Source organism: Actinoplanes sp. NBC_00393, assembly GCF_036053395.1.
Lineage (GTDB): Bacteria > Actinomycetota > Actinomycetes > Mycobacteriales > Micromonosporaceae > Actinoplanes.
The window spans coordinates 1,770,538-2,227,469 of the sequence record NZ_CP107942.1 but is presented as its reverse complement, the minus strand read 5'-3'; the positions used below and the strand labels follow the sequence as shown (position 1 = coordinate 2,227,469).

Annotated in this window: 409 protein-coding genes and 9 pseudogenes (2 of these 418 only partly in view); 192 read left to right on the top strand and 226 right to left on the bottom strand. The window is 70.8% G+C overall.

Going from position 1 to position 456,932, the window contains the following annotated elements:
• Positions 1-489: the 3' portion of a hypothetical protein gene (locus OHA21_RS10145; protein WP_328472531.1), read on the top strand. It extends 177 nt beyond the left edge of the window; 489 of the gene's 666 nt are visible here — the last part of the coding sequence; its start codon lies off the left edge, out of view; its stop codon occupies positions 487-489.
• A gap of 195 nt (positions 490-684) precedes the next feature.
• Here OHA21_RS10145 and OHA21_RS10140 read toward each other — a convergent pair whose 3' ends face one another.
• The gene (locus OHA21_RS10140) at positions 685-1,719 is read right to left on the bottom strand and encodes a hypothetical protein (RefSeq protein WP_328472529.1); all 1,035 of its coding nucleotides are present in this window, start codon (positions 1,717-1,719) and stop codon (positions 685-687) included.
• 17 nt (positions 1,720-1,736) lie between these two features.
• Here OHA21_RS10140 and OHA21_RS10135 point away from each other — a divergent pair, with 17 nt between their 5' ends.
• Together OHA21_RS10135 and OHA21_RS10130 are read left to right on the top strand one after the other, a co-directional pair.
• Positions 1,737-2,246 (top strand): (2Fe-2S)-binding protein, encoded by a 510-nt coding sequence (locus OHA21_RS10135; RefSeq protein ID WP_328472527.1) that lies wholly within the window; start codon positions 1,737-1,739, stop codon positions 2,244-2,246.
• Positions 2,243-4,234 carry a xanthine dehydrogenase family protein molybdopterin-binding subunit gene (locus OHA21_RS10130; RefSeq protein ID WP_328472525.1) on the top strand — a complete coding sequence of 664 codons (1,992 nt, stop codon included), beginning with the start codon at positions 2,243-2,245 and terminating at the stop codon, positions 4,232-4,234. The genes OHA21_RS10135 and OHA21_RS10130 overlap by 4 nt, the downstream gene beginning before the upstream one ends.
• A gap of 223 nt (positions 4,235-4,457) precedes the next feature.
• On the opposite strand, the gene OHA21_RS10125 is transcribed toward OHA21_RS10130, so the two are convergent.
• Positions 4,458-5,846, bottom strand: coding sequence for an SLC13 family permease (locus OHA21_RS10125; protein WP_328472523.1), 1,389 nt, complete (start codon positions 5,844-5,846; stop codon positions 4,458-4,460).
• Between the two features lie 84 nt (positions 5,847-5,930).
• Between OHA21_RS10125 and OHA21_RS10120 the strand changes: the two genes are divergently transcribed.
• From OHA21_RS10120 to OHA21_RS10110, 3 genes are read left to right on the top strand one after another with little or no spacing between them, the layout of a single operon-like run.
• Complete coding sequence (locus OHA21_RS10120) at positions 5,931-7,094, top strand: pyridoxal-phosphate-dependent aminotransferase family protein (RefSeq protein ID WP_328472521.1); 1,164 nt, start codon at positions 5,931-5,933, stop codon at positions 7,092-7,094.
• Positions 7,091-9,931, top strand: a complete 2,841-nt coding sequence (locus OHA21_RS10115) for an FAD-binding and (Fe-S)-binding domain-containing protein (protein WP_328472519.1) — start codon at positions 7,091-7,093, stop codon at positions 9,929-9,931. Before OHA21_RS10120 ends, OHA21_RS10115 begins: the two co-directional genes overlap by 4 nt.
• Positions 9,918-10,670 (top strand): class I SAM-dependent methyltransferase, encoded by a 753-nt coding sequence (locus OHA21_RS10110; RefSeq protein ID WP_328472517.1) that lies wholly within the window; start codon positions 9,918-9,920, stop codon positions 10,668-10,670. The genes OHA21_RS10115 and OHA21_RS10110 overlap by 14 nt, the downstream gene beginning before the upstream one ends.
• On the opposite strand, the gene OHA21_RS10105 is transcribed toward OHA21_RS10110, so the two are convergent.
• Positions 10,633-11,589: an LLM class F420-dependent oxidoreductase gene (locus tag OHA21_RS10105; protein WP_328472515.1), complete on the bottom strand. Its 957-nt coding sequence runs from the start codon at positions 11,587-11,589 to the stop codon at positions 10,633-10,635. The two genes, OHA21_RS10110 and OHA21_RS10105, sit on opposite strands and share 38 nt — an antisense overlap.
• Positions 11,590-11,657: 68 nt before the next feature.
• Here OHA21_RS10105 and OHA21_RS10100 point away from each other — a divergent pair, with 68 nt between their 5' ends.
• Entirely contained in the window at positions 11,658-12,254 is a 597-nt protein-coding gene (locus OHA21_RS10100) for a TetR/AcrR family transcriptional regulator (protein WP_328472513.1), read from the top strand.
• On the opposite strand, the gene OHA21_RS10095 is transcribed toward OHA21_RS10100, so the two are convergent.
• Genes OHA21_RS10095 through OHA21_RS10085 form a run of 3 tightly spaced genes read right to left on the bottom strand, consistent with a single transcriptional unit; the run spans position 12,235 to position 12,889 of the window.
• Positions 12,235-12,381, bottom strand: a complete 147-nt coding sequence (locus OHA21_RS10095) for a hypothetical protein (RefSeq protein ID WP_328472511.1) — start codon at positions 12,379-12,381, stop codon at positions 12,235-12,237. The genes OHA21_RS10100 and OHA21_RS10095 overlap by 20 nt on opposite strands.
• Positions 12,375-12,527: a hypothetical protein gene (locus OHA21_RS10090; RefSeq protein ID WP_328472509.1), complete on the bottom strand. Its 153-nt coding sequence runs from the start codon at positions 12,525-12,527 to the stop codon at positions 12,375-12,377. The genes OHA21_RS10095 and OHA21_RS10090 overlap by 7 nt, the downstream gene beginning before the upstream one ends.
• Positions 12,524-12,889 carry a DUF6220 domain-containing protein gene (locus tag OHA21_RS10085; protein ID WP_328472507.1) on the bottom strand — a complete coding sequence of 122 codons (366 nt, stop codon included), beginning with the start codon at positions 12,887-12,889 and terminating at the stop codon, positions 12,524-12,526. Before OHA21_RS10085 ends, OHA21_RS10090 begins: the two co-directional genes overlap by 4 nt.
• An 82-nt stretch (positions 12,890-12,971) precedes the next feature.
• Between OHA21_RS10085 and sigJ the strand changes: the two genes are divergently transcribed.
• From sigJ to OHA21_RS10070, 3 genes are read left to right on the top strand one after another with little or no spacing between them, the layout of a single operon-like run.
• Positions 12,972-13,820 (top strand): RNA polymerase sigma factor SigJ, encoded by an 849-nt coding sequence (sigJ, locus tag OHA21_RS10080; protein ID WP_328472505.1) that lies wholly within the window; start codon positions 12,972-12,974, stop codon positions 13,818-13,820.
• Positions 13,821-13,835: 15 nt separating this feature from the next.
• Entirely contained in the window at positions 13,836-16,910 is a 3,075-nt protein-coding gene (locus tag OHA21_RS10075; RefSeq protein ID WP_328472504.1) for an amidohydrolase family protein, read from the top strand.
• A 39-nt stretch (positions 16,911-16,949) separates the two neighbouring features.
• Positions 16,950-17,789, top strand: a complete 840-nt coding sequence (locus tag OHA21_RS10070; RefSeq protein WP_328472502.1) for a hypothetical protein — start codon at positions 16,950-16,952, stop codon at positions 17,787-17,789.
• On the opposite strand, the gene OHA21_RS10065 is transcribed toward OHA21_RS10070, so the two are convergent.
• From OHA21_RS10065 to OHA21_RS10030, 8 genes are read right to left on the bottom strand one after another with little or no spacing between them, the layout of a single operon-like run.
• Positions 17,790-19,937, bottom strand: coding sequence for a chemotaxis protein CheA (locus tag OHA21_RS10065; RefSeq protein ID WP_328472500.1), 2,148 nt, complete (start codon positions 19,935-19,937; stop codon positions 17,790-17,792).
• Entirely contained in the window at positions 19,937-20,200 is a 264-nt protein-coding gene (locus tag OHA21_RS10060; RefSeq protein ID WP_328472498.1) for an STAS domain-containing protein, read from the bottom strand. Before OHA21_RS10060 ends, OHA21_RS10065 begins: the two co-directional genes overlap by 1 nt.
• Entirely contained in the window at positions 20,197-20,565 is a 369-nt protein-coding gene (locus tag OHA21_RS10055; protein WP_328472496.1) for a response regulator, read from the bottom strand. The genes OHA21_RS10060 and OHA21_RS10055 overlap by 4 nt, the downstream gene beginning before the upstream one ends.
• 10 nt (positions 20,566-20,575) lie before the next feature.
• Positions 20,576-21,613: a methyl-accepting chemotaxis protein gene (locus tag OHA21_RS10050; RefSeq protein ID WP_328472494.1), complete on the bottom strand. Its 1,038-nt coding sequence runs from the start codon at positions 21,611-21,613 to the stop codon at positions 20,576-20,578.
• Positions 21,606-22,658 (bottom strand): protein-glutamate methylesterase/protein-glutamine glutaminase, encoded by a 1,053-nt coding sequence (locus OHA21_RS10045; RefSeq protein WP_328472492.1) that lies wholly within the window; start codon positions 22,656-22,658, stop codon positions 21,606-21,608. Before OHA21_RS10045 ends, OHA21_RS10050 begins: the two co-directional genes overlap by 8 nt.
• Positions 22,655-23,137 carry a hypothetical protein gene (locus OHA21_RS10040; protein WP_328472490.1) on the bottom strand — a complete coding sequence of 161 codons (483 nt, stop codon included), beginning with the start codon at positions 23,135-23,137 and terminating at the stop codon, positions 22,655-22,657. Before OHA21_RS10040 ends, OHA21_RS10045 begins: the two co-directional genes overlap by 4 nt.
• Positions 23,130-23,966 (bottom strand): CheR family methyltransferase, encoded by an 837-nt coding sequence (locus tag OHA21_RS10035; RefSeq protein WP_328472488.1) that lies wholly within the window; start codon positions 23,964-23,966, stop codon positions 23,130-23,132. Before OHA21_RS10035 ends, OHA21_RS10040 begins: the two co-directional genes overlap by 8 nt.
• Positions 23,963-24,520: a chemotaxis protein CheW gene (locus tag OHA21_RS10030; protein ID WP_328472487.1), complete on the bottom strand. Its 558-nt coding sequence runs from the start codon at positions 24,518-24,520 to the stop codon at positions 23,963-23,965. Before OHA21_RS10030 ends, OHA21_RS10035 begins: the two co-directional genes overlap by 4 nt.
• Positions 24,521-24,732: 212 nt before the next feature.
• Here OHA21_RS10030 and OHA21_RS10025 point away from each other — a divergent pair, with 212 nt between their 5' ends.
• The 3 genes and pseudogenes from OHA21_RS10025 to OHA21_RS10015 form a co-directional block, all read left to right on the top strand.
• The gene (locus OHA21_RS10025) at positions 24,733-26,439 is read left to right on the top strand and encodes a methyl-accepting chemotaxis protein (RefSeq protein ID WP_328472486.1); all 1,707 of its coding nucleotides are present in this window, start codon (positions 24,733-24,735) and stop codon (positions 26,437-26,439) included.
• Between the two features lie 33 nt (positions 26,440-26,472).
• Positions 26,473-28,062: a methyl-accepting chemotaxis protein gene (locus OHA21_RS10020; RefSeq protein WP_328472484.1), complete on the top strand. Its 1,590-nt coding sequence runs from the start codon at positions 26,473-26,475 to the stop codon at positions 28,060-28,062.
• A gap of 76 nt (positions 28,063-28,138) precedes the next feature.
• Positions 28,139-28,951, top strand: a pseudogene (locus OHA21_RS10015) (universal stress protein); the annotation flags it as partial.
• Between the two features lie 421 nt (positions 28,952-29,372).
• On the opposite strand, the gene OHA21_RS10010 reads toward OHA21_RS10015, so the two are convergent.
• From OHA21_RS10010 to OHA21_RS10000, 3 genes are all read right to left on the bottom strand, one after another.
• On the bottom strand, positions 29,373-30,110 hold the full coding sequence (locus OHA21_RS10010) for an SDR family oxidoreductase (protein WP_328472482.1): 738 nt from the start codon (positions 30,108-30,110) through the stop codon (positions 29,373-29,375).
• A 55-nt stretch (positions 30,111-30,165) separates the two neighbouring features.
• Positions 30,166-30,918, bottom strand: coding sequence for an ABC transporter permease (locus OHA21_RS10005; protein ID WP_328472480.1), 753 nt, complete (start codon positions 30,916-30,918; stop codon positions 30,166-30,168).
• Positions 30,919-31,036: 118 nt separating this feature from the next.
• A complete protein-coding gene (locus tag OHA21_RS10000; protein WP_328472478.1) occupies positions 31,037-31,807 on the bottom strand; it encodes a TetR/AcrR family transcriptional regulator in 771 nt (256 codons plus the stop codon).
• A 77-nt stretch (positions 31,808-31,884) separates the two neighbouring features.
• On the opposite strand from OHA21_RS10000, the gene OHA21_RS09995 reads away from it, so the two are divergent.
• Both OHA21_RS09995 and OHA21_RS09990 read left to right on the top strand, forming a co-directional pair.
• Positions 31,885-32,826 (top strand): ATP-binding cassette domain-containing protein, encoded by a 942-nt coding sequence (locus OHA21_RS09995; protein WP_328472476.1) that lies wholly within the window; start codon positions 31,885-31,887, stop codon positions 32,824-32,826.
• 60 nt (positions 32,827-32,886) lie between these two features.
• Positions 32,887-33,666, top strand: coding sequence for an ABC transporter permease (locus OHA21_RS09990; protein WP_328472474.1), 780 nt, complete (start codon positions 32,887-32,889; stop codon positions 33,664-33,666).
• Positions 33,667-33,833: 167 nt separating this feature from the next.
• Here OHA21_RS09990 and OHA21_RS09985 read toward each other — a convergent pair whose 3' ends face one another.
• From OHA21_RS09985 to OHA21_RS09975, 3 genes are all read right to left on the bottom strand, one after another.
• Positions 33,834-34,187, bottom strand: coding sequence for a bleomycin resistance protein (locus OHA21_RS09985; RefSeq protein WP_328472472.1), 354 nt, complete (start codon positions 34,185-34,187; stop codon positions 33,834-33,836).
• 8 nt (positions 34,188-34,195) lie between these two features.
• Positions 34,196-34,552: a hypothetical protein gene (locus OHA21_RS09980; RefSeq protein WP_328472470.1), complete on the bottom strand. Its 357-nt coding sequence runs from the start codon at positions 34,550-34,552 to the stop codon at positions 34,196-34,198.
• A 357-nt stretch (positions 34,553-34,909) separates the two neighbouring features.
• Positions 34,910-35,521, bottom strand: a complete 612-nt coding sequence (locus OHA21_RS09975; RefSeq protein ID WP_328472468.1) for a hypothetical protein — start codon at positions 35,519-35,521, stop codon at positions 34,910-34,912.
• A 46-nt stretch (positions 35,522-35,567) separates the two neighbouring features.
• Between OHA21_RS09975 and OHA21_RS52690 the strand changes: the two genes are divergently transcribed.
• Positions 35,568-37,250: a LuxR C-terminal-related transcriptional regulator gene (locus OHA21_RS52690; RefSeq protein WP_442875085.1), complete on the top strand. Its 1,683-nt coding sequence runs from the start codon at positions 35,568-35,570 to the stop codon at positions 37,248-37,250.
• 26 nt (positions 37,251-37,276) lie between these two features.
• Here the strand turns inward: OHA21_RS52690 and OHA21_RS09960 are convergent, their stop codons facing one another.
• Both OHA21_RS09960 and OHA21_RS09955 read right to left on the bottom strand, forming a co-directional pair.
• Entirely contained in the window at positions 37,277-38,623 is a 1,347-nt protein-coding gene (locus OHA21_RS09960) for an FAD-dependent oxidoreductase (protein WP_328472466.1), read from the bottom strand.
• A 170-nt stretch (positions 38,624-38,793) separates the two neighbouring features.
• Positions 38,794-39,327 (bottom strand): GNAT family N-acetyltransferase, encoded by a 534-nt coding sequence (locus OHA21_RS09955; protein ID WP_328472464.1) that lies wholly within the window; start codon positions 39,325-39,327, stop codon positions 38,794-38,796.
• Positions 39,328-39,374: 47 nt separating this feature from the next.
• Here OHA21_RS09955 and OHA21_RS09950 point away from each other — a divergent pair, with 47 nt between their 5' ends.
• The gene (locus OHA21_RS09950) at positions 39,375-40,529 is read left to right on the top strand and encodes an MFS transporter (protein WP_328472462.1); all 1,155 of its coding nucleotides are present in this window, start codon (positions 39,375-39,377) and stop codon (positions 40,527-40,529) included.
• Between the two features lie 93 nt (positions 40,530-40,622).
• Here the strand turns inward: OHA21_RS09950 and OHA21_RS09945 are convergent, their stop codons facing one another.
• Together OHA21_RS09945 and OHA21_RS09940 are read right to left on the bottom strand one after the other, a co-directional pair.
• Entirely contained in the window at positions 40,623-42,563 is a 1,941-nt protein-coding gene (locus OHA21_RS09945; RefSeq protein WP_328472460.1) for a tetratricopeptide repeat protein, read from the bottom strand.
• Positions 42,560-43,354, bottom strand: coding sequence for a trypsin-like peptidase domain-containing protein (locus OHA21_RS09940; protein WP_328472458.1), 795 nt, complete (start codon positions 43,352-43,354; stop codon positions 42,560-42,562). The genes OHA21_RS09945 and OHA21_RS09940 overlap by 4 nt, the downstream gene beginning before the upstream one ends.
• Before the next feature lie 100 nt (positions 43,355-43,454).
• On the opposite strand from OHA21_RS09940, the gene OHA21_RS09935 reads away from it, so the two are divergent.
• From OHA21_RS09935 to OHA21_RS09910, 6 genes are all read left to right on the top strand, one after another.
• Positions 43,455-44,156, top strand: a complete 702-nt coding sequence (locus tag OHA21_RS09935; protein WP_328472456.1) for a siderophore-interacting protein — start codon at positions 43,455-43,457, stop codon at positions 44,154-44,156.
• 165 nt (positions 44,157-44,321) lie between these two features.
• Positions 44,322-45,242 (top strand): STM4015 family protein, encoded by a 921-nt coding sequence (locus OHA21_RS09930; RefSeq protein ID WP_328472454.1) that lies wholly within the window; start codon positions 44,322-44,324, stop codon positions 45,240-45,242.
• Entirely contained in the window at positions 45,242-46,372 is a 1,131-nt protein-coding gene (locus tag OHA21_RS09925; RefSeq protein ID WP_328472452.1) for an STM4014 family protein, read from the top strand. Before OHA21_RS09930 ends, OHA21_RS09925 begins: the two co-directional genes overlap by 1 nt.
• Positions 46,365-47,171, top strand: a complete 807-nt coding sequence (locus OHA21_RS09920; protein ID WP_328472450.1) for an STM4013/SEN3800 family hydrolase — start codon at positions 46,365-46,367, stop codon at positions 47,169-47,171. Before OHA21_RS09925 ends, OHA21_RS09920 begins: the two co-directional genes overlap by 8 nt.
• Positions 47,168-48,472 (top strand): STM4012 family radical SAM protein, encoded by a 1,305-nt coding sequence (locus OHA21_RS09915; protein WP_328472448.1) that lies wholly within the window; start codon positions 47,168-47,170, stop codon positions 48,470-48,472. Before OHA21_RS09920 ends, OHA21_RS09915 begins: the two co-directional genes overlap by 4 nt.
• Positions 48,473-48,587: 115 nt before the next feature.
• Positions 48,588-49,490, top strand: coding sequence for an STM4011 family radical SAM protein (locus OHA21_RS09910; RefSeq protein WP_328472446.1), 903 nt, complete (start codon positions 48,588-48,590; stop codon positions 49,488-49,490).
• A gap of 894 nt (positions 49,491-50,384) precedes the next feature.
• On the opposite strand, the gene OHA21_RS09905 is transcribed toward OHA21_RS09910, so the two are convergent.
• The 4 genes from OHA21_RS09905 to OHA21_RS09890 all read right to left on the bottom strand — a co-directional run bounded on the left by OHA21_RS09905 (position 50,385) and on the right by OHA21_RS09890 (position 53,768).
• Entirely contained in the window at positions 50,385-51,320 is a 936-nt protein-coding gene (locus OHA21_RS09905) for a MerR family transcriptional regulator (protein WP_328472444.1), read from the bottom strand.
• A 119-nt stretch (positions 51,321-51,439) separates the two neighbouring features.
• Positions 51,440-52,156, bottom strand: a complete 717-nt coding sequence (locus OHA21_RS09900; protein WP_328472442.1) for an MBL fold metallo-hydrolase — start codon at positions 52,154-52,156, stop codon at positions 51,440-51,442.
• Between the two features lie 103 nt (positions 52,157-52,259).
• Positions 52,260-53,453: a DUF6745 domain-containing protein gene (locus OHA21_RS09895; protein ID WP_328472440.1), complete on the bottom strand. Its 1,194-nt coding sequence runs from the start codon at positions 53,451-53,453 to the stop codon at positions 52,260-52,262.
• Between the two features lie 3 nt (positions 53,454-53,456).
• Positions 53,457-53,768, bottom strand: a complete 312-nt coding sequence (locus OHA21_RS09890; RefSeq protein ID WP_328472438.1) for a hypothetical protein — start codon at positions 53,766-53,768, stop codon at positions 53,457-53,459.
• A 58-nt stretch (positions 53,769-53,826) separates the two neighbouring features.
• Here OHA21_RS09890 and OHA21_RS09885 point away from each other — a divergent pair, with 58 nt between their 5' ends.
• Genes OHA21_RS09885 through OHA21_RS09875 form a run of 3 tightly spaced genes read left to right on the top strand, consistent with a single transcriptional unit; the run spans position 53,827 to position 55,977 of the window.
• On the top strand, positions 53,827-54,366 hold the full coding sequence (locus tag OHA21_RS09885; protein ID WP_328472436.1) for an alpha/beta hydrolase: 540 nt from the start codon (positions 53,827-53,829) through the stop codon (positions 54,364-54,366).
• The gene (locus OHA21_RS09880) at positions 54,363-55,016 is read left to right on the top strand and encodes an HAD family hydrolase (RefSeq protein WP_328472434.1); all 654 of its coding nucleotides are present in this window, start codon (positions 54,363-54,365) and stop codon (positions 55,014-55,016) included. The genes OHA21_RS09885 and OHA21_RS09880 overlap by 4 nt, the downstream gene beginning before the upstream one ends.
• Before the next feature lie 43 nt (positions 55,017-55,059).
• Positions 55,060-55,977 carry an SDR family oxidoreductase gene (locus OHA21_RS09875; RefSeq protein ID WP_328472432.1) on the top strand — a complete coding sequence of 306 codons (918 nt, stop codon included), beginning with the start codon at positions 55,060-55,062 and terminating at the stop codon, positions 55,975-55,977.
• Here the strand turns inward: OHA21_RS09875 and OHA21_RS09870 are convergent.
• Positions 55,968-56,963, bottom strand: a complete 996-nt coding sequence (locus tag OHA21_RS09870; protein ID WP_328472430.1) for a helix-turn-helix transcriptional regulator — start codon at positions 56,961-56,963, stop codon at positions 55,968-55,970. The genes OHA21_RS09875 and OHA21_RS09870 overlap by 10 nt on opposite strands.
• Positions 56,964-57,001: 38 nt before the next feature.
• Here OHA21_RS09870 and OHA21_RS09865 point away from each other — a divergent pair, with 38 nt between their 5' ends.
• Genes OHA21_RS09865 through OHA21_RS09850 form a run of 4 tightly spaced genes read left to right on the top strand, consistent with a single transcriptional unit; the run spans position 57,002 to position 60,446 of the window.
• Positions 57,002-58,270, top strand: a complete 1,269-nt coding sequence (locus tag OHA21_RS09865; protein WP_328472428.1) for a serine hydrolase domain-containing protein — start codon at positions 57,002-57,004, stop codon at positions 58,268-58,270.
• Positions 58,271-58,283: 13 nt separating this feature from the next.
• Complete coding sequence (locus tag OHA21_RS09860; RefSeq protein ID WP_328472425.1) at positions 58,284-59,027, top strand: MerR family transcriptional regulator; 744 nt, start codon at positions 58,284-58,286, stop codon at positions 59,025-59,027.
• Between the two features lie 20 nt (positions 59,028-59,047).
• Positions 59,048-59,674, top strand: a complete 627-nt coding sequence (locus tag OHA21_RS09855; protein ID WP_328472423.1) for an SMI1/KNR4 family protein — start codon at positions 59,048-59,050, stop codon at positions 59,672-59,674.
• A complete protein-coding gene (locus OHA21_RS09850; RefSeq protein ID WP_328472421.1) occupies positions 59,667-60,446 on the top strand; it encodes an SDR family NAD(P)-dependent oxidoreductase in 780 nt (259 codons plus the stop codon). Before OHA21_RS09855 ends, OHA21_RS09850 begins: the two co-directional genes overlap by 8 nt.
• A gap of 9 nt (positions 60,447-60,455) precedes the next feature.
• On the opposite strand, the gene OHA21_RS09845 is transcribed toward OHA21_RS09850, so the two are convergent.
• The 5 genes from OHA21_RS09845 to OHA21_RS09825 form a co-directional block, all read right to left on the bottom strand.
• Positions 60,456-61,004 (bottom strand): flavoprotein, encoded by a 549-nt coding sequence (locus OHA21_RS09845; protein WP_328472419.1) that lies wholly within the window; start codon positions 61,002-61,004, stop codon positions 60,456-60,458.
• Between the two features lie 27 nt (positions 61,005-61,031).
• Positions 61,032-61,286: a hypothetical protein gene (locus OHA21_RS09840; protein WP_328472417.1), complete on the bottom strand. Its 255-nt coding sequence runs from the start codon at positions 61,284-61,286 to the stop codon at positions 61,032-61,034.
• Positions 61,283-61,675 (bottom strand): DUF3883 domain-containing protein, encoded by a 393-nt coding sequence (locus OHA21_RS09835; RefSeq protein ID WP_328472415.1) that lies wholly within the window; start codon positions 61,673-61,675, stop codon positions 61,283-61,285. Before OHA21_RS09835 ends, OHA21_RS09840 begins: the two co-directional genes overlap by 4 nt.
• Positions 61,665-62,078 (bottom strand): hypothetical protein, encoded by a 414-nt coding sequence (locus tag OHA21_RS09830; protein ID WP_328478359.1) that lies wholly within the window; start codon positions 62,076-62,078, stop codon positions 61,665-61,667. The genes OHA21_RS09835 and OHA21_RS09830 overlap by 11 nt, the downstream gene beginning before the upstream one ends.
• Positions 62,079-62,541: 463 nt before the next feature.
• Positions 62,542-62,904, bottom strand: a complete 363-nt coding sequence (locus OHA21_RS09825; protein WP_328472414.1) for a winged helix-turn-helix transcriptional regulator — start codon at positions 62,902-62,904, stop codon at positions 62,542-62,544.
• Between the two features lie 63 nt (positions 62,905-62,967).
• Here OHA21_RS09825 and OHA21_RS09820 point away from each other — a divergent pair, with 63 nt between their 5' ends.
• From OHA21_RS09820 to OHA21_RS09790, 7 genes are all read left to right on the top strand, one after another.
• Positions 62,968-63,588, top strand: coding sequence for an NADPH-dependent F420 reductase (locus tag OHA21_RS09820; protein WP_328472413.1), 621 nt, complete (start codon positions 62,968-62,970; stop codon positions 63,586-63,588).
• Positions 63,589-63,637: 49 nt separating this feature from the next.
• Positions 63,638-64,063, top strand: a complete 426-nt coding sequence (locus tag OHA21_RS09815; protein WP_328472412.1) for a hypothetical protein — start codon at positions 63,638-63,640, stop codon at positions 64,061-64,063.
• Positions 64,064-64,203: 140 nt separating this feature from the next.
• Positions 64,204-65,433, top strand: a complete 1,230-nt coding sequence (locus OHA21_RS09810) for a PQQ-dependent sugar dehydrogenase (protein WP_328472411.1) — start codon at positions 64,204-64,206, stop codon at positions 65,431-65,433.
• A gap of 13 nt (positions 65,434-65,446) precedes the next feature.
• Complete coding sequence (locus OHA21_RS09805) at positions 65,447-66,160, top strand: SDR family NAD(P)-dependent oxidoreductase (protein WP_328472409.1); 714 nt, start codon at positions 65,447-65,449, stop codon at positions 66,158-66,160.
• A gap of 51 nt (positions 66,161-66,211) precedes the next feature.
• Complete coding sequence (locus tag OHA21_RS09800; RefSeq protein ID WP_328472408.1) at positions 66,212-66,553, top strand: ArsR/SmtB family transcription factor; 342 nt, start codon at positions 66,212-66,214, stop codon at positions 66,551-66,553.
• On the top strand, positions 66,553-67,011 hold the full coding sequence (locus OHA21_RS09795; protein ID WP_328478357.1) for an SRPBCC family protein: 459 nt from the start codon (positions 66,553-66,555) through the stop codon (positions 67,009-67,011). Before OHA21_RS09800 ends, OHA21_RS09795 begins: the two co-directional genes overlap by 1 nt.
• Positions 67,004-67,438 carry a DUF6069 family protein gene (locus tag OHA21_RS09790; RefSeq protein WP_328472406.1) on the top strand — a complete coding sequence of 145 codons (435 nt, stop codon included), beginning with the start codon at positions 67,004-67,006 and terminating at the stop codon, positions 67,436-67,438. The genes OHA21_RS09795 and OHA21_RS09790 overlap by 8 nt, the downstream gene beginning before the upstream one ends.
• Here OHA21_RS09790 and OHA21_RS09785 read toward each other — a convergent pair.
• Genes OHA21_RS09785 through OHA21_RS09775 form a run of 3 tightly spaced genes read right to left on the bottom strand, consistent with a single transcriptional unit; the run spans position 67,384 to position 69,861 of the window.
• The gene (locus OHA21_RS09785; RefSeq protein ID WP_328472404.1) at positions 67,384-67,845 is read right to left on the bottom strand and encodes a pyridoxamine 5'-phosphate oxidase family protein; all 462 of its coding nucleotides are present in this window, start codon (positions 67,843-67,845) and stop codon (positions 67,384-67,386) included. The two genes, OHA21_RS09790 and OHA21_RS09785, sit on opposite strands and share 55 nt — an antisense overlap.
• Positions 67,846-68,928 carry a tartrate dehydrogenase gene (locus OHA21_RS09780; RefSeq protein ID WP_328472402.1) on the bottom strand — a complete coding sequence of 361 codons (1,083 nt, stop codon included), beginning with the start codon at positions 68,926-68,928 and terminating at the stop codon, positions 67,846-67,848.
• A gap of 51 nt (positions 68,929-68,979) precedes the next feature.
• Positions 68,980-69,861, bottom strand: coding sequence for a LysR family transcriptional regulator (locus OHA21_RS09775; RefSeq protein WP_328472400.1), 882 nt, complete (start codon positions 69,859-69,861; stop codon positions 68,980-68,982).
• A gap of 95 nt (positions 69,862-69,956) precedes the next feature.
• Between OHA21_RS09775 and dctA the strand changes: the two genes are divergently transcribed.
• From dctA to OHA21_RS09750, 5 genes are read left to right on the top strand one after another with little or no spacing between them, the layout of a single operon-like run.
• A complete protein-coding gene (gene dctA, locus OHA21_RS09770) occupies positions 69,957-71,369 on the top strand; it encodes a C4-dicarboxylate transporter DctA (protein ID WP_328472398.1) in 1,413 nt (470 codons plus the stop codon).
• Position 71,370: 1 nt separating this feature from the next.
• On the top strand, positions 71,371-72,612 hold the full coding sequence (locus OHA21_RS09765; RefSeq protein WP_328472396.1) for a glycerate kinase: 1,242 nt from the start codon (positions 71,371-71,373) through the stop codon (positions 72,610-72,612).
• A gap of 21 nt (positions 72,613-72,633) precedes the next feature.
• A complete protein-coding gene (locus OHA21_RS09760) occupies positions 72,634-73,113 on the top strand; it encodes a DUF2975 domain-containing protein (RefSeq protein WP_328472394.1) in 480 nt (159 codons plus the stop codon).
• A complete protein-coding gene (locus OHA21_RS09755) occupies positions 73,113-73,331 on the top strand; it encodes a helix-turn-helix domain-containing protein (protein WP_328472392.1) in 219 nt (72 codons plus the stop codon). The genes OHA21_RS09760 and OHA21_RS09755 overlap by 1 nt, the downstream gene beginning before the upstream one ends.
• A complete protein-coding gene (locus tag OHA21_RS09750) occupies positions 73,328-73,480 on the top strand; it encodes a hypothetical protein (RefSeq protein WP_328472390.1) in 153 nt (50 codons plus the stop codon). Before OHA21_RS09755 ends, OHA21_RS09750 begins: the two co-directional genes overlap by 4 nt.
• Before the next feature lie 32 nt (positions 73,481-73,512).
• On the opposite strand, the gene OHA21_RS09745 is transcribed toward OHA21_RS09750, so the two are convergent.
• Together OHA21_RS09745 and OHA21_RS09740 are read right to left on the bottom strand one after the other, a co-directional pair.
• Entirely contained in the window at positions 73,513-73,965 is a 453-nt protein-coding gene (locus OHA21_RS09745) for a lamin tail domain-containing protein (RefSeq protein WP_328472388.1), read from the bottom strand.
• A 132-nt stretch (positions 73,966-74,097) separates the two neighbouring features.
• Positions 74,098-74,451 (bottom strand): hypothetical protein, encoded by a 354-nt coding sequence (locus OHA21_RS09740; RefSeq protein WP_328472386.1) that lies wholly within the window; start codon positions 74,449-74,451, stop codon positions 74,098-74,100.
• A gap of 79 nt (positions 74,452-74,530) precedes the next feature.
• On the opposite strand from OHA21_RS09740, the gene OHA21_RS09735 reads away from it, so the two are divergent.
• Positions 74,531-75,202 carry a DNA-binding response regulator gene (locus tag OHA21_RS09735; protein ID WP_328472384.1) on the top strand — a complete coding sequence of 224 codons (672 nt, stop codon included), beginning with the start codon at positions 74,531-74,533 and terminating at the stop codon, positions 75,200-75,202.
• Here the strand turns inward: OHA21_RS09735 and OHA21_RS09730 are convergent, their stop codons facing one another.
• From OHA21_RS09730 to OHA21_RS09720, 3 genes are all read right to left on the bottom strand, one after another.
• Complete coding sequence (locus OHA21_RS09730; protein ID WP_328472382.1) at positions 75,203-77,833, bottom strand: AAA family ATPase; 2,631 nt, start codon at positions 77,831-77,833, stop codon at positions 75,203-75,205.
• Between the two features lie 103 nt (positions 77,834-77,936).
• The gene (locus tag OHA21_RS09725) at positions 77,937-79,046 is read right to left on the bottom strand and encodes a phenylacetate--CoA ligase family protein (protein WP_328472380.1); all 1,110 of its coding nucleotides are present in this window, start codon (positions 79,044-79,046) and stop codon (positions 77,937-77,939) included.
• A gap of 38 nt (positions 79,047-79,084) precedes the next feature.
• Positions 79,085-79,723 carry a class I SAM-dependent methyltransferase gene (locus tag OHA21_RS09720; RefSeq protein ID WP_328472378.1) on the bottom strand — a complete coding sequence of 213 codons (639 nt, stop codon included), beginning with the start codon at positions 79,721-79,723 and terminating at the stop codon, positions 79,085-79,087.
• Positions 79,724-79,766: 43 nt separating this feature from the next.
• Between OHA21_RS09720 and OHA21_RS09715 the strand changes: the two genes are divergently transcribed.
• The gene (locus OHA21_RS09715; RefSeq protein ID WP_328478355.1) at positions 79,767-80,675 is read left to right on the top strand and encodes a helix-turn-helix transcriptional regulator; all 909 of its coding nucleotides are present in this window, start codon (positions 79,767-79,769) and stop codon (positions 80,673-80,675) included.
• 441 nt (positions 80,676-81,116) lie between these two features.
• Positions 81,117-82,301, top strand: coding sequence for an SRPBCC family protein (locus tag OHA21_RS09710; RefSeq protein WP_328472376.1), 1,185 nt, complete (start codon positions 81,117-81,119; stop codon positions 82,299-82,301).
• A gap of 3 nt (positions 82,302-82,304) precedes the next feature.
• Here the strand turns inward: OHA21_RS09710 and OHA21_RS09705 are convergent, their stop codons facing one another.
• Genes OHA21_RS09705 through OHA21_RS09645 form a run of 12 tightly spaced genes read right to left on the bottom strand, consistent with a single transcriptional unit; the run spans position 82,305 to position 94,631 of the window.
• Positions 82,305-83,192 carry a carbohydrate ABC transporter permease gene (locus tag OHA21_RS09705; protein ID WP_328472374.1) on the bottom strand — a complete coding sequence of 296 codons (888 nt, stop codon included), beginning with the start codon at positions 83,190-83,192 and terminating at the stop codon, positions 82,305-82,307.
• The gene (locus OHA21_RS09700) at positions 83,189-84,079 is read right to left on the bottom strand and encodes a carbohydrate ABC transporter permease (protein WP_328472372.1); all 891 of its coding nucleotides are present in this window, start codon (positions 84,077-84,079) and stop codon (positions 83,189-83,191) included. Before OHA21_RS09700 ends, OHA21_RS09705 begins: the two co-directional genes overlap by 4 nt.
• Positions 84,076-85,365 (bottom strand): ABC transporter substrate-binding protein, encoded by a 1,290-nt coding sequence (locus OHA21_RS09695; protein ID WP_328472370.1) that lies wholly within the window; start codon positions 85,363-85,365, stop codon positions 84,076-84,078. The genes OHA21_RS09700 and OHA21_RS09695 overlap by 4 nt, the downstream gene beginning before the upstream one ends.
• Complete coding sequence (locus OHA21_RS09690) at positions 85,355-86,221, bottom strand: nucleoside hydrolase (RefSeq protein WP_328472368.1); 867 nt, start codon at positions 86,219-86,221, stop codon at positions 85,355-85,357. The genes OHA21_RS09695 and OHA21_RS09690 overlap by 11 nt, the downstream gene beginning before the upstream one ends.
• A 10-nt stretch (positions 86,222-86,231) precedes the next feature.
• Positions 86,232-87,218, bottom strand: coding sequence for a sugar phosphate isomerase/epimerase family protein (locus OHA21_RS09685; protein ID WP_328472366.1), 987 nt, complete (start codon positions 87,216-87,218; stop codon positions 86,232-86,234).
• Entirely contained in the window at positions 87,218-88,606 is a 1,389-nt protein-coding gene (locus OHA21_RS09680) for an FGGY family carbohydrate kinase (protein WP_328472364.1), read from the bottom strand. Before OHA21_RS09680 ends, OHA21_RS09685 begins: the two co-directional genes overlap by 1 nt.
• A complete protein-coding gene (locus OHA21_RS52685) occupies positions 88,599-89,537 on the bottom strand; it encodes a transketolase family protein (protein ID WP_442875084.1) in 939 nt (312 codons plus the stop codon). The genes OHA21_RS09680 and OHA21_RS52685 overlap by 8 nt, the downstream gene beginning before the upstream one ends.
• Positions 89,534-90,415 (bottom strand): transketolase, encoded by an 882-nt coding sequence (locus tag OHA21_RS09665; RefSeq protein WP_328472362.1) that lies wholly within the window; start codon positions 90,413-90,415, stop codon positions 89,534-89,536. The genes OHA21_RS52685 and OHA21_RS09665 overlap by 4 nt, the downstream gene beginning before the upstream one ends.
• Positions 90,416-90,435: 20 nt before the next feature.
• The gene (locus tag OHA21_RS09660) at positions 90,436-91,404 is read right to left on the bottom strand and encodes a D-ribose ABC transporter substrate-binding protein (protein WP_328472360.1); all 969 of its coding nucleotides are present in this window, start codon (positions 91,402-91,404) and stop codon (positions 90,436-90,438) included.
• Positions 91,405-91,420: 16 nt separating this feature from the next.
• Entirely contained in the window at positions 91,421-92,497 is a 1,077-nt protein-coding gene (locus OHA21_RS09655; RefSeq protein WP_328472358.1) for an ABC transporter permease, read from the bottom strand.
• Positions 92,494-94,008: a sugar ABC transporter ATP-binding protein gene (locus OHA21_RS09650; protein WP_328472356.1), complete on the bottom strand. Its 1,515-nt coding sequence runs from the start codon at positions 94,006-94,008 to the stop codon at positions 92,494-92,496. Before OHA21_RS09650 ends, OHA21_RS09655 begins: the two co-directional genes overlap by 4 nt.
• Positions 94,008-94,631: a DUF2291 family protein gene (locus OHA21_RS09645; RefSeq protein ID WP_328472354.1), complete on the bottom strand. Its 624-nt coding sequence runs from the start codon at positions 94,629-94,631 to the stop codon at positions 94,008-94,010. The genes OHA21_RS09650 and OHA21_RS09645 overlap by 1 nt, the downstream gene beginning before the upstream one ends.
• Positions 94,632-94,863: 232 nt before the next feature.
• Here OHA21_RS09645 and OHA21_RS09640 point away from each other — a divergent pair, with 232 nt between their 5' ends.
• A complete protein-coding gene (locus OHA21_RS09640; protein ID WP_328472352.1) occupies positions 94,864-95,868 on the top strand; it encodes a sugar-binding transcriptional regulator in 1,005 nt (334 codons plus the stop codon).
• Positions 95,861-97,354 carry an apiosidase-like domain-containing protein gene (locus OHA21_RS09635; protein ID WP_328472350.1) on the top strand — a complete coding sequence of 498 codons (1,494 nt, stop codon included), beginning with the start codon at positions 95,861-95,863 and terminating at the stop codon, positions 97,352-97,354. The genes OHA21_RS09640 and OHA21_RS09635 overlap by 8 nt, the downstream gene beginning before the upstream one ends.
• A 305-nt stretch (positions 97,355-97,659) precedes the next feature.
• Here the strand turns inward: OHA21_RS09635 and OHA21_RS09630 are convergent, their stop codons facing one another.
• The 4 genes and pseudogenes from OHA21_RS09630 to OHA21_RS09615 form a co-directional block, all read right to left on the bottom strand.
• Positions 97,660-97,911, bottom strand: a complete 252-nt coding sequence (locus tag OHA21_RS09630) for a family 1 glycosylhydrolase (RefSeq protein WP_328472348.1) — start codon at positions 97,909-97,911, stop codon at positions 97,660-97,662.
• 112 nt (positions 97,912-98,023) lie between these two features.
• Positions 98,024-98,290, bottom strand: a pseudogene (locus tag OHA21_RS09625) (family 1 glycosylhydrolase); the annotation flags it as partial.
• Between the two features lie 26 nt (positions 98,291-98,316).
• Positions 98,317-98,370: pseudogene (locus tag OHA21_RS09620) on the bottom strand (hypothetical protein); the annotation flags it as partial.
• A gap of 56 nt (positions 98,371-98,426) precedes the next feature.
• Entirely contained in the window at positions 98,427-101,468 is a 3,042-nt protein-coding gene (locus OHA21_RS09615; protein WP_328472346.1) for a family 78 glycoside hydrolase catalytic domain, read from the bottom strand.
• A 191-nt stretch (positions 101,469-101,659) separates the two neighbouring features.
• Between OHA21_RS09615 and OHA21_RS09610 the strand changes: the two genes are divergently transcribed.
• Positions 101,660-102,697 (top strand): LacI family DNA-binding transcriptional regulator, encoded by a 1,038-nt coding sequence (locus OHA21_RS09610; protein ID WP_328472344.1) that lies wholly within the window; start codon positions 101,660-101,662, stop codon positions 102,695-102,697.
• Here OHA21_RS09610 and OHA21_RS09605 read toward each other — a convergent pair.
• From OHA21_RS09605 to OHA21_RS09590, 5 genes and pseudogenes are all read right to left on the bottom strand, one after another.
• Entirely contained in the window at positions 102,694-103,953 is a 1,260-nt protein-coding gene (locus tag OHA21_RS09605) for an ABC transporter substrate-binding protein (protein WP_328472342.1), read from the bottom strand. The two genes, OHA21_RS09610 and OHA21_RS09605, sit on opposite strands and share 4 nt — an antisense overlap.
• Positions 103,954-104,110: 157 nt before the next feature.
• Positions 104,111-104,161, bottom strand: a pseudogene (locus tag OHA21_RS09600) (hypothetical protein); the annotation flags it as partial.
• 244 nt (positions 104,162-104,405) lie between these two features.
• Positions 104,406-104,690 (bottom strand): annotated as a pseudogene (locus tag OHA21_RS52680) (glycoside hydrolase family 78 protein); the annotation flags it as partial.
• Positions 104,687-105,508, bottom strand: a complete 822-nt coding sequence (locus OHA21_RS09595; RefSeq protein WP_328472340.1) for a carbohydrate ABC transporter permease — start codon at positions 105,506-105,508, stop codon at positions 104,687-104,689. The gene OHA21_RS09595 and the pseudogene OHA21_RS52680, both read right to left, overlap by 4 nt.
• Entirely contained in the window at positions 105,505-106,428 is a 924-nt protein-coding gene (locus tag OHA21_RS09590; protein WP_328472338.1) for a carbohydrate ABC transporter permease, read from the bottom strand. Before OHA21_RS09590 ends, OHA21_RS09595 begins: the two co-directional genes overlap by 4 nt.
• 246 nt (positions 106,429-106,674) lie before the next feature.
• On the opposite strand from OHA21_RS09590, the gene OHA21_RS09585 reads away from it, so the two are divergent.
• The gene (locus OHA21_RS09585) at positions 106,675-107,703 is read left to right on the top strand and encodes a LacI family DNA-binding transcriptional regulator (protein ID WP_328472336.1); all 1,029 of its coding nucleotides are present in this window, start codon (positions 106,675-106,677) and stop codon (positions 107,701-107,703) included.
• Between the two features lie 607 nt (positions 107,704-108,310).
• Here OHA21_RS09585 and OHA21_RS09580 read toward each other — a convergent pair.
• From OHA21_RS09580 to OHA21_RS09570, 4 genes and pseudogenes are all read right to left on the bottom strand, one after another.
• Entirely contained in the window at positions 108,311-109,165 is an 855-nt protein-coding gene (locus OHA21_RS09580; protein WP_442875083.1) for an aminotransferase-like domain-containing protein, read from the bottom strand.
• A gap of 367 nt (positions 109,166-109,532) precedes the next feature.
• Positions 109,533-109,727, bottom strand: a pseudogene (locus tag OHA21_RS52675) (GntR family transcriptional regulator); the annotation flags it as partial.
• Between the two features lie 493 nt (positions 109,728-110,220).
• Entirely contained in the window at positions 110,221-112,221 is a 2,001-nt protein-coding gene (gene ligA, locus OHA21_RS09575; protein ID WP_328472335.1) for an NAD-dependent DNA ligase LigA, read from the bottom strand.
• A complete protein-coding gene (locus OHA21_RS09570) occupies positions 112,218-112,736 on the bottom strand; it encodes a winged helix-turn-helix transcriptional regulator (RefSeq protein WP_328472333.1) in 519 nt (172 codons plus the stop codon). The genes ligA and OHA21_RS09570 overlap by 4 nt, the downstream gene beginning before the upstream one ends.
• A gap of 94 nt (positions 112,737-112,830) precedes the next feature.
• Between OHA21_RS09570 and OHA21_RS09565 the strand changes: the two genes are divergently transcribed.
• Complete coding sequence (locus tag OHA21_RS09565; RefSeq protein ID WP_328472331.1) at positions 112,831-113,427, top strand: dihydrofolate reductase family protein; 597 nt, start codon at positions 112,831-112,833, stop codon at positions 113,425-113,427.
• A gap of 247 nt (positions 113,428-113,674) precedes the next feature.
• Here the strand turns inward: OHA21_RS09565 and OHA21_RS09560 are convergent, their stop codons facing one another.
• Positions 113,675-114,403 carry an SDR family NAD(P)-dependent oxidoreductase gene (locus tag OHA21_RS09560; RefSeq protein WP_328472330.1) on the bottom strand — a complete coding sequence of 243 codons (729 nt, stop codon included), beginning with the start codon at positions 114,401-114,403 and terminating at the stop codon, positions 113,675-113,677.
• Positions 114,404-114,471: 68 nt separating this feature from the next.
• Between OHA21_RS09560 and OHA21_RS09555 the strand changes: the two genes are divergently transcribed.
• From OHA21_RS09555 to OHA21_RS09530, 6 genes are all read left to right on the top strand, one after another.
• Entirely contained in the window at positions 114,472-116,358 is a 1,887-nt protein-coding gene (locus OHA21_RS09555) for a hypothetical protein (protein ID WP_328472329.1), read from the top strand.
• A gap of 68 nt (positions 116,359-116,426) precedes the next feature.
• Complete coding sequence (locus tag OHA21_RS09550; protein WP_328472328.1) at positions 116,427-117,686, top strand: CHAT domain-containing protein; 1,260 nt, start codon at positions 116,427-116,429, stop codon at positions 117,684-117,686.
• A gap of 19 nt (positions 117,687-117,705) precedes the next feature.
• Positions 117,706-119,373 (top strand): CHAT domain-containing protein, encoded by a 1,668-nt coding sequence (locus OHA21_RS09545; protein WP_328472327.1) that lies wholly within the window; start codon positions 117,706-117,708, stop codon positions 119,371-119,373.
• Entirely contained in the window at positions 119,370-120,614 is a 1,245-nt protein-coding gene (locus tag OHA21_RS09540; protein ID WP_328472326.1) for a hypothetical protein, read from the top strand. The genes OHA21_RS09545 and OHA21_RS09540 overlap by 4 nt, the downstream gene beginning before the upstream one ends.
• Before the next feature lie 101 nt (positions 120,615-120,715).
• On the top strand, positions 120,716-120,952 hold the full coding sequence (locus OHA21_RS09535; RefSeq protein WP_328472325.1) for a hypothetical protein: 237 nt from the start codon (positions 120,716-120,718) through the stop codon (positions 120,950-120,952).
• Between the two features lie 9 nt (positions 120,953-120,961).
• Positions 120,962-122,818 carry a RiPP maturation radical SAM C-methyltransferase gene (locus OHA21_RS09530; protein ID WP_328472323.1) on the top strand — a complete coding sequence of 619 codons (1,857 nt, stop codon included), beginning with the start codon at positions 120,962-120,964 and terminating at the stop codon, positions 122,816-122,818.
• 34 nt (positions 122,819-122,852) lie between these two features.
• Here OHA21_RS09530 and OHA21_RS09525 read toward each other — a convergent pair whose 3' ends face one another.
• On the bottom strand, positions 122,853-123,374 hold the full coding sequence (locus tag OHA21_RS09525; protein WP_328472321.1) for a hypothetical protein: 522 nt from the start codon (positions 123,372-123,374) through the stop codon (positions 122,853-122,855).
• Positions 123,375-123,442: 68 nt separating this feature from the next.
• On the opposite strand from OHA21_RS09525, the gene OHA21_RS09520 reads away from it, so the two are divergent.
• Complete coding sequence (locus OHA21_RS09520; RefSeq protein ID WP_328472319.1) at positions 123,443-126,313, top strand: AfsR/SARP family transcriptional regulator; 2,871 nt, start codon at positions 123,443-123,445, stop codon at positions 126,311-126,313.
• Here OHA21_RS09520 and OHA21_RS09515 read toward each other — a convergent pair.
• The gene (locus tag OHA21_RS09515) at positions 126,282-128,159 is read right to left on the bottom strand and encodes a hypothetical protein (RefSeq protein ID WP_328472316.1); all 1,878 of its coding nucleotides are present in this window, start codon (positions 128,157-128,159) and stop codon (positions 126,282-126,284) included. The genes OHA21_RS09520 and OHA21_RS09515 overlap by 32 nt on opposite strands.
• Positions 128,160-128,299: 140 nt before the next feature.
• Here OHA21_RS09515 and OHA21_RS09510 point away from each other — a divergent pair, with 140 nt between their 5' ends.
• Together OHA21_RS09510 and OHA21_RS09505 are read left to right on the top strand one after the other, a co-directional pair.
• Positions 128,300-129,847 carry a hypothetical protein gene (locus OHA21_RS09510; protein WP_328472314.1) on the top strand — a complete coding sequence of 516 codons (1,548 nt, stop codon included), beginning with the start codon at positions 128,300-128,302 and terminating at the stop codon, positions 129,845-129,847.
• Positions 129,848-129,915: 68 nt separating this feature from the next.
• Entirely contained in the window at positions 129,916-130,335 is a 420-nt protein-coding gene (locus OHA21_RS09505; protein WP_328472312.1) for a hypothetical protein, read from the top strand.
• 51 nt (positions 130,336-130,386) lie between these two features.
• On the opposite strand, the gene OHA21_RS09500 is transcribed toward OHA21_RS09505, so the two are convergent.
• The 4 genes from OHA21_RS09500 to OHA21_RS09485 all read right to left on the bottom strand — a co-directional run bounded on the left by OHA21_RS09500 (position 130,387) and on the right by OHA21_RS09485 (position 132,950).
• Positions 130,387-130,584 carry a hypothetical protein gene (locus OHA21_RS09500; protein WP_328472310.1) on the bottom strand — a complete coding sequence of 66 codons (198 nt, stop codon included), beginning with the start codon at positions 130,582-130,584 and terminating at the stop codon, positions 130,387-130,389.
• A 23-nt stretch (positions 130,585-130,607) separates the two neighbouring features.
• The gene (locus OHA21_RS09495; RefSeq protein WP_328472308.1) at positions 130,608-131,402 is read right to left on the bottom strand and encodes an AfsR/SARP family transcriptional regulator; all 795 of its coding nucleotides are present in this window, start codon (positions 131,400-131,402) and stop codon (positions 130,608-130,610) included.
• Positions 131,403-131,499: 97 nt separating this feature from the next.
• The gene (locus OHA21_RS09490) at positions 131,500-132,207 is read right to left on the bottom strand and encodes a hypothetical protein (protein WP_328472306.1); all 708 of its coding nucleotides are present in this window, start codon (positions 132,205-132,207) and stop codon (positions 131,500-131,502) included.
• A gap of 32 nt (positions 132,208-132,239) precedes the next feature.
• Positions 132,240-132,950 carry a FadR/GntR family transcriptional regulator gene (locus OHA21_RS09485; protein ID WP_328472304.1) on the bottom strand — a complete coding sequence of 237 codons (711 nt, stop codon included), beginning with the start codon at positions 132,948-132,950 and terminating at the stop codon, positions 132,240-132,242.
• A gap of 105 nt (positions 132,951-133,055) precedes the next feature.
• On the opposite strand from OHA21_RS09485, the gene OHA21_RS09480 reads away from it, so the two are divergent.
• Genes OHA21_RS09480 through OHA21_RS09465 form a run of 4 tightly spaced genes read left to right on the top strand, consistent with a single transcriptional unit; the run spans position 133,056 to position 136,971 of the window.
• Positions 133,056-134,099 carry an ABC transporter ATP-binding protein gene (locus tag OHA21_RS09480; protein ID WP_328472302.1) on the top strand — a complete coding sequence of 348 codons (1,044 nt, stop codon included), beginning with the start codon at positions 133,056-133,058 and terminating at the stop codon, positions 134,097-134,099.
• Between the two features lie 16 nt (positions 134,100-134,115).
• Positions 134,116-135,300, top strand: coding sequence for an ABC transporter substrate-binding protein (locus OHA21_RS09475; protein ID WP_328472300.1), 1,185 nt, complete (start codon positions 134,116-134,118; stop codon positions 135,298-135,300).
• Between the two features lies 1 nt (position 135,301).
• Positions 135,302-136,159, top strand: a complete 858-nt coding sequence (locus tag OHA21_RS09470) for an ABC transporter permease (RefSeq protein WP_328472298.1) — start codon at positions 135,302-135,304, stop codon at positions 136,157-136,159.
• Positions 136,156-136,971: an ABC transporter permease gene (locus OHA21_RS09465; RefSeq protein WP_328472296.1), complete on the top strand. Its 816-nt coding sequence runs from the start codon at positions 136,156-136,158 to the stop codon at positions 136,969-136,971. Before OHA21_RS09470 ends, OHA21_RS09465 begins: the two co-directional genes overlap by 4 nt.
• Before the next feature lie 11 nt (positions 136,972-136,982).
• Here OHA21_RS09465 and OHA21_RS09460 read toward each other — a convergent pair whose 3' ends face one another.
• The 3 genes from OHA21_RS09460 to OHA21_RS09450 all read right to left on the bottom strand — a co-directional run bounded on the left by OHA21_RS09460 (position 136,983) and on the right by OHA21_RS09450 (position 141,070).
• Positions 136,983-137,777 carry a DUF4142 domain-containing protein gene (locus tag OHA21_RS09460; protein WP_328472294.1) on the bottom strand — a complete coding sequence of 265 codons (795 nt, stop codon included), beginning with the start codon at positions 137,775-137,777 and terminating at the stop codon, positions 136,983-136,985.
• 91 nt (positions 137,778-137,868) lie between these two features.
• Complete coding sequence (locus OHA21_RS09455; RefSeq protein WP_328472292.1) at positions 137,869-138,321, bottom strand: RICIN domain-containing protein; 453 nt, start codon at positions 138,319-138,321, stop codon at positions 137,869-137,871.
• Positions 138,322-138,343: 22 nt separating this feature from the next.
• Positions 138,344-141,070, bottom strand: a complete 2,727-nt coding sequence (locus tag OHA21_RS09450; protein WP_328472290.1) for a penicillin acylase family protein — start codon at positions 141,068-141,070, stop codon at positions 138,344-138,346.
• A 61-nt stretch (positions 141,071-141,131) separates the two neighbouring features.
• On the opposite strand from OHA21_RS09450, the gene OHA21_RS09445 reads away from it, so the two are divergent.
• Positions 141,132-141,752, top strand: coding sequence for a TetR/AcrR family transcriptional regulator (locus OHA21_RS09445; protein ID WP_328472288.1), 621 nt, complete (start codon positions 141,132-141,134; stop codon positions 141,750-141,752).
• Between the two features lie 59 nt (positions 141,753-141,811).
• Positions 141,812-144,217 carry an MMPL family transporter gene (locus OHA21_RS09440; protein WP_328472286.1) on the top strand — a complete coding sequence of 802 codons (2,406 nt, stop codon included), beginning with the start codon at positions 141,812-141,814 and terminating at the stop codon, positions 144,215-144,217.
• 785 nt (positions 144,218-145,002) lie between these two features.
• Here OHA21_RS09440 and OHA21_RS09435 read toward each other — a convergent pair.
• The 3 genes from OHA21_RS09435 to OHA21_RS09425 form a co-directional block, all read right to left on the bottom strand.
• Positions 145,003-147,471 (bottom strand): glycoside hydrolase family 3 C-terminal domain-containing protein, encoded by a 2,469-nt coding sequence (locus OHA21_RS09435; protein ID WP_328472284.1) that lies wholly within the window; start codon positions 147,469-147,471, stop codon positions 145,003-145,005.
• Positions 147,472-147,541: 70 nt separating this feature from the next.
• Positions 147,542-149,419 carry an alkyl/aryl-sulfatase gene (locus OHA21_RS09430; RefSeq protein WP_328472282.1) on the bottom strand — a complete coding sequence of 626 codons (1,878 nt, stop codon included), beginning with the start codon at positions 149,417-149,419 and terminating at the stop codon, positions 147,542-147,544.
• Positions 149,420-149,432: 13 nt separating this feature from the next.
• Positions 149,433-150,818, bottom strand: a complete 1,386-nt coding sequence (locus OHA21_RS09425) for a glutamate decarboxylase (protein WP_328472280.1) — start codon at positions 150,816-150,818, stop codon at positions 149,433-149,435.
• 204 nt (positions 150,819-151,022) lie between these two features.
• Here OHA21_RS09425 and OHA21_RS09420 point away from each other — a divergent pair, with 204 nt between their 5' ends.
• A complete protein-coding gene (locus OHA21_RS09420) occupies positions 151,023-151,832 on the top strand; it encodes a DUF6082 family protein (protein WP_328472278.1) in 810 nt (269 codons plus the stop codon).
• Positions 151,833-151,991: 159 nt separating this feature from the next.
• Here OHA21_RS09420 and OHA21_RS09415 read toward each other — a convergent pair whose 3' ends face one another.
• A complete protein-coding gene (locus OHA21_RS09415) occupies positions 151,992-152,399 on the bottom strand; it encodes a VOC family protein (RefSeq protein ID WP_328472276.1) in 408 nt (135 codons plus the stop codon).
• 76 nt (positions 152,400-152,475) lie between these two features.
• Here OHA21_RS09415 and OHA21_RS09410 point away from each other — a divergent pair, with 76 nt between their 5' ends.
• On the top strand, positions 152,476-153,078 hold the full coding sequence (locus OHA21_RS09410) for a TetR family transcriptional regulator (RefSeq protein ID WP_328472273.1): 603 nt from the start codon (positions 152,476-152,478) through the stop codon (positions 153,076-153,078).
• Positions 153,079-153,199: 121 nt separating this feature from the next.
• Here the strand turns inward: OHA21_RS09410 and OHA21_RS09405 are convergent, their stop codons facing one another.
• Positions 153,200-153,562, bottom strand: coding sequence for a VOC family protein (locus OHA21_RS09405; protein WP_328472271.1), 363 nt, complete (start codon positions 153,560-153,562; stop codon positions 153,200-153,202).
• A gap of 266 nt (positions 153,563-153,828) precedes the next feature.
• Positions 153,829-154,359, bottom strand: coding sequence for a hypothetical protein (locus OHA21_RS09400; protein WP_328472269.1), 531 nt, complete (start codon positions 154,357-154,359; stop codon positions 153,829-153,831).
• Positions 154,360-154,388: 29 nt separating this feature from the next.
• Between OHA21_RS09400 and OHA21_RS09395 the strand changes: the two genes are divergently transcribed.
• The gene (locus OHA21_RS09395; protein WP_328472267.1) at positions 154,389-154,766 is read left to right on the top strand and encodes a VOC family protein; all 378 of its coding nucleotides are present in this window, start codon (positions 154,389-154,391) and stop codon (positions 154,764-154,766) included.
• Positions 154,767-154,804: 38 nt separating this feature from the next.
• Here the strand turns inward: OHA21_RS09395 and OHA21_RS09390 are convergent, their stop codons facing one another.
• Positions 154,805-155,515: a GAP family protein gene (locus tag OHA21_RS09390; protein WP_328472265.1), complete on the bottom strand. Its 711-nt coding sequence runs from the start codon at positions 155,513-155,515 to the stop codon at positions 154,805-154,807.
• Positions 155,516-155,622: 107 nt separating this feature from the next.
• Between OHA21_RS09390 and OHA21_RS09385 the strand changes: the two genes are divergently transcribed.
• From OHA21_RS09385 to OHA21_RS09370, 4 genes are all read left to right on the top strand, one after another.
• Complete coding sequence (locus tag OHA21_RS09385; RefSeq protein WP_328472263.1) at positions 155,623-156,819, top strand: sensor histidine kinase; 1,197 nt, start codon at positions 155,623-155,625, stop codon at positions 156,817-156,819.
• 56 nt (positions 156,820-156,875) lie between these two features.
• The gene (locus tag OHA21_RS09380; protein ID WP_442875158.1) at positions 156,876-157,472 is read left to right on the top strand and encodes a response regulator; all 597 of its coding nucleotides are present in this window, start codon (positions 156,876-156,878) and stop codon (positions 157,470-157,472) included.
• Between the two features lie 701 nt (positions 157,473-158,173).
• Positions 158,174-158,497, top strand: a complete 324-nt coding sequence (locus OHA21_RS09375; RefSeq protein ID WP_328472259.1) for a hypothetical protein — start codon at positions 158,174-158,176, stop codon at positions 158,495-158,497.
• Between the two features lie 232 nt (positions 158,498-158,729).
• Entirely contained in the window at positions 158,730-159,242 is a 513-nt protein-coding gene (locus OHA21_RS09370; RefSeq protein ID WP_328472257.1) for a DUF6368 family protein, read from the top strand.
• On the opposite strand, the gene OHA21_RS09365 is transcribed toward OHA21_RS09370, so the two are convergent.
• From OHA21_RS09365 to OHA21_RS09345, 5 genes are all read right to left on the bottom strand, one after another.
• Positions 159,202-159,759 (bottom strand): hypothetical protein, encoded by a 558-nt coding sequence (locus OHA21_RS09365; RefSeq protein WP_328472255.1) that lies wholly within the window; start codon positions 159,757-159,759, stop codon positions 159,202-159,204. The genes OHA21_RS09370 and OHA21_RS09365 overlap by 41 nt on opposite strands.
• Before the next feature lie 4 nt (positions 159,760-159,763).
• Entirely contained in the window at positions 159,764-160,996 is a 1,233-nt protein-coding gene (locus OHA21_RS09360; RefSeq protein WP_328472253.1) for a PEP/pyruvate-binding domain-containing protein, read from the bottom strand.
• A complete protein-coding gene (locus OHA21_RS09355; RefSeq protein ID WP_328472251.1) occupies positions 160,993-161,592 on the bottom strand; it encodes a transcriptional regulator in 600 nt (199 codons plus the stop codon). The genes OHA21_RS09360 and OHA21_RS09355 overlap by 4 nt, the downstream gene beginning before the upstream one ends.
• A complete protein-coding gene (locus OHA21_RS09350) occupies positions 161,589-162,656 on the bottom strand; it encodes a TetR family transcriptional regulator (protein WP_328472249.1) in 1,068 nt (355 codons plus the stop codon). Before OHA21_RS09350 ends, OHA21_RS09355 begins: the two co-directional genes overlap by 4 nt.
• A gap of 93 nt (positions 162,657-162,749) precedes the next feature.
• A complete protein-coding gene (locus OHA21_RS09345; protein ID WP_328472247.1) occupies positions 162,750-163,460 on the bottom strand; it encodes a hypothetical protein in 711 nt (236 codons plus the stop codon).
• A gap of 109 nt (positions 163,461-163,569) precedes the next feature.
• On the opposite strand from OHA21_RS09345, the gene OHA21_RS09340 reads away from it, so the two are divergent.
• From OHA21_RS09340 to OHA21_RS09330, 3 genes are read left to right on the top strand one after another with little or no spacing between them, the layout of a single operon-like run.
• A complete protein-coding gene (locus tag OHA21_RS09340; protein WP_328472245.1) occupies positions 163,570-164,160 on the top strand; it encodes a hypothetical protein in 591 nt (196 codons plus the stop codon).
• A complete protein-coding gene (locus OHA21_RS09335; protein ID WP_328472243.1) occupies positions 164,100-164,663 on the top strand; it encodes a sensor histidine kinase in 564 nt (187 codons plus the stop codon). Before OHA21_RS09340 ends, OHA21_RS09335 begins: the two co-directional genes overlap by 61 nt.
• Positions 164,660-165,310 carry a response regulator transcription factor gene (locus OHA21_RS09330; protein WP_328478349.1) on the top strand — a complete coding sequence of 217 codons (651 nt, stop codon included), beginning with the start codon at positions 164,660-164,662 and terminating at the stop codon, positions 165,308-165,310. Before OHA21_RS09335 ends, OHA21_RS09330 begins: the two co-directional genes overlap by 4 nt.
• Before the next feature lie 7 nt (positions 165,311-165,317).
• Here the strand turns inward: OHA21_RS09330 and OHA21_RS09325 are convergent, their stop codons facing one another.
• From OHA21_RS09325 to OHA21_RS09305, 5 genes are all read right to left on the bottom strand, one after another.
• Positions 165,318-165,623 carry a CU044_2847 family protein gene (locus tag OHA21_RS09325; RefSeq protein ID WP_328472241.1) on the bottom strand — a complete coding sequence of 102 codons (306 nt, stop codon included), beginning with the start codon at positions 165,621-165,623 and terminating at the stop codon, positions 165,318-165,320.
• Between the two features lie 31 nt (positions 165,624-165,654).
• The gene (locus tag OHA21_RS09320) at positions 165,655-169,851 is read right to left on the bottom strand and encodes an nSTAND1 domain-containing NTPase (protein ID WP_328472239.1); all 4,197 of its coding nucleotides are present in this window, start codon (positions 169,849-169,851) and stop codon (positions 165,655-165,657) included.
• Positions 169,848-173,972 carry an nSTAND1 domain-containing NTPase gene (locus tag OHA21_RS09315; RefSeq protein WP_328472237.1) on the bottom strand — a complete coding sequence of 1,375 codons (4,125 nt, stop codon included), beginning with the start codon at positions 173,970-173,972 and terminating at the stop codon, positions 169,848-169,850. The genes OHA21_RS09320 and OHA21_RS09315 overlap by 4 nt, the downstream gene beginning before the upstream one ends.
• A gap of 81 nt (positions 173,973-174,053) precedes the next feature.
• Positions 174,054-174,698, bottom strand: coding sequence for a transcriptional repressor LexA (gene lexA, locus OHA21_RS09310; protein WP_328472235.1), 645 nt, complete (start codon positions 174,696-174,698; stop codon positions 174,054-174,056).
• Between the two features lie 66 nt (positions 174,699-174,764).
• Positions 174,765-175,385: a hypothetical protein gene (locus OHA21_RS09305; protein ID WP_328472233.1), complete on the bottom strand. Its 621-nt coding sequence runs from the start codon at positions 175,383-175,385 to the stop codon at positions 174,765-174,767.
• Positions 175,386-175,453: 68 nt separating this feature from the next.
• Between OHA21_RS09305 and OHA21_RS09300 the strand changes: the two genes are divergently transcribed.
• Complete coding sequence (locus OHA21_RS09300; RefSeq protein WP_328472231.1) at positions 175,454-175,876, top strand: nitroreductase family deazaflavin-dependent oxidoreductase; 423 nt, start codon at positions 175,454-175,456, stop codon at positions 175,874-175,876.
• Entirely contained in the window at positions 175,873-176,577 is a 705-nt protein-coding gene (locus OHA21_RS09295) for an HAD family hydrolase (RefSeq protein WP_328472229.1), read from the top strand. Before OHA21_RS09300 ends, OHA21_RS09295 begins: the two co-directional genes overlap by 4 nt.
• Positions 176,578-177,171: 594 nt before the next feature.
• Here OHA21_RS09295 and OHA21_RS09290 read toward each other — a convergent pair.
• Positions 177,172-178,071 carry an aminotransferase class IV gene (locus OHA21_RS09290; RefSeq protein ID WP_328472227.1) on the bottom strand — a complete coding sequence of 300 codons (900 nt, stop codon included), beginning with the start codon at positions 178,069-178,071 and terminating at the stop codon, positions 177,172-177,174.
• A gap of 107 nt (positions 178,072-178,178) precedes the next feature.
• Here OHA21_RS09290 and OHA21_RS09285 point away from each other — a divergent pair, with 107 nt between their 5' ends.
• On the top strand, positions 178,179-178,778 hold the full coding sequence (locus OHA21_RS09285; protein ID WP_328472225.1) for a hypothetical protein: 600 nt from the start codon (positions 178,179-178,181) through the stop codon (positions 178,776-178,778).
• Here OHA21_RS09285 and OHA21_RS09280 read toward each other — a convergent pair whose 3' ends face one another.
• Together OHA21_RS09280 and OHA21_RS09275 are read right to left on the bottom strand one after the other, a co-directional pair.
• Positions 178,779-179,819 carry a class I SAM-dependent methyltransferase gene (locus tag OHA21_RS09280; protein WP_328472223.1) on the bottom strand — a complete coding sequence of 347 codons (1,041 nt, stop codon included), beginning with the start codon at positions 179,817-179,819 and terminating at the stop codon, positions 178,779-178,781.
• A 48-nt stretch (positions 179,820-179,867) separates the two neighbouring features.
• Positions 179,868-180,032, bottom strand: coding sequence for a DUF1059 domain-containing protein (locus OHA21_RS09275; protein WP_328472221.1), 165 nt, complete (start codon positions 180,030-180,032; stop codon positions 179,868-179,870).
• A gap of 32 nt (positions 180,033-180,064) precedes the next feature.
• Here OHA21_RS09275 and OHA21_RS09270 point away from each other — a divergent pair, with 32 nt between their 5' ends.
• A complete protein-coding gene (locus tag OHA21_RS09270; RefSeq protein WP_328472219.1) occupies positions 180,065-180,802 on the top strand; it encodes an AfsR/SARP family transcriptional regulator in 738 nt (245 codons plus the stop codon).
• A 110-nt stretch (positions 180,803-180,912) separates the two neighbouring features.
• Here OHA21_RS09270 and OHA21_RS09265 read toward each other — a convergent pair whose 3' ends face one another.
• From OHA21_RS09265 to OHA21_RS09250, 4 genes are all read right to left on the bottom strand, one after another.
• Positions 180,913-181,437 (bottom strand): hypothetical protein, encoded by a 525-nt coding sequence (locus OHA21_RS09265; protein ID WP_328472217.1) that lies wholly within the window; start codon positions 181,435-181,437, stop codon positions 180,913-180,915.
• Positions 181,438-181,816: 379 nt separating this feature from the next.
• Positions 181,817-183,487, bottom strand: a complete 1,671-nt coding sequence (locus OHA21_RS09260; protein WP_442875064.1) for an ISAzo13 family transposase — start codon at positions 183,485-183,487, stop codon at positions 181,817-181,819.
• A gap of 468 nt (positions 183,488-183,955) precedes the next feature.
• Positions 183,956-184,612 carry a response regulator transcription factor gene (locus OHA21_RS09255; protein ID WP_328472215.1) on the bottom strand — a complete coding sequence of 219 codons (657 nt, stop codon included), beginning with the start codon at positions 184,610-184,612 and terminating at the stop codon, positions 183,956-183,958.
• Entirely contained in the window at positions 184,609-185,916 is a 1,308-nt protein-coding gene (locus OHA21_RS09250; RefSeq protein ID WP_328472213.1) for a sensor histidine kinase, read from the bottom strand. Before OHA21_RS09250 ends, OHA21_RS09255 begins: the two co-directional genes overlap by 4 nt.
• 123 nt (positions 185,917-186,039) lie before the next feature.
• Between OHA21_RS09250 and OHA21_RS09245 the strand changes: the two genes are divergently transcribed.
• From OHA21_RS09245 to OHA21_RS09235, 3 genes are read left to right on the top strand one after another with little or no spacing between them, the layout of a single operon-like run.
• Positions 186,040-186,759 carry an ABC transporter ATP-binding protein gene (locus OHA21_RS09245; protein WP_328472211.1) on the top strand — a complete coding sequence of 240 codons (720 nt, stop codon included), beginning with the start codon at positions 186,040-186,042 and terminating at the stop codon, positions 186,757-186,759.
• Positions 186,759-187,502, top strand: a complete 744-nt coding sequence (locus OHA21_RS09240; protein WP_328472209.1) for an ABC transporter permease — start codon at positions 186,759-186,761, stop codon at positions 187,500-187,502. Before OHA21_RS09245 ends, OHA21_RS09240 begins: the two co-directional genes overlap by 1 nt.
• 51 nt (positions 187,503-187,553) lie before the next feature.
• Positions 187,554-189,179 (top strand): amidohydrolase, encoded by a 1,626-nt coding sequence (locus OHA21_RS09235; protein ID WP_328472207.1) that lies wholly within the window; start codon positions 187,554-187,556, stop codon positions 189,177-189,179.
• Positions 189,180-189,230: 51 nt separating this feature from the next.
• Here the strand turns inward: OHA21_RS09235 and OHA21_RS09230 are convergent, their stop codons facing one another.
• From OHA21_RS09230 to OHA21_RS09215, 4 genes are all read right to left on the bottom strand, one after another.
• Complete coding sequence (locus OHA21_RS09230; RefSeq protein WP_442875081.1) at positions 189,231-191,162, bottom strand: cellulase family glycosylhydrolase; 1,932 nt, start codon at positions 191,160-191,162, stop codon at positions 189,231-189,233.
• Between the two features lie 98 nt (positions 191,163-191,260).
• Positions 191,261-192,922: a histidinol-phosphate aminotransferase family protein gene (locus OHA21_RS09225; RefSeq protein ID WP_328472205.1), complete on the bottom strand. Its 1,662-nt coding sequence runs from the start codon at positions 192,920-192,922 to the stop codon at positions 191,261-191,263.
• Between the two features lies 1 nt (position 192,923).
• Positions 192,924-193,646, bottom strand: coding sequence for a hypothetical protein (locus OHA21_RS09220; protein ID WP_328472203.1), 723 nt, complete (start codon positions 193,644-193,646; stop codon positions 192,924-192,926).
• A 41-nt stretch (positions 193,647-193,687) separates the two neighbouring features.
• Entirely contained in the window at positions 193,688-194,893 is a 1,206-nt protein-coding gene (locus OHA21_RS09215; protein WP_328472201.1) for an acyltransferase family protein, read from the bottom strand.
• Between the two features lie 26 nt (positions 194,894-194,919).
• Here OHA21_RS09215 and OHA21_RS09210 point away from each other — a divergent pair, with 26 nt between their 5' ends.
• Complete coding sequence (locus OHA21_RS09210; protein ID WP_328472199.1) at positions 194,920-196,266, top strand: outer membrane protein assembly factor BamB family protein; 1,347 nt, start codon at positions 194,920-194,922, stop codon at positions 196,264-196,266.
• Between the two features lie 76 nt (positions 196,267-196,342).
• Here OHA21_RS09210 and OHA21_RS09205 read toward each other — a convergent pair whose 3' ends face one another.
• The 4 genes from OHA21_RS09205 to OHA21_RS09190 all read right to left on the bottom strand — a co-directional run bounded on the left by OHA21_RS09205 (position 196,343) and on the right by OHA21_RS09190 (position 201,347).
• Positions 196,343-197,365: a cation diffusion facilitator family transporter gene (locus OHA21_RS09205; protein WP_328472198.1), complete on the bottom strand. Its 1,023-nt coding sequence runs from the start codon at positions 197,363-197,365 to the stop codon at positions 196,343-196,345.
• Between the two features lie 134 nt (positions 197,366-197,499).
• Positions 197,500-198,138 carry a TetR/AcrR family transcriptional regulator gene (locus OHA21_RS09200; protein ID WP_328472196.1) on the bottom strand — a complete coding sequence of 213 codons (639 nt, stop codon included), beginning with the start codon at positions 198,136-198,138 and terminating at the stop codon, positions 197,500-197,502.
• Positions 198,139-198,315: 177 nt separating this feature from the next.
• The gene (locus OHA21_RS09195; RefSeq protein WP_328472194.1) at positions 198,316-200,871 is read right to left on the bottom strand and encodes a family 78 glycoside hydrolase catalytic domain; all 2,556 of its coding nucleotides are present in this window, start codon (positions 200,869-200,871) and stop codon (positions 198,316-198,318) included.
• Positions 200,868-201,347, bottom strand: coding sequence for a hypothetical protein (locus OHA21_RS09190; RefSeq protein ID WP_328472192.1), 480 nt, complete (start codon positions 201,345-201,347; stop codon positions 200,868-200,870). The genes OHA21_RS09195 and OHA21_RS09190 overlap by 4 nt, the downstream gene beginning before the upstream one ends.
• 44 nt (positions 201,348-201,391) lie before the next feature.
• Here OHA21_RS09190 and OHA21_RS09185 point away from each other — a divergent pair, with 44 nt between their 5' ends.
• Both OHA21_RS09185 and OHA21_RS09180 read left to right on the top strand, forming a co-directional pair.
• Positions 201,392-201,997, top strand: a complete 606-nt coding sequence (locus OHA21_RS09185) for an SGNH/GDSL hydrolase family protein (protein WP_328472190.1) — start codon at positions 201,392-201,394, stop codon at positions 201,995-201,997.
• A gap of 6 nt (positions 201,998-202,003) precedes the next feature.
• A complete protein-coding gene (locus OHA21_RS09180; RefSeq protein ID WP_328472188.1) occupies positions 202,004-203,212 on the top strand; it encodes a threonine synthase in 1,209 nt (402 codons plus the stop codon).
• Here OHA21_RS09180 and OHA21_RS09175 read toward each other — a convergent pair.
• The 4 genes from OHA21_RS09175 to OHA21_RS09160 all read right to left on the bottom strand — a co-directional run bounded on the left by OHA21_RS09175 (position 203,206) and on the right by OHA21_RS09160 (position 214,954).
• Complete coding sequence (locus OHA21_RS09175; RefSeq protein ID WP_328472186.1) at positions 203,206-204,501, bottom strand: AfsR/SARP family transcriptional regulator; 1,296 nt, start codon at positions 204,499-204,501, stop codon at positions 203,206-203,208. The genes OHA21_RS09180 and OHA21_RS09175 overlap by 7 nt on opposite strands.
• Positions 204,502-204,642: 141 nt before the next feature.
• Positions 204,643-205,206, bottom strand: a complete 564-nt coding sequence (locus OHA21_RS09170) for a hypothetical protein (protein WP_328472184.1) — start codon at positions 205,204-205,206, stop codon at positions 204,643-204,645.
• 108 nt (positions 205,207-205,314) lie between these two features.
• Positions 205,315-205,926: a T6SS immunity protein Tdi1 domain-containing protein gene (locus OHA21_RS09165; protein WP_328472182.1), complete on the bottom strand. Its 612-nt coding sequence runs from the start codon at positions 205,924-205,926 to the stop codon at positions 205,315-205,317.
• Between the two features lie 61 nt (positions 205,927-205,987).
• Positions 205,988-214,954, bottom strand: a complete 8,967-nt coding sequence (locus tag OHA21_RS09160) for a golvesin C-terminal-like domain-containing protein (protein ID WP_328472180.1) — start codon at positions 214,952-214,954, stop codon at positions 205,988-205,990.
• A 165-nt stretch (positions 214,955-215,119) separates the two neighbouring features.
• Here OHA21_RS09160 and OHA21_RS09155 point away from each other — a divergent pair, with 165 nt between their 5' ends.
• Both OHA21_RS09155 and OHA21_RS09150 read left to right on the top strand, forming a co-directional pair.
• Positions 215,120-215,686 (top strand): RNA polymerase sigma factor, encoded by a 567-nt coding sequence (locus tag OHA21_RS09155; RefSeq protein ID WP_328472178.1) that lies wholly within the window; start codon positions 215,120-215,122, stop codon positions 215,684-215,686.
• Between the two features lie 4 nt (positions 215,687-215,690).
• A complete protein-coding gene (locus OHA21_RS09150; RefSeq protein ID WP_328472176.1) occupies positions 215,691-216,395 on the top strand; it encodes a hypothetical protein in 705 nt (234 codons plus the stop codon).
• On the opposite strand, the gene OHA21_RS09145 is transcribed toward OHA21_RS09150, so the two are convergent.
• Positions 216,388-217,038 (bottom strand): hypothetical protein, encoded by a 651-nt coding sequence (locus OHA21_RS09145; RefSeq protein ID WP_328472174.1) that lies wholly within the window; start codon positions 217,036-217,038, stop codon positions 216,388-216,390. The two genes, OHA21_RS09150 and OHA21_RS09145, sit on opposite strands and share 8 nt — an antisense overlap.
• A gap of 129 nt (positions 217,039-217,167) precedes the next feature.
• On the opposite strand from OHA21_RS09145, the gene OHA21_RS09140 reads away from it, so the two are divergent.
• Positions 217,168-217,323: a hypothetical protein gene (locus OHA21_RS09140; protein ID WP_328472172.1), complete on the top strand. Its 156-nt coding sequence runs from the start codon at positions 217,168-217,170 to the stop codon at positions 217,321-217,323.
• A gap of 164 nt (positions 217,324-217,487) precedes the next feature.
• On the opposite strand, the gene OHA21_RS09135 is transcribed toward OHA21_RS09140, so the two are convergent.
• On the bottom strand, positions 217,488-219,809 hold the full coding sequence (locus OHA21_RS09135; RefSeq protein ID WP_328472170.1) for a hypothetical protein: 2,322 nt from the start codon (positions 219,807-219,809) through the stop codon (positions 217,488-217,490).
• Positions 219,810-219,829: 20 nt separating this feature from the next.
• On the opposite strand from OHA21_RS09135, the gene OHA21_RS09130 reads away from it, so the two are divergent.
• Entirely contained in the window at positions 219,830-220,561 is a 732-nt protein-coding gene (locus OHA21_RS09130; RefSeq protein WP_328472168.1) for a PP2C family protein-serine/threonine phosphatase, read from the top strand.
• Here OHA21_RS09130 and OHA21_RS09125 read toward each other — a convergent pair.
• Together OHA21_RS09125 and OHA21_RS09120 are read right to left on the bottom strand one after the other, a co-directional pair.
• Positions 220,551-220,796 (bottom strand): hypothetical protein, encoded by a 246-nt coding sequence (locus OHA21_RS09125; RefSeq protein WP_328472166.1) that lies wholly within the window; start codon positions 220,794-220,796, stop codon positions 220,551-220,553. The genes OHA21_RS09130 and OHA21_RS09125 overlap by 11 nt on opposite strands.
• A 38-nt stretch (positions 220,797-220,834) precedes the next feature.
• The gene (locus OHA21_RS09120) at positions 220,835-221,434 is read right to left on the bottom strand and encodes a TetR/AcrR family transcriptional regulator (RefSeq protein WP_328472164.1); all 600 of its coding nucleotides are present in this window, start codon (positions 221,432-221,434) and stop codon (positions 220,835-220,837) included.
• Between the two features lie 66 nt (positions 221,435-221,500).
• On the opposite strand from OHA21_RS09120, the gene OHA21_RS09115 reads away from it, so the two are divergent.
• A complete protein-coding gene (locus tag OHA21_RS09115; RefSeq protein ID WP_328472162.1) occupies positions 221,501-222,772 on the top strand; it encodes a lactate 2-monooxygenase in 1,272 nt (423 codons plus the stop codon).
• Between the two features lie 9 nt (positions 222,773-222,781).
• The gene (locus OHA21_RS09110) at positions 222,782-223,564 is read left to right on the top strand and encodes an SDR family NAD(P)-dependent oxidoreductase (RefSeq protein WP_328472160.1); all 783 of its coding nucleotides are present in this window, start codon (positions 222,782-222,784) and stop codon (positions 223,562-223,564) included.
• A 1,377-nt stretch (positions 223,565-224,941) separates the two neighbouring features.
• Here the strand turns inward: OHA21_RS09110 and OHA21_RS09105 are convergent.
• The gene (locus OHA21_RS09105) at positions 224,942-225,235 is read right to left on the bottom strand and encodes a hypothetical protein (RefSeq protein ID WP_328472158.1); all 294 of its coding nucleotides are present in this window, start codon (positions 225,233-225,235) and stop codon (positions 224,942-224,944) included.
• Positions 225,236-225,307: 72 nt separating this feature from the next.
• Between OHA21_RS09105 and OHA21_RS09100 the strand changes: the two genes are divergently transcribed.
• Entirely contained in the window at positions 225,308-225,928 is a 621-nt protein-coding gene (locus tag OHA21_RS09100; protein ID WP_328472156.1) for a GNAT family N-acetyltransferase, read from the top strand.
• 27 nt (positions 225,929-225,955) lie between these two features.
• A complete protein-coding gene (locus OHA21_RS09095; protein ID WP_328472154.1) occupies positions 225,956-226,453 on the top strand; it encodes a hypothetical protein in 498 nt (165 codons plus the stop codon).
• Positions 226,454-226,560: 107 nt separating this feature from the next.
• Here the strand turns inward: OHA21_RS09095 and OHA21_RS09090 are convergent, their stop codons facing one another.
• From OHA21_RS09090 to OHA21_RS09080, 3 genes are all read right to left on the bottom strand, one after another.
• Positions 226,561-227,400, bottom strand: a complete 840-nt coding sequence (locus OHA21_RS09090; protein ID WP_328472152.1) for a hypothetical protein — start codon at positions 227,398-227,400, stop codon at positions 226,561-226,563.
• Between the two features lie 10 nt (positions 227,401-227,410).
• Positions 227,411-229,627, bottom strand: a complete 2,217-nt coding sequence (locus tag OHA21_RS09085; protein ID WP_328472150.1) for a putative bifunctional diguanylate cyclase/phosphodiesterase — start codon at positions 229,625-229,627, stop codon at positions 227,411-227,413.
• A gap of 69 nt (positions 229,628-229,696) precedes the next feature.
• Positions 229,697-229,993 carry a hypothetical protein gene (locus OHA21_RS09080; protein WP_328472148.1) on the bottom strand — a complete coding sequence of 99 codons (297 nt, stop codon included), beginning with the start codon at positions 229,991-229,993 and terminating at the stop codon, positions 229,697-229,699.
• A gap of 150 nt (positions 229,994-230,143) precedes the next feature.
• On the opposite strand from OHA21_RS09080, the gene OHA21_RS09075 reads away from it, so the two are divergent.
• Positions 230,144-233,848, top strand: coding sequence for an AfsR/SARP family transcriptional regulator (locus OHA21_RS09075; RefSeq protein WP_328472146.1), 3,705 nt, complete (start codon positions 230,144-230,146; stop codon positions 233,846-233,848).
• Between the two features lie 1,260 nt (positions 233,849-235,108).
• Here the strand turns inward: OHA21_RS09075 and OHA21_RS09070 are convergent.
• Positions 235,109-236,140 carry a LacI family DNA-binding transcriptional regulator gene (locus OHA21_RS09070; RefSeq protein WP_328472144.1) on the bottom strand — a complete coding sequence of 344 codons (1,032 nt, stop codon included), beginning with the start codon at positions 236,138-236,140 and terminating at the stop codon, positions 235,109-235,111.
• 236 nt (positions 236,141-236,376) lie between these two features.
• On the opposite strand from OHA21_RS09070, the gene OHA21_RS09065 reads away from it, so the two are divergent.
• The 6 genes from OHA21_RS09065 (at position 236,377) to OHA21_RS09040 (ending at position 242,599) form a co-directional block, all read left to right on the top strand.
• Positions 236,377-237,678: an ABC transporter substrate-binding protein gene (locus OHA21_RS09065; protein ID WP_328472142.1), complete on the top strand. Its 1,302-nt coding sequence runs from the start codon at positions 236,377-236,379 to the stop codon at positions 237,676-237,678.
• A 73-nt stretch (positions 237,679-237,751) separates the two neighbouring features.
• Entirely contained in the window at positions 237,752-238,678 is a 927-nt protein-coding gene (locus OHA21_RS09060; RefSeq protein ID WP_328472140.1) for a carbohydrate ABC transporter permease, read from the top strand.
• Positions 238,678-239,484, top strand: coding sequence for a carbohydrate ABC transporter permease (locus tag OHA21_RS09055; protein WP_328472138.1), 807 nt, complete (start codon positions 238,678-238,680; stop codon positions 239,482-239,484). The genes OHA21_RS09060 and OHA21_RS09055 overlap by 1 nt, the downstream gene beginning before the upstream one ends.
• 7 nt (positions 239,485-239,491) lie before the next feature.
• On the top strand, positions 239,492-241,375 hold the full coding sequence (locus OHA21_RS09050) for a glycoside hydrolase family 127 protein (RefSeq protein WP_328472136.1): 1,884 nt from the start codon (positions 239,492-239,494) through the stop codon (positions 241,373-241,375).
• A 53-nt stretch (positions 241,376-241,428) separates the two neighbouring features.
• Positions 241,429-241,602: a CsbD family protein gene (locus tag OHA21_RS09045; protein ID WP_328472134.1), complete on the top strand. Its 174-nt coding sequence runs from the start codon at positions 241,429-241,431 to the stop codon at positions 241,600-241,602.
• Between the two features lie 127 nt (positions 241,603-241,729).
• Positions 241,730-242,599: an NAD(P)H-binding protein gene (locus OHA21_RS09040; protein WP_328472132.1), complete on the top strand. Its 870-nt coding sequence runs from the start codon at positions 241,730-241,732 to the stop codon at positions 242,597-242,599.
• Here OHA21_RS09040 and OHA21_RS09035 read toward each other — a convergent pair.
• The 6 genes from OHA21_RS09035 to OHA21_RS09010 form a co-directional block, all read right to left on the bottom strand.
• On the bottom strand, positions 242,530-243,357 hold the full coding sequence (locus OHA21_RS09035; RefSeq protein WP_328472130.1) for a PIG-L family deacetylase: 828 nt from the start codon (positions 243,355-243,357) through the stop codon (positions 242,530-242,532). The genes OHA21_RS09040 and OHA21_RS09035 overlap by 70 nt on opposite strands.
• 25 nt (positions 243,358-243,382) lie before the next feature.
• A complete protein-coding gene (locus tag OHA21_RS09030; RefSeq protein WP_328472128.1) occupies positions 243,383-244,126 on the bottom strand; it encodes an SDR family NAD(P)-dependent oxidoreductase in 744 nt (247 codons plus the stop codon).
• Between the two features lie 241 nt (positions 244,127-244,367).
• Positions 244,368-245,321 carry a COG1470 family protein gene (locus OHA21_RS09025; protein WP_328472126.1) on the bottom strand — a complete coding sequence of 318 codons (954 nt, stop codon included), beginning with the start codon at positions 245,319-245,321 and terminating at the stop codon, positions 244,368-244,370.
• A gap of 260 nt (positions 245,322-245,581) precedes the next feature.
• The gene (locus tag OHA21_RS09020; protein WP_328472124.1) at positions 245,582-246,196 is read right to left on the bottom strand and encodes a hypothetical protein; all 615 of its coding nucleotides are present in this window, start codon (positions 246,194-246,196) and stop codon (positions 245,582-245,584) included.
• 33 nt (positions 246,197-246,229) lie between these two features.
• Complete coding sequence (locus tag OHA21_RS09015; RefSeq protein ID WP_328472122.1) at positions 246,230-249,169, bottom strand: OmpL47-type beta-barrel domain-containing protein; 2,940 nt, start codon at positions 249,167-249,169, stop codon at positions 246,230-246,232.
• Between the two features lie 13 nt (positions 249,170-249,182).
• Positions 249,183-254,558 (bottom strand): Ig-like domain-containing protein, encoded by a 5,376-nt coding sequence (locus tag OHA21_RS09010; protein WP_328472120.1) that lies wholly within the window; start codon positions 254,556-254,558, stop codon positions 249,183-249,185.
• 319 nt (positions 254,559-254,877) lie between these two features.
• Here OHA21_RS09010 and OHA21_RS09005 point away from each other — a divergent pair, with 319 nt between their 5' ends.
• Positions 254,878-255,609, top strand: a complete 732-nt coding sequence (locus OHA21_RS09005; RefSeq protein ID WP_328472118.1) for a phosphotransferase — start codon at positions 254,878-254,880, stop codon at positions 255,607-255,609.
• Here the strand turns inward: OHA21_RS09005 and OHA21_RS09000 are convergent.
• Positions 255,558-256,448, bottom strand: a complete 891-nt coding sequence (locus OHA21_RS09000) for an oxidoreductase (protein WP_328472116.1) — start codon at positions 256,446-256,448, stop codon at positions 255,558-255,560. The genes OHA21_RS09005 and OHA21_RS09000 overlap by 52 nt on opposite strands.
• A gap of 77 nt (positions 256,449-256,525) precedes the next feature.
• Positions 256,526-257,746, bottom strand: coding sequence for a CehA/McbA family metallohydrolase (locus OHA21_RS08995; protein ID WP_328472114.1), 1,221 nt, complete (start codon positions 257,744-257,746; stop codon positions 256,526-256,528).
• A 103-nt stretch (positions 257,747-257,849) separates the two neighbouring features.
• Here OHA21_RS08995 and OHA21_RS08990 point away from each other — a divergent pair, with 103 nt between their 5' ends.
• On the top strand, positions 257,850-259,874 hold the full coding sequence (locus OHA21_RS08990) for a hypothetical protein (protein WP_328472112.1): 2,025 nt from the start codon (positions 257,850-257,852) through the stop codon (positions 259,872-259,874).
• Between the two features lie 169 nt (positions 259,875-260,043).
• On the opposite strand, the gene OHA21_RS08985 is transcribed toward OHA21_RS08990, so the two are convergent.
• Positions 260,044-260,556: a hypothetical protein gene (locus tag OHA21_RS08985; RefSeq protein WP_328472110.1), complete on the bottom strand. Its 513-nt coding sequence runs from the start codon at positions 260,554-260,556 to the stop codon at positions 260,044-260,046.
• A gap of 103 nt (positions 260,557-260,659) precedes the next feature.
• Between OHA21_RS08985 and OHA21_RS08980 the strand changes: the two genes are divergently transcribed.
• The 3 genes from OHA21_RS08980 (at position 260,660) to OHA21_RS08970 (ending at position 263,148) form a co-directional block, all read left to right on the top strand.
• The gene (locus tag OHA21_RS08980; RefSeq protein WP_328472108.1) at positions 260,660-261,514 is read left to right on the top strand and encodes an SPFH domain-containing protein; all 855 of its coding nucleotides are present in this window, start codon (positions 260,660-260,662) and stop codon (positions 261,512-261,514) included.
• Positions 261,515-261,554: 40 nt separating this feature from the next.
• Positions 261,555-261,743, top strand: a complete 189-nt coding sequence (locus OHA21_RS08975; RefSeq protein WP_328472106.1) for a hypothetical protein — start codon at positions 261,555-261,557, stop codon at positions 261,741-261,743.
• 217 nt (positions 261,744-261,960) lie between these two features.
• A complete protein-coding gene (locus tag OHA21_RS08970) occupies positions 261,961-263,148 on the top strand; it encodes an amidohydrolase (protein ID WP_328472104.1) in 1,188 nt (395 codons plus the stop codon).
• A gap of 11 nt (positions 263,149-263,159) precedes the next feature.
• On the opposite strand, the gene OHA21_RS08965 is transcribed toward OHA21_RS08970, so the two are convergent.
• The 4 genes from OHA21_RS08965 to OHA21_RS08950 all read right to left on the bottom strand — a co-directional run bounded on the left by OHA21_RS08965 (position 263,160) and on the right by OHA21_RS08950 (position 267,741).
• The gene (locus OHA21_RS08965) at positions 263,160-265,268 is read right to left on the bottom strand and encodes a WD40 repeat domain-containing protein (protein ID WP_328472102.1); all 2,109 of its coding nucleotides are present in this window, start codon (positions 265,266-265,268) and stop codon (positions 263,160-263,162) included.
• A 153-nt stretch (positions 265,269-265,421) separates the two neighbouring features.
• The gene (locus OHA21_RS08960; RefSeq protein ID WP_328472100.1) at positions 265,422-265,886 is read right to left on the bottom strand and encodes a DUF1203 domain-containing protein; all 465 of its coding nucleotides are present in this window, start codon (positions 265,884-265,886) and stop codon (positions 265,422-265,424) included.
• A gap of 56 nt (positions 265,887-265,942) precedes the next feature.
• Positions 265,943-266,599 carry a response regulator transcription factor gene (locus tag OHA21_RS08955; RefSeq protein ID WP_328472098.1) on the bottom strand — a complete coding sequence of 219 codons (657 nt, stop codon included), beginning with the start codon at positions 266,597-266,599 and terminating at the stop codon, positions 265,943-265,945.
• Positions 266,596-267,741 (bottom strand): sensor histidine kinase, encoded by a 1,146-nt coding sequence (locus OHA21_RS08950; RefSeq protein WP_328472096.1) that lies wholly within the window; start codon positions 267,739-267,741, stop codon positions 266,596-266,598. Before OHA21_RS08950 ends, OHA21_RS08955 begins: the two co-directional genes overlap by 4 nt.
• Positions 267,742-267,937: 196 nt before the next feature.
• Between OHA21_RS08950 and OHA21_RS08945 the strand changes: the two genes are divergently transcribed.
• Entirely contained in the window at positions 267,938-268,621 is a 684-nt protein-coding gene (locus OHA21_RS08945) for a hypothetical protein (RefSeq protein WP_328472094.1), read from the top strand.
• Here the strand turns inward: OHA21_RS08945 and OHA21_RS08940 are convergent.
• The 7 genes from OHA21_RS08940 to OHA21_RS08910 form a co-directional block, all read right to left on the bottom strand.
• Positions 268,615-269,259 carry a hypothetical protein gene (locus OHA21_RS08940; RefSeq protein WP_328472092.1) on the bottom strand — a complete coding sequence of 215 codons (645 nt, stop codon included), beginning with the start codon at positions 269,257-269,259 and terminating at the stop codon, positions 268,615-268,617. The genes OHA21_RS08945 and OHA21_RS08940 overlap by 7 nt on opposite strands.
• Positions 269,260-269,262: 3 nt before the next feature.
• Positions 269,263-269,715 carry a nitroreductase family deazaflavin-dependent oxidoreductase gene (locus tag OHA21_RS08935; RefSeq protein WP_328472090.1) on the bottom strand — a complete coding sequence of 151 codons (453 nt, stop codon included), beginning with the start codon at positions 269,713-269,715 and terminating at the stop codon, positions 269,263-269,265.
• A 27-nt stretch (positions 269,716-269,742) separates the two neighbouring features.
• Positions 269,743-270,009 (bottom strand): hypothetical protein, encoded by a 267-nt coding sequence (locus OHA21_RS08930; protein ID WP_328472088.1) that lies wholly within the window; start codon positions 270,007-270,009, stop codon positions 269,743-269,745.
• Positions 270,010-270,138: 129 nt separating this feature from the next.
• Entirely contained in the window at positions 270,139-270,684 is a 546-nt protein-coding gene (locus tag OHA21_RS08925; RefSeq protein WP_328472086.1) for a GtrA family protein, read from the bottom strand.
• A gap of 95 nt (positions 270,685-270,779) precedes the next feature.
• Complete coding sequence (locus tag OHA21_RS08920) at positions 270,780-271,274, bottom strand: DinB family protein (protein ID WP_328472084.1); 495 nt, start codon at positions 271,272-271,274, stop codon at positions 270,780-270,782.
• A 25-nt stretch (positions 271,275-271,299) separates the two neighbouring features.
• Complete coding sequence (locus OHA21_RS08915; protein WP_328472082.1) at positions 271,300-272,700, bottom strand: hypothetical protein; 1,401 nt, start codon at positions 272,698-272,700, stop codon at positions 271,300-271,302.
• A gap of 46 nt (positions 272,701-272,746) precedes the next feature.
• Positions 272,747-275,662 carry a helix-turn-helix transcriptional regulator gene (locus OHA21_RS08910; RefSeq protein WP_328472080.1) on the bottom strand — a complete coding sequence of 972 codons (2,916 nt, stop codon included), beginning with the start codon at positions 275,660-275,662 and terminating at the stop codon, positions 272,747-272,749.
• Positions 275,663-275,727: 65 nt separating this feature from the next.
• On the opposite strand from OHA21_RS08910, the gene OHA21_RS08905 reads away from it, so the two are divergent.
• Positions 275,728-277,326: an FAD-dependent oxidoreductase gene (locus OHA21_RS08905; RefSeq protein WP_328472078.1), complete on the top strand. Its 1,599-nt coding sequence runs from the start codon at positions 275,728-275,730 to the stop codon at positions 277,324-277,326.
• A gap of 381 nt (positions 277,327-277,707) precedes the next feature.
• Here the strand turns inward: OHA21_RS08905 and OHA21_RS08900 are convergent, their stop codons facing one another.
• Positions 277,708-278,460, bottom strand: a complete 753-nt coding sequence (locus OHA21_RS08900) for a TetR/AcrR family transcriptional regulator (RefSeq protein ID WP_328472076.1) — start codon at positions 278,458-278,460, stop codon at positions 277,708-277,710.
• Positions 278,461-278,480: 20 nt separating this feature from the next.
• Here OHA21_RS08900 and OHA21_RS08895 point away from each other — a divergent pair, with 20 nt between their 5' ends.
• The 3 genes from OHA21_RS08895 (at position 278,481) to OHA21_RS08885 (ending at position 280,352) form a co-directional block, all read left to right on the top strand.
• Entirely contained in the window at positions 278,481-279,206 is a 726-nt protein-coding gene (locus OHA21_RS08895; RefSeq protein WP_328472074.1) for an MBL fold metallo-hydrolase, read from the top strand.
• An 89-nt stretch (positions 279,207-279,295) separates the two neighbouring features.
• Positions 279,296-280,000, top strand: coding sequence for an AzlC family ABC transporter permease (locus OHA21_RS08890; protein ID WP_328472072.1), 705 nt, complete (start codon positions 279,296-279,298; stop codon positions 279,998-280,000).
• 43 nt (positions 280,001-280,043) lie between these two features.
• Positions 280,044-280,352: an AzlD domain-containing protein gene (locus OHA21_RS08885; protein WP_328472070.1), complete on the top strand. Its 309-nt coding sequence runs from the start codon at positions 280,044-280,046 to the stop codon at positions 280,350-280,352.
• Here OHA21_RS08885 and OHA21_RS08880 read toward each other — a convergent pair.
• The gene (locus tag OHA21_RS08880) at positions 280,342-280,713 is read right to left on the bottom strand and encodes a hypothetical protein (RefSeq protein ID WP_442875080.1); all 372 of its coding nucleotides are present in this window, start codon (positions 280,711-280,713) and stop codon (positions 280,342-280,344) included. The two genes, OHA21_RS08885 and OHA21_RS08880, sit on opposite strands and share 11 nt — an antisense overlap.
• 180 nt (positions 280,714-280,893) lie before the next feature.
• Here OHA21_RS08880 and OHA21_RS08875 point away from each other — a divergent pair, with 180 nt between their 5' ends.
• Positions 280,894-281,832 (top strand): oxidoreductase, encoded by a 939-nt coding sequence (locus OHA21_RS08875; RefSeq protein WP_328472068.1) that lies wholly within the window; start codon positions 280,894-280,896, stop codon positions 281,830-281,832.
• A 138-nt stretch (positions 281,833-281,970) separates the two neighbouring features.
• Here OHA21_RS08875 and OHA21_RS08870 read toward each other — a convergent pair whose 3' ends face one another.
• The 3 genes from OHA21_RS08870 to OHA21_RS08860 all read right to left on the bottom strand — a co-directional run bounded on the left by OHA21_RS08870 (position 281,971) and on the right by OHA21_RS08860 (position 284,096).
• The gene (locus OHA21_RS08870) at positions 281,971-282,870 is read right to left on the bottom strand and encodes a hypothetical protein (RefSeq protein ID WP_328472066.1); all 900 of its coding nucleotides are present in this window, start codon (positions 282,868-282,870) and stop codon (positions 281,971-281,973) included.
• A 129-nt stretch (positions 282,871-282,999) separates the two neighbouring features.
• Entirely contained in the window at positions 283,000-283,191 is a 192-nt protein-coding gene (locus OHA21_RS08865; protein ID WP_328478345.1) for a DUF397 domain-containing protein, read from the bottom strand.
• A gap of 11 nt (positions 283,192-283,202) precedes the next feature.
• On the bottom strand, positions 283,203-284,096 hold the full coding sequence (locus OHA21_RS08860; protein ID WP_328472064.1) for a helix-turn-helix domain-containing protein: 894 nt from the start codon (positions 284,094-284,096) through the stop codon (positions 283,203-283,205).
• A 217-nt stretch (positions 284,097-284,313) separates the two neighbouring features.
• Here OHA21_RS08860 and OHA21_RS08855 point away from each other — a divergent pair, with 217 nt between their 5' ends.
• Both OHA21_RS08855 and OHA21_RS08850 read left to right on the top strand, forming a co-directional pair.
• A complete protein-coding gene (locus OHA21_RS08855) occupies positions 284,314-284,658 on the top strand; it encodes a hypothetical protein (RefSeq protein ID WP_328472062.1) in 345 nt (114 codons plus the stop codon).
• Positions 284,659-284,710: 52 nt separating this feature from the next.
• Positions 284,711-285,166: a hypothetical protein gene (locus OHA21_RS08850; RefSeq protein ID WP_328472060.1), complete on the top strand. Its 456-nt coding sequence runs from the start codon at positions 284,711-284,713 to the stop codon at positions 285,164-285,166.
• Here the strand turns inward: OHA21_RS08850 and OHA21_RS08845 are convergent, their stop codons facing one another.
• Positions 285,167-286,165 carry a DUF2867 domain-containing protein gene (locus OHA21_RS08845; RefSeq protein ID WP_328472058.1) on the bottom strand — a complete coding sequence of 333 codons (999 nt, stop codon included), beginning with the start codon at positions 286,163-286,165 and terminating at the stop codon, positions 285,167-285,169.
• A gap of 65 nt (positions 286,166-286,230) precedes the next feature.
• On the opposite strand from OHA21_RS08845, the gene OHA21_RS08840 reads away from it, so the two are divergent.
• From OHA21_RS08840 to OHA21_RS08830, 3 genes are read left to right on the top strand one after another with little or no spacing between them, the layout of a single operon-like run.
• Entirely contained in the window at positions 286,231-286,845 is a 615-nt protein-coding gene (locus OHA21_RS08840; protein ID WP_328472056.1) for a TetR/AcrR family transcriptional regulator, read from the top strand.
• Positions 286,846-286,855: 10 nt separating this feature from the next.
• Positions 286,856-287,350, top strand: a complete 495-nt coding sequence (locus OHA21_RS08835; protein WP_328472054.1) for a DinB family protein — start codon at positions 286,856-286,858, stop codon at positions 287,348-287,350.
• Positions 287,350-287,907, top strand: coding sequence for a dihydrofolate reductase family protein (locus OHA21_RS08830; protein WP_328472052.1), 558 nt, complete (start codon positions 287,350-287,352; stop codon positions 287,905-287,907). The genes OHA21_RS08835 and OHA21_RS08830 overlap by 1 nt, the downstream gene beginning before the upstream one ends.
• Here the strand turns inward: OHA21_RS08830 and OHA21_RS08825 are convergent.
• Positions 287,904-288,293, bottom strand: coding sequence for a VOC family protein (locus OHA21_RS08825; protein WP_328472050.1), 390 nt, complete (start codon positions 288,291-288,293; stop codon positions 287,904-287,906). The two genes, OHA21_RS08830 and OHA21_RS08825, sit on opposite strands and share 4 nt — an antisense overlap.
• A 33-nt stretch (positions 288,294-288,326) precedes the next feature.
• Positions 288,327-289,448: a phytanoyl-CoA dioxygenase family protein gene (locus OHA21_RS08820; RefSeq protein ID WP_328472048.1), complete on the bottom strand. Its 1,122-nt coding sequence runs from the start codon at positions 289,446-289,448 to the stop codon at positions 288,327-288,329.
• A 74-nt stretch (positions 289,449-289,522) separates the two neighbouring features.
• On the opposite strand from OHA21_RS08820, the gene OHA21_RS08815 reads away from it, so the two are divergent.
• Positions 289,523-290,548, top strand: coding sequence for a LacI family DNA-binding transcriptional regulator (locus tag OHA21_RS08815; RefSeq protein ID WP_328472046.1), 1,026 nt, complete (start codon positions 289,523-289,525; stop codon positions 290,546-290,548).
• A gap of 318 nt (positions 290,549-290,866) precedes the next feature.
• On the opposite strand, the gene OHA21_RS08810 is transcribed toward OHA21_RS08815, so the two are convergent.
• From OHA21_RS08810 to OHA21_RS08800, 3 genes are read right to left on the bottom strand one after another with little or no spacing between them, the layout of a single operon-like run.
• Positions 290,867-291,646, bottom strand: a complete 780-nt coding sequence (locus OHA21_RS08810) for an SDR family oxidoreductase (RefSeq protein ID WP_328472044.1) — start codon at positions 291,644-291,646, stop codon at positions 290,867-290,869.
• A 9-nt stretch (positions 291,647-291,655) separates the two neighbouring features.
• Positions 291,656-292,303 (bottom strand): response regulator transcription factor, encoded by a 648-nt coding sequence (locus OHA21_RS08805; protein ID WP_328472042.1) that lies wholly within the window; start codon positions 292,301-292,303, stop codon positions 291,656-291,658.
• A complete protein-coding gene (locus tag OHA21_RS08800; protein WP_328472040.1) occupies positions 292,300-293,415 on the bottom strand; it encodes a sensor histidine kinase in 1,116 nt (371 codons plus the stop codon). The genes OHA21_RS08805 and OHA21_RS08800 overlap by 4 nt, the downstream gene beginning before the upstream one ends.
• Before the next feature lie 121 nt (positions 293,416-293,536).
• Here OHA21_RS08800 and OHA21_RS08795 point away from each other — a divergent pair, with 121 nt between their 5' ends.
• Complete coding sequence (locus OHA21_RS08795; protein WP_328472038.1) at positions 293,537-294,280, top strand: hypothetical protein; 744 nt, start codon at positions 293,537-293,539, stop codon at positions 294,278-294,280.
• Here the strand turns inward: OHA21_RS08795 and OHA21_RS08790 are convergent.
• The 3 genes from OHA21_RS08790 to OHA21_RS08780 all read right to left on the bottom strand — a co-directional run bounded on the left by OHA21_RS08790 (position 294,199) and on the right by OHA21_RS08780 (position 296,401).
• Positions 294,199-294,612: a hypothetical protein gene (locus OHA21_RS08790; RefSeq protein WP_328472036.1), complete on the bottom strand. Its 414-nt coding sequence runs from the start codon at positions 294,610-294,612 to the stop codon at positions 294,199-294,201. The two genes, OHA21_RS08795 and OHA21_RS08790, sit on opposite strands and share 82 nt — an antisense overlap.
• A 65-nt stretch (positions 294,613-294,677) precedes the next feature.
• The gene (locus OHA21_RS08785) at positions 294,678-295,313 is read right to left on the bottom strand and encodes a response regulator transcription factor (protein ID WP_328472033.1); all 636 of its coding nucleotides are present in this window, start codon (positions 295,311-295,313) and stop codon (positions 294,678-294,680) included.
• A complete protein-coding gene (locus tag OHA21_RS08780; RefSeq protein WP_328472031.1) occupies positions 295,310-296,401 on the bottom strand; it encodes a sensor histidine kinase in 1,092 nt (363 codons plus the stop codon). The genes OHA21_RS08785 and OHA21_RS08780 overlap by 4 nt, the downstream gene beginning before the upstream one ends.
• A 59-nt stretch (positions 296,402-296,460) precedes the next feature.
• Between OHA21_RS08780 and OHA21_RS08775 the strand changes: the two genes are divergently transcribed.
• The 3 genes from OHA21_RS08775 to OHA21_RS08765 all read left to right on the top strand — a co-directional run bounded on the left by OHA21_RS08775 (position 296,461) and on the right by OHA21_RS08765 (position 298,075).
• The gene (locus OHA21_RS08775) at positions 296,461-296,880 is read left to right on the top strand and encodes a PH domain-containing protein (RefSeq protein ID WP_328472029.1); all 420 of its coding nucleotides are present in this window, start codon (positions 296,461-296,463) and stop codon (positions 296,878-296,880) included.
• Between the two features lie 173 nt (positions 296,881-297,053).
• Positions 297,054-297,470, top strand: a complete 417-nt coding sequence (locus OHA21_RS08770) for a nuclear transport factor 2 family protein (protein WP_328472027.1) — start codon at positions 297,054-297,056, stop codon at positions 297,468-297,470.
• Positions 297,471-297,586: 116 nt separating this feature from the next.
• A complete protein-coding gene (locus OHA21_RS08765) occupies positions 297,587-298,075 on the top strand; it encodes a hypothetical protein (RefSeq protein ID WP_328472025.1) in 489 nt (162 codons plus the stop codon).
• Between the two features lie 232 nt (positions 298,076-298,307).
• Here OHA21_RS08765 and OHA21_RS08760 read toward each other — a convergent pair whose 3' ends face one another.
• The 3 genes from OHA21_RS08760 to OHA21_RS08745 all read right to left on the bottom strand — a co-directional run bounded on the left by OHA21_RS08760 (position 298,308) and on the right by OHA21_RS08745 (position 304,165).
• A complete protein-coding gene (locus tag OHA21_RS08760) occupies positions 298,308-301,394 on the bottom strand; it encodes a BTAD domain-containing putative transcriptional regulator (protein WP_328472023.1) in 3,087 nt (1,028 codons plus the stop codon).
• 702 nt (positions 301,395-302,096) lie between these two features.
• Positions 302,097-303,326, bottom strand: a complete 1,230-nt coding sequence (locus tag OHA21_RS08750; RefSeq protein ID WP_328472021.1) for a peroxidase family protein — start codon at positions 303,324-303,326, stop codon at positions 302,097-302,099.
• A 95-nt stretch (positions 303,327-303,421) separates the two neighbouring features.
• Positions 303,422-304,165: an SDR family oxidoreductase gene (locus OHA21_RS08745; protein ID WP_328472019.1), complete on the bottom strand. Its 744-nt coding sequence runs from the start codon at positions 304,163-304,165 to the stop codon at positions 303,422-303,424.
• A 148-nt stretch (positions 304,166-304,313) separates the two neighbouring features.
• Here OHA21_RS08745 and OHA21_RS08740 point away from each other — a divergent pair, with 148 nt between their 5' ends.
• From OHA21_RS08740 to pflB, 3 genes are all read left to right on the top strand, one after another.
• Positions 304,314-305,048, top strand: coding sequence for an SDR family oxidoreductase (locus tag OHA21_RS08740; protein WP_328472017.1), 735 nt, complete (start codon positions 304,314-304,316; stop codon positions 305,046-305,048).
• The gene (locus OHA21_RS08735) at positions 305,033-305,512 is read left to right on the top strand and encodes a zinc-binding dehydrogenase (RefSeq protein WP_328472015.1); all 480 of its coding nucleotides are present in this window, start codon (positions 305,033-305,035) and stop codon (positions 305,510-305,512) included. Before OHA21_RS08740 ends, OHA21_RS08735 begins: the two co-directional genes overlap by 16 nt.
• 101 nt (positions 305,513-305,613) lie before the next feature.
• Positions 305,614-307,854, top strand: coding sequence for a formate C-acetyltransferase (gene pflB, locus OHA21_RS08730; protein WP_328472013.1), 2,241 nt, complete (start codon positions 305,614-305,616; stop codon positions 307,852-307,854).
• Between the two features lie 76 nt (positions 307,855-307,930).
• Here pflB and OHA21_RS08725 read toward each other — a convergent pair whose 3' ends face one another.
• The 3 genes from OHA21_RS08725 to OHA21_RS08715 are packed head-to-tail and all read right to left on the bottom strand — an operon-like array spanning position 307,931 to position 309,894.
• Entirely contained in the window at positions 307,931-308,557 is a 627-nt protein-coding gene (locus tag OHA21_RS08725; RefSeq protein ID WP_328472011.1) for a hypothetical protein, read from the bottom strand.
• 21 nt (positions 308,558-308,578) lie between these two features.
• Positions 308,579-308,962, bottom strand: coding sequence for a DoxX family protein (locus tag OHA21_RS08720; RefSeq protein WP_328472009.1), 384 nt, complete (start codon positions 308,960-308,962; stop codon positions 308,579-308,581).
• Complete coding sequence (locus tag OHA21_RS08715) at positions 308,959-309,894, bottom strand: RNA polymerase sigma-70 factor (RefSeq protein WP_328472007.1); 936 nt, start codon at positions 309,892-309,894, stop codon at positions 308,959-308,961. The genes OHA21_RS08720 and OHA21_RS08715 overlap by 4 nt, the downstream gene beginning before the upstream one ends.
• 96 nt (positions 309,895-309,990) lie before the next feature.
• Here OHA21_RS08715 and OHA21_RS08710 point away from each other — a divergent pair, with 96 nt between their 5' ends.
• On the top strand, positions 309,991-312,981 hold the full coding sequence (locus tag OHA21_RS08710) for an AfsR/SARP family transcriptional regulator (RefSeq protein WP_328472005.1): 2,991 nt from the start codon (positions 309,991-309,993) through the stop codon (positions 312,979-312,981).
• On the opposite strand, the gene OHA21_RS08705 is transcribed toward OHA21_RS08710, so the two are convergent.
• From OHA21_RS08705 to OHA21_RS08695, 3 genes are read right to left on the bottom strand one after another with little or no spacing between them, the layout of a single operon-like run.
• Positions 312,957-313,739, bottom strand: coding sequence for an ABC transporter permease (locus tag OHA21_RS08705; RefSeq protein WP_328472003.1), 783 nt, complete (start codon positions 313,737-313,739; stop codon positions 312,957-312,959). The genes OHA21_RS08710 and OHA21_RS08705 overlap by 25 nt on opposite strands.
• Positions 313,736-314,656 carry an ABC transporter ATP-binding protein gene (locus OHA21_RS08700; protein WP_328472001.1) on the bottom strand — a complete coding sequence of 307 codons (921 nt, stop codon included), beginning with the start codon at positions 314,654-314,656 and terminating at the stop codon, positions 313,736-313,738. The genes OHA21_RS08705 and OHA21_RS08700 overlap by 4 nt, the downstream gene beginning before the upstream one ends.
• A 37-nt stretch (positions 314,657-314,693) precedes the next feature.
• Positions 314,694-315,065, bottom strand: a complete 372-nt coding sequence (locus OHA21_RS08695) for a MerR family transcriptional regulator (RefSeq protein WP_328471999.1) — start codon at positions 315,063-315,065, stop codon at positions 314,694-314,696.
• A gap of 60 nt (positions 315,066-315,125) precedes the next feature.
• Here OHA21_RS08695 and OHA21_RS08690 point away from each other — a divergent pair, with 60 nt between their 5' ends.
• Together OHA21_RS08690 and helR are read left to right on the top strand one after the other, a co-directional pair.
• Positions 315,126-315,902, top strand: a complete 777-nt coding sequence (locus OHA21_RS08690) for an endonuclease/exonuclease/phosphatase family protein (RefSeq protein ID WP_328471997.1) — start codon at positions 315,126-315,128, stop codon at positions 315,900-315,902.
• Positions 315,903-316,042: 140 nt separating this feature from the next.
• A complete protein-coding gene (gene helR, locus OHA21_RS08685) occupies positions 316,043-318,160 on the top strand; it encodes an RNA polymerase recycling motor ATPase HelR (RefSeq protein ID WP_328478343.1) in 2,118 nt (705 codons plus the stop codon).
• Here helR and OHA21_RS08680 read toward each other — a convergent pair.
• Complete coding sequence (locus tag OHA21_RS08680; RefSeq protein ID WP_328471995.1) at positions 318,157-322,461, bottom strand: hypothetical protein; 4,305 nt, start codon at positions 322,459-322,461, stop codon at positions 318,157-318,159. The genes helR and OHA21_RS08680 overlap by 4 nt on opposite strands.
• A 65-nt stretch (positions 322,462-322,526) precedes the next feature.
• The gene (locus OHA21_RS08675; RefSeq protein WP_328471993.1) at positions 322,527-322,844 is read right to left on the bottom strand and encodes an MmyB family transcriptional regulator; all 318 of its coding nucleotides are present in this window, start codon (positions 322,842-322,844) and stop codon (positions 322,527-322,529) included.
• Positions 322,845-323,060: 216 nt separating this feature from the next.
• Here OHA21_RS08675 and OHA21_RS08670 point away from each other — a divergent pair, with 216 nt between their 5' ends.
• Positions 323,061-324,032 carry an aldo/keto reductase gene (locus OHA21_RS08670; RefSeq protein ID WP_328471991.1) on the top strand — a complete coding sequence of 324 codons (972 nt, stop codon included), beginning with the start codon at positions 323,061-323,063 and terminating at the stop codon, positions 324,030-324,032.
• Here OHA21_RS08670 and OHA21_RS08665 read toward each other — a convergent pair.
• Together OHA21_RS08665 and OHA21_RS08660 are read right to left on the bottom strand one after the other, a co-directional pair.
• Positions 323,990-325,165 carry an NAD(P)/FAD-dependent oxidoreductase gene (locus OHA21_RS08665; RefSeq protein ID WP_328471989.1) on the bottom strand — a complete coding sequence of 392 codons (1,176 nt, stop codon included), beginning with the start codon at positions 325,163-325,165 and terminating at the stop codon, positions 323,990-323,992. The genes OHA21_RS08670 and OHA21_RS08665 overlap by 43 nt on opposite strands.
• 85 nt (positions 325,166-325,250) lie before the next feature.
• The gene (locus OHA21_RS08660; RefSeq protein ID WP_328471987.1) at positions 325,251-326,153 is read right to left on the bottom strand and encodes an RNA polymerase sigma-70 factor; all 903 of its coding nucleotides are present in this window, start codon (positions 326,151-326,153) and stop codon (positions 325,251-325,253) included.
• An 89-nt stretch (positions 326,154-326,242) separates the two neighbouring features.
• Between OHA21_RS08660 and OHA21_RS08655 the strand changes: the two genes are divergently transcribed.
• Positions 326,243-328,954 (top strand): FtsX-like permease family protein, encoded by a 2,712-nt coding sequence (locus OHA21_RS08655; protein ID WP_328471985.1) that lies wholly within the window; start codon positions 326,243-326,245, stop codon positions 328,952-328,954.
• An 84-nt stretch (positions 328,955-329,038) separates the two neighbouring features.
• Here the strand turns inward: OHA21_RS08655 and OHA21_RS08650 are convergent, their stop codons facing one another.
• Entirely contained in the window at positions 329,039-330,235 is a 1,197-nt protein-coding gene (locus OHA21_RS08650; protein ID WP_328471983.1) for an IS630 family transposase, read from the bottom strand.
• 46 nt (positions 330,236-330,281) lie between these two features.
• Here OHA21_RS08650 and OHA21_RS08645 point away from each other — a divergent pair, with 46 nt between their 5' ends.
• Positions 330,282-330,704, top strand: a complete 423-nt coding sequence (locus OHA21_RS08645) for a hypothetical protein (RefSeq protein ID WP_328471981.1) — start codon at positions 330,282-330,284, stop codon at positions 330,702-330,704.
• A gap of 424 nt (positions 330,705-331,128) precedes the next feature.
• On the opposite strand, the gene treS is transcribed toward OHA21_RS08645, so the two are convergent.
• Positions 331,129-333,177 carry a maltose alpha-D-glucosyltransferase gene (gene treS / locus OHA21_RS08640; protein WP_328471979.1) on the bottom strand — a complete coding sequence of 683 codons (2,049 nt, stop codon included), beginning with the start codon at positions 333,175-333,177 and terminating at the stop codon, positions 331,129-331,131.
• An 83-nt stretch (positions 333,178-333,260) separates the two neighbouring features.
• On the opposite strand from treS, the gene OHA21_RS08635 reads away from it, so the two are divergent.
• Positions 333,261-334,676, top strand: a complete 1,416-nt coding sequence (locus tag OHA21_RS08635; RefSeq protein WP_328471977.1) for a hypothetical protein — start codon at positions 333,261-333,263, stop codon at positions 334,674-334,676.
• The gene (locus OHA21_RS08630; protein WP_328471975.1) at positions 334,673-336,127 is read left to right on the top strand and encodes a Dyp-type peroxidase; all 1,455 of its coding nucleotides are present in this window, start codon (positions 334,673-334,675) and stop codon (positions 336,125-336,127) included. Before OHA21_RS08635 ends, OHA21_RS08630 begins: the two co-directional genes overlap by 4 nt.
• On the opposite strand, the gene OHA21_RS08625 is transcribed toward OHA21_RS08630, so the two are convergent.
• Both OHA21_RS08625 and OHA21_RS08620 read right to left on the bottom strand, forming a co-directional pair.
• Positions 336,064-337,290 (bottom strand): RNA polymerase sigma factor, encoded by a 1,227-nt coding sequence (locus tag OHA21_RS08625; RefSeq protein ID WP_328471973.1) that lies wholly within the window; start codon positions 337,288-337,290, stop codon positions 336,064-336,066. The two genes, OHA21_RS08630 and OHA21_RS08625, sit on opposite strands and share 64 nt — an antisense overlap.
• On the bottom strand, positions 337,287-337,658 hold the full coding sequence (locus tag OHA21_RS08620; protein WP_328471971.1) for a YciI family protein: 372 nt from the start codon (positions 337,656-337,658) through the stop codon (positions 337,287-337,289). The genes OHA21_RS08625 and OHA21_RS08620 overlap by 4 nt, the downstream gene beginning before the upstream one ends.
• Positions 337,659-337,802: 144 nt before the next feature.
• On the opposite strand from OHA21_RS08620, the gene OHA21_RS08615 reads away from it, so the two are divergent.
• Together OHA21_RS08615 and OHA21_RS08610 are read left to right on the top strand one after the other, a co-directional pair.
• Positions 337,803-339,230 carry an MFS transporter gene (locus tag OHA21_RS08615; protein ID WP_328471969.1) on the top strand — a complete coding sequence of 476 codons (1,428 nt, stop codon included), beginning with the start codon at positions 337,803-337,805 and terminating at the stop codon, positions 339,228-339,230.
• The gene (locus OHA21_RS08610; RefSeq protein ID WP_328471967.1) at positions 339,227-340,567 is read left to right on the top strand and encodes a GNAT family N-acetyltransferase; all 1,341 of its coding nucleotides are present in this window, start codon (positions 339,227-339,229) and stop codon (positions 340,565-340,567) included. The genes OHA21_RS08615 and OHA21_RS08610 overlap by 4 nt, the downstream gene beginning before the upstream one ends.
• A gap of 411 nt (positions 340,568-340,978) precedes the next feature.
• Here the strand turns inward: OHA21_RS08610 and OHA21_RS08605 are convergent, their stop codons facing one another.
• On the bottom strand, positions 340,979-342,193 hold the full coding sequence (locus OHA21_RS08605; protein ID WP_328471965.1) for an MFS transporter: 1,215 nt from the start codon (positions 342,191-342,193) through the stop codon (positions 340,979-340,981).
• A gap of 70 nt (positions 342,194-342,263) precedes the next feature.
• Between OHA21_RS08605 and OHA21_RS08600 the strand changes: the two genes are divergently transcribed.
• Positions 342,264-342,803 carry a CGNR zinc finger domain-containing protein gene (locus tag OHA21_RS08600; protein WP_328471963.1) on the top strand — a complete coding sequence of 180 codons (540 nt, stop codon included), beginning with the start codon at positions 342,264-342,266 and terminating at the stop codon, positions 342,801-342,803.
• A gap of 11 nt (positions 342,804-342,814) precedes the next feature.
• Here the strand turns inward: OHA21_RS08600 and OHA21_RS08595 are convergent, their stop codons facing one another.
• The gene (locus OHA21_RS08595) at positions 342,815-343,057 is read right to left on the bottom strand and encodes an SIP domain-containing protein (protein WP_328471961.1); all 243 of its coding nucleotides are present in this window, start codon (positions 343,055-343,057) and stop codon (positions 342,815-342,817) included.
• Between the two features lie 7 nt (positions 343,058-343,064).
• On the opposite strand from OHA21_RS08595, the gene OHA21_RS08590 reads away from it, so the two are divergent.
• Positions 343,065-343,169, top strand: a complete 105-nt coding sequence (locus tag OHA21_RS08590; RefSeq protein ID WP_328471959.1) for a hypothetical protein — start codon at positions 343,065-343,067, stop codon at positions 343,167-343,169.
• Between the two features lie 61 nt (positions 343,170-343,230).
• Positions 343,231-345,027, top strand: coding sequence for a hypothetical protein (locus OHA21_RS08585; RefSeq protein ID WP_328471957.1), 1,797 nt, complete (start codon positions 343,231-343,233; stop codon positions 345,025-345,027).
• On the opposite strand, the gene OHA21_RS08580 is transcribed toward OHA21_RS08585, so the two are convergent.
• Positions 345,020-345,595 carry a DUF4386 family protein gene (locus tag OHA21_RS08580; RefSeq protein ID WP_328471955.1) on the bottom strand — a complete coding sequence of 192 codons (576 nt, stop codon included), beginning with the start codon at positions 345,593-345,595 and terminating at the stop codon, positions 345,020-345,022. The two genes, OHA21_RS08585 and OHA21_RS08580, sit on opposite strands and share 8 nt — an antisense overlap.
• Before the next feature lie 56 nt (positions 345,596-345,651).
• On the bottom strand, positions 345,652-346,824 hold the full coding sequence (locus OHA21_RS08575) for a sensor histidine kinase (protein WP_328471953.1): 1,173 nt from the start codon (positions 346,822-346,824) through the stop codon (positions 345,652-345,654).
• A gap of 138 nt (positions 346,825-346,962) precedes the next feature.
• Between OHA21_RS08575 and OHA21_RS08570 the strand changes: the two genes are divergently transcribed.
• On the top strand, positions 346,963-347,382 hold the full coding sequence (locus tag OHA21_RS08570; protein ID WP_328471952.1) for a hypothetical protein: 420 nt from the start codon (positions 346,963-346,965) through the stop codon (positions 347,380-347,382).
• Between the two features lie 115 nt (positions 347,383-347,497).
• Here the strand turns inward: OHA21_RS08570 and OHA21_RS08565 are convergent, their stop codons facing one another.
• Positions 347,498-348,478: a Gfo/Idh/MocA family protein gene (locus OHA21_RS08565; RefSeq protein ID WP_328471950.1), complete on the bottom strand. Its 981-nt coding sequence runs from the start codon at positions 348,476-348,478 to the stop codon at positions 347,498-347,500.
• Between the two features lie 394 nt (positions 348,479-348,872).
• Positions 348,873-349,514 (bottom strand): cellulose binding domain-containing protein, encoded by a 642-nt coding sequence (locus tag OHA21_RS08560; protein WP_328471948.1) that lies wholly within the window; start codon positions 349,512-349,514, stop codon positions 348,873-348,875.
• A 350-nt stretch (positions 349,515-349,864) separates the two neighbouring features.
• Between OHA21_RS08560 and OHA21_RS08555 the strand changes: the two genes are divergently transcribed.
• The gene (locus OHA21_RS08555) at positions 349,865-351,268 is read left to right on the top strand and encodes a ricin-type beta-trefoil lectin domain protein (RefSeq protein WP_328471946.1); all 1,404 of its coding nucleotides are present in this window, start codon (positions 349,865-349,867) and stop codon (positions 351,266-351,268) included.
• Positions 351,269-351,326: 58 nt separating this feature from the next.
• On the opposite strand, the gene OHA21_RS08550 is transcribed toward OHA21_RS08555, so the two are convergent.
• From OHA21_RS08550 to OHA21_RS08540, 3 genes are all read right to left on the bottom strand, one after another.
• Complete coding sequence (locus OHA21_RS08550; RefSeq protein ID WP_328471944.1) at positions 351,327-351,905, bottom strand: hypothetical protein; 579 nt, start codon at positions 351,903-351,905, stop codon at positions 351,327-351,329.
• A gap of 44 nt (positions 351,906-351,949) precedes the next feature.
• A complete protein-coding gene (locus tag OHA21_RS08545) occupies positions 351,950-352,132 on the bottom strand; it encodes a hypothetical protein (RefSeq protein ID WP_328471942.1) in 183 nt (60 codons plus the stop codon).
• Positions 352,133-352,264: 132 nt separating this feature from the next.
• On the bottom strand, positions 352,265-352,858 hold the full coding sequence (locus OHA21_RS08540) for a TIGR03086 family metal-binding protein (protein ID WP_328471940.1): 594 nt from the start codon (positions 352,856-352,858) through the stop codon (positions 352,265-352,267).
• A 63-nt stretch (positions 352,859-352,921) separates the two neighbouring features.
• On the opposite strand from OHA21_RS08540, the gene OHA21_RS08535 reads away from it, so the two are divergent.
• Entirely contained in the window at positions 352,922-353,335 is a 414-nt protein-coding gene (locus OHA21_RS08535) for a MarR family winged helix-turn-helix transcriptional regulator (RefSeq protein ID WP_328471938.1), read from the top strand.
• A 614-nt stretch (positions 353,336-353,949) separates the two neighbouring features.
• On the opposite strand, the gene OHA21_RS08530 is transcribed toward OHA21_RS08535, so the two are convergent.
• A complete protein-coding gene (locus OHA21_RS08530; RefSeq protein ID WP_328471936.1) occupies positions 353,950-355,002 on the bottom strand; it encodes a LacI family DNA-binding transcriptional regulator in 1,053 nt (350 codons plus the stop codon).
• 119 nt (positions 355,003-355,121) lie between these two features.
• On the opposite strand from OHA21_RS08530, the gene OHA21_RS08525 reads away from it, so the two are divergent.
• The 5 genes from OHA21_RS08525 to OHA21_RS08505 are packed head-to-tail and all read left to right on the top strand — an operon-like array spanning position 355,122 to position 361,722.
• Positions 355,122-356,375: a sugar ABC transporter substrate-binding protein gene (locus OHA21_RS08525; protein ID WP_328471934.1), complete on the top strand. Its 1,254-nt coding sequence runs from the start codon at positions 355,122-355,124 to the stop codon at positions 356,373-356,375.
• Positions 356,376-356,383: 8 nt separating this feature from the next.
• Positions 356,384-357,310, top strand: a complete 927-nt coding sequence (locus OHA21_RS08520) for a carbohydrate ABC transporter permease (protein ID WP_442875157.1) — start codon at positions 356,384-356,386, stop codon at positions 357,308-357,310.
• Positions 357,307-358,119 (top strand): carbohydrate ABC transporter permease, encoded by an 813-nt coding sequence (locus tag OHA21_RS08515; protein ID WP_328471932.1) that lies wholly within the window; start codon positions 357,307-357,309, stop codon positions 358,117-358,119. The genes OHA21_RS08520 and OHA21_RS08515 overlap by 4 nt, the downstream gene beginning before the upstream one ends.
• A gap of 8 nt (positions 358,120-358,127) precedes the next feature.
• Positions 358,128-360,023 (top strand): glycoside hydrolase family 127 protein, encoded by a 1,896-nt coding sequence (locus OHA21_RS08510; RefSeq protein ID WP_328471930.1) that lies wholly within the window; start codon positions 358,128-358,130, stop codon positions 360,021-360,023.
• A 4-nt stretch (positions 360,024-360,027) separates the two neighbouring features.
• Positions 360,028-361,722 carry a hypothetical protein gene (locus tag OHA21_RS08505; protein ID WP_328471928.1) on the top strand — a complete coding sequence of 565 codons (1,695 nt, stop codon included), beginning with the start codon at positions 360,028-360,030 and terminating at the stop codon, positions 361,720-361,722.
• A gap of 13 nt (positions 361,723-361,735) precedes the next feature.
• Here OHA21_RS08505 and OHA21_RS08500 read toward each other — a convergent pair whose 3' ends face one another.
• The gene (locus OHA21_RS08500; RefSeq protein WP_328471926.1) at positions 361,736-362,779 is read right to left on the bottom strand and encodes a Glu/Leu/Phe/Val family dehydrogenase; all 1,044 of its coding nucleotides are present in this window, start codon (positions 362,777-362,779) and stop codon (positions 361,736-361,738) included.
• Positions 362,780-362,832: 53 nt separating this feature from the next.
• Between OHA21_RS08500 and OHA21_RS08495 the strand changes: the two genes are divergently transcribed.
• A complete protein-coding gene (locus OHA21_RS08495; protein ID WP_328471925.1) occupies positions 362,833-363,420 on the top strand; it encodes a hypothetical protein in 588 nt (195 codons plus the stop codon).
• 696 nt (positions 363,421-364,116) lie between these two features.
• Here OHA21_RS08495 and OHA21_RS08490 read toward each other — a convergent pair.
• Both OHA21_RS08490 and OHA21_RS08485 read right to left on the bottom strand, forming a co-directional pair.
• Positions 364,117-364,800, bottom strand: a complete 684-nt coding sequence (locus OHA21_RS08490; RefSeq protein ID WP_328471924.1) for a DivIVA domain-containing protein — start codon at positions 364,798-364,800, stop codon at positions 364,117-364,119.
• A gap of 52 nt (positions 364,801-364,852) precedes the next feature.
• Entirely contained in the window at positions 364,853-365,761 is a 909-nt protein-coding gene (locus tag OHA21_RS08485) for a LysR family transcriptional regulator (RefSeq protein ID WP_328471923.1), read from the bottom strand.
• A 93-nt stretch (positions 365,762-365,854) separates the two neighbouring features.
• Between OHA21_RS08485 and OHA21_RS08480 the strand changes: the two are divergent.
• Positions 365,855-366,844: pseudogene (locus OHA21_RS08480) on the top strand (TDT family transporter); the annotation flags it as partial.
• Between the two features lie 21 nt (positions 366,845-366,865).
• Here OHA21_RS08480 and OHA21_RS08475 read toward each other — a convergent pair.
• Both OHA21_RS08475 and OHA21_RS08470 read right to left on the bottom strand, forming a co-directional pair.
• On the bottom strand, positions 366,866-368,551 hold the full coding sequence (locus tag OHA21_RS08475; protein WP_328471922.1) for a putative bifunctional diguanylate cyclase/phosphodiesterase: 1,686 nt from the start codon (positions 368,549-368,551) through the stop codon (positions 366,866-366,868).
• Positions 368,548-369,735, bottom strand: a complete 1,188-nt coding sequence (locus OHA21_RS08470) for an FIST signal transduction protein (protein ID WP_328471920.1) — start codon at positions 369,733-369,735, stop codon at positions 368,548-368,550. The genes OHA21_RS08475 and OHA21_RS08470 overlap by 4 nt, the downstream gene beginning before the upstream one ends.
• Before the next feature lie 123 nt (positions 369,736-369,858).
• On the opposite strand from OHA21_RS08470, the gene OHA21_RS08465 reads away from it, so the two are divergent.
• A complete protein-coding gene (locus OHA21_RS08465; protein WP_328471918.1) occupies positions 369,859-369,996 on the top strand; it encodes a hypothetical protein in 138 nt (45 codons plus the stop codon).
• Between the two features lie 185 nt (positions 369,997-370,181).
• On the opposite strand, the gene OHA21_RS08460 is transcribed toward OHA21_RS08465, so the two are convergent.
• On the bottom strand, positions 370,182-371,768 hold the full coding sequence (locus OHA21_RS08460) for a methyl-accepting chemotaxis protein (RefSeq protein WP_328478339.1): 1,587 nt from the start codon (positions 371,766-371,768) through the stop codon (positions 370,182-370,184).
• Positions 371,769-371,845: 77 nt separating this feature from the next.
• Entirely contained in the window at positions 371,846-372,688 is an 843-nt protein-coding gene (locus OHA21_RS08455; RefSeq protein WP_328471916.1) for an RDD family protein, read from the bottom strand.
• Between the two features lie 55 nt (positions 372,689-372,743).
• Here OHA21_RS08455 and OHA21_RS08450 point away from each other — a divergent pair, with 55 nt between their 5' ends.
• Positions 372,744-373,727 (top strand): stage II sporulation protein M, encoded by a 984-nt coding sequence (locus tag OHA21_RS08450; RefSeq protein ID WP_328471914.1) that lies wholly within the window; start codon positions 372,744-372,746, stop codon positions 373,725-373,727.
• A gap of 425 nt (positions 373,728-374,152) precedes the next feature.
• Here OHA21_RS08450 and OHA21_RS08445 read toward each other — a convergent pair whose 3' ends face one another.
• Genes OHA21_RS08445 through OHA21_RS08425 form a run of 5 tightly spaced genes read right to left on the bottom strand, consistent with a single transcriptional unit; the run spans position 374,153 to position 379,074 of the window.
• The gene (locus tag OHA21_RS08445) at positions 374,153-375,469 is read right to left on the bottom strand and encodes a DUF58 domain-containing protein (protein WP_328471912.1); all 1,317 of its coding nucleotides are present in this window, start codon (positions 375,467-375,469) and stop codon (positions 374,153-374,155) included.
• On the bottom strand, positions 375,469-376,431 hold the full coding sequence (locus OHA21_RS08440) for an AAA family ATPase (RefSeq protein ID WP_328471910.1): 963 nt from the start codon (positions 376,429-376,431) through the stop codon (positions 375,469-375,471). The genes OHA21_RS08445 and OHA21_RS08440 overlap by 1 nt, the downstream gene beginning before the upstream one ends.
• Positions 376,428-377,681, bottom strand: a complete 1,254-nt coding sequence (locus OHA21_RS08435; protein ID WP_328471908.1) for a DUF4350 domain-containing protein — start codon at positions 377,679-377,681, stop codon at positions 376,428-376,430. Before OHA21_RS08435 ends, OHA21_RS08440 begins: the two co-directional genes overlap by 4 nt.
• Positions 377,678-378,235 carry a DUF4129 domain-containing protein gene (locus OHA21_RS08430; RefSeq protein ID WP_328471906.1) on the bottom strand — a complete coding sequence of 186 codons (558 nt, stop codon included), beginning with the start codon at positions 378,233-378,235 and terminating at the stop codon, positions 377,678-377,680. The genes OHA21_RS08435 and OHA21_RS08430 overlap by 4 nt, the downstream gene beginning before the upstream one ends.
• The gene (locus tag OHA21_RS08425; protein WP_328471904.1) at positions 378,232-379,074 is read right to left on the bottom strand and encodes a hypothetical protein; all 843 of its coding nucleotides are present in this window, start codon (positions 379,072-379,074) and stop codon (positions 378,232-378,234) included. Before OHA21_RS08425 ends, OHA21_RS08430 begins: the two co-directional genes overlap by 4 nt.
• Before the next feature lie 132 nt (positions 379,075-379,206).
• Between OHA21_RS08425 and OHA21_RS08420 the strand changes: the two genes are divergently transcribed.
• From OHA21_RS08420 to OHA21_RS08370, 11 genes are all read left to right on the top strand, one after another.
• Positions 379,207-380,961, top strand: a complete 1,755-nt coding sequence (locus tag OHA21_RS08420) for an FAD-binding dehydrogenase (protein ID WP_328471902.1) — start codon at positions 379,207-379,209, stop codon at positions 380,959-380,961.
• A gap of 865 nt (positions 380,962-381,826) precedes the next feature.
• Entirely contained in the window at positions 381,827-383,497 is a 1,671-nt protein-coding gene (locus tag OHA21_RS08415) for an ISAzo13 family transposase (protein WP_442875064.1), read from the top strand.
• Positions 383,498-383,733: 236 nt separating this feature from the next.
• Complete coding sequence (locus OHA21_RS08410; RefSeq protein WP_328471899.1) at positions 383,734-384,678, top strand: sensor histidine kinase; 945 nt, start codon at positions 383,734-383,736, stop codon at positions 384,676-384,678.
• Complete coding sequence (locus OHA21_RS08405; protein ID WP_328471897.1) at positions 384,675-385,328, top strand: response regulator transcription factor; 654 nt, start codon at positions 384,675-384,677, stop codon at positions 385,326-385,328. Before OHA21_RS08410 ends, OHA21_RS08405 begins: the two co-directional genes overlap by 4 nt.
• Positions 385,329-385,330: 2 nt before the next feature.
• The gene (locus tag OHA21_RS08400; RefSeq protein ID WP_328471895.1) at positions 385,331-388,120 is read left to right on the top strand and encodes a Na+/H+ antiporter subunit A; all 2,790 of its coding nucleotides are present in this window, start codon (positions 385,331-385,333) and stop codon (positions 388,118-388,120) included.
• Positions 388,117-388,506 carry a Na(+)/H(+) antiporter subunit C gene (locus tag OHA21_RS08395; protein ID WP_328471893.1) on the top strand — a complete coding sequence of 130 codons (390 nt, stop codon included), beginning with the start codon at positions 388,117-388,119 and terminating at the stop codon, positions 388,504-388,506. Before OHA21_RS08400 ends, OHA21_RS08395 begins: the two co-directional genes overlap by 4 nt.
• Positions 388,503-390,011 carry a Na+/H+ antiporter subunit D gene (locus OHA21_RS08390; protein WP_328471891.1) on the top strand — a complete coding sequence of 503 codons (1,509 nt, stop codon included), beginning with the start codon at positions 388,503-388,505 and terminating at the stop codon, positions 390,009-390,011. The genes OHA21_RS08395 and OHA21_RS08390 overlap by 4 nt, the downstream gene beginning before the upstream one ends.
• Positions 390,008-390,574, top strand: a complete 567-nt coding sequence (locus OHA21_RS08385) for a Na+/H+ antiporter subunit E (RefSeq protein WP_328471889.1) — start codon at positions 390,008-390,010, stop codon at positions 390,572-390,574. Before OHA21_RS08390 ends, OHA21_RS08385 begins: the two co-directional genes overlap by 4 nt.
• Positions 390,571-390,831: a monovalent cation/H+ antiporter complex subunit F gene (locus OHA21_RS08380; protein ID WP_328471887.1), complete on the top strand. Its 261-nt coding sequence runs from the start codon at positions 390,571-390,573 to the stop codon at positions 390,829-390,831. Before OHA21_RS08385 ends, OHA21_RS08380 begins: the two co-directional genes overlap by 4 nt.
• Positions 390,828-391,154, top strand: coding sequence for a monovalent cation/H(+) antiporter subunit G (mnhG, locus tag OHA21_RS08375; protein ID WP_328471885.1), 327 nt, complete (start codon positions 390,828-390,830; stop codon positions 391,152-391,154). The genes OHA21_RS08380 and mnhG overlap by 4 nt, the downstream gene beginning before the upstream one ends.
• A gap of 1,014 nt (positions 391,155-392,168) precedes the next feature.
• A complete protein-coding gene (locus OHA21_RS08370) occupies positions 392,169-392,687 on the top strand; it encodes a GNAT family N-acetyltransferase (protein ID WP_328471883.1) in 519 nt (172 codons plus the stop codon).
• A gap of 195 nt (positions 392,688-392,882) precedes the next feature.
• Here OHA21_RS08370 and OHA21_RS08365 read toward each other — a convergent pair whose 3' ends face one another.
• Together OHA21_RS08365 and OHA21_RS08360 are read right to left on the bottom strand one after the other, a co-directional pair.
• Positions 392,883-393,083, bottom strand: coding sequence for a hypothetical protein (locus OHA21_RS08365; protein WP_328471881.1), 201 nt, complete (start codon positions 393,081-393,083; stop codon positions 392,883-392,885).
• Positions 393,080-394,325: pseudogene (locus tag OHA21_RS08360) on the bottom strand (IS256 family transposase). Before OHA21_RS08360 ends, OHA21_RS08365 begins: the two are co-directional and overlap by 4 nt.
• Positions 394,326-394,539: 214 nt before the next feature.
• On the opposite strand from OHA21_RS08360, the gene OHA21_RS08355 reads away from it, so the two are divergent.
• The 4 genes from OHA21_RS08355 to OHA21_RS08340 are packed head-to-tail and all read left to right on the top strand — an operon-like array spanning position 394,540 to position 398,020.
• Positions 394,540-395,151 carry a sigma-70 family RNA polymerase sigma factor gene (locus OHA21_RS08355; protein WP_328471879.1) on the top strand — a complete coding sequence of 204 codons (612 nt, stop codon included), beginning with the start codon at positions 394,540-394,542 and terminating at the stop codon, positions 395,149-395,151.
• On the top strand, positions 395,135-396,214 hold the full coding sequence (locus tag OHA21_RS08350; RefSeq protein ID WP_328471877.1) for a hypothetical protein: 1,080 nt from the start codon (positions 395,135-395,137) through the stop codon (positions 396,212-396,214). Before OHA21_RS08355 ends, OHA21_RS08350 begins: the two co-directional genes overlap by 17 nt.
• Positions 396,211-397,155, top strand: a complete 945-nt coding sequence (locus tag OHA21_RS08345; RefSeq protein WP_328471875.1) for an ABC transporter ATP-binding protein — start codon at positions 396,211-396,213, stop codon at positions 397,153-397,155. The genes OHA21_RS08350 and OHA21_RS08345 overlap by 4 nt, the downstream gene beginning before the upstream one ends.
• A gap of 22 nt (positions 397,156-397,177) precedes the next feature.
• Positions 397,178-398,020: an ABC transporter permease gene (locus tag OHA21_RS08340; protein WP_328471873.1), complete on the top strand. Its 843-nt coding sequence runs from the start codon at positions 397,178-397,180 to the stop codon at positions 398,018-398,020.
• Positions 398,021-398,048: 28 nt separating this feature from the next.
• Here OHA21_RS08340 and OHA21_RS08335 read toward each other — a convergent pair whose 3' ends face one another.
• A complete protein-coding gene (locus OHA21_RS08335; RefSeq protein ID WP_328471871.1) occupies positions 398,049-398,882 on the bottom strand; it encodes a helix-turn-helix transcriptional regulator in 834 nt (277 codons plus the stop codon).
• A gap of 102 nt (positions 398,883-398,984) precedes the next feature.
• Between OHA21_RS08335 and OHA21_RS08330 the strand changes: the two genes are divergently transcribed.
• A complete protein-coding gene (locus OHA21_RS08330; RefSeq protein WP_328471869.1) occupies positions 398,985-399,713 on the top strand; it encodes an SDR family oxidoreductase in 729 nt (242 codons plus the stop codon).
• A gap of 81 nt (positions 399,714-399,794) precedes the next feature.
• On the opposite strand, the gene pyrH is transcribed toward OHA21_RS08330, so the two are convergent.
• From pyrH to OHA21_RS08310, 4 genes are all read right to left on the bottom strand, one after another.
• Entirely contained in the window at positions 399,795-400,547 is a 753-nt protein-coding gene (pyrH, locus tag OHA21_RS08325; protein WP_328478337.1) for a UMP kinase, read from the bottom strand.
• Positions 400,548-401,958: 1,411 nt separating this feature from the next.
• The gene (locus OHA21_RS08320; RefSeq protein WP_328471867.1) at positions 401,959-402,747 is read right to left on the bottom strand and encodes a hypothetical protein; all 789 of its coding nucleotides are present in this window, start codon (positions 402,745-402,747) and stop codon (positions 401,959-401,961) included.
• 315 nt (positions 402,748-403,062) lie between these two features.
• Positions 403,063-403,629 (bottom strand): HD domain-containing protein, encoded by a 567-nt coding sequence (locus OHA21_RS08315; protein ID WP_328471865.1) that lies wholly within the window; start codon positions 403,627-403,629, stop codon positions 403,063-403,065.
• 25 nt (positions 403,630-403,654) lie between these two features.
• Positions 403,655-404,833 (bottom strand): ROK family transcriptional regulator, encoded by a 1,179-nt coding sequence (locus OHA21_RS08310; protein WP_328471863.1) that lies wholly within the window; start codon positions 404,831-404,833, stop codon positions 403,655-403,657.
• A 94-nt stretch (positions 404,834-404,927) separates the two neighbouring features.
• Between OHA21_RS08310 and OHA21_RS08305 the strand changes: the two genes are divergently transcribed.
• Positions 404,928-405,929 (top strand): serine hydrolase domain-containing protein, encoded by a 1,002-nt coding sequence (locus OHA21_RS08305; RefSeq protein ID WP_328471861.1) that lies wholly within the window; start codon positions 404,928-404,930, stop codon positions 405,927-405,929.
• Complete coding sequence (locus OHA21_RS08300; protein ID WP_328471859.1) at positions 405,926-406,075, top strand: hypothetical protein; 150 nt, start codon at positions 405,926-405,928, stop codon at positions 406,073-406,075. Before OHA21_RS08305 ends, OHA21_RS08300 begins: the two co-directional genes overlap by 4 nt.
• Positions 406,076-406,461: 386 nt before the next feature.
• Here OHA21_RS08300 and OHA21_RS08295 read toward each other — a convergent pair whose 3' ends face one another.
• The 5 genes from OHA21_RS08295 to OHA21_RS08275 form a co-directional block, all read right to left on the bottom strand.
• Positions 406,462-407,307: a hypothetical protein gene (locus OHA21_RS08295; RefSeq protein ID WP_328471856.1), complete on the bottom strand. Its 846-nt coding sequence runs from the start codon at positions 407,305-407,307 to the stop codon at positions 406,462-406,464.
• A 264-nt stretch (positions 407,308-407,571) separates the two neighbouring features.
• Positions 407,572-407,850 carry a hypothetical protein gene (locus OHA21_RS08290; protein WP_328471854.1) on the bottom strand — a complete coding sequence of 93 codons (279 nt, stop codon included), beginning with the start codon at positions 407,848-407,850 and terminating at the stop codon, positions 407,572-407,574.
• A gap of 129 nt (positions 407,851-407,979) precedes the next feature.
• Complete coding sequence (locus OHA21_RS08285) at positions 407,980-408,456, bottom strand: cation:proton antiporter regulatory subunit (RefSeq protein ID WP_328471852.1); 477 nt, start codon at positions 408,454-408,456, stop codon at positions 407,980-407,982.
• A 370-nt stretch (positions 408,457-408,826) separates the two neighbouring features.
• Positions 408,827-409,630, bottom strand: coding sequence for an IclR family transcriptional regulator domain-containing protein (locus OHA21_RS08280; RefSeq protein WP_328471850.1), 804 nt, complete (start codon positions 409,628-409,630; stop codon positions 408,827-408,829).
• Positions 409,631-409,634: 4 nt separating this feature from the next.
• Positions 409,635-411,071, bottom strand: a complete 1,437-nt coding sequence (locus tag OHA21_RS08275) for an amidohydrolase family protein (protein WP_328471848.1) — start codon at positions 411,069-411,071, stop codon at positions 409,635-409,637.
• A gap of 110 nt (positions 411,072-411,181) precedes the next feature.
• On the opposite strand from OHA21_RS08275, the gene OHA21_RS08270 reads away from it, so the two are divergent.
• The 10 genes and pseudogenes from OHA21_RS08270 (at position 411,182) to OHA21_RS08225 (ending at position 421,408) form a co-directional block, all read left to right on the top strand.
• Positions 411,182-412,318: a CaiB/BaiF CoA transferase family protein gene (locus tag OHA21_RS08270; protein WP_328471846.1), complete on the top strand. Its 1,137-nt coding sequence runs from the start codon at positions 411,182-411,184 to the stop codon at positions 412,316-412,318.
• Positions 412,303-413,049, top strand: a complete 747-nt coding sequence (locus OHA21_RS08265; protein WP_328471844.1) for a citryl-CoA lyase — start codon at positions 412,303-412,305, stop codon at positions 413,047-413,049. Before OHA21_RS08270 ends, OHA21_RS08265 begins: the two co-directional genes overlap by 16 nt.
• A 9-nt stretch (positions 413,050-413,058) precedes the next feature.
• The gene (locus tag OHA21_RS08260; RefSeq protein WP_328471842.1) at positions 413,059-413,922 is read left to right on the top strand and encodes an extradiol ring-cleavage dioxygenase; all 864 of its coding nucleotides are present in this window, start codon (positions 413,059-413,061) and stop codon (positions 413,920-413,922) included.
• Entirely contained in the window at positions 413,919-414,281 is a 363-nt protein-coding gene (locus tag OHA21_RS08255; RefSeq protein ID WP_328471840.1) for a hypothetical protein, read from the top strand. The genes OHA21_RS08260 and OHA21_RS08255 overlap by 4 nt, the downstream gene beginning before the upstream one ends.
• The gene (locus OHA21_RS08250) at positions 414,278-415,240 is read left to right on the top strand and encodes a quinone oxidoreductase family protein (RefSeq protein ID WP_328471838.1); all 963 of its coding nucleotides are present in this window, start codon (positions 414,278-414,280) and stop codon (positions 415,238-415,240) included. Before OHA21_RS08255 ends, OHA21_RS08250 begins: the two co-directional genes overlap by 4 nt.
• Before the next feature lie 207 nt (positions 415,241-415,447).
• Positions 415,448-417,172 (top strand): FxSxx-COOH system tetratricopeptide repeat protein, encoded by a 1,725-nt coding sequence (gene fxsT / locus OHA21_RS08245; RefSeq protein ID WP_328471836.1) that lies wholly within the window; start codon positions 415,448-415,450, stop codon positions 417,170-417,172.
• A 103-nt stretch (positions 417,173-417,275) separates the two neighbouring features.
• Complete coding sequence (locus OHA21_RS08240) at positions 417,276-418,673, top strand: IS1380 family transposase (RefSeq protein WP_328468718.1); 1,398 nt, start codon at positions 417,276-417,278, stop codon at positions 418,671-418,673.
• A gap of 270 nt (positions 418,674-418,943) precedes the next feature.
• Entirely contained in the window at positions 418,944-419,564 is a 621-nt protein-coding gene (locus OHA21_RS08235) for a tetratricopeptide repeat protein (protein WP_328471834.1), read from the top strand.
• Between the two features lie 639 nt (positions 419,565-420,203).
• Positions 420,204-420,528, top strand: a pseudogene (locus OHA21_RS08230) (ArsR/SmtB family transcription factor); the annotation flags it as partial.
• Positions 420,529-420,766: 238 nt separating this feature from the next.
• Positions 420,767-421,408 (top strand): SRPBCC domain-containing protein, encoded by a 642-nt coding sequence (locus OHA21_RS08225; RefSeq protein WP_328471832.1) that lies wholly within the window; start codon positions 420,767-420,769, stop codon positions 421,406-421,408.
• Between the two features lie 180 nt (positions 421,409-421,588).
• On the opposite strand, the gene OHA21_RS08220 is transcribed toward OHA21_RS08225, so the two are convergent.
• Complete coding sequence (locus OHA21_RS08220; protein WP_328471830.1) at positions 421,589-422,413, bottom strand: YndJ family protein; 825 nt, start codon at positions 422,411-422,413, stop codon at positions 421,589-421,591.
• A 57-nt stretch (positions 422,414-422,470) separates the two neighbouring features.
• Between OHA21_RS08220 and OHA21_RS08215 the strand changes: the two genes are divergently transcribed.
• The gene (locus tag OHA21_RS08215; RefSeq protein ID WP_328471828.1) at positions 422,471-422,902 is read left to right on the top strand and encodes an SAM-dependent methyltransferase; all 432 of its coding nucleotides are present in this window, start codon (positions 422,471-422,473) and stop codon (positions 422,900-422,902) included.
• 31 nt (positions 422,903-422,933) lie between these two features.
• Here OHA21_RS08215 and OHA21_RS08210 read toward each other — a convergent pair whose 3' ends face one another.
• Entirely contained in the window at positions 422,934-423,929 is a 996-nt protein-coding gene (locus OHA21_RS08210; protein ID WP_328471826.1) for a linear amide C-N hydrolase, read from the bottom strand.
• 105 nt (positions 423,930-424,034) lie between these two features.
• Here OHA21_RS08210 and OHA21_RS08205 point away from each other — a divergent pair, with 105 nt between their 5' ends.
• The 3 genes from OHA21_RS08205 to OHA21_RS08195 all read left to right on the top strand — a co-directional run bounded on the left by OHA21_RS08205 (position 424,035) and on the right by OHA21_RS08195 (position 429,047).
• Entirely contained in the window at positions 424,035-424,949 is a 915-nt protein-coding gene (locus OHA21_RS08205; protein WP_328471824.1) for an NADP-dependent oxidoreductase, read from the top strand.
• A 16-nt stretch (positions 424,950-424,965) separates the two neighbouring features.
• Positions 424,966-426,036, top strand: a complete 1,071-nt coding sequence (locus OHA21_RS08200; RefSeq protein WP_328471822.1) for a hypothetical protein — start codon at positions 424,966-424,968, stop codon at positions 426,034-426,036.
• A 65-nt stretch (positions 426,037-426,101) separates the two neighbouring features.
• Complete coding sequence (locus OHA21_RS08195; protein ID WP_328471820.1) at positions 426,102-429,047, top strand: Ig-like domain-containing protein; 2,946 nt, start codon at positions 426,102-426,104, stop codon at positions 429,045-429,047.
• On the opposite strand, the gene OHA21_RS08190 is transcribed toward OHA21_RS08195, so the two are convergent.
• The 9 genes from OHA21_RS08190 to OHA21_RS08150 all read right to left on the bottom strand — a co-directional run bounded on the left by OHA21_RS08190 (position 429,022) and on the right by OHA21_RS08150 (position 435,464).
• On the bottom strand, positions 429,022-429,537 hold the full coding sequence (locus tag OHA21_RS08190; RefSeq protein WP_328471818.1) for a hypothetical protein: 516 nt from the start codon (positions 429,535-429,537) through the stop codon (positions 429,022-429,024). The two genes, OHA21_RS08195 and OHA21_RS08190, sit on opposite strands and share 26 nt — an antisense overlap.
• Positions 429,538-429,604: 67 nt before the next feature.
• Positions 429,605-429,907: a hypothetical protein gene (locus OHA21_RS08185; protein ID WP_328471816.1), complete on the bottom strand. Its 303-nt coding sequence runs from the start codon at positions 429,905-429,907 to the stop codon at positions 429,605-429,607.
• A complete protein-coding gene (locus OHA21_RS08180; protein ID WP_328471814.1) occupies positions 429,876-430,409 on the bottom strand; it encodes a hypothetical protein in 534 nt (177 codons plus the stop codon). Before OHA21_RS08180 ends, OHA21_RS08185 begins: the two co-directional genes overlap by 32 nt.
• A 21-nt stretch (positions 430,410-430,430) precedes the next feature.
• Positions 430,431-431,321 (bottom strand): CPBP family intramembrane glutamic endopeptidase, encoded by an 891-nt coding sequence (locus OHA21_RS08175; RefSeq protein ID WP_328471812.1) that lies wholly within the window; start codon positions 431,319-431,321, stop codon positions 430,431-430,433.
• Positions 431,318-431,860, bottom strand: a complete 543-nt coding sequence (locus OHA21_RS08170; RefSeq protein ID WP_328471810.1) for a PadR family transcriptional regulator — start codon at positions 431,858-431,860, stop codon at positions 431,318-431,320. The genes OHA21_RS08175 and OHA21_RS08170 overlap by 4 nt, the downstream gene beginning before the upstream one ends.
• A gap of 57 nt (positions 431,861-431,917) precedes the next feature.
• Positions 431,918-432,913 (bottom strand): nitronate monooxygenase, encoded by a 996-nt coding sequence (locus tag OHA21_RS08165; RefSeq protein WP_328471808.1) that lies wholly within the window; start codon positions 432,911-432,913, stop codon positions 431,918-431,920.
• A 9-nt stretch (positions 432,914-432,922) separates the two neighbouring features.
• Positions 432,923-433,693, bottom strand: coding sequence for an endonuclease/exonuclease/phosphatase family protein (locus tag OHA21_RS08160; protein ID WP_328471806.1), 771 nt, complete (start codon positions 433,691-433,693; stop codon positions 432,923-432,925).
• A gap of 11 nt (positions 433,694-433,704) precedes the next feature.
• Positions 433,705-434,640 carry an FAD-dependent oxidoreductase gene (locus OHA21_RS08155; protein ID WP_328471804.1) on the bottom strand — a complete coding sequence of 312 codons (936 nt, stop codon included), beginning with the start codon at positions 434,638-434,640 and terminating at the stop codon, positions 433,705-433,707.
• 35 nt (positions 434,641-434,675) lie between these two features.
• Entirely contained in the window at positions 434,676-435,464 is a 789-nt protein-coding gene (locus OHA21_RS08150) for a hypothetical protein (RefSeq protein ID WP_328471802.1), read from the bottom strand.
• Between the two features lie 138 nt (positions 435,465-435,602).
• On the opposite strand from OHA21_RS08150, the gene OHA21_RS08145 reads away from it, so the two are divergent.
• From OHA21_RS08145 to OHA21_RS08120, 6 genes are all read left to right on the top strand, one after another.
• Complete coding sequence (locus tag OHA21_RS08145) at positions 435,603-438,413, top strand: sialidase family protein (protein ID WP_328471800.1); 2,811 nt, start codon at positions 435,603-435,605, stop codon at positions 438,411-438,413.
• Positions 438,413-439,222 carry a carbohydrate ABC transporter permease gene (locus tag OHA21_RS08140; RefSeq protein ID WP_328471798.1) on the top strand — a complete coding sequence of 270 codons (810 nt, stop codon included), beginning with the start codon at positions 438,413-438,415 and terminating at the stop codon, positions 439,220-439,222. The genes OHA21_RS08145 and OHA21_RS08140 overlap by 1 nt, the downstream gene beginning before the upstream one ends.
• A 3-nt stretch (positions 439,223-439,225) precedes the next feature.
• The gene (locus tag OHA21_RS08135) at positions 439,226-440,524 is read left to right on the top strand and encodes an ABC transporter substrate-binding protein (protein ID WP_442875077.1); all 1,299 of its coding nucleotides are present in this window, start codon (positions 439,226-439,228) and stop codon (positions 440,522-440,524) included.
• Positions 440,525-440,531: 7 nt separating this feature from the next.
• The gene (locus OHA21_RS08130) at positions 440,532-441,569 is read left to right on the top strand and encodes an ABC transporter ATP-binding protein (RefSeq protein WP_328471796.1); all 1,038 of its coding nucleotides are present in this window, start codon (positions 440,532-440,534) and stop codon (positions 441,567-441,569) included.
• Positions 441,570-441,601: 32 nt separating this feature from the next.
• Positions 441,602-442,471, top strand: a complete 870-nt coding sequence (locus OHA21_RS08125) for a carbohydrate ABC transporter permease (protein ID WP_328478333.1) — start codon at positions 441,602-441,604, stop codon at positions 442,469-442,471.
• 341 nt (positions 442,472-442,812) lie between these two features.
• Positions 442,813-443,013 (top strand): hypothetical protein, encoded by a 201-nt coding sequence (locus OHA21_RS08120; RefSeq protein ID WP_328471794.1) that lies wholly within the window; start codon positions 442,813-442,815, stop codon positions 443,011-443,013.
• A 1,516-nt stretch (positions 443,014-444,529) separates the two neighbouring features.
• Here OHA21_RS08120 and OHA21_RS08115 read toward each other — a convergent pair.
• A complete protein-coding gene (locus tag OHA21_RS08115) occupies positions 444,530-445,003 on the bottom strand; it encodes a VOC family protein (protein WP_328471792.1) in 474 nt (157 codons plus the stop codon).
• A 26-nt stretch (positions 445,004-445,029) separates the two neighbouring features.
• On the bottom strand, positions 445,030-447,120 hold the full coding sequence (locus OHA21_RS08110) for a sensor histidine kinase (RefSeq protein ID WP_328471790.1): 2,091 nt from the start codon (positions 447,118-447,120) through the stop codon (positions 445,030-445,032).
• A 117-nt stretch (positions 447,121-447,237) separates the two neighbouring features.
• On the opposite strand from OHA21_RS08110, the gene OHA21_RS08105 reads away from it, so the two are divergent.
• On the top strand, positions 447,238-447,516 hold the full coding sequence (locus OHA21_RS08105; protein WP_328471788.1) for a hypothetical protein: 279 nt from the start codon (positions 447,238-447,240) through the stop codon (positions 447,514-447,516).
• Here the strand turns inward: OHA21_RS08105 and OHA21_RS08100 are convergent.
• From OHA21_RS08100 to OHA21_RS08090, 3 genes are read right to left on the bottom strand one after another with little or no spacing between them, the layout of a single operon-like run.
• Positions 447,513-447,839 carry a hypothetical protein gene (locus OHA21_RS08100; protein ID WP_328471786.1) on the bottom strand — a complete coding sequence of 109 codons (327 nt, stop codon included), beginning with the start codon at positions 447,837-447,839 and terminating at the stop codon, positions 447,513-447,515. The two genes, OHA21_RS08105 and OHA21_RS08100, sit on opposite strands and share 4 nt — an antisense overlap.
• A complete protein-coding gene (locus tag OHA21_RS08095) occupies positions 447,832-448,311 on the bottom strand; it encodes a macro domain-containing protein (RefSeq protein ID WP_328471784.1) in 480 nt (159 codons plus the stop codon). The genes OHA21_RS08100 and OHA21_RS08095 overlap by 8 nt, the downstream gene beginning before the upstream one ends.
• A gap of 22 nt (positions 448,312-448,333) precedes the next feature.
• Positions 448,334-448,702, bottom strand: coding sequence for a group I truncated hemoglobin (locus OHA21_RS08090; protein WP_328471782.1), 369 nt, complete (start codon positions 448,700-448,702; stop codon positions 448,334-448,336).
• Between the two features lie 115 nt (positions 448,703-448,817).
• On the opposite strand from OHA21_RS08090, the gene OHA21_RS08085 reads away from it, so the two are divergent.
• From OHA21_RS08085 to OHA21_RS08070, 4 genes are all read left to right on the top strand, one after another.
• On the top strand, positions 448,818-451,202 hold the full coding sequence (locus tag OHA21_RS08085) for a PEP/pyruvate-binding domain-containing protein (protein ID WP_328471780.1): 2,385 nt from the start codon (positions 448,818-448,820) through the stop codon (positions 451,200-451,202).
• Positions 451,203-451,215: 13 nt separating this feature from the next.
• Positions 451,216-451,779: a TetR/AcrR family transcriptional regulator gene (locus OHA21_RS08080; protein WP_328471778.1), complete on the top strand. Its 564-nt coding sequence runs from the start codon at positions 451,216-451,218 to the stop codon at positions 451,777-451,779.
• 76 nt (positions 451,780-451,855) lie between these two features.
• Entirely contained in the window at positions 451,856-452,356 is a 501-nt protein-coding gene (locus tag OHA21_RS08075) for a hypothetical protein (RefSeq protein WP_328471776.1), read from the top strand.
• Positions 452,357-452,631: 275 nt separating this feature from the next.
• The gene (locus OHA21_RS08070) at positions 452,632-454,302 is read left to right on the top strand and encodes an ISAzo13 family transposase (RefSeq protein WP_442875064.1); all 1,671 of its coding nucleotides are present in this window, start codon (positions 452,632-452,634) and stop codon (positions 454,300-454,302) included.
• 575 nt (positions 454,303-454,877) lie between these two features.
• Here the strand turns inward: OHA21_RS08070 and OHA21_RS08065 are convergent.
• The 3 genes in view from OHA21_RS08065 to OHA21_RS08055 are tightly spaced (at most 50 nt apart) and all read right to left on the bottom strand, a layout consistent with a single transcriptional unit that may run on beyond the window.
• Positions 454,878-456,119, bottom strand: a complete 1,242-nt coding sequence (locus tag OHA21_RS08065) for an MFS transporter (RefSeq protein ID WP_328471774.1) — start codon at positions 456,117-456,119, stop codon at positions 454,878-454,880.
• Positions 456,116-456,682, bottom strand: a complete 567-nt coding sequence (locus OHA21_RS08060; RefSeq protein ID WP_328471772.1) for an ArsR/SmtB family transcription factor — start codon at positions 456,680-456,682, stop codon at positions 456,116-456,118. Before OHA21_RS08060 ends, OHA21_RS08065 begins: the two co-directional genes overlap by 4 nt.
• Positions 456,683-456,732: 50 nt before the next feature.
• Positions 456,733-456,932, bottom strand: the 3' end of a protein-coding gene (locus OHA21_RS08055; protein ID WP_328471770.1) for a hypothetical protein. It continues 538 nt past the right edge of the window; the window shows 200 of its 738 coding nt (coding positions 539-738); its start codon lies off the right edge, out of view — the gene reads right to left on this strand; its stop codon occupies positions 456,733-456,735.

Here is a 456,932-nt window from a genome sequence, read left to right as displayed (position 1 = left end):
CCGGCCGGCACGGTCGACGACACGCCGGACGGCTGCGGCACCGCGCCGTGGGCGCAGCAGAACGGTGGCCGTGACTATCAGATCACCGAGTTCGTGGTGACCATCGGCGCCCACACCGAGCCGCTGCTGCTGGCCGGCGCCGACGTGGTCGCGGACCGGACGCCACCGCAGGCCGTCGACGTCTTCGGATGCCGCGACGATGAGCGGACGCCCGCCGCCTTCCTGCACGTCAACCTCAACGAGAACGAGGCGTTGTGGGCGACGTCCACAGCAGACGCGTTCACCACCGAACCGCTGGAGCGGGAACTGGCGCCGGGCGCTTCCGAGCAGATCCGGGTCCGCGCGATCGGCGCCGACAACGACTACACCTGGCGGCTCGACCTGCACATCGCGTTCCGGGACCGCCAGGTCGTGCACCGCATCGACAACAACGGGCAACCGTTCGTCACGGTCGACGCGGGCCCGGGCAGCCGAGACCTTCGCCAGTGACGTGGCCACGTCAAGCCACGCGGGTCCCGCTGGATCGCGCGCAGGCCCCGCCAGCGGGCAGCGGCCGGCCGGTCGCGGACCTTCGCACAAGACAGGCGACGGTGAGACCCGCTTCGACCGGCCCCACAGGTGGGCGCGCTGGGGGCTGGAGTGGCACGCGGTCGAGGCAAGACGGGTAGGCGTACCGGGAAATGCTCAGCTGGTGTGCTGCAAGGGTGCCGGATCGTCGGCGCTGGGGCGCCGGCGGCGGCTGAAGTGGTGGGTGGCCAGCGCTATCGGCCAGAGAAGCAGGACAAGTACGGCCAGCAGCAGGTATTCGGCCATCGGAACGCGCAGGACCTCGTGGATGGCGGCCAGGTTGCGGCCGGAGTAGACCGTGATGAGCGCGGCAAGGTAGGTGGCCAGGAAGAGCCAGCGGGTGCGGGCGGACAGGCCCAGACCGTGCATCTGCGTGATCACGAAGACGGCCAGGAAGCCGAAGAGGAACTTGGGCCAGGCGCCGCCGGGGCCGGAGTTCATGAAGGCGACGAGGGTGCCGTGTACGGCTACGAGCAGTTCGAGGCTGAGCGTCCACCAGCGGTTGGTGTGGGCGGTGGTGAACATCAGGCTGCTCTGCAACAGCAGCAGGAACACGTAGAAGAAGCCGATGAGGTGGCCGCTGGTGCCTTCCATCGGGTGGTACCAGAACGTGTAGATGACCGCCCAACTGAACAGGTAACCGTGGTAGCGGCGGGCGAAATCCAGCACGGTGGCCGGGATGGGGGCGCGTTTGCCGGCCACCAGGCCGCGCCGGCGGTTCTCCATCAGCAGGACGACGACCAGTAGCAGGACGACTGAGCCCTGCGAGCTGAAGATCGACACGTCCTGGGCCAGGCCGTCGTAGAAGACCTTGGTCTGCAAAGCGTGCAGGGCGACGAAGCCGAGGCTCGCGGCCAGGGCCACCACGTTGATCGGCTTGAGCCCGGCGGTCCAGCGGCGGGTGTGGGTCTGGGCGTACCAGATCAGGCCCCACGAGACGATCTGGTGGGCGGCGTAGCCGAGCCAGGCGGACAGCCGGGTCCACGCGGTGGGTTCGGGGAGCTGCCAGTAGTACCAGCTGGCGCCCTGGTCGGGGCGGAAGCTGACCTCCAGGGTCTGGCCGAGCAGCCAGACCAGACCGGTCAGCAGAGCCACACCGGGTACGCCCCAGAGCAGCGCCCGGTCGCTGCGAAACGCTGTTTCCTTTACCACGCCTAGCAGTATTGTCCATGGTCAGCGGACGGAACAATGGGCGCACGTCGATGGAGGCGGGGAAATTGGGCCGATACCGGTTGCAGGTCAACGGCAAACGCCGGGTGGTGGACGTGCCGGGCGACACCCCGCTGCTGTGGGCGCTGCGGGAGGAGCTCGGGCTGACCGGGCCGAAGTACGGGTGCGGCGTCGGAGCGTGCGGGTCCTGCGTCTCGCTGTTCGACGGCGCGGCCGGGCGGCCCTGCGTCCGGACGGTGGCCGAGTCCACCGGCGAGCGGATCACCACGATCGAAGGGCTGCGGGAACACGCGGTGCAGCGGGCCTGGCTGGAGCTCGACGTGGCGCAGTGCGGCTACTGCCAGGCCGGGCAGATCATGACGGTGGTGGCGCTGCTCGCCGAGGTTCCGGACCCGGACGACGCGCAGATCGACGCGGCGCTGCAGGACAACGTGTGCCGCTGCGGGACGTACCCGCGGATCCGGGCGGCCGTGCGCCGGGCCGCCGAGATCGCCCGGGGGCAGCGATGATCACCCGGCGGACGTTGCTCGGGGCGGCTCTGGTCGTGGCGGTGCCCATCCCGGATGTGAAAAGCGAACTGGCGCCGACCGTGTTCGTGCGGGTCGATCATCGGGGGCGCGTGGTGGTCACGGTTCCGAAACCGGACACCGGCCAGGGGGTACGGACGATGGCCGCGGTCCTGGTTGCCGAGGAACTCGCTGTGGAGGTCAGCGACGTCGCGCTGGAGCAGGCGCCGGGCGACACGGCGAGGTACGGGCCGCAGGGCGTGCAGAACTCCACCTCGAGCCGGCAGCTCGCCGGCCCGCTGCGGACCGCCTCGGCGACCGCCCGATGCCTGCTGATCGCCGCCGGGGCCGCGCGCTGGCAGGTCCCGGCCGCGGAGTGCACCGCCCGGCGCGGGCGGGTCGAGCACCTGCGGCACGGTTCGCTCCCCTACCGGGCCCTGGTCCGGGAGGCGGCTGCCATCGACCCGGCCACCGTGCCGGTCACGTTGACGCCGCCGGAGCAGTGGCGGCTGATCGGCAAGACACGGACCGGGCGGTCCGATGCCCGCGACATCGTCACCGGGCAGGCCCGGTACGGCGCCGAGTCCGCACCGGCCGGAAGCCTGGTCGCGGTGGTGGCCCGGCCGCCCTGGATCGGCGCCCAGGCGACCTCGGTGGACGATTCTGCCGCGCTGGCCCTGCCCGGTGTGCTCGCCGTGGTGCCCCTCGCCGCGCCGGCCGCCGGGCAGGGCGGGGTCGCGGTGATCGCGCGGAACACCGCGACGGCGCTGCGTGGCCGGGAGGCGCTGCGCGTCACCTGGACCGGTGGCAGTCCGGCCGCGGACAGCCGCGCCTGGCTGGCCGATCTGAAGGCGGCGTTGCCCCCGGTCACCGGAGACTTCGATACGGAACGAGTGTTCCGGCTGCCGCTGCTGGCGCACGCGCCGATGGAGCCGATGAACGCGACCGGGCACGTCACGGCCGACGGGGTACGGGTCTGGGCGCCCCTGCAGGACCCGGGCGGACTGCGTACCCAGCTGGCCCGGGTGCTCGCCCTGCCGGAGGCGCAGATCCAGGTCACGCCCACGCTGGCCGGCGGCGGGTTCGGGCGGCGCATCGAGTCCGACGCGGTGCTGGAGGCGCTGGCCTGCTCGCGGGCCGTGGGCCAACCGGTGAGCGTGCGCTGGACCCGGGACGACGACACGCGGCACGACTCGTACCGGCCGATGTCGGTGCACCGGCTCAGCGCGACCCTGGACGCGTCCGGCCTGCCCACCGGGCGCCTGCACCAGGTGGTGACGTGGCCGCTGACCGTCGTCCCGCCGTTCAGCAATCCAGCCCTGGTCAAAGCCAGCGGAGATCACTTTCCGTACGCCGTACCCGGCGAAGTGACGGTCACACTACGGCCGGCCCCGCTGCGGACCGGATTCTGGCGGGCGGTCTATGCGGGCCAGTTCGGGTACGCCGAGGAGTGCTTCCTCAGCGAACTCGCCCGGCGCGGCGGCCACGACCCGGTGGAGTTCCGGCACCGCCTGCTACCGGCCGATTCGCGCCTGCACGGCGTCCTCTCCGCGGCCGCCGAGCGGGCCGGAAAGGCGGACGGAGTGGCCTGCCACCTGGACTACGGCTCGGCGATCGCGGTGCTGGTGACCGCCGACCCCGCCACCCGCCGGGTCCGCAAGGTCACCGCGGCGGTCGACGTCGGCATCCCGGTCCACCCGTCCGGCGTGATCGCCCAGGTGGAAGGCGCCGTCGTCGACGCCCTCTCCACCGTGCTCGGCGCCCAGATCACAGTCCGTGACGGCGCGGTGGTCCAGTCCTCGTTCCGCGACTACGCCTGGGCCCGGATCGGCGACTGCCCGGAGATCGACGTGGTGCTGGTCCGATCCGCGGCCCCGATCGGCGGCCTGGGCGAGCTGGCCTACCCACCGGCAGCCGCCGCAATCGCCTCAGCGCTGGCCACCGACGCCGCCCCGGTAACCGGAATGCCCTACGGCCTCCCGGTGGGCTGACCGCACACCGCCGGCCGAGCACCTCGCTCCGCTCCCGGCCGGCGGCTCGCCAGCCCATCGCCCCGGCTGGCGCCCAGTGTTGTCTCCCGGCCGCGCAAACAGCCGTGAGCGTCAGCCCGACTACCTCAGCTGACGCTCAGCGTCGTTTCCCGGCCGCGCAGACAGCCGTGAGCGTCAGCCCGACTGCCTTGGCTGACGCTCAGCGCTGTTTCGGGTGGTGCGGTCAGAGCCAGCCGGGGACTACGAAGATCAGCCAGGTGACGACGGGGATGATGACGACCATGCTGAAGCCCCAGCGCATCAGGCCCTTGTAGACGTAGTCGCGGCGGTCCTCCGGGGTGTTGGCGACGGTCAGGGCGCCGCTGGTGGAGAACGGGCTGGAGTCGACGATCGAGGAGGACAGCGCCAGGGCGGTGATCAGGCCGACGGCGCCGACAGCATTGGTACCGGTCAGGAACGGGACGGCCAGGGGGATCAGTGCGCCCAGGATGCCGGTGGTGGAGGCGAAGGCGGAGACCGCGGCGCCGATGAAGCAGATGACCAGGGCGGCAATCAGCGGCGTGCCCACGGTGGCTACCTCCTCGCCGAGCCAGTCGATGGTGCCGATGCTCTGCATGACGCCGACGTAGAGCACGATGCCGCAGACCAGCAGGACGGTCGGCCAGGCTACGTGGTTGACGGCGTCCTTGGCCGAGGCAGGTGAGACCAGGGTCAGGATCAGAGCGACGGTCATCGCGACGACGCCGACGTTGAGGTCGAAGAAGAGTGCGGTCACGGTCAGCACTACCAGGCCCACGATCGTCAGGATCCGGTTGCGGTCCAGCGTCGGGACGGGCGCCTCGGTGCGGACCGCAGTTCCGCCACCAGGCTCATCCGGCGCAGGGGAAGGAGAGCCGGAGGAAGGCGCAGGGGAAGGAGAGCCCGAGGAAGGCGCGGAGGAAGAAGAGGAAGCAGAGGGAGAAGCGGTGGAGGGCGGGTCGACACGCCGGCCGAGTAGTTCGCGGCCGCCCCACATGAAGAAGGCGACGATGCTGATGGCCAGGTTCACGAAGAACGAGGCGAGGAAGAGCAGCGTCGGGTTGCCGGGGAGGCCGGCCTCCTCGACCACGCCGTTGGTGATGCCGCCGAAGATGCTGATCGGGGAGAAACCGCCGGCGCTCGCCCCGTTGATGATCAGCAGGCCCATCATCAGCGGGTTGATCCGGTAGCGGACCGCGAACCCCATCCCGATCGGCGCGATGATCGCCACGGAGGCCGGCACTACCGCACCGACCGCGGTCAGCAGCGCCGTGACCAGGAACATGATCCAGGGGATCAGCCCGATCCGGCCCTGCACCGCCCGGATCGCGCTCTGCACCAGCCAGTCCACTGTGCCGTTCGCCGACGCGATGGCGAACAGGTATGTCACCCCGACCAGGATCACGAACAGCTCGCCTGGGAAGCCGGCGAAGACGGCGTCGGCCTTCTCGTCCAGGTCGGCGCCGTCGAGCACGGAGACGCCCAGGGCGAAGCCGGCCACGATGGCGAGCGCACCGAGGTTGATCGATGGCCGGACCGTGGCGATCAGGAAGATGACTGCGAGGATGAGGATCGAGACGAGTTCTACCGACATCGTGGCCTCCGGCCCGACTATAGGCTTACCTATAGATCAATGTCGATCTCGGACAGTGAAGGACAAACGAAGGGTGGCCGCGGCATGGTCTCCACCGGCCGGCACTTCCTGCAGATCCCGGGCCCCACCAACACCCCCGACCGCGTGCTGCGCGCCATGGCGGCGCCGACCATAGACCACCGCGGCCCGCAGTTCGCCGAGCTGGCCCGCGAGGTGCTGGAGGGCCTGCAGCCGGTCTTCGGCACCACCCAGCCGATCGTCATCTATCCCGCCTCCGGCACCGGCGCGTGGGAGGCCGCCCTGGTCAACACGCTCAGCCCGGGCGACAAAGTGCTGTGCTTCGAGACCGGCCACTTCGCGACGCTCTGGCAGGAGATGGCCGGCCGCCTCGGCCTGGAGGTCGACTTCGTGCCCGGCGACTGGCGACACGGTGTAGACCCCCAGCAGGTCTCCGACAGACTCACCGCCGACCCGGACCACGCGATCAAGGCCGTGCTGGTCGTGCACAACGAGACCTCGACCGGCGTCACGAGCCGGATCCCGGAGGTCCGCGAGGCGATCGACCGGACCGGTCATCCCGCCCTGTTCATGGTGGACACCATCTCGTCGCTGGCGTCGATCGAATACCGGCACGACGACTGGGGCGTCGACGTCACGGTGGCCGGCTCGCAGAAGGGCCTGATGCTGCCGCCCGGCCTGAGCTTCAACGCGATCAGCGCCAAGGCGCTGGAAGCTTCCAGGTCGGCCCGGCTGCGCCGGTCCTTCTGGGACTGGCAGCCGATCATCGAGGCCAACCAGCGCGGGTTCTTCCCCTACACCCCGGCAACCCATCTTCTGTACGGGCTACGCGAAGCCCTGCAGATGCTGTCCGAGGAGGGCCTGCCAACCGTCTTCGCCCGGCACCAGCGGCACGCCGAGGCGACCCGGCTGGCCGTACGCGGCTGGGGCCTGGAGGTGCTCTGCGCCGACGAACGCGAACATTCCGGCTCGCTGACCGGCGTCATCGTCCCGGACGGCCACGACGCCGACCAGGTCCGCGCCGTCGTCCTGGACCGCTGGAACATGTCGCTCGGCACCGGTCTCGGCAAACTCGCCGGCCGCATCTTCCGGATCGGCCACCTGGGCGACTTCAACGACCTGATGCTCGCCGGCACCCTGGCCGGCGTGCAGATGGGCCTGATCGCCGCCGGCGTGCCGATCAAGCCGGCCGGTGTCAACGCCGCCTTGGAGAGGCTGCAGAAACCATGAGCGACCTCAAGCACGATCTGGAGAAGGAGCTCGAGGGCGAGGTCGGGTTCGACGCGTACACCCGGCACCTGTTCGCCCGCGACGCCAGCATGTATTCGATCCGGCCGCTCGGCGTGGCCTTCCCCCGGCACGCCGACGATGTGGCCGCCGCGGTCGAGATCGCCGGCCGGTACGGCGTACCGATAGTGCCGCGCGGCGCCGGCACCAGCCTGGCCGGCCAGACCATCGGACCGGGCCTGGTCCTCGATCTTTCCCGGCACATGCGGAACATCCTGGAGATCGACGCGGAGCGGCGGCTGGCCCGCGTGCAGCCCGGCGTGGTGCAGGACCAGCTGAACCGGGCCGCCGCCGCGCACGGCCTGGTGTTCGGCCCGGACACCTCGACCAGCAATCGGGCCACGATCGGCGGGATGATCGGCAACAATTCGGCGGGCAGCGGCTCGGTCCGCTACGGGATGACCATCGACCATGTCCGTGAGCTCGACGTCGTGCTCGCCGACGCCTCCCGTACCCGATTCGCCGCCGGCCGGCAGCAGCGGGCCGCCGCCGGAACGCTGGAGGGCGAGCTCTACCGGCGCCTGCCGCCGCTGCTGACCGACGAGATCATCGCCGGCTTCCCGCCCTACTGGCGGCGCGCCTGCGGGTACCGGCTCGACCGGCTGGCCGACGATCCGGAGTTCAACCTGGCTCCGTTCGTGGTCGGCTCCGAGGGCACCCTGGTGACCGTCACCGAGGCCGTGGTCGACCTGGTGCCCAAGCCGAAGCACACGGTGATCGCGGTCGGCCACTTCACCTCGACGCTGGCCGCGATCGAGGCCACCGAGGACGCCCTGAGCTGTGATCCGGCCGCCGTCGAGATGATGGACCGCACGATCCTCGACCTGTCCCGCCAGAAGATCGAGTACGCCGACCTGGGCCAGATCCTCGAGGGCGACCCGGAGGCGCTGCTGTTCGTGTCGTTCAGCGGCGACGACGAACGGCAGCAGGTCGCGCAGCTCGACCGGCTGATCGGGTTATGGGACAAACACCGCCACGGCTACCACACGCTGCGCGCGGTGACCGCCCAGCAGCAGGCCGGCCTGCTGAAGGTCCGCAAGTCCAGCCTCGGCCTGCTGATGGCCGCCAGCACCGGGACGCTGCGGCCGCTCGCGTTCGTCGAGGACACCGCGGTCGACCCGCAGCATCTGGCCGCCTACACCCGGCGCTTCCAGCAGATCCTGGAACGGCACGGTCTGCGGGCCGGGTTCTACGGGCACTGTTCGGTCGGCTGCCTGCACATCCGGCCGTTCGTCGACGTTCGCCGGCCCGAGCAGGTCCGGGCCATGCGCGCGGTCGCGGTCGAGGTCAAGGATCTGGTACGCGAGTACGGCGGGGTCAACTCCAGTGAGCACGGTGACGGTCTGGCCCGCAGCGAGTTCAACCGGGAGATCTTCGGCGACGACCTGTACGAGGCGATGCGTACCGTCAAAGCGATCTTCGACCCGGAGAACCGGATGAACCCCGGCAAGATCGTCGACGCGCCGGCGATGACCGAGCACCTGCGCGACGCCGCGCTGCCGGAGGCGCCGCCGCTGCGTACCCGGCTGGATTTCTCGGTGGTCGGCGGCATGCGCGGGGCGGCGGACCGGTGCATGAACATCGGGTTGTGCCGCAAAGATGCGGCCGGGGTGATGTGCCCGTCCTACATGGCCACCCGGCAGGAGGAGCACGCCACCCGCGGGCGGGCCAACGCGCTGGTCAAAGCCCTGTCCGAGGCTGATCCGAAGGCGGCTCTCGGCGACGAGCGGCTGCACGGGATCCTCGACCTGTGCCTGATGTGCAAGGCGTGCAAGAGCGAGTGCCCGCTCGGCGTCGACTTGGCGGCGCTCAAGGCGGAGACGCTGGCGCAGCGGCATGACACGCACGGCGTACCGATGCGGTCCAAGATCTTCGGGCGCATCCGCGCGCTGAACCGCCTCGGCTCGGCCACCGCCCCGCTCTCCAATCTGCCCGGCCGGATCGCGCCGCTGCGCCGGATCATGCAGCGCCGGCTGGGGATCGCCGCGGCCCGGCCGCTGCCGAGGTTCGAGCGGGCGAATCTGATCCGCTGGTTCCGCGGCCGGCCAGGCGGACCGGACGGTCCCGGGGTCGTCCTGCTCGCCGATTCGTTCACGACCTTCACCGAGCCGGCGATCGGCCGGGCCGCGGTGGAGCTGCTGACCGCCGCCGGCTGGCGGGTCCGGCTGGAGAGTGGCGGCTGCTGCGGCCGGGCGAGCTACTCCAAGGGGCTGCTGGACGACGCCCGGCAGCAGGCGCAGGCGCTCGCGCGGCGGCTGGCCGGCTCGGACGCGCCGATCGTCGGCTGCGAACCCTCCTGCGTGCTCACCCTGCGTGACGAACACCGCCAGCTGTTGCCGGACGATCCGCAGGTGCGGGAGGTCTCCGGCCGCGTGCGCCAGATCGAGGAACTGCTGGTCGAGGCGATCGACGCCGGCCGGTTGACGCTGAGCGGGACGCCGCAGCGCATCCTCTATCACGGCCACTGCCATCAGAAGGCCGAGGTGGGCACGGCGGCGACCGTCGCGCTGCTGCGCCGCATCCCGGGTGCCGACGTCGTGGAGGTGGACGCGGGCTGCTGCGGGATGGCCGGGTCGTTCGGCTTCGAGGCGGAACACTACGACGTGTCGATGACCATCGGGGAGAGCCGTCTGTTCCCCGCGGTCCGCGGCGAACCGGACACCACGGTCGTGGCGGCCACCGGGGTGTCGTGCCGGCAACAGATCCGGCACGGCACCCAGCGGGACGCCTTACATCCTCTCGAGCTGGTCCGGAAGGCGGTCGCCGATGTCGCACGATGACCTGATCAAGCGGGAGTTCGCCCGGCAGGCCGGCACGTTCGAGGACGCCCGGCTCAACACGGCGTTCACCAGTCATCTGGCGCGGCTCGTCGAGTTCGCCGAGCCGGTGGCCGGTGACGTCTGCCTCGACGTGGCCTGCGGCACCGGGTTGGTCGCGCGGGCGCTGGCGGAACGCACCCGGCACGTGACCGCGCTCGACCTCACCCCGGAGATGCTGGCCACCGGGAAGGCCGGTGCGGACGCGGAAGGCGTACGCAATGTGGTCTTTCAGCAGGGCGATGCCACCCGGCTGCCGTTCCTGGATGCCTCGTTCTCCCTGGTCATCTCGCGATTCTCGCTGCACCAGGTGGCCGAGCCGGCGCTGGTGGCCGCGGAGATGGCCCGGGTCTGCCGGCCCGGCGGGCGCGTGGTGATCGCCGACCTGGTCCGGGACCCAGAGCTGCCCGGCGACCCGGACCGGGTGGAGCGCCTGCGCGACCCGTCGCACGGCACGATGCAGACCGTCGCGGCGATCGAGGCGCTGCTACCGAACGTGACCGCCGCCGAGTCCTTCGACGTGCAACGGCCCCTGGATGTGTGGTTGCAGCAGTCGCGCACTCCGGCCGAGGTCGCCGCGCAGATCGAGGGTGAGCTGCGCGACGAGCTGGGCGGTGGCCCGCCGACCGGCATGCGGCCGCTGCTGGTCGACGGCGCCTTGTGGTTCACACAGACCTGGGCGCACCTGCGGTCAGCGGTTTGAGCGCCGCTCCGACCTGGGCCACGATGCCGGGACGGTGGCCGGTGCGCGGCAGGTTGATGCAGATGCCCTCGATCCCGGCGTCCAGCACCCGCTCCTGGATCTGCTCGGCCACCTGCTCGGGCGTGCCGAGGAAGGCCCGGTTGCGACGGTCCTCCGGGATGCTGTCGGCCAGTTCCTTGGCCTCCGCCTCGGTCTCGCCGACCATCCCCATCGCCAGGAAGCTGGTGGCCAGGGTGGCCGGGTCCCGGCCGATCTCCTCGCAGCGCTGCCGCAGCACGGCCACCTTGTGCGGCAGTTCCGCGGCGTCGCAAATGATGTTCATGTGGTCGGCGAACCTGGCCGCGAGCCGGAACGTCTTCTGCTCGCCGCTGCCGCCCAGCATGATCGGGATGTTCGGCCGCAGCCGCGGATTGTTGATCGCGCCCCGAGCCGTGTACCACTTGCCCTCGAACGACGGCTGCTCGCCCTTGAGCATCGGCGCGATGATCGTCAGCGCCTCCTCGAGCCGCTCGAACCGCTGGCTGAAGGTGCCGAACTCGAAGCCGTAGTCGTGGTGCTCGCGCTCGAACCAGCCGGCGCCGATCCCGAGGATCGCGCGGCCGTGGGAGACCACGTCCAGCGTGGTCGCGGTCTTGGCGAGCAGGGCGGGATTACGGTACGTGTTACCGGTGACCAGCGTGGACAGCTGGATCGTCGAGGTGGCCGAGGCGAGCGCGCCGAGCGTGGTGTAGGCCTCGAGCATCGCGTTCTCCGGCGCCCCGATACCGGGCAATTGGTAGAAATGATCCATCACCAGGACGGTGTCGAACCCGCTGCTCTCCGCCTCGCGGGCCTGGGCGGCGACGGTGTCGAAGAGGTCCTCCACACCGATGCCGGGATAGGTGAAGTTCGGAATCTGGTACCCGAGCCGGATGCTCATCTCTTGCCTCCGCGATGTAAGAGGGCTATCACTTGCTAATGTAAGAGCCTACTTACACGGAGGCAAGCGTGCCGGCGAATCGGGCCTACCACCACGGTGATCTCCGCGCCGCCCTGATCACCGCCAGTTTCGAGCTGCTCGCCGAGGCCGGGCTGCAACGCTTCTCGGTCGCCCAGGTCGCCCGGCGGCTGCAGGTCAGCTCCGCAGCGCCGTACCGGCATTTTCCGGACCGCGCCCACCTGCTCGGCGCGGTCTCCACCGCTGCCGCCCGGGACCTGCGCGCCGCGATCGTCGACGCCGCCGAGGTGGCCGGGCCGGATCCGGTGGACCGGCTGGCCGCGTCGGCCGGCGCCTACGTCCGGTATGTCACCGGCACCGGCGCGGGCCTCCACGTGATCTTCGCCGCCGAGCTTTATCAGCTGCACGATGAGGACCGCCGCGAGCAGACCAGCGCGCTGATGGACACGCTGCGCGACCTGGCCACCGCGGCCGGCCGGTCGTACCAGGAGGCGTTTCCGCTGGTCGAGGGGATCATCGCGATCGCGCACGGGTACAGCTCGCTGTATGCGGACGGTTTCTTCTCGCGGACCGGCACGACCGTGGACGTCATCGCCGGCCGGGCCGTCGAGGCGGCGCGGACCCTGATCAGTACGCCGGGAGGGTGATCGCGGGGGCGGCCCGGTGGATCGGCTCGACCACCTTGGCCATCATCCGCTCGCGGCCGGGCAGGCGGCCCAGCACGGCCAGCATCAGCATCGACATCCGCACCTGACCACGCGTACGCATCACCATCCGCTTGATGTTCGCCGGGCCGAGATGCGGTAGCCGAGGTCGTGCACGAACCGCTCCTCGGGACCGAAGGCCAGCGCCCGGGTCCGCGAGTGCACCCCGTCCGCGCCGAGCGGGCGCGAACTGCTGGACGCGATGCGCGCGGTCACCGCAGGGACCACTTCATGATCAGGCCGGCCACCGCGAGGATGACCAGGGCGTTGACCGCGTGCAGGCCGAAGACGAGCGCACCCGCCGTGCTGCCGTCGCCGATGCCGGCGGCGAGCACCGCGATCAGCACCTGGACCCCGACCAGGCCGGCGACCAGGGCGGCCAGCCCGATCAGCCGGCCGGGCAGCCGGGCCGGCCAGCCGACGAGGATCATGGCGATCGGGAGCAGGAAGGTCACGTAGCCGAGCAGGTGGTGTGGCCGGTACGCCTGGTCGGCGAACGCGCCGGCCGCGGCGAAGAAGAACTCAGCCACCACCACCAGCAGGAGCAGGGCCGAGAGTCCGGTGAAGGCCTTGCGCATCGAGGGGTCCCTCCGTCGGTGAGTGTTCTCACCGACTCGACGAGACGCCCGGCTGGTTTGTGAGGTATAGCGTCCGACAGCGATGACCATGGACGAACGACCGCAGCTTCTCCACCTCGCGTACCGGCTTCTCGGGTCGTTCGCCGAGGCGGAGGACGCGGTGCAGGAGGCCTACACCCGCTGGTACGCGCTGCCCGAACCGCAACGGCAGGAGATCGGCAATCCGGCCGCCTGGCTGACCCGGGTGGCAAGCCGGATCTGCCTGGATCAGCTGCGTTCGGCCCGGGTGCGGCGGGAGAGCTACGTGGGGCCGTGGATCCCGGAGCCGCTGCCGGCGCCCGACCCGGCCGACCGGGTCACCCTCGACGAGTCGATCACCATGGCGTTCCTGGTCGTGCTGGAGTCGATGACGCCGGCCGAGCGGGTCGCGGTCGTGCTGCACGACGTCTTCGGCTACCCGTTCGGCGAGATCGCCGAGATCGTCGGCCGCACCCCGGCCGCGTGCCGGCAACTGGCCACCTCCGGGCGCCGCCGGATCCGCGCCACGAAATCCTCGCCGATCGACCGGCAGGCTGCCGTCGTCAAGTCCTTCCGGCGCGCGTGGCAGGCCGGGGACATCGGCGCCCTGATCGGCCTCCTGGATCCGGACGTGACGGTGACCGCGGACGGTGGCGGCCGGGTCAGCACCGTCCTGCGCCCGATCCGCGGCGTGGCCGAGATCGCCCGCTACGGAGCCGCGCTCCTCGATCACATGGGCGGTCAGGCCATCGTGGAACGTACCGTCAACGGCCGGCCCGGCCTGGTCGCCGAACGTGACGGCAGCGCCGTGACCGTGCTCGCGTTCGACATCGCCGACGACCGGATCCGGTCCGTCTGGGTGGTTCGGAACCCCGACAAACTCCGTCGGTGGATTGCCCACGGCCATGGATAGGTGTCTATTGATTAGATGACTGCTGTCAGCAGACGACATCTCCTCGCCGGCGTGGCCGGCACCACCGTCCTCGGCCCGGTGGCGACCCGGGCGGCGGCCGCGGGCACCTCCCGGACCGGCCTCGACCAGGGCACCAACCTCGCCGTACAGCTGTCGCCGGACGGCCGCCGCATCGCGATGGACCTGGTCGGCGTGCTGTGGGTGCTGCCCGCCTCGGGTGGCCCGGCCCGCCGCCTGACCGGCGACCTGTTCGACATCGCGCAACCCGACTGGGCGCCGGACGGTGGCAGCATCGCCTTCCAGTCGTACCGGACCGGCACCTTCGACCTCTGGCTGATCCGCCCGGACGGCTCCGGCCTGCGGCGGCTCACCGAAGGGCCGTACGACCACCGGGAACCCCGGTTCGCACCCGACGGGCGCCGCCTCGCCTTCTCCGCCGACCTCTCCGGCAGCTACGGCATCCACGTGCTGGATCTGGCCTCCGGGCAGATCACCGCGGTCGCCGACAGCGCCGCCGAGGAGTTCGAGCCGGCCTGGTCGCCGGACGGCCGCCGGATCGCGTTCGTCGTCGCCAACACCCGCATCGACGTCGTCGAGGTGGCGACCGGCGCGCGCAGCACGGCGGTGACCGTGCCGGCCGGCCAGGTGATCCGCGGTCCCGCGTTCACGCCGGACGGCTCCGGCATCATCTACCAGCTCACCCTGAACGGGCGGGCCGAGCTGTGGCTCGACGGCGCGCCCGTGGTGACCGGCGAGGAGGTCTTCCCGTTCCGGGTCTCCTGGCGCTCGCCCACCGAGATCGTCTACGCCGCCGACGGCGGCATCCGGCGGCGCACGCTCGGCTCGATGGCGCCGGCCGCCCGGATCGGCTTCGCCGCGCCGGTCACGCTCACCACACCCCGCTACCGCAAACGGCGGAGGGACTTCGATTCGCGTACGCCCAAACCGGTCCTCGGCATCGGCAGCCCGGTCCTGTCGCCGGACGGCACGTCGATCGCGTTCCGGGCGCTCAACGACATCTGGACCATGCGGATCGGCCGGCCACCGCAGCCGCTGACCCGCGACCTGTGGTGGAAGAGCGATCCGGCCTGGTCCCCGGACGGCCGCCACCTGTCCTACTCGACCGACCGGGGCGGCAAACTCGACATCTGGCTGCGGGACCTGACCACCGGCGGCGACCGGCAGCTGACCGACCTGCCGAACGCGGCCGCGGTCTCCGGCAGCTGGTCCGCCGACAGCTCACACCTGGCGTTCCTCGACCAGACCGGCGCGCTCTACACCGTCGAGGTGGCGAGCGGCACGGTCCGGCAGCTGTACGCCGCCACCTTCGAACCGGGCCGCCCCAGCTGGTCGGCCGACGGTCGGACCATCGCGCTCGCCGCCGTGGTGCCGTACTCCGCCCGGTTCCGCGAGGGCCTCAGCAAGATTCTGCTGGTCGACGTCGCCACCGGCGCCGGCCGCTACGTCGACCCGCTCCCCCACAGGTCGATCCAGACCCGCGGCGACGACGGGCCGGTCTGGTCGCCGGACGGCCGGAGGATCGCGTTCGTGCTGGCCAGCGTGCTCTGGGTGGTCGACGTCGAGGCCGACGGCAGCTTCGCGGGATCGCCGCGGCAGATCACCGACGAGGTGACCGACGCGCCGAGCTGGAGCGGCGACTCCCGGCGGCTGCTCTACCTGCACAACGGGACGCTGCGGATGGTGTCCGTGGACGGTGGGCGGGCGCAGACCGTACCGATGCGGTTGACCTGGGCGAACACCTCGCCACGCGGGCGGACGGTGATCCACGCCGGGCGGATGTGGGACGGTGTGCGCCGTGAGCTGGTCCGGGACGTGGACATCGTCGTCGAGGGGCACCGGATCGCCGCGGTGGAGCCGCACCGGGCCGGGCGCGACGGGCGGCTGGTCGACGCCCGGGACGCGGTGGTCACGCCGGGACTGATCGACATGCATCATCACCGGGAGATGCAGGGCTATTCGTACGGCGACCGGCAGGGCCGGTTGTGGCTGTCGCTGGGGGTCACCACGACCCGCTCCCCCGGCAGTCCGGCGTACCACATGGTCGAGGAACGGGAGTCGATCCAGTCCGGGGCGCGGGTCGGGCCGCGGTACTTCGCGACCGGCGAGGCGGTCGACGGGTCACGGATCTTCTACAACTTCATGCGGCCCACCTACGACCCCCGGCAGGTCGCCCTGGAGCTGGAACGGGCCGGGGCACTCGACTACGACCTGATGAAGGCGTACGTCCGGTTGTCGTCGGAACGGCAGCGGCAGGTGATCGCCTGGGCGCACCGGCACCACGTGCACGCCACCTCGCACTACCACTACCCGGCGTTCGCGTTCGGCGGCGACGGTCAGGAACACGTCGGGGCGACCAGCCGCTTCGGCTACTCGCGGACGGTCACCACGCTCGGCACGGTCTACGACGAGGTCGCGGACATCTTCCTGGCCACCCGCGCGGCCCGGACCCCCACCTTGTTCCTGTCCACCACGCTGCTGCGCGAGGACGACAGCCTGCTGGTCGACGAGCGGGTGCGCACCCTCTACCCGACCTGGGAGTACGCGAACCTGCAGACCATCGCGAACACGGCCCGGACCACGGATCAGACAGTGACCCGGGAGAACCTGGCCCGGCAGGTGGCCCACCTGATCCGGCTCTACCGCGGCGGCGGGCAGGTGATCACCGGCACCGACTCACCGATCTCGCCGAACGCGGTCAGCACGCACCTCAACCTGCGGGCCATGGTCGCGTACGGGATGACGCCGTACGAGGCGCTGTCCACGGCCACCCGCCTGCCCGGCGAATTCCTGAACGAGCCGCTCGGCCGGATCGCCCGCGGCCACTACGCCGACCTGGCGGTGCTCGGCGGGGATCCCCTCACCGACATCAAGCAGGCGGCGAACGTACGTCAGGTGATCGCGGCCGGCGTCGTGCACACCGTGCCCGGCCTGCTGGAGCCTTTCGCCGCCGCGCAGGTCACGGCGCGCACGGTGGCGGCGCCGACGCTCGCCCGGCCGGAGACCGAGCGCTATTGGTGGCACGACCCGCACTACGTGGAGGAGAGCCGGCACGCCTGCTGCGATCACTGACCGACGCCATCCATGGCGGTCGTTGCCTACCCTGACCGCGTGGTTACCTTCGCGATCATCGTCACCGCCTTCGCCGGGATGGCGGGACTGATCATGGTCCCGGTGACGTTGTTGCTGGCCCTCAGCGACAGCCGGGAACGGCGCTGGGTCGCCCGCAACCGGGTGCGGCCCAGCGCCGAGCTGCGGCCCGGTGCCGCGCTGCCCAGGAACTTCGCGGTGTACGGGCGGACCGTGCCCGGCCGCAGCGGTCTGCTGGTGGCGCCGCTCTCCGGTGCGGAGGGGGTCTGGTACCGCACGATGGTGTACCGGCAGGACAGCAACGGCGAGAACAGCACCCGGTTGACCATCCTGCACGAGGAGTCCGGCGGCGACCCGTTCGGCGTGGCCGACGACTCCGGGGTGGCCGCCGTCTCGGCGCAGATCCTGCAGGGCCGGATCTTCTCCGGGCACCTGTCGGTCTGGGCGCAGACGCGCCATGCCGTGGGCGGGTCCGGGCCGTCGCCGATCGAGCAGACCGTCGACGAGACGACCAGCGGCTGGCGCCGGCCCGGGCCGTGGCTGCAGCACCTCCTCGACCGCGGGACGGTTCCGCAGCGCTCGATCAAGGGCGCCGACCGGGTCTTCGTGATCGAGGAAGTGCTGCCGTCACGCGTACCGATGCATGTGATCGGTAAGCCGGCGGCCCTGGCCGACGGAACCGTCGGGCTGACCCTGCCCCGCACCGGGAAGTATCTGGTGGCGTGCCGGACGCCGGCCGAGACCGAGCAGGAGTTGCGCGGTGACAGCCGGTTCGGTCTGGGTTGCGCCTTCTGGGCGGCGGTGGCCGGCCTGGTGGGCAGTGCCGGGTTCGCGGCGATCGCCTACTCGCAGATTCCCTGATCAGGCCACGGCGACCGCCTGGCGGGTGTGTTCGCGGTCGGAGTAGTCCGAGACCAGCGGGGCCACGTCGAGGATCAGGGCGATCTCGCCGTTGCCGAGGATGGTCGAGCCGCTGATGCACTTCACCCGGCTGAACAGGACGCCGAGCGGTTTGATCACGGTTTGCAGCTCGCCGAGCAGGCTGTCCACCACCAGGCCGGTGCGCTGCCCGGACTGTTCCACGATCACCACGTTCTGCCGGCGCGCCGGTGGGCCGGGGATGTTGAACAGCTGCCGCAGGCGGATGAACGGCAGCACCTCGCCGCGCAGGTTCATGCAGTCGCGGCCGAGCGGGCCGGGCGGCAGTTCGACGCATTCGGTGACCCGGTCCAGCGGCACGATGAACGAGGACGTGCCGACCCCGACCAGGAAGCCGTCGATGATCGCCAGGGTCAGCGGCAGCCGGATCCGGATCGTGGTGCCGACGCCGCGGTTGGTCTCCACCTCGATGCTGCCGCGCAGCGCGGTGACGTTGCGTTTCACCACGTCCATGCCGACGCCGCGGCCGGAGAGGTTGGAGACCTTCTCGGCGGTGGAGAAACCCGGTTCGAAGATCAGGTTGTAGACCTCGGAGTCGGTGAGCGGCGTGCCGGGGGCGACCAGTTCCCGTTCGACCGCCTTGGCCAGGATCCGGTCCCGGTCCAGGCCGCGCCCGTCGTCGGCGACCTCGATGACGATGTTGCCGGCGTCGTGGTACGCGTTGAGCCGCAACGTCCCCTGCTGCGCCTTGCCGTGTTTGCGCCGTTCCGCGGACGGCTCGATGCCGTGGTCCAGAGAGTTGCGGACCAGGTGCAGCAGCGGGTCGCTGATCCGTTCCACCAGGGCCTTGTCCATCTCGGCGTCGCCACCGGTGATCACCAGGGACACCTCTTTGCCGAGTTCCATGCAGACGTCGCGCACGACCCGTTCGAAACGGCGCAGGGTCGTGCCGATCGGGACCATGCGCAGCGACAGCGCGCTGTGCCGCACCTCGTCGACCAGCCGCATCACCTCGCTCTGCGCCTCGCTGGTGTGCTCGCCGCCGACGACGCCGGTGCTGGACTGGGCGATCACCAGTTCGCCGACCAGGTCGATGAGTTTGTCGAGGCGGGCGGCGTCGACCCGGATCGTCCGGGTGTCCTGCGAGCGGGTCTCGGTGGTACGCCGCTGGCGGGTCAGGGCGGCGTCGACGATGCCGCGCTGGATGATCCCCTGCTCGATCAGGATCTCGCCGATCGGCACCGGCTGGGTGCCCTCACGCACGGCCCGTTCCTGCTGGACGCGCAGCGCCTCGGCCATCTCCGCCTCGGTGACCGCGCCGCTGTTGATCAGCACGTCACCGATCCGGTCGTTCTCCGGCATGGCCCGGATCGCCTTGACGTACGTGTCGAGCTGGCTCTCGGCCGGGCTGATCCGGATGTCACTGTCCTCGCGGACGAAGTCGAAGACCGCCTCGATCTCGGCCTTCGGCGCCGAGGTGGTCAGGTCGACGGTGAAGCCGAGATAGCAGGACTCGGGGTCCATCTCGTCGGCCTCGGGCAGCCGTTCGGTGTCGGTGATGACATCGGTGACCGTGCCGAGGCTGGACAGGTATCGCAGGAACGACAGCGGGTCCATGCCGTTGCGCAGGCAGTCCGGCCCGAACTGCAGCTCCAGCCGCCAGGCGCCCTCGCGCGGCGCGGTGTCGACCTCGGCGGCCGCGGCGCCTGCGGTCATCGCGGGGCCGTCGGCGAGGTACGGCTCGAGCCCGGTCAGCAGCCGTGCGCTGTCGGCGGACTGCCCCGCGTCGGCCTCCAGCCGGCCCTCGGCCACCGACTCGATCATCGCGGAGATGTGGTCGGTGCACGGCAGCAGGGCGCTGACCAGCCCGGGGGTCACGTCGAGCTGGCCCTCGCGGACCGAGCCGAGCACGGTCTCCACGACGTGGGTGAACGAGACCAGGTGCTGCAGGCCGAACAGCCCGGACGAGCCCTTGAGGGTGTGCGCGGCCCGGAACAGCGCGTTGACCGCCTCGCCGCCCGACGGCTGCGACTCCAGCTCGAGCAGGCCCTCCTCCAGGCCCTGGACCAGGTCGCGCGCCTCGGTCACGAACATGTCGAGGGCTTCGCGCATGTCGTCGTCGAACGGCATCACAGCTCCAGACGGGTGAGGGCGAGCACCTCGGCGACGGCGGGGCTCGGCTCGGCGAACTCGACCGGCACGCTGCGGCGTACGCCCTCGTCGCGGGCGAGCAGCAGCAGTTGCAGGCCGGCGGTGTCCAGGTCGGTGATTCCGGACAGGTCCACGCGTACGCCCGAACCGTCCCCGAACATCGTCAGCAGCCGCTCCCGCTGCTCCGCCGCCGTGATGATCGTCAGCTCGTCGTCGACGATGAACCGCCGCAGCCCGGTCACGGCGCGACCAGTTTCGCCACCGCGCTGAGCATCTGCTCGGGCTGGAACGGCTTGGTCACCCACGCCTTGGCCCCGGCCGCCTGCGCCTGCTTCTTCTTGTCCTCTTGCGACTCGGTGGTGAGCATGATGATCGGGGTGAATTTGTAGGCCGGCAGTTTCTTCGCCTCGGCCACAAAAGTGATGCCGTCCATATTCGGCATGTTGACGTCCGAGATGATGAGGTGAATGCGCTGTCCGGTCATTTTGCTCAGCGCATCCTTTCCGTCATTCGCGGTGATCACTTCGTAGCCCGCGCCCTTCAGGGCGATACTGACGACCTGTCGTACGGACGCCGAGTCGTCCACGATGAGAATGCTCTTGGCCATCGTCGTCTCCCTAGAAGAACGTGATTTCGGATTCGTTTACCTTGACGGGCGTTCCGGACTGGTGGGCCTGATGCTCCTCGGCCATCGTGTAGCGGGCGGCGAGTTCGTCGAGCAGCACCTTGGCGTCCAGCGGTGCGACGCCCGCGGCAGCCGACGCGGCCACCTCGGGGAACCGGCCGATGTTGTCCCGCAGGTGTTCCAGCATCTGGTTGACCCGGTCCTGGAACTGCAGGTTGACCAGGGAGTCGCCGATCTCGCCGCGGATGCCGACCGCGGCCTGCTCCAGCTCCTGCGACGAGTTCTGCATACGCGACAGCATGCTCATCAGGTCGTCCAGCACGGCCTGCACCTCGCCGTTGGCGTGCGCCACGGCGTTGCCTTCGCGTTCGGCGTTGGCCTCCGCGGTGGCCAGCACCGAGGTGATCGCCTCGGCGACCCGGTCGACCTTCTCCACCATGCGCTCGCTGGTGTTCTGCGAACGGTCGGCGAGCTGGCGCACCTCCAGCGCGACCACCCCGAACGCGGCGCCGGCCTCGCCGACCCGCTGGGCCTCGATGGCGGCGTTGAGCGCGAGCAGGTTGGTCTGCGCGGCGATCCGGGTGACCTCGCCGGACATCCGGCGCAGCTCCTCGTTGAGGCCGAGCAGCGAATGCAGCTCCTCGAGCGCCTGTCGTTTGCCGGTCAGCGCGTCGTCGAGGGTGCCGACCACCCCGCCGAGGCGTTCCCGGCTGCGGTCGAACGCCCCGCCGGAGCTCTCGTCCAGCACGCCGGTGGAGGAGGTGAGCACCGAGTCGAGGTTCTCGACGATGCCGGCGAACTTCTCGGTGAGTTGTCCGACGGCGTTTTCCATCTGGTTACGCGATGAATCGATCTGCGCCGACCAGACCGGGGCCACCGCGCCGGCGAACTGGGAGACGTCGTTCGCGTACCGGTCGGGTGCTGCCGCCGGCAGGGTCGCCGGGCCGGGCCGGTCGGTGCGGCCGCGCAGCCAGTAGCCGGCGGCCGCGCCGACCGCCAGCGAGATCACCGCGATGAGCGTTTCAGCCATGCTGGTGGATCACCTCCGCGATCTGGAGTAGCGGAACCTCACGATCGGCGGCGCCGAGCGCCACCGCTTCGCGGGGCATGCCGTGCACCACGCAGGTCGCCTCGTCCTGCGCCACCGTGAACGCGCCCGCCTTGCGCATCTCGAGCAGCCCGCGGGCGCCGTCGTCGCCCATCCCGGTCATGATCACGCCGATCGCGTCCGGGCCGGCCGCCTTGGCGACCGAGCGGAACAGCACGTCGACCGACGGGCGGTGCCGGTTGACCGGCGGTCCGTCGAAGACCCGGACCCGGTATCGCGTGTCCATCCGGACCACCTCGAGATGCCGCCCACCGGGGGCGACCAGCACGTGACCGGGCAGCACCGGATCGCCGTCCTCGGCTTCCTTGACCCGGACCCGGCACATGGTGTCGAGCCGCCCGGCGAACGCTGCGGTGAACTTCTCCGGCATGTGCTGCACCAGGACCACGCCCGGCAGGCCGGGTTTCAGCGCGGGCAGCACCTTCTCCAGGGCCTGGGTGCCGCCGGTGGACGTACCGATCGCGATCAGTCGTTCCGCGGCCGTGGCCAGCGATCGTGGCCGGGGCGCACTCGGCCGGGCCAGGACGGGAGCGGCAGCGGCCGGGCGGGCCCTGCGGCGCTGGCCGGCGGCCGCCGCTGCCCGGACCGCTGACACGATGTCGCCGCCGTCGTCCTCGATGAACTTCTTCAGCCCGGTCTCCGGCTTGGCGATCACCGCGACCGCCCCGGACGCGAGCGCCTCCATCGAGACCTCGGCGTTGCGCTGGGACAGCGTGGAGCAGATGACCACCGGGGTGGGCCGGACCTCCATGATCTTCTTGAGGAAGGTGAGCCCGTCCATTCGCGGCATCTCGATGTCCAGCACCACGACGTCCGGCCAGGACTTGTTCATGTGGTCCATCGCGAAGATCGGGTCGGCGACGGCGCCGGTGACCTCGATGCCGGGCTGGCCGCGCAGGCGGGCGGAGAGCACCTGCCGGACGACGGCCGAGTCGTCGACGATGAGCACCCCGATCTTGCCGGTCATGCCGGGCCTCCGTGACTCAGCGGGTCGAGTGCCCGCAGCCAGACCGCACCGGTTCCGATGTCGAAGATCAGCCGGCGGGCGCCGGTGCCGCCGAACTCGCGCACGGTCAGATGGAAGCCGCTCTCCTCGAGCAGGCAGATCCCCGCCTCGATGTTGTTGCCGGCGACGTCCAGCGGGGCCGGGGTGTTCAGGTGCGGGAACTGCCGGCCGCCGCCGAACATCTTCACCTCGTACTGGCGTGGCGTGGTGTTCGTCCGCTGCACGTCGCGCCGGAACCGGGCGATCGCGCCGTCGGCGTAGCGGGCGTCCCACTGGTCCGAGGCCGGGCAGTGTCCCGGCAGCATGTAGTGGCACATGCCGCCGATCCGCAGTCCGGGATGCCAGATGGTGATCGACACGCACGAGCCCAGCACCGTGTGAATCCGGGTGCCGGCGTCCCCGAAGTGGTAGTCGCCGGGGTGCAGGAAGACCTCAGCCACGGCTGTCCCCGTCCAGCCGGTAGATCGACGGCTCCACCATCTTCAACCGCGATGGAATGGCGTTCAGCGACTCGGAACTGCCGACGATCAGGTGTCCGCCGGGGACCAGCATCTCGGTCAGCCGCGGGATCAGCGAGCGCTTCGTCTCCATGTCGAAGTAGATCATCACGTTGCGCAGCATGATCACGTCGAAGCGGCCCAGCCCGGAGAAGTCCTCGTGCAGGTTGCGGCAGTGGAACTGGACCTTGGCACGCAGTTCGCGGGTGACGGTCATCAGGCCCTGGTACTCGTCGCGGCCCTTCAGGCAGAAGCGGCGCAGCAGCGGTTTCGGGATCCGCTCGGCCGCGGCGATCGGATAGAGACCGGTACGCGCGCCCTCCACGACCCGGGTCGAGATGTCCGTGCCGATGATCTCCCACGAGCCGGGCGGCAGGACGTCGGCGAGCACCATGGCCGCGGTGTACGCCTCCTCGCCGGTCGAACTGGCCGCGCTCCACAGCCGGAAGGTGCGTCCCGGGTGCCGGTTCGGCAGCACTTCGCGGCGGATGTAGTCGAAGTGCTGCGACTCCCGGAAGAAGAACGTCTCGTTCGTCGTGAGCAGGTCGATGAGCTGCCGCAACTCGCCCTCGTCGCGGCGGTCGCGCAGCAGGCGCACATAGTCGGAGTACCCGCCCAGCCCGAGCGCCCGGATCCGTTTGTCGAGGCGCCCGGCGACCAGGGCCTCCTTGCCGGGGGCGAGCTTGATGCCGGTGTGGTCGTGCAGGACACCGGTGATGTACTGGAAGTCGTCGCGGCTGATCGTCCGCGCGAGGGCTTCCGGCGGGATCACGACGATTCCGGCGGCTGCTCGGGTGCCGTCTGCTGGGCCAGGTCGCTGAGGCGCACCATGTCGCTGATCGACAGCACGTGACTGATGTCCAGCAGGATCAGGAAGTCCTCGTCCCGGCGGGCCATGCCGCTGATGTAGTCCGCCCGGATCCCGGCGCCGAACGCGGGCGCCGGCTCGATGTCGCCGGCCTGCAGGGTCACCACCTTGGTGGCGGCGTCGACCAGGATGCCGATGTCCTGGCCACCCGCGGCGACCTTCTCGTCACCGTCCAGATCGGGCATCTCGGCCAGCGCCGAGTCCTGGATGTGCACGATGATGATGCTGGTCCGGCGGTCGATCGAGGTCCGCCCGCGGCCGAATCTGATCGCGATGTCGATGACCGGCACGGCCCGGCCCCGCAGGTTGATCACGCCACGGATGAAGTCCGGCATCATCGGCACCACGGTCAGCGACCGGTACTCGAGGATCTCGGTCACGTGGAAGATGTCGAGCGCGTACGCCTCGCCGTTGAGCGTGAACGTCAGATACCGCCCGGCTTCGGTAACCGTGTTCACCGTCGGCCCCCCTTTTTCCGCACCTCCTCCGCATTCGATCAGATTCTTTGTGGGCCCTGCAGAAAATCGAGGACTTAGCCGCGAATCCGGCCCGGTGTCCGTTTCGGTGACGGCTTGTGAATAGGTTCCGCCAAATCGTGATCGTTACGTCGATAGGCTGGCCCGGTCGTGGATTCGTACGCCGCAGTTTGTGCCGGATGGGGGATTCTTCCATGGCCGAGTCGACGGGGACGCGCCGTCCACGCGGAAGCCTGGCGTTCCGGGACATGCCGATCGCGTGGAAACTGCGCGGGCTCGCCGGCGTGGTCTGCGCGCTGCTGGTGGTGCTCGGCGCGGTCGGCATCTACCAGCTGAGCCAGACCCAGGACCGCCTGGAACACCTCTACAACAGCAACCTGCACGACGTACGGCTGCTCGGTGAGATCGCCACCGACTACAAGGACGTCCGGTTCCAGATGCGCGGCGTCGCCCTGGCCGGCGGAGGCACCGGCACCGATGCGGCCATCGACGCGCTGGACACCTCGATCGCCAACCTGGACCAGGTCTGGGCCTCGTTCTCCACGTCGGCGCAGGGTGATCCGGACGCCGAGGCGTTCGACGCCGCCTGGGCCACCTACAAGCAACTGGTCACCGAGAAGCTCAAACCGCTGACGGCGGCGAACAAGCTCGCCGAGTTCAACCGCGTGGTGAGCGCGGAGGTGAACCCGGTGTCCGACACCATCAACACGGCGGTCGACAACCTGATCGCCAAGGACGACACCGCCGCGAAGGGTTCGATCGACGAGTCGGCGGAGGCCTACTCCACGGCGCGGCTCATGATGATCTGCCTGATCGTCGCAGCGCTGGTGCTCACCTTCACCGTGGTCCAGCTGATCACCCGCGCGGTGGCCCGGCCGCTGAACGAGACGGTCACGGTACTCACCGCGCTGGCCAACGGCCGCCTGGATCAGCGGGTCACCGTCGCCGGCCAGGACGAGGTCGGGCGGATGGGCACGGCGCTCAACAGCGCCCTGGACCGGCTCAGCGACACGGTCAGCACGGTCGTCGAGTCGGCCAACCAGCTCAACAGCGCGTCGATGCAGATCAGCGGAGCCTCGCAAAGCCTGTCGCAGGCCGCCACCGAGCAGGCCGCCAGTGTCGAGGAGACCACCTCGAGCATCGAGCAGATGACCGCGGGGATCAGCCAGAACAGCGACAACGCGACCGCCACCGAGGGCATCGCCACCACCACGGCGGCCGAGGCGCAGGAGGGCGGCGAGGCGGTGCAGCGGACCGTCGCGGCGATGAAGGAGATCACCAGCAAGATCGGGATCATCGACGACATCGCCTTCCAGACCAACATGCTGGCGCTCAACGCGACGATCGAGGCGGCCCGGGCGGGCGAGCACGGCAAGGGCTTCGCCGTGGTGGCCAGCGAGGTCGGCAAGCTCGCCGAGCGCAGCCAGATCGCGGCTCAGGAGATCAGCGAGCTCGCGGCCGGCAGCGTCCAGACCGCCGAGCGCGCCGGCGACCTGCTGTCCAGCATGATTCCCAACATCATCCGTACGTCCGATCTGGTGCAGGAGATCGCCGCGGCGAGCGGGGAACAGTCCACCGGCGTGCGGCAGATCAACATCGCGATGTCGCAGATCGGCAAGGTCACCGAACAGACCGCGTCGTCCAGTGAGGAGCTCGCCGCGACAGCCGAGGAGATGTCGGCGCAGACGGCGCAGCTCACCGCTTTGATGGACTTCTTCCACACCGGAACGTCCACTCGCTCCATTCCCCGTCCGGCGCCGGCCGCGTCCGGCAACTGGTCGAACAACGCGTACCGGGCCGGTTGGGATCGTGGGGGTTCGTTCAACGAGAATCCGGCGCCCGCGATGAGCGGCGCCGGCATGCCACCGGCCGACCTCGAAGCGAAGTTCGACCGGTTCTGAGCACCGGACTGTTCCGGGAAAGGATGAGCAGTGATGAGTGCTCGCCTCGACGACCTCAGTGTCAAGGTGAAGATCCTCGTCGCGGTCGGGCTGGCCGCCCTGGTCGCTGCTTTCGTCGGCCTCACCGGCTATTTCGGGATGGCCAGCACGAGCGACTCCGCCAACCTGATCTACGAGAGCAACGTCGCCAGCATCCGTGCCGTCGCTCAGCTCAAGTCCGCAGCGGTACAGGCCCGGGTCGACACCGCCAACCAGGCGCTGTCGACGGACGAGACGCGGGTCCGGGAGTTCACCGAGGCGTTCACTGCCGACGTCGAGGCTTTCGAGACCGCGATGACTGCCTACCGCGGCACCCTGCCGGCCGGCGATCCGGCGGTCATCGACCACCTCCAGTCGGTCTGGGACAGCTGGGTGACGGTGGCGAACGAGAAGCTGATCCCGGCCGGTCTCAAGAACGACCTGGACGGCTGGGCGGCTGCACGGGACGCCGACTCGTTGCCGCTGCTGAAGCAGATCTACGACGATCTCGCCACCCTCGATCAGGCGGAGACCGCGGACGCCGCCAGCAACGCCGCGTCCGCGCAGTCCACGTACCAGTTCAGCCGTAACCTCTCCTTCATCGTGCTGTTCGCCGGTCTCGCGGTGGCCATGACCATCGGGTACTTCGTGGCCGCTCGCATCGTCCGCTCACTGACCGCCGTGAAAGCCGTGTGCGACGCGCTGGCCGCCGGTGACCTGACCCGCGCCACCGGGCTGACCTCGCGCGACGAGACCGGCCGGATGGGCCAGTCCCTGGACACCGCGATGGCCTCGCTGCGCGACACCGTGATCACCATCGAGGGTTCGGCATCCACGCTGGCCAGCGCCACCGAGGAGATGACCGGCACCGCCGCGCAGATCGCCGTCTCGGCCGAGGAGGCGTCCCGGCAGTCCCAGGACGTGTCCAGCGCGGCCGAGGAGATCTCCCGCAGCGTCGACACCGTGTCGGCCGGCAGCGAGGAGATGGGCGCCTCGATCCGCGAGATCTCGCAGAACGCCAGCGAGGCCGCCCAGGTCGCCGCCGAGGCCGTCGGCCTGGCCGCCGCCACCTCCTCGACCATGAACAAGCTCGGCGACTCCTCGGCCGAGATCGGCAACGTGATCAAGGTGATCACCTCGATCGCCGAGCAGACCAACCTGCTGGCCCTGAACGCGACGATCGAGGCGGCCCGGGCCGGGGACGCCGGCAAGGGCTTCGCGGTGGTCGCCTCCGAGGTGAAGGACCTCGCTCAGGAGACCGCCCGCGCCACCGAGGACATCTCCCGCCGCGTCGAGGCGATCCAGGCCGACACCGAGGGCGCGGTCGACGCGATCGAGAAGATCACCGCGGTGATCGCCCGGATCAGCGACTTCCAGACCACGATCGCTTCGGCGGTCGAGGAGCAGACGGCCACGACCGCCGAGATGAACCGCAGTGTCTCGGAGGCCGCGACCGGCACCGGCGACATCTCCCGCAGCATCACCGGGGTGGCCCAGGCCGCGCAGAACACCAGCCAGGGCGTCTCCGAGACGCAGCACGCGATCAGCGACCTGGCCCGGATGTCGACCGACCTGAGCGGCCTGGTCTCGCGCTTCCGGGTGTGAGGCCGCCGTACTGGCTGTCACATCTCTCCCTGCCTGTCCGGTCCTAGTAGTCGACGCCGAGGACAGGAGCGCAGAGATGAACACACCGAGGGTGATCGTTGGGGTCGACGGGTCGGAGCAGGCCCTGGCGGCGGTACGCGTGGCCGCCGTCGAAGCCGAACGGCGCAAGACACAGCTGCACGTGGTGCACGCCTTCATCTGGCCGTCGCTGCACGTCGGCGTCGGGCCGGTCGCCGACGACATGCCCGGCACCGGCCTGCGGCACCACGCCGAGGACCTGGTCGCCGAAGCGGTCACCGCGGCACGTGAGGCCGCGCCCGGCGTACCGGTCTCCACCGCCATCATCGACGGCGCCGCCACCCCGGTGCTGCTCGCCGAGTCGAACGAGGCCGCGCTGCTGGTGCTCGGCGACCGCGGCCTGGGCGCGATCAGCGGCCTGATCATCGGCTCGGTCGCGGTGCACGCCGCCGCCCACGCGCACTGCCCGGTCCTGGTGGTCCGCGACAGCGCGCCCGCCGACGGCCCGGTCGTGGTCGGCGTCGACGGCTCCGCTCATTCGCAGCTGGCGCTCGGCTTCGCGTTCGAGGCGAGTTCGGCGCGCCGGGCGGAACTGGTCCCGGTGCTGGTGTGGCCGGAACGCGCCCCCGACCCGGACGGGCGGCTGCTGCTCGGCGAGTCCCTGGCCGGCTGGCAGGAACGGTTCCCGGACGTCGTGGTCCGCCCCGAACTGCTCCGCGGCAACCCGCGGCACGCCCTGGTCGAACGCGCGAAGAACGCGCAGCTCGTGGTCGTCGGCGCCCGCGGCCGGGACACGTTCAAGGGTCTCGTGCTCGGCTCGGTCAGCCAGACGCTGCTCTACCACGCCGCGAGCCCGGTCGCGGTGGTCCGCGCCAGTCTGGCCCCGCAGCAGGCGGACGGGCCGCTGGACAACGTGGACGAGTTCATCGACCGGCCGGTCAACGCGATCGCCGCGCTTCTCCCGGACCGGCAGAACGTCGACGACGTCCTCGAGGCGCTGCGCGCCGACGGCACCGACGTCTCCGAGGTGCTCGTCCTGCACGGCCCGGAGGGGGTGCACATCCTGGACGCGGACGGCACCGAGCACGGCTGGCGGGCCCGGTTCATCCGGTTCTTTCAGAACTGGGGGTACGACGACGCGGTTCTGAACCTGCATCACGAGGGACTGCGCAAGGGCGAGTGGGCCGTCGTCATTCCGTCGTCCTACGAGGAGCGGATCGCGATCGCCCGGATGCTGCACCGCCACCGGGGTCACGCGATCCACTACTTCGGTCTCAACACCGCCGAGTCGCTCAGCGGGCCGTGAGCCACTGCTCGTACGTCGTCGTGGCGATGTCCGACTCGAAGCCCGCCGTCAGGGCATCGCCACGAACCGCGGCGAGCATGCTCACGCCGTCGTCCTTGACCACCGCGCGCCGGTCGCCGCGCGCGGCCAGGGTGATCCGGGCCAGCTCGTCCAGGGCGAACACCTCCGGTCCGGCGATGCTCCGCACGCCCTGCAGCGGCGGGCCTGCGCTCACCTGCGCCAGCGTCCAGGCGAGGTCCGCGGCGGCGATCGGCTGCAGCAGGGTGCCCGGCAACCGGACCGTGTTCTCGTCGGCTGACCAGCGCAGCATGCCGTCGACTGATTCGAAGACCTGCGTCGAGCGTACGATCGAAAATGGCACCGGCCCGGCCTGCAGCAACTGTTCCTGAAGCGCTTTTGCCCGGTAATAGGCCACCTCATGCACCGAGCCGGCGCCGATCACCGAAAGCACGACGAGATGCCTGACATCGGCGTCCTCGGACGCCAGGAGCAGGTTCTCCATGCTCTGCCGGAAGAACACCAGAGAGCCGTCGTCGTAGGTCGGTGAATTCGTCAGATTCACCACGACGTCGGCGCCCTTCACCGCCTCCGGCAACCCTTTCTCACTGATCAGATCCACCCCGGTGGACAACGAATGCGCCGCCACCTCGTGCTCGCCCGCCTGCAGGATGCGAACGAGACGCGAACCGATCATCCCGGTACCGCCGAGAACAACGATCTTCATGCTCATCTCCTCCTTTGTCAGAGGAGACCGGGCAGCCGCAAAGTTCGTGACGGCGTCACCGTGACACCGGACGGCTCAGAGATCCCCCGGCGACCAGCTCCACGGTCACCGCGATGGCGATCACCTCGACCGCGAGCAGGGCGACCAGGACCAGCAGCTGGGTGGCGCCGGCCTCGACCGGGGTGCCGCCACCGAGCAGGACGCCGACGAACGCACCGGGCAGGGTGACCAGCCCGACCGTACGGGTCTGGTCCAGCGCCGGCACCAGGGCCTGCCCGGCGGTGGGCCGGCACACCTCAAGCGCCGCGTCCCGGGGCAGGAACCCCAGGGCGAGCGCGGCCTCGTACTCGCCGTGCCGGTCCCGCAGCTCGTCCAGTGCCCGCCGCCCGGACAGCGAGGTCGCGGTCATCGCGCCGCCGATCAGGATGCCGGCGATCGGCAGCAGCGCGATCTCGGTCAGCGGCGTCGTGCCCGCCGCCACGATCAGGGCGCCGACCGGCAGCGAACCGGCCGCGATCGGCAGCAGCACCAGCACCATCCGGCGGCGGGCTCCGACCCGGCCGGCCGAGGTGTACGCCGCGACCAGCAGCATCAGAAGGATGAACCCGGCGGTGGCCCACCAGGAGTTCACGACTGCGGCGATGAGCAGCGACACCACCGCGAGTTGCAACACGGCCCGCAGCGACGCGGTGACCACCGCCCGGCTCACCCCGAGCTGCCCGGCAAAGGCGGCTGCAGCCGCCAGAATCACCAGCACCACGAGCACGACAGCCAGCACCGGACCGACCGCGACCGCACCCTGATTCACGTTCTCCCCCAGGTCTTTCGGTCGTGGTCCAGGCGGAAGCTGTCGAATATCGTGCCCTTCGCCAACGAGCCGGACGGGCTGCTCGCCAAGGCCGAGGCCTTCGCGCAGGTCCCCGACCTCAAGTGGCGGCCGGAGGAGTAGGCCGGTCACGCAACATCAGCTCGACGCCGTCGAGCAAGCGGTCCAGGCCGAAGCGGAAAGACCGGTCCGGGTCGATGACCGCGTTGTACTCCTGTCCGGCCGCCGTGCCGACCCGCCCACCCAGCGGGTAGGCGCCGGGCGGCATCACCCGCTCCAGGATCGGCGCGTTCACCGCCCACCACTCGGCGTCCGAGATTCCCGACCGCTCGGCCGTGCTGCGCGCGGCGATCGAGGTGCGGGCCGCCCCCGCGGTGAACCCGCTGATCAGCGTGACGATCTGGTCCATCTCCAGGTCGTCGAAGCCGGCGCCCTCCAGGGCGGCGAGCTGCCACTCGTACAGATCACAGCCGTTCGGGCCGATCCACGGCCGGATGTTGTCGATCTGCAGCAACCACGGATGCCGGTGGTAGTCGTCCCACATGCGCCGGGCCACCCCGGCCATCCGCTGACGCAGCGGGCCGGTGTGCGCCGGGTACGGAATCTCCCCGATGACCTCGTCGACCATGAGCCCGATCAGCTCGGAACGCCCCGGCACATACGTGTAGACCGACATCAACTTCAGCCCCAGCCGGTCGGCGACTTTGCGCATGGCGAACGCCGGGAGCCCCTCCTCGTCGGCGACCGCGATCCCGGCGCGGATCACCTCGTCGACGCTGACCCGCTGTTTCGGCCCGCGGGTGCCCTGCGGGGTGCCCAGCTTGTGCCGCCAGAGCAACTCGAGGGTGCGGTCGACATCCGGTTTTTCCATATGCAGAGATTACCCCGTGGGGTGTACGGTGTTTGCCGCACCGTTTTTCCGTAAGCTATACGGAGTTAGGAGTGGCCGTGAACACCCTGGTAGCTGAGGGGCTGCGCAAGAGGTACGGCGACCTGAACGCCCTCGACGGCTTCGATCTGGAAATCCCGGCCGGCGTCATCCACGGACTGCTCGGTCCGAACGGCGCCGGCAAGACCACCGCGGTCAAGGCCCTGGCCACTCTCATCGATCTCGACGGCGGCCGGGGCAGCGTGGCCGGCTTCGACGTGCGTACGCAGGCTGCCCAGGTCCGGCGCAGCATCGGCCTGATCGGGCAGAACGCGGCGGTCGACGAGGTCCTCGGCGGCCGGCAGAACCTGGTGATGTTCGCCCGGCTCTACGGTCTCGGCAAGGCTGAGGCGCAGGAACGCGCCGACCAGCTGCTCGACGTCTTCGGTCTCACCGAGGCCGCCGGACGGGCGGTCTCCACCTACAGCGGCGGCATGCGCCGCCGACTCGACATCGCCGCCGGGCTGATCCCCACCCCGGCCCTGCTCTTCCTCGACGAACCGACCACCGGTCTCGACCCCCGCGCCCGCAACGAGGTCTGGGCCACCATCCGGGAGACCGCTGCCCGCGGCACGACAGTGCTGCTCACCACGCAGTATCTCGACGAAGCCGACCAACTCGCCTCGGAGATCTCGGTGATGAACCACGGCAAGATCATTGCCAACGGTACGCCCGAAGCCCTCAAACGCCGCATCGGCGGCGACCGCGTCACCGTCACGATCGGCCTGCGCGACGACCTGCACCACGTCGCCGAGCGCCTCTCCACCGCGGTCGGGGAACCCGGCGTCATCGAGGACGAGACCCGCAGCGTCACCTTCGAGCTGCCGGTCGGCGTGGGCGCCCTGGCCGGGGTGGTCCGCGCCCTGGACGACCTGGCCGTCACCCCGGAGGACCTGCTGTTGCGCCGCCCCACCCTCGACGAGGTCTTCCTCACCCTGACCGACAAGGAGGCCGCCCGATGACCACCCGGACCGACAAGGAGGCCACCCGATGACCACCCGGACCGACAAGGAGGCCGCCCGATGACCACCCTGCGTGCCGGCTGGATCATCACCCAGCGGGAGCTGGCCCACTGGGCCCGCGAACCCTGGGGCCCGATCTTCAACCTGCTCTTCTCGGTGATGCTGCTGCTGGTCTTCGGCTTCCTGTTCGGCGGCGCGATCAGCATCCCGGGCGGCGGCGACTACATCACCTTCCTGCTGCCCGGCATGATGGCGCTGAGCATGATGTTCGGCGTCGAGTCGACCGCCACCGCGATGGCGAACGACGCCCGCAAGGGCATCACCGACCGGTTCCGTTCGATGCCGATCGGCAGCGCGTCGGTAGCCCTCGGCCGGGTCGGCGCCGACATGGCCAACTCGGCGGTCGAACTGCTCGTGCTGATCGTCGGCGGTCTGCTGATCGGCTGGCGGATCACCTCCGATCCGGCTTCGGCCGTGCTCGCCGTACTGTTGCTGCTGCTCCTGCGGTTTGCCGTGCTGTGGATCGGCATCTTCCTCGGGCTCAGCTTCCGCGGCGAAGGCGCCACCACGGCCGTGCAGGTGCTGGTCTGGCCGATCGGCTTCCTGTCCACCGCGATCGTCTCCGCCGAGACCATGCCGGACTGGCTCGGCGCGATCGCCGCCTGGAACCCGCTGTCGGCCACCGCGACCGCGGCCCGCGGCCTGTTCGGCAACCCGACCGGCATCACCGAGGGCGTCCTGGCCGACCACGCGGTCTGGCTCGCCATCGCCTGGCCGCTGCTGCTCGTGGCGATCTTCGCCCCGCTGTCGGCACGCGCCTACCGCCGCCTGCGCGGCTGAACACCGGGGCCCGCAGATCGGTACGGGTCTGCGGGCCCCGCGTTCAGCACGTCAGAACCAGCGCCACACCGTTGGCAAGCTTCACGAACTGCTCGCGCCGGACGTCGTTGTTGGTGTCGGGCCGCCCTCGACAGCGGCGGCCGGGACTGCGGTGACCGCCAGGAAACTCACGACAGTGGGGAGCCCACCCGGTGCAGCGTGCCGTCGGGATCCACATACGCGAACTCGCGTAAACCCCACGGGGTGTCGCGGGGCTCGCCGACGCGGCTGTCCACCCCGGACCATTCCCTCTGCACGGCGTCGGCATCCGACACGTACAGATAAACGCTTGATGCTGTGCTGGCTGGGTCGTGCTCGGCCCACTCGGTCAGGTGCAGCGAGACCCCGTCGCGGTCGGCGAAACCATACCGCTCGCCGCCGTCGTAGGCGCGCACCGCGAAACCGAGACGCTGATATCGCTGGAGCGCCGCATCCAGATCGCGCACCGGGATCACCGGCGCCACCCGCTCGAAGGTCACCATGGCGGCCATCATGCCAGCGGGGTCTGACACTTCAGCCAGTCGCCGGACGGGGTACGCAGCTCCAGACCGATCACCGGCCCGTCCTCGGCCCGGACGAACCGCACGTCGGGGCACCCTTCGACGACCGGCTGCCAGCCGCGTTCCGGGTCGCGCACGGCGTGCCGGCGGCAGTGCTTCTCGTCGACGTAACCCCAGGCCATCAGCAGCTCGCGGCCGGCATAGGAGTAGCAGCCCACCGACGCGATCCGGTCGCCGTCGGGACGGCGGTAGAAATCTGCGCGCAGGCCGGGCACCGCGGTGCCTTCGAAGTCCGCCTCGGGCGTCGACCGGTGCGGGACATAGGTGGTCAGATCAGGAAGGGACACGCGTAGTAGTCGTGATCAAGGCGGGGTTGGTTCCCACCCATTCGGGTGATTGCCCTGGCCGAGGGGCAGGCAGACGGTCGCAGGACGGGAGGAACAATGCGGGTCCTGCTGTTCGTGTCCGTCTGCGCGCTGGCCGCGGCCACGGTGTTCGTCCGCTGGCCGGTCTCCGAGCCTGGGGCCTGGCTGCCGGATCTCGCCGTCGGCCTGGCCTTTCTCGCCGCGGGCCTCGGGATCGCCGGACGCGACCGCGACCGGCGCCAGGGTCTGCTGGTCGGCGCGGTCGGCGCCGTCTGGCTGGCCCCGAACGTCCTGGCGATCCCCGGGCTGCTGTCCCGGGGCGTTCTCGTGCACGCCGCCCTAGCGACGCCCCGGGGACGCGTCGAGGGCACCCCGCGCCGGCTGGTAGTCACCGCCGGGTACGTGACCAGCCTCATTCCCTGGCCGACCGGAAGCCAGGTCGCCGGCCTGCTGCTCGGCGCCGCGACCATGATCGTCGCGTGGCGTCCCCGGCAGGTGGCCGCGCTGTTCACCGGCGGAGTCCTGACCGGCATCGCGACAGCTCAGCTGATCCTCGGACCTGAGTACGCGCAGGCCGTACGGATCGGGGCCGAAGCAGCGCTCGTCGCCGTCGCCGTGGCTTTCCTGGCCGGGCACCGGACCGTGCCGGACCGCTCGGATCTCACCGACCTCGTCGTCGAGCTCGGCCCGGCGGACGCGCTCACCCGGCTGGCCACCGCCGAGCCGGACGTGGCCGGCGACGACGCCTACCGGGACGCGGTCGCCGCCGCGGACCGCCTGGTCCGGGCCAACACCCGCCTCACGAACGGCCTGCTCGCGAGTATCACCGAGGTCGACCACAGCCGGCGGCGGCTGCACACCGTCGACGAGTCTGAGCGGGCCGCTTTGGAGGTGCGCCTGCAGCACGGGCCGGTGGCCCGCCTGGACCGGATCGCCGGGCCTGCGTCGCATCGTCGGGACGGCGACCGCGGTCCTGGCTCTGCTGGCGATCGGGTGGATGCTGTCGTGGTCGCCGTTCGCCGACATCGAATGCCGGATCGGTTGCGGCACCCAGCCCTTCGCGTTCGCCGCCGATGCCGGGCGGGCCCGGTTGCTCCTGGATGTCGCGCTGGGCCTGTCCGCTGCGCTGTGCCTGCTCGGGGCGGTGCTGCGCCGCCGTTCCGTGCCGGCCGCACTGATGTGCCTGTTCCTCGCCGCCGCGTCGATATTGCGGCTGGGTCAGGCGTACCCGATTGCCCGTTATCTCCTGCATGCGGCGGCCATCGCCGCAGCCGGCGCGTTCGTGCTCGCCGAGGCGTCCCGGCGGCACGCCCGGCACCGGGAGCTGCGGCGGGTCGCGGCCATCCTCGACGCCGTCCCGGAGCCGGGCGCCCTGGCCCGCTATCTGGCCAGGACGCTGCACGACCCGGCGCTGACGGTGGCGTACGTGGTCGGCCCCGGCCTGGTGTCCGCAGAGGGACGCCAGCTGCCCAGCAGGAGCCACCGCGCCACGACCCGGCTGGCCCGCAACGGCACCGCGGTCGCCGAGATCCGGCACCGGCCCGAGGATGCCCTGCAACTCGCCGCCGGGCTCGGTCCCGCGGCCGGCCTGCTGGTCGACAACGAGCGGCTGCAGGCGGAGCTGCACACCCAGCTGGCCGAGCTGCGCGAGAGCCGGACCCGCCTGGTCGAACGCGCCGACGCGGAACGGCGTGCCCTGGAACGGGACCTGCACGACGGCGCCCAGCAGCGACTTCTCATGCTGGCCCAAGCGTTGCGCCGGGCCCGCGAGCTGGATCCGGACCTCGCCCCGCTGATCACGCCGGCGATCGAGGACGCCACCACCGCCGGCCGGGAGGTACGCGAGACCGCCCACGGCATCTACCCGGGCGTCCTGGAGAGTCTCGGACTCGCCGCCGCCCTCGCCCGGCTGGAGGACCAGGGCCGGACACGGCTGCCACGACCTGGCCCTGCTGCTGGACCACATCGGGGCGCTCGGCGGCGACCTCAACCGCGAAGCAGACCGGATCGAGGTACGCCTACCGTGCGCGTAGTAGTAGCCGAGGACGTCCTGCTGACCAGAGCCGGCATCGTCCGGCTCCTCCAGGACGCCGGCATCGACGTCGCCGGCGAGGCGACCGACCAGCCGACCCTGCTCGCCGCCGTCGCCACCACCGACCCGGACGTGGCGGTGACCGACATCCGGATGCCCCCGACCTTCCGCGACGAAGGTCTGACCGCCGCCGCCGAGATCCGCGAGCGGTATCCGAGGACCGCGGTGCTGCTGCTCTCCCAGTACGTCGAGAGCCGCTACGCCCTGCAGCTGCTCCAGTCGTACCCCGGCGGCATCGGCTATCTGCTCAAGGAACGTGTCTTCGACATCGCCACGGTGCTGGACGCGCTGCGCCGGGTCGCCGACGGCGAGTGCGTCATCGACCCGACGATCATCGCCCGGCTGATGGCCCGCCCGCGGCCGGCCACCGACCGGCTGACCCGGCTGACCTCCCGGGAACGGGCTGTCCTGGCCAACCTCGCCGAGGGCCGGTCCAACGAGGGCATCGCCGCCGCGCTGCACATCACGCAGCGCACCGTGGAGACCCACATCGGCGAGGTGTTCGCGAAGCTCGGGCTGGACGCCGATCCGACCACCAACCGGCGGGTTCTGGCCGCTCTGGCGTACCTGGGAGCGGCGCCCTCCTGATCTCCAGGAAGGCGCCGCCGGCAGGATCAGCTGGTGGAGATGGTGGTCATCTCGTCGCGGGCGACCACCTTGATCCGCTTGCGGCCGTGCGGCTCGCCGAGCGCGATCTCGTGGCTGTCCAGCTTCTGCCAGCCCGCCCAGGTGGTGAGCTGCAGGCCACGCTGCGACAGGTACGTGACGACCTCGTCCGGGTCGGGCTGCGCGGCGGCCGGCAGCTTCTCGAGGTCGGCCATCAGGCTGCCGACCGTCTCGCCGGAGCAGCCCTTGGTGTGGCCGATCAGGCCGACCGGGCCGCGCTTGATCCAGCCGGCCACGTACATGCCGGGGATGTGCTCGCCGTCGAGGTCGAGGATCCGGCCCGCATCGTGCGGGATCGTGCCGGTCTTGGTGTCGAACGGCAGGTCGGGCAGGGCGGTGCTGAGGTAGCCGACAGCCCGGTACACGGCCTGCACCGGCCAGTCGGTGAACTCGCCGGTGCCGCGCACCCAGCCGTCGCCGGTGAGCTCCTGCGTCTCGGTCCGCAGCCCGACCACCTTGCCGTCCTCGCCGAGCACCTCGACGGGGGCCTGCAGGAAGTACAGGTGCAGGCGGCGCGGCCGGTCCCGGGGGTCGCGGACCGCCCAGTTCTGCAGGATGTCCACGCACATCTTGACGTGCCGGGTCTTGCGCATCGCCTCGAGGCTGCCCTCGTCGAACTCGATGCCCTCCGGGTGCACGATCACCTCGACGTTCGGCGAGTGGTCGAGTTCGCGCAGCTCCTGCGGGGTGAACTTGACCTGCGCCGGGCCGCGCCGGGAGAACACGTGCACGTCGGTGACCGGGCTGGCCTTCAGCGCCTGGTAGACGTTGTCCGGGATCTCGGTGACCAGCAGCTCGTCGGCGGTCTTGGCGAGGATCCGGGCGACGTCGACGGCGACGTTGCCGGCGCCGATGACGGCGACCTCGCGGGCCTCCAGCGGCCACTCACGGGACACGTCCGGGTGGCCGTTGTACCAGGAGGCGAAGTCCGCGGCGCCGTAGCTGCCCTGCAGGTCGATGCCGGGAATGTCCAGGGCGCGGTCCTTCTCGGCGCCGGTCGAGATGATCGTCGCGTCGTAGAAGCGGCTCAGCTCCTCCGGCTTGACGTCCACGCCGTACGCGACGTTGCCGATGAACCGGATCCGCGGGTTGTCCAGGATCCGGAACAGCGCGGTGACGATCTCCTTGATCCGCGGGTGGTCCGGGGCGACGCCGTACCGGATCAGGCCGTACGGGGTGGGCAGTTTGTCGAAGATGTCAACGGTGACCGTTTCCGACGATTTGATGAGGTGGTCGGCAGCGTAGATGCCGGCCGGGCCGGCTCCGATGACGGCAACCCGAAGGGGGCGGTCCATGGTGCTTTCCCTCACTCGCGCTAAGAGTCCGGCCGGAGCCAAGATCTTCGACAGGTCGGATGCCACCGTAGAACCTCAACCCATGTTTAGATCAATGCGCCTGGCGTCAATGCGGCGTTCATCACGCGACTCCGGGCCGGCCATCCAAGTGAGGGGTCAATTCGTACAAGTCAGGGGCGGAATTCCCGGATGACGTTGCTGCCGGTCCCGGCGTGCACGGCCGGGTCGCTGGTCTCCCGGCCGATCTCCACGAAGCCCGCCTTGGCCGCCACCGCGGCCGACCCCGGATTGGCCGCGTCGTGCCGGATCACCACCCGCTCGATGCCGGGCAGTGTGAGCGCCACGCGGGTCAGCACCCGCACCGCCGCGGTCATGTGGCCCCGGCCGGCCCACGGCGTCCGGATCCAGTATCCGATCTCCAGGGCGCCCGGCCCGACCCGGGTCATCAGGCCGATCGCGCCGATGAGGTCACCGACCGCGGTGAAGATGGCGTAGTTGAACTCGGTGCCCTTCGCCCAGTTCTCCACCGACAGGTCGATGAAGGTGCGCGCGGCGGCGGTGTCGTAGCCGTCGACGGCCCACGGCAGGAACGGCTTGAGCTCGGGCAACGAATCGCGGACAGCGGCGGCGGCCTCGTCGGCCCACTCCGGCTCCCAGCGCTTCAGGACGAGCTCACCAGCATTGATCATTTCCGGCGGTTCCATGCCGGTAGCTTGCTGGCCGAGCGTCCCGGGTGCAAACAATTACTCCCATGATCGCCGCCACCATCTTCCTCGTCGCGCTCTGCCTGCGCCCGGCCATCACCACGGTCGGTCCGCTGCTGCCGCAGATCAGCGCCGACGAGCATCTCGGCGAGGCCGCCCAGGGTCTGCTCGGCGCCCTGCCGCTGCTGGCGTTCGCGCTGGTCTCGCCCCAGGTGCACCGGGTCTCCGGCCGCTTCGGCGCCGAACGTGCGGTGCTCGGCGCCCTGCTCGTGCTGGCGGCCGGCGGCGTCGTCCGCTCCTACACCGGCGACGCCGGCCTGTGGCTCGGCACGCTGGTGATCGGCTGCGCGATCGCGGTCGGCAACGTGCTGGTCCCGGCGATCGTCAAACGCGACTACGCCACCAACGTCTCCCGCGCCACCGGCGTCTACACGGCGTTCATCACCATCGGCGCCTCGATCGCCTCGGCCGTCGCGGTGCCGATCTCCGACGCGGTCGACTGGCGGCTGGCCCTGGCCATCTGGTCGGTGCTGGCGCTGATCGTCGCCGCGGTCTGGTCACCGCGCGCCCGCATCCCCGCCGAACTGCCCGCCCCGGCACCGGTCGGTGACGACGTACCGGTCAGCGTCTGGCGGCAACCCCGCGCCTGGCTGATCACCGCTTTCATGGGCCTGCAGTCCACCTGCTTCTACGTCCTGGTCACCTGGCTGCCGACGATCGAGATCGCCGGCGGTGTCTCGGAACGCACCGCCGGCCTGCACCTGTTCGTCTTCCAGGGCATGGGCATCGCCGGCGGGCTGGCCATCCCGATCCTGCTGCGCCACCCGAACCGCCGGGCCGCCGGCGCGATCGCCGCCAGCATCCCCACCCTCGTCGCGGTCCTCGGCCTGCTCGCCGCCCCGCAACTCGCGATTCTGTGGGCGGGCATCGCCGGCGTCGGACAGGGCGCCGCCCTGGTCACCGCGCTCACCCTGATCAGCCTCGGCGGCCGCACCCAGGCCGAGACCACCCGGCTGTCCGGAATGGCCCAGTCGCTCGGCTACCTGCTCGCCGCGGCCGGCCCGATCGCCGCCGGCTTCCTCGCCGAACGCACCGGCGCCTGGCAGGCCAGCCTGGTCATGCTGGCCGTCCTCGGACTTCTTCAGATCGCCGCGGGCGCGGCGGCAGCACGGGAGACCGCAGCAGAAAAAGCAACGGCCTAAAACCATTCGGGGTACGAACTACCAGAGGTCCATCGGCTACCGCGCGACCATCAGCCGGGTCCGGGCCGCAGCGCGGGCGCCGGGCTTGAGCAATTACCCGGCGGACCATTCGGCCAGCCGGCGAAGACTGTTGTGCGTGTCCCGGTGGTCCGCTCCCAGAACCAGTCGCCGGGCCTCCACGACATATCGCATGATGGTCGTCGCCGGTTCCCGATCGCCGGCGGCGGCATAGAAGATCGCCATGTTGTGAAAGACCCGCAGAGTGTCCGGATGCTCCTGCCCGAGCGCGGCGACCCGGGCGTCGAGAACGGCCCGGTAGCGCTCGATCGCTCCGGTCAGATCACCGGTGCGGCCCTGCCAGTACGCCACATTGCTCGCGGTCGTCAGCGTTTCCGGGTCGTCGTCACCGCGAACCGTCCGCTGCTCCTCGAGAATCTCCTCGAACATGCGCAGCGCCTCGACCCGGCGGCCCGCGTGGCCGGTCCAATAGGCCACGTCGCTGCGGGCGGCGAGAGTGGCGTGGCCCGGCGTCTCCAGTGCGCGCAGCATGGCGTTCTCGAGTTCCCGCAGCGCCGAGGGCGTGTGCATCTCCGGTGGCAGCGCGCGCCCGTTGCGGCTGCGTTTGGCGGCATCGCCGACGGTCAGATATTCGCCCTGCAGACCATCCGGCCCGGTGCCGAGCCCACCCCAGTTCATCGGCGGGGCCAGAATCGCGACGCCACCCGATCCGAACGTCTCCCCGGGCCGGCCGTCGGTCAGTTCGCGGCACGTCTTCAGCTGGCGGCGGATGACGATCGTCATCGGATGGTTGTCGCCGAGGTGCTCGGCGGAGATGTCGCGGGCCCGCTCGAACAGCTCGGACGCCCGGTGCACCGCCTCCGGCGACTGGTCGGCGCGGGCCAGGTCGAGCTCGACGGCGGCGATGTTCGAGGCGACCGTGATGCACGCCGGATGGGCCTGCCCGAGCACCTGGTTCAGCCGGGCGCCCAGCGTGGCCAGCCGGGACGAACCCGCCCTTATCTCCGCGACCGCACCCCGCAGCCGGGCGCTCTCGGCGATGGCCAGCGCTTCGTTCGCGCGTACGATCAGAGCCTTGGAATGTGATTTTCCATAGACGTTCTCGAAACCCTCGGCGCAGGCCGTGAGCATTTCCGTCGCATTGTCGATGCTCGGCACCGAGCGTTCCAGACGCGCGATGTCGAGCTCGCAATTCGCCGACAAAGCGTGCAAGGTGAGCGACTCGTCGGTCAGCGCGCCGGAACGCGCCGAGATGAGCTGGGCCGCCTGCTGCAAGGAGCCGGCGGCGGACCGCATCCCGTCCACGTCCGCGCGCAACCGGCAGCCCTGGAACGCCACGAACCCGGCCTGAGCGACGATCCGCGCCTGCTCGACCGTAGCGGTTTGCTCGGCAAATGCGGTGGTGGCCAGGTACGCCATCGCCAGCTCGATGTCCGGCGCGGAGAAAGGGTCGTCGTTCAGGGCCGCGACGGCCATCCGCACCGACGTCGCGGCCAGCCGGGTCTCCACGTCCCCGGAGTTCAGCGCGAACCGCGTCCACCGCGCCACCTGGTCGAACCTGCCGGTCAGCTGCGACACCGCCGCCAGGTTGGCGGCGATCGCGGCGGCCAGCCGGGTGTCCGCCGAACCGACATCGATCAGCGCGTCCCGGAAGATCTCGCCGGCCTCGACCAGCTCGCCGTCCTGGGTGAGCAGCATCCCCAGCGTGTTCTTGTAATGGGCGCGGCAGATCTGGTCGGCGGCGAAACTCGCGCAGTTCTCCAGCAACTGCCGGGCATTGCGCTGCAGGCCCAGACCGTTGAGCACGCCGGACAGATAGCAGGCCCGCACCGCGTCCGGCGGGGACATGTGCGCGGCCTCGCCGGCCCGGACCGCGGAAAGAGCCGCCTCGACCAGGCCGGCGACCTGCTCACGGCTGACCGCGGGCTGAAGGATCTCGTCGTCGTCGGCCAGCGCGAACCGCTGACGGGTGGCACGCTCGGACACCGCCAGCATCGCCTCGAGAGCCGGGATCACGACAGCCCCTTCTCGATGACCTGCCGGGCCACCATGGCCTGCAACGCGGGGATCTCCTCGATCGGCAACAGGCCGCGGGCGGCCCATTCCTGGATCCGCTGCAGATATTCCTCGCCGGCGTCCAGCAGCTCCGACGCCTTTTTCTCCCGCGCCACCGGCTCGCGTTGGCGCGGGATGTACTGCAGCTCGACGATCGAATTCTCCGGACCGATCAGCGAGAACTGCCGCAGCGTCGGCTGCAGTGTGGTGGCGAACAGGACGTTGGATGCCCGATCCGGATTCTGCCGGTCCGGATACTGCTCGATGAGCATGCCGATCATGGTGGCGGGTGCGCCGGGCCGATCCCGGGCCACCGGACTGCCTGAATAGCCCGCATAATCGCCGACGGTCTGCGTAGTGATCAACTGGGCGGCGATGACGGTGCCGCCGTTCTCACATTTGTATTCCACCGACGGTTCGTCGACCCGGCCGCTCAACACCGGGTCCTTCGTGGTCGGACGATAACTGGTGTACCAGCCGTCGCCGCCGAGACACGTGTCGAGCGGGCGCCACGGGGCGATCAACTCCACCGGGTCGAGCAACTGGATCAGCGCGGTGTCGTGGTCGACCACCCGCTCCCGCACCACGCCGGGCACGCGGACCTCGCCGTACTCCACCAGGACCCGGTCGACGCGGCGCACGCAATGGTTGGCGGTCAGCACGAAATGCCGGTTGTAGAGAAGACCGGCACCCAATGGTTGTAATGAATCCGTCAGCAATCGGACATGGATTTCGTCCTGATTGCTGCTCACCCGCGCCCCGATCCACTATGCACCCCAGTGATGACCCGGCCATGTTAGGCGGTCATCGATACGGACGCCATAAGCGGAATGGCGCCGTTATTCTCGCCGGGTGCCCTATCCTCGCCGCGATCCACTGCCCGTCCGGGTGCGGTCGGTTGCGGACGTCACCCCGCACATGCGCGAGATCACGCTGACCGGTCCTGATCTGCCGCGGCTGCGGATCCGGCCTGGTGCGCACCTGGTCGTCCGGCTCCCACAGGCCCGGCGGGTCTACTCGGTCTGGCGGCACTCGCCGCGGGAGGCGTCCCTGACGCTGCGGGTCCTGCTGCACGACGCGGGCGGGCCGGGCTGCGTGTGGGCCCGCGAGATCGCCGTCGGTGACCGGGTCACGGTCGAGCAGCCGCGCAGCAAGATCACGCTGGACGAGACGGCGGCGTTCCATCTGTTCGTGGGCGATGAGACGGGGGCCGTACCGTTGCTGGCCATGCGGCGTGGCGCAACCTCGCCGGTTCTGGGTGTCTTCGAAGCTGCGGGGCCGCAGGACGAGGTGCCGGGCTTTCCCGGTCTGTCAGCGCTGCCCTGGGTGCATAGGGGTGGTGCTTCAGCGGTCGCCTCCCGGGTGCTGCTGCGTGCGGTCCAGGAGCTGTCGCTGCCGGCCGGGCGTGGGGCCGCCTACGTGGCCGGCGAGAGTGACACCTGCCGGCTGATCCAGCGCCACCTGGTCGAACAGCGGGGTATGTCCCGGCGGGCGGTCCACCTGCAGCCGCAGTGGTCTCCGGGCCGCCCGGGTTTCGGCGCCGGCACCGATTGATCCACCACACCTCCACCTTCACGGCTCCTGCTTTCACGCCCGCCGCTGCCTCGCCCTTCGCTCAGTGCGGCTCCTCTTACGCGGCTCGCGAAAGTGTCGGTGGGGGTTGCTAACGTCTCGGCACTGTTCGGGAGTGAGAGCTCAGCGGCCAAGGGAGTCCGTCCGGTGACCATCAACGACCATCTGCAGTCCTTCGCCGGCATGCCCGTTGTGGCCTGGGATGCCGAGGATCCGCCGGCCGACCCGGCCGCGGTCACCTGGCGGCTCGAGCTGGAGGATTTCGAGGCCGACGAGGACGAGTTCGTCGCCGCCTTCGACAAGCTGCTGGAGCGCACCGGGCCGGCCGGGCCGACCGCGCTGATCATCGGTGAGTGGGGCTCGGCCTACGAGCGGGCCTTCCCCGTCGACCTGCTCGTGCAGCACGCCGGGCGCCTCGGCGCGCTGCGGGCGCTGTTCATCGGCGAGATGACCTACGAGCAGTGCGAGATCTCCTGGATCCAGCAGGGCGACATCACGCCGGTGCTGACCGCCTTCCCGGCGCTGGAGCAACTGTGGGTGCGCGGCGCGGAAAGCCTCGCGCTGACCCCGATGCGCCACGACGGCCTGCGGGAGCTCGTCCTGCAGTCCGGCGGCCTGCCCGCCGACGTCGTCCGCGCCGTCGGCGCCAGCGATCTGCCCAACCTGACCCACCTCGAGCTCTGGCTGGGCGTCGATCAATACGGTGGGGACGCCCGCGCCGACGACCTGGCCCCGATCCTGGCCGGCCGGTCGCTGCCCGCACTCACCCGCCTCGGCCTGCGCAACGCCGAGATCGCCGACGAGGTCGCCGCGGCCGTCGCCGCCGCCCCGATCGTCGCCCGCCTCACCGAGCTGGACCTCTCGATGGGCGCGCTGAGCGCAGCCGGCGCCGAGGCGCTGCTGACCGGGCAGCCGCTCACCCACCTCAGCCGGCTCGACCTGAGCCACCACTTCCTCGACCCGGAGCTCTCCCAGCGCCTGGTCGACGAGCTGCCCGGCGTCACCGTCGACGTGTCGGACCCACAGAAGGAAGAGGAGTGGGGCCGCTACACAGCGGTCGCCGAGTGATGCGCCGCCTCGCCGTCGTCGGCAACCCGGACAACCGCCGAGTCACCCTGTTCACCGCGGCCGTCGTCCGGGCCGGCCTGCCCCCACCCGACGTCTACGCGTGGCGTGACGTGCTGGCCGGCGGTCGCGTGCCCGGTCCGACCGCGCCCGACGTCTACGCCTGGCGCGACGTGCTGGCGTGCGGGAGCGTGCCCGGTCCGGGCGTGAGCGTGCGGATCGACTCGCCCGGGGAGGACGCCGAGGTGGACCGCCTGTTGCGCGAGCTGGGCAGCGGCCGCCCGGCCCGGCCGGCTGAGCACGGTGAGATCGTCGGGTCGGCCGCTGCCTTCGCCGGTCTGCGGCATGCCCTCGACCGGATCACCGCAGGCGGCGGCGACCTGCTCAATCAGCCCGGCGACGTCCTGACGATGACCGACAAGCGGCGATGCCACGCGGTGCTCAGCGCGGCCGGCATTCCGGTGCCACCAGCGCTGGGACCGGTTCACGACTACGAGTCCCTGCGAGCGGCGATGCGCGACACCGGCTGGAGCCGCGTTTTCGTCAAGCCCGCCTACGGCTCCTCCGCCTCGGGTGTGCTGGCCCTCGCCGTCAGCGCGCGGCGGATCGCGGCGACCACCTCGGTGGAGCTGCACGACGGGCGGCTGTTCAACAGCCTCCGGGTGCGCCGCTACGACGACGAGGCCACGATCGCGGCGATCGTCGACCGGCTCGGGCCGGACGGGTTGCACGTCGAGCGGTGGTATTCGAAGGCCGGGCTCGGCGGCCGGACCCTGGACCTGCGAGTGGTGGTGATCGGCGGCAGGGCTCGGCACGTCGTGGTGCGGGCCGGGCAGTCACCGATGACGAACCTGCACCTCGGCAACGCCCGCGGCGACGTGGCGGCGGTGCGGGCGGCCGCCGGGGAGCAGGCCTGGCAGGCGGCGATGGACACCTGTGAACGGGTTGCGGGGTGCTTCGGGCGTACCCTGCATGTCGGTGTTGATCTCATGTTCCGGTCCGGCTGGCGCGATCATGCGGTGGCCGAGGTGAACGCGTTCGGCGACCTGCTGCCCGGCGTGCTCGCCGACGGCCTGGATACGTATGGCGCGCAGGTCGCGGCCCTGACCGGCGGCTGGGTGCCGAGTGCGTGACCGGATCGGCAGCCACGACCTGCTCTTCGTCACCCTGGACACGCTGCGGCATGACGTCGCGGCCGAGAGCCTGGCCCGGGGGCGGACCCCGCAGCTGGCCCGGGTGCTGCCCGGCGGCGTGTGGCAGCGGCGGCACACGCCGGCCAGCTTCACCTACGCGGCGCACCATGCGTTCTTCGCCGGGTTCCTGCCGACCCCGGTGACGCCCGGCCCGCACGAGCGCCTGTTCGCGGCCCGGTTCGCCGGCAGCGAGTCGAGCGGCCCGGGAACGTACGTGTTCGACGCTCCCGACCTGCCCACCGGGCTGGCCGCCGACGGCTATCACACGGTCTGCCTGGGCGGCGTCGGCTTCTTCAACCCGGGTGCGCCGCTGGGCCGGGTGCTGCCGGGCCTGTTCACCGAGGCGCACTGGGCGCCCGAGTTCGGGGTGACCGCGCCGGACTGCTTCGGCAACCAGCTCGACCGCCTGGAGACCATCATCGGCGGGTTGCCGCCGGAGACGCCGCTGTTCACGTTCGTCAACGTCGCCGCCCTGCACCAGCCGAACCGGCACTACCTGCCCGGCGCCGACACCGACGACCTGACCAGCCACGCGGCCGCCCTGGAGTATGTCGACGGGCTGCTCGGCCGCCTGTTCGCCCTGGTCACCGGTCGGGGCCGCCCCTGCCAGGTGATCATCTGCTCGGATCACGGCACCCTCTACGGCGAGGACGGGCACGTCGGCCACCGGGTCGCCCACGAGGCCGTCTGGACCGTTCCGTACGCCGATTTCGTCCTCGCTCCGGGGGTGCGGCCGTGACCCTCGACGGCTCGCCCTACCAGGGCTATCTGTATGCCTACCCGCACAAGACGGCCTACCGGAAACTGGAGCCCCGGCCCGCGCTGACCGACGTCTGGGCCGCCGAGAAGCAGGACGCCCTGTTCGGTTACGTGCACCTGCCGTTCTGCGAGATGCGCTGCGGTTTCTGCAACCTGTTCACCCGCGCCAACCCACCCGCCGAGCAGGTCAGTGCGTACCTTGCTCAGCTCCGCCGGCAGGCCGTGGCTGTCCGGGACAGCCTCTCCCCCGCCGCCACGTTCTCCCGGCTGGCGATCGGCGGCGGCACACCGACTTACCTGACCGCCGCCGAGCTCGAGGAACTGTTCGACATCGTCGCCGACACCTTCGGCACCCTCGCCGTCCCACTGTCGGTCGAGACCTCACCGGCCACCGCCACTCCCGACCGTCTGGCTGTGCTCGCCACACACGGCACGACCCGGGTCAGCATCGGCGTGCAGAGCTTCCTCGACGCCGAGGCCCACGCCGCCGGCCGGCCACAACGCCTGCCCGAAGTCCAGCAGGCCCTGGAGGCGATCCGCACCGCCCGCATCCCGGTGCTCAACATCGATTTGATCTACGGCATCGACGGCCAGACCGCGCAGACGTGGCAACACTCCTTGAGCGAGGCCCTGCGCTGGGAGCCCGAGGAGCTCTACCTCTACCCGCTGTATGTTCGCCCGCTGACCGGCCTCGGCCGCCGCGCCCACGGCCGAGCCGACTGGGACCGGCAGCGACAGCAGCTGTACCGGCAGGCCGTCGAGGTGCTCACCGCCGCCGGCTACGTCCAGCACTCGATGCGCCAGTTCCGCCGGGCCGGCGCACCGGCCCCCGACGGCCCGGATTACTGCTGCCAGGACGACGGCATGGTGGGTCTCGGCTGCGGTGCCCGTTCCTACACGACGGACCTGCACTACTCGTTCGACTACGCGGTGGCGGTCTCCGAGGTCCGCGCCGTGATCGACGACTACCTGGCACGCCCCGCCGACGACTTCCGCTACGCCGAGATCGGCTTCCACCTGGACGAGATCGAGCAGCGCCGCCGCTGGCTGCTCAAGTCCCTGCTGCGCGCGGAGGGCATCGACGCGGCCGCCTACCAGGCCCGCTTCGGCACCCACCACACCGACGACTTCCCGCAGCTGCCCGCGCTGACCGACCGCGGTTGGCTCAATCCCGCGCGCACCACACTCACCGCCGACGGCCTGGCCCACTCCGACGCCATCGGCCCGTGGCTGGTCTCCGGCCCGGTCCGCGAGGCGATGGGAGCGTACGTACCGCGATGACCAGGCATTCCACGCCCAGCGCTCCCACCGGCTCCGACTTCATCCCGGGCACGCCCTCCGACCGGCGTGCATGCCGCCGCAGCCCTTACCGCCGAGCCTGCGCAGGTGGTCTGCGATGAGCGATTTATACATCCTCTACCGAGGCCCGCTCGCAAGCTGCAACTACGACTGTCCGTATTGCCCGTTCGCCAAGCGCGTCGACCCACCGGACCTGCTGCGCGCCGACCGCGCCGACCTGCTCCGCTTCACCGGCTGGGTCGCCGCGACCACCGACCGGCGGCTGTCCGTGCTGTTCACCCCGTGGGGCGAAGGCCTGACCCGCTCCTGGTACCGCGACGCGATCATCCGCCTCTCCCACCTACCGCACGTCGACCGGGTAGCCATCCAGACCAACCTGGCCGCGCGCACCACCTGGCTGGCCGACGCCAATCCACAGGTGGCCGCGCTGTGGGCCACCTTCCATCCCGGCCAGGTGACCCGCGAACGCTTCCTGGCCCGCTGCCGCTCCCTCGACGACCTGGGCATCCGCTACTCCGTAGGCGTCGTCGGCCTGCCGGAGCACTATGCCGAGGCGATCGCCCTGCGCGCCGCGCTGCCCGCCCACGTCTACCTGTGGATCAACGCCGCCGACGGCCACGTCTACACCGCCGACGAGGAACGTCGCTGGACCGTCCTCGACCCCCGCTTCGGCGACAGCGTCCGCCCGCACGCCTCCCTCGGCCAGGCATGCCACGCCGGCGAGACTGCCATCTCGGTGCTAGGCGACGGCACCGTCCGCCGCTGCCATTTCATCCCCACCCCGATCGGCAACCTCTACGACGGCACCTGGCGGGCGGCCTTACGGCCGCGCGCCTGCACCAACTCACTCTGCGATTGCCACATCGGCTACGTGCACCTCAAGCCCTTGAAACTGCGAGACGTGTACGCCGACGGCCTACTAGAACGCATTCCCGCCGTCTGGCCTCTCGACGCCGTGCACCCGGCGCTGCCGGACGTCGCAGAAGCGCCCGCCCGGTAGTCGAGAAGGCGGGTACCACGGCAGACCACCGCCACCGGCCATTCAGCGAGCCGTCGCTCGCCAAGAGCCGCTACCGGCCCGGCTGTGACCGTCGGCCTACTTGAGGCGGGCCTGCCTGGAGGCGGGCCTGCCTGGAGGCGGGCCTGCCTGGAGGCGGGCCTGCCTGGAGGCGGGCCTGCCTGGAGGCGGGCCTGCAAAGTTGCCGCGAACGCCCCGATCCGTTCACGGCGCAGCTCGAGCGCTTTCGGCGTCGGGGTCTCGCCGTCGGTCCGGAGTCGACGGCCGTCTGCCGCTTGCCTCGATCGCGAGAGATGTGCCGGGTGGGCCGGCCGGGTCGCGGTGCAGGCGCGCACCAGCCTGCCCTCCCCTTCGATGTCAGCCGGACCGCCCCGGCTGGCGGAACACCGTGCCCGCAGGCAGCGGCGGCGCGGGGCAGCGGCCGGCGCTCTGCGGCGGGAAACCTTCCGGACGAACGGCCACACCCACAGCGGGTGTACCAACACCCGCAACGGGTGTGCCGGCGTTCGAGAACCCCTATTTCACCGAGGGTCGCCGTACCTGCCCGCCGGGTGACAGCGAAGGCCGGTTCTTAGACGCTCATCCCTGCCCCTGCCCCTGCCCCTGCCTTGGCCCCGGCAGTCCCGGCCTCGGCGCGGTGAGACTTGGCCGCTTCCGTCCCGCTGGCCGGGCCGCCTCCATGAAGAACCGCCTTAAACGCTCGCAATACCGCACCGGCCTGATCGACGGCTACCTCACCGGCACAGGTCTCTCCACCGACCGCAGCCGGACCCTAACCGCGAAAGGTGTCTGGTCAACCCAATGTTCCGCGCGGTTTCGGTACCCGGCCGGAGCCGCCGGGTAACTCGTGGTGACCAGCCACCCCTGGGCCGTGTTTCAGGTAGCGGGTGAGTCTTGGGCGGAGAGCTCTTCGGCCAGTTCCATACAGCGCAGGCGGGCTGGGGAGAAGTCGTAGGGCATCTTGCCGATGGCTTCAACCGCGCTCATGGAGCCGGCCTCCCGTCGGCCAGAGCGGAGGGCGGCCTCGTCATCGGCGGGAGCGGGGTGCAAAGTGTCCCAGGCGTCGAAGAGGGCATCGTCGTCCTGGTCCAGGCCGGACTCCTCGATGACGGCGTGCAGGGCGCTTTCGAAGGCGTGCCGCTCGACAGCCACTTGAGCCACCCGAGGATCGTCGACGGCGACGCTGTCATCGAGGGCCTCCTCGGCGGCATCGATGCGGTCGGAATCCTCGCGCAGAGTGGGATGCGTGGCCAGGACGATGAACCGGGTGGCCTGGACAGCCGCGCCGAGCGGGCCGAAGATCCGCTCGGTGACCAGCAGAGTGTCCAGGTCCGCCTGCCGCAAGGAGCCTTCGGGCAGGTCCTTGAGGCGTTCGGTGACGAAGTCGGAGAGCAGGCCCATCCGGCTGCCTTCGGTGCGCATCCGCTGCACCGCGGTCCGTTGCCGCCGCAATTCCGCCTCCTGCTCGGCGAGGGTATCCTCCAACCGCTCCAAAATGCCCGCGATGTCGTCTCCGCTGTCCGCACCCGCGGAAGCCGGCGCCGTCGTCCCGGTCCGGTCGCCGATCGCCATGCCGGTGGTGAAGGCGTCACGGATGTCGTCCAGAGCGATCCCGGCATCGGCCATCTTGCGAATCCACAGCAGGCGGATCATGTCCTCGTACGCGTACCGGCGGCGGCCATCACCGCCTCGCTCAGGCTCGGGGAGCAGGCCGATCTCGTGGTAGTGGCGAATCGCCCGTGGCGTGACACCGACGAAGGCCGCAGCGTCACCGATCTTGACCTGGCGAGGTGGCATGAAAGACGAACGCATGAACATGGGACCTTCCCTCAGGTGATCGGGACGTAGGTCCACTGGACCACATGCCGCTACGGAAGGTGCAACCCTGCACACACCCCCCGCACCGGAACCAGGGAAGGCCCTCGCGGTCGCTACTCGAAATCCTTGAGAGCCGCGCTCGGCTTGGGGTCGTCGTGGCTGTCGGCGTACCAGTCATACCGGCCGGGCGGATACTCGGCGAGCAACCGCCGGATCAAGGCCATGTCCATGCCGTCGCCGGGCTCGCGCAGGTGCAGAGGCGGTGGGTAGAAGCAGTCCCCCAACAGCAGCACCCCGGACTTCGGGTCCGCCACCACCGTGGAGTCCTCCGCATGGCCGCCGCCGACGTGGCGGACCTCGACGCCGCCAGGCAGGGTGAGGCCGCTGTCGAACTCGGTGTGCGGCACCACCACGGAGAACAGGTCCCAGTCGCCGGCCATCGCGGCCGCTCTCGCGGTGCAGCTCGGGCCCATGCGCGGGTTGGCGGCAGCGAGGTCCCGTACATACGACTCGCTCCACGGCCTACCGGCCTCGGCCCGCAGGATCCGAGCGCCGGAGCGGTGACCGATGACCTCCACTTCGGGCCAGGCGCAGGCGCCCCAGACATGATCCCAATGGTGGTGTGTGTAGACGAGCCGGCGTGGAGCCGGTAAACCGGCCTCCGCGATGGCCGCACGCACCGCGCGTGCCATCGCCGGGCTCTGGCCGGCGTCCACCAGAATGCTGCCACCGTCGTCGGCGATCACGGCCACACAGCCCTGCACCCGTGCTGGGTCCGGATCGTGCGGGTACAGCCACACCCGCCCGGCGAGATGCCGCAGCACTCCCATTCCACACGCTCCGCAGATGAACAGAAAGGCTCACGCCGAGTGTGCCACGACGAGCCGGGCGGCAGCCGGAACCAGACGGCACGCTGCCCTACTGCAGCGTAGGTCAGGTCTGGATCAGCGGGTGGTATTCCTCGGCGGTGAGGCCGAAGGTCCAGGCCACGCCCTCGCGGGCGGTCCGCGTCGATGGTGGGACCCGCAGCCAGTAGACGCGGCTCGTCCCGTCGGGCTCCGGGGTCGCGTTCACCACCTCGACCATCGCCAAGGGCTCGTCGCCGGGCAGGTCCAGGTGCCACAGGACGCCGGTGGCGTCGGTGTGGAGCCGGCGGGCTCCGGACTCGCGCAGGTAGCGGTCGTAGCCGAAGTGTTCCAGCATCACCCGGCGGATCTCGGCGTTCTTCTCCGCCCGGATCTCGCCGACGGTCAGGGACGGCAGCGAAGCTGCCAGCGACGGCGGAATCGGCATGCCCCGCCAGGCCCACAGGCCGTAACCGTCGGGGAAGGCGAGGGCCGGGCCGTCGCCGCAGTGCAGACGGCCGACGTTGTCGCGGGTCAGCGTGACCGGGCGCTCGGTCAGCACCGCGAACCGCGAGGTAGCCCACCACCAGCCGGCGTTATGGGCCACCGTGGCCAGCCCGGCGAGTCGGGTCATCAGCCCGGCCTCCGGGCACAACCGGTCGGCGGCCGCGAAGGTCGCCAGCCAGGCGGCGTCGTACTGGCCGTAGATCGCGTCAAGCAGCTGCGAGCGGACCAACGGCAGCGACGCAAAGGACAACGACGGCGACGCTGACGCCGAGGACGACACCGACGGCGACGGCGACAAGTCCTCGCCGAGGCGCAGCCGGAGACGGCCCGCCACCCGGTCCATCGCCAGCTCCCAAGAACGCCGCCCGGCAGCCGAACCGAGCTGCGCCCAGCCCTCCGGCCCGAGCGCTGCGGCCGCCGCCGACCGGGCGGCGGCCCACGGCTCGGTCCGGACGAGGCGCCGCAGCGAACGGCCGCCGGTCTCCCCTGGCGTCCAGCCCTGGGCACGCAACGACGAATAAGCCTCGGCGAACCAGGCCGGCGCGTCAGCGTCAGGGGCCGGCGCCCCCGAAAGGAACGCCATCGCGGCCGCACTGGCGCGTGGCGAGCCGAACCAGAACACCCGCGATGGCCCGGGGACGCCGGCCAGCGCGTACGCCTCCCGTACCCCTCGTTCTGCAGCCTCGCGTGACGCCGGCCCGGTCTCCAATGCGGAGGCCAGCCACTGATCCTCGATCGCGGCAGCCATCGCCTCCTGGGCGTGGGTGAGGCGCATCGCTCAGTCCGCCACCGGGCGGAACGCGCCCGGAATGTACTCACGCTGCCGCACCACCCGGTACTTCCCGGCCGGCAGCGAGATCGGACCGTGCTCCTCGTGGGTGACCCGCCCATACTCCGGAACGTCGACGAACATCAGGGATGGATCGTCGAGGTCGGCCAGCAACTGCAAACCTGGGCCGCCGATCACGTGAGCATGCCCGGTCGCCTCGCCCCGGGCCAGCACCATCCGCCCGCGTCGATCCCGTGGCACCGGCGCACAGGCCGGCACCTCGCCCACCGCCACGATCAGCACATCACCCTGCCGATACATAACACCCCCCGATGAAAGAGTCGAGCGAAACCTACCGCCGGGGTACGACACTTTTGAGATGGCCGATGTGGTGGTCCTTCCGGGAGGAAAGTTCGGGCCGGCAGCCGGGATGCTGATGTACGCCGCAGCAGTCCCGGAACGCCGCGGCGCAACCGTGCACCGGCATCAGTGGCCCGCCAAGCTGACCGACCCCTTCGCGCCGACCGCCGAGGCCTGGGTGGAAGACCAAGTCAACCCGTTGCTCGACACCCTCGGCGGCACACCCTTGCTGATCGGCAAGTCCCTCGGCTCCCACGCCGCCCGGCTGGCAGCGATGCGAGACCTGCCCGCGGTCTGGCTGACCCCGCTGCTCACCATGCCGTGGATCGTCGCCGCCCTGGGCCGAACCACAGCCCCGTTCCTCCTGGTGGGCGGCACTGCGGATGAATACTGGGACGGCACAGCAGCGCGCCGTCTGACACCGCACGTCCTGGAGATCGAGAACGCGAACCACGGCCTGTTCCGGCCCGGCCCGATGATCGAGACGATCACCGCACTCGGCAGGATGGTCACCGCGATGGAACAGTTCCTCGACACCATCAACCAGGAGGACCGTTGATTCAGGCCGTGATCGTGGACGTCGACGACACCCTCTGCCTGACCGAGGCCGCGTCGTTCGAGCTGGAGAACGAGGTTCTCGCGCGGATGGGCCGGCCGCCGATGTCGCGTACCGTGCATCTGGCCACCTGGGGTGAGGTGCTGCTGGATGCCATGCCGCATCGCTCGCCCGGCCTGGATCTGGACCGGTTCGCCGAGCTCTTCCCGATCGCCCACCAGGAGTATCTGGCCGACGGCCGGCTGGACGTGATCCCGCCGGAGAACCTCGACGCCCTGGACAAACTGGTCGCTGCCGGGCGTACCGTGCTGCTGTTGACCTCCCGTGCCCAGGTCGAGGTGGAGCACATGCTGGCGCCGGACCACGTGCTCGCCGGGCGCGTCAGCGCCGCCTACCACCAGGGCAACACCCGGTTCCGCAAGCCGGACCCGCGTGCCTTCGACGAACTGCTCGCCGAGACCGGGCTCACTCCCGAGCAGTGTGTCTATGTGGGCGATTCGCCCGGGGACGCGCTGGCGGCGGGCGGTGCGGGGATCCGCTTCGTCGCCTGCCTGCAGAGCGGCGTGCGGCGTCTCGACGAGTTCGACCCGCGCTTTGTGACCGCCTCGATCGACGTGTTCCCGGATCTGGTCGCGGTGGTGGACCAAATGTAAAACCGGACAGCATCTGTCAGGTTTCGCCGCCAGCATCGGAAGCATGACGACGAAACCACTGACCGGGAAAGTCGCCCTGGTGGCCGGGGCGACCCGCGGCGCCGGGCGGCAGATCGCGATCCAGCTCGGCGCGGCCGGCGCCACCGTGTACGCCACCGGCCGCAGCACCCGCGCCAACCGCTCGGCATCGAGCCGCCCGGAAACGATCGAGGAAACCGGCGAGCTGGTCACCGCGGCCGGCGGCACCGGCATCGGCGTGGCCGTCGACCACCTCGACCGGGAGCAGGTCGCCGCGCTGGTCCAGCGCATCGACAGCGAGCAGGGCCGCCTCGACGTGCTGGTCAACGACGTGTGGGGCGGTGACGAGCTGACCACCTGGGACAAGCCGATCTGGGAGCAGGACCTCGACCAGGGCTTCCGGCTGCTGCGCCAGGCGATCGACACGCACATCATCACCAGCCACTACGCGCTGCCGCTGTTGATCCGCCGGCCGGGTGGTCTGGTGATCGAGATGGGTGACGGCACGACCGAGTACAACGCGACGAACTACCGGCTGTCCGCCTTCTACGACCTGGTCAAATGGTCGGTGAACCGGCTGGCGTTCGCCTGGTCGAAGGACGTGGCCGAGCACGGCGCGACCTCGGTGGCGCTTACCCCGGGGTGGCTGCGGTCGGAGATGATGCTGGAGATCTACGGCGTCACCGAGGAGAACTGGCGCGACGCCTGCGCGAAGGAGCCGCACTTCGCGATCTCCGAAACGCCTGCGTACGTCGGACGCGCAGTCGCCGCTCTGGCAGCGGATGACGATCGCGCCCGATGGAACGGCAAGTCGGTCTCCAGCGGCGAACTCGCCAAGATCTACGGGTTCACCGACCTCGACGGCAGCCAACCGGACGCCTGGCGATACCTGGTCGAGGTGCAGGATCCCGGCAGACCCGCAGATGTCACCGGTTACCGGTAGAGGTCACCCAGGCGCTGCGCGGCCTCGGCGAGCCGGGCACGCAGGGCGGGCGGCTCCAGCACTTCAGCCTCCGGGCCCAACCGCATGACGTACGTGTAAGCGACGTCGATCGATTCCACCGGCACCCGGGTCCGGACCCAGCCGTCCGGACCCGGTTCGCCGGCCGCTTCAAGGGCCTCCTGCACGGCCGGGGGCTCGAAGACGAACCGCAGCATGCGTACGCCGTGCGGGCTCAACCGCAGCTCGATCGTCTCCCGCAGCATCTGCCGCACGAACTCGGCGGCCCGGTCGGCCCAGAACCGCGGCAGCTCGAACGACGGATCCCGCTCGAACCCGTCCCCGGTCGGCTCGACCGAAGTGATCCGATCGACCCGGTACGACCGCAGATCGTCCCCCACCTTCCCGACGAGGTACCAGACGCCGTTCTTGAGGACCAGCCCGTACGGTTCGACCGTCCGGGTCACCTCATCCCGCCGCCGGTAACGCATGGTGAGGATCCGGTCCTGCCACACCGCCCGGGCGAGTTCGGCCAGATGCTCGGGCGGGTCGGAGTCGGCGAACCAGCCCGGCGCATCGAGATGGAACCGCTGCCCGGCCCGCTCCGAGGCCTCCCGCAACCCGGGCGGCAGGGCGGCGAGGACCTTGCGCTTCACGGCCCGGACCGGCTCGTCCAGACCCATGTCGCGGGCCGGCCCCGGCAACCCCGCCAGGAACAACGCCTCGGCCTCGGCCTGGCTGAGCCCGGTCAGCCGGGTCCGGTAGCCGCCGACCAGCCGATATCCACCGGCCCGGCCCTGCTCGGCGTAGACCGGGACTCCGGCCGCGGACAGCGCGAGCACGTCGCGATAGACGGTCCGCTCAGAAACCTCCAGCTCTGCCGAGAGTTCCGCGGCGGTCATCATGCCGCGCGACTGCAACAGCAGGACGAGGTTGATCAGCCGGGCAGCACGCACGACATGATTCTCCCGTCTTTCCGGCAGAGGCATTGACCTTGCCCCAGGGGCAACGTTCGAGCATCGATGTCATGAGAGAGCGCATCGTCACCTTCTGCACCGACAATCAGATCCCCGGCTTCCTCGCCGGCGTCTCCCGCGGCGGCGAGCAGACCGTCATCGCCCACGGCGTCGCGAGTCTCGCCACCGGCGAGCCGATGCGCGAGGACACCGGCTTCCTGTTCGGCTCCGTCACCAAGATCATGACGACGACGCTGGTGATGCAGCAGGTCGAGCGGGGCAATCTCGACCTGGACGCGCCGGTCAGCGACTATCTGCCGGAGTTCCGGCCGGCCGGGGTCCGGGTCCGGCACCTCATCGACCACACCAGCGGGATCGATGCCGACCTGTTCTTCCCGGACGAGGACGGGCCGGATGCCCTGGAGATCTACGTGGACCGGCTCGGGCGGGAGTGCGGGTCACTCTTCGCGCCCGGCGAGTTCGTCAGCTACTCCAACGGCGGCATGATCGTCGCCGGGCGGTTGCTCGAGGTGGTGACCGGTCTTGCGTACCCCGAACTGCTGCGCCGCGAAGTCCTCGCCGAAACGCCTTCCTCGCTCGCGGTCGGGCACTTCCCCGACCCGGTCACCGGCGAGGTCCGCCCGACCAGCATGTTCCGCCTGCCGGCCACCTGGGGTCCGGCCGGCGGCACCGCCGTCGGCACCATCGAAGATCTGCTGGCCTTCGGCCGCGGCGAAGGCCTGCTTTCCGAAGAGTCACTCCGGCAGATGCAGACGATCCAACACCGATTGGGTACGCCGGACAGCTCACCGGTCGGCCTCGGCTGGCTGATCCGCGAGCTCGGCGGCCAGACCGTCCTGACCATGACCGGAGCCTCACCGGCCGGCGTCGCGGTCCTGGCCGTCATCCCGTCGCAGGACCTGGTCTTCGCCGCCTACGGCAACGACGCCCGGGCGCTCGCCCTGCACGAGGAGCTGCTTTTCGAGCTGGCCGGCGGCTCCGACTACCCGGCGCTGGCACCGGTCGCCGCGGATCTGGATGCCTACGCGGGCACGTATCGCTCCCACCAGCTGCGCATCGACGTGCGGGTCGTCGACGGTGAACTCGAGGAGCAGGTCACCTACGAGCCGGCCGACGCCGACCAGGAGCGGATCTTCACTGGTTTCGTGGGCGGTCCGTTCACCGCGCCGCCGATGCGCTACGTCCCGGTCGGCAAGGACCTGTTCGCCCCGGCCGGCATGCCGCTGGACGACATGCCGCCGTACTACCTGGTCTCGTATCACGGCGGCGGCGCCTACCGGTGCTCCGGCGGCCGGCTGACCCGGCGCGTGCCGGTCTGACACGATGCGCTCCATGAGTGACTCGCCGGCCGGTGGACGGCATCTGCTGACCATCGGCCAGCTCGCCTCCTACGCGGGCGTGACCACCAAGGCGGTCCGCGTCTACCACGACCGCGGCCTGCTGCCGGAGCCCCCACGGGACTCTTCCGGCTACCGCAGGTACGGCGCCGACCACGCCATCCAGCTGGTCAAGATCCGAACTCTGGCCGCGGCCGGCGTGCCACTCGCCCGGATCAAGGAGTTGCTGGCCGCCGGCCCATCAGTCTTCGCCGCCGCGATCGCCGAGATCGACCAGGGTCTGCGTCGGCGGGCCGTGGAGATCGAGCGCATCCGCCGGCAGATAGCCGAGCTAGAGGGCGGCGACGGCCTGTTCGTCTCACCGGAGGTAGCCGGCTATTTGACGCTCCTGCGCGAGATCGGCATCAGCGAGCGAACCGTCCACCTCGAACGGGACCTGTGGATCCTGCTGCAGTCGGTGGCCCCCACGCAGGCCTCAGCCTGGATCACCGACAAGCTCGACGCCATCGCCGACCCGGTGTTCCGCACCCTCTACCTGGACTACGACGCGGCCTTCGACTGGCCGCCATCCGACCCCCGCCTGCCGGCGATCGCCATCAGAACCCGCGATTGGTACGCCGCCCGCGCCGCCCCGGCCGAGGAAAGCCCGTCAGACGTGGTGATCACCCGCCTGGCCGCCGCAACAGCCGGCGCCATGTCCCCAGCGTGGAACCGAATTGCCGAGCTGATTCAGCAGTGATCCTCGAACAGGAAAGCGCCGTGTCCGTACCCGAATCCTGGACCCGGATCGAGCGGTGGATGCGGCAGAACACCCCGCCCAGCGCGGCGCTGCTCGGCCCACCGGGCGCGCCGGAGGCGATAGCCGCCGCCGAGGCTCAGCTCGGATTCGCCCTTCCGGACGAGCTGGTCGCGTCGCTGCGGCGGCACGACGGCCTGACACGATGGGGAAACGTCCTCCCGGAGGCCGCTCCGCTCAGCGTCCGGGGGATCGTCGAACAGTACGAGATCCGGATGGACATCGCACCGGACATCGACGGTTTCACCGTGCACCACCCGAACACGGAACCCTGGTGGGACGAGCGATGGGTTCCGTTCGGGGATGGCGACTCGCTGCTACAGATCATCGACTTGCGGCCGGGGCCGGGACATGGCCGGCTCGGGCTCGCGCCGACCAGCGATTCCGCGGATTTCGCAAACGGCTGGACCAGTCTGGGCACCTATCTCACGGCCGTCGCAGACGCTCTCGAAACGGGCGGCCCCGTCGGAGAGTGGCATCCCTACCTGATCGCCGGCGATACCCTCTGGTGGGGACTCGGCGGGGAGACCGAAATCAACGGCGAGCCGCTTCGACGACAGTGGGACCAGCAGAGGACGCACGGTGAGTGATCTGTTCAACCTGACCGGGACCACCGCTGTCGTCACCGGCTCGAGCCGCGGCATCGGCCTGGCCATCGCCCGGACCCTGCTGGCCCAGGGCGCCTCGGTCCTCATCAACGGCTACGATCCCGCCGAAACCGCCGCCACCGTCGCGATCCTTGAGGCCGCGACTCCCGACGGACGACGCCGCCTCGCCCAACTGCCCGGCGACGTCACCGCACCCGAGGTCGCCCAGCAGCTCATCGACGCGGCCGTCACCGCCTTCGGGCACCTCGACCACCTGATCTGCAACGCCGGCATCGACATCATCAAGCCGGCCATCGACTACAGCCCGGACGAGTGGGACCGGGTCATGACTGTCAACGTCCGCGGCGCGTTCCTGCCCGCCCAGGCCGCCGCCCGCCACTGGATCGCCGAGAGCCGGCCCGGATCGATCACCATGACGTCGTCCATCGCCGGGCAGGTCGGCGTACCCACGCTGGCTCCGTACGCCGCCAGCAAAGGCGGCATCAACCAGCTCGTCCGCACCCTCGCCGCCGAATGGGCCCCGCACCACATCCGCGTCAACGCCATCGCGCCGGGCTACGTCGCCAACATCATGGACAACGTCACCGCCCACGACGATCCCGCCTCCGACGCACGCATCAGCACCTTCACACCCCTCGGCCGACGCGCCACCGTCGACGAGATCGCAGCCCCTTACGCCTTCCTGGCATCGCCCGCCGCCGGCTACGTCACCGGCTCCATCCTCGCCGTGGACGGCGGCTACACAGCAACCTGACGCCACGCCTCAAGCAGGGCCCGACAGCCGTTCGAGACCTTGTAGGGCCAGGTGCCAGGGGTAGACATCGAAGCGGCCGGCGCCAGAAGCGGGTGCGTGGGGCTCGAAACCTTCGGGGCCGAGAAGCACGCACACCCCTTCGGAGCGGAGCTCCTCGACACTGCGGCGGAAAGCAGCCCGCGAGGCCAGGGCGCTGTTCACAAAAGGCAGCATCACCACGGGAATGCCGAGACCGGGCGCCTCGGCCAGCAGCCCCAGCGCGTAGGTGTCAGCAATTCCCTGCGCGAACTTGTTGATGGTGTTGTAGGTCGCCGGCGCCACGATGATGGCGTCCGCCCGTGGTGGCTTGGGCTCGCTGGGTCTGCGGTAGCGGCTGCGCACCGGACGGCCGGTCTGCTTCGCCAAGGCAGCCGTGTCGATGAATTCGAGCGCTGACGGGGTGGCGACGATCTGGACGGTCCATCCGTCATCCTGGGCGAGGGCGACCAGGCGGTCGACTTCGCCGGCAGGCCCGGCGGCGCACACGATCACGTACAGAACGCTGCTGGCAATCGTCACGCGGTCACTCCGAGGGCGTCGGCAACTTCATGGGTTTCGTGGCGAACGGTAGTCGTCAGATCGCCGACGAGACGCCGGGTGGCGGGGCGGCCCCGTGATCCCCTCGGGAGCGATCTGCCCGGCGACCCGCAACACCTGTAGGGCACGCTCGTGCTTGCCCCACATCAGCAAGGTGCGGTCGGTATCGAGCAGGAGAGCCGCCGCCTTGCGCTCGCTGATGGGCAGCGCGTCGATCTCGACCTGGCGGTCACCGTCCTGAGCCGCGGCCGGAGGTGCCTTCACGGTATCTGCTCAGCCCCGTCGTAGTCAGCCGTGCGGAACGTGGGCCAGTACGTGACGTGAGGCTTGCTTCGTGCAAGTAAGTCGCGCAGCGCGTCTCCGTGGATGACCCGAACCCGCATCGCACCCTGATCAGCGCCCTCGACGTTGTCGACCACATACAGGTAGTACCGATCAGGATCCTGGACTGCCGCTTGGAATTGCCGGTCTTCGAGTGGGATCGCTGCGCCTCTCGCGGACTTCCCGAAAGCCTTCACCTCGATCTTGCGCGGAGGGCTGCTGATGTCATACGGCAGGCCGCATAGGTGAACATCCTCGGGTATGCGGCCCGCTTGCCGTTCAAGATCGAGCACATGCTCGATGGCCACCTTCTCGATCTGGCTATTCCCCATGGCCGCCTCCCACCGCGGTTTTACAGTCAACCGCCGGCCCTCGCCCACGTCCAGGTGAAGGACTCAGGAATCGCGCCAAGGCGCGGTGATCACCCCCCATCCTGCTGAGAGTCCCGCCGCCTCTCCTCGATGGCGACGTCAATGACTCGTCCCATGCTCCGCCTACACCGGCACACCTCGGCTTTTCGCGAGGAGGGCAGTGCGGACCCGGCGCGACAGGCGGTGTTGGCATGTAGCTGTCCAGATCTTCGTTCGCTACGAAACGCCACTCCGTCAACTCGCCATCGGAAAGCCCGATCCCGGAGCGCGCCTCTTCCCCGAGGGTTCCCGCGTCGAAGATGAAAAGCATCTTGTCGCCCTCATTCCGAGCAGGCGGCCAGTCGACGACCAGGTGGTTCCCCACGTTCACCGAGAGGCCGAGTTCCTCCTGCACCTCCCGAACGCAGGCGGTTCAAGGCGACTCTCCGGGCTCGACATATCCACCCGGGTGTCCCATATCTCCTTCTAGGCGGGCTTCACGAGCAGGACTCGCCCTTCCTCGTCGAAGAAGAGGGCTCCCGCGGCGACGCGCAGAGTGGCCATCGGGGGCGGCTCGGATGCCTCCTGAGCGGGCACCAGGGCAGGTGTTGGCGCTGACGCCCGCTGACCCTGGCCCCCAATGCTGTCGAGCGCCGCAAGGTAACCGTCCGGGAGGACAGCCCGCGTCCTCACCAGCGAGTATTCGGCCGCTACGGATGCCTGCCGCGCCGCTCACCTGGCGCCTCATGACCGGAAGAGGTCGGCACGCCGAAGGCGTGGGCCGGCTGGATCAAGGACAAAACCAGGGCCGGGCCGATCTGATGACCAGCGACCGTGGAGAACCGAGGTCAATGGCGGGCCGGTGCGGCGAATCGTTCCTGGGCGGCCAGCACCGCATCGGCGTATCTGGTGGCCCAGGCGCCCATCATGCGCATCGGTTCCAGCAGGGCCGCGCCCGCCTCGGTCAATGCGTAATCCACCCGCGGCGGCGCCTCCGCGTACGCCCGGCGTTCCACCAGGCCGTTGTATTCCAACCGCCGTAGCGCGTCGTTGAGGACCTTGGCGCTGATCCCGCCGATTTGAGTCCGCAGCGCCGCCGGCCGGATGGGGCCCGAGGCGGCCAGCGTGAAGACCACGACGCTGTCCCAGCGGTTGCCGAGCACCTCGAAGGCGACCCGGGCCCGGCAGTCGGAGGTGTAGTCGTCCATCATCCGATCTTCCCCCAGCCGTCGGACACCAATTGGTGTGCATCGGCCCGCCTACCGTCGGCAGCCATGAGAATCGGAATTCTGGGGTCCGGCGGCATGGCGAAGTCACTCGGCGGCGCCTGGACGGCGGCCGGCCACGACGTGATGATCGGCGGCCGCGATGAAGGCCGCGCGAAGCAGGCCGCCGCCGGCATCGGCGCGGCGCACGGCACCATCGAGGAGGCCGCACGGCACGGCCAAGCAGCTCTGGTCGCGGTCCCGGCACAAGCAGCACCAGATTTGGTACGCGCAAACGCCCACAACCTAACCGGACGCACGGTGATCGACTGCACCAACAGCGTCGTGCCCACCGCCGGCGGCCTCATGCTCGACGGCGAGCCGATGGCCGGGCAACTGGCCGCCGCCGCACCCGCCGCCTACCTGGTGAAGGCGTTCAACCTCTGCCACGTCAGCATCTGGACGCTGCGCCCACCGGTGTTCGAGAACAATCCGCTGGCCGTACCGTTCTGCACCGACCATCCCACCGCGACCGCCGCCGTCGAGGCCCTGATCCGCTCGATCGGCTGCACCCCGGCGCCGTGCGGCGGTCTGGCCCGGGCCGCCTACCTGGAGGCGACCGCGGCGCTGGCGATCGGCCTGTGGTGGTCAGGCAGCGAACCGCGCGCCGCGTTCCCCGTGCACGCATGATCTACCCTCAGCTGATCTTGAAGACCGAAGGGGCCTGATGATGCAGCGAATGTGGCCGACAGTGGCCTTGGCGGCGGCGATGGTCGCACTGGCCGGCTGCACGGTGAACGTGAACGGGACGACAACGACCGAACCCGAGAAGCCAGCGCCGGCAACGACAACGGCGACGGCGACGGCGACGGCAACAGCGACGGCAACAGCGACCGAGGCGCCGGGCGGCGGTTTCGTGGAGGTCGTCCGGGCGCAGTTGCCGGAAGTCGCCGAAGGCCGCACCGACGGCGAGATCGAGGCGATCGCCGGCAACGCGTGCGTCGACCTGGCCGCCGGCAGACCCGCCGACGACATCGTGGCGGTCACCCGATCGCTGGGCACGCTGGACGCCGAGGCGACCGACCAGGCCACCGCCCGTGAGCTGATCAAGCTGGCGATCGACGTCGCCTGCCCGAACCAGGCGACACGCGTGGACGAGTTCTGACAGTTGCATCACGCAGGGCGAATGGGTACAGATGCACAGTGAAGATTCGTACGGTGGCTCTGCTCCTCGCCCTTGGCGCGTGCTCGTCCCCCGCTGAGCCGGCACCTCCTGTCGTGCAGCCGAGCGAGGGATCGGCCTCGGTGCCGGCGTTGGCGGCCACGACCGTACGCCCGCTTGCCGGCACTGAGGCCGACCCCTTCGACCGGAACCGGCAAGTGCAGGCGCCACCCGGCTGGAAGGTCGATGTCTGGGCCCGGGTGCCCAGCGCCCGGCTGCTGGCCTGGACCCCGGACCGGCGTCTCCTGGTCTCCCGGCCGGAGTTCGGCGACATCGTCGAGCTGACGCCGGGCCAGGGCGACACCGCACCCGCGCAGCGCACCCTGGTCAGCGGCCTGAACCAGCCGCACGGCCTCGCCTTCGAGGGCGACACGCTGTACGTGGCCGAGAGTGATCAGGTGGACGCCTTCGCCTACGACGCCGGGACGCTGTCCGGCAAGCGGGTCGTGGTGGACGGCCTGCCGGACGAGAAGAGCCCGGAGCTGCGCGGCGCCTACTCGCACGCGCTGAAGAGCGTGGCGGTCGGTGAGGACGGCGAGCTGTACGTGTCGGTCGGCTCGACCGGCAACGTGTCCGCCGAGGACCGCGACGCCACCCCGGAGCGCGCCTCGATCCTGCGGGTGCCGGCCGGTGGCGGGAAACCGGAGACCTTCGCCCGGGGCGTGCGCAACGGCACCGGCCTGGCCGTCGACCCGGACGGCGCGGTGTGGACCGCGGTCAACCATCGCGACAACGTGGAGTACCCGCACGACCGGGACTACGACGGCGACGGCGACTCCGACCAGGGCAAGGTGCTGCAGGACTACGTGAACGACCACCCGTTCGAGCAGCTCGCACGGCTCACGAAGGGTCGCGACCTGGGCTGGCCCTACTGCAACCCGGACCCGGACGTCGACGGCGGCGACAAGCTGAGCTACACCAACCGGCCGTATGTCCGCGACCTGAAGAACAACCCGGACGGCTCGAAGCTGGACTGCGCCGCCCTGGCGCCGACCGAGCAGGGCATGGGCGCACACTCGGCGCCGCTCGGCCTGAGCTTCGCGACCGGGCCCGGCCTGGCCGGCGAGTACGGCGAGGGCGCGCTGGTCGGCATCCACGGTTCGTGGAACCGCAGGCCGCCCCGCGCTCCGGAGGTGTCGTTCTTCGCCTGGCGCAACGGCACGCTCGGCCCGCAGCAGACCCTGCTCACCGGCTTCCAGGACGAGGACGGCTCCCGCTGGGGACGCCCGGTCATGGCGGTGCAGGGTCCGGACCGGGCCGTGTACGTCAGCGACGACCACGCCGGCGCCATTTACCGGATCACCGCGCCGTGATATCTAACCGGGCATGAATCTCGGCATCGCTGGGCGTACCGCTCTGATCGTCGGTGGCAGCGGCCTGATCGGCCGGGCGGTCGCGGCCGCGCTGATCCGGGAGAAGGTACGGGTCGTGCTCGCCGCCCGCTCGGCCGAGAAGCTGGCGGAGGCTGCCGGTGAACTCGACGGCCAGGTCCGCACGGTCACGCTCGACACCCGGGATGCGGCCTCGGTGGAGTCCGCCGTCGAGGAGCTGATCGCCTCCGAGGCCGGCATCGACATCGTGGTGAACGCGGCGGCGCCGCCCGCGAACACCCTCGACCCGGCAAAGGATCAGGACCCGGCGCAGGTGCTCGACGCGTTCGACGCGAAGGCGGTCGGCTATCTGCGGGTCGTCGATGCGGTGCTGCCGTACATGCGGCGCGCCGGTTTCGGCCGGATCATCAACGTCAGCGGACAGAACGCGCTGCTCAGCCGCTCGGTGACCGGCTCGGTGCGCAATGCCGCGGTGATCGTCGCGTCCAAAGCGCTGGCCGACTCGGTGGCCGGCACCGGCATCACGATCAACGTGGTGAACCCGGGCCTGGTCACCGCGACCCCGAGCCCGGCGCCCCAGCCCGCGGCGCCCGGCGACTCCACGCCGGAGCAGGTCGCCGCCCTGATCACCTTCCTGGCGTCGGCGCAGGCAGCCGCGATCTCCGGTGAGTCGATCGCGGTCGGGCACCGGGTCCTCGGGGTCCAGTAGCAGACACGCGGGACGTTGAACTATTCGGTTCAGTGTCTTACGGTGAACCACATGGTTCAGCAAGCTGTTCTGGATCGGGTCTTCGCCGCGCTGGCGGACCCCACCCGCCGGGGCATCCTGGTCCGGCTGGGCCAGCGCCCGGCCACCATCGGCGAGCTCGCCGAGCCCACCGGGATGACGCTGACCGGCATGAAGAAGCACGTCCAGGTCCTCGAGGACGCCGGGCTGGTCGTCACCGAGAAGGTGGGCCGCTCCCGGCAGTGCCGCCTGGGTGACGCCCCGCTCGACGAGGCGATGGCCTGGATCAGCTTCTACCAGCGGCTCTGGGCACGGCGCCTGGACGGTCTGGACGCCTACTTCACCCTGAAGCAATCCGACTCGAAGGGACCATGATGACGCTGGAGATGCGGATGACGCGGCAGCTGCCCGCGACGCCCGAGGAGGTCTTCGACGCGTACACCGACGCCGAGAAGCAGAAGATCTGGTTCAGCATCCTCGACGAGGAGCCCGGCATCGTCGAGATCGAGGTCGACCTGCGGGTCGGCGGGAAGCAGACCGCGGTGTGGGGTCCCGACCCGGACAACCTGATCCGGGAGACGCAGACGTTCCTGGAGATCGAGCGCCCGCGCCGGCTGGTCACCGAGTCCACCGGCGTCACCCCGGACGGAATGACCATGACGACCCGCATCGAGATCTCCTTCGAGGCCGCCGACGGCGGCACGCTGATGACCGTCGCGCAGAGCGGCTTCCCGGTGCCGGAGATCCGCGACTTCTTCGTCAGCGAGGTGTGGGCCGGTGCGTTCGCCCGCATCGAGGCGTACCTGGTCCGCGAGCAGACCGCCGATGTCTAGGGTCGTCGCCGCGGCGGCCGCCCTGGCCGTGGTCGTCAACCTCGCCGTCTACCTGATCGGGCGGGCGGCCGGCGGCACCTACACCTTCACCTCGGCGCAGGGACCGGCCGAGGTGGACGCGGTCACGGTCGCCGGGTTCAGCCTGGTGCCGCTTCTGGTCGGGCTGACCGTGGTCGCGCTGCTGGCGTCACGGGCGGCCTGGGTGGTCCGGGCCGCGCTGATCATCGGGCCGGTGCTGGCGGTCGGGACCATCGTGGTGATGACCCTGCCGACCGATTTCGACGGTGTCAGCAAGACCGCCCTGGCGGTGTGTCACCTGACCCTGGTCCCGATCATCGTCGTGGCCGTGACGGCGATCGGCAGGCGAGCCCACTACCGCGCGTCGAGTGGGATCCGGATGTCCGACCCGTCGAGGATCCACGACTGAACGACCGTGGCCCGGTACAGCCGGTGCGGAGCGGGCGCTTCGAGATCCGTACGCTCGAGGATCGCGGAGCCCCGCTCCGCGGCCGGCCCGTTGTAGATCGCGATGCCGGCGTGCAGGTCGGCCCCGGTCAGCTGCTCCCCCACCGCTTCCAGGTAGACCGCCCGGCCCTGGTAGACCGGCACCTGCGAATCGAAGATGACCACGCTCAGCGAAGGGCGCACCGCAAGGTTGCGCGAGTGCCGCGCCTCGGGCCGCGACGCCCAGTAGAACTCCCGATGCCCGGCCGCGGCCACGTAACAGACCGGCGCCGCCCAGGGTGTACCGGTCTCGTCGGCGGTGCCCAGGGTCATGTACAGGTTCGACTCGATGACCGAGCGCGCGACGCCGGCCGGGTCGGGAGAGTTCACTTACACCGCCAGGTGGTCGATGATGGCCGCGGTCACCTCGCGGGTGGTCGCGGTGCCGCCCACGTCCCGGGTACGCACCCCGGCGCCCGTCGTCACCTCGATCGCGTGCCGCACGGCCTTGGCCTCGTCGTGCAGACCGAAGTGGTCGAGCATCAGCGCGGCGCTGCCGATCGCGCCGACCGGGTTGCAGATGCCCTGCCCGGCGATGTCCGGGGCGGACCCGTGCACCGGCTCGAACATGGACGGGAAGCGGCGTTCCGGGTTGAGGTTCGCGCTCGCCGCCAGGCCCAGGCTGCCGGCCAGGGCGCTGCCCAGGTCGGACAGGATGTCGGCGTTCAGGTTCGAGGCGACCACGACCGAGAGGTCCTCGGGGCGCAGCACGAACTTCGCGGCCATGGCGTCGACGAGCACGCTCTCAGTCTCCACGTCCGGGTAATCTGCCGCGACCCGGGCGAAGACCTCGTCCCACAGGACCATGCCGTACTGCTGGGCGTTGCTCTTGGTCACGCTGGAGACCTTGCGCCGGGTACGGGTACGCGCCAGATCGAAAGCAAAGCGCATGATCCGCTCACAGCCGTACTCGGTGAACAACGCCGACTGCACAGCGACCTCGCCGGTGCCGGGCCGCGCGCCGAGGTTACGGCCGCCGACCCCGGCGTACTCGCCCTCGGAGTTCTCCCGCACGACGACCCAGTTGAGCTCGGTGGTGTCGGCCTTGCGCAGCGGGCTCTGGATACCGGGCAGAAAGTCGACCGGGCGTACGTTCGCCCACTGGTCGAAGTTCTGGCAGATCTTGAGGCGCAGTCCCCAGAGGCTGACATGGTCCGGGACGCTCGGCCAGCCGACCGCGCCGAAGTAGAGGGCGTCGAAGTCCTTGAGCTGGTCGAGCCCGTCCGAAGGCATCATCTCGCCGTGCCGGGCGTAGTAGTCGCTGCCCCAGTCGAAGTCCTGCCAGTCGAAGGCGAACCGGCCGTGGGAGCCGGCGGCGAGCGCGTCGAGGACAGCCCGGCCGGCCTCGACGACCTCGATGCCGACGCCGTCGGCGGGAATAGCGGCGATACGGAATCTCTGCGGTGTCGTCATGCCTTCGAGTCAACGCCCGGACCGGCGGCGGCGTCCAAGATGAAACCCCGATCAGACCGATAGGTACGCCCTATCTACGCACCCGAGGAAGGCCTGCGCGGCTGGGGCGAGCCGTTCGCGCCGCGAGACCACAGAGATCCGCAGCAGCGAGACCGGCTCGATCTGCCGTACCGTGGCGCCGGCCCGCCGGGCGAGCGTGGTCCAGGACGACGGCATGACGGCGTGCCCGACACCGGCGAGCACCATGGGCAGGATCGACGTACGGTGCTCGACCTCGACGACGATCTCCACCTCGATCCCGCTGGCGAGCACGTCGTCGACGAGCTGCCGCATCAGGCTGCCCTGCCGGCTGGCGATCATCCGCATCCCACCGAGTTCGGCCCTGTCGATCGGCCCGGCACCGGCCTCGCCCGGCGGGGAGATCAGCACCAGCGGCTGGTCCTCGACGTGCCGCACGTCCAGGCCGCCGGTGTGCGGCGCGGTGGCCGCGCCGAGCAGCCCGATCTCGGCCCGCCCGGCCTTGACCGCCTGCACCACCTCCTCCGGGGTGAACGCGGCGTCGATCAGCAGGCTCATCCCCGGGTAGGTCTCGGTGAACATCCTGGTCAGTGTGGACAGCGGCTCCATGCCCGGGCTGGGCATGGCGACGATGTCGACCCGGCCGCGTTCCAGCCCGCGCACCGACCGGGCGGCTGCCTTCGCGTTCTCCAGGTCGCGGATCACCTGCCGGGCCGGCTCGATCAGCTGCCGGCCGGCGTCGCTGAGCACGATGCCGCGCCCCACCCGGTGGAACAGCGGCACGCCGAGCTCGCGCTCCAGCAGACTCATCGCCTGCGACAGCGACGGCTGCGCGAGATGCAGCTGCTCGGCGGCCCGATTGAAGTTCAAATGCTCGGCGACCGCCAGAAAGTACGTCAACTGACGTGCATCCATAGGCCGAACCTATCGGTGAGCTAGCAAAGATGTCTTGGACGTTTCGAAACCCGGTCCCGCACGGTGTGAGGCATCACAGACATCGAAGGAGCCTCATGGACACGAAACGCCGCTGGTACCGGCAGCTCTACTTCTACGTGCTGGTCGCGATCGTGCTGGGCATCGCGGTCGGCGCCATCTGGCCCGACCTGGGCGCCGCCCTCGAACCCATCGGCACCTCCTTCGTCGACCTGATGAAGATGCTGATCGGCCCGGTGGTGTTCCTGACCATCGTGGGCGGCATCGCGAGCGTCGCCGATCTCAAGAAGGTCGGCCTGACCGGCCTCAAAGCCCTGACCTACTTCCAGATCGGTACGATCGTCGCGCTCGCCACCGGCCTGGTCGCGATCAACCTGTTCCGTCTCGGCGACGGCGTCAACGTCGACCCCGCCACCCTGCAGGCCAGCGACGACGTGACCGAACTGGTCGAGGCCGGCGAGGAGTCGCACTGGTGGGACTTCCTGCTCAAGGTGCTGCCGGACAACATCCTCGGCCCGTTCGTCGAAGGCCAGATCCTGCAGATCATCTTCATCGCGGTCATTTTCGGCGTCGCCCTCAACGCGGTCGGTAGGGCCGGCGCGCCGATCCTGGACGGCGTCCACCGCCTGACCACGATCGTCTTCAAGATCCTGTCGTACGTCATGAAGCTGGCCCCGGTCGGCGCGTTCGGCGCAATGGCCTACGCCATCGGCAAGTACGGCCTGTCCACCCTGACCAGCCTCGGCTCCCTGATCGCGCTCTTCTACGTCACGTCCGCGTTGTTCGTGATCGTCGGGCTCGGCGCAGTCATGCTCTACCTGCGGCTCAACATCTTCCAGCTGCTGCGCTACCTGCGCGAGGAACTGATGCTGGTGCTCGGCACGTCGACCGCCGAACCGGCGCTGCCCGGCCTGATGCGCAAGATGGAGTTCGCCGGCGTGCAGAAGTCCACCGTCGGGCTGGTCGTGCCGACCGGCTACTCGTTCAACCTGGACGGCGCCGCCATCTACCTGTCGCTCGCCGCCCTGTACATCGCGCAGGCCACCAACACCGACCTGTCGATCGGCGAACAGCTCGGCCTGCTCGCGGTCATGCTGCTCACCTCCAAGGGTGCGGCCGGGGTGGCCGGCGGCGGGTTCATCGCTCTGACCGCAACCCTGGCCACGGTCGGCACGGTTCCGGCGGCCGGCATCATGCTGATCTTCGGCATCGACAAGTTCATGTCCGAGTGCCGGGCGCTGGTCAACTTCTGCGGCAACGCGGTCGCCACCCTGTTCATCGCGCGCTGGGACAACACCCTCGACCACGCCCGGGCCCGGGCGGTGCTGCGCGGCGAGATCGTGCCGCACCCGGCCGATTCGCAGTCGGCGGACTCGCAACCGGCCGATTCGCAGTCGGCGGACTCGCAGTCGGCCGATTCGCAGCCGGCCGACTCGCAACCGGCCGACTCGCAACCAGCCGCCGAGCAGCGTGTCACGGCAGGGGTCTGACGTGCGGGTTCTCGTCGCTCCCGACAAGTTCAAGGGGTCGCTGACCGCGGCCGAGGTGGCCGGCGCGCTCGGCGAAGGGCTGGCAGCGGCCGGGGTCGAGGCCCGGCTGCTGCCGCTGGCCGACGGCGGGGACGGCAGTGTCGCCGCCGCGCTGCACGCAGGCTTCCGGGCCCACGAGGTCACCGTGGTGGGCGCTGACGGGCGCCCGGTGCGGGCACAGTTCGCCTCCGACGGCCACACCGCGGTGGTCGAGGTGGCGAGCACGTGCGGCCTGGCCACCCTTTCCGGGGTACGCGCACCGATGACCTCGTCAAGCCTCGGGTTCGGGCAGGCCGTCGCCGCCGCGGCCGGTACCGGGGTCTCCCGGATCGTGCTCGCCCTGGGCGGCAGCGCCAGCACCGACGGCGGCGCCGGGATGCTGGCCGCGTTCGGCGCGCGCTTCCTGGACGAGACCGGAGCGGAGATCAGCCCGAGCGGCGCGACGCTGGACCGGATCGCCGGCGTCGACATCAGCGCCCCCCTGCACGGGACCGAGCTGGCCGTCGCGTCCGACGTCGGCAATCCGCTGCACGGGACCGAGCTGCACGGGACCGAGCTGGCCGTCGCGACCGACGTCGGTAATCCGCTGCACGGGATCGAGCTGATCGTGGCGACCGACGTCGGCAATCCGCTGCTCGGGCCGGACGGCGCGGCGGCTGTCTTCGGGCCGCAGAAGGGCGCTTCGGGCGTACAGATCAATCAGCTTGAAGCCGGACTTGACCGCCTGGCTCGCGCCCTGCCGGTTTCGGTGACCGGAAGGTCGCCGCTGGATCTGGCCTCGCAAGCCGGCGCCGGCGCGGCCGGTGGCATCGGCTTCGCCGCGCTGTGGCTGGGCGCCCGGCAGGTCTCCGGCGCGGAGTTTTTCCTCGACCTGCTCGGCTTCGACGAGGCACTCGAGGGCTGCCGGGCGGTCGTCGTCGGCGAAGGCCACATGGATTCGCAGACGCTGTGGGGCAAGCTGCCGGCCGTGGTCGCCGCGCGGGCGGCGCCGCGGCCGGCCTACGCGGTGGTCGGGCGCAACTCGCTCACCGCGGACGAGCAGCAGCGTCTGGGCCTGTCCGGCCTGTACGCGCTGACCGACCTGACGCGGGAGGATCCGAGCCGGGATCCGGCCCTGAGCCGGCGGCTGGTGACCCGGGCCGGGCAGTCGCTAGGTGGCCACCTGCACAAGATCTTCACGGCGCGCCCTATTGACTATCGATAGGTTTCCAGCGAGATTCGATCCATGTTTTCTGAAAGTCGAGCGGTTGCCGCGCTCCGGTTCTTCCTGGTCGCGCTTTTCGGCGTGCTGGTCTTCTTCGAGACGGTGTCGCTGCCAGGGCAGTTCGCGCACATGGCCCGGGAGAGTCCGGACGACGCCTACCTGAGGTGGCCGGCCACCATCGTGTCGATCTTCTGGGTGGTGTGTGTGCAGGTGGTCATCGTGGCCACCTGGAAGCTGCTCACCCGGGTCAAGAATGACCGGATCTTCAGCGAGGAGTCCCTGGTCTGGGTGGACGCGATCGTGTGGGCGATCGCGTCCGGCTGGGTGGTGCTGGCCGGCGTCTTCCTCTTCGTCGGCATCAACGCGACCGATCCCGGCCTGCCGCTGCTGCTGTTCCTCGCGCTGGTCGGGGTCGCGGTGATCGGGCTGCTCATGGTGGTCATGCGGGCCCTGCTGCGGCGGGCCACCACACTGCGCACCGACATGGAAGCGGTGATCTGATGCCGATCGTCGTGCGCATCGATGTGCAGCTGGCGAAACGCAAGATGAGCGTGGGCGAGTTCGCCGAGAAGGTGGGACTCACCCCGGCGAACATCGCGGTCCTGAAGAACGGCCGGGCCAAAGCGGTACGGTTCAGCACCCTCGAAGCGATGTGCCGGGTGCTCGAATGCCAGCCCGGCGACCTGCTGGAATACGTGGAGGACGGGGAATCCGAATGAAATACGTCATCATCGCGCTCGCGATCGCGCTCGGCGTCGCCGGTTTCATCTTCGGCGGATACGACGACTCCCCCGGCCTGCAGGGCCTGTGCCTGCTGCTCGTCGCCGGTGTCGTGTTCTACGCCATCCGGACCCGCCGCCGCACCTGAGCAGCGGCGGCGGGTCCGGTCTGGCCCGATGGTCAGCAGGCGACCTTGGTGCGGCCCTTCTTGTTGTTCCACGTGCACTTGTCGTGCTGCTTCTTCGCCGGGGTCCGCAGAATCGCGGTGTCCCCGGTGTTGTTCCACACGTAGTTCCCACTACCCCAGTAGACGTGCGTCGCGGTGTCGGTGGCCGATCCGGTGTGCAGCCAGATCCGGCCGCCGTTCGCCGCAATCCGCACGTTCCCGAACGTGTAGGTCCGCGACTTGTCGACGATCGTCCAGCCCTTCAGGCTGACCGCCTTCTTGCCGGTGTTGACCAGCGAGATCCATTCAGCTTTGAGGCTCTTGTTGCTGCGGGTGTCCTTACCCGGCGAGTCGTACTGCGTGCTGTGGAAACGCAGCGCCGGCGCCGCCGAGGCCGGCGACGAGACGGCGAGGCCACCGACCGCGGCGAGAGCGACCGCGAATCCGGCTCCGAACAATTTACGCATGAAAGGTGTCTCCTCGATTGTGCGGTGGAGACATCGCATTCTTCCGGGACGGGCACCGAGAGGAGAAGGCGGCGCGACAGTAGGTACGGCCAGTTAGGACCAACCGTTCGACGGACCCGCGATGTGGGGCAGTCACGAATTACCGACGTACCGCTCGCCGCTCGCATGTGCTGATCGAAGGTTTGCACTGGCCTGTTCAACGATGCTCAGCGCCGAGCGTAGGTGTAGATAGGCATCGCGGAGGTCCTGGCTCTGACTACTCAGAGCGATCTGGGCGAGGTTATACAGCAGGCTCGCCAATCGCGTTGCGCAGGCATCGAGTTCGGCCGTGCGGGTCGACGCCTCGTTGAGGCATTCCGTTACGGCGGCCCTGAGCCCAGCCACGTCATCGAAGAACGAAAAGCGAGCAAAGTTTGCATAACGCGGATCATTCAGCTCAGGAAAGTCCTCAGCACGAAACTCAGGGACATCGCCAGATGGTGACATGTCAGTCACGCTAAGTGGCTGAGGGCGCGCAGGTCCATGACGCCAGAAAAGTGGCAGTTCCCTGCAATGGCGTGGCTTAGTGGCGCACCGTCACGACATCGGCAAGGATCAGCGGACGTTTTCTGTGGTGATCGGAGGTCACGATTCCATGCTGGTGCGGATCGCTGTCGCCGATCCCCTGCCGGTCTTCCGGCACGGCCTCAAGGAGATCTTGCGCGGCGCCGGGTTCGAATCGGAGGCCCCGGACGACCTGGTGGCCTGGGTGAACGATCGACAGACCAAGGTCGTCATCCTCACCCTGCTGTCCGAGTCCGACTGGCATCTGATGGAGAGCCTTGCCCGGATGACCGCCGACTTGAGGCTGGTGGCGTTGCTGGAGCAAATGTCAGTGACTGCCTCAGTGCGTGCTCTACGGGCCGGGGCGGTATGCGTCATGGCACGCGACACCAGTCCCGCGCTACTGCGCGAACGATTCCAGGCCGTCCTCCGTGGTGAACCCATAGTCCCGGTCGATGTGTTACGTGCCTTGACCGCACCGGTCACCACGGAACCGCTGCCCGAGGGACCCTCTGCGCAAGATCGCGATTGGTTGCGCAAGCTCGCAAAAGGGATGACCGTCAACCGACTGGCTACCGAGGCGGGTTATTCCGAGCGAATGATGTTCCGCCTCCTGCGGGATCTGTACACCAGGCTGGGGGCCAGTAACCGCACCGACGCGCTCATCAAGGCCCAGAATCAGGGCTGGCTCTGATCAAAGTAGAAGCTTTCGCAACTCCGGGAGTACGTCGTTGGGCTGATCAGCGATCAGCGCGGTGAACAGTTCCCGTCGGCGCGCCCGGGCACCCGGATGATCCACAACCGCTATGGCAGCCTCGTATGCCTCTTCTGCCTTCTTTTCGTCGGCAGAGTGCAGCAGCGCAAGACCGCCCAAGGCCAAACCGCGTGCCTCGTGGAGCAGATAGCTGCCCTCCGCGAGAGGTAGCAGTTCCCCGGTGAGTTGGACAGCGGACATGAAGCACTTCCGTGTGCGATCACCCACGTCGCGGCACCGCAGCGAGGCTAACCCCTGGACGACGAGTGTCTCGGGGGCGTAGAGCCGAAGGCCGTACCGTGCAGCTACGGTGGCGGCGGCTAACGCCTCACTCGGCCGGCCCTGACTCAGTTCGGTCAAGGCGAGAGTCACTCCCGCCGTGCTGTAGAGGCTAGGATTGCCCACCTGGGCCGCCACGGAGTAGGCCCTCTTCGCGAGTCGGTACGCGGCACGGTGGTCACGCCGGTAAAGGTGCATCCTGGCTTCGAGGTCGTCGCAGCGTGCCTCACGCACGCGCTCGTCAGGCCGAGCCCTATCCCTGGCTTCGTCGAGGAGGCCGTTGGCGGCTCGTTCGTCGCCCTCCTCTGAGCTGATAAGGGCCCGTTGGTAAAGCAGGTCGATCTCGAGGCGACGGGTCGAGTCACGCTTGCCGTCCAGTTCGGCCAGCGCGGCCCGCGCCGCTGCAATATGCTCCCGGGCGGTTGTGAAGTCACCAATTTCCACCTGGCACCGCGCCAACCCAGCCAGCCCGAAGGGAATCACCGGATGCCCTGACGGATGCTCGGTGAGGAACCGATAGCCGCCTCTCGCGTTCGCCAATTGGCCGGCACGGAACCAGTAGCCACTGAGGTCCACGACTAGTTCGACCTGTTTGGCAGGATCACGGTTCATCCGGCCGGCCCACCCGATCGTGGCGATCGCCTCCTTCAAGTTTCCTTGTTGCGCCTGGGCCTGCGCCTGCAAGGACGCGTTGATCACCTGCTCAGGAAGATGACCTTCTAGGCCGCTCGCGAGTTCCTGCAGCCATGGGAGCAGTACGGCACTGTGACCCCAGCTCCGCAGGTGCCGGTATTCAAGCTGGTCCGCGAGGCGCACAGCAAGGACTGGTTCGTCGGCTCTGAGGTACAAGTCAATGGCGTGGAACGCATCCTCAAGATCGGCCAACCGCAGGGCGGTGCCACGTTCCCGGCTCGCGAAGTACTTCGCTGCCCGCCGGCGGGACTCCCGCACCGGCTCGTCGCCGATGAACGCCGCCAACCGTGCCGCCTCTGCAGCCGGCAAGTAGAACCGGTGACCGCGGTGCCTGACCAGCCGGCAGCCCGTCAGCGCGATCAGGACGTCACGCACGTCGCCCTCGTCGTCACCGCAAAGGTGAGCAACGACGTCGGGCCCGGCTGGACGGCCCAAGGCTGCCAGTGCCCGCACAACACGCTGCTGGGACGGGGCCAGCGCAGACAGGATGACCTTTGCCCAGTACGACGGCTTGTCCGCGGCCCGTAGCAGGTCGGACGCACGCACGCGGGTCACCTCCCGAGCCGCCAAAACCAATTCGGCCCCGCGAGGAATCCCGCCGGTCGCCTTGGCAACCTCCGAAGATGGAAGGTCAGCCGAGCCGGACAGACCCGCCGCAGCCAGGTCGGTCAGGAAGCCGTCGAAGTCGTCGCCGGTGAGCCCGCCGATCATCTGCACCTCGGAGAACTCGGCTAGCGGCAGCGGCTTCTGAGTGACGATGAGGACCTTCGTCCGGTGTTCGCGTGCGGTGACCAGGAGTTCCGCGAAGAGCGAATCCAGCATCTCGTCACGAATTACCCGCCCGTCCACGGAAATCAGATCCTGGGCGTCGTCTAAAATAAGCCAGATCTGCCGGTTTCCCAAGTGCGCCAGAACATCCTCGAGCTTGCTGCGGAAATCTGCCTCTGGAGCACGGATTCGCTCACCAATTCGTTGCCGCTCGACCGGATCCCCGATCGCAGTGGCCAGGCGATCCAGTACGGTCACCGCATTTACTCCAGGGTGTCCCTGAACCGCCAGATAGATCGGCTCGACTTCCCCAGGAGCCATTCGGGCGACCTCGGCTGCAACAGCAGTCTTGCCGATCCCGGGATCACCCACCAGTTGCAGGAAGACGGTCCGCGAATCTTGCAGTTCCGCCCGCAGCCTCTCCAGCACGTCGACACGGTCGCGCACTGCGACCGGCACAAACTCCGGTAGATCCGGCACCTCACGATAACCCGGACCGTCGTCGCTGGCCTCCTGCTCCGGGGCTAAGGCGGGCATCGGAGGCCGGGCAGCGCTGTCACCGTAGTAGTGGTAGGTGTTGTGCGAGTTGTGCACGCCAGCCGTCGTTGCGTTGTCGCCACCGTCGCCCCGCGGTACGACACGCTTCTCGCCGGTCATCGACATCCACACCGCGAGAATGACCATCAACAGGAGAATGACCCCTACCCACAGCCATGGCTCTTTTTGAATCAGGTTGGCTGGCCAAGGCCAATCGCCTGGCACGGTCGCCGCCTCCACGGCAATTCCGATCACCCCGGTCAGGAGCGCGGCCAAAGCAACCAGCAACGACAACAGAAGCCGTCTAGGAGATTGCACGCGCCACCTCCATCCAACCGGGCGAGTCTCAGATTGACACAGTTTCCCCATTGATCGCTATCGGTTGAAAAACGATCTTTCAAGGTCGGGTGTAGCGATGCTTCACGCCCGGCGGGAAGAATTCCGGGTCGCCGGTCGCGCGCAAGTCCACCTGCGGCAGCTGGTATTCCGCGGGCACGTAGTGCGCGAACTCGCTGTTGAGCCGCAGCAGCTCGGTGCGGATGGACTCCGCTATCGTCGCGGCCAGCTCAGGTGTGCCGGTCCCGCCGGGCGCCAGCTCGACCGCCACCCGCAGGCGCCGGTCGCGGTCGGCGTCCTCGACGCTGCGCAGCACGAACTTGCCGGTGACCTGGCCGGCGACGTGTAGGCGTTCCAGGCCGACGGTGACGTTCTCCCGGTAGAGGTTGGCGCCGAAGAACGAGACGGTGAACAGCGACCGGCCGAAGACCCAGACGAACGGCAGCTCCGGTCCGTCCCCGGGATCGAAGTCGTGGTCGCGGCAGAGCGTCATCAGGTCGGCGTGGTTGATCAGCCCGCCATCGTCGGCGATGTGGTAGCGCATGAGTGGCAGCGCGCCGTCGGCGGTGAAGGCGAGCGTGTCGCCGACCGTCTCGAAGAAGCGGGTGGCCGGGTCGTACTGGACCAGGGTGGGCAGGCGGCCGTCGCCGAACAGCGGCGTCGCGATGTCCGGGCGGTCGGCGAGGAACCGCCTCACGCGTACGCTCAATGGGGTTTCGTTGCCCAGGACCCCGGCGTCGGCCGTGCCGTAGAGGGACGCCACGTCCGTGGCCGGGTCGGCCATGCCGGCCCGGGCGGCCACCAGGTCGCGCCAGGCCTCACTGAAGACCTCACCGGCCAGCACGATCTTGATTCGGTACGCGGACCAGCCGGCCCCCGCGTCGATGACGTTCTTGATGAACGGCGGATAGCCGAGCAGAACGACCTGGTCGAAGAGCGGCCCGAGTTCGGCGACCACCCGCAGGATCTCGGCGACGTCGTTGCCGGGCGTCGCGACGGTGATCGGATGGCCGCGGGCGGCGAGGTCACGGCAGGCGGCCGTGGTGTACATGCCACCGACCCAGTTGCCGAGCGCGAAACAGCCCACGGCCAGGGTGCTGCGCTCGGCGGCCCGGAAGCCGTCCACGAAGACCTGTTCGAAGCGGGCGGTCACGGCCTGTTCGTCGAGCACCGAGCGGGGCCAGACGGTGGGCCGGCCGGAGCGGCGCCTTACTTCGCGGCGCGGTAGAAGACGTGGCCGCCGAAGCGGTCCTTGCCGCGGCCGTTCTCGGTCGCCTCGCCGAAGCCGGCCTCGCGCAGCGCGGCCAGCACCCGGCCCGGGAGGTTGCCGACGAGGTGGGGATGCTTGTGCGCGACCTTGCGGCCGGCCCGGCCCTCGGCGGACATCCCGGCCACGTCGACGATGTGCAGTTCGCCGCCGGGCCGCAGCACCCGCCGGATCTCGGCGAGGCCCTGCCGCGTCTCCTCCTCGCGCAGGTGGTGCAGCATGAACGACGAGAGCACCCGGTCGAAGCCGGCGTCGGGGAACGGCAGGCTCGACGCGTACGCCTGCTTGAACTCGATTTCCAGGCCGGCCCGGCGGGCCTTGCGCCCGGCACGGCGCAGGCCGGCCGGATCAGGATCAATGCCGGTCATCGGTACGCCCGGCGTGCGCCTGCCCAGCGCACGGAGCAGATTGCCGGTCCCGCAGCCGATGTCGAGCACCCGGTGCCCGGGCCGGATGTCCGCGCGATCGAGCAGTGCCGCGTGCATCTTCGGCACACCCCAGATGCGAGTCAACGGGTCGTAGAGGAAGAGCAGCCAGTGCTGCCCCATGGCCGGCAGATAGTCCTGGTTGGTGGTGGCCATTCCACGCTCCGATCAGACGATGTTCGGTCTTAAGATGAGTCTCATGCTCGGCGAGTACACGGACAACGGCGGATCTGTGGAGGGGATAGCACTTTCTTCGGCTGTCGTCGGGTTCGATCGGCGGCCCGGCGCGGCGCCGGTCAAGGCCGGCCGGATCCCCCGCGATTCGTGGGCGCCCGGCTGGACGCACGCCCACGACTTCCTGGTGCTCTTCTATGCGCACCGGGCCGACGGCCGGATCCTGCTCGACGGCCGCACCTGGACGGTCTCCGACGGCGACCTGTTCGTCATCGCCCCCGGCCAGGTCGTCTCGTTCATCTCGCCGCACGACGAGGTCGTCGAGGACGGCTGGACGGCGTCGTTCCCAGCCGACGTGATCCGGCCGGCCGGGGCGTACCCGTCGTGGCGCGCTCACCCGCTGCTGTTCCCGTTCGCCCGCGGCGCCGACCGGGCCCAGCGACTGCGCGTGCCGCCGGCCGAGCGGGCCGCCTGGTTCGACCGTTTCGCCGCGCTGGACGCCGAGTTGCGCGACCGGCACGACGGGCATCACGAGGCCGCCCTGGCCCACCTGACCCTGCTGCTCGTCGCCACCTCCCGGCTGACCGCCGGCGTGCCGGACGAACTGCGCGCCGGCGACGAACCGTTGCTGGCAGCAGTGTTCGAACTTGTCGAGCAGCGTTTCCACGAGCCGGTCTCACTGTCCGACCTGGCCGCCGAACTGTCCCTGACCCCCGGCCACCTGACCACCGTGGTCCGGCGCAAGACCGGCCGCACCGTACAGCAGTGGCTCACCCAACGCCGAATGCAGCAGGCCCGCCGCCTACTCGCCGACACGGACCTGACGGTCGCCGCGATCAGCCACCGGGTGGGCTATCCCGACGTCAGCTACTTCATCCGCCGCTTCCGCACCGACCACGACATGACCCCCGCCCAATGGCGAGCCGCAGGCTGACCATGCCGGGCCGAGCCAGGCAGGGCCGGGCCAAGCCGGGCCGAGCCGGACCGGGGCCGGGCCGGGCTGGGACGAGCCGGGCCGAGCCGGACCGGGCCGGGCTGGGACGAGCCGGGGAACGGCCGGAGAGGCCGAGGCGGGAAGGCCGGGCCGGGGCTGGAAGCCCTTCGAGTCCAGGTCGCGATGGGTGTTCAGGAACTGGCCTTCGGGCCATCTGGCTGGGAAGCACGGCGGGCCAGTGACGCATGAGTTCCCGAACGCCGCCACGTCCGCGGCGGGTGTAGGTACACCCGCTACGGATGTGGCCGTCTGACTGGAAGGTCTCTCCGGACAGCGCTGGCCGCCGGGCGCACCGATCTGCCACAACGCCCGAGCGCGTCGCGTCGCCCGCCCTCACCGCTGCGAGGGCCTGGGTGGTTGGGGTAGAGACGGCAGAATGTTGTGGTGACGCCTGTTGAGGAGCTTGCTGCGCGCTGCGCCGATGCTGTTGGGGGGACGGTGCGGTCGGTGATTTTGCATGGGTCGCTGGCGGCCGGTGGGTTTCGGGCCGGCCGCAGCGACATCGACCTGCTGATCGTGGTCGACTCCGGGCTCAGCGATTCGCAGGCGAGCGCGCTTGAAGAGGTGGTCCGCGAGGCGGACGTTGGCGACGCCTCGGGGATCGACCTGCATGTGGTCACCGCTGACGTGGCGGCGGTGCCGACCCGGACGCCGGCGGTGGAGCTGCAGGTCGGCCGGTATCCGGGTGAGTTCGAGGTGGAGCGCCGGCGGTCCGAGGCTCCCGACCTGCTCGCCGAGCTCTCCATGGCCCGCGCTCAGGGGCGCGCCCTGGTCGGCGCCGCGCCGGTCGAGGTGATCGCACCTGTGCCGCATGCCTGGGTGGTCGACCGTGGCCGGCATTGGCTGCGGACGTGGCAATCGCTCACCGACGACACTGAGCACGCCGCGTTCATGGTCCTCACGGCCTGCCGCATGTGGCGCTTCGCCGCGGACGGGGTGCACTCCTCCAAGATCGAGGCCGCCGAGTGGGCGCTGACGCGGAACCCGTCACTGACGGTGATTCGGCAGGCGGTGCGGCAATACACCGACGATCCGGCGGTCACCGTGGATGAAAAGGGGATCGCCGCGTTATTGGAGACCGTCCTCCGCTTCGAGGGGCCGATGACCGAGGATGGTCCGATGACCGAGCGCATCGTGACTGCTGCCCGTGAGATTTCGGCCGCCGCGGCGGACATCTTCGAGCTGATCGCCGACCCGTCGCTGCAGCCGAGCTGGGACGGCAACGACAACCTGTCCGAGGCGGCCGCCGGCCAGCGCGTCCGGGCCGTCGGCGAGGTGTTCACCATGACCACCACGAGCGGCAATATCCGGGAGAACCACGTCGTCGAGTTCGCCGAGGGCCGGCTGATCGCCTGGCGGCCGGCCGAGCCGGGCCAGAACCCGCCCGGCCACCTGTGGCGATGGGAGCTGGACCCGGTCGACGCCGGCCGGACCCGGGTGACGCACACCTACGACTGGACGCAGCTCACCGACGAGCGGCGCCTCCCCCGGGCTCAGGCGACCACCGCCGACCGGCTCCAGGCTTCCCTGGATCGCCTGGCGACCCGGGTCAACGCCTCCGAATAAGGGTCAGCCCTTGGCGGCGCCGGCCGTCAGGCCGCCGACGATCCAGCGTTGCAGGAATGTGTACGCGATCAGGATCGGCACCACCGCGATCAGGATGCCGGCAGCGAGTCCCGTGCTGTTGTTGGAGAACTGGCCCTGGAAGTTGAGCAGCCCGACCGGGATCGTCTTGTTCGCGTCCGAACTGAGCAGGATCAGCGCGAACAGGAACTCGTTCCAGGTCGCGACCGCGTCCAGGATCAGCACGGTGACCAGTGCGGGCGCCGACAGCGGCAGGACGATGGTCAGGAAGATCCGCCACGCCCCGGCGCCGTCGATGCGGGCGGCCTCGATGATCTCGTCCGGGATCTGCCGGATGAACGACTGCAGGACCAGGACCTCGAACGGGATGCCGAAGGCCAGGTACGGGCCGATCAGGCCGATCAGACTGTCGGTCAGCCCGGCGCTGCGGGCCATCACGAACACCGGGACGATGGTGATGTAGATCGGGATGGTCAGGCCCAGGAACACCGTGTACATGATCGCCGCGCCGAAGCGGATGCGCAGCTTGGCCAGGGCGTACGCCAGCATCGCGGAGATGAAGACACCGAGCGGCACCTTGAGGACCAGCAGGATCGTGCTGTTGCGGTAGGTGTTCGCGAAGTTGCCGATGTTCCAGGCGTCGGCGAAGTTGCCGAACGTGAACGAGCCGGGCCAGGACAGCGGACCGTTCGCTACGAAGTCGGAGAGCGGCCGCAGCGCGGTGATCACCAGCAGCACCAGCGGGGAGATCCACACCAGGGCGGCGAGCGCCATCAGTACGGTCGTGCCGGCGCCACCCTGCGGCCGGGGCGGCCTGCCGGCGGGCGCGATGGTCGCTTCGGGCAGCGCGGCGGTGGGCGCTACGGAGGTCATGCCGCGTGCTCCTTCGTCTGGGAGCGGACGTACGGGATGCTGACCGCGACCGCCACCACGGTGATCACGACCGCGATGGCCGTGCCGTAGCCGGCCTGGTTGTACTGGAAGACGTTGAAGTACATCCAGGTGCCCATGACCTGGGTGGCGGTGCCCGGACCGCCGTACGTCATGGCGTAGATCAGGTCGAAGACCTTGAACGAGTCGATGACCGACAGCGCGATGACGACGTAGTGCGCCGGGCGCAGTCCGGGCATCGTGATGTGCCAGAACTGCTGCCACCGGCCGGCGCCGTCAACCGTCGCGGCCTCGTACAGCTCCTGGCTGATCCCCTGCAACGCGGCCAGGTAGAGCAGCATCGGGAAGCCGACCCGCAGCCAGATCGCGGCCACCATGGTCGCGCCCAGCGCCGTCGAGTCCTGGCCGAGCCACGGCTGGGCCAGGCTGTCCAGGCCGATCGCGCGCAGGAACGCGTTGATCGCGCCGTACTGCGGGTTGTACAGCCAGCCCCAGATCGAGGCGACGGCGACCAGCGGCAGCACGGCCGGGGTGTAGAAGAGCAGCCGCAGGATCGGTTTGCCGCGAACCTTGCCGTTGAGGGCGACCGCCAGGGCGAGCCCGAGCACGACCGGGACGACGACGGTGACCACGGCCCAGATCAGGTTGTTGATCGCGGCCTGGATGACCACCGGGTCGTTCGGCATGTTCGTGTAGTTGTCGAGCCCGACCACGTTGTAGGTCGCGCTCAGCCCGTCCCAGTCGGTGAAGCTGAACCACAGTGACGACATCGCCGGGTAGACCAGGAACAGGAAGTAGGCCAGCAGCGCGGGCGCGGCGAAGGCCCAGGCGACCAGGCCGCTGCCGTGCCTGGTCCGGCCCGTGATCATTTCTGCCAGCCCTTGATGACCACCTGCATCTGCTTGGCGGCCTCGGCCGGGTTGGTCTTACCCTGCAGCACGTCGCTCTGGATCGCGAAGTACTGGTCCGCCTGCTTCTTCGGGAACGCCTGGTCCTGGATGGTGTAGAACGGCTGCTTGCCGGAACCCTGCGACCACTCGTAGGACAGCGGCAGGGTCGCCTGGTCCGGTTCGGCGCCGGCCACGATCGAGGCGGTGATGTTCATGGCCTTCTGGGTCTCCGGCTTGATCAGGAAGTCCAGCAGGGCGGCCGCCATGTCCGGGTTTCCGGCCTTGGCGTTGATCATGTAGCCCTCGACGAACCCGGAGTGCCGGGCCGGCTCGTGTCCGGTCGGGAACGGGAAGACGCCGAAGTCCGCCGACTTCTTGCCGCCGGCCTGGATGCCCTGCGCCTCGGTCCACGGGCCGGTGATCGTGTACGCCGTCTTGCCCTGCACGTACCACAGCTCCACGTCAGCCGGGTCGAGGCCGATCGCGCCCTCCGGGATCCACTTCTGGTCCTGCCACTTCTTGAAGTTGGTGAAGGCGGTGACCACCTCGGGACGGTCCCAGCTCTCGGCGCCGGTCAGCAGTTTGTCGTGCAGTTCCGGACCGGCGGAGACTTCGAGCAGGTATTCGTACAGTCGCATGACGTGCCAGCCGTACTTGCCGGCGGTGCCCAGCGGGGTGACGCCGGAGGCGAGGATCCTGGCGTTGGCCTCTTCGAGTTCCTCGTAGGAGGTGGGCGGCGCGGTGACCCCCGCCTTGGCGAACGCGGCCTTGTTGTACCAGGCGCCGATGCCCAGAGCGATGTACGGCAACCCGCCCTTGAGCCCCTCGAAGGTCATCCCGGACACCGCGGCCGGGTTGAGTTTCGACGCCCACCCGTACTTGTCGTAGTAGGCGCTCAGGTCCATCGCCTGCTTGGCCTTCACGAACGGCGCGCCGATCTGGCCACCCCAGATCCGCCACACGTCCGGGCCCGTGCCGCCGAGCAGTTCGGTCCGCAACTTGTCCGGGTAGACCGCGGCACCGGAGCCGGGCAGGGAGTCGACCGTGGTGGTCGTACCGTTCTGCGTGTCGAATTGTTTGATCTGGGCCTTGAGCAGGTCGATCGTCGAGTTGTCCTCGTAGGTGAACAGCCGCAGTTCCTTGGACCCGGTGTTCGTCGGCGCATCCGAGGCGCCGCCGCCGGTGCAGGCGGAGAGCCCGGCAGCCAGGGCGGCGCCTCCGCTGAGGGTGAGGAACGTGCGTCGGTTGAAAGCGCTATCTGTCATGGCGAACTCCAAAGCGGCGAATCTTCGCGAACATGTCCTCGATCAGGAACCGGACGTCGACGGTCTCGACGACCCGGACGGGATTGCCGGAGCCCGGCAGGTAGTGGCCCTCGGCGCCGAAGCGGGGCGCCGGCACGGTACGGAACTGGCCGCCGCGCGGGTAGAGCAGCAGCGAGATCGCCGGAGAGTCGCCGAGCGAGCGGGACTCGATGGGTTCCGGGTGGTAGGTGGCGTTCCACTCGACCAGCTGCTTGATCAGGTAGTCGGCGAGCGCGGACGTGCCGCCGATCTTCTCCTCCAGTTCGGCGTAGCCGACCGATACCTGCGAGTAGACATTGGAGGGCACCTGCCAGACGGTGATCCCGGAGTCGAAGACCACGTTGGCGGCGGCGATGTCGTTGCTGAGGTTGAACTCGATGCCCGGGTAGGTCTCGATGCCGCCGTAGCCGATGCCGCCGATCCAGATCACCACGACGTCGCGGTGCACGATCTCCGGGTCGAGCAGGATCGCCGAGGCCATGTCGGTCAGCGGCCCGAGGAACGCGACGTACAGCGGGCCGAGCCTGCTCTCCTCGATGATCAGCTGGGCGCCCGGACTGTCCTGCGGGGTGGTCTCGTCGGGGATCGGCCCGGCGGCGCCGTTGGCCACCGTGACCTTGCCCTCCAGGTCCATCAGCCGCAGGAGCAGGTCGATCTCCTCGCGAGACTCGAACATGCTGCGGTCGCTGCGGCGGGTGCCGAAGTGGGCGGCGATCAGGCCGCGGACGTCGAGGGTGGGTGAGAGCAGGGCGTGCACGATGGCGAACTGGTCGTCGGCCTCGTTCTTGGCGTCGGTGTTGATGATGACGCGGCGCATGGCGGTCTCCTCACTCGGGAACGGGACCGAAGAGGGCGTCCTGCACCAGACGCTGGGCGGCCATCGCGTCCTGCCGTTCCTGGGCCTCGGCGAGCGCGGCGTCGTCGAGCCGGTCGAGAGCGCGGTGGATCCGCTTCAGCGTGCCGATCGCGGTGCGCGCCGCGTCGACGCTGTCTTCGCGGAACGGGAACTGGTCGAGCTGCCAGACACCCTCCCAGTTGTTCTTGCGCAGGGTGTGGAAGAACTCGAAGATCTCGGTGAGGTGCACGGTGCCGACGACCAGGTCGTCGTCCCAGCCGCGCAGGTTGTCGTTGACGTCCATGCCGTAGAGCCGGCCGTGGTCGATGATCAGCTGGGCGGCGTCGGCGGGGGACTCGCCGCCGTACAGGCTGTGCCCGAAGTCGAGCAGGATGCCGACGTTGTCGAGGCCGATCTGTTCGATGCCGAGCAGCGTGCGCGCGGCCGAGTCCCAGGTCATCTTGACCCGTGGTTCGCGCGGCTTGTACTCGATGGCGAACTTGAGGTCGGGGTGCGCGCCGGCCAGCTCGCGCATCCCGTCGACGGCGAGTTTCCACAGTGTGCGGTGGTCGACCTGGAACGGGTAGTCCCAGCCGTCCTGGCCCGGCCAGATCTTCACGTAGTCGGCGCCGATGTCACGCACGATGCCCGCGGCCTCATGCATCAGATCAAGAGCAGCCTTGCGTACGCCAGGGTCAGGGTTGGTGAACGAACCACGGCTGAACTTTCGCAGGTAGATCTCGGGGGTGATGCCGATCGCGGTGAGGTTCTGCGCGGCCAGGGCGTCCTTGACCTCGGACAGGCCGACACCGGGCGTGAACGGGTAGTTGAGGTCGACCACGGACAGGTCCTCGACCTGCCCGGCCAGCTCGATCGCGTCGAGGGTGGTCCGGGCGGGGCCGTAGCCGTCGGTGGCGTACCGGTCGACGTAGGTGGCGAAGTGCCACAGGCCGGCGCCGAAGCGGGGGTACTCGGTCATCAGGGCCTCCGGGGGTGCGGGATGGACGGGGTGCGGGCCCGGGCGAGCGCGTCGCGCCAGGCGGAACGTTGCGCGGCCCGGTCGCCGGGCCGGGGGCGGAACTCGTCGTAGTCGAGCGGCGGGCGAAAATCACCCGCCAGGAAGGCGGCGCCGAGAGCGGACAGGTTCGGGGTGCGGGCCCGTTTCACCGGTACGCCGAGCAGGTCAGCCTGGATCTGCATGAGCAGGTCGTTGCTGCTCGCGCCGCCGTCGGCGAGCACCGCCTCGGCGCCGCCCATCGCGTCCACCACGTCGGCGACCTGGTGGGCGATCGACTCGACGGCGGCCCGGGCCAGCTGCGCCGGCCGGGTGCCGAGGGTCAGCCCGCTCAGCACGCCGACCGCGGTGTCGTCCCACCACGGCGCGGCCAGCCCGCCGAAGGCCGGCACCAGGTGCACACCGTCGCTGCCGGCGTCGACGGCCATCGCAGCGATCCGGTCCGGTTCGGTGCCGAGCAGCTCGGCCAGCCAGGCGACGGTGGAGCCGCTGGACCGGATGTTGCCCTCGACGGCGAGCCGATCGTTCCAGGCGACGGTCAGGCAGACGCCGTCGTTGTCGACCTCGCCGAGGCGCATCACCGACGAGCCGGTCCCGTAAGTGACCTTGACGCCGTGGTCGGCCTGGTCGCCGTGGGCGTACAGGGCGGCGTGCGAGTCGCCGAGGACCGCGGTGATCGGCAGGCCGGCCAGCACTCCCCCGTGCTCGCCGATCCGGCCGAGCTGCCCGGACGAGGGTGTGATCTCGGGCAGGGCACTGTCGGGCACGCCGAACAGGCCGAGCAGGTCGGGACTCCAGGTTCCGGTACGCACGTCGAGCAGTTGAGTGCGCGACGCGTTGCCGACCTCGATGTGGTGACTGCCGGTCAGCGCGTGAACCAGCCATGCGTCGATCGTGCCGACGGCCGCGTCCGGTGTGCGGTCGAGCAGCCACCGCAGCTTGGCGGCGCTGAACATCGGGTCGAGGGGAAGACCGCTGATTGCGCGTACCCGATCTGCCTGGCCCTTGTCCCGAAGGCCGTCGCAGATCGGCTGCGCGCGCTGGTCCTGCCAGCCCAGCACCGGACCGGCCGGCAAACCGGTCCGGCGATCCCAGACCACCGCGGACTCACGCTGGGTGCTGAATCCGACCGCGGTGATCGCTTTCTTCGGTACGCCGCTCAGGCACTGCGCGGCGGCGGTCCGCACGCTGTCCAGGATCTCGGCGGCGTCCTGCTCGACCCAGCCCGGCCGGGGATACCGGATCGGCACCGGCGCGCTGCCGGTCGCCACCACCGCACCGGACGCATCGACCAGCAGGCACTTCGTGGAGCTGGTGCCCTGGTCGACGGCGAGGACGAGATCCTCAGGCATCGGCGCGGGCCAGGTGGACGGCCGCCGTCCGGATGTCGGCGGCGGTGAGGCCGAAGTGCGAGAGCAGGAAGGCGGTGTTGCCGGTCGGGGCGAACTCGCGCGGCACACCGAGCATCCGCATCGGCACCGGGTTGCGTTCGGTGACGACCACGGCGGCGACGGCGGCGCCGAGACCGCCGGTGGTGGTGGCCTCCTCGGCGGTGACGATCGCCCGGGTCTCGCTGATCGCCTGCCGGATGGCCGGCTCGTCGAGCGGGGCGATGGTGGACATGTTGAGCACCCGTACCGAAACGCCCTCGGCTGCGGCTTCCTCGGCGGCCTCCAGAGCGCGGGAGACCATCGTGCCGGCGGCCACCACGGTGACGTCAGTGCCCTCGCGCAGCCGGCCCGCCGTGCCGAAGGTGAACGGCGCGTCACCGGTCACGGCCGGCACCTTGAACCGGCCGATCCGCAGGAAGACCGGGGTGGCGGAGGCGGCCGCCCAGCGCACCGCCGCGCGGGTCTCGGCCGGGTCGGCGGGGACCACGATGCCGAGCCCGGCGATGGCCCGCAGCCAGGACAGGTCCTCGATCGAGTGGTGGGTGGGGCCGAGTTCGCCGTACGCCATGCCCGGGCTCATCCCGCACAGCACCACCGGCGCCTGGCTGTAGGCGACGTCGGCCTTGATCTGTTCGAGGGCCCGGCCGGTGAGGAACGGCGCGGCGGCGCAGACGAACGGAATGTAGCCGCTGAGCGCCAGACCGGCCCCGACGCCGACCATGTCCTGCTCGGCGATCCCCACGTTGATCATCCGGTCCGGGAACTCCGTGGCGAACCCGACCAGGTTGCTGGAGCCGACCGAGTCGTTGCAGACCGCGACGATCCGCTCGTCCTCGCGGGCCAGGTTGATCAGCTCCTCGGCGAACGCCACCCGGCAGTCGAACGTGCTCATCGCGCCAGCTCCGCCGTGGCGGCACTGATCTGCTCGGCGCTGGGCACCTTGTGGTGCCACTCGACGAGGTTTTCCATGAAGGACACGCCTCTTCCCTTGATCGTGTTCGCGATGATGCAGGTAGGACGCTCGGTGCGGGGCGCGGTGAGCGCCTCCAGCAAGGCCAGGTGGTCGTGGCCGTCGACCTCGTGCACGTCCCAGCCGAAGGCCCTCCACTTGGCGTCGAGCGGGTCGAGGCCGTTGGTGTCCTCGGTACGGGCACCCTGCTGAAGCCGGTTGCGGTCGACGACGGCGGTGAGATTGGCGAGGCGGCGGTGCCCAGCGGTCATCGCCGCCTCCCAGTTGCTTCCCTCCTGCAGCTCGCCGTCGCCGAGCACCACGTACACGTGCCGGGCGGACGCGGCGAGCCGGCCGGCCACTGCCATGCCGACCGAGACCGGCAGGCCGTGGCCGAGTGGCCCGGTGTTGGTCTCCACGCCGGGCACCTTGACCCGGTTGGGGTGGCCGTTGAGCGGTGACATCGGTGCGATGAAGCTGTCCAGTTCCTCCTCGGGGAAGAAGCCGGCCGCCGCCAGCGTCGCGTAGAGCGCGCCGGCGGTGTGGCCCTTGCTCAGCACGAACCGGTCCCGGTCCGGCCAGTCCGGCTTCTCCGGGTCGACGCGCAGCACGGCGAAGAACAGCGTGGTGAGAATGTCGAGGACGGACATGTCGCCGCCCACGTGACCCAGGCCGGCCCGGCCGATCATGTGCAGGTCGGCGGTGCGGGACTGGTTGGCCCGCTGCCGCAGCATCTCGCGGCGGCGCTCGGGCCCGGCGTCGGTGATCTCCTGCCGGAAGCGGCGCCAGGCGGCGGCGGTACGGGGGTCGGCGGCGAGCATGCGCGTCCTTTCCGAAAAGATCAGGAACCGGTGACGGCGAAGTTGGTGACCGACTTGGCGTTGTCCGGGTTGACCAGGACACAGTCGATCGACTGCTTCTCCGGCTGGTCGGCCTTGCCGGTCTTGATGTAGGCGTCGGCCTGGTCGACGGCCATCTCCGCGATCTTGCTGGCGGGCTGCAGGACGGTGGCCTTGATGCCGTCCTTGAGGATCGAGTTGACGACGTCCGGGCTGCCGTCGAAGCCGACGACGATGACGTCCTTCTTGGCGGCCTGCACGGCGGCGTACGCGCCGAGCGCCATGGTGTCGTTGCCGGCGATGATGCCCTTGATGTTCGGGTGCGCCTGCAGGATCGTCTGGGTCTTGCTCAGCGCTTCGGCCTGGTCCCAGTTCGCGGTCTGCTGGGCCACCATCTTCAGGTCCGGGTACTGGTCGAGGATGCCGTGGTAGCCCTGCGAGCGGACACCGGCGTTGGTGTCGGTGGGCTTGCCGGTGAGCTCGGCGTACTCGCCCTTGCCGCCCATCAGCTTGGCGAACTCCTGGCCGCCGAGGCCGGCGCCCTGCGCGTTGTTGGAGACGATCTGCGCGACCGCCACCCCGGTCTTGTTGATCTCCCGGTCGATCAGGAAGGTCGGGATCTTCGCGTCCTTGGCGCGCTGGATCGCGGCCACCGAGGCGTCCGCGCCGGCGTTGTCCAGGATGATCGCGGCGGCCTTGCGGGAGATCGCGGTGTCGATCTCCTGGCTCTGCTTGGTCGGGTCGTCGTCGTGGCTGAGCACCAGGGTCTCGTAGCCGAGCTTCTCGGCCTGGGCCTTCGCGGCGTCCTGTTCGGCCTTGAAGAACACGTTGTCCGGCGACGGCGTGATGATCACGACCAGTTTGGACGCGCTCTCGGTGTTTGTGGTCTCTTCCGAAGAATCGCCGCCTCCGCAGGCGGCCAGGGCCAGGGTCAACGCGGCGCCGACTGCGATCAGGGTTCTTCTCAACATGGCGGGACACATCCCTTCAGGAGGTGCGCTTGGTGAGGTTGGACTGCAGGCGCTGCTGGGCCTGCTCGGTGATGACGGCGAAGATGATCACGGCGCCCTTGACCACGGACTGCCAGAAGGTGGAGACGCCGACCAGGACCAGGCCGTCGCTGAGGAAGCCGATGACGAAGGCGCCCATGACGGTGCCGACGATGGTGCCGCGGCCGCCGGCCAGGGCGGTGCCGCCGAGCACGGCTGCCGCGATCGCGTTCAGCTCGTAGGTGGTGGCGGTGTCCGGGTAGGCGGCGCCGAGCTCGGAGGTGAGCAGCAGGCCGGCCAGGGCGGCGCAGGCGCCGGAGATGACGTACACCGCGATCTTGATCCGGTTGACCCGGATGCCGGCCAGGATGGCCGCGCGCTCGTTGCCGCCCACCGCGTAGATCTGGCGCCCGAAGGGCGTCTTGGTGGTGACGACGATGGCGGCCGCGGCGACCAGCACCATGATCCAGACGGCGACCGGGATGCCGAGCACGCTGTCCACCCCGATGAAGCCGAAGCCGGTGTTGCCGCGCTCCGGCGTGCCGGCCAGGTCGGGGAAGGTGCCGCCGTCGCTGAGCAGCTGTGCCGCGCCGCGCGCCACGTAGAGCATGCCGAGCGTGGCGATGAACGGCGCCACGCTGAACCGGGTGATCAGCAGGCCGTTGACCGCGCCGACCAGCGCGCCGACCAGGATGCCGAGGAGAATCACGACGGCGACCGAGAAGAACAGCGTGCCGCCGGGCATGCCCAGCCCGCTGAACAGCAGACCGCCGGAGACCATGCTGGCCAGCCCGGCGATCGAGCCGACCGACAGGTCGATGCCGCCGGTCAGGATGACGAAGGTGACCCCGATCGCGAGGATCGCGTTGATGGCCACGTGCTTGGTCATCAGGATCAGGTTGCTCTGGGTCAGGTACTCGCCCGAGACCGAACTGAAGAAGATCACCAAGAGCACGAGGACCACGAGGGTACGGCCACGCAGCAGCAGAAGCGCGACCCTGGCTCCGCGGCCGGACCGTTCCGGCCGGGGAGCCGCCGCAGGCGGGGCGGGCTTGGCGAGGTGCGTGCCGGTCATGGGCCGGCCTCCAGGACGCGGTCGGATGCGGAGGCGGCGACCAGCGCCTCCTCGGTGACGTCGGCCGCGGTGAACTCGGCGGTGATCCGGCCGCGGGCCATCACCAGGACCCGGTCGGCCATGGCGATCACCTCGTCCAGCTCGGACGAGACGAACAGCACCCCGAAGCCGCGCGCCGCGAGGTCGGCCATCAGCGCGGCGATCTGCGATTTCGCGCCCACGTCGATACCTCGCGTGGGCTCGTCGAGCAGCAGCACCACCGGCTCGGTGAGCAGCGCCCGGGCGAGGACCACCTTCTGCTGGTTGCCGCCGCTGAGCGCGGTCACCACGGCCGACTGCCCGGGGATCTTGATGGCCAGCTCGCCGACCTTGCCGGCCGCGGTGCGCTGCTCGGCGGAGCTGGACAGCAGGCCGCCGCGGGTCAGCCGGGCGAGGGTCGCGAGCAGGATGTTCTCGCGTACCGACATGGTCTGCACCAGGCCGTCGCGCTGCCGGTCCTCCGGCACCAGGGCCAGCCCGGCCGCCATCCGGGCCTGGACCGTGCCCTTCGACTCGGCTGCGCCTCGCACCAGCACCTCACCGGCGCCGGCTTCGCGCATCCCCATCAGGCATTCCACCAATTCGGTACGCCCGGCGCCCATCAGCCCGTACACGCCGACCACCTCCCCGGCCCGGACGGTGAACGAGACGTCGTCGACCGCGACGGTGCCGGGCACGCTCAGGTGGCGCACCTCGAGCAGGACCTCGCCGACCGGGGAGCTGTTGCGGGTGAACAGCGAGTCCGGGTCGCGGCCGACCATCTGCTGCACGATCCACCCGGTGTCGGTGCGGCTCATCGACTCGTGCGCCACCAGGCTGCCGTCGCGGAACACGGTCACCCAGTCGCCGATGCGGCGGAACTCGTCGAGCTTGTGCGAGATGTAGATGACCGTGACGTCCTGCTCGCGCAGGTCGCCCATCACCCCGAACAGCACGTCGACCTCGTGGTTGGACAGCGCCGAGGTGGGCTCGTCCATGATCAGGATGCGGACGTCCTCGAGCAGCGCCCGGCCGATCTCGACGAGCTGCTGCTGACCGATCGGCAGGTCGCCGACCAGCGTGTCCGGATCCAGGTGCTCCTGGCCGAGCCGGGCCAGGACCTCCCGGGCACGGCGGCGCTGCCCGGCGGCGTCGACGAACCGGCGGGCCCGGCGCAGCTCCCGGCCGGCGAACAGGTTCTCGGCGATCGACAGATTCGGGAAGAGGCTGAGCTCCTGGTGGATGATGCCGATCCCCAGCGCCATGGCGGCCCGCGGGGTGGGCAGGTGCACCGGCTCGCCGGCGAGCAGGATCTCGCCGCTGGTCGGCTGCTCCGACCCGGACAGGATCTTCATGAGCGTGGACTTGCCGGCCCCGTTCTCCCCGACCAGCACGTTGACCTTGCCGCGGTACGCGGTGAACGTGACGTCCTTGAGAGCCCGGACGCCGCCGTAGTTCTTGCTGATCCCGCGCGCGACGAGCAGGTCGCTCATCAGCTCACCGCCAGCTCGGTCGGCACCAGGAAGATCGTTCCGGGTGCCAGGGCGGAGAACGCGCCGTAGAAGTCGACCTTCTTGCCCTCGGCGCCGTCCAGGTCGACCTTGGCGATCACGTCGGTCTTCACCTGGTTGTTGATCTGGTTGGCGACCTCGGCGTAGTCGATCTGGTTGGTGAAGTCGCCGAACGCGATGAACCCGACGGCGTCGCGCAGCGCGGTGCCGGCGATGACCGGGCCGGTCGCGATGGTCAGCTTCAGCGGCTCGCCGCCGGGGCGGGGCACCTCGACGGTCATCGGGCCGGTCGGCACCGAGGTGTCGATCTCGGTGATCGTGCCGGAGCCCTTGACCATGTACGCGTACGGGCTGGTGGTGCCGGCCCGGTGGCCGTACTTCTCGCCGGCGGCGTCCGGGTCCTCGTCGATGGCGGCGGCCACGGTGACCACGTCGGTGGCCTGGTCGTGGACCGTGGGCACGATCTTGGCCACCCAGTTCTCGGCCACGTAGGACTGCGGGTCGGCGGCGCCGCCCTGAGCGGCGGAACCCTGGCCGTCCTTCTCGTAGACGTAGACGCCCGGGACCCGGGAGCAGCCGACCGCCAGCGCCGCCAGTGTCGTCACGAGGAGGAGGAGGAGGAGGAGGGAAGCGGCTGACCGGCGCGAGATCACCTTCATCTGAATATCCATTCACTGGCGATTGGCCATGCAGCTACTGTGAACCTCGATGTCGCACCTGTCAACGATTGATGTCCTTGAGTCCGCGACTGCGCCTCCGCACGGGCGCTCAAGGCTGAATGGATATTCTCCTAGCGGATTCGGGGACGCACGCTGCACGTATCGGAGGGGACCTGTGGTGGACGGCTACACGGCGGCACGCGCGACCGGGCTGGACGACCTGGCCACCGACCAGATCCGGCTGCTCACCAAGGTCGCCCGGATGTACCACGAGCGCGGGATGCGCCAGCCGCAGATCGCCGCGCAGCTGCACATCTCCCAGCCGCGCGTCTCCCGGCTGCTCAAACGGGCCGTCGAGCTCGGCATCGTCCGGACCACCGTGATCGCCCCGCGCGGGGTCTACGCCGAGCTCGAGGAACAGATCGAGCAGGCGTACGGGCTGACCGAGGTGATCGTCGCCGACACCGACGACCACGACGGCGAGGCCGAGATCATGCGGGCGCTGGGGGCCGCCGCCGCGGTCTACCTGGAGACCACGCTGATGGGCGGTGAGCGGATCGGCGTCTCGTCGTGGAGTTCGACGATCCTGGCCACCGTGGAGGCCATGCATCCCCGGCCGACGCAGGTCGCTGAGCAGGTCGTACAGATGCTCGGTGGGGTGGGGAACGTGACCGCGCAGACCCAGGCAACCCGGATCACCGGGCGGCTGGCCGCGCTGACCGGCGCCCGGGCCGTCTACCTGCAGGCGCCGGGGCTGCTCGCCTCCGGCGACATGCGGCAGATGTTCATCAGCGACCCGAACATCGCGCCGGTGCTGCAGGCCTGCGACGACCTGACGATGGCGCTGGTCGGCATCGGCAGCATCGAGCCGTCCCCGCTGCTGCGCGAGAGCGGCAACGCGGTCGCCGAGAGCGAGCTGCCCGCCCTGCGCGAGGCCGGCGCGGTCGGGGACGTGTGCATCCGCTTCTTCGACGAGGACGGCCGGCACGTCGTGTCCGAACTCGACGACCGGGTGCTGGGCATCGGCGCCGACACGCTGCAGGCCGTCCCGCGGCGGGTGGCGGTGGCCGGCGGCGCCCGCAAGAGCACCGCGATCAAGGCCGCGCTGCGCGGGGGCTGGGTCAACGTACTGATCACCGACCTGCAGGTGGCCCGCAGCCTGATCGCGAGCCCTGATGTCTGAGATCGTCCTCACCGCCGCGTCGGCGATCGCCGACGCCTACGCCACGGTCGACGTCTGGGCCGATTTCGTTCACGACGACGGCACGGTGCTGCGCCGGCCGGCCTTCTACGACGGCGACCGGACCTGGCGGATCCGCTTCGCCTCCCCCATCGGGCACGGCAGCTGGCATTGGACCAGCAGCGCGTCGGTCGCCGACCCCGGGCTGCACGGTGTCACCGGCTCTTTGGAGGCCACCGCAGCTTTCGAAGGGGAGCACGGCTTCTGGCGGATGTCACCGGGCGGCCGCAGCCTGGTGCATGCCGACGGCACACCGGCGCTGCTGGTCGCGGACACCGCCTGGGCCCTGCCGTGGCGGGCCACCGAGGAGCAGGCCCGGGTCTACGCGCAGGACCGGCAGGCCAAGGGCTTCAACGCCGCGCTGCTGATGTCGGTGCAGCCGGACATGCGCGCCACCGGGCCCCGCGACCGTACGGCCGACGAAGGCTTCGACGTCGCCTTCGAAGACCTGGTGGACGGTCACCTGAATCAACTGAATCCCGGTTACTTCCAGTACCTGGACCGGCTCCTCGACGTGCTGCACGCGCACGGCATCGTCCCCGTGCTGCAGCCGGTGTTCCAGGGCTTCGGCTGGAAGGGACTCGATGTCGCCGGGACCGTCGTGCCGCCCGCCGAGTACGCCCGCTACTGCCGGTATCTCGTCGCCCGCTACGGCGCCCGGCCCGTGATCTACCTGGTCGGCGCGGACGGGACCGGCGCGGAACCGCAGATCGAGGCCGGTGGCCGGGAGGTGCACGCCTGGGACTGTTACGGCCAGCCGACCGGTATCCATTACCGGCCGCACAGCCGCGCGCAGGCGCATCAGGACGCCGACTGGCTCGACTTCCAGTGGTGCCAGACCGGGCACGGCGGCGAACACGTCCCGGAACGGGTCGCCGACATGTGGCGCAACCAGCCGGTCAAGGCAGTGGCCAACGGCGAACCCACGTACGAGCAGACCGGCCACCCCGATGTCGGCGCGGGCTGGTGGCAGGGCCATGAGGCGTGGAGCAACCTGTGCGCCGGTTCGACCATGGGCGTGGTCTACGGCGCGGCGAGCCTGTGGCAGTGGGTGCTGCGCGACGGCGAGCCGGGCCACGCCCCGTACTTCCTGGCCCCCGACGGCAACTGGCAGGACGCCCTCGACCGCCCGGGCGCCACGTACGTCGGCCTGCTCGGGCAGATCCTGCGCGGCCTGCCCACCACCGACATGGCGCCGGACTGGGAGACCTTCATCACCGGCCGCTCCCTGCGGGTGCCCGGCCTCCTGCACATCGTCTACCAGGACCACGGCCAGGCCCTGCCGATGATGCAGGACCGCGGCACACCTCCGGACTACCGCATCGTCGACCCCACCACCGGCGACGTGCTCGGCGCCGGCCACCTGCGCCCCGGCGGCACCATCCCCGCCGACCCGGCCCAGCGCCCCCGAGTAGTCATCTTCAGCTGACCCCGATGACATGCGTAGCCGCCGGCCGGCCGCACCCAGCCGGCGCTGAAGCATGGAATGCGGCCGTGATGACATGCGTGGCCGCCAGCCGGTTGGCCGCCCTGAGGGCTGGCTGATCTTGCGGAAGCGCCCACGTGCCACGGTGAGCTCGGGTGCGGCGAAGCGGAGGCCGGCGTGGCCGGCCATTTTCGGGGAACGGGCGGCGGTTCAGGCCTCGGCGACGGAAGGGCGGGCGTCTCGGATGATGCGGGCGAAGGCGTGCGCGCTCGGCTTCGGGTGGCGGGTGAAGTCGTCGTCGACGGCGATCAGGCCGAAGCGGGGCGGTAGCCCTCGCTCCACTCGAAGTTGTCGAACGCGGACCAGTGCAGGTAGCCGCGCACGTCGACGCCTTCGGTGATCGCCTGGGCGAGGGCGGCGACGTGGGATTCCAGGTACGCGACTCGCTCGGTGTCGTCCGTCGTGGCGATGCCGTTCTCGGTGACGTACAGGGGCAGGCCGGTCGCGGCGGCGCGGTGCAGCATCTCGCGCAGCCCGTCGGGGTGTACGGCCCAGCCCATCTGGGTGATCGGGACGCCCGGCGCCGTGACGGCGAAGAAGAACGGCGACGGCGGGCATCAGGTCGCCCAGCGACGACGTGACGAACGAGCAGTAGCGGGCGAAGAGCGCGACGGCGTCGGGTGCGAGCCAGCCGCCGCGGGCCGCGAACCAGCGGGGCAGCGTGAAGTGGTGCAGCGTGATGAACCCGGTCATGCCGGTGCCGGCCAGTGCGGTGAGGACCCGCCGGTAGTGGCCGATGGCGGCGCGGCTGAATTCGCCGAGTGCGGGTTCGATCCGGGACCACTCCAGCGACAGGCGGTGCGCGTTGTGGCCGAGCGAGGCCAGAAGCGTGAAGTCTTCGGCGTACCGATGGAAGCGGGGTGGTGTTCGAAGTCCCACCAGTCGTTGTTGGTGTTGCCGCCCTCGACCTGGTGGGCCGCGGTGGCGCTGCCCCACAGGAAGCCGTCCGGGAAGTGCACCTGTCTCCTTTCAGCGGTCCGGCCGCCGGGGAATACGGCGGCCGGACCAGGGGCGATCAGCGGTTGGTGAAGGTGTAGGTGCCGGACGGCACCCGGTAGACGGCGTAGCCGCCGTCGGTCCGCACGAAAGAGGCGCGGTGCGGGGTGGCGCCGGCCTTGCCGCCCAGGGTGGGCGCCCAGACCTCGGCGGTCGTGTTCGGCGGGACGGTGACGGTCAGCCGCAGCCGGTCGCCGTCACGCTTCCATTCCGAGCGGGCCTCGCCCTGCGGCGTGACATACGACCCGCGCACGAACGTCAGGTCACCGACGACCTTGGGCTGGATGACCAGCTCGCGGTAGGCGACCGAGCCGTCGGCGGCGCGGATGCCGGCGAGCCCGGCGTGGAACCACTCCTCGATCTGGGCGAGGATCATGTGGTTCTTCGAGTCGCCGCGGTTCCACCGCTCGCCGATGGTGGTCATGCCGCCGGGGTTCGCGACCGTCGACTCCATGAAGTAGCCGTAACTGGGCTGCTCGTTCTCCTGGAGCAGGTCCCAGAGCACGTCGTCGCGGCCGCCGGCGGACAGCGCCCCGACGATCGGCGCCATGCCGATGGTGCCGCCGCTGAAGTGCGGGCCGTCGCCTTCCGGGTGGAACGCGTAGACCAGCTCGACCAGGGCGTCCAGGACGGCCTGCCGTTCGGTCTCCGGCACGAGACCGGCGTCGAGGGCGAGCGCCTGGGCAGCCTGGGTGGCTTTCCCGTCGGCCACGTAACGGCGCTGCGCCGGATCCCAGAAGGCCGCATTGAACGCGGTTTTGATGTCGGCTGCCAGCGCCGCATACCGAGCCGCGTCCGCCTGATGTCCGGTGAGGCGGGCCAACTCGGCCAGCTCCTTGATCATCAGGTAGTAACCCCAGGTGCCCGTGATCTTCCCGGAGGTCTGGTCGGCGGCGACCCAGTCGGCGAGGGCCGCGTCGACGATGTTGCCGCTTGCTTTCTGCCGGGCGATGTAGTCGGCGAACGCCACCATCTGCCGGTAGTACCGCTCGGCAGTAGCAACGTCGCCGTAGAGCTGCCGCAGGAAGCCGGGCACCAGGATGATCGCGTTACCCCAGTTGATCTCGTCACCGAAGCGGCCCTCGTAACCCCAGTCGTACACCGGGGTCTTGAGCGCCACGTTGCCGAACATCGGGGTGTCCGCCATCGACTGGCCCTCGACCAGGTGCCGCTCGTGCGTACGCAGGTAGGCGCCCAGGTCGAAGTTGCGGTGGATCGAGCCCATCGGCATCGTGTAGTCCGCCGGGTAGGACAGCTTCTCGCGTCCCGGGCAGTCGGTGAAGACGCTCATCATGTTGCCGGCGAACGAGTACCAGGCCATCTTGTGGATCCGGTTGACCCGCGCGTTGGACGTGGTGACCGAGCCGGCGATCGGGGTGTCGGCCTGCACCCGCAGCCCGGTGATCGTCTCAACACTCGGCACGTAGTCCGAAGGCAGCCCGGTGACCTGCACCCACTGCATGCCGAAGTAGTTGAAGTCCGGCCGCCAGCTCTCCCCGCCGGACAGCCCGGCGGTGGTGTAGGTGTTGAACAGGTCGGTGCCGCGACGGCCGCCACCGCCCATCAGCGACGCCTGGTCCACAGTGCCGTCAGCCGCGAGCGACTCGGCCGGCGAGATCCGGATCGTGGTGCCGGCCGGCACCCCCGCCGTCAGTTCGAGCTGCGGGAAGCCGACGATGTTCTGCCCGAAGTCGAACACCCAGGTGCCGGGCGCAGGGTTGGTGACCGTCTTCGGGGTGAACCGGTCCATGATCTTGATCGGTGGCGCGGTGCGGCCGACCAGTTTCGTGGCCAGGTTCGGCGGCGGTGCGATCCCGGCGGCGATCCAGCCGGTGGCGGTGCCGTCGCGCCGCTTCGCGGCAGCCGACAGGTCCGATCCGGCCCGGTCCCATCCGGGCTGCTCACGCCGGGCGTCGTGGTCCGAGCCGGAGTACCAGGCATCGGTGACCAGCGGGCCCAGCGCGGCACGCCACTCACGGTCCGAGACGATCACGCTCTTGAAACCGTTGGTGTACGACACCTCGAGTCGCGCGATGAGCCGGGGTGTGACCGCCGCCCCGGCGCTGGCGTCGCTCGCGGCGATGTTGTTGCCCGACCCGGTGACGGTGGCCCCGGCCGGATGCGGCTTCGACAGCCCCGGCGTGAAGGTGATGTCCGTGGCGCCGATCGCCGTGATGACGCGCGATTCCAGGTTGTCGCCGCCCCCGCCGGTGTCCACGTTGATCGTCCCGCCGACGTGGTAGCCGGTGACCGCGCTCAGCGGCACCGTGGTCGCGCCGGCCTCGACGTCGGCGGTCAGGGTCCCGCTGCCCTTGAGCTGGCTCTGCCACCACGAGTACGGCGCGGTCCGCCCGACCGCCGGGTTCGTCACGCTGCGCCGCACGTAGGCGGGACCGTTGCCGAGGCGTACCCCGACGGTGTTGCCGCCGCGACGCAGCTCGCCGGTGATGTCGTAGACCCGGTACTCGCTGGAGAGCTGGTAGTTCGAGTAGCCGGGCGCGAGCACCTCGTCGGTGAGTTCGCGGCCGTTGAGGCTGGGCAGGTGCATGCCGACGCCGGAGAGGTAGAGCCGGGCGTGGCTGACCTTGCGGCGCGGGTCGACGGTGAACTGGCGGGCGAAGAACGGCATCGGCTGGGTCTCGGCGCGTTCCGGGTACTCGATCCATCTCGCGTCGCCCCAGTCGTCCGGGCGCAGCAGGCCCATCTCCCAGGTGGACGGCTTGCTCCAGTCGGACGCGCGCCGGTCGGCGCCCCAGACCCGGACCTGCCAGCTCAGGCGCTGCCGGGAGGTGAGGGCTTTGCCGGCGTACCGGACGCCGGACTGGATGGCGGAACTGATCCGGCCGGAGTCCCAGAGCAGCCGCCCGCCCAGGTCGCTGACGCGTACCTGATAGGCGGTCTGCCGGTCGGCGGCAGCCGATCGGGTCTCGGCGAAACGCCAGCTGAGCACCGGGTTGGGGTTGTCGAGGCCGAGCGGTTGATCGGGCCGGCCGTCGACGCGCAGGTCGACGACGCGCACGGCCGGGCCGGTGGCGTGGGCCGGGGTGGGCGTCAGCGTCACGACGAGGCCCAGTGCGACGAGGGCACCTACAGTTCTCCTTGCAACTTTCATGGGATCGCCTTTTCTGAAACGTTTCACGGACGGAGCGGAGCGTGGGTAACGTTTTCCAAAGCGTTTCCGCGACCCTAAAAGCAGGGGCCGAGGACGGTCAAGACCTATGCTGGGCAACGTTGCCCAGACAGGGAGATCGGATGCCGAACGGTCCAGCGCCCGCACGCCGGGTCACGATTGTCGATGTGGCCAGGCACGCCGGGGTGTCCACCACGGCGGTGTCGAAGGTGCTGCGTAACGCGTACGGTGCCAGCCCCGAGATGCAGGCCAAGGTCCGCGCCGCGATCGACGAGCTCGGCTACCGCCCGTCCGCGGCGGCGCGCGGGATGCGGGGCCAGACCTACACCATCGGCGTGATGCTGCCGGACATCCGCAACCCGTTCTTCGCCGACGTCCTCGACGGCATCAACGCGCAGCTCGGCGGCACCGACTACCAGGTGCTGATCGCCTCGGCCTGCAACGACGAGGCCGGCGAGGCCCACGTCACCGACGCCATGATCGACCGCAACATGGACGGCGTCGTCCTGATCGCCCCGCTGACCTCCCGGCAGCGCCTCGAGCGCATCGCCCGTACCGTGCCGACCGTGGTCATCGGCCGGCACGGCAACTCGGCCGCGTACGACACCGTTGCCGACGACGACTTCACCGGCGCCGGCCTGGTCGTCGCCCATCTGGCCGAGCTCGGCCACCGCCGCATCGCCCACATCGAGCACCTGGAGACCGACCCGGTGCGGCTGCGGGAGATGCCGAACGCGGTGCGCGCCGACGGGTACCGGCACGCCATGCACGTCCACGGTCTCGGCGAGTTCATCGACGTCGCTTCCACCACGTACACCCAGCCGGGCGGCTATCTCGGCGCCAAACAACTGCTGGACCGCCCGCAGCGCCCGACTGCGATCTTCGCCGGCGCCGACATCGTCGCGATGGGCGTGCTGGACGCGCTCACCGAGGCCGGGCTGTCGGTACCCGGCGACATCTCGGTCGCCGGGTACGACAACACCACGTTCGCCGCGTTCGGCCCGATCAGCCTGACCACGGTGGACCAGGCCGGCCACGAGATCGGCGCGAACGCCGCCCGCCTGCTGCTGGACCGCATCGCCGACACGGTCCGGCCGGCCGCGCAGGTGAAGCTCTCCCCCACGCTGATCCCCCGCCGGTCGACGGCGCCGATCTCCTAGGAACCGGCCTTGTAGTCGGTGTCCATGTCGGTGAGGACCTTGTCCGCGGTGGTCTGGTCGCTGAAGATCTCCTGCAGGCCGCTGAGCATGGTCTGCTGGACCTTGGCGTTGGGCCACAACTGGTCCATGAACGGCACGGTCTTGTTGTCCTTGACGTACGTGGTGAGCTCGGTCAGGCCGGGGTCGACGGTGGTGCCGGCCTCGGGCAGGGTGGGCAGGCTGCCCTGGGTCTCGTTGAACAGCTTCATGCCGGCCGGGGACATGACGTAGGTGACGAACTTGAGCGCGAGCTCCTTGTTCTTCGCCTTCGCGTTGATGCCGTACCCCGCTCCGGCGGCCGCCGGCATGATGAACTGCGCCGGGTCGTCGGTGGCCGGCAGCGCCTTCATGGTGAACTTGCCGTCCGGGCTCTTCTGCTTGAGCAGGCTGACGATCCAGTTGCCCTGGATGATGCCGAGCGTCTTACCGGTCGCCGCGAGGGTCTGGCTGGCCTCGTAACTGGTGCCGAGCGGGTCCTTCTGGAAGCAGCCGGCCTTGGACATCTCCTGGTACTTGGCCATCGCCGTGGTCCACTGGGAGTTCGCGAAGGTGGCCTGCCCATTGGCCATCTTGGTGTCGAAGTCCTTGTCGCCGCTGTAGACGGTGGTGGCGACCAGGGCGTACAGGACCAGCTGGGTGACCCAGTTGTCCTGGATGCCGAGCGCGAACGCCGGAGTGCCCTTGCCTGCGGCGGCCTTGCAGAAGGCGAGCAGGTCGGTCCAGGTGCCCGGCGCGGTGAGCCCGGCCGCGGTCATCGCGGCGTCGTTGTAGACCGCGCCGATGCCGTTGAGGCCGAACAGCGCGTTGTACGTCTTGCCCTCGTACTGGGCGACCTTCTTGAACGCGTCCGGCAGCTGCGACGCCCACGGCTGGTCGGACAGGTCCATCAGATAGCCGGGCTTGGCGATGACGTACGTGGCGCCCGGGTTGCCGTTGCCCGGCCAGACCGTCATCACGTCCGGCGCGGTTCCGGACGCCAGCTGCGTACGAATCTGCTGTTGATATTGATCGGCGCCGCTGGTGGTGAGGTTGACCGTGATGCCGGGGTTGGCGGCCTTGAAAGCTTCGACGACCTTCTCGACGGAGCCCTGGTCGACCGAGGCGATGGTCAGCACGGTGTTGTTCTCGTCGCCGTCGGAGCCGGAGTTGGTGCCGCCCGAGCAGCCGGCCAGCAGTGTCAAGGCCGCGAGGGCGACCAGGGCCTTTCGTGACTTCATGGTTTCTCCCGCGTTGGAGATTGATCAGTCGGAGGCGGTGAAGGTGTAGCGGCCGGAGGTCAGCCGCAGGGTGTCCCCGTTGCCGGGGACTTGCAGTAGGGCGGTGCCGGATCGAGTAACCCCAGGACGGGTATTCGTTCTGGTGCAGCAGCGCGTAGGCCAGATCGGCGCGGCCGTGCTCGGCGAGCACCGGGCACAGCAGCGGCACGCCGACGAAGCCGGTGGTCAGGCGATTGCCGAGGCCGGCGAGGTCGGCGGCCAGGCGGGGCGACGGCGTTGCCGGTCAGGTGCGGCGGGAGCAGATCAAAACCGAGGGCGAGGAGGTACGCGGTTTGCGTACCGCCTTTGACGCTGCCGTCGTTGCTGACGTACACGTCGGTGAAGGCTCTCTTGACCGCCGCGTGCAGCCCGCGCGTCCCGTCGGCGAACTCCACGGAATCGAACCAGCTCTGCGCGCTGCCCGCGGCGGCGCCGGACTCGTCCCACACCTCGATCCGCCAGTGATACCGGGTCGCGGACCGCAGCGCCGGACCCGCCCAGGCGATCAGCAGGGTCTCGTCGCTGTCGCGGCGGCCGGTGTCCCGGACCAGCTCGCCGTCGAGGGTCGCAGTGATCCGGTAGCCGCTCTGGGCAGCGCCGCGGCGCTCGCTCTCCAACTTCCAGGAGAACCGCGGCTGCTTCTCGTCCAGACCGAGCGGCTCGGTGCGCTGCTCGGTCTGCAAGCCGTCAGGGATCATCCCTTCAGCCCTCCCGCGAATCCGTTGATGATGCTGCGCTGCAGGACCAGGTAGACGGCCAGCACCGGAATGATGCTGATCAGCAGCGATGCGAAGATCAGGTTCCAGTCGGCGGCGTACTGGCCGACGAACCCGGCGATCGCGACCGGCATGGTCTGCTGGTCGCTGCCGCTGAGATAGAGCAGCGGGGTGAAGAAGTCGTTCCACACGCTGACCGCGTTGAGCACCAGCGCGGTGACCGTGATCGGCTTCAGCATCGGGAAGATGACGTGCCGGAACGTCTGCAACGGCGAACCACCGTCGATGAACGCCGCCTCCTCGAAATCGCGGGGCAGCGCCCGCAGGAAACCGACGTAGAGGAACGTCGTGAACGGCACCTGCAGACCGGAGTAGAACAGCACGAGGGACCAGACCGAGCCGAGCAGGCCCAGGTCACGCACGGTCTGGTAGAGCGGCAGCGCGGCGAGCTGGAACGGCAGGATCAACCCCAGCATGATCAGCAGGAAGGCGCCGCGGGACCAGTGCGCGGTGCTTCGGGCCAGGGGGTACGCGGCGAGCGCCGACACCGCGAGCACGATGAGCACGCTGACCACCGTCACCACGACGCTGTTGATCAGGGCGCCGCCCAGTCCGGCCACCTGCCACGCTTCGGTGAAGTTGCTCAGCGTGGGCGATCTGGTCAGGCTGAGCGGCGAGGAGGTGTCGCCCGGCGCCCGCACGGCCAGGTTGACCAGGACGTAGACGGGGAAGGCGAAGACGATCGCCACGGCGATCATGGCGAATTCCAGAGCGAAGGTACGCGCGGTGTAGCGGTTCATGACGCCGCCTTCTCGTTGCGGGACAGGACGGCGTACTGGCCGGCCGAGGCGACGGCGACGATGGCGGTCAGCACCACGGCCAGGGCGATGCTGTAGCCGAACTCGCCGAGAGTGAACGCGTCCTTGTAGATCAGCGTGGAGATCGTGTCGGTGGCGTGGCCGGGTCCGCCGCCGGTGAGCGCGTACACCTGGTCGAACAGCTTGATCCCGCCGATGATCGACAGCATCAGGTTGATCGTGATGGCCGGGGCGAGCAGCGGCCGGATGATCGACCAGAACCGGCGGACCGGCCCGCTGCCGTCGATGGCGGCCGCCTCGTAGATCTCCCGCGGCACCGACTGCAATCCGGCCAGGAAGATGACCATCGAGTAGCCGGCGAACTGCCAGACCACGACCAGCACGACCATCCAGAGCGCCCGGTCGGGGTCGCCGAGCCAGTTCCGCCCGTCCAGGCCGACGGCGTTGAGCAGGCTGTTGACCGCGCCGTCGGGGCCGAGCAGGTTGCGCCACAGGTAGGCGGTGACGATCGGGGTGATCACCGCCGGGGCGAACAGCAGGACACGCAGGAAGTTGCGGCTCTTGATGGCGGTGTTGACGCCGAGGGCGAGCAGCAGGCCGATGCCGTTCTGGATGACGGTGATGGCGACCGCGATCAGCAGGGTGTGCCAGATGGCCTGCAGGGCGTCGGGGTCGTCGGCGATGGCGGTGAAGTTGTCCAGGCCGATGAAGGAGAAGTCGGGGTCGAGCCCGTCCCAGTCGGTGAAGGCGTAGTAGACGCCGCGGGCGCTGGGCACCAGCACGACGAAGGCGAACAGCAGCAGCGCGGGAAGCATGAACCACCAGGGCGGCGCTGCGAAGTGCCGGCGCCGCGGCGTGCCGGCCACCTGCGCCGGGACGCGTTCTTTCACGTCGAGTGTCACGGGAGACCCACTTCGTTGAATCGTTTCATAGCGCAGGGGCAATTCGTTGCGGACAGCGCGGGGCTGGCGGCGACCCAACAGGCGTCGCGGCTCCGACGTGTGGCGTGGGTAACGTTTTCCAATTTGTTTCGCCGACACTAAGAGCAGATGGCAGGAAGCGTCAAGAGGTTACCGATGATCACGGGTCTGGCCTGGGAGTTGCCGCAGCCCTAGACTGGGCAACGTTTTCCAGGGGAGGGAGATCGGATGGGTTCCGGGCCGGCACGACGGGTCACGATCGTCGACGTGGCCCGGCACGCTGGGGTCTCCACCACCGCAGTGTCCAAGGTGCTGCGGAACGCGTACGGGGCCAGCGCCGAGATGCAGGCCAAGGTTCGCTCGGCGATCGCGGACCTCGGGTACCGCCCGTCCACTGCCGCGCGGGGGATGCGCGGGCAGACGTACACCATCGGCGTCACCCTGCCCGACTTCCGCAACCCGTTCTTCGCCGACGTCCTCGACGGTGTGACCGCCGCCCTCGACGGCACCGACTACGTGCAGATGCTGTCCCGCTGCTGCAACGACGAGGCCGCCGAGGCCCGCATCCACGACGCCATGATCGACCGCAACATGGACGGCCTGCTGCTGATCGCCCCCACCGGCAGCCGCTCCCACCTCGAACGCGTCGCCCGGGCCGTCCCCACCGTCGTGGTCGGCCGGCACGGCACCGCCACCAGCTACGACACCGTCGCCGACGACGACTTCACCGGCGCCGGCCTGGTCATCGCCCACCTCGCCGCGCTCGGCCACACCCGGATCGCCCACATCGAACACCTGGAGACCGACCCGGTCCGGATGCAGGAGATGCCCAACGCCATCCGAGCCGCCGGCTACCGGCATGCCATGAATGCCCACGGCCTGGGCGAGTTCATCGACATCGAGTCGACGTCATACTCGCGCGAGGGCGGTTACGTCGGCGCCCAGCGCCTCCTGACCCGACACCCCACAGCCATCTTCGCCGGCGCCGACATCGTTGCGATGGGCGTGCTGGACGCCCTCACCGAAGCCGGCCTATCGGTGCCCGGAGACCTTTCGCTCGCCGGTTACGACAACACGATGTTCGCGGCCTTCGCCCCGATCAGCCTGACCACCGTCGACCAGGCCGGCCACCACATCGGCTCGGAGGCCGCCCGCCTGCTGCTCGACCGCATCACCAACCGCAACCGCCCGGCGGCGCAGGTCAAGCTCTCCCCCACTCTGGTCACCCGCCGAACCACGGCTGCCATCCCACAATGACCCGCGGTGCCTTTGCGCACCGCAGCCCCAACTCGCGACGACCCGCAGCGCCCTTCGCACCACAGCCCCCAGCCTGCAACGATCCGCAGCGCCCTTCGCGCCGCAGCCCCTTCGCACCGCAGCCCCTTCGCACCGCAGCCCCTTCGCACCACAGCCCCTTCGCACCACAGCCCGTCGCACCACAGCCCCATCCCGCGATGATCCGCAGCGCCGTACACACCACGGCCTCAGCCCGCAATGACCGGCGCACCCGACCTCGCGCCCACACCTGGCCGAATGTTGCCGCCTGGCCTGCCTGTTTCAAGGCGTAGGCCAAATCGCAGCTATCTGGATCTAGCGGAGTCGCTGCGCGCGGCACCCCTGCGATCTTGTGCCGCTGTTCACCACCGGGTGCGCCGCCGCATGCGCCAATCCACCCAAGATCCGTTGCGGCGGTCGGTGCGCTTGAGATCTTGGGCTTGCGCCCACCGCCCGGTGTGCCCTGACACCCAAGATCCTCCCGGATACTGGATCTTGCGCCTCCGACCACCGCGGAGTGTGGGTCAAAGCCCAAGATCGCAGCAGGACGGGCGGCCGGCCGGTGTCGCCGCGCGAGGGCGGCCAGGTGTTACACGGCGTCGGCGCAGTAGGCTCGAGTTGCCGCGACCAGTGCTTCCACTGCGCCGTCGTACATGGGTTGCGGTGGAGTGGCGTAGCCGACGACCACGCCCAGCGGCGAGTCCTGCGGGCGATGACGGAACGAGCTGAGACCGTCAACGGCGACCCCGTGCGCGGCCAGCCGATCGAGCAACTCCTGCTCGGCTGAGGGCGGGCCGGGCAGTTCGAGGACCGCGTGCAGTCCGGCCGCGATCCCGGACAGCCGGGCGCCGGGCAGCTGAGTGGCGACCGCCCGGCCCAGCCGGTCGCGCCGCTGACGGTAGCGGGTGCGGCAGCGGCGCAGATGCCGGTCCAGGTCACCGCGCCGGATCATCGAGGCGAGCGCCAGCTGGTCGATCACGTTGACGTGGGTCTCGTCGAAGCGCAGTACCTCGCGCAGGGCCGGGACGAGGTGGGTGGGCGCGGCAAGCCAGGCGATGCGCAGGGCTGGGGCGATCGATTTGCTGGCAGTTCCGGTGTAGACGACATGCTCGGGATCCAGGCCCTGCAGCGCGCCGACCGGCTGGCGGTCGTAGCGGAACTCGCCGTCGTAGTCGTCCTCGACGATCACCGCGCCGGTTCGCCGGGCCCAGGACAGCAGTTGGAGGCGCCGCTGAGCGCTGAGTGTGAAACCGAGCGGGAACTGGTGCGCCGGAGTGACCACGGCCGCCGCCTCGTCGGTGAGGTCGTCGACGAGCAGCCCGTCCCGGTCCACCCCGATGCGGTTCACCCGCAAGCCGGCCATCTCGGCGACGGCTGGGCATTCCGGCAGCGTCGGATCTTCGAAGGCGATCGAGGCTCCGGCACAGTTCAACGCCTGGCACACGATTCGCAGCGCGTGGGTGTATCCCGCGCAGATGATGATGTGCTCCGGTGTGGGTGATGACGCCCCGGGCCCGGCCGAGGTAGTCCGCCAGGGCCTCCCGCAGTGCCGGGCTGCCGGTCGGATCGCCGTAGCCGAAGGTGGAATGCGGAGCCGACTGCAACACCTGCCGGGTCGCGGCGAGCCACTCCCGGCGGGGGAACATCGACAGGTCAGGCAGGCATGGCCGCAGGTCGAACCCGCTGACCGGCGGCCGGTAGGACGGCGCCGGCGGCAGAGCCGGGCCGGGAGCCGGATCCGATCGCGGCGCCACCGTCATGCCGGATCTCGGCTGCGCCGACAGGTATCCCTCCGCGGCCAGCTGCTCGTAGACCTGGCTGACCGTGCCGCGCGCAACGCCGAGCTCCTGCGCGAGCGCCCGCGACGAGGGCAGGCGGCTGCCGGGCGCCAGCTGCCCACGTCGCACCGCATCCCGCAGAGCCTGCTCGAGCCCGTTGCGCAGACCGTGCTCCCGGTCGATGCGCAGATGAAGGTCCAGGCCGATTCTGGCCCACTGATCCGACATGCAACTGGACTATAGCGGTGGGCCAGAAGCTTCCTAGATTGAACGCATGAGACACGTAGCCATGGCCGTCGGCCTCACCACCCACCATCTCGGACCAGTCACATCAGACGACAGCGCACCTCCCAGGCATGCCCGGCCGCGCTGGACGTGGCCGCGCCGAATGCTGCGCGCACGCCATCCGGCGCGCAGCCCTTCGCCCTCGCCGTGAGCGCCCGGACCGACCCCCAGCCTGACGGGGATGCCGCACCGCGCAAAGGCGGCAAACCGGACCACGCAAGGCAGCAAAAGCCGGACCGGGCAAAGCGACTAAACCAGACGGCGCAAGGCGGCAAGCCGGATCGCGCAGGGCGGCAAAGCCGGACCGGACCGCGCAGGGCGGCAGAGCCGGACCGGACCACGCAAGGCCGCAGAGCCGGACCGGACCGCGCAAGGCGGCAGAGCCGGACCGGGCCGAACGCAAGGCGGGCAGGCGCCGCCAACGCGGCGCTTGATGTCAGGCCGAAGCCGCCGCCTCCTGCACCATCGCCGCGAACTCCTCGGCCTCGACCACCGCCACGCCCAGCGACTGCGCCTTGGCCAGCTTGCTGCCCGCCCCGTCACCGGCGACCAGGATGTCGGTGTTCTTGCTGACCGAGCCCGACACCGTCGCGCCCAGCCGGGCCGCCGCCTCCTGCGCCTCGGTCCGGCTGAGCCCGGGCACCGAGCCGCTCACCACGACCTTCTTGCCGTCCCACGGCTTGGGCCCGGCGGTCTCGACGACCTGCATGGTCAGCCCGTGCGCCGCCAGCCGGTCGATCACGTCGCTCATCGCGGCCAGCCCGTCCACCACGTGCTGCGCCTTGATCAGGCCCATCTTGTCGATCTGCGCGATCTCCTCGACCGTGGCGGCGCGCAACGCGTCCATCGTCTTGAAGTGCGCCGCCAGCCACCGCCCGACGCTGCGCCCGGTCATCCGGATGCCGAGGCCGGTGACGACCCGGTTGAACGGCTGATTCTTGCTGGCCTCCAGACCCGCGATGATCCGCTCGGCGTTGTTGCGGCCCAGCGTCACCGTCCCGCCGGCCGCGGTCTTGCCGACCGGCAGCTCAGCGATCCCGTCGGCGGTCAGGTCGTAGAGGTCGGCCACGTTGCGGGCCAGGCCCTGCTCGACGAGCGTGTCGCAGAACGAGTCGCCGGCGCCGTCCACGTCGAGGGCTTCGCGGCTGCACCAATAGGCGAGGGCGTTCGCCGCTGCGCAGGAGGCGGTGTGGCAGCGCCAGAGCAGGCTCGACTTGTCCCACGGCTCGCCGCACTGCGGGCACTGCTCGGGCGCCGCCCACGGGGTGAGGCCGTGGGGCTGCTCGCCGATCGGCGAGGTGACGCGCGGGATCACGTCACCGGCCCGCCACACCGCGACCGTCTGCCCGATGGCCAGGCCCTGGTCGGCGACCCATTTCGGGTTGTGCAGCGTCGCGTAGGTGACCGTGGTCCCGGCCACGTAGACCGGCTCGACGATCGCCCGCAGACTGATCCGCCCGGTCCGGCCGACCCGCACCTGGATGTCACGCAGCACGGTGGAGGCGGTATCGGGCGCGTATTTGTACGCCGTTGCCCAATACGGCGTGCGGCTGGCCAGCCCGAGCCGGCGGCGGGTGCTCGCCAGGTTGGCCTTGATGACCGCGCCGTCGATCGGGAACGCCAGGTCGGCACGGCGCGCGCCGATCGTGTCGATGGCGGCGACCACCTCCTCGGCGGTGTGCAGCTCGCCCGCCACCTCGGGGATCAGGTGGCACGCCGCCGTGAACCCGAGCTCCTCGGCCCGATCCATGGCTTCGAGATGACTGGTGAACTCACCGCTGATCTCATAGGCCGCGAAGGTCATCGGCGCCTCGTAGTTCCGGTCGATCGCCCGGATCGACCCGGCCACGGCACCCCGCGAGTTGACGAACGCCTTGCTGCCGGCGGCAACCCGGTTGGCGCTGGCCGCCTCGAAGTCGGTGATCGTCATGTAGACCTCGCCGCGCACCTCACCGGTCCACGAGCCGGCCAGCTTCTCCGGCAGCCCGGCGATACCCCGCCGGACCTGGGACGTCACATCCTCACCGGTGGTGCCGTCGCCGCGCAGGGCGGCCAGGGTCAGAGCGCCGTCGACATACTCCGCGCGGATCGCTAGACCGTCGAGCTTCACCTCGACCAGGCAGCCGTCACCGCCGAGCGTGGCGACGAACTCGGTCGCCTCCTCCGGTGTCTTGATCTTGTCGAGGGAGAGCATGGCGACGGGATGCCGCACGTCGCCACCTGCCGAGGCGCCGGCCGCGACCGCGGTGGTGATCCCCCGGTCGTCCCACCCCGGGTTGGCCGCGACGGCCGCCGCGATCCGGTCGGCGAGCACGTCGTAGTCGGCGTCGGTCATCAGGGCGTCGCCGGTGTCGTAATACAGCTCGGCGGCCCGGCGCGCCTGCTCCACCGCCTCGTCGAACTCGGCACGGGTGGAGAACGGGATGCTCGCGGTCATGGGGTGAGACTACGACCGGGGTCTGACACTTTTGATACCTCAGCAAGGTACGCAGCGGTCAGTTCGCCGAGCACGGACGGCGTACCCGATGGCCTCGGAACGCCGAGGTGCAGCTCGCGCAACTCGTCCTCGAACCGTGCCCACAGCGGAGGCCCGCCGCGTTCCAGCAGCTCAGCGCGGATGGACAGCTCGGGCGTCACCGGCAGGTGCCGGCGCCCCCAGGCGCCGAGATGGGCCAGGACCGGGACCAGCTGGATGGACTTCTCGGTCAAACTGAGCAGAATGCGCTGCTTGTGGCGGGGATCCGGCGCCGAACTGATCATCCCCAGGCCGGTCAGCCGGTGCAGCCGGTCGGCGAGGATGTTGGAGGCGATCCCCTCCTCGGACTGGGTGAGCAGCGCCCGGAAATGCCGCCGGTTGCCGAACATCATGTCCCGGATGATCAGCAGCGACCACTTGTCCCCGAGCACCTCGAGGGACAGGTTGATCGGGCAGCCGGAGCGGCGCTCGTCCACGTTTCCTCCTCAGAACCACTTGCAGCTTACAACCGGTATTCGCTACGGTCCAAACCAGTAGCAAGTCACAACCGGTCGACTGGAGGAAAGCGCCATGGGCTTCGTCAATGCCGCCATCTCGGTGTCCGCCGACGGTTACGTCGCCGGACCGAACCTGAGCGCCGACAAGCCGTTCGGCGACGGCCCGACCGACGAGCTGCACCGCTGGATGTTCGACACTCCGGAGGAGAACAAGGAGATTCTGGACGAGTTGCTCGCCGCCGACGCCTTCATCATGGGCCGCAACATGTTCGGCCCGATCCGCAACGAATGGGATCTGTCCTGGCGGGGCTGGTGGGGCGACGAGCCGCCGTACCACAAGCCGGTCTTCGTCCTCACCCACCATGCCCGCGAGGATCTGCCGATGGCCGGCGGCACCACGTTCCACTTCGTCACCGGCGGCATCCACGACGCGCTCGAGCAGGCCCGCAAGGTCCCCGGCGAGGGCCGCGTCGCGATCGCCGGCGGCGCGGCGACCCTCAATCAGTATCTGGCGGCCGGGCTCGTCGACCAGCTCACCCTCACCATCGCGCCGGTCACCCTCGGCGCCGGCCAGCGCCTCTTCGAGGGCGTGCCCGCGCTCGATCTCGAACAGATCAAGGTCCGCACGGCGTCGCTGGCCACGCACATCACCTACCGCGTGGTTCGTTGAGAATCAAAGGTACGGGCATCCCGTTACCCAGAACTACACCTGCCCGCCGAGCCGCGCGATCACCAGCCCGCTCCAGGCCCCAGCGCGGCCGCCGGGAAACGGCAGGTGGTCACGCCGAAAGTGCTAAGCCCTCGCGGGCCTCTGCCGATCTGAACCCTTGGCGGGACGCCCGGCCCGGCGGAAGCAATGGTTCCCTGAAGGTCACATCCACCCACCGAATCCGGCCGGGCGCCACCGCCCTGCGCGGTCAGTGGTAGACGGGTGGCTTACCGCCCCACATCTCGACGACCGTGCCGGCCGCGCCGCCGTGGATCAGGTCGAGGACGACCGTGACGATGTCCTGCGGCGGGATCAGCGGGCGGGTGGCGGCCTGCTCGGCAGGGCTCAGCACGGCCCATTCCCGGTGGGCCCGGTCCAGGCCGATCCAGTCGGGGACGACGCACATCGTCCGGACCTGATGGCTGTCGGCCAGGCCGGCCGAGCTGGTCGTGAACCGGATCAGGCCGGCTTTGGCGGCGCCGTACTCCGGTGACGCGTACGGATCGGAAGCGATGCCCGCCGTCGACGCGATGTTGATGATCGCGCCGCCGCCCAGATCGCGCATCCGGTCGAGGACGAGCTGGCTGAGCAGCATCGGCGCGGTCAGATTCAGCGCGATCGTGGCGGTCCATTCGGCCGCGGTGGCGAACGGGTACTGATGGTTCGGCGTCCAGCCGCCCGCGTTGTTCACCAGGATCCGCGGCCCGCCCAGGTCGGCGGCCGCCCGCACGACGCGGTCCAGGTCGGCCGGCACCCGGATGTCGGCCTGCACCGCCTGCGCCGGCACCCCGAGCTCGCCGACGTCTCGTGCACACGACTCGGCCGCCACCGGGTCGGCGTCCGCGACGACCACACCGTGCCCGGATTTCGCCAGGCCGAAGACGATCTCGCGACCCAGCCCCGCACCACCTCCGGTGACGATCCCGATTCCGGCCATTGCGCCCACCTCCATCGATGTCACGAGAGGGCTGTGTACCCGGACGACGGAAGATGCACCATCGTGGAGTGGACAGCTCACCGGACTGGGCCGAGTCGATCAGGGCCGCCCGGCAGGTCAGTGGGTCGGTGACGCGCTGGGAGGCACTGGCCGCGGAGGCGGAAGAGGCCCCAGACGTGGTCCGTGCGCTCGTGTACGACGGCACGGGCGGGGCCCACCTGCGCCAGCACTGGGCCGGCGCCGGCCCCGACCACCTGGACGCTGCCATCGGCTGGTACCGGCGCGCCGCGGCGATCGCCCGGGACCCGGTGGCGACCGCGGTGTTCAGCAATCTCGGCCGCGCCCTCGAGAGCCGGTACGACGACCGGTACGACGACGGCGACCTGGACGCGGCGATCGACGCCTACCAGCAGGCCGGCGCCGACCTGTTCCTCGGCCGGGCGCTGCGCAGACGCGGGCACAGCGGCCCCGACCTCGACCGCGCCATCACGTTGCTGTCCTCGGCCGTCGAAGACGCCGACGACCCGGAGCCGATCCGCGAACTGGCCGGCGCGCTGCTGGATCGCCACGACACGGACGGAAACGGCGCGGACCTCGACCGGGCTGTCGATCTGTACCGGACGGCCGCCGCCACGACCGACCCGGAGCAGCTGGTCGCCGGATGCACGGGCCTGGCCAACGCTCTGCTGGTCCGCTTCCAGGAGCGCGGCGCCGACGACGACCTGGATCAGGCCATCGATCTCTACGAACAGGTGCAGCCGGACGCCGGCGACCTGTCGGCGACAGCCGCGCTGGCCCGCTCCAATCTGGCCGGCGCGCTGCTGGCCCGGCGCGACGCCCGCGGCGGCCCGGGTGATCTCGACCGCGCGATCTCCCTCTACGACCAGGCGAGTCGCTGCCCGGACCTGTCGCCGCGCCAGCACACCGGCATCATGAACAACGTCGCGGCGGCGCTGGACGACCGGTTCCACGCCCGCGGCGCGCTGGCCGACCTGGACGAGGCGGTCGCGACCTACACCGACGTGGTCGAGCAGACCCCGGTGACCTCGCCGGACCTCGCCGGCCGGCTGAACAACCTCGCGATCGCGCTACGGACCCGGCACGTGTACACCGTCCGGCTGGCCCCGCGGCTGACCGACGACCTGCGGGAGTCGATCTCCCGGCACCGCGAGGCGCTCGCCGCGGGCGGTGACACCCCGCTGCGGGCGGCGCTGCTGAACAGCCTCGGCAACGGTCTGCGCACCCGGTTCGACGCGACCGGTGACCACGACGAGCTGCGCGAGGCGATCACCTGTTTCGAGGACGCGGTGGCGGCCGCCCCGAACGACCCCGCCTACCTGAACAACCTGAGCACCGCCCTGGCCGCGCTCGGCGAAACCGCGCTGCTGGAGAGAGCGGTGACCGCGTCCCGGAAGGCGGTCGCACTCACCGTCGCGGGCGTGGCGGAGTATCCGCGGTATCTGCTGAACCTGGCGAATGCGCTGGCCGAACTGGGCGACCGGAACGACGACGCCGGCTTGCGGGCGGAGGCCACCGAGCGCTACCGGGAGAGCGGGCGGCTGGCCCTGCGAGCGTTACCCGGCGATGCTCTTTTCGGCGCGGCGAACTGGAGCGAGACGGCCGGGGCCGCCCAGCGGTGGACGGAAGTCGTGGAGGCGTACCGGATCGGGGCCGCCGCCACCGCGGCGCTCGTGAACGTCCAGGTACGACGGTCCGACAAGGAATCATGGCTGTCCATGGCGCAGGGCATCGCCGCGCGCGGCACCCTGGCGCTGGCCGGTCTCGGCGATGCCCGGGCGGCCGCGGTCGCCGCCGAGACGGGCCGGGCGGTGCTGCTCTCCGAGGCCCTGGAGGTGAGCCGGATCCGGCTCGAGCGGCTGGCCGACGCCGGGCACGGTGATCTGGTCACCCGTTACCGTGACGCCGCGGAGCGGACCATGCCGTCCCTCAGTTGACATCTGGACTTGGTCTTTCCGGCCACCCCACAATGATGCGGGCCACTGGACCGTGCACGGGTGAGGGCATGGAAGACAGCATGCTGGACCGGATCCGCGCCGCACGGCGAGACCTCGACGAGGTGATCGAGGAGATCCGCCGGGTTGACGGATATGAACAGTTTCTGGCGGCACCCACCTTCGACGACGTCGAGGAAGCGGCCGCCGATCAGCCGCTGGTCTACCTGGCGGCGGCCGACCTCGGCGGGCTCGCCCTGGTGGTTCGCGGCGACGATGTCGCCCACGTTCCGCTGCCCAAGCTGACTGAGCAGAGCCTGCACTCCATGGTGGACGACTTCCACCAGGGCTATGCCGCGTTCCGGGCCGACCGGCCGGCGCAGCTGGCTGCCTGGAACTCCACTCTGGACCGCACGACCCGGTGGTTGTGGGACGAGGTGATGGGCCCGGTCCTCGACGAGCTGCGCCCGGCACCGGCCGCGGTGCTGGTGGCCGGCGGGCTGCTGGGGCTGCTGCCGTTGCACGCCGCCTGGTACGAGGACTCCAGCGCCACGACCGGCCGACGCTATGCCCTCGACGAGCTGACCCTGAGCTACACGCCGAACGCCCGGTCTCTCACCGCCGCCCGGGAGCTGGCCGGCGGTCCGGCAGATCGGCTCCTGGCGGTGGTCGACCCGTCCGCCTCGCTGCCGTCCGTCACGGCCGAGGCGAGGGTCGCCGCCCTGGCGCTACCTGCCGGCCCCACCGCGCTCACCGGGCCGGCGGCCACCGTCGAACAGGTCCGCGACGCCCTCCAGCACGTCGATGTCGCCCACTTCGCCTGCCACGGCTACGCGAACCTGCTGACCCCGCTGGAGAGCGGCATCAACCTGGCCGGCGGACAGGCACTGACCCTGCGCGACCTGCTCAGCCTCAGCCTGCGCCTCCGGCTCGTCGTCCTGTCCGCGTGCGAGACGTCGACCCCCGGCACCGAGCTGCCGGACGAGGTGGTCTCGCTGCCCACCGGCATGTTGCAGGCGGGGGTCGGCGGCATCGTGGCCTCGCTGTGGCAGGTGCCGGACCGGCCGACGCTCGCACTGATGACCGAGTTCTACCGCCGCTGGCGCAAGGACGAGCCGGTCCCGGCCGCTGCGCTGCGCCAGGCGCAGCAGTGGGTCCGGGACACCACCAACGAGCAGAAACTGCAGGCGTACGACGACGCGCGTGCCGCCGGATCCCTGCCCGATGACGTCGCCGACGGCCTCAGCGAGGACCTGCTGCTGGAGGAGCCGGAGGAGCGCAGCGACGCCGGCCTGGACGCCTGGGCGGCGTTCGGCTTCGTCGGAGCCTGAGGCGAGGAGACGATCACCCGTGGACGAACCCGAGATCCGCCGCGTCGCGGAAGCGGCCCGGGCGCTGCTGAGCCGGATGGTGCCGGACGCCACCGAGGCGGCCCGGGTCGAAGCCGCGATCGGCGCCGCCCTGGCCCTGCCGCCCGGATCGGCCAGGAACGCCCTGTTGCGGGCCCTCGCGATCGACCCGAAAGTACGCGCCTGGTCCCGCGCGCAGTTGAACACGGAACGCCGCTACCGGTCCCTGGACCAGCGGCGGCACCTGGTGGCCCGGGCGCCGGAGCAGGTCGCGGCCGGTTCGAGGTTTCCGATCCAGGTGTACGTGGCCCGCCGCGCCCCGGGGAGCGGCACGTCGGCGCCGATGGACCTCGACGTCCCGCCGGACGGCGTCGACGTGTCGATCGCCGTCTGGGCGCCGGGGCTGGTCGCGGAGGGGGATCTGGAGCAGGACGTCCACATTCCCGCCGACGGTGACTCGGCGATGGTCCGGTTCAGTTTCACCGCCGTCCACGACGGGCCGCAGACCGTCCAGGTCGATGTCTACCGCGGCGGCACCCATGTCGGCGGGATGGTGCTGCAGATCGCAGTCGGCGCCGGCGCTGCCACCGCCGAGAGCTCGGTGCACGAGCCGCTCACCGACGTGCGGCTGGAGGACGGCGAGGTGACACTCCGGATCGCCAGGCAGGATGACGATCGGTACAGCTATCGCCTGATCGGCCCCGGCGCCGAGGTGGTCGAGCCGTCGGAACGGGTGGCCGCCGAGCCTCGCGACGAGGTCGCCGCCCTGGTGGCACAACTCGACGAGATGGCCCGCGGCGTGGGGCCGCACCGGGATCCGGCCGACCAGCTGAGCCGCCTGGAGAACCTCGGCGCGAACCTGTGGAACACCCTGCCACCGAAGATCCGGCAGCACTTCTGGGAGCTGGGAAAGATCGGCTGCCTCACCATCGACAGCGACGTCGACCTGCCGTGGGAGCTGATGTACCCGGTCCGCGAGACCGACCGGGCCGGCGGCTTCCTGGTCGACCGGATGCCGGTGCTGCGCCGGGTCCGCGGGCAGGACCGGGTGCGGACCCTGAAGGTGGTCAACAGCGCCTACGTGGCTCCGCGCGGGGCGCCCACGACCGCGCCGGGTGAGATCGCCGAGGTGCGTGCGTTGCTCGGCGCCGGGGTGGCCGACCTGGGCCGGATCCAAATCCTGCGCGACCTGCGGGCGCTGATCGAGACCCCGCCGAGCGTGCTGCACTTCACCTGCCACAACGAGTTCGACCGGACCACCGGTTCGGTGATCACCCTGGACGACGGCCCGTTCACCCCGGTCGACCTGTCGAAGGCCGTGGCCGGGCGGTACCTCACCGCGGCCACTCCCCTGGTCTTCCTGAACGCGTGCCGCAGCGCGGGTGAGATTCCGGCGCTGAACCGTCCGATGAGCTGGGCCGGTCAATTCATGGCGGCGGGCGCCGGGGTCTTCCTGGGCTCGCTGTGGGCGGTGCGCTCGAAGTCCGCGCAGCAGTTCGCGGCGGCCTTCTACGGCGCCTTCGTCACCCGCAACCTCGCGCTCGCCCAGGCGACCTTCGAGGCCCGTCAGGAGATCCGGGCTCTCGCCGGCGATCCGACCTGGCTGGCCTACACCGTGTACGGCAGCCCGTCCGCCGCGCTGGCCGACAAACCTGGAGGTGGGACATGACCAACAGCTACCAGAAGGAGTACGGGCTACGCCTGCGCGTCTCCGCCCTGCGCCGGGAGGTGTTCGAGCAGAACGATCCGGCATCCGAGCAGAGCCTGCTCGACGAGCTGACAACCGCGGAGCGCGCCCTCAGCAAGCTGGACCAGTCGCAGTCCACCGACGACGATCCGGCCGAGCTGGAGAACCAGCCGCTCGGTGGCCGGATCATCGACACCGCCGCGGCGCAGACCGAGGCCCTGGTCCACGAGGTGAGCGGGGAGGCGACCACCGGCCTGGACGCCCGGGCGGTGCTGCGCATGGCACAGGTGCCGACCTCGATCTACCACCTGTTCGACCGCGACGCGAACCCGCTGGTGACCTGCACCGTGCGCAACGCCAGCAAGGCGATCCGGCGGTTGCGGATCAGCTCGTTCGTGGAGGGCTACTCCGGCCGGGCGATCGACACCGTGGAGATCGAGCCGAACCAGACCGCCACGGTGGATCAACTGCCGACCCTGTTCCACCACCGGGTCCGCGATCTGACCGAGCTCACCGCGGCCTCGGTCAACATGCTGATCGAGGACCTGGACGGCAAGGTCGAGCTGCACAGCACCCGCGCCCTTCCGCTGCTGGCCCGCACCACCGCCCCGCTGGCGATCCGTGACCCGGCCACCGGCAAGTGGAGCGACGTCACGAAGTACTTCGGCGCGTTCGTGACCCCGAACGCGCCCACACTCATGCAGTTCCTCCGGGTGGTGGCGGAGCAGCTTCCCGACCCGCGCATGGTGGGCTACCTGGGCAGCGACGACGAGGTGGTCGCCCAGGTCGAAGCGATCTTCGGCGCCCTCAAGAACACCGGCATCATCTACGTCAACTCGGTGGTGTCGTTCAGCCCCGAGGAGGGCGCGGCGATGCAACGGGTACGGCTTCCGCGCGAGACCCTGAAGGACCGCGAGGCCAACTGCATCGACGGCACGGTGCTGGTCGCCAGCCTGCTGGAGGGCATCTCGATGAACCCGGCCATCGTGATCGTGCCCGGGCATGCCCTGGTCGGCTGGCAGAACCGGCCCGACGCCGACACGTGGTCCTATCTGGAGACGACGATGATCGGTACGAGCACGTTCGCCGAGGCCAGGGAATCAGCGGAGAAGATGGTCGCCACCTACCGGGACCTGGCCACTGCGACCAGCAACCCGGCCCTGTTCCGGCAGTGGTCGCTGAGCGATCTGCGTACCGAGCACGGCATCACCCCGATGGAGTAGCGCATCGCGACTTGTCGGTCTGCCGTCGTTTCCTTGACGCACCGATCCCGCCCCGAGCACCGTGAGTAGCGAGTAGCTGACCCTCAGTTCCGGAGGTTCGCATGAGCACCCCCGAAGACCGCATCAACGAGCTGGCCGACCAGATGCCGACCATCACCTCGGCGCTGTCGGACAAGGACCGCAACCTGCTGTGGGGCATCTTCCAAGCCGGCGGCAAAGAGCTGCTGTCCGGCTCCGGCTTCGAGACCCGGATCGCCACCTTCGGCGGCACCAGCCCCGGCGGGTGGCGGATCGGCAACCCGCCCGGTGGAACACCCAGCAAGAAGGCCGCGACCTAGCCTGCCGCGATGGCGCCGCACGCCGACTGGCCCGTCGTGATCGTGTCGATGCCCTTCCTGGGCGCCGACCGGCCGTCGATCCAGGCCGGGCTGCTCACGGCCATCGTTCGCGGGCACGGCTTCCCGGCCCGGTCGCTGCACGCCAACCTGGACTTCGCCGCGCGCATCGGCGCCGGCGAGTACGCCCGGCTGGCGCAGCACCGCGGCCGGCTGGTCGGCGAGTGGCTGTTCTCGGCCGACGCGTTCGGCGACGACGCACCCGACCCGGGTTCCGGGCTGGTCGACAAGTTCGCCGGCGACCTGGCGTACCTGGGCGGGGTGCCACCGGCGATCCGCGACCGGCTGTTGACGATCCGCCGGGACGACGTGCCCGCGTACCTCGACGAACTGGCCGGCGCCTACCCGTGGCACGACGTCCGCGTGGTCGGTTTCAGCTGCACGTTCGAGCAGAACGCGGCCTCGTTCGCGCTGGCCCGGCGGCTCAAGGAACGGCACCCGGACCTGGTCACCGTGTTCGGCGGCGCCAACTTCGACGGCGGCATGGGCGCCGAACTCGTGCGTACGGTCGACTGCATCGACCTGGCCGTCAGCGGCGAGGCCGACGAGGCACTCCCCCGGTTGCTGCGGGCACTGGTCGCCGGCGACGACCCGGCCACGGTTCCGGGGGTGCTGCGGCGCGACGGCGACCGGGTGCTGGCCACCCCGCCCGCACCGCCGGGGGACGATCTCGATGCGCTGCCGGCGCCCGACTACGACGAGTACTTCGAGCGCGCCGAGCGGCTGGGCCTGCTCGACGCGGCCGGCCGCCGGCAGACCTGGATCCCGATCGAGACGGCCCGAGGCTGCTGGTGGGGCGCGAAACACCACTGCACGTTCTGCGGCCTGAACGCGGCGACGATGCAGTTCCGCGCCAAGTCACCGGCCCGGGTCCTGGACGAGCTGGCCGTGCAGACCCGGCGGTGCGGCAGTTTCCGGTTCGCGGCGGTCGACAACATCATGGATGTGCAGTACCTGACGACGCTGTTCCCGGAGATCGTCGGGCACGGGTTCGGCTACGAGTTCTTCTACGAGGTGAAGGCCAACCTGTCCCGCGCCCAGCTGGGTCTGCTGGCCCGCGCCGGTGTCACCCGGATCCAGCCCGGCCTCGAGTCGCTGAGCTCCCGGGTCCTGAAGCTGATGGCGAAGGGCAGCACGGCCGCCCAGAACGTCAACCTGTTGCGCTGGGCGGGCTACTACGGGATCCGGGTGTCGTGGAACGTGCTGTGGGGTTTTCCGGGCGAGTCCGCGCAGGACTATGCCGAGCAGGCGCTGGCCGTACCCCATCTGGTGCATCTGCAACCGCCGGAGAGTGCCGGACGCATCTGGCTGGAGCGCTTCAGCCCGCTCTTCGACCAGTCGGACGAGGCGCTGCGGTGGCGCCGGCCCGAGCCGAGCTACGGCTACGTCTATCCGGAGCGGGTCGATCTCGAGCAGGTCGCCTACTTCTTCGAGTACGAGCTGGCGGACCCGCTGCCCGACACGGCGTACCACGAATTGCGGGACGCGGTCGCGGCCTGGCAGCAGGCCTGGCAGGGCGACGTCCGGCCGACGCTGACCTACTGGTCGGCGCCGCAGTACCTGCGGATCTACGACGGGCGGTGGCCGGGCCGCGAGGGCACCTACACCTTCGAAGGGCCGGGAGCTGATGTGTACGCGGCGTGCAGCGAACGACCGATCAGCCCGGCCGCCGTCCGTGACCGTCTGGGCCTGACCATGCCGGTGTCGGCCGTCCGCGACGTGTTCGCCGAGTTCCACCGGCTCGGGCTGATGTTCCTCGACGGATCGGCGGGCCTCGCGCTGGCCCTGCCGGCCGTCGGCCGGCGGTAGGCGCGGCGCCGTGCCACGCCTACCGCGCCACCGGTCAGCTGACGTTCGAGAACCGGATGCGGAGATGGTCGATCCGGTTGAGCCGTGCCTCCGGCATCAGCGTGCTGTTCATCCACGTGTACGCCTTGTTGTTGCCCTTCGGGTCGAAGATCGCCCCGGCGAACGCCTCGTGGTAGTACGTGACCAGGGTGATCCCGTTGTTGTCGACCACGTCGACCGAGACGCCGAGGGTCACGCCGACGAAGACGTACGGATTGTGGATGTCGGCGTTGATCTGTGCCGCCAGGCTGCGCACGAACGTGCCGTCGCCGGTCTCCACCGACTGCACGAACGCCACCGCGGAGGCGTTGATCGAGCAGGTGGTGGCGGGCGGGGTCGAACTCGCGGCGGCGTACCAGCCGTCGCCGTCACCGGCCATCTCGGCCAGCCGGGCGTTGCTGTCAGCGGTCGGGGCGGTGTATCCGCGCGGCGCGGCCATCGCCCGGCCGACCAGCGGCAACAGGGCGGTGCCGAGAGCCAGGCCGCCGACCACGCGGTTCTGCAGAGTGCTGGGCATGATGTGTCTCCTCTCCCTCCGGAACGCCCGTCGTCCCGGATCGATGCACGCGATCGTGTCCTTCGGCGTTGCACCGGCCGGTACAGCGACCGCTGCACTCCCCGGGCCGGGACATGAGCGGGCTGCGCTACGCCGTCCTCGGCCCGCTCTGCGTCTGGCGGGATCGGCAGCCGGTCGCCCTGGGCCCGTTGCAGCAGCAGGTCGTGCTGGCCGTGCTTCTGCTGCAGGGCGGCCGTCCGATCGGACTGGACGCGATGATCGACGCGGTGTGGGGCGACGCCCCGCCGGGCTCGGCCGTCAACCTGATCCAGCGGCACGTCTCGGCGCTGCGCCGCTGCTTGGAGCCGAAGCGGCTCGCACGCGCCACCGACAGCCGGCTGACCTGGACGACCGGCGGCTACCGGCTGGTTCTCACCGGCGACACCCTGGACCTCGCCGACTTCGAATCTGCGGTGCAGCGCGCGAAGACCGCCCGCGACGCCGGTGACATCAAGACGGCGGCGGCGGAGCTGCGCGACGGCTTGCAGCTGTGGCGCGGTCCGCTGTGCAACGGCCTGTCCGGCCCGCTGCTCGACGCCGAGCGGGACCGGCTTGCCGACCGGCAGCTCACGGTGGTCCAGGAGCGCATCGCGTTCGATCTGGAGGTCGGCGCAGATCCGGCCCTGATCGACGAGCTGCGCCGCCTTGTCGCCGATCATCCGCTGCGCGAACGGCTCTCCGAGCTGCTCATGCTGGCCCTCTTCCGGGACGGGCGCCGGGCCGACGCCCTCACCGTGTTCCAACGGGTCCGCCGGGACCTGCGCGAGGAACTCGGCGTCGAACCCGCGCCCCCGCTGCAACGCCTGCACCAGCGCATCCTCGCCGGCGACCCGGAGCTGGTGCCGGAAGCCGCGCAGGCGCCGGCCGGCGTCAAGCCGCCCGGTGCCCCGGTGCCGGCACAGCTACCGCACACGCCACCGGACTTCGTCGGGCGCGAAGCCGAGCTGGAACACCTCGACGCGCTGCTGAACGGCACGGCCGCCGTCGTCGCGATCACCGGCACCGCCGGCGTCGGCAAGACCACCCTGGCGGTGACCTGGGCTCATCGGGTACGCGAGAAGTTCCCCGACGGCCAGCTCTACATCAACCTGCGCGGGTTCGACCCGACCGGCCCGGCCGTCGATCCCGGCCGGGCGGTCCGCGGCTTCCTGCAGGCGTTCGCCGTGCCACCCGACCGGCTCGGCCCGGACGTGGACGAGCAGGCGGCGCTGTTCCGCAGCACCCTCGCGGGCAAGCGGGTCCTCGTCGTCCTGGACAACGCGCGCGACGCCGACCAGATCCGGCCGCTGCTGCCCGGGTCGGACGACAGTCGTACCGTCGTCACCAGCCGAAATCAGCTGCTCAGCCTGGTGGCGATCGACGGCGCCCGTACCGTGCCGGTGGGTCTGATGTCGGACGGCGAGGCGCGGCACCTGCTGACCCGCCGCATCGGCGCGGCGCGGGTGAAGGCCGAGCCGGACCGGGCCGATGAGATCATCGCGCGCTGCGCCCGGCTGCCCCTGGCGCTGTCGGTGGTGACCGCGCGGGCCGCCGCCCATCCGCACTTCTCGCTGGCGGCGGTGGCGCAGGAACTGGACCAGGCGCGCGGCCGGCTCGACGTCTTCGATGCCGGTGATCTCGCCACCGACGTGCGCGCCGTGTTCGCCTGCTCGTACCGGCGGCTGAGCCCGGACGGCGCGCGCCTGTTCCGGCTGCTGGGCCTGCACTCGGGGCCGGAGATCTCGGCGCTGGCCGCGGCCGGGCTGGCCGGGGAGCCGGTCGCCTCGGTCACCGCGCGGCTCGGCGAGCTGGCCCGGGCCCATCTGATCACCGAACGGGCGCCCGGCCGGTTCGCTCTGCACGACCTACTCCGGGCGTACGCGGCCGAGCTCACCGAAGCACAGGAGTCACCCTCGGAACGGCGTGCGGCCCTGCGTCGGGTCCTCGACCACTATCTGCACACGGCGTACGCCGCCGACCGGATGCTCAACGCCCACCGCGACGACCCGATCACGCTGGAACCCGCCGCGTCCGGGGTCCGGGCCGGGTCGCCGGCCCATCACCAGGCCGCGCTCGCCTGGTTCAGCGCCGAGGAACCGGTGCTGCAGGCCATGCTGCGCCAGGCGGTCCGCGAAGGGCTCGACACCTACGCCTGGCAACTGGCGTGGACGCTGACCCAGTTCATGGACCGGGAGTGCCACTGGCACGACGCAGCCGTGGTGCAGGAGGAGGCGCTGCGGGCGACGATGCGCCTCGGCGATCCGCGCGGCGAGGCGGTGATCCGGGGGTGTCTGGCGTACGCGTACATCCGTTTGAACCGCTTCGAAGAAGCGTGCCAGCATCTGCTGGCCGCGCTCGCCCGCTATGAACGCCTCGGCGAACACACCGGGATGGGGCACGTGCATCGCACCATCGCCTGGATCCTCGACTGCCAGGGCCGCTACCGGGAGGCGCTGCCGGAGGTCCACACGGCACTGGAGCTCTTCCGGGCGGGCGGCCACCGGACCGGGGAGGCCCGGGCGCTCAACGCCATCGGATGGTTCCACTCCCGGCTGGGCGAACACGAGGCAGCGCTGGACTACTGCTCCCGCGGCCTGTCCCTGCTGCGCGAGATCGGCGACCGGTTCGACGAGGGCGACACCCTGGACAGCATGGGACGTGCGTACCACCAGCTGGGCCGCTACGACCGGGCCGCGGCCTGCTACCGCGAGGCGATCGAGCTGTACGCCGAGTTCGGCGACCGCTACGACGAGGGCGACGCCCTGGCCGCCCTCGGCGACGCCCACGCCGGAGCCGGCGACCGCGACGGCGCCCGGCGCGCCTGGACCCGCGCGGTGCAGATCCTCGACGACCTCCGGCACCCGGACGCGGACGCCGTCCGGGCCCGTCTCACGGATCCAGGCGGCCGCTCGCGGCCGTGAAACGGGCCGCAAGCTCCCCGTGCCCGTCGGCGGTGAGCTGCCGCAGGACCGCCGGATTCCGTTCGAGCGCCTCACTGAGCAGCACCGCCCGGCACCGTTCGAGACCGGTGACCGCGGTGACCGGCGCGCCGTCCGCGGCCGCGGCGTACGCGAGCCGCGGCCCGAGCATGACGGCGTCCCGCAGCCACGTCTCCTTCTGCCGGCGCAGGCCCTGGGTGCGAACCAGCCGCTCCAGCACGGTGACGCCCGCGGTGAGCGCGTCGACCGCGACCCGGTGACGTCCGTGCCGTGCGGCCCGCTCGCCCCACTCCAGGGCCGACCGCAGCGCGGTGGCCAGGTCGACCTCGCTGCCCAGCTCGATCGCCCGCCGCGCGGCCGTGTCGGATTCGTCGGCGGTCCGTTCCCGGCGTCCCAGCACCTCGGCGAGGCTGCTGAGCCACCCGGGCAGCCGTTGCGAGCCGTCCGGGGTCGCCGCGACCGCCGCCCGTACCGCCTCGGCCGCCTGCTCCAGGTCGGCGGGGGCGCTGTCCCGGTCGTATCGATCGAGCAGCGCCCGGCCGAGATTGTGGCTGGTCGCCGCCCGGGTGGCCCAGTCCAGCCCGCTGCCGCTGAGAGCCTGCTCGAAGCACCGGATCGCCCGGTCCAGGTCGGCCGGGCCGCCGCGCTCGTGGTACCGGTCGATCAGGCCGCCGCCGAGATTGCTCAGCACCATCGGCCGGTGGATCCCGGTCTCCGGCGTCCCGTCGACCGCCTCCTCGAACGCGGCCAGCGCGGCATCCAGATCCGCCGGATCACGGAACCGTTCGTGCCGCTCGGCCAGGACGAGCCCCAGGTTGGTCATGATCGCGGGCCGGCCGGAAGCCGTGGGCGGGCAGGTCTCGACGGCCCGGCGCAGGGCAGCGATCGACGCGTCGGCGTCGGCGATGTCGCCGCTGTGGTCGTAGCGGGTCAGCAGGACGACGCCCAGGTTGGACTGCCGGATCCACCAGTCGGCGGAGCCGGCCGGGGTGGCGTCGACGGCCTCGGTGGTCGCGGCCACTGCTCGGTCGAGGACGTCCAGCTCCCCGGTGTAGAGGAACACGTCGGACAGACCGTTGCCGAGACTGGCGAGCACGGCCGCGCGGTTCAGCGGATCCCGACAGAGATCAGCCGCTTGCTGTAAGACCTGGGCGCCTTCCTCGTACTGCTCCCGCTCGCCTCCCCGGGCTGCCCGGACCAGCAAAGCCCGGCCATAGGTGCTCAACGCCTCCGGATAGGTGGCGCAGGCCGCACCGGCGCCGACCGCTTCCGCGGCGGCGTCGATCGCCGCCCGCAGATCGGCATCCTCCGCGAGCAGGGCGAACCGGTCCAGCAGACCGACCGCGAGGTTGGTGAGCAACCCCGGCCGGACCTCACTCGGCGTAGCGGGGTCACCGGCTGCGGCCCGGGCGGCCGCGATGGCCGCATGCAGATCCTGCGGATCTCCCCGATCGTCGAAGCGGCGGGAGTACGCGAGAAACAGCTGATTCCCCCACACAGCCCGCATCGGTGAGCCGGCCGAAACGATCGCGATCGCCTCGGTCAGCCCGGTGATCGTCTCGTCGGCGGCCAGGATCGCGGCCTGCTCATCGAAGTACGCCGCGACGCCTTGCTCGCCGCACTCGCGCAGCATGTCGCGATACTCCCGCAGCTTCCCGGCGGACTCCGGGTCGTCCCGCACCTGATCGGCCCAGCCGTCCACAACCGCCACGGCCGCAGGGCTGCTGAGCTCCGGGTCGGCCTCCAGCAGGCGCCGCATCTCCGCCCACGTCGCGGCATTGACCACAGCCACAAGCCGGGTCGCAAGATCACCCAGATCGGACGGCATGATCGCTGACCCCTCCCTGCCACCACCGGCCGGTATCGTCAGGCTAACCACTGCGGAGGACGGTGGAGATGGCGGCGAAGCCGGCAGTTCGGCGAGCAAGCCGTGACGTGCTGGGTGCGCGGGCGCAACGGAACGCGCGCGTGGCGCCGCGGCTGGTCGAGCACGGCGCGGCGTCGCTGCGCCGGTTCCGGGCCACCGACCTGCCCGCCGACCTGCGCGCGGCGGTGGCGGCCCTCGAGCGGGCCGCGGCGCTCACGCCCGCCGGGGATCCGGACCGTTCGGCGATTCTCAGCAACCTCGGGCTCGCGCTGATCGACGTCGACCCGGCCCGGGCCGTCACCGTGCTCGACGAGGCCGTCGAGACGTCCGTCGAACCGGCGCAGCGGTCGGCGGCCCTGGCGAACCTGGGGATCGCCCTGCTCGCCGGGCCCGCTCACCAGGCCGTCGACGTGCTGATCGAGGCGGCTGCCCTGGCCGCCGGCGACCCGGACGAGCAGTCGCGACGCTTCGGCAATCTCGGCATCGCCTTCGGAGCCCGGTACCAGCATTCCGGCGACGCGAAGGACCTCGACCGGGCTGTCGACGCCTACGAGCAGGCCGTGGCGAACGCCCGGGAGGACCGGCCGACGGCACTCGCCAATCTGAGCACCGGCCTGGCGGAGCGGTACGCCGTCCATGGCCGCCCGCACGACCTGGACCGCGCGATCGACCTGAGTGCCCAGGCTCTTCAAAGCGCACCGGACGCGGACCGCATCGAGAACCAGGCACTGATGCTGCGGGACCGGTTCGTCCGGGACGGCGACCTGGCCGACCTGGACGAGGCCGTCGACCAGCTCGAGACCATCCCCGGCCTGCTCGATCAACTGGCCACCACGCTGCGGATGCGGGCCTCCTACCGGGGCGATCCAGCGGAGTTGCGCCGCGCGGTGGAACTGCATCGCGAAGCCGCGAAAACGGTGGAGCAGGCTGCCCGGATCCCGGTTCTGAACAATCTGGGCGGGTCGCTGCGCGCGTGGGCGGCAGCGACAGAGCTGATCACACCGCTCGACGAGGCGATCTCCGCGTACCGGGAAGCGCTGAGCCTGGCCGAGGCGAAGGACGACCGCAGCGCCATCCGGGGCAACCTCGGCATCGGGCTGCTCGACCGCTACGACCGTACGTCAGCAGACGCCGACCTGGACGCCGCGATCGACGAGCTCACCGCGGCGGTTGCGGAGACCGATCCGCGGTCACCGGACCTGCCGGCCCGGCTCGCCAACCTGGGCAACGGGCTGCGCCGCCGGTTCGATCGACACCGGCGGCCGGACGACGCGGACCAGACAGCGGCCGCCTACCGACGGGCCGGCCGGCTGACCGGAAGCGCCGAGGCGGCGCTGCGCGCGGAACTGAACTGGGGACGCTGGGCCAACCAGCACCGCGATTGGACCCAGGCCAGGGAGGCGTTCGCAGCGGCCCGCACGGCAGCGGACCGGCTGCTCGCCCAGCAGGTGATGCGACGGGACAAGGAGAGCTCCGGCCGGAGCTGGCCGCCCGCTACCGTCAGGCGGCCGCCCGGGTGCGGACGATGGAGGCCGGCCGGTCCGGGTAGGCCGCCGCCACCATCCGGCGCGCCCAGCGCATCCGGGCCACCGCAGTGCCCGTCGAACTACGACTTACTCGATTGCCGCGGCCGGCTAATCCGCGGCTAAGGGACCGGGAAGCCGGCCGGTCCATGCTTCCCCGGTCGACAGCACGGAGCTGTCGCGGAAAGGGAGTGATGGCAAGGATCCAGTTCCCCAACAGGCTCTTCGGCCCGGGTGACTTCTTCGCCGAGGTTGTGGACAACAACGGCGACCCGACCGAGGTTCTGGAGGCCGGCGACTCGTTCGAGATCCGGACCAAATGGGACATCGGCCTGCTCGCGGCGCTGCTGATGGGCGGCGAGTGGACGGTCAGCACGTACGTCGAGTCGCTCGGCCCGGGTCCGGAGAAGCTGATCGGCACCACGACGCTGCCGCTGGACGGGTCGACCGCCTACAAGGCGACCGTGCACGTCCCGGCGAACACGCTGCCCAACGACCCGCCGCCGCCCACCGGCGGGGTGTACAAGATGGTCACCGTGCTCACCCACCGCAACTTCAAGAAGATCAGCAATGTGGCGGCGGTCGCCGAGGGACCGGTCGTCCGCATCGCCTGAAGGACCCGCAACACCGATGGCGGTCGCGCTCACGCGGCCGCCATCGCCGCGTCAGGACCGGTGGACCTCCGGCACCGACAGCGAGATGTCACCGATCGAGCCGCGGTGCAGCGCGGCGCGGTCGCCGTGGTCGACGATCACCATCTCGCCGGTGTCGCGGTCGATGACGAGGCGGCGCCCGCAGGACTCGCACTCGAACAGCAGGCCACCCGGCTCGGCCACGCCGATCAGCTGATGAACAGTGGACATGCCCCGAACGTACGCCGCCCGGATCAGGACGCAAGCCGGGTGCCGCGCTCCGGCCGTGGATGGCACAGTTCCCGGAACAGCTCGGTGGTCCGCGCCGACGGCGGCACGCGCAGGGACTTCCACAGCAGCTCGACGAGCCGGTGGTACTGCGACAGGGCGAGGTGCCGCTGCCCGGTCGCCGCGTAGCACCACATGAGCCGCTGGTGCGCCGCCTCGTTGCACGGGTCGATCTCCAGCAGGCGCCGCGCCAGCATGGTCGCCGGGCCGAGGGCGCGCTGCTCGACGTACCACTCGACCAGGCGGGCGTGCACGTCGATCACGTCCAGCCGCACGGCCTCGCGGACCGGCACCGCCCATTCCGCGTACGGGTCGTCGGCGAGGAAGTCACCGTCGTAGAGCTGGCAGGCGGCTTCGTAGTCGCGCATCGCCGCACTCCGGTCACCGTGCCGGTCGGCCTGCGCGCCGTCCGACCGGTGCCGGGCGAACTGTTCGACATCGGTCCAGATCGTCGCCGTACCCGCGATCCGGTAGGCCTCGAAGCGCCGCTCGACCGCCACCCCGGGATGCGCAGCCCGCAGCGCCCGCCGGATGTAGCTCAGCGTGACGTGCAGGTTGTTGCGGGCCGCCTCCGGCTCGGCGTCCGGCCAGAAGGTGTCGGCGAGCACGTCGCGCGGCACCGGCGCCCGGCGGTTGGCGAGCAGGTAGGCCAGCATCTGGCGGGCCCGCCGGCGCGGTCCGGTGTCCACCGCGACATCGTCGACCGTCACCCGGAATCCGCCCAGGAAGCGGGCCATCAACAACGGCCGCTGCTCGGTCATGCGGTCACCTCCCCGACGACAGCCACCAGTGACGATGTCCATCGTGCGAGGAAGGCCCGCACCAGCCGTTGCAGTGTCCGTTGCAGTCGCCCGGGGGTCACGGCCAGGTCAGTACCGCCAAGGGGAGCAGGGGGCAGGGCACCAGACCAACACCGTCCGGCAGCGTACGCGCGACGTGCTCCTGCAGCGCCGCACGGATGTGCGGCTCCCGGACCAGCGACCCGGTCAGATGGTGGGCGGTGCTGCCGGCGACCACCCGGCCCTGGGTGTTGACCACGGCGACCGGGGCGCCGACCGCGCGCAGAGCCGGCCGCAGAGCCCGTTCCAGGTCGCCGACGAAGACGTCCGCACCGGCGATCCCGGCGAAGGCCCCGCCCACGGTGAGCGGCACGGTGAAGGTCAGCGTGTACTGCTCGGCGCAGACGTAGTCCACATACGGCCCGGTGACGTGACGCCGGCCGGTGGCCCGGGGCACGGCGAACCACTGCTGCCGGGTGACGTCGACGAAGGTGTCGCTGAGCGGATCGAGGTCCAGTTCGAGCCGGGTCCGCCCCTCGGGCCGGCTGTCCATCCACCACTCCACTGCGGACCGGTCACCGATGACGCCGGCACCGGTGATCAGTCCGCCCAGGGCGGCGATCACCTGCGGTTGCATGGCGGCGAGGTCGGCGCCGGCGGCGAACAGGTCCTCGGCGCACCGGCGCAGCCGGTCGGCGACGGTGAAGGTCTGCTCCGCGAGGGCGGTGACGTGGTCGGCCAGGGCGGTGCCGGCCGGCGCTGCTCTACGGGTAGTCGCTTGTCCCACGGGACCCACCTCGGCTCTTACGACGGGCGTGGTCACGGCTCGACCAACGTCAGATGCAGGTTTATCAGTCGCTCGACGGCCTTCTCAATGTGTTCTTCGGTGAGCCGCCGGGCCCGGTCGTCGTCGCCTTCCGAAATCGCGACCGTGATCGCTCGGTGCTCGGCGTGCGGATCACCGGGGTCGTCGCCGTGCAGCACCGGTGACCAGAGCAACGTGCCCAGCTCCGTTCCGAATCGTACTTCCTCACGGGCCAGCCGGGCGGACTGTGCGACCGCCGCGACCTCCAGGTGAAAAGCACGCTCGACCCGGTGCACCGGCCAGCCCCGGTCGGTGGTCTCCTCCTCGATGCGCTGCACGTCGTCGGGGGTGGCGCGTTGCGCGGCGAGCCGGGCCGCGGCCCCCGCGATCGCCACGTAGTGGTCCCCGGTGTCCTGCAGGTTCGGCAGGCTGAGCTCGCTCAGCCGGGTCCGCAGCACCGTGTCGGCGGGCGCCCGGACAAAGCTGCCGCCACCGCGGCCACGCCGGGTCTCCAGCAGGTTGCGGTGCCGCAGGGCGACCAGGGCTTCCCGCACGGTGACCCGGGAGACGCCGAACTGCGCGGCCAGGTCGGCCTCGCTGGGGAGTTGCTCGGCGTCGGTGAGCAACCCGAACGTGATCGCGTCGGTGAGCCGCCGCACCACGGTCTCGGCTCGGCTGTGCGGGTCGAGTGGTGTGAAAACCACGCTGCCTCGGTCCGTCCCCATGACCAAGATTCTTCCTCACGGCTGTTTACCGAGCGGTTACCGGGCGGCCTTGACCTTTAAAGTCTAACGCCATACGTTTTCCGAAAATCGAGCCGGAGGACGCCCGTGACCGACACTTCTACCCCGGCCATCCGGCTCACCGGCCTGCGCAAAACGTTCGGCAGCGTCGAGGCGGTGGCCGGCATCGACCTGGCGATCGCCGACGGCGAGTTCTTCTCGATGCTCGGGCCCTCCGGCTCCGGCAAGACCACCGTCCTGCGGATGATCGCCGGCTTCGAGCTGCCCACCGCCGGGACGGTTGAGCTCGGTGGGCGCGACGTGACCCGCCTGGCCCCGTTCGAGCGCGACGTGAACACGGTCTTCCAGGACTACGCGCTGTTCCCGCACCTGACCGTGATGGAGAACGTGGAGTACGGACTGAAGGTCCGCAAGGTCGCCAAACGCGAGCGCCGGACCCGGGCCGAGGAGGCCCTGGCCAAGGTCCGCCTCGAGGGCTTCGGCGACCGCAAGCCGGCCGCCATGTCCGGCGGGCAGCGGCAGCGGGTCGCGCTGGCCCGCGCCCTGGTCAACCAGCCCAAGGTGCTGCTGCTCGACGAGCCGCTCGGCGCGCTCGACCTGAAACTGCGCGAGCAGATGCAGGTGGAGCTCAAGGCGATCCAGCGCGAGGTGGGCATCACGTTCGTCTTCGTCACGCACGACCAGGACGAGGCGCTCACCATGAGCGACCGCGTCGCGGTCTTCGAGCACGGCCGGATCGCCCAGATCGGTACGCCCGAGGAGGTGTACGAGAAGCCGCACAGCTCGTTCGTCGCCGGTTTCGTCGGCACCTCCAACGTGTTCACCGGCGACACCGCGAAGGCGCTGTTCTCGCGCGAGGGCGCCTTCTCCGTACGTCCGGAAAAGATCCTCCTGACGGCCGACGGCGAAGCCGGGGGCGGAACGCCCGGCACCGTGGCCGAAGTGATCTACGCAGGCCCGGTGACCAGGTATGTCGTCGATCTCGACGCCGGCAGCCGGGTCGTCGTCGTCTCGCAGAACGTCCACAACGGCGCCCCGCTCGCAGCTCGAGCCCAGCGGGTCCGCCTCAGCTGGCACGACGACCACGTCGTCGAGATCCCCTCGAAGGACAAGGAGACCGCGGATGCGTAGCAGCGGGAGAATAGTCATGGCGGCGCTGGCGGCGGGCGTGCTCACGCTCGCCGGATGCGGCGGCGGAGGTGACGGCGACTCGGGCAGCGGCTCGGGTCCCGGCGGCCTCAGCGTTCCGAAACTCGACAAGGCGACGGCGGTGGGCGCCGGCGAGGGTTCGGTCAACGTGGTGTCCTGGGCCGGCTATGTGGAGGACGGCTCCACCGACAAGTCGGTCGACTGGGTGACCGGTTTCGAACAGGAGACCGGCTGCCAGGTCAACAACAAGATCGCCGGGACGAGCGACGAGATGGTCGCCCTGATGAAGACCGGCGAGTACGACGTGGTCTCCGCCTCCGGCGACGCCTCGCTGCGGCTGATCTACGGCGGTGACGTGGCGCCGGTCAACACCGACCTGATCAGCAACTACAAGGACGTCTTCGAGGCGCTGAAGAACAAGACGTGGAACTCGGTGGACGGCCAGCCCTACGGCGTCCCGCACGGCCGCGGCGCCAACCTGCTGATGTACCGCACGGATGTGGTCACCCCGGCGCCGACCTCGTGGGGCGCGGTCTTCGATCCGGCGTCGCCCCACAAGGGCAAGATCACGGCGTACGACTCGCCGATCTACATCGCCGACGCGGCGCTCTATCTCATGAAGACCAAGCCCGAACTCAACATCAAGAATCCGTACGCGCTGGACGACACCCAGTTCCAGGCGGCGGTGGACCTGCTCAAGCAGCAGAACGAGCTGATCGGCGAGTACTGGTCGGATTACACCAAGGAGGTGCAGGCGTTCAAGGCCGGCAACTCGGTGCTCGGCACGACGTGGCAGGTCATCGCGAACCTCACCAAGGCCGACAAGGCGCCGGTCGAGGTGGTGCTGCCGACCGAGGGCGCGACCGGCTGGTCCGACACCTGGATGATCTCGGCGAAGGCGAAGCACCCGAACTGCGCGTACCTCTGGATGAACCACATCATCAGCCCGAAGGCGAACGCCGGGGTGGCCGAGTGGTTCGGTGAGGCCCCGTCGAACAAGCTGTCCTGCGCCGAGACCAAGGATGCCAACCACTGCGACACGTTCCACGCCGAGGACGAGGCCTACTTCGACCAGGTCTGGTACTGGACCACCCCGCTCGCCCAGTGCCTCGACGGGCGTACCGATGTGACCTGCAAGGACTACTCGGCCTGGACCCAGGCCTGGACCACCGTCAAGGGATAGCGTGTCGACTCTCGGTTCATACCTGCACCGGCGCCCGCGCCTGCGGCTGGCCGCCCTGCTCTCCGCACCACTGCTCTGGCTGGTCGTCGCCTATCTCGGCGCGCTCGCGGTGCTGCTGGTGTCAGCGTTCTGGACCGTCAACGGCTTCACCGGCGAGACGGTCCGGGAGTTCTCCCTGGCGAACTTCCGGACCATCCTCGCCGAGGAGGTCTACCGGGCCGTCACCCTGCGCAGCATCGGGGTGGCGGCCGCGGTCACCGGCATCTGCGTCGTCCTCGCCGTGCCGATGGCGTTCTTCATGGCGAAGGTCGCGTCGGCGCGGTCCCGGCACTGGCTGGTGATCGCGATCCTCACCCCGCTGTGGGCCAGTTACCTGGTCAAGGCGTACGCCTGGCGGATCCTGCTGGCCAACGGCGGTCCGGTCGACACGCTGCTCGGTGGGCCGGGCAGCGGGCCCGGCTACGGACTGTTCGCCACCATCCTGGTGCTGTCCTACCTCTGGCTGCCGTACATGATCCTGCCGGTCTATGCCGGCCTGGAACGCCTGCCGGACTCGCTGCTGGAGGCCTCCGCCGATCTCGGCGCGCGCGCCGGGCGGACGTTCCGGACCATCGTGCTGCCGATCCTGATCCCGTCGGTCTTCGCCGGCTCGATCTTCACGTTCTCGCTGTCGCTGGGCGACTACATCACCGTGCAGATCGTCGGCGGCAAGACCCAGTTGCTCGGCAACGTCGTCTACGCCAACATCGGCGCCGCGAACAACCTGCCGTTCGCCGCCGCGATCGCGACCATCCCGGTCCTGGTCATGGTCATCTACCTGGTCGCGGTCCGCCGCTCGGGCGCATTGGAGCAGCTGTGACCCTCTCCCCCACCGCGCGCTGGGCCCTGCGGATCACCATGGGCCTCGGCCTGGTGTTCATCTACGTGCCGCTGCTGCTGGTCCTGGTCAACTCGTTCAACGGCGACCGCACGTTCGCGTGGCCGCCGCACGACCTCACCACCCGCTGGTGGGCCGCCGCGTGGCAGAACGACGGCGCCCGGCAGGCCCTGCTCACCTCGGTGAAGGCCGGGCTCGGTGCGACCGCGATCGCCTTGGTGCTGGGCACGATGGTGGCGTTCGCGTGTCAGCGTTTCACCTTCTTCGGCCGCGACACCGTCTCGCTGCTGATCGTGCTGCCGATCGCGCTGCCGGGCATCGTCACCGGGATCGCCCTGGACAGCGCCTGGCGCTCGGTGATGGGCGACCTCGGGATCGGCAAGGGCATGTTCTCGGTGATCGTCGGGCACGCCACGTTCTGCGTGGTCACCGTCTACAACAACGTGCTGGCCCGGCTGCGGCGCACCGGCACCAACCTGGAGGACGCCTCGGCCGACCTGGGGGCGTCGCCGTGGCAGACGTTCCGCTACATCACGTTCCCGATGATCCGGACAGCGCTGCTGGCGGGCGGTCTGCTGGCGTTCGCGCTCTCCTTCGACGAGATCATCGTGACAACGTTCACGGCCGGCCCCGGGGTGACCACGCTGCCGATCTGGATCTTCAACAACCTGTTCCGGCCGAACCAGGCGCCGATCGTCAACGTGGTCGCCGCCGTCCTGATCATCCTGTCGGTGATCCCGGTCTGGCTGGCCCAGCGGCTCGCCGGCCCGGAGGCCGGCGCCAGCCGCACCTGACCAGCCGGAATTCAGTCGGCGTAGTAGCGGGTCCGCCGTGACCGGTAGGCCGACCGGCGGTTGCCGACGAGCTGCCGGGTCGCGACGACGCCCGCGGCCAGCCCGCCGCCGAGCGCGGCCAGGATCAGCGGCACGTTGGTTCCGGAGGTCGAGCTCTCCTCGGCGGCCGGCACCACCCGGGCCTGGGCCTGGGCCGTCGCTGCTCCCGGCGGCGGTGCGGTGGGCAGGCCGGCGTAGTCGACGATGCCGCTGCTCTCCAGCAGGGTCATGTGCGTCATCACGAACTGGTTCGCCTGCTGCGCGAGCTTGCGGACCGTGTCGTTGCGGGTGCTCGCCCGGATCGTGGCGATCGCCGGGAAGATCTTGCCGTGCGCCGCGCGGAGCCGGTCGATGTAGACGTCGTCGAACTCGGGGCCCTGTGACTCCTCCATCTCGGCGAGCCAGCCCTGCTGGTCCTTGTTGGGCTCGTTGGGCAGCGCGATGTCCAGCTTCTTGGCGGCGTTGCGGGTCAGCAGGTCCAGCTCCTCGTGCTGGTCCGCGATGCTGCGGCCGATCTTCTTGATCCGCGCGCTGTTGGACTTGTCCTGCGCCATCTCGCCGGCGGGGATCTCCCACAGGCCGGCGAGGCGGACCTTGATGACGAAGTCCCGGTCGGCGTCCGAGATGTCGCCCCGGCCCCGGTCGCTGAGCAGGTTCTCCGGAGGTACGGGCACGTCCGCGGCTCGCGCCTGGTCCGGCACGAACAGGATCAGAGCGCCGGCGAGAAACGCCAGCCCGACACTGCGGCGCCACGCGAGTGTTGCCACGCGAACCTCCTTGAATGATCATCGAGTACCGTCTACCCGTAGCGGTACCAGGAGATACGCAGCGCTGACCGGATCGGATCAGCTCAAGCTCTCAAACTTGGTTACGCCACTTCTGGGTGGGCCGGTCGGCGCACTCGCGAAGGCGGACGGTGCCCTGGCCGGTCTGGTCCACGGCGACCTCGGTGAGGCAGCGCCCGTACCGGCCACCGGCGCGCAGGGTGCCGGTGTACCACCAGCCCTGGCTCGCGGTGAACATGCAGGTGGCCACCCTGATCAGGGCGCCGCGAGGTTCGACGCAGTTGCCGTTGTTGGTGAAGTGGCCGTCGCTGGTCTGGTAGAAGCTCTGCGCCGCACGCCCAACCTTGCAGGGCGTGGTGTGCAGGACCGTGCCGACCACACCGCCGGTCAGGCAGCGACCGGGTGGCTCTCCGGTGACCAGCCAGCCCTGGATCAGGGGCGGCGGCATCGGCGCGGCCGTCGCGGGGACGGCCGCGCCGAGCAGGAAGGCTGCTACAAAGCTGGAGAAAACCGGACTAGAGCGCATGAAACAACTCTAGAGCGACTTCCTAGCGAGCTGTGTCGTAGCGGCGCAACGGGTAGGTGTCGTTGGTCAGCCAGCGTGGCAGGAGGTTCTGTTCTAATCGGCTGCCGAGCCGCTCGCTCACGCCGCCGGGCATCGAGTCGACGGTGCGCCAGCCGGACGCGGTCGCGGAGGCCACGAACCGGCGGACCGGGATCAGGGCGATGGTGAACTTGTCCGGAGCGTCGGCGCGTACCGGGTGGCCGGACACGTCGGGGACGTTGAAGCCGCCGTCGACCGGGATGCCGGGCAGGCCGGGCAGCGGTGAGGTGAACCGGTTGCCCTCGGACGGGACGGTGTAGGGCGCGCCGAGCGGGGAGGTCAGCGTGATCCGGTGCAGCTTGCCCCAGCGGTAGTCGATCTGGCGCGTCGAATTCGCGTACGCCGCCTTGAAGTTGTCGGAGGCAGCCAGCGTGAGCGCATCGCCCAGGCTCTTGAGGATGAGGAAGTCGCGGCGATCCGCAGGATCGGCGATGCCGGGCACGGCGAAGAAGTCGATGCCGGAACGGCCGACGCCCTTGCGTGTGCCGAAGTCGTCGAGCAGCCGGCGCAGGGCGATCACCGACTGGACGTCGGCGGTCGCCAGCTTCGGTGAGATCTGCTGAACGTGCTGGTCGAGCGTGTTCACCGCGAACCGGCCACGCCAGAGCACGTAGATCGTGGCGGCCACGCTCTCCTCGATCTCCCGCCGCGTCGGCGTGCCGAGTTTGCCGTCCCGGTCGGCCGCGTCGTAGCCCTGCGGAATCCCGGTCGGGTAGCTGTGGTTCCACCGGGCCAGCCGTCCGGTCGCCTCGACGATCCGCCGATCCTTCGCCAGCGCGGCGAGCTGGGCAACGTCGCTGGTGCGGGCCCGCTTCAAGGCCTGCTCGATCAGCGGCGTGAAGTACTGGCCGTCGATCGTGGTGGTGTCGGCCTGCATGGCCTGCACGTCGGCCGCGGTGATCGGGTCGCCCTTGCGGATGGCGGCGCGAACCATGTCGGTGATCCGGCGGGCCCGGAAGCCGTTGTGGGCGAAGGCGAGGTAGGAGATGCCGCCGCCGGGACGCAGCTGGTTGAGCATGTCGTTGTCGAAGGTGTTGGCGGTCGAGTCGTTGTTCGCCGACACGATGAACCCGGCCGGCGGATTGATCACCTTCGGAAGTTCATCGAAGGGCAGGATCTCGTACGGCAGCGACTGGTTCGGCTGACGGTTGGTGACCGGGAGCCACTCGTTGCCGCCGGTCCCGTCCCGCAGCAGGTAGGGCGGGTTGCCCCTGACCTTGCCGGCCTGCAGGTCCTCGCGGATCGGCACCTCGGCGTTGGTGAAGTAGGCGATGGTGCCGTTCACGTCGGCGTAGGTGAAGTGCTGGGCGCCGACGTCGAAGTACTGGATGGCGTCGCGGAACTCGTCGACGTTGCGGGCCAGATTGAGCCGGCGGAAGGCCTCCAGCTCGGTGGTCGGCGAGAAACCGGTGTACTGCACGGACAGGGCGGTGCCGGCCTTCTCGTCGACGGACAGCAGCGGGCCGTTGTTGCGCCGGGGCACGATCAAAGTCCGGCCGGCCGGTGCGGGTTCCAGGGTGTCCGGCTTGCCGGGGGTACGGGCATTGACCCGGAACGTCTCCTCGATGACCTGAACCGGTTCCCGTCTGCCCTGGTAGACGGTGGACAGGCCGCTCGGCGACGCGGAGTCCTTCTCGATCTTCTCGACGAACGCGTCGGTGACGTCGGCGAAGTGCTGGGTGGCGGCGTAGGTGATGTTCCGGTTCTGGCCGAGCACGACGAACGGCGTACCGGGAAGGCTGTCGCCCTGCACGTCGAAACCGGCGCCCTCCAGGGTGATCGGGCTGAACGTCGCGGGCGTCTCCAGGCTCAGGTGCGGATCGCTGGCCAGGATCGGTCTGCCGGTCGCGGTGTGCTTGCCGCCGATGACCCAGGAGTTGGAGCCGCGGTCGCCGGAGCGGTTGAGGGCGGCGGTGATCATCGGGGCCTGTTCGGCCTGTTTCAGGTAGTCGTCGGCCAGTTTGACGGGCGCTGTTCTGGTGGTGACCTTCGTGGAGTCGATCACCGGGGATGCCTGGGCGAACGGCGCGAACGGGAACAGGTCGCCGAAGACCGCGGTGTGACCGTCGAGGCCGGCCGCCTGGTACGCCTGCACGTTCGTGGTCCGGTCGATGTCCAGGTCGAACGAGAGGGTGAAGGCGAGCGCCTTGTTGACCACCAGGCTGTCCACCGGGGTCCACGGGGCGACCTTGCTGACCTGCACGGACGCGTACTGGCCGGGGAGTCTGCCGCGCTTGAGGTAGGCGTTGACGCCCTCGGCGTACGAGCGGAGCGCGTCCTGGGTCGGCTCCGACAGCAGCGGCAGGCTCTTCTCGGCGGTGCGGCGCAGACCGAAGCGGCGCATCTGCTGGTCACCGGCGAGGGCGCTGCTGCCGAGCAGCTCGGCGAGGGTGCCGTCGGCGCGGCGGCGGGACACGTCCATCTGGAAGATGCGGTCCTCGGCGTGCACGTAGCCCTGCATGTAGAAGAGGTCGTGGGCGGTGGTGGCCCGGATGTGCGGGACGCCGTCCGCATCACGCACCACCTCAGCGGCTTTCCCGGCCGTGGCCTGCCCGGCCGGAAGGACGACTAGCGTGCCGGCGGCGAGCAGGCCGGCCGTGAACAAGGCGAGACGCATCAGCGGCTCCAATACCTCGGTGTTGTGGTCACCGAGCATTCGGCGAAGCGACACCGATGGATGAAACCTTCCTTGAAGTTGCACGGAGTGCAACGATGCACCTAGTGTAGGCATCGTGAAGGACGTGGAACCGCCGGCCGACCGCCGGGCGGCGCTGAAAGCACGCCACCGCCGGGCCATCCTCGACGCGGCCCACGCGCTCATCTCCGAAGGCGAGGCGACCCGGTTCAGCGTCGATCAGCTCGCCGAACGCGCCGACGTCTCCCGGCGCACGATCTTCAACCACTTCGCGTCCATCGACGACGTGGTGACCACGGCCTGCACCGAGGCGCTCGGCGTGGTGATCGAGAACTTCCTGACCGCGTTCGCCGAGGGCGGTCCAGCGTCGATGTTCGACGAGATCACGCGGGCGTTGCGGGCCACCGACGTGCCGGGGATCGTGGCCTTCCTGTGGCGGGCGCTCGGCGGCTTCCATGTCGGCGACCCGCGGCCGCGGCAGATCTTCCAGGCGACCTTCTCCCGGACCACCGACGAGCTCGCCCGCGAACTCGCCGAACGCCACCCCGAGCGGGACCCCCTGGATGCGGAGCTGCTGGTCAGCTCTCTGATGCACGGCACCGAGGTGATCGTCGGCCACTGGCTGACGGCAACCGCGGCGGCCGTCGACGAGAAGTCCCGCGCCCTGTGGAACGACCTGCTCGAGCGCCTCATCACGAGCGTCCGCACAGGCTACTGAATCTCCTCCCCGCGCAAGGTCTCTGGTTTCTCCCGCACAAGTCGAAAGATCGAATCACCGTGGCTGAGCTCCTCTATCGCCTGGGACGCCTCTGCGCCCGGCGAGCCTGGGTCGTCCTGGCGTCCTGGGTCGTCATTCTGGGCCTGTCCATCACCGGTTACCTGGTGGCCGGCGGCACCCTCTCCTCGCAGGTCACCATCCCCGGGACGGAGACCGCCAAGGTCACCGACCAGCTCGCGCAGCGCTTCCCGAGCGCCAGCGGCGGCTCCGGGTCGCTTGTGTTCCACACCACCGATGGGACGGCGTTCAAACCCGAGCAGCGTACGGCGATCGCCGCGCTCCTGACGACCACGGCCGAGCTGGACGGGGTCGCCGCCACGCGCGATCCGTTCGCGACCCAGCAGCAGATCACCGAGCAGACCGCGCAGCTCACCGGCGGGCAGCAGCAGCTCGAAGCCGGCCAGGCGAAGCTGGACGCGGCACAGCAGCAGCTCGACGCGGCCCGCGCACAGGCCTCGGGCACGCCGGCCCTCGCCAGGCTCGACGAGCAGCAGGCCGCCCTCGACCAGCAGAAAGCCGGACTGGCCCAGCAGAAGGCCAGGCTGGACACCTCCCGGCAGCTGCTCGACATGTCCGCGAAGATCCGCACGGTGTCCGAGGACGAGACCACCGCCGTCGCCCCGGTCGTCTTCGCCGCGGAGCAGCTGGACGTCACCCCGGAGACCAAGGACGGCGTCGTCGACCACGTCAGCGGCAACCTGCCGGCCGGTGTCGAGGTGGAGTTCTCCAACGAGATCACCCAGAGCGTCCCGGAGATCCTCGGCGTCGGCGAGGTGGCCGGCCTGATCGTCGCCGCGATCACGCTGTTGGTCATGCTCGGTACGGCCATCGCCGCGGCCCTGCCGATCATCAGCGCGCTGACCGGTGTCGGCATCGGCGTCACCGCGTCGCTATCGCTCTCCGGCGTCGTCGACATGCTGAGCATCACCCCGGTGCTCGGCGTCATGCTCGGACTGGCCGTCGGCATCGACTACTGCCTGTTCATCCTGAACCGGCACCGCCGTCAGCTGCTCGACGGCGCCGACTTCCACGAGTCGATCGGCCTCGCCAACGGCACCTCCGGCAACGCTGTGGTGTTCGCGGGTTCCACCGTGCTGGTCGCGCTGCTCGCTCTGAACGTCACGGGGATCGGTTTCCTCGGCATGATGGGCACCGTCGGGGCGATCTGTGTCGCGGTGGCCGTACTGATCGCGGTGACTTTGACCCCGGCCCTGCTCGCGCTGATCGGCCCGCGCGTGCTGAACCGCAAGGCCCGCAAGCCGGCGCCCGCGCCGGCGCAGCCGATGGGCACCGGCCGTGCCGTGCTCACCGTGATCGCCGGCCTGGCCATCCTGGTCGTCGTCGCCCTGCCCGCGCTGTCGATGCGGCTCGGCCTGCCGGACGGCTCGTCGGAGGCGGCCGACTCCACGCAGTACCAGGCGTACCAGCTGATCGAGGAGAAGTTCGGCGCCGGGGTGAACGGCCCACTGCTGGTGGTGGCCGAACTGCCGTCGCCGGTCGCCGACGACGCGCTGCTGGCCGAGCAGGCCCGCATCGGCGGCGAGCTGCTGGCCCAGAACGATGTGACCGCGGTGGCCCCGATCGGCCAGTCCAGCGACCAGAAGCTGCTCGCCTTCCAGGTGATCCCGGCCGAGGGCCCGTCCAGCGAGTCAACCGAGCAGCTCGTCCGTGACCTGCGCGAACTCGCCCCGAACCTGGGCGTCGCCGGCAGCGCCAGCGGCAACATCGACATCTCGGAGAAACTCGCCGACGCCCTGCCCGGCTACCTCGGCCTGGTCGTCGGCCTGTCGATGATCATCATGGTGTTCGTGTTCCGGTCCATCCTGGTGCCGGTCACCGCGACGCTCGGCTTCATCCTGTCGCTGTTCGCCACGTTCGGCGGCCTCACCGCGATCTTCCAGTGGGGCTGGCTGGGCGGCATCTTCGGCGTACACGACCCGGGCCCGGTCCTCAGCTTCCTGCCCACCATCCTGATCGGCATCCTGTTCGGCCTGGCCATGGACTACCAGCTGTTCCTGGTCACCGGCATGCGCGAGGCCTACGCCCACGGCGCCCCGGCCCGCCTGGCCGTCCGCCAGGGCGTACACGCCGGCCGCACGGTGGTGATCGCCGCCGCCATCATCATGATCTCGGTCTTCGGCGGTTTCATCTTCTCCAACTCAGCGATCATCACCTCGCTGGGCTTCGGCCTGTCCTTCGGCGTCCTGGTAGACGCCTTCCTGGTCAGAATGCTGCTGATCCCGGCCGTCATGCACCTGCTCGGCACCTCAGCCTGGTGGATCCCGAAATGGCTGGACCGCATCCTGCCCAACGTCGACGTGGAGGGCGCCGCCCTGGAACGCCGCCACGCCGCAGCGCCGGTCCCTCCGGCGACGCCGGCCTCCGCTGCGGCATCGGCACCTTAGCCCGGCACTCCGTCGGCCACGTACACGGCGCCGGCCCCACCTCACCCCGCGCGAATCACGCCTGGGCGGCGGCCGGCCAGCGCGAGCCGCCGCCCAGGTACGTCTCACCCCCGAAACACACCTGAGCGGCGGCTGGCCAGCGCGAGCCGCCACCCAGACACGCTTCCCCACCCCCGAAACACGACTGAGCGGCGGCCGGCAAGCGCGAGCCGCCGGCAGGGCCGGTACCCGGGCCGGGAAGCATGCGTGACAGGCGGCCGGCCAGCACGAGCCGCCACCCACACACGCTTCACCACCCCCGAAACACGACTGAACGGCGGCCGGCCAGCCCGAGCCGCCGGCAGGGCCGGTACCCCGGGCCGGGAACCATGCGTGACAGGCGGCCGGCCAGCACGAGCCGCCACCCACACACGCTTCACCACCCCCGACACACGACCGAACGGCGGCCGGCCAGCCCGAGCCGCCGCCCAGGCACGTCTCGCCCCCGAAACACACCTGAGCGGCGGCCGGCCAGCACGAGCCGCCACCCACCACCACCACACCACACACGCTTCACCACCCCCGAAACATGACTGAACGGCGGCCGGCCAGCGCGAGCCGCCGGCAGGGCCGGTACCCCGGGCCGGGAAGCATGCGTGACGGGCGGCCGGCCAGCCCAATCGGGTCTGGGCGGCGGCCTCGCCGGCCGACACCAGCCGCCACCCACGCACGCTTCACCGGGCCACCACGACCGCGACGGCCCTCAGCGCCACCGGCTACCTCTACCGCGGCGGCCGCGACGGCAGTCAGCCACGGCGGCCGCCGATGCCGTTGAACAGGCGGAGCAGCAGGTCGATCGTGGGCCAGCGCAGCTTTCCGGCGGAGAAGATCGCTGCGGCTCGCAGCGGGAGTTCGGCCAGGCTGTGCTCGTACATGGCGAGCTCGGCCGGGTTGTTGCGGGTCGCCTCGTCGATCGGGGCGGCCCGCCACAGCGCCGCCTTGAACAGTCGACCAAGGCGGGTGGCGGCGACCTCGTCCAGTGTCGAGTCGCGCGTGAACGGGCGTACCGATCTTGGTCTTGGAAGGGTGCGCCGGAGCCGGCGGCGGAACTGCTCGTCGGTGACCGCAATCGGTGGGGTGTCCGCCGTCTCGGCGGCGGAGGTGACGCCGTCGCTGATGGTAACCGTCACGGTGGTCACGATGTCGGTGCTGGAACGGGCGATCTCCAGGTCGAACTCGCCGGCCGGGGTCAGCCAGTCACGAGCGACCACGTCATAGAACGCGAAGGCACGCTCCGGCACCACGATCGCGACGCTCTTGCTCTGCCCGGCCTCGAGATGAACCTTCGCAAAAGCGACAAGCTCCCGGCGCGGCCTGGCCACCACGCCGGTCCGGTCGTGCCGGTAGACCTGCACCACATCGGAGCCGGCCCGCGCCCCGGTGTTGGTCACCGTCAGCGTGACGGCGTGGTGATCGCCTTGGACGTCCGCCCAATCGAACGTGGTGTAGCTCAGCCCGTGCCCGAAAGGGAACAACGGCGCAATCCCGGCCGTCGTGTGATGCCGATAGCCCACGGAGAGGCCTTCGCGGTACTGAACCTGCCGCGGCTCACCCGGAAAATACGGCTCGGAGGCGACATCCTCGAGCGACGCCGGGAACGTCTCGGCCAGCCGCCCACCCGGCTCGGCGTCGCCGTAAAGAACATCGACAAGCGCCGCCCCACCGGCCTGCCCACCCAGGTAGGACTCCAGGATGGCGGCCGGCGCTTCCTTCCACGGCATCAGCACCGGCGCGCCATTGGAAAGAGCCACCACGGTACGCGGATTCGCCGCGCACACCGCCGTGATCAGCTCGTCGTGCTGCCCCGGCAACCCCAGATCGGTACGGTCGAAGCCCTCACTCTCGTACACCGGAGGCAGGCCGGCCAGCACCACGACGACGTCCACCGACCGAGCCGCCGCCACAGCCTCGGCGATCAACTCCGGGTCGGCCTGCGAGCCGGACGGGTCGTACCCCGGCGCGTAGACCACCTCGATGCCGCGCCGCCGGAACTCCTGGCGCGCCGTGGTGATCCGCGTGGGGTTGACCAGCGAACTGCCGCTGCCCTGGTAGCGCGGCTGCTCCGCGAACGCGCCGATCAACGCCACCTTGGTGGTGACCGCCAGCGGCAGAATCCCGTCGTTGGTCAGCAGCACGGTCCCGGCCGCCGCGGCCCGCCGGGCCAACGCGTCGTGCTCCTCAACCGGAATCACCGCGCCTTCCGCGCCCGCCGTGGCTTCCGCGCCCGCCGTGGCTTCCGCGCCCGCCGTGCCTGCCGCGCCCGCCGTGGCTTCCGCGCCCGCCGTGCCTGCCGCGCTCGCCGCCGGACCTGCGGCGATCTCCGTCACACCTGCCGCGCTCGCCGTTGGGCTTTGGGTGCTCGCCGACCGGGCGACCAGGTCGAGGACTCGCTGCGCCGAGGCGGTGACCAGGGCGGCGGGCAGCCGGCCGGACGCGACCGCCTTGAGCACGTCGCGGTCGAACAATCCCTGGCTGCCGGGCATCTCCAAATCCATGCCCGCGGCCACTGCCGCGACCCGGTCGTTGGTGGCTGCCCAGTCGCTCATCACCAGACCGTCGAAGCCCCACTCGTCGCGCAGGATGCTCGTGAGCAGCCGGTGGTGCTGGGTCGCCGGATGGCCGTTCACCAGGTTGTAGGCGGCCATCACGGTCCACGGCCGGCTCGTCTTGACGGCGTGTTCGAAGCCGGACAGGTACAGCTCGCGCAGCGTGCGCTCGTCGACGATGGCGTCCACCACGAACCGGTGCGACTCCTGATTGTTGACCGCGAAGTGCTTGAGGCAGGCCCCGACGCCGTGACCCTGCAGACCGTTCACCATGGCTGCCGCGAGCCGGCCGCTGAGCAGCGGATCCTCGGAGAAGTACTCGAAGTTGCGCCCGCACAGCGGATGCCGCTTGATGTTGAGGCCGGGCCCGAGGACCACGTCGACGCCGAGGGCACGGGCCTCGCCGGCGAGGGCGTGCCCGATCTGCTCGGCCAGTTCCTCGTCCCAGGAGCTGGCGACGGTGACCGCGGTCGGGAAGCAGGTGGACGGCTCGCTGCCCCCGACTCCGAGGTGGTCGCCGGCGTCTGCCTGGAACCGCAGACCGTGCGGGCCGTCGCTGAGCGCGCAGGACGGGACGCCGGCCTCCGGCAACGGCTGGGTGTTCCAGGCGTCGCTGCCGGAGAGCAGCGCAACCTGCTGGCGGAGGGTGAGAGCGGACGCGGCGATCACGGTCCGACCCTATCGGCGGCGGCCCTCTCCTGGCTGTATGAGGGCCGCCGCCCCGCGCGTGCCACGCGGTTCAAGGGGTGACGATGGCGAAATCGGGGTCGGGCTCGTCCAACGCGGCGATCAGCCGGCCGATCACTGCGGCGTCCCCCTCGACGGTGACCCCGGCCGCGGCGAGCCCGCCCGGGTCGGAGATGGTCAGAGCCAACGGCAGCGCCGAGCTGGTCAGGATCACCGACACCTGCGCCGGCGCCGGCTGGGCGGCTGTGGAGTACGTGAGTACCCCGTTGCGCAGCGTCAACCGGTATCGCTGGGCCAGGTCGGTGAGCAGGATGTCCACGGTGAGCCGCTCGTCCCAGCTGCGTGGACCGTTGACCCGGATGGCCATCGTGTCGAACAGCTGCTCCGGGGTGAGCTGGGAGATCAGGTCCATCGAGCTGACGGCGACGGGTGTGCCGAATCCACCGTGCCGCAACTCGTGGGCCGCGGAGAGGTAGATGCACCGCCAGGTGCCGTTCTCCGACCCGTATCCGAGCTGCTCGTACGTGTCGGCCAGCAGGGCACGCGCCTCGGTGTGCCCGGGCTCGGCGAACACGACGTGGTTGAGCACCTCGGCGGCCCAGCGGAAGTCACCGGCTTCCACCGAGGTCCGGGTCCGGGCCACCACGGCATCTGCGCCGCCCATGAACTCGACGTAGCGGCGGGCCGCCTCGACCGGCGGATGCGGCCACAGGTGCGCCGGGTTTCCGTCGTACCACCCGAGATACCGCTGGTAGACGGCCTTTACGTTGTGGCTGACCGAGCCGTAGTAGCCGCGGGCGTGCCACGCCTGCTCCAGCGCGGGCGGCAACTGGATGGTCTCGGCGATCTCCGGACCGGTCATGCCGACGTTCATCATGCGCAGGGTCTGGTCGTGCAGATACGCATACAGGTCCCGCTGCGCCAGCAGGAACTCGACCGCGCCCTCGCGCCCCCACGTCGGCCAGTGGTGCGAGGCGAACAGCACTTCCATCTCGCTGCCGAACAGCTCGACCGCCTCGGAGAGGTACCCGGCCCAGGCGTGCGCGTCGCGGATCTCGGCGCCGCGCAGCGTCAGGATGTTGTGCAGGTTGTGGGTGGCGTTCTCGGCGATGCACAACGCCCGGTGGTCCGGCAGGTAGAAGTGCATCTCGGCGGGCGCCTCGCTGCTCGGCGCCATTTGGAAGATCATCCGTACGCCGTCGACGGTCTCCTCCTGACCGGTGTGCGTGATGTCGAGCGTCGGCACGACGAGGCCGATCGTGCCGGTGGAGTTCGTCTGTCCCAGTCCGGCGCCGACCTGCCCCTGCGGACCGCGGGGCAGCGCCGCCCCGTACATGTAGGCGCCGCGACGGGCCATGGCAACGCCGGCGTAGACGTTCTCGCTGACCGCGTGCCGGGTGAATCCGGCCGGTGCGAGCACCGGAACCCCGTCCGGCAGTTCGCCGTCGGGCAGGACACCGCGAACCCCGCCGAAGTGGTCGACGTGGCTGTGCGTGTAGATCAGGCCGGTCACCGGACGGTCACCGCGGTGCTCGCGGTAGAGGGCGATGGCGGCTGCCGCCGTCTCCCGCGAGATCAGCGGGTCGATCACGACGATGCCGCGGTCCCCCTCGACGAAGGTGATGTTCGACAGGTCCAGGCCGCGCACCTGGTAGATGCCGGGAACGACCTCGAACAGGCCGTGCATCGCGGTGAGCCGGGACTGCCGCCACAGGCTCGGGTTCACCGTGGGCGGGGCGTCACCGGCGAGGAACTCGTACGGCTCGGTGTCCCAGACCGCGCGGCCCTCCGAGGTCGTCACCAGGGCGCGGTCCAGGGCAGCGACGAATCCGCGCCGTGCGTCCTCGAAGTCCTGCTGGTCGTGGAACGGCAGTGCCTTGATCAGGTAATCGTGCTGGGCTTCGATCGTCCGGCTGGCCGGCTTGGACATGCTCTGCCCTTCATCAGTGGTGGAAGCTGGAGGAGGCGGCGTCGTGCTGGGGCTCGGACTGTTTGTCGAGTTTCTGCAGGTGCCGTTTCAGGTCCTCGATGAGCAGGTCGGCGAGGTCGTGGGTGAAACCGCGCCGGACCACGACCCGCAGCGCGGCGACGTCCTCCCGATTCTTCGGGAACGTGTACGCCGGGACCTGCCAACCCCGCTCGCGCAGTGCCTGGGAGATGTCGAAGACGGTGTAGTTGGTGATCCCGTCACGCAGCTTCACCGCGAACACCGGCAGCTCGTCGCCCCGGGTGATCAGCTCGAACGGACCGAGGTCGGCGATCTGCCCGGACAGCCGGGTGGCGACCTCCCGCGCGTACCCGTGCACCCGGGCGTAGCCGTCGAAGCCGAGCCGCAGGAAGTTGTAGTACTGCGCGACCACCTGGGCGCCCGGCCGGGAGAAGTTCAGCGCGAAGGTGGGCATGTCGTCGCCGAGGTAGTTGACCCAGAAGATCAGGTCCTCGGGCAGCGACTGCGCGTCGCGCCAGATGATCCAGCCGACGCCGGGGTAGACGAGGCCGTACTTGTGCCCCGACGTGTTGATCGACGCCACCCGCGGCAGCCGGAAGTCCCAGACCAGGTCGCGGTCGAGGAACGGCGCGACGAACGCCCCCGAGGCGCCGTCCACGTGCACCGGAACGTCGATGCCGGTCTGCTGCTGATACTCGTCGAGGGCCGCGCAGATCTCCGCGACGGGCTCGTACGAGCCGTCGAACGTGGACCCGAGCACCGCCACGACGCCGATGGTGTTCTCGTCGCAGAGCGCCACAGCCTCGGCAGCGTTCAGGTGGAACCGGTCGCCCTCCATCGGGACGAGGCGCATCTCGACGTCCCAGTAGTTGGCGAACTTCTCCCAGCACACCTGCACGTTGATGCCCATGACCAGGTTCGGCCGGTCGGTCGGCTTGCCGGCCGCGGCACGCTGTTTCTGCCAGCGCCGCTTCAGCGCCAGCCCGCCGAGCATCGCGGCCTCGCTGGAGCCGGTGGTCGAGCAGCCGGTCGCCTGCCGGGGATCGGGCGCATTCCACAGCCGGCTCAGGATGTGCACGCACCGCGACTCGATCTCCGCGGTCTGCGGATACTCGTCCTTGTCGATCATGTTCTTGTCGAAGCACTCGGCCATCAACCGGTCGGCCTGCGGCTCCATCCAGGTGGTGACGAAGGTGGCGGTGTTCAGCCGGGAGTTCCCGTCGAGCATCAGCTCGTCGTGCACGATCTGATAGGCAACATCCGGTGGCATCTCGCCCGCTGGAATCTCGTGCCGCGGAATCGTGACGCCCTCCAGCCCGAACCGCGGCGCCACTGACAACACCGGAGGCACCGACCGGGCCGCCTTGGGATGCTTCAACATTGCACGTCTCCCCCCTCGTCGCTGTTCCTCATCTCATCCACGCCGGAACCACTGCACCTCCCCCGCGGCGGATGATTGGTCACCCTTCATAGCGGTACGCGAAGCCCCGCCCGCTGAAGCCCGACCGGGTGTCCAGAGCCCGTCCACATCGCTGCGCCACATACGATCGACGTCACTGCCGCGCGCCGCACCGGGAGCTACGGGATGCAGCCAGACGAGAGCCCTGCAAGCTTCATCCGGCCCGCACGCGCGCCCATGATCGGCGGCTCAGCGCCGTGGGTGCTGATCGGCGTGGCCGTACTCCTGATTGTCATCGCCTCCCCCGCCGCGATTGCCTGGTTCGCCGGCTATCGAGACGACTGGAGCGTGCTCAGCGATGTGGGACAGGCTTACGGCCTGGCCTCCGCAGTGCTGTCCGGCGCGGCGTTGCTGACCATCGCGCTGTCGCTGGTCCACCAGGCGAACCAGACCCGGATCGCCCAGAAGCAGGCGTCGCGCACGATGCAACTCGAACTGTTCCGCCTTGCCTACCAGTACCCCGATCTCCAAGAGGTCTGGGCCAAGGAAGCCGGAATCCCGCACGGCCAGTGGCGCAAGGACACCTACCGAAACATGATCTTCATGTACCTCCGGATGCTCTATGCGATGCGCGAGTCCAATGACGCGTCCCTGCGCCGGATGATGACCAATCGCTTCAAGAGCCGCCCGGCCCGCGAATACTGGGCGGCGACTCGAGGCGCTCACGCCGCCGCCATCAACGGACGACGTGACCGCCGGTTCTTCGCCCTGACGGACGAGGCATACCAGCAGTCGCTGAACACTCCTGCGCTGCCCGACGCCGATCCCGACCTTGGACAGTCAGAAGAAACCACCGAAGCCCGCGGCCCCGCGCCACGGGCCTCCAAACCGGCCCTACACCCGATCGGCTGGGCAATCCTCGGCGCCTTGGGCGGCGCCGGCGCAGCTGCGGTGCTGATCCGTCGGGGCCGCGCACCCCGGAGCGGACAGCGCTGATCGCGCCCTAGAGGGAACTGCGCTGATGGCGCGCCTTAGAGGGAACCGCGCTGATCGCGCGCCCTGGGGGCAGACAGCGCTGATCGCGCAAACCCGACCGTCCGCCGGGCCCGACTGCGTCACCACTCAGCCGACTTGATCCCGCTGCGGTGCCAAGCCCTACGAGAGGAACTGATCCGTGAAGGCCTCCCCCGGCTCGATCGGGCTGATCACATCGATCAGGACGCCGTCGGGGCCGGCGACGATGAAGTGCCGCTGGCCGAACTCCTCACTGCGGATCGGCAGCAGCGCCTCGAGCTGTCCCGTGCCGACCAGCCGCTCCCACTCCGCGTCCACGTCGTCGACCTCGATGTTGAGCAGCAGCCCGTTGGCTGTCGGCCCTCGATAGGCGGCCGGGATCGTCTCGTGCTTGCTGTCGAGCACCGCGAGCTCCCACTGGTCGCGACGCAAGCTGACATACCAGTCAGCCTCGAACGTCGGCTCGAACCCGAAGTGCGAGCGGTAGAACGCCGCCGTCGCGGCCACGTCGTCGGTCATCAGAACGGGATACGAACCGGTCAGTGCCATTGCCTCGCTCCTTTACATACACTGTGCAGGTAAGTTCGACTATACCTACAGCGCGTATGTAAAGGAAGGGCACGGCATGCCGAGAGCCACCAAAGAACAGAGCGAGATCACCGCCCAGCGCATCCGCGAGGTGGCTACCGAGCTGTTCGCTGAATACGGCTACGCGTCCGTCGGCCTGGAGGTGGTGGCAGCCAATGCCGAGGTCACGCGGGGCGCGGTCTACCACCACTACCGCAACAAGCAGACCCTGTTCGAGGCGGTCGCGGCTGCCGCACAGCAGCAGGTCGCCAACGCGGTGACCACCGCCGCCGAAGCCACCGCGGATCCATGGGACGGTCTGGTCGCCGGCTGCCGCGCGTTCCTGACTGCCAGCGTGACCGACACCCACCGGCGGATTCTGCTGCTCGACGCCCCCGCGGTGATGGGCTGGAGCACGTGGCGCAGCCAGGACGCCGCCGCCTCCGGTCACCACCTCGCCGAGGCAGTGGCCGACCTCGCCGCGGCCGGCCATCTGGAGGTCACCTCCCCGGAAGCCACAGCCGCCCTGCTCTCCGGTGCCATGAATGAGGCGGCGTTGCGCATCGCCGAAGCCACCGACCGCGAGGCTGCTCTGGCGGAGACCTGGCCAGACTTGCTCCGCCTGCTCAACGGCCTGCGCCCGACACCAAGCCCAGCATGATCAATCAGAGGTGCGCCTGGCAGCTCAGGCCTGGCGAGGCAGCTCGTCCGGGCACGGCTGAGAGCCACGCATGAGAGTCGGCGACGGCGGCCGGGCGCGAAGACCGGCTGGCGCGATCAGGTCAGGGCCGGATGAACAAGCAGAACGGGTGGCCGTCGGGGTCGAGGCAGACGCGTACGTCGTCTTGGGGTTGGAAATCGGCGACGGTCGCGCCGGCTGCGACGGCCCGGGCTGCGCCCTGTTGGAGGTCGTCGACCTCGATGTCCAGATGTTGCTGCATCTGGGGATGGCCGTCCCTGGCGGGCCAGGCCGGTGGCTCGTAGGACTCCTCGATGTGGAAGGAGAGGCCGGGGCCGCCGTTCGGTGGGGTCAATTTCGCCCAGCCGCCGCTGTCCTCGGTGACCGGCCAGTCCAGCAGGCTGGAGTAGAAGTCCGCGAGCCGGCGCGGGTTCGGAGAGCTGATCGTGGTGGCCGCCAGAATCATCGACTCACCCTACCCGGAAGCCGATGCCGAGGCCGCCGCTGAAGACAGGGTGGGGGTTGTCCAGGACTCAGCCGAAGGTGAAGCGAGTCCGTTGAGCCCTGGCCGAATCCGAGGTGCGGCGAGAAGGACCAGCGCACCGGGCGGGCCGGGCAACGTCGGATCGGGACCGGACCCGGCGAAGGTGCCGGGTGCCAGTCCTGGAGACTGGAGAGACGAGGAGTGGTTACTGCCGACCGGAGAAGGGCCCGGGAACAGGCTGCAGGCGGTCACAGTGTCAGGCAGCCGCCGCCGTTGGGCAGGGCGCCGACCACCCACGCGTGCGGGCTGGTTCCGTCGGCGTACGCAAGCACGCAGGCTCGCCCTACCGGGACCGCGAGCATGACCCGGCCCGCCGGGGCGGGGTCCTTGAAGCGGGCCAAGCGGACAATCGACCCCGAGAAGCCGGCCTCGGTCAACGCCTCGCGGACCGCATCCACGCCCGGCTGGGAGGTCTCCTTGGCGCACAGGCCGATCTCCACCGGCCGGCACCGGACCTCGCCTCGCGGCAGGGCCGCCTCGATGCGGAGCCGGGCCGCTTCGCCGGCCTGCTGTTCCGCCTCGGTCAGCCGGGTCCGCCGGGACAGGTCGCGCACGTAGTCTTCGCAATCCGGATTGTCCTGCCCTTCCACGCACATGACCGTGATCAGGGACGGCTCCTCCACGGGAGTGGCGGCCTTCGGAGACGGCGACGGCATGAGGTACAGAACCGCCCATATCAGGACGGTGATACCAAAGATCAAGAGCAGCCCCCGCTTCACGCGGAGCAGGGTAACCGTACGCTGCGGTGGTGAGCGAACACAGCGTCGCCGTTCTGGCCGTGGTCCTCGACTGCTCTGACCTGGATCGCTCGGCGCGGTTCTGGTCGGAGGTGCTCGGGTACCGCGCCGAGGACGCCTACCCCGGCCGGTACCGCAAGCTGCTGCCCGCCGACGGCAACGGCTTCGAACTGTTGCTGCAGCAGGTCCCGGAGCCGAAGAACGGCAAGAACCGGATGCACCTGGACCTTCGCACACCCGACCTGGACGCTGAGGTCGCCCGCGTTCTGGCGGCCGGCGGCCGGCGGCTCACCGACACACCGATGGCCGAGGACGGCTGGACCTGGCACGCGCTCGCCGACCCGGACGGCAACGAGTTCTGCGTGCTTCAACCCCCGCAGCCCAAGTAAGCCACAGCCCAAACAAAGCCGCGAACAAGGCCAAAGCCTCAGCCACCACTGCCAAAGGTGGTCAATCCAAGCCGCGCCGCCGCGTCATAGGCGAGCAGAAACCCAACAATCCCCACGACCCACGACAGCGTGTTGCTGTTGGCCATCCAGTCGCTGATCCGGGTGAGCGGCTTGGTGAGCCACTCACCCCCGACCAACCGCGCAGCCAGCAACACCAGCGCCGGCACGATCATCACCAGGCAATACCCGGCCATGATCAACGCCACCTGCCCCACCGGTAGCTGCGCCGCAGTGATCAGCCCAATGGCCGCAAGGTACGGCAGCATCGTCGTAACCTCAGCCGCCGCGGCCGCCAGAGCCAGCACCGCCAGTCCCCCAGCACCCCGGTCGTCCGACAACGCCCGCTCCCGCCACCGCAGCAACCGCCCGCCGCCGGACCCGGATTTCGCCTTGCGCTCGAGCCGGAAACTCCAGAAGAACAGCGCAACACCGATGACCAGCTGAATCCACATCGCCGGAGCGGTGTCCAGCACCCGCTCGATCTGCGGCAGAAACGCGTCCGCCCCCAGCGCGACCGCCATCCCCACGCCGAAGTAGAACGCGGCGACCGTACCCAAGAAGATCAAAATGCGTGCGGGACGCACGCGGCCGGGATGCAGCAGCAGCCAGATCGGGATGAGCAGGGTGCCGAAGCTGGTGGAGTCGATCAGCGCGAGCACCACGAACGAGCCTAGGAGGGCGAATTCCATGCTCACACTCTGCTGTTCCGGCCCTGCCCGGCGCGTCCGTCGAAGGATGCGGCGGCATACATCCTTCGAGGTACGCCGCATCGCGCGATCCGTGATGGGATGAGGCGGTGGGGGTGAAAGAGCGCTGGCGGACCAGCAGCAACCGGTTCCGGGATGCGGTCGCCGCCGCCGGGACGTTCGCCCTGGGCCTGGCGTTCAACCTGATCGGGCTCATCGACATCTGGGACATTCCGACGCCCGCCGCGCTGGACGGCTCGCCGCTCTGGTGGCAGACGGTGCCGCTCGCCGTCGGCTGTCTCGCCATGCTGGGCAAACGCCACCATCCGATGCTCGCGCTCGGGGTCGGCGTCGTCGCGGCGACCGCCGACGTCCTGCTCGGCGGCAGCATCGCGATGATCCTGGTGCTCTTCGACCTGATCTTCTCGGTCGGCGTGTTCGGTTCGGCCCGCGCCCGGGCCGCCACGACGACCGGCGTGTTCGTCGTGATCGGCACCGCCAGCGTGGTCGGCGGTCTGGCGACCGGCGAGTTCCGGGTGGCGGTCTTCATCGCGCTGCAGCTGACCACGCTGCTGTTCGTGCCGCTCTGGTGGGCCGCCAACATCCGCCAGCAACGCCAGCTCGGCGCTCTCGACGCCGAGCGCACCGCACGCGAGGCCGTTCTCGCCGAACGCGCTGCGATGGCCCGTGACCTGCACGATGTCATCGCCGCGCACCTGTCCACCACGGCGATCCACTCAGGTGCGGCGCTGGCCGGGCCGCCGGACACCGACCGGGACCGGACTGCCCTGCAAGCGGTCCGCACGACGAGTCTGGCTGCTCTCGAGGAGATGCGTTCCATGATCATGTTGTTGCGCGCGGACGATCCCGCGGCGGCCGATCCGACGCTGCCGGGCGGCTTGGACCGGCTGCCCGACCTGGTCGAGGCGGCGGCCGTCGGCGGCCTGCGGGTCGAGACGCAGATCCGCGAGATCCCGGAGATGCCGGCGGTCGTGGCGCACACCGTCTACCGGATCGTCCGGGAGGCGCTCACCAACGCCGGCAAACATGCGCCCGGGTCCGACGTACGCCTCGATGTGCGCAAGACCGGGGACCTGGTGACCGTGACCGTCACGAACACCCTGACCCGCGCCGGCGCGGTTGATCATCACGCGCTCAGCGCGGGCACCGGATTGATCTCCATCCGGGAGCGCGCCGCGCTGCTCGGCGGCGAGCTCACCACCGATCAGGATCAAAACCATTTCCGGGTACGCGCAAAGCTCCCCCTCCATCCCGCGGACCAGCCCACCGTCCGGAGCGGGTCGTGACCGATCCCGGGATCCGGGTGCTGCTCGCCGACGACCACGCCGCCATCCGGGCCGGCATGCGGCTGATGCTGGAGCAGGCGCCGGACATCATCGTGGTCGGCGAAGCCGCGGACGGCGCCGTCGCCATCCGCCAGGCCGCCGCGCTGCGCCCCGACGTGGTGCTGATGGACATCCGGATGCCCGGCACCGACGGGATCACCGCCACCCGGGAGATCACCGCGGCCGGCCTCTGCGACGTGCTGATCCTGACCACTTTCGACTTCGACGACTACCTGTTCGGCGCGCTGCGCGCCGGCGCCGCCGGTTTCCTGCTCAAGTCGGTGGAACCGGCCGCGCTGATCGAGGCGGTACGCCGGGTCGCAGCCGGCGACGGCTTCCTGGCACCGGAGGTGACCCGCCGGCTGCTGACCGCTTTCGTCACCACTCCCCCGGCGGCTGCGCCACCGGCCTCCCCGGGCCTCGACTCCCTCACCCAGCGCGAACGTGACGTGCTGGCCGCTCTCGGCCGCGGCCTGTCCAACGCGGACCTGGCCCACGAGTTGTCGATCACCGAGGCCACCGCGAAGACGCACGTGTCGCGGGTGCTGGCCAAGCTGGGCTGCACGTCCCGGGTGCAGGCCGCGATCCTGGCGAAGGAGGCCGGCCTGGCCTGAGCCGCCGGGTACTCTCCCAGCCCGCAACGCTGACTGAGCCCGTTGAATATGCCGCGCGACCCGGGCCAAGCCACCCAGGCCGGGCCAAGCGCCACGCGCCCCGGGCCAAGCCGCCACGCGCCCCGGGCCAAGCCGCCACGCGGCCCGAACCAAGCCGCCACGCCGCCCCGACCAAGCCGCCACGCCGCCCCGACCAAGCCGCCGCGCGGCCTCGACCAAGCCGGTCGCCGATGCCGGCGCCGGCCAATTCGTTGGTGGACCGCTGCGGCAAAGAGGGGCCGGGGCAGCGAGAGCCATAAGGCACAGCTAGGCCGGTCTGTTCGGGCTTGTGGATCAGCCGGCTGGACGTTACGCACCCTTCCCGCGGGTTGAGGCAGCAACAGCTCACAGCCGGCCCCCGGAAACGGGCCTCGTGTGCCTCTCAGCTGGGAATTATGGCCGTCACCGTGATCCACAACGCCGGTCGCCGAGTGCCGCAGCGCACCGCACCGCAGCGCAGCGCACCGCAGCGCACCGCACCGCAGCGCAGCGCACCGCAGCGCACCGCACCGCAGCGCACCGCACCGCAGCGCAGCGCAGCGCACCGAAGATCATCGGATGGCTCGCTGACCCGGCGCTGCGACTGGTGCAACCGCGGCGGGCAGACCTCAATGCCGCAACCTGTCTGGCCTGAGATGCCCGGTAGGGCGGATACTCTCGCGATGCCCAACGAAAAGCCCAGCGAACAGCGCGCAGGATGGGTCGCCCAGGCCCGGGCCGCTCTGATCATCGCGGCCATGCGCCGCACCCTGGTGACCTACGGCGAGCTCGGCACGGCTCTCGGGATCGAGGGTGTCGCGTTGCGCAACCATATGCGGCACGTGCTCGACGAGGTGGCGCGCGACTGCGCCACGAACAAGGAGCCGTCGCTGGCGGCACTGGTCGTCAACCAGGAGACCGGGCAGCCGGGCGCGGGCTGGCAGGACGGCAGCGTCCCGTGGCACACCGAGGTACGAGCCGTCTTCCGCCACTGGCCGCCGAAGTAGGCAGAGCTCAGGCCAAGGGGAGATCGCCGCCGAAGCAGGCCGCGCTCAGGCCAAGGCGAAACCGCAGCCAAAGCACACCGCGCTCAGGCCAAGGCGAAACCGCAGCCGAAGCGGGCCGCGCTCAGGCCAAGGCGAAACCGCAGCCGAAGCGGGCCGCGATCAGCCCACGGCGAAACCGCAGCGGGTGGGCACGGCAGGAAACCGCAGCGGGTGGGCACGGCAGAATGGTCCCGTGGCGGGACCTTCTGCAGCGGTGTTGCTGGCGACCTCGTGGACCGACGCCGAGATCGTGGCGTTCCGCGACTGGCTGGCCGAGATCTTCGTGATCGACAGCGGCGGCTGGTGGCTGCGCGACGCCCAGCGGCTGGGGATGAGCAGCCCCACGCCGATGACCGGGCCGTTGTTCGTGGACGTCGGTGAGCCGGAGCACGAGGACCCCGAGGAGATCGCCGCCCTCACGAAAGCGGCGGGTTTCCCTCCGGAGACGGAGATCGTGCTGTCCGCGGCGACCAGCGGCCGGGACAGCCATGAGCTTCTGGGCCGGCTCGCGCTCGCCGTCGCCCGTCGCTACGGCGGGATCATCGATCTGACCGGGCCGCTGCCGGCCGACGCCGAGTCACTGCCCGGGCACGCGTACGCGATCCCGTACCGCACCGTGGACGACGAGTTCGCCGTCTACCACCTCGTCGATGCTGAACTGCTGGTCAGCTGGCTGGAGCATCCCCGGTTCCGGATGGTGAAGTGACGGCCGGCCAGAACTGGACGAGGTATTCCTCCTTGACGCCGACGTTCTCGAGGGCCTGCGCGCACTCGGGACCGTTCCAGTCGGACTCGGCGAACCGAGCCCGCGCGTCCGAGTAGGCCTGCTGCGCGGCGGCGCCGTTGCGGCAGGCGAGGCGCACGTGGAAGCGGCCGGGCCGGCTGAGCGCGAACCCGCTGTCGTCCCAGCCCATGGTGATCTGGTTGATGCCGAGGTTCCCGTTGACGCCGGAACACTCCATGCTGACCGTGACCACGTCGTCCCACGGGCCGCGGCCGTCGTCCGGTTCCGGGTCGGGTTCGCCGTCCCACTCCTCCAGGCGCAGGATCGCGTCCAGGTTGTCGTACGGGCTCTCCACCAGGACCGACGCCCGTCCAGCGGTGACCCAGCCACCGGTCTCGTGCGGTGATTCCAGGCCTTCACCGTCGTCCCCGTCGGCCAGCGCGAACAGATGGCGGTCGAGGATCGTGTCGGTGGTGACGGCGTTCAGGCGACGACTCATCCCGTCACCGTAGATCAGCGTTCATCCATGCCAGCAGGCGGCTCAAATGCGGATCCTCGGCGGCGGTCGTGGTGCCGGGGTCGCCGAGGACCACTTCGCCGCCGGTGCCGTCGACGGCGATCAGGGTGCCTTCGGGGACTGAGCGGTCGTTTGCGCGTACACAATCAGCTTGAAGATCGACCGTCAAGGGCGCCGCGACCACCGCGGGTTTGCCCATGGCCCGCGCGACCACCGCGGCATGGCTGGCCGGGCCGCCGAGGCTGGTCACCACCCCGGCCGCGGCCGCCAAGCCGTGCATGTCCAGCGGCGACGTGTGCGGGCGGACGAGCACGACCGGCCCATCGGCGGCCATCCGTACCGCCTGGTCAGCGGTGACCGCGATGCGGCCCGCCGCGACACCCGGGCTCGCGCCCTGCCCCCGGGCAAGAAGGTCAACATCGGTTCGCAACCGAGGGGTACGCGCAGCGCGCACATCCCCCGCGCTGACCCGCTGCACCGCGGTTCCCCGGTCGATGAGCCCTTCGTCGACGAGGTCCACCGCCACCCGGATCGCCGCCCGCCCGACCAGCCCACCCGGCCGGACCTGCAGAAACCACAGCCGCCCCGACTCGAATGTGAACTCCACCTGACACACGTCCCGGTAGTGCCGCTCCAACCGGCCCAGCGCCGACTCCAGCGCCGCCCACACCGCGGGCTCGCGCTCGGCCAGATCGGTCACCGGCCGGGTGGCGTGCGACCCGGACACCACATCGATGCCCCGCCGCCCGAACAGCACCTCGCCGAACACCACCGGAGCCCCGGTGCTCGGATCACGGCTGAACGCGACCCCGCTGCCGCTGTGCTGATCACGATCGCCGTAGACCATGGCCTGCACGATCACCGCGGTGCCGAGATCGTGCGGGATCGCGTGCAGCTCACGGTAGGTGACCGCCCGCGGGCTGTTCCACGACGAGAAGACCGCCGCGATCGCTGACCGAACCTGATCAGGCTCGACGTCGAGAACGGTGTCCATCATGCCGGGCATCGACACGGCCGCGCCGGAACGCACCGACACCCGGCCCGCCTGCGGAGGCAGTTCGTCGGGAAGCCGCCCGTCGCGCAGGAACGCCCGGCACGCTGCAGTGGAGATCACGAAGCCGGGTGGGACGGGCAGGCCGAGACGCATCAGCTCGTTGAGGCCGTGCGCCTTGGCCCCGATGAGATCGGCCGGCAGATCCGCGGGAAGATCGTGGATCATCGCGGGATGCCGAGGGTGGCGAGCAGGTCCTCGTGCAGCTGGAACCACACGCCGTGATACGAGTTCATGTCGTCGGCCAGGAACTTCAGGTCGCCGCCGCGGGCCCGGTCCAGCGCCGCCGCCAGCCGCACCCGGTAGCGGCGGAAACGCGGCAGGGCCGCGGCCAGATCCGCACAGACCGGCTCGGCACGCCGGTCCAGGTCGCCGAAACGGGCGACAACCCGGGCATCGTACGCGGAATCCGCATGATCATTGACCCGGGCGACCCCGTCGACGGTACGCATGTGCCAGGCCGTGCTCAGGTCCAGCAGCTCCGGGTTCAGCTCCCGAAACTGCTGATACGCGCCGGCCACTGCCGAACGGGCGCCGGCCTCGTCGAGTTCCCCGGCCGTGCGCCTGGCGTCCTCGTCCTTGCCCGGCTCGGTCAGGCCCCAGCCGCCGAACTCGCCCCGCTGGCGGGTGACGAAGCCGTCCACCGCCAGATCGATCAGGTGGGACTCGACGTCGCTCTCCTCGAGGCCGCAGGCTTCCGCAACCCGGCCCAGGTCGGCGAACCCGATGCAGCGCAGGGTGTGCAGGACCAGGTTTTCGCTCATCGCTCCCCCTCGGCGATCGCGGCCGCGTGCCCGGCGCCCCGGCCGGTGGCCCGGGCGACGATCTGTCCCGCTCGGATCAGGACCGCCGCTTCGGCGTCGTCGGCCGTTTCGGTTCCGGCTGCCGCTGCGAGGCTTCCGTCGAAGTCGAAGACGACCCGCACCCTTGATCCGGATGGTCCGAAGACTCGCCGCAACGTGGTGGCCAGGGCGTTGATCCGCAGGCGGACCAGGGCGCCGATCTCGGCGGGATCGCTGGTCACGGCGGCAATGGTGACCAGGTCGGTCGTCCGGGCGGCGCGGACCGCCTCCTCAGCCATGCCGAGCCGCCGCGAGCCGAGGACCACCACGACGCTGTCGGCGCCGCAGCTCACCGGGCCGTCGGTGAGGGCGTCGATCACCTCGGCCGGCGGCTCCCAGCGATCGGCACACCGTTGGGCAGGACCGATGTACGGCAGATGCGGCGGATCCCACACGTCGGGCGCTTCCATGGCGGCCAGGTAGCGGCAGGCGCGGGTCACGTCGAACGGGTCGCCGAAACCCGGGGCGGCCTGAGCCAGGTGGTCGGCGCCGTGCAGCAGGGTGAGGAGGAGTTCGGCCAGGCGTACGCGGCGGGTCTCTCGTGGCCGGGACGTCTCCAACCGCAACGCGAGCAGCAAGCTCTCCATCTGGGTGAGCGCCGCCATCGCGGCGCGGCCCGGCTCGTCGTCGAAGACGCCGGTGACCGAATGCGCCCGCAGTTGCGCACCGGCAGCCGTGTCCCCGGCCAGCGGCAGCCGCTCCAGCCAGACCCGGGCGAACGCCTCGGCCGCCTCGGCGACGTCAGCGGGCGGCTGCACACTCACGGCGGCGGGCCGGTCCTGCAACGCCTCGAGCAGAACAGCCAGGTAGAGGGAGCGCTTGCCGGGAAAGTTCGAGTAGACCGCGCCACGGGTCAGCTCGGCCCGGTCCGCGATCCGGTCGACCTTCGCCTCCGCATAGCCGCGCTCGGCGAACTCCTGGGCGGCCGCCACGAGGACGGCCGCCCGGGTACGCGCCTGCTGCTGCACCCGGGTCAGCCGGGCCATCGCTCCATCACGGCGTCAGCATACTCACGCCATCCGGGTGTTGGGAACATCTGAATCGGGACAGGGCTGTTCCGGGGCGGGGGGACAGCCATGTCAACCAGCCGAGGTGTGGCGGCTCCGCAGGCCGAGCGCGATGCCGACGATCGGATACCACAGGACCCAGCCGAACAGCCCGCCGAACCAGAAGCCGTAGAGCAGATCCGAGCTGGTCGTGATGCCGACGGTGCCGAGCACGGCCGATAACGTGATCACCACGCCCAGCCATCCGACCCAGCGGGGCACCATCCGCGCCCGCAACGCGGCCGCCGAGAACGCCCCGACCATCACCGCAATGAAGATCATCTGGAAGTCGCCGAGCAGATGGGTGAAGCCGGTGAGGGCGTACCAGCCGCGCAGCGTGGCATCGTCGACGGTGGCCAGATCGGCGCCGATCAGGCCGGGCAGTACCGCCGGCAGCGCCCAGGCTGTGCTGTTCAGGAACAGCGAGCCGATGAGCAGCAGGCCGGCGCCGGCGAACAGGTCGGCGAGCAGCGAGCGCGGCAGAGCGTCCCGGATCACCCGGCTCAGCGCCGCGGTGGCCGTCAGCAGCACCGCGAGCGACAGCACACCGCCGAGCGCGCCGATGCGCAGGGCAGTGGCCTGCGAGAGAGCCCAGGTACGGATCTGTGCCGCACTCGCGGTGGCCATGTCCGGCCCGTCGGGCGGCTGGGTGAACGAGAGCACGAGGATCAGTGGACCGGCCACGGCGGCGGTGAGCGCCGCACCCCGGCCGACAACAGGTGTGGTGTCGAGTGTGGTCGTCATGGCCTCATCCTGTGAGCCGGCACCGCGGCCGGTCGTCGCCCGAGTTGCCGAGACGCCTACACCGTTGTGATGAGGCGGCCCGCGGGCGTGCCGGTCTACCGTCGAGCTCATGACGCGTATCCGGTGGCCGGACGTCGCGTTGGCAGGCGTGGTCACCGCGGGCATCGCCTGGGAGATCACGCTGGTGTTCACGCTGACGCCGCGCCACGTCCTGAGCGCCCTGCTGCTCACCGCGACCGGCGTGGCCCTCGCCTGGCGGCGGATCGCGCCCCTGCCGGTAGCGCTGCTCACGGCCGTGGCGTTCGTCGCGCCACTGTCCTACAGCCCGGCGGTGGAGATCTTCTCGTTCACGGTCGCCTTCTTCGTCATCAGCTACTCGGCGATGGCGTACACACCGGACCTGCGCACCGCCCTGACGGCCGGCTCGGTGCTGCTGCTGGCCGCGTCGGTGAACAGCTGGATCGTCTGGCCGGGTCTGGTCAACCTGTTCATCGGCTGGATCCAGGTCGGCGCCGCGTTCGGTCTCGGCACGGTGATGCGACGGGTCCGGCACACCGCGACGGTCAACCATCGACGGGCCGAGCTGGCCGAAGCCGCGGTCGCCGCCGAACGGGCCCGGATCGCCGGGACCTGCACGACGTGGTGGCCCACGCGATCAGCATCATCGTGCTGCACGCCCGCGGTGGCCGCCGGATGCTGACGATCGATCCCGACGAGTCGAAGGCCGCTTTCGACACCGTGGAACAGCTCGCCGAACAGGCCCTGACCGACCTGCGGCACATGCTCGGCGTGATCCGCTCGGCCCCCGACGGCAACCTGGCCCCGCAGCCGAGCCTGCGTCACCTCGACGCGCTGATCAGCCAGTTGAGCCGGCCGGGCCTGACCATGGTCAGCGACGTCGCCGGTGACGTCGACACGCTGCCCGCGGGGATCAACATCGCCGGGTACCGGATCGTGCAGGAGTCGCTGACGAACGTCCTGCGGCACGCGGCCGCCACCACCGCTTCGATCCGCATCCAGGTCGAACCGGCCGCCCTGCGGATCGAGGTGACCGACGACGGCGCCGGCACCCCCGGCGACGAGCCCGGCTTCGGCATCCTCGGCATGCGGGAACGGGTCGCCCTGTACGGCGGAACGCTCGACGCCGGCGCGAAACCGGCCGGCGGCTACCGGATCCGGGCGTGCCTGCCGGTGCCGGCATGATCCGGGTGCTGCTCGCCGACGATCAGCGCCTGGTCCGCGCCGGGTTCCGGATGATCCTGCGCGCCGAGCCGGACATCGAAGTGGTGGGCGAGGCCGGGGACGGGGTCGAGGCGGTCGAGGCGGCCAAGCGGCTCAGGCCGGATGTGGTGCTGATGGACGTACGCATGCCCCGGCTCAACGGCATCGAAGCGACCCGGCTGCTGCTCGCCCTGCCCGACCCGCCGCGGGTCCTGGTGGTCACCACCTTCGACCTGGACCAGTACGTCTACGAGACGTTGCGCCTCGGCGCCGGCGGCTTCCTGCTCAAGGACGCCCCCGAGGACCAGCTCATCGCGGCGATCCGGACCGTGGTCAAGGGCGTCGCCCTGCTCGACCACGACGTCACCCGCCGGCTGATCGACGCGTTCGCCGGGCAGGTCGCCGCCGGCCGCAACCCGGCCGAACTGGACGTGCTCACCCCGCGCGAGAAAGACGTGCTCCGACAGCTCGCGCACGGCCGGTCAAACGCCGAGATCGCGCGCGAGCTGTACCTCAGTGAGGCCACGGTGAAGACCCACGTGGCGCACATCCTGTCCAAGCTGGGCCTGGCCAGCCGGACCCAGGCCGCAGTCCTCGCCTACGAGACGCGGCTGGTGCGGCCGGCCTGACCGCGGCTCACCACTCCAGGCGGACGGTGAAGTTGGCCTCGCTCTTGGCGCGGGCGACGACCACGCCGGCCTCGGCGGTCACCTTCACGCCGAACTCGACGCCGATCCGCTCCGGCGGGTCGGCCATCTCCCGGATGCTGTCCCGGATCGCGGTGGCCGCCGGGCGGATCCGGGCCAGCGCCTGCTGCAGCGTCTCCTGCGCGTGCTTGAGCGCGTCGGGGCGGCCGACGTTCTCCAGGCTGCCGGGCTCGTCGGGCACCTCCACCAGCACCGAACCGCCGTCGTCCAGGGGCATCACCACGACCGTTGTCATGCGGCCCACCCTATCGACGCGGGTCAACCGATCATGAGCACGGCGGGTCGGTGGGCGCGTCGTCGCGTTCCAGCAGTTCGCGCTCCTCGGCGGTGAAATCGCGGGTGCTGAGGGCGCACAGCCGCTCGAACCAGGCTTCCGGATTGAGCCGGATGACTCGGCTGCCAGCCGGGCTGCGGCTGGCGAGGACGTCACCACGCAGCGTCCAAGGCGAGTCCTCGTCCAGTGCGGCCGTTTGGGCGAGCATCAGCCCAGCGTTCACGTCCCATACATTCACCGGTTCGGGATTGCCGCTGGGCGCGGTCAACAGGTAGCCCTCCGGAGTGAAGCCGATGATCTCCGTGCCCGCCCCACCTGCGCGGATCGGCCGGCGCCGCTGAGAAGTGTCCAGATCCCAGACCTCGGAGTCGGTCGCGGTCACGACGGCGAGTCGTTTCCCGTGTTTGTCAAAGACCGCGGATCCACCGAATGTGACGGCCTGCGGTGGAGGCCCGCTCACCGGTTCACGCGATCCGAGATCCCAGATCTCTACTTTTCCGCTCACCCGGGCGATCACGATTTGGTCTGGGTCTCCCGGCCGGACGTCTTTGATGCGGGCGAATCCGGCCTGGTAGCGGGCTTTGACATCCCGGACGGCCAGTGGGAGCGGCGGGCCGTCCGGCTCGCCGGTACTGGCAGTCCACGAGGTGAGGATCCCGTGGTGCAGGACCGTCACGCGGTCGGGGCCGGACATGGTGACTGAGCTGACCATACTTGAAGAACTGCCAGCAGCGAGCTCGCTCAAGTCCGGTTTCGGCAGATCCCGGCGCCAGAGGGGAGCCAGGCGGGGCAGCGAGTAGGCCGCCAACCCACCCGGCTCGGTGATCAGGAGACGGCGGCTGTCCGGTGTGATGGCGAACTCACGCCCGCGTTCACCGGCGTCAAACTGCCAGGCCAGTGCCGGCCCCTCCATCTTCGCCACCTGGTCGCCGGTCGCCGCGTCGGAAAGCTCGATCCGGCCGGACCGGTAGAAGGTCAGCGCGCTTCGCTCGTCGGGTGTCAGGACCCAGGCGGCATTCTCAACCACATCGTCGTGAGCACGGACCGGCCTGGCGACGGTGAGCGCCATGCGATACAGAAGGTCGCTCCGCAGGCCGAGCGCAATGGGCACACCGACGGAGCCCCGCACGATCGCGAGCTGATCGAGAATGGGGGCGAACGTCAGGTCGATCACCGGCGGCAGCACCCCGCGGTAGCTGGTGCCGGTGCGCAGATCGACCACATTGAGGACCGCGTTGGTCTCCTTACCTAGAAACCGCCCGTCGAGGACAGCCATGTTAGTGGTGCCATCGATGTCGGCCGCCTCACACGAAGCCCGGGGGATGCCGCTGCGGACCGCGCCTGTAGCGGTCTCGCGAACCCGCAACGTCTTGTTCGCGCAGTCCACGACGGACACGCCGTGCTCGGCCAGCGCCACGAGCTGCCCGGGAATCGTCCGCCGGAGTCGGCCGGAAGCGAGGTCATGCACCACTACCCCTTCCGACCTGGCGATCGCCACGGTTCCCGCCGAAGGCCCGAAGGCAACGCGGTAAGCCGTAGCACCCACCGGCACCGCGGCGGGCACCGATTTACCGTCGGCCAGGTCCCAGATCCGCAGGTCGGGTACCGCCGGACCAGAGGCGGTATTGACGTTGAAGGGGTTGACCGACCGGAAGACCAGCAGGCGCGTCCCATCGCGGCTGAACGCGATGTTGTCGAGACCTCTCAGGTCGGGCCGGTCGGCGTCGACCGGCCCGGCCAGCACGCGCGGCGACCCGGGCCGCTCGAGATCCCAGACGGCGACGGTGCCGTCGGAGTCAGCCCCGGCGATGTAGCGGCCGGTGGGGTTTACCTCGAGCGCGTCCACAGTCTCGGCGCCCGGGAGCGTCACCAAGGCCGGCTCGTCGCTGGTCAACCCCGTCACTACCGCTGCAGCGGCGGGACCGGTGATCACCGCGACCCGGCCGTCGTCGCTGGTCTGGATGCGCTCAGGAGTTCCCTGCCAGAGGCCCTGAAAGACCCGATCAACCGGGTCGAGCATGGCGTACTGGGTGAGCAGTGCCCCGTACGCCTCCGGGGTCTTGCCTGCGCGCCACGCAGCCTGAGCGAACTGCAACGCCTTCGCCGGATCAGTGTCGCGGAAGCGCAGCGAATGTGCGGCAAGCTGCCGCGAAGCGGAAGCTTGCACCTGCTCGGCCAGAGCCGCGCTGCGCCGCGCGGCCACGAGGGCGAGCGAACCGGCCACCACGGCCAAGATCGAGACAACCGCGACCACGGTACCCAGGGCGCGCACCCGCCGCTTCTCCCGGTTTCGGCTGGTCCGCACGAAGTCGAGGTCGTCGGCGCTCAGGTCGGGCCCACGCTCACCCGCCCATTGCCGAGCCGCACTCAACGAGGCTCCGCGCAGCAGCGCGTCCGGGTCGTGCCCGGCAGCAGTCCATCGGGCCCGGTCGGTGCGCAGCTGGTCGCGCCAGGTCAGGAACTCGCGGTCCTTCGCCAGCCATTCGGCGAGCGTCGGCCAGCTCTCCAGCAGAGCCTGATGTGCGGGCTCCGCGAACGCAGCGCGGCCGTCCGGTTTGGTGACCACGACGAGCCGGCGGGCGGCCAGCTCGTCGACGACCGCCCGCTCCGGCTCGGCCAGGCCGGACAGGTCGAGAGGCCGCCGCCGGAAACCGGAACCGTCGTCGGAAGGGCGGGCCATCGCGGTCAGCACCGTCCGGATCCGCTCGCGGTCGTCCTGTGGCTGCTGGTCCAGGACCTGATCCGCGTAGGTGGCGAGAGCACCGGAGACGCCGCCGAGTTCCTCGTAGGCCTCGACGGTCAGTTCGTCGAACCGGCGGCGGCGCTGCCACAGCAGTTCCAGGGTGAACTCGATCAGCGGCAGCCGGCCCGGTTCGCTACCCGCGTCGGCGAGGATCCGCTCGTCCAGGCCGTCCTCGAAACCGACGTTGCCGGCGCGGATCGCGGCTCGCAGTTCGTCGCGGCTCATCGGTGGGACGAGTTCGATCCGCGCCCGGTTGACCGCGCCGGCGATCTCGGCGCTCAGGGTTTCCTCCAGCACGCCGGCGCGCAGCGTCACCACCGCAGCGACCCGGACAGTGCCGTCCGGGCGGCGTCGCGCGGCCCGGACCAGGCCGTCGAGCAGGACGATCGCGGCGTGCACCGCTTCCGGAGCCGCCTCCTCGAGCTGGTCGACGAAGAGCAGCAGGCCGTGATCGCCGGCCCGGTCGTCGAGCTCGCCGGCCAGTGTGGAGAGGGTGTCGGCGGGTTCGGTGCGCAGCCGCTCGGCGAGCCGGGCCGGGTCGTCGGCGTCCGGGTCGAGCACCGGCATGATCAGGCGCGCCACCAGGGTCTCGATCCGCTCGCCGAGCCGCAGCCGGGCGGTGACGATCTTCGCCTCGCGGGCTCGCACGGCGGGCACCAGACCGGCCCTGATCAGGGAGGACTTGCCGCTGCCGGACGGGCCCATGACGATCAGCAGTGGCCGTTCGCGGACCGCGGCGGCCAGGCGGCCGATCACTGCGTCGCGGCCCTTGAACCAGGCGGCGTGCCGTTCCTCGAACGGCTCCAGGCCCCGGTACGGTGAGCCGGCAGCCGGATCCGGCTCCCCGAGCTCGGGGAAGGTGTCCAGGACGGCGTTGATCGGTACAGCGTTGCAGCTGTACTTGCCACTGACCGCGGTGACGACCATGCCGGCCACCGCGCCGGTCTCCGGGTTGTACACCGGCGAGCCGCTGAAGCCCCGCTCGACCTGCAGTTCGCCCGCGGTGTTGATCTGCAGGAGCCCGGCGCGTTCACTGACGGCGACACCGGTGATCACGTCGCCTGGGCCTTGGGCGCGCTGCAGGGCGTACCCGAAGATCCGAACCGGCTCGTCCCGGCCGATGCGCACCGGCCGCAACTTGGCGGCCGGCAGTTGCCCGCGCGGCGCGGCGGTGAGCTTGAGCAGCGCGATGTCACCACGGCTCCCGGCGTCCTGCGCGGTCCATCCGAGCACGTGCGCCTGGGCGCGGGCGGCGCCGTCAGCGAGCGGAAAGTCCAGGTCGACGGTGTCATCCGCCGGTTCCCCGGCGAAGTCGGCACCGAGCGCGGCCAGGACGACGTGCGTGCAGGTCAGGACCAGGTCGGGCGCGACGAGGAAACCGGTGCCGACGAGACGGCCGGCGTCGTCACGGATCCGGGCGACCGCGACGGGCTCACGGTTGCTCATGGGCAGGGCCGTTCGACGGAGATCTTGTCACGCTTCAGCAGATCGACTTCCTCGGCGGCGAAGGGGCGGTCGTTGAGGTCGCACAGCCGCTGGAACCACGAATCCGGGTCGAGCCGGATGACCTGGCTGACCTCCCGGGCCCGGCTGGCCAGGACGCCGTCGCTCAGTGTCCAGTTGCCGCCGCCGTCGGGCGCGGGCAGTTCCGCGAGCAGCAGCCCGGCACCGATGTCCCAGAGCTGGGCGTTCGTCGGCGAACCGATCGACTGGACGAGGAGATAGCGCTCGCTGGTGAACCCGAGCACCCGGACGAAGGGTTCCGAGGGCACGGGCCGGCCGGCGTCCCGTTCGGTGGCCTCCCAGATCTCGGTGGTTCCGGAGCGGGTGCCGACGGCGAGCAGGCCGCCGGTGGTGTCGAACACCGCGGACCGCCCGCCGGCCGCCGCCGAGGCGGGGACGGTCTCGACGACCTTTCGCTGGTCGAGGCTCCAGATCTGCAGCGTCCCCTCGCTCAGGACGATCGCGACCTGGTGCGGATGGCCCGGCCGGACCGCCGTGATGAAGGCCTTGGCGGCTTCGAAACGGGCCGCGGCGTCACCGTCGGTGATCGGCAACGGCGGGCCGGCCGGTTCGCCGGTGCCGGCACTCCACGAGGCCAGGATGCCGTGATGCAGCACCACGACCCGATCCGCGCCGGTCGCGGCGACCGTGGTGCCCAACGCCGTTTCGGGTGGGGGCACCGCGCCGTCGAGGTTCGCCTCGGGAAGCGGGAGACGCCGCTGCCGGGTCAGCGCCGGAAGACTGTGGACGGCTAAGGCATCCGGCTCGGCGATGACCAGATAACGGTTGTCCGGGGTGATGGCGAACTGCGGTTCCCGGTGCGGGGATTTCAGGTGGGGCACCGTCCGAGATCGGGCGATCTGCTGGCCGGTCGAGGTCTCCGACAGTTCGATCTCGCCGGAGCTGCGGATCGTCACCGCGTGCCGGCCGTCCGGCGTGACCACCCACCGGGCGCCCGGTGCGGCAGTCTTCTCGTCGGCCTCTGACGCGCGCGCGGAGACAGTGGCCGGGGTGGGCCGGGTGCGGTAGAGCAACTCCCCGCGCACACCGAGGGCCACCAGATCGCCCGTCGCCGGGGTCACAATGGCCATTCCCGAGTCGCCGACCGGCGGCATGGCGCTGCGGTGCACCGAGCCGGTCCGCAAGTCGACCACCTCAGCGCCGTTGACGACCGCGTTGGTGGTGCCGTCAACGGTCAGCAGGCCGCAGAAGATCGGAATCGACCGCAGTGTCCGGCCGGACGCGATGTCGCGCACCCGCAGGTTGTCGGTATCGCAGTCGATGACCGTCGCGCCGTTGCCGGCCAGCCGGGCGCTGCGCTCACGAAAGGTGGTGCGGGCCCGGCCCGACGCGAGGTCGGCGACGACCACCTGGTTCGTGCGCTCGATCGCGACCGTGCCGAGGCGCGGGCCGAAGTAGGCGCGGAAGTCGTCGTCGGTCAGCGAGACCGCCGAGGTGATCGCAGTGCCGTCGGCCAGATTCCACACGCGCAGGTCGGGAACCGTGGTGTCGGCGTTCGCGCCCGTCGTCCCTTTCACCCGGAACACCAGCAGGCGGGTCCCGTCGCCGTTGAAGGCGAGGTTGCCGACTTGCAGCGGGCTCACCGGTCCGCCGGTGACCTTCTCGGACAGGGTCCGGGGAGCATCCGGCCGGGCCAGATCCCAGAACATCACCGTGCCGTCGTCAGCCGCTCCCGCCACGTACCGGCCGGATGGATCGACTTGGAGCTGGTCCACCGCCGCGGCGCCGGCCAATGACACCCGGACCGGCCCGCCACCGGTCAGCCCGCGCCAGACCACCGGGTCTTCAGCGCCGGCGATCACCACGACCTGCCCGTCGTCGCTGGCCTGGATCCGGCTCGCGGCGCCCTCCCACAGGTTCGGGAGAACCCGGTCGACCCGGTCGAGCATGGCGAACTGGGTGAGCAGCGCCCCGTACGCCTCCGGGGTTTTGTCCGCGTGCCACGCGGCCTGCGCGAACTGCAGGGCCTTGGCCGGATTGCTGTCGCGGAAGCGCTGGGAATGCGCGGCGAGCTGCCGCGAAACGCCTGCCCGGACCTGATCGGCCAGGGCCGCGCTGCGCCAGACGACCACCACCGCGAGCAGCGTCGCCAACACCGCCAGAGCGGTGACAACCGCGATCACGGTACGCAGCACCCGCACCCGCCGCCTCTCCCGCGCCTGGCCGGCCCGCACGAACCCGAGGTCGGCCCCGTCGAGGTCGGCCGTGCGCGCGGCCGTCCACCGCTGGGCCTCGGCCAGGGCGGCGCCCCGCAACAGCGCGTCCGGATCCTCGCCGGAGGCCACCCAGCGTTTCCGGTCGGTGCGCAGCCGGTCGCGCCAGACCAGGAACTCGCGGTCCGCGGTGAGCCATTCCCGCAGCGCCGGCCAGCTCTCGAGCAGGGCCTGGTGTGCCAACTCGGCGTAACTCGGGCGGCCGGCCGGCTCGGACACCACGACGAGCCGGCTCCTCGCCAGCAGCTTGATCGCGACCAGTTCCGCGGCGTCACGGCCGTCGAGTTCCAGCGGCTGGCGCCGGAACCCGGCGCCGTCGTCCGCGGGCCGGGCCATCGCGGTCAGCACCGCCCGGAACCGTTCCCGGTCTTCCTCCGGCTGTTCGCTCAGAACCTCGTCGGCGTAGGTGGCCAGGGCGCCGGAGACGCCGCCGAGCTGTTTGTACACCTCGATCGACAGCTCGTCGAAGCGGCCGCGGTCCTGCCACAGCCGTTCCAGGGTGAACTCGATCAGCGGCAGCCGACCGGGCTCGTCACCGGCCTCGGCGAGGATCCGCTCGTCCAGACCGGCTTCAAACCGCACACCACCGGCCCGGATGGCGTCGCGCAGCTCGTCCGGGCTCATCGGGCGGACCAGTTCGATCGCGGCCCGCCGGACCGCCTCGGCGACCTCCGGGCCGACGGTGTCCTCCAGCACCCGGGCACGCAACGTCACCACGGCTGCGACACGTACCGTGCCGTCCGGGCGGCGCCGGGCGCTGCGGACCAGGCCGTGCAGCAGCTCGATCGTGGACTCGACGGCCGGGGGCGGGGCCTCCTCCAGCTGGTCGACGAAGAGGAGCAGACCGTCGTCACCGGCGCGTTCGTCGAGGGCGCGGGCCAGGCCGGCCAGCGCATCCGAACGTTCGGTGCGCAGCCGCTCGGCCAGGCCCCGCTCCTCGGCGGACCCGGCATCCGGTCTGATCGCCTGCAGGACCAGCCGGGCCACCATGGTCTCGGCCTGCTCGCCGGGGAACAGCCGGTCGGTGACACTCTCGACCTTCGCCGCCCGGACCGCGGGCACCAGACCGGCCCGGACCAGCGACGACTTGCCACTGCCGGACGGGCCCATCACGATCAGCAGCGGCCGGCGCCGGATCGCTTCCACCAGCGTGGCGGTCAGGTCGGCGCGGCCGTGGAACCGGTCGGCGTGGCGTTCCTCGAACGGTTGCAGACCTCGGTACGGCGACGCGGCCGCCGGATCCGGTTCGCCGAGCTCGGCGAAGTTCTCCAGGAGGGCGTTGACCGGTACGGCGTTGCAGCTCCGCCCGCCGGTGACCGTCTGCACCACCATGCCGACGACCGCGCCGCCGTCCGCCCGATAGACCGGGGAGCCGCTGTAGCCGCGCTCGACCTGCAGCTCACCCTCGGTGTTGATCTGCAGCATCCCGGCGCGCTCGGTGACGGCCACCCCGGCGATCACGTCGCCGGGGCCGTGGGCGCGCAGCAACGCGTACCCGAAGATCCGGACCGGCTCGTCACGGCTGGTCTGCTGCGGGCTGAGCCGGGCCACCGGCAGGCCCGGCAGCGGCTCGGTCAGGCGCAGCAGGGTGGTGTCACCGCGGTGACCGGAGTTCTCCGGCGTCCACGCGACGACGGTGGCCCGCGCTTTAGCCACCCCGTCCGGCAGCGGGAAGTCCAGCTCGACGGCGCCGTCCGGCGGCTCGGAGGTGAACTTGGTGTCGAGCGCATGGCGGACCACATGGGTGCAGGTCAGCACCAGGTCCGGAGCGACCAGGAACCCGCTGCCGGCGACCTGGCCCACCTGGTTCCGGATACGCGCGACCGCCACCGGCTCCCGGTTGCCCGCCAATCCGCTGCCCTCCCCCGCACCGCACAGACCGACACCAATCTATGCGGTGGGCGAAAGCCGTCACATGCGGCGTAGCACCGAGACCACTTTGCCCAGAATGACGGCCCGGTCCCCGTCGATCGGTTCGTACGCCGGGTTGCGCGGCTCCAGCAGAACGTGCCCCGAGCGCCGCCGGAACACCTTGACCGTCGCCTCCTCGTCGATCATCGCGGCCACGATGTCCCCGTTGTACGCCTCCTGCTGCTGGCGAACCACCACGATGTCCCCGTCGCAGATCGCCGCGTCGATCATCGAGTCGCCCTGCACCCGCAGGCAGAACAGGGTGCCCCGGCCGACCAGGTCGCGGGGCAGGTTGAGCAGCTCCCCGGTCTCCTCCTCGGCCAGAATCGGCGTGCCGGCCGCGATCGTGCCGACCAGCGGCACCCCGACCGTCGACTCGCTACCGGACTCGGGGGTGGCGGGTTCCAGATACATGCGTACGTCGATCGGGCGCGTCACGGTCCGCCCCCGGCGCAGGAACCCGAGGTCCTCGAGCTGGCGCAGATGACGGCTGACCGACGACGTCGAGGCCAGGCCGACCGCATCTCCGATCTCCCGGGTGGACGGCGCGTGACCGTATTTCACCGCCCAGTCCCGGATGACTCCCAGGATGCGGCGCTGACGCTCGGTCAGCACGGACGTGTCGAATTCCTCAGCCGATAGCACCTGAGGATCTTGCCAGACGCATGACGCCGGGCGTCGGCAGGCCACGCCATCGTGCGGCAGGATCACCTAGTCGGGCGTACCGAAATCCTTGATGATCGTCTCGTGCGGGGACGGCTGGATCAGGATCTGCTGGGGAACAGCGGTCGCGACCGGCACCAGTTCGAATTGGACCGCGTGTACCCGTACGCCCGGGGTCAGATCTTCGGGATCTTCTGCGACCAGCAGGCCGTCCTTGCCGAGCCAGCCGGTCACCGGCGTGGCCGGCACGGTCGGATCCGGCGCCCCGCCGCCGCCCCGCGTGCGGAACTGCGGGTAGTAGGCCTCCCGGGCCGGGTCGTAGTCGTAGATCACTATCGAGACCCGGGCGACTGGGTCCGGCAGGTTGCGCCGCCGCAGCGCGGCCAGGGTCTGCGCCACCGCGACTTCGGCGTAGGCGAAGATCCGGATCGGCTCGTTCGGGCGCAGCGACCAGGAGATGCTGCCGAGTACGGCCACCGCCGGGGTCAACCGGATGCCGGTGCCGGGTGAGACCTGCGCGGTCACGTCGGTCGGGACCGCGACCTTGAGTTCGGCCGGCACGGTGGTGCTGGCGACGGACAGATCGAGGAGGTAGCCGATCGGCTCCGACTTGTCGGGCCGGAAGAAGATCGCGTCGGCCGGATCACAGTCTTTACTGAACTCGGGCATGCCCGCACGGTAGGACGGGACCGGACAGAAAAGTGTCCGCTGATCTACAGACATGCTTGACTTCAGCCATGAGCGACTGGAACACGAAGATCATCGAGGAGTTCCGTGCGAACGAGGGCCGCGTCGGCGGACCGTTCGAGGGCGCGCCAATGATTCTGGTGCACCACCGGGGACGCAAGAGCGGGCGCGAGATCGTGGCGCCGCTGATGTACCTGCCGCACGAGACCGATCCCGACGTCATGTACATCTTCGCCTCCAAGGGCGGTGCGCCGACGCACCCGGAGTGGTACCACAACCTGATCGCCGCCGGCGAGGCGTCCGCGGAGGTGGGCACTGCCTCGTTCCCGGTCGAGGTGAAGGAGATCACCGGGGACGAGCGCGACCAGATCTTCGGCGAGCAGGCCCGGCGCTACCCGGGCTTCGCGGAGTACGAGCAGAAGACCGCCGGCATCCGCGTCATCCCGGTGCTGGAGCTGACCCGCGTCCGATGACGATCCGGGTGGCGATGTGGTCGGGGCCGCGCAACATCTCGACCGCCATGATGCGCAGTTTCTCGTCGCGCGCCGATACGGTGGTGGTCGACGAGCCGCTCTACGCCCACTACCTGGCGGTGACCGGTCTCGATCATCCCGGCCGCGACGAGATCCTGGCGTCGCAGCCCACCCGCTGGCAGGAGGTGGCGGCGGCCCTGACCGGGCCGCTGCCCGGCCACCCCGCGATCCAGTACCAGAAACACATGACCCACCACCTGCTCCCCACGATCGGCCGGGAGTGGCTGGGCGATCTCACCCACGCGTTCCTGATCCGCGAGCCGTCCCAGGTGGTGGCCTCCTACGCGCGGGTGCGAGGCGAGCCGACTCTGGACGACCTCGGCTATCCGCAGCAGGCGGAGATCTTCCGGACGTTCGGCGGTCCGGTGGTGGACGCGGCGGACGTGCTGCGCGATCCGGAGGGCACGCTGCGGCGCCTGTGCGCCGGTCTCGGCTTCGCCTTCGACCCGGCGATGCTTTCCTGGGCGCCGGGTCCGCGCGAGACCGACGGCGTTTGGGCCCCTTTCTGGTACGCGGCGGTGCGCGCTTCCACTGGATTTGCACCCTATGATCCGTCCGCGGTTGACGTGCCGGCCCGCTTACGCCCGTTGGTGGAGGCGGCCCGTCCCTACTACGAGGAACTCGCCGAACACCGCCTCTAGCCAGCCTGACCAGCTCGGCCGCCACCTATAGACCCTCCCGCCTGTTATGAGCGCCGCCTCCGGCCGTGCAAGCCGCTTTCCGTGCCCAGCCAGAAAGGCAGAACCGGCGCTGGATCGAGGTGACGTCGCCAGCGCGCGGCTGAGGCGCTGTTTTCGGACTTGTTGATCATCGAGCCCTGCAGTAGCGCTGCCTCAACGGCCGGCAGATAGCACTGATGCGCGGCCCAGTGATCGAACAGCCTTCAAAAGCGGGCCCGGCCGCGCGTTAGCGCTGCTGCCGCCGGCCGGCCGGATGCCGTTCGGTAGCCGGGGATGCTGTGCGGTGGCCTGGGATGCTGCGGTGGCCGGGGATGCTGTGCGGTGGCCGGGAATTCTGTGCGGTCGCCGGTGGATGCTGCGGTGGCCGGATGCTGCGGGGGGCGGGTGGCTGCTGCGGTGGCGGGTGGCTGCGGTTTGAGCGTGACCAGCAGGATGAGCCCGGCGGCCGCGCCGACTGCCGCGCCCCGGCAGTCGGCTCGCGCGGAACGGCGATAACGGCCACGATGCGGCGGGACGGCACAGCGGTGAGTGACCACGCGCGGGTGGTCGGCCGCTTTACAAGAGGCGGACGCCGTGAGTGGCGGCGTATTCCTGGTAGAGCTTGGCGATGCGGCTGGTCAGCGGGCCGACCTCGCCGCCGCCGATCGGACGGCCGTCGATCACCGTGACGGCGGCGATCTCGCCCATCGTGCCGGTGCAGAAGACCTCGTCGGCCGCGTACATCTCGGTGAGCGACACGTCGCGCACCACCGCCGGGATGGCGTGCGCGGCGGCCAGATCCAGGACCGTCTGCCGGGTGATGCCCTCGGGGCAGGCGGCGGTGGTCGGGGTGACCAGGGCGTCGCCGATCACCGCGAACAGGTGGGTGGCGTTGGTCTCGGCGACAAAACCGCGCTGGTCCAGCATCAGGGCGTCGTCGGCGCCGGCCGCGTTTGCCTCGATCTTGGCGAGGATGGAGTTCAGCAGGTTGTTGTGGTGGATCTTCGGGTCGAGCACGTCGGGGGCGGGGCGGCGGAAGCTCGACGTGGCCAGCCGCAGGCCGGTGGTGTCGTAGACCGGGGCCTTGTGTTCGGCCAGGACGATCAGGGTCAGGCCGGAGCGGTTCAGGCGTGGGTCCATGCCGCTGGTCACCTTCACCCCGCGGGTCAGGGTGAGCCGGATGTGCACGCCGTCGGTCATCTCGTTGGCCTGCAACGTCTCGGTGATCGCGGAGACCAGAACCCCGTCTGCGGGGATGTCGGTGAAGCCGAGCGCCAGCGCGGACCGGCGCAAGCGGGCCAGGTGCTCGGTGAGGCCGAAGATCGCGCCGCGGTAGACGCGTAGGCCCTCCCAGACGGCGTCGCCGCCCTGCACCACCGAGTCGAACGGGGACAGTCCGGGCTGGTCGCGGTGCAGGAGCTCGCCGTTGACCCAGTAGCGGATGCCGGCGTTGCGCTCGTCGTACTGCTGGAGCATCGCCTGATCATATGCGCGTCAGCAGACGGGACCCGGGGCATCCTGTTCCGCCTATCTGCGTACTAGCACTGAGGTGCGGGCGCTCACCCGAGATGAGCATGGGAAACATGTACGCACGACTGCAGACCACTGCTTCCCGACCCGAGACCGACGATCCCGACAAGATGATCCGCATGCTGACCGAGATGATCTCGGCGCATCCCGGGTACGCCGGCCTGGTGTTGCTCGAAAGCGACGACCAGGCCGGCACCCTCCTGACCCTGTGGCACACCCGCGAGGACGCCGAGCTGGCGTCCGAACGCTCCCGGGCCGCGGCCGGACGGCCTCGGCCCGTCGAGCTGCTCACCGACGACGTCTACGAGGTCGAGGAGCAGGTGAGCGGGCCGGCGACCGGACCGGCCGGGCACGCGCTCGTCGCCTACTTCGACGGGCCGATGAGCCCGGAACGTGCCGCCCTGGCACGGCGCCGCGGGCGGGACCGGATCAGTCCCGCGCTGCGGCAGGTACCCGGCCTGATCCGGACCTGGGTGCTCTGGCATCCAGACGCCGTCAAGATGGCGATCGTGCACCTCACCACCTCACCCGGTGCGATACAGGACGTCGTCACGGCCGTCACCTCGGTCCCGATCGGGGAGGACGAGGATGCCGCTCTGCTGACCGGCCCCGACCGGGTCGGCCGGCACCGGGTCCTGGCGTTTGCGGACTGATCAGGGGCGGGCGACGTACACCAGGTTGAACGGGGTCTCGGCGACCCGGTGGAAGGTCCGGAACCCGGCCTGCCGCACCACGGCGCCGATCGCCGCCTCACCGGCCTGGTTGCCCAGCGCATCCGCGGCGCCTTCGGAGACGGCGTGTGGGACACACAGGTAAGTGGAGAACGAGTAGTAGATCCGGCCGACCGGGTTCAGGTTGTCGGCCGGTGACTCGCCGGCGAACGGTTCGACGATGAGCCAGTACCCGTCGTCGGCGAGGGCTTCCCGGATGTGCCGGGCGGCGCCGGACGGGTCGCCCATGTCGTGCAGGCAGTCGAAGGTGGCGACCAGGCCGTACCCGGTGCCCGGGAAGTCCTGGGCGCTGCCCACCTCGAAGGCGCACGGGCCGGCCGGCTTGCGGGCCAGCACGATCGAGCCCTCGTGCGGGTCGAACCCGGTGTACGTCGAGACCGGGAACGCGTCGGCCATCAGCCGGGTGGACGTACCCAGGCCGCAGCCGACATCGGCGACCGGGATGCCCGCGGCCAGCCGGTCGGCCAGGCCGGGCACCGCCGGGATCCAGGAGCTGACCAGGTTGGCCACGTAGCCGGGACGGTAGAACCGTTCGCAGCCGGTGAACACGTCCGGGTGGTGGTCTCCCCAGGCCATGCCTCCGCCGGTGCGGAAGGCGGTGAGGATCTTCGGGGTGTCGGCGAGGCCGGCCAGCGCGAGCTGGAACGCTCCGGGCACCGCGGGGCCGTCCGGGTCGGCGAAGGCGTACGCCTGCTCGGCGGTCATCGAGTACTTCCCGGTCTCACCGTCGTAGGTGAGGTAGCCGCCCGCCGCCTGGCCGGGCAGCCATTCCCGGACGTAGCGTTCGGCGGTGCCGGTGTAGTCGGCCAGCTCCTGCGGGGTGAACGGCCCGGCTTCGGCGAGGGCCCGGTACAGGCCGAGTTTGTCGCCGATCACCACGTTGCCGGCCGACATCGTCGCACCGAGGTCGGTGACGAAACGGCCCATCAGTTCGTCGAGTCGATCCTGTTGTAGGTCTGTCATGCCGACGAGCGTGTCCGACCGGTCTTGCCGGAACTTTGGCGCAACCTTTCAGTCCGGCAGCAGCTCGATCCAGCCGCGGATGTCCTCGGCGGTCTCGGTGCCGACCAGGTCGGGATGATCGGTCTCCAGATGTGCCAGCACCAGGGCGATGACCGCGTCGTCGGACGGGCCGCGCGCCGTGAATCCGCATTCGCACCGAACCTGCCGGGTCATATTCTTCCCTTCCGTCGGTAACGTTCTGAACCGTGCCGAGCCGTGTGCAGCTGTGCGGGCCGTTCGCCGTGGAGCTCGGCGGACGGCGGGCCGACCAGGCGTTCCCCGGTCGGCAGGGGCGCCTGCTCTTCGCGTACCTGGTGGTGGCGGAACCGCAGCCGGTCACCCGGGACACCCTGATCGACGCGCTGTGGGGCGGCACGCCGCCCGGCTCGGCGGGTGCCGCGCTGAGCGTCGTCATCTCGAAGGTACGTGCGGCGGTCGGTCCGGACATCCTGCAGGGCCGGGCCGGTCTGTCGCTGCGGCTGCCGGAACCGGCGTACGTCGACGTCCGCACCGCCCTGGCCGCAGTGCACGCCGCCGAGTCCTCGGTCGCGCTGCGTGACTGGCGCCGGGCCTGGACGGTGTCGCTGACCGCGCAGTTCGTGGCCCGGCGGCGGTTCATGCCGGAGACCGACGCGCCCTGGGCCGAGTCGTGGCGGCGCCGCCTCGCCGACGCGCAGGCCCGCGCCCTGGAATGCTACGGAACGGCCTGCCTCGAACTCGGCGGTCCCGAACTGCCGGCCGCCGAACGCGCCGCCCGCGAACTGCTGGAGATCACCCCGCTGCGCGAGACCGGCCACCTGCTGCTGATGCGCGCGCTCGCTGCGCGGGGCAATGTGGCCGAGGCGCTCGCGGCCTACCAGCACGTTCGCATGCTGCTGCGCGATGAGCTCGGCGTCAATCCATGCCAGGCACTGCAGGATGCGTACGCCGAACTGCTCGCCTAAACGTCGAAGAGGGCGGCGCGCAGGACGGGGTCGAGCGCGTCGTAGACGGCGTCGGCTTCGGGAGTTCGGTCGTTCTAACAACTCCATCGAGCCGATCGTCCGGCTGCATGTCAGCGTGTTCTGCGACGCCGGAACGCGAAGGCAGCGGCCGCGACGGCGGCGAGGGCGAATCCCGCGCCAAGCGTCGGCCAGAGTGGGCTGTCCGCATCGTTCTCGGCGGCCGGCGCGGCGACCGGCTCGATCGCGATCGCGGAGGGCGGCACTGCAGACGGTGTCGCTACGACAAGTGGCAGCTTCGCGACCCCGGTGCAGAGGCCGGTGTGTCCGTCGCGGGAGTTGACCCGGTATCGCTGGCCTTCCTGAAAGCCGTAACCACAGCTCGCCTCGCTGCGCCCGACCTCCAGCCTCAACGGCGCCGCCCGATCGACGTTGCCCTTCTCGACCGACTCGACATCGAGCCGTACCCAACTGTCGGTCACCTCGCTGACCCGGCCGACGACGATCACTTCGGCGTTCTTCCGTTGCTCGGCCTCGTTCCAGGCGCAGCTGCACGCCCAGGCCGGAGCAGCGGGCGAGACGACCACGGCAAGCCCGAGAAGGGTCAGCACGAACAGCAGGGCGGCACGGATTCTCATAGGAACACCGACGTGCGCCGGCCCTCAACGGTTCCCGCCCGCGCGGTCGACTGAAGTCGACGGGCGCCGACTATCCGCCGCGGCCCCGCGGAACCCTCCGCGGCCACTTGGCGAACCGCAGGTCGATCCCGCCGCCGGCGCAGAGACCCCGGCCAGACAGGCGGACGGGCACCCTTCGGCTGATCAACTGCTCCGGTCGAGGCGCACCGATACCGCCTCGGGCTGCAGATCGGGGTCACCCAAGCCCGTCATACCTGCCTGCGCGACGGCTCGCGCACCCCAGCCGCCACTCACGCACCCAACAGACACCCCAAAACCAGCCGGACCGACGGTTCACGCACCCCAGCCACCGCTCAAGCAGGTAAGGGCTCGTCGATTTTTAACTCGCTGTTTTGATCAAGGCGGGTGCGGTGAATCCGGCGGCGCGGGTGTGAGCGGCGAGGTCGGTGTGGTTGGTGAGGCGGATGTTGCTGGGTTCGATGGGGTGCTGGATTTGGGTGAGCAGGGTGCGGGTGTTGCGGATGGCGACGTTGATGGTGGTGCCGGCGACGCCGAACAGATCGGCGATGACCTTGCGGGGCAGTTGGTAGCGGTCGTGGAGCAAGGTGGCCAGTAGTTGGTGGCTGAGGGTGACGCGGATCTTGCGGCCGCCGCCGCGGGGCCGGGCGTGGCCGCGCAGGTTGTGCAGGAACGCTTCGTGTTGGGCTTGATGGGGAACGGTGAGCCGGTTGATCAGGTCGTTCCATGCGCTGTCGGGCATGCCGGTGATGGCCGGGTGCACCAGCGCGGCCAGGTGATGCAGCGGTGGTAGGGCTGTCGCGGGTTCGCCGGCGGGTGTGGCCGGGTCGGGGCGCAGGGTGTAGTTCCAGTCGCCGTGCCAGTCGTGACGGTCGATGGCCAGGGTGCTCATCTGCTCGTCGGTGATGACGACGCCGGTCGGGTAGTGGCCGGTGTCGAGTTCGGCGTGCACGCGCAGCCCGCTGCTGGTGGTGGTCGCGGCGATCGTGTGGACGATGGTCTCGTGGCTGGTCAGGGGTCGTGCCCGCCAGTTCATCGAGATGTGGGCGAACAAGCGATGCTCGATACGGTTCCATTTACTGGTGCCGGGCGGGAAGTGGCAGACGGTGATCGGTAGCCCGATTTCGGCGGCGAGAGCGGCCAGATCCGTTTTCCAGGCGCGAGTGCGGTAGCCGTTGGATCCGCCGGCGTCCGCGGTGATCAAGAGCCGTCCGGCGTTCGGGTAGCGGTCACGGCCGTAGCCGTCCCACCAGCGGCGCAGAGTGGCGACGGCGAACGCGGCGGTGTTGTGGTCGGTGCCGACGGCGACCCAGCCGGTGTCGGCGGCCAGGTCGTAGACCCCGTAGGGGATCACCTGTCCCAGCTGCGGATCGGCGAAGTCGTGGGTGCGGACTACGGCCGGCTCACCGGCAGGCCGCCACTCGCGGCCCTTGTTCGCGAACGCGCCGACGAGTTCCTTCTTCTTCGTATCGACGCTGACGACCGGGTCACCGCTGGACAGATAATCCTTGACCTGCTCGTTGATGTAGCCGAACTGGGCGTCGCGGTCGGGATGGCGTCTGCCTTCCAGAGTCTTGGCATTGCCCTGAAGGCTGAATCCCTCACCGTGCAGCAGAGCAGCGATCGTGTCCGGCCCGGCCTTATGACCCCGCCCGGCCAGTTCCTGCGCAAGGTGGCGCAACGACTTCGTCGTCCATCGCAGCGGCGACATCGGGTCCCCCCGCTCGTCCGGCTCGACCAGCCCCAACAACGCCGGCATCAGAGCGGGATCATGTTCGGTCACCGGCTTCCGGCCGCCACCGGCACGGCGGACCCGGCCCAGCGGCGCCACCCCGGCCTCCAACTCATCGACGCCCGCAGCCACCGTGCCCTCCCGGACCCCGGCAGCTCGCGCTACCGCCCGGATCCCGCCATGCCCCAGCACCCGAGCCTCAGCACCCAGCAGCAACCGGCGTTGCCGCTCGTCCAGATGCGGCAAGATCACCTCAAACTTCGCTGCCAGCCTGCCCCGTTCCTCCTCCGATACCGCCATAACAGATCAACGCATCGAAATCCGCCAAGCAACGGCTTGTTCTTCGACGAGCCCTAACCGCCATGGACGACGGCTGCAGGATCTCGGCCGTCGCGGGCGCGGGCAACGACCGGGCCCTGCGGTGCGTGACGGCCTGCCGGACGCCGAAGCAGGCGCGCAGTGAGGTTGTGCCGACCGGTGGGATATAGCGGCAGTCGGAAGGTGACAGGGCCAGCGCTGAGGACTCCAGCGTGGCGGGCGCGGGTCATCGGGAAGCCTCGCGTGCGGGACGGGGCCGCCAGCCCGGCAGACAAGGTAGGCACGCAAATGCGGCCGCCGAGGGAGACACCCAACGCGGTCGGCGAGAGAGGCACCCAACGCGGCCGCCGGGAGAGGCACCCAACGCGGCCACCGAGAGAGGCACCCAACGCGGCCGGCGAGAGAGGCACGCAATGTGGTCGCGCGGATCGCTGGGGGCGCCGCCCACGGTCAGGGGGTGACGAGGCCCGCCCGGTAGGCGACGATCACCAGCTGGACCCGGTCGCGGGCGGCCAGTTTGGTCATCAAGCGGCCCACATAGCTCTTCACCGTGGGCATCGTGATGTGCATGCGGACGGCGATCTCCGCATTGGTGGCGCCCCGGGCGATCAGCGTCAGCACCTCGCGTTCGCGGTCGGTGATGCCGGTCAGGGCCGGGACGTCCGAAGCAGGGGTGGGCTGCTTGGTCACCATCTCGATGAGGCGGCGGGTGACGCTCGGGGCGATCAGCGCATCGCCGGTGGCGACCACCCGGATGGCGGTGACGATCTCCTCCAGGGCCATGTCCTTGACCAGGAAGCCGGACGCACCGGCGTGCAGGGCGCCATAGACATACTCGTCGTCGTCGAAGGTCGTCAGGACGATGACGCGCGGCGCGGTCGGTGCGGCGGTGATCTGGCGGGTGGCTTCGATGCCGTCGAGACCAGGCATTCGGATGTCCATCAGTACGACGTCCGGCTGCAACTCCTGAGTGAGGGTCACTGCGGCCGTGCCTGTTGCTGCTTCGCCGGCCACCTCGATGTCCGGGGTGTCGACCAGGACCATGTGCAGCGCGCTGCGGATCAGGGCATGGTCGTCGGCGAGCAGCACGCGGACCGGGGCGGTCATGCGGCCTCGATCGGCAGGCGGGCCACGACCTGGAAACCGCCGGCACCACGGGCGCCGGCGGTGAACGTGCCGTTGACCAGGGCGACCCGCTCGCGCAGGCCGACCAGGCCGAAGCCGCCGCCGGACGGGTCGCCGCCGCGGCCGTCGTCGACGATCGAGATCGCCAGCTCGGACGGCCCGTAGTCCACCGACACCCGGCAGCTCTCCGCGCCCGCATGGCGCAGCACGTTGGTCAGGGACTCCTGAATGACCCGGTACGCCGACAACTCCACCTCGGCGGCCAGGGCGCGCTGCTCACCGCACACCGAATAGTCGACTGCCACGCCGGCGGCCGCTGCGGCCCCGACCAGCTGATCGACGTCGGCCAGACCGGGCGCGGGCTGCAGCGGCGCCTCCGGAGCGTCGCGCAGGCCGCCGAGCATCCGGCGCAGGCCGGACAGCGTGTCGCGGCTGGTGGTCTCGATGGCGCGCATCGCGTCGCGGGCCCGCTCGGGCTGCGTGTCCATCACCCGGGCGGCCGCGCCGGCCTGCAAGGCGATCACACCGACGCTGTGCGCGACGTGGTCGTGCAGCTCCCGGGAGATCCGCAGTCGCTCGGCCACCACGGCCTGGGCCGCGGCCTGCTCGCTGAGCCGCCGGGCGTAGTCGCGGGCCTGCCGCACAGAGAAGCCGAGCAGGCCGGCGACCAGCGCGGGCAGCACGGCGAGGGCCAGCCAGACGGTCCCATCGAAGTCGAGGACGACGGCCCCGGTCGGGTCGGGCTGGCGGACGACCACCCGTAGCAGGGCCGCGACCGGGAACGCGGCGAGCACCGCTGCGAGCGCGGCCGCCCAGGCCCAGGGTGGTCGGGTCACGACGATGCGGGCCAGGACGAGGTCGGCGGCGACGAGGAACACCGCCAGGAGGTGCTCGGGGTTCATGGCCAGGCCGTCGGTGCCGACGGCGAGCACGAGGACGACCGCGGACACGACCATCGCATAGAGCGCCGCCACCGGGCGGCGGCGCACCTGCGTGCCGGCGCCGAGGGCGGTCGCCGTGGCGAGGACGATCAAGGCCCAGCACCAGGCCGGGCGCGGGTCCATCCCGGCCGGCATGCCGGGCAGGCCGGTGTAGCCGCGCACCGCCCCGAACGCGGCCAGCACCCAGATCAGCGCGGGCCAGAAGCCGGGCGCCGCCTTCGCACGGAACAGCGCAGGCCAGAAGCCGGGCCGGACGCCGGGCGCGGCGTGGCCCCGCGGCGCGGCGTGGCCCCGCGGCGCAGCGTGGCCCCGCGGGGAGGCGAAACCCAGCGGCAGTCGGGACATGCGGCGAGCCTATCGGCGGGGTCCGACAAGAACATCAGACCACGGACGTACGACCACGGTCGGCACCCGGCACGGCCTGCGGTTCGATGACGGGCCGGGGTCCCGCGCACAACAGTGATCGGCATGATTGAAGTCGAACGGTTGACCAAGCGGTACGGAAGAACCACCGCGGTGGCGGACCTGTCGTTCACGGTCCGGCCCGGCCGGGTGACCGGGTTCCTCGGCCCGAACGGCGCCGGCAAGACCACCACGCTGCGGGTGCTGCTCGGCCTGGACGCGCCGGCCAGCGGTACGGCCACGATCGGCGGGGTGCCGTTCCGGAGCCACCGGCGCGGTCTGCGGCACGCCGGCGCCCTGCTGGACAGCCAGCAGGCACACCCGGGGCTGTCCGCGGCCGTACATCTCATGTCCTTGGCCCGCAGCAACGGCCTGCCGAGACAGCGGGTCGACGAGGTCCTCGGCGAGGTCGGTCTCACCGGGGTGGCGGGCCGGCGCGTCGGGACGTACTCCCTCGGTATGCGGCAGAGGCTGGGTGTGGCCACCGCGCTGCTGGGTGATCCCCCGGTGCTGATCTTCGACGAGCCGGTGAACGGCATGGACCCCGAAGGGGTCCGCTGGGCGCGCGGGTTGTTCCGGCGGCTGGCCGCCGAGGGCCGCACCGTGTTCCTGTCCAGCCACCTGATCGGTGAGATGGCCGCGACCGCCGACGACCTGATCGTGGTCGGTCAGGGCCAGCTGGTCGCCGCCGGCACGGTCGGTGAGCTGGCCGGCAATGGCTCGTTGGAAGACGCGTTCTTCGAGCTCACCGCGGCGAGCGTCGACTACCGGGCCGGGGGTGTGTGATGCGGGACCTGATCGCGGCCGAATGGCTGAAGATCCGCTCGTTGCGGTCCACCCGATGGACGATCCCGCTGACCACCGCGGCCGTGATCGGCTCGGCGGCGTTCGCGGCGAACGCCAAACCACCCACCGACGAGCTCTCGCTGAGTGACGGGTTTCCGCTGGCCGGATACCTGGCGCTGATCGTGGTGGCCACCAGTTTCGGTGCGTCGACGATGCTCGGCGAGTACAGCAGCGGCCTGATCCGGGCCACCGCGGTCGCCGTCCCGGCCCGCCACGAGGTCGTCCTCGCCAAGGCCGCGGTGGTCGCCGCCGTCTGGGCGGTGGCCGGCGCGATCATGGCCGCGGGTTCCTTCACGGTGGCCGGGCTGATCCTCGGCGAGGTGACGTTCGACCGGCCGGGCACGGCTGCGGCGCTGGCCGCCGCGGCACTGATCGCGCCGGTCAGTGCGCTGGTCGGGCTCGCTCTCGCGGTGCTGGTCAGGCACAGCGCGGCGGTGTACGTCTCCGGCATCCTGCTCTTGGTCCTGCTCCCGCAGTTGTTCGGCACGCACCAGGAGCTGACCAGGGCGGTCAACCACGGGACGCTGGTCTCCGGCTGGCAGCGGCTGACCCAGTCCTACGGTCCGCCGGAGGCGGTGGGCGAGATCTACGCGACCGCCACCCAGGCCTGGCTCGCGTACGCCCTGTGGCCGTTGATCCTGCTCACCGCGGCCCTGCTGGTGCACCGCCGTCGCGACATCTGACCGATGACAGACTGAGCGGATGACGGAGACGGTGGGCGGCGGGAAGAACCAGTGACTGCTGATCTGATCTTCACCAACGGCCCGGTCCTGACTCTGGACGCAGCACGCACCCGGGCCACCGCCCTCGCCGTCCGGGACGGCCGGATCCTCGCGGTCGGCCACGACCTCGGCGAGCTGCGCGGCCCCAAGACCGAAGTGATCGATCTGCAGGGGCGGCTGCTGCTGCCGGGTTTCCAGGACGCGCACGTGCACGCGGTCTTCGGCGGTCTGGAGAGGGGCCAGTGCGACCTCACCGGCACCACGGAGCTGGGCGAATACCAGGAACGGATCCGGACGTACGCCGACGCGCACCCCGACCAGGAGTGGATCACCGGGAGCGGCTGGTCGATGGAGACCTTCCCCGGCGGCCTGCCCACCCGGGAGCTGCTCGACGCGATCGTGCCGGACCGGCCGGTGTACCTGACCAACCGCGACCACCACGGCGCCTGGGTCAACACCGCCGCTCTGCAGCGGGCCGGGATCACCCGTGACACCCCCGACCCGGCCGACGGCGTGATCAACCGGGACGCCGCGGGCGAGCCGATCGGCGCTCTGCAGGAGGGCGCGGTCTCGCTGGTCAGCCACCTGATCCCCGCGGCCACCCCGGCGGACCTGCTGGCCGGGCTGCTGCGGGCGCAGCGGCTGCTGCACTCGCTCGGCATCACCGGCTGGCAGGACGCCATGCTGTGCGGCAGCAACGGCTATCCGGATCCGTCGGACGCGTACCTGGCCGCCGCCCGCGACGGCTCGCTCACCGCCACCGTGACCGGCGCCCTGTGGTGGGACCGGGACCGCGGCGCCGAGCAGATCCCCGAGCTGCTCGCCCACCGCGACCGGCTCACCCTCGGCCGGCTCACCTGCAGGACCGTGAAGATCATGCAGGACGGGGTGGCGGAGAATTTCACCGCCGCGATGACCGCGCCCTACCTGGACGGATGCGGCTGCGCCACCGGCAACAGCGGCATCAGCTTCGTCGACCCGGCCGCGCTCGCCGGGTACGTGACCGAGCTGGACGCGCTCGGTTTCCAGGTGCACTTCCACGCGCTCGGCGACCGGGCGGTCCGGGAAGCCCTGGACGCGGTCGCGGCGGCCCGTGCCGCGAACGGCTTCCGCGACACCCGGCACCACCTGGCGCACCTGCAGGTCGTGCACCCGGACGACATCGCCCGCTTCCGGCAGCTCGGCGCGGTCGCGAACCTGCAGCCGCTGTGGGCCGCCCACGAACCGCAGATGGACGAGCTGACCATCCCGTTCCTCGGCCCGGAGCGGGCGGCCTGGCAGTACCCGTTCGGCGACCTGCTGCGCGCCGGCGCGACCCTGGCGGCGGGCAGCGACTGGCCGGTGAGCAGCCCGGATCCGATCCAGGGTGTGCACGTGGCGGTCAACCGGGTCGGCCCCGGCGAGACCGGGCCGGTCTTCCTGCCTTCTCAACGCCTTGATCTCGGTACGGCCCTCGCGGCCTACACCGCCGGCAGCGCGTACGTGAACCACCGCGACGACAGCGGCACCCTGCGCCCCGGCAACGTCGCCGACCTGGTCGTTCTGGACCGCGACCCGTTCGACGGCCCACCGGTGGAGATCGGCGAAACCCGCGTGGACCTCACCTATGTGGCCGGCGAGCTGGTCCACGAGCGCTGACCGGAGGTTCGCCCGCCGCCGTTTCGCACCGGCGGCGGGCGAACCGAACCGTCAGGACGCGCTGCAGGTGATGTCGGCCGGGGTTCCGGCCGCGCCCGAGCCGATCAGGCCGAACGTGGTGCTCGCACCCGCGGCCAGGGCGCCGTTGTGGGCGGCGTTGCGCACGGTCACCGCCGGGGTGCCGGATACGCCGTTCCACACCGAGCCGACCGTGGTGCCGCTCGGGTAGGTCCATTTCACGGTCCAGCCGGTCGAGGCGGTGGTGCCGGTGTTCTTCACCGTGACCTCGGCCTGGAAGCCGCCGCTCCACGAGGTGAGCGTCTTGTAGGTGGCCGAGCAGCCCTGGTTCTCGCCGCTTCCGCCGCCCGCCGCGGTGGTGACACTACGGCCGGCCGATGCGGCCGAGACGTTTCCGGCCGCATCCCGGGCGCGCACGCTGAAGGTGTACGCCGTGGACGCCGCCAGCCCGGTGACGTTGTAGGTCGTCCCGGAGACAGTCGCCACCACAGTCCCCCCGCGCAGCACGTCGTAGCTGGTCACACCGACGTTGTCGGTCGACGCCGCCCAGGTGAGGGTCACCCCGCTGGAGGTCACGTTGCTCGCGGTCGGCTGGCCGGGCACCGACGGCGCGGTCGAGTCGCCCTCTCCCCCGCCGTCGCCGTAGCGCTGGCCGAGGCTGATCCCGTTGGCGCCGAGCGGCGTCTGGTGGTCGAGGCCGACGAACTTGCCGTTGTGCTGCCACAGGGCCGGCTTGAGCAGCGCGTACTTCTGCTCGTCCCAGGTCTTCCAGTCGTCGAGCAGCAGACCGCCGGTGTCACCGGAGTTCGGGTTGAGCACCCAGAACGTCTGGTGCAGCTTGTGCTCGACGATCAGGTCACGCAGGGCGGCCATCCACTTGTCCTGCCGGGCGTCCTGCCCGAGCCGGCCGCCCCACTCGCCGATCAGCAGCGGTGCGGTGCCGTTCTCGTGGATGTAGAGCCAGTTCGGCCGCCACACGTCGTCGGTCAGCGTGGTCTTGTCGAACGGCTTGTCGAACCACGGCTGGTTGAACACCAGCGGCCCGTAGTCGTGCGGCGAGTAGACCAGCTGGTCCTGGTTGGCGCCCAGGTTGACCGGGTGGTCCTTGACGCCGCGCAGGTTGCCGCCCCACCAGGTGTTGTAGAAGTTCGGGGTGAGGTCCGGGTTGGTGTTGGGCGAGCTCCAGGTGGCGCCCGGCCGCGGGTAGGCCTGGTTGCCCTCGACCAGCACGAGCACGTTCGGGTTGATCGCGAGGATCCGCTTGGCCGCCGTCTCCGCGACGTACTTCCAGTTGTCGGCGTCCGTCGAACCGTCCCACTTCGCGCGCGGGCTCTCGTTCTGCGCGCCGTGCGGCTCGTTCTTGATGTCCATCGCGACGATCGTGTCGTTCGCCTTGTAGCGGTTGGTCACCCACTCCCACCCCTGGTAGAAGTTCTCGGTGGTGATCGTGCCCTTCCACCACACCGGGTGATTGTGTCCGGAGTTGTCAGCCTCGGCGCTGTGCACGTCCAGCATCACCTTGATGCCGTACTGCTTGCAGAGCTCCAGCCAGAAGTCGAAGATCTGCAGGCTGTTCTTGCCGGTCAGTTCGGGGTTGGCGTACGTGTTGACGTTGACCGTGCCGAAGGTGCCGGCCTTCCACTCCAGCAGCAGCTGGGTGGAGATCGGTACGCGCACGATGTTGATGCCCCGGTCGGCCATCGACTTGGTGATCTCGGTGATGTTGCCGGACCACAGGCCGTGGAAGACGCGTTCGGAGGCGTTGAAACCGAACCAGTTGGTGCCGGTCAGCCAGACCGGGTTGCCGGCCTCGTCGACGATCTGGTTGCCCTGCACGTGCAGCCAGTCGTTGGCCGGGACGGCGGCCGCCGCTGGTGTGCCGGCCGGCGCAAGCAGGCCGGTCAACGCCAGGACCAGACCGGAGGCGGCGCCGGCCAGGCGTTTCCTTCCTCTTCTGTCGAGCACGGTGGTACTCCTTCACGGGGAACGGGAAGGGAGTGGGAGCGCTCCCATCGACATCTTGTTATGTCTGCCGACCGGACACAACCTTTTCGAAACAGCGATCAGGCGAAGGCGGCGACGATCCGGGCGTTCGCGACCGGGTCCTTCACCGCGATCCGGACCGTGCGGCCCTCGAACACCGGGGACATCGGGGACAGGTCCCGCAGGTAGATGCCGTGACGGCGGCACTGTTCGACGACCTGAGGGGCGCTCTTCGCGTACCGCGGCATGGTGACCAGCAGGAAGTTGGCTGCGGCCTGGTCAACGTGCAGGTCCGGATCGGTGGCCTGCAGGGCCGCCGCGAGCTCGGCGCGCAGCGCGACGGTCTGCTGCCAGCGCGCGGCGTAGTAATCCGGATCGCGCAGCGCGGCGACCGCCGCGAGCTGGGCGGGGAGGCTGAGCGCCCAGGGCGGCGTCCAGCGGCGCAGCGCGGCCGCGGTCGCGGGATTACTGATCAGGTACGCCGCGCGAAGGCCGGACAGCGCGTACATCTTCGACATCGACGTGCAGACCGTCACGTTCGGTGAGGTCGCAGCCAACCCGGCAAGGGAGTTCTCGAGACCGACGTAGCCGATGTAGGCCTCATCGACCCAGATCCGGGTGTGCGGCGGCGCCTGAGCCGCGATGTCACGCAGTGTGTCGCCCGGCAGCCAGCCGCCGGTCGGGTTGTTCGGATTGATCAGCACCGCCAGGTCGTAGCCGCCGGTCGCGAGCGCGGCGGTGAGCCGGCCGGGATCGACGGCCCGGGCGATCCGCAGGCGCTTCACGCGGCAGCCGATCACCTCCTCAGTGACGTGCGCGTACTCGCCGTAGCCCGGGTCGATCAGCAGCACCCGGCTGTCCGGGGTCAGCCACTGCCGGAAGGCCCGGAAGATCAGATCCGACGAGCCGGCGCCGACCGTCACAGTCTCGACCGGCACGCCGCGGGCCGTGGCGATCTCGGCACGCAGGCCGGTCGCGTCCACCGGCGGCGAGGTGCGGGCCAGCCAGGCCGGGTCGTCGGTGAGCGCAGCGAGGACGCCGGGTGCGGGTGGAAACCAGGCATCGAGCACGTCCGCGGAGACCACGGACGTACGCCGGTGCAGGTCGAACGAGGCGCCGCCGTGGAAACAGCCGTCCGAGTCAGCGCGCATCGGCATGTCCAGGCGCCAGTCCATCGCTGGGGCGAGACGGTCGAGCGCGGAGGCGTACCGTTGCCGGGTCTGCTGTTGGATCTCACGCACCGTGGCTGCCATGACCTCGAAGCGCACCGCCCCGGAGATCACCTCGCGGCCGGTCGGGCGCAGCCCGGCAGCCCGGTACATGCCGCCGAGATCGGCGCGGCCCATCGCGACCACCCGCCGACCGCCGCGCGACATCACCCAGCGTAACGCCGCGTACATCAGCCACGGGCCGGCCGGCGTGCGCCGCCAGGCCGGGTCGACGGTGAGGATCCGGATCTCGAACACGTCCGGCTCGTCGAGAACCGGCAGGTCGGTGCGGGACAGATACTTGTCGAGCGACCAGCGGCCGGCCCACGGCGGCGTGATGCTGACGAACCCGATCGGTGTATCGCCGCAGGTCGCCACCAGGTAGACCACGCCGAGACCGTCCAGCGCATCGCTGAGCCGGGCCGCCGCGTTCGGCTCGTGCTGTCCCAGCTCCTCGGCATAGACCGCATGCCGCAGCCGGAAGATCCAGTCCTGGTCGGCCGCGGTTCCCGGACGCAGTCCGAGCCGCGTCACCTCAAGCTCCGCAGGTGTGCGCCGGCTGGCGGCGGCGCAGACGCGAGGTCAGGTACGCCACCGGCGGATGCGGCACGTCCGGATGCAGGAACCCACCGGGGGTCGGCGCCCAGGCCCGCAGGTCGAGCCGGTAGCCCGGACCGTCGCAGGCCAGGGCCATCACGGTCAGCGCGTCACCGACCATCTGGGCGAACTCAGTGCTGTCCGGCCAATCCAGGCAGCGGCGGTGCACGGTCTCCAGCAGTGCCCGGCCGGCCGCGCAGTCCTGCCAGTGGAACTGGGCGACGGCCCGCATCGCAGCCGCGCAGTACGCCCGGATCTCGTCGTGGACGGCGGCGGCCAGCTTGAAATACTCCGTGCACTCGGCGACGGCGGCCGGGTCCTCGGCGCACAGGGCGATGTCGGCCAGCACCGCGCTGGAGGCGAACAGCAGCTCGTCGGCCTCGCCCGCGATCACCGCGATGGCATGCGCGGACCGGGCCGCAGTCGCGGCCTCCCGCACCTGGTACTGATCCCGGCCGTCGGCGTTGATGCAGTGCAGGCGCAGGTAGGTCTCGGCGAGCAGCAGCGACCGGATCGGCGGCGCCCATTCGTCGTCGTGGCGATGCAGCGTACGCAACGCCTGCTCCGGGTTGACCAGGATGGACCGGCGGATCATCGACAGGGTGTCCGGCCGTTTCCGTGGAGCCCGCTTCGCGGGAGCCTTGTTCTCGTCGGACAGCACCCCGGTCCCTCTCCCGCGCGTGATCACCCTGAGCACAGGAATCACCACCTGCCGTGATCAGATCCTTGTCCGCGCGACGGCCGCTGGGAAGGGCCGACCGTCCACAGTTTTCCGTCCCGCATGCCGAACAGGAAGCGGGTCACCCGGGTGCGCCGCACCGCGAGGTCGTGGACGGCGAACATGACAGCGAACGAGACCACGACGATGACCAGGTATTTCACCGCGATCGGAAGGTCCCAGCGGACCACGAGATAGGCGACGGCCACCACGATCGGTTGATGCAGGATGTAGAGCGGCAGCGCGGCGGCGGCCAGATAGGCGAGCACCCGCCGGTTGCCGCCCGGCCCGCCGGTGCTCGTGCGCGGACGGTCCAGCAGGCCGAGGATCGCCACCACCCAGCACCAGCCGGCCAGGCTGAACAGCACCCGCGCGGTGATCGCGTGCGCGGTCATGTCGGTGAACGGATCACCGTCGGCCGTGCTCAGCGCCATCCCGGCGGCGCCGAACAGCAGGATCCCGGCGACCGCGGCGATCCGGGCCTCCCGGCGCATCGCGGCACGGAAACGGTCATCAGCGGCAAGGCCGAACCCGAAGAGGAAGAACAGCAGGTACGCCCAGCGGCTCCAGCCCGCGTACGACTCCTCCATGCCGTGCAGCGCGCCGACGAGTGCCAGCGGGAGTGCCGGGAGCACGAGGACCACGCCTCGACGGTCCACTCCCGGCAGGGTGGGCAGCCGGCTCGCCACCACGGCGAGGATCAGGGAGTACGCCAGCAGCATCACGACGAACCACAGGTGCCCGCTCTCGAAATACTCGCCCTGCACCAGGAACGGGAAGTCGGCCAGGCTCAGGTGGACGTCGAAGAACTCCCCCAGGAACCGCCAGTACGAGTCGTCGTAGCCGGGGTCGGCCGACTTGAGCCGCAGCCACTGCGGGAGCGGCAGCAGGGTCAGCGTCGCGAACACCAGCGGCACACCGAGCCGCAGCAGCCGTTCGCCGGCGAACCCGCGCACCCCACGGCCGCGCATCGAGTGCCACGCCCCGAACCCGGCGATCAGGAACAGCGACGGCATCGCCCACACCACGCCCAGCCCGGCCACCCAGGTGATCGCCTCGGTGGTCTGCGGGTTCTTCACATAGAAGTCGTCGCGCGCGTCGAAGACCAGGGCGCTGTGGAAGAACACCAGCCCGAGTACGACGAACAGGCGGATCGCATCCAGCTCCGGTCTGCGAGTGGCGGCACTCATCGGGGCAGTGTGTCACCCTGACGGTAATGTCTCCGACCGTCATCGAGCTCGGCGATGTGTCCCGACCCGCCGGGCCTTTCCATGATGATCCGCTGCCCTCCGTGGATCGGCGGCTCGCCCGCCGGCTGCGAATCGCGGCGGTGGCGGTTCTGTGCGCGTTCACGCTCGGCGCCGCGGTGCCGGCGGGCCCGGGTGCGGTCCGCCAGATGTGGGAGCTGCGATTCGACAGGGCGCAGGCGATCACCCTGGCCGGGGACGTGGCGTTCGTGCACCGCCGGATCGACGAGGAAGCGGTGCTCACCGCGTACCATCTGCCGACCGGCGTGCCGCGCTGGAGCCAGACCACCGGGCATGACCTGGGCGGGGTGGAGTTCCGGCCGGAGGCCGGGGTGCTGCTGCTGAACAGCGGCGAGGCCACCGCGAGGCGGGTGTACCAGGACGGCAGCTCCGGCGAACTGCTGTTCTACCGGGAGACGGTCGCGCTGGACCCGGCCACCGGCGACCGGCTCTGGACCCGGCCCGGCCAGGCGCTGGCGAGCGGCGCCGGCGGCGTGCTACTGGAAGAAGTCGACGCCACCGGCGCGGTCACGGCGGTGGGCCTGGTGCGCGCCCGCGACGGCGAACCGGTCTGGCGGCGCCCGGTGACCGGCATGCCGACCGCCACGGTCTCCTACCGTGACGGGCAGCCGCACCGGATCGTCACGGCCACCGAGCGCGGCGAGCTCACCGTCCTCCGGTATGCGGACGGCAGCCTGCTCGGCAGCCGGCAGGTGCCGTGGGCGGCGACCGTGCCGAGCTCCGGGCGCCACACGCTGATCCGGACGGCCGGTGACCGGCTCGTGGTGGCCCGCAGCGGACCGCAGCAGTCCACCGTGACCGCCTACGACATCGACACGCTCGGCGACCTCTGGCGTACCGTCAGCGGGCCGTTCCTGTGGATCCAGGACTGCGGGAAGGTGCTCTGCCTGATCGGTCACCACAGCCTGTCCGGCCTGGACCCGGCCACCGGCCGGACGCGCTGGGAGACGCCGGAGATGGCCGTGGTCACCTGGACCGGCGGCGGCCGGCTACTGGTCAGCGACAGTGCCGACCCGCCCCGGCAGTATCTGCTCGACGCCGCCGACGGCAGCCGGGTAGGGCCCGGCGGGATCGGCCAGGCCTACGCCGCGCCGGACGCCACCGACGCGGCGCTGCTGCTGCGCCCGGCGGCCTCGCCGGCCGGGCACACCGCGGTCAGCCGCCTCGACCTGCACACCGGCGAGACCCGGCTGCTGGGGGCGATGCCCACGGCCCACGAGTTCGGCTGCGACGCCTCCGGGACGTATCTGCTGTGCCGCTCCGCAGACCGCCTGATCGTCACGGCCGCAGGCTGACCCCGGCGACCAGTCGCGGCGCTCATGTCGTCACGGCTGCGGGCCGACCCGGCAACCGGTCGCGGCGCTCGTGCAGTCACGGCTGCGGGGTGGCCCCGGCGACCGCAAGCCGGTCGCGGCGTTCGTGGGAGAGGTCGCGGTGGTGGCCGTCGCCCGGGTGGCTGTCCGGGTCGACGTGCACGGTCGCCGTGGTCAGCCGGGGCACGTGGTGGGTGAGCTGATGCTCGACGTCGGCGGCGATCTCGTGGGCGGCGATCAGCGTCAGCCCCGCGTCGACCACGATGGCGGCCTCCGCGTGCAGGTGGTGGCCGATCCAGCGCAGCCGCAGGCCGGCCACGTCACGGACGCCCGGCACCGCGCGCAGCTCCTCCTCGGCGTGGTCGACCAGGTGCGGGTCGACCCGGTCCATCAACCGCCGGTACACCTCGCGGGCGGCGTCCTTGAGCACCATGGCGATGGCCGCGGTGATGGCCAGGCCGATCACCGGGTCGGCCCAGGACCAGCCGGCCCACGCGCCGGCGGCGGCGAGCACCACCGCGAGCGAGGTGAATCCATCGGTACGCGCATGCAGCCCATCGGCGACCAGCGCGGCCGAGCCGATGCGCCGGCCCACAGCGATGCGGTAACGGGCGACGATCTCGTTCCCGGCGAACCCGATCAGCCCCGCCGCGGCGACCCAGGGCAGATGCGTCATGGTCCGCGGGTCGAGCAGCCGGTCGATCGCGAACCACGCGGACGCGGCGGCCGAGGCGGCGATGACCAGGACGATCACGATGCCGGCCAGGTCCTCGGCGCGGCCGAACCCGTACGTGTAAGCGCGGGTCGCCGCCCGCCGGCCCAGCCAGAACGCGATGCCCAGCGGAACCGCGGTCAGCGCGTCGGCCACGTTGTGCAGGGTGTCGCCGAGCAGCGCCACCGAGCCGGAGAAGGCGACGATCACCGCTTGCAGGACGGCGGTGGCACCGAGCCCGGCCAGCGAGATCCACAGGGCGCGCATGCCGATCCGCGAGGATTCGAGGGCGTCGTCGACCTTGTCGGCGCTGTCGTGCGAGTGCGGCCATCGGTGGTCGCGATCATGGTGGTGCCCGTGTGTGCCCATGACTGCCTTCCTCGTACCTGCCCGTCGAGGCCCACGATATGTGCGCACGCACGTATGCGACAACGTTGCAGATGCCACTGACCTGCAAGAACACGCCCGTGGCGGCACCGCGACGGGCCTGGGCGAAGCCCTCTTCAACTACTGGGGCTGAGCCCGCCGCCGTCGGTGGTGACGGTGCGGGCGAGGCGGTCCAGGTGGGCGCGAACCCCACCGACCAGGTCCAGCGTGCCGCCGCTGAGCACCCACTGCAGCTGCAGCCCGTCGCTGACCGCGATGCAGTCCCGGGCGATCGCCGCGCAGTCCAGATCCGCCCGGAACTCGCCGCTGTCCACCGCCCGCTGCAACAGCCCGGCAAGCTCACCCACCGCATTCCGGTAGCGCTCGGCGAACAGCCCATGCGCCGGGCTGGAGGTGTCCGCGGCCTCGGCCGACACGATGACGAACAGCTCGATGAGCCCCGGCTCGGCCAGCTGCCGCTCGGTGGCCCCGACCAGGCTGCGCAGCACGTCCCGCCCGGATGCGCCCGCGGCGGCCTCCCCCACCCACTGCCCGGCGGCAAGAATCCGTCGCTCGACGACAGCGAGCAGCAGGTGCTTCTTCGAGGGGAAGTGGTGCAGCAGCCCACCCTCGGTGATCCCCACCTCGGCAGCGATCCGGGCCATCGAGGTGTCGTGGTAGCCGCCTTTGACCGCGAAATAGCGAGTAGCGGTCTCCAGGATCGCCTCCCGGCGCGCGATCCCCACCCGATAGCCACCCTCAGCACGCCGAGCCATGCCGGTCACGCTAGCCGAGCCCATCCGGCTGACCACCAGCGCTCCCTCAAGCGCCCGAAGACAGCTCTGGCTGTCAGCCGGGCAAACCAGCTGACCGCGAGCGTCGCTTCCAACGCCCAGAAGCAGCACTGGGTGTCAGCCGGAACCACCGGCTGACCGCGAGCGTCGCTGCGGTGGTCAGAGGGCGTAGGTGCGGTGGTGGACTCCCGGCGGGAGGGTCTCGTCGCGCAGGACGGCGGTCGTGCCCGGTGGGACCTGGGCCTCGACGGTGAGGTGGGTGGGCGTGCGACGCCAGGAGACGGCGGCGGTTCCGTACGGGGTCTGGTGCACAGCCTGCGCCCAGTCGAAGAGCGGCACCGGCGAGATCAGGAACCGGCGGTAGCCGGGTGACAGGATGCGCAGGCCGGCCACGTGCGTGTGCAGGAACTCGATGACCGCCCCCTTGCTGTAGTGGTTCAGCGACATCTGGGCGGTGCCGTCAGCGCCGACGCCGTCCCAGCGTTCCCACACCGTGGTGGCGCCGCGGTCGACCATCTCGAGCCAGGACGGGACGCCGGTGGACATCAGCAGCCGGTGCGCGACCGAGGCGTGCCCGTTATCGGCCAGGGTCGGCAGCAGCAGACCGGTGGTCAGGAAGCCGGTGCCCAGGTGGAAGTCGGCCGCTTCGATCAGCGCGACGAGATGGCCGGCCACCGCCGGGCGCAATGCCGAGGGGACCAGGCCGAAGGCCAGGGCGCGCACGTAGTTGGCCTGGCTGGGCCGGGTCAGCCGCCCGTCGGGCAGCAGGTATTCGGTCTGCCAGGCGGAGAGGGTGCCGGCAGCGAGCGCACCATATGACCGGGCGTCGTCAGCGTGTCCCAGCAGCTCGGCGATCGAGGCGAGCAGCCGCGCGGACTGATGCAGGTAGGCCGTGGCGACGATGCCGTGGTCGGCGTGCGGGTCCAGGTGCGGTTCGACGCCCGGTTCGAGCCATTCGCCGAAGTGGAAGCCGGTGTCCAGCAGGAACCGGTCATGCGGGCGGACGAGAGCCGGCCGGGACGGATGGCGCTGCGTGGCGGCCAGCAGGGCGCACCGGTCCACCCAGGCGCGCATGGCCGGGTAGTGCTCGGCCAGGACACCGCGATCACCGTACGCCTGCCACAGCTGCCACGGCACCAGGACGATGGCGTCGCCCCAGCCGGCCGACCCGTTGGTGGCCCGCAGCGGCGACGGACCGCCGGGATCGGGCGACACGTTCGTGATCGTGCCGTCCGCCCACTGGTCGGCGGCCAGGTCACGCAGCCATTTGGCGCTGAACCCGGCGACATCATGGGTGAACGCCGCGGACGGCTGGAAGATCTGCCAGTCGCCGGAGAATCCGGACCGTTCCCGCTGCGGGCAGTCGGTCGGGATGTCGCAGGCGTTGCCGAGGAAGCTGCGCACGGCGTTCTCGTGCAGCCGGTTGACCCGCGCGTCCGAGCACGCGAAAGTGCCGGTCCGGGCCAGGTCGGTGTGCACCACGACGCCGCGCAGGTCGTCCGGGCCGAGCGGGCCGGGATGGCCGTCGATCTGCACGTACCGGAAGCCGTGCGTGGTGTGCCGCGGCTCGAAGACGTCGCCGGCGCGGCCCGCGGAGATGACGCTGTCGACCTGTCCGGCCGGGCGGAACCCGCCGTTGACGAAGTCCGGCGCCCGCAGATGATCGGTGGTCACCGACCCGCCGGCGTCCAGGATCTCCCCGTGCGTGAGCGTCAGGGAGGTGTCGACAGGACCGATATTGGTCAGCCGGATCCAGCCGTTGATGTTCTCGCCCAGGTCCGCGACGTGCGATCCACTCGCCAGCCGGGCCACCGAGACCGGGACGATTTCGCGGATCCGGCGCACCGGCGGGGCGATCGGAACGGTCAGCTGGGCGTACCCCTCCCCCGGCTCCGGATGGACCGAATGCCAGGCGTGCGCCGCACGCCGGTCCTCGCGCTGGCCGTCCATCAGGTCGGCGGTGAACCAGGCCGGCCGCGATTCCCAGGCACCTCCGGTGCCGATCACGGTCCGCGATCCGTCCGCGTGGCTCACCGTGAGTTCCGCGAGCAGCGCGGTGCGGTCGCCAAAACCGTCGGCGGTACGCAGAAAGCCGTGCCGCCCCCGGAACCAGCCGTCCGACAGCACCGCCGTCAGCACGTTGCGCCCCTCCCGCAACAGGTCAGTGACGTCCTGGTCGCAGACCTGCAGCCGGGAACGATAGGCCGTGAACCCGGGCGTCAGCTCCTCATCGCCGACCCGGACCCCGTTGCAGAACGCCTCGACGATGCCGTGCGCCGTGAACCGCAACCGCGCGTGCCGCCCCGGCGCCGTCAGGGTGAACACGGTCCGTAACAGGTATGCGGGCCGATTGCCGGGCTCGGCGATCACGGGTTCGTGCGGCCGGATCCACTCGGCCTGCCACTGACCGGGCGGCAGCGCGCGTTCCCAGCTCGCCGGCGCCGACCAGTCGCTGACCCCGAGATCGGTGCGGACCCGGACCCGCCAACTGGCCCGCCGGCCCGGCGAAGGCTCCGGGCCGGTCCACGGCACCAGCACGCTGTCCGCCGACTCGATCCACGGCGAGACCCAGTCGCCGGACGACCACTGGTAGGCCTCCTGCCGGGCGGTCCCGGCGGGCAGGAGCCAGGACAGCCGCGGCCGTCCGCTTTCGATCAGCGGCGACTCGCCGGGGCGGGCGTATTCGGCGCGCAGGCCGGTACAGACGGTGTTCATCGGTGCCAGCATGCATCGCGAAAACCGAGGGCGCTAGGTTTTGGCGTGGCGGAGAATTCCAGGATCCGCGCGAACTGCTCCCGGGTCACGAACGACGGGTTCGCCGCCTGCGGCTGCCGCAACACCTCGAGATCCGTGAACTCGGCGCGCAGCAGGTCCCGGCCGATCCACCGCGAGGGCGGCCAGATCGTCAGATCCAGCGGCACCCACCAGCCATGACCGTCCGCCTCCGGGCGCGCCGGCCCGGTCAGCGTCCCCAGGCCCCAGATCCCGTAGGCGACGTGCCGGCTGCGGCTCCCACTGCCCCAGAACAGCACCGGCTGACCCGCGGTCATCAGGTCCAGCCGGTAGCTGCGCTGCACGCACCACCGCTCGACCTGCGGTTCCCGCGCGAACCGGCCGCGCAGGTCGGTGTGGTCGGCGTTGCCCTTGATCAGCCAGGCGCCGAGATTGGTCGCGGTAACGCTGTTGCCCACTTCACCTTCCGTCTTCTATCGGAACGAAAGCCGCACTGAGCGCGTTGCTCAAGGTCGTGACCCTCAACTTCGCCGTCCTCGGCGACTCCATCGCGTACGGGCAGGGCGCCTCCCGCCCGGCCGACACGATCGGTGCGCGTCTCGCCGCCGACCTCGGCATCCCCACCGACGTACGGGTCTTCGCCGTCCCCGGCGCCGACAGCCGCGGCCTGGCCACCCAGGTGCAGCGGGCCGCCGCGGCAAAGCCGGACGTCGCGCTGATCATCATCGGCGCCAACGACCTGACCCACTTCGTACCCCCGCAGCGCGCCGCCACACTGCTCGGCGACGCCGTCCGGACCCTGCGCGACACCGGCGCCGAAGTCGTCGTCGCCCCCGCACCGGATCTCAGCGTCGTCCCCTGGGTGCCCCAGCAGATGCGCCTCGCCGTCCAGGCCGGCAGCCGGCTCCTGCGCCAGGAGCAGACCCGTGCTGCCGAGGCGGCCGGGGCCCGGATCGCCGACATCAGCGGCAGTTCGGCCTCGGCGTTCGCCGCCGACCGCAGGCTGTTCAGCGCCGACCACTTCCACCCGTCCAGCGCCGGCTACGCGGTGATCGCCGCGGCCCTCGCGCCAACGGTCCGGGCGGCCGCCGCGGCGCGCGTACGCTGATCGACTGTGCTGTCGCATCTGGAATGCTCGCGGACCGGTAAGCGCTACGATGCCGACGTCGTGCAGGGCCTGAGCGAGGTCGGCGCTCCGCTGCTCGCCCGCTACGACCTCGAGCAGGCCGGGCGGACGCTGACCCGGGAACGACTGGCGAGCCGGCCGCACACGCTGTGGCGCTACCGCGAGGTGCTGCCGGTCCGCGACCCGGCGAACATCGTCTCGCTCGGCGAGGGCATGACGCCGATCATCCCGCTGCCGGGCTACGGCGCGCAGATCGGTCTGCCGCGGCTGATCATGAAGGACGAGGGTCTCATCCCGACCGGCTCGTTCAAGGCGCGCGGCGCCGCGGTCGGGGTGTCCCGCGCGGCCGAGCTGGGCGTCACCGGCGTGGCCATGCCGACCAACGGCAACGCGGGTTCGGCCTGGGCGACGTACGCGGCCCGCGTCGGCCTGCGCAGCCTGATCGCCATGCCGGTCGGCGCCCCGGCCATCACCCGCACCGAGTGCGTCGCCGCGGGCGCCGAGTTGTACCTGGTGGACGGCCTGATCGGCGACGCCGGGAAGCTGGTCACCGCGGCTGTCCGGGAACGCGACGGCTACCAGGACGTCTCCACGCTCAAGGAGCCGTACCGCATCGAGGGCAAGAAGACGATGGGCTACGAGATCGTCGAACAGCTCGGCTTCAGAGTCCCGGACGCGATCCTCTACCCTACCGGCGGCGGCGTGGGCCTGATCGGCATCTACAAGGCGCTGCTCGAGATGCGCGAGCTCGGCTGGATCAGTGACCGGCTGCCGCGGCTGATCGCGGTGCAGGCCGAGGGCTGCGCGCCGATCGTCGAGGCGTTCCGCGCCGGCCGTGACGAGAGCATGCCGTGGCCCGACGCCTGGACGGTCGCGTTCGGGATCACCGTACCCAAGGCTCTCGGTGATTTTCTGGTCCTGGATGCCGTGCGTGCCACCGGCGGCACCGCGATCGCGGTCAGCGATGCGGCGCTGCTCGCCGAGCAGCGCCGGGTGGCCGCGCAGGAGGGCACGTTCATCTGCCCGGAGGGCGCCGCCTGCCTGGCGGCGGCGCGCCAACTGCGCGAGAGCAACTTCCTTTCCGGTACGGACGAAGTGCTCGTTCTGAACACCGGCGCGGGTCTGAAGTACCCGGAGACGGTCACGGTGGACGTGCCGACGCTGCCGGCCGACGGCACGATCCCCCTGGCTCAGTAGTCGACCCGGTCCGGGGCACGCAGCGCGACGTGTGGCACGTCCTCCGGCATCGGCAGCGGCCCACGGCTGGTCACCAGCAGCGCTGAGCGGTGCGACGTCGGGATCAGCGGGCGTATCTGGTCGGCGGCGACGGCCCCGTCCACGACGATCAGGACCCGGCGCGCGGCGAGCAGCGATCGGTAGCGGCCGATCCGCTCGTCGGCGTGCTCCGGCACCTCGGCGGCCGGCACCCCGACCGCCCGCAGCACCCGGGCCAGCAGGTCGGCCGCGGCGAGGCCGGCGCGGGCCTCGGCGAAGATCTGCCCGTCCGGGAAGGCGCCCGCCAGCCGGTGCCCGGCCCGCACGACCAGCGCGGTCGTGCCGCTGCCGGCCGGGCCGTGCACCACCACCGCGGCCGGCACCCGCGCGCCGGGCGCCGGACGTGCCGCGGCCAGCACAGCAGCCAGCGCCTCGGCGTGCCCGGACGGAAGCACCGGCTCCGGCGGCAGCTCGCGGGGCACCTCGACGCCGGCGGCCCGGAGCCGGCCTGCCGGTTGCCGGGCCGGCAGGTCCAGCCGGGGCGCGCGTTCCAGCATGGCCACGTGCAGGTCCGCCAGTTCGCTGCCCGGGTCGATGCCGAGCTGGGTGTGCAGCGTGGACTGGGCCTGCCGGTAGGCGGCGAGCGCGGCGCCCAGGTCACCGGAGCGGTACAGCGCCAGCATCAGCTGGGCCCAGGCCCGCTCCCGCAGCGGGTGCGCGGCGAGATGGTCGCGCAGCACCGGCTCCAGCTCACCGGCGTAGCCGAGCCGCAGCCGGGCCTCGGTGAGGTCCTCCAGGACGCGCAGCCGGTCCGCTTCCAGCCCGGCGAGCAGCACGTCGAGGGCGGCTCCGCGCGGCAGCCCCTGCCCGGCGGGACCACGCCACAGCAGCATCGCCGCCGCCAGGTCCGCCTCGGCCCGGGCGGGTTCGCCGAGCGAGAGCGCGGTGTGCCCGCTCTCGGCGAGCCGTCGGAACTCAGCCGCGTCCAGTTCGTGCGGCGCCAGCGTCAACTGGTACGCGCCGTCGCGCGAGACGATCCGCGTGCCGAGCGTGCGGCGCAGCGCCGCGACGTGGTTGCGGATGTTCGCGACCGCCGACGCGGGCGGCTGCCCGGCCCAGAGCAGTTCGGTGAGCCGGTTCAGCGCCACCGGCCGGTTGGCCTTCAGGGCGAGCGCGGCGAGCACCGCGCGCTGTTTGGCCGGCCCGGGATGCACCGCGCCGTCCTCTCCCCGTAACTCCACCGGCCCGAGCAGACGGACCTCGATGGGCATCTATCTCCCCCTTGATCGGCACCCAGGTTAGGAAGCCGGGCGGGAGAGATCAACACGAAACCGGAGAATCGCGCAGTGAGCATTATCAACCCGTCGCAGAGGCGCGAGGAGTAACAAAAACCGCTCCCCGAACGCCGTTGTTCAGACCTTGGTCAGCACCTGGCGCACAGTGTCGGCAAGCTTGTCCTGGGGCACCATCGCGGGAGCGGTGAACTGGACGATCCGCAGTTCCTTCTCGTACGGCACCACGGCCATCACCGAGCGACCACCGCCTTCCAGATAGGTCAGCGCGCCGGCGCCCAGGCCATCGACCCGCTCGGGTTGCTCGCCGGCCTTCGCCACCGCGTCCAGGGTCTGCTCGACGGTGTCCGCGCGATCGGGCATCGTCGCGACCGACAGGGCGAACGGCTGCTTGCCGTCCCGCCCGTACGCGCAGTGCCGCCAGATGTTGCCGTTCTCGCTCTTCTCGGCCGGCAGTTCCTTGCTGGACAGCTTGGTCTGCTCGTTCCCGCCGAGCATGTCGATCACCGTGGCCGCGGAGAGCAGGCCGCAGGCCGACGTGATTCGCTCGGGGCGGTCCGGGGCCGCGGGCTCAGCCGGCGACGGCGGCGGGGCCACCCAGGACGCTGCCGGGTCCTCGCCGCCGCAGCCGGCTGCCAGCATGACGACGGTGGCCGCGACCATCGCTGCGATGCGCTTCGGCACTTTCTCGATCCCCTCATGAAGACGTCACTTCGCCCGATCCGGGGATCAGGCGAAGTGACGCTAAGAGGCGGAGATATTCGCCGGGCTATTTTTCTGATACATCCGGCGCTATTCGGAATCGGTCACGATCTGCCGGATGGAGGTGCCCGCCCGCATCTGCCGGGTGCCGGTCCGCAGCTGGACGCAGATCTCCCAGTAGACGTCGTAGGGCACGACCTCGAGGTTGTGCACCTCGTCGTCGCCGCCGAGGAACAGCGGCACCTTGTAGCCCACGCATTCCTCGAACGACAGTCGCTCGAACTCGGGGTGCCCGGCCCGCCATTCCGCGAAGAAGCCCGCGGCCAGGGCGGTCGGGTCCTTGCGGACCGTCTTCTCGTGGAACTTGGACAGGGTCACCCCGCCTTCCAGCAGTTCGCCGGCGCCGGGCTCCACGATCACCACCAGCCCGTCACCGCCCTCGCTCACGTCGAGGGCCAGGTTGCGGCCCAGCCAGTCGAAGCCGAAGCAGAACACCTCGCCGACGAAGTCCTCGATCAGCCGGGCACAGAGGGCGTCGGCGGCCGCCGCACTGACCGGGGTGTGAATCCGGTAGAGACCGTCGTCGAAGGTGGTTCCGCCCAGCTCCCGGAAGAGCTCTGCCAGCTGCGGATGGGTCGGTTCACCACCGGCGTCGTCCAGCCGGTCGGTGATCCGGTAGTCACGCAGAAACTTCTTGAACACCGTCAGCTCCAGGAGCAGTCGTTGGTCCGGGCGGAGGCGCCGCAGCGCCTCCGCCCGGAGGCTACCGTCTCGGGATGATCCGTACGCCTCCCACCAGATCACCCGGAGTCAGGCCGAGCTTCTTCAGTTGTTTGTCGATCTGCGAGCCCAGACTCCGGTTGACCGAGGCGTCCAGCAGTTTCATGTTGGAGACGTCGTCCATGCCGCCCAGCTGCAGGTCGATAATGTGATCGACGTCCATCCCCTTCTTGGTCTTGCGGCCGGACCGGGTCCAGGTCTTGGACGCCGAGCCCTTGCGGTTGACCTTGGTCACCACCAGGAGGGGCTGCTGGTTCAACGCGGCGATCTTGGCATCCGCCGCGGCCCGCTGCGCCGCGGTCCAGCTCTTCTTGTACTTCACCGTGATGGTCGGCGGTTTGACCGGCATCGGCAGTGAGGTCGGCCCGCATTCGTTGTGGACCAGCAGCGACTGCCCGCCCGCGAGGACGTAGTAGTCGTGGTCGACGTCGACCGTCAGGTTGTGCACCCGCTCGTGCCGGCGTTCGGCCGCCACCGCGGTGACCTGGACCCACGTCCCGGCGGCCGTCCGCAGCCACGCCCCGGGTGCGAGCTTGTCGGCGGTGACCCACCGGCCCGCGTCCGGCAGCCAGTAGTGGTGCCCGGCCGTCGACGTGATCTTCCCCGTTGCGGAGCCATCCGCGCCGTCGATGTCGACGGTCAGCGTGACCAGCTTCTTGTCGCCGGCGTTGCTGCGGGTGTCGGTGACCTGGCGGTCGCGGGTCGCCCCGCTCTCCACGTCGGTCGCCTTGATCCAGTCGCCGACCTCGAGGTCCTCGATCGCCTTGCTGGTGCCGTCGGCCATCAGGACCGGTGTGCCGGGTACGAAACTGTTCGTCTTGCACGGTGGTTTGACCGTGGTGGTGTCCGGCGCCTTCGGGGTGTCCACCTTGGGCGCCGACGGCACGTCCGGTGTGGACGGCATCGCCTTGGACGCGTCGTGCACGTTGTCCGCGGTCTTGTACGCGTCGTAGACGTTGTCCGCGGTCTTGGCCATCTTGACCGCGCCGACCACGTTGCCGGCCAGCGGGATCGCCGAGGCCAGCGACAGCGCGCCGTCGACGTAGTTGCCCTCGGCCATGTACCAGATGCCGTTGGCCACGTCGGCGACCTCGCCGACCACCGGGACCATGCCCACCACGTCCAGCGCGGCGTGGCCGAGGTCCGACCAGGACATGCCGAACAGGTGGCCGTCCAGCTCGACGAAGCTGATCGGGTTGCCGCCGGCGAACGCGTACCGGTTGTTGGTGAACGGGTCGGTGGCCAGGCCCATGTCGGACAGCGCGCCGCCGTAGTAGTCCCGGGTCAGGAACCGGTTCAGGCCCGGGTCGTAGTTACGGAAGCCCATGTCGTAGGTGCCGGAGCCGGCATCCCAACGGGAGGCGTTGAAGCGGTACGCGTTGTACGGCTCCGCGTCCTCACCCGTGCCGGAGCCGGGCTTGTCCTCGCCGGTGAACTGCGACTCGTCGTCCTTGCCGTACGCGGTGTAGCCGTACGTCGCCCGGGTCTTCCCGTCGTCCTTGGTGATCGCGATGACGTCGCCGCGCGGCCGGTAGGAGTACTGCGAGTACTCCTTCCCGCCGTCGGTGTGCTTGATCTGGGTCAGCTGCTGACCCCACGGCGCGTACTGGTAGGACTTCTTCGCCTTGCCATCGACCGCCTCGCGCAGGATCTTGTCGTCCATGCCGAGGTAGGTGAACAGCGTCGTCTTGCCGGCCGAGGTCTGCGACACCGTCCGGTCGAACGGGTCGTAGGCGAAGGTGGTCGACTTGGCCTCGCTGCCGAAGCCGGACGTCGACTTCGCGGTGCGGTCGAACCCGTCGTAGTGGTACTTCTCCGCCCGCTGCCCGCCGACCGAGAGGGTGTCGAGCCGGCCCAGCGGGTCGTAGTTGAACGTCGACGTCACCCCGTCGGTGGTCGAGGAGTGCAGCCGGTTGCGGTCGTACCTGTTGGCGGTGGTGGCGCCCCCGACGGTCTGCGACACGATGTTGCCGTTCGCGTCGTAGACGTACGACTCGGTGGCCGAGGTGTCGCCGGTCTTGGTGAGCTTGGCGATCCGGTCCTGCGGGTCGTAGTCGAAGGTGTAGGTGTTGTCGATGTACTCCGCCGCGTTGTCGGCGTTCATCAACTTCAGGACGTCCTTGGACGGCGTGCCGTTGGGGCCGTATTCGAGCGTGTGCTCGGCCACCACGGCGCCGGCCGAGGTCTTCTCCAGCTGGTGCCGGGTGGAGCCGTCCAGGTAGTAGGCCAGGTCGACGGTGTTGCCGTTCGGTTTGGTCTGCTTGAGCAGCTCGCCCCGCGCGGTGTAGGTGAACGTCGAGACCTGCTGGTTGCCGGCCGTCGGCGAGTCGGCGTTGGTCACCTTGGCGACCATGTCGCGCACGTCGTACTCGATCTTCGACCAGGTCAGGTCGTGCGTGGTGGTGACCGGGTTGCCGTTGGCGTCGTACGTGACCGCGGTGGTGTTCTTCACCGCGCCGGCGGCGACCTCCTCGATCGTGCTGATCTGGTTGAGTTCGTCGTAGCCGACCCGGTACGTGTCGACCCGCGCGTTCGGGCTCTGGTCCTTGACCTCGGTGACCAGCCCGTTCGCGTTGTACTTGTAGGTGAACTCCTTCTTCTCGTCGTCGGCCTCGGCGCCGCTGTCGCGGACCAGCTTCACCGCGTCGGCGATCACCTTGCCGTTCGCCTGGTCGGTCAGCGTGATCTTCTGCGCGCCGTCCTCGGTGAACCGGTAGCTGCCCAGGCTCACCCAGGCGCCGGCGCCGGTGGTCTGGTTGACCGTCTTCACCGTGTTGCCGTCGGCGTGCGTCACCGTGAACTTGGCGTCCGTCGCCGCGCCGCTGACCTGCGGGTGCTGCACGAACAGCTCGTACGTGCCGTCGCGCGGGATGTTGAGCTGCCAGTTGAACTGGGCCGCGCCGCTGCCCGCCGGGGCGGTGTAGACGTCGTAGCCGTACTGGCCGGTGGCGGCGCCGCTGGTCCAGGTGCCCTGCGCGGCGGTGTTGTTGGCGTCCGAGCTGTCGACCAGGACCACGTCCTTGCCGACCGGGACACCGTCGTCGGAGCGGCCCTTCTCGTTACCGGAGACGTAGAAGTCCCAGGTCATCGTCCGGGTGACCGACCCGCCGGCCGAGGTCAGCGTGTTCCTGGTCTGCTGGCCCAGGTCGTTGTAGTCGTACTTGTTGACGATGTCCCACGGGTCGGCGGCGGTCTTCGTCCAGCCGTTGTCGAAGTAGGTGTAGACGGTGTCGTTGCGTACCGTCTGGCCCTGTGACGGCGGGGCGCTGACCTTGGTGATGTTGCCGACCGAGTCGTACTCGTACAGGGTCTTGTCCGGCTTGTTGTACCGGCTGTCGTCCTTGTCGTAGGCCGACCAGACCTCCTTGGCCCGGTTCAGCGCGTCGTAGACGGTGACCTGGGCGAAGTCGTCCGCGTCGTCGCTGGTGGCGACACCCCGCGGAGTGATCACCTTGGTCTGGTTGCCGGCCGCGTCGTACTCGTACTTCGTGGTGCGGTAGGTGACGTTGCCGGCGGCGTCCTTGGTGTAGGGCACCTTCGACTCGGTCAGCAGGCCGCGGGCGTCGTAGGTGGACAGTGACTCGTTGCCGTCGGCGTCGGTGGTGCCCACGGTCAGGCCGTCCCGGTCGTACCGGGAGCTGGTGGCCTTGCCCGCGGCGTCGATCGTCTTCACGATCCGGTGCGCCACGTCGTACTCGATCTTCGCGGTGTAGTCCGCCGTGTCGGCCGTGGCGTTCTTCTTGGCGTCGATCAGCGTCACCAGGTTGCCGACGTTGTCGTAGACCGAGGTGACCTTCTGGCCCTTGCCGTTGACCGCCTCGATCGGCTGGTAGACGGCGTCGTACTTCGTGGTCGTCGTGTGGTCGCCGGCCGTACTGGTCAGGTTGCCCTGCGGCGCGGTGACCGAGACGACGTTGCCGACCTTGTCGTAGGTGGTGGTGGTCCGGCGTTCCGGGCTGTTCGCGTCGTCACGCGCGGCCACCGACTCGATCGCCTGGTCGGCCTTGTCGTAGGTCGCGGTGCCGGACGCGCCGTTGGCCGCGTACGCCTTGACGATGTTGTCGTTGGCGTCGTACTCGGCGGCCTTGGTGGTCAGGTACCGGTTGTTGGCCGCGTCCACCGGTTCCACCCGGTCCTTCGGCCGGCCGAAGGTGTCGTAGCCCTGGGTGGTCTTCGCCTGCTTGGCGTTGGCCAGCTCGGTGACGTTGCCGCGCGCGTCGTAGACGAACGTCGACTTCGCGTTCAGCGCGTCGGTGATGATCCGCGGATACCCGGTGGCGTGGTAGTCGCTGAAGGCGGTGACGTTGCCGTTGGGATCCTTGGCCGTGAGCAGCCGGCCGAACGTGTCGTAGGTGTTGGTGGTGACCGCGCCGCCCGGGTCGGTCACCGTCGCCACGTCACCGGCCGTGGTGTAGGTGAACGACCACTTGCGGCCCTGCGCGCTGGTCTTGGTGGCCAGATCGGCGACGTAGCCGCCGAGCTGCGTCTGGTACGTCAGCACCGTGCCCGGGTAGTTGTCCCGGACCGCGAGCGCGTCCTTGATCTCCAGCGGGTAGCCGGTCTTGGCGTCGTAGCGCCACGTGGACACGGCGCCGTTGGCCTCGGTCAGCGACGCGACGTTGTGCTGGTCGTCCCAGGCCAGCCTGGTGACCTCGTTCTTCGCGTTGGTCACCCGGTACGGTCGCCCGTACCCGTCATGGTGGTAGGTGGTCCTGTTGTTCTCCGCGTCGGTGACGGCCGTGTCCACGTTGCGGCCCTGCGGGCCGTCCGGGTCGGTGTAGGCGAACTGGGTCAGGCCGCCGAGGCGATCGGTGTACGACTTGGTCCGCCAGTGCCACTGCGGATCGTCACCGGTCGACGGGTAGTGGTAGACCAGCCCGGTGCTGTTGCCGCGCGGGTCGGTGACCTTGACCAGCTTGACGTTCTTGTTGCCCTGGGTCATGTCGTAGGCGAACTTGAACGTCTTCGGCGTTCCGTCGGTGGAGCCGTAGCCGTCGATCAGCTCGCCGAGCAGGCCCTTGTCGGTGTACGTGAAGTACAGCGTCCGCCCGGACACGTCCTTGATCGTCTTGACGTGGTCGATGATCTTCGGGTTGGTCAGGCCGGTGCCGGACGCCCGGGTCCAGGTGGTGTCGTCGATGTACTCGAAGTTCTCGCCCTTGGCCCAGTAGTCGATGGTGATGGTCTGGCGCGACTCCGGGTCGGTGACGTAACGCAGGAACTTGGTCGGCGCGTTGTTGCTCTTGCGCTCCTCGTAGGTGAACAGCATCGTGTTGCCGTTCTTGTCGACCGTCGAGGTCAGGTAGCCCTCGCAGTCGTAGAAGAAGCGGGTGCGGTCCGGCCGGGTCAGGCTCCAGGCCTGCGGCTCCTGGGTGTTCGGCTTGCAGTCGACCCCGGCCTTCTGCTGCAGGTACAGGTGCACGCCCTTGGGCGACACCCAGGTGCCGGTGGCCTGGTCCAGGGTGAACCAGTGGCTGGTGCCGTCACCGTCGGTGAAGGTGACCTTCGTCGGCTTCGGGTTCGGGTGGAAGTCCAGCGGCGAGCCCAGGCGCATCATTGACGACGCCTGCAGCGACCAGCCGAACCCGGAGACGGTGTCGGTGGTGTCCAGCGAGTTGTAGGTGAGCCGGACGAACGAGCTCAGGCCCCGCGACGGGTTGCTGAACGCGTTGTACTGCCAGACCGTGTTGCCGGCGTACAGGTTGTTCATCAGGTTGCCGCCGGCCCCGGTGTTCTTGCCGGTGTAGGAGTAGAAGTCCTCCAGGCCGAGCTGGTCCGAGGTGGGTTCGACGACTGCGATGTTCTGCGCCAGAGGGGCGATCGACGCGGCCTGTTGCAGGGTCTGCCCGGTGGTCTTGTTCCGCAGCTCCCAGCTGATCGTGTAGTCGGTCTTCTTGTTGCCCTCGGTGGTCGACGGCGGCGTGGTGACGGTCGCGGTCAGGTCGACCGTGCCGCCGGACGGCACGTCGGCCGGCAGGGCGGTCACCGCCTGCGAGCCCGCGACCGCCTCACCGTTGGCCCGGGCCCATTTGTACGAGAGCTGCCAGTCTGCGGCCTTCCACGCGGTGGTCGTCGGGTTCGACACCGACACCGGCGTGGTGAAGGTCGTCGCCGGGGGCGCACCCTCGGGCAGTTGCGGCGCGTAGTACGTCGACTCGGGCGTCTTCTCCAGGTAGGTGACCTCGAGGGTCGGGCGCAGCATCGGTTCGGCTGACTCGGCGGAGAGCAGCATCGCCCGGGCGGTGGCCGCGGCCTCGTCGCGCTGCTTGAGCAGCAGACCGTGGTTGCCGGCCGGGGTCGTCACCCACGACTTCGCGGCGGCGGTGACGTCCCAGGTCATCCACTTCGGGTCGTTGGTGAAAGTGTTGTTCGCCGACAGCGCGGTGGCGTCGTAGGCCCCGCCGGTCCACGCGGTGACGCCGTCGCTGGTGTTCCAGGTCGCCTTGGTCTGGTCGAACGCCCGGGTCAGCTTGTGCACGTCGACGTTCTCGTCGGTGTCGGTGCCCGGGTAGAGCCCGACGTTCCACATCCGCAGCTGCGCCTCGGTGACCTGGGCGGTCGCCGGCACCCCGGAGATCGGGAACTTCACCAGGCCGCGGGTGTCGCCGTAGACCGACGAGTTGTTGCCGGGCGAGACGTACGGGTCGCCCGCGTACGAATTGACGTTCGTGGTCTTCTGCGCGTCGGACAGCGTCGTGTCGCTCACGCCCGTACGGAAGATCTTGGTGATCTGCCCGGCCTTGGGCAGCATCGCCGGCACCGTCGGACCCGCGATGATCTTCCCGTCCGTGGTCTTGACCGCGACCATGTAGTAGAAGAACTTGCGTTTCATGATGTCGGTCTCGGCGGCCGGCGTCGGCGAAGCCGTGGTGTCCTGGAAGCTCGTCGCGCCCTTGGCGACCGGCGCGACCAGCGTCGATGCCGATGGCGTGTATGTCTGGTAGATGCTGCGGTGCACCTGGTACTCGGCGATGTCGGCGCCGGGGTACGCCGGCCAGTCCAGCAGGGCGCCGGTCGCCGTGATCGTCGTCGGCGGGTTCACCGTGACGCCCGGCCTGCCGTAGGTGATCACCAGTTTCGGCAGGTTGGCGTCGCGGCGGGCGTTGTTGTAGGCGTACTCGGAGGCCTGGAAGACCGCGCCGCCGCGGCCCTTGTCGGCCTCGTTGACCGCCTTCACCGCCAGGCCGTGGTTGGCCGCGCCGTTGACCCACTCCTGCACGACGTTGCGCACCGGGAACGACGACCACACGCTCGACTTGCTGTTGGCTTTGACCGTGCTCGCCTTGGTGAAGCGCACCGCGTCGGCGATCACCGCCTTGCCGGCCACGTCGCCGAGCACGACCTTGCCGCTGGTGCCGGCCGCGAACGGGTGCACGCCCAGGGTCTTCCAGCCGCCGGCGGCGACCGGGGTGGTCTGGTCGACGGTGTACGCCTTCGACCCGCCGTTGTAGTGCACTGTGTACGGCGCGTTGGTGGCCCGGTCGAACTCGCCGACGTAGTGCACCTCGACCAGGTAGTTCCCGGCCTCGGTGATCGTCGGCACGTAGCTGTAGGTGTGCCCGGTCGTCGCGTCGTTGTTGACCCGGTAGTCGCCGCCGACCGCCTTCGCGATCAGCGCGTTGGTCGAGGCGGTCCAGGTGCCCACCGCGGCGGTGTTGGTGTCGCCGTCGTCGACCGTGACGATGTTGCCGACCGGCTCGGCCGCGAGGCTCGTGTTCGTGGTCGCCCACGTCGCCGTCGACTCCGACCAGGCCGCGGTGACCTTGCGGGCCTCCAGCGGGACGTCCTGGCCGTACGCGTAGTACGAGGAGTCGTAGTAGAGCTGCAGCTGCGCGTCGTCGATCGTGGTGCCGGCCGGAACCATGCTCGTGTCGAACTTGACCAGCGAACGCCACGCCGCGGAGGCGTCGGTGCCCACCCGCAGCTCGTACGAGGTGTTGTAGTTGGTGGTCGCCGCGCCGGACGAGATCATCACGTCCTGGGCGTCGGTCGGCACCGGCTGCATCCGGATCGTCGGGTCGACCACCACCGGGTAGACGCGCGCCTTGTCAGCGAGCCAGACCGCGTCCGCGGCGACCGTGATCGTGTTCCCGATGACCGTCTGCGTCACCTTGGTGCTGGTGGCATTCTTGCTGTCGTACATGTACGGCGCGGGCATCGTCAGCACCGTCGCGCCGCCCGCGTTCTGGAACGCGATCGAGCCGTCGGACTGCGGCGCCGCGGTCAGGCCCGTGGTGTCCAGGGAGAACGTGTACGAGACCGGGCCGGACGGGGCCCGCTTCAGGACGATCTTCTCCTTCAGCTCGGTGGAGCTGACGTCGTAGACCAGGTCGGCGCCGCCGGCCAGCCCGGGATAGGTGACCGTGGAGCCGGACACCTTCGGGGTGACGTTCTTCGCCGCCCCGGGCAGGCCCAGCTCGACCGCCCGGCCGTCCTTCTCGAAGCGCACCAGGTCGTCGCTGCGGTCGCCGAACAGGCTGGTGAACGTGTTCGCCGTGTTGCCCTGCACGTAGCCGGCCCGGTTCGTCGGCCGCACCGTGGTGTCGATCGGCCGGTACCTGCCGTCGCTGCCGCGGTAGTTCACCGGCACCGACGAGATCTCCGCCTGCTGCCGGCCGTCCGACAGCCGGTACACCCGGCCGTTGGCGGTGCGCTTCGACGTGACCTCACCGGCTCGTTTCGGCGTACCCCACTTCTTTCCGGTTGGTGTCCGCTGGCTGACCGCCAAGCCGGCGCTGACCGGCTCGGCCTTCGCCGCGCCGCCCTCGCCGGCGCCCACCAGATCCCTGGCCGCCCCGCCGAGGCGGTCCAGCAGGCCCGGCTCCGCCGGCGCCTGCGTCTCGGTGCTGGTCACGGCACCGTCCCGTGCCGTCACGAAACCCACAGCGCCGAAACCCGCAACGAGCGTCAGCGCCAGGGCCGCGACGAGCACGCCCCGTCTTCTCCCCATGTCCCTTGTCCTTCGTTTGTGGACACACGACGTGGGAAAGGTAGGAACGCGACGTATTCACGCACGCATATTCGTGATACTTCCGCGATATAGCCGCGCATCCCCTTTCACCCGGCTCCCGCATCGACCGGTAGCGTGCTGTCCGGGTTTCGAGGGAGTCGCATTTTGCCGAAGGATGACGAGCTCGCCGGCGCGCTGGCCGCGGCGCGGGCCGGCGACGAACGCGGCTTCGCCGTTCTCTGGCGCGCGCTGCACCCGGCGGTCCTGCGCTATCTGCAGGTGGTCGCGGGGGACGCCGCGGAGGACGCTGCTTCGGAGACCTGGCTGCAGGTCGCGCGCGATCTCGACCGGTTCACCGGTGCGCCGGAGGCGTTCCGTGGCTGGCTGTTCCGGATCGCACGGCACCGCGGCATCGACGAGCTGCGGCGGGCCGGGCGGCGCCGGGAGGAACCGGCCGAGCGGGTCGAAGCCGGGCCGGCCGACCGGGATCCGGCCGCTGAAGTAATCGAAGGCGCGGAGACCGCGTGGGCGCTGAGCCGGGTCGCCCTGCTGCCGGCCGATCAGGCCGAGGCGGTGATGTTGCGGGTGGTGGCCGGTCTCGATGTCGCTGCTACGGCCCGGGTGCTGGGCAAGCGGCGCGGCGCGGTGCGGATCGCGACCATGCGCGGGTTGCGGCGGCTGGCGGCGGATCCGCAGGTACGGGTACGTGCGGCGGAAAGTGAGAAGGTGTAAGCGGATGCCGACCTTTCTGTTCCGCGCTCTGCGTGCCCGGCGGCACCGCACCGCCGAGACCGAGCAACTGATCGCCGGCGGGCCCGGGCTCGATCACCTGCTGGACGCCCTGCGGGAGCCGGGTTCCGAGAAGGAGCTCAGCGGTGAGCAGGCGATGGTCGCCGCCATGGCTGCCGAGCGCCGCCGGGCGACTGCCGCGCCCCCTTCTCCCGCGCCGCGTGCTCGCGTGCCGGGCCGGACTGTGGTGGTGGCTGTCGTGGCCGGGCTGGCGGTGTTGAGTGCGAGCGGCACCGCGGTCGGGGCGCGAACCGGCAACCTCCCGGACGGCATGCAGCAGCAGGCGCACCGGCTCTTCTCCGGGTTGGGGGTTCCGGCGCCCGTGCCCTCCCGGTCCCCGGTGCCTGCCCGGTCGTCGTCGCCTACTTCGTCTCCCGCTGCTTCGCCGTCGCCGGTCCGGCCCACGCCTACACCCACCCCGGCTTCCGCGGCCCAGGTCGAGTGGTGTGCGGCGTGGCAGACAGCGGCCGGCGGCGGGCATCCGATGAACGGGCGGGACCGGCGTGATCTGATCGCCGCTGCCGGTGGGGAGCAGAAGGTCGCGGGCTACTGCGCCTCGGTCTCCCCCTCGCCGACAGCCGCCCCCTCCAACAAGAAGAAGAGCAAGCCGGTCAAGTCGAAGAAGCCGAAGAAGGAGTCGCCGGTCAGCTGAGCGCGATCCGGTGCGCGGGCTGATCCCAGAGCGACTCCTGCGGGAACAGCACCGCCTCAGCCGTCGTGCCCGCCGGAACGGTCCAGATCTTGATCACCCGCGCGGTGGTGCCCGGGTTGAACGGGCCGCCCGGTAGCTTCTCGGCTTCCTGCAGGTTCTCGGCGATCGACTTGTCGGCCTCGGTGAACGTGTACTCGCCCCGGCTGGTGACCAGATTCCCGAACTCCTCGACACCCGACGCCGGTGACCGTCCGACATTCTCCAGGGTCGCGTCCAGCCGGCAGAAGACCCAGCCGGCCGGCGGTCTGGCGTCGATGTGGGTCGGTGGCACCTTGTCGAGGGGCCAGTCGCCGCTGACGTACGCCGGGTTGTCCGCGGCCATCGGCAGAACGGTAGCCCCGCACCTCGCCGCGGTCACCGTCACCTGCCAGTCGACCGGCGCGGTGTCATCGCTGAACGTCTCCCGATAGCGGAACGGTGTCCCCAGCCGCTGCGGCGCCAGCGTCGGCTCCGCCGCGACCGGCTCTGCCGCGGCCTTTTCAGGAGCCGCTACCGTGCCGCGCGTCGCGGGCGCCGCGCAGGCGGCCGCGACCATCACCAGCACCATCGGCATGACCTTGCGCACCGGACCTCGTCTACCCACGGTCCGACGCTAACCACGCAGCGTTCCCCGGGAGGCTGAGAATGCCCACGATCCGCCCGGCGGGTGACAACGAGACGATTCTGGGTACGAGCAACGTCGATGCACCCGCCGCTATCCCGGAGGACTCGCGTGAACGACGTGGCACAGATCAACACCACCCAGCCGCGGGACTGGACGCCCACCGGCTCGCAGATCGCGCAGGCCGGCTGCAACGAGCCCTACCCGCACAGCGGCCGGCTCACCGTCGTCGGCGCAGACCGCCCCAAGCCCGCCACCCAGCGCTGACCTCCGGCTGACCGGCACGGTCGCTTCCCGCCGCCGGAAGCAACACTGCCGGTCAGCCCAGCAACCCGGCTGACCGCCATGGTCGCTTCCCGCCGCCGGAAGCAACACTGCCGGTGAGCCCAGCAACCCGGCTGACCGGCAATGCTGCAATGCTGCAATGCGGGTCAGGCTGGGTGTGGGGTGAGCAGCGGCTCTACGAAGATCACGGGCTGGCCGGGGAGGCCGGCGGCCGGGAGGCGTTCGATTGCGCCATCTTGCACGGACAGGCGGATGCCGCATGCCGGTTCGGGCGGGAAATGCCAAGGCTGGTAGCTGAGCAGCAGGTGGTCGGGGTCCTCCCAGACCGACTCGCCGTAGACGCCCTGCGGTGAACGCCGGCCGTCCTCCGGCAGCCACCACACCTGCGGTTCGACCGGGTGATCGAGGTGGAGCGGGAACAAGGTCACGGCCGCCGGGCTGGAGCGGGTCGTCCACAGCTGGGCGCCGCCGGGAGCGAGCCGGGCACCGAGATCGATGGGTACGGTGACCGCGTTGCCGTCCGGCCGGGTCACGGTGATGCCTTCGGCGGTGCGGGCGGTGGTCGTACCGGTCAGGGGGTCGACCTGGTTCACGGGATGTGGGTGGCGTTCCGGGTCGGTGCCGGGTGTCCAGCGCATGGTGATGCCGTGGCCCTGGCGGTCGCTGAAGTAGACCGTGTCGCGGTGGGCGCCGAGCAGGGCGATGGCCCGGTCGGCCGGCCACGGCATGGTCTCCGCAGGGCCGCCGGTCAGGTCGATGATCCGTAGCCGGTAGCGCGACTCCAGCCGGTGATGCTCGCTGTCGATCACGGCCACGCGGCGGCCGTCGCCCATCAGCGCCAGCGGGGCGCGCACCTCGTCGAACCCGGTCACCTCGCCGGTGGCGGAGACCAGCCGGGCCGCACGATCGTGGTCGGCGACCAGTGTGCCGCACACGGTCTCGAGCGCCCGGGTCCGGCGGAACCCCGATTCCAGCTGGGCGAGTTCCACGCGCTCGCCGTTCCGCCAGACCACGACGACGCCGGAAGCTTCGACCAGCCCGGCACGAGGCGGCGCCCCGAACGGTGGGGGCTGCGGACCGTCCGGTTCCTGCTTCCTGCCGGTGAAAGCCAGCCGGGACCCGCCCACCGGGCCGTTGTAGGTGATCCGCCCCATCAGTCCCTGCACGACCACGGGCTCCGACTTCTTGCCCCCGCTCGCCGGCCGCGGAATCGGCCGGGCCCTGGGCGGCGCGGGCGGCGCCGGCCTGGGCACGGCAGGCGTAGGCACGGCAGGCATGGGCGCGGCAGGCGCCGGCGCAGCAGGCGGGGCCGGGGTGGGGCGGGGGCCGAGCCACAGGCGCAAGATCTCCGCTTCGTCGAAGTGCAGCATATTGGTCGACGCTGCGAAGGCCAACGCGCCCCGCAGGTCGACCTCGCTCACCAGCAACCGTGCGGCCAGCGAAGCCGCGGCCACCGACCAGGGCTGGGCCGGTGACCAGCGCAGCAGGGAGCGGAGGTCTTCGGCCAGTTCGCCGTATCGGCCGCGGGCGTCCTGCAGCTGGACCGAACGGACCCGGTCCGGTGGCAGGGACAGGACCTTGTCGACCCGCTGCGGGCGCCGGGTGCGGTAGCCCGAGGCGTCGGATCCGGCCAGGATGCCGGCGGCCACCAGCAACGGCACCGCGTCGCGTTTGCGGCGTACCGGCGGCACGCCCAGCTCCGCGGCGATCTCGTCGAGGCGGTCCTGCTGGCGCGAAAGGCGGGTGACGATCTCGGCATGCTGGTCGGCTCTGCGCTGGTCGAGGTCGGCGTGCCCGGTGGTCAGCGGCGGGCGCGGCGGCTGCCAGAACGGCGCATCGAGCCAGCCTTCGGGCCGGTGATGCGTACGCCCCCACGCCTCGACCTGCGCAAGGGTCACCGGCCCACCGTGCTCGCGCGCCGCGGCCCCGATGATGCCGGCCAGCTCCATCGGCTCGTACTGGATCTCGGACTGCCATCCGTCGTAGCCGGGCCCGACCGCGGGACGGCTCCGCGCCAGCCAGACCGGCGGTGACAGCGCCGGGTCCGGCCAGAAGCGGAGCAGCCACCGATCGCCGGCCCCGTCCGGTGTGTCGCCGCGGCGGCGCGCCACCCGCACCCGATATCCCCCGCCGCCACCGAGGTCCAGGTCGACCCGCCCGGCCCCACCGGTGAGATAGGTCAGCGACAGACCTCCGGCCCCGGCCAGGAACGGCGTCTCCAGCACGTCGTCGAACGACGCCTGGTCAGAAGCCGGTGCCGCGTCGAGCAGTTCGAGCCGGACCACGTGGTGACCGTCTCCGGCCGAACAGGTGACCCACCCGGCGCCGGCCCCCGCGAACGTGCCGGTCACCTCGTCGTCGGCGCGGCGTGGCAGCGGCAGGTCCGCTGGCACATCCCGGTCCCGCAGGACGAGAAGTCCGTACTCGGGAAGGTAATCGTCGTCCTCGAACGCCCGTACGACCGTCACAGCAGGTCAAAATACCCTACGTGGTCACTGCGAAATGGACAGTCGGAGACCGGGAGCTGACCGCCGCGGCGGGCAGCGTCGTCGGCGTCCGCTACCGGGAGAACTACGACGTGCTGCACCTGGACCCGGACCGCCCGCTGGCGGTGGTCGCCGACGGCATGGGCGACGGGCCGGGCAGCCGCGCGGCGGGGCGCACCGCGGTGGACGTCTTCGTGCGCGAATGTGCGCTCACCCCGTACCCCCGCGGTTTGCAGTCGGCGGTGGCGAAGGTGCAGCGGGAGGTGCGCAACGCAGGCCGCGGCGTGCGGGGTTTGACCGGTTGTACGCTGACCGCGTTCGTCGCCGACCCGGCCGATGGCACCGCCTGGATCGCGCAGCTCGGTGATTCCCGGGCATATCGCCTGCGTGGCGGCCTTCTCGAACTGCTCACCGTGGACCACACGCTGGCCTGGCTGGGCGTGGTGCACGGCCGGTACGCCGCGGACTCGCCGCAGGCGCAAGCCGACCGCTACCGGCTGACCCGCTACGCCGGGCACCCGGACGCGCCGGAGGCCGACCTGCTCGCGGTCGGCCTGGCGGAAGGTGACGTGCTGCTGCTCTGCACCGACGGGGTCGCCGATCAGGTCAGCTACGAGCGGATCGGGCACGCGCTCACGCTGGAGCCGGCCGCAGCGGTCGAGCGACTGCTCGCCGAGACGCTGCCGACCGGCTCCGACAATGCGACCGCGATCGTGCTACGGGTCAGGAGTTGAGGATGATCGCGTTCAGCAGGATGCCGAGCAGGGCACCGGCGGCGCCGGCCGCCGCCGCGTACCAGCCGAGGGGCCGGTCGCCCAGGTAGGCGCCGACCACACCGAGCACCACCGCGGCCAAGCCGAAGATCAGCGGGCTGACCAGAAGGGCGCCCACCGCGAAGACGAAGGCGAGGATCGTGCAGATCCGGGCGGCGTTGGTGGTGGTGCCGCGGGTACGCGTCGTCTGGACCATCACATGTTCCCTTCGCGAGATTCGCTGACGGTAGTTGTCTACCCAGGACCCTCGGAACCGAAGCCTGCGGCCAGGATTTCCCGCAGCGCGGGCCACTCCGGCACCGCGCCGGCGGTCCCCGGAATCGCCGTGACCTGCGCGGTCGCCCGGATCGCGGCGAGGGCGGTGAGCATCACGTCGCGGAAGTTCGGCGCGAACGCGTACCCCGGAAGCAGTTCGGCGCCGACCGCGACGATGTCGTCGTGCACCGTGCGCAGCGTCGCGGCCAGCAGGCGCGCGGTCTCGGGATCGGTACGCGCCACCGTGAACACTTCCTGCACCACCGCGATGACCGGCCGGTTGTGGGTCTCCCAGAGCCGGTCGAGCAGCCGGTGCAGCCGCTCCTCCTCGCTCCCCCCGCTGATCGACGCCGCCCGCAGGTCACCGACGAACTGCTCCATCACCCGGATGATCGTGGCGTCCACCAGCAGCGCCTTGGTCGGGAAGTGATGCTGCTGCGCCCCCTGGCTGACCCCGGCCCGCTGCGCCACTCCCCTGGTCGTCGTCGCGGCGAGCCCGACCTCGATCAGGCTCTGCAGGGTCGCGTCGAGCAGGGCGGTGACCGTGGCGGCCCGGCGTTCGGCCTGAGTGGGTGGCACCGGACCAGTTTACAAGTCACCCGACTTGTTTCTATCGTGAGGCAGCTTCGAACGAGGAGAGCCACGATGTCGGCAGGTCCGGGACGAATCCGGCAGAACCAGGTCTACCGCGCGGGTGTGCTCGGCCGCCGCCCGGCCGTGCCCACCGACTTCGACGAGCTGGAACGCCGGGCGCGCAAGGCCAGCAGTGCGACCGCGTGGGCGTACGTGGCCGGTGGCGCCGGTCTGGGCCGGACCATGCGCAACAACCGGGAGGCGTTCGACCGCTGGGCGATCGTGCCGCGGATGCTGCGCGGCGCCGCCGAGCGCGACCTGTCCCGCGACGTCCTCGGCACCCGGCTGCCCGCGCCGATCCTGCTCGCCCCGGTCGGCGCCGGCCAGCTGATCGCCCCGGACGCCGACCTGCACACCGCCCGGGCCGCCGCCGCGACCGGCATCCCGTACGTCTACACCAACCAGGGCGGCACCCCGATGGAGCAGACCGCCGCCGCGATGGGCGACGCTCCCCGCTGGTTCCAGCTGTACTGGAGCACCGACGAAGACCTGGTGGACAGCCTGATCCAGCGGGCCGAGGCGATCAACGCGGGCGCCCTGGTGATCACACTGGACACCACCGTGCTGGGCTGGCGGCCGCAGGACCTGAACCTCGGCTCGCTGCCGTTCGCCCGCGGGCTCGGCATCGCCCAATACACCTCCGACCCCCGCTTCCAGGAGCTGGCGGCGGGCCGCAAGCTGGAGAAGCCGGCCGAGGTCACCCTGGCCGCGGTCCGGTCGCTGATCTCGATGGTCCGCAACCACCCCGGGAAGTTCCTGGACAACCTGCGCTCCGGGCGGCAGCGCGCGTCGGTCGAGACGTTCCTCGACATCTACTCCAACCCGCGGCTGAGCTGGGAACACATCGCCACGGTCAAGGACCGCACCCGGCTGCCCGTCGTGCTCAAGGGCATCCTGCACCCCGACGACGCCCGCCGCGCCTTCGACCTGGGCGTGGACGCGGTCGTGGTGTCCAACCACGGCGGCCGGCAGGTGGACAGCTCGATCGCCACCCTCGACGCCCTGGTGCAGGTGCGCGAGGCGGTCGGCCCCGACCGTACCGTCCTGATGGACAGCGGCATCCGCAGCGGCGCCGACGTCTTCACCGCGCTCGCCCTCGGCGCCGACGCGGTCCTGCTCGGCCGCCCCTACATGTACGGCCTGGCCCTCGCCGGCCAGCGCGGCATCGAAGAGGTGATCGCCAACATCATCGCCGAGCTCGACCTGACCATGGCGCTGACCGGCGTCACCGACCTGGCCGGCATCACTCGCGAACTTCTGTGTAACCGGCGGCCCGCCGGGTAGCCAGTCGCCATGACGACTTCTCCCGATGCTTTCGGCAAGCCCCTCGCTGCCGTGACCGGCGCCTCCAGCGGCATCGGCCTCGAGCTGACCAGGCAGTTCACCGAGCACGGCTTCGACGTGGTGGTGGCCGCCGAGGACGAGCGCATCCACACCGTCGAAGCCCTCGACACGGTCCGCGCCGACCTCAGCACCCCCGCCGGCGTCGAGGAGTTCTACGCCCGGATCACCGCCACCGGCCGCCCGCTCGACGCCATCGCGATCAACGCCGGCATCGGCTCCGGCGGCCCGTTCGCCGACACCGACCTCGCCGCCGACCTGGCGATCGTCGACCTGAACGTGCGCTCCTCGGTCCACCTGGCCAAACTCGCCGTCCGCGACATGGCCGCCCGCGGCGCCGGCCGGATCCTGTTCACCTCGTCGATCGCCGCCACCCAGCCCGGCCCGTTCGAAGCCACCTACGCCGCGTCCAAGGCGTTCCTGCTCTCCTTCTCCGAGGCGCTGCGCGAGGAACTCAAGGACACCGGCGTCACCGTCACCGCCCTGATGCCCGGCCCGACCGACACCGAGTTCTTCGACCGCGCCGGCATGCAGGACACTCGCGTCGGCGCCAGCTCCAGCAAGGACGACGCGGCCCAGGTCGCGGCGCAGGGCTTCGAGGCCCTGATGAAGGGCAAGGACCACGTGGTCGCCGGCTCGGTCAAGAACAAGATCATGGCCGGCGGCGCGAAGATCACGCCAGAGACGGTCAAGGCGCGCATGCACCGCGCCATGTCCGAGCCGGGTTCCGACTGAAACCATCTCCGGTACGCGCGACGAGAAGTCCCCCACTACCCCGGCGATCACCAGCCCACTCACGGTCCCCAGGGCCCGCGCCGGGCGTGAGCACGTGGCCGGGCTGCCCCCAGCGCTGCCTCACCTCCCCGATCAAGCCGTCGCAGGCCGGCCCCGCCCTCATCGGCCGGCCTGCGACGCGCCTCCGAGCCGCATCAGATGTCTCAAGGCCAGCCGAGCCGGTGCGGCTGGCGTTGAAGCAGCTCAAGACGCCCGCATTCCATGCCTCAGCGCCAGCCGAGCCCGCCCGGCTGGCGTTGAAGCAGCTCAAGACACCCGCATTCCATGCCTCAGCGCCAGCTCAGCCCGCCCGCATGCCACAAAGCCCAATTTGATCTTGGTGGGAGATGGTAGTGCCGGATCGTGGGCGGGCCATGGTGGCGGATGCTGGCCGGCTCGTCGGATCTCTTGATCCGGTAGCCGCAGTGGCGTAGGCGCTTGAGCGCGGGGCAGGTGCGGTGCCGGCGTGCCGGATTGCCGGATTGCCGGATTGAGCTTCACGGTGATCTCGGTATAGAGGCGAGGCAGTGTGTCAGTCCAGTCCTGAGGGGGGATGTCCGCCATGCCGGTGGCGGCGCGGCGGATGATGCGCAGGCGCGGGTGAAGCTGATCCGGTCCGGGTCGATCGCGGCGACGCATGCGGCGGCAACTTGCCGTCCGATCGTTTCGCCTGCACCCCACACGCCGCCACCGCCAGATCGATCTTGACCCGCGGCACCGCAGTCACCAGCACCCCGACCGACACCTGATCCGGCCGCACCTGCACACCCGACGCGGCGGCCATCCCAGCGACCCGGACACCACACCGCCCACCGACACGCCGCTCACTACAAGGTCAACTTGCGCTGAGCGGCATTGCAGCCTGCCCGGCTGGCGTTGAAGCGACTAAAGACGCCCGCATTCCATGCCTCAGCGCCAGCCGAGCCCGCCCGGCTGGCGTTGAAGCAGCTAAAGACGCCCGCATTCCATGCCTCAGCGCCAGCCCGGCCTCGCCGGCTGGCCGCCATGCACCTCAACAGCGCCGCATTCCATGCCTCACCGCCAGCTGGGGGTCGGACCGGAGGGCGTGGCCGGTCAATACCGACGGCGCGGCTGGTCGGGACTGACGGCGCGGATGGTCGGGACCGACGGCGCGGATGGTCGGGACTGACGGCGCGGCCGGTCAGGACCGACGGCGCGGCCGGTCAGGACCGACGGCGCGGCCGGTCAGGACCGACGGCGCGGCCGGTCAGGACCGACGGCGCGGCCGGTCAGGACCGACGGCGCGGCCGGTCAGGACCGACGGCGCGGATGGTCGGGACTGACGGCGCGGATGGTCGGGATCGACGGCGCGGGTGGTCAGGACCAGGTGCGTTCCTGGGCGACGATCATGGCGGTGGTGAAGACCAGCACGGCGCCGGCTATCGAGATGGCGGCGATGGGTGCGGCGAAGCGGCGCAGTGGGCGGATGAACCAGGTGACGGCGGCGGCTGCCAGGGCGATCGGGAGCAGCAGCAGTTCGAAGTAGCCGAGGATGCTCGCGTACATCCGGTCGGTGCCGGACGACTGGGTGATCATCAGGGTCATCCAGGCGAGCAGGAAGACGTGCGGGGCGGCGGCCAGGGCTACGGCCACCCATTTCGGTTGGATCATGCGCGCTTCCACCCGATAGATTCTTCCTGATTCGCATTTCGGACCGGCCGGGCCGTCAGGAAGGACCAAGCGTTGGACCTCGTCAGCTCGTGGGTGCATGGTTGGGCGCTCTGCCGGTCGGTCGGCGCTCCGGAGGCCGTGCCCGGCGCTTGGCGGATGGAGGTCGGGCTGCCAGGGCACCGGGTCCGCTATGTGCTGCCCGCGTTTGACGAGCAGGTGCTGGACGGGCTGGGCCGCGAGCACGATGCGCCGGGGACGTGGATCAAGGTGGCCGGTGAGCCGGAGCTGCTGCGCAAAGCTCTGCCCGGGGCGTGGGCCATGGCCGACACCGCCTATCTGATGCAGGTGCCGTTTCGGGCCGGCGAGAAGGTTGGGCATCCTGTCCGGGTCGTCAGGGACGGGCCGGTGGTTCACGCGGAGATCCTCGGCGAGGGCGGGGAGAGGGCCGCGTGGGGGCGGATGGCTCCGGCGGGCACGGTCGGCGTCATCGACCAGGTGGAGACGGATCCCGGGCACCGGCGGCGTGGGTTCGGGAGTGCTGTCATGCGTACCCTTGCTGATGCTGCTCTTGATCTTGGATTGTCGACCGGCGTGCTCGCCGCGACCGCGGATGGCCGGGCGTTGTACCAAGCGCTCGGTTGGTCGGTGGCGGGCCCGCTGGCCGCCGCCCACGTGCCGGAGGCGCATATCTGACGGCCGCGGCGGGCAATGGCATCGACCATGGTCGAGAAACCGGGTCTTGCGAGCCGCCGGGCCATGCTCGTGGAGAAGTTGGGCGGGCCGCCGGGCCGGTACGCCGTCGCCTCGGTGACGCTCACCCTGATCTGGTTCGCGATGCGCCTGTTCCTGGACCGCGGCGACCCGGTCTCGCTGATCTTCGCCCGGGCCGGCCTGTACGGCGCTGTCTGGGCCCTGATGCTGCCGCTGTTCGACTGGCTCAACCGCAAGGCGCTGCCCGCAGACCGCCGGCCGTTGCCCCTCACCGCCGAGCAGAACCGCCGCGGCGCGCTCCTCGGTCTGGCCGTCGGCGGGCCGTTCTACGCAGGCATGCTCGTGTTCTCACTGGTCACCGGCCGTGCCTGGGTCTACCCGGTCAGCTTCGGCATCATCCTGGCGGTCGTCGTGGTGATCGCCGGCGCCCGGCTGCGCTCGAGGCCTCCGGGAACGAGGCCACAGCCGTCGCGCGATCCCGGCCGAGCCGGTCTGCCGCCATACTGATCGATCGGCGCCGCTGGGGTTCGGGGTGGCGAGCCTCGGGCAACGCGGCTGGCTCTGAAGGCTGTTCGCACGGACCGGAAACGACCCTCAGCAACGGCTGGGCGGGGTCAGCCGTGGCGGTGGTGTTTCTTCACGTAGGTGTAGCCGGGGGCCAGCGAATCCTCGTCGATCAGGTCGTTCTCCACGGCTCGGCGGTGGGCGGCCAACTGTTTCTCCGACGGCTGGGCGCCGGGCGGCAGTTTGCGGATGAAGCCGTTGACCCAGTGCTCGCGCCGGTCCGGGCCGTCACCCATGGGGGTGGGCTCGACCAGCGGGGCGTAGAACAGCATCTCGGCCGGCTCCTCGCCGTCCACCGCCGGATAGGACGGCTGACCGGCGGCGTCGACACTGCCGGGTACGCGCGTCACGTACCCCTCCCGGATCAGCTGGTCCACCGCATTGCGGAACAGGAAAGCACCGCGCGCCCCGCGGCCCAGCCCGCAGCGGGCGGCCACGAACGCCTCGGTGTGCACCGCGCTGCCGTCCTCGAACACCCGGCCCAGCCGGCGCACCACGCCCAGCACCTGCGCATGGTTCGACGCGTCCGGTTCGAAGGCGCGGGTGACGGCCGCCGGATCGTACTCGTGGAAGTAGTCGACGCCGTCGACCCGCATCGGGTCCTCGGCGACCGTGGTCCGCAGCCCGATCTCGTCCTTCGCCGGCCGCCAGGTGACCGTGACCAGCACGCCGGGGCGCAGGTCGACCGGCCAGCCGATGCCGTGCAGCTGCCACCCGACGTCCTGCCGGACGTCCGCCTCGAAGACCTGCCGGCCGTGCGGCCGGTGCTCGAGCACGACGGTGATCCGCTCGTGGCCGTCCAGGACGAAGTCGGACGGAAGCGAGCAGACGGCGCCCTCGAGATCGGCTCGCAGCAGTGGCAGCCGCCGGGTCACGGTCCGCACTTGCACCTCCCACACCTCACGCGTGCAGCGAAGATACCTCGGAGTGCTCGCGCAGCAGTGCCTCGATCGTGTCCGGTTCCGCGGGACGGCCGAACAGGTAGCCCTGGCCGTACTCGCAGCCGAGCCGGTGCAGCATCTCCTGCTGGTCGTCGGTCTCGATGCCCTCGGCCACGGTCTTCAGGCTCAACGCCCGGCTCAGCGTCACCACCGCGTCGACCAGCGCCTTGTCACCGGCGTCGGTGGCGACCTCGGTGACGAACGCGCGGTCGATCTTGATGACGTCGACCGGGAGGCGCTTGAGGTAGTTCAGCGACGAGTAGCCGGTGCCGAAGTCGTCGATGGCCAGGTGGACGCCGAGGGCGCGCAGCGCGTGCAGGGTCTCCGACGCGGCGTCGATGTCCTGCAGCAGCATCGACTCGGTGAGTTCCAGGGTGAGCAGGCCGGGTTCGACACCCGAGCTGAGGATCGCCTCGCGGACGTCGTCGACCAGGCCGGCGTACTGGAACTGCCGGGCCGACAGGTTGACGTTCATGGTCAGGTCGGCGCCCACACCGCCGGCCTGCCAGCGGGCCAGCTGCCGGCACGCCTCCTGCAGCACCCAGCGGCCCAGCGGCACGATCAGGCCGCTCTCCTCGGCGTTGTCGATGAAGTGGTTCGGGCCGAGCAGCCCCTGCTCCGGGTGCTGCCAGCGGACCAGCGCCTCCACGCCGGTGACCCGCTGGTGCGGCAGGTCGACGACCGGCTGGTAGTGCACGACGAACTGCTCGTCGGCGAGCGCCTTCTCCATCTCCATCCGCTGGCGGGCCTCGTTGAGCACACCGGCGTACATCGTCTCGTCGAACACCGCGTACGCGTTGCGGCCCTGCCGCTTGGCGGCGTACATCGCCAGGTCCGCGTTGCGCAGCAGCTCCTCGCCGTCGGCGCCGGTGTCGGTGCCGGCCACCCCGATGCTCGCGGTGCAGCGGATGTCCCCGCCGCCCAGGTCGATCGGCCGGCGCAGCTCGGTCAGCAGCCGCTCCGCGGTGGCCGCCGCGTCACGCCCGTCGAGCGACTCGATCAGCACCGCGAACTCGTCACCGCCCAGCCTCGCGAGGGTGTCGCCGGGGCGGACCCCGGCCCGCAGCCGCCCGGCGATCGTGGTCAGCAGCTGGTCGCCGGCGCTGTGCCCGAGGTTGTCGTTGACGTCCTTGAAGTCGTCCAGGTCGATCAGCAGCAGCGTGACGTCGGCGTCGCGGCGCGCGGTGGCGTGCGCCAGCCGGTTACGGAACAGCGCCCGGTTCGACAGCCCGGTCAGCGGGTCGGTGAACGCCTGCCGGCTGAGCTGCTCCTCCAGGGCCTTGCGCGCGCCGATGTCGCGGATGCTGACCACCACGGCCTGCAGATCCGGGTCGTCCAGGCAGTTCGTGCCGATCGCGTCGAGCACCGCCCACGACCCGTCGGCCCGGCGCACCCGCATCTCGGCCTCCGCCGTCGACCCGGCCGCCGACGAGCGCAGCGCGGCCATCCAGGTGCGCATCCGGGCCAGGTCCTCCGGGTGCACCAGCCCGTCGATCAGCTCTCCGGTGACACTTTCCGGGGCATAACCCAGCACGGTACGGGTCGACAGGCTCGCATACCGCACGATGCCGTCGCTCCCGAGCGCCACCACGACCTCGGGCGAGTTCTGCAGCAGCGCCTCGGTGCGGCGCTCCGCCGCCCGTCGCCGCGCGTCCATCCGCCGCCGGTTGTGCGCGATCACCGCGCTGGTCGTCACCACGAACCCCATCACCGTCGCCAGGCCGGCGACCAGCACCGAGCTGACCCCGAGACCGGTCGGCAGCAGCGCGAAGTATCCGGCCAGCGACACCACGCCGAGCAGCACGACCAGCATCGGCGGGAACAGCGCGGCCGCCGTCACCACCATCAGCATCACGCACGGCAGGTAGAGCACCGCGCCGTTGACGTCGACGTACGAGACGAAGCACAGCAGCGGGATGTGCGCCAGCCACCAGCCGAACAGCGCCGCCCGGACCCGGGCGCTGCGCACCCACCGCCGCCACGGCAGCATCAGCAGCAGCAGCTGCACCAGCCCGCAGGCCGCGATCGGCCCCGCCCACCAGCGCTGCGGCGGCGCCCAGTTGACCAGCACGTGAATGGCGCCGACCAGCGGGATCACGACCGCGATCAGCACACCGAGCCGGATCTGGCGGACCCAGAACTCGGCCTCGTGGTCGTCGATCGCGGGCATACGCATGACCCCACGATCGGCATCGCCGCAGCCCAGTTGAGCAGCCCGGTGGTGACGGCCGACTCAGCGTGCCGCTCAGCCGAGCCGGACGGCGGCCCCGGCGCGGCGAGCCGGCCCGATCAGGGCGCGGTGCCGGTCGAGTCCCGAGGAAGGCCAGTCGGTGACCACCGTGCCGCGAGGCACTACGGGCGGCCGGCAGGCGCGCGCCACCGCGGGCAGCCGGGCTTCGACGACCAGTACCTGCCGGGTCGCCGGACAGTCACGGTCCCGCGGCGGGTCAGGTGGGTCGGGTGGGCCGGCGCGGGCGGCGAGCGCCAGGCCCGTGAAGGCCACCAGGGCCAGGGCCAGCACGGCCCGTTCGGTCGCGTTCACCGTTTCACTCCCCCGTGATGCACCCGGGCGACGTTGCCGCACACGTCTCGGGAATTCCTCGGGGCGTCCGCAGGGTGGTCCGGGTGCGACACGCTGAAGCGGGCGTATCGAGTGACGTTTATGGTGGCGGGCGGAGGGGAGGCGCGACGCGTGGAGTTCCGACTGCTCGGACCGGTGGAGGCGTGCACCACGGCAGGGCCGGTGGACATCGGGCAGCCGCGGCAGAGGGCTGTGCTCGCGGCCCTCCTGGTGGACGCCGGGCGGCCGGTGCCGATGGACGAGCTGATCGACCGGGTGTGGGGCGACCGGCCGCCGGCGAAGGCGCGGCACGCAGTCCAGGCGTACGTCTCCGCGTTGCGCCGGGCGCTCAGCGACGGACCGGCGGAACTGCAGCGGGCCGGCGGCGGCTACCGGATCGACGTGCCGGCCGGCCTGGTGGACCTGCGGCGCTTCGAGGACCTGGCTGCGAAAGCCGAGCCGGAGCCGCTGGCCGAGGCCCTCGACCTGTGGCGCGGCAGCCCGGTGGCGGATCTGCCCGGGCCGTGGGCGCAGCGGCTGCGCCGGCACTGGCACGGCCGCCGGATCGAGGTGGCGCTGGCCTGGGCGCGGGCCGCCCACGCCGCCGGGACCGCGGGGCTCACGGTCGAGACGCTGAACACCCTGTGCGAGGAGTACCCGCTGGTCGAGCCGCTCGCCGCGGCCCTGATCCGGGCGCTGCACGACTGCGGGCGCACCAGCGAGGCCCTGGACCGGTACGCCAAGACCCGCCACCTGCTCGCCGAGGAACTCGGCACCGATCCGGGCCGTGAGCTGCGCGACGCCTACCAGGAGGCGCTGACCGCGGACACCGGGCCGTCCCGGGCGAGCGAGGCGGCGGACGTGGAGTTCCGGCTGCTCGGGCCGGTCGAGGTGCGTACCGGCGCGGACACCGTCCCGCTCGGCGGAACCAAGATCCGGACGCTGCTGGCCGCCCTGCTGCTCCCGGCCGGCCGGGTGGTGTCGACCGACCGGCTGATCGACGTGATCTGGGACGACGATCCGCCGCCGACGGCCCGGGCCCTCGTGCAGACGTACGTCTCCGCTCTCCGCCGCGCCCTGCCACCCGGAGTGATCGAGACCCGGCCGCCGGGCTACCTGGCCCGCATCGACCCGGACAGCCTGGACCGCAACCGGTTCGACGCGCTCGTGGCCCGCGGCCGCGCCGCCGCCCGCGACGGACGCCACGCCGAGGCATCGGAAGCGCTGCGTGCCGCGGCCGCGCTCTGGCACGGTCCAGCCCTGAGCGGGGTACGCAGCGACGCGCTCACCGCCGAAGCAGCCCGCCTGGACGAGCAACGGATCGCGATCACCGAGGAACGCATCGCCGCCGACCTCGCCCTGGGCCGCGCCGACCAGCTCTGCGCCGAACTGTCCGTGCTGGTCGGGCAGCACCCCACCCGCGAGTCGCTACGGGCGCAGCTGATGACCGCGCTGCACCGGTCCGGCCGCACCGCGGACGCGCTGACCGTCTACCGGCAGGGCCGGCAGGTCCTCGTCGAGGAGCTCGGCATCGAACCCGGCCCGGAACTGACCCGCCTGCACGAGTCGATCCTGCGCGGCGAATCCGGGGCGGCGCCGAAACCGGTCCCCGCGCAGCTGCCACCGGACGCGGCCGACTTCACCGGCCGCGAGACGGAGACGGCGCAGCTCGTCCAGCTGCTGGAGAAGTCGTCGGCCGGCGTGATCGCGGGACCCGGCGGGGTCGGCAAGTCGGCGCTCGCGGTCCATGTCGCGCATCGCGTCGCCTCGGCGTACCCCGATGGTGTCCTGCATGTCGATCTTCGCGGCATGTCCGCCTCGCCGGCCTCGCCGGCCGAGGTGCTGGGACGCTTCCTGCGCGCCTTCGACGTCGACCCGAGCGCCATTGAGAGCAGCCTGGACGAGCGGATGAACCAGTACCGCAGCCTGCTCGCCGAACGCCGGGTGCTGGTCGTGCTCGACGACGCCGCCAACGAGCAGCAGGTCCGGCCGCTGCTGCCGGGCAGCCCGCGCTGCGGCGTGCTGATCACCTCCCGCAACCGGCTCCCCGGCCTGGCCAGCGCCCGGCTGCTGGAACTCGACATGCTCAGCCAGCAGGAGGCGACCATCCTGCTGGCCCGCGTGGTCGGCGACGACCGGGTGACCTCGTCCCCGGACGCGGCTGCCGAGATCGTCTCGTCGTGCGGGCGGCTGCCGCTGGCGGTACGCATCGCCGGCGCCCGCCTCGCCACCCGCCGGCACTGGTCCGCGCAGCTGCTGGCCCGCCGCCTCGGCGACGAACGCCGCCGCCTCGACGAACTGTGGGCCGGCGACCAGCAGGTCCGCGCCACCATCGAGATGAGCCTGCCCGGCCTCGACCCGCGCGCCCGGACCGTGCTGCGCCGCCTCGGCCAGCTCGGCCCCTCCGACTTCCCCTGCTGGGTCGTCGCCGCCCTGCTCGACACCAGCGTCGAGGACGCCGAGACCGTCATCGAGCAGCTCGTCGACGCGCACCTGGTCGACTACACCTACGTCGACCACGCCGGGCAGATCCGCTACCGGCTGCACGACCTGGTCCGCATCTACGCCCGTGAACAGGCCGAACTCCTCGAATCACCGGCCGACCAGGTGGCCGTGACCACCCGCGTCGCGGACGGCTGGCTGGCCCGCCTCGACCGGCTGCGTGGGCACATCGCCGACCGGGTCACCTCCGGCTGCATCCCGCTGTGGCTGCCGTCGCGCGAGGACCAGGCCGACGGGGAGACCAGCACCAACCCGCGCGGCTGGCTCGACGTCGAACAGACCTCCCTGGTCCTGGCCGTCGAACGGGCCGCCGCCCTCGACCTCGACGACACGGCGGTCCGGCTGGCGTCGCTGGTGTGCGCGTCGTCGTACCCCCTGAACAACGTCATCGAGCTGTGGCAGCGCGCCCATGACGCGGCCCTGGGCGCCGCCCGCCGGGCGGGCAACCGCCTCGGCGAGGCGGTGCTGATCGCCGCGCTCGGCCAGTTCCGGTACGAGCAGGACCGCTACCCGGAAGCCCGCCGCCACCTGTCCGAGGCCCTCGCCCTCTTCCGCGACCTCGGCCACCAGCGCGGCGCCGCCGCCATGCTGACCGCGCTCGGCCTGGCCTGCCGCGAACAGGGCTACCTGCCGGAGGCCCGGCACTTCCTGGAACAGGCGATGACCGTCCTCACCGTCCTCGACGACGACAGCGCGATCGGCCACTGCGCCCGCATCGCCGGATCGGTCTACCTCGAACAGGGCGCCATCGACGAGGCCAACACGTCCCTGGAACGGGCGCTTCGGGCCTACCGGCGCGCCGGCAGCGTCCGCGGCACCGCCCTCACCCTGCGCACCATCGGCCTGGTGCATCGCGCGGCCGGCCGCCTCGACGACGCCGAACAGGTCCTCAGCCGGGCCACCGAGATGTTCCGGCAGCTCGGCGACGTCAAACTCGAAGGCTTCAGCCTGCGCGCGCTGGCCAAGACACACGTCCGGCTGGGCCGGCTCGACCAGGCGCTCGCCGTGCTCGAACCGCTGCTGATCAGCGACCGCGCCGGCCGCGACCGGTGGGCCGAGGCGATGACCCTGCGCACCCTCGGCGAACTGCACCTCAGCGCCGGGCGCCTCGACGAGTCCGACGCCTGCCTGCGCGGCGCCCTGGACCTCTTCCGCTCACTGGAGATGCCGCTGTTCGCGGCGCGCACCCAGCGCGACATCGCGGAACTCCGGGAAGCGCGCGGCCAGAGCGCGGCGGCCGAGGCAGTGCGGCGCGAGGCTCTGGCGACCTTCCGATCGTACGGAGCACGCGAGGTCAGCGAACTGTCCTACAGAACGGCTACAGAAACTCTATAGCGGCCTGCACGAGGCTCTGCCCCGTCTCACGTGACGGAGGTCGGGCAGATGGCTGTGCCGCTGACGGATCCACGGTTCGCGGCCGTGCCGGTCCGCGACTGCGGCGAGCCGCTGGCCGTCCTCGGAGCGGGGGCACCGCTTTCGGTCGTGGCCGAGGGCGTCTCCTTGCGGTCGGGGGTGGTAGACCGGTTGGTGACAGCCCAGAGTCTGCTTCCGCGGGAGCTGCGCCTGCTCGTCCTGGCGGGGTATCGCACGCGAGACCGGGAGGCGGCGGCAGGCCTGGGGTGCCGGCACCCGAGACCGGTAGACCTGCCGCCGCATCTCACCGGCGGCGCGGTCGATCTGACGGTGCTCTCCCCGTCCGGGGCTGTTCCCGCGCTCCCCCAGGCCCTCGATAGGCCTGGGGTGCCGGCACCCGAGACCGGTAGACCTGCCGCCGCATCTCACCGGCGGGGCGGTCGATCTGACGGTGCTCTCCCCGTCCGGGGCTGTTCCCGCGCTCCCCCAGGCCCTCGATAGGCCTGGGGTGCCGGCACCCGAGACCGGTAGACCTGCCGCCGCATCTCACCGGCGGGGCGGTCGATCTGACGGTGCTCTCCCCGTCCGGGGCTGTTCCCGCGCTCCCCCAGGCCCTCGATCCGGGTCGCCATGCGCTGCTCGCGGCTGCGTTGCGAGGCAGCGGCATGGTCCCGCATCCGTCGCAGTGGTGGCATTGGTCGTATGGCGATCAGTACTGGGCTTTTGTCACTCACGCCGGTTCTGCCCGCTACGGAGCCGTCGAACACACCCTCTAAAGCATCCTAGGAGGTTAGGCTGGTTCCGTTTGCTCTCCCGGCTGCGCCTCGCGCCCCAGTCCCGGCCGGCCCCAGTCCGGGCCGGGCCCCAGTCCGGGCCGGCTCCAGTCCGGGCCGGGCCCAGTCCGGGCCGGGCCCCGCGCCCGCCCCAGCCGCACGGCAGACCTGCTTCCCGCGGCCAGAGGCAGTCCGGAACGGCGGCTGAGCAACACCAGCCGCCCGTCAGGACCGCATCAACCCACCCCAAGCAGTCCTCAACGGCGGCTGAGCAACGCCAGCCGCCCGGCAGGACCGCATCAACCCACCCCAAGCAGTCCTCAACGGCGGCCCGCCAACACCAGCCGCCCAGCAGGACCGCATCAACCCACCCCAAGCAGTCCTCAACCGCGGCTGAGCAAGGGGGCGACCGGCTGGCGGGGCGGCTTCGGGTAGTCCGCGCGGGTCCCGGCGGGAGTTGCGGGTGGGGTCAGCTGAGGGGAGCCGTGGACTCGCGGGTGATCAGGCGGACCGGGAGGGTTTCGGTGCCGGAGGCGGGGTGGCCCTCCATCGCCGCGGAGAGGCGCTGGGCGGCGGTGCGGCCCAGCTGTTCCAGGTTGAGGTCGATGGTGGTCAGTGGGGGGCGGGCGTTGGCGGCCAGGATGTTCCAGTTGTCGAAGCCGATCACGGCGACCTGGGACGGCACGTCGATGCGTTCCTCGTGGAGCACGTCGAGCACACCGCGGGCGATCTCGTCGGAGCCGGCGAAGACGGCGTCGACGTCGGGGCAGCGGTCCAGCAGCATGCGGGCGGCGCCGCGGCCCCAGGCCTCGGACCACATGCCGAACCAGACTTCGCCGCCGGCCAACTCCAAGCCCTCCTCGGCGAGGCGGTCCAGGGCGCCGCGGGCACGGTCGTGGGCGGCGCCGTAACTGGTGTCGCCGGTGATGTGGGCGATCCGGCGGCGGCCGCAGCGGATCAGGTGGTCGACGGCGAGGCGGCCGCCGCCGACGTTGTCGGTGACCAGGGAGAGGTCGGCCGGGTCGTCGGACGGCGCGTACGCATAGACGACCGGGACGGGCAGGTCACGGCCCAATGATGCCCGGGTGTCGGGGCGCGCGCCCACCACGATCAGGCCGTCGACGCGGCGGGTGAGCAATGCCCGCAGGTGGTGTTTCTCCCGGATGGTGTCGCCGCGGGCGTCGCAGAGGAAGACCGACGTCTGGTCGGAGCCGAACGCGTCCTCGGCGCCCATCAGGATCGGGATGGAGAAGCGGCCCTCCAGGTCGGAGGTGAGCAGCCCGACCGTGCCGCTGCGCTGGGTGATCAGGCTCTGGGCAAACGTGTTGGGTGAGAAGGCGAGCTGCTCGGCGGCGCGGATGACCCGGGCCCGGGTCTCGGCGCGGACCTGCGGCTGACCGTTCAGCGCTTTCGACGCGGTGGCGACCGAGACGCCGGCCAGACGGGCGACGTCGCGCAGCGTGACAGGGCGGTTGGTGGCCGTGCCCAACGTGTCCTCCAAGCCCTGTCTCCGATCGGGACGATTGTCGGCCGATGTGCCACCGGCTGTCGAACCTCTTGACAAGAAAATCTCCACCCGATTACGTTTCTGAAAACGTTTTCGGCGACCGGCCCGGCCACTTCGGCCGGTCGCGTTCCACCGCTTCTTAGCTGCTCATTCTCGCTGGCTTGACGTCCGCCAGCCTAGTACACGTACCGGCAACTCCGAAACATACCGAAACGTTCAGGAGGAGCATAGTGAGATCAGGGATACGCAGGGCGGTCGCGGCCGTGGCGGCGCTCGGCCTGGTGGCCGCGCTGGCGGCGTGCGGGTCCGACGACGCCGAGGGTTCCAGCTCGTCGGGGGCGATCACGGCCGAGGGGGTCGACGACGGCTCGGAGCTGACACTCTGGACCCGGGCACCGCTGGAGCTGCAGGCCAAGGCGCTGGTCGACGCGTACAACAAGTCGCACAAGAACCAGGTGAAGCTGACCATCGTCCCGAACGACGACTACGTGGCGAAGGTGGGTGCGGCGGCCGGCAGCAGCAACCTGCCCGACCTGTTCGCCGCCGACATCGTCTACGTGCCGAACTGGACGAAGGCCGGCCTGTTCAGTGACCTGACCGAGCAGATCGGGCTGCTGCCGTACGCCGACAAGATCAACCAGGGGCACATCACGGCCGGCACCTACGAGGACCAGAAGTTCGTGCTGCCGTTCGTCCTCGACCTGTCGGTGATCTTCTGGAACAAGGCGCTCTACAAGGAGGCCGGCCTCGACCCGGAGAAGGGCCCGGCGACGCTGGACGAGTTCAAGCAGCACGCGCTGGCGATCCAGAAGCTCAACAAGAAGGACACGTACGGCACGTACTTCGGCGGCAACTGCGGTGGCTGCAACGTGTTCACCTGGTTCCCGATGATCTGGGCCAGCGGCGAGGACGTGATGGACCCGGAGGGCACGAAGTCGTTGCTCGACGGCCCGGCCGCGCAGAAGGTCTACAGCACCTGGCGTGAGCTGCAGGAGGGCGGAGCGATCGCGCCCGGTTCGAAGGACGAGACCGGCGCCACCTGGGTCGCCGCGTTCCAGGAGGGCAAGATCGGCGTGATGCCGTACCCGGCCACCCTGCTGCCGACCGCTTCCAAGACCGTCGACGTGGGCGTGGCGCCGATCCCGGGCACGAGCGCCGGTGGCGGCTCCACCTTCATCGGCGGCGACGGCATCGGCATCTCCAAGGACTCCAAGAAGAACCAGCAGGCCTGGAACTTCCTGTCCTGGCTGACCTCCGAGGCCGCCCAGGTCGACGTGCTCGCGGCGAACAACAGCACGGTGGCCCGGACCGACCTGGCCGACAACGAGTTCTCGAAGAAGGACCCGCGGGTCGCCACGGTCAACCAGGTGGCGGCGTCGCCGCAGAGCAAGACGCCGTTCGCGATCAACTTCCAGCAGGCGTTCAACGCGCCGGGCAGCCCCTGGGTGACCCTGCTGCGCAACCAGGTCTACGGGGACGCGGGGGCTCTGGCCGGCGACAACAGCGCCGTCACCGGCGTACTCGGCCAGTAGCACCGGACGCGGCGCCGGGATCAGTCGGCCCGGCGCCGCGTAGGCGTACAAGGAAAAGAAGGAAGCGCAAGCCATGGCACCTGCATCGACCCTCACCAAGCCGCCGGAAGGCGTGACCGCGCCGCCCGGCGAGACCCGGCGCAGGCCGCGCCGACGCGGCCAGGCCCTCGCGGGCTGGGGCTACGCCACGCCGACCGCACTGTTCGTCCTGATCTTCTTCGTCGTGCCGATCGTGCTGGTCGGGCGGATGTCGGTCTCCGACTGGGGACTGTTCGCCGGCAACCGCGGCTTCAACGCGCCGGAGAACTTCACCGACGCCGTCGACGACCGCCTGTTCTGGCCGGCGGTGGGGTTCACCGTCAAGTACACCGTGGTCACCACCGTCATCCTGCTGGGCCTGGCGCTCGGGCTGGCCCTGCTGGTGCAGGAGTCGAACCGGTGGACCGGCTTTCTGCGCACGTCGATCCTGGTGCCCAGCGCGCTGGGGCTGGCCTCGGCCTCGCTGCTGTTCTACGCGCTCTACTCGCCGCAGAGCAGCCCGCTCGGCTTCCTCGGCATCGACTCGTTCCTCGGTACGCCGACCACCGCACTCTGGTCCACAGTCGCGCTGATCGTGTGGCGGTTCGCCGGCTTCTACATGCTGTTGCTGCTGGTCGGCCTGCAGGGGATCACCGGTGACGTCTACGAGGCGGCCCGCCTGGACGGCGCCGGGCGCTGGCAGACCTTCCGGTACGTCACGCTGCCGCTGCTCAAGTCGTCGCTCGCCCTGTGCACGATCCTCTGCGTCACCGGCTCGATGCTGGCGTTCGACCAGTTCTACATCCTGACCAAGGGCGGGCCGGACAACAGCACGGTCACCATCGTCCAGCTGATCTACAACATGGCCTTCGGCGGCCAGAACGACCTCGGCCGCGCTGCTGCCCTCTCGATCCTGGTGCTCGGCGCGCTGCTGGTCGTCAACGTCCTGCAGTTCCGCGGCCTGCGCGACAAGGAGTCCTGATGCGCCGGATGCCCTTCTACGTCTTCACCGGCGCGCTCGCCGTGCTGTTCCTGGCCCCGATGCTCTGGGCCGCGGTCGCCTCGGTCAGCCCGCAGGCCGGCACCGCGCAGACCGACGGCTGGGGGTTCGGCAACTACAGCACCCTGGCGAACTACCAGGCCGGCATCGTGCAGTATCTGCTGAACTCGACCGTCGTCTCGGTCCTGACTGTCCTGTTCACACTGCTTGCCTCGGTGTTCGGCGGGTACGCGTTCGCGATGTTCAAGTTCCCCGGCCGCAACGCGCTGTTCCTGCTCACCCTCGCCATCCTGATGGTCCCGTACGCCACCCTGCTGATCCCGCTCTACGTGCTGCTCAACCAGCTGGGCCTGCAGAACTCGCTGGTCGGCCTGGCGCTGGTGCTGGCCATGTTCCAGCTGCCGTTCGCGGTGTTCATGATGCGCATCTCGTTCGAGGCCCTGCCCGGCGAACTGCGCGAGGCCGCCCTGATCGACGGATGCGGATCGTTCCGGGCCCTGCGGCACATCCTGGTACCGGCCGTCAAACCCGGGCTGATCACGGTCGGCCTGTTCGCCTTCCTGGCCGCCTGGAACGACTTCATCACGCCGCTGGTCCTGATCAGCGACTCCGACAAGGCGCCGCTCCCGCTCGCCGTCGCCAACATGCGCCAGCAGGTGATGGGCATCGTCGACTACGGCGCCACCGAGGCCGGCGTGGTCGTGCTCGCGCTCCCCTGCGTCCTGCTCTTCCTCGCACTGCAACGGCACTACGTCCGCGGATTCATGTCCGGCGCACTCAAAGGGTGATCCACACGTGACGATCAACGAAGCACCGCCCACCGTCTCCGGCGCCCCGGCGCTACCCAGCCACGGCCGGCTGCGCCCGCTGGGCCTGTCCGAGGTCACCCTGCGCCCCGGGTTCTGGCAGCGCCGGCAGGAGGTCAACCGGTCGGCCACCCTCGCGCACATCGAACACTGGCTGGAGCGGGCCGGCTGGCTCGGCAACCTGGAGGCCGCGCCGCAGGACCGCCGGGGCCGCGAGTTCTCCGACAGCGAGATCTACAAGCTGCTCGAAGCGATGGCCTGGGAACTCGGCCGCTCCCCCGACCCTGAGCTGGAGGAACGCTACCGGGCGATCGTGCGCCGGGTGGCCGCGGTCCAGCAGCCGGACGGGTACCTCAACACCAACTTCGGCCGGCCCGGGCAGCAGCCGCGCTACAGCGACCTGGAGTGGGGGCACGAACTGTACTGCTACGGCCACCTGATCCAGGCGGCGGTGGCGCGGGCCCGCACGTTCGGCACCGACGACCTCGTCGAGGTGGCGATCCGGGCCGCCGACCACGTCTGCGACGTCTTCGGACCGGACGGCATCGCCTCGGTCTGCGGGCACCCGGAGATCGAGCCCGCGCTGGTCGAGCTCTACCGGGTCACCGGCGACCGCCGCTACCTGGAACAGGCCCGGCTGTTCGTGGAACGGCGCGGCCGGCAGACCCTCGCGGACATCGAGTTCGGCCGAGCCTACTTCCAGGACGACATGCCGGTCCGCGCCGCCTCGGTGCTGCGCGGGCACGCGGTGCGGGCGACATACCTGGCGGCCGGCGCGGTGGACGTGGCCATCGAGACCGGCGACGGGGAACTGCTCAACGCGGTGACCCGGCAGTGGCGCAACACGGTGGCCCGGCGTACCTATCTGACCGGCGGCATGGGCTCGCGGCACCAGGACGAGGCGTTCGGCGAGGACTTCGTGCTGCCGCCGGACCGGGCGTACTCGGAGACCTGCGCCGGCATCGGCTCGGTCATGCTGTCCTGGCGGCTGCTGCTCGCGCACGGCGACCCGCGCTACGCCGACCTGATCGAACGCACCCTGTTCAACGTGATCGCCACCGCGCCGTCCGACGACGGCACCCGGTTTTTCTACACCAACACCCTGCACCAGCGGGTCCTCGGCACCGAACCGCCCGCCGGCACGCTGGTTCCCCGGGCGGCGTCCACGCTGCGCGCGCCCTGGTTCGGGGTGTCCTGCTGCCCGACCAACCTGGCCCGCACCTTCGCCAGCCTCGCCGGCTACCTCGCCACCAGCGACGACGACGGTCTGCAGCTGCACCAGTACGCGGCCGCGGAGATTCGGACCAGCCTGCCGGACGGCCGCGAGATCGGCCTGGAGATCGACACCGACTATCCGGTGAGCGGCCGGATCAGCGTGCGGATCACCGAGACTCCGGACACCCCATGGACCCTCACCCTGCGCATCCCGCAGTGGGCGGGCAACGCCACTCTCGACGGAATGGCCGTCTCACCTGGGCAGGCGCGCCTGCGGCGGCGCTTCACCGCCGGCGAGACCGTGGTGCTCGATCTGGCGGTCCGGCCGCGGCTGACTGCCGCGGATCCACGGATTGATTCGGTACGCGGATGTGTCGCGGTCGAACGCGGACCGGTCGTCTACTGCGTCGAGTCGGTCGACCTGCCCCCGCACGTTCCGGTCGACACGCTGCGCCTGGACGCGTCCGTCCCACCGGCCGACGGGGGCGGCGGGGTGGTCGCGTCGTGCCGCATCACGTCCCCGGTCGACCAGGAGTGGCCGTACCTGGCGCCCGGCCCGGAGGCGAGCGTCAAGTCGGCAGAGGTGGTCCTGCGGCCCTACCACGACTGGGCGGGCCGCGGCCCGTCCACGATGCGGGTGTGGTTGCCGGCTTACTGAGCCCCTATTGCGGGTATGCGGTCGTTGTACACCCGTCTCAGTGGAGGTGCTCGATGGCGTTCGACGACAAGGTCGACAACAAGGCTGAAGAGGTCGGCGGCAAGGTCAAGGAAGGCGTGGGCCGGGCCACCGACGACGAGAAGCTCGAGGCCGAGGGTAAGGCCGACCAGACCAGCTCGAACCTGAAGCAGGCCGGCGAGAAGATCAAGGACGCTTTCAAGTCCTGACAGCGCCACCTTCCGGGCCGGGAACGCGATCGCGTTCCCGGCCCGCGCACTGTTCGGCGGCGGGCCAGCGGCCGTCCGCGTACGCGCGGGGCGGTGTGCCCGTCACCCGCCGGAAGTCGGCGGTCATGTGCGACTGGTCGAAGTAGCCGGCCTCGGCGGCGACGGTGGCCAGGTCGGCTCCCACGTCGTCCGACTACTGCGGGAACGCGGCATCCCGGTGCGCGCGATGACCCGGGCGGCGCACCGCGTACCGGCCGGGCTCGGCGTCGAGGCGGACTTCGACGATCCCGGCAGCCTGGCAGCGGCCGTCGCCGGGGTGCACGCGATCTTCCTGGTCACCGCACCACCGGTGCCGTCGGCCGATCACGACCTGGCCATGGTGGCGGCGGCTAGGGCGGCCGGGGTGGCCTCGATCGTCAAGCTGTCGGCGATCGGCACCGGTGAGCGGTTCGGCGGGCAGGTCGTCGGAGCCTGGCACGTGGCCGCCGAGGAGGCCGTCTGCACCAGTGGTCTGGCGTGGACGATCCTGCGGCCGTCGTCGTTTGCCTCGAACTCCCTCGCGCTGAATCTCACCGGCGACGGCCGGCAGGGTGTGATCGACCCGCGCGACGTCGCGGCCGTGGCGGTCGCGGCCCTGACCGATCCCGCACATCACGGCCGCGTGTACACCCTGACCGGCCCGGAGCTGCTGAGCGTGCCCGAGCAGGCCCGCATCCTCGGGGAGGTCCTGGGCCGCACGGTCACCACGACCGACGTCACCGAACTACCGGCCGGCCTGCCCCCGGCCGCGGCCGAGGCGATCCGGATCGGCGTGGCGTGGGCCCGCGCCGGGCACAACGCCGTGCTGACCGACGATGTCGCCCGCGTGCTCGGGCGCCCGCCCACCGGCTTCCGCGAGTGGGCCGCGGACCACCGGGACCACTTCGATCAGCGCAACCCGGCGAACAGGTCGTCCTCCCGCTCCGGGGCGCCGGTGGTGTCCCGGACCCGGACGTAGCATTCTGTGCCCATCACCGAGGCGAACATGTCCCGGCCGAGGCTGAGGAAGAACGCGCCGTCACCCTGACTCGCGTGCGCGGAGAGGGCGTCGTACTTCTGGTCGAGCACCCCGGACACGTCGATCCACGAGGTGATCTCCTCGTCCGGCCAGCCCATCGGTGGCTGGTCGGCGGGGTCCGGCCCGTCCAGGCCGATACCCATCTCCCGCATCCGCTCGCCGACCTGCTCCATCGCCGAGCGGGGCACGGCACTCCAGTACACCTTCGCCGGAGGGTCGTCGAGCAGGTCGACGGCGGCCATGGTGACCCGGTGCACCTGGATGTGGTCGGGGTGGCCGTAGCCGCCGTTGGTGTCGTAGGTGAGCAGCACGTCCGGCCGGTACTGACGGATCAGCCCGGCCAGACGCTCGGCAGCGACAGCTACCGGGGTGGCCCAGAACGACTGCGGGTCGTCGTTGGTCGGCCAGCCCAGCATCCCGGAGTCGTGGTAGCCGAGCAGCTCCAGATGGGTCACCTTCAGCGCGGCGCAGCTGGCCTCCAACTCGCGGCGGCGGATGGCCACGACCGCCTCCGGGTCGTGGCCCGGCTTGCCCGGTTTGACCCCGTTCGGACCGTCGCCGCAGCGACCGTCCGTGCAGGTCACCACGATCGTCGTGACGCCTTCGGCGGCATACCGGGCCAGCGCGCCGCCGCTGCTGGTCACCTCGTCGTCGGGGTGCGCGTGCACGGCCATCAGGGTCAGCGGGCGATTGCTCATCTGATCACCCTAGAAGGACCCGTGCTCAGATGGTGAAGCCGCCGTCGACGTTGACAGTTGCGCCCGTCACGTACCGGGCTTCCGGGCCGGCCAGGAACGCGACGGTGGCCGCAATGTCGGCCGGGTCGGCGTAGTGGCCGAGCGCGGTGAAACCGTTGATCGTCGCCGCGTTCGGGCCGTCGGCTGGATTGATGTCGGTGTCGGTCGGGCCGGGGTTGACCAGGTTCACGGTGATCGCGCGAGGGCCCAGCTCGCGGCCGAGCGCCTTGGTCAGGCCGATCAGGGCGGTCTTGCTCATCGAGTACAGCGCGAAACCGGGAAAAACGGCTCGTTCGGCGACGTTGCTGCCGATGTTGATGATCCGGCCCCCGGCGGGCATGTGCGGGACGGCGGCCTGGGACGCGACGAACGGCGCCCGGACGTTGACGGCGACGGTCTGTTCGAACTCGTCCAGGCTGAGCTGCTCGAACTCGCCCAGTAGAAACGCGCCGGCGTTGTTGACCAGGATGTCCAGGCGGCCGCGGTCGGCGACGACCTGGTTCACGGCGGCGATCACCGCGGACGGGTCGGCGCTGTCCGCGCGTACCGAGGTGGCCCAACCGCCGCCGGCCCTGATCTCCTTGACCACCGCCTCGGCCCGGTCCTGGTTGCTCTGGTACGTGATCGCGACGTCGGCTCCCTGCCGGGCCAGGCGCAGCGCCACGGCCGCGCCGATCCCCCGGCTGCCGCCGGTGACCAGGGCGACCTTGCCATCAAGTGTGCTGTTCATGCCGGAAAGCCTCGCCGAAGCGCCCGCCCGTGTCTGGCGGTGATCGGACGCCGCGTTGCCGGCCGCCGGCCGCTCGCCTGGAAGCTTCGTTTCAGGGAGACCCTTTCAGCAAACCGCCACATCCGTTGTGGGTGTACCCACGCCCGCAACGGGTGTGGCGGCGTCCGGGGAACCAGCAGATGACGCGAGTGAGCCCGTCAATGTGGTTCCCGGATCATGCCGTCGCTGCCGGGAGGACAAATCATGATGCGACGGATTTCGCTCCTTCCAGGCGGGCCTGGGCGAGGAGGGATTCCAGGCGACGGCGGCGGTGGCAGTTGATCGCGCGCAGCGCGAGCGAGAGGCCGATCAGCGCCGCGGCAAGCAGGAGTTGCGGCCACGGCATTGCCCAGGTGGTCACGGTGAGTGAGTGCGGGGCGGCGGAGTCGAGGCCGACGGTGGTGCGGAGGCGGCCCAGCGGCCAGACGCCGTCGATGCGGGTCTCGACGGCGCGGGTGCCGCCGGGCAGGAGCTCGCCGATCGGAGTATCGGCGCTGCGGCCGGCTGTCCGGGCGCTGGCGGTCACGTCGAGGCGGACGTTGCCAGTGTTGGCGACCGTGTAGCTCACCTGGACGGTGCCGGGGCGAAGCGGGTTCCAGGAGCGCTCGTGCTGGACTAGAACGTTCGAGGTCGCCAGTGCGGGGGTGATGGCGCCGGCGGCGCGGAGCAGGACGCGGAAGCCGACCCGGCTCTCCACCTGCACGGTGCCCTGCCGGCCGGCGATCGAGGCGGCGATGCCGGCGGGATGATCGCCCGGGGCGGCGTCGGCGGGCACGGTGATCGTGAACGGGACCACGGCGGTTCGGCCGGGTTCCACGGTGACGGTGTCCTGGACGTCGATCCAGGTGCCGCCGTCGACCGACTTCTGGCCGGACGGCAGCATGTTGAACCGGCCCTTGCCGGTGAGGTAGCCGTCGGCGGCGCTGAGCGCGAAGACCGCCGTGGTGTCGCCGAGGTTGCGGACGGCGAGGTGTTCGGTGAGCTGGGCGCCGGGGTCGAGGGTGTGCTCCATCCAGCGCCGGCCGTCGGGCGCGGTGGCGCTGGCCGGCTGCACCGTCCAGGTGACCGCGGCGGGCGCGGCAGAGGCCGGGCCCGGGATCGCGGCCGGCGCGGCGGCGGTGAGGAGCGCGGCGAGGACAGCGAGCGGGCGGCGCATGGCAGGCTCCTTCAGCGACTTCAGCGGCATGGTCTGACAACGAGGGCGAGGCCGAGGGGGTCCGGCAACGGACGAGGCGAGGCCGGCGGGTCCGGCAACGGACGGAGCGAGGCCGGCGGGGCGGGCAAGGGACGGAGCGAGGCCGGCGGGGCGGGCAAGGGACGGAGCGAGGCCGGCGGGGCGGGCAAGGGACGGAGCGAGGCCGGCGGGGCGGGCAACGGGCGGGGCCGGCGGGGGCGCCGGCCCCCGCCGGCGGAGCGTTACTCGAAGAGGGACAGGGTCAGGGTGGCGCGGTAGGAGCCGGCCGCGACGTCGGCCGGGGTGCGCAGGTTGAGGTCGGCGTTCACGGTGTAGGCGCCGCCGGTCACCGCCGCCGAGTCGTAGGTGGAGACCAGCAGCTCCTGGTCGACCAGGCCGACGTTGTTGCCGGGCTGGGTGGGTTCGTCGAGGACGGTCACCACCTCCTCGCCTTCGGCGACCAGGCCGGTTTCGCCGCCGTCGAGCAGGCGCGGCTTCCAGCCGAGGTGTGAGGCGCTGATCGGGGTCTGCCCGGCGGTGCCGGTGAAGTCGCTGGAGCTGCCCAGCACCGCCCAGCCGGAACCCGCGGGGATCTGCGACGCCGTGCGGGTGTCGGTGACCGTCACGGTCGGCAAGGTGCCGGAGAACTGGCGGATCAGCAGGTCGGAGCCGGATTCGGCGAGGCTGACCGCGTTGCCCGCCACGGTCAGCGCGAGCACTCCCGGTTCCTCGATCTCGGCGATGTCGACGGTGACTTCGACCTCGGCGTCGCCCTGGTCGGCGAGCGCGGCCGGGGGCACGGCCGCGATCCCGGCGAGCAGCGATCCGGCCGCAACGGCCGCGATTCTTCTCTTCACAGAAGGTCCTTTCAGCAGGTGAGGGCGGGAGAATCAGCAGGTGAGCGCGGGATAGGCAGCCGAGACGCCGTTGGCGGTCACGGCGCCTGACGGCACCGAGGAAGCCCGCACGGCGAAGGCTTGATAGGCATGGGCGCCGGGCGCGACCGCGGAGAAGACCCGTTTGCCGTACGCCGAAACGACCTCGATCTCGAGCGGCTGATCGTCGTCGTTGCGGGCCGTGACCGCGACATACGCCTTCCCCGCGATGCACCGCGGCTGGGCGCTGACGGTGACCGGCGTCGCGCTCTCCTCGGCGAACACCCGCCATTCGGTGATCGCCACCGCCGAGTAGGTCGTCCCGTTGCCGTTCGCGCTGATCATGGCCCGCAGACGCGACGTGGTGACCGGCGAGAAGGTGACCGTGTTGAACGCGGTGGTGCTGGTCCCGTACGTCCCGGCGATGTCCTGCCAGGCCGTCCCGTCCCAGTGCTGGAGTTTCCAGCTGTCCGGTGCCGCGACCCCGTCACCGGTGCCCGGCTCGGAGTCGCGCCAGAACTTCAGCTCGGCGCCGGTGAGCCGGATCGGGCGGGCCCAGTCGTACTGGACCCACTGGCTGGCCGGCCGGGTCCCCGACCAGGTGCCCCAGAGCTGCGCCTGCGACGGGCTCGCCGGGTCCGCGTCGTCGTTGAGGGCGGCGACATTGTTCCAGCCCGCGGTGTACGAGGCGGTCGGCACCGCGATCGGCGCGACGTTGCCGGTCAGCGGCCCGGACAGGTCGGCCGGGATGGTGATCGTCTTCGCGGTCGACGCGTTGCCGGCCTTGTCGACGGCCCGGTAGCTGACCGTGTGCTTGGCCGCGTCCGGTGCGCTGACCGGTCCGGCGTAGGCGGTCCAGGCGCCGGTGCCGATGGCGTACTCGATGCGGTCGACGCCGGAGGTCGCGTCGGTGGCGGTGACGGTCACCTTCCGGTCCGACTCGGTGGCGGTGCTGGTCGGTGCGATGTCGACGTCGAGGGTGGCCGGCGCCGAGGTGTTGCCGGCCCGGTCGGTCGCGGTGGCGGTCACGGTGTGCCGGCCGTCTCCGCTGATCGTGGTCTCGGCGTGGCGAACCGGTGAGGTCGTCTCCCCGTTCAGGGTGATCGTCATCCGGCCGCCACGGTCGTCGACGGCGTCCGCGCGTACCCGGACCGAGGACCGGAACCACCCGGCGGCGCCCGCCGAACCGCTCGGAGTGAGCACCACCTCGGGTGGGGTTTCGTCGCCCTCGGTGTCGCCCGGCGAGATCACCGTGACCGTCGCGGTGATCTTCCCGGCGGCGTAGCCGAGGACGCTGCCCTCGACGGTGAACGTGCCCGGCTGCGCCACGTCCTCGGCGGTGACCGGGTCCCAGTAGACCGGGATGCGCAGGTCACCGACCGGAACCGTGCCGGGCAGGGCGGTCTCCCCCACCTCGACGGTGATCGCCGGCGCGGTCACCGAGGACGGCTGGGCGGCCAGGATCTTCCACTCCTCGACCGCGACCGCCGAGTACGTGCTGCCGTTGGTCGACGCGTCGAACACCGCCCGGACCTGCGTGGTCGTGACCGGGTCGAAGCTGGTGTCCTGGAAGCCCTGCGTGCCGGTGGGATAGCCGCTCGGGTTCGGCACGTCCGTCCACTGCCCGTTCCAGTACTGGATCCTCCACGTGGCCGGGGCGGCGACGCCGACGCCGGTGCCCTGCGGCTGGTCGTTCCAGAACTCGATCTGTGAGCCGGTGATCCGCATCGGCTGGTCCCAGGTGTACTGGACCCACTGCTGTGGCGGGTTGCTGCCGGTCCAGGTGCCCCACATGTCCGGCGGCAGCGGGTTGGCCCGGACGATCTCGTCGTTGAGCGCCTTCACCCAGTACTGGGTGGGCACCGGCTCGTTGGAGACGGTCACCGTGGCGGCCTGGGCGATGTTCGCGCGGGGCGTGCGGTCGGCCTGCCTGGCCGGGGTCGGCACCACCGGCCTGATCCGCGGCGGGGTCTGCGTGTCGTCCCAGTCGACCTTGTCGATCGCGACTGACCTGCGGAAATGGCCGCCGCCGACGGCGTCCGCGGTGTGGTAGGCGAGATACCACTGCCCGTCGAACTCGACGATGCCCGGGTGGCTGGTGGTCGACGAGACCGGGGCCAGGATCGTGCCGCGATACGTCCACGGCCCCGTCGGCGACGGCGCTGTCGCGTAGGCGATGCACGCGTGGTAGTTCGCCGGGGTGCAGGCCGAGGTGGGTCCGGCGTTGTTCCCGGCGTACGCCAGGTAGTAGGTGCCGTTGCGCTGGAACAGCCAGGACGCCTCGAAGAAGCCGGTCAGGCCGGTGACGGTCTGCTGGGTGCCGACCGGAGTCTTCATGTCGGCCCGGAACTCCAGCATCCGCAGCTGACCGAAGGTGCCCCAGTAGACGAAGACCCGCTCACCCTCGACCAGGATCGTCGGGTCGATGTTCTCGATGGTGTTGGCGGTCGGGGTGCGCTGCGAGATGAGCGGCCCGCCGACGTGGTCGGTCCACGGGCCGGTCGGGCTGTCCGAGACGGCGACGCCGATGGCGAATTTGTTGGCGGCCGGCGAGTCACGTTCGCTGACCGGGACGTACCAGTAGTAGCGGCCGTCCGGACCGACCACGACCTGCCCGGCGTAGGCGCGGCCGGGGGTGGCCCAGGCGAAGACGGCTTCCGGGCGCATCAGCGACGGGAAATGGGTCCACTCCCCTGCTGCGACGTTGCCGGTCCGGAAGGCGCCCCACTCGTTCATGACGAAGTCGTTGACGGCCGGGCCGGCCTCGTCGTGGCCGGTGTAGATGTAGAGCTGGTCGCCGACGACCAGGGGCGCGGGGTCGGCGGAGTAGTAGGAGCCGTCCGCCAGGATCGGGTTGACGGGTTTCGGGTCGGCCGCCCGGGCCGGCGCGGCGGGTGCTGTCACCAGCAGACCTGCCGCGACCAGACCGGCGACCGCTGCTCGGAGCGGTCTCACGAGGTTCTCCTGGTTATCCGCAGCTGATGGCGGCGTAGGGCGCCCTGATCTCGGCGCCACCCGCCTTGACCGTGGCCTGGCCGGCCGGAATCGACGCCGCGCGGCTGTTGAAGGCCTGGTAGGCGGACTTTCCGGGGGCGACCCCGGCGACGGTCCGGCTGCCGTATGCGGTGATCAACTCGACCGTCGCCGGCTCCGTGCCGATGTTCTTCGCGGTCACCGCGACATACGCCCGGCCGGCGGTGCACTGCGACTTCGCCTGCACCTCGACCGTGCTCGGCGCTGCGGGTACGTCGTAGACCTCCCACTCCTGCACGCCGGGCGCGCCCTTGCCCTCCTCCGCACCGCTGGCCGTGAGCAGCGCCCGCAGTCCGGTGGTGGTGACCTTCGTGAAGGTCACCGTGTTCCACCCGGTCGCCGACGTGCCGTAGGCGCTGGGTGAGCCGACGTCCTTCCACTCGGTGCCGTCCCGGTACTGCAGCTTCCAGACGCGAGGCGGCGCCACCCCGGCCCCCGACTCGTCGAGGTCCTCGCTGAACCAGATCCGGGTCCGGTCGACCGTCACCGGCGCCGCCCAGTCCAGCTGGATCCACTGCTCACCGACCTGCGGCCAGGTGTTCCACACGTCGGTGTTCGGCCCGACCGGCCCGGTCGGCGTCACCCCGTCGGCGATGTTGTCGGCGGTGAGCCAGCCCGGCGTGTAGGACGCCGACGCGGTGCCGGTCCGCGCGACGTTCACCGGCGCCTGACCAGCGTCGATGTCCAGTGAGCCGACCGTCGAGGTGTTGCCGGCCCTATCCACCGAGCGGTACTCGACCGTGGTGGCCGCCGACCCGATCGGCACCGCGCCGTGCGCTGTCGTCCACTCGCCGCCGGGCAGCCTGTACTGCACCGCGCCGATGCCGGAGAGCGCGTCCGTCCCGGTGATCGTGACCGTGCGCTCGGCCGCGGCGAACGTGGCCTTCGCCGTGGGCGCGGTCCGGTCGATGCCGACGGTGTAGGTCGTCACCGCCGAGACGTTGCCCGCGTCGTCGGTGGCCCGCGCCCGGATCACCGTCTCGCCTTCCGCGGTGACCGGGACGGGAGCGGTGTAGTCGGTCCACTCGTCGCCGGTGGACACCTCGATCCTCGGTGATTCGTCGCGGTTGTCGGTGGCGGCCGCGGTGACGGTGACGTTCTGCGACGTCCACGGGTCCGCCGGGGACGCGGTCAGGGTGGTGACCGGTGGCACGGTGTCCTCCGGGCCGCCCGCACCCACGGTCACCGTCGCGGTGGCCGTCTTGTCCGTCCCGGCGACCTGCCCGCGCACCTCGAAGGTGCCCTCCGCGGCGTACTTCGCGGGATCGACCGGATCCCAGGTGACCGCGATGCCGCTCTGCCGCGACCCGTCGTTGTACTCGACGGTCACCCCGGGCGGCAGGGTCGGCGCGACACCCACCCGAGTGCTGACCGCCACCGGGTCGATCGTGTTGATCTGCACCGGCGCGCTGCCGCGCACCCACACGTGGGCGCGGGCGGTCAGCGTGGTGCCGGCGACGAAACCGGAGACCGTGAAGTCGCCGACCTCCGCCACGTCGTCCGGGTCGATCGCTCCCCAGGCGACCGCGACCGGCAGCCGGGTGCCGTCGGCGTAGGTCACCTCGACCGTCGCGGGCAGCGCCGGCAGCACACCGACCTGGGTACGCACGTCGACCGGCTGGATCGACGAGGCCGCCGCGGCGAACACCCGCCATTCGGAGACGCCGACCGCCGAGTAAGCCGTACCCGCCGCATTCGGCAGCGCGTTGAACGTGGCCCGCAGCCGGGTGGTGGTGACCGGGTCGAAGGACACCTCGTTCGTGCTCCCGCGCACGGTCGGATTGAACCCGACCGCCCCGGTCACGTCCTGCCACGCCGTCCCGTCCCAGTACTGCACCTTCCAGGACGGCGGCACCGCGACACCGCTGCCCCCGGTGGTGCTGTCCGACCAGAAGTCGATCGAGGCGCGGTCCACCCGTACCGCGGACGGGAAGTCGTACTGCAGCCAGCGGGTGGCCGGTTCACTGCCGGTCCAGGTGCCCCACAGGTCGGTCTGCGCGCCGCCGGTGAAGAACGCCGGCTTGCCGTCGTTGACGGCGTTCACGTTGTTCCAGCCCGCGGAGAAGCTCGCCGAGGCGGTCGCTGTCGAGGCGACGTTGATCTCGCCCTCGGACAGGGCGGTCGCGTTGACCACCACATCCTTGGTGGAGTCGCCGACGGTGAGCCGCAGCGTGTACCGGCCGGACAGGGTGAACCGGGCGACCGTGGTGGGCGCGTCGGCCGGGTCGAAGGCGACCGAGCCGCCGTCCGGCGCGTCGACGACCGACCAGCGGGCGGTCACCGGGTCGCCGGGGTTGCCGTCGTCCTGGGCCAGGCCGATCAGGCGTACCGATCCGGCCTGGCTGTAGCTGGAGTCCAGCCACGCGTCGGCGAGCGGCGGCGCGTTCACCGGGTCGGGGGCGGCGACGCCGGTGTCGAAGGCCTGGATCTCCTTGATGCCGGTCTTCGCGCCGGGGCTGTGCTGCACGGTGATCCGCAACCGCGAAGCGGTGACCGGGTCGAAACGGACCCGATTCAGGTTGCCCTGCGGATACGCCGGGAACCGGTGCTGGCCGGGAACGCGTTTCCAGCCGTCGCCGTTGTCGTACTCGACCAGGAACTGGGCGGGTGGCGCGTAGCCGGGGACGGTCGCCGTCGTGGAGGTGTTGTAAAAGTACACCCGCACGTCGTCGACCTTCTTCGAGGCTTCGAGGTCGACGGTCACCGAGTCGGAGGAATCGGGTGATCCGGCCGTACCCCAGAAGGGTTCGTTGATCGTGGTGCCGTCGACCGCGCCCGCGGCACCCCGGCCGGAAGCCGCGAAGCTCGCGGTGACCGGCCGCCCGGCGGCCAGGTTGGCCGAGCCGGTGCTGGCCGGGGCGATGTCGGCGCCCGCCTTGGCCATCACGTCGACGATGCGTGCGCCGGCCGGGAAGGTGACGTCCTGCGGCGCTTTCACGCTTTTCTGCGCCGCGTTGGTCACCGTGATCCCGGGTGCCGCCGTGACCGCACCCGTGGCCGGGTCGTAGACGAGTTTGCCCAGCTTGTCGGCGGTGAAAGCGAGCTCGCCGTCCAGGTAGACCGAGTAGCCGTCGGGTGCCGTGTCGTAGTGGTCGGGGCCGCCGGGCGCGTCCCAGACCACGGTCAGGTCCCGGTCGCGGTAGCGGATGTTGTTGGCCGTGAAGTGGTCCCAGCCGATGTCGATCGGGTCCAGCTCGATCTTCGCGTCATCGCGCGGCCGCAGGCCCATCGCGTCCTCGATGACGGTGAAGTTGGTGGCGCCCAGGATGGTGTGGTGGATCCATGAGCGGTAGCCGATGCTCTGGTTCGCCGCCGAACCGTCGGCCCAGAACTCGTTCTGGTCCGGATACCGGTTGTCGCCGTTGTTCTGGTAGTGCGCCCAGGCGTTCCAGTAGAGCAGCTTCTTGTACCACTCCGCGTTGAGGTAGTCGGTCGGGTAGTTGCGCAGCACCGACGACAGCATCCGGAACGTCACCGTCGAGTTGATCACCGAGAAGTTGTTGCTGCCGGGCTCGCCGGCCTCGGCGGCGGCCTTCTTGTCGGCCTGGTTCGCCGTGGTGAACGGGAAGATCGGGTACTGCTCGTCGTCGGCGAACAGCCGCAGCGCCTCCCGGTACTCGGCGGTGTTCGGCATCAGCCCGACCGAGAACGGGTAATAGTTGTTGATCTCCTTCCACGGCACGAACTCGTCGGTGGCGACGTGCCGGTGCTCGAGCAGCTTGCGGTCCGGGTTCCAGAGATGTTCCAGTACCGCGGCCTTGATCTGCTCGGCGAAGGCCTCCATCTCGGCGGCCTTCGCGGTGTTGCCCGCGACCCGGTAAGCGTTCGCCGAGGCCAGCGCGTTGGAGTAGAGGTACGCGTTCTCGGTGCGGTCCAGGTAGCCCGGCTTCCAGTGGAACGACACCGCGTCGGCATCGTTGCCGGTCATCGCGCCCCAGTTGTACTCGATCAGCCCGTTGCCGTCGAAGTCGTACGCCTCCTGCAGCCCCTTGACGTCGTTCTCCGCGTACTCGGCCAGGTTCTTCGCGATCGCCTTCGGCCCGCCGTGCAGCTGGTAGGAGCGCCAGGCCGCCTCGGAGATGTACTGGGTGTAGCTGTTCGACCAGTTCGCCGGGTCACCCGGGTTGTCCACGTACTTCGAGCTCTTCGCGGTCTCCCCCGCCGACACCCACGGCCCGTACGAGTACACCGGGTCCCGGAAGTACTTGAGGTCGTCGACGAACATGCCGACGGTGAGAACGATCGCGTTGTTGTACCCGAGCACACCCTCCATCGAGGTCGGGAACTGGTAGTCGTTGCCCGGGATGTCGGCGTCGAGGAAGTTGTACCGCATCAGCCACCAGCGGTAGAACAACGTCTTGTCGATGTTGTCCTCGGGGGTGTCCAGGTAGGGCACGTTCTGCGCCCACCAGCGGTTGTAGGCGGTCACGTGATCGGTGAACGACGCCGCCGGGGCCAGGCCGCGGTACTTCTCGTACTCGGCGGCTGACGCCGGGACCTCCTTCGCCACGAAGCCGAGCTGCACCTTGGTGCGCACCGGCCCGGTCGCGGGAACGGACACGGTCTGCCGCAGCGTGCCTTCGGCCGGCGTGAAGCCGTCACCGGAGAAGCGCGGGAACAGGTTGGTCAGCTTGTTGTAGGCGCGGGTCGCGCCGGTCAGTTCGCCGCCGGCATCCTCGACGGTACGCGCGAACGGCGAGCTCGCGGTCAGCGTGACGTCCTTCGCTGTCCCGTTCGTACTGGTCAGCTCCAGGGTCGTGACCGCCACGTCGGCGTCGGTGATGAACTTGGTCTGCACCACCCGCAGCCCGGCGGCCGCGCTGGCGAACACGCCGCGCCAGTAACTGGGGGTCTGCTTGCGCTGGGCGGCGTCCTCGGTGAGCGCCACGTCCGCGCCGCCGACCGAGGCGGTGATCGTGTACGCGCCCTGCCCACCCCCGATCGTGTCGACATAGGCGATCTCGCCGCCGAAACCGAGCACGCCGGGCTGGTGGGTCTTCATGAACACGGCCCGGCCGCGGCTGAACAGGTACTGGTTGGCGTCCCCGTTGGACCCGCCCGGCTGGTTGCCGGTGCGGGCCAGCATCCGGTCGATCCAGAAGTCCTGATCGGAGTCGCTGCCCGCGCCGGCGGCCACATCGGCGTCGAAAACGGCCTGCAGCTGGTTGCGGGCATGGAATCCGGTGCGGTCGTCGGGCACCGGGGTCGCGTCGCCCTTGAAGACGGGGTACGGGGTGTCCGCGTTCGGCGCCGCCTCGGCGGAGAGCGGGGCGACGCCGATCAGCAGGAGCCCGGCCAGGACGGCGGCCACGCTCCGGGTTCTGCGGGATTTCGGTACGGCTGGCGTTGTCACGAGCGGACGCCTTCCTTCGGACGGTGGACCCGCCGCGGACGGTGGAATCCCCGGCAGGCGCGACGAAGCACGTTCGACGAAAACCTTTTCGGCATCGTGGCAGCGAGCAACGGCCCTGTCAACAGATTCGTTTTCGCTGCTGGCATGCTGGTCCATGTTGACCGTCTGCGATGTACTCTCAACACGTCCGAAACAGCTTTACGAACGGCGTGCCGGCCTCCGGCGTACTGTGGATCAGCGCCGCACTGGCCGCGCTCACCGTGAGGCAGGAGCAGACATGGCGAACCCGGAGCCGCTCCGAGGCGGTTTCATAGCGGACGCCGTCCGGGTCGGGGACACCGTCCGCAAGACTCCCCCGGCCGACCCCGCGTTCGTGCGCGGCCTGCTCCGCCACTTCGAAGCTCACGGCTGGGCCGGCGCGCCCCGCCACCTGGGCACCGACACCGACGGCCGGGACGTGCTGACCTTCGTCGAGGGTGACGTGCCTTGGCAGGGCGGCCCACCACCGGAGTACGTCCGTTCGCCGGCGAGCCTGGCCGCCGTCGCGCGCCTGGTTCGCGAATTCCACGACCTCACCGCCGGCACCCCACTCGCCGGCGGTCAGGACGTGGTCTGCCACAACGATCTGTCGCCGAAGAACACCGTCTACCGTGCCGGGATGCCGGTCGCGCTGATCGACTGGGACATCGCGAGCCCGGGCCCGCGCGTTCATGACGTCGCGCACGTGTGCTGGCAGTACATCGGGCTCGGCCCGGCGATCACCGACCCCGGCGAGGCACTACGACTCGTCCGGGTGGTAGCCGATGCCTACGGTCTGCCGCCCGGCGAGCCGCTGCTGGAGACCATCGCCTGGTGGCAGGACCGCTGCTGGCGTGGCATCCTCGCCGGCGCGGACGCCGGCGACCCGGCGATGATCCGGCTGCGCGATCTGGGCGCCGCGGACGAGGTCCGTGCTGCTCACCGCTGGAGCAGCGAAAACCTCCGCCGGGACCGGCCGGCCCTGGGCTGAACGGCAGCTCCCGCAGGCCGCGGGTATCGGACGCCGGTGAGGTGCTCGGACTGCTCCCAGAGTGCGGCGGCCAGGACCGGGTCGCGGGAACGACGGCTCGAGCGGACCAGCTTCGGGTTGCCCTGGCGCTGCAGGAAGCCGTCCGGGCCGACGCAGGCGCCGCCGGGGACGTCTGGCGCAGTCACCGCGTACAAAATCGGAAGTGCGCCCATCTGGACCGGCTGTGCCCGGCCGCCCGCCAGGATCTTGCCCTGCAGAGAGGTGTCCCGGCGCTGGCCCTCGGTGGCGGTGACGCCGGGGTGGGCCGCGATCGAGCGCACCGGAGCAGCCAGGCGGCGCTGCAGCTCGTAGGCGAAGAGCAGGTTGGCCAGCTTGGACTGGGCGTAGGCGAGCCAGCGCTGATAGCGGCGCGACTCCCAGTTCAGATCGGTGGAGATGCGGCCGAGCACGTGCAGGCCACTGGTGACCGTGACGACCCGGCCCCGGATACGGTCGATCAGCAGGCCGGTCAGCGCGAACGGCCCGAGATGGTTGGTGCCGATGTGCGCCTCGAAACCGTCGGCGGTCAGGCTGAACGGCACTCCCATCACCCCGGCGTTGTTCACCAGAACGTCGACCGGGCCGGGAAGTGCGTCGGCGAACGCGCGCACCGACGCCAGATCGGCCAGATCGAGAGCGCGCACCTCGGTGTCACCGTCGATCGTGGCCGCGACCGCACGGCCCCGGACCGGATCGCGGCAAGCCATGATCACCTTGGTGCCGCTGGTGGCGAGAACGCGCGACACCTGCACCCCGAGGCCGCTGGTCGCGCCGGTCACAATCGCTGTCGATGAAGTCATACCGGAACGATCCCGCACCGCGGAGAGCAGCCGCATCCCTCCCAGGGAGGTGATGCGGCTACCCCTCAGGAGGTACGTCAGGCGGTGAGCCACCAGGGGCTGGAGTACGCCACGCCCCAGTCGTTGCACGGATGACCGGCCGGGCCGGGCGACGCGTTCGCCTGGGCCGGATCGGACACGCGCAGCACCACCCACGAGCCGTCCGCCAGGTTCAGCGGCACGGTGAACTCGGTGATCCGGCCGGCCGTCGTGTCGATCACGTCGACCACCGTGGGCGCGGTACTTCCCGGACGCAGCACCTGGATCTTCAACGGCTTGCCGGCCCATTCCGGGCCACGGTCCAGGTCCACCACGAAGCGGACGTCACCCGAGGCAAAGGGCAGACTGCCACCCATCCGTACGCCCGAAGCAGTCGCATCCAGACGCAGGCCACTCACCCGGGTGGCGAAGAATCGCCGGTCCCGCAGGGCAGCGAGCACCCCGTTGCGGGTGTTCTCGACCGCCCAGACACCCGTGCGCCCCTTGCCCTCCGGGTAGCCCCACTCCGTGCCGTGCTCGTCGGTGACGCCGGTCAGCCCGGTCCGCCAGCCGGCGTTGAGGCAGGCGTTCAGCGGCGAGCTCTGCCCGCTCGACCACCCGTCGAACAGGTAGTCGTCGCCGCGATTGAACATCTCCAGCCCGACCATCTGCTCGCGCAGCGCCGCGTTGTACGCGAAGTTGTTGAACCGCAGCAGCTCACGGCCCGGATGGTTGAACCCGCCGATGCCGCCGGTCCGGGACAGCCAGTCGTACAGCCTGGACATGCTGCTGGAGCCGCCCAGATCGGTGAAGCTGCCGGTGTACCAGACGTTCACGTGCCCGAGCAGCGGATGCGACCACTCGAAACCGCGCAGCGCGGTGTAGACACCGGGCTGGTTGGCGGCGTCCGCGAGCTGGCCGGTGCGGTCCCACTCGCTGCGGGACAACCCGTTGATCGAGAGCAGCGTGGCGTGGTCGGTGAGGGCGGCCACGTCCAGGCCCGCCGAGCGCATCGACTCGAACGCCAGCGCCGGGTCGCCGTCGCCGTCCGACATCAGGGTGTGGTTGTGCAGGTCCGCGTGGACCAGACTGGTGCCCTGGCTGATCGCCGACGCCCGGGCGGCGCCGGTCGCACGGACCGGGCTCCCGTTCGTGGCGACGCCGGCGGTCTGCGCCCAGGCGCTGCCGGGCGCCGCGGCCAGCATGAGCAGGCCGCCGCTTCCGGCGATCAGGGAACGGCGGGAGAGCGGATTATGGCCGTGATGGTGATGTTCCGTCATGACGCCCCAGCCAAGTCGTCGGTCGGTAACGTAGTGATAGTAATGGATGTCACACCGGTGAACGGGCCCGGAAAGTGTCAGAGGGGGCTCGTACGGTGTCGCAGTGAGCACCGGATGGGACGAGATCGAGTGGGCGCGGTTCGAGGGCGCCTACGGGCCGGCGACCGAGACGCCGGTCATCCTGCGCGACATCGCCTCGGCGGATCCACAGGTGGCAGCCGACGGGCGATTCGAGTTCTGGTCCAGCCTGCAGCATCAGGGCAGCGTCTATCCGGCGACGGTCGTCGCGGCGCCGTTCCTGGTCGAGCTGGCCGCGCGACCAGAGACGCACGGCCGCGCCGATCTGCTGACCACGCTCGGGCAGCTGTGCGATCCGGCACGCAGCCCTGACGAGGTGCGGCCGGAGGTCCGGGCCGCGGTCTCCGCGGTCAGTGAGCGGCTGCTGCCCTGCCTCGGCGATCCGGATCCGGCGGTTCGGGAGGGTGCAGCCTTCGCGCTCGCCCACAGTGGGCCACAGCACGCGGCCGCCCTTCGGGCGCGCCACGCGGTGGAGTCGGTGCCGGCGGTGCGGGCCTCACTGCTGCTGGCCATGACTCGGTACGAGGAAGCGCCCTCGCCGGGTCCGCTGACTGAACCGTTCCCCGTTCCCGCTGCCGGTGCGTATGTGCTGGCGCGAGCCGGATTGCCGTTGAGCCCGGCAGCCGCGGCCGCCTATGAGAGGGGTGAGGTGTGGCGGGGGCCGTGGAGCGATGAGGTCAGAGGATGCCCCGCTGACGTCACACGGCTGCTCGACAACGAGGGCACCGGGGCGCTGGTCGACATGCTCGCCGAGAGCCTGTTCAAGGCTGCGCGGGTCGGAGCCGCCGAAGGTCTCCGGCACCGGTTCGAGCTGCTCAGGTCCGCGCCGGTCGAGCTGATGTCCCGGCTTGCCCCATTGTTGGAGGATCCCGATCCCGAGGTTCGGGCTGCCGCGGTCGGCGCGGCCCGGGCGGCGGGGCGGCCGGTGGCGGCGCTGGCCGGTCGGCTCACCGAGATCGCCTTGGACGGCGACGAGACCGCGCTGGAGATCCTGGTTCGGCTCGGCTCTCCTGGATGGAAGCAGCCGGCCCTGGCGATATGGGCTGAGGGTCGTGATCCGTCCGCGGCCACTTTGTTCGCCTCGCACCCGCCGGCCTTCGATGCGGAGGTCCTTTCGGTGGTTCGGACCCGGCTGGCGGCTGGCGACCGCGCTACCGATCTCGTCCAGCTCCTGCGCCGGTGGGGCCCGGCGGCCGGGGACGCGGTGCCGGACATTGTCGCCGCCTACCCACGGGCGCGAGGAGTCGCGGCCGACGCGCTGGTGGCGATCGGTTCGGCGGCGCTTCCGGCCGTGCCGGCTTTGCGGGAGCTTGCCGCTGATGGAGACATCCGGGCGGGCCACGCGGTGTGGCGCCTGACCGGCGACGCTGAAGCGCTGGTCGGCGCCGTGCTGGCCCACGACGCCCGATGCGAGCACGTCTGCCCCTGGGATTTGCGGTACGTATCCGCGGCGGGCACCGCGGTGGCCGCCTTGGTCCCTCACCTGCGGGCGCGATTGACCGGGTCTTCTGCCGGCTCTGATTTCGTTGGCGCCGCTACGGCTGGCTCGGCCGTTGACGACTCGGCTTCTTCCCTCACCGACGAGGACCGGATCGCGATCGCGGAGGTCCTCTGGAGAGCCACCGGCGACCCGGAGGAAGCGCTGCCGACCGTTACTGCGGTCCTCGACGGCAAGTTCGACAACTATGCGGCCCGTCTCGCCGCGGCCATCCCCGACCCGCGGCTCATTCCCGGTCTGCAACGCCTGTTCACCGGCGACGGCCGGTCGAGCCCAGGTTGGGGCCGCTTGGACGCGGCCCGTGCGCTGTGGCAGCTCGGCACGCCCGCGGACGATCTGGCGCCGGCCTTGCTGGCCATGGTCCAGGACTCGGGCCGCCACGACGCGGTCGACCTGATCGTCGAACTGGGCGCGGTCTCAGCGGTGCCGACCCTGCAGGATCTCGCCGAGCGAGACGAGCGGGTGATCCGCCACGGCTTCATGGACTACGTCTGGCAGGACGATGCGCTGCGCGACCACCTGCGGGAGGCCGTCACCCGACTCACCAGCTGATCCAGCCGTCAGCGCACTGCGGGGTGCTGACCGCCGTAGGGCGCGTGCGACCTCCAGCACTCCTCCGCACGCCACGAGCCGCGGGCCGCGGGCCGCGGGCCGCACGCCACGAGCCGCGGGCCGCACGCCACGAGCCGCGGGCCGCTCGCCACGAGCCGCGGGCCGCTCGTCAGCGGCCGTTGGGCGCCACGCCGCAAACCCGGCAGGCCAGGTGGGGCTCGGGGCGCTCGGTGTCGCACACCAGGCACTGCGCGCCGGCGTCGATGCCGGCGGCGTGGGCGTCGAGGACCTTGCGGACGACCTGCGCGAGCGTGCCCGGCGGACGCAGGTCGGCATCGGGGCAGTAGGCGATCCGGTGCCAGCCCCAGGAATTCCAGGGGTCCGGAGCGACGGGGAAGCGCCGGCCGGCCGCCTTCAGGCGACGACGTTCCGCGGCATGGAGGCGCATCCGGGGAAGCACCAGCTCCCTGGCCTCTTCCAGTTCGCCGATGGCCCGGGTGAGCGAGTCCGGGTCATACGCGGGATTGCGGGGGATGCCGGCCGAGGTGACCAGATGCTGCCATGTGGCGGTGAAGCCGTACGGCGCGCAGTGGTAGACGCACTCCCGCAGCGCGTAGCGGCGCTCGCGTGGGGTGAGCCCGCCGGAACGGACAAGGCGGGCCTGCGCGCGGAAGTTGGTCACCTGATCATGGTCGCCGCCCGGCGGAGGACCCGCCACCGCGATCTTGCGCTTGGCCGCGCCTGGTATCTTGGTGATATCACTTTGATACACGCGGGGAGGCGTTGTGGAACGTACTGTCTTCCGTACCTCGGGCTTTGTGGCATTGAGCGGCTGGCTGCTGCTCACGCTGGCCGGCGTCGCCGGCATCATCGGCTCGGAGCAGAACCCGGCGGTCATGATCGGGATAGGCGCCGTCTGGCTGCTGGTGACCACCGCGGTGTTCACCGGCCTGACCGTCATCGACCCGAACGAGTCGCAGGTCGTCCAGTTCTTCGGGCGCTACCTCGGCAGCATCCGGGAGCCCGGCTTCCACTGGACCGTCCCGTTGACGACCAAGCACAAGGTCACCCTGCGCGTGCGGAACTTCGAGACCGACCGGCTGAAGGTCTCCGACGCCGACGGCAACCCCGTGGAGATCGCGGCCGTGGTCGTCTGCCGAGTCGTCGACACTGCCAAGGCGAGTTTCGCGGTCGACGACTACCTCGCCTATGTCGCCGTGCAGGCGGAGGCGGCGGTGCGGCATCTGGCGACCAGCTACCCGTACGACTCGCACGACAGCGGACGGCCCAGCCTGCGTGACTCCGCGGTGGTCAGCGACGAACTGACGACCGAGCTCAGCGAGCGGGTCGCGCTCGCCGGCGTCGAGGTCATCGAGTCGCGGATCACGCATCTCGCGTACGCGCCGGAGATCGCCCAGGCGATGCTGGCCCGGCAGCAGGCCGCGGCGATCGTCGGCGCCCGCGCCAAGATCGTGGAAGGCGCGGTCGGGATGGTGTCCGGCGCGCTGGACAAGCTCCGGGCCGAACATGTCGTCGATCTGGACGAGGAGCGGAAGGCGCAGATGGTCGCGAACCTTCTCGTCGTTCTCTGCGGTGACCGCGCCGCGCAGCCGGTGGTGAACACGGGAACCCTGTACTGAGCCGCCGGCCACGTGCCTGACCGCGAGAAGCTGGTGCCTCATGCCTGAACGCAAGAAGCTTCTGCTGCGCCTGGACCCCCAGGTCTACGACGCGATCGCGCGCTGGGCCGCCGACGACCTGCGCAGCGTCAACGCGCAGATCGAGTACGCCCTGCGCACCGCGCTGCGAGCCGCGGGCCGGCCACCCCGGCCGCCCGCGGCCGAAGAGGACGACGACGCCGGCACATAGGCTCGGCCGACCGTAGATGATCACCCAAGCGCAGGCCAGCCGCGGATGATCACCCAAGCGCAAGCGCAGGCCGACCGCGGATGATCACCCAAGCGCAAGCGCAGGCCGACCGCGGATGATCACCCAAGCGCAAGCGCAGGCCGACCGCGGATGATCTCGGAGACGCATGAGGGCGCCGCCGGATCATCCGCGGCGGCGCCCGGCGCGAATCAACGACATGACTCTCGTCAATTTCTATCGGGACCTGCACGCCCATCCCGAACTCTCCATGCAGGAACACCGGACCGCCAGCAAACTCGCCGGCCAGCTGCGCGCCGCCGGCATGGACACCACCGAGGGCATCGGCGGCACCGGCGTCGCAGGGATCCTGCGCAACGGCGACGGGCCGACGGTGATGCTGCGCGCCGACATGGACGCGCTGCCGATCAATGAGGAGACCGGACTCCCGTACGCCAGCACTGTGCCCGGCGTGATGCATGCGTGCGGGCACGACCTGCATATCACCGGCCTGGCCGGGGCGGTCGCGGTGCTGGCCGGCGCGCGTACCGAATGGTCCGGAACTCTGCTCGCGGTCGGGCAGCCGGGTGAGGAGACCGCGCAGGGTGCGGCCGCGATGCTCGCCGACGGGCTGTTCGAGCGGTTCCCGCGCCCGGACGTGATCCTCGGGCAGCACGTGGGCCCGGCGCCGGTGTCGACCGTGGGGCATCGCGCCGGGCTGATGATGTCCGCGGCCCTCGACGTCGAGATCCGGATCTTCGGGCAGGGTGGGCACGGGTCGATGCCGGAGACCTGTGTGGATCCGGTGGTCACCGCCGCCTACCTGGTGACGCGCTTGCAGACCGTGGTGTCCCGCGAGATCGGGGCCGGCGAGCCGGCGGTGCTGACGGTCGGCCGCATGCATGCCGGCACCCGGGCGAACGTCATCCCGGACGAGGCGGTTCTCACCCTCAACTTACGCACGCAGGCGCAGCACGTACGCGATCGGATTCTGGCGGCCGTGCGCCGCATCGCCGACGCCGAGTGCGCAGCCTCCGGCTGCCCGCGGCCACCGCGCATCCTGATCTCCGGCGACTTTCCCACCCTGTGCAACGACGAGAAGACCGTGGCTCGGGTACGCGCAGCGCACCGCGAAATGTTCGGCCCGGCTTCGGTCCTCGACTACCCGGCCCTGATGGCGAGCGAGGACTTCCCCCGGTTCGGCGCCGACGGGATCCCGTACGCGTACTGGTTCCTCGGCGCCACTTCCCTACCGGTTTGGGACGCGGCGCCCGGCGAGTTGCCCGAGGAGAAGCTGCGCGGTGTCCCCGGCAATCACACCGCCCGCTTCGCCCCCGACATGGCCACCGTCCGCACCGCGGTCACCGCGCTGACCGTCGCCGCGCGCGAATGCCTCGGTGCGAGCTGACGTGCGGGAACTCAGATGGCTGGCAGTTCGGCACACCAGAGGTCGCGCCGGCAGGCGATGATCAGCCGCCCTGCGGGCGCCCAGGCAAGAGCAGCAGCGGGGTACGGCAGCGTGAGCCGACCGTCCTCCTTCCCGCTCCGGACGTCGATGACAGACACGCTGCAATCGGTACGCGCAATGGCCACCTTCGCCGACTCGGTCGCGGCCAATGCGGTCACCGGCTCCGCAATGTCGGCCTGCTGGTCGGTGGTCGTGCCGGTCAGCAGGTGGTGCACCCGTACCCGAGCCTCGTGCACGGTGACCATGGAAGGGCCGGCGGCAGTGGTGATCCAGGCCTGTGCCGCCTCGCCGACCTGCACGCCGAGAGCCGGGCTCGCCATCGCCGTGCCGGACTCTAGGTCCCAGAGCGTGAACGGCTCGAACATCCCGGTGATCGCGACAACCGTCCGGCCGTTCAGGCGGCCGGCTGCCAGCCCGCGCGGCGGATAGGTGCTGTCGATCGTGGCCTGCCGCTGCCCGGTTCGCAAGTCGATGACGTGGATCAGCCCGTCCGTCCCGCCGGTCAGCAGCAGCGGCCCGTACGGCACGATGATCTTCACCTCGCCGCGATGATCCACCTCGACGGGCGGCGCGGCCCGGCCGTCGACCCACCGGTGCAGCAATCCGTCCTGGACGCCGTGCAGGTCGCCACCGGCCGCAACGAGCTGAACGCGGCCGCTGTTTTCGACGGCCCGGACCACGTTCACCCGGCCCGGCAGCTTTCCAGCTGCGACGGGATCGGGTTGACCGTCGGCCGCACGCCACCGCCGCAGCACGCCGTCGGAGCCACCCGCCACCACCCAGCCATCGGGAGTCACAGCGAGACACCGAATGTCGGTCGCGCCGCCGGATGGAGCGGCTTCAAGCTGCCGCTCCGACACGATGTCGTCCGCGGCTGAGTCGGCTTCGAGCTCGAAGACCGGCACCCTGTCGTCCCCAGCCGAGTCGGCTCCCAGATGCCACACCGACACCATGTCGTCGGTGGCCGAACCGGCGAGCAACGTGCCCGGCCCGGCAGCGGTGAGGCGGGCCTGGCTGACCGGCCCGGTCAGTGGAGCCCGCAGCGGCGTTCCGGCGTCGACGTCCCACACCGCGATCGCCTCCCCGTCGTCGACGGCGACCAACCGCTCGCCACCGAGCCCGGTGACCGCGGCGATGTCACCGGGTAGCCGCAGCGGGCCGATACCCAGCCGCCGCTGCCGACCGGTGGCGATATCCCAGACGACGATGCCGCCGCCGGTGTCCCGAGCTGCGACCAGGCCGCCGGAGCCGGTTTCCGGGGACAAGCTCCGGGCGCTAGTGGCAGCGCGCGGACCATCGGAGCCAACGGCAGCGCGCGGGCCGCCAGGGCCAGCGGCGGCCGGAAGACCGGCGGCCGGAGGACCGGCGTGGGCCGCGGGGCCGGCGGCTGGCCAGGTGGCAAGAGCCGTGATGGCCGAGTCGCCGGCCGGTTCGAGGACGCCCAGCCGGGAGCCATCGGCAACGTCCCATAGCGAGAGAGTGTCGCGGCCCGCGACAGCGACCGGCCGGCCGTCGATCCGCACGACGGCGACCGCGTTCATCCGTTCGCCAGTGTGGATCGCCTGGGTTCGGCCGGTAGACAAATCGGTGCTGCGCAGAACCCCGTCCCAACCCGCGGTGACCACCACAGTGCCGTCGACAGCGATGCCCTGCACCTGGACCGTGTCGTCATGCCCGGCGAGAGACCCGATCCGGCGCCCGGCGGCGAGGTCGACCAGCTTCGGCGGCCGGGCCCAGTCCCCGACCACGGCCAGCGGGTGCCCGTCCATCTCCACGACGGCCAGCAGCGCCGGATAGCCCGTGCCGTTGTCGCAGACGCCGGACACCGTACGGATCAGGGTGCCGGTCGCCCGGTCCCAGACCCGCAGGCCCGGTTCCGGGCACCGCTCGAAGTGCAGTTCGCCGAGCTCGCAGTCGAAGTCCTCGTGCTCGTCCACCAGCGTCACCACGACCTCGCGGCCGTCCACGACCGCGGCGGCAACCGCGGACGGCTGCGCTGCCCGGAACACCTGCCGCAACGCCGGATCGGGGCCCTGATCGGTGGTCCACACGATGCGCACCCGGCGATGGTAGAGCCACACGCTGCTCCCCGGGGCCGCGCTGAGCCAGGTCAGCGAACAGGCTTGCCCGGCGCGCTGAGCCGGATGAGCGAACGGGGAAGTGCTGCGGCTGATCCAGGTCAGCGATCGGGCATGCGCTCTCGCGGCGTCGCGTCAGCGATCAGGGACGATCGCGAGCATGAAACAGCCGTAGGCGACGTTGCGGGTGTGGATCAGCGTCACGGCCGGATCGGCGAGGATGGCCTCGATCGCCGCCTCCGGGTCGGTGCCGTCGTCGACCCTGGTCGCCGGGTGGATCCAGCCTCGGGCGTCATACGCACGCAGGATCTGCGGCCGCCCGCGCCACGCCGCCGGGTAGCGCGAATCCGACGGCGGCCCGGCGCAGGGTGCGGCGTGGGTGAAGACCGCGCCGATCTCCCGGTATGGGCTGGCCGGCAGCGGCGGTTCGTAGCCGAACAGGATCAGGTCCTCGCCGGCCGTGGCGTCGCGGTGACAACAGCGCAGCGGCTCGCCGCCGGAGGCCATGACTCCCTCCGCGGGATTGCCCGAGGCGTCGAGGCCACTGGCGCGGACCTCGTCGAGAACAGAGCTGGGAATGGCGTCGATGCGGTAACTCATGTCCTCATCGTCGGCGGCCCGGCGGCGGGCGTCTGGCGGGAATCGGTCGTCGCGTCTCACCCCTCGCCCGGGATGATCAGGCCGCTGGAGTACGCGTACGCAATGGCTTTCGCCCGATCGCGCAGGCCCAGCTTGTCCAGCGCGCGGCCCAGGTGGGTCTTCACCGTCGTCTCGCCGAGATGCAAGGCGGCGGCGATCTCGGTGTTCGACAGGCCGCGCCCGACCAGGGCCAGCACCTCGGCCTCGCGCGGGGTGAGCTGGTCCAGCGCCGGGTCGCGGCGCCGGGCCTGCGGGGTGCCGGCGTAACGGGTGATGATCCGCGGGACCACCGCCGGGTCGAGCAGTCCGCGCCCGGCCGCCACCTCGCGCAGCGCGTCGAGCAGCTGCTCGGGTGGCGACACCTTCAGCAGGAAACCGGCGACTCCGGCCCGCAGGGCGCCGTCGACCAGGACCTCCTCGTCGAAGGTGGTGAGCACGAGTACCCGTACCCCCGGGTGTTTCTCGGCTATCTGCCGGGCCGCGCCGATGCCGTCCAGGCCGGGCATGCGAGCGTCCATCAGGACGACGTCGGGCTGCAGTTTCTCGACCTGCCGGACCGCCTCGTTGCCGTCGGCGGCCTCGCCGACGACCTCCATGTCCGCCTCGTCGGAGAGGAGCATCCGCAGGCCGGCCCGCATGATCGCCTCGTCGTCGGCGAGCAGCACCCGGATCATCGGGCCACCTCCAGCGGGAACGTGGCGTTCACCCGGTAGCCGCCCTCGTCGCGCGGCCCGGTCTGCAGCCGGCCGCCGAACAGGCCGACCCGCTCGCGCATGCCGACCAGGCCGTGACCGCCGGCCTTTCCGGTGGGTGCGCCGGTTCCGCGGCCATTGTCGGTCACGGTCAATTCCACCTCGTTCTTCCGGTACGCGACCTCGACGGCCGCCCTACTCGCCTCGGCGTGCCGCAGCACATTCGTCAGCGCTTCCTGGGTGACCCGGTAGGCGGACATGTCCAGCGCGGCCGGCAGCTCCGCCGGATCGCCGCTGATCGTCAGGTCCACCTCGAGGCCCGCCGCCCGCACGTGGTCGAGCAGGTCGTCGAGGCGGCGCAGCGACGGCGCCGGCCCCAGCCCGTCGCTGTCGTCCGGGCGCAGCAGGCCGACCACCCGGCGGATCTCCTCGACGCTGCGCCGGCCCAGCTCCTCGACCTGGGCCAAGGCGTCCCGCTCCACCGGCCGGTCGGAGAGCCGCCGCCGCAGCACCCCGGCCTGCATGGTCATCACGCTGACCGTGTGGGCGACCGCGTCGTGCAGCTCCCGGGAGATCCGGGCGCGTTCCTCGTCGACCGCGGTGCGCGCCCGGGCCTCCCGCTCGGTGGCCAGTTGGGCGGCGAGCTCGGCGAGCTGCGCGGACCGGTACTGCTCGCGGCGCAGCAGCGCGCCGACACTCCAGCCGAACAGGCCGAGCACCGCGAAGAACACGAACTCCCAGGAGGTCTCCCCGGCGATGTACAGCGCGGTCGCGGGCACGACGACCGCGAGCACCGCGGCCGGCACGGTCTGCCGGGCGGGTCGCCGGAAGGCCGCATGGGCGACCAGCACCAGCTGCGCGATCAGCTGCGAGCCACCCACCCCGGGCAGATCCATGATCAATGCGTACGGCACGACGAGCACCGAAAGCACCATGGCAGCGATCGGGAAGAAAGCGGCCAGCGGGAAGCAGGCGAACAGCACCAGCGCCGCGCTGAACTCCCCAGCGCCCGGACCGCCCGGCACCTTGTCCCCGGTCATCTCGGCGACCGCGACGACGGCCCACAGCATCCCGGCGAACAGGCCGGTCAGAAGCCACTGCCGCCGGCTGCTTGGTCCCCGCACGCGTACGCCCCCTTCCTTTTTGAAGTACCCGCCCGACGGTAGTGGGCCGCCGACGGCGGGCGGATCATCTCCCGGGATGACCCTGCCGTCCTCCCCCGGGAGGACGGGACGTCCCCCTGGCCCGCCCCACGATCGCAGCATGATCGGACTTGCACGACGATCCGCCGGACCGGGGTGGATCAATAGTTTTCTCGGCATGACGAACACCAGCCAGAACCTTCGCCGCCTCGCCGGCGCCGCCCTCATCTCGACGCCGCTGCTGCTGCTCGGCGCGATGCTCACCTCGCCGCCGCAGGACGGCGACTCGGACGCCGCCTACCTGGCCTCCCTCGCGAAGGACGAGAGCCTGTCGATACTCTCGGCGAACTTCTTCCACTACTACTGGGTGGCGATCGCCATCGCCGTCCCCGCCGTGCTCACCCTGCTGCGCGGCGACCGGGGCCGGACGCTGACCACGGTCGGTGTCGCCGCCACCGCGTTCGGCGCGATCCAGATGTCCGGCATGCTGTTCTCCGACTGGGTGTTCGCGGCCATGCCGAACATCGCCGGCCTGGACCAGTCGGTCGCGGTCTTCGAGCAGATCAACGGGGACCCGTCGCTGAACATCTGGCTGCGGACCGGCACGATCCTGGGTCTGCTGATGCCGGCGGTCCTGATGGCCGGCCTGGCCCGCAACGGCGTGATCGGCTGGTGGGCCACCCCGGTGGCGCTGCTCCCGATGATCGCCGGCCCGATGGTGGGTGCCATGGTCGCCCCGGCCGCGGGCAGCATCGTGGGCGCGCTGTGCTGCGCCCCGCTCGCCCTGATCGGCGTCCGGCTGCTGCGCCGCACCGCGCCGCAGGTGACCGCCGCCGAGGAGTCCCTGGCCTTGTCTCACTGACTCCAGCGGTCGCTCGGCACCCCCGCGTAGACCTCCGCCAGCCCGGCGGGGGTCTGCGCGCGTACCCACAACCAGGCCCAGTCGTCACCGTGGGTGCGCAGGAGCGCGCCGGGCCGCGAGTACCAGCGGACCGGCGATTCCTCCACGTCGATCCACATCGGCAGATCCGGCAGCGGCACCCGATCGAACCGGGCCATCACCGCGGGCACCTCCTCCGGCGACAGCTCGCAGGCGTTGCACAATTCGTCGTCACCCTGCTCGATCGCCGCGGTGAGCGCGAGATCCACGCAGGCCAGCGAAAGCCGGTCGAGGTACGGCTGCCAACCCGACCCGGTGTCGATGACCACCGACGGATCCGGCTCGTCCAGCGCGGTTACCGGGATGCCCCAGCCGGTGTCGGCGATCAGCGGATCCGTCCAGTGGAAGACGAACGCGCCGTCCTTGACCTCGGTGCCGCGAGGATCGAGAAGACCACAGCATGCGTACGCCTCACGCAGCGCAACCGGCGACGAGAGATCCGCCGCGACCGGCTCGGCGGGCAACTCCCACGCGACGCTGAACAGCCGCAGGAACTCCCACACCCCGGACCGGTCGCCCAGACGTGACCGCAGCTCCCCCGCCGTGTCGAACCCGGTCATGCGCTACCGCTCCTCGAAGATCACCACCGCTGTCGGGGTAGAGCGTAGGACCGCGTACGCATCCAGATCTTCGTCGACCTCGCGCCAGCGTTGCCAGAGCTGGTCGTGCTCGGCGCCCGCGGCCGCGCGGGCGTGCACCGGCCGCGTGCCGTCGCGGAGTTCGATCTGCGCGGCCGGGTCGGCCAGCAGGTTGAGCCACCAGGCCGGCTCGCCGTCGCTCCAGCCGTTCATGGCGAGCGTCGTGAGGTTCGGCCCGTCCTCCAGGTAAGCGAGGATCACGCTGCGCGGTTGGCCGCTGCGGCGTCCCCGGGTGGTGAGGCGCATCAGGCCGTACCGGCCGTGGCGCGGGCGGCGCAGGGCGAGCCGGCCGCCGGAGATGCGATGCAGGCCGCGGTGCACCGACCAGGCGAGCCGGACGATCCAGCGCGGCGGAACGGAGACTCGTTTCCCGGACACAGGGTCAGTGTGCGCCCGGGCCGCAATTCAGCCGACCAGCGCCCAAGCGGATGGGCGAGGGCGGCCATCGTACAGATGCTCGATCACGCCGCGCGCCCAGCGCATCCGCGGGACGGCCAGCTCGGGATGGTCGCCGTACTCGGTGGCGACGTCCGCGGCGCACCCGCGCACACCGCCGCGCATGCGGACGGCATGCCGGATGGCGGCCTCCACGACCTCGCGTGCGGGGCTGCTGCCGGTCGCCAGCGGGCTGGTGAACAGGGCTTCCGCGCGGGCGTCGGTAAGAACGGTCATCACGATCTCCTCGATGGATGTGTTCGGTAGGGGTTCGGCTGCCGACCCTTTACGGATGGCCGCCGACACCTTCGAATACCTCGCCACACCAACGAAGGTTCAACCGGTCAGGAAGACCGGATGATCGGGTCAGAGCACCTCGTCCACACCGTCACGGGCCGGCTCGTGCTGCACCACGGCGCTGCGCGGGCCGCGGCCGGTGCGCCGGGTCTGCCGGGGTGGCCGCGCCTCGGCCTGCGGGAAGACGAACCGCTTGAAGGCCCACAGCCGGAAGCACATCGCGAGCAGCGTGCCGAGGATGATGCCGCTGACGAAGTCGGCGATCTCCTGCACCGGCCGGGTGACCTCGGGGACCTGCAGGTGCAGCATGTACCGCGAGATCGCGAGGGGGACCGAGTTGAGGACGATGCCGACCGCGCTCACCGAGAAGAACAGGGCGGCCTCGTGGTGCCGCTCCCGGCCGCCCCGGGTCCGGAAGGACCACTCGCGGTTCAGCACATATGACAGGACGGTGCTGACCAGGGTGGCCACGGCCAGGGCAGTGACCGGCTTCTCGTGCAGCACGGTCAGCTTCAGCGCGTAGTTGATCACGGTGGTGGTGAGGAAGCAGATCCCGCCGACCACGAGGAATTTGACCGCTTCGTGATGTTTACGCACCAGGCGGGAAAGCCACATTGCGGCAACCCTAGTGCACGGCCGATCACGCTGCCGCCCCGCAACCTCTGCTCCGCCGGCGATTCAGCCAGTCGCAACCCAACCGTGACCGGGCGTCAGCGACCGGTGACGCCGTCGATCATTTCGCGCAGGATGTCGGCGTGCCCGGCGTGCCGTACGGTCTCGCTGGTCATGTGAGCCAGCACCCAGCGCAACGTACGCGGTGAGCCGTCGATCTGCTCGGCGGTCGGCGCCTCGGGCCCCGCCGCCGCGGACAGGATCGCGTCACTGTCCACGATCGCCGCCCGGTAGTCGGCGATGACCTCAAACGACGATCGGCCGGGCCGGACCACCATGGCGAAGTCGAGTTCGGGGTCCGCCGGGTCGCCGGCGAAGGTGTGGCCGAACCAGTACCGCTCGCCGTCGGCGAGGTGCTGCACCAGGCCCAGCAGCGTGGTGTCGGAGGCGACCAGACGGCGGCTGAGCTGCTCGTCACTGAGCCCGTCGACCTTCTTGAGCACGCAGGAGCGGGCGAAGGACAGGAAGGCGAGGGCGGTGTCGAGTTCGCCGCCGTCGTTACGCGGCACCGGCTCACGCTGCGATTCGATCATCCGACGACCCTACTGGCGCGGTCCCTCACCAGGGCACCGACCCGACCCGAAGGTGGGCGAAGCCGTCCAGGTCGGTCGGGCTGTACCAGGAGAACAGCAACCGGTCGTCGGTGCTGAGCTCGGCGTGACCGTGCAGCGCGTAGCACCCGTAGCCGACCGGCGAGCACGGGTCCGGCACCCGGCCGGCCACCGTCGGCGTCCACGGTCCGGCCGGCGACGACGCCTCCAGGACCTGGAACCCGCCGACGCCGAAGCCGGTCAGCACGACCATGGCGAAGCGGTGCGAACCGGTCGCGGTGTAGTCGGCGACCTGCACCGATCCGGCGAACGGCACCGCAGCGACCGAGACCGCCTCGGCCGGGTTCGGGGTCCACTGGCCGTTCCACCAGCGGTAGTTCGCAGCGTCGGCCCAGGAGGCGGGGTCCGCGCCGACCCGTGCCATCAGGATGTCGCCGGTTTCGACGTCGTTGGCGTACAGATAAAGGTGTCCGTCGCCGCCGAAGACCGGCGAGCCGAGCTGCTGCGCGGCCGGCAGGCCCGCCTCCAACGGCACCGCCGCGAACGGCGTGGCGCTGGAGAGGAACTGGTTGGCCACCGGGTCGTAGACGGCCAGGACGAGCCGCTGCAGGGGCATCCGGGTCTGCGAAATCACGCACGTCTCGGCGTACACGATCAGCAGTTGATCTTTGCCGGGAAGGCGCGCGAGACCCAACGGCCAGGAGGCCGCATAGCGGTCGAAACCGTCGCAGGTCTGCTGCGCGTCAGCGCGCAGGCCCTGCGGCGCCGGCAGGAAGGGCGCCGGGCCGGTCTGCCCGGATGGGTGCGCGGCCGGTGGCGTCGGCACCTCGCGCAGGCCGGTCGGCACCGAACCGCGAGCGTACGCTCCACCCGCCGCCGTCGTCCCAGCCAGGAAAACCGGCCCGTTGCGCTGCGACGTGTCCCCGAACAACCACAGGCTCTCGGTCGCCGACCAGGCGGCGCTGAGCCCGCCGTCCCGCGAGATCGGGCGCGTCGCAGTGTCCGCCTCGGACAGCGGCCGCCCGAGATCCGTCGTCGCCACCGTGCCCGGACCGGCCGTCCGGTAGTTGCGGGTCGCGCTGAGATCGCCCGGATCGGGAATCACCCCCGGCAGACTCGGCGCACCGGAGACCCCGGCACAGAAGTCCGCGCTGCAGAACCGTGTGCGATAGACGGTGTCCGGCGCGAGCCCGCTGATCGTCTCGGAGATCTCGCCGCCGGCCGAACGACGGTCCGGTGTGATGGCGATCCGCGTCGTGCCGTCCGCCCAATACTCGAACCAGTAGGTGCACGGGCTCGCGCAGGACGCCTGCAGGACGAGCAGGGCGCCGGTGAGCGGCACCGGCGTGGGCATGCATCCGGCGAGGACGAGAAGGACGGCGCTGAGCATCGCACCGGCCACCCTCATCGGTCCATCCTGCCAGGTCCTCGGTGGAACGTTCGCATCAGTGAAGTCACCGGTCGGACTGTGCCACCAGCTTGATCAGGTCGGCCCGGGACGAGACGTCCAGCTTGGTGAACACCTTGCGCAGGTGGTAGTCGACGGTACGCGGGCTCAGGAACAACTGGGCGGCGACCTCGCGGTTGGTGGCGCCCTCGCCGACGATCCGGGCGATCAGCACCTCCTGCGGGGTGAGCTGGTGCATCGTGCCGGGTTCGCGTTTGCGGGCGGTCTCGCCGGTGGCGCGCAGCTCGGCGTGGGCCAGGTCGGCCCAGGTCGGCAGGCCGAGCCGGTCGAAGGTCTCGTGGGCGGCGCGCAGGTGCACCCGGGCCTCGGCACGCTTGCGGCGGCGGCGCAGGATTCCGCCGTACAGCAGCTCGGTGCGGGCCGTGTCGAACGGCCGGCCGCCGTGCCGGTGCCGGCGCAGCGCCTCGTCGAAGTGGTCGTCCTCGCCGGTCAACAGGCCGTGACAGCGTGCGGTCAGGGCCCGGCCCCAAGCCGAGCCGGTCGCTTCGGCCCAGGTTTCCAGGCGCGCGAGAGCACTCTGCGCCAGGGTCGGCCGATCGGTACGCACCGCGGCCTCGACCAGATCGGCAGCCGAGAACGCCCGCACCACGGGGTGCGACTCGCCGGGGCCGGCAATGGCGAGGGCCTCGAGACGGTCGGCGGCGTTCTCCGGACGGCCCGCGCCCAGATCCAGCAGGGCCAGTGCCCAGGACGCGATGCCGGCAGCCGGGCCGATCCGGTGCTCGAGGGCGTGGGAATGTGCTGCGGACGCGTACTCCCGGCACTGCTCCTCATCACCCTGCACCGCGGCCGTCCAGGCCAGCACGCTGCGCAGATGGGCGGCCGGGTTGTCCTGCCCGGTCTCCACCGCGATCCGCAGGCCCTCGGCGCCGTGCGCGGTGGCCGCGCTGTACCGGCCGGTCCACGCCTCCAGCGAGGAGAGCGGCGCGAGCAGCGGCGGCAGCATCGCGGCCGCGCCCGCCGCCCGCGCCCGGGCCACCGCCGTCGTGAACAGTCCGATCGCGACGGCGTCGTCGCCCAGGAACAGGGCCCCGGCAGCGGTCAGCATCAGCGCGCGGGGATCGGAGGTGTGCCCGGCGCGGCCGGCGGCGTCGCGCAGGTGCACGACCGCGGCTGCCGTATCGCCGCTGAGCAGGTTGTCGAAGCCGAGCACGAGCTCCGCGCTCAGCGGGACAGCCTCGTCCGGGACCGGCAGCGCGGCCAGCCGCCGCGCCACCTCGTGCAGGCCCGGCACGTCGCCGGCCAGCCAGGCGGCCTGCCCGGCCTCGGTGAGCATCCGGGCAGCCCGCACCGGGTCCAGCAGGGCGACCGGTTCGGCCGCCGAGAGCAGGATCGCGTACGCCGTGGTCAGCTCGCCACAGGTGCCCTCGATGGTTCCGCGCAGATGCTCGACCTGGGCGCGGGCCGGCGCGACGGTGACCAGCGGGCCGGCCCGGTCCAGCAGCGCGCTCGCCCGGCCCGGCAAACCCGCCTGCCAGGCGGCCTCGGCGGCGTCCGCGAGCCGCTCCCCGCGCAGCCCGGTGGACGTGGTGAGTGTGGCCGCCCGCTCGTAGGCGGTGGCGGCTGCGGCGTGACCCCCGCGCTGCCTGGCCCGTTCGGCGGATTGTTGCAGCTCAGCGGCGACCTGCTCGTCCGGGCCGAGCGCTGCGGCGGCGAGATGCCAGACCCGGCGGTCGGCGTCGTCCGGGGAGTCGAGGGCGGCCGCGAGCGCGTGCCGGGCGTCGCGGCGCTGCCAGAACGTGGCGCCGCGGTAGACGGCGGTGCGGACCAGCGGATGACAGAAGGTGATCGTCCGGCCGTCGACCCGGATCAGACCGGCCTTCTCCGCGTCGTCGATTGCCCCAGTCGGCACCCCCAGAGCTTCGGCGGCCTGCAGGATCACGCCGAGTTCGCCGCTGTCCTCGGCCGCGGCGAGCAGCAGCAACGTCTGGGTGGGCTGGTCCTGGCGGCGTACCCGGTCCAGGAAGACCTGCTCGACCTCGGCGCTGACCGGCAGCCGGTCGGGCAGCGGCTCACGGCCGGTGAGCTGGTCGGTGGAGAGGGAGGCGGGCAGTTCGAGTAGGCCGAGCGGGTTGCCGGCGGTGCTGGTGACCAGGCTGTCGCGTACCGGGATGGGCAGGTCCGCGCCGACCCGCTCGGCGAGCAGCGCGCCAGCCGCCACCGGGTCGAGGCCGGTCAGCGGCAGTTCCGGCAGTCCCGGGGCGTCGAACCGGGCGCCGGCATCGAACCTTTCCCGGGCGGCGAACAGCAGCACCACACCCTCCGCGTCCAGCCGGCGGGCGGCGAAGGTCAGCGCGCCCGCCGACGCGCCGTCCAGCCAGTGCGCGTCGTCGATCAGGCACAGCAGCGGGCGGTCCTCGGCGGCTTCGGCGAGCACGCTGAGCACGCCCAGGGAGATCAGGAACCGGTCCTCGCCGCCGGCCGGGCCGATCCCGAACGCGCCGCGCAGCGCCGCCGCCGGCCGGGCCGGAATCGCGTCGATCAGGTCGGCGACCGGGCGCAGCAGCTGGTGCACCGCGGCGAACGGGAACTCCGACTCCGACTCGATGCCGGTGCCGCGCAAGATCCGCATGCCGGTGGCGTGCTCCGCCGCATACGCCAGCAGCGCCGACTTGCCGATGCCGGCCTCACCCCTGATCACCAGGACGCCGCTGCGCCGCTCGCCGGCCGCAATGTCCTGGCGGTCCGGCGCGTCGCTGCGCCGGTTGCCGGCCGCAGCGTCCTGGCGGTCCGGCGCGTCGCTGCGCCGGTTGCCGGCCGCAGCGTCCTGGCGGTCCGGCGCGTCGCTGCGCCGCTCGCCGGCCGCAGCGTCCTGGCGGTCCGGCGCGTCGCTGCGCCGGTTGCCGGCCGCGGCCAGCAGATCGTCGATGAGCGCGCACTCCCGCTGCCTGCCGTGCAGCATGGGCCGATCGTAACCGGTGAATACGCTGATTCGAGCGCCTGCCGTGTTCGCGCAGGCTGCAGGGCATGAATACCGCAGATGTCATCGTGGTGGGCGCCGGACCGACCGGGCTCGCCCTCGCCTGTGAACTGGCGCTCGCCGGGGTCCGCTGCCGGCTCCTGGAACGGCGCGCCGAAGAACCCAACATCACGCGGGCGTTCGCTGTGCACGCCCGCACCCTGGAACTGCTCGATGCCCGCGGGCTCGCCGACGAGGTGCTGCTCCACGGCGTACGCGTGCCCAGCGTCGCTCCCGTCCCCGGCGCCTCCCTGAACCTGGACATCCTGGACACCCGCTACCCGATGATCTTCATCGCCCCGCAGAGCGGCACCGAGAAGGTCCTGCAGGCCCGCGCCGAACGCCTGGGCGTGGAGATCGTCCGGGACGCCGCGGTGACCGGCCTGCGCCAGGACGACGAAGGCGTCACCCTGCAGGTCGGCGACCGGGTGGAACGCGCCCGCTACGTGGTCGGCTGCGACGGCGCACACAGCACGATCCGCGGCCTGCTCGGCGTCGAGTTCATCGGCAAGCAGTACGAGACCCACATCCTGCTCGCCGACTCCCGCCTCGCCGAACCGCCGCCGGAGGCGATGTTCGCCCGCACCAACACCGACGGCGCGGTGATCGCCGTCCCGTTCGGCGACGGCTGGTTCCGGGTGATCGCCTGGGACCGCAAACGCGACCGCGCACCCCTGTCCGAACCGGTCACCGGCGACGAGATGCGCGACGCCTTCCGCCGCATCGCCGGCAGCGACCTGGGCATGGGCGAACCCCGCTGGAGCACCCGCTTCCTCAGCGAACGCCGCCAGGCCGCCCGCTACCGCGTCGGCCGGGTCTTCCTGGCCGGCGACGCCGCACACGTCCACTCGCCGCTGGGCGGCCAGGGCATGAACACCGGCATCCAGGACGCGATGAACCTCGGCTGGAAACTGGCCGCCGCCGTCCACGGCACCGCCGCGCCCGGCCTCCTCGACACCTACCAGGGCGAACGCCACCCGGTCGGCGAGCAGGTCCTCAAGCTCACCGACACCTTCAACCGCCTGGTGCTGGGCCAGTCGAAGTGGCGCAACGCCCTGCAGGCCTTCGCGATCCGGACGATCCTGCGCTTCCGCCGCAGCCGCCTGGTCATGGCCGAACGCATGAGCGGCATCGGCATCAAGTACCCGGCCACTCATCCCAGCGCCTCCGGCGCAAGCGCCGAAGCCTCCGGTGCGGGTGCCGAAGCCTCCGGCGCGAGTGCCAGGGCCTCCGGCGCGAGTGCCAGGGCCTCCGGCGCGAGTGCCAGCGCGTCCGGTGCGAGTGCCAGCGCGTCCGGTGCGGGTGCCAGCGCGGCCCGGCCCCACGCCTTGGCCGGCCACCGCATGCCCGACGTTGACTGCGGCGGTACCCGCCTCTACGAACACCTCCGCGACGGCCGCTTCACCCTGGTGACCCGCACGCCGCTGGCCCTCGGCCACCCGTCAGTCCACAACCTGCACTGTCCCACCCTCCCCGGCGCGGCCATGATCCTGATCCGCCCGGACACCTACATCGCCTGGGCCAGCGACACCATGCTGACCGCGGCGCAGACCTCAGCCGCCATCGCCGAATGGCACCGCGAGCCTGCCACCCAGCCCAACCCATAACCCGACCCCGGCTGCACCTACCGCTCACCCCCTTCCGGTACGGGCAAACGCCGTCCCACCCGCATGTTTCCCGTCCCCGAACTACCGCGCGATCACCTGCCCGAGCCAGACCCCACCGCGACCGCCGGGCTCAGGCAGGGGTCGAGCGCCAACCCACGCCCGCGCCGTCAATCACCCCGCACTGCCCACCACGGCCGCACCCGCCCACCACGCCCGCAACCGGCCCACTACGCCCGCGCGGCCTACCACGGCCGGCGCGGGCACGGCCGCACCGAAGGATCAGCGCAACCAGCGGGTCCGTACCAAGATCGGTGTTCCCGGCTCTTCGGTTAGCAGGTCTCGGCGGCCGGCCAGCGGTCACCGAAGGTGATGCGAAGGCGTTCAGCGTGAGTCCAGAGCATCGGTGAGACGGGATATGCCGAACTCGAAGGCATCGCCCACATCGCCGCCCAGTTGGAAGGCGCCGGCAAGCTCCATGGTGATGAAGCCGTAGGCCCAGGCGGTGAACGTGCGTGCGGCCTGGAGGGCGTGCTGCTCCCCCGCAAGGGTCGCGGTCACCCGGAGCACCGGCGCGACCGCCTTGGCCAGCTCGCCGACAGCCGGGCTGGCCTCGTCCGTCTTGGGCGCGAAGATCAGCTGGCTGGCCACCGGGCGAGCATGAGCGAAGTCCCGAAACGCCCGCGCCAGTTCGACGAGTTCACTGCGAGGATCAGACCCAGAGCTCTCCGGGCCGGACCCGGAGCCCCGCGTTCTCGAACCGGAGCCGTGCACATCGCCGCCCAGACGGTCGTGTCCCGGCGCTGCCGAGGAGCCGACCTCCTCAAGGCGCTCGCCGAGATCACGAACCGTGGCCTCGACGACCAGGCGGACAAGCTCGTCCCGATTGCGCACCCGCTTGTAGAGAGACGGCGCGCGAACGCCGACCCGCTCGGCCACCGCCTGCATGGTCAGGCCGGACACGCCGGCCGACTCCAGAATGTCGCGCCCCGCTTGAACGATCGCGTCGAGCGAGGTCCGATCAGGCGTCGGCATAACAGTCCTCCCTGGCACCGCACAGATATCGACGGCTGCAAACGGCAGAGTGTCGGACGACACCACCGCCAGCAGCCCATGGCTATTGACCATAGCCATCATAGCTACGTAGCATAGCCATCATGGAACTGGGTCCGCACCTGCACCGCATCGGAAACGACATCGTTGCCGCCTACCTCGTCGACACCCCGGAGGGTGTGACCGTCATCGACGCCGGGCTCGCCGGCCAGTGGCACGACCTCACAGCCGAGCTTGCCGGCATGGGCCGCTCGGTCGCCGACATCCGCGGCGTGGTCCTCACCCACGGCGACACCGATCATCTCGGTTTCGCCGAACGGCTGCGCCGCGATCACGGCGTGCCGGTGTATGTCCACGAAGCGGACGCCGCCCGGGCGCGCGGCGAGGTCAAGACCAAGCCCTCCTGGGGACCGGTCAAGCTGGGCGCGATGGCGAGCTTCCTCTGGTACGCCATGCGGAAGGGCGGTCTGCGCACCACCTATCTCTCCGAAGTGATCAGCGTGAAGGACGGCGACGTGCTCGACCTGCCGGGCGCGCCGCAGGTGATCGGCCTGCCGGGACACTCGCCGGGCAGCATCGCGATCCACGTGCCGATCGCGGACGCGATCTTCGTGGGCGACGGGCTCACCACCCGCCACGTGCTGACCGGGCAGCGCGGCCCGCAGCCGGCGCCGTTCACCGACGACCCGGCGGAGGCCTTGGCATCGCTGAGCCGCCTCGAGCACCTGGAGGCGAAGTGGCTGCTGCCCGGCCATGGCACACCCTGGTCGGGAGGCGTCGCAGAAGCGGTGCGTGCCATCCGGGCCGTCGCCGGAGAACAGCGTCGTTGAACAGCGTCATGCCGCAGAAACTACCGGTGGGGTCCGACAAAAACGCCGGGCTGAGCATCGGCCCGGAGCCACCCGGGTACTCGCCGTAGGTGCACGACAAGAAACAGAGCTTTCTCGGCGGCATGCGCGTCGGTGCCGGACTCGCCGCAGCGGGGTTCGTCCTGGCCATCACCTTCGGCGCCACAGCGCGGGAGCAGGGCTGGAGCGCTGTCGCCGCGATCGTGGCGTCCATTCTGATCTTCTCGGGTTCGGCCCAGTTCGCGTTGCTGACCGCGCTGGCCGGCAGCAGTGGGCTGGTTCCAGCGTTCGCGGCAGCCATGCTGATCAACGCGCGGTTCCTGCCGATGGGGCTGGCCGTCGGGCCGAGCCTGTCCGGTGGGCGCTTCCGCCGGGCACTGCAGGGCCAGGCCGTGGTGGACGGATCGTGGGTGGCCGCGCACCTGGGCGGCGGGCGCTTCGACCGGTGGAAGATGTTCGGCGCGACGATCGTGCAGTGGCCGGCGTGGGTGGCCGGCACGGTCGTCGGAGTGGTAGCGGCGCCGTCGATGGACCTCGTCAAGGCCCTCGGGCTCGACGTCGTCTTCCCCGCCTTCTTCCTGGCCCTACTGCTGGACGAGCTGCGATCCGCGCGGTCCGCCCTGATCGCCGCGCTGCTCGGCGGGGCGGTGGCCGCCGCTCTGCTGTGGTGGGTTCCGGCCGGGGTGGCACTGGTCGGCGCCACCATCGGCGCTCTCGTCGGGCTGCGCAGCCGGGTGCCGTCAGCCGCGGACGAACCTGAGGAGGCCCGGGCATGACCAAGCGTAGAGGCCGGAAACATACGCCGGAGGTGGCCCGGTCATGACTCTGTGGATCGCCATCCTCGCCGTAGCGGCCGGCAGTTTCCTGGTCAAGGCCACCGGTCCCGCTCTGCTCGGCGACCGCGAGCTGCCACGATGGAGCGTCGGCGTCATCGCCCTGCTCGCCCCGGCGCTGCTCGCCGGCCTTGTGGTGGTCGAGGTGCTCGGCCGCCGCTGGGCAGAGGTGGACTGGACAGTTCCGGCCGCGCTGGCAGCCGTCGTCGGGGCACGTCTGCTGCGGGTTCCGCTGCTGCTCGCCGTACTCATCGGGGTTTTGACCGCTGCTGCCCTGCGTGCCCTCACGGGCTGAGCCGGCGCCCCTGGCGGCTGTCGTAGAGCAGGGCGAGGCCGGTGGCGAGCGCGCCGGCGCCTTCCCACAGTGCCACGCCGAGGAAGCGGGCGGGGGCCACGTCCAGCACGATCAGGCTGCTGAAGACAACCAGCGTGAGCAGCCGGAACGCCACGGTGAAACGGAAGAACGGCCGCCATTCGGTGGCCGCCGCAACCAGGTAGTAGACGCCCATGTTCAGCGAGGCCATCGACGATGCCGCCATGAACACCCGCGTGTAGTCGCCGTCCGCCCGCGCCCCGGATTCGAGGATCTCGAAGCCGAGACTGCTCAGCACGACCTCCGGCCAGATCAGACCGACGGCGCCCAGCAGCGCAGCCATCGCTCCGAAGATCGCAATCGTCCAGCCGGCAGCGGACCGCGGTCGCACGCTAACCCCCCAATTCCAGATCAAACCAGGCACGGTACGAGCGAAGCCCGCCCCTCCAAGATCCGGATCAATGTAGGCCATCGTCGATCGACGGGCCAACACCTCCGCGCTTTCGGCGTAACGTCGGCCCTCATGGAGTCGCCCACCGCTCGATGGACTTCTGCCGCGGTGCCGGACCAGCACGGACGCGTCGCGGTGATCACCGGCGCCAACACCGGCCTCGGTTTCGCGACGGCCGAAGTGCTCGCCGCCCGCGGCGCCACGGTCGTGCTGGCCTGCCGCGATCCGGGCCGGGCCGCCGACGCTGTCGCCGCGATCACCGCGGCCACACCCGGCGCGGACGTGACCTGCGTCGAATGCGACCTGGGCTCGCTGGACGCGATCCGCCGGGCGGCCGCGGAGGTGCGGGACCGCCATCCACGCCTGGACCTGCTGATCAACAATGCCGGCGTCATGTCACCGGAGCGCCGCCTTACGGCCGACGGCTTCGAGGCACACCTCGGCATCAACTATCTCGGGCATTTCGCGCTGACCGGCCTGCTGCTGGACCGGCTGCTCGCCACACCGGGCTCGCGGGTGGTGACGGTGTCCAGCGTTTCGCATCGTCAGGGCGTCATCCACTTCGACGATCTGCAGCTTGAACGCCGCTACCGGTGGCGGACCGCCTATGCGCAGTCCAAGCTCGCGAACCTGCTGTTCGCCTACGAACTGCAGCGACGGCTGGCCGGGGCGCCGACCATCTCGGTGGCCGCCCATCCCGGGAACGCGCAGACCGAACTCAATCGCCGCTTCCCCGGCCAGCAGAACCTCCTCGGCCACCGGCGACTGCGATGGCTGATCTCGCGGCTGGTGCAGAGCGCCGAACAGGGCGCCCTGACCACGCTGCGAGCGGCCGCCGATCCGCAGGCGCGCGGCGGCGAGTTCTACGGGCCGTCCGGCTGGTGGCAATTCACCGGCAGCCCAGTGACGGTGTCGTCCAGCGCCCGCTCGCATGATCCTGACGTGCAGCAGCGGTTGTGGCGGGAATCGGAGCGGCTCACCGGAATCACCATCTCCGCGCCAGGCCGATAGCCAGTGTCTTGCCGAGGTCGGTGCCAGACTGACAGCCAGTGTCTGACCGAGGTCGGCGCCAGACTGACGGCCAGTGCCGGGCCGAGGTCGGCGCGGCTGACAGCCAGTGTCGGGCCGAGGTCGGCGCCGGGCTGACGGTCAGCGCCTGGTGCGGGCTCGCCGCGGCAGGCGAACCCCGTCGAAGGTCCGGAGCGCTGCCTGGCCGCGCGTGCGCCGCTTCAGTACCGCGGCCCTCGTGCGGGCGGCTCGGGTCGCGCCGATCTGGAGATCCAGGGTCGGCCTGCTCTCCCCCTCGGCAGGCTCGCCGGCAGCATCCTGCTCGGGTGCGGCCCGAACGGCGACGCGATCGGATTCCGTCTCGAACTCGTCGAACTCGGGTTCGTTCTCGAGGCCGTCGATCTCGCGATCGCCCGGTCCGGACTCGCCCGGCACGGATTCGTTCAGCTCGGGCTCGCCCGGCTGCGGGTTGGTCGGCTCGAGGTCGCCCGGCCCGGATTCGGCCGTGTCAACCGGCTCCGTTTCGGTGCGGCCGAAACCGAGCCGCACGGCCAGCCCGGCGGTGCGCTCCGGGTAGCGCAGTGCGGCCGCGACCGCCAGGTTCGCGGCGGCGAACGGCAACGCCAGCAACAGCAGCGTGGTGTTCGCCGTCGCGGTGACGGCCACGACAGGAGATGCCACCGCGGTGCCCAGGGCGGCGGCGATACCGGTCCGGCGGGCGTCGAAACGTCCGTGGCCGGCGAGACCGAAGACCGCGGCGGTGCACGCCGCGCCGAGCAGGGCGGCCACGAACCAACCGGTGAACAGCGGCCAGAGGCGCTGCCAGCCACCGTCCTCGTCACCGAAGAAGAAAGCCAGAAACGGAACGCCGACGACGGCAACCACAAGGAGGGCGACAGCGTCGACGGTGAGCACCATCGCCGCCGGAGTGCCGACGTCGACCCGGCGAACGGTGCTGAACTGCCCTGCCTCGATGTCGGCCATCGTGATACGCCCCCCTTGCGATCTTGACGCAGCACGGTAACGCATCGACCCGAGCACTGTCTCCCCTGCGGGGACGCACCTTTCCCCGGCGGCCCGGACATTTTGGCCCGATGGCACCTGGGAAAGCGTCGCCAAAACAGTCCGAGCGCATCCGTGCCCTCGGACTGTTTCGTCGACGCTGCTGAGCTAGATGTCGAATTTCCCTGCTTTGATGTCGTCGAGGAAGGCGGACCAGACGCCCGGCGAGAACGTGAGAGTCCCGCCGTCCCGGTCCTTCGTGTCGCGCACAGCAACGATGTGCGGCAGATTGTCCGCGACCTCGACGCAATTGCCTTCCGCACCGGAACGCCGGCTCTTGTGCCAGGTGGCTCCGGACAGGTCAACCTCTGTCATCGGTTCATCTCCTCTTGCTGTCTCATGATTCGCGTGATCATTTCGTCCGAGTCGTCCTCGGTGAGCGCCCGGCTCGTGAGGGCCGACCATGCCTGCTCGTAGACGTCGAGTTCCTTCGGCCGGTCCAGATAGAGACTCCCGGTGAGGCTTTCCGAGTAGACCGTGGGAGGTTCTCCGCCGGTTCCGTCGGCGGATGACGGAAAATCTAGGATGGTGAACGCGCCGGACACGGACGCGCGGTGCGGCCCACCGGAAAGGGGGAGCACCCGAACGGATACGTTTGGTAGCTCGTTCGCTTTCACCAGATGCCAGAGCTGTTGTTGCAGGGCGCCCGGCGTTTCCGGCCGGGACAGCAGAACGGCCTGGGAGACGATGGCGTCGAATCGGGGCGCCGGCGGGAAGTGCCGGGACAGCAGCCCCTGCCGCTGGAGCCGGATTTCGATTCTCTGCTGCACTTCGTCGTCGGTCAGGTGCGGCCGGTCGGCGGCAATCACGCTCGCCATGTAGGCGTGGGATTGCAACAGCCCTGGCACGAGGTTGGGCTCATAGGTACGAATGTGGACGGCTGCCGATTCCAGTCCGAGGTACAGGTCGAACCATTCGGGGACGGCGTCGCCGTGCGCGGCCCACCACCCCTTCTCCTTGGTCTGCCGGGCCAGACTGACCAGCACCTCGGTCAGATCCGGCGGTGTGTCGTAGAGCCGGCACAGCTCCCGGACGTCGGTGCCGCGGACCGGGACCGCGCCCTTCTCGATCCGCCAAAGTTTTTGTGTCGAGCACTCCAAGTGAGCGCTTGCTGAGCGTACGGTGACTTTGGCGCGTTCTCGCTGCTGTCGGAGGTACCGGCCGAGCTGCCGTCTCGGCACGGTACTTCCAGGGTCGACGTCCATCGGCGTCCCTCATCCGGTTCACATACGGCACGTTCCCCCTGTGGTGGAAGGCTCGTTCCTCCCTCATGGAATGGTCTCCAAGAATCATGGCCGTCTCCAGGCTCCGGCATGGATTTCACCCGATGGAATGTTGCGGCCGGCCGGGTCGGTCAACAGCCTTGAAGTCTCAGTACCGGAAGCTTCAAGAGCCTTCGGCGGCGGAACGGAGGGAACCCCGATGAGTCACGAATACGATCCTGCGGTGATGGTTCACTCCGCCGATTGCGACGACGCGCCGGTCTCGACGCTGGTGTATCCGGCGAGAGCCGTGGCGGACGCATACCCCACCGGGCGCCCGCACCGCTGTTTCCACCGGCGCACCGACCGGGCCGTGATCGAGCACATCGAGTACGAGATGCATTCGTACGTTCCGTCCACGATTCGCCCGGAAGATGCGACTCGCCCGCTGTGCCGGGTGTGCCGAGGCACCCATGGCCCGGATCTGCCATACGATCTTTCCCGTGCTCAGGACAGTGCCGTCATGCGCCCTGGTGACCTTGCTGCTCGGTGGCTGCACCGCTGAGTCCCAGCCCACGCCGCAACCGTCGCCCAGCCCGGCATGCACGGCTGGCACCGTGCAATTCGGCGAGACGACCAAGGACTACCTCCTTACCGGTGTCTCCGCGGTCACCGAGATCACGGCGGCCGAGGGCGGACCACTCGAATCACCCCAGGAACTGCGCTCGTACGAAATCGAGGTCGTCGCCCAGGGTCCGGTGCCCAGCGAGTACGTCTACGACAAGCTCTCCCAGCACCTCGGCACCGAATGGCAGCTGCCCGAATACGGCAGGGTCTACCACCTGTCGGCCGAGGACAAGACGACCGTCGACGGACCCGGCCGGTTCATCACGTTCGACGCGCTGGAGACCATCGCCGTGCCGTTCACCTACGACTGCGGCGGTGCCACCACGGCCGGGACGGTCAAGTCATGGCGTGTCCCGACCGGTGGCGTCATCGAGTGCGGGGTGCCCCGGTCGCCGGACGACGCGATGTACGAGGTCCTCGAAGAGGTAGCCCGCATGCGCTGCTGATCAGCCATGAGCAACGGCCACCTCGGGGCGAGCGCCGGGCCCGGGTGGGGCGACGGCGACGCGGGCCGCACGCCGCAGCATGGCCTTGACCACGGGTGGGTGAAAGAGACGCACGACAGCGAGGTAGGCGCGACCGGCCCGCGAGCGGACCGTGGCGTGCGTCGACAGGGTGACGGTCGTGCCGTCCTCATCCGGCTCGACCAGGACATCGGCCCGGAAGTCCAGGTGTGCGGCATCGACGCCGAGCAGGACCTCACGGTCGGTGCGGGCGACGGTGTCGAAGGCTGAGCTGTCGCCGCGCTCGATGCCCAGTGGGGTGACGAGGGCGTTGCGCAGGCGCAGCAGGGCGGCAACCACGGGCGGTGGGTTGCGGAAGATGCCGTCGGCCCAGGCCTGCGGGTCGGCGCTGACGCCCGGTGGGACCCGCACGGAGAAGGCGTCAGCGAGATCCGGCCGGGGCAGCGCGGCATGCAGCAGCGCGGCCTGCTCGGGGACGGGAACCGCGCGCAACCGGACGCTCTCGACGGCCACGGCGAGGCGAGCACGCAACGGATAGCGCACCGGGCGTGACACCGTGCCGGTGACGACCCGCTCGGCATTGTCGAGCAGATGCTCCAGGACGGTGTCGTGACACGAACGGATCAAAGCCGGCCACAGCAGGCGCATGGCGCCGACCGGAGTCGCGACCAACCGGTGCCGCAAGAGGCAGGACTCCGGGCCGCGCTCCAGCAACTCGAAGGTGTGGGTGCCGCGCAGGCCGATCTTCGGATCGAAGGTGAACTCGACGCGGCGCCCCGGCTCGTAGGCGGTCACCCGATAGCGCACCGGGCCGTGCCCGCCGACGGCGCCGGCGCCGAGTGGCCGGTCGAACCGCATGGGCACCCAGGTGGGCGACGGCCAGAGTGGGTCGCCGTCGGAGCCGAGCCGGTCGATCAGCCGGCCGACGGCCGGCGCCGGAGCGCTCAGGACCCGCTCGTGGACATTCTCGATGACTGCCATGGCTCCTCCACTGGGGGGCGAATCCATACGGTGGCGTATGTTGCTCCGTACCGTACCGTATGGAGATGGTCGAGCGCCGCCCCAAAAAGCAGCCCGCGAACCGGCTCACTGTCGGTGACTGGACGTCCGCCGCCTTGGACGCCATGGCCCGTGGTGGTCTGGCTGCCGTGTCCGTCGAGCCCCTGGCCACCCACCTCGGCGCAACGAAGGGCAGCTTCTATTGGCACTTCGCCAACCGGGACGCACTCATCGAAGCCGCCCTGCAACGCTGGGAGCAGGACCACACCGACGCGGTCATCGCGCTGGTGGAGGCGCAGACCGACCCGCTCGCCAAGCTGCGCACGCTGATCGCCACGGTGATGGAGTCGACGGCGAGCCCGCAGGCCGACTCGATCGAGCTGGCCATGCTCGCCACGGCCGACCATCCGCATGTGGCACCGGTACTCGCGCGGGTGACCGAGCGGCGCGTGGCGTACACGGCAGAGCTTTTCGAGGCCCTCGGCCTGCCGGTCGAAGAGGCCCGGCATCGAGGTTTGCTCGCGGTGAGTGCCTACCTCGGCCATGCGCAGCTTGCGCATGCCGCACCCCAGGTCGTGCCCGGTACGGCTGACGAGCGCCGCAAGTACGTCGACCGGATCATCGAGCTGGTGACAGCCGAAAATGTCGGGGGTGGCTGTTAGGTTGCGGGGCATGACGGGGATCGATGACGAGAAGGCCGTGCTTCAGGAGTTTTTGAGGTACCAGCGGGCCAGCGTCGAGGCCATTCTGGAGGGCCTCGACGAGGGGCAGCTGCGCAAGGCGGTGTTGCCTTCCGGCTGGAGCCCACTCGGGCTGGTGGAGCATCTCGGGCACGCCGAGCGGCACTGGTTCCAGCAGGTCCTGACCGGTGCGGTCACGCCGATGCCCTGGCCGGATGACGACACTCCCCCGCTGACCACGCCACGTCCGGTCGACACGGTCCTCGACTTCTATCGCGAGCAGTGCCGGATCGGGGACGAGGCCATCGCCGCCACACCGCTCACCGCCGCGCCGGTCGGCCGGCACCCGGAGGAGCCGCTCGCCTCGCAGACCACCGACCTGCGGCGGATCATCCTGCACATGATCGAGGAGACCGCCCGGCACGCCGGCCATCTGGACGCCGCCCGTGAGCTGATCGACGGGCGCACCGAGCTGGGGCCCCGCTGATGGGCCGGGTGATCGTCCAGCAGTGGATCTCGGCGGACGGGTTCGTCGCCGGGCCCGGCGGCGAGGGGGACGTCTTCGCGGCGGTGCGGGACTTCTCCGCCTCGGAGACCCACAACCTCGCCCTGCTGGAAAGCGTCGACGAGGTGCTGCTCGGCCGCCGGACCTATGAGATCTTCGTGGCGTTCTGGCCGTCGGCCGGCGACGAGCCGATGGCGCAGCTGGTGAACAGCATGCCCAAGACGGTCTGCTCGACCTCGCTGACACAGGCGCCCTGGGGTGAGCACGCGCCGGCCCGGATCGTGCCCGACGCCGTCAAGCACGTCCGGGAGCAGCGCGCGGGCGACACCATCGTCTGGGGCAGTGTGCGGCTGATGCGGTCCCTGCTGGCCGCCGGTGAGGTCGGCGAGTTGGAGCTGTTCGTCGCGCCGATCGCCCTCGGAGCAGGCACTCCCCTGCTCGGTTCGGGTGATCGACCAGTGCCGCTCCAGGTCGTCGAGACCGAGAGCTGGCCGGCCGACGTGATCCGTATTCGGTACGCGGTCGGCAAGCCCGGCTAACGAGGGCTCAGCTCTGAGGCGTCCGCGTCGCCGTGGGTCACTCGCAGGTAGTAGCCGTCGGGGTCGCGCAGCCGGAAGTCGTGCAGGCCCCATGGCTGCAGCCGGAGCGGCTCGACTCCGGAGGTGCGCGCTGCGCAGTGCTCGTGCAGGGCGGAGACATCGGCGACGTCGTCGAGTTCGAGGACGATCTCCACACCCGCGCCCTTGAGCACGTCCGGGTTCGGCCAGTTCAGCTTGGCCACCGGACCGAGGCCGAGCACGACGTGTCCCCGGCGGATCACGGCGTAGTCCGCGCTCTGCCGGACCAGTTGGAATCCCAGCAGATCGGCGTAGAAAGCGATGGTGGTGTCCATGTCATCGACGAAGAGCTCCATCCGCAGGCGCATCACCCCATGATCCGCCTGCCAGCAGCTGGGCGGCTAGGGTGCTGCGACGCGGCGTTCGGTGTGTGCCCGCAGCTCGGCCGCGAAACGCTCGCTGCTCCAGCGCTGCTCCAGCGCCTGCAGCACGAGTTCCGCCTGGGTCTGCGGGGCCAGCCCGCCGACCGGCTGGTCGCGGTCCAGGTTGGTGGGGAACGCGTATCCCTCGGCCGATGCCGCCACCACGTTGCGCACCTCCTGCGGGGAGGTCAGCGAGCGCAGGACCGGGTACAACGCGGCCGACATAGCGGCCCGGTCCACGTCCTCCATCGCCCGGCCGAATGCTGACGACACCTGAAGGAGGTTCGCCATCCGGCGTACGCCGGCACTGCGATTGGTTCCGGCGCCGTGGAACAGCGCGGGGTTGAAGAAGGCCGCGTCGCCCTTGCGCAGCGGCAGCTGCACATAGTTGGCCGAGAAGTACTCCGTGAACTCCGGCTGGTGGAAGGCGATGTAGCCCGCCGGGTAGCGGTGCGAGTACGGGAGGTACAGCGTCGGGCCGGTCTCGACCGGCATGTCGACATGCGCGACCGCACCCTGCAGGGTCAGCGCCGGAGAGAGGTGGTGGATGTGCGCCGGATACCGCAGCGCCTGCGCCTGGGACATGAACCCCAGGTGATAGTCGCGGTGCGCGACCTGGGCCTTGCCGCCCGGGTTGACCACGTTGATCTGCGAGGTGACCTGGTAGCCGGTGCCCAGCCAGGCTTCGCTGATCAGGGCGAGCACGTCGTTGGCGTAGTAGGCGGCGAACGCTGCCGGATCGCGCAACGCGAACTTGTCGAGGGCGCCCCACACCCGGTCGTTGGCGCCGGGTTTGGCGAAGTGGTCGCCGCCGACCACTCCGGCCGCCTTCTGGGCCGCGATCATCTCCTGGAAGACCGCGGTGGCCCGGTCGACGACGGTCGGAGCGAAGGCCTCCCGGAACACCACGATGCCCGGCCCCTCGGTGAGAGCCCGAACCAGTTCGGCCTGCACAGCATGCCGATCAGCGAAGGAGGCGTCGTAGATCAAGACGTTGCGCTCGACGGATGCGGCGTGTGGATAGTCGGCCGGGTCGGTGGTCTGCTCGACCAGGACCCGGAATTCCTTGAGGTCGCAGTCTGCTGCGGTGAACCATGTCATGGGAGTCAATGTAGGAACGTGACGGCCCCGCCAGGCCTTGTCAAAGCCCTCAAAATCCCCTCAGGCTGGACGGCATGCGGTACCGGATCCGCGAGATCGCCGCCCAGGCCGGGCTGAGCGAGGCCACCGTGGACCGGGTGCTGCATGGGCGCGGCGGGGTCCGGGAGAGCACGATCCTGCAGGTGCAACGGGCCGTCGACGACCTCGACCGGCAGCGTACCCAGCTCGTCCTGGGCGGCCGGACCTTCATGATCGACGTCGTGGTGCAGGCGCCGCCGCGGTTCTCGGCTGCTGTCCGGGCCGCGGTCGAGGCGGAGTTGCCGGCGCTACGGCCGATCGTCTTCCGTGCCCGCTTCCACCTGCCGGCGGGCCTCGACGACCTCCTCACGGTGCTGGAACGGCTGCCGCGTACCGGATCGCACGGTGTGATCCTCAAGGCGCCGGACGTGCCGCCAGTGGTGGCGGCCGTCAACCGCCTGGACACTCCGGTCGTCACCCTGGTCACCGACCTGCCGACCAGTGACCGGGCCGTCTACGTGGGCATCGACAATCGGGCCGCTGGGGCGACCGCTGCGTACCTCGTACAGCAATGGCTGGGTGAGCGACCCGGTGATGTGCTGGTCGTGCGTGGGGAGGGCGGCTATCGCGGCGAGGACGAGCGGGAGGTGGGCTTCGGCGCCGAGTTGCGCTCGCTGGCGCCGGGACGGCGGCGCATCGACATCGTCGATGCGGAGGACCGGCCTTCGGCGGTTTATGCGGCGGCGCGGGCTGCACTGCGCCGGCATCCGGGGATCAAGGCTGTCTATTCGATGTACGCCGGAGCCGGCGGAACCGCCGCAGTGGTCGACGCGTTCCAGGCCGAGGGCCGCCGCTACACGGTGTTCATCGCGCACGATCTCGACGGCGACAACACTCCCCTGCTACGCCAGCGCCGGATCTCTGCGATCCTGCACCACGACCTGCGCCAGGACGTGCGCCGCGCGTGCCAGGCGGTGCTGCGCGCCCGCAAGGTCATCCCGGGCCGGCAGCCGTGGACCCCGTCGGCGATCCAGATCATCACGCCGCACAACGCCCCGCCGGCCCGCCTCGGTCCGGACTGACCCCGGCCGGCGCAGGCAGGGAGGACCGAGCCAACCGGTCGAAGCGACCCGGCGGGTACGAACCGACCGGCCGGCGCAGGCAGCGAGGACCGAGCCGACCGGTCGAAGCGACCCGGCGGGTACGAACCGACCGGCCGGCGCAGGCAGCGAGGACCGAGCCGACCGGTCGAAGCGACCCGGCGGGTACGAACCGACCGGCCGGCGCAGGCAGCGAGGCCCGGCCAAGGCGAAGCGGGCGGGGGTGCCGCCAGCCGAAGGCGAGGTGCCGCCAGCTGGGAAAGAGGCACCGCCTGCCAAGGGCGAGGTGCCCGGCCAGGGCTAGTCGCGGCCGCCGGGGACGTGCTGGTCCCAGTCGATTACTGAACCGGTGACTACGCCGCTGCGGTCGGAGAGGAGGAAGACGACGAAGTCGGCGATCTCGCTCACCTGGCTGAGCCGGCCCATCGGCAGCGCCCGGCCCGCCTGCTCGCGCCAGTCGTCGCCGGCGTTGTGGAAGGTGCGCTGGGTGGCGTCCTCGCCCTCCGTGTCGGTCCAGCCGATGTCGACGCCGTTGATCCGGATTCGGTCGAATCGGTGGGCGTGGGCGGCGTTGCGGGTCAGCCCGGCCAGGCCGGCCTTGGCCGCCACATATGGGGCGAGGTACGGCTGGCCGCCCAGCTCCGACGTCGAGATGATGTTGACGATCGTGCCGGCGGTTTCCCGGCGCAGCAGGTCGGCGACGACGGCCTGCATCAGGAAGAACGGTCCGCGCAGGTTGACCGCGATGTGCTGGTCGAACAGTTCGGGTGTGGTGTCCAGCAGGGTGCCGCGGGCGGTGAGCCCGGCCGCGTTGACCAGGCAGTCCACCCGGCCCATCCGCTGCACGGCCACGGCGACCGAGTTTCGGGCCTGAGCCACATCGGCGACGTCGGCCGGCACGTATTCGGCGCGTGCGCCCCGGCCGCGAAGCTCGGCGATCAGCGTCTCGCCGGCCGAGCGTCGCCGGCCGGTCACCACGACGGCGGCGCCTTCGCGGGCCGCCGCACGGGCGATGCCCGCGCCGACGCCCTGCGTGCCGCCGCTGATCAGTACGACCTTGTCCGTCAGAAGCCCGTCCACGGCGACCACTCAACCACGGGCCAGCCCGGTCCGGTACGCGTAGACGACCGCCTGAACCCGCGTCTTCAGGCCGAGTTTCATCAGGATCCGCGACAGGTGGGTTTTCACCGTCGCCTCCCCCAGGTACATCCGGGCGGCGATCTCAGCGTTGGTCAGCCCCTCGGCGAGCAGCCGCAACACCTCCTGCTCGCGTGGAGTGAGCTGCTGCAGGCCGGTGTCGGGCGGGGCCGGCGGTTCCGTGCCGGCGAACGCGGCGATCACCCGCAGCGTCACCGCCGGATCGAGCAGGCCCTTCCCTGCCGCGACGGTGCGGACCGCGTCGATCAGCTGTTCCGGCGGGGCGACCTTGAGCAGGAACCCGCTGACCCCGGCGCGCAGGGCGGCGGCCACGTGCTCGTCCTCGTCGAACGTGGTCAGCACGATGACCTTGCTGTCCGGGAACTCGTCGACGATCCGGCGGGCCGCGGTGAGCCCGTCCACCCGGGCCATCCGGATATCCATCAAGACCACGTCGGGACGGGTACGGGCAACGAGCGCAGCCGCCTCGTCCCCGTCCGACGCCTCCCCGACCACCGAAATGTCGTCTTCGCCGCTGAGCACCATCTTCAGCCCGACCCGGATCATCGCCTCGTCGTCGACCAGAGCAACCCGGATCATGCCGGCACCTCCACCGGGAACGTCGCGTGCACCGCGAACCCACCGTCCGGCGACGGACCGGCCCGCAGCGTGCCGCGGAACAATGACACCCGCTCCCGCATCCCGATGATCCCGTGCCCACCCGAGTCCGATTTATCCGAACAGATACCCGGCGAGTTGATCACCGCCAGTGTCACCCGCGAAGGCGCGTAGCCGATGGTCACCGTCGTCGGCGCCCCGCCACTGTGCCGCAGCACGTTAGTGAGGGCCTCCTGCAGCACCCGGTACGCGGAGGCGTCCAACAGCCGCGGCACCTCACCGCGCGAGCCGGTGACCTCGAGGCGAACCGGAAGCCCTGCCGCCTCGACCTCGGCGATCAGCTCGTGCACCCGGTTCAGCGAGGGCGCGCTCACGCTGGTCTCCTCCCGCAGAATCCCGACCAGCCCGCGCATCTCGGTGACCGACTGCCGGCCGAGCCGTTCCAGGTTCTGCACGATCTCGCGGTGCAGCGGGTCGGTGAGCTGCCGGCGCAGCCCACCGAGCTGCAGCGTGATCACGCTGACCGAGTGCGCCACCGCGTCGTGCACCTCGCGGGCGATCCGGGTCCGCTCGGCCGCCACCGCCGCTTCCGCGTTGCGCTCGCGTTCCGCGTCGAGGGCTGCGGCCAGCCGGGTCAGTTCGGCGGCGCGTTCCCCGTTGGTGCGGCTCAGCACGCCGAGGAACCAGCCGGGCAGCAGGATGACCGGCTGGAAGATCCCCTCCCAGACGGACTGCCCGGCCAGCAGCGAGGTGACCACGCCGGCCGCGATGGCCGCGGCGAGCACCAGCAGCGACCGGCGCCACGGCAGCCGCCAGCCGGCCCACGCGGTGATGCCGATCAGCCCGATCAGGCCGGCGCCGCCGATGTCCGGCGCGCCGACCAGCAGGCCGAGCGGGAAGCAGGCGACCGCGGTCAGCGCGCCCGCCACCGGGAACCAGGTGGCGAGGACGATGCCTGCGCCCAGCAGCACGCCGGGCGCCCAGACAGCCACCGCATTCGCGGCGAAAGCGACATCGAGGTACGCCTCCGCGACCGCCAGCAGGCCGACCACCGGACCGAGGAACGCCGGGATCGCCCGCGCGGAGATTCGCATGATCGAGATGCTACGAGCAGGGCAGCAGCCACCGAGTCCGCCAAAAGACGGAGCCCGGTCGCAGCAAGAAGGGTCCGCCGAAAGACGGACCCTGACAGCAGCAGAAAGACGGAGGCGATCGGTGCGCGATGGCGGACTCGCCGGCCCCACCCCCGGCGGCAGTCTTCTCGGCATGACGAACACGATCATCGCCAGCCAGGCCGCCACGACCACCGAGAGCAAGGACGACCGCACTCGCACTCTGCTCTACCGCGTCGCCGGCACCCTGCTGATCACCGGCCCGGCCCTCACCTTCGCCGGCATGCTCACCAGCCCGTCCCAGGACGGGCCCGGCACCGCCGACTACATCGAGTCACTGACCCGCGACGACACGATGACCCAGGTGTCCGCCATGCTCCTGCACTACTCCAACATGCTGACGGGCGTGGGCCTGCTGGTCGTACCGTTGCTGGTCCGCGGCTCCCGCGGCCGCGTGCTCAGCCTGACCGGCATGTTCACCGCGGTGCTCACCATGCTGAACATCTCCGGCGCGCTGAAGGACGACTGGTGGCGCATGGAGCTCGGCAACCAGGTCCCCATCGACGTCGCCGTCAAGATCTCCGACGCCGTGGACGCCAGCGCGCTGCTCAGCCCCTGGCGGGACGTGGCCATGCTCGGCTTCCTCGGCCTGCTGCTGCTCTACATCGGGCTGGCCCGGGCCGGCGTGCTCGGCTGGTGGGCAACCGGGGTCTACCTCGCGGCACTGATCGGCATGTTCACCGTACCGGTCAGCCTGACCTTGATCTATGGGCTGGTCTTTACCGCGCTCTTCGCGCCGCTCGCGGTGGTCGGGGTGCGGGTCATCCAGCGGGCCCGCCTGAGCTGAGGCAGCAGCATCGCCGGGAACATCAGGATGTGCCCGAGATTCATCAGGGTGTCTCCGGAGATCAACCCCATCCAGTACGGGACGAGCAGCACCACGAACGGGACGTACATCGCGGCGCACATCTCGATGATGTGCGCCCACCCGTGTCTGCGGATCCGCATCCACACGGCCATGCCGATCGCCATGTTGGTGGCCATCACCATGGAGTGCGCCGCGGGATGCTCGTCGAGACCCGGCCACGCCATGTTCCACAGCGGCGCGAGGGCGAACATGCCCACGAACATCGCGACGACCATCTCGAGGTAGTGACCGGCGAATCGAAGAAAAGTCATGCCGTCGATGGTCGCGAGCACCCGCCGTGCCGGTCAGGTGCCGGAGGTCATGGTCCGGGTCATGGTCACAGCAGGCCGAGCGAGCGGGCGTGCAGCGCGGCCTGGGTCCGGTCCCGCACACCGAGTTTGCCGAGCACGTTGGTGACGTGGTTCTTGACCGTGCCCTCGGCCAGGAACAGCGCGGCGGCGATCTCCCGGTTGCTGTTGCCCTGCGCCAGCAGCCGCAGCACCTCCAGCTCCCGCTCCGACAGCGGATCCACCAGCGGTTTCGCCGGTGGCAGCTGGGCCACCCGGGCGACGAGTTTGGCCGCCACCGACGGGTGCAGCACCGACTCGTCCCGGACCGCCGCCCGCACCGCCTCGACCAGCCGCTCCGACGACACGTCCTTCAGCAGATAGCCGACCGCCCCGGCCCGCAGCGCCGCGAACACGTCCTCGTCGTCGTCGAACGTGGTCAGCGCGATCACCCGGGTCGCCGGATAGCCCTCCCGGATCCGCCGGGTGGCCGCCACCCCGTCCAGCACCGGCATGCGCAGGTCCATCAGCACCACGTCCGGCCGCAGTTCGGCGACCCGGTCGACGGCCTCCGCCCCGTTCGCCGCCTCCCCGACCACGGTCAGCTCGCTGCTCACCCCGAGCAGCACCCCGAGGGCCTCGCGGAACAGCGCCTGGTCGTCGACGAGCAGCACACGCACGGTCACCCGGGCACCTCCATCCGCAGGGTGGACCCGCCACCCGGCACCGATTCGAACGACATCCGGCCGCCGACGTGGGTGGCCCGCTCCCGCAGCCCGAGCAGGCCGAAACCCTCCCCCGAACCGGCGCCGGCGCCGTCGTCGCGCACCTCGAGGCACACCGCGGACGCCTCCGAATAGTCGAGCACCAGCGAAGCTCGCGTCGCCCCGGCATGTTTGCGCACGTTGGTCAGCCCCTCCTGGGCTGCCCGGAACAGCGACTCCTCGGCCTCGGCGAGCAGCGTCCGGGAACTGCCGGTGACATCGACCTCGGTCGGCACACCGGCGGCCGACGTCTCCTCGGCGAGAGCCCGCAACGCCTCGGGCAGCGGGACGGCCGGGCGCGCCTCGCGCAGGGCGCCGACCGAACGCCGTACCTCACGCAGGGCTTCCTCGGCCTGGCCCTGAGCCTTGGCGAGCATCTGGTCGGCGCGGTCGGGCTGCGGCCCGAGCAGCGCGCGGGCCGCCTTGATCTGCATCTGTACGACGGTCAGCGCGTGCCCGAGCCCGTCGTGGATGTCGCGCGCCACCCGGTTGCGTTCCTGCACCGTGGCCAGGCCTTCCACCTGCACCGCGTACTCCCGCAGCCGGGCGTTCGCCTCGGCCAGCTCGGCCCGCGCCTGCTGCTCGCGCATCAGCAGCCGGGTCACCACGGCCGCGAACACCGCCGCCGCCACCAGCCCGAGCGCCTCCCGCAGCCCTTCGTCGAGGGCCATCCCGGCATGGAACAGCGGCAGCAGCAGAATCACCACGGCCACCGCCGGCAGCGGCAGCAGGATCACCGTCTGGCTGACCAGCACGACCAGCATCAGGGTGGCGCCGAGCGATGCGGCCGAGACCACGAAAACCCCGAAACCCATCAAGAACAACACCACGATGTACGCGTACGCGCTGCGGCGTTCACCCCGGCGCTGCACCCATGCGAATCCCCAGGTGGCCAGCAGCAGAAAAGCGGTCGCCGGAAGCAGCGAGACCGGTTCCCGGTTGTCCCCGATCACGTCGACGACCAGGGTCAGGTACGCCGCGACGGTCAGCGCGGCCATCGCCCGTCTCACGCACCCACTCTGGGTCAGCCGCACACCGGAGGTCAAACCCCGCATGATCGAATGTGCCCATGAGTGCGCCCCGCGTCTGGACCGTCTCCCTGGCCGGCCGATTGACCATGCTCGCGGTCGTCGCCGTCTTCGTGTTCATCGCCTTCGCCGACGGTGACCAGGTCAAGGGAATCCTCGTCCTGGTCGCCCTCGGCGTCGTGACCTGGCTGGCCGTGGTCTGGCCGGCCGTGATCCTGACCGACACCGAGGTCGTCGTCCGCAACCCCTGGGGCGTCCGCCGCATCCCCCTCTCCGACGTCGAGAGCGCCGGCGCCGGCTACTCCGGCCTGACCATCCGCCGCCACTCCGGCGGTTCGGTGACCGCCTGGGCGCTGCAGAAGTCGAACGCCGCCAAGTGGACCAACCGCACCACCCGAGCCGACGAAGCCGCAGCCGCCATCCAGGCCGCAGCCGACCGCGCCGCCGAACCCACCCCCTGACCCGACGCCGAGACCCAGCCTCCCGCCGCCCCTGTTCCACCCGCAGCCCGCCGCCTGTAGCTGCGGCGCCTCACGACCCCGCTTCCCTGCTTCGCCGCATCCCCTCCCGGCGCCGGAAAATGTCATAGGCCGGTGGTAGGAAGGTCTCGGAATCCGGGGGAAGGGGTTGTTCGATGGATACGCGGGAGGCGGCAGAGCGCTGGGCCCAGGTATGGGCGCGGAGCTGGCCGGCAAGGGACGTCGAGGCGATCGCCGCCCTGCAGGCCGAGAACGGCGATCACTGGGCTTCGATGTTCCGGCCCTTCAGGGGACGCGACGGGCTGCGGGCCTACCTGCGGGAGTGTTTCGACGAGGAGACCCGGCCGGCCGAGGTCTGGTTCGGTGAGCCACGCGTCGACGGCGACACGGCAGCGGTCGAGTATTGGGCGGTGACCTATCCGCAGGACAAGCCGCTCACCATCACCGGCTGCACGGTGCTGCGCTTCGACGCTGCGGGCCTGGTCGCGCAGGCTCGTGACTACTCGCACGTCACCCCTGACCGGGTGCTGCCACCCGCCGGGCTCTTCCCATCGACCGCCGGGGGAACCTGATCGGGCCGCCGCGGTGTCTTCACTCCGTGGACCGTCATGCTCTCACCGCGGCAATGCTCGTCGCCGCGCTGCTGACCGGGTGCAGCGCTGACACAAAGCCGCCAGGCATGGATTCGGTGAGCCCAGCACCGGCGCTGTCGGCCACCGACTCGGCGAACTCGACGCCGGCGGGCCCGTCGCTGGATCCGTCGGCCGTCGCCTGCACGCACAGCATCGGCGGCGCCTCGCCCGACCCGGACGGCGACGGGTATCGGCTGGTCCTCGGCGCGGTCGTGCTGCCCAGCCGCGTTCTGGAAGTGCACGACGCCGGTGAGCCGGGCTGGCACTTCGCGAAGCACGGCTTGGTCCTGCGCGCCGGTACCGCGGTCGAGCTCGTGGTAGCGCCGGAGGCGGCCGACGACGCCCGGATCGGCTGGGGCAGTCCCGGCCCGGAAGGGACGACGATCCGGGTTCCCGCCTGCCCGCAGGCTGCCGGCTGGCTGGCCTTCGCCGGCGGTTACACGGTGCGCACGCCGATGTGCGTGCCGCTGCTCGTGCGGGCGAACGGCCGAGAGGAACGCGCCACCGTCAGTGTGGGCAAGCCCTGCCCGGCGGACCGGCACTGACCGTCGATCGGGCATCTACCAGGAATCGGCTCAGGGGTGGTGCCAGGGAGCGAACGTACCGGGCCGGGACAAACGCCGGCGGCAGCCGCGGCCGCAATGCCAGCGGCAGCCCGTGGCCGCAATGCCAGCGGCAGCCCGTGGCCGCAACGCCAGCAGCAGCCGCGGCCGCAACGCCAGCAGCAGCCGCGGCCGCAATGCCAGCGGCAGCGGTGGCCGCGGGCACGGCACGCCGTCAGGCTGTGCCGGCGAGGTGGGTTCTCGCCCGTGCGGCGTCGATGCGGTCACCATCCGTGAGCAGATGCCGCACGGCGGGGAGAAGCTGGTCTGCCCGGCCGAGGAAGTCACGCGCGGCGGTGTGATCGCCGATCTCCGCGTACCGGGCGGCGAGCAGGTCGAGGGTGAGCAACTCGACCTCCCGATCGCCTGCGGCGGCGGCCGCGCCGAGCACTTCGGTCAAAGAGGGGAACGGCCCGGACTGGTCCGATGCGGCGGGTTCTGGAGGGGAACCGGCGAGGGCTGCGGCCAGGTGTTGGGCGAGCAGCGCGCCGTCGCCGCCGCCGGCCGACAGGAACCAGTCGCGGGCGGCCGACACTTCGGCGTGAGCCTCGGCATCTCGGCCCTGCGCGCGCAGGACGCGGGCGAGGCGTACCCGGGCCAGCGCAACCGTCCGGAGGTCACCGACCGTAAGCGCGGTCTCCACGGCGGCCGCCAGGGTGCTCGCGGCAGTATCGCCGTCGCCGGCCTGCTGGTGGGCGCGCCCGAGATTGGCCAGGTGCAGCGCTTCCGCGGCGGCGAAGCCGAGCTCGTGCGCCGCCGCGGCGGCCCGGCGCAGGTGGACGGTGGCATCGGTGAACCTGTGCCGGGCCTGGGCGAGGCCGCCCAGGATGGCTTCCGCGTGACACAGCGCCCAGGCGTCGCCGTGCCGGGTGAGCACCTGGATGGCCTCGTCGCAGGCCGTCCGACCCCGGTCCACACGGCCCAGCGCGATCTCGGACCACGCGGTGAGCAGGCAGGCCGCCCCTTGTTCCCAGCCGTGCAGGACGTCGCGGTGGGTCCGCAGCGCGGCGAGAGCGGCTTCCGGCCTGCCGGCCTGGGTGTGCACGAAAGCGCGGAAGAGCTGACCGCGGGCCCGCAACTCCTCGTCGCCGGCGAGAGCGCAGGCCTCGTCCACGTCGGCGGCGGCCTGTTCCAGGTCGCCGCCGGCCGCCTCGAACCAGCCGGTGAACAGCAGGGCCGTGACCCGTTGGGGTACCGGGGCCTGCGGTCCGGCGGCGGTGAGCGCGGCCCGGCTGCGGCGGGCCGCTTCCGCCCCGGCGCCCAGCATGATCCAGGCCCAGCCGAAACCGTTGGTGATCCGCAGGCCGAGCCCGGGGTCGTGCACGCCGGCCCAGGTCAGGGCAGCTTCGATGTTGGCCCGTTCGACGCGGGCCAGCCTCAGGTGTGTGGCTTGGCCGTGGCTGTGCAGACCCGCCCGGGCACGGTCCGCAGCGGCGGCGAACCATGCGGCGTGAGCCGCGTACGCCGTCCCGGATCGCGTGGTCGCCGCCAGTTCCTCCCGGCTGAAGTCGCGGACGCTGTCCAGCAGGCGGTACCGGACCATGTCGCCGGGCCCGGTGTCGACGGCCACCATGGAATGGTCGACGAGCCGGCCGATGACGTCGGGTGCGGTGGCCGGTGGGACGTCGAGGGCCTGCAGCACCTCTTCGACAGCGTCGAGCGGCGCGCTGCCGGAGAAGCAGCTCAGCGCCCACAGCCCGGCCCGGTCGGTGGGCGAGAGCAGGTCGTAACTCCAGGCGATGGCGGCTCGCAGGGTCCGCAAACGGGCCGGACGCCGGCTGTTCGGGTCGGCGAGCAGCGTGAACCGGTCGTCGAGCCGGCGGGCTATCTCGCCGATGGGGAGCACCCGGGCGCGGGCCGCGGCGAGCTCGATGGCGAGCGGCAGCCCGTCGAGGTCACGGCAGATCGCTGTGACCGTGGCGTCGGAGGCCTCGAACGACGGCCGTTGCCGGGACGCCCGTTCCCGGAACAACGCGGCGGAGTCCGCGGCCGACAGCGGTTCGAGCGGGTGCACGGCTTCCCCGTCGACACCGAGCGGCGCCCGGCTGGTGGCCAGGATGCGCACGTGCGGCAACCGCTCGGCCAAGTCGGCGGCTGCTTCGACGAGGTGTTCGCAGTTGTCGAGCAGGAGCAGCGGGCCGGCGCCGCGGAGACGGTCCAGCACGGCCGCCTCGTCCGCGTCGGTCAGCCCGAACGCCTCACCGACGGCCGGCCAGAGCGGTGCGTCGGCCGGGGTGCTGTCCAGCCGTACCAGCCAGGCGCCGCCCGGATCGCGTCGCCGGGCCGCGGCCGTCAGCGCCAGCCGGGTCTTGCCCACGCCGGCCGGGCCGACCACGGTGACCAGCCGGTGGGCGGCGAGAAGCCGGCCGAGGTCGGCGAGGTCGCTGTCCCGGCCGACCAGGGGCGGGCCCGGCGCGGGCAGATTCCCGCGGTGCCGGGGTGCGGCCAGCCCGGGGTCGTGCCGCAGGATCCGCTGGTGCAGTTCTTGGAGCGCCGGGCCCGGTTCGACGCCGAGTTCGTGGTCGAGTCGTTCCCAAACCCGGTGGTAGGCGCTCAGCGCATCCGCCTGCCGGCCGGCCCGGTACAGCGCGGTGACGAGCAGAACCCAGAACGCCTCATGGAGCGGATGCGACGCAGTCAGGACTTCCAGTTCGCCGGTCACCTCGCCGCCGAGATCCAGACGGGCCGCGAGGTGAATCCCGGTCAGGCGCAGCCAACAATCATGGAGCCGGGATCGGTACGCGATGAGCCAGTCCCCGTCACCCCCGGACGGCAACAGCCCCTCCGCGGAGACGTGCCGAAGTCCGGTGAACCTGGCGAGAGCGGCCGCGGCGGTCGCTGCCGCGGCGACCGTGTCGTCGCTGCTGCGAAGCGCCGCCGTCTCGTCGGCGAGCCGGAGGACCTCGAGGGCGTCGACCTGCCGCGGGTCGACGTTCAACCGGTATCCGTCCGGGCCGCCGGTCACCAGGCCCGGGTCGCCGACGGCCCGGCGCAGCTGCGACACCTTGGACTGCAGGGTGTTGCGGGCCACCCCGACGGACTGCCGGCTGTTGCGGGCCACCCCGACGGACTGCCCGGTGTTGCGGGCCACCCCGGCAGCCGGCCCGGACCACAGGTCGTCGATGAGGCGGTCGGTCCGCACCAGCGTTCCGGCGTCGAGCGCGAGGCGGACCAGCAGTTCGGTGGTCCGGCCCGCCGGCAGGGCGAGCCGCACGCCGTCGCGGCGCAGGTCCGCCGGGCCCAGCACCGCCACCTGCAACATGAGCCGAGCATATGTCCCGGCAGGACGCCGTCAGCGTGCCGTCAGGGGCCACACCGAGACTGGACGGGCTGCTGTGGGTGACGCGTACCGAAAAGGATCCATCGTGAATCGCAGAGTGACCGCCGCGCTGCTGATCAGCGCCGCCGTGCTGACCAATCTGGCCTTCACCGCGCTCGGCGTGGTGTTCGGCTATCCGGACGTGCTGACCGAGCCGACCGACGACATCCTTGCCGCGTTCCGGGCCGACCAGACCGCGGTGACCTGGTGGTTCATCGTCCTGGCCGGCTGCGCCGCCCTGTTCGCCCCGGTGGCGATCGGCGTCGGCCGGCTGGCGGCCGGCCGTGCGATGCGATGGGCGGTTCCGGTCGGCATCGCCGCGGCCGCGGTCCAGGTGGTGGGCCTGGCGCGCTGGCCGGTGCTGGTGCCGGGGTACGCGTCAGACGCGACGAGCCCCGACCCGGCGGTTGCCGCCGCCGCCCGCGACTCGTTCGAGACCGCGCACCGGCTGCTCGGCAATCTGGTCGGTGAGACGTTCGGCTATCTGCTGACCGCCGCCTGGACGCTGCTGGTGCTGGCCGCCCTGGGACGCGAGTTCGCCGGCCGCTGGTTCCGCGTGGCGGGTACGGTCTCCGCGCTGCTGATCCTCGCCGGTGTGCTGACGCCACTGGGCCTGCCGATCGTGGACACCGCGAATTTCGCCGGTTACGTGCTGTGGAGCGTCTGGCTGGTGGCGTTCGCCGTCGTGCTGCTGGTTCGCCCCGGAGCGCCCAGCATGAGCAGGTCCACCAGCCCGTACGCCGAACCGGCCGCGGGCAGTGTCGGCTCCCAGGACGGCTCCCGGCTCAGATAGCTGGACGGATCGGCCAGCAGCAGCCCGACCAGGACCTCCGCCACGATCCGCCCACCGACCGGACCGAGCCGGTCGCCGCCGCCGCGGTGCTCGGCCTCCTTGAGGATGTAGAACCACAGCGGGGTGCCGTCCGGCCAGCTCTTCTCCAGCTCGTCGGCGGTCAGGGGCTCTACGCCGATCGCGTGGGCGACCGTCTCGCCGCTGGGCAGCCCGGTGGTTTCGCCGCGCAGCAGGTCACGGACCGCCAGCGAGCGGTGGGACGGTGACGCGACCGGGCCGGTGAGCGGTTCGGGCAGGGCGATCAGGCCTCTCGGAAGCCGCCCGTCGAGGCGTTTGGCCCGTTGCGCGGGCGGACGGCCCGGCACGTCGAAGATCTGCGTAAGGTCCAGGCGCAGGTCCGCGGGCAGCGGGCGGAACCCGACGAGGTCCGGGAGCAGCGGCACCAGCGGTCCGCCGGGGACGAGCCGGTACGAGTCCCGGATCTGCCCGTGCCCGTAGCGGAAGGCCGCGTGGGCGAACTCGAGCGGGACGGTGTCCCAGGTGCGGCCGTCGGCGAGCACCTGCCCGACCAGCGGTGCGCCGACCAGCCGGGGCAGGAAGTCGTGCACCACGATCCACTGGTAGTGCCAGGTCAGCGTGGTCCGGGCGCGGTCGGCGCCGACCAGGTCGACGATGCGGTTGTGCGCGCGGAGCAGAGCGACGTGCAGGCTCAGCGCGAACAAGTGCGAGTCGTTGCGCGGGTCGCCGATCAGGGCGACGCCCTGCGAGTTCCGCGGCACGTCGGCGCCGTCGGCGCTGAGCAGGAACTTCCCGGGGGCGGTGACGTCGTACAGGAAGGGCGAGCCGATCGGGCCGTCGCCGTAGAGCATCTCCAGGTCCAGCCGGGGCCGGCGGGCGTTGCGCAGCGTGTCCGCGCCGGTGATCGGCGACCGGTCGGCGGTGATGTCATGGGCGATCAGCTGGCCGAAGAACGGCCATCCGGCCGCCTCGGTGGCGTCGTCGTCGAAGGCGCCGTCACAGATTCCGCCGGTGTTGCCGGCGTTCGTCAGCAGATGCGGACGGGTGCTCAGCGGATCCGACACCCGGGAACATGCGCCCGTAACTCATAGGTGCTCCAGAGGTAGGTGCCTCGCCCGCCCTCCGGGGGCACAGCGGGCGGGCGAGGCCGGGAGGAAAGCTACTGAGCGGCCTTGAAGGCGGCGTACGTCGTGGAGCCGAGAAGAGCGCCGTCGCCCGGCACCAGGGTCGACTCGGACAGGTCCGCGCCGAAGTACTTGGCGGACGGGTCGGTCACCACCGCACGCGGGTCACCGATCTTGGCGAGCCCGGCCCGGAAGAACTCGTCCATCCGGTACTTCTCCGGCCCGGCGACCTCGACGATCCCGTTGACCGGGGCGCCCACCGAGATCCGGCCGACGGCCTGTGCCACGTCGTCGCCGGCGATCGGCTGGAAGTCGACCGGCGCGAACCGCACCTGGTCGCCCTCGGTGGCCGCCGCGACCATGCTCTTCGCGAACTCGAAGAACTGGGTGGCGTGCACGATCGAGAACGGGATCTCCGACTTCGCGATCAGCGCCTCCTGGGCCGCCTTGGCCCGGAAGTAGCCGCTCTGCTGCAGCCGCTCGGTGCCGACCACGGAGAGTGCGACGTGGTGGCGTACGCCGGCCGCCGCCTCCGCCGCAAGCAGGTTGCGGGTGGAGGTCTCGAAGAACTCCAGGACCGCCGCGTCCTCGAAGGACGGCGAGTTCGACACGTCGACGACGACGTCGGCGCCGGTGAGCACTTCGGCGAGGCCCTCTCCGGTGAGCGTGTTGACCCCGGTATTCGGCGACGCCGCGACCGCTTCGTGCCCGTGCTCGCCGAGCCGCGCCACGAGCTTCGAGCCGATCAGACCGGTACCGCCGATGACCACGACTTTCATGACAACCTCCTGAACGCTGGGCGGCCGGTGCCGTCCCGTTGCCAGTCAGGACCGGGCAGCTCGCGGATCTGTGACAGGCCCGCGTCACAAAACTTCGGGCTGCCCGGTCACTCGTACAGAAACCCCGGCTCACAGAAGAGGTTGAGACATGAAGATCGCTGTCATCGGTGGCACCGGACTGATCGGCTCGCGGGTCGTGCGCATGCTGGCCGAGCGCGGCCACGAGGCGGTGCCGCACTCCCCCTCCACCGGCCTGGACCTGATCAGCGGCAAGGGCCTGCCGGAGGCCCTGGCCGGCGCGGACGTAGTGGTCAACCTGACGAACTCACCGACCTTCGACGAGGCCTCGATCGAGTTCTTCCGGACGACCATGGGAAACCTGCTGTCGGCCGCGGAGAAGGCGGGCGTACGGCACGCGGTGATCCTGTCCATCGTCGGTGTCGACCAGGTGCCCGACCTGGACTACTACCGCGCCAAGGTGCTGCAGGAGGAGATCCTGAAGGCCGGCCCGATCCCGTACTCGATCGTCCGGGCCACCCAGTTCTTCGAGTTCTTCGACTCGGTGATGACCTGGAACGCCGACGAGAACACGGTCCGCCTGCCCGCCACGCCGGTGCAGCCGATGGCCGCGGCCGACGTCGCCGCGGCGGTCGCCGAGGTCAGCGTCGGCGAGCCGCTGCTGGGCGTGCGCAACGTGGCCGGCCCGCAGGTCATCGGCGTCGACGACCTCGGCAAGATCGCCCTGGCCACCCGCGGTGACCGCCGCACAGTGATCACCGACAACACCGCCGGCCTGTTCGCCGCGGTCAAGGGCGACGTGCTGACCGCCCCGCCGGGCGCCGACCTGACCAAGACCAGCTACCTCGAGTGGCTCTCCAGCTGAGGTCCCGGCGGCCCGGCGGCGAGACAATCGCGGTGGACGTCACCGAGGAGAAACTCACGCTGGCCAAGCAGCTCGGCGCGGCCCATGTGGTCAACGCCGCCACCAGCGACCCGGTCGCCGCGATCGATGCCCTCGGCGGCGCCGACGTCGCGATCGTGCTCGCCGCCCATCCGACGGTCCTCGAACAGGCGCACGCCAGCCTGCGCCGCGGCGGCCGGCTGGTGCTGGTCTCGCTGCCGAAGGACAACGCCATGTCGCTGCCGATCTTCCAGACCGTCCTCAAGGGCATCCGGGTGATCGGTTCGATCGTGGGCACCCGCGCCGACCTGGCCGAGGTGTTCCGGCTGCACGCCGCCGGCCGGACCCGGGTCTACTACGAGACCCGGCCCCTCGAAAAGATCAACGAGGCGATCGAGGACGTGCTGGCCAGCCGTGTGCCCGCCCGGCTGGTGCTCGTCCCGTAGTCCTCTCGCGAAGGTCCCGGCCGGTGCATCCGGACGGGACCTTCGGCCCTGCTCGGCCGGTGCTCCGGCGACAAGGCTGGAGGTGAGGGACAGGAGGGACCATGGCGAACACAGCAGACCAGGCCTGGCGCGGTTTCCGCGGGACCGGATGGCAGCAGGGCATCGACGTCAGCGGATTCATCCGGGACAACGTCGAGACGTATCCGGGCGGCGCGGAGTTCCTGGCCGGGCCGACGCACCGGACCGAGCGGATCTGGCGGCAGCTGACCCGGATGTTCGCCGAGGAGCGCCGCCGCGGCATCCACGACGTCGACACCCACACCCCGTCGACGATCACCGCGCACGAGCCCGGGTACATCGACCGGGACCACGAGCTGATCGTCGGGCTGCAGACCAGCGCGCCGCTGCGCCGCGCGATCATGCCGGCCGGCGGGCTGCGGATGGTCGAGGCGGGATTGAAGGCGTACGGCTACGCGCTCGACCCCACCGTCCGGGCGATCTTCTCGACCTACCGCAAGACTCACAACGACGGTGTCTTCGACGCCTACCCGGCGGACGGGAAGGCCGCGCGGCGCTCGCACATCATCACCGGGCTGCCGGACGCGTACGGCCGGGGCCGGATCATCGGCGACTACCGGCGGGTGGCGCTCTACGGCGTGGACCGGCTGATCACCGAACGCCAAACAATCAAGAGCTCGCTGGACGTACGCCTCTCCTCCGAGCAGGTGATCCGGGACCGCGAGGAGCTGGCCGAGCAGATCAAGGCGCTGCGGGAGCTCAAGGTGATGGCCAGCAAGTACGGCTACGACATCTCCGGCCCGGCCACTACCGCCCGCGAGGCGATCCAGTGGCTGTACTTCGCGTACCTGGCCGCCACCAAGGAACAGAACGGCGCGGCGATGTCCCTCGGGCGTACCTCGTCGTTCGTCGACATCTACCTGCAGCGCGACCTCGCCGACGGCTCCCTGACCGAGGAGAGTGCGCAGGAGCTGGTCGACGACTTCGTGATCAAGCTGCGGATCATCCGGTTCCTGCGCACGCCCGAGTACGACCAGCTGTTCTCCGGCGACCCGACCTGGGTCACCGAGGCGCTCGGCGGCATCGGCGCGGACGGCCGGCCGCTGGTCACCCGGACCAGCTTCCGGTACCTGCAGACCCTCTACAACCTGGGCCCGGCGCCGGAACCGAACCTGACCGTGCTGTGGTCGCCCGCGCTGCCGGAGGGCTTCAAGCGGTTCTGCGCCCAGGTGTCGCTGGACACCAGCGCGATCCAGTACGAGAACGACGACCTGATCCGGCCGGCGTACAGCGACGACACCGCGATCGCCTGCTGCGTCTCGGCGATGCGGGTGGGCAAGGACATGCAGTTCTTCGGCGCCCGCGCCAACGTCGCCAAGGCTCTGCTGTACGCGATCAACGGCGGCCGCGACGAGCTGACCGGCGAACAGGTCGCCCCGCCGTCCGCGCCGATCACCGACGACGTCCTGGACTACGAGACCGTCCTCGCCGCGTACGACCACACCCTGGACTGGCTGGCCGAGACCTACGTCGACGCGCTCAATGTCATCCACTACATGCACGACAAGTACGCCTACGAGCGCATCGAGATGGCGCTGCACGACTACCCGGTGCACCGGTTCCTGGCCACCGGGATCGCCGGTCTCTCGGTCGCCGTGGACAGCCTGTCCGCGATCAGGCACGCCCAGGTGAAGGTGCTGCGCGACGAGAACGGGCTGGCCGTCGACTACGCGGTGGACGGCGACTTCCCGGCGTTCGGCAACAACGACGACCGGGCCGACGCGATCGCCGTGGACCTGGTCGAACGCTTCATGGACAAGATCCGGCGGCAGCCCACGTACCGCGGCGCCGAACCTTCGCTCTCGGTCCTCACGATCACCTCGAACGTGGTCTACGGCAAGCACACCGGCAACACCCCGGACGGGCGGCGGGCCGGCGAGCCGTTCGCGCCCGGCGCCAACCCGATGAACGGCCGCGACAAGCACGGCATGGTCGCCGCCGCGCTGTCGGTGGCGAAGCTGCCGTACCGCAGCGCCCGCGACGGGATCTCGCTGACCATCACCGTGACCCCGGACGGCCTCGGCCGCGCCCGCGACGAGCGGATCACCAACCTGGCCGGCGTGCTGGACGGCTACACCGCCGGCGGCGGTTTCCACATGAACGTGAACGTCCTGGACCGGGCCACCCTCGAGGACGCGATGGCCCACCCGGAGAACTACCCGCAGCTCACCATCCGGGTCTCCGGTTACGCGGTGAACTTCGTCAAGCTCACCGCCGAGCAGCAGCGCGACGTCATCTCCCGCACCTTCCACGGATCCGTCTGACGACGGACGACCAGAGAGGAGGAGCCCTGCTCGGCTCGACCGGCCTGCAACTGCTGCACCACGCCGACCGCCCTGTCTACCTGGACCGCCCGGGACGGGTCTGGAGATCCTGAGAGCCGGTCTCCGAACGCCGCCGGCGGGCGCCGATGATGCCCGCCGCCGCGGCGACGAGGGCGTAGACGGCGAAGGCGATCAGCGTGATGACTTCGAAGACCCGGCTCTGCACGTCGATCGCCAGCCGCGGTCCGAACACACCACGCGGGTCGGTGACCACCTGCATCTCGCTGCCCGGCGAGTACTCGACGGTGTCGCGGAACTCGCCCTCCAGCGGCTGCCCGTCCCGGTCGAGCAGCGTGTAGTTGTAGAGGCAGCGGCCCTCGCGGGTCTCCGCGCAGGTGGCGTCGCCGACGACGGCGGTCGCCGGGGTGCCGGCGGTACGCATGTACCAGTCGCCCGGCACCGCCAGCGCGGTCATCAGCAGCACCAGCGCCGGCAGGAACGCCACCCAGGTCGGCCAGGTCCGCCCGGCGCTGATCCAGTACAGGGCGAACGGCGCGGCGATGAACGCCGCCATCGGCACGGCGGCGATCAGCCACCACAGCCAGGTGCCGAGCGAGCCGGCCACCCCCACCACCAGCCACAACACGGCCGTACCGAGCAGGAGCGCCGCCACCTGGATCCAGGTCTGCCGCAACATGATCATCCGAGGCAATATAGAGGCGGGCTAGGCGGCGGGACCGAACCGCCCCCAGGCCACGAACAGGGCCAGCGTCAGATAGACCAGATCGGGGGCGATTGTCGCCCGTTCGCCGCGGCGCCAGCGCATGGTTGCCGCGCCGGTGAAGAGCAGGGCGACGCAGACGGCTGTCACCGGGACCATGATCGGGGCGATGTCGAGCAGCCGGGGCAGGATCAGGCCGGCCGCTGCCAGGATCTCCAGGGTGCCGATGGTCCGCAGCGCGCGGGGGCTGAAGTCCAGCACCCACTGCGCGGCTGTCCCGCCCATGGCGGCGATCTTCTCTCGCGGGACGACCATCTTCGAGGTGCTGATCAGCAGAACAGCAGCCAGCAGGCCGGCCACGATCCAGAGCCAGGCGTTGAGAGTCACGAATCCTCCGTTCGATGCGGGCGGCGGGCCTGATTGAACTCGCGGGACAGCGTCCACGCGTCCGCCACCGGGCCCAGATGGGCGAGTTTGTCGGGGTTCTGAATGATGCGGATCGCCTGGATCTGACCGTCGAGGATGTCCAGGGCGAGCGCGTTGAGCGCCCGGTCCTCCCGGTCCCGGACGACCGCGCCGGGCTGGCCGTTCACCTGGTGCGGCCGCACCGTGACGCCGATCCGGGCCAGCGGGCCGGCGATCGCGGCGAGCACCCGGGCGACGTGGTCCGGGCCGATGATCGGCTTCGGCAGGTTGGGCGCCTTGCCGCCGGCGTCGCTGGTCATCTGCACGTCGGCGGCGAGCAGTTCCCGCAGCGCGTCCAGGTCGCCCTCGCGGAAGGCGTCGAAGAAACGCTCGGCGAGCTGCTCACGTTGCCGGCGGTCGGCTTCGAACCGGGGCCGGCCGGCGTCCATGTGGCGGCGGGCCCGCACCGCGAGCTGCCGGCAGGCCGGCTCGGAGCGGCCGACAGCCGCGGCGATCGCCGGGTAGTCGAGGCCGAAGACCTCGCGCAGCACGAAGACGGCGCGTTCGAGCGGGCTGAGGCGTTCCAGGAGCAGCAGGGCGGCCATCGAGATGGAGTCGGCCAGTTCGGCCGAGCGCTCCGGGTCCTCGTACGGGTCGGCCAGCAGCGGTTCGGGCAGCCACGGCCCGGCGTACTCCTCGCGCCGGACGCGTGCGGACCGCAGCACGTTGATCGAGATCCGGGTGACCACGGTGGTGAGGAATCCTTTGACCGAGTCGGGCCGTGCCGGGTACGCCTGGAAGTCGAGCCACGTCTCCTGCACCGCGTCCTCGGCCTCGCTGACACTGCCGAGGATCCGGTACGCGATCGAGAACAGCAGCGGCCGCAACTGTTCGAACTCCTCAGCTCGCGTCATGCCGGGTTCCCCTTTCTGCTCTGTCACTGCTCTGAGTCAAATCAGCCCGGCCGTCTGTGACATCGCCGGCGGAATCGGCATCGATACGCTGAGGATGTGCCCGCCGACCTCGTCCTGCTGTCCCGAGTGGCTTTCCGGGGCCGGGAGATCGCGGGTCCCCGGCTGCAGGGTCTCATCGCGCTGCTCGCCGGCGACCTGCGCACCGGCTGCGGCACCGGCCGGCTGGTCGAGGGGCTGTGGCCGGACGAGCAACCGGAGAACCCGGGTAAGGCCCTGCAGATCCTGGTCTCCCGGGCCCGCTCCCAGCTCGGCGCCGACGTCATCGCGCGCACCCCGGGCGGCTACCGGCTGACCCTCGCCGAGGATCAGGTGGACTGCGCCGCCGTGCTGGTCCGGGCCGCGGCGGCGGCTCGCTGGTCGCGAGCCGGTGATCATGCGGCCGCGCTCGCGCACGCCGAAGCGGGCCTGGCCCGGTGGGACGCCGCCCCGCCCGCCTCCGAGCCGGCCGGCGATCCGGTGGCGGCGCTGCGGGCCGAACGCCGGACCGCCTACCAGGCGCTGGCGCGGGCCCGCGCGCTCGCCCTGGCCCGGCTCGATCGCCCGGCCGAGGCGGTGGGCCTCCTCGCTGAGCTGGCCGCCGACCGCCCGCGCGACGAGGAGATCCTGGTGGAGCTGCTGCGGTGCGAGGCGGCGACGGCCGGGCCGGCCGCCGCGCTGGCCCGCTACGACGACTACCGGCGGGGGCTGCGCGACGAGCTGGGCGCCGATCCGGGCACGGCGCTGCAGGCCGAGCACCGGCGGCTGCTGCGCGGTACGGCGCCCGCGCTCCGGCACGGCGTCGGGCACGAACCGAATCCGCTGCTCGGGCGGGACGCCGATGTGGCCGCGGTGGAGTCGTTACTGCGTACGTCGCGGGTGGTCTCGATCGTTGGTCCCGGCGGGCTCGGCAAGACCCGGCTCGCCAACGCCGTGGCGCGCCGGGCCGCCGCACGGACCGTCGTCGTGGTGCCGCTCGCCGGCCTCACCGACGGCGACGACGTTGCCGGCGAGGTGGCCGCGGCCCTCGGCGTACGCGAGCAGGCCCTGGCGACCGCGCTGGACGCCGGCCCGTCGCTGCTCGTGCTGGACAACTGCGAACACGTCGTCGCCGGTGTGGCCGCCCTGGTCCGCGACTGCGTGTCGGCCACCGCCGAGCTGCGAATCCTCACCACGAGCCGGATGCCGCTGGGCCTGTCCTCGGAGTCGGTACACCAGCTGCCCGAATTGGATCAGGCCACCAGCGCCCAGCTGTTCCGGCAGCGGGCGCGCGCCGCCCGGCCCGGCGCCGAACTGCCGGACGCGGCCGTGGCGGAGGTGTGCCGCCACCTGGACGGCCTGCCGCTCGCGGTGGAGCTGGCCGCTGCCCGGGTCCGCACCCTGTCGGTGCCGGAGATCGCCCGTCGGCTCGACGACCGGTTCGGCCTGCTGCGCGGCGCCGCCCGGGACGCCCCGCAGCGGCACCACACCCTGCACGCCGTCGTCGACTGGAGCTGGAACCTGCTCGACCCCGCCGGCCGGGCCGCGATGCGCGCCCTGTCGGTGTTCCCGGACGGCTTCACCGCCGACGCCGCGCAGCACGTGGTCGGCGGCGACGTGCTGCCGGTCCTGGAACAGTTGGCCGACCACTCGCTGCTCAAAGTGGTCGACACCCCGTCCGGGACCCGGATGCGGATGCTGGAGACGGTCCGCGAGTTCAGCGCCGCCCGGCTGACCGAAACGGACCAGGTCACGGCCGCCTTTCTGAAATGGGCGACAGCGCTCGGCATCGCCCACCACGCGGACCTGTTCGGCGCCGGCCCCTACGGCACCGTCGCCATGATCCGCGCGGAGCAGGAGAACCTGTCGCACGCGCTGCGGCTGGCGCTCGCCCGCGACGACCGGGCGTGCGTCGCCGCGGTCACCGCGTTGCTCGGCGGCCTGTGGAGTCTCGACGCCAACGGACCGCAGCTGACCGCTCTGATCCGGCAGACCGTCCGGCCACTGTCGCACTACCGCCCGGCGCCCGAGCTCGTCGAGACCACCCGGACCGCGCTGACCACGGCCGTGCTGTTCACCCTCGGTTTCGAAGGTCCCCGGCCGGGACGGGCCCTGGTCGCACTGCGCCGCCTCGGCCAGGCGCCGCCGGACACGGCCGTGCGGGCGGCCGGCCAGGTGCTGGGCGACCCGGCCAGGCTGCGCAAACTCTGTGACAGCACCGAGCCGCTGGTGGCCGGCACGGCGAACCTGCTGGCCAGCTGGACGACCGAAGGAAGCCTCGAGACGGCCCGGCAGGCGCTTGTCCGGTTCCGTGATCTGCCCTGGCTGTGCGCCCTCGCCCACTGCCGGATCGCCGAGCTGTCCCTGCACCGGGAGGACGGTGTCACCGCCCGCGAGCACCTGGCCGCGGCGCTGCCCGTACTGGAACGGCTCGGCGCCTGGTCCGAGGCCGGCGGCGTCCGGGCCTGGCTGGTCCTGGCCAACCTGCAGGCCGGCGACACCGTCGAGGCCGAACGCTGGCTGGAGGGCCTGCCGCCGGTCGCGCTCGACGACGACCAGGCCAAGGCCGCCGGCTACGACCTGGGCATCCGGGCCGAGGTACGCCTGGCGCGCGGCGAGATCGACGAGGGTCTGCGCCTGTGGCGCCGCGTCGTCGACCGGGTCGCCGGCGCCGGACCGGACCCGTGGGCGATCGAGGCGCAGGCGGTGGCCGTCGTCGCGCACGCCCGGCACGGCCGGCTCGACCTGGTCGCCGATGTCGCCGACGCGCTACCCGGCAGGCTTACCCATCTGCTCGAGCATCCGCTGGTCCAGCCACCGCCGCACGTGATCGAGCCGGCCCTGTGCGGCACCCTGCTGCTCGCCGTCGCCACCGCGGACCGGCCCGCCGAGACCTCGGCCCGGATGATCGCGCTGGCCGAGCGATTCGGATACCTGCGCAACTTCCATCCCACGATGTCGGCGGCGGCGAACCGGGCGGCGCGGGACGAGTCCTACGCCACCCTGACCGGGGACGAATTACGTGCGGCGGCACTCGACCTGCTGGGTCAGCGGGTGCGGTCCCGGTTGTAGAGCCACTTCGCCCACCCGTACCCCGCAATGGCGATGCCCGCGCACCAGCCCAGCGCAACCGGCGCGCTCGCGCTGACCGGGGTGCCCAGAAGGAGACCGCGCAGCGTCTCCATGATCGGCGTGAACGGCTGGTGCTCGGCGAACCAGCGCAGCCCGGCCGGCATCGAGTCGGCCGGCACGAACCCGCTGCCGAAGAGCGGCAACAGCAGCAACGGCATCGGCAGGTTGCTCGCCGCCTCCACGCTCTTCGTCGCCAGGCCCATCGCGACGGCCAGCCACACCAGCGCGAACGTCGTCGCGGTGAGCAGTCCGCCGGCCGCCAGCCACTCGGCGGCTGTCGCCCTGGGCCGGAAACCGACCAGCAGGGCCACGCCGACAACCACGGTGAGCTGCAGCAACGTCTGCAGGACGCTGCCGAGCACGTGCCCGGTCAGCACCGACACCCGCGCGATCGCCATGGTCCGGAACCGGGCGATGATCCCGGTGGTCATGTCCATCGCCACCGCGATCGCGGTTCCCTGCACCGCGCCGGCGATCGTGATCAGCAGGATGCCGGGGGTCACGTAGTTGACGTAGGCGGCCCGTCCGCCGCCGCTGAGGCCGTCACCGAGGGTGCCGCCGAGCACATAGACGAACAGGAGCAGGAAGATGATGGGTACGGCGAGCAGCAGCAGAACCGTCGACAGATTCCGCGACATGTGCCGCAGCTGCCGGCGCAGCATGGTCGCCGAGTCCCGCACCACATAGCTGCTGCTCATGCCGTCACCGCCAGGAACACGTCGTCCAGGTCCGGCGTGTGCACACTCAACCCGTCCACCTCGACGGCGGCCGCTTCCAGCCGGTCGAGCAGCAGCTTCAGCGACCGGACGTCCCCCTCACCCGGCACCCGCAGCACCAGCGGCTCCCCGCCCGGATCCGGTGCGACGCCCAGCACCGCGGCCGCCGCGGCCAGCTCGTGCTCGCTCGCGAACCGCAGCTCGACGTGCCCGCCCGGGACGAGGCGTTTCAGCTCCGCCGGGGTGCCCTCGGCGACGATCCGGCCGGCGTCGAGCAGGACGATCCGGTCGGCGAGCTGGTCCGCCTCCTCCAGGTACTGGGTGGTGAGCAGGACCGTGACCCCGGTGCCGACCAGGTCCCGCACGATCTGCCACATGTCGCGGCGGCTGCGCGGGTCGAGGCCGGTGGTCGGCTCGTCCAGGAAGATCACCCGCGGGTCGCCGAGCAGGCCCATCGCGAGGTCGAGTTTGCGCCGCATGCCGCCCGAGTAGGCCACCGCCGGCCGGTCCGCCGCCTCCCCCAGACCGAAGCGGTCGAGCAGCTCTCCGATCCGCCGCCGGCCCGTCGCCCGGTCCAGGTGGTGCAGGTCGGCCATCAACCGCAGGTTCTCCGCGCCGGTCAGGAAGTCGTCGACGGCGGAGAACTGGCCGGTCACCCCGATCACCGCCCGGACCCGGTCGGCGTCGCGGACCACGTCGTGCCCGCAGATGCTGACCTCGCCGGCGTCGGCGCGGATCAGGGTGGACAGGATCTGGACCGTCGTGGTCTTGCCGGCGCCGTTCGGCCCGAGCAGCGCGAAGACGGAGCCCTCGGGCACCCGCAGGTCGATTCCGTCGAGAACGAGGTGGCTGCCGTACGACCGGCGAAGCCCGCTCACCGCGATCGCTGTGTTCGTCATGGCCGTGACCCTGCCGCCGGGGCGGATCACGGCGGTTTCAGCGCGGTTTCACCGCCTCCGACGCGGTGCCGATCACCTCGTCGAGAACCTCGCGGGACCGGACCAGGTTGCCGATCAGGGTGTCGATGCGGTCCCGCTCGGCCAGCAGGTCGTCGACGAGCCGCTGGGTGGCGATCTCGCTGGGCCCGCCGTCCGTGTCGCGCATGCAGGGCAGCATCCCGGCGATGGTCCTGCTGTTGAGGCCGGCGGCGTAGAGGATCTGGATCCGGATCACCCGGTCGACGGCCCACTCCCCGTACTCCCGGTGGCCGCCGGGGGTGCGCTCGGAGGTCAGCAGCCCCTGGGTCTCGTAGTAGCGCAGGGACCGCTCGCTCACCCCGCTGCGCCGCGCCAGCTCGCCGATCCGCATCGTTTCACCGTACGTGGGGCCGGGGAGGTTAGCCCCATGGCCGACAACACACTTCGAGCGATGACGTGGAACCTCTGGTGGCGCTTCGGTCCGCGCTGGGACGACCGGCAGCCCGGCATCCTGGCCACTCTGGACCGGCTCCGGCCGGACTTGGTGGCGTTGCAGGAGGTCTGGGCCGGTGACGGCACGAGCCAGGCGCATCAGCTCGCCGAGGAACTGGGCATGCACGCCGTGTTCGCCTCACCGTCGTACCCGCCGGCGCCGGACCAGGCCGGCTTCGATCTGGGCATCGCCGTGCTCAGCCGCTGGCCGATCCTCGACCACGAGGCCCCGGTGATGCCGGCCCGGCACCGCAGCTGGGACCCGGTCGCGCTGACCGTGCGGGTCGAGCATCCGGCGGGCCCGCTGCCGATCGTGGCGGCCTGCCTGGACTACGGCGTTCCGTACACCGACGACCGCATCGCGCAGGGCGACTTCATCGCCGGCCTGGCCACCGACCCGCGCTTCGACGGGCCGTGCCCGGTACTGCTGATGGGCGACCTGAACGCCGCGGTCGACTCCCCGGTGCTGCGCGGCGTCGGCGACGTGCTCACCGACGCCTGGATCGCGGGTGGTGGCGCCCCGGACGCGATCACCCTGCCGTCGACCCACCCCTCGGCGCCGCTGGAGGCCGGCCCGCAGATGGTCGATCAGCGCATCGACCACATCTTCTTCCGGCCCGGCCGCGAAGACCAGCACGTGCTCGTGGAGGGCGTGCAGATCGCCGGCGACCCGATCGGCGGCATACACCCCTCCGATCACCGGGCAGTCGTCGCCGACCTGCGCTGGCGCGGCTGATCAGGGCAGCAAAAAAGGGAGCCACCGCTCCCTCCATTTCTAAGCTATAGCAGAGTGGGGGGCTTGCCGCAAGACCCGGGTCAGGGCGCAAAATCGCTGCTCATAGGCGACCTGGATCGGAGCTCAACCGCGTGAACCCACTGACCACCAGCGTGTTCCACCTTCCGGAGAACCTGGCCGCGAAGGCCGAGCCGGCGTTGATCGCCGAGGACGAGAAGCACTTCGCGGCGATGGCCGCGAGCCTGGAGCAGACGTACGCCGATCTCACCGCCCGCCTGCACGCCGCGCGCCAGGCGCCGGCCGGGGAGCTCGGGCACGCCGTCGAGCGGGACAACGAGGTGCACCGGTTGACCGCGCGCCTGCGTACGCTGCGCCGGTTCGGTCTTGATCTTTGTCTGGGGCACATGGTGCCCGCGGACGGATCGCCGCCGGTGTACATCGGGCGGCTCGGCCTGACCGACGGCGAGGGTGGCCGGCTGCTGCTCGACTGGCGGTCGCCGGCCGCCGAGCCGTTCTTCGGCGCCACCCACGCCAACCCGATGGGCCTGGTCAGCCGCCGCCGGTACCGGTGGACGCGGGGCCGGATCACCGACTACTGGGACGAGGTGTTCGCCGCCGACGAGTTCGAGGGGCACCACGCCTCGCTCGACGACCAGTCCGCGTTCATCGCCAGCCTGGGCACCAACCGTTCGCCGAAGATGCGTGACGTGCTCGGCACCATCCAGGCCGACCAGGACGCGATCATCCGGGCCGGGTCGCAGGGCGCGCTGATCGTGGACGGCGGGCCGGGCACGGGCAAGACCGTGGTGGCCCTGCACCGTACGGCCTACCTGCTCTACCACGACCCGCGCCTGAACCAGCGCCGCGGCGGCGTGCTGTTCGTCGGCCCGCACCAGCCGTACCTGAACTACGTCGCCGACGTGCTGCCCAACCTCGGCGAGGAGGACGTGCAGACCTGCACGCTGCGCGATCTGGTCGCCGAGGGCGCTACCGCGGCGGGCGAGACCGACCCGGAGGTGTCCCGGCTGAAGTCGTCGGCCGGGCTGGTCCGGGCGATCGAGGCGGCCGTGCGGTTCTACGAGGAGCCGCCCGCCAAGGGCCTGACCGTCGAGACCGAGGACGCCGACATCCGGGTGACCGCCGCGGACTGGGCGCTGGCGTTCGAGGCGGCCGAGGCCGGCGTCCCGCACAACGAGGCCCGTGAGCTGGTCTGGGAGGAGCTGCTCACGATCCTCGCCGACAAGCACGAGGTGTCGCTGCGCGGAAACCGGGATCTGCGTACGGCGTTCAACCGTGCCTGGCCGCTGCTGGAGGCCGCCGACGTGGTCGCCGACCTCTGGTCGGTCCCGGCCTACCTGCGCAAATGCGCGCCCTGGCTGAGCACCGACGAGATCCGCGCCCTGCAGCGCCCGGACCCCCGGGCGTGGACGGTCGACGACCTGCCGCTGCTGGACGCGGCCCGCCAGCGGCTCGGCGACCCGGAGGAGACCCGCCGCCGGCACCGCCACGAGGCGGCCGTCACCGCCGAGCGCGAACGCAAGCTGCGGGTGGTCGACGACCTGCGCGAGCACGCCGACGACGAGTACGGGATGGGCCTGCTCAGCATGCTGCACGGCGAGGACTTCCAGGACGTCCTGGTCGACTCGGCCGCGCTGGGCAGCGCCGAACCGGACCTGCTGGCCGGCCCGTTCGCGCACATCGTCGTGGACGAGGCGCAGGAGCTGACCGACGCGCAGTGGCAGATGCTGCTGCTGCGCTGCCCGTCGCGCAGTTTCACCATCGTCGGCGACCGCGCGCAGGCCCGGCACGGGTTCACCGAGTCGTGGCGGGAACGCCTGGCACGGGCCGGGATCGAGCAGGTGGAGCTGGCGTCGCTGAGCATCAACTACCGCACGCCTTCGGAAGTCATGGCGGCAGCGGAACCGGCCATCCGGGCCGCCCTGCCGGACGCCAACGTGCCGACCTCGATCCGCAGCAGCGGTGTGCCGGTCCGGCACGGCCCGATCAGCGAGCTGGACGCAATCCTGAACGCCTGGCTGGCCGCGAACGAGGAAGGGATCGCCTGCGTCATCGGCCACCCGGCGTTCCCCGGGACCGACCGGATCCGGTCGCTGACCCCGGAACTGTCCAAGGGCCTCGAGTTCGACCTGGTCGTGGTCGTCGACCCGGACGACTTCGGCGTCGGCATCGAAGGGGCGGTGGACCGGTACGTGGCGATGACCCGGGCCACCCGGGAACTGGTCGTGCTGACCGGTTAGAGGGTGCGCAGCAGGTCCTCGACGGCCGGGTGGGCTTCGGCCAGCTCGGCCGCGAGGGCCGGATGATCGGCGAGCAGCGGAGCCACCGCGGTCAGGCGGGCGGTGAGGTGTTCGCGGTCCGCTGCGGTCGACCACCAGGCGCGTACGGCGGTCAGCAGGGTGTCGCGCGCGCCGGTGGCGACCAGGGCCCGGCCCACCTCCTCGGCGGCAAGCGGCTCCTCGGCGGTGCCGTCGACAGCGTCCAGCACGGCGAGCGCCTCGGCCGCTTTCGTTGCGGCGGAGGCGCCACGGGCCAGCCGGGCCAGCGCGACCGCCCGGTAGGTGGCCGCCTCGATCGAGCGGGCCAGCGTCTCGGCGGCTTCGTGTTCGCCGGCGGTGATCAGGGCGTCGAGCACCGCCAGGTGCTCCTCGGGCCGGGACTCGCGGTCGGCGGCCGGCAGCAGGTGGATCGCGGCGAGCGGTTGCCCGTCCTCGGCCAGCTGCTGGGCCACGGCGGCCCGGGCCGCATCGCCCGTCCAGTCGTCGGGCAGCCCGTGCAGGGCCCGCTCGACGTCCCCGCCCGCGGCGAACTCGGCCCGCACGGCGGCCCGGACCCGGTCCCCGCGCCAGCCCAGCCCGGCCGCCGCCACGTCGGCCCTCGCCAGCAGGGACGTCGCCTCCAGCGGCCCGCCACGCCTGCGGGTCTCCGCAGCCAGCATCCGGAACGCGACAGCGCCGTCGTAGGCGTCCACATCGATCAGCTCACTCGCGAGACGCACCGCCCGCTCGGGACGTCCGAGGCGGAGCAGGCACCGGCAGACGTCCGGCCAGGGAGTGGGCCGGAATCCGAACGTCTCGATCCGGCTCAGCTCGGCGGCCGCTTCGTCCAGCACTGCGCCGGCACGCTCGTCCTCTCTGCCGATCAGCCAGTCGGCCACCAGGATCAGAGCCTCGGCCCGCTGCTGCGGATCGTCGACCGCCCGCGCCTTGGCGAGCACCTCCTCGAGTCCGGGGTCCAGCGCGATCAGCCGGCTGACTGCCCAGCGGCTGTTCTCGGCGTCGACCAGCTGGCGTGCGCGGGCCGTCTCGCCCGCCGCGAGCAACGCCTCGACCAGGTCAAAAGACGCCTCGTCGGCCAGGTCCCACGCGCGGGCGGCGATGAGGATCCGCAGCCGGCCGTCGGCCAGCACATGGTCACCCGGGCGCCAATCGCTGACCCGCAGTTCCCGGTGCACCTCGGCGAGCAGTTCGCCGGCGGCGGCCGAGTCCTCGTCGGTGAGCCGGGCGGCGCGGGCCTCGGCCACGGCAGCCACCGCGTGGATCCGGGCGTACCGGTCGGTCAGCCCGCGGGCGACCCCGAGGGCGCGGTCGTCGTCCCCCTCCGCCGCGATCTTGGCGGCCACGGCGCACCGGATCCGCTGCTCGTTCCGCACGTCCTCGAGGGGGTCGTCCGGCCTGGCGAACGACACCCGGCTCGACGTCTCCGCCTCGGCCCGGGCGGTCTCGTCGGCCAGCTCCAGCGCGTCGTCGATCCGCCCGAACTCCAGGTGGAAGCGGGCCAGGGCCTCGAGCACCCCAGGCCGTTCCGGCGGGGTCAGGGCGCGGGCCAGCGTAAGTGCGTCGTCCAGCCGGCGGGCCACCATCAGGGGGGTGATCAGCTCAACGGCGTACAGGTTGAACTGGGTCGTCCCGCCGGGCTCGGGGTGGTGGATCGAGGCGAGGCCGACATCGAGCAGCCATCCACACATCTCTTCCAGCCGGTCCTGCTCGCCGGCGACGTCCAGCATGGTGACGATCCCGGCCAGGAGCGGAACGTCGGGCTGCGGCACGGTCCGGATCTCGTCGACGGCCACCGCCCGCGCCGCGGCGGCGCGGGACTCGTCGCCGAGGGCCGACCATGCGGTCGCCATCCGCGAATGGAATTCCGCGGCGGCATCCGCGCTGCCGAACTCCGGGCTCTCCGCCAGCCCGGTCAGCAGCTCGGCGGCCAGCTCCTTTCCGGTCGGCGACCGGGCCAGCTCGGTGGCTGCCGTGATCAGATCCCAGCCGTGGCCGAGAGCGCCGGCCGCCTCGCGAGCCAGCGACTCGGCGCCGATGTCCACCGCGACCCCGACGAGCATGGCCAGCGCGGCGCCGCGATCCGGATCGTCGACCCGCTCGTTGAGCTGCCCCAGCAGGTCGTCGAGCAGGCGGCTGACGTCGTCGTCGGCGCCGGCCCGGTGGAGCAGCATGATCAGCCCGCCGAGCCAGGTCACGAGATCCGTCAGCCCGGACGGCCGCTTCATCAGGCTCTCCAGGAGCTCCAGCGTCGAGGCGTACACCCCGGCGCCCCGGCTGAACGCGCCGCCACAGCTGCCCAGCACGATCGCGCCGGCCTGCCGCTGCTCGTCCGGATCCACCACCTGAGCAGCGGCGACGACGGCCAGATCGATCAGGTGCGCCACGTCGTCGTCCTCGGCGTCGGCCCGGCCGAGCGCGGCCGCGATCCGGGTCAGGACCAGGACCCGTCGCAGCGGTCTGCTGATCAGGTGCGCGAGTTCGACCGCCCGGTCGACGTCGCCGGTCAGGGCCATCGCGAGGTAGCCGCTGTCCGGGTAGGCGTCGGCATGGCTGGACAGGCTGTGCCGCAGCAGCGAATACCGCCACAGCCGGGGCAGCAGCGCCAGGGCCTCGTCGCCGGTCACGCCGGGTCGCGCGGCCGCACGGCGGCCCGCGTCCAGGTCCGCGCAGAGTGCGAAGGTGCTGGGATCCAGGTCGGCGCGGCCGCGCACCCAAGCCGGGTCGTCGAGCGTCGCGAACAGCTCCGCCCACAGGGCGCCGGCTTCCAGGTGGTCGATCAGGTGATCGCGGGCGTACGCCTTACGCGCCTGTTCCTCCGCCCGGTCCCCTGCGGTCTGCGCCCAGATGTCACCGGCTCCCAACCGCCGGGCCAGCCTTCCGTGCGCCTCGACCGGGTCGACGTGCAGCGCGGCGGTGTCCGGGTCGGCGCGGGTGCCCGGCGCGGTCATGAACTCGGCGAACGTGGCGTGGTACAGCTCGTACCGGTCGCCGCGCCGGTCCAGGAACTGGCTGAGCTGGTCGACGGCGGCAGCGACCTCGGCGTGCCGCACCGGGGTCCCGCTGAGTCCGGCCAGCTGATCGATCGTCAGCGGCCCGAAGGCGACACACAGCGTCTGCAGCAGCGGCCGGAGCACAGCCGGCCAGGCCTCGACCGGCAGCATCGCCCCGCTCGCCGGATCCTCGACGAGCACCGAACGGCTGCCCGGCCCGGCCCGCAGCCGGCGCAGGAAGAACGCGTGCAACGCGATCAGGTCGCCCGGCAGGTCGTCCAGGCTCAGCAGCGCGGCCAGATCGCCCGGCTCGGCCCGGTCCGCGGCCCGGCCGAGTGCGTCGAGGTAGCCGAGGTTGCCGTCCGCCTTGTCCACGACGTCCGCCACGAACCGCTCCCGCTCGCCGCCGTCCACGAGCTCAGCGGCCAGGGTTCCCGCATAGGTACGCAGGTCGGAGCGGACCCGCACGTCGGCCGCGTCGATCCGCACCTCGCGCACCGCCTCGCCGTGCCGGTCGGCCAGCCGCCGCAGCGCGCTGTCCGGCCGCGACGCCACCACCACGCGCACGTTGCCGGGCAGCGCGGTGGCGTCCAGCCAGGCCGTCAGCGACTCACCCGCGTCGGGGGCGCCGGCCAGTTCGTCGAGCGCGTCGACGAGGACCACCAGCTGACCGGCCGGGTCCAGACGGGCCAGCACCCGGGCCGGGTCGAGCAGTGCCATCGCGGACAGGTCGGCCAGGTCGAGGCGGCGCGGGTCGGCCACCCACTCACCGACCCGTACGCCGGCGACCGCCCCGCCGGCCGCCTCGACCTGCTGATGGACCTCGATCACGGCCTGATGAAACGGCGAACCCAGGATGCGCTGCACCTCGGCGGCCACCACGCTGCCGTCCTCGCCGACCGGCCCGATCCGCTGGTCCACGGTGATCCGCACCTGGTCGGCGGCGAGCAGCTCGGGCCGCGCCGCCGCCAGCTGGAAGCCGATCCGCAGCAGGAACGAGCGGGCGCTGCCGTCGGCCAGCGGCGCCCGCTGGTCGCGGCGCAGCAGGTAGACCGGCCAGTGCGGATGATCGTCGGCGAGCTGGGCGAGCAGGCCGCTCTTGCCGGCACCGGGCTCACCGGTGAGCAGCACCAGCCGGCACTGCGGGTCGTCGAGCGCCGCGGACACCTCGGCGGCGAGCCAGTCACGGCGGGCGAAACGGGGAGCGCCGACGTGCCGGCGCACGGTATCCCGGAACATCAGGTCGTCGAACCCGCCGGCCGGCTCCACCATGCCGCACTCCATCCGTGGAACCCGAAGTCTAGGCCGGTCGCGCCACGGATCGGTGGTCCTGTCGGCTAGTGGCCTGTCCCGGCAGCGAACTCCTCGGTGCCGAGCACGCGCAGCAGTTCCAGCCGTTCCCGGGCCGCGGTGTCCGCCGGTGTGAACACCAGCAGCTGCTGGCCCAGATCCGGGGTGACCAGGGTTTCGCAGTCCATCAGCAGCGGGCCGACCCGCGGATGCACCAGCGTCTTCTGGTCGGCCCGGCGCACCGCCACCTCGTGCTCGTCCCAGAGCCGGCGGAAGTCGGCGCTCGCCGCCCGCAACCGCTCGACCAACCCGGTGACCGTGGGATCGCCGGACCGGCGGCCGGCCACCGCGCGCAGATCGGCCACCTCCTGCGCAGGCCCGCGGTGCGCCGGCGGGGGCCGCCGGTCAGGCCGACCTCGGCCGGGCGGATCGCCTCCCGGCGGCGGCGCAGGAAGTCGGCGAGCTGGTCACGCTGCATGCACCCATGCTGCCCCGCGGGATGTACCACCAGCCAGGGAGCGGCTCTCCCACGATGAACGCTCCGCTCCCGCGCCGCCGCGAACCCGCGCAGGCTTCACCGCATGCAGACACGAACTCACGGCAGCACGTTGGGACTCGGCGCGATGGGCATGTCGGGTGAGGCGTACGGGCCGGCCGACCGGGCGGAGGCCATCGCCACCGTGCACGCCGCGCTCGACGCCGGCGTCACCCTGATCGACACCGGCGACTTCTACGGCATGGGGCACAACGAGCTGCTGCTCGCCGAGGCCCTGCGCGGGCGGGACCGGGACAGTTACCAGCTCAGCGTCAAGTTCGGGCAGCTGCGCGGGCCCGGCCACGTCTTCGGCGGTCAGGACGGGCGGCCCGGGTCGGTGAAGAACTTCCTCGCGTACTCGCTGACCCGCCTCGGCGTCGACCACATCGACGTCTACCGGCCGGCCCGGCTCGACCCGGACGTGCCGATCGAGGACACGGTCGGCGCGATCAAGGAGATGATCGACGCCGGGTACGTGCGGCACGTCGGGCTGTCCGAGGTCGGCGCCGCCACGATCCGCCGGGCGCACGCCGTGCACCCGGTCGCCGACCTGCAGATCGAGTACTCGCTGCTGTCCCGCGCGGTGGAGGCCGAGGTGCTGCCGGCGTTGCGGGAGCTGGGCATCGGGATGACCGCGTACGGCGTACTCGGCCGGGGCCTGCTCGCCGGGGACTGGACGCCCGGGCGGGCCGGGGACATGCGCAACGTGAGCCCGCGGTTCGCGGCCGGGAACGTGGAACACAACCTCGCGCTGGTCGACGCGCTGCGACGGGTCGCCGCGGCGCACGGATGCACGGTCGGCCAGCTGGCCATCGCGTGGGTGGCGGCGCAGGGCCCGGACGTCGTTCCGCTGGTCGGTGCGCGTACCCGGCAGCGGTTGTCCGAAGCCCTGCCCGCCGCGGACCTGAAGCTGACCGCCGAAGCCCTCGCCGAGATCGAGGAGGCCGTGCCGGCGGGCTCGGCCCGCGGCGACCGTTACCCGACCGCCTTCATGGCCGCGCTCGAGGTCGGCAACTGAATCCGGCGGCGGCGGGTCGGCAGCAGAACGGTCGGGTGCGCGATGCTCCAGCCCGCCCCCGCGCAGACCAGCTCCTTCATGCGGGCGGCCAGGGCACCCGTGACAGCGGTCGACGTGGCCCGGTCGTCGGCGGTGACCACCTGGATGATGCCGTCGCGGCGGCCCAGGCTGATGCACTGCGAGAAGTAGCGCACCGGGGACTTCGGAAGGCTGCGGCCGGTCAGACGGGCGGCGATCGAGTCGGCCGCCTGCCAGGCCATCGGGATGCCGGAGGCGCACGACATCCGCAGCGGCTTGCCGCCCGGGCCGTCCGTGATGCCGGCGTCGCCGACGGCGTACACCTCGGGGTGTGACACCGAGCGCATGGTCGCGTCCGCCACGATCTGGCCGTTCGCCGCGACCTGCAGGGCGCTGGCGGCGGCGATCGGGTGGGTGGTGAAACCGGCGGCCCAGACCGTCAGGTCGGCCGGGATCCGTCCGCTGCCGGTGCGCACGCCGTCCGCCTCGACAGCGGTGATGGCGGCGTGCTCGTGGACGGTGATGCGGAGCCGTCCGAAGACGGTCCGCAGGTGCCGCTGCGCCTTGTCGCTGAGCCAGTCGCCGACGCCGTCGCGGGCGGCGATCGCCACGGTCAGGTCAGGCCGGGACTCGGCGATCTCGGTGGCCGCCTCGATGCCGGTGAGGCCGCCGCCGGCGACCAGCACGGCCGAGCCCGGAGCCAGGCCGGAGAGCCGCTCACGCAGGCGCATCGCGGCGTCCAGACCGGCGAGGGGGTACGCGTATCCGGCCACCCCGGGCACGCCGTGATCGTCGCTCGTGCTGCCGAGGGCGTAGACCAGGGTGTCGTAGCCGAGTTCCCCGTCGTCCAGCTGCACGGTCCGGTTGCCGGCGTCGACTGCGGTGACCCGCGCCTGGCGTACCGTGACCGGCGTGCCGGCGTAGACGTCGCTCAACCGGCGCCGCGGCAGGTCCTGCCCGGCCGCGACCTGGTGCAGCCGGACCCGCTCGACGAACTCGCTGTCCGCGTTGACCAGCGTGATCTCGGTGTCGGCGGCGTGCAGGCGGCGGGCGAGGCGGCCGGCGGCGTGGGTCCCGGCGTACCCGGCCCCGAGAACGACGATGCGGTGCTTCATGGCGGTGCTCCCGTCTGTGTGGGCGTGCTCGCCTCCTGAACCGGACAGCGGCACGATCCCTGACAGGTACGGGCTATGACCTGGCTCACCAATGCTCGGTGACGCGGGCCAGCTTCCCGGGGTTGGCCTGGATGTGCAGCGCGGCGATCCCGTCCGCGGTGACTTCGAGGGAGATCACCCCGATCACCCGGCCGCCGGTCACCGCCACCACCGCCGGACCGTCGTTGACGACGGCGGCGTGCAGGGTGACCTCGGCGCCGACGAACCGCTCGGCGACCGTGGGCCGCAGCGAACTGCGCACGAACCGGGCGATGGCCAGGGCGCCGACGATCGGGGTGGTGCGGGCCGGCACCTCGCCGCCGCCGTCGGCCACGCTGACCGCGTCGCCGGCCAGCTGCCGCACCAGCGCATCCACGTCGCCGCTGAGGGCCGCGGCCAGGAACTCCTCGGCGATCCTGCGGGCCTCGGCGGCGTCGATCGCCCGGCGGGACCGTCCGGTGGCCAGGTGCTGCTTGGCGCGCCGGTAGATCTGCTGGCAGTTCGCCTCGGTGAGGTCGAGGATTTCGGCGATGCCGGCGTGCGGGTAGCCGAAGGCCTCGCGCAGGACGTACACCGCCCGCTCGTGCGGGGACAGCCGCTCCATCAGCGCGAGCACGGCGATGGAGACCGACTCGCGCTGCTCGACGGTCTCGGCCGGGCCGAGCATCCGGTCGCCGGCCAGCACCGGCTCCGGCAGCCACTGCCCCACGTACGTCTCCCGGCGGGCCCGCGCCGAGCTGAGCTGGTTGAGGCACACGTTGGTGAGCGCCCTGGTCAGCCAGGCCTCGGGCGTCTCGATGTGCTCGCGGGCGGCCGCCTGCCAGCGCAGAAAGGTGTCCTGGACCGCGTCCTCGGCGTCGCCGGCCGAGCCCAGCATCCGGTAGGCGATCGCCTCCAGGCGGCCCCGGGAGCGCTCGAACAGATCGACCTCACGCGAACTGAGCGACATCGCGGCCCAGGCTAGCTCAGACCTGTCGTACCTCCGGCATATAGTCAGCCCTCGCTACGCGGCGAATCTACGGGGGAGGTGGCGCGCGGATGAGGCTGACCCTGCGCCGGGCCCGGGCGTTCGCGGGTCATCTCGCCCTGCTGGCCGTCCTGGCCTTCGCCGCTGCCGTGCTGGTCAGCGCCTTGCCCAGGGCGGCCAATACCCTCACCGACCAGGGGCTGCGCGCCGATCTCGGTGCGCTGCCGGCGGTCACCCGTGATCTGGTCCACCGGGCCGGGTCCTCGGTTCCGTTCGAGGTCCCGCCCGCCTCCGCCGCCGCGAGATTGCCGGCATGGGAGGCGGGGCTGCCGGCGCCGTTGCCGGGGCTCGTGCGCGACCGCTGGTTCTCGGCGACCACCGGGCCGACCGACATCCGGCCGTCCGGCCCGCCTCCGTATTCCGGAAGCTGCCGTCCGGAGGTGCGGCTGCGCTACCAGAGTGGCTTCGACACCGCGCTGCGATTGATCTCCGGGCGGCTGCCCCGGCCTGCGGCGACCACCGAGGTGCTGGTCACGACGGATGCGCCCGGGCTGCGGCCCGGTTCCACGCTGCGGCTCGAGAGCAACACCGGGTCGGCGCCGGTCACGGTCGTCGGCGTCTTCCAGCCCGACGACGCTGCTTCGGCGTACTGGGCGGCGTCGGCCACCGAGCCGATCGGCTGCGTGGATCCGCGCGAGGGCATGACCTCCCGGATCACCCTGCTCACCGACATCGCCGGGATCACCCGGGCCGGGCGGGCCACCGGGGTGCTGGCCTACGAGTGGCGTTACGCGCTCGCCGTGGAGCGGGTGCGGGCCGCCGACCTGGCGTCGATCTCCCGCGCGGTGAGCACGGCGCGGCGTGCCGCGCCGGCAGCGCAGGCCTCGCTGATCACCGGCCTCGATACCGCGCTGGCCGGCTTCGAGCGACAGCTGCGCGGGGTACGGGCGATGCTCGCGGTGGTCCGTGCCGGTCTTCTCGCCACCGTGGCCGGGTTGATCGTGCTCACCGCACAGCTGGTCGTCGACCGGCGGCGGGCGGAGTTCGCGCTGCTCCGGGCGCGCGGGGCAGGGACCCGCGTGGTGGTGGGGCGGACGTTGCGGGAGACCGCGCTGGTCGTACCGGTGATGGTTCTCGGTGGCCGCCTGCTCGCGCAGCTCGTGCCGGGCCGGCCCGACCCGGGAGACGGGATCCTGCTCGCCGCCGTCGGTCTGCTGGCGCTGTTCGCCACCCCTCTGTTCGCGGCCCGACTGCCGTCGACCCGTTCGCCGTCTGCCTCCTCGCCCGCTGCCCACTCGTCCTTCGTAGATTCGTCTTCCGCGGCCTTGCTCGCCGGTCGTGGTGGCGCGGGCTCTGCGCGGCGGCTCTGCGCGGAGTTGTTCGTGCTGCTGTTGGCGGTGCTCGGCGTGGTGTTGGTCCGGCAGCGCGGGCTCGCCGCCGCCGACGGCGTCGACCCGTACCTGGTGTCGGTCCCGGTGCTGCTGGGAACGGCTGCGGCTCTGCTCACCGTCCGCTTGCTGCCCTGGCCGCTGAGCCGGCTCGGGCGGGTGACCGCCCGAGCCCGCGGCGCCGTGCCGTTTCTCGGTCTGGCTCGCGCCGGCCGCGGCTCCCCGGTCCAGTTCTGGCCGCTGGCGGTCCTGGTCGTCGCGGTGGCGACCGGTGTGTTCACCGCCTCCGTCAGCGGGACTGTCAGCGACGCCCGCGACCGCGCCACCGATCAGGAGACGGCCGCCGACGCCCGCGTCGACGGCTTCGCGTTCGCCCCGGACACGACCCGTGCCCTCGCGGCGGTCCCCGGCGTCGACGCGGTCGCCCCGCTGGTGCTCTCCTCGGGGACCGGCCTGACCGGCGCGTCCGGTGAGCCGGTGCAGGCCCAACTCCTGGTCATCGACGGCTCCGCGGCGGCCCCCGTCCTGAGAGCCGGACTCCCGGCGGTGCTCACCCGACCGCCCACCGCCGACCCGGCACCGGCCGACGGTCCCGTGCCGGCCGTCGTGTCACCCGAGGTCGCTGCCGAGATCGGTTCCGGCGGCATCGTCGACGTGCAGGGCCGGCGCTACCGGTTCCGCGTCGCCGCTGTCACCGGCTCTCTGCCCACCCTGCAACCCGGTGCCCGCCGTTTCATCGCGCTCCCTTCGCAGGCGCTGCCGGTCCCCGGATTCCAGCCGCTGATCCCCAACCGCTTCCTCGTCTCGGGCGACGGCTTCTCCACCGATGCGCTGCGCGTGGCCGGCGACCAGGGCCAGCAGGCGAACCTTGAGCGTGTCCTCGGCCGGCCCGTCACGCCGGACGAGCTGGCCCGGCCCGCCACAGTGACCACGTGGTCCGCCCACCGCGCCGCTCTCGGCCGCGGAGGTGTCAACGGCGTGCTCGCCTTCGCCTACACCACGGGCGCTGCCGGTGCCGCCGTGCTCGCCCTGCTCGCCGTCGCCCTGTCCGTCCTCGCCGACGCCCCCGGTCGCGGCCGTTCCCTGTCCCGGCTGCGCACGATGGGCCTCTCCCTTCGGCAGGGCCGCCATCTGTTGATCTACGAGGTGGCGCCCTTGGTCGCGGCCGCCTTCGTGGCAGGCGGGTCGGTCGGTGTCCTGCTCCCCCGCCTGCTCGGCCCGGCCCTCGACCTGCCCAGCTTCAGTGCCGGCGTGACCGGCCGTTCCACCCTGGACCCGTTGCTGGTGCCGGCCGCGTTCCTGCTGCTCACGGCAGCCCTAGCGGTGGTGGTAGCGGTCGAAAGCCTGGCCAATCGCCGCATGCGCCTCGGCGAGGTCCTCCGCCTCGGCCCCTGAGCGCGCCCCACCGCGGCGGTTGCGGCCGTCTCATCCCCGCACGATGCCCCGACTAAGTGCTTGAGCTTGTAAATCCTTCGAGGGTTATGCGGCCAGGGCGAGTGGGGCAGGCTGGTGATCGCAGCCGGCGGGTTGCTGGGGGTTCTGCTCTTTCTGTTCGTGTCGCTCGATCCGGGCCATGAGGTCCTCGAGGTCGGCCGGGGTGAACTTCCATCTGAACGGCCGGGCGGTCGCGTTGTAGCGCTGCTCGAAGGCGGTGAGCCGGTCTTCGACCTGGTCAAGGCTGGTGAAGTCGTTGGGTGTGAGGACCTTGCGCTGGATGATCGAGAAGTAGATCTCGATCTGGTTCGTCCAGGAGGCGTGGACCGGGGTGTGGACCATGACCGCGTTCGGGAACCGCTTTGTGAGGCGGTCGGCCGCGGCCAGGCCGCGGTGAGACGAGCCGTTGTCGACCACCCAGAACACCCGCTTCGCCGACGCGTAGGGCTCTTGGGCCATGACCTGCTCGGCCAGGGTCATGAACGGGCCGATTCCGGTCTTGGGTGAGCAGTGTCCGAAGACGCGGGCCTGGTGGACGTCGTAGGCGGCCAGATAAGCGAGAGCGCCTTTGCGCTGGTATTCGTGGTTGACCCGCATCATCCGGGCGACGCCGGGCGGCAGGGTGGGGTGGCAGCGGCAGCGGGCCTGGATGCTGGTCTTCTCGTCGCTGGAGATCACATACTCGTCGTCGCCGAGACCGACGCCGTCGAAGGTGCGGGCGTAGAGGCCGAGCACCCGGCCGGCTTTGACAGCGAACCGCGGGTCGCGGATGAAAATCCAGGACTGGTGCTGCCAGGGCTTGATCGTGTCGTCGGCCAGGATCCGGCGGATGGTGGACGCCGAGATCGCCGCGACGATGCCCCGGCCGACGGCCTCGGCGGCCAGATCCGGACAGGTCCACTTCGACAAGGGTGTGCCGGTCTCGGCCGGCAGTTGGCAGGCCAGGGCTTTGACCTCGGCGACCTGGACCGCGGTGAATCGTGGTGGCCGTCCCGGCCGGGACCGGTCGGCCAGCCCGGGCAGGCCTTCGTCGGCGAACCTGCCCCGCCAGCGGCGCACCGTGTCGACAGTGACCTCGTGCCGGCGGGCGATCGCGGCGTTGGAGTGCCCGCGGGCGGCATCACAGACGATCCGGGCCCGGATAACCTGCTGGTATGCGGCGGTGTGGGAGTGGGCCAGGGCGGTGAGCCTGCGTCGTTCGGCAACGGTCAGGATGATCGGGCGTGCGTGAGGGACGGGCACCGGCCAGCTTCCATCGAAGATGATCTCGCTTGAGGGCCGGTCGAGGATGCCGGGCTGGCGCGCCGCAGGACAGCAGGACACGCCGGAGGCGGCAGGATGTGCTTCCATGCCGGTCATTCCCGCTTCCACCAAGACGTCGCTGCCGCAACGGCTACGGGCGCGAGCCAAGGCGAACTGGCCGCAGCTGATTGCAGTGGACGTCCGTTACCGCGGCCAGTTCGCCTACGTCACCGTTGAGCTGACCGGCGGCCAACAGCTGCCGCTGATGCGGCTGCGGTACAGCGGATCCGCCCACCGCTGGCACCTGGCCACCTACCGGGCCAGCAACAACAGCTACGAAGACCAGTACTGGTTCAGCGGCACCACCGAAGAAGCCCTCGACTTCGTCTGCGACGTCCTCATCAGCCCGATCACCGATGGCCCGTATCCAGGCCCCAAACCGTCAACCCCCGAAGCACTTCAGAACTGAAGCACTAAGGTGCGGTCTCCCCGATCATCGCCATGCTCTGACCAACAGCCCGACAACTCAGCCGGCTTCCAGGGCCGGCCGCCGCACCAGCCTGCCCTTCCTTCGAGCCGGCCGGACCCGCCCCGGCTGGCAGTGCACAGTGCGTGCGGCGGCCGGCATTGTCGGGCGGGAGACCTTCCGGATGAGCGGCCACACCCACAGTGGGTGTAGGTACATCCGCTGCAGGTGTGCCGGCGTTCGGGAACCCCATGCGTCAACGGGAGCCGCAGTACCTACCCGCCGGGCGGCGCCGAAGGCGGATTCTCGGACGGCTCCTCGCGGCCCCCGGCCCGGAGGAGACCGCACCGGGCTGATCGACGGCTACCGCACCCGCACAGATCTCTCCACCAACCGCCGCCGAACCCTGCCCAGCCCACAGAAGGTGTCAGCGCGGGGCGAGAGACAGGCCGTCGTGGGCGGCGACGGTCACGTGCGCGGTGTTGGCGGCGTCGACCACGGTGATCAACCTGTTGGTGGCCATGTCGAGGAGTTCGGTGCCGGCCGGGAGGTGTGCGGACGTGAAGTGGCCGGTGACGGGATGGGGGGCGAAGTTCAGCACGGTGGCCTGGATCCGGCCGCCGTCCAGCTGGTGGATCATCGCGAGGAGCGGCGGAGTCGAGACGGGTGGGACGTCCAGCTGGACGGCGGTGGCCAGGCCGGAGCGGGAGCGCAGGTCCAGGATGCGGCGCAGCCGGGAGACGAACGACGTGGGGTCGGCGAGTTGCTGGGGCAGGGAGCCGTACAAGCTGCGGCCGCGCGGGATGCGGGACGGGGATTCGGTGGCGTCCGGGCGGTAGTCCATCAGGTCGTAGGCGGCACGGTGCAGCCAGCGGGTGTCGCCGCTGCCGAGCAGGCCGGGGACCTGGGAGCGGTGCAGCGTCAGCATGCCGCACAGGTCCCAGCCGGAGAGGGCGAGGACGCCGGGCTGCCACGCGTTGAACATCGCCAGCAGCAGGTGGGCCTGCTTGACGCGTTCGATCTGGGACGGGTCCAGGTTGGTGATGTCGGCATGGCCCAGTGACGCCGTGATGATCGTGGCGAGGGTCGAGGCGATGCCGTTGGTGGTGAAGATGCTGTTGTAGGGCGCACGGGGACCGGTCAGGCGGTCGATCAGCTCGCCGCGGACGGTCGCGGCGAGATCGCTGCCGAGGATCTCGGCTCCGCGGAACGGGTAACGCTCACCGGCATGGGCGCTGGTGAAGTGCACCAATTCGTACGTCATCTCGTCGTGATTCTGCAGGGCGTGCACCAGCCGCATCGGCTGCAGTCCCAGCTGCAGGGCGATGTTGAGGGTCAGGCGCAGGAACTCGGTGTCGCCGGTGGCGAGGGCGTGGACGTACGCGGGACGGCTGACGAAGTCGTAGGAGAGGTCGGCGCCCTTGTCGGAGGTCTTCTTCATGTCCTCGACCGACAGGTTGAGCTCCTGGAACGTGAAACCGCCGACCTTGCGGACCATGCTGGCGACCAGATGGTTGACCGCCTCGGAGAGCGGGTGCCCCTCCGACCAGGCCGGCGCTCCGGGCGTGGTGCTCTTCTCGACGCCGAGGAAGCCGTTGGCGTCGAGCCGGAGTGCGCCGGCGCCGAGGGTGCCGAGCGAGTGCAGGGCGTCGCCGATCACCAGGCGCATCCCGGCGAACGTCGGATCCAGCCAGTTGATCGACGGCTGGCCGTCCTTGAAGTAGTGCAGGTAGACCCAGCGGCGGACCACGCCGTCGGCGCCGGTGACCGGCGCGGTGGCGCTCCAGTTGGTGTCCTTGACGCCGGGCTCGTGGAAGATCACCCGTTGCAGCCGGCCGACGATGTACCCGGCCCGGGTGAGACAGGCCTCGGCGTCGGCGTCGAGGTTGACCGAGTCGCGGCCCGGTGGGACGGCCGGCAGCAGGTGCCAGTCGGACTCCGGGATCTCGACCATGTGGTAGATGCCCGGATAGTCGCCGACCTTCATCTCGGCCAGCCGGAAGTCCGGTCCCTTGCCGGTGTGGCCGGGCACGATGTCGTCGATGACGATGCCGCCGTGCGCGGCCGCGACCTGGCACATCCGCCGGAACTCCTGGTCGGTGCCGAACACCCCGTCGATCTCGGTGCTGATCCGGTCGAAGTAGCCGTCGACGCTGGGTGTCGGTTCCCGGCCGAAGAGGCCGCCGGCTCGCTTGAGCGGCCCGGTGTGCACGGCGCCGATGCCGATCTCCTCGAACGCCCGCCACAACTGATCATCGGCGAGTGTGCCCAGGAACGATTCCCCCGGCTTCGTGATCATGGAGACGGGGTACGCGGTGAACCACACCGACGACCCGGCGGCGGCCGAGGCCGGATCCGGGTTGGCGAAGGGCCCACCCCCGACGCCGGAGAACTGGCCGGCGATCCGCTCCGCGTGCGCGAGCATGGACGTTTCCCGCAGCCAGCTGATGTAGCCGCTGTCCTCAGTCGCGCTCATGCATCACCGCTACCCGGAAACAAGCCCGACGGAAACTCGACAGAGCCTCCGCGTCATGCCGTCGCATGATCCATTCTGGAGCGATGTCGACGCTGGACACGCCGGGTGGCGTACGCGATCTGGATCCGCAACGGCTGGCCGGCTGGTCGGCGCTGGTCTCCGCGTGGATGGACCAGATGGTCGAGCGCACCGCCGGTCAGGTCGGTGGCCCCGAGCAAGTCCGCTTCTTCAACCCGCTACGGACCGCGCCGCCGGGCCCGCTCGCCGAACGGAGGATCAGCTGGGACGCTTTCCCGCGCCCAGTCAAGGTGCGGTTCCCCGGTGATCCGGCCGGCGCGCGACGGGCGGCGGACGAGTTCCGCAGCCTCGGCGACTACTACGGGGTGACGTTCTACGCGGTTCGGGACGGCGAGGCGCAGGAGATCGTGCTGCGGTACCGGCCGCAGGACGAGTACTGCGAGTGGTTCGTGGAGCGGGATCCGGAGACCGGCCGGATGCGGCGGATCGTGTTCACCTCGGAGGGGCACGAGTACTGGCGGTTCCTCGCCGACGGGACCGCGGCCTTCCCGGACGCGGGGGTGCCGCCGGTCGACGGTGACCGGGTGCTGTTGCTGCGGCTCTACCGGGAGTTGGTCGGGCCGCAGGTGCGCGAGGAGGATCTGTACTTCGACACCGACATCGCGTTCCGGCAGGCCGCCGACGGGCCGCTGCGGTTGTATCGGCGTCAGGGCGCGTACAACCCGTACAACGTGTGGAACACCGAGGCGGGACTGGCGCATCTGACCCATCCGGAGAACAGCCTGTACGGCGAGGTGTCGTTGGCGGCCGCCGCGAGTGTGCCGCGCTCCGGCGCCGACGGGACGCCGGTGACCGACGCCGGGCGGCTGGTCTGCTGCGCGGGCCTGGGTGATCCGAATCGGTCGAGTGACCCGACGATCAGCACCGATGTGAACGACCTGGTCCGGCGGGGTCTGTCGGTGACGCTACGTGATCCGGTCGGGCTCTACATCACCTCGCTGGACGACGCGGCGGTGTCCGGCCCGGACGGTGAGGATGTGTCGGGCTGGTGGCGGCCGGTTCGCGGCAACGACGGCCTGATCCTGCGGGCCGAGTTCGCGCCGCCGCCGGAGGCCGCGTTCGGGCTGGAGGAGGTACTGGTCAACGGGCTGCCGCTGGCGACCGGCGGGCAGCTGGCCGAGGTGATGACGATGTCGCTGTTCGGCGCGGCCGCTGACCGCGGGCACGGCGCCCCGGCGCCGATCCCGTGCGACCAGCGCTGCTGCGCCGCCGACGACAACCCGGACGTGCTGCGGCTGGTCGCGATCAACGCCCAGTGCCCGGAGGGCTGGCACGCGACGTTCCCGGAGGCGACGGCCGAGAGCAGCGCGCGGCGAACAGAGGCGGCGGCAGACAGCGCAGCGGCGCGAACAGAAGCGGCGGCAGTTAGCGAGGCGCGGCGAGCGAACTCGGCGGTGCGCCGCCCGGAGCTGCCCGCGTGAACCCGGACCCCACCGGCGAACCACGCCTCGACCTCGACGACATCCAAGCGCACATCCTGCCCGGCTTCGGCCACCAGCATCAGCGCTTCCTCGGCTGGCGCCTGCCCGACGACGATCCCGCCCCCGCAGCCCGCGCCCTGCTCGCCACGATCGCCGGCCGGATCACCCCGGCCAGGCACGGCCTGGCCAACCGCGCGATCCGCAAGGCGGTCCGGCACGGCCTGGCCGACCCCGCCCAGCTCACCGAGCCGCCGGCGATGGCCGCCGCCCTCTCCCCGCGGACCCTGCGCGCCCTCGGCCACCCCGATCTGGCCACGATCGACGAGGCGGTCGCGGTCGGCATGGCCCGCCGCAGCTACCTGCGCGACCCACCATCCGGGACCTGGGCCGTCGGTGGCCCGGGCAAAGAGATCGACATCCTGGTGATCCTGGCCGGCGACGACTCCGAACTCCTCGCCGAGGCCACCGCCGAGGTGTGCGCGACAGCCACCTGCGAACTCGTCCACGACCAGCAGGCACACCGGTTGCCCGGCGACGTCGAGCACTTCGGGTTCCGGGACGGGATCTCCCAGCCCGTCCTGCGCGGGGTCGTCGACGACGTAGGAACGGCGCTCGTCACGCGTACCCCCATGCCTTTGATGCCTGATCACCGCGCGTATGCCGCACCGGGCGACGTCCTGGTGTGGCCCGGTCAGTTCATTTTCGGTCTGCCCCGGCAGAGCGAGACGGCGCCGGCCCGGCCGGCGCCGGCGCGCGACATGCCTGCCCTGGCCCGCAACGGATCGCTGCTCGTCTATCGCAAGCTGGAGCAGGACGTGGCCGGTTTCCAGGCCGACACCGCGCGGATGGCCGCCGAGCTGGGCACGGACCCGGACGCGCTGCGTGCTCAGCTGGTCGGCCGCTGGCCGGACGGCCGCCCACTGGTCGGCCACGCCGACGCCACCCGGGCCGAACTCAATCATTTCAACTACGACACCGACACACCTGACATTCCGGACGGTCCGCGCGGGGCCGGCGCCGATCCGGACGGCCTGCGCTGCCCTCTCGCGGCCCACATCCGCAAGGTCAACCCCCGCGATCAGGAGACCGACAAGGGCCCGCCGGCCGCGACTCTCGCCTTCGCGATTCTGCGCCGAGGGATAACGTACGGCTACCCGTCCGATTCCGAGCGGGGTCTGCTGTTCCTGTGCTACCAGACCGACGTGACCCAGCAGTTCGAGCTGCTGGCCCAGCGCTGGGCGAACAACCCGGAACGCCCCCGGCAGGGCATGGACAACGGCGTCGACCTGCTGATCGGCCGGGTCCGCGCCGGAACACCGAGGCGGGCCCGGCTCCTCGACGGCGAGGTGTCCACGTTCACCGACTACGTGCTGCCGCGCGGCGGCGCCTACCTGTTCACACCGTCGCTGTCGGCGCTCCGGGAGATGGCGCTCGCGCGCGACTCCAGATAGCGCCGCTCCGCAAGGCTCGCCGTGAACCTCGCCGCCTTCCGATAGCTGTCGTAGGCCCCCGCCGCGTCACCGGCCTTCTCCAGCAGATGCGCCCGCACCGACCACAACCGGTGATGCCCCGCCATCCGCTCGTCCCCGTCCAGCGTCGCCAACAGCGCCAGACCCGCGGCCGGCCCCTCCACCGAGGCCAGCGCGATCGCCCGGTTCAGCGTGACCATCGGGTTCGGCGCGATCCGCTCCAGGATCAGATACAGCGCGTGCACCTGCCGCCAGTCGGTGTCCGCCGCGGTGGCCGCGTCCGCGTGGGTCGCCGCGATCGCCGCCTGCAGCTGGTACGGACCCAGCGCCGCCCCGCCCAGCGACACCTGGGCCAACGCCATCCCCTCGCCGACGAGCCCGCGGTCCCACCGCGTGCGATCCTGCTCGTCCAGCGGCACCAGATCCCCCGACGCCGTGGTCCGCGACTCCCGCCGCGCGTCGGTCAACAGCATCAGCGCCAGCAGCCCGGTGACCTCGCTGTCCTCCGGCAGCTGCGCGTGCACCATCCGGGTCAGCCGGATCGCCTCGCGCGCCAGGTCGACGCGGTGCAACGAGTCGCCCGACGACGCGGTGTACCCCTCGTTGAAGATCAGATAGAGCACCTGGAGGACCACCGGCAGCCGCGACGGGTCCAGCGTGAACGTCGCGCCGGCCGCCCTGATCCGCTGCTTGGCCCGGCTGATCCGGGCGGCCATCGTCGCCTCCGGCACCAGGAACGCCCGAGCGATCTCGGCCGTGGTCAGCCCGCCGACCGCCCGCAACGTCAGGGCGGTCTGCGACGCTCCGGTCAGGGCCGGATGGCAGCAGAGGAACAGCAGCTTCAGGGTGTCGTCGACGTCCGGCACCTCGGCAGGCGGGACTTCGGCCGTGGCCAGGGCCGTCTCCCGCTCGCGGCGTGCGTGGTCGCTGCGCATCTGGTCGATGAGCCGCCGCGACGCGACCGTCATCAGCCAGCCGCGCGGATTCTCCGGCACCCCTTCGGCCGGCCACTGCACGCTGGCCGCGAGGACCGCTTCCTGGACGGCATCCTCACACCCCTCGAACTGCCCGTGGCGGCGCACCAGCACACCGAGGACCTGCGGCGCGAGCTCGCGCAGCAGGTCCCCGAAGGCCGGTACGCTCACGCGTCCAGATTCCCGTCGGCGAACATCACCTGGCGCACCTCGACACCGAGCCCCGGGATCCGGGTGTCCGGGATCTGCGCCGCCAGCTCGATCGCCCGTTCCTTGTTCTCGCAGTCCACCAGGTAGAAGCCGCCCAGGAACTCCTTCGCCTCGAGGAACGGCCCATCGGTCACGACCGGCTGGTCGTTGCGCACCGACACCACGGCGGCCTGCGACGGGTCGGCCAGCGCGAGCGTGGTGATCAGCTCACCGGACGCCTTCATCGCCTCGAGCAACTTCCCGTGCCCGTCACCGATGGCCGCCTTCTCCTCGTCGGTCAGGGCGTCCAGCACGGCCGGGTTGATGTGCAGGCTGATCAGGAAACGCATCTCGGTCCTCCTCATTGGCGGGTCTTCGGCCGTTGGTCGGAGCCGCCGCGGCCGTCTTGACGTCCCACCCCGATTCTCTTGTCAAGAATTTCCGGCCCGCTCCGACCACCGGCGGAAACCTCGGACGAACAGGGAGTTCACGACATGCGAAACACCCGGGCGTGGCTGGGTCTGGCCATCCTCGCACTGCCGACGCTGCTGGTCGCGATGGACATGACCGCGCTGCTGCTGGCCCTCCCCCAGCTCAGCGCCGATCTCGGCGCGAGCGCCGTCGAGCAGCTGTGGATCAGCGACAGCTACGGCTTCCTGGTCGCGGGCCTGGTCATCACGATGGGTACGCTCGGCGACCGCATCGGCCGTCGACGGCTCCTGCTGATCGGGGCGGGCGCGTTCGCCGTACTCTCCGTGGTTGCGGCCTTCGCCACCAGCCCGCTGATGCTGATCGTGGTCCGCGCCCTGCTGGGCGCCGCCGGCGCCACGCTGATGCCGTCCACTCTCGCGCTGATCACCACGATGTTCCTCGACGCCCGGGACCGTGGCCTCGCCATCTCGATCTGGGCGACCTGCCAGTTCACCGGCGGCGCGCTCGGCCCGGTGTTCGCCGGGTTCGTGCTCGACCGCTTCTGGTGGGGGTCGATCTTCCTGGTAGCCGTACCCGCCATGCTTCTCCTGCTGCTCGCAGGCCCGCTGCTGCTGCCCGAGTTCCGCAGCGATCGTGCCGGCCGCCTCGACCCGGCCGGCGTCGCGCTGTCGCTCACCGCGATCCTGTGCGCCGTCTACGGCATCAAACAGCTGGCCACCGGCGATGCGACCGGGGCACCGGCCGCAGCGATCATTGCGGGCACCTTTTTCGTACGCCGCCAGCTGCACACTTCCACGCCCCTGCTCGACCTGCGGCTGTTCCGCAGCCGCCCGTTCACCGCGGTCATCGTGGCGCTGGTCTTCGCCGGCATCGCCATGGCCGGCACCGGCCTGCTGGTCACCCAATATCTGCAGGGCGTCCTCGGCTACTCGCCGTTCGTCTCGGCCGTCCTGTTCGCCCCGATGGGCCTCGGCGTGGCCGCCGGCACCTTGACCGCCCCGCTGCTGGCCCGCCGCATGCGCCCCACCAGCGCGATCGCCGGCGGCCTGGCCCTCTCCGCGCTCGGCAGCCTGCTGCTGACCAGCGCCGACGGACCGGTTCTCGTGATCACCGGGAGCACCGTCCTCGCGCTCGGCACCGGCCCGCTGTTCGCCCTCGGGACCGGCCTGGTCGTCAGCTCGGTCCCTCCGGAGCGGGCCGGTTCGGCCGCCGCCGTCTCGGAAACCGGCAACTACCTGGGCGGCTCGCTCGGCTTCGCCCTGCTCGGAGTGGTCGCCGCAGCCGTCTACCGGGCCCGGGCCGGCGGCACCTCCGACTCGCTCGCCGGTGCCCTCGCCGCCCAGGACCCGGCCCTGCTCCACACCGCCCGCGAGGCCTTCACCGCCGCGCTGCACGTCACCGGCCTGCTCGTCACCCTGATTTTTGTCGGCCTGACCACACTGCTCCTGGCCGTAGCGCGTTCCGGTTCGACGGTACAAATAGACCGATGAGCGACTATCTGATTCGGCCGGGGCGGATCGCCGACACCGCGGACGTGGCTGCCCTGCAGGCCGCGGTCCAGTTGCAGGCGGCGACGGGCGGCCAACCGCATCCCGGCATCGCCGCCTGGGTCGAGGACCTGATGGAGGGGCACCCCTCGGTGACCCCCGCCGACTTCCTGGTCGCCGAGGACACCGCCACCGGCCGGCCGGTCGCCAGCCTGGTCAGCCTGCGACAGGACTGGTTCCTGGACGGCGTACGCCTGCCGGCCGTGCAAACCGAGCTTGTCGGCACCGCGCCGGAGCACCGCGGCAACCGGCTCACCGAGCGACTGTTCGCCGCCCTCCACGAGCGCTACCCGACCGCCGACGTGCCGATCCAGATGATCGAGGGCATCCCGTACTTCTACCGGCGTTTCGGCTACGAATACGCAATGGCCAACGACGGCGCCCCGACCGTGCCCGCCTCCGCCTTGCCGACAACCGGCCCGGCCACCGCACCGCCCCAGACCGGCCCGCTGCCAACGCGCCCAGCCACCACGCCGCCCCAGACCGGCTCGTTGACGATGCGCTCGGCCACCGCCGCCGACGCCGAGGATCTGGCCGCCATCGACAAGGAGATCGCCGACGGCCCCGCCCTGGTCTGCCCACGGGACGCCGCGGTCTGGCGCTACGAGATCGCCGGACGCCGCCCGGAGGACATCCTCCGGCGCAGCGTCGCCCTGCTGCTGGACGGCACCGACGTGCGCGGATACGTGGTCCACGGCTCCCGGCTCTCCACCGGCGGCCTGCTGACCGTCTTCGCCGCCGCCTGCCCGGACCCGGCCGACTGGCCGCACGCCGCCACCACCATGTATGCCCACCTCAACCACACCGGCCACGGTTTCGAGGCGGGCCAGCCGTTCACCGCGGTCCGGCTCCTGCTCGGCCCCGAACACCCGCTCGCGCAATTCGGCCCACCCGGCATCGCGGCCCGGCCCAGCGGCTGGTACATCCGCCACACCGACCCCGCCGACCTGCTGACCCGTCTCCAGCCGCTGCTGCGGAAACGCTGGCACGGCCTGCGCTGGCCCGAACCGGACCTGACCATCAACACCTACGGCCGCGCCGCCCGCCTGTCGTTCACCGACGGCGAACTGTCCACGGTGACAGCCGTCCGCAGCCCCGCCGGCCCGGACGACCACGCCCACATCCCCCCGGGCGCGCTGCTCCAGCTGGCCCTCGGCCACCGCACGATCCCCGAGGTGCTCGACACCTGGCCGGACTGCGTACTACGCGACCGCCTCACCGAACACTTCCTGACCGCTGCTTTCCCCCGCGTGCCCATCCGGATCTGGTCACGCGGCTAGCCCTGGCCTGCTTCCGAGCTGAAGGGTCCCCGCCAGCTGGCAACCAAGCACCTCATCACGGGCCCATTCCATGCACCAGCGCCAGCCGGGCCCGGCCAGCTGGCAGCCACGCACCTCATCACGAGCCCATTCCATGCACCAGCGCCAGCCCCGTTGACCCCAGGCACCCGGCCGAAGAGTCCGGCCGGCCTCCAGGGCTGTTTCGGTGGGCGGGAAACGACACTGAGCGCCAGCCAGCCCATAGGTGCCCCAGCAGGCCGCCGCGGGCTCCGCAATCACGCACGGCTGAGGCGGACCTCAGCCCCAGCGGCAGCAGGAGCGGGCGCGGAAGCCGGAGCGGGCGCGGAAGCCGGAGCGGGCCAGAGCGGACGCAGGAAACAAGAGCGACCGACCCCGAAAATCAGAGGCTGCCTAGACGTGGGCCGGGGCCTCACGCAGCCGCGGGATCGGTGACACGGCGACCCACAGGGTGGCCGCGGCCAGCCCGACCGCGCCGGCGAGCAGGGCCTCGTACGCCCCCAGCGAAGCCGCCAGATAGCCACCCGCAAGCGATCCCAGCGGCAGCGTCCCCCAGGAGACCAGCCGGTAGGCCGCGGTCACGCGGCCCTGGATCTCATCCGGCACCGCGCTCTGCCGCAGGCTGCGGTTGTGCACATTGGCCAGCGCCGTGCCGAAGCCGATCACCAGGAAGACCGCGCCGACCAGCACCGCAACGCCGGCACCGCGGTCCGGCGCGGCGAACAGCAGCAGCGGCGCGCTGTTCCCGATGGCCATCGTGACGAGCATCGTGGGCCCGAACCCGTACCGTGCCGAGATTTTCGCCCCGGCCAGCGCGCCACCGAGCGCGCCCACGGCAGCCAGGCTGAGCACGACGCCGATCACCACGGGCGACAGCCGCAGGTCCCGGGCGAGCCAGAGCAGCAGGGCGATGGAGAAGACCTGGTAGGCGATGTTGTAGGTGGCGGCCTCCCCGACGAGCGGCCGCAGCAGGCGGCTGCCGGCCAGGTACCGGATGCCCTCGAACACCTCCTGGCGCAGCCGGGTGCCGTCCCGGCGTACCGGGCGCGGTTCGGGTGTGCGGATGCCGGCCACCGCGATCGCCGAGACCAGGTACGTCAGCGCGTCGACGGCCACCGCGAAGGGCGCGGTCAGCCAGGCCACGAGCAGCCCGCCGATGCCCTGGCCGGAGAGTTCGGCGCCGGACTGGGCGGCGGCGATCCGGCCGTTCGCGGGCAGCAGCTGGTCCCGGCTGACCAGCGTCGGCAGATAGGCCTGGTCGGCGAGCTGGTGCACGACGGTCCCGGCGCCGGCCAGGAAGACCAGCAGGTAGAGCGGTTCCATCCCCATGCCGGCCCAGCCGAGCAGCGGCACCGCACCGATCACGACGAACCGGCCGAGGTCGGCGGCCACCATCAGCGGGCGCCGGCGCACCCGGTCGACGAGCACCCCGGCGTAGAGGGTGAGTAGCAGGAACGGCAGGAACTGCGCGGCCCGCAGCAGGCCCACCTGCTCGGCGGTGGCTTGGAAAGTGAGGATCGCCAGCAGCGGCAGCGCGAGCTCGCTGATCTCGCTGCCGAGCGCGGAGATGGCGGTGCCGGCGAAGAGCCGCCGGAAATCTCGGCCCACGAGAATCCTCCTCCGTAACCGGTAAATGCGTTAGGAGGTTACCCGACCGGGTGACGGGTAAACTGGCCGCATGCCGGTGGAGGGACCACTCTGGGTCGTCCGCGAGTTCGTCAACACGTATGACGTGGAGAAGGACGTCGAGGCGCTGCCCGACGCCGCCGACCTGACCGCCTGGTTGCGCTATGCGGGCCTGCTCGGCGCGACCGAGACGGCCGCCTACGCGGACGTGCGCCACGCCCGCACGCTGCGGGAAGGCATCCGCGAGCTGCTCACGGCCAACCACGACGGCACGCCGGCAGCGACAGCTGCGGCGATCCTCGACGCAGAAACCCGCCGGGTACGCCTACGCCCGCACTTCACCCCCACCGGCTTGCAGTACGCGGCCGACGGCACCTCCGCCGACCGCGCGCTGGGCGGCCTGCTCGCCGTCATCGCCCAGGCCATGGCCGACGGAACCTGGCAGCGCCTGAAGGTGTGCAGCAACGACACCTGCCGGTGGGCGTTCTACGACGCCTCCCGTTCCGGCGCGGGCCGCTGGTGCTCGATGGCGGTCTGCGGCAACCGGCGCAAGGCCCAGACCTACCGGGCCCGCCGCCGCGAGTCCGCCTAGATCGTCAGCTCTCAGGAACGGCCGCCCGTCCAGAACGCGTGCAGCCGGATCCGGTTGCGCGGCCAGCCCCGCTCGCGCAGCAGATGCGCCCGGACCTGCTGGCACGTGCGGGCCTCGCCTGCGACGTACGCAAAACCGGGCTGATCCGGAAGCGCCAACGACCGCAACGCGCCCAGCAATGCGGGTGATGCCGCAGCGCCCGCGCCGTTCCGGTACGCCCAGCGCAGTTCCGCCGCCCATCTGATCGTCACCACGGTCGAGATGGTCGTGCACTGGCTCAGCGCGGCGCCGGCCGCCCTTGATCCCCGCAAGCTGGAGGACGAGATGGTGACCATGTTGACCCGCTACCTGACCGGCAAGGCATAGCGTATGGTCTATCTGGTAGTTCAATCGGTCCGCTAGGCGGACCAAACCAGGGAGGGCTGTGATGGAACGTCGTCAATTGCTCCGAGGCGCGGCCGGGCTGGCCGTCACCGCATCCCTGCCGGCCGGGGCCGACACTGCCCTTGAGGCCCAACCGCTCGACGGCCGCCCCTTCCCCGCCTACGACTACTCGCGGGCCAACAAGCTGCCCCGCGAGATGACGGGCTACTGGACGAAGTCGTTCACGATCGACGGCCAGGTCCGCACCGCCAAGGTCTACATCTCGCCCGAGACGCCGATCCGGTCGTATTACACGGTCGTCGCGGTTCCGGACGGCGCCGACACCGCCGAGTTTCTGCGGTCCGCGGGCTGGTTCGGCGTCGCCGACCAGCGGGAGGAGGGCCTGTTCGTGCTGGAGCCGGGCGCCGGCGGCTGGGGCGATCCGCAGAGCGAGGCGGCGTACGTGGCCGAGGCGATGGCCTTCTACCAGGCGAACCGCTACTTCTCGATCTTCGGCCTGCACTATCTGGTCGGGTACGGGAAAGGCGCTCCCGCCCTGGAGGCGTGGGCCGTCGCGCACCCACTGCGCGTGATCAGCCAGACGTACGTGGACTCCCCCGGCCTCGACGCCGACTACTTCGAGCAGTACGCGTCCCGCGAGTTCGACGGCACCACCGACGGCTACACCCCGGTCGACTTTCCGGCGGGCTTCGACCTGATCCGCTACGACGAGGTGGTCCTGCCGACCTGGTACATCCGCCCCGATCCGCACACCGCGGGCGCGAGCATCGCGTACTGGAAACGGGCCAACGACACCGACGGCCGGTGGCAGCGGCGCGGCTCACGCCGGTGGATGACCTCGTACGCCGGCCCGATCTCCCAGGTCGCCGTGCAGAGGCACCCGGCGAGCACGCGGCAGATCGTGGCTTTCCTGACCGCCTACACCCGCTACGAGAACTTCTTCGCCTACGGCAACCAGCTGTTCGAGCGCGCCGACTACGCGCGGCTCGGCGTGCAGGTCCGCACCATGACCGTGGCCGGCTACCTCCGGGAGTACCTGGTCTACCAACCCCGCTCGGCCCGTCGCAAGGCACCGGTCGTCTTCGTCTGGCCCGGCAACAGCCAGACCGACAAGGTGTTCTTCGACGCCGCCCAGTGGTGGAAGGTCGCCGAGCGCGAGGGCTTCATCCTGGTCACCGTCTGCGAGCAGTACAGCAACACCTCGGTGTCGGTCAGCCACCGCGACTCGATCGCGTTCTTCCGGCAGCTGCGCGACGTGCTGATCAGCGAGTATTCGGTCGACCCGACCCGCTTCTACTCGACCGGGCAGTCCGCCGGCAGCCAGGTCTCGCAGAACTTCGCGATCGCCTTCCCGGAGTACTTCGCGGCGGTCGCCTCGACCTCCTTCACCGCCGCCCCGAGCGACGCCGGCACCGTCACCATGGACGGCGTGGCGTACCCGGCCAGTCGCCGGCCGATCCCCTGCTACCAGATCTACGGGTACGGCGACCTGGCCTTCCTCGCCGGCGGCCTGTGGGACGACACCGAGAACAGCCTGGACCAGTGGGCCCGGTACCACCTGGCAGTCAACCGGCTGGAGCTGTCCGACGTGAACACCGTCGACGGCGTCCGCAGCGGCTGGCACCGCCGGTTCCAGACCTGGACCTGGCACCGGCCCGGCACCCGGATCCCGGTCCTGAAACTGACGAAGAACCTCTACCGCTCGCACAACACCATGCCCGAGGAGTCGCCGCTGATGTGGGACTTCCTGAAGCACTACAGCTGCGAGACCGACTCGCAGGGCAACACGGTCCGCTACTACTACAGCGACTACCCGAGGGGCCGCCGGCGGATCAGCTGACCGGCGCCGGGACCCGTTCGCGGGTCAGCGGCAGTAACGCCACCAGCGTCAGCACCCCGGTCAGCGGCATCAGGTCCAGGCTGACGATCGGCAGCAGCACAGCCATGAGCAGCAATGCCGGGCTCCACCAGGGCAGCAGGCGGGCCCGGGCCGCCAGTACGCCCATCAGCACCAGGCCGACGAAGAAGAACAGCGGCCCGAAGTCGTAGATCACCGCCTGCACGCCCGGCAAATCGGAGAAGTCGTGCTGCCGGCTCCGCAGCTCGGCCTTGTCGGCGGCCAGGAAGCCCTGCACGATGTCCACCGCGAACTGCACCATGGACGTGACCAGCCCAAACAGCGCCGCCCCGGTCGCCACCTCGCGGACCGCTCCGGCGGGCAGCATCGCCCGCAGCCCGAGGACCAGCGGCACGAACAGTACGAAGCCGGCCAGCCCGAGGAAATGCGCCAGCTGCCAGTCGAAGCCCGGCCCGTACACGTCGTCGAGTTTGCCGACGTTGCGGACCACTCCGTAGCCGGTCAGTGCGAGCGGCGCCGCGTACAGTGCGATCTTGGTTGTTGCCCTCATGCCGTTGATCCTGGTCAATCGCTGCGCCCGGCGCTTGGGGGAGAATCCCCCGGATGTCAACCCTGAGGACTCAGGGGCGCCACCGGGAAGGTGATCACCATGGCCACGCCCGGCTCGCGGGCCTCGGCGACCGCCTGCCCGCCGTGCGCCACCGCCAGCTGCCGCACGATCCACAGGCCGAGCCCGACCCCGTCCGGACCGCCGACCGCGAACTGCCCGAACAGCTTCGGCCGCAGTTCCTCCGGGATGCCCGGCCCGTGGTCACGAACCTCGAGCCGGTCCATGTCACCGTCCCGGACGAACGTGACGACGACCGGCGGCTTGCCGTACTTCAGCGCGTTGCCGACCAGGTTGAAGAGCACCTGCTCGAACCGCTGCTTGTCGACGTACACCGTGGTCTGCTCGTCGATGTCGACCCGGACGTCGGCGTCCGACCGCACATATGACAGCGCGTCCTTGACCAGGCCCCGCGCCGGGTAACTCCGCCGGTCGAGTTTGAGATGGCCGGAGCTGTCGATGCGCTCGAGGTCCAGCAGGCCGTCGGCCAGCCGGGAGATCCGGTTGGTCTGGCGCAGCGCGGTGTCCAGGATCTGGACGGTCAGCCCGGTGGCGTCCTCCCGCAGCTCCTCCAGCGCGATCTGGATCGTCCCGAGCGGCGAGCGCACATCGTGCGCCAACGTGTTGATCATCGCCGCGCGCCAGCGTTCGATCCGGGCCAGGCGTTCCCGCTCGTCGCGCAGATGCCGGGCCTGCGCCTCGATCAGCAGGCCGACGGCGAGCGCGACCGGCATCAGCACGAACGCGCTGCCCAGCACCAGCGGCGGCTGCCCGGTCAGCACCAGCGGCAACAGGTAGGCCAGGGTTGCCGGCGCGGCGTAGGTCAGCAGGATCCAGCGCGGGAAGTGCAGGGCCGCCCAGGCGAAGAGCAGCACCAGGAACGGCCCGGTCCCGGTCGCCACCCCGCCGAACGACCAGGTCGACAGCCCCAGCACGACGAACCCGGCCACACCGAGCAGCGCCGGCGCGTGCGGCCGGGTCCACCGCCACTTCAGCGCGAAGAGGGTAATCGCGAGGTCGAGCAGGGCGACGACCAGCAGCTTCCGGGAGTTCGCCGGGTCGTTGAGGATGCCCACCAGCGCCAGCAGAGCAGCCAGCCCGAACAGCGCGGCCGCCTGCCGGGCAGCCGCGCGCGGCCCGGTACCCAGCAGGCGAAAGAGGCCGGTTTGCACTCTTTGGCACCCTACCCGGCGTTCCCCTCACCCGACCGCGAAACCGAGCCCCGGTTTCGTGCCACGCTCCGGCGTCCCGTCACCACAGCCGGTCATGATCGAAAGACTGTCCACGGACGACAACCGGAAGGACATCCCATGCCCCTGCCCCGCCTCACCGCCCTGGCCACCGCGGCCACTCTGGCCCTCTCCGCCGTAGCCGTGGCCACGCCCGCCCAGGCCGCCGCGCCCAAGCCCGGCGTGGTCGCCGACTACGCCTACCACAAGATCAAGGTCAAGCCGAAGACGTTCCGCCCGTACAAGGACGTCTACTACAGCAACGTCCGCTGGACCTCGCTGACCCGGACCACCGGCCAGGCCACGGCGACCCGCAACGTCAACACGTGCGTGCCGAGCTGCGCCGACGCCAACTACAAGAAGACCAAGGTCGAGCTCAAGTTCACCCGCGTCCGCCTCTCCGACTGCCGCAAGGTCTTCAGCCGCGTCAAGGTGACGGAGATCAAGTCCCGGCGCGTCAGCACCCACGCACTCCCGGTCTTCAAAAAGCCGAACTGCTGAGGGGTACGACGCCACGCCGCACCCAACCCCTTTTCACCCCGTCCCCCGTTCACCGCGCGAGCCGGCAGCCGGTCCGGGCCCCAGCGCGGCCGCCGGGCTTGAGCAGGTGGTGACCTCAAGGCAGGCAGCGGGGCTCCAGGCCGCAGGCGCGGTAGATCGCGTCGAGGGTTCGCATCTGAAGCACGGCGGCCGGGGCGCCGGTCAGAATCGGGCCGCCGTTCTGGACGGCGTCGCGGAACGCTCGCAGCTGGTAGATGTAGGTGCTCGTGCGGTCGGCGCGCTCTTTGCGGCTCCGGCCGTCCGAGCGGATGGTGATCCGGGCGCCGACCTGCGGGTGGTACGGCCAGGAGACGCTCAGCCGGCCCCGGTCGCCGTCGACCCGCAGACCGGCGCCGAGCAGACGCCTGGACCACAGCGAGGAGCGGACCGTAGCGCGGATGTCGCCGGGAAAGACCAGGTCGGCCTCCAGATAGCGGTCGACCCCGGAACGCTGCAGAGCCCGCCCCCGGGACACGGTGGGCTCGCCGAACAGGTCGCGCAGCAGGCGAACCGGGTAGTAGCCGACGTCGAGCAGTCCGCCACCGGCGAGGGCCGGGTCCCAGCGAATGTTACGGCCCGGCGGGATGGGCACGTAGAAGAAGGCACGCGCTGCGCGTACCGTGCCGATCTCACCTCGACCGAGAATCTCCCGCAGCCGAGCCGTCAGCGGATGGTGCCCGGTGTGATACGCCTCCATGACCACCCGATCCGACCCCGCGGCGGCAGCCGCGACCCGTTCGGCCTCGACCGCGTTCGCGGTGAACGGCTTCTCGACCAGGACGTGCTTGCCGGCCTCGAGGGCAGCCAGCGTCCACCGGGCGTGCAGCGATGCCGGGGTCGGGATGTACACAGCGTCGATCGCCGGATCAGCCAGCAACGCCTGGTAGGAGTCGTGCACCTGCGGGATCCGGTGCTTGGCCGCGTAGGCGCGGGCCCTTGCCGGAGCCCGCGCAGCCACCGCGGCCACCGCGACCCCATCGACATGCCGGGCCGGCGCGAGCAGAGCGGTCCGCACGATCCGCGCGGCGCCGAGGATCCCGATCCGGGTGACAGCCATCCCCATCATCATGGCAGCGCCGACTCCCCACCCCGCCGTTGCTGCCGCCGCCATCTCCCAAGCCGGCTAGCGTCGCCGTCATCACCGCGCGGGTGATACCACCGTGGCGCCCGCCTTCCGGCTGACTGCCAGCGCTCTCAAACCCGCGAGCCGCACTGCCCGACAGCCCGACGACCCGGCTGACTGCCAGCGCTCTTCGAACCCGCGAGCCGCACTGCCCGACGGCCCGACGACCCGGCTGACCAGCAACGCAGCTTCAAGCCGCACGAAACGACGCTGAGCGACAGCCCAACGACCCCGCTTACCGCCAACACTGCCTTCGACCGCGCGAAACGACGCTGAGCGACATCCCGACTCGGTTGGCCCTTGCCTGGAGCAAGCGGGTAGCGCGGCTCTACAGGTCGCAGGGTGTGCCGTTGACCGAGCAAGCGGACGGGCGGTCTCCGCTTCCCGCGCGAGCGAACTGGAAGCGCAAAGCGACGCTGGAGCCGGCGTTGACGGGCACGCCGGAGCGCCAGGTGAAGGTTTGGCCGGACTGGCTGAGGGTGGCCTGCGGCGCTGACTCCACCCATGAGGTGCGCAAGTCGCCGACGTTCGACGGGAAGCGCAAGGTGACCGCCCAGTCGAGTGGTCGGCCGGTGGCGTTGCTGATCAGGACCTCGCCGATGAACTCGGCGTCGTAGGTGCCGACCACCCGGTATTCGCCGGTGACCGCTGGTGGCGACGTCGGGCGGGGAGCCGCAGCGGGCGGGGTGGTCTTGCGGTCGGCCGGGGACGGCCGGGCATCGGAGGTCTGGGTGGCCGGTGGCGCCGAGGGCATTAGCGAGCCGGCCGCCGAAGGCAACGGCGAGGCCGTCGGAGAGGTGGACGGCAAGGACAAGGACGCCGGGACGGGTGCGGGCGGAGGTAGGAACAGCGTCGGGGCGGTCTGCGCGATGACCGGCTCCTGCGACGGCGGCGCCAACCGGAACGCGGTCACGCCGAGCATGCCTACCAGGGCGGTTACGCCGATGACGGTTGGCAGCCAGGGCAGCACATCTCGAAATCGAAAGCCGGACATTCCGCCCCTGGTGACGTTGTGTGAACGATCACACGGTAGGGGCCGAGCGACGGCAAGGTCAACCGGACACATTGATGAACTTTGTTGACAGTGACGCGACGCAGGCTGAACAATCTCGTGAGAGCGCTCTCTGTCCCAGCAGTCCCCCGCGTGAAATGGACGTTCCCATGCTCCGTCCTGTCCGCAGCGCCGTCATCATCGCCACGGCGGCACTGACCGCCGTAGCTCTGATCCCCAGCCCAGGCCATGCCGTAGAAGAACAAGCCGCGGCAGAACAAACCACAACAGAACAAGCCGCAGGAAAACCGGGCGACCTCGACCCCGGCATGCGCGCCGCCCTCCAGCGCGACCTCAAGCTGGACGACGAGGACCTGGCCCGGCGTCTGGCCACCGAAGCCGCCGCCCCGGTGATCGAGAAGCGGCTGCGCACCCAGCTCGGCAAGCGCTTCGCCGGTGCCTGGATCCCGGCCGGCGCCACCCGCCTGACGGTTGCCGTGACCAGCGCGAACGACGCCGCCAAGGTCCGTGCCGAGGGCGCCGACGCCACGATCGTCAAGCGCACCGAGAGCGACCTCGCCACCGCCCGCGCCAAGCTCGACAAGAGTCAGAAAATCGCTCCGGACGGCGTACACAGCTGGTTCGTCGATCCTGCCACCAACAGCGTCGTGCTGACCGCCAAGCCCGGCGCCGAAGCTCAGGCCCGGCGTTTCGCCGCGGCCAGCGGCGCCGGCGCCGTCACCGTGCGAACGAGCACCGCCCAGCGACCGCAGCCGATGTACGACATCCGCGGCGGCGACCAGTTCGTCATCAACGGCAACACGCTGTGCTCGATCGGTTTCGCGGTCGCCGGCGGCTTCGTCACGGCCGGGCACTGCGGCGGCACCGGCAGCCCGACGCTGGGCTTCAACAACCAGGCGCAGGGTACGTTCGCCGGCTCCTCGTTCCCCGGGAACGACTACGCCTGGGTGCGGACGAACGGCAACTGGGTCTCGCAGCCGTGGGTGAACAATTATTCCGGCGGGAACGTCACGGTTGCCGGTTCGCAGGAGGCGGCGATCGGCAGTTCGATCTGCCGGTCCGGCCGCACCACCGGCTGGCGCTGCGGCACCCTGCTCGGCAAGAACGAGACGATCAACTACGCGCAGGGCGCCGTCTCCGGCCTGAGCCGCAGCAACGCGTGCGCCCAGCCCGGCGACTCCGGCGGTTCGTGGATCTCCGGCAACCAGGCGCAGGGCGTCACCTCCGGCGGCTCCGGCAACTGCACGACCGGCGGCACCATGTGGTTCCAGCCGGTCAACGAGATCCTTCAGGTGTACGGCTTGTCGCTGACCACGACCGGCGGCGGTGGCGGCGCGGCTCTGATCAGCAACTGGAACAACAAGTGCCTGGACGTCCCGAACAGCAACTTCGCCGACGGCGTGCTGGTCCAGATGTGGAACTGCAACGGCTCCGGCGCGCAGCGGTGGGAGGCCGTCAACGGCAGCCTGCGCACCGGCAACAACAAGTGCCTGGACGTGCCGTGGGGTTCGACCGCGAACGGTGTGATCCTGCAGATCGTCACCTGCAGCGGCAACCCGGCCCAGCAGTGGGTGCTCAGCGGCGCCGGGGACCTGGTGAATCCGCAGGCCAACAAGTGTGTGGACATCCGGGACTGGAACGGGAACGACGGGGCCCAGCTGCAGCTGTGGGACTGCGCGGGCACGCTGAACCAGAAGTGGCGGCGCGGCTGAGCCCCAGCTGGCCGGTGGCGCGCGGCTGAGCCTGAGCCGGCTGGCTGGGCGCGGCAGCTCAGCCGGCCGGCTGGATCAGCGCCACAATGCCGGCGAAGTCCTTGCGCCGCTCGCCGTCCGACCAGATGGTGATCGTCCCGACGCTGCCCGGTTCGGCCCAGTGGCATCGCGTGCCGATGAGGGGACGTTGCTTGCGGGAGACCGCGCACGTCCCCACACCACCCGCGACGCCCGGGTCGGCTGGGCGCCCATCCGCCCACTCGTCGAGCTGATTGCGGGTGAGCAGACCCAGCTGCACAGCCGGGTCGGCCACCCGGCCGGTGACCGCGCTCACGTCCACGCTGGTCCCCGGCTTGTCGGCATCGACGTACACCGCGGTCAGCGTGTCCAGCGGGCGAAGCACGTGCCGCTCGAGGAAATCGGTCCGGCTCGCCGCGATCCGGGTCCACTTCTTCGCCGTCGTCCTCGGCAGCCCGTCGATCTTCGCCGGAACGGAGAACCGGACGGGCGTTTCCGCCGAGGCGCTCGGGGCAGCGCTGGGCGGGGGCGAAGGCGGCGAAGCGGCAGGCGCGGAACAGCCGCCCACGATCAGCGCCGCCGCGAGGACGGCCGCTGACCGGAACGTAGACGTACGCATGCGTCCCTTTCGATCTGCAAAGAGCGCATACAGTACCTGGGGCGTCAGGCCGGTTCGGGCACTCCCCCCGGGTCCGGCTCGGCCGGTTCGGGCTCGATCACCGGCTCGGCGGGCGCCGGCGGCAGCGGCTCCGGCGCGTCCGGGGACAGCTCGCCGGGATCGTCCGGGATCGGTGCCCCCGGATCAAGCGGCGGGTACCGGTCGGGGTCGGACGGAATGCGTGGCATGAGCGCAGAACTCCCTTCGGCGGGCTTGTCCAAGATCGCCACTTACCCCGGACAAACCGGACCCAACCCTGGACCCGGAGTCGCTCAGCGGATCCGCCCAGGCCGGCTCCCGCCGCAGCACCGGCCGGCATATCAGCGATTGCGTCCCGGCCAAGACGGGTCCCGGCCCAGGAGCAGCAGGATCTCGGTGAGCGGGTCGGCGCCGGCCGGCACGGTCAGCGCCGGCCGGAAGGGCGCCTGCGGCCCGAGTCGTTCCGGCCCGTCGGGCACGGCCCGCACGATCGGCAGGACGGCGGCCAGGACGGCCGGTTCCGGCTGATAGGCGGCATCGATCGTACGAGCGACGTCCCACCCATGCACCACGTAGTCGACCAGATGGAACCCGATCGCCAGCCGCCCCGGGATCGGCCGGTCGATCTCCGGCATCCGGAACGGCCGGTCGAGCACTCCCTCTTCCGCAAAGGCGCTGAGCACGTCCTCAGCAGCTTCCCCATAGCTGTCCCCCGCCCGCGGCTCCCAGACCGCGTGATCACCGCCGCCGCCCCGGGCCGCCGCAGCAAAACCGCGATGCTGCGCGGTCATGTGCCCGAGCAGCGCGGCCAGATCCCAGCCTGCGCACGGGGTCGGCCGCGCAAGATCAGTTTCGGTGATGCGGTGGATCAGGTCGACAGTTCCGCGTACGGCAGCCGCGTCCACTCCTCTGAGGTCATCCTTAATCGTAAGCATGCGCTTATCATGTGCGTGAGCGTACATATAGTCAACCCCACCGGAGGTGGTAGGAGTTACGTCGTGGAACGGACGGACGATCTCGGCGCGCTGGTGTTCCGGCTCGGGCGCCGGCTGCTGGCCATGGAGCAGCCGATCCTGGCCAGGCACGAGCTGTCGATGTGGGCATACGCCGTGCTGACCGGCCTGCGCGACGGCCCGATGCGAACCCAGGCAGCACTGGCCGCAAGCATCGGCGCCGACAAGACCCGCCTGATCCCGGTACTCGACGACCTGCAACAACGCGGCCTGATCGAACGCGAACCAGACCCCACCGACCGCCGCGTCCGCCTACTCGGCCTGACCACAGCCGGCCGGCAGACCCACCAGTCCATCGAGGCCGACATCAGGTCCGGCGAGGACGAAATCCTCGCCTCAGTGCCCGAGCAAGATCGAGAAGCCTTCATCCGTACGCTGCTCGCGCTCTCTCCACGCTGATCAAGCCATTTCCATCGGCCGCCCCAGGTCACGCGCGCAAGCCCTACGTAGCCCGACCCCGCGCGGGATCTCTCAAGCCCACGCCGCCGACAGCTGCCTGCCGGCACAGAGACGCAAGGGCCGCAGTGCCCGCGCCGGCCGGCAGACACGACTCGAGTCGTGGAAGCTCGACGGCCCCTCCGCGGTGAACAGCAGCCCAAGATCCAAGAGTCACAAAAGGATCTTGGGAACTGAGCCACCCTCGAGAAGCGAGCGGAGCACAAGATCGCGGCGATACGCCCGGAGACGCCGAACTCGATTCAGCCGCGTCAATGCTCGGGAGGAAATCGTTTTCCTGGCCGATCCGACGGCCAGACCGCGATGGAACCCTTGAGCACGCGGCTTCTACGGTCGAGTGGCGGTGGAGGCTCAAGGCTGAAAGACAGACCGCAGCGCAGGGCCGAGGTACGCGGCTCGCCCGCCAGACTGCGGCGAGGGCCGGGATACGCGGCTCGCCCACCAGACCGCGGCGAGGGCCGGGATACGCGGCTCGCCCGCCAGACCGCGACTGACGGCCGGCGCCCGCGGCTCGGCCGTCAGACCGCGACGGACGGCCGGCATACACGGCTCGGCCGTCAGACTGCGGTGGAGGCCCGGGGCACGAGGCGGCACGGGCGGGCCCGCGGTCCCTGCACCGGCTCGCCGTTGATTTTGGCCAGGAGTAGTTCGGCGGCGCTGCGGCCAATGCCCTCCAGGTCCATGTCCACGCTGGTCAGGGCGGGCCGGCAGCCGTCGACCATGACGTCCCAGTTGTCGAAGCCGACCAGGGCCACGTCGCCCGGGATCTGTTTGCCGGCGTCGCGCAGTGCCTCGGCGAGGCCGCGGGCGATCTGGTCGCTGCCGCAGAAGACCGCGTCGACGTCGGCGCCCGTGCTGAGCAGGATGCCGGCGGCCTGACGGCCCCAGGCCTCGCTCCACTCGCCGTACAGCGTCGGCACCGCGGGCCGCAGACCCTCGGCGGCCAGCGTTTCCTCCGCACCGGCGGCGCGCACCGTCGCCGAGTGGTGGTGCTCCGGGCCGGTCACGTGGGCGATCCGGCGGCGGCCGACGGCGAGCAGGTGCTGGATCGCGCGCCGGGCGCCGTCGGCCTCGTCGGGGACGACCGAGCAGTCGTGCGGGTCGGCGGAGCTGATGAACGCGTACACCACCGGGACCGGCAGGCCGACGCCGATCGGGGCGCGGGCCTGGGTGCGGCGGCCGGTCACGATGATCCCGTCGACTTTGCGGCTGAGCAGCGTACGCAGGTAGTACTGCTCGCGGATCGGGTCGTCGCGGGCGTCGCAGAGGAAGACCGACATCTGGCCCGCCCCGAGCGCGTCCTCGGCGCCGATGAGCAGCGGGATGCTGAACCGGCCGATGCTGTCGGTGGTGATCATGCCGACCGTGTAGGTCCGGCCGGTCTGCAGGCTGCGGGCCGCCGCGTTGGCGACGAAACCGAGCTGCTCGGCGGCCTGCTGGACACGTACCCGGGTCTCCGGCCGCAGCGCGCCGCGGCCGTTGAGTGCCTTGGACGCCGTACCGGTGGAGACCCCCGCGAGCGCGGCCACCTGGCTGATGGTGACGGCGCGTTCCACGTTGCTCAGCGTTTCCTCCTGAGTTTCCTGCATCGCTCCGGCGACGCGTTTCATGGAACCGTAACTTGCCCTTGACATGCGAGCAAGCATCGACCTAGCGTCCAGGCAATCGATTTCCTCGGAAGTGCACGCCTGAGATTGTGAACGCTAACTCGCCGGCAAGGAGCCCCGATATGACCCGTCAGCGCCTGCGCGCCGCGGCGGCCCTCACCCTCACCGCCTGCCTCCTGGCGGGCTGCTCGAACTCCTCCTCCGAAGACTCCGGCGGTGACACCGGCAGCGAAGCCGGCGGCACCTACACCATCTGGGACCCGTACCCCCAGTTCGACGCCACCTCGGACTGGGTGAAGCTGCTGACCAGGTGCGGCACCGACGCGGGCGTCACCGTGGAGCGCACCGGTTACGACACGACCGACCTGACCAACAAGGCGCTCCTCGCCGCCCAGCAGGACAACTCCCCCGACGTGCTGATCGTCGACAACCCGGTGGTCTCCACCCTGGCCGACGCCGGGGTGCTGACCACCACCGACGAGCTCAAGGTGGACACCGCCGCGGTGTCGCCGAACCTCCTGGCCGCCGGTCAGATCGGCGGCAAGACGTACGGCATCCCGATCGGCGCGAACACACTAGCGCTTTACTACAACAAGGCCGTTCTGGACAAGGCCGGTGTCGATCCTTCGACCATCAAGGACTGGGCGGGACTGACCGCCGCCCTGGAGAAGGTGAAGGCGTCCGGCAAGAAGGGCATCACCTTCTCGGCGATCGGCACCGAGGAGGGCAGCTTCCAGTTCCTCCCCTGGTTCTGGGGTTCCGGCGCGAACCTGACCCAGCTCGACTCGGCGCAGGGCGTCGCCGCGCTGACGCTGTGGACCGACTGGCTGAAGAAGGGCTACGCGCCGAACTCGGTGCTCAACAACACCCAGACCACCAGCTGGCAGGAGTTCGCCGCCGGTGACTTCGCGTTCAGCGAGAACGGCACCTGGCAGCTGGCCAACGCCAAGAAGACCGGCTTCGAGTACGGCATCATCCCGATCCCGTCGCAGGCCGGCGGAACGGCCCCGGCGCCGACCGGCGGCGAGTTCGTCACCGCTCCGGTGCAGTCGAAGACCGGCCGGTACGCCGTGACCGAGAAGCTGATCGGCTGTCTGACCAGCGCGGACAACGCGTACACCACGGACACGACGCTGTCCTACATCGCGGCCACCGACGCCGTGCAGCAGAAGCAGGTCGCGGAGAACCCCGAGCTGAAGGTCTGGGTCGACGCCGTCAAGGCGGCCAAGGGCCGGACCAGTGACGACCTCGGCACCAAGTACCCGAAGATCTCCCAGCCGATGTGGACCGCGTTCCAGGCCGCGCTGAGCGGGTCGAAGGCACCGCAGCAGGCCCTCACCGACGCCCAGACCACGGCGGCTGCGGCGACCAAGTGACGACGCAGATCGAGACGCTCGCCCGGACCCGGGGTGCCACCCGGGTCCGGCGCGGGGGCAGACGGGGCCACTGGACGGCGTGGGCGTTCCTCGCGCCGGTGGTGATCTACCTGATCGCCTTCTACGCCTACCCGCTCTACCGGAACCTGGACCTGAGCCTGCGGCACTACACGGTGCGCAGCTTCGTGCAGGGCGACGCGCCGTTCAGTGGGCTGGACAACTACCGGACGGTGTTCGCGGACCCGACGTTCGGGCCGGCGCTGCTGCACACACTGGTGTTCACCTTCGTGTCGATCGCCTTCCAGTTCGCCATCGGTTTGGCGCTGGCAGTCTTCTTCGCCCAGAACTTCCGGTTGTCCGCCACACTGCGAGCGCTGTTCCTCGTACCGTGGCTGCTGCCTTTGATCGTGAGTGCCTCGACCTGGTCGTGGATGCTCAACAGCGACTCCGGCATCGTCAACCATGCGTTGAGCCTGCTCAACGTCGACCCGGTCAACTGGCTGACCTCGCCGGACTGGGCGCTGACCAGTGTGATCATCGCGAACATCTGGATCGGCATCCCGTTCAACCTGGTGGTCCTCTACAGCGGGCTGCAGGCCATCCCGAACGAGGTCAACGAGGCCGCGGCGATCGACGGCGCGAACAGTTGGCAGCGGTTCTGGCGGGTCACGTTCCCCCTGCTGAGGCCGGTCTCGGCGATCACCCTGCTGCTCGGGCTGGTCTACACGCTCAAGGTCTTCGACATCATCTGGATCATGACGAAGGGCGGCCCGGCGGACGCCTCGACGACCTTCGCCACCTGGTCCTACCGGCTGTCGTTCGGCAACCTGCTGCCCGAGTTCGGGCCGGGCGCCGCGGTCGGCAACCTGCTGATCATCATGGCGCTCTTCTTCGGCCTGCTCTACATCCGGTTCCAGAGGAGGCAGGAGCGATGATCAAGCAGCACGCGAAGACCGGGCTCGGGCTCGTCTTCACCGGAATCATGCTGTTCCCGATCTACTGGATGATCAACGTGTCCTTCACGAAGGACACCGACATGCGCGCCGACCCGCCGCACCTGTTCCCGTTCGACGGCACGCTCGAGGGTTACCGTGCCGTGCTGGACCAGCAGATGCCGTACCTCGGGACCAGCCTGATCGTGGGGCTCGGCACCGTCGTGCTCACCCTGGTCCTGTCCGCGCCGGCCGGCTACGCCCTGGCGAAGCTGCGCCCGAAGGGCGGCGGCGCGCTCAGCTTCGTGCTGCTGATCGCGCAGATGATCCCCGGGATCATCATGGCGATGGGCTTCTACGCCATCTACCTGCGGATGGGCGTGCTGAACACGGTGCCCGGCCTGATCCTCGCCGACTCCACCATCGCGGTGCCGTTCGGCGTGCTGATCTTCACGGCGTTCATGTCCGGCATCCCGGACGAGCTGATCAACGCGGCGCTGATCGACGGCGCCTCGAAGTGGCGGACCTTCGTGTCGGTGATCCTGCCGGTGTCACGCAACGCGATCGTCACGGTCAGCCTGTTCGCGTTCCTGTGGGCCTGGTCGGACTTCGTCTTCGCCTCCACACTGGCCGGCGGCGGCGATCACCAGCCCATCACGCTCGGCATCTACCAGTACATCGGCAACAACAACCAGCAATGGAACGCGATCATGGCCACCGCGGTGGTCGCCTCCATCCCCGCAACGCTGCTGCTCATCATCGCCCAGCGTTACGTCGCGGCCGGCGTCACCGCCGGCGCTGTCAAGGACTGAAGGAACACATGTCTGATCTTCAGGGCCCCGTCGTGCCCACGCCCGATGCCCTCAGCGCTCTGCGGCCCCTGCCCGCCGACGCGGTGCAGCTGTCGGCAACCGGTCTGCTCGGCGGCTGGCAGGCACGCAACGCCGAGGCGACGCTGCCGCACTGCATCGACCAGCTCGGCGTGCACGGCAACCTGACCAACCTGCGCCGGGTCACCGGGGACGCCGACGCGGAGTTCGCCGGCATGTGGTTCGCCGACACCGACGTGCACAAGGCCCTGGAGGCCGCGTTCTGGTCCGGGACGGCGTCCGGTTTCGTCGACGAGGTGGCCGCACTGCTGGAGAAGGCCCAGGACCCGGACGGCTATCTCGACTCGTTCTACCAGGACCCGGCCCACCGCGACCGGCAGTGGACCGAGCTGCACTACAGCCACGAGATGTACACCGCCGGGCATCTGATCCAGGCCGGCGTCGCCGCCGCGCGTTCCGCGCCCGACGATCCGTCGGCCCAGCAGGTCCTGTCGGTCGCGCGCCGCTTCGCCGATCTTCTGGTGCAGCGGTACGGGCAGTCGAACGAGGTGGACGGCCACCCCGAGGTGGAGACCGCCCTCGCCGAGCTGTACCGGGTCACCGGGCACCGGCCGTACCTGGAACTGGCCGCCCGGTTCGTCGGCAACCGCGGGCACGGGACCCTGGATGACAGCCGGTTCGGGCCGCGCTACTTCCAGGACCACGAGCCGCTGCGGGAGTCCACCGAGGTCACCGGGCACGTGGTCCGGATGCAGTATCTGCTGGCCGGCGCGGTGGACGTCGCCGTGGAGACCGGTGACCGCGAGCTGCTGGACGTCGCGGAGCGGCTGTGGGACTCGGCGCTGGAGAGCCGGACGTACATCACCGGCGGGCAGGGGTCGCGGCACCGCGACGAGGCGTTCGGCGATCCGTACGAGCTGCCGCCGGACCGGGCGTACGCGGAGACCTGCGCGGCGATCGGCAGTTTCCAGCTCGCCTGGCGCCTGCTGCTGGCCACCGGCAAGGTGAAGTACGCCGACGAGATGGAACGGGTGCTGCACAACGGGATCGCCGGGAGCACCGCCCTGTCCGGGAAAGAGTTCTTCTACTCCAACCCGCTGCAGCTGCGTACCGGGCACGACGGCTCCCACGAGGACGCGCCGTCGCAGCGGCTGAGCTGGTACTCCTGCGCGTGCTGCCCACCCAACCTGGCCCGGCTGATGGCGTCGCTGCACGCCTACCTGGCCACCGGCGACGCCGACGGACTGCAGCTGCATCTCTACAGCGCCGGCGTTGTCGCTTCTGGGGGGCACGCCGTCCAGATGGAGACGAACTATCCGTGGGACGAGCAGGTCACCGTCACCGTCTCGGAGACTTCCGGATCGCCATGGGCGCTGTCGCTGCGAGTGCCGGCGTGGTGCAACGACGTACGGCTCAGCATCAACGGAGCCTCGGCCCGGGCCCACGTCGAGGCCGGCTACCTGCGGCTGCACCGGGTCTGGCATCCCGGTGACCGGATCGTCCTGACCCTGGCCATGCCGACCCGCCTGGTCAGCGCCCACCCGCGCGTCGACGCCACCCGCGGGGCGGTCGCCCTGGTCCGCGGGCCGCTCGTCTACTGCCTGGAGCAGGCCGACGTGCCCGCGGGCGTCGTCCTCGAAGACCTCTCTCTCGACCCGCACTCCCCCCTCGCGGTCGCCTTCCACCGCGCCGGCCCGTTCCCGGTGACGCTGCAGGTGCCGGTGCGCACCAGCGCCGTCCCGGACACCGGGCTCTACGGCGCCTGGCCGCCACCGGCCACCACCGGTCCGAGCGCCGTGGTCACCGCCATCCCCTACTTCCTGTGGGCCAACCGGGCCGCCGGACCCATGCGGGTCTGGATTCCGCTCTCACCATCCCCGAGGTGAAACCATGCACCGAAGAAAGGCAGCATCCGTCACCCTCCTGCTGATCGCCGCCGCGCTGGTCGTCCCCAGCCCGGCCCAGGCGGCCGGCAACACCCTCACCGTCAACGTCGGCACGACCGTCCGACCCGTCACCCACGTCGCGTCGGGTGGCCTTTACGCCGTCAACACCGGCAACAACCCGCCGCTGAGCCTGATGTACCCGCTGAAGCTGAACCACCTCACCCAGCCGCCGCCCGGCGGGCAGCAGCTCGGCAACGGCGCCACCACACCCTGCTGCGACGGTCTGCAGGTGGCCGGGAAGGTGACCAGCGCCGGCACCCAGCAGTTCTTCCGGATGCCGGACATCTACCCGAACTTCCCGTACCGCTGGGTCAGCTGGGCGGACTGGGAGTCGAAGGTCCGCACCATGGTCCAGGCCCGGCTGAACGCCACCACCGTCACCAACGTCGACGGCTGGGAACTCTGGAACGAACCGGACTGGACCTGGAACACCGCCGCGGCCGGCTCGTTCCTGGACGGCTGGACCCGCACCCACCGGCTGATCCGGACGCTCGACACGGTCACCCCGATCGTCGGGCCCTCGCATTCCGTCTACAACCACCAGTGGATGGTCGACTTCCTCACCCACGCGCGGAACACCAACACGCTGCCGGACGTGATCGTCTGGCACGAGCTGGAGAACGACAAGTACCTGCAGGTCGAGGCACACGTCAACGACTACCGGGCGATCGAGCGGTCGCTGGGCATCTCCCCGCGCCCGATCTCGATCAACGAGTACGCCTCGCCGTCGCAGGTCGACATCCCCAGCGTGGCGGTGCACTACATGGCCGTCTTCGAGCGGCACGGCATCCGGTCGGCGGAACGCGCCTACTGGTACGAGGCCGGCACCCTCAACGGGCTGCTGCACAACAACGCGCCGACCTCGTCGTACTGGCCGTACAAGTGGTACGGCGACATGGCCGGCAACATCGTCCAGACCATCCCCGGGTCCTGGCTCGAAGGCGTCGCGTCGTACGACTCGACGCGGCGGTTCGTCAACGTGGTGCTCGGTGGGGACAGCGGCAACAACACCGTACGGGTCAACGGGCTCGGCGCCCTCGGCTCGCAGGTCCGGGTGACGCTGACCCGCAGCGGCACGACCGGGCGGTTCACCAACCAGAGCGCGCCGATCGCGGTGTCCTCGGCGACCTACACGGTCTCCGGCGGGAGCATCAGCGTGCCGGTGAACAACATGAACGCCTGGGACTCGTACCAGCTGCTCGTCACCCCGGCCTCCGGGGCGGCGACGTGGCAGCAACGGTATGAGGCGGAGAACGCCACCGTGGTCAACGCCAACCGGTTCTCGTCCGGGTCGGCGTCCAACGGCGGGTACGTCGGGCAGATCGACGGGTCCGCGAACATGCGGAACCAGTCGTTCGTGGACTTCGTCGTCAACGTTCCGGCGGCGCGGTCGTACACGATGTCGATCGGGTACGCGAACGGCACCGGGGCCACGGCGACGCACGGGCTGGCGTACAACGGGAGCGGCTGGTCGACGGTCAGCTATCCGCCCACCGCGGCCTGGGGTGTGTTCGGGTCGACGGTGAGCACGACGGTCAACCTGAACGCCGGGTACAACGTGATCCGGCTGGCCAAGGGGTCACCGCTGTTCGGCGGCGGCACCGGGTACGCCGAGCTGGACTACATCAACCTGAGCTAGGACTTGTGCCGTTTCAATGCGCCCGCCGCGGGCTTCCACCTGCGGCGGGCGTACCGGACAGTCGCTGCTGCGCGACGGCCTCCGCAGCGGCGCCGGGCAGCATGCCCTGCCGCCGGGCCAGGGTGAGCACCTCGGCGGTGGTGTCGAAGATCTTCGCGACCTGCGCCGGGACGTCCTCGAGGGGCAGCCGCCGGTATTCGGCCGAGCCGGTGGTCACGCCGCCCGCACTGGCCACGAAGTCCGGCACCCAGAGGATGCCGCGATCGGCGAGCAGCTGCTCGTCCTCGGCCGTGGCGAGCTGATTGTTGGCCGCCCCGCAGACGATCCCGGCCCGGATCGCAGGGATGGACGCGCTGTTCAACGTGGCCCCGAGCGCGCAGGGCGCATAGATGTCGACCGCCGCATCGGCGACCGTCCGGACGACGACGACCGCCGGCAGGTCCCGCTCGGCAAGCTCCCGTGCCGCAGCCGACGGATCAGCGGCGACCACCTGAGCTCCGGCGTCCACCAGCAGGCGGGCGAGCTCGTACCCCACCTTGCCGAGGCCTTCGATGCCGACCGTGCGTCCCCGCAGGTCAGCGGTGTCCCATCGGAACGCGGCCGCGGCCCGCAGAGCGTGGAAGACGCCGAGCGCGGTCATCGGCCCGCTGTCGCCGTACCCGCCGGCGGCCACCGTCCGGCCGACGACGTGCTCGGTGGTGCGGCCGATGACGTCCAGGTCCTCAGCGCTGGTCCCGACGTCGCCCGCGGTGACATAGCGGCCGCCGAGGCTCTGCACGCATCGCCCGTAGGCCTCCAGCAGCCGCTCCGACTTCACGGCGCCGGGATCGCCGATGATCACGGCTTTGGCGCCGCCGCACGGCAGGCCGGCGACCGCATTCTTCAGGGTCATGCCGCGGGACAGCCGCAGCACGTCGGTCACGGCCGCATCCTGGTCGGGGTACGGGTAGAAGCGCGTCCCCCCGAACGCCGGCCCCAGCGTGGTGTCGTGCACGGCGATCACAGCGCGCAGCCCGGTGCCGGCGTCCTCGAAGAACTCCACCTGCTCGTGCGTCATCCCCCGATGATGCGGGGTCGCCGTCCCGGCAGCGCGATGGCAGGCTCGGCGGCATGAGCTTCTTCGACAGTCTTCCCCCGCCGGAGCCCGACGAGCCGGAGCCCCCGGCACCACCCCGGCCCGCGTGGGACAAGCCGGAGGACATGTTCGGCGGCGTGGTTCCGGACACCTTCCTGCTGGCCCGCGGCGCCGGCGCGGCCCTCGGCCTGAGCGGGATCGTCGCCTACCCCAACGGGTTCAGCTTCACCGTGACCGTGGTCATGAGCCGCGAGGATCGCCACGGCGGGGTCTTCCACCACGCCTTCCACCGGGACACCTTCGCCGGCGAGCCGCTCTCGGCGGACTTTCTGCGGCTCGGTGTGCAGTTCGCCGACGGCAGTGCCGCCACCAACCTCGGCGGGCACCCACGCTCGCGGACCGACGAGCCCACCGGGCCGCTGCTCATGCATGACGGCGGCGGCGGAGGCGGCCGCCGCTACGACATGACGTACTGGATCTGGCCGCTGCCACCGCCGGGCCCGGTCGCCTTCATCTGCGAGTGGCCTGCGCACGGCATCCCTGATTCCCGGGCCGAATTGGACGCCCAACAGATCCTGGACGCCGCCACCCGAACGATCCCCCTCCTGCCGGAGTCCGATTAGCGACTCCCTGGGGCCCAGGACTGCTTTCGGTTCCAGCTCTTTCGGGGTACGAGCTACGCCGCTCCGCCGCATCGTGGCCGTCCCCGCCGTTCCGCGCGAGCCGGCAGCCGGGGCACGGCCCTCGACGCGGCCGCCGGGCTCACCCTTCTGGTCACGCTCAAACCGCAGCCAGCCGCCCACCGACCACCGACGACCGGCGACCCGGCGACCGGCAAACCGGCAACCGGCAACCGGCAACCGGCGAGCATCCGGCTGGTCGGCGGCAGACAGCGTGGACGCGCGGCCGGAGCCGCTTCTAGAGGCTGTTCGATCACCGGGCCGCGCACCAGCAATGCCTGCCCGGCGGTGAAACAGCCCCACCGCACAGCCCGATGATCCACCAGGCCGAAAACACCGCCTCAGCCGCCCGCTGGCGACGTCACCCGCCCGAGCGCCGGTTCGGCCTCTCCGGCTGGGCACGGAGAGCGGCCGCAGACGGCGCTCAGAGCCGACCGGGAGGCGATCCGCGGGAGGAAACGGAGGGCGATCCGCTGGAGGGAACGGAGGCCGATCCGCGGGGTGGAGCGTACGGAGAGCAGCTCGCGCGGCCGCAGACGGCGCTCAGAGCCGGCCGGCAAGCGGTTCGCGGGAGGGAGCGGAGGGCGATCCGCGGGGTCGAGCGTGACGATCAGGTGAGCCCGGCGGTCGCGCCGTGCTTCAGAGATCGGGGGCGTCGTCCACGTCCTGGAGCTGGCCGGCCACGTGCTTGTGCAGGGCCTCCTGGTAACCGCGGGCGAAGCGGCCCAGCCGCTCGATCTCGTCGAGCAGGGCGGCGCGGCCGGAGGCCAGGTCCTCCATGGCCTGGGCGTGGCTGCGCTGGGCGTCGCTCTCGATCGTGCCGGCTCGCTGGCGGGCCTGGTCGACGAGCTGGGCGGCCTGGTCCTGGGCGCCGGCCAGGACGTCGTCGGACTCGCGTTCGGCGTCGCGCATGTACTCGTCGGCGGTGCGCTGGGCCATCATCAGGACCCGGACGTCGCCTTCGCCGCCGGAGGCCGCGGGTGGGGCGGAGGCCTGGTCGCGGTGCGCCTGCTCGAGCTGGGCCTGCAGGTCGCGGGCGCGCTGCTCGGCGCGGTCGCGGGCCTCCACCAGGCGGTCGAGCTGGGCGGCCAGGCCGGCCAGCTCGCCGCCGAGTCCGCCGGGGCCGTCGAGGACCACGGTGGAGGACGGGTCGGGGCCGCGCCGCATCTGGTCCTTGAGGGCCGCGTTGGCCTCCAGGAGGCGGATCATCTCCTGCTCGACCTCGTCGAGGAAGGCGTCGACCTCCTCCTCGCCATACCCCCGTTTGCCCATCGGGGGTTTCTTGAAGGCCACGTTGTGGATGTCTGCGGGAGTGAGCGGCATCCCGGAAGCCTACGCGCGGCTGTCCAATCCGGCCGCCCGTGTGACCCAGGGCTCAGCCTATGTGGCTCAGCAGGGTGCGGATCGCGCCTGCCGGTGGGACCCGCGGGCCGGTCCAGATGGCGCGCAGGTCGCGGCGCAGGTCGAGGCCGGTGAGCGGGACCGCGCGGAGCCGCCCGGAGCGCAGGTCGTCGCCGGCGGCGAGGCGGCTGACCACGGCCGGGGCGGCGCCGGCCAGCACGGCGGCACGCACCGCCGCGGCGGTCGACAGCTCCAGCGCCGGTGGCGCCTGGGGTACGCCGAGTGCCGCGGTCAGGAAGTCGCGGGTGCCGGATCCGGGTTCGCGGGTCACCAGCGGCGTGCCGGCGAGCTCGGCAGCGTCCACACCGGCGCTGCGCCGCGCCCACGGGTGGCCGGGCGGCACCACCAGGACCAATTCGTCGTGCCCGACCACCCGGCTGCGCATGCCGGGCGGAACGGTCGGTCCCTCGATGAAGCCGAGGTCGGCACCGCCGTCACGGACCTGGTCGATCACCTGGTCGCTGTTGGTGGCGGTGAGCACCACCCGGATCGGGGTCTCACCGCGCCGGGCCGCGTCGGCGTGCAGGCTGACCAGCCAGCCGGGCAGCAGGTGTTCGGCGACCGTGAGGCTGGCGCTGACCCGCAGCGTGCTGCGGCTGTCGTCGCGCAGGGCGGCGAGCCCGGCGTCGACCTCGGCGGCGAGGTGCAGGAGCCGGTCGGCCCATTGGGCGACGACGGCGCCCTGCGGGGTGAGCTGGGTGCCGCGCGGGGTGCGCGAGGCGAGGCGGACGCCGGTGCGGGTTTCGAGGGCGGCGAGCCGGGCGGAGACGGCCTGCTGGGTGAGGCCGGCCTCGCGGGCGGCGGCGCTGAGACTGCCGGTCCGGGCGACCGCGAGCAGGATCTCCAGGGCGGGCAGGTCCGGCATGCGCGGGCTCAAGGTCACAACCGGTCATGGTACGCGGCCACAAAGGTGCTTTGTGACTCCACAAGAAGACGGGCGCTACCGCGGACCGCCCGGTCCACGGATCTTGGGTAGGTGAGCAGATCCCTGGCCCCCAACTGGTACGCCGCCGTGATGGGCACCGGCATCGTCGCGTCCGCCGCGGTGTCGTTGCCGGTGTCCGGCCTGCGCCCGTTCGCCACCGCCGTCTGGCTGCTCGCCGTTGCCCTGCTGGCGGTCCTGGTCACGGCCTCGGTCCGGCAGTGGCGCCGGCACCCGGCGATCGCCCGCGGGCACCACGCCGACCCGGTGATGGCGAACTTCTACGGCGCCCCGCCGATGGCCCTGCTCAGCGTCGGCATCGGCGCCCTGCTGCTCGGCCCGGACCTGCTCGGCGAGCGGGCGGCGGTCGCGCTGTCCTGGCTGCTGTTCGCCGCCGGGACTGCGACCGGGCTGGCCAGCGCGGTCGCGGTGCCCTATCTGCGGTTCACCCGGCACACCGGCGGCGCGGCGTCCGGCGGCTGGCTGATCCCGGTGGTCCCGCCGATGGTGTCCGCGGCGGCCGGCGCGCTGCTGGTGCCGCACACCCCGCCCGGCCAGCCCCGGCTGACGCTGCTGCTCGGCTGCTACGCGATGTTCGGGCTCAGCCTGATCGCAGCGGTCGTGGTGATCACGCAGGTCTGGCACGAGCTGACGGTCGGCACGGTCGGCCCGAACCGTACGGCGCCGACGCTCTGGATCCTGCTGGGGCCGCTCGGCCAGTCCGTGACGGCCGCCAACCTGCTCGGCACCGCCGCCGCGGACGTGCTGCCCACCCCGTACGCCAAAGCCTTTGCCGCTTTCGGGGTCGTGTACGGCGTACCAGTCTGGGGTTTCGCCCTGCTCTGGGCCTGCCTGGCGACGGCCGTGACGGTCCGTGCCGCCCGCGACCACCTGCCGTTCTCCCCGGCCTGGTGGTCGTTCACGTTCCCGGTCGGCACCTGCGTGACCGGCACCTCGGCGCTGGCCGCCCAGACCGGCGCGACGATGTTCCGCGTCGTCGCCGTCCTGCTCTACGCCGTGCTGGTCACCGCCTGGCTCGTCGTCTCGGCCCGCTCGGTGGCCGAGCTAATCCGCGGCCGCCAGGCCGAGCGCGGCCGGGACGTCGGCCGGGTGCACCGGCCGGCACAGGTGGTAGCCCTGGCCGAGATCGCAGCCGAGCCGGCGCATCGCGCGCCGTTGCGCCTCGGTCTCGATGCCTTCCACGACGGTACGCAGACGCAGGGTGCGGGCCAGTTCGACGACGGCACGGACGACGGCGAGGTCCTCGCGGGTCGGTTCGGCACGGCTGATGAACGCCCGGTCGATCTTGAGTTCGTCGACCGGGAGCTGCTGCAGGTAGGACAGCGACGAGTAGCCGGTGCCGAAGTCGTCGACGGCGACCGCGACGCCGAGCGACTTCAGGTCGGTGAGGCAGGCGATCGCGGTCCGCGGGTCGCTCATCAGCACCGATTCGGTCAGTTCCAGGGTCACCGCGGCCGGCGGCAGACCGGTACGGGCCAGCATCCGCTGCACGTCGGCGGCGAACTGCGGGTCGGTGAGCTGACGGCCGGAGACGTTCACGTTGAGTCCGAGGCCGGGCATGGTGCGGCGCCAGAGCGCGGCCTGTTCCCCGGCGGTGTCGAGCACCCAGCGTCCGATGTCGGCGATCAGGCCGGTCTCCTCGGCCATCGGCACGAAGTCGGCGGGTGACACGTACCCCTGACCGGGTTTGTCCCAGCGGATCAGGGCCTCGACGCCCGTCGCCGCGCCGGTGGCCAGCCGGATCAGGGGCTGGTACTGCAACCGGAACTCGCCCTGCGCGAGCGCCCGCTGCAGATCGCCGTTGAGCGTGAGGCGCGCCAGCGCCTCCGCGTGCATGGCCGGCTCGAAGACGACGACCTTGCCGGGACCGTCCTTCTTGGCCCGGTACATCGCCACGTCGGCGTTGCCGAGCAGGTCGGCGGGGTCGGCGCCGGGGCAGGTGGCGACGCCGATGCTGGCGCCGATGAAGACGTCGCGGCCGGCGATCCGGAACGGCCGGCGGATCGCGTCGATCAGCTGCCGGGCGATCAGGACCGCCCGGTCCGGGTCGGGGTCGGCGAGCAGCACGGCGAACTCGTCGCCGCCGATGCGCGCCGCGGTGTCCTGCGGGCCGAGGCAGTCGCGCAGGCGGGCGGCGACCAGGCCGAGCAGTTCGTCGCCGGCCTGGTGGCCGAGGCTGTCGTTGACCGCCTTGAACCGGTCCAGGTCGATGAAGAGCACGGTCGTGGTGGCGCCGGACCGGGCGGCCACCAGCTCCAGGAAGAGCACCCGGGTGGGCAGGCCGGTCAGCGAGTCGTGCCGGGCCTCGCGCAGCGAGTCCAGCAGGGCCAGTCGCTCGGACGCCAGCCGGCGCTCGGTGGTGAGCAGGGTGATGTTCTGCAGGGCCAGGCCCAGGGTCTGCGCCATCGCCTGCAGCAGCTGCCGCTCCTCGGCGTCGAGGGGGTCACCGGCCCGGCCGATCAGCAGCTCCCCGCCGCTGAACCGGGCCACCGCGGCGTACACCTCGCCCAGCCCGGGCACGTCCAGGGTCTGCGGGGCCGCCGGCAGGTCACCCTCGGGCGTGAAGCCCCAGGAAGCCTCCACCCGGCCGTCCCGCAGCACCGCGCCGACCTCGGCCTCGAGGACCTCGGCGGCGCGTTCCACCGCGGTCGAGATGGCCGAGCGTTCGTCCTGCGGCTCGCAGACCGCCGCGAAGTACTCGGTGAGCTGGTGGGTGGACCAGTGGTTCACGACCGGCCCAGCGCGAGCGTGACCATGGTGAAGTGGTGCATGCCGAGGGCGCCGCGGGTCCGGGCGATCTCGCCGTTGGTGTAGAAGCCGCCGTACGGGGCGCCGTTCAGCGTCTTGGTCATCCCGGCGATCTCCCGGTCCAGGCCGCCCTCGCCGAGGGTGATCCGCCGGGCCGCGCAGTCGAACACCAGCACGCCGAGCGCCTCGCGGCCGCCGAGCCCGTCGAGCGCCTGCACACACGCCTCGTTGGAGCCCTCGACCAGGGCGTCCTGATCGCTGACCATCATCCAGGCGAGCGCGCCCTGCGGCACGTCGGCCAGGCAGATCAGCGACCGGTCGGAGCGGTCCCCGGCGTGGATCACCCGGATGTCCTCGCCGCTGCGCCGGGACAGGCCGAGCGGGTGCAGGAACGCGGCGTCGCGGAACGCCTCCTCGTCGTCGACCAGGGACTCGTCGAGACCGAGGCGTTCCAGGAGCACGTCGAGTGCGGGCCGGCCGTCGAGCTCGTAGATCCGGCCCTCCCGGCTGCTGGTCACGATCATGGCTGCGCCGTCCTTGCGCCAGCCGTGCGCGATGCCGACGCCGAGCGGGGCGTCCGAGCCGACCCCGACCCCGATCACCGCGTCGGAGAGGATCTCGACGCCGTCGCGGCCGCCGTGGAACTGGTAGGTGCGCACGTAGGTGAGGTGGTCGCCGGCGCAGCCGCCGACCAGCGGGACCGCCGCGCCGGCCACCGAGTACGCGCCCCGGATGATCTCGTGCTGCGACCCGGTCAGCCCGTCACAGAGCATCAGCAGCGCCCGGTGCTCGCTGTCCAGCCCGGCCAGGCAGGACGCCGCCTGCGCCCCGGCCTCCCGCAGCCCGGTGCTGGCGTCGCGGGTGACGTGGGTACGCACGGCCAGCCCCGGCCCGCCCCACGCGGTGATCGCGACCCCGTCCCGGCTCTCCTCATCGGTCGCGATCTGTCCGGAGGTGGTGCAGCCGACGATCACGGTGTCCGCGGCGACCCGCTCCCGGACCGCGTCGAGCATCTCCGGCACGTGGTGGCCGACCGAGCAGAACACGAACACGACGACCGGCGCGCGCCCGGCGATCGCGGCTTGCGCGGCCTGCGCGCCGGCGGCAGCGGGATCAGTCAGGGTGCTGTGGCCGGTGCCGAACCAGCATGCGTCGTCGAGTGTCATGCCCGGGGGAATCGGCCGGCCCGCGGCAAACCTGAGATCGATGTTCTTGACTAGAATGCTGTGAGCGTTAACACTCGGGAAACGTGAGATCCCTGCTCGTGCTCGTCACCGTCCTCCCCCGTCGTGGACAAGCACAGTGCCGATCGGATCGACGTGACGATCTGGAACGCCCGGTCCGGAAAGATCGTCCACCGCGTGTCCGGGAAGCTCTCCGGTGGTGGTGTCGTCGTGGCGTCGCGGTTGAAGGCCGGCGTCCACTGAGCCCGGGCGTCACGGCTGCGGCAGCCCCCCTCCCGCAGCCGTGACGCCCGACCCTGTCAACCAGCCGCCGAACTGCTCAAGCCCGGCGGTCGCGTTGGAGGGCCGGGCCACGTGCTTGATCGCGTGGTGCGGCGGGACGGTGTAGCGGGTTTGGGAACGGCCATTGCCCGTACCCATCATGGTTCTCAATGTCTGAAGCTGCCCACGATCTCCGTGAGGTCGCTGGCCAGCCGGGTGAGATCGTCGGCGGCGATCTGGGTGGTGCGGGCGCCCTCGGCGGTCGCCGCCGCCACGTCGGCGACGCTGGAGACGGTACGCGCCACGTCCTGGCTGTTCCCCGCTGCCTCCGCGACCGAACGGCTCATCTCGGCCGTCGTCGCGGTCTGCTCCTCCACGGCCGAAGCGATCGTCGTCGTGAAGTCACCGATGTTGCCGATCACCTCGGTGATCTCCTCGATCGCCGCGGCCGCCGCCGTGCTGGAGGTCTGGATGGCGCCGATCCGGGCGGTGATCTCCTCGGTCGCCTTGGCGGTCTGCTGCGCCAGCTCCTTGACCTCGCCCGCCACCACCGCGAACCCCTTGCCCAGCTCGCCCGCCCGCGCCGCCTCGATCGTCGCGTTCAGGGCCAGCAGATTCGTCTGCTCCGCGATGCTGGTGATCAGCTTGACCACCTCGCCGATCTCGACGCTGGCCGAGCCGAGTTCGGCGACCTGCGCGTTGGTGCGCTCGGCGACCGACATGGCCTTCTGGGCGACCTCGGCCGCCTGGCCGGCGTTCGAGGCGATCTCGGTGATCGAGGCGCTCATCTCCTCGGCGCCGGCCGCGATCGCCTGCACACCGGTGTTGACGTCCTCGGTGGCGCTGGTCGCTGAGCCGGCCTTCTCGGCCGCGTCGCCGGCGCCCGACTGCAGCTGAGCGCTGACCGCTGACAGCTCCTCGGCGGCCGCGGCCAGGCTGACCGCGGTCTGCGACATCCGGCCGCCGATGATGTCGCGCAGGCGGGCCGTCGTGGAGTTCAGGGCGGCGCCGAGCTGGCCGAGCTCGTCGCGGCCCCTCACCTCAGCGGTGACGGTGAGGTCGCCCTGTTCGACCCGCCGCAGGGCGCCGACCACCCGGGCCAGGGATCCGCTGACCGTACGGGCCACCATGACGCCGATCGCGAGAGCCAGAGCCACTCCGATGATCAGGACGGCGATCAACAGGTTCCGGGCGAACGTGAAGGTCGACTGAGCCTGATCAGCAGCGGCCTGGGCCTGCGCCGTCTCCAGTTCGTCGAGGGTGCCCAACGCAGCGCTGACCTGGTCGAACGCCTCGTCGAACGGACCGTTGGCGGCTCTTGCGGCCTCCTCGCTCCGCATCGCCCGGCTCGGTGGCAGCACCTGCTCGTCGGCGATCTCGCGCATCGCGAGCAGGGCCGTCCGGAACTCATCGCGGGCGGTCTGCTCCTCCGCGGTCGCCTCCCCCGCGCTGTAGTCGGTCCACAGCACGTCGACCTGCCCGCGGAACTCCTTGATCTGCTCGTCGAGCGCCGCCATCTCGGTCTTGTCCGTGCTGATCACCTGCAGCAGGATGGTCGACCGCACCTCGTTGACGTAGCCGTCGATCTCGGCGAGCTCGGTGATCGGCAGCAGGTTGCGTTCGTAGATCCCGCCGCCGGTCTCGTCGACCTCGCTGAGCTCGTAGATGCCCACCAGCCCGGCCACCACCGCGGCGATCACACCGACCAGTACGGCGGACAGGACCTTGCCGAGCACCGGCACGTTGCCCCACATGTCCTTCACATTGTCAGCGAATACCACCGAAGGCCGTCTCGGGACCCAAAAGCGCAAATGCGGCAGGTCTGTTCTTTTCAGCCCGGTGTGCGCCCGAAGCCCGGCAGCATCCGGCCGGTCAGCACCCGGCCGGTAGCCAGCTGGGCCTCGGCCCGGCGGCGCCGCTCAGCGCCCACCGCGGCCAGCAGCACCCACGGCGCGGTGCCCGGCGGCGGAGGCGGGGTCACCCGGGCGTACACCTCGCTCGCGAGTTCGTCGCGCAGCCGGCTCGAGTACGGCTCGCGAATTCGGCCCGCACGGGACAGGTACTGGCGGATCGACAGGGCCAGGTCGTCGCCGATCGCGGAGAGGTCGGCGACCGCGGCCCAGCCGGCCAGGGCGGGCGGCATCAGCGGAGTCGGCTGCCACGGGGCCGGGCGGCGCACGTGCACGACCAGGGTGCCGGCGGCCAGGTCACCGAGCCGGCGGCCACGGTCCGAGGAGAGCATCGTGCCGAGACTGACCACCCAGGTGAGCGGCAGGAGCAGCAGCCCCGGCCACTCCACGGCGAGACCGACCAGGGCGCGGGTGAACGCGTGCCGGGCCCGGATCGGACCGCCGTCCTCCCGGATCACCCGCAGCCCGACGACCGCCTTGCCGACGCTGCGGCCGTTGGTCAGCGTCTCGATCACGGTCGGATAGCCGAGCACGGTCACGATCAGGACGACCCGCAGCACGGTGTTGAACAGCGCGTCGTCGACCAGGTCGCCGGGCAGCAGCGACAGCGTGATCAGGGACAGAATGAACAGCACGAACCCGACGCCGGCCTGCGCGGCGATGTCGAAGATCAGCGCCAGGGCACGGGCGCCCAGCCGGGCCGGGCGCAGGTCGAGCTCGACCGCCTCGGCGTTGATCAGCCGTCCGTCCACCCTTCCGTCCACCGGGACAGTGAACACGATCGCCGTCCGGCGTACGGCAGCGGCTAGGCTCACGGCCGTGGATCTGGACGCGTACGTGCTGGAACGCGCCGGCGAATGGGACCGGATGGAGCAGCTGGCCCGCCGACGCCGGCTGTCCGCGGCCGAGGCCGACGAGCTGGTGGTGCTCTACCAGCGGGCCACCACCCACCTGTCGGTGATCCGCAGCCGCACCCCCGATCCGGTCGTGGTGGCCGACCTGTCCCGGCAGCTGCTGGCCGGCCGCGCCGCGATCAACCGGGGTGGCCGGTTCTCGCTGCGGCCTGTGCTGCACTTCCTCACCGACCGGTTCCCCGCCGAGCTGTACCGCACCCGCTGGTGGTGGCTCACCATGTCGGCGCTGCTCACCGGCCTGACCGCCGCCCTGATCTGGTACGTCGCCGCGAACCCGGACGTGGCCGGCATGTTCCTCTCCGACGCCGACATCGCGCGACTGGTCGAAGAGGACTTCGTCGGCTACTACAGCGAGTACCAGGCGCAGAACTTCGCCGGCCAGGTGTGGACCAACAACGCCCTGCTCACCGCCCAGTGCATCGCCGCCGGCGTGCTCGTCGTCCCGGTGTTCTACCTGCTCGGCGTCAACATCTTCAACGTCGGCATGACCGGCGGCGTGATGGTCACCGCGGGCGCCGGGGACACGTTCCTGACGTACATCTCCCCGCACGGCCTCCTCGAACTGACCTGCCTGTTCATCGGCGCCGGCGTCGGCCTGCGGATCGGCTGGTCCTGGATCGCCCCCGGCCCGCTGCGCACCCGCCGCCAGTCGCTGGTCGACCGGGTCCGCAGCGGCATGCTGATCGCCGTCGGCCTGGTCCCGACGCTGCTGGTCGCAGGCCTGCTGGAGGCCTACGTGACCCCGTCGCCCCTGCCGCCGCTGGTGCGCATCAGCATCGGCGCCTTCGTGTGGGCAGCCTTCCTGGCCTACGCCCTGCTGCTGGGCCGCAGCGCCGAAGCCCGCCGCAGGGCCGACGACGAGGCAGGCTACGACCTACCCAGCGCCTGATCTCCCACAGACCCTGCAAGCCAGCCGAGCATGCGTGGCTGTCGCTCAGGATCGCTTGCGCGCTTTGCCGTCGGGCGGGCCGGCCGTCGGGAGCCACCCGGTGGGCAGGTACGGCGACTCCCGGTGACATATGAGTTCCCGAACGCCGACACACCCACAGCGGGTGTACCTACACCCACTACGGGTGTGACCCTTCATCCGGAAGGTCTCCCACCGCAGAACGCCGGCCGCCGCGCGCACGGTGCTCTGCCAGCCGGGGCGGGTCCGGCTGGATAGAAAGCAACGGCAGGCTGGTGCGCACCCGCACCCGCACCCGCGCCTGGACCGCGACCCGGCCGACCCACCCGGCACGACTCGCGATCGAGGTGAGCGGCGGACAGCCTCCGACTCCGGAGCGACGGCGAGACCACGACGTCGAAAGCCCGCTAGAGGCGGCCGGTGGCTTTGAGCAGCAGGTAGACGTCGGCTACGCGGCCGGCGAAAGTGTCGGCGTCGGCGTCTACGACGGTGGCGCCGAAGCGGGAGAGGACGTCGCGGACCTGGTCGCGTTCGGTGAGGGAGCGCTGGGCGGCGGCGGCGGTGTGGACGTCGGCGGCGGTTCCGGCGGTGGGGAGGCGCGCGAGGCGGGAGACGGCGGGGTCGCGGACGCCGGCGACGACGACCTTGTGGCGGGCGGTCAGGCGGGGCAGCAGCGGGAGCAGGCCCTCGACCATCGGCGCGGGTTCCAGGGCGGTGAAGATGACCACCAGGGAACGTTTGCGGTCGCGGCGCAGCAGGTCGCGGGCGAGCAGGGCGAAGTCGGTTTCGGCGGGGGCCGGTTCCAAAGAGGCCATGGCGTCGATCAGGCGGGCGAGCTTGGCCTTGTGGCCGCCGCCTTCCACCCGGGATCGGACGGTGCTGTCGAGGGCCAGCAGGTCGAGGCGGTCGTCGGCGCGGTCGGCCAGCACGGCCAGCAGCAGGGCGGCGTCGATGGCGGCGTCCAGGCGGGGCGCGTCGCCGAGGCGCAGGGCTGACGTGCGGCCGGTGTCCAGGACGCAGACCAGGCGACGGTCGCGTTCCGGGCGCCAGGTGCGGACCACCACGTCGTTGTGCCGGGCGCTGGCCCGCCAGTCGATGGAGCGGACGTCGTCGCCGATCACGTATTCGCGCAGCACGTCGAACTCGGTGCCGTGACCGCGGCCGCGGGCCACGACCGTGCCGTCGATGACCCGCATCCGGGCGAGCTTCTCCGGCAGGATCCGCCGGGACGGGAAGCGGGGCAGCACGCGCAGCGTCCACGGCGGAGTGTTGCGCTCGTTCCACTGCCGGCGGCGCTGCCGGTACGCGATGCCGAGCGGCCCGTACGACCGGAGGGTGACCCGCACCGCCGGCCGGTCGCCGTGCCGGATCGGGTCGAGCGTCGTCGTGATGGTGTGCTGCTCGCCGCGGGGTAGGAACACGTCGTGCCGGGCCGGCCACGCGCCCGCCGACGGCACCCAGCTGTCCCGGACGAGCAGCCGCAGCGGCCGCTTCGCCACGTTGATCATGGTGAGCCGGACCGTGGCCGTGCCGCCGAGCCACACCGTGCGGTCGCCGTCGCGCAGCAGCCGCACCTTGGCCAGCGGCCCGGCCACCGAGAAGTCGAAGACCGCGAGCAGCAGCGCGAAGCCGAACACGCCGAGGACGGCCAGCCAGGGCCAGGGCAGCAGCGCGGGCAGCGGTACGCCGGCCGCGAGCACGGCGGCGAAACGCCGGGTGACCATCAGCGGGGCGTGGGCACGGTGGCGAGCACACCGGCGAGGACGGCTTCGACGGTCACCCCGTCCAGTTCGGCGTCGGCGCGCAACCGCACACGGTGACGCAGGACGGGTACGGCGTACCCCTTCACGTCATCCGGAATGACGTAGTCGCGGCCGCTGAGCCACGCGTACGCCTTAGAGACTGCCAGCAGCGCCGTCGCACCGCGCGGTGAGGCGCCCAGCTCGAGCGCCGGAGTGGCGCGCGTAGCGCGGCAGAGGTCCACGATGTAACCGAGCACCGGCTCGGCCACCCCGACCCGCTGCACCGCCGCCCGCCCGGCCGCCAGGTCCGCCGGCCCGGCCACCGGGACGATCCCCGCCGCCTTCAGGTCGCGCGGGTCGAAGCCGTGGTGGTGGGCGCGCAGCACGTTCAGCTCGTCGTCGCGTTCCGGCAGCGGCACGGACAGTTTCAGCAGGAACCGGTCGAGTTGCGCTTCGGGAAGCGGGTACGTCCCCTCGTACTCGATCGGGTTCTGGGTGGCGGCGACCAGGAACGGCTGCGGCAGCGGGCGCGGTGTTCCGTCCACGCTGACCTGGCGTTCCTCCATGGCCTCGAGCAGCGCGGCCTGGGTCTTCGGCGGGGTCCGGTTGATCTCGTCGGCGAGCAGCAGGTTGGTGAAGACCGGCCCGGCGCGGAAGTTGAACGCGGCGGTCCGCGCGTCGTAGACCAGCGAGCCGGTGACGTCGCCGGGCATCAGGTCGGGGGTGAACTGGACGCGTTTGGTGTCCAGGCTCAGGGCCGCCGACAGCGCCCGGATCATCAGGGTCTTGGCCACCCCGGGTACGCCTTCGAGCAGCACGTGCCCACCGCAGAGCAACGCCACCACGACTCCGCCGACGACCGCTTCCTGCCCGACGACGGCCTTGCCGACCTCGATGCGCAGGCGGCTCAGCGCCTGGCGGGCCTCTTCGTGTTCGGAGGTCACGGTGCTTCTCCTTTGGTACGGGTGATCTCGCGTTCCAGGTCCTGGACGAACCGGGCGGCGGTCACCAGGTCCTCGTCGGATTCCGGGGTGCCGCCGTCGAGGACGGTACGCACGTACTCGGCGGGCAGTCCGGCCTGCCCGGCGATCCGGTCGGTGTCCGCGTCGGGCGGCAGACCGAGATGGTCGGTGATCCGGCGCCGGGCCGCGGACCGCAGGATGGCCAGCGAGGGTCCCCGGGCGCGGGCCCGCTGGTAGAGGCGGCCGTGGCCGAGCATGGTCTCGTGGGCCGGCACCCGGGACGGCAGCGGCTCGCTGACCGGGGTGCCGAGCCGGCGCGCGGCCGCCACCGCGAGAGCGAGCAGCGCGAGCGCGATCAGCAGGGCGGTGGCCCAGAACGCCGGCGGGAAGGCATCGCTGAGCGAACTCTGCTGCTGGGACTGGCTGCCGCCGTCCCCGCGCTCACCTGATCCGTCGCCCTCGCCCGATCCGTCGCCCTCGCCCGGTGCCCAGGTGCCCTCGCCCGGATACGGGGTGACGGTCCGGGTCGGCCGGGGCGAGGTGGACGGCCGGGGCGGCGTGTCGGGAGCGTGCAGGTCGAGCCAGATCACCCGGCGGTTGCCGGTGAGCAGGTTGACCGCCAGGCCCGCGTTGTCGTGCTCGAGGAGCCGGTCGTTACGGAACGGGTCGGCCGCCCCGGCCAGGATGACCGTGTAGCCGTCCTGCTCGAAGCGGGCCAGCCCGCCGTCGTAGCAGAGCGAACCCTGCGCGATGAGGTACTGGCGGCGCAGCACGGCAGCGCGGCCCGCGACCGGTTCGACGCAGGCCGGCTCGGTGGCCGCGGCCGCCCAACGGGTGCCGGCGACCTCGGCCGGCCACTGGCGCGCCTGCAGGATCCGGTCGTCCGGGGCGACCAGGACCAGCCGGGATCCGGCCGGCAGTCCGGTGGCGGCGGTCAGCGTGGACAGGTGGGCGAACGACGGGGTGGGTACGAAGATCGTCGCCGGGCCGCCCTCGTACAGCGCTGCCAGCGCGTCGGCGGTGGTGGTCCGCCGGTCCACGGTGACACCCCGGTCCCGCAGCAGCCCGGCCAGGCCGCTGGCGCCGATCCCCTCGGTGCTGACCGGCGACAGGTACGCCGGGTCCTCCGGGTCGGCCTGCTCGATCGCGTGCACCACGAGGGTGCCGCCGACGAGCAGCAGCAGAACGAGGAACGGCAGGATGGCCCGCCACCGGCGCCGGTCACGGGTCATGACAGGGCGTCCCGTACCTGAGCGGTGAGCCGGCGCATCCGGGCGTCCTGGTCGGCGCCGGCCTGCCGCCGGCCGTACCAGACCTGCGAGAACAGGTCGGTGGCGCCGTCCAGGGCCGGGCCGAGCGGTGGCTGGTTCGCCGCGGCGACGGCGCTGAGCTCGGCGGCTGTCCAGCCGGGCTGGGGTGCGACGACGCCGGCCCGGGTCAGGTCGGTGACGGTGTCGCGGAGCCGTTGCCGGATCGCCTCGGCATAGCGGCCCTCGGCGGCCAGCCGGTCAGCCAGGCCCGGGTCGGCGACCGCAGCGGCCACCACCGCCGGCGTGGACGGCGGCACGACGACAACCGGTGTCTTCTCCCGTTTCGTCCGCTTACGTCGGCGGAAACGCCAGCGCAACTTGGGAAGCCGGAAGCGGGGGAACCGGCGCGGAATCCAGGCCGGGTACGTGTACCACAGCACCGCGGTCAGCATCGTGACCACGATCAGCAGCAACAGCAGGAGCTGCGGCGGCACCACGTCGAAGACGTCCGCGACGAACTCGTCGTACGCCCTCATCGCACCACCACCAGCGCGGCCGCCTCGTCCTCGCCGCGGCTGCGCCGCCGGTTGATCGCGATGTCCAGGCCCTCGGTCCGGATCCGGGTCTCCACCAGCAGCACCGCGTCGAGGCAGGCCAGCGCCGCGTAGGCGACCGTGTTGGCCAGCGCGTACGCCACCGGGATCGCGTAGTCCAGCCAGTCACCGCGGACCGTGGTGACGAACATCGTGGTCACCGCGGTCCAGCCGGTGCCGAGCGCGAACCGGACCGCGAACCAGACCAGATAGCCCAGCAGCCGGATCCAGAGAGCACGGCCGCCCTCCCGCACGGTCAGCGAGGCGGACCGGCCGAGCGCGCGGAACGGCCCGCCGACCCGGTCGAGGGTGAGCGCCGGGGTGGCCAGGCCGAAAAGCCCGTACAGGAAGATGAACGGCAGCAGACCGAAGAAGGCGGCCGGCCAGGTGAGCAGGGCCAGGATCAGGACCACGATCAGGACCGGGAAGGGCCGGGTACGCCGCCACAGGCTTCGATGCCGCACGGACCTCCCGAGCAGCGCCGGACCGGCGGCCGCCCCGGCGTAGGCGCCGAGCACCGCGATGATGGCCGTCTCCAGGGTGAACCCGGTCGTCGCGAGCAGCCACCAGGCGCCGAAGTTGTCGTCCAGATCCGGCAGGAAGACCGGGGCGGTGACGCCGGCCGCGGCCCGCATCGGGGTGAGCACGAGCTGTTCCACGCCGGCCAGCACCGCGGCGAGGGAGAGCAACGGCAGGGCCCGGGCCCGCAATAGTGCGGTGGCGGCGTCGAGCGTCTCCCCGACGGTCATCACGCGCATCGGGAGCGCCGCCGGAGCCTGCATTCCGCGCATCCTATTTGATCACCTCGATCAACATGCGCCCGCCCACAACCGCCGGCCGCGACGTTGTGCACCGGCGACTATCGCTGTCATCGACGAGCCTGATTGCATCGCGGACAAACCCGAGGAGGTCTCATGAACCGACGTCAGGCGCTGGCCGCGGCCGGTGGAGTCGCCACGGCAGCGGCCCTCGCGGAGGCGGCCCCCGCGTTCGGCGCGGCCGCGGCACAGGACGCCGACGCGATCGTGGTGGGCGGCGGGCTGGCCGGGCTGGTCGCCACCGCCGAACTCGTCGCGGCCGGGCGCAAGGTGCTGCTGCTCGACCAGGAACCCGAGGCGAGCCTGGGCGGGCAGGCGTACTGGTCGTTCGGTGGCCTGTTCCTCGTCGACTCCGCCGAGCAGCGGCTGATGGGCGTGAAGGACTCGTACGACCTGGCCTGGCAGGACTGGCTCGGCACCGCCGGGTTCGACCGCGGGGTGGACGACCCGGCCGGGCAGGACTACTGGGCGTACAAGTGGGCGCAGGCGTACGTGCAGTTCGCCGCCGGTGAGAAACGGTCCTGGTTGGCCGGCCTCGGCGTGCAGTGGTTCCCGCTCGTCGGCTGGGCCGAGCGGGGCGGCGGGCTGGCCGACGGGCACGGCAACTCGGTGCCCCGCTTCCACGTGACCTGGGGAACCGGGCCGGCTGTGATGGAACCGTTCGAGAAGAAGGTGCGCGCGGGTGTGGCCGCCGGCAAGGTCGTCCTCAAGTTCCGGTATCGGGTGGACGAGGTCGTTCGCAGCGGTGGGGCCGTGTCCGGCGTACGCGGAACGATTCTCGAACCCAGCAGCGCGCCGCGCGGCACCCAGAGCTCCCGCGTCGCAGTCGGCGAATTCGACCTGCGTGCCCCCGTCGTGATCGTCACCTCCGGCGGCATCGGCGCCAACCATGATTTGATCCGCCGCAACTGGCCGGCCCGCCTCGGCCCGGCGCCGCGCACCATGATCACCGGCGTGCCCGCGCACGTGGACGGCCGGATGCTCGCCATCACCGCCCAGGCCGGCGGCCGGATCGTCAACCCCGACCGGATGTGGCACTACACCGAGGGCCTGCGCAACTACGCCCCGATCTGGCCCGGCCACGGCATCCGCATCCTGCCCGGTCCATCGTCAATGTGGTTCGACGCCACCGGCCGCCGGTTCAGCCCGCCCGACATGCCCGGCTACGACACCCTGCACACGTTGGGCTCGATCACCCGGACCGGTCACGACTACTCCTGGTTCGTCGCCACCCAGGAGATCGTCGACAAGGAGTTCGCGCTGTCCGGCTCCGAACAGAACCCCGACCTCACCAACAAGAACGTGTGGCAGCTGCTCAGCCGGATCTGGCAGACGCCGGAGCCGATCCAGCGCTTCCAGAAGTACGGCGCCGACTTCGTGGTCGCGCCGAACCTGCCGGAGCTGGTGGCCGGCATGAACCGGGTAGCCGGCAACAACCTCCTCGACGCCGCGTCCCTGAAGCGGCAAATCGACGCCCGGGATCGCGAGATCGACAATGCGTACAGCAAGGACGCGCAGGTGATGGGCATCCGCAACGCCCTGACCTACCCCGGCGACCAGCTGAGCCGCACGGCCGGCGCCCACAAGATCCTCGACGTCGGCAAGGGTCCGCTGGTGGCCGCCAAACTCAACATCCTCACCCGCAAGACCCTCGGCGGCCTGCAGACCGACCTCCAGGCCCGCGTCCTCGACGCCGCGGGCGCCCCCATCCCCGGCCTCTACGCGGCCGGCGAGGTAGCCGGCTTCGGTGGCGGTGGCGTGCACGGCTACCGCTCCCTGGAGGGCACGTTCCTGGGCGGTTGCCTCTTCAGCGGCCGCCAGGCCGGCCGGGCGGCCGCTGCCGCCCTCTGAGCCGGCACGCCACCAGAGCCGGTCCGCCCGCAGAGCCGGTCCGCCCGCAGAGCCAGTGCGCCGGCCGAGCGGGTACGCCGGCAGAGTCGGTCCGCCGGCAGCACGCCGGCCACCGCGCGATCCCCTGCCTGGTCCCGGCCGCACCGCGCCGCCGGGGCCAGGCAGGCCCTTTCAACTGCTGGTAGGACGGCATAGCGTGCCTGCACGACGGCTCATCCCGGCCCAGCCGCCACCTAGACCTGTAACCGGGCCCCTATAGCGCGCCTGGATGGCGGCCCGCCGCACCCAGCCGCCACTCAAGCACGCAACCGGCACACATACCGTGCCTGCGCGGCGGCTCACCCTGGCCAGCCGCCGCCCAGACCTGCAACCGGACCCCCGAAACATGCGCGAACGGCGGCTCACCCCAGCCAGCCGCCACCCAGACCTGCAACCGGACCCCCGAAACATGCGCGAACGGCGGCTCACCCCAGCCAGCCGCCACCCAGACCTGCAACCGGACCCCCGAAACATGCGCGAACGGCGGCTCACCCCAGCCAGCCGCCACCCAAACCCGTAACCGGACCCCCGAAACATGCGCGAACGGCGGCTCACCCCAGCCAGCCGCCACCCAAACCCGTAACCGGACCCCCGAAACATGCGCGAACGGCGGCTCACCCCAGCCAGCCGCCACCCAGACCTGCAACCGGGCCCCCGAGACATGCGCGGACGGCGGCTCGCCCCGGCCAGCCGCCGCGAGAGCATGCAACAGGGCGGCCGGAGCGTGCGGGGACGGCGGCTCGGCGGGACCAGCCGCCACTCAAGCATGTAAGGGCTCGTCGAAGAACAAGCCGTTGCTTGGCGGATTTCGATGCGTTGATCTGTTATGGCGGTATCGGAGGAGGAACGGGGCAGGCTGGCAGCGAAGTTTGAGGTGATCTTGCCGCATCTGGACGAGCGGCAACGCCGGTTGCTGCTGGGTGCTGAGGCTCGGGTGCTGGGGCATGGCGGGATCCGGGCGGTAGCGCGAGCTGCCGGGGTCCGGGAGGGCACGGTGGCTGCGGGCGTCGATGAGTTGGAGGCCGGGGTGGCGCCGCTGGGCCGGGTCCGCCGTGCCGGTGGCGGCCGGAAACCGGTGACCGAACATGATCCCGCTCTGATGCCGGCGTTGTTGGGGCTGGTCGAGCCGGACGAGCGGGGGGACCCGATGTCGCCGCTGCGATGGACGACGAAGTCGTTGCGCCACCTTGCGCAGGAACTGGCCGGGCGGGGTCATAAGGCCGGGCCGGACACGATCGCTGCTCTGCTGCACGGTGAGGGATTCAGCCTTCAGGGCAATGCCAAGACTCTGGAAGGCAGACGCCACCCCGACCGCGACGCCCAGTTCGGCTACATCAACGAGCAGGTCAAGGATTATCTGTCCAGCGGTGACCCGGTCGTCAGCGTCGATACGAAGAAGAAGGAACTCGTCGGCGCGTTCGCGAACAAGGGCCGCGAGTGGCGGCCTGCCGGTGAGCCGGCCGTAGTCCGCACCCACGACTTCGCCGATCCGCAGCTGGGACAGGTGATCCCCTACGGGGTCTACGACCTGGCCGCCGACACCGGCTGGGTCGCCGTCGGCACCGACCACAACACCGCCGCGTTCGCCGTCGCCACTCTGCGCCGCTGGTGGGACGGCTACGGCCGTGACCGCTACCCGAACGCCGGACGGCTCTTGATCACCGCGGACGCCGGCGGATCCAACGGCTACCGCACTCGCGCCTGGAAAACGGATCTGGCCGCTCTCGCCGCCGAAATCGGGCTACCGATCACCGTCTGCCACTTCCCGCCCGGCACCAGTAAATGGAACCGTATCGAGCATCGCTTGTTCGCCCACATCTCGATGAACTGGCGGGCACGACCCCTGACCAGCCACGAGACCATCGTCCACACGATCGCCGCGACCACCACCAGCAGCGGGCTGCGCGTGCACGCCGAACTCGACACCGGCCACTACCCGACCGGCGTCGTCATCACCGACGAGCAGATGAGCACCCTGGCCATCGACCGTCACGACTGGCACGGCGACTGGAACTACACCCTGCGCCCCGACCCGGCCACACCCGCCGGCGAACCCGCGACAGCCCTACCACCGCTGCATCACCTGGCCGCGCTGGTGCACCCGGCCATCACCGGCATGCCCGACAGCGCATGGAACGACCTGATCAACCGGCTCACCGTTCCCCATCAAGCCCAACACGAAGCGTTCCTGCACAACCTGCGCGGCCACGCCCGGCCCCGCGGCGGCGGCCGCAAGATCCGCGTCACCCTCAGCCACCAACTACTGGCCACCTTGCTCCACGACCGCTACCAACTGCCCCGCAAGGTCATCGCCGATCTGTTCGGCGTCGCCGGCACCACCATCAACGTCGCCATCCGCAACACCCGCACCCTGCTCACCCAAATCCAGCACCCCATCGAACCCAGCAACATCCGCCTCACCAACCACACCGACCTCGCCGCTCACACCCGCGCCGCCGGATTCACCGCACCCGCCTTGATCAAAACAGCGAGTTAAAAATCGACGAGCCCTAACCGATCGGGGGCGCGGCCGCATGCCGCTGTGCGAGGGCCGGCTCGGGTGCGGTCGGCGCGGGGGTGCGGATCTGCGGCCGGACCAGCGGAAACGGCCGGAATGCGGTGACGGCTGTGGGCACGGGCACACCCCTGGATGGGGGTCAGCACGGATGGACGCTCAGGCCGCGGGCCGGAAAGCTTGCCGTAATGGCAAAGCGACCGGGAAGGGTGGTGGGCATGTCGCTGTTCGCACGGATTTTCATCTTGAACGCGGCGGTGGTCGCCGTGGCGGCGCTGCTGCTGCTCTTCACGCCGGTGACGGTTTCGCCGCAGGCGCGGCTCGCGGAGGCGCTGATCGTGCTCGCGGGCATGGCGGCCATGCTGGTCACCAACGCGGTGCTGCTGCGGGTCGGGCTGCGGCCCCTCGCACGGCTGACCCGGGTGATGACCACCGTCGACCTGCTGCGGCCGGGCACCCGGCTGGCGGTGCGCGGGCGGGGTGAGGCAGCCGCGCTGATCGTGGCGTTCAACAACATGCTGGACCGGCTGGAGATGGAACGTGCCACCAGCGCCGCGCGGGCGCTGAGCGCGCAGGAGGCGGAGCGGCACCGGGTCGCGCAGGAGCTGCACGACGAGATCGGGCAGACGCTGACGGCGGTGCTGCTGGAACTGAAGCGGGTCGCCGACACCGCGCCGCCGCCGGTTCGCGACCAGCTTCGGCAGGCGCAGGAGAGCACCCGCAACAGTCTCGACGAGATTCGCCGGATCGCGCGGCGGCTGCGTCCGGGCGTACTGGAAGAGCTCGGCCTGGCCAGTGCCCTGCGTGCGCTGGCCACCGAGTTCTCCACCGCGGGCCTGTCGGTGCGCCGGCAGGTCGGCTCCGACCTGCCGCAGCTGAGCCGGGAGGCCGAACTGGTGGTCTACCGGGTGGCGCAGGAGGGGCTGACCAACGCGGCGCGGCACGCCAAGGCCCGGACGGTCGAGTTGCGGTTGCGGGAGGAGGCGGGCGGGGTGGAGCTGTGCGTGAAGGATGACGGCCGCGGTCTGGGCGGCGCCCCGGAGGGCGCCGGCATCCGCGGGATGCGGGAACGGGCCTTGCTGATCGGCGCCGGCCTGAGCGTCGAATCACCGGGCAAAGGCACCGAGGTACGCCTACACGTCCCGATCGGAGTCCCGGCATGAGCCGCCCGACACGCATCCTGCTCGCCGACGATCACGCCCTGGTCCGTCGCGGCGTCCGGCTGATCCTGGACAGCGAACCGGACCTCGAGGTGGTCGCCGAGGCCGCCGACGGCCTGGAGGCGCTGCAGCTGGCCAAGGCCGAGGAGCCGGATCTGGCCGTACTCGACATCGCCATGCCCAAGCTGACCGGTCTGCAGGCCGCCCGCGAGCTGTCCCGCAGCGCCCCGGATCTCAAACTCTTGATCCTGACCATGTACGACAACGAGCAGTACTTCTTCGAGGCGCTGCGGGTCGGCGCCGCCGGTTACGTGCTGAAGTCGGCGGCCGACACCGACCTGGTCGAGGCCTGCCATGCGGCCATGCGCGACGAGCCGTTCCTGTATCCGGGCGCGGTCACCACGCTGGTCCGCGACTACCTCGAACGGGCCCGGGCGGGAACCGCCATTCCCGCCCGGGTCGTCACCGAACGTGAGGAGCAGGTGCTGAAGCTGGTCGCCGAGGGGCACTCCACGAAGGAGATCGCCGACCTGTTGTTCATCAGTGTGAAAACGGTGGAACGCCACCGGTCGAACATTCTGCAGAAGCTGGGCCTGCGCGACCGGCAGGAACTCACCCGCTACGCGATCCGCGCCGGCCTGATCGAGCCCTGATCGTGCTGTTCCTGCTCATCCTCCACGCGGTGGCCGCGGTCCTGGCGGTTCCGCTGGTCCGGGCCGCCGGCAACCGTGCCCTGTACGCCCTCGCCCTGGTCCCCGCGTCAGCCGCCGTCTGGGCCGCCACGACCACGGGACAGGTCCGCACCGAGACGTACCCGTGGGTGCCGCATCTCGACGTCGAGCTGGCTTTCCGTACCGGTCCCCTGCCCTGGCTGATGCTGTTGATCGTCGGCGGTATCGGCGCGATCGTGCTGGCCTACTGCGTGCGGTACTTCCCGGACCGCGACCCGGATCTGGGCCGGTTCGCGGCGGTGTTCCTGGGTTTCGCCGGGGCGATGACCGGCCTGGTGATCTCCGACGACCTGATCGTCCTGTACGTGTTCTGGGAGCTGACCACGGTCTTCTCCTACCTGCTCATCGGGCACAAGCCGGAGCAGGCGGCAGCGCGCCGGGCGGCGATGCAGGCGCTCGTCGTCACCACCGCGGGCGGGCTGGCGATGCTGGTCGGGTTCGTGATGCTCGGCGAGCACGCGGGGACGTACCGGTGGTCGCAGATCGCGGCCGGCCCACTGCCGGAGGGCGGCTATCTGGCCACCGCGGCGGTGCTGATCCTGGCCGGGGCGCTGTCCAAGTCGGCGATCTTCCCGTTCAGCTTCTGGCTGCCGGCCGCGATGGCCGCGCCCACCCCCGCCTCGGCCTACCTGCACGCGGCGTCGATGGTCAAGGCCGGTGTGTTCCTGATCGGCCTGGTCGGACCGGTGTTCGCCGGGGTCGCCGAGTGGCGGACGGTCGCGGTGGCCGCCGGAACGCTGACCGTGCTGCTCGGCGGGTGGGCCGCGATGCGCCAGCACGACCTGAAACTGCTGCTCGCGTACGGCACGGTCAGCCAGCTGGGCCTGCTCACCGTCGCGTTCGGCGCGGGCAGCGAGATCGCGGCCCTGGCCGGTTCCGCGCTGCTGCTGGCGCACGCCCTGTTCAAGGCGGCCCTGTTCCTCGTGGTCGGCGTGATCGACCGCACCACCGGCACCCGTGACCTGCGCGAACTCAGTGACCTGCGCCGCCGGATGCCCGGACTGGCCGTGATCGCGGCGCTCGCGATCGCCTCGATGGCCGGACTGCCGCCGACCGCCGGGTTCGTCGGCAAGGAGTCGCTGTTCGCGGCGTTCGAGCACGGTGGCGTCGCCGACCGGGCGGTTCTGCTCGCGCTGGTTGCCGGGTCGGGGCTGACTGTCGCGTACGGGCTGCGCTTCCTGTGGGGCGCGTTCGGTCACAAGCCCGAGGTGGCAGTGACCCTGCCGCAGCGGGCCGGGTTGGGTCTCACCGCGCCCGCCGGGTTGCTCGCGGTCGGCGGGGTCGCGGCCGGGATCCTGGCTCCGCTGCTGGATCGCGCGCTTCAGCCGTACGGTGCAGGAAACCACCATCTGAGCCTGTGGCACGGTGCCGGTCTCCCGCTGCTGCTCTCGATCGTGGTCCTGGCCGCAGGCCTGGTGATCTTCTTCGGGCCGGGGCGGAACGACAACTGGCCGCGGCAGCTGTTCCCGGCCGCGGAGGGTGTCTACCGGCGGCTGATGTCCGCTGTCGACCGGGCCGCGGTCGAGGTCACCGGCGCGACGCAGCGTGGTTCGCTGCCGTTCTCGCTCGGCATGATCCTGGTGGTCCTGGTCGTGATCGGCGCGACCACGCTGGCGTTGGGTGGTTCCTGGCCGCGCGGCATCCGGCTCTGGGACACCCCGTTGCAGGCGGTCGCCGGTGCGGTGATCGTCGCGGCGGCGCTGCTGGCGGCGCGCGTCCGGCGCCGGATGACCGCGATGATCCTGGTCGGCGTCGCCGGTTACGCCATGGCCGTGCTCTTCGTGCTGCACGGCGCGCCCGACCTGGCGCTCACCCAGTTCCTGGTGGAGACCGCGACGATCGTGATGTTCGTGCTGGTGCTGCGGCGGCTGCCGGCCCGGTTCTCGGCCCGCCCGCTGCGCACCAGCCGGATGACCCGCAACGTGATCGCCGTGGCGGTCGGCCTGGTCACCTCCGGGATGGCGTGGGTGGCGGTCTCCGGCCGGCAGGCCGTCCCGATCTCGGTCGACTTCCCCGCCCTCTCCGTCTCCTACGGCGGCGGCACCAACATCGTGAACGTGGCGCTGGTCGACATCCGCGCCTGGGACACGATGGGCGAGATCTCGGTGCTGGTGGTGGCCGCGACCGGGGTGGCGAGCCTGATCTTCCGGCGCACCGAGGCGCTGCAGGGCCGCAGTACGTCGCCCGGTACCTTCGCGGCCGCGGGCTGGCTGCGCGCCGGCGACACCCCGGAGGCCCGCCGGCAGTCGATCATCCTGCAGGTGGTGGCCCGGGTGCTGTTCCACACCGTGGTGCTGTTCTCGATCTACCTGCTGTTCTCCGGTCACAACGCGCCGGGCGGCGGGTTCGCCGGCGGCCTGGTCGCCGGGCTGGCGCTGACCATCCGGTATCTGGCCGGCGGCAAACCGGAGTTGAACGCGGCCGCCCCGGTCGACGCCGGCCTGGTGCTCGGCACCGGCCTGCTGACCGCGGTCGGCACCGGGATCGCGGCGATGGTCGCGGGCGGCGAGGTGCTGCAGAGTGCCCTGCTCGACGTGCATCTGCCGTTGATCGGGCACGTCCACTTCGCCACGTCGGTCGCGTTCGACATCGGCGTGTACCTGATCGTGGTCGGCCTGGTCCTGGAGATCCTGCGCAGCCTCGGCGCCGAACTGGACAACCGGCACGCTGCTCCGGCTGTAGAGGAAGAACAACGCCAGAAGGAGCTGGTATGACCCCGAATCTGGTCTACATCGTGGTGATCGGGGTGCTGTTCGCGGCCGGCGTCTCGATGGTTCTGGAACGCAGCCTGACCCGGGTGCTGATGGGCATGATCCTGCTCGGCAACGGGGTCAACCTGCTGATCCTGCTCGGCGGCAAGGCCGGGGCGCCGCCGATCGTCGGTGGCGCGCCGGAGAACGAACTGGCCGACCCGCTGCCGCAGATCATGATCCTCACCGCGATCGTGATCACGCTGGGGATGACCGCGTTCCTGCTCGCGCTCGCGTACCGCAGCTGGGCGATGGCCGGGCACGACGAAGTGCAGGACGACGTGGAGGACCGGCGGATCATGCTGCTCGCCGAACGCGACGAGGGTTCCGGAACCGAGGACGAATCATGACGTGGCTCGTACCGTTGCCGGTTGTCATGCCGCTGCTCGGCGCGGCGCTGACGCTGATGATGGCCGGCCGGCCCCGCGCGCAGCGGACCGTCAGCCTCACCGCGCTGACCGCGACACTGCTGGTGTCGGCGGCCCTGCTCTACCTGACCACGACCGAGGGGGCGCTGGTCGTCGCGGTCGGCGGGTGGGTCGCGCCGCTCGGCATCGTGCTGGTCGCCGACGAACTGGCCGCGCTGATGCTGGTGGTGTCGGCGGCAGTCACGGTGTGCGTGCTCGTGTACTCGATCGGGCAGGGCATGGCCGACGGGCACGAGGAGACGCCGCTGTCGGTCTACCACCCGACCTATCTGGTGCTGACCGCCGGCGTGACCAACGCGTTCCTCGCCGGTGACCTGTTCAACCTGTACGTGGGCTTCGAGATCCTGCTGGTGGCGAGCTATGTGCTGCTCACCCTGGGCGGGACCGAGAACCGGATCCGGGCCGGCACCACGTACGTCGTGGTCAGCCTGCTCTCCTCGGTGATCTTCCTGACCGCGATCGGGTTGATCTACGCGGCCACCGGGACGCTGAACATGGCCCAGCTGGCCGGGCGGCTGGACGCGCTTCCGGACGGGCTGCGGCTGACCCTGCAGGGGATGCTGCTGCTCGCGTTCGGGATCAAGGCGGCGGTGTTCCCGCTGTCGTCGTGGCTGCCGGACAGCTATCCGACGGCTCCGGCGCCGGTCACGGCGGTGTTCGCGGGGCTGCTCACCAAGGTGGGGGTGTACGCGATCATCCGTACCGAAACCCTGCTCTTCCCCGGTGGCCGCGCGACCACCGTGCTGCTGATCGCCGCGCTGCTGACCATGGTGATCGGGATCCTCGGCGCGGTAGCGCAGTCCGACATCAAACGACTGCTCTCCTTCACCCTGGTCAGCCACATCGGATACCTGCTGTTCGGGGTGGGCCTGACCAGCGAACTCGGGCTGTCCAGCGCGATCTTCTACGTGGTGCACCACATCACCGTGCAGACCACCCTGTTCCTGGCGGCCGGCCTGATCGAGAAACGCGGCGGCAGCACCGCGCTGGACAGACTCGGCGGGCTGGCCCGGCTCAACCCGGTCCTCGCGCTCGCCTTCCTCATACCCGCGCTGAACCTGGCCGGCATCCCACCGTTCTCCGGGTTCATCGGCAAGCTCGGCCTGATCGAGGCCGGCGTCGCCGACGGCGGCTACCTGGCCTGGCTGCTCGTCGCCGGCAGCGTGCTGACCAGCCTGCTCACCCTGTACGCGATCGCCCGCGTCTGGAACCTGGCGTTCTGGCGCAGCCCGAACCCGGCGATGCCGTCACCCGACGCCGGCCGCTGCCCGCCGCTGATGGTCGTGCCGACGCTGGCGCTGGTCGCGTTCGGCGTGGCGCTGAGCGTGGTGGCCGGCCCGCTGTTCGCGATCGGCGACCAGGCCGCCGGGGACCTGCTGCAACGCGGCGGGTACGCGCAGGCGGTGCTCGGCGGGGATGCGCCGTGATCGCCGGGAAGTGGCGGGACCGGTGCGTCGCCGCGGCCGCGCTCACCGGTATCTGGATGCTGCTCTGGGGTTCGGTCACCTGGCTCACCCTGATCGGCGGGCTGATCATCGCGGTGATCGTGCTGGCTGTCTTCCCGCTGCCGCCGGTCACCTACGCCGGGCGCGTCCACCCGCTCGGGGTGCTGCAGTTCGCCGTCCGGTTCGCCGCCGACCTGGTGGTGTCCAGCGTCCAGGTAGCCATCCTCGCCTTCCGGCCCGGCCGGGTGCCGCGATCCGCGGTGATCGCTGTGCCGCTGCGGGTCCCCTCCGACCTGGGTCTCACCCTCACCGGGGAGGCGCTCTCGCTGGTGCCCGGCAGCCTGATCGTCGAGGCCGACCGGGAGACGGGCGTCCTCTACGTGCACGTCCTCAACGTGGTCGACACCGCCGACGCCGAACGTTTCCGCCGGCAGGTGCTCGCCCTGGAACACCGCATCGTCCACGCCTTCGGCTCCGCCACCGAGCGCCGCGCCTACCACGAGGAGACCCCTGCCATGACCAGCTCGATCAAGGCCCCCACATGACCGCCGTCGCCGTACTCGTCACCGTCCTGCTCACCGCCGGCGCCGTACTCGCCCTGGTCCGCCTGGTCCGCGGGCCGTCGGTGCTGGACCGCATCGTCGCCACCGACGTCCTGCTGGCCATCGTCATCGTCGCCCTCGCCGCCGAGGCCGCATGGTCCCGCGACGCCACCGTCCTGCCGATCCTGGTGGTGCTCTCCATCCTCGGCTTCATCGGCTCGGTCAGCGTCGCCCGCTTCACCACCCGGAAATCCCGATGAACGCCGCCCTCGACGTGCTCGCCGCCGCCTGCCTGATCACCGGCGCATTGCTCACACTCTCCGCCGGCGTTGCGCTGCTGCGCTTTCCGGACCTGCTCTCCCGCATGCACGCCGCGACGAAACCGCAGGTCCTGGGTTTGCTCCTGGTCCTGCTGGCGGGTGCGCTGCGGTTGCGCGACCACTTCGGCATGCTGGCGCTGGTCGCGGTCTTCCAAATGGCCACCGCGCCGGTCGCCGCCCACATGATCGGCCGGGCCGGCTACCGCGCCGGCATGGTCCGCCGCGACCTGCTGGTCACCGACGAACTGGCCGAAAAACCCTGATCTGTACGGATACGCGCGCCTCGCTTTGCAGTCCCGCTGCCGGGCTGCTCGCCGCTCAGCTGGCGCTCAGTGTCGTTTCCCGCCGCCCGAAACAGCCCTCACAACCAGCCACGGCACCCCGGCTGGCTCTCAGTGTCGTTTCTCGGTGCCTGAAGCAGCCCTCAGGACCAGCCACGGCACCCCGGCTGGCGCTCAGTGCCGTTTCGCACCCGCCGAAACAGCCCTCGAAGCCAGCCACGTCAGCCGGCTGGCGCTCTGTGGCCGCGGTGCCGGGATCAGCGGCGCCGGCGCTGGTGTGACCCGGCGTTCTGACAAGTGTGGATCACTACGGCAGCCGTAGTTCCCAGCCGGGCGGCCCTCGAGGTCGGTTCCCGAGGTCGGGCTGGGAGCTGTGGCTGCTTCCACCGGCCGGACGGGTGCGCGGCTCCCAGCCGGATGATCGAAAAGCTCGAAAAGACGGGCCCGGCTGTGCCTTGTGGCTTTCGCCGCTTGCCTCGGTGAGGGAGGCGACCTCAGCGGCGGCCGCCCGTCGGATTCCCAATGCCGATCAGTTCGGAGCCGGGCCAGGCCTGGTGCAGCTCCCACGCCGCCTGGGCCGGTCGATCAGGAGACCGGCACCATCGCCACCGACCGGCCCGGCCCGCATCGTTGCGAGGACGAGGCAGTGCTCGGCGACGGCATCGCGTTCGCCGGGTAGCGAGACTCCCGGCCCGAATCGACGACGCCCTCAGCACCGGCCTCACCGACGACCAAGTGGTGGACAGCGCCAACGCGCGGCCGGGGCCCCCATCTCGGCCTAGTTGATCACCTGGCCGCCTGCTCGCGCTGTCTGCCGAGCGGTCAGACAGCATCACCGCGTGGCCGAGTGATCAAACAAGCCCTAATCGAGGCCCCAGCCGCGCGGCAGCGCTGTCACCACGGCAGGACTGCTCCGGACGTCAGCTCGCATGGCAGCCCATCTGTGGCGTAGACCCATCCCGGACCGCGGCCACCAAGGTCTCTAGTGTCACGGAGGTGGATATCGATGAAGTGCAGCTTCGGCCGGTGCGGGAGGCCGATCTGGCGTTTCTGGGGCGGTTCGCTGTGGAGCCGGGGCTGATCGGGCCGAACTGGTACGGGTTTCGGGACGCGGGCCGGGACCGGCGGCGGTTCGAGAGTGACGGCTGGCTGGGTGAGGAGGACGGCCGGCTGATCGTGGCCGTCGGGGATCAGACCGCGGGCTTCCTCAGCTGGGGGCCGACCGGGCACGGGGCCGGACGCTACCGGAGTATCGGGATTGTTCTGCTGCCCGAATGGCGCGGGCGCGGTGTGGGGAGCCGGGCTCAGCTGTTGCTGTGCCGGTATCTGTTCACGCACACCCCCGTGCACCGCATCGAGGCCACGACTCAACCGGAGAACGCCGCCGAGCAGCGGGCCCTGCAGAAGATCGGGTTCCAGCAGGAGGGTGTGCTCCGCGGAGCCGAGTTCCGGGACGGCGAGTGGCGCGACATCGTCGTCTTCGGCCTGCTGCGAGGCGACCTGCCGGCCGAGTAGCCGGGCCGAAGCCAGACGGAGCAAAAAGAGCCGGCCGACGAGCGGGACAGCCGAAGAGCCGGTGTTGCCATCTGCTTAAGCCCGGCGGTCGCGCTGCGGCCCTGAGTGGCATCGGGCATCGCGTCATAGCAGGGAACGGCGTCGAGGTCAAGCCCCTGGAAGTGGTGTAACGGTTGATCTTTCGAGTGGTGCTGGTCAGAAGGCCTGTTCGCCAGGCTGTCCGGTGTCGGGCTCGCGGGTTTCGGGTCGCCAGTGGTCGATGTCGTCGGGCCAGGGTGCAGGCCGGCCGGACTCGTCGAAGAAGCCGGTTTCGATGTTGTCGGTGTGCAGGGCGGTGTTGCGCCGTGCGCGTTCGGCGGGGTCGGGGATGGCGGGGTCGCCGGTCGGGTGGGTCATGCGGCGGTCTCCAGTTCGGGCAGGTCCGCCGTGGTGGCGGTGGCTGCGGCTGGCATCTTGCGGGCGCGTTCGAGGACGTCGAGGGGCGAAGTAGCGGCGGCCTTCGGTCCATTCGTCGTGTTGTTCGGCCAGGACGGCGCCGACGAGGCGGATGACGGCGTCGCGGTCGGGGAAGATCCCGACGACGTCGGTGCGGCGGCGGATCTCCTTGTTCAAGCGTTCGTTGGGGTTGTTGGACCAGAGCTGACGCCAAATCTGCTGCGGGAAACCGGTGAAGGCGAGCAGGTCGGCGCGGGCGTCGTCGAGGTAGGCGGCCACCTTAGGCAGCGATCGGCCGACGGAGTCGAGCAGTTTGTCGAACTGGGCGTGGACCGAGTCCGGGTCGGGCTGGTCATAGACCGAATGCAACATCGTTTTGACCGCTGGCCACGCCGACTTCGGGCAAACTCCCATCAAGTTCGCGGCGAAGTGGGTGCGGCATCGCTGCCACGACGCGCCGGGCAGGTTCGCCGCGATCGCGTCGATCAGACCGGCGTGAGCATCCGAGGTGACCAGCCGGACGCCGGTCAGGCCGCGGGCAACCAGGTCGGCGAAGAACGCGTTCCAGGCCTGCTTGGTCTCGCTGGTGGCGACCTTGACCCCGAGGACTTCGCGGTGGCCGTCGGCGTTCACCCCGGTCGCCACGAGCACGACGGCGTTGACGACCCGGCCCTGCTCACGGACCTTCATCGTCAGCGCATCGGCCGCCACGAACGTGAACGGCCCGGACTCGTCCAGGGGCCGGGTCCGGAACGCGTGGACCTGTTCGTCGAGGTCGGCGGCCATCCGAGACACCTGCGACTTCGACAGGCTGGTGATCCCCAGCGACTGCACCAGCTTGTCCATCCGGCGGGTGGAGACACCGAGCAGGTAACAGGTCGCGACCACGCTGACCAGCGCCGCCTCGGCCCGCTTGCGGCGTTCGAGCAGCCATTCCGGGAAGTAGCTGCCGGAGCGCAGCTTCGGGATCGCCACGTCGATGGTGCCGATCCGGGTGTCGAGCTCGCGGTGCCGGTAGCCGTTGCGGGAGTTGACCCGCTCCGAGCTGGCCACGCCGTATTCAGCGCCGCAGACCGCGTCGGCCTCGGCCGACAGCAGCGAGTTGATGACGGTCGACAACAGGTGGCGCATCAGATCCGGTGACGCGTCGGTCAGCGCTTGGCCGAGCAGGCCGGCAGGGTCGATGATGTGTGGTGCGGTCATCGCGATAGATGCCTTTCGAGAGTTCCGTGAGACGTTCGCTCGAAAGATCACGCGATGGCCGCGCTCTATGCCGGACAGGCTGTCCGACGATCACGCCAACCGCGTTACACCACTATCAGGGACTCCACTGGCGTCTCGTCGATTCGGCGAGGGCTGCGCAAACCCGTACCCCTGCTGTGTGTCACATCTTGCGGCCCTGCGGTGCTTTCCTGATGTGAACCAAGATGTGGAGCTCGCAGCGCACGCCGGGGCGGTGTGGCTGCCCGGCGGCCGCCGCCGTGCGGCCGGGCGCGTCCGACGGGAGGACGGCGTGGTGACAGCTGGGCCCGGTGCCGTCCGCGCCGACCTTGAGCAGGTCTTCCGGGCCGCGTATCCGCGGGTGGTCGCGGTCGCGGCCCGGGTGCTGGGGTCCCGCGACGAAGCGGAGGACGTCGCGCAGGAGGTGTTCCTGACGTTCGGGCGGTCGACCGTGCCGGCCGGGGAGTCGGTGGGCTGGCTGTCGGTGGCGGCCGCGCACACCGCCCTCAACCATCTGCGCTCGGGACGCCGCCGGGCGCACCGTGAGGAAGCAGCGCGGGACCAGACGGCGACGAGCCCGGATGTCGCCGAGACGGTGGTCGCCCGTGAGGAGCACCGCCGGGTCCGGGAGGCGCTGTCCCGGCTGCCCCGTAAACAGGCGATTGCGCTGGTTCTGCGGCACAGCGGCCTCAGTTACGCCGAGGTCGCGACCGCTCTTGATCTTTCGCCCGGCAGTGTCGGCACGACTGTGCGGCGCGCCGAGTCCGCCCTACGCAAGGAGTTGAACCGTCATGCGTCATCCCACTGACGGCACGCTGCGCCGGCTCCTGGACGAGCCGGAAGGTGTGGCCGACGCCGATCGCGAGCACGTCGCGGGCTGCCCGGTGTGCCTGGCCGGGCTCACTAGCGCGCAGCAGGACGCGGCAGCGGTCGGTGCGGCGCTGCAGTTCGACGGCGCGCCGGACGTGGACGAGGGGTGGCGCCGGCTGTCCGCCTCGGTCGCGGCCGGTGAGTCCCGGCCGGTGGCCCGGGCGCCGCGGTGGCGTACCACGCTGGGCCGGCCGGTGGTCGCGGTGGCAGCCGCGGTCGCGCTGCTCACCGGGGCCACCGCCGCTGCCGCGACGGACTGGCTGCAGATCTTCCGCACCGAGCAGATCGCCCCGGTCACGATCAAACAGGCTGACCTGCTCAAACTTCCCGATCTTTCGGGGTACGGGGAACTGAGGTTCACCGAGACGGCTCGAATCGAACAGGTCCCTGGCGCCGCGGAGGCGCAGAAGGCGACCGGGCTGTCGGTGCCGCAGGTCAGCGAGCTGCCGCGCGGTGTGACCGGAAGCCCCGAGTTCCACGTCGGCCGACGGGTGAGCGCCGAGTTCACGTTCTCCGCGGAGAAGGCGGCGGAGACGGCGAAGACGTCCGGATCCGATCTGCCGGCTCCGCCGGCGGGCCTGGACGGCAGCCGGTTCCGGTTGACCGCCGGGCCGGGCGTGGCCGCGGTCTGGATGCAGAGCCAGGGCATGCCGGCACTGATCGTCGGGCGGGCCGTCTCCCCCACCGCGTACTCGTCCGGCGTCCCGTTCGCCACCGCCCGCGACTACCTGCTGTCGCTCTCGGGCCTGCCCGAGGACGTCGCCGCCCAGCTGCGCTCCTTCACCGGTGACGGACGGACCCTGCCGCTGCATGTCATGGCCGAGGAGCTGACCAGCCGGTCCGCCGACGTCAACGGCACCCCGGCCACCGTGCTGACCAGCCGCGACGAGGTCCTCGCCGCGGTCGTCTGGGTGCAGGACGGCGTGGTCACCGCGGTGGCCGGGTCGCTGAGCGCCGACGAGGTGCTGAGCGTGGCCCGCGGGCTGAGGTGGGAGCGGTGACGGACGTACAGAAACAGGCTGCTCAGCTGGTGGCGGACCTGCCACCGGCGGCAGCGGCCTGGTGTTCCGGCCTGCGTAAGCGGTACAAGAAGCGGACCGCGGTGGATGGGGTGTCGTTCACCGTCGGGCGCGGCGAGGTGCTGGGCCTGCTCGGGCCGAACGGCGCCGGCAAGACCACGGTCATCAAGATGCTGCTCGGTCTGGTCCGCCCGGACGCCGGCGAGGTGCTGCTGCTCGGCAGGCCGGCCAGGGACCCGGCGTCACGGGCGCGGGTCGGGTACCTGCCCGAGCTGTTCCGGTACCAGCCGTGGCTGACCGCCGCCGAGGTGCTGAAACTGCACGTCCGGCTGGCCGGCGCCACGGTCGCCGAACAGCAGCGCCGCGAGTGCCTCGGCCTGGTCGGTCTGGCCGACCGGGCCGGTGACCGGGTCGGCGGCTTCTCCAAGGGCATGCAGCAGCGGCTCGGGCTGGCCGTCGCGCTGGTGGCCGGCCCGGACTTCGTGATCCTGGACGAGCCGACCAGCGCCCTGGACCCGCTGGGCCGCGCCGACGTCCGGGACCTGCTGCTCTCGCTCAAGGAGCGGGGCATCGCCGTGCTGCTCAACTCGCACCTGCTCGGCGAGGTGGAACGCGTCTGCGACCGGGTCGTCATCCTCGACAAGGGCCGGGTCGCGGCCGCCGGCACCCTGCCGGAACTGCTCGGCCGCAGCGAGCTGCGGATGCGGCTCACCGAGGTGAGCGCGGAGGCGGCGGCCCGGCTGTCCGCCGCCGGGGAACTGCGGCAATACGGCGAGGAGTACGCGGTGACGCTCGACGATCCCACCCAGGTCCCGGACCTGGTCGCCGCCCTGGTCGGCCTGGGCGTGCGGGTGCACGCGGTCGAACCGAGCCGGATCAGCCTGGAGGAACGCCTGCTCGACATCCTCCGAGGTGAGAAGTGAAGACCGTCCTTCGAGGTGAGAAGTGAAGACCGTCCTGACCGTGGCCGCCCTGACCCTGCAGGAGGCCGCCCGGCGCCGGGTGCTGCGTTCGCTCGCGGTGCTCACCGTCGTCCTGCTGACCCTGAGCGCCTGGGGCTTCTCCCGGATCGACGCCGAGTTCGGCGGCCTGACCAGCGGCGAGTCGAAGCTGGCCGCGGCCATGGTGCTGAACCTGGTGATGTTCGGGCTGAGCCTGATCGCGGCGCTCGGCACCGCGTTCCTGGCCGGGCCCACCCTGGCCGGCGAGATCGAGTCCGGGATAGCGCTGGCCGTGCTGGGCCGCCCGGTACGCCGCTCCACCGTCCTGCTCGGCAAATGGCTGGGCCTGGTGGCGTTCGGCAGCGGCTTCGTCGCCGTCGCCGGCCTCGCCCAGCTGATCATCGTGCAGGTCACGGTCGGTTACTGGCCGCCGGACCCGGTCGTCGGCCTGGCACTGCTCGCCGCCCAGACGATCACGCTGCTCACCCTGGGTCTGCTGTTGTCCACCGCGATCTCCCCGATGGCGTCCGGCATCGTGGCGGTCGGCCTGTTCGGCGCCACGTGGATCGCCGGCGTGGTCGGCAACTTCGGGGTGGCGCTCGGCAACGCCAGTGTGGAACGGGTCGGCACGGTGTCGCAGGTGCTGCTGCCCACCGACGGGCTGTGGCGCGGGGCGATGCGGGCCTTCCAGGATCCGACGCTCTTCGCGCAGTTCTCCCAGGCGTTCAAGGGGCATCCGTTCCTGAGCGTTTCGCAGCTGTCCGCGCCGTACATGATCTGGGCGGTTGTCTGGGTTCTGATCGTTCTCGGTCTGGCCGGTCTGGCCTTCCAGCGTCGCGACATGTGAATCCGGTACGGGCCGACGTCGCCGCGGCCTACCGGGCGGTCCGGGTCTCGCTCCACTGAGTGCCGACGACGCTGAGCAGCTGCAGCGCCTCGGCGGTCGGGCTGCCCGGGCGCGCGCTGTAGATGATCAGCCGCTGGCCGTGCCCGGCGATGTCCAGCACCTCGCACTCGAGGGCGAGCTCGCCGACCACCGGGTGGTGCAGATGCTTGACGGTCGTGCCGCGCCGCACGCACACCTGCAGCTTCTCCCAGCGCCGCACGAAATCCGGGCTGGACGCGCGCAGCCGGGCGATCAGCCGGTGAATGCCCGGATCCTGCGGGAACTGCGCGGCGGCGGCGCGCAGGTCAGCGACGCACTCCTCGGCGAACGCCTCATCCACCGGCGGCCCGTCCCGGAACAGGTTCCAGATGATGTTGCGGCGGCCCGCCGGCCACGACGACGGGTCGCCGAGCAACGCTGCGGCCATCCGGTTCCAGGCGAGGATCTCGTACTTCACGTCGATGACGTACGCCGGCGTGTCGTCGAGCCGGTCGAGCAGGTGCAGGACACCGGCCGGCACGTCCGCGCTGGGGCCGTCCGGCGCGACGGGCTGTTCACCGGCCAGGCGGTACAGGTGGGCGCGCTCGTCGTCGAACAGCCGCAGCGCCCGGGCCAGCGCCGCGAGCACCTGCCGGGACGGCTGCGGGCCGCGCGCCTGCTCCATCCGGGCGTAGTAGTCCACCGAGATCCCGGCCAGCCCGGCCACCTCCTCACGCCGCAGACCGGGGGTGCGGCGCCGGGTCCCCGCAGCCAGCCCCACATCACCCGGCTGCACCCGGGATCGGCGGTCACGGAGAAACTCGGCGAACTGGCGGCGATCCATGAGGTCATCTTCCGGCTCCGGCGCCGCACGAACCAGGGACCGCCAGTCCGTGGTTCAGCCGGTCTCTCCTCACCGCAGCTCCTGCGGCGCAGGCTCGGCACCATGAGCGAGCCGAAGGTCGCCCTTGTCACGGGCGCAAACAAAGGAATCGGGTACGAGATCGCACGCGCTCTCGGAACCACCGGCATCACCGTGCTGATCGGTGCGCGCAACGCGGAACGCGGCACGGCCGCCGCCGCGAAACTGGCCGCCGAGGGCATCACCGCGGTGCCGGTCGGCCTGGACGTCACCGACCCGGTCTCGGTGTCGGCGGCCGCCGCCCGCATCGAACGCGAACACGGCCGGCTGGACATCCTGGTCAACAACGCCGGAATCCTGCTCGACCGCGGCCAATACCCCAGCGGGACGCCGGTGCAATTGCTGGAACGCACGTACGCCACGAACGTCTTCGCCGTGGTGACGGTGACCAACGCCCTGCTGCCGCTGATCCGCCGAGCCCCGGCCGGCCGCATCGTCAACCTGTCGAGCGGGCTGGCGTCGTTCACCCTGACAAGCGACCCGGAACACCCGTTCGCGCAGTACCCGATGATGGCTTACAACTCGTCCAAGAGCGCCCTGAACGCGGTCACGGTGTCCTACGCGAACGAGCTGCGGGACACGCCGATCAAGGTGAACGCGGCCGACCCCGGCTATTGCGCGACCGACATGAACCAGGGCGCCGGGCCACGCACGGCCGAGCAGGGCGCGATCGCCGCGGTCCGGCTCGCCACGCTGCCGGCCGACGGCCCGACCGCAGGCTTCTTCAGCGAGGACGGCCCGGAACCCTGGTGACACCCTGAACTGGCACACTCATCCAGGGTGCCGACCAGATCCCGGGTCGGCACCCGGTGCAGCACCTCCTCGGCGACCCGACTATCGGCGGGTGATCAGCGTGCCGATGCGCTCGCCAGACACGGCCCGCAGAACAGCGTCGTCCCCTGTCCCGTCAAACACGAGCATCGGCAGGTCATTCTCCTGGCATAGGTTCAAAGCCGCCTGATCAACGATCCGTGATCCTCGTTCCAGCACTTCCGCGAAGGTCGCAGTGTCGATTCTTCGGGCGTTCGGATCGATCCCGGGGTCGGCGGTGTAGATGCCGTCGACCCCGGTTCTGCTCATCAGCACAGTGTCTGCATGGATTTCCAGCGCGCGTTGGGCGGTCACCGCATCGGTGGAGAAGTACGGCATGCCGGCGCCGGCACCGAAGATCACGACGCGCCCCTTCGCCAGATGCATGATCGCGCGCAGCGGAATGTAGGACTCGGTGACCTGGGCCATCGTGATAGCGCTCTGAACTCGGGTCTCGATGCCTTCCTGCTCCAGGAAGTCCTGGAGGGCGAGACAGTTAATCACCGTCCCGAGCATGCCCATGTAGTCGGCCCGGGCGCGGTCCATGCCATGCCTCTGCAGATCGGTACCTCGCACGATGTTCCCGCCACCGACCACCACGGCGACCTGAATCCCGCGCCGGGTCGCAGTCGCGATCTGCCGCGCCAACGACTGCACGACATCCGGATCGATACCGCCATCGCCGCTGCTGAACGCCTCGCCGGTCACCTTCAGCACGACGCGTCTGGGCCGCGTCGGTGGCGGTGGCGGGTTCGAACGTGCGGCTTCCCGAAGCAACCGATCACCAGCCGCCTCGCTGGATTCGTAGTGGCCTGCGCCGAAGGGATTCGGCTCGGCCAATCCATACAGCGTCCGAGTGGTCGGTCGAGTACGTACGGCGAGGCCCCCGCGGCCGGGCGGCTCATAACCAGGCGAGGCAGCAAGGTAGCGGGCTATCTGAGACTCCCGGTGCAAGACCGCGACGCTGGGGTGGGATGTACCCAGCACCTCACGAGCATGCTGCTCCAGAACGGCAAGGTGTTCCGCCGACCGCGCAGCAGCGTCCCTGTCCCGTTCGGAGGGCTCCCGAACGAGCATCAACTCCAACTGCGCCGCCGCGACGTTTGCTTCGGCCACGATCGTGTGCGGATGCCTAGATCCCAGCACGGATCGGGCCTCAACCCGAGCTGTCATCAGGTCAGTCAGGGCTTCCTGAGCGAGGGACTCATCTCGTACGAATCGTGCAAGCTCGAACCTCACTGCGGCAACGCTGATCCTGGTGGTCACGGTTTCGGGATGAACCATGCCGGAGAAGGCTGACTGCAAGTCAGCCATTGCTTTCAACCGGTTGAACGCCTCGGGCATCCACCGCTGCTGACCTGACCGGATTGCATACTCGCAGGCAGCCAGATCTGCCGCGAGCGCTGCGCGAATCGCGTCCGGATGCCCCGCACCGAAGGTTGATCTCGCGAGAAATGCTGCGTTCTCCAACAGAATTAGCCTGCTCCGCAGATACTCGACGTCGTCGCGGGACTTGGCTCGCCGAAACTGGCGCTGTGCGTGGCTGGTCAAGACACCAAGCAGCCGCGGATCGTCGGCGTCCAAGCCTTCCCGCGCAAGAACCTGCATACGTTCAAGCTCCGCCTCGCTGGCCGGCGTTCCGACAGGCCCGGACAGCAGGTCCTTAAGTTCGGCGAAAGCCACTCGAACTGATGGTGAGGCTGTCTGTACGGATAGCGAGGCGGCCTCGTCGAGGCTTTGGCGGGCAAGTAACAGATTGCCGCTGTTGTAGTACACCGAGGCTAGACTCGTAGCGGCAGCAAAGGTCAGCTCCGCACCGCCGTAGCCGTCGTCGCGAGCCTTTTTCAAGATGGCGATCGCATCGCGGTACTCGCCCGCCCTACAAAAATGGGCAGCGGCGGTAAGAGCCACTCGCACCGCTTCGGCTTGCCTGGTGAAGGTGCGCCCGCCGAAGCGAAGCACGTCGAACGCTGCGCTTCTGAACCCAGCAGCTTCCAAAAGATCGGCAAGAATCAGGACCTTCTCCACCGCAGGGCGCGCCCCCGGTTCGGCCAGCAATGCTTGGAGCATTTCAGCAAGCGCGGGAGGCAGCGAATCGGCGCCGCCGCTGCGGCGTTCCGCAAGGTCGGCGACGACCTGAACGGCGTGTTCCCAGCGTGCAGGATCAGACGTACCCGCGCTGGCGGCGCTAGGCACCGGTGTCCCCATCCGGCTCGGCATCAAGCCACATGCGAAGGATACGTAACTCCGTCGCCTCAGCAGCTCGCGGAGAAATCACCTCAGTTTCCCGCCATTCGCGCACCTGCTTGAGTCGGCGCTCGGCATGAGCAGTAGGACTGACCTCGGGTCGCGAGCCGGATACTGCTGCCGGACCACTCCGAGGCGTTCCGCCTGGCAGGAGGTGGCCGATATCGAAGCGGCGGAACTGCAGGATCGCATGCCGGATGTGTGCCGCGAACAGCACGTTACTGGCCTTGGTAGCGTCCGACCGGTCCGGATACTGTTCCAACAGGATCCCAACGAGCCGGGGCTGTCCACCAACTTCCACCTCCACCGGACCACCGCTGTAGCCGGAGTAGTCGCCGAGAAGCTGCCGCACTGTCAACTCCAGTGCCGTGATCGTCGTGCCGTCTCGCAGCCCGTAGTCGCATTGCCCGGCAATGACAACACCGTCCAGGTGAGGGTCACTAAGCGACGGCCGGTACGGCGCTGACCAGGTGTCTTGAGGACTACAGCAATCAGTCTGCGGAGGCAGATAGTCACATTGGCCGGGATCGACCGCCGTAAGCAACGCGAGATCCCAGTCCGCCACCTCGTCGACACGGACCTCGAACTCGGTTTCGCAAGCCAACGTCGCCGTCAGAGTCTTCGCCTCCGACGGAAGGGCGCGAAGGCAATGCGCAGCCGTAAGTATCACGCCGCCACGCTGGACCAGCAGTCCACCACCGAGTACGCGGCCCTCGTAGGAAAGCTCCACCCAGTAACTAGAAGGCTGCATCGATCAGCGCCGGCCCGATGTGCAAAGCTTTGTTCACGTTCTTGGTCTGCTCGGACGGCGGCCCACTCGTCGACATCGTTCCCCAAATCAGGCGGCTAAAGGAGCTGTTCTGCGATGCCGAATCAGTGTCCCACTCCCACGTGAGCTGCCCAACCATCAATCGGTTGACGGGATCCGGGTCTTGGCGCAGCGCAGACGATGCCGCCAACCGCCGCGCTACGGCAAGGGGCCGCCGGCAACATGCCGTTCCCCGATGCAGTCGCCGCTGCCGCCGCGGCACCGGACTTCGCCGGATCAAATGACGGTGTGGCCGTACCGTTGCGCGGCCCCGGCCAGGTCCGGCTCGCCGTACTGTTTGCGCAGCTCGGCGAAGTGCTCCACCTTGCCGGCGCCGAATCTGCCGACCTTGGCGGCGTAGGTGTCGGCGGTCAGGAACCGGGGCGGGCTGGTCTTGGAGTGAAATTTATCGGCGTACATCACCAGCTCCTCCTCGGCGGTCTCGGCGAGGAAGTCCTCAGCCGGCAACGGCAGGCCCTGGTCGAGGACGTCGGCGCGGGTGATGCCGACGCCGGTGTGGTGCGAGCAGAAGCGGCACAGCGCCTCCGGCAGGCCGACGTCGCGTAGCAGCTCGTGGCCCAGGATGCCGTGCCGGACGTAGTTGTCGGCCGGCTGGAGCCGGTAGACGCCGATGTCGTGCAGCAGGCTGCCGGCCCGCACCAGCACGAGATCGCCTTCGACGAACAACTCCTCGGCGAGCTCGCAGACGATCCGGCAGTGCGTCCAGACCAGCTCGAACGCGGCCCGGCTCGGCGCGAACCGTTCGTGCAGGGCGCGGATCTCGTCGTCGGTCGGTATCTGCATGCCGACATGATCCACTACTGGGCGCTCAGCCCGGCTGTCCGGCCGGGACCGGGTCGGTGAGCAGCGCGGCGAACCCCAGGTCGGCGGCGCCGATCAGGGTGGCGTCGTCGGCCAGGCCGGACAGCCGCAGCTTGGCCCGCTCCCGGGAGACCGGCATCGCATGCTGGGCGATCCGGGCCGCGACCTGTGGGGCGGCGCCGGAGTACACGTCGCGCAGCATGCCGCCGAAGATGACCACGCCGGGGTTGAACAGGTTGATCAGGTTGGCGACGCCGATGCCGAGCCAATCCCCGATCTCGGCGACGGCCGCGGCCGCAGCGGGGTCACCGGCCGCAGCGTCTTGAACCACCGCGCGTACGGCGTCCCGCCCGATCGCTCCGCCGGTGCGCCCGGCGGCGGCGAGCAGCGCGTACTCGCCGGTCTCGGCCTCCAGGCAGCCGGCCGAACCGCACAGGCAGGGGCGGCCGTCATGCGGGTTGACCAGCATGTGGCCGACCTCGGCGGCGTAACCGCCCTCGCCGCCGAGTGGCTGGCCGCCGACCAGGATGCCGCCGCCCACCCCGACGTCGCCGTGCAGGTAGATCAGGTCCGGGGAGCCGATGCCGGCGCCTCGCTCGTACTCCGCCCGGGCCCCGAGATGGGCCTCGTTGCCCACCGCGACCCGCAGGCCGAGGCCGAGCGCGTGTCCCAGCTCGGCCCCGAACGCCTGGTCGACCCAGCCCAGCTCGGGCCCGTACCGGACCATGCCGTCACCCGGCCGGACCATGCCGCAGTAGGAGGCGCCCACCCCGACACAGACCGTGCCGGGCGGCATCGCGTCGATCAGCTCGCGGCCGAGGGCGGCGAGGTTGCCGACCACGGTGTCCAGGTCGACGCCGGCTCGTGGGCGTACCGTCTCGCGCCGGTCCAGGATCGGCCCGCCGAGGCCCACCCGGGCGGCGACGAGACGGTCCACCGCGACGTCGAAGGCGAGCACGCAGACCCGCTCGGACTCCGGCCGGACCAGCAGCGACGGCCGGCCGGCGCCGGTGGTCTCGGCGGGATGCTCCTCGCGGACCAGGCCGGCGGCGACCAGCTCGGCGGTCAGCGCCAGGACAGTGCTGCGGTTGACGCCCATCCGCTCGGCCAGCACGGCACGCGACAGGGGACCGCTCACGTGTACGTGGTGGAGCAGCGTACCCAAGCTCGATCGGTGTCGTCCCATGACGCATCCCAACCTAGGGGGTGGGGTTAGCACTACCCCGTTCCGGGGTGGCTGCGGGATGGGACGGCATCGAAAGTCTTCATAGGTTCAGATCATGAGACTTCTCGCCACAGCATTGACCGTGACGATGATCCTCGGCGGGGCGGCGCCGGTCGCCGCCGCCACTCCCCCGGACCGTCCGCTCCAGACGGCGGCCGACGATCTGCACCGGCTCGGCATCACCGGCGTGCAGGCGCTGGCCCGGGTCAACGGTGTCACCACGCGGGCCCGGGCCGGCGTGGGCGATGTCGAGCGCGGCACGCCGGTTCCGGTCGACGGTTACTTCCGGATGGGGAGCAACACCAAGACGTACGTCGCGGTGGTCGCCCTGCAACTCGTCGGGGAACGCAAGCTGTCGCTGGACGACACGGTGGACCGCTGGCTGCCGGGGGTGGTCGAAGGCAACGGCAACGACGGAAAACAGATCACCGTACGCCAGCTGCTCCAGCACACCAGCGGCATCTACAACTACACGAATGACATCGCGGCGCTGACCTCGGAGGAAGGCTTCCTGGCGCACCGGTTCGACCACTACAACCCGTCCGACATCGTCGCGCTGGCGATGAAACACGAGCCGAACTTCGCGCCCGGCACGCACTGGGACTACTCCAACACCAACTACACCCTGGCCGGGATGATCATCGAGAAGGTCACCGGACGGTCGTGGGCCACCGAGGTACGCGAGCGGATCGTGCGTCCGCTCGGGCTGCACCACACGTCGGATCCCGGCGACCGGCCGTGGCTGCCCAGGCCGCACGCGAAGGGCTACCAGCAGTGGGAGCCGGGCGGCCCGCTGACCGACACGACGGCGTGGAACGCCACCGCCGGCGGCGCTGCGGGCAGCCTGATCACCACGCCGGCCGACCTGGCCCGCTTCTGGCAGGCGCTTCAGCAGGGCCGGCTGCTCAAGCCCCGGCAGATGGCCCAGCTGCAGGAGACCGTGCTGGCCGAGACGTTCCAGACTATCTGCCCGGCGCCCGCTACGGCCTCGGCATCATGTTCATCCCGAACCGATGCGGCGGTTACTGGTCCCACGGCGGCGACGTCCTGGGCATGAGCACCGCCAACGGCGTCAGCCCGTCCGGCAAGCGCGTGGCCGTGCTGTCGCTGCACACCCAGCTCGCTTCGGAGGAGGCCGCCTTCGCCGTCCACGAACGCACCATGCAAGCAATCGACGACGTGATCTGCGCCGACGCCAGCTGATCGCCGGCAGCTCGGCCTTGTCGGCAGCTCGGCCTTGTCGGCAGCTCGGCCTTGTCGGCAGCTCGGCCTTGTCGGCAGCTCGGCCTTGCCACGAGCTGCCGCCGGGTAGCAGCTCGCCGCGTCAGCTGATCGCCAGCAGCACGGCCTCGCACCAGCTGCCGCCGTCCAGCAGAAGCCGCGCAAGTCTTCGAAGCCGCGCAATTCCTTGCAGCCGCCGAGGTCGCCGGGGTTCACCCGTCCGGGTGGGCCTCGGCGGCCGTCGTTGCCGCCGGCTGGAAACGACATCGCCGACCACCTGCACATCGACGCCGCAGGCCAACTTCGCACCGGCACGGCCAGCCAACTCGCACCGCCACGGCCAGCCAACTTCGCATCGGCACGGCCGGCTAGCCTCGCTCCGGATAGCCCAGATCGGCGCAGCCCCTCTCCCCCGGAAGCAGTGGCCGGACAAGTACGGTGAGACCGCCCGTTCGCCCGCGATCATGCAGCCACCCGGCGTCGCGCGGCGAGGTCCGTGCCAGCGTTTCGATGCTCGCCACCTCGGCGCCGCTGTGCACCGTGCACAGACCCAGAACCGTGTGCGTGCCGGCCAGCGGATCCCCGTAGGGCCAGCGCCGCTCCGGTGGCGCAGTGGTGAATCCGCCCGTCGCCAGCACAGCAACCCGGTCCGGCCGGTAGTCGGCGATGACCGCCGGGGTAATGCCGTGCCGGTGCCCACTGTGCGCTGGGCCGCCATGTCGCTGCACACCGGGCGCCGGGCCGAGGTGTCGCCGCACCTCCCGCTGCACCAGCTTTCGCAGCTCGATCAGCCAGCGACGGGCGCCTGTCTCGAATCCGCGTCCCAGCGAGACCGCGGTCGTCGTGTGCAGCCGACCGCCGGATCGCAGGTCGGCCACCAGCAAGGTCCCGTCGGTGCTGACACCCGGCTCCGGAAGGTGCCGGTCCCGGGCAATCCCGGCGGTGTGCGCCAGGCGGTAGATCCTCCGATACGCCGCCGGCTCCAGAACGAACTCCCGCCCCCGATGAAGCAACCCTTCCCAGCCGGCACCGACGATCACCCGCCCGCCGCCGTAGAGGCTGAACTCAGGCAACTCCGCCCGCTTGACCGGCCCGGTCAGGCTCTCCCAGAGGTGCAGCTGCAGAACGAGTGCGCCGGGATCCGACGGCGGCTCCGGGACGTCGCCGCCGAGGCTGGAAGGAGCCGTCCCGACCACCAAGGTTGCCAGCCCCACGCCGAGCAACGCGGCCACAAGGCCCAGTGATCGCATCCCGCTCAGACGCCAACCGCACCCCACCGGTTCCACCAGCGCGGCTGGCCGCGTCGCTCCGGTTCCACCAGCGCGGCTGGCCGCGTCGCTCCGGTTCCGGCCGCGTGAGACCAGACCCGACCGTGTCTCGCCGACCTCAGCCGTCTCCTGCAATCCCGGCCGTTCCTAGCCGCTTCCCCCGTTTGCTGCCGATCACGGCTCAAGGAGCCGCGGGATGCCGGCGGCCGGTCAGGCGACGAGAGCCCAGCCGCTGTGGGAGCGGCGAGCCGGGTACAGATCGCGGACCACCTCCAGCGCCCAGCGCATGCGTGGCGCTGCCAGGTCGGGATGGTCGCCGTATTCGGCGGCGACGTCGCCGGCGCATCCGCGGACACCGCCGTGGGAGCGCACCGCGACGCGGATCGCGTCCTCGACGACGTCGTGGGCGGGGCGGCTGCCGGTGGGCAGGTGGCTGGTGAACAGGGCCTCCGCGCGGCCCGCGGTCAGGATCGTGGTCGTTGTCGCCATCGTGAACCCCTCCTCGAACGATGCTCTCGACTGGTAAGACCATCCGACTCTCTTGAACTCATCGCTCAAGTTAGACCTGGGGTACGACATTTTTGTGACCGCGACGACGAGCAGCGAAAACGCGGCCGCTCAGGTGAGAAGGCCGGTCAAGGCGGTGACTCCGCCCGGGGTGCCGACCACCGCCAGCAGGTCGTCGCGGTACAGGACGAAGTCCGGTTCCGGGCCGGGGATGACCTGGCCGGCACGGATCACCGCGACGATCGACACCCCGGTGCGGCTGCGTGCCCGCGTCTCGCCCAGCGGCCGCCCGTCGTAGGGTGAGCCCGCCGGCAGCCGGATGCGGGCCGCGATCACGCCGGTGAGCTGCTGTTCCAGGTCGGTCAGATGGTCGACGGTCACGGTGGCGGTGAGCAGGTCGGCCATCCAGTGGGCTTCGTCCGGTTCGAGGACGAGCAGGCACAGGGCCCGCTCGCGGTCCTCCGGGTCGTAGAGGACGATCTCACGGCGCCCGTCGAGGTGGCATACGACGCCGGCCCGCTGGCTCGCGCGGGTGGTGGTGGCGTGGGCGACTCCGACGCCCGGAAGGGCGGTGCGTTCGACGGTCATGACGTTGGTTCCGATCAAAGCTCAGCGAAAGCGGAAACGAAGCAAACAAGCAAACAAGCAACGAAGCAACGAAGCAACGAAGCAACGAAGCAACGAAGCAACAAAGCAACAAAGCAACACAAGCGGACAAACGGAAAGGCTGGTGCGCCGGGCCGAACCGGCCCGGCGCCTCTTCAGCCTCTCCGACCAGGCCACCGCCGACCATCCGGGCCGACACCCATTTCCGCCGCGGAGAAGGCCCCCACCCAGCACGCAGAGCAGTTCCAGCAGCCCGCAACCAACACTGGGCGTCAGCCGGACAACCCGGGCTGACCGCCAACGCTGCCGAAACGGGCCGGAGACGACCGTAGACGTCAGCTGAACAAGAAGGTCAGACCGTTACGGCGGGGATTCTGGCGGTCAACGACCAGTCATGACTGATATCAGCCGCAGTCCGCAGCAACCGCGGCAAATGCTCCTCGACCAGTGTCTCCACCGACGTCTCCGCAGCATGAACGGTCACATTCACCGCCGCGATCACACGGCCCTCGCCATCGCGTACCCCGGTGGCGATCGACCGAATACCCGGCGCCAGATCCTGGTCCGCCAAAGCCCAGCCCTTAGCCCGTACCGAACGCAATGCGGTGGAAAGCTCGGCAGCCGAAGGCTGCCATCGCGGCGTGATGCCCGACCGTGACGGCTCAGCAAGAACCCGCGCCATGGCCTCCGGCGGCAGAGCCGCCAGCAGCACTTTCCCCATCGAGGTGGGCGGCGCCGGAAAGCGCGTCCCGATGCTCACCCCCAGAGTCACGATCTTGGGTACGGCCACCCGCGCCACATAGACGATATCCGATCCGTCGAGTTGCGCGATCGACGTGGATTCATTGGTCTGCGCGACCAGTTTCTCCATGTGCGGCCGCGCCACTTCCCACAGATTCAGCGAGTGGACATAGGCCATTCCCAGGTCCAGAACCCGCGGCGTGAGCGCATATCCGCGGCCGTCGGCACGGACGTATCCGAGCTGTTCCAGGGTGATCAGAATGCGCCGCACGGTGGGCCGGGCCAGCCCGGTCCCCGCCGCAATCTCACTGAGCGTGAGCGCCGGGCTGCCCGAACGGAAGGAGCGCAGGACGTCGAGACCCCGGGCGAGGGCCTCGATGAAGTCGGGACCTGCGCCCCTCCCCGTATCGGTCATGTGCTCAATGCTTCCATTGGGCCGAGCCGGCGTCGTAGTCGGTGTACTGGTACGGGTTCTCGAGCACACTCGTCTCCGGGATCTCCGGGTTCATGCCGCGCGCCCACATCGCTTCGCCGAGGCTCGAGCGCAGGTGGTCGACGGTCGCGGCGACCTTCGCGCGGGCCGCCGCGAGGTCGAGGCCGACCAGCCGGCCCTCGTGTTTGACCAGCCGTCCGCCGACCAGCACGGAGTGCACGTCGCCGCGTTGCGCCTGGTAGGCGACGTGACCGTAGGGGTTGAGGATGGGGAACATCGCCGGCGAGTTGTCGTTCTTGATCAGCACGAGGTCCGCCTTGCGGCCGGGCGTCACCGCGCCGAGCTGGGAGTCCATGCCGAGGGCCTTGGCGCCGCCGCGGGTCGCCCAGTCGACGACGTGTTCGGCGCGCAGTTTGTGGTGGGTGACGGTCTCCTGCCGGCCGTGCGCTTCCAGGTGTTCGCGGACGCGGTCGGCGCTGAGCGTGGTGCGCATCGCGCTGAACAGGTCGCCGCTCCACCAGACACTCGTGTCCATCGACAGCGACACCGGGATGCCGAAGTTGCGCAGCTGGAAGGTGGGCGGGTAGCCCTGGCCCGCGCTCTGCTCACTCTCGGTGGAGACCGAGACCGAGCCGCCGGTGGCGGCGATGCGATGGTACGAATCAGAGCTCAACGTCGCCGCGTGCACATAGACCGTGTTCGGGGCCATGAACCCGTTCTCGTACATCAGCCGGATGCCCTCGTCGTTGGTGGCGCCCCAGACCCCGGCGTGCGTGGTCACCGCGACGCCCAGCTCGCGGGCCACCTCGAACGCGGCCTTCTCGGGGAACGCCGGGTCGCCGGTGACGTCGAACGCCATCTGGAAGCCGGCCAGCTTCCCGCCGTCGATGCGCCGCCGGTAGAAGTCCTGGAAGGCGTCCGACGTGGACCACTCCCACGGCCCCTGCTGGATGTTGCCGTACGCGAGCACGAACCGTCCCGGCACGGCCTCCAGGGCGTCCACTGCGGCGTCGGCGTGATCAGCGCTCTGCAGCCCGTGCGACCAGTCCACGCTGGTGGTGACCCCGGCGTCGACGGCCTCGATCGCGGAAAGCAGGTTGCCGGCGTAGATGTCCTCGGGGCGGAACAGTTTGCCGGATTCGAGGTAGTACCAGACGAAGTACTGCGTGAGGGTCCAGTCGGCGCCGTAGCCGCGCATCGCGGTCTGCCACATGTGCCGGTGGGTGTCGATCATGCCGGGCATCACGATGCCGCCGGTCGCGTCGATCTCCAGGGCGTCGCCGGGCGCGGACAGGCCGTGCCCGACCTCCACGATCCGGTCGCCCGCGACCAGCACGTCAGCGCCTTCGAGCACCGTGTGCGAGTCATCCATGGTGAGAACCAGACCGTTGCGCAACAGCACCGGCCGGTCGTTGTCGCTCATCGTCTCCCCCAATCGGACGGCTGTCCGCTCGACGGACAACCCGTTGACACGTACGCAGCATGCGCGCAATCTGGGTCGGCGGACAAGTGTCCGTAGAACGGTCGGTGAAAATGACCCAGCACAGTCGGGGGCCACTGGACGGCCTGCTCGTGGCGGACTTCTCCCGGATCCTCGCGGGGCCGTACGCGACGATGCTCCTCGCCGACCTCGGCGCTCAGGTGATCAAGGTGGAGGGCCCGTCCGGGGACGACACCCGCACCTGGATGCCGCCGGTCCGGGACGGCGTCGCCACGTACTATCTGGCGATCAACCGGAACAAACGGTCGATCGCCCTGGACCTCAAGGACCCGGACGACCAGGCCGCCGCGCGCGAGCTGGCCCGCCGCGCCGACGTGGTGATCGAGAACTTCAAACCGGGCGGGCTGGCCCGGTTCGGGCTCGACTACGAGACGGTCGCCGCCGGCAACCAGGGCGTGATCTATGCGAGCATCACCGGCTTCGGCTCGGGCGCGGGCGCCGCACTGCCGGGATACGACCTGATGGTCCAGGCGATCTCCGGGCTGATGAGCCTCACCGGGGACACGTCGGGTCCGGCGTACCGGGCCGGGATCTCGGTCTTCGACGTGCTGACCGGCATGCACGCGAACATCGGCATCCTGTCCGCCCTGCACCACCGCTCGCAGACCGGCCGCGGCCAGCACGTCGAGGTGAACCTGCTGTCGTCGGCGCTGTCCGGGCTGGTCAACCACTCCGGCGGCTACGTCGCCTCGGGCAGCGTGCCGTACCGGATGGGCAACGCGCACCCCAGCCTGTTCCCGTACGAGCCGCTGCCGGTGGCCGACGGCGAGCTGATCGTGATCGCCGGCAACGACGGCCAGTTCCGCAAGCTCTGCCAGGTGCTGGGACTGCCCGACCTGCCCGCCGACCCACGGTTCGGCCGCAACCAGGACCGCACGGCCAACCGCGAGGAGTTGCGGCCGCTGCTGGTCGAGCAACTGGTCAGACGTACGCGTGACGAATGGTTCCAGGACCTGATCGCGGCCGGGGTGCCGTGCGCCCCGATCAACACGATCGACCGCGGCGTCGCGCTCGCCGAGAACCTCGGGCTGGAACCGGTCGTCACCACCGGCGGCGTGCCGGGCGTGCGCAACCCGATCGGTTTTTCGGAAACCCCGGCACGGTACGAGCTACCGCCGCCCGGCCTGGACGAACACGGTGAGGAGATCCGCGCGTGGCTGAGGACCTGAGTTTTCCGACCGGGCTCGGCACCTCGGACGCGACGACGATCTCGCTGCTCGGCCAGGATCTGGCGGGCGATCTGATGGGCAAGGTCGGGTTCGGGGAGCTGGCGTTCTGGCTGGTCGCGCGACGACGGCCGACGCCCGGTGAGACCCGGGTGTTCGAGGCGGTGCTGGTCGCACTCGCCGATCACGGGTTCACGCCGACGGCGATCGCGGCGCGGCTGACGTACCTCTCCGCTCCGGAATCCCTGCAGGGTGCGCTCGCGGCCGGTCTGCTCGGCGGCGGGTCGCGGTTTCTCGGGGTGACCGAGGATTGCGCCCGCTTCCTGAGTGACGCGCTCGCCGAGGCGGGGCCGAACGATTCGTACGAGGACATCGCCCGGAACATCATTCAGACGACTCGGCGGGTGCCCGGATTGGGGCACCCGGTGCACAAGGAACTGGACCCGCGTACCCCGGTGCTGATCGGGATCGCCAAGGAAGAAGGGTGCTACGGGCCGCACCTCGAGCTGTTCGAGGCCGTCGGGCGCGTACATCCCAAGCAGTTGCCCCTCAACGGCGCCGGGGTGTGCGGCGCCGCACTCGCCGACCTGGGCCTGCCGGTGGAATTGCTGCGCGGATTCGCGCTGCTCGCCCGCGCCGCCGGCCTGCTCGGACAACTCGCCGAGGAACGTCGCCGCCCCATCGGCATGGACGTCTATCTCACCGTCGATCGGAACGCCGTCTACGAACCGTAAGGATTGACTATGGCCAGCATCGTCGCGGTCATCGCCTCCACCCATCACCCGTTCTATCTGAAGGCCAGCACCGCCACCGGCGAGGACCGTCCCCCTTTCGCCGATGAGTGGACCCGCAAGATCCTGGCGTTCCGGGAAACGCTCACCAGGGCCGACCCGGACGTGCTCGTCATGGTCGGCTCCGACCACTTCCACCAGCTGTGGCTGGACAACATGCCGCAGTTCCTGGTCGGTAAGGCACCGTTCTTCGATGCCAACTGGTACAACGAGGAACGCGAATTCGGCCTGCCACGGATGCTGCTGAAAGGCCAGGAGGACCTGTCCGCGCACATCCTGCGCGCCGGGCTCGACGAGGGTTTCGACCTGGCGTTCAGCAACGAGCTGCGGATCGACCACAGCATCACCTGCCCGATCATCACGCTGCGGCCGGAAGCGGATCTGCCGATCGTGCCGATCTACACCAACATCTTCGCGCCGCCGCTGCCGCAGCCGTCCCGGTTCGTGCAGCTCGGCGCGGCCATCCGGAAAATCGTCGAGGAATGGCCGTCGGATCTGCGGGTCGCGATCATCGGCACCGGTCACCTGTCGCTGGAACTGGGCGGGCCGCGCCAATTCGGGCCGCACGGCCCCGACCCGCTCTTCGACCAGAGAGCGGTCGAGTGGATCGCCACCGGCGACCTGGACGCCTGCCTGCGTGAGGTCACTCTGGACAGCCTGCACTCGCCCGGGAACGCCACCCACGGATTCATGGACTTCATGCTGATGATGGGCGTGGCCGGTGCGGGCGCTAAGGCCGATCACGTCGACACCCTGGACTTGTTCCACACCATGGAGGCCTATTTCACCTGGTACCCGAACGGAGCGCCGCAGTGAGCAAGTATCTGCTGGACAAGTTCCTCTACACGGTCGACCGGGATCCCGAGCTGGTCGAGCACTACCGTTCGTCGCCGCGCTCGTTCGTCGGCTGGTGGGAGGAGAACCGGGCGAACGCCGTGCTGAACTGCCACACCGGCGAGGCCAGCACATGGTTGCGCTTCACCGACGACGAACGCGAGGCATTGGCGAGCCACGACCATGTACGCCTCTTCGAGCTCGGCGCCCATCCGTTCCTGACCTTGACGCTGTTCATCGCCATGTTCGAGCGGGACAACACCGAGCCGCTGGAGTACCAGAAAGCGTTCGGGGCGCGTCTGGCCCACTTCGACCTGCCGTACCCGGACATCGCGACGTGATCCGCGCGGCTGTCCTCACGGTCTGCGGGCGGCCGCCGACGGTCACCTCGCGGCCGGTGCCGATCGCCGGTGCCGGCCAGGTCCCTATCGCGGTGACAGCCGCGCCGATCACGCCGCTCGACGTGCTCTGCGCCTCGGGCACCAGCTACTTCGGCACCCCGGCGCTCCCGTACGTCCCTGGTGTCCAAGGGGTCGGCCACCGGCCCGACGGCACACCCGTCTGGTTCGCCACGTCGGCCGGGATGCGGCCCGGCGACGGGAGCATGGCGGCTGCGGTAGCCGTACCGGAAAGTGATGTCGTAGCCGTGCCCACTGACGTGCCACTGCCGGCGCTGGCCGCTCTCGGCCTGTCCGCGGTGGCCGCGCACTCGGCGCTGACCCGGACCGGTGCGCTGACCTTCGGTGAACAGGTCCTGGTTCTCGGGGCCGGTGGCGTGGTCGGTCAGGCCGCAATCCAGCTCGCCCTGCTCTGCGGCGCGCGGCGGGTGATCGCGGTGGCCCGATCGTCCGCGGCCCGGTCCCGCGCCCGCGAACTGGGTGCGGCGGCGGCCGTGCCCTACCTGCCCGGCGACTCGCCGGAGACACTGGTCGCACGCTTGCGTGATGCTGCAGACGGGCCGGTCGACCTGGTGCTGGACCCGGTCTTCGGCGTGCCGGCCGCGGCGGCGCTGCAGGTGCTGCGGCCCGGCGGCCGGCTGGTCAACCTGGGCGGATCGGCCGCGCCCACCGCGGTGTTCGACTCGGCGACGCTGCGGTCCGGGTCGTTGCGGATCCTCGGCTATACGAACAACGCCCTGACCGTGGAGGAGCGGGCTGAGTCGGTCGTTGCTGTGGCCACGCATGCGGCTGCCGGCGAGCTGAGCGTCAGCCATGAGGTCGTGCCGTTCGAGCAGGCGGCCGACGCTTGGGCGCGGCAGGCGGGCGGCATCGCCCGAGGACGCATCGTCCTCACCCTCTGAAGAGCCACCGCGCCGTCGGCGCCCCCCGTCGCCGGCGGCGCGGTCCTTCAGGAAATCACCACCGTGGGCGCGGTCCTTCAGAAGCCATCCACGGCTGGCGGGCTCCTTCAGAAGTTGCGCCACTGTAGCCGCCTGCGCAGGGATTGGACGATTGCGCGGGCCGCGCTATGACAAGGAAGCCTCGGTCGAGCTTGATACAATAGATTGATGGGCGCCGGTTATGTCTTCATAAGTTATAGCCGAATTGATTCGTCTTTTGTCGGAGAACTGGCCGACCACTTGGCGGCGCATCAAATACCAACCTGGTTCGATCGCCGAATATCACCTGGCGAGTACTGGTCCAGGGAAATCGAAGCGGCTATCGATTCGTGCTCCGCCTTCATTATGGTGATGAGCCGATCGGCTCGGGCATCGCGGTGGGTTGCCCTCGAATTGAATCATTCAGCGAGTCGCAACAAGAAAATCATCCCGTTGCTGCTCAACGGTGAGGTGTTCTTTGAGCTGAACACCATTGAGTACGAGGACGTCTCTGACGGTAGCATGCCGACTCCCAGGACGATGAGCCTGCTGAAAGTCCTCACGGACGAGGGTGCGCCTCTGGCTCCGATGATACGGCCGACGCCGATGTTGCCGTCACCTCCATTCGCTTCCAAGGTGTGGCACGTGCCGCCGAGGAATTCGCTTTTCACTGGCCGCGAAGAAATTCTCCGAGCCATCGGGCACCATCGTCGAGCAGCAGTCGGATCGATCACCGCACTATGCGGCCCGGGAGGCGTCGGAAAAAGTAGTATAGCGGTTGAATACGCTTATTCACAATCAGCGGAGTTCGAGCTGGTTTGGTGGATGGACGCGGGGCCGTCTTCGTCTGTCCATGAGCAGTTGGCTGCCATGGCACATAGCCTTGGGCTCGTGGAGGACTTCACAGAACTATCGTCGGCCGCGGCGCGGACACGCAACTACCTTCGACGACATGGCAATTGGCTTATTGCGATGGAAGATGCCAGCAATGCGGACAAGGTTCTAGGAATGCTTCCTTACGGGACCGGCCAGATCCTGATCACCTCGCGCGACTCAAGGTTTCATGAGATCGGAACGGTGATCGATGTGCGCACCTTTTCCAGGCAAGAGTCTGTCGCCTTTCTCAAAGCACAGCTTCCGGTGTTGTCTGACACTGAGGCGGACGCCCTCGCCGCAGCGGTCGGCGACCTTCCGCTGGCAGCGGCTCAAGCAGGCGGATTCATGCGAGAAACCGGCGCGAGCGCGGGTGAATATCTGGACGCACTGGAAGGCCATGCGAGCGATCTGCTGCAACTTGGCCGGCCCGCCAACTATCCTCGGTCGGTCGCCACAGTGATCGCCCGGTCGGTGGACGAGCTTCGTAATATCGACCCGTTAGCGCTCAAGATGCTGAAACTGTGCGCCTTTCTCGCGCCTGAGCCGATTCCGGTGGCGTGGATGCTACAGGCCCCTTCCGGCACGTTCAGCGATGCGCTGAACGCCTCGGCGCCTCGAAAAATACAGCTCAGAGCGTCGGTGGGGCAACTTGTACGGCTAGGACTGGCGCGACTTGTCGATGTTGACAGCGCCTTTGTGATCCACCGAATAACCCGCGCAGTCGTCCGCGACCTTCTCGGCGCCGCGGACCGGGATGTCCTGCACGAGACGGTATTGCGCCTCTTGCTCACCGCTCAACTCGACGATTTGAGCAACGTAGAGAACTGGGCATTGTCCGCGGCCATCGCGGCACATATTCGCTACCTCGGACAGGTAAACGCTGATGATGCGCATTATGTCAATTCTCAGGAGTTCCGAACCCTGCTGCTCGACGTTGCCCGGTACTTGGAGGTCAGCGGACAGGGTGACCTTGCGCAGACCCTCGCCGGCCACGCATACACAAGTTGGTCTCGGCGCCTAGCCTCGGCCCTTCGTTAAGGGCTGTCCACGGAGTGGGCGGAGAAAGAAGAAGTGCCTTCTGATCAGGGAAAATAGGACTTGCTGAGGGTCCGATGTTCCTGTCACGGAAGGCACTTGCTGGGTGAAGGCTACCGCAACACGTCCGAAGATCACGGTGACTGGTGGCGGGCGGGGCGTGGTCGCTCACGCTGGTGCCCGGCTGCTGGCCGATCTCGCCGACGCGACCGGGTTGACCAGCGCGTTCAGTCTTGGGTTGACGGGTCTGCGGCAGCGCGGTGGCGGGCACGACCCGGGCCGGATCGCGGTCGATCTCGCGGTGATGCTCGCCGACGGCGGCGAAGCGATCGCCGATCTCGCCGTCCTGCGTGACCAGGCCGGCCTGTTCGGGCCGGTCGCCTCCGACCCGACCGCCTGGCGGCTGCTGTCGAAGGTGGACGAGGCGATGCTGGCCCAGCTGCGAGCCGCGCGAGCCCAGGCTCGGGAAGTGGCCTGGGCTCAGCACGCCGAGGTCCGCGGCGACCTGCCACAGGTCACCGTGGCCGGCCGCAAGATGCAGGGCCTGGTCCTGGACATCGACGCGACGATCGTCATCTGCCACTCGGAGAAGGAGGCAGCGACCCGGACCTGGAAGAAGACCTTCGGCTATCACCCGTTGTTCTGCTTCCTGGACAACACCGGCGAAGCCCTGTCCGGGCTCCTGCGCGAGGGCCGGGCCGGGTCGAACACCACCGCCGACCACATCACCGTCCTGGACCAGGCACTCACCCAGATCCCCGACGCCCACCGGCACGGCACCCCGGTCCTGCTGCGCAGCGACTCGGCCGGCTCCAGCCACGGCTTCCTCGCCCACATCCGATCGCTGCGCGAGCAGCACCTGGACATCCGATTCAGCGTCGGCACCGCGATCACCGAACCCGTCCGGCAAGCGATCACCGCGGCCTCCGGCTGGATCCCCGCCATCGACACCGACGGCGACCTGCGTGAACACGCCGAGGTCTGTGAGATCACCGGCCTGTTCGACGCTACCGGCTGGCCGCAGGGCACCCGGTTCCTGGTCCGCCGCGAACGCCCGCACCCCGGCGCCCAGCTGTCGCTGTTCGACACCATCGAAGGCTGGCGGCATCAGGTCGTCGCCACCGACACCCCACCCGGCAACGGCGGCATCCAGTTCCTGGAGGCCCGGCACCGGGCCCACGCCCGCGTCGAAGACCGCATCCGCACCGGCAAGGACACCGGCTTCGGCCGGTTCCCGTCCCGGCACTTCGCGATCAACCAGGCCTGGCTACAACTCGCCCTGACCGGCATCGACCTACTCGCCTGGACCCAAACCCTGCTCCTCGACGGCGACCTCGCCACCGCCGAGCCCAAGAGACTGCGCTACCGGCTGCTGCACGTCGCCGCCCGGCTCACCCGCACCGCCCGCCGGACCCGCCTCGCCATCGCCGCCGACTGGCCCTGGACCGAGGCCCTGACCAGCGCTTTCAGCCGCCTCGCGGCACTCCCACGACCCGCAGGCTGACCCAGCAACCCACGTCCCACCAGCTTCACGGAGGAACCCGGCCCTGCGCCGGGCCATCAGCATGCCAGCAACCCGGCAAACCGCATCCGAAGTCACATCAATCGATCAGCAGCTATGGACGATGAGCCAAGTGAAAGACCGAGGCTAGGGCCGGACCACCTCGACACTCTGAGTGCCGCGCATCGCCGAGGTGCCGTGCTCCCTCCTGGCGACCCAGAGGCGATAACTATCGTACGTGAGGTACTGGAGCGCCGGAGACGCCTGCCGGGCATGGATCATCGCGAATCAATCAACACCGCAAGCAACCTGGCCATGTGTCTCGCGGCCGCAGGCGCGTATGACGAGGCACGCAAGATCGACGAAGATGCGCTGGCACGTCGACGCAGGACTCTCGGTGAAGAGCATCCCGACACCATCCAGTCGGTCAACAACTTGGGTGACAGATTTTCTTCGCTAGGAGACCATGTCGCAGCCATTGCTCTTCATCGGCAGGCGCTGGAAATTCGAAGCCGAAATCTGGGCGAATACCATCCCGACACGCTTCGAACCAAGTCGAGTCTCGCGCGAGACCTTGCCAACCTCGGAAGACAGGACGAGGCGCTGACCCTGGCCACCGCCGCACATAATAACCTAGAACGGACACTTGGCTCTGACCATCGCGCAACCATGGCTGCCGCAGAAGTTCTAGGTCATGCCCTTCGCGCTTCCGGGTACTTCGAGAAGGCTGTCGCCGTCGACGAGGTAAACCTGTTCCGCCGGCAGTCGCTGCTGGGCGAGGATCATCTGGAGACGGTCAACTCCATTTCACTCCTGGCCGAAGATCTTCGCCAGTTGGGGCGATTCGACGAAGCAGAACAGCTTGAACGAACCGGCAGGTTCAGACCGGAGTAGATCTGGTCCTTGGCGAGCGAACAGTATTATCCGGATCGCAGGATGGTTGCCGGAGGCAGCGGAAAGGATGCGCGCTGAATCGCTTCGCGACAACTGGAACCAACGTCGGCGAACTATTGTTGCCTCGGTGAGGCTGTCCCGAATAGGAACGCGAGCGCCAACCGACGGGGCACCGGCCGCCTTTCCGCAATGAGCCTTGAAATCTAATCTTGTAGCCCGAGACCGGTATGGCCGTGCTGGTGATCGATGGGGGTGGGAGGCTCTAGTAGGACAACGGTCGACCAGACTCGCAACCCACCGGGAGCCTCGCCGTACCGTCTATCCTGCTGCCTGCTCAGCCGTAGCCACACCCGAAACGACTCAGAACCACGCGAAGTGCGACCTGCCGCAGCAGTGCCAGGAGCCGCACTACCGGCCGGCGCACCTTCCATGAGCCACCCACTGCCTATGCGCCTCCAGAAGCCGTACGGCCAGCAGGTGCAGTCCTCTGACCGTCCCACCCCATCGGGTACAGCCCACCAGCCACCTCAGCGCCCGCGCGACCCAGCAGCCACCGGCCGTCGACGCGCCTCTTCAATAACCACCATCCGACAAGATTAAGTATTGACTTAATTAAGGCTGTACTGAAATAGTTCGGCTGTGCACGCGTTCGATGTCCTCGGTGACCCGGTGCGGCGCCGGATTCTGGAGCTGCTCGCCGACGGCGAGCAGCCGGCCGGCGCGATCAGCGATGTCTGCCGGGCCGAGTTCGGCATCTCCCCACCGGCGGTGTCACAACATCTGCGCGTGCTGCGGGAGTCGGGTTTCGCCACAGTTCGGGCGGAGGGCACCCGGCGGCTCTACGCCGTGGACGCGGAGCCGCTGATGGCCGCACACCACTGGCTGGAGCGTTTCCGCCCGTTCTGGAACCAGCGACTCGACGCCCTCGCCACCGAGCTGGCCCGCGGCCGCCGCGAACGACGACCCGAGCCGAAAAAGGCCTCACCGGACGGCTCCCCGCTCGCCGAGACCGAAGCCGCCAGCGAGACCGCGACTGCAACCACGACCGAAGCCAACGCCGGCACCAGCACCAGCGTCGGCACCAGCGTCGGCACCAGCACCGCCACCGGCACCAGCACCGGCACCAGCACCGGCACCGGCACCGGCACCGGCACCGAAAGCGACACTCACACCCAAAGCGACACCGACAGTAAGGAAGATCGATGATCGACGTCATCAACCAGGTCAACGCCACCCACCGCGAACTCGGCACCCTGCCGGTCAGCACCGGCGAGGGACGCTCGCTGCTGCTGCGCCGCGTCTACGACGCCGACGTCGAGGACGTCTGGGACGCCTGCACCGACCAGGACCGCCTGTCCCGCTGGCTCGGACCGGTCGAGGGCGACTTCCGCCCGGGCGGCGCCTTCCAGCTGAAGGACAACGCCGGCGGCGAGATTCTGCGCTGCGAGGCTCCGCACCTGCTCAAGGTGACCTGGGTACTCGGCGAGGGCATGTCCACCGAGGTCGAGGTCCGCCTCAGCGCGGGCGACCCCGGCCGCACCGTCTTCGAGCTGGAGCATTCCTCCCCCGCCGAGATCGTCGACGAGATGGTCAAGCAGTACGGTCCGGGCGGCACGATCGGCATCGGCGGCGGCTGGGACTTGACGGTGCTCGCCCTGGACATGCACCTGCGCGGCGCCACCATGGACCCGGCCACCTGGGAGGACACCGCAGAGGCCAGGGATTTCGCCACCCGCAGCTGCCACGCGTGGGGCGCGGTGGTCCAGTCCACCTGGGGCACCAGCGACGAGGACCTCGCCGCCGCGATCGCCTTCGGCGTCCAGCATTTCGCCCCCGAGTCCTGAGCGCTGCAGCTCACAGCGCCGGGCTCCGCACAGCTGCCCGGCACGCTGCGAAGGCACGCAGCACAGCGCCGCCTCAGCACGGATGCGAACGCAACCAGCACACCGCCGCCTCAGCACGGATGCGAACGCAACCAGCACACCGCCGCCTCCGCACAGCTGCGAACGCCGCCGGCAAAGGCATCACAGCACCACCTTGGGCACGGCCGCAGCCGCAGGCAGCATCGCGCCGGCCCGCCGCCAACCGACGATCCCGCACACCGCGAAGCCCAGCGCGTTGGCCACCCCGTGCGTGGCCGCCATCCAGGCCAGTGACGGGTGCGGGATCCCGGTGGCCTCGCCGAGCGCCCAGCTCACCGCGAGCACCATCGATGCCGCCAGCACCAGCCCTGACGTGCCGAGCAGCGCAGCGGTCAGCCGATCGAGGCGCCCGCTGCGGGCATGCCGCCAGGTCAGCCATCCCACGATCCACATCCCGGCGGTCAGCACCAGCGCGCCGGCCAGTTCCACGAACTCGCCGGTGAAATAGCCGAGCAGCACCAGCATGGTCCCGGCGGGCACGGTCAGCGCGGCCGCGTCCGCCCATCGGCCGGGCGAGATCTGCCGGTGCAGCCCGGCGATCAGCGCGGCCGCGAACCCCGCAAAGTGAAAGTGCGCCACGGTCAGCGCCAGCACGCCCATCTCGAACCCGAACAGCTCGTGCCCCGCCCGCTCACCGACCAGCGCACTCGCTGCGATGGCCGGGCTGACCAGGGCGGTCACGACCGCCGGTTGGTTCCAGACCCGTGCCGCGTACGCGCAAAGCACTCCCGCCCCGACCAGATAGCCAACCGCGAGCCCCGCCGCGACCGGCCCCCGCGGCAGCCACAGGCTGACCGCGCCCGCCACTGCCGCGTAGGGCCAGACCCGCCGGGCCAGGTCCAGACCCGGCAGGGCCAGCAGCCGCAGACCGGCCGGCACGACCACCAGCATGCCCACCGTGACCAGCACGTTCACCAGCGCCCACACGCCGCCTCCCCGTTATTTGAACGCGTTCAACTAACGAGGACTGTACTCTCGGCTTCCATGCCCGCCCTCTCCCCCCGCCTGGCCGCGATCGTGGACGCCCTGCCCCTCGAACCGCACCTGCGCGTCCTCGAGATCGGCTGCGGCCCCGGCGCCGCGGCCCGGGCCGTCGCCGCCCGTCTCACCACCGGCCACATCCTGGCCGTCGACCGCTCCGCCACCGCCATAGCCCAGGCCACCACCGCCTGCGCCGCCGAGATCGCCGCCGGCCGGATGAGCGTGCGCCAGGCAGCCGCCGAGGACTTCGTCCTGCAGCCCGGCGAAGACCCCTACGACCTGGTCTTCGCGATCAGGGTCGGCGCCCTGGACGGCCGCCACCCGGAGGCCGGTCGCCAAGCTCTGGCCCGGATCGCCGCAGCCACCCGCCCCGGCGCCCGCCTCTTCGTCGACGGCGGCGACCCGCTGCGCGAAGCCGTCATTCCGCATTCCTGACCACGCGGCCGTGAGCACGACTTGCGCGCTATCAGATCGGATCCATCCGCAGGTTGAACTCGTGCACGGCCGCCCAGTCCTGGCGGGCGACCACGTGCATCGCCCCGCTGTGCGGCTCGTACGTCACCGACCACTGGGTGTGCGACTGGGCGACCGCTTCGAGCACGTCGAAGGCCTGCTCCCGGCTGAGCACCCCGGCGCGCTCGGTCAGGGCGGCGCGCGCGGTGGCGTACCGATGATCGGCTTGTTTCTCGGCGGCGTCCGCACCGGCCAGCCGGAAATTGGTGAGCGCGTGCCACCGGGGATCGCCGCGGGTGACCACCTGCTTGCCGTCGACGAACTCCACGACTGCCGAGGCGCCGGACCGGTCAGCGAGCAGGTAGTGCAACGGCGGGCCACCGTCGAAGTCGAGATTGACCCGGTCGAGCAGCGCGAGGGCCTCGTCGACGGAGGCGGCCCGGTCGAGCATGAGCCGCAGGACGCGGACGCTGCCGACCGTCGGCCGGTCGGCCTTCGCGGAAGCGCGGCCCGACTCGTCGGCGGCCATCCCGACGACCAGGCCCTGATCGTTCATGCCGTCGAACGGCAGCAGCGGCGCATCGAGCAGCCGGCGGCGGGCCGCGTCGTCGGTGAGCGGGTCCACGCCGGTCGGGACGCCGAGGTAGAAGAGGTCGACGATGGAGACGGAGGCGTGACCGTCGGGTGGATCGGTGTGCAGGACCAGCGCCGGGTTGAAGTCCCAGTCGAAGTTGCGGGCGTAGACGCTGCGCCCCGGCGCGCCGGTGGCGTAGAACAGCGAGCACCCGAACGGTTTCGCGGACGGCGGGATCGGCACGCCGGCCAGCTCGTCGTAGTCGCCGGAGTAGATCATCGAGTACATGTGGGTGCCGGGAATCCGGCGCAGGCTGGCCAGGGTGGTGTCGGCCTCGGCCACGGTCTGCCGGGAAGCGCCCGGCACGCCGGCCGCGGGCGCGCTGGATCCCTCGCCGGGCCTCGAACACGCCGCGACACCGGGCAATATCAGCATGCCCGTGAGGATCGCCGCCAGGGTTCTGCGCACCCGTCCAGTTTCCACCTTGGACGCGGAAGCGGAACCGATGAGACAGTAGGCGACAAACACGGGGAGGTATCGATGCGCGCGATTGCAGTGACCGCCGCGGGCGGGCCGGAAGTCCTTCAGGTCGTCGAGGTGCCCGATCCGGTGCCGGCCGCCGGTCAGGTCGTCGTCCGGACCCTGGCCGCTTGCGTGAACCCGGCCGACATCGCCGCCCGGGTCGGGCACATCCCGGGCGGCCCGGTGCCGCCGCCGTTCACACTGGGCTGGGACATCGCCGGCGAGGTGGTGGCGGTCGGCGACGAGGTCAGCGGTCTGGCAGTGGGCGACCTCGTGGTCGGCATGATCCCCTGGTTCCTCACGCGTGGCGCCATCGGGGCGTACGCGGAACTGGTCCCCGCCGAAGCCGCCTGGCTGGTCCCCCTGCCCGCCGGCCTGGACCCGGTGGTCGCCGCAACCGTGCCGCTCAACGCCCTGACCGCCCACCGCGCGCTGAAGATCTTCGACCTGACCGGCCCCACCGAGATCCTGGTGACCGGCGCGAGCGGCGGCGTCGGCGGTTTCGCAGTCCAGCTGGCAGCGCAGTCCGGCCACACGGTACGCGCGCAGGCCACCCACGACGACGAAGCTTGGGTACGCGACCTCGGCGCCCAGACCGTGCTGCGGCGCGGAGCCGACCTCGCCGCCGGCACCCCGGTCCCGGCCGTGCTGGACGCGGTCCCGCTGGGCGACCCGGCCGCTGCAGCCCTCTCCCCCGGCGGCGTCGTGGTGACCACCCGCCCGACCCCGGCCCTCGACCCGGCCCGCAAGGTGCGCCAGGAGGTGGTGCTGGTCGAGGTGAACCAGCTGGCCCTGCACGACCTGCTGGAGGCCGTGGCCGACGGCCGCCTGCAGACCCGCGTAGCAACGACCTTCCCGCTGACCGCCGCCGCCGAGGCCCACCAGCACGTCGAACAGACCCACCCGCGCGGCAAGGTCGTCCTCGTCCCGTAACCGTTACAGTCCGCGGGTGAACCTGATCTCCGAGGCCGATCTGCTGGCCGGCGCCGGCAGCGACCCGCAGGTCTACCGGACACCGCTGGTCACCTACGTGCTGAGCCCTGACCTCGTCATGATCCTGTTCGAGGCGGGCGACCGCCCGGATGGCACCGGCATCCAGGACGCATGGCACGCCGAGGTCCACGCGCCGTTCCCCGCCGACGTCCACGCGGTTCTGACGTGCGGTCCGCGGAATCCGCAGCGCATCGAAGGTTTCGTTCGGCTGCCCGGCGGACTGCTGCCACTCGGCGCGCTGCGGGAGGCCGGTGCCTCCTACTCCATCGGGACCCGGCCGTCACAGTTGCTCGGTCTGCGTTTCGAACTCGACCCCGCGCTGCCGTTCGAGTACCTGGACTGCGTCCGGCCCGCCGACCCGTCGCCGCCCGCTCCGGAACGCCCGGGCGTGACCTGGCTGCGGCACCTGCCGCACGATCCGGTGAGTGCCCTGCACGAGTTCGTGACCAGCTGGTACGCCGACGTGCCGTCGGCCGTCGGCCCACAACCGCTCCCGTCAGCGCCGATGCCGCGACCCTTGGCCATGCTGCACGACGCTGTCGCCGGCCGCGAGGAACTGCTCGGCATCCAGGACGAATTCATCGCAGCTCATCAGCTGCGGCTCGATGAAGCGGGCCGGCTGCGGTTCGGCATCGAGAACCAGGGCTGTTTCGTCATGCTCACCGACCCGCACGGCGACGACCCACCAGTCTTCTTTCTGCATGACGGCACCGAACTCGAACGGAAACCGCTGCCGCTGAGCGAGTTCCTGCTCGCCTCTCTTCTGTTCGAGGCGACGATGACCGGGCCCTACACCACACATGGCCGAATCTGGCGGGAGGACCTGGGCCGGATAGTGGCCGGGCTGCACCGGGTGCCGGTCGGCGACCGCGAGTGGCTCAACCATACGGCGGAAACCTATGTCGGTCGCGGTCTGATCCTTCAACTTGTGTCGTGGGACAAGACGCGCGAAACCTGGCACCTTTCCGCCGCGGCCCGGCGGCGGGAGGATCTGCGGCCGGTGGAACGGTTTCGGAACCAGCCCTGAACGGCCATCTATGAGGACGGATATATGACACCCCGGCGGCTGGGTGGATGTGCCACGTTGAGTGCATGCTCCGTCGAGTTCGGACAGTCGCCGTTGTCGCTCTGCTTTCGCTGGCCACGCTGGTTCCCGCCGGGCCGGCGCATGCGGCCGTCACCCCGGTTGCGAAGGTCGATTTTCAGCCGGGGGCGTCCGCCACGCCGGCCGGGTACACCGCGGACACCGGCGCCGCGTTCGACGCTGCGCGCGGGCGGGGCTGGGTGCGGCAGGACAACCGCGCGCCGCTCGATCTGAGCCGCAACACCCGGGATCGGGCCCGCACCGGCATCGACGCGCGGCTGAACACGATCATCCACATGCAGTACGGCGACGTCGGCGGCGGCAACGGCGTCACCACGGCCGGTGCCTGGGAGTATGCGCTGCCGGCCGGGCGGTATCAGGTCACGGTGTCGGTGGGTGACCAGCCGGCGTACGACAGCAGCCACACCGTGCGGGTCGAGGGGGTCGCCGCGATCAGCGCGTTCGTCTCGACCGCCGCCGCGGAGTTCCGGCAGGCCACGGTCACTGTCCCGGTGAGCGACGGGCGGCTCACCGTGGACGCGGTCGGCGGCCGCAACACGAAGCTGAATTACGTCGAGATCGCCCGGGTGACCGACGAGCCGCCGGCGGCGCTGGTCGCGACGGCCGGGGACGGCCAGGTGGCGCTGAGCTGGACCGGCAGCTCCGGCGACTTCCAGGTGCTGCGCAACGGGACCCCGCTGGCCACGTCGAGCCGCACGTCGTACCTGGACACCGCGGTGACGAACGGGACCACCTACAGCTACCAGGTGACGGACGCGTCGGGGCAGACGAACACGGTGAGCGCGACTCCGGCGGCGTTCAGTTTGAAGGTCAACTTCTCGGATGCGGCGACGGCGTCACCCGCCGGGTATGTGCGGGACTCCGGTGACGCGTACACGGCTGCCCGTACCTATGGATGGGTTGACCTGGGCGAACGGACTCCGGTGAGCCTGGCCGGGAACGGCCGTAACCGGAACCCGGCGGCCGGTCAGGCCGACGTGCGGCTGGCCACGCTGATCCATGCGCAGCTGCCGGCCGGCTCGGCCGGCGTGCCGACGCCGGGCGCCTGGGAGGCCGCGGTGCCGGCCGGGCTCTACACGGTGACCGTCGCGGTGGGTGACGCCGGGACCGCGCTGGACAGCGTGCACTGGGCGAACGTCGAGGACCAGAACGCGATCGCGAACTTCGTGCCGACCAGCGCGACGCGGCACGCTACGGCCACCCGCACGGTCCGGGTCACCGACGGCAAGCTCACACTGACGCCCTCCGGCGGCAGCAACACCAAGTTCAACTACATCGACATCGTCTCGGTGCCGGCCTGGGCGGCCATTCCTTCGGTACGCGCGAGCACGCCCGCCAACGGCGCCACCGGTGTGTCCACGACCGGCAGCGTCGTCGAGGACCTGGTCCTGCCGAACGGCGGTGTCGCCGCGTCGTCGCTGACCGCTTCGACCGTGACGCTGACCCGGCTCTCCGACGGCTCGGCCGTGCCCGCGACCACCATCACCAGCGGTGGCGGTGACGTCGTCAACCTCTCCCCCACGGCGGCGCTCGCGGCGAACACCGCGTACCGGTTCACCCTGACCGCCGGGGTGGAAGACGTGACCGGCAAGGCGTTCGCGCCGTTCTCGATCGTGTTCACCACCGGCAGCGGCGGCGGTACCGGCGGGCCGATCGCCTTCGACAAGACCGTCGGCGTGGCCACCGGCGCCGGGTTCACCACCGTGGTCAAGGGACCGGACGGGCGGCTCTACGCGGGCACCCTGGACGGGCGGATCTTCCGCTTCCCGATCAACGCGGACGGCACCCTCGGCACGGCGACGATCATCACGACCGTACGCGACAACGCCGCCACCCTTGGCCTGCCCGGCGCACCCGCCCGGACCGTCATCGGCATGGCCTTCGACCCGGCGTCGACGGCCACCGCGCCGATCCTCTGGATCACCGACAACTATCAGTACGTCGGACCGCTGAACGTCCCCGACTGGTCCGGCCGGATCGGCCGGCTCACCGGCGCCGACCTCGGCACGTACACGCAGGTCGTGGTGAACCTGCCGCGCTCGGTGAAGGACCACGAGACGAACTCGCTCGCGTTCGGCCCGGACGGCGCGCTGTACCTGAGCCAGGGCGCCAACAACGCGATGGGCGCCCCCGACTCGACCTGGGGCAACCGTCCGGAACGCCTGCTCAGCGCGGCGATCCTGCGCCTCGACCCGGCCCGGCTCCCGGCCACCCTGCCGCTCAACGTGAAGACCGAGGACGGCGGCGCCTACGACCCGTACGCGGCAAATGCCCCTCTGACCCTGCACGCCACCGGCGTGCGCAACGCCTACGACCTGGTCTGGCACCGCAACGGCCACCTGTACGCCCCGACGAACGGTTCCGCGGCCGGCGGCAACACCCCCGCCACCCCGGCCACGCTGCCCGCCGCCTGCGCCCGCCGCGGCTACACCGGCCCGGCCGTACCCGCGCTGACCAGCGTGCCCACCGCCGAGACGGACTACGTCTTCGACGTGAAGCCGGGCCGCTACTACGGCCACCCGAACCCGCTGCGCTGCGAGTGGGTCCTGGCCGGCGGCGACCCGACCGGCAGCGCCGACCCGTTCGAGGTGCCCGCCTACCCCGACGGCACCCAGCCCGACCCGAACTTCGACCTCGCCGGCACGTACGACGCCGGCCTGCACGCCTCCGCGAACGGCGTCATCGAGTATCGCGGCCCAGCCTTCGGCGGCGCCCTGGACGGCAAGCTGCTGGTCGTGCGCTACTCCTCCGGCCAGGACATCCAGACCTTCGACGTGGCCGCTTCCGGCGCCCTCAGCAACCGCACCACCGGCGTGCCCGGCCTGACCGGTTTCAGTCAGCCGCTCGACGTCACCGAGGATCTGAGCACCGGCAACCTGTACGTGACCGAGCTCGGCGCCAACCGCATCACCCTGCTGAAACCCCGCCCGTGACCGGTACGGCGATGTGATCGGTGCCGACGCCGAGTTCGTCGGCCAGATGCCGGAGGCCGAGCGCCCGGTCCCGGGCGGTGAGCGCGGTGAACGCCCCGCTGTCGTGCGGGAGGCGCTCAGCCACATACCCGTTGTAGATCCGCACGTGGTTGCGGACGCTGTCGTCGAGGGCCTGCCGCGGGTTGTAGAGGCGCGGTATGAAGCGCCACCGCCCGACCATGGAACTGCGGGCCGCGTCGATCCGCTCGAAGCACCACAGCACGATGAACAGCGACTTGATCTCTTCGGTGGTCAGCTCCACCACGTGACCGCGGGCCTTGTCCTCGAACGCCGACCCGGCTACGTGCCGCGCCTCGGCTACCGGCCCAGTGGTCAGATCGGCATGCAGCGACTGGACGCGCTCGAAGTCGTCCCGCCGCAGCTTGTTGATGTTGAAGAACAGGGCACCGAGGCCAAGGATCGCCGTGACGAGTACGCCGTAGATGCTCACCGCTGGGCCGCCTCTCCTCCCGGAAACCGCCGACAACGCCGAAGGTAGGGAGGCGCGTCAATGCCGGTCAGCGCCAGGCCGGGATGACGAACCCGGCCGGCTCCCCGCCGGGCAGCGTCGCGACCCGCCACCAGTCGTGCGGGGTCGGGTACCGCTCCAACTCGTCGCGATACTGCTCCTCGGCGGACTGCCGGGCCGGCAGTTGCGCATCGCCGGGCCGCGACCACCAGCCGGCCCGCGTGGTGACGCGGCCGCCGCGCAGCGCGACCCAGAGCCATTCCGGGCGCCGGCGCCCGGCGGTCAGGTCGCCCTGGATCTGGTCATTGAGGACGCCGGTTCTATCGGTCCGCCCGCCCGGCCGGCAACGCATTTCCCAGCCAGTCCTCGAACTCGGCCGGGCTGCGCAGGCTCACGGTCCGCAGATGGGTTGCGCGGGCAGTTCGACCCGCGAGGTACGCCCGACGAGCGCCGAATGTCGTGACCGCGTGCCAGAACGGGTGGTCGCGTTCCAGCCATCCCCGCCAGCGTTCGACGTTGCCGCCGAAGAGCCGCTCCCGGCGCCAGGATCGCTGCAGCGAGCGGCGCAGCAGCCGGAGCAGGACGACCCGGCGCGGGTAGTCGAGCCAGATCACGGTGTCCGCCGCGGCCCACATGGCGTCGCGGACCTGCGGGTATCCCCACGAGTCGAAGATCCAGGCGGGCCGGCGCAGGATCGCGTCGACGTCGGCGACGAGCGCCGGCCGGGTCGACCAGTCCGGGCCGATAGCCAGCGGGTCCATCTCGTGGAAGGGCAGACCCAGGGCGTGGCCGACACGGCGGGCCGCGGTGGTCTTGCCCGCCCCGGACATCCCGACGACGAGCACCCGCTGCACCCGGGCGACTTTACGCCGCGCTCAGCCGGACAGGGCCATGTCGGTGCGTGTTGCGGTGGTGCGGCCCCGGCGGGAGACCAGGAACAGGCCGGCGGCGGCCGTGAGCACCGTCATCAGCACCGCGGAGGCCACCGGCGAGAAGACGACGCCGGCATGGCCCTCGAAGCTCAGATGACCGCCGATCAGCAGTGGTGTCACGACCGCGTTGCAGACGCTGTGCATCAGCACGCCCGGCCAGATCGAGCCGGTGCGGATGCGCATCTCGCCGTACAGGACGGCGGCCGCCATCAGGCCGGCGAACATCAGCGGGAGGAACAGCGGCATCGACAGGGAGGTGACCAGCCGCATGTCGGCCTCGGAGGTCCACATGAGGTACAGCGGCAGGTGCCAGGCCGCCCACACCGCGCCGACCAGCAGGTGCGGGGTGACGCGGCCGGGCAGGCCGAGGGCCGTGGCGGTGCGGGTGCCGTAGCCGCGGAAGGCGAACTCCTCGAGCGGGTTCTTGATCAGCTGGACGGCGAAGACGGTGAGGAACGCGGCCAGGAAGGTGGGCTGACCCGGATCCGGGGCCCAGGAGAAGGTGGCCGCTCCGGCGATGAGGGCAGCGGCCACCACGATGACGGTCGCGACCGGGTAGAAGGCGGCGGAAAAGGCGAACCACCGCGTACGGTGCGGGAAGCGCAGAGTGAGCCCCAGCGGCCCGGCGCCGTCGCGGGAGAGGAAGTAGAGGGCGAGGCCCGCGACCGCGGGGCCGAGGATGAAGATCAGCTGGCCGAGCGTGCCGTCGCTGTTGCTGAAGGCGACCTCGTTGGAGGCCGTCTCGCCGGACGCCCGGTCGAGGGCGAGGCCGGCCCAGCCGGCGCCGATCGCGGCGATCGAGAAGATGGCGAAGTTGAGGCGGGCGCGTCTCATGAGGGTCCTCCGGACAGAGCGTCGAGGGACTCGTCGACCCAGGCGATCGTCGAGCGGGAGTGGTGGATGCCGGCCCGGATGGTGATGCGGATGAACGGCCAGTCGGGCAGGTGACCTTCCTCGGCTTCCAGGCGGGTGAGCAGTTCCTCGTACTCGGTGAGCCGGCTCTCGGCGACCTTGCGGGTGGACAGCAGCAGCTCGCGGCAGCGGTCGCGGCCCAGGGTGCGGCCGAAGAACAGCCGCAACATCAGGCCGTTGCGGGCGGGCGTCTCCTGCGGTGGTTCGCTGAGCAGCTCGATCAGGCGCGCGGTGCCGGTCGCGGTGATCTCGAAGATCGACGACCGGGCGCGGGCCCCGTCGCGGCGCCGCACGTGCCCCTCCTCCTCGAGGGCGTGCAGCGTGGGATAGATCTGGCCGAAGCTCTCGCTCCAGAAGTGGCCGAGCACGTCACGGATGGCTTCACGCAACGCGTAGGCCGTCATCGGCTCGATGCTGAGCGCGCCGAGGACCGCCATCTGGGTCTGACTGGATCGAGCCATGATTTACCGCCCCTTATGTATCTGCCAGATATTTCTAGCAGATACATGCAAGCAGCGTTACTGCGAAAGTGCGGCGAGCAGATCAGCGACCGGGGCCGGGCGGGCTGCGGTGAAGGCGGTGCCCGCCCACAGGTTCAGCGCCTCGGGGTCGCCGTGGGCTGCGGCCGCGGCGCGGATCGGGGCGGTCAGGTGGTGGATCGCCGGGTAGCCCACCGGGGCGTCCGGGAAGGCGTCGGTGAACCGGTTGCGCAGCGCCCGCGCCGGCTGGCCGGTGAACGCCCTGGTCACGACGGTTTCGGTGGAGGCGCCGGAAAGCATCGCGGTGCGCTGGGCATCGCGGGTGCCGGCCTCGTCGGCGAGCAGGAACGCGGTGCCGCACTGGACGGCGACGGCGCCCGCGTCGAGCAACCGCCGGACGTCGGCGGCCGAGCCGGTGCCGCCGGCAGCGATGATCGGTAGGTCGGTCACCGCTCGCACCGACGCCAGGACTTCGGTGGCGACGGTGGTGCCGCGGTAGGCGTACGGATCGGTGGTTGACGCATGTCCGCCGGCCGTGCCGGCCTGCGCGACCAGCGCATCGGGCCCGGCGGCCAGCGCACGCCGGGCCTCGTCCGCCGAGGTCACCGTGATCAGCACGGTGCTGCCGGCCGCGCGCAGGGCGCGCACCACGTCCGGCTGCGGCACGCCGAAGGTGAAGCTCACGAGCGGGATTTCGTACGCGACAGCGAGCTCGATCTTGGCCGCGAAGTGATCGTCATCGTCCAGCCGCAGCGGGGGCAGTTCGACCCCGTACCGTTGCGCCTCGGGCTCGAGCCGCCGCCGGTACTCCTCGAGCGGCCGCGGATCAGCCGGCGCCGGCACCGGGACGAAGATGTTCAGCCCGTAGGGCACCCCCCGGACCTGCCGAACCTCACCCTCGACCGCCTGCGGCGTCTTGTAGCCCGCCGCCAGGAACCCCATCGCGCCGGCCTCGGCCGCGGCCCTGACCAGGGCGGGTGTGGACGGCCCACCGGCCATCGGAGCGACGATCACCGGCCGGGTCAGCTCGTGCATCAGCCGACCCTACGCCGCGCCGGGCACCGCCAGATCCGCCACGACGCCGAAGTGATCGCTGGCCCACACCCCGTCGACCGGCTCGGCGAACGCCCGCTCGCAGCCCACCACGTCGACGACCGGCCCGTGCACCCCGCACCGGACCATCACGTAGTCGATCCGCCGTCCCCGTTCCAGCGGCATCTCCCCACCCCGCACCAGCGGGTTGACCGGCGTGAAGGTGTGCCCGGGATCGTCCGGGTGGACCGCCTCCCAGGCGTCGCGGTAGGCGACGCTGATCCCGTCCAGCGACTGCCTGCCGGTCCAGAACCGGATGCTCGCGGAGTCCGGCGTGTCGTCGAAGTCGCCGGCCACGATCACGTGCCGGTCCCCCGCGTGCTCCTCGACGAACCGGGCCGCGGCAACCGCCTGCACCTCGCGCTCGCGGGCGTACCCGATCTGCCAGGTCGGCTTGTGGTGCACGAACAGCAGCCGGCCGTGCGGCGTGTCGATCTCGCCGGTCACCACCGCCGACCAGGGCAGGTCGACCCGGTCGGTGACCCGCAGGTCGAGCTCGCGTACGGTCCCGACCGGCCACCGGCTCGCGAAGGCCGCGCCGACCCCGTTCGCCGATCGCTGCGAGTGCCGGACGACGTGATAGCCCGGCCCGAGCAGATCCTCCTCGTCGACCGTCTCCTGCAGGGCGATCAGGTCGGGACGCAGCGCCGCGATCCCGGCCCGCAGCACCGGCCGGCGCCGCTCCCAGTCCGCGTTCTCCGGCGAGAACACGTTGAGCGTCATGACCCGCAGGCTCATCCGGCTCCGATCAGGGCGGCGACCCGGGCCGCGTCGCCCCAGGACAGGGTGAAGCCGGCGCCGCCGTGGCCGTAGCAGGCGAAGACCGGCCGGGAGTGCCCGGGCACGGCCTCCACCCGGACGGTGGAGCGGGCCGGGCGCAGGCCGACGCCGCGGGACAGGATCGGCTGGCCGGCCAGCTCGGGCACCAGCGCGGTGACCCGACGCAGGATCCCGGCCTCGACCTCCGGGTCGACGGTCCGGTCCCAGGAGCCCGCCTCGCCGGTGCCGCCGCAGACCACGTCGTGCCGGCGCGGCACCACGTACGCCAGGCCCTCCGGATTGTCCTCATCGGTGATCCACTCGGTGAGCCCCGGGTTGGCCAACCGCACCACCTGCCCGCGGATCGGATAAGCCTGGTCGTCGTCCCCGAGCAGCTCGGCCGAGCGCAGACCGGCCGCGACGACCACCGCGTCGCAGTCCTCCGGCAGGGACCGCACCTCGGCGGTGCGGATCTCCACGCCCCGCGCCTCCACCTCGGCGCGCAGCCAGGCCAGGTAGACGTCGGTCTGGATCAGCGGCACGGTGCAGCGCACCCCGCCGGCGCCGCCCGGCAGCCCGGCCGGGTCGGCCGGCTCATGATGCGGCACCGCCCGCGTCCAGGAATGATCAGCGTCGGTCCGCCGCGACAGCACGGTGCCGGCACGCATCGCGACCCCGGTACGCGGATCCCCCGCCAACTCCTCGAACCGCTTATAGGTGACCGCCGCCGAGTCCAGCACCGATCCGGACCGTTGGACGTCGTGCGGGAACCAGATCGCCGCCGCCACCCCGGAGGTGCTCGCCGCCGCGTCCTGCGCCGCCAGGATCCGCACCCGGTGACCCGCCCCGGCCAGCTCGTGGGCGACGCTCAGCCCGATCACCCCGGCACCCACCACCGTCACCCCAGCCACGTGATCACCCTAGGCGAACCGGTGCCGGTGATCCATCATGCGGCGTCCTCGACGACCGGCCGGACATCCGGGGCGAAGCGGATGCGGGGCCGCAGCAGGCCGTGGCGGGTGAACCACAGGTGGAACTGGTGGGTGGGGCCGTCGCGGTGGCGCGCGGTAGCCAGGGCCGCGTGGTCGTTGCTGGGCAGCATCGGTCGCCAGTTCTCCCAGGTGTCGCCGTGGATCAGCGCCACGCAGCGGTGGCCGCTGTCGCGGAGGCGCTGCGCGACCTTGCCCGGCAGCAGGCCGGCGGCGTGGATGCCGTCGCTCTCGGCGGGGGCGAGGAGGGAGCGCCGGTTCGGTTCGACGTGGACGTCGCCGGCATCGTCGATGAGGACCCACAGGGTCGCCACGCCGCTGTACGGGGTCCAGCGCTCCGGGGTCTCGTCCAGGAGCACCCGGGCGACGCGGGCGAAGTCACGGCGTACCCCGATGGGGTGTGCGGCCAGCCCGGCGGCCACCTGGCCGGCCTGCACCGCCAGGCGTGCCCACGTCAGCGCCGGGACCGGCAGCGGCAACCGTGCCCCGACCTCGGCCAGCTCCTTGCGGGCCGATTCCCGGCCGCGGATCAGGTCCTCGATGCGCGCCTGCCACGTGTCGAGCTCGGCGCGGCGCACGGCATCACGCTCGCGCGGCGCGGCCCCGGCGATCCGGGCCGCCGACTCGTCGAGCAGGTCCCCGGCCAGCAGTTCCGCGTAGGCCGGGCGGGCCACCGGCCACGCCTCGGTGCCGGCGGCGGCGACCAGCTCGGCGGCGCGGATCCGGGCGGCCAGGGTTTCATCCATGCTCGCCATCCTGGCCCACCGGGGTCTGCCCAATGCGACGGACCGCCCGAACCCACCACAGACATTGTTATCGATCACTGGATTTGAAACCCTCCTGGGAGGCGTGACAGTGATAGTCACCGATGAGAGGCGGTCCCCTTGAACCGGCGACGGCGGCAGATCTTCATCGGTGCTCTCATCGGGGCTCTCGTAGCCACAACCGGGGTGGCAGGCGTTCACCTGGCGGGCGCTGTCGTGCCGGCCGCCGGGGTGGCGGCCGGTGGCGGCGAGATGCCACGGGCCCTGGGCGGCCACCTGGCGGCGATGCGCCAGGCCGCACCCAACCACGGCGTGCTGGACAGCCCGGGCGCGCTCGGGCTGGGCGAGTTCGACGAGCGGGCCTACCCGGCGCAGACCATCAAGGTCGCCCAGGTGGACCAGTCGCGGACGGCGTTCAGCGCGGCCGACAAGCGCTCGGCGCCGCAGGGCCGGATCCGGCAGAACCGCTGGACCAACGTCGGCCCGAGTGAGGCGCTCTACCCGTTCACCGAGTTCCGCAACGCGTTCAACTACGTGCCCAACGAGTACGTGGCCGGTGGCCGCACCACCTCGATCGCGATCAGCCACAGCTGCCGTCCCGGGTTCTGCCGGGCCTACATCACCCCGGCCGGTGGCGGCGTCTGGGCCACCCTGGACATCCTCGCCGCCAAGCCGAAGTGGGCGTACCTCGGCGGCCCGCTCGGCATCAACGCGGCCGGCTCGGTGACCATCGACCGCAACGACCCGACCGGGCTGACCATCTACGTCGGCACCGGCGAGGCGAACATCTGCGCCTCCGGCTGCGTCGCCGGCGTCGGCCTCTACCGGTCCACCAACGGCGGCCTGACCTGGCAGGGCCCGCTGGGCAAGAAGGAGCTGGGCGGCAAGGGTCTCGGTGAGATCGTGGTCGAGCCGGGCAACCCGAAGACTCTGTACGTGGCGACGACCACCGCCCTGCGCGGGATGTCGAGTGTCTGCTGCAGCGGCATCACCCGCCCGGTGCCCGACGCCGCGAAGTGGGGCCTCTACAAGTCGACCGACACCGGCAAGACGTGGAAGTTCATCCACAACGGCTCGGCCGACCCGGCGCAGTGCACCGGCAGCACCGAGGAGTGGACCAACAACTCGACCTGCTCGCCGCGCGGCGTGCGCCACATCGAGCTCGACCCCGGCAACAGCAAGATCGTGTACGCGTCGTCGTACGCCCGCGGCATCTGGCGTTCCCCCGACGCCGGCGCCACCTGGACGCAGATCAAGCCGTCGCTGGCCCCGACCGTGTTCCAGACCCGGGCCGCCTTCGACGTGACCAGGCTGCCGAACGGCAAGACCCGGATGTACGTCTACGAGGGCAACGTTGGCACCCCGTACTCCCGGCTGTTCCGCAGCGACGACGTCGCCACCGGCGCCCCGGCGTTCACCGACCTGACCAGCGCGAACGTCGCCGACCCGGGTTACGCCACCTACAACCAGTGCGGCGCGCAGTGCTGGTACGACATCTTCGTGCACACCCCCGACGGGCACCCCGACATGGTCTACACCGGCGGGTCGTACGTCTACGGCGAGACCATCGCCAACAAGCGCGCGGTGGTGCTCTCCACCGACGCCGGGGTGAGCGGCACCGACATGACCTTCGACGGCACCGACGAGCTGCACCCGAACGGCCTGCACCCGGACCAGCACGACATCGTGGTGAACCCGCGCAACCCGTTCCAGTTCTTCGAGTCCAACGACGGCGGCGTGTCCCGCTCCAGCGGTGAATTCGTCAACCGGTCCGACTGGTGCGACGACCCGCAGCGTGGCCTGAACCCCGCGCAGCTCGCCCGCTGCCAGCAGATGCTGTCGCGCATCCCGTCGCGGCTCGACGACATCAACGACGGCCTGTCCACGCTGCAGTTCATGAGCCTGTCGGTCAGCCCGCACGACGCGAACCTGCTGCAGGGCGGCACCCAGGACAACGGCACCTGGGAGAACAAGGGCGAGAAGCGGCGCTGGCTGAACACGATCATCGGTGACGGCGGGCAGTCGGGCTGGGACGTGGCGCGGCCGGAGTTCCGGTTCCACACGTACACCGGTGTGCAGATCGAGGTGAACTTCAACAACGGTGACACCGGCAGCTGGATCTACGTCGGCGAGCCGATCGACGCGCAGCCGAACACGCAGTTCTACGCGCCGGTGATCAGCGACCCGAAGGTCAGCGGCACCATGTTCGCCGGGACCGGGCTCACCGCGTACCGGACCAAGACCTTCGGCCTCGGCGACCGCACCATCGAGGAGGCCAACCGGATCTGCAACACCTGGACCGGTACGTTCGAGGAGCAGTGCGGCGACTGGGCGCAGCTCGGCCCGACCGCGCTGACCGACGTGCTCTGGGGTGACAAGGCCGGCGGCGCCATGGCGGCGATCGAGCGCTCCCCCGCAGACACGTCGACCGCGTGGGCGGCCACCACCACCGGCCGGGTGTTCATCTCCCGCAACGTGGACGCCGAGCCCGCCTCGGCGGTGCAGTGGACCCGCATCGACGACGACCGGCAGCTGCCGAACCGTTTCGTCAGCAGCATCTACCCCGATCCCAGGAACGCGAGCCGGGCGTGGATCTCGTACAGCGGGTTCAACTCGAACACGCCGGCGACACCGGGGCACGCGTTCGAGGTGACCGTCGCGGCGAGCGGGGCGTCGACCTGGACCGACCGGTCGCACAACCTCGGTGACCAGCCGCTGACCGACCTGGTCCGCGACGACGTGACCGGCGACCTCTACACCGCCACCGACTTCGGGGTGCTGCGCCTGCCCAGCGGGACGAGCGCCTGGGTCCGCGCGGCGGGCGGTATGCCCAACGTCGAGGTCACCGGCCTGACGGTCGTACCCGGTAAACGGATCCTCTATGCGGCCTCACATGGTCTGAGCGCCTGGAAGCTGGACCTGAGCAAGTAATGGCGGCGCGGTGGTGGCGCACCCTGGGTGCGGTCTTCGTCCTGCTGGTGTTCGTGCCACCGCTGCTCCTGCTGGTGTCGGGGTCGCTGACCGAGCCGGGTCAGCCACCCCCGCCGACCCCGCGGCTGCTGCCCGACCCGGTGTCCGCCGCGGGGTACGAGCAGGCGTGGTCGCTGGGTGGGCTGGGGCGGGCCACGCTCAACTCGGTGATCGTCGCCGTGGTCGCGGTGCCGCTGAGCGTCCTGGTCGCCGCGTGGGCCGGGTTCGCGCTGGCCCGCTCCTCGCGACGCCTGGTCACCGTGGTGGTGACCGCGTCGCTGCTGGCCCTGATGGCCCCGGCCACCGCCCTGCTGCTCCCCCGCTTCGTGATCTTCCGGTACCTGGGGCTGACCGACACCCTGGTCCCGCTGATCGCGCCGGCCCTGCTCGGCGCCTCACCGCTCTACGTCCTCGTCTACTACCTGGCGTTCCGCGGCCTGCCGTCCGACCTGTACGACACCTGCCGGCTCTGCGACCTGACCCCGGCGCAGACCTGGTGGCGGTTCGCGATGCCGGTGGTGCGCCCGGTGACCGCCGCCCTGACCGCGCTGAGCTTCATCCTCACCTGGTCGAACTTCCTCGATCCGCTCGTCTACCTCTACGACCGGGACCTGTTCACGCTGCCGCTCGCCCTGCGGTCGCTGTCGGTGCTCGACCCGACCAACTTCCCGGTCTTCCTGGCCGGCGCGGTGGTGGCCACGCTGCCCCCGGTGATCGTCTTCGTGCTGGCCCAGCGGTGGTTCCTGCGCCCCGACTCGTTCAGGAGATGAGATTTGCGACGTCTGACTGCCCTACTGCTGTGCGTGGCGCTGGCCGCTTGCGGCTCGCCCAGCGCTGATGAGGACGACAAGCCGGTGCAGCTGCTGGTGTTCGGCGCGCCGGAGGAGCTGGAGGCGTACCGGACGCTGATCGGCTCGTACTCCGAGCCCGTGCAACTCGTCGAGGCCAGCGACCGCGAGGACCTGCTCACCAAGCTGTCGACCTCGATCGCCGGGGGTAACCCGCCGGACCTGTTCCTGATGAACTACCGCTTCTACGGCCAGTTCGCGGTCAAGGACACGATCGAAGCGCTCGACGAGCGGATCGCGGCGTCCGAGAAGATCGACCCGGGCGACTACTACCCGGTGGCGATGGACGCGTTCAAGTGGCAGGGCAAGCAGCTGTGCCTGCCGCAGAACGTCTCCAGCCTGGCTGTCTACTACAACCGGACGCTCTTCGAGAAGTACGGCGTACCGCTGCCGAAGGCGGGGTGGACCTGGAACGACATGCTCACCACGGCCACCGCGATGACCCGCGACTCCAACGGCGGGGTCATCCGGGCCACCGAGAGCGAGGGCGCGGTGCAGCGGCCGGCGGTGCACGGGCTCGGGATCGAGCCGTCGATCATCCGGCTGGCGCCGTTCGTCTGGTCCAACGGCGCCGACATCGTCGACGACCCGGTCCGGCCGACGCGGCTCACCCTGGACTCGCCGGCCGCGAAGGAGGCGCTGAAGAACCTGGTGGACCTGCGGCTGGCGTACGGGGTGGTGCCGACCGACGAGGAGGTGGAGGCGGAGGACGACGAGTCACGCTTCGTCAACGGGCGGCTGGCGATGGTGCTGTCGTCGCGGCGGTCCACCACCACGTTCCGGTCGATCACCGGTTTCGAGTGGGATGTGGCGCCGCTGCCGATCTACCAGAAGCCGGTCGGCATCCTGCACTCGGACGCGTACTGCCTGACCAAGGGCAGCGACAACAAGGACTCCGCCTGGAAGTTCCTGGAGTATGCGATCAGCGCCGAGGGCCAGAAGATCATCGCAGCGACCGGGCGGACCGTCCCGTCGCACATCGAGGTCTCCACCAGCCCGGCCTTCCTGGGCCCCTCGCAGCCGCCGCGCAGCGCCAAGGTGTTCCTGGACGCGATCCCGACGGTACGGGCGCTGCCGACCGTGTCGACCTGGCCGGAGATCGAGGACGTGACCGGCGGCATCCTGGAGAACGCCATGTACCGCGGCGATCGCCTGGACGTCGTGATCCGGCAACTGGACGAACAGACCCGGCCCCTGTTCGCCCGGGGTGAGTATCCGCAATGATCAATGCATGACCGACGCGGGGCTCGTGCTGGAGGGCGTCTCGGCCGCGTACCGGGACGCCCGCGTGCTGCACCACCTCGACCTCGAGGTGCACCGCGGTGAGCTGCTGGTCGTGCTCGGGCCGTCCGGCGCCGGCAAGAGCACGCTGTTGCGCCTGGTGGCCGGCCTGCACCCGGTCGCGGAGGGGCGGGTGCTGATCCAGGGACGCGACGTGACCGGGCTGCGTCCGGGCCGGCGCAACGTGTCCATGGTGTTCCAGTCGTACGCGCTCTTCCCGCACCTGACCGCACTGGACAACATCACCTTCGGTCTGGAGGTCCGCGACACCTCCCGGGCCGAGGCCCGTAAGCGGGCCACCGACGCGGCCGCCTCGGTGGGCTGCGCGCATCTGCTGGACCGGCGGCCGGGCCAGCTGTCCGGCGGCGAGCGCCAGCGGGTCGCGCTGGCCCGCGCCCTGGTCCGCGAACCCGACCTGTTCCTGTTCGACGAACCGCTGTCCAACCTCGATCCGGAGCTGCGGGTGGAGACCCGCGCCGAGCTGAAGGCGCTGCACGCCCGGCTCGGGGTGACCTCGGTGCATGTCACCCACGACCAGACCGAGGCGCTGGTGCTGGCCGACCGGATCGCGGTGCTGCGCGACGGCCGCCTGGAACAGGTCGGCACGCCGGACGAGATCTGGCGTACCCCGGCGACGGTGTTCGTGGCCCGGTTCGTCGGCTCGCCGGCGATGAACCTGCTGCCCGCGGACGGGCCGGTGGTTCCGGACGGCATGCCGGCGATGCCTGCCGCGGGCCGGCTGCTCGGTTTCCGCCCGGAGGCGGTGCGGCTCACCAGCTCCGGCACGCCGGTCACGGTCGAGCGGGTCGATGTGGTGGGCGAGGATGCGTACGCGTACCTGCGGCTCCCCGGCGTCGACAGTGTGCTCGCCGCACGGGTCCCGGCCGCGTGCCGCCCGGCGGCTGGTGACCCGACGCGGGTCAGTGTGGCCTGGTCCGACGTGCACGTCTTCGACACCGCCACCGGCCGGCGGGTGGCGACCCGGTGAACCGGGACCGGGGGCACCGGCAGCTGCGGTGGATGCTCACGCCGTACCTCATCGGGTTGATCGTCCTGGTGCTCGGACCGTTCCTGATCACCCTGGCCCTGGCCTTCACCGACTACGACCTGATCCGGCCGCCGCGGTGGGCCGGCACCGGCAACTTCGCCGAGCTGGCCGCCGACCCGATCTTCCGGACCGCGCTGCTCAACTCGCTGGTCTTCGCCGCGATCGCGGTGCCGCTACGGCTGCTGATCGCGCTCGGCCTGGCCCTGCTGCTGCACCGCCGGGCGGTGGCGGCCGGCCCGGCGCGGACCGCGGCGGTGCTGCCCACCGCGGTGCCGGAGATCGCCTACGGCCTGCTCTGGTTGTGGCTGCTGAACCCGCTGTACGGGCCGATCAGCCAGGTGCTGCGGATCGGTGGGGAGAACGGGCTGACCGCGTTCGGGCGTACCCCGCCGCAGTGGCTGACCGACCCCACCGACGCACGCGCCGCGATCATCCTGATGAGCCTGTTCACCATCGGCGAGACGTTCATCATCCTGCTCGCCGCCCGGCGCGCCCTGCCCCGCGACGTGTACGAACTCGCCGCGCTGGAGGACGCGACCAGCTGGGACGTGCTGCGCCGGATCACCCTGCCGCTGATCGCGCCGGTGCTCGGCCTGCTGCTGGTCCGCGACGTGATCCAGAGCCTGCACTTCTCGTTCGTGCCCGCGCTGGTGGTCACCGACGGCGGACCGCCGCCCTACGCGACCACGTACATCCCGCTGTTCGCCTACCGCAACGCCTTCGAATACCTGCGGTACGGCTACGCCGCCGCGGCCACCCTGATCATGCTGCTGCTCACCGTGGCCGCGGTCTTCGTGCAGTGGCGGCTGCTGCGGCGTTACGGCCGTTTCCACGACAGGTGACAGCCGGGAGCCGCGCCTCGCCGGTCATCGTCTGAACCGGTATGACAGCTATCCGGCGCATCCTCATCCTGCTGATCACCGGGGTCGTGCTGGCCGCCTGCTCGTCGGAGCCGCCCGGGCCCGCCTCACCGTCCGCGCCTTCCGGTGCCACGCCGTCCGCACCATCCGGGGCCGCGCCTTCCACGCCTTCCGGGGCCGCGCCTTCCACGCCTTCCGGGGCCGCGCCTTCCACGCCTTCCGGGGCCGCGCCTTCCACGCCGTCCGGGGCAGCGCCTTCCGGGGCAGCGCCTTCGCCGTCGGCTGGGGAACTGCCCGGCGGGCTCCCGTTCGGCGAGCGCACGTTGACCGGCACCGTCGAACGCTTCGGCGAGTGCACCATGCTGCGCGTCGGCGAGCGGCTCTGGGGCTTGACCGGCACACCCGTCGACGGGCTGCGCGAGGGTGCAGAGGTCGCCGTCGTCGGCCAGGTCACCACCCCCGACCCCACCTGCGGTCCAGAGGTCACCCGCGGCCTGGTGGTCCAGCGCGCCACCCCGGTCTGAGACCACGAGGCTTCCGGACCCACCCTGCCGAACCGCAGTTCCCCGCGCCCGCCACTGTGAGGCCACCGCAGTGCTCGGCTTCGGGCTGGGCCTGGCCGAGATCCGCCGCCCCCTTCCCCGCGCCCGCCACTGTTCGGGCCGAACCGTGTGAAGTTTGGGCAGCCATGACGGTGTGAGCGCAACCCGCACAACGGCTCATGGTTTGGTGGTTCGGCGGGGCGACAGCTCTCCGGTGCGCGGCCGGGGCCCCATTTTCGGCCTTGTCGATCATCGAGCCGCCCGCCAGCGCTGTCTCCCGGACGGTGAGACAGCCTCCCCAAGCGGCCGAGTGATCAACTGGCTGCGAAACGAGGCCTCAGCCGCACGTTAGCGCGGTCACCGGGACGGCACTGCTGGTCATGCGTTGCCGAAGCCGGTCGGGTGCGATGGACGTTCGCCGCCATGCTGGTTGATCGGGGGCGGCAAACAAGGGGGTGTCGGCCGTAAGTCACAGCCAGCCCCGTATTTTCGGACTTTTCGACCACCCGGCTGGCAGCTATGCACCGTTCACGCCGCCGGAGGCAGCAATAACTCCCAGCCGGCCCCCTGGAACCGGCCTGGCAGACCTCCGGCTGGGAGTTGCGGCGGTCACGGTGATCAACCACCGCGCGCAACTCGTGCCACGGAGCGCCCGCCCGCCGCGTCGCGACGTCCTGCCGGCGCGCCGCGACGCCCGCCCGCCGCGCCGCGACGCCCAGCCGACGCGCCGCGACGCCCAGCCGACGCGCCGCGACGCCCTGTCGGCATGACCGCTGGGCTCACCTGATCATCGCGCTCCACGCCGCGGATCGACTCGCGGCCCGCGCTGAGCGCCGTCTCCGGCCGTGCAAGCCGCTCCCCGTGCCCAGCCGGAAAGGCGGAACCAGCGCTGAAGCGGGTGACGTCGCCAGCGAGCGGCTAAGGCGGCGATTCGGCCTCAGTTGATCACGGGGCCCTGCGGTAGCGCTGTTTCACCGTCCACCAGGCAGCGCTGATGTGCGGCTTAGTGATCGAACAGCCACCAAAAGCGGACTCGGCCGCGCGTCCGCGCTGTCTGCCACCGCCCAGCCAATTGCTGCTCGGTGGCCGGCGGATCCTGTTCGCTGGCCCGGTGGATGCTGTTCGCTGGCCGGGTGGATGCTGTGCGGTGGCCAGCGACTGCTGTTCGCTGGCCGGAGGCTGCGCCTCGGTGGCGGCCGACTGCGGTTCCGTGGCGGCCGACTGCGGTTCCGTGGCGGCCGACTGCGGTTCCGTGGCGGCCGACTGCGGTTCCGTGGCGGCCGACTGCGGTTCCGTGGCGGGCGACTGCGGTTCCGTGGCGGGTGGCTGTGGTTTGAGCGTGACCGGCAGGATGAGCCCGGCGGTCGCGCCCGCTGCCGTGCCCCCGCGGCCGGCTCGCGCGGAACGGCGGGAACGGCGACGACTGCGGCGGAGCGGCGTAGCTCGTACCCCCGAAAAGGCCGGAACCGGAAAGCAGACCCTGACCCCGGAAAGCTTTTCAGAGCCGCGGGCGGAAGTCGGCGCTCTGCACATACTCCATGTTGGCGGCGAACTGCGGGTCGGCCAGGCGGGCGTTCATCTCGTCCTCGGTGAGCTCAGCGACCCGCTGGTGGATCCACCACAGGTTGCCGTAGGGGTCCTGGAAGCGGCTGACCCGATCACCCCAGAACAGCTCGGTCGGCTCGGTGACGACGCGGGCGCCGAGCTTGCCGGCCCGGGCGAGCACCTCCGCGTCGTCGGCGACGTAGAGGCGCAGGAAGGATGGGGTCGGCGGCCACTCGGGCTTGTCGAAGAGCATCACGACCGAGTCGCCGATGCGGACCTCGGCGTGGCCGATCACGCCGTTCACCTCCATCCGGCCCAGGTCGGTGGCGTCGAAGACGGCCACGAGGAAGTCGATCACCTGCGCGGTGTCGCCGCGCGAGATGATCCACGGGGTCACGGTGTGGTAGCCATCGGGCACAACGTTCATACCGCCGACGCTAACCGGCGTACCGGTCAGTTTCTGTCCGCTATCTGCCGGTCGAAGTCGCGGGGCAGCACGACCGAACGGCTGCCGGTTCCCAGATGCCCCGGCGCCGTCGCCGGCAACATCAGAAAGAAGACCGCACCGTACGCCGTACCCGGCTGGTATCCGACCTCGATGCCATTCGCGTCCGCGAGTTGCCGGACGAAGTGCAGCCCCAGCCCGGTGCCCGGCTTCACGGTCGCGATGCCGGTGTCGGCCCGGGCGAACCGGTCGAACAGGTGCGGCACGAACTCCTCCGGCACCCCCTCGCCGCGATCGGCCACCCGGATCTGCACCCGATCACGCAACCGGACCACGACGATCTCGTACGGCGGACTGCCGTACTTCGCCGCGTTGCTGATCAGGTTGCCGAGCATGAGCTGCAGGTGGACGGGGTCGGCGAAGGCCGGCGCCTCGTCCGGCGCGGTCACCGTCACCGGGACGTCCGCGGCTGTCACCGCCTGGCGCACCGCGTCGTGCACGTCCAGGACCACCGGCCGGGTGGCGATCGCGCCGGCGTCGAGCTGGGCGAGGGTGAGGATCTCGGTGACGATGTGGTCGGCGCGGCGGCCGGCCGCGGTCATCCGCCGCACGTATCGCTGGCGGGTCTCGTCGTCCATGCCCGTCCAGTCGTCGAGCAGCACCTCGCCGCCGCTGACGATGCCGGTGAGCGGCTGGCGTACGTCGTGGGTGAGCATCGCGATGAAGTCGGCCATCTGGTTGTTGGCCTGCTGCAGCTGGTCGGCGCGCTCCGCGAGTTCCCGTTCGTGCTGCTCGCGGGCCCGTTCGAAGGCCCGGCGCTCGGTGACGTCGACGACCTGGGTGGCGAACAGCTGCGGCCGGTTCTGCTCGTCGCGCAGCACCGCGCCGGTCACCGAGGCCTCCACGATGCTGCCGTCGGCGTGCAGGTACTGCTTGTCGACGGTGAACCCGGCAGCCCGGCCGGCCAAGCAGTCCCGCGCGTCGTTCACGCCGGCGTTCCGGCTGTCCGGGTGGGTGATCTCCTGATACGTGCGCCCGACCAGGTCGCTCTCGCCGCGCCCGAGCATCCGGCACAGCGCCGGGTTGACCCGGATCAGCCGGCCCGTCGTGTCGTTGAGCGTCATGCCGATCCGGGAGTCGTCGAACACCTTCCGGAACAGCTCCTCGCTGATCTTGAGTTCGCGGCGGTTGCGGCGGGCCCGGCCGGCGGCCACCACCACGAGCAGTCCGACGGCGGCGGCCGCGACCACCGCGGCCCGGCCGCCGATCTCACCGCCCGCGACCGGCGCGTACAGGACCTCTTCGGCCACCGAGGCGGACAGCCGCCACGGTGTCCCGGGAATGGTGTGCGACGCGTACTGCCAGCGCCCGTCCTGTTCCAGGTACTGGCCGGAGGAGCGTTCCGCCAGGGCGCCAGTCAGGCGCGGCTCGTTCACCGCCAGCGTCGGCAGCGAACCGGCGTGCTCATGGTTGGACGCGACGATCACGCCGGAAGCGTCGATCAGATGCAGCTTCACCCCGCTCATCGAGATCGCCGAGCTCAGGTAGACGCCGAGCGGGCTCCGCGCGATCTCCACCGCGCCGGAGAACACCCGCCGGCCCGACGGGGTGTCGAACGGCACCGCGAAACCCACCACCGGCTCGCCCCGGGCCGCGGACGGCACCACCGGCGACACGGCCGGCTGCCCCTCGAAGGTGGCGGTACGCAGATGCGGGTACAGGTCGGCCAGCTGCCGCCCGGTGATCGTGGTGTCCCGGGGCGCCACGTGCAGCGCGCGCCCCCGGCTGTCCAGCAGGACCGCCGCGGGATAGCCGAACGCGTTCACCGAGCGGAAGAAGTCCCGCTCGTCGACCGTCGGCTCGGTCAGGAAGGCCTCCGCCTGCACCCGCTCCCGCTCGATCAGGTCGGCGACGTAGCTGGTGACGAAGTCGGCGACCAGCTGCACCCGCAACTGGAACCGCTGGGCCAGGGTCTCCCGCCCGCCGCGCTCCAGCCAGACCAGGCCGGCCACGCCCGTCAGGGTGAGCGCGAGCCACACCGCGAGCGGGGCGGCCGCGAACCGCCAGCCCGTGGTTCGCAGGAGACGCGACACGCGCACGTCTCACTAATATCACTTTCCGTAGCCGGTCAGCTCGCAGAACGGAGTGAACCGGTGGCCGCTTCCCGGCGTATCCACTGTTACCGGGGTCACACCCCGCCGACTGAGGAGGACACCATGACCGTCCGGGAGCTGCACCGTCAGGAGGCGCAACACCACACCGGCGCCATCCTGCGCACTCACGGCCGTTTCGCCCGCCAGTTCGAGATCGACGGACATGTGCTCACCCTGGGTGTCGAACCGGGCGTGCGCGGCGGGCTCTACTACCTGCCATCAGCGCCGCGCTGGGACGACGGCACACCGGTCCCGCGCGACATCGCCACCAGCCTGCAGCCGATCATCGAAGAGGTCGAGCGCTTCTGGGGCACCTGGCCGGAGTTCCGCGCCACCCTCTAGGTCGCCACCCCCGCCTTGCTGCTCATGCGATCGGCCTGGTCAGGGCGTAAGCGCGGATCGCGTCCGTGATGTGCGGGGCCGGGGAACTCCAGCCGGACCCGGTCGTGCTCCCATTTGGGGCGCAGCGAGAAGGAGACGTTGATGTGGAAGTGCGCCTCCTGCGGCGACCAGAGTCCAGCCTTCTGGAACTCGACGATCAGCGCGTCCCGGGACGGGCCGTAACGCCGGAACGTCCACTCGTCGGCCTCGAACCCGCGCTCGCCCAGGAACCCGGCGAGCCGGGCGGCGAACTCGTCGAGCAGCTCCTCGGAACGCTCAATCACGGTCGTAGACCACCACCGGGACGTCCCGGGCGCCGAGCGCGTCCACGATCATCGGCTCGATGCGCTCCCACTTGCCGCCGGCCAGGCCGCACCCGATCCGCGGCATGTGCACGGACGCCTCCAGCCTGACCGCGTGCTCGGCCAGCCCGTGCAGGCACTTCTGCACGGCTTCGTAGCGGATCGGCACGCCGGTGCTGCGAGCCGTACGAATGCCGCGCTGCCCGACCATGTTGGCCACCCAGACGTCCGGGGTGACCTGAACCAACTGGGTGGCGCCGAGGCCGTAGTCGTTGCGCGCCCGGTCGCGGTGCCAGCTGCGGAAGGCGCGCTCGGGCTCGGGCCAGCGCCGGGAGAGCGCCACGACGAAGCCCTTGCCCCAGGCGCCGATGTCGTTGCACACGTGGGCGATGATCTTCGGCCCGGCGGCCTGCGGGCTGGTCGCGTCGCCCTTGATGATCCGCAGCGGCAGCATGCGGTGATCTTGTCAGAGGGGGTCAACCGGTTTCGATGACGTCCTCGGCGGAGGCGGCCAGCACCTGGCGGACCGCGGCGAGGACCTCGTCGTCGACGCCGAGACCGGCCAGCACGCCGATCAGGTAGGCGCCGACCAGGTCGTAGTGGGCGGCGGTGATGCCGAGGCGGCGGTGGGCGCCGCGCAGGTCGCGGCCGGTGTAGTCGGCCGGGCCGCCGAGGACCTGGCTGAGCAGGGCCACCATGTGCCGGGAGAGGCGGTCCAGCTCGACGCCGGCGAAGTAGCCGGTCAGGCGGTCGTCGGCGAGGATCACCCGGTAGAGGGCGGCGACCGCGGCGCTGACCGCGGGCTCACCGCCGATGCGCTGGTAGTACGAGGTCGAGACGCTCACGCGGACAAGATAGACCGGTGACGATGTTCCGCGCTGCCCGATGCGCGACATTGCAACTGCATCGCCAAACCGGGTACGGTCGTTGCAATACAGTCGCATTGCAAAGGAGCCGGCCATGTTGGTGATCCCGCTGCCGGAAGCCGACCGGACCGAGCTGGCCGGCGGCAAGGCGTCCGGACTGGCCGGCCTGATCAGTCGCGGCGAGCGCGTGCCGCCCGGCTTCGTGGTCACCACCGAGGCGCACCGGACCGGGGTGCTGCCCGAGGCCGAGATCGTCGAGGCGTACCGGGCGCTGGGTGAAGGCCCGGTCGCGGTCCGGTCCAGCGCCACCGCCGAGGACCTGCCGGAGGCCGGGTTCGCCGGGCAGTACGAGACGTTTCTCGAGGTCGACGGGGCGGAGCAGCTGCTGGCGGCGGTGGCCAAGTGCTGGGAGTCGCTGCACGGCGGGCGCGCGGTGGCGTACCGGGCGGCGCACGACGTCCCGGACGCCGGCCTGCAGATGGCGGTGATCGTGCAGCGGATGGTCGGCGCGGCCACGGCCGGGGTGCTGTTCACGGCCAACCCGCTGACCGGCAACCGCACCGAGATGCTGGTCGACGCGGTCGCCGGGCTCGGCACCGGCGTCGTGGACGGCACCACCGACGCCGACCACTACGTGCTCGACGGCAGCACGCCCACGCGCGGATGCCTCACCGTCGCGCAGCTGGCCGAGCTGAAGGCAGTCGGCGAGCGGCTCGGCGGCGACACCCCGCTGGACATCGAGTGGGCCTACGACCACGACGGCACGCTCTGGCTCCTGCAGTCGCGCCCGATCACCACGCTCTTCCCGCTACCGCCGGCCACCGACGGTCCGCTCCCCCGCGTCTATGTCGAATTCGGTCACGTCCAGGGCATGCTGCAGCCGGTCACGCCGATGGGCATGGCCGGGCTCAAGCAGATCATCGCCGCGATGACGGCGGCGCTCGGCATGCGTACCGAGATCGTCGACATCGGCGGCCGCCTCTACGGCGATCTCACCGACCTCGCACGCCACCGCACCGCCCGCAAACGCCTGGTCAAGCTGATGGCGGTGGACTTCGGCCCGCGCGCCCAGGCCGCCATGGAGCACGTCCTCGCCGACCCCCGCTTCGCACCGGACGCCGGCAGTAGGACCGCTCAGGCCACCAATTCGGCGGACGGCCTGAAGACGGCGGGCCGCGCGATCTCCGGCATCACCCGGGCGCTGGCCCGGCCGGAGACGGCACGCCTGCGTCTGCAGGCGGCCGTCGACCGGTTGCGCGATTCCGCCAATGCGCCGGCTGAGCTGAAAACAGCAGGTCAAAGGCTCGATTTCGTACGCGCAAACGACTCCAGCGATGCCGCTGACGACCTGACGTGGCCGATCGTCGCCGGGCTGCTCGCGGCCTCGCTGCCCGGCCCGCTCCTCAAGGGCCTCGCCGACCAGGACGAGATCCACACCGTCCTCGGCGGCCTGCCGGACAACGTGACCATCCAGATGGACCTGGCGCTGTGGCGACTGGCCCGGGACGCCGGGATGCACCGCGACCTGCTGCTCGACACGCCACCCGCCGAACTGGCCGCCCGCTACCGTGACGGCGCTCTACCGGACATCGGGCTCGACGCGTTCCTGATTGAATACGGTCACCGCGGCCCCGCCGAGGCGGATCTCGGCGTGCCCCGGTGGGCCGAGGACCCGACCGGTGTGTTCGCGGCGCTCGCCAACTATCTGCGCGTCACCGATCCGGAGCAGGCGCCGGATGTGCGCTTTGCGCGTACCACCGAAAAGGCGGAAGCGACACTGGCAGCTCTCGCCGTGCGGGTGAAATGGCGGCGGCCGGTCCGCGGCCGCCTCGCCCTCTTCCTGCTGCGCCGCGCCCGCACGCTGCTGGGTCTGCGGGAGTCCGGGAAGTTCGCCGGGCTCTACCGGCTGCGGTCGGTCCGCGAGCAACTGCTGCTGATCGGTGCCGAACTCGCCGGAAACGGTCTGCTCACCGACCCGGCAGACATCATGTTCCTGACCCTCGACGACGTGGACGCGGCCGTGCACAACGGCGTTGACCAGCGCTCCCTCGTCACCGAGCGCAAAGCCGTGCACCGGATCGAATCGCGGCGGCGGCACGTGCCGGTGGCGCTGCTCTCCGACGGCACCGACGTGGAGACGCTGCTGTCGGCCGCGCCCGGCGGGCTGCGCGGAGTGGGCGCCTCGGCGGGCCGGGCCACCGGGCCGGCGCGAATCGTGCACGACCCGGCCACCGCGTACGTCGAACCCGGCGACATCCTGGTCGTCTCCACCACCGACCCGGCCTGGACCCCGCTGTTCCTCACCGCCGCCGGCCTGGTCACCGAAACCGGCGCGATCATGGCGCACGGGCCGACGGTGGCCCGCGAGTACGGGATTCCCGCGGTGATCAGCGTGCCCGGGGCGACCACGCGGATCACCCCCGGGCAGCTCATCACAGTGGACGGCGCGGCCGGGACAGTCGCGCCGGCCGCCTCGTGAAAGCATCGACGCCATGCCCAGGAAGGTCGATCACCAGGAACGCCGGACCCTGATCGCCGACGCGCTGATGCGGGTCGCGGCCGAGCAGGGCCTCGAAGCGGTCAGTCTGCGGCACGTGGCCGCCGAGGCCGGTGTCTCGGCCGGGATGGTGCAGCACTATTTCGGCACCAAGGACGAGATGATGACGTTCGCGCTGGACGTCGTCCGGGACCGCAGCGAGGCCCGGGTGTCCGCGGCGGTCCAGGCACTCGGCCCTTCCCCGGCGCCGCGGCTGCTCCTGCGCACCCTGCTGACCTCGCTGCTCCCGCTCGACGACGACTCCCGGGCCGACGGGCGGGTGGCGCTGGCTTTCCTGGCTTATACCGCGGTCCGCCCCGCGACCACGCCGGCGCTGCGCGAGGACACCGCGCGGATGGTCGGTTTCATCGCCAGCCTGCTGCCCGACGGCTCCCCCGCTCGCGCAGCCGGCGTGCTGGCGTTGATGGAGGGCCTGGGCCTCTACCTGCTCGGCGGCCAGTACTCCGACGAGCAGGCGCTGTCCGCCCTGGACACCCAGCTCGACCTGCTCTTCGCATAGCCGCCCACCCGCCCCTTGTTCTGCTGCCCAGCCAGCCCCGGCCCCGCATTTCGCATAGCTGCGGTTACATGGATGGATGAACGACAGCCCGAAGCGCTGGCCCTCGTTCCGCCGCCGCCCGGCCGCGGGAGTGCGGTCGCTCCCCCGGCTCGGCCCGGCCTGGCACATCGTCGACTGGGTCACCGCCCACGAGTTCCCGGATCCGGTCGCCGACCGGTTCCTCGCCATCGGCCCGGGCGGCGTCTACGCGGTGCTGGTGTTCGGGCACGGGCGGGCCCGCGTGCTGGTCGCCGGGGATGTTCTGCAAAGCGAGGGCCGGCGGCCGGGCTACATCGCGGAAGCCCGCCGGACCGCCACGGAGGTGGGCCGGCACCTGTCCACCGTGGTCGGCCTCCCCATCCCGGTGAAGGCGGTGCTCGTCCTGGACGGCAGCGGCTCGATCACCGTGCACGGCCTGCCACGTGACTGCCTGATCGCAGACGTCTCAGGCCTGGACCGGCTGCTGATCGCCGGCGGCGCCCGGATCAGCCCGGAGACCGCCCGCAAGCTGGCAGTCGCCGCCGAAAGACCCGCCTGAATCGCCCCGGCCGTCGACGTCTCCCGCCGCCGTCCCTGCCCGATCCCGAAGGTGCCCCGCCAAGCCCAGCTCAGCTCCCTCCCCGACCTGCGCCCGGCGCGCCCACGCGGATCTCCCGGTTTCAGGCGTCGCTCACGCCGGCAACGGAGCCGTCGTAGCGTGCCTAAACGGCGGCCCGCAGTGCTCAGCCGCCCACCAGGCCGGTAAACGGAGCGCCATAAGGGCTCGTCGAAGAACAAGCCGTTGCTTGGCGGATTTCGATGCGTTGATCTGTTATGGCGGTATCGGAGGAGGAACGGGGCAGGCTGGCAGCGAAGTTTGAGGTGATCTTGCCGCATCTGGACGAGCGGCAACGCCGGTTGCTGCTGGGTGCTGAGGCTCGGGTGCTGGGGCATGGCGGGATCCGGGCGGTAGCGCGAGCTGCCGGGGTCCGGGAGGGCACGGTGGCTGCGGGCGTCGATGAGTTGGAGGCCGGGGTGGCGCCGCTGGGCCGGGTCCGCCGTGCCGGTGGCGGCCGGAAGCCGGTGACCGAACATGATCCCGCTCTGATGCCGGCGTTGTTGGGGCTGGTCGAGCCGGACGAGCGGGGGGACCCGATGTCGCCGCTGCGATGGACGACGAAGTCGTTGCGCCACCTTGCGCAGGAACTGGCCGGGCGGGGTCATAAGGCCGGGCCGGACACGATCGCTGCTCTGCTGCACGGTGAGGGATTCAGCCTTCAGGGCAATGCCAAGACTCTGGAAGGCAGACGCCATCCCGACCGCGACGCCCAGTTCGGCTACATCAACGAGCAGGTCAAGGATTATCTGTCCAGCGGTGACCCGGTCGTCAGCGTCGATACGAAGAAGAAGGAACTCGTCGGCGCGTTCGCGAACAAGGGCCGCGAGTGGCGGCCTGCCGGTGAGCCGGCCGTAGTCCGCACCCACGACTTCGCCGATCCGCAGCTGGGACAGGTGATCCCCTACGGGGTCTACGACCTGGCCGCCGACACCGGCTGGGTCGCCGTCGGCACCGACCACAACACCGCCGCGTTCGCCGTCGCCACTCTGCGCCGCTGGTGGGACGGCTACGGCCGTGACCGCTACCCGAACGCCGGACGGCTCTTGATCACCGCGGACGCCGGCGGATCCAACGGCTACCGCACTCGCGCCTGGAAAACGGATCTGGCCGCTCTCGCCGCCGAAATCGGGCTACCGATCACCGTCTGCCACTTCCCGCCCGGCACCAGTAAATGGAACCGTATCGAGCATCGCTTGTTCGCCCACATCTCGATGAACTGGCGGGCACGACCCCTGACCAGCCACGAGACCATCGTCCACACGATCGCCGCGACCACCACCAGCAGCGGGCTGCGCGTGCACGCCGAACTCGACACCGGCCACTACCCGACCGGCGTCGTCATCACCGACGAGCAGATGAGCACCCTGGCCATCGACCGTCACGACTGGCACGGCGACTGGAACTACACCCTGCGCCCCGACCCGGCCACACCCGCCGGCGAACCCGCGACAGCCCTACCACCGCTGCATCACCTGGCCGCGCTGGTGCACCCGGCCATCACCGGCATGCCCGACAGCGCATGGAACGACCTGATCAACCGGCTCACCGTTCCCCATCAAGCCCAACACGAAGCGTTCCTGCACAACCTGCGCGGCCACGCCCGGCCCCGCGGCGGCGGCCGCAAGATCCGCGTCACCCTCAGCCACCAACTACTGGCCACCTTGCTCCACGACCGCTACCAACTGCCCCGCAAGGTCATCGCCGATCTGTTCGGCGTCGCCGGCACCACCATCAACGTCGCCATCCGCAACACCCGCACCCTGCTCACCCAAATCCAGCACCCCATCGAACCCAGCAACATCCGCCTCACCAACCACACCGACCTCGCCGCTCACACCCGCGCCGCCGGATTCACCGCACCCGCCTTGATCAAAACAGCGAGTTAAAAATCGACGAGCCCTAACGTGCCCGAGCGGCGGCCCGCAGTGCCGAGCCGCCGCCCACGCAGGTAACGCTGGTGACCGAGGCGGTTGGTGGCCGGTGGTGCTAAGGCACAACCTGGCCGGATTCGTTGGAGCTGCTTCGAGAAGTAGCCCGGCGGCCGGTGGCGCCGGCTAGGTCGGGCGGGCTTAGCAGGCTGAGCGCGGCTGACCGGGCTGAGCGAGCCGGGCGGGCTGTGCGGGGCTGTTGCAGCTGGGCAGGGCTGGGCCGGCCGCGGTGAGCCCGATTGGGGGCTGAGCGAGGGCTGACCGCGGGTAGCCCGGCTGGGCGGACTGGCCGCGGCTGGCCGCGGGTGGGCTCGGCCGGACCGGACCGGACCGGACCGGACCGGCAGGGCAGGACCGGACCGGACCGGACCGGCAGGGCCGGGCATGGCACGGCAGGGCCGGGCATGGCACGGCAGGGCCGGGCCGAGCAAGGCCGGGCCGGGCGTAGGCGGGGCTGTCCGCGGGTGGGCTCGGCTGGGCTAGGCGGGGCTGGCCGCAGGTGGGCAGGGCTGGGCGGGCTGGGCCTCGGATGTTCAGGCCGGGGCGAGCGGCAGATCCCGGTGTTTGCGGATCGGGCCGAGCAGCAGGATGCCGGTGGCGGCAACGACCAGGCTGGTGGTCAGCCACAGCGCCGGTCGCAGGCCCAGCGTGGTGCCGAGCACGCCGCCGAGCAGGGCGCCCAGCGGGATCGTGCCGTAGTTGAGCAACTGCATGCTGGTCAGCACGCGGCCGAGCAGGTGCCGCGGCGTGTAAGCCTGGCGGAAGCTGCCCTTGATGACGTTGCCGGCTACCACGCCGGCGCCGATGGCTACGCCGGCGGTGATCAGCAGGGCGAGCCGCCAGCCGGGGGCGGTGAGGGGGATGAGCAGCGCGAACGGGGCGGCGCCCAGCTGGCACAGCAGCATGCCGTGGGCGGTGCCGAAGCGGCGGGCGATGCGGGTGGCGAGGAAGGCGCCGAGTACGCCGCCGGTGCTCATCGCGGCGACGACCACGCCGACCGTGCCGGGGCTGATGCCGACCGAGCGGATCAGGAAGACTATCAGGATGGCCTGGTAGCCGTGCAGGGCCAGGTTCGACATCGCGCCGTAGGCGGCCATCACCCGCAGGTAGGGGTCGTGGATCAGGAACCTGAGGCCCGTACCGATCTCGGGCAACAATGCGCGCTGCGTGGCCGGCGCCGTTCTGGGTGGCTCGCGATGCCGCATGGCGAGGAGGCAGATCCCGGAGATCAGGAAGCTGGCGGCGTCGGCCAGCAGGCCGGCGACGGCGCCGAAGGCCTGTGCGAGCAGGCCGGCCGCGCCCGGACCGGCCACCTGGGCGGTCGCCTCGCTGCCCTGCAGTTTGGCGTTGCCCTCGGCGAGGCGCTCGGTGGGCAGCAGCGAGGGCAGATAGACCTGGTAGGCGGTCTCGAAGAACACCGACACCACGCCGGCCAGGAACGCCACCGCGAGCAGGTGGCCGATGCCGAGGACGCCGAGCCAGGCCGCGACCGGCACGCTCACGAAGAGCAGCAGGCCCAGAAGATCACAGATGATCAGTACGGGACGACGCGGCAACCGGTCGACCCAGACGCCGGCCGGCAGTCCGATCAGCAGCCAGGGCGCCCAGACCGCGGCCTGCAGCATCGCGACCTGCAACGTCGAGGCGTCAAGTGTGCCGACCGCGACGAGCGGCAGGGCGACCGAGGTGATGGAGCTGCCGAATCGGCTGGCTGTCTGCCCGGCCCAGAACAACCGGAAGTCGCGGTCGACCGGCCGGGCGATGAGGGTGGTCACGGCTTTCCGGGTACGCCGTACGCGTACACGAAAACGGTCCGGCGATCCCCGCCCGCGGGGCGGTCCCGCCAGCGGTCGAGCACCTCGCGGATCTCGTCGCTGACCTGCTGCAACTCCTCGGGAGTGAGGTGCAGCCACTGGTCGGTCGAGAACGCGCTCTGGCCCCACCGCGCCTTCTCCTCGTCGGGAGCGGCGAACCAGGCCCGCACCTGCTGCGTGTGATGGTCGAGGTTGAGCGACTCGGCGGCCTCGGCGACGGCGGCGGTGGCCGGGTCGTCGCGGAAGTCCTCGGTGGACCAGCTCAGTGATCGGGTGACCAGCCGCCACCAGCGTTCCCGCCGGTCGCGGGCCAGCTCGGGCGCCTCCTCGAGCAGGCCGCAGTCGCCGAGGACGCGCAGGTGGTGGCTGACGTTGCCGACGGCCTGGCCGGTGGCCGTGGCCAGGCTGCTCGCGGTCGACGGGCCCTGCACCTTCAGCACGTCCATCAGCCGGCGGCGCAGTGGATGGGACAGGGCCGCAAGCACCCGGGCATCGGTGACGCGGCGCACTTCATCACTCGTCATGCCACCACCGTGACATGCACAAGAGATGTTGTGCAAGAGGTATTGTGCAACTATGAGCGCAACCGGCTCGCGGCCGCCGCGAGCTTCTCCGCCGTGTCCGGGCTGATCCGGGAACCGCCGGCGAGCAGCAGCTTGTCCAGGTCCTTCAGGCCGCTGACCAGGCAGTCCTTCGGCAGGCCGTGCACGCTGATCACGCCGGCGCCGTCGAAGGCCACCACCGGATTCACCCGCACCGCGGAACCGGCTGCGG

What these genes read in the sequence shown, in the direction of transcription:
- OHA21_RS09550 (WP_328472328.1), top strand. Translation starts at nt 116,427, where the DNA reads ATGGAAGACAGCATGCTGGACCGGATCCGCGCCGCACGGCGAGACCTC.
- OHA21_RS08545 (WP_328471942.1), bottom strand. Translation starts at nt 352,132, where the DNA reads ATGCCACGCATTCCGTCCGACCCCGACCGGTACCCGCCGCTTGATCCG.
- OHA21_RS09410 (WP_328472273.1), top strand. Translation starts at nt 152,476, where the DNA reads ATGCCGAGAGCCACCAAAGAACAGAGCGAGATCACCGCCCAGCGCATC.
- OHA21_RS09780 (WP_328472402.1), bottom strand. Translation starts at nt 68,928, where the DNA reads ATGACGACACCGCAGAGATTCCGTATCGCCGCTATTCCCGCCGACGGC.
- OHA21_RS08290 (WP_328471854.1), bottom strand. Translation starts at nt 407,850, where the DNA reads ATGGCGACAACGACCACGATCCTGACCGCGGGCCGCGCGGAGGCCCTG.
- OHA21_RS09685 (WP_328472366.1), bottom strand. Translation starts at nt 87,218, where the DNA reads ATGACCGAGTACCCCCGCTTCGGCGCCGGCCTGTGGCACTTCGCCACC.
- OHA21_RS08395 (WP_328471893.1), top strand. Translation starts at nt 388,117, where the DNA reads ATGACCCCGAATCTGGTCTACATCGTGGTGATCGGGGTGCTGTTCGCG.
- OHA21_RS09960 (WP_328472466.1), bottom strand. Translation starts at nt 38,623, where the DNA reads ATGGACCGCCCCCTTCGGGTTGCCGTCATCGGAGCCGGCCCGGCCGGC.
- OHA21_RS09035 (WP_328472130.1), bottom strand. Translation starts at nt 243,357, where the DNA reads ATGAGCAATCGCCCGCTGACCCTGATGGCCGTGCACGCGCACCCCGAC.
- OHA21_RS10120 (WP_328472521.1), top strand. Translation starts at nt 5,931, where the DNA reads ATGGTCTCCACCGGCCGGCACTTCCTGCAGATCCCGGGCCCCACCAAC.
- OHA21_RS08705 (WP_328472003.1), bottom strand. Translation starts at nt 313,739, where the DNA reads ATGAGCAGCAGCTATGTGGTGCGGGACTCGGCGACCATGCTGCGCCGG.
- OHA21_RS09025 (WP_328472126.1), bottom strand. Translation starts at nt 245,321, where the DNA reads ATGCGCCGCCCGCTCGCTGTCCTCGCCGCGCTCCTCACCGCCGCCGCG.
- OHA21_RS09260 (WP_442875064.1), bottom strand. Translation starts at nt 183,487, where the DNA reads ATGGCGGTATCGGAGGAGGAACGGGGCAGGCTGGCAGCGAAGTTTGAG.
- OHA21_RS09530 (WP_328472323.1), top strand. Translation starts at nt 120,962, where the DNA reads ATGGCGCCGCACGCCGACTGGCCCGTCGTGATCGTGTCGATGCCCTTC.
- OHA21_RS08945 (WP_328472094.1), top strand. Translation starts at nt 267,938, where the DNA reads ATGACGAACACCAGCCAGAACCTTCGCCGCCTCGCCGGCGCCGCCCTC.
- OHA21_RS09655 (WP_328472358.1), bottom strand. Translation starts at nt 92,497, where the DNA reads ATGACCGGCACGCACCTCGCCAAGCCCGCCCCGCCTGCGGCGGCTCCC.
- OHA21_RS10065 (WP_328472500.1), bottom strand. Translation starts at nt 19,937, where the DNA reads ATGCCGTTCGACGACGACATGCGCGAAGCCCTCGACATGTTCGTGACC.
- OHA21_RS09150 (WP_328472176.1), top strand. Translation starts at nt 215,691, where the DNA reads ATGCCGACCTTTCTGTTCCGCGCTCTGCGTGCCCGGCGGCACCGCACC.
- OHA21_RS09750 (WP_328472390.1), top strand. Translation starts at nt 73,328, where the DNA reads ATGAAATACGTCATCATCGCGCTCGCGATCGCGCTCGGCGTCGCCGGT.
- OHA21_RS09740 (WP_328472386.1), bottom strand. Translation starts at nt 74,451, where the DNA reads ATGTCACCATCTGGCGATGTCCCTGAGTTTCGTGCTGAGGACTTTCCT.
- OHA21_RS09605 (WP_328472342.1), bottom strand. Translation starts at nt 103,953, where the DNA reads ATGAAGTCACGAAAGGCCCTGGTCGCCCTCGCGGCCTTGACACTGCTG.
- OHA21_RS09110 (WP_328472160.1), top strand. Translation starts at nt 222,782, where the DNA reads ATGACGACTTCTCCCGATGCTTTCGGCAAGCCCCTCGCTGCCGTGACC.
- OHA21_RS08620 (WP_328471971.1), bottom strand. Translation starts at nt 337,658, where the DNA reads ATGCGTTTCCTGATCAGCCTGCACATCAACCCGGCCGTGCTGGACGCC.
- OHA21_RS09665 (WP_328472362.1), bottom strand. Translation starts at nt 90,415, where the DNA reads ATGCTCGCCGCCGACCCCCGTACCGCCGCCGCCTGGCGCCGCTTCCGG.
- OHA21_RS09355 (WP_328472251.1), bottom strand. Translation starts at nt 161,592, where the DNA reads ATGAGCGAAAACCTGGTCCTGCACACCCTGCGCTGCATCGGGTTCGCC.
- OHA21_RS08095 (WP_328471784.1), bottom strand. Translation starts at nt 448,311, where the DNA reads ATGCTGCCGCTGCGGATCATCAAGGGCGACGCGACCAGCCCGCAGGCC.
- OHA21_RS09885 (WP_328472436.1), top strand. Translation starts at nt 53,827, where the DNA reads ATGGCCGATGTGGTGGTCCTTCCGGGAGGAAAGTTCGGGCCGGCAGCC.
- OHA21_RS09775 (WP_328472400.1), bottom strand. Translation starts at nt 69,861, where the DNA reads ATGGATGCACGTCAGTTGACGTACTTTCTGGCGGTCGCCGAGCATTTG.
- OHA21_RS08555 (WP_328471946.1), top strand. Translation starts at nt 349,865, where the DNA reads ATGCGCGCCGCCCTCCAGCGCGACCTCAAGCTGGACGACGAGGACCTG.
- OHA21_RS08495 (WP_328471925.1), top strand. Translation starts at nt 362,833, where the DNA reads ATGAGCTTCTTCGACAGTCTTCCCCCGCCGGAGCCCGACGAGCCGGAG.
- OHA21_RS08690 (WP_328471997.1), top strand. Translation starts at nt 315,126, where the DNA reads ATGACGTGGAACCTCTGGTGGCGCTTCGGTCCGCGCTGGGACGACCGG.
- OHA21_RS08140 (WP_328471798.1), top strand. Translation starts at nt 438,413, where the DNA reads ATGGCGGCGCGGTGGTGGCGCACCCTGGGTGCGGTCTTCGTCCTGCTG.
- OHA21_RS10095 (WP_328472511.1), bottom strand. Translation starts at nt 12,381, where the DNA reads ATGGTGATGCGTACGCGTGGTCAGGTGCGGATGTCGATGCTGATGCTG.
- OHA21_RS08910 (WP_328472080.1), bottom strand. Translation starts at nt 275,662, where the DNA reads ATGCTGCACGGCAGGCAGCGGGAGTGCGCGCTCATCGACGATCTGCTG.
- OHA21_RS08820 (WP_328472048.1), bottom strand. Translation starts at nt 289,448, where the DNA reads ATGACATGGTTCACCGCAGCAGACTGCGACCTCAAGGAATTCCGGGTC.
- OHA21_RS08745 (WP_328472019.1), bottom strand. Translation starts at nt 304,165, where the DNA reads ATGAAAGTCGTGGTCATCGGCGGTACCGGTCTGATCGGCTCGAAGCTC.
- OHA21_RS08725 (WP_328472011.1), bottom strand. Translation starts at nt 308,557, where the DNA reads ATGATCATGTTGCGGCAGACCTGGATCCAGGTGGCGGCGCTCCTGCTC.
- OHA21_RS10045 (WP_328472492.1), bottom strand. Translation starts at nt 22,658, where the DNA reads ATGACCGGCAAGATCGGGGTGCTCATCGTCGACGACTCGGCCGTCGTC.
- OHA21_RS10000 (WP_328472478.1), bottom strand. Translation starts at nt 31,807, where the DNA reads ATGGAAAAACCGGATGTCGACCGCACCCTCGAGTTGCTCTGGCGGCAC.
- OHA21_RS09535 (WP_328472325.1), top strand. Translation starts at nt 120,716, where the DNA reads ATGAGCACCCCCGAAGACCGCATCAACGAGCTGGCCGACCAGATGCCG.
- OHA21_RS08125 (WP_328478333.1), top strand. Translation starts at nt 441,602, where the DNA reads ATGCTCACGCCGTACCTCATCGGGTTGATCGTCCTGGTGCTCGGACCG.
- OHA21_RS09005 (WP_328472118.1), top strand. Translation starts at nt 254,878, where the DNA reads ATGGCGAACCCGGAGCCGCTCCGAGGCGGTTTCATAGCGGACGCCGTC.
- OHA21_RS09425 (WP_328472280.1), bottom strand. Translation starts at nt 150,818, where the DNA reads ATGTTGAAGCATCCCAAGGCGGCCCGGTCGGTGCCTCCGGTGTTGTCA.
- OHA21_RS08805 (WP_328472042.1), bottom strand. Translation starts at nt 292,303, where the DNA reads ATGATCCGGGTTGCTCTGGTCGACGACGAGGCGATGATCCGGGTCGGG.
- OHA21_RS52685 (WP_442875084.1), bottom strand. Translation starts at nt 89,537, where the DNA reads ATGAGCACGTTCGACTGCCGGGTGGCGTTCGCCGAGGAGCTGATCAAC.
- OHA21_RS09175 (WP_328472186.1), bottom strand. Translation starts at nt 204,501, where the DNA reads ATGCCCATCGAGGTCCGTCTGCTCGGGCCGGTGGAGTTACGGGGAGAG.
- OHA21_RS08405 (WP_328471897.1), top strand. Translation starts at nt 384,675, where the DNA reads ATGAGCCGCCCGACACGCATCCTGCTCGCCGACGATCACGCCCTGGTC.
- OHA21_RS09420 (WP_328472278.1), top strand. Translation starts at nt 151,023, where the DNA reads ATGCAGCCAGACGAGAGCCCTGCAAGCTTCATCCGGCCCGCACGCGCG.
- OHA21_RS09525 (WP_328472321.1), bottom strand. Translation starts at nt 123,374, where the DNA reads ATGCCCAGCACTCTGCAGAACCGCGTGGTCGGCGGCCTGGCTCTCGGC.
- OHA21_RS09200 (WP_328472196.1), bottom strand. Translation starts at nt 198,138, where the DNA reads ATGGCTCGGCGTGCTGAGGGTGGCTATCGGGTGGGGATCGCGCGCCGG.
- OHA21_RS08390 (WP_328471891.1), top strand. Translation starts at nt 388,503, where the DNA reads ATGACGTGGCTCGTACCGTTGCCGGTTGTCATGCCGCTGCTCGGCGCG.
- OHA21_RS08540 (WP_328471940.1), bottom strand. Translation starts at nt 352,858, where the DNA reads ATGCTTACGATTAAGGATGACCTCAGAGGAGTGGACGCGGCTGCCGTA.
- OHA21_RS08460 (WP_328478339.1), bottom strand. Translation starts at nt 371,768, where the DNA reads ATGTGGGGCAACGTGCCGGTGCTCGGCAAGGTCCTGTCCGCCGTACTG.
- OHA21_RS08280 (WP_328471850.1), bottom strand. Translation starts at nt 409,630, where the DNA reads ATGACCGATACGGGGAGGGGCGCAGGTCCCGACTTCATCGAGGCCCTC.
- OHA21_RS09890 (WP_328472438.1), bottom strand. Translation starts at nt 53,768, where the DNA reads ATGTATCGGCAGGGTGATGTGCTGATCGTGGCGGTGGGCGAGGTGCCG.
- OHA21_RS08300 (WP_328471859.1), top strand. Translation starts at nt 405,926, where the DNA reads ATGAGCACCGCCAACGGCGTCAGCCCGTCCGGCAAGCGCGTGGCCGTG.
- OHA21_RS09160 (WP_328472180.1), bottom strand. Translation starts at nt 214,954, where the DNA reads ATGGGGAGAAGACGGGGCGTGCTCGTCGCGGCCCTGGCGCTGACGCTC.
- OHA21_RS09475 (WP_328472300.1), top strand. Translation starts at nt 134,116, where the DNA reads ATGGCGGCGCTGGCGGCGGGCGTGCTCACGCTCGCCGGATGCGGCGGC.
- OHA21_RS08305 (WP_328471861.1), top strand. Translation starts at nt 404,928, where the DNA reads ATGAGACTTCTCGCCACAGCATTGACCGTGACGATGATCCTCGGCGGG.
- OHA21_RS09205 (WP_328472198.1), bottom strand. Translation starts at nt 197,365, where the DNA reads ATGGGCACACACGGGCACCACCATGATCGCGACCACCGATGGCCGCAC.
- OHA21_RS08085 (WP_328471780.1), top strand. Translation starts at nt 448,818, where the DNA reads ATGTTGGTGATCCCGCTGCCGGAAGCCGACCGGACCGAGCTGGCCGGC.
- OHA21_RS08170 (WP_328471810.1), bottom strand. Translation starts at nt 431,860, where the DNA reads ATGGCTCGATCCAGTCAGACCCAGATGGCGGTCCTCGGCGCGCTCAGC.
- OHA21_RS10115 (WP_328472519.1), top strand. Translation starts at nt 7,091, where the DNA reads ATGAGCGACCTCAAGCACGATCTGGAGAAGGAGCTCGAGGGCGAGGTC.
- OHA21_RS08270 (WP_328471846.1), top strand. Translation starts at nt 411,182, where the DNA reads ATGACCCAGCACAGTCGGGGGCCACTGGACGGCCTGCTCGTGGCGGAC.
- OHA21_RS10020 (WP_328472484.1), top strand. Translation starts at nt 26,473, where the DNA reads ATGAGTGCTCGCCTCGACGACCTCAGTGTCAAGGTGAAGATCCTCGTC.
- OHA21_RS09325 (WP_328472241.1), bottom strand. Translation starts at nt 165,623, where the DNA reads ATGACAACGGTCGTGGTGATGCCCCTGGACGACGGCGGTTCGGTGCTG.
- OHA21_RS09305 (WP_328472233.1), bottom strand. Translation starts at nt 175,385, where the DNA reads ATGCCCGAGTTCAGTAAAGACTGTGATCCGGCCGACGCGATCTTCTTC.
- OHA21_RS09365 (WP_328472255.1), bottom strand. Translation starts at nt 159,759, where the DNA reads ATGAGTCGTCGCCTGAACGCCGTCACCACCGACACGATCCTCGACCGC.
- OHA21_RS10085 (WP_328472507.1), bottom strand. Translation starts at nt 12,889, where the DNA reads ATGCGCAAGGCCTTCACCGGACTCTCGGCCCTGCTCCTGCTGGTGGTG.
- OHA21_RS08635 (WP_328471977.1), top strand. Translation starts at nt 333,261, where the DNA reads ATGTCGACGCTGGACACGCCGGGTGGCGTACGCGATCTGGATCCGCAA.
- OHA21_RS08410 (WP_328471899.1), top strand. Translation starts at nt 383,734, where the DNA reads ATGTCGCTGTTCGCACGGATTTTCATCTTGAACGCGGCGGTGGTCGCC.
- OHA21_RS08775 (WP_328472029.1), top strand. Translation starts at nt 296,461, where the DNA reads ATGAGTGCGCCCCGCGTCTGGACCGTCTCCCTGGCCGGCCGATTGACC.
- OHA21_RS08695 (WP_328471999.1), bottom strand. Translation starts at nt 315,065, where the DNA reads ATGCGGATCGGCGAGCTGGCGCGGCGCAGCGGGGTGAGCGAGCGGTCC.
- dctA (WP_328472398.1), top strand. Translation starts at nt 69,957, where the DNA reads ATGGACACGAAACGCCGCTGGTACCGGCAGCTCTACTTCTACGTGCTG.
- OHA21_RS09240 (WP_328472209.1), top strand. Translation starts at nt 186,759, where the DNA reads ATGCGGGACCTGATCGCGGCCGAATGGCTGAAGATCCGCTCGTTGCGG.
- OHA21_RS10135 (WP_328472527.1), top strand. Translation starts at nt 1,737, where the DNA reads ATGGTCAGCGGACGGAACAATGGGCGCACGTCGATGGAGGCGGGGAAA.
- OHA21_RS08210 (WP_328471826.1), bottom strand. Translation starts at nt 423,929, where the DNA reads ATGCTGATATTGCCCGGTGTCGCGGCGTGTTCGAGGCCCGGCGAGGGA.
- OHA21_RS09985 (WP_328472472.1), bottom strand. Translation starts at nt 34,187, where the DNA reads ATGGTGACCTTCGAGCGGGTGGCGCCGGTGATCCCGGTGCGCGATCTG.
- OHA21_RS09350 (WP_328472249.1), bottom strand. Translation starts at nt 162,656, where the DNA reads ATGGCCCGGCTGACCCGGGTGCAGCAGCAGGCGCGTACCCGGGCGGCC.
- OHA21_RS09695 (WP_328472370.1), bottom strand. Translation starts at nt 85,365, where the DNA reads ATGACAGATAGCGCTTTCAACCGACGCACGTTCCTCACCCTCAGCGGA.
- pflB (WP_328472013.1), top strand. Translation starts at nt 305,614, where the DNA reads ATGGCGAACACAGCAGACCAGGCCTGGCGCGGTTTCCGCGGGACCGGA.
- OHA21_RS08930 (WP_328472088.1), bottom strand. Translation starts at nt 270,009, where the DNA reads ATGACCGTTCTTACCGACGCCCGCGCGGAAGCCCTGTTCACCAGCCCG.
- OHA21_RS08235 (WP_328471834.1), top strand. Translation starts at nt 418,944, where the DNA reads ATGGATCATCGCGAATCAATCAACACCGCAAGCAACCTGGCCATGTGT.
- OHA21_RS09680 (WP_328472364.1), bottom strand. Translation starts at nt 88,606, where the DNA reads ATGCCTGAGGATCTCGTCCTCGCCGTCGACCAGGGCACCAGCTCCACG.
- OHA21_RS09815 (WP_328472412.1), top strand. Translation starts at nt 63,638, where the DNA reads ATGTGGCCGACAGTGGCCTTGGCGGCGGCGATGGTCGCACTGGCCGGC.
- OHA21_RS09095 (WP_328472154.1), top strand. Translation starts at nt 225,956, where the DNA reads ATGGTCGAGAAACCGGGTCTTGCGAGCCGCCGGGCCATGCTCGTGGAG.
- OHA21_RS08165 (WP_328471808.1), bottom strand. Translation starts at nt 432,913, where the DNA reads ATGCACGAGCTGACCCGGCCGGTGATCGTCGCTCCGATGGCCGGTGGG.
- OHA21_RS10125 (WP_328472523.1), bottom strand. Translation starts at nt 5,846, where the DNA reads ATGTCGGTAGAACTCGTCTCGATCCTCATCCTCGCAGTCATCTTCCTG.
- sigJ (WP_328472505.1), top strand. Translation starts at nt 12,972, where the DNA reads ATGACCATGGACGAACGACCGCAGCTTCTCCACCTCGCGTACCGGCTT.
- OHA21_RS09560 (WP_328472330.1), bottom strand. Translation starts at nt 114,403, where the DNA reads ATGGCCGGAATCGGGATCGTCACCGGAGGTGGTGCGGGGCTGGGTCGC.
- OHA21_RS08445 (WP_328471912.1), bottom strand. Translation starts at nt 375,469, where the DNA reads ATGGTCACCCGGCGTTTCGCCGCCGTGCTCGCGGCCGGCGTACCGCTG.
- OHA21_RS09405 (WP_328472271.1), bottom strand. Translation starts at nt 153,562, where the DNA reads ATGATTCTGGCGGCCACCACGATCAGCTCTCCGAACCCGCGCCGGCTC.
- OHA21_RS08645 (WP_328471981.1), top strand. Translation starts at nt 330,282, where the DNA reads ATGCCGGGCTGGCGCGCCGCAGGACAGCAGGACACGCCGGAGGCGGCA.
- OHA21_RS08770 (WP_328472027.1), top strand. Translation starts at nt 297,054, where the DNA reads ATGGATACGCGGGAGGCGGCAGAGCGCTGGGCCCAGGTATGGGCGCGG.
- OHA21_RS08115 (WP_328471792.1), bottom strand. Translation starts at nt 445,003, where the DNA reads ATGAACGTTGTGCCCGATGGCTACCACACCGTGACCCCGTGGATCATC.
- OHA21_RS08830 (WP_328472052.1), top strand. Translation starts at nt 287,350, where the DNA reads ATGGGCCGGGTGATCGTCCAGCAGTGGATCTCGGCGGACGGGTTCGTC.
- OHA21_RS08275 (WP_328471848.1), bottom strand. Translation starts at nt 411,071, where the DNA reads ATGAGCGACAACGACCGGCCGGTGCTGTTGCGCAACGGTCTGGTTCTC.
- OHA21_RS08070 (WP_442875064.1), top strand. Translation starts at nt 452,632, where the DNA reads ATGGCGGTATCGGAGGAGGAACGGGGCAGGCTGGCAGCGAAGTTTGAG.
- OHA21_RS08415 (WP_442875064.1), top strand. Translation starts at nt 381,827, where the DNA reads ATGGCGGTATCGGAGGAGGAACGGGGCAGGCTGGCAGCGAAGTTTGAG.
- OHA21_RS08885 (WP_328472070.1), top strand. Translation starts at nt 280,044, where the DNA reads ATGACTCTGTGGATCGCCATCCTCGCCGTAGCGGCCGGCAGTTTCCTG.
- OHA21_RS09790 (WP_328472406.1), top strand. Translation starts at nt 67,004, where the DNA reads ATGTCTAGGGTCGTCGCCGCGGCGGCCGCCCTGGCCGTGGTCGTCAAC.
- OHA21_RS08430 (WP_328471906.1), bottom strand. Translation starts at nt 378,235, where the DNA reads ATGAGGGCGTACGACGAGTTCGTCGCGGACGTCTTCGACGTGGTGCCG.
- OHA21_RS08740 (WP_328472017.1), top strand. Translation starts at nt 304,314, where the DNA reads ATGAAGATCGCTGTCATCGGTGGCACCGGACTGATCGGCTCGCGGGTC.
- OHA21_RS08550 (WP_328471944.1), bottom strand. Translation starts at nt 351,905, where the DNA reads ATGCGTACGTCTACGTTCCGGTCAGCGGCCGTCCTCGCGGCGGCGCTG.
- OHA21_RS09030 (WP_328472128.1), bottom strand. Translation starts at nt 244,126, where the DNA reads ATGAACAGCACACTTGATGGCAAGGTCGCCCTGGTCACCGGCGGCAGC.
- OHA21_RS09455 (WP_328472292.1), bottom strand. Translation starts at nt 138,321, where the DNA reads ATGCGCTCTAGTCCGGTTTTCTCCAGCTTTGTAGCAGCCTTCCTGCTC.
- OHA21_RS08975 (WP_328472106.1), top strand. Translation starts at nt 261,555, where the DNA reads ATGCCTGAACGCAAGAAGCTTCTGCTGCGCCTGGACCCCCAGGTCTAC.
- OHA21_RS08955 (WP_328472098.1), bottom strand. Translation starts at nt 266,599, where the DNA reads ATGATCCGGGTGCTGCTCGCCGACGACGAGGCGATCATGCGGGCCGGC.
- OHA21_RS09345 (WP_328472247.1), bottom strand. Translation starts at nt 163,460, where the DNA reads ATGACGACCACACTCGACACCACACCTGTTGTCGGCCGGGGTGCGGCG.
- OHA21_RS09635 (WP_328472350.1), top strand. Translation starts at nt 95,861, where the DNA reads ATGTCTGAGATCGTCCTCACCGCCGCGTCGGCGATCGCCGACGCCTAC.
- OHA21_RS09610 (WP_328472344.1), top strand. Translation starts at nt 101,660, where the DNA reads ATGCCGAACGGTCCAGCGCCCGCACGCCGGGTCACGATTGTCGATGTG.
- OHA21_RS08080 (WP_328471778.1), top strand. Translation starts at nt 451,216, where the DNA reads ATGCCCAGGAAGGTCGATCACCAGGAACGCCGGACCCTGATCGCCGAC.
- OHA21_RS10110 (WP_328472517.1), top strand. Translation starts at nt 9,918, where the DNA reads ATGTCGCACGATGACCTGATCAAGCGGGAGTTCGCCCGGCAGGCCGGC.
- OHA21_RS09925 (WP_328472452.1), top strand. Translation starts at nt 45,242, where the DNA reads ATGCGCCGCCTCGCCGTCGTCGGCAACCCGGACAACCGCCGAGTCACC.
- OHA21_RS08915 (WP_328472082.1), bottom strand. Translation starts at nt 272,700, where the DNA reads ATGAGGGTGGCCGGTGCGATGCTCAGCGCCGTCCTTCTCGTCCTCGCC.
- OHA21_RS08815 (WP_328472046.1), top strand. Translation starts at nt 289,523, where the DNA reads ATGCGGTACCGGATCCGCGAGATCGCCGCCCAGGCCGGGCTGAGCGAG.
- OHA21_RS09565 (WP_328472331.1), top strand. Translation starts at nt 112,831, where the DNA reads ATGGGCTTCGTCAATGCCGCCATCTCGGTGTCCGCCGACGGTTACGTC.
- OHA21_RS08570 (WP_328471952.1), top strand. Translation starts at nt 346,963, where the DNA reads ATGCCCCTGCCCCGCCTCACCGCCCTGGCCACCGCGGCCACTCTGGCC.
- OHA21_RS10075 (WP_328472504.1), top strand. Translation starts at nt 13,836, where the DNA reads ATGACTGCTGTCAGCAGACGACATCTCCTCGCCGGCGTGGCCGGCACC.
- OHA21_RS08580 (WP_328471955.1), bottom strand. Translation starts at nt 345,595, where the DNA reads ATGAGGGCAACAACCAAGATCGCACTGTACGCGGCGCCGCTCGCACTG.
- OHA21_RS08175 (WP_328471812.1), bottom strand. Translation starts at nt 431,321, where the DNA reads ATGAGACGCGCCCGCCTCAACTTCGCCATCTTCTCGATCGCCGCGATC.
- OHA21_RS09990 (WP_328472474.1), top strand. Translation starts at nt 32,887, where the DNA reads ATGACCACCCTGCGTGCCGGCTGGATCATCACCCAGCGGGAGCTGGCC.
- OHA21_RS09705 (WP_328472374.1), bottom strand. Translation starts at nt 83,192, where the DNA reads ATGACCTCCGTAGCGCCCACCGCCGCGCTGCCCGAAGCGACCATCGCG.
- OHA21_RS08470 (WP_328471920.1), bottom strand. Translation starts at nt 369,735, where the DNA reads ATGACACTCGACGACGCATGCTGGTTCGGCACCGGCCACAGCACCCTG.
- OHA21_RS09800 (WP_328472408.1), top strand. Translation starts at nt 66,212, where the DNA reads ATGGTTCAGCAAGCTGTTCTGGATCGGGTCTTCGCCGCGCTGGCGGAC.
- OHA21_RS09870 (WP_328472430.1), bottom strand. Translation starts at nt 56,963, where the DNA reads ATGCCTCTGCCGGAAAGACGGGAGAATCATGTCGTGCGTGCTGCCCGG.
- OHA21_RS09720 (WP_328472378.1), bottom strand. Translation starts at nt 79,723, where the DNA reads ATGGCCACCACCAACCAGGACTATCTGCCGGCCATGGGGCAGCACTGG.
- OHA21_RS08900 (WP_328472076.1), bottom strand. Translation starts at nt 278,460, where the DNA reads ATGATGGCTATGGTCAATAGCCATGGGCTGCTGGCGGTGGTGTCGTCC.
- OHA21_RS09320 (WP_328472239.1), bottom strand. Translation starts at nt 169,851, where the DNA reads ATGAGCAACCGTGAGCCCGTCGCGGTCGCCCGGATCCGTGACGACGCC.
- OHA21_RS08995 (WP_328472114.1), bottom strand. Translation starts at nt 257,746, where the DNA reads ATGACGGAACATCACCATCACGGCCATAATCCGCTCTCCCGCCGTTCC.
- OHA21_RS09950 (WP_328472462.1), top strand. Translation starts at nt 39,375, where the DNA reads ATGATCGCCGCCACCATCTTCCTCGTCGCGCTCTGCCTGCGCCCGGCC.
- OHA21_RS08960 (WP_328472100.1), bottom strand. Translation starts at nt 265,886, where the DNA reads ATGAGTTACCGCATCGACGCCATTCCCAGCTCTGTTCTCGACGAGGTC.
- OHA21_RS08670 (WP_328471991.1), top strand. Translation starts at nt 323,061, where the DNA reads ATGCAGACACGAACTCACGGCAGCACGTTGGGACTCGGCGCGATGGGC.
- OHA21_RS08800 (WP_328472040.1), bottom strand. Translation starts at nt 293,415, where the DNA reads ATGCGAATCTCCGCGCGGGCGATCCCGGCGTTCCTCGGTCCGGTGGTC.
- OHA21_RS08880 (WP_442875080.1), bottom strand. Translation starts at nt 280,713, where the DNA reads ATGGCTGCGCTGCTGGGCGCCGTCGGTCTGATCTGGCCGGAGGTCGTG.
- treS (WP_328471979.1), bottom strand. Translation starts at nt 333,177, where the DNA reads ATGAGCGCGACTGAGGACAGCGGCTACATCAGCTGGCTGCGGGAAACG.
- OHA21_RS08160 (WP_328471806.1), bottom strand. Translation starts at nt 433,693, where the DNA reads ATGACGCTCAACGTGTTCTCGCCGGAGAACGCGGACTGGGAGCGGCGC.
- OHA21_RS08150 (WP_328471802.1), bottom strand. Translation starts at nt 435,464, where the DNA reads ATGGATGAAACCCTGGCCGCCCGGATCCGCGCCGCCGAGCTGGTCGCC.
- OHA21_RS09250 (WP_328472213.1), bottom strand. Translation starts at nt 185,916, where the DNA reads ATGTCCCGACTGCCGCTGGGTTTCGCCTCCCCGCGGGGCCACGCTGCG.
- OHA21_RS08660 (WP_328471987.1), bottom strand. Translation starts at nt 326,153, where the DNA reads ATGTCGCTCAGTTCGCGTGAGGTCGATCTGTTCGAGCGCTCCCGGGGC.
- OHA21_RS08205 (WP_328471824.1), top strand. Translation starts at nt 424,035, where the DNA reads ATGCGCGCGATTGCAGTGACCGCCGCGGGCGGGCCGGAAGTCCTTCAG.
- OHA21_RS09265 (WP_328472217.1), bottom strand. Translation starts at nt 181,437, where the DNA reads ATGAGAATCCGTGCCGCCCTGCTGTTCGTGCTGACCCTTCTCGGGCTT.
- OHA21_RS09500 (WP_328472310.1), bottom strand. Translation starts at nt 130,584, where the DNA reads ATGTCCACTGTTCATCAGCTGATCGGCGTGGCCGAGCCGGGTGGCCTG.
- OHA21_RS08590 (WP_328471959.1), top strand. Translation starts at nt 343,065, where the DNA reads ATGGTCGTGCACTGGCTCAGCGCGGCGCCGGCCGCCCTTGATCCCCGC.
- OHA21_RS09595 (WP_328472340.1), bottom strand. Translation starts at nt 105,508, where the DNA reads ATGAACCGCTACACCGCGCGTACCTTCGCTCTGGAATTCGCCATGATC.
- OHA21_RS08105 (WP_328471788.1), top strand. Translation starts at nt 447,238, where the DNA reads ATGACCGTCCGGGAGCTGCACCGTCAGGAGGCGCAACACCACACCGGC.
- OHA21_RS09505 (WP_328472312.1), top strand. Translation starts at nt 129,916, where the DNA reads ATGGCAAGGATCCAGTTCCCCAACAGGCTCTTCGGCCCGGGTGACTTC.
- OHA21_RS08860 (WP_328472064.1), bottom strand. Translation starts at nt 284,096, where the DNA reads ATGGACGTCGACCCTGGAAGTACCGTGCCGAGACGGCAGCTCGGCCGG.
- OHA21_RS08680 (WP_328471995.1), bottom strand. Translation starts at nt 322,461, where the DNA reads ATGGTGGAGCCGGCCGGCGGGTTCGACGACCTGATGTTCCGGGATACC.
- OHA21_RS08335 (WP_328471871.1), bottom strand. Translation starts at nt 398,882, where the DNA reads ATGGATCGCCGCCAGTTCGCCGAGTTTCTCCGTGACCGCCGATCCCGG.
- OHA21_RS10050 (WP_328472494.1), bottom strand. Translation starts at nt 21,613, where the DNA reads ATGGCTGAAACGCTCATCGCGGTGATCTCGCTGGCGGTCGGCGCGGCC.
- OHA21_RS08365 (WP_328471881.1), bottom strand. Translation starts at nt 393,083, where the DNA reads ATGACCCACCCGACCGGCGACCCCGCCATCCCCGACCCCGCCGAACGC.
- OHA21_RS08525 (WP_328471934.1), top strand. Translation starts at nt 355,122, where the DNA reads ATGACCCGTCAGCGCCTGCGCGCCGCGGCGGCCCTCACCCTCACCGCC.
- OHA21_RS08895 (WP_328472074.1), top strand. Translation starts at nt 278,481, where the DNA reads ATGGAACTGGGTCCGCACCTGCACCGCATCGGAAACGACATCGTTGCC.
- OHA21_RS10105 (WP_328472515.1), bottom strand. Translation starts at nt 11,589, where the DNA reads ATGAGCATCCGGCTCGGGTACCAGATTCCGAACTTCACCTATCCCGGC.
- OHA21_RS09380 (WP_442875158.1), top strand. Translation starts at nt 156,876, where the DNA reads ATGCGGCTGATGCTGGAGCAGGCGCCGGACATCATCGTGGTCGGCGAA.
- OHA21_RS09660 (WP_328472360.1), bottom strand. Translation starts at nt 91,404, where the DNA reads ATGTTGAGAAGAACCCTGATCGCAGTCGGCGCCGCGTTGACCCTGGCC.
- OHA21_RS09125 (WP_328472166.1), bottom strand. Translation starts at nt 220,796, where the DNA reads ATGGTCCAGACGACGCGTACCCGCGGCACCACCACCAACGCCGCCCGG.
- OHA21_RS09755 (WP_328472392.1), top strand. Translation starts at nt 73,113, where the DNA reads ATGCCGATCGTCGTGCGCATCGATGTGCAGCTGGCGAAACGCAAGATG.
- OHA21_RS09485 (WP_328472304.1), bottom strand. Translation starts at nt 132,950, where the DNA reads ATGGGGACGGACCGAGGCAGCGTGGTTTTCACACCACTCGACCCGCAC.
- OHA21_RS08215 (WP_328471828.1), top strand. Translation starts at nt 422,471, where the DNA reads ATGCCCGCCCTCTCCCCCCGCCTGGCCGCGATCGTGGACGCCCTGCCC.
- OHA21_RS08195 (WP_328471820.1), top strand. Translation starts at nt 426,102, where the DNA reads ATGCTCCGTCGAGTTCGGACAGTCGCCGTTGTCGCTCTGCTTTCGCTG.
- OHA21_RS08225 (WP_328471832.1), top strand. Translation starts at nt 420,767, where the DNA reads ATGATCGACGTCATCAACCAGGTCAACGCCACCCACCGCGAACTCGGC.
- OHA21_RS08510 (WP_328471930.1), top strand. Translation starts at nt 358,128, where the DNA reads ATGTCTGATCTTCAGGGCCCCGTCGTGCCCACGCCCGATGCCCTCAGC.
- OHA21_RS08940 (WP_328472092.1), bottom strand. Translation starts at nt 269,259, where the DNA reads ATGACCGGGTTCGACACGGCGGGGGAGCTGCGGTCACGTCTGGGCGAC.
- OHA21_RS09875 (WP_328472432.1), top strand. Translation starts at nt 55,060, where the DNA reads ATGACGACGAAACCACTGACCGGGAAAGTCGCCCTGGTGGCCGGGGCG.
- OHA21_RS08380 (WP_328471887.1), top strand. Translation starts at nt 390,571, where the DNA reads ATGACCGCCGTCGCCGTACTCGTCACCGTCCTGCTCACCGCCGGCGCC.
- OHA21_RS08790 (WP_328472036.1), bottom strand. Translation starts at nt 294,612, where the DNA reads ATGACTTTTCTTCGATTCGCCGGTCACTACCTCGAGATGGTCGTCGCG.
- OHA21_RS08585 (WP_328471957.1), top strand. Translation starts at nt 343,231, where the DNA reads ATGGAACGTCGTCAATTGCTCCGAGGCGCGGCCGGGCTGGCCGTCACC.
- OHA21_RS08500 (WP_328471926.1), bottom strand. Translation starts at nt 362,779, where the DNA reads ATGACGCACGAGCAGGTGGAGTTCTTCGAGGACGCCGGCACCGGGCTG.
- OHA21_RS09045 (WP_328472134.1), top strand. Translation starts at nt 241,429, where the DNA reads ATGGCGTTCGACGACAAGGTCGACAACAAGGCTGAAGAGGTCGGCGGC.
- OHA21_RS08075 (WP_328471776.1), top strand. Translation starts at nt 451,856, where the DNA reads ATGAACGACAGCCCGAAGCGCTGGCCCTCGTTCCGCCGCCGCCCGGCC.
- OHA21_RS09060 (WP_328472140.1), top strand. Translation starts at nt 237,752, where the DNA reads ATGGCACCTGCATCGACCCTCACCAAGCCGCCGGAAGGCGTGACCGCG.
- OHA21_RS09360 (WP_328472253.1), bottom strand. Translation starts at nt 160,996, where the DNA reads ATGATCCACGATCTTCCCGCGGATCTGCCGGCCGATCTCATCGGGGCC.
- OHA21_RS09210 (WP_328472199.1), top strand. Translation starts at nt 194,920, where the DNA reads ATGTCTCCGACCGTCATCGAGCTCGGCGATGTGTCCCGACCCGCCGGG.
- OHA21_RS09795 (WP_328478357.1), top strand. Translation starts at nt 66,553, where the DNA reads ATGACGCTGGAGATGCGGATGACGCGGCAGCTGCCCGCGACGCCCGAG.
- OHA21_RS08700 (WP_328472001.1), bottom strand. Translation starts at nt 314,656, where the DNA reads ATGACGAACACAGCGATCGCGGTGAGCGGGCTTCGCCGGTCGTACGGC.
- OHA21_RS09865 (WP_328472428.1), top strand. Translation starts at nt 57,002, where the DNA reads ATGAGAGAGCGCATCGTCACCTTCTGCACCGACAATCAGATCCCCGGC.
- ligA (WP_328472335.1), bottom strand. Translation starts at nt 112,221, where the DNA reads ATGACCGCGAGCATCCCGTTCTCCACCCGTGCCGAGTTCGACGAGGCG.
- OHA21_RS08310 (WP_328471863.1), bottom strand. Translation starts at nt 404,833, where the DNA reads ATGGGACGACACCGATCGAGCTTGGGTACGCTGCTCCACCACGTACAC.
- OHA21_RS08505 (WP_328471928.1), top strand. Translation starts at nt 360,028, where the DNA reads ATGCACCGAAGAAAGGCAGCATCCGTCACCCTCCTGCTGATCGCCGCC.
- OHA21_RS09745 (WP_328472388.1), bottom strand. Translation starts at nt 73,965, where the DNA reads ATGCGTAAATTGTTCGGAGCCGGATTCGCGGTCGCTCTCGCCGCGGTC.
- OHA21_RS09255 (WP_328472215.1), bottom strand. Translation starts at nt 184,612, where the DNA reads ATGACCGCCCCGGTCCGCGTGCTGCTCGCCGACGACCATGCCCTGATC.
- OHA21_RS09295 (WP_328472229.1), top strand. Translation starts at nt 175,873, where the DNA reads ATGACGATCCGGGTGGCGATGTGGTCGGGGCCGCGCAACATCTCGACC.
- OHA21_RS09860 (WP_328472425.1), top strand. Translation starts at nt 58,284, where the DNA reads ATGAGTGACTCGCCGGCCGGTGGACGGCATCTGCTGACCATCGGCCAG.
- OHA21_RS08875 (WP_328472068.1), top strand. Translation starts at nt 280,894, where the DNA reads ATGGAGTCGCCCACCGCTCGATGGACTTCTGCCGCGGTGCCGGACCAG.
- OHA21_RS09300 (WP_328472231.1), top strand. Translation starts at nt 175,454, where the DNA reads ATGAGCGACTGGAACACGAAGATCATCGAGGAGTTCCGTGCGAACGAG.
- OHA21_RS08350 (WP_328471877.1), top strand. Translation starts at nt 395,135, where the DNA reads ATGCGTCATCCCACTGACGGCACGCTGCGCCGGCTCCTGGACGAGCCG.
- OHA21_RS08130 (WP_328471796.1), top strand. Translation starts at nt 440,532, where the DNA reads ATGACCGACGCGGGGCTCGTGCTGGAGGGCGTCTCGGCCGCGTACCGG.
- OHA21_RS09290 (WP_328472227.1), bottom strand. Translation starts at nt 178,071, where the DNA reads ATGCTCCAGCAGTACGACGAGCGCAACGCCGGCATCCGCTACTGGGTC.
- OHA21_RS08610 (WP_328471967.1), top strand. Translation starts at nt 339,227, where the DNA reads ATGAGCGACTATCTGATTCGGCCGGGGCGGATCGCCGACACCGCGGAC.
- OHA21_RS09055 (WP_328472138.1), top strand. Translation starts at nt 238,678, where the DNA reads ATGCGCCGGATGCCCTTCTACGTCTTCACCGGCGCGCTCGCCGTGCTG.
- OHA21_RS09430 (WP_328472282.1), bottom strand. Translation starts at nt 149,419, where the DNA reads ATGTCCAAGCCGGCCAGCCGGACGATCGAAGCCCAGCACGATTACCTG.
- OHA21_RS08715 (WP_328472007.1), bottom strand. Translation starts at nt 309,894, where the DNA reads ATGACGCGAGCTGAGGAGTTCGAACAGTTGCGGCCGCTGCTGTTCTCG.
- OHA21_RS09805 (WP_328472409.1), top strand. Translation starts at nt 65,447, where the DNA reads ATGAATCTCGGCATCGCTGGGCGTACCGCTCTGATCGTCGGTGGCAGC.
- OHA21_RS08615 (WP_328471969.1), top strand. Translation starts at nt 337,803, where the DNA reads ATGCGAAACACCCGGGCGTGGCTGGGTCTGGCCATCCTCGCACTGCCG.
- OHA21_RS10130 (WP_328472525.1), top strand. Translation starts at nt 2,243, where the DNA reads ATGATCACCCGGCGGACGTTGCTCGGGGCGGCTCTGGTCGTGGCGGTG.
- OHA21_RS09390 (WP_328472265.1), bottom strand. Translation starts at nt 155,515, where the DNA reads ATGGAATTCGCCCTCCTAGGCTCGTTCGTGGTGCTCGCGCTGATCGAC.
- OHA21_RS08835 (WP_328472054.1), top strand. Translation starts at nt 286,856, where the DNA reads ATGACGGGGATCGATGACGAGAAGGCCGTGCTTCAGGAGTTTTTGAGG.
- OHA21_RS08490 (WP_328471924.1), bottom strand. Translation starts at nt 364,800, where the DNA reads ATGCCGCTCACTCCCGCAGACATCCACAACGTGGCCTTCAAGAAACCC.
- OHA21_RS09000 (WP_328472116.1), bottom strand. Translation starts at nt 256,448, where the DNA reads ATGACTTCATCGACAGCGATTGTGACCGGCGCGACCAGCGGCCTCGGG.
- OHA21_RS08420 (WP_328471902.1), top strand. Translation starts at nt 379,207, where the DNA reads ATGAACCGACGTCAGGCGCTGGCCGCGGCCGGTGGAGTCGCCACGGCA.
- OHA21_RS09115 (WP_328472162.1), top strand. Translation starts at nt 221,501, where the DNA reads ATGTCGGCAGGTCCGGGACGAATCCGGCAGAACCAGGTCTACCGCGCG.
- OHA21_RS08760 (WP_328472023.1), bottom strand. Translation starts at nt 301,394, where the DNA reads ATGTTGCAGGTGGCGGTGCTGGGCCCGGCGGACCTGCGCCGCGACGGC.
- OHA21_RS09650 (WP_328472356.1), bottom strand. Translation starts at nt 94,008, where the DNA reads ATGAGCGACCTGCTCGTCGCGCGCGGGATCAGCAAGAACTACGGCGGC.
- OHA21_RS09955 (WP_328472464.1), bottom strand. Translation starts at nt 39,327, where the DNA reads ATGGAACCGCCGGAAATGATCAATGCTGGTGAGCTCGTCCTGAAGCGC.
- OHA21_RS09195 (WP_328472194.1), bottom strand. Translation starts at nt 200,871, where the DNA reads ATGAACACCGTCTGTACCGGCCTGCGCGCCGAATACGCCCGCCCCGGC.
- OHA21_RS08565 (WP_328471950.1), bottom strand. Translation starts at nt 348,478, where the DNA reads ATGGCTGTCACCCGGATCGGGATCCTCGGCGCCGCGCGGATCGTGCGG.
- OHA21_RS09975 (WP_328472468.1), bottom strand. Translation starts at nt 35,521, where the DNA reads ATGCGACGCAGGCCCGGCGATCCGGTCCAGGCGGGCCACCGGCCCGTG.
- OHA21_RS09700 (WP_328472372.1), bottom strand. Translation starts at nt 84,079, where the DNA reads ATGATCACGGGCCGGACCAGGCACGGCAGCGGCCTGGTCGCCTGGGCC.
- OHA21_RS09415 (WP_328472276.1), bottom strand. Translation starts at nt 152,399, where the DNA reads ATGGCACTGACCGGTTCGTATCCCGTTCTGATGACCGACGACGTGGCC.
- OHA21_RS08285 (WP_328471852.1), bottom strand. Translation starts at nt 408,456, where the DNA reads ATGACCGTCGAACGCACCGCCCTTCCGGGCGTCGGAGTCGCCCACGCC.
- OHA21_RS09630 (WP_328472348.1), bottom strand. Translation starts at nt 97,911, where the DNA reads ATGGGCTGGGCCGTACACCCCGACGGGCTGCGCGAGATGCTGCACCGC.
- OHA21_RS08600 (WP_328471963.1), top strand. Translation starts at nt 342,264, where the DNA reads ATGCCGGTGGAGGGACCACTCTGGGTCGTCCGCGAGTTCGTCAACACG.
- OHA21_RS08855 (WP_328472062.1), top strand. Translation starts at nt 284,314, where the DNA reads ATGAGTCACGAATACGATCCTGCGGTGATGGTTCACTCCGCCGATTGC.
- OHA21_RS09275 (WP_328472221.1), bottom strand. Translation starts at nt 180,032, where the DNA reads ATGACCCGGCAGGTTCGGTGCGAATGCGGATTCACGGCGCGCGGCCCG.
- OHA21_RS08185 (WP_328471816.1), bottom strand. Translation starts at nt 429,907, where the DNA reads ATGCGTTGCCGGCCGGGCGGGCGGACCGATAGAACCGGCGTCCTCAAT.
- OHA21_RS08845 (WP_328472058.1), bottom strand. Translation starts at nt 286,165, where the DNA reads ATGGCAGTCATCGAGAATGTCCACGAGCGGGTCCTGAGCGCTCCGGCG.
- OHA21_RS09690 (WP_328472368.1), bottom strand. Translation starts at nt 86,221, where the DNA reads ATGCGCCGCGTCATCATCAACACCGACGCCAAGAACGAGGCCGACGAC.
- OHA21_RS09105 (WP_328472158.1), bottom strand. Translation starts at nt 225,235, where the DNA reads ATGATCCAACCGAAATGGGTGGCCGTAGCCCTGGCCGCCGCCCCGCAC.
- OHA21_RS08060 (WP_328471772.1), bottom strand. Translation starts at nt 456,682, where the DNA reads ATGACGAGTGATGAAGTGCGCCGCGTCACCGATGCCCGGGTGCTTGCG.
- OHA21_RS09835 (WP_328472415.1), bottom strand. Translation starts at nt 61,675, where the DNA reads ATGGGGAATAGCCAGATCGAGAAGGTGGCCATCGAGCATGTGCTCGAT.
- OHA21_RS08425 (WP_328471904.1), bottom strand. Translation starts at nt 379,074, where the DNA reads ATGCAGGCTCCGGCGGCGCTCCCGATGCGCGTGATGACCGTCGGGGAG.
- OHA21_RS09215 (WP_328472201.1), bottom strand. Translation starts at nt 194,893, where the DNA reads ATGAGTGCCGCCACTCGCAGACCGGAGCTGGATGCGATCCGCCTGTTC.
- mnhG (WP_328471885.1), top strand. Translation starts at nt 390,828, where the DNA reads ATGAACGCCGCCCTCGACGTGCTCGCCGCCGCCTGCCTGATCACCGGC.
- fxsT (WP_328471836.1), top strand. Translation starts at nt 415,448, where the DNA reads ATGGGCGCCGGTTATGTCTTCATAAGTTATAGCCGAATTGATTCGTCT.
- OHA21_RS08260 (WP_328471842.1), top strand. Translation starts at nt 413,059, where the DNA reads ATGGCCAGCATCGTCGCGGTCATCGCCTCCACCCATCACCCGTTCTAT.
- OHA21_RS09910 (WP_328472446.1), top strand. Translation starts at nt 48,588, where the DNA reads ATGAGCGATTTATACATCCTCTACCGAGGCCCGCTCGCAAGCTGCAAC.
- OHA21_RS08970 (WP_328472104.1), top strand. Translation starts at nt 261,961, where the DNA reads ATGACTCTCGTCAATTTCTATCGGGACCTGCACGCCCATCCCGAACTC.
- OHA21_RS09900 (WP_328472442.1), bottom strand. Translation starts at nt 52,156, where the DNA reads ATGGGAGTGCTGCGGCATCTCGCCGGGCGGGTGTGGCTGTACCCGCAC.
- OHA21_RS09515 (WP_328472316.1), bottom strand. Translation starts at nt 128,159, where the DNA reads ATGCCGTCCGATCTGGGTGATCTTGCGACCCGGCTTGTGGCTGTGGTC.
- OHA21_RS08905 (WP_328472078.1), top strand. Translation starts at nt 275,728, where the DNA reads ATGAATACCGCAGATGTCATCGTGGTGGGCGCCGGACCGACCGGGCTC.
- OHA21_RS08925 (WP_328472086.1), bottom strand. Translation starts at nt 270,684, where the DNA reads ATGTGGCTTTCCCGCCTGGTGCGTAAACATCACGAAGCGGTCAAATTC.
- OHA21_RS09540 (WP_328472326.1), top strand. Translation starts at nt 119,370, where the DNA reads ATGACCAACAGCTACCAGAAGGAGTACGGGCTACGCCTGCGCGTCTCC.
- OHA21_RS08840 (WP_328472056.1), top strand. Translation starts at nt 286,231, where the DNA reads ATGGTCGAGCGCCGCCCCAAAAAGCAGCCCGCGAACCGGCTCACTGTC.
- OHA21_RS09760 (WP_328472394.1), top strand. Translation starts at nt 72,634, where the DNA reads ATGTTTTCTGAAAGTCGAGCGGTTGCCGCGCTCCGGTTCTTCCTGGTC.
- OHA21_RS10055 (WP_328472496.1), bottom strand. Translation starts at nt 20,565, where the DNA reads ATGGCCAAGAGCATTCTCATCGTGGACGACTCGGCGTCCGTACGACAG.
- OHA21_RS09280 (WP_328472223.1), bottom strand. Translation starts at nt 179,819, where the DNA reads ATGACAGACCTACAACAGGATCGACTCGACGAACTGATGGGCCGTTTC.
- OHA21_RS09895 (WP_328472440.1), bottom strand. Translation starts at nt 53,453, where the DNA reads ATGCGCCTCACCCACGCCCAGGAGGCGATGGCTGCCGCGATCGAGGAT.
- OHA21_RS08515 (WP_328471932.1), top strand. Translation starts at nt 357,307, where the DNA reads ATGATCAAGCAGCACGCGAAGACCGGGCTCGGGCTCGTCTTCACCGGA.
- OHA21_RS09285 (WP_328472225.1), top strand. Translation starts at nt 178,179, where the DNA reads ATGTACGCACGACTGCAGACCACTGCTTCCCGACCCGAGACCGACGAT.
- OHA21_RS09825 (WP_328472414.1), bottom strand. Translation starts at nt 62,904, where the DNA reads ATGATGGACGACTACACCTCCGACTGCCGGGCCCGGGTCGCCTTCGAG.
- OHA21_RS08825 (WP_328472050.1), bottom strand. Translation starts at nt 288,293, where the DNA reads ATGCGCCTGCGGATGGAGCTCTTCGTCGATGACATGGACACCACCATC.
- OHA21_RS09905 (WP_328472444.1), bottom strand. Translation starts at nt 51,320, where the DNA reads ATGCGTTCGTCTTTCATGCCACCTCGCCAGGTCAAGATCGGTGACGCT.
- OHA21_RS09820 (WP_328472413.1), top strand. Translation starts at nt 62,968, where the DNA reads ATGAGAATCGGAATTCTGGGGTCCGGCGGCATGGCGAAGTCACTCGGC.
- OHA21_RS09085 (WP_328472150.1), bottom strand. Translation starts at nt 229,627, where the DNA reads ATGCGTATGCCCGCGATCGACGACCACGAGGCCGAGTTCTGGGTCCGC.
- OHA21_RS09245 (WP_328472211.1), top strand. Translation starts at nt 186,040, where the DNA reads ATGATTGAAGTCGAACGGTTGACCAAGCGGTACGGAAGAACCACCGCG.
- OHA21_RS08330 (WP_328471869.1), top strand. Translation starts at nt 398,985, where the DNA reads ATGAGCGAGCCGAAGGTCGCCCTTGTCACGGGCGCAAACAAAGGAATC.
- OHA21_RS08655 (WP_328471985.1), top strand. Translation starts at nt 326,243, where the DNA reads ATGAGGCTGACCCTGCGCCGGGCCCGGGCGTTCGCGGGTCATCTCGCC.
- OHA21_RS09715 (WP_328478355.1), top strand. Translation starts at nt 79,767, where the DNA reads ATGCTCGGCGAGTACACGGACAACGGCGGATCTGTGGAGGGGATAGCA.
- OHA21_RS08665 (WP_328471989.1), bottom strand. Translation starts at nt 325,165, where the DNA reads ATGAAGCACCGCATCGTCGTTCTCGGGGCCGGGTACGCCGGGACCCAC.
- OHA21_RS09585 (WP_328472336.1), top strand. Translation starts at nt 106,675, where the DNA reads ATGGGTTCCGGGCCGGCACGACGGGTCACGATCGTCGACGTGGCCCGG.
- OHA21_RS09340 (WP_328472245.1), top strand. Translation starts at nt 163,570, where the DNA reads ATGACGCGTATCCGGTGGCCGGACGTCGCGTTGGCAGGCGTGGTCACC.
- OHA21_RS08920 (WP_328472084.1), bottom strand. Translation starts at nt 271,274, where the DNA reads ATGATCGAATCGCAGCGTGAGCCGGTGCCGCGTAACGACGGCGGCGAA.
- OHA21_RS08530 (WP_328471936.1), bottom strand. Translation starts at nt 355,002, where the DNA reads ATGAAACGCGTCGCCGGAGCGATGCAGGAAACTCAGGAGGAAACGCTG.
- OHA21_RS10025 (WP_328472486.1), top strand. Translation starts at nt 24,733, where the DNA reads ATGGCCGAGTCGACGGGGACGCGCCGTCCACGCGGAAGCCTGGCGTTC.
- OHA21_RS10010 (WP_328472482.1), bottom strand. Translation starts at nt 30,110, where the DNA reads ATGAAGATCGTTGTTCTCGGCGGTACCGGGATGATCGGTTCGCGTCTC.
- OHA21_RS09495 (WP_328472308.1), bottom strand. Translation starts at nt 131,402, where the DNA reads ATGACCGAGCAGCGGCCGTTGTTGATGGCCCGCTTCCTGGGCGGATTC.
- OHA21_RS08435 (WP_328471908.1), bottom strand. Translation starts at nt 377,681, where the DNA reads ATGACCCGTGACCGGCGCCGGTGGCGGGCCATCCTGCCGTTCCTCGTT.
- OHA21_RS52690 (WP_442875085.1), top strand. Translation starts at nt 35,568, where the DNA reads ATGCTGTCGTGGTCGCCGTTCGCCGACATCGAATGCCGGATCGGTTGC.
- OHA21_RS09330 (WP_328478349.1), top strand. Translation starts at nt 164,660, where the DNA reads ATGATCCGGGTGCTGCTCGCCGACGATCAGCGCCTGGTCCGCGCCGGG.
- OHA21_RS08315 (WP_328471865.1), bottom strand. Translation starts at nt 403,629, where the DNA reads ATGCAGATACCGACCGACGACGAGATCCGCGCCCTGCACGAACGGTTC.
- OHA21_RS09375 (WP_328472259.1), top strand. Translation starts at nt 158,174, where the DNA reads ATGCCCAACGAAAAGCCCAGCGAACAGCGCGCAGGATGGGTCGCCCAG.